Raw genomic sequence first — 430,671 nt, 5'->3', positions numbered from 1 at the left:
GACCTGAACCCCATCGAAATGGCATTCTCCAAACTCAAGGCGCTCCTACGAAAGCGAGCCGCTCGCAGCTTCGATGCCATCACGCATGCACTCGGCGATATAATCAGCCTCTTCTCGGTCGCTGAATGCCGAAACTTCTTCAAGGCCGCAGGCTATGAGGCTGAATAGATGCGACACGCTTTAATATCAGTGCATCGAAGCTTAAAAAGAAACCCGGTCAGAACTGACCGGGTTTTTTGTTTCCAAGCACATCCAGCACAATCTCGGCGGCATGGACGCCGGGTGGCTTTTCGGTTTGCATCCGCTCCCAGACGAGATCGTAGCCCTCCATCATCGAGCGGCGCGGCAGGGTGTCGGAAGAGAGTTTCTCGGCCCAGCGCGTGAAACTCGCGCCGCGCACGACCTCGTTGATATATTCGGGCACGACCGCGTAGTCCGCGACGAGGTTCGGGATCGCCGCCGTCCAGATCTTGATCTTGCCGGTCATCAGCTTGATGATCCAGTCGGTCTTGTAGGCCGAAACGGTGGGGACGCCTGCGAGCGCCAGTTCCAGGATCACCGTGCCGGATGCCGCCATCGCGGCGTCCGCCTCGGCGAAGGCCCGCCACTTGTCGTCCTTGCCGGTGACCACGTCGGGTTTCACCGGCCAGTCCTTTATGATCTCGCGAACCATGGCCGCGCGGCGCGGCGCCGTCGGCAGCACGAAGCGGATGCCCTGGTTGCGGGCGGAGAGCTCGGCCACAGCGTCACCGAAATAGGGCAAGAGCCTTGATATCTCCGAGCCGCGCGAGCCCGGAAGGAGCATGATCGTCTTCGGTTCATCCGCGGGGCGCGGCTTGCTTGCCGCCCTCGCCTTGCGGGTCGCGAGCACATCGACGTCGGCTGTCAGACGATGGCCGACATAGGTGGTCGGCGGGCCGCCGAGCTTGCGCATCACCTCGGGCTCGAAGGGCAGCACGGCGAGCACATGGTCGATATAGGGCAGCATGCGCTGCGCGCGATATTCCTTCCACGCCCAGACACTCGGACAGACGTAGTTCACCACGGGCAGATCGGGCAGCGCCGTGCGCACGCGCTTGGCGACGCGGTGGGTGAAATCGGGGCTATCGACGATGACGAGCACGTCCGGCTTGGCCGCGATCACGGCGGCCGCGGTCTGGCGGATGCGTTTGACCAGCGTCGGCAGCTTGGCGAGCACCTGGGTGATGCCCATGATCGACAGTTCGGAGAAATCGAACAGCGACATCAGCCCCTGCGCCTGCAGCGCCTCGCCGCCAACGCCGACGAGTTCCACCGGACCCGCATATTGCTGCTTCAGCGCGGCGATGAGATCAGCCGCCAGAAGATCGCCGGAGACCTCGCCCGCGATGATCGCGACCTTCAATGCACGCATGCTCATTCAAGCCCCCAGGATGGCAAGCCGCGATCGAGACCGCAGACGAAGATACCGGCTTCCCTTGCCGCCGATATGACGGCCGGGCGATCCAGAATGAGCGCCCTTCCTGCCTCGATCGCCACGCCGGCAAGGCCGGCCCGGCTGGCATTCTCGATGGTCGAGATGCCGATCGACGGCAGATCGGCGCGCAGATCCTGCTGTGGCTTACAGAGCTTGACGAGGACACCACGGCGTCGCTTCGAGATACGGCCGGCGGCGCGCAGATCGGCAACACGCTGCAACATGCCATCGGTTCCCTCGACGCCCTCGAGCGCCACGATGCGCCCGCCGACGGAAACGGCGCCCTGCCCCACATCCAGGCGGCCGAGCGCGTCGGCCGCGGCACCCGCCCTGGCGATGTCCTTGACGTCCTCGGCCGACGGCTTGATGGCGTCGAGCGGACCGATGGCGGCGAGAAGATCCGGTGCGATCTCCTGCACGCCGATGACGCGGCGGCCGTTCTTCTCGATCAGCCCGATCACCATGCGCAACACGGTATCGTCACCGCCCGAAAGCAGCGTGCGAATGGTCGAGGGAATGCTTGCAAGCGTCTTCAGCGTCGGGCGAACCTCGCGCCATTCCGGCCGCCTGCGCACGGCGCCGGACATGACGACGCGGTCGATGCGATTGCTGTCGAGCATACGGTCGATGGCCGCGAAGTCGCCAACGCCGACAATGGCGTGCTCGAACCCTTCCCACGAGCGGTCGGTTTCGTTCTTCAGCGCAATGATCAGCGGGTCTTCGCCCGCGCTCTTGGCGGCCTCGGCGACATAGGACGGCAGAAAGCCGCTGCCGGCGATGATCGCCAGGCGGCCTCTTGCCGTGTCACTTGCTGGAGACAAGGTTTATCCCTTCTGTCCCCGGGTCGGAGAAGAGAGCGCGCGATCGCTTTCGGCGGCAATGAAATCGAGGATCTGGACGACCTGTTCGCAATCGGCGAATTCCGCGCGGATGGCGGCGGCATTGTCACGCAGATTGCCTTCGGTTTCGAAAATCGCCTTGTAGGCGCGGCGCACGATATGGATCGTGGCGCGATCGACGCCGGCGCGCGTCATGCCGACGACATTGAGGCCGCCCAGGAGACCCGGATTTCCATTCAGCATGCCGTATGGGATGACGTCATAGCTCACCGCCGAGAGACCACCGACGAAAGCGTGGCGGCCGACGCGGGTGAACTGGTGCACGGCGGAACCGCCGCCAAGAATGACGCGGTCCTCGATTGTCACATGGCCCGCGAGCATCACGTTGTTGGACATGATGACGTGGTCGCCGACGCGGCAATCATGCGCGATATGCGAGTTGGCGAGAAACAGATTGTTGCTGCCGACGATGGTCTTGCCGCCGAAATCGGCGGTCCCGGTGTTGATCGTCACACCTTCGCGCATCGTGCAGTTATCACCGACCGTCAGCGTCGTGTCTTCACCACCGTGATGAACGCTCTGCGGATCGCCGCCGATGACGGCCATCGGGAAGATCCGGCATCCCTTGCCGAGCGTGGTGATGCCGCTGACGATCGAATGCGGGAGCATTTCGGTGTTGTCACCGAGCACGACGCGCGGGCCGACGTGGCAGAATGGGCCGATCTTGACGTTCTCGCCGATCACGGCGCCGTCTTCGACGACAGCCATCGGGTGAATGGTGGCGCTGGCTGCGATCGTGCTCATGCCTGATCCTTGCGCACGATCATCGCACCGATATCGGCTTCGGCGACCAGCGCTCCATCGACCTTCGCATCACAGTGGAACTTCCAGATGTTGCCGCGCTGCTTCTGCTTGACGACATGATACTCCACCCGGTCGCCGGGGACCACCGGCTTGCGGAAGCGGGCGTTGTCGATGGTCATGAAGTAGACCAGGTTGCCGCTCTCGCCCTGCTTCTTGGCGCAGATCGCGCCCGCCGTCTGCGCCATGCCCTCGACCAGCAAGACGCCGGGCATGATGGGCTGCTCCGGGAAGTGTCCGGTGAAATGCGGCTCGTTGGCCGTCACGTTCTTGATGCCGATGGCGCGATCATCACCGTCGATCTCGATGATCTTGTCGACCAGCAGGAACGGATAGCGATGCGGCAGCAACTTCATGATTTCGATGATGTCTGCCGAAGAAAGCGACTTTTTGACTTCTTCAGTCATTCTTTTCTCCCGTTTTCTTGGCGCCCGAAGATCGAGCCAGCACGCTTGCGACTTCCCGCAGGAAATCGTTGGCCGGCCGCGCTGGTATCCCTGCATAGCGTTCCCGCGCAGGGATGTCGGCGATGACGCCGCTCATGGCGGCTATCTGGGCACCGTCGTGAATGGTTATATGGCCGCGAATGCCGCTGTGACCGCCGATCTGCACGCCGTCGCCGATCACGGCGCTCCCGGCGATGCCGACCTGCGAGACGACGGCGCAATGCCGGCCGATGCGCACATTGTGACCAATCTGCACGAGGTTGTCGATCTTCGTTCCCTCGCCGATGACCGTATCGTCCATGGTGCCGCGGTCGATCGTCGTATTGGCGCCGATCTCGACGCTGTCCTGCAGGATCACGCGGCCGATCTGAACGATCTTGATCATGCCGCGCGGACCCGGCGCGTAGCCGAATCCGTCCTGGCCGATGCTGGCGCCATTGTGGATGATGACGTTATTGCCGACCAGCGCGCAGAGAACCTTGGCGCCGCCGGCGATGGTGCAGTTACGGCCGATCTTGACATCAGGTCCGATGATGGCGCCGGCCCCGATCCGGGTTCCCTCGCCGATCTCCGCCCTGGCGCCGATCACGGCGAACGGTTCGACTTCGACATTCGCCTCGAGTTTCGCCGTCGGATCGACCGCGGCGCGATCGGAGACCAATGCGTTCTCGGACATCATCTTCTGCGGACGCAGAGCTGTCGGATAGAGCAGCCCGCCGGCCATGGCGAATGCGGCATGGGCGTTTTTCGAAACGAGAACAGGCACATGCGCCGGTATGATCGACTGCAACGCGGCGCTGCACAAGATGGCGGACGCCTCGCATGTCACGAGTTCGTCCTTGCTTCTCTTGGAAATGACATAACAGAGATCCCCCGCCTTCGCCCGGTTGACGGGCGAAACGGAGCGGATCACGATGTCGGCATGCTTGGGGTCGGCAAGTTCCGCCCCAAGAAATTGCGCGAGCTCGGAGAGCTTCATGCCGACATGGGGCGGAAAGAAATAGGTTTGCTCCATCGGCAAATCTCCAGAACGGAATTCGATTTTACGGTTCCGGACTGCCGATATCAGAATTGGTTGTTGATGCCAAACTTGAAGTTCTGAACCTTGTCGTAGTCTTCCTTGAGGACCGGGATCGCGTAGTCGACGCGCAGAGCGCCGAACGGCGAGTTCCAGACGATGCCGACACCGACGGAAGCACGCAGCGATGCGTCTTCGCCGTTCACGTATTCGGCACCGCTGACGTTGACCTTGTTGCCGAAGAGCGTACCGGCATCCGCGAATACCGCACCACGCAGACCGAAGTCACGCGGGAAAGCCGGAAGCGGGAACGTTGCCTCGGCCGAAACGGTGAAGTAGGTCGTGCCGCCGAGCGGATCATCCGGACCACCGCCAACGCGGGGGCCGATACCCTTGTTCTCGAAGCCGCGGATGTCGCCGTTCGTCAGCGTGAACTGGTCGAAGACGTTCAGATCCTTGCCGAAGCCTACGACGTAGCCAGCCGAACCGGCGACCGAGCCGATGATGTCGGCGTCGTCGGCGAGCAGGCGGTAGTAGCGCGCCTTGCCGTACAGCTTGTAGAACTGCGAGTCACCGCCAAGACCGGCGATTTCCTGCGTTACACTGGCGTAGATACCTTCACGCGGCAGGATCATGTCGTCGAGCGTGTTGTAGGTCAGCGTCTGCGACACAGACGACTTCACCCACGGGCTGTTGTTGACGAGATCCTGATACGGCGTCGACAGATCGGACAGCGCGTTCGACGGATCGTACTTCATCTGCTTGTAGTTATAGCGGAACGTCGTCGCCAGATCCTCGGTGATCGGCGCCGTCGCACGCAGGACGACGTTGTTTTCTTCGTAATCGTAGTTTTCGTTGCTCGACGTCTGGCTGTGGTTGATGTCGAAGCCGACTGCGAGACGATAGCCGAGGAAGTAAGGCTCGGTGAAGTTCAGCCCGTAGCTGCGCGAACCTTCTTCACCACCACCGGCCGAAACCTTGATGTACTGGCCACGACCGAGGAAGTTCTTTTCCTCGATCGAGGCTTCGAGCAGCAGGCCATCGCCACCGGCAGCGTAACCCGCGCCGATACCGAACGAACCGGTTGCCTGGTCCTGAACATCGACGACAACGACGACGCGGTCCGGCGAACTGCCGGGCTGGGTCGAGATGTTGACGGTCGAGAAGTAGCCCAGAGCCTCGAGACGACGCTTGGCCTTGGTGATCATCTGCTGATTGAAGGCGTCGCCTTCACTCATGTCGAACTCGCGACGGATGACGTAGTCGCGCGTGCGGCTGTTGCCGCGGATTTCGATACGCTCGACGTAGGCCTTCTCGCCCTGGTCGACTAGGTACTCGACACCGATCGTGTTGTTGTTCAGGTCGCGGTTGCCGCGCGGCGTGACGCGGGCGAACGGATAGCCGGCCGAAGCCACCTGATCCGAAATCGCTTCCATCGACTGCTGAACTTCCTTGGCGTTGTAAACCTGGCCTTCGCGGGTACGAACAAGACCCTGAAGCTGGGCGCCATCGATACCCTGAACCGTCGACTGAACGGACACGGCGCCGAAGTCGTAGCGCGGGCCTTCCTCGATGTTGAAGGTCAACGTGTACTTGTTGGTCGCCTCGTCGAATGCCGCGTCCGAAGACACGATGCGGAAGTCGGCGTAGCCACGATTGTAATAGAACTGGCGAAGCGCTTCTTCGTCGGCCTTCAGCTTGTCCGCGTTGTAGACGTCCTTGCGGGTCAGGAACGACAGGAAGTTGCTGCGCTTGGTGGCGATGACCGATGCAAGGCGGCCGGAGCTGTAAGCGTTGTTGCCGACGAAGTTGATCGAATCGATCTTCGTGCGGTCGCCTTCATTGACGACGAATGCGAGGTTGACGCGGCCCTGGCCGAGCGGCACGACCTGCGTCGTCACGTCGACTTCGCTGCGGCCGGTCGCCGCGTAGGCGTCCTTGATGGCCTGGATGTCGGCCTGGATCTGGGTCTCGTTATAGGCACCGGAAGACTGCGTCTTGACGACCGCCGCGAGCTTGTCGTCCTTGATCTTGCGGTTGCCGTTGAACACGACCTGGTTGATCAGCTGAGCTTCCTCAACGGTCACAACCAGCGTGCCGCCGGAAACCGAAATCTTGACGTCGGAGAAATAGCCGGTGTCGTAGAGCTGCTTTACGGAGTCGTCGATGTCGGTATTGGAGAAGCTCTTGCCGGGCTGGATCGTGAGGTTGGACCGCACAGCCTCGGCGCCGACGCGGTTGGCACCGCGAACGTCGACACGTTGAATGACTGCGGCCTCGGCAGCAGAAGCCGAGATGAACACTGTTGCACTCGCCCCCGACGCAACAATACCTGCAGACAGCGCAACCGCCGATACTGCGTTCAAAAATCTTGAACCAGCCTTCATTTCACCCATTACCTTTTTTCTCGTCCCCATCACCAGGCGTCCCCCGATTCCGGTCACGTGTGTCGTTTTACCCGCTTTTGATATACAAGCAAGGGAGCTAGTTAATTTCTGTTTACTTCATTTCAAACCGTGACGCTTTCGCCACTACAGCTTTGAAACATCGTAAATAAATTGTAATTTTCCCTCATCCCGCAATCAGCCGATCAGAGCACTAATATCGTTCCATGTGGCGAAAACCATCAGGCTCAGAACCATGGCCAGTCCGACGCGAAACGCAATCTCCTGGGCCGACGATCCCAACGGCTTTCCCCTCACAGCTTCAATCGCATAGAACATCAGATGGCCGCCATCAAGTACCGGAACCGGCATCAGGTTGAGTAATCCTATCGAAACCGACAAGACGGCCGCCAGCTGAAGCAAAGCTGCAACGCCCAGCGTCGCCATCTGACCCGAGGCCTGCGCCACGCGGATCGGGCCGCCGAGCTGGTCGGGCTTCATGTAACCGGAGACCAGATTGCCGATATACTTGAAGGTTCCGGTGACGATATGCCATGTCTGCAGCGTGCCTTCCCGCAGCGCTTCAACCGGCGTGTAAGTCTGTTGGCGGAAGTTTCCGACTTCCTGGTTGGTCACGATGCCGATCAGACCGATCTCGATTTTGTTACCGAACTGGTCGGTCATGTCGGTGCGCGCAGGCACCATCGGAACGTCGATCTTCTCGCCGTTGCGCTCGATCGTCACGACGATTCTCTGCATCGGGCGGATGCTGACGTAGCGGCGCACGTCGTCGAAGGTCTGCACCTTGGAGCCGTCGATCGCGATCAGCAGATCACCCGGCACGACGCCAGCCTCGGCGGCGACGCTGCCCGGCTTGACTTCCGCCACGACGGGATCGGCGACCGAGCGGCCGTAGATCGAAAACAGCACGGTGAAGATCGCGATCGCCAGGATGAAGTTGGCGATCGGGCCGGCGGCCACGGTTGCCGCGCGCTTCCAGAGCTTGGCGCCGGCAAAGGACTGCGCCCGCTCCGCGTCCGACATCCGCGCGAGCTGCCCCTCGTCCGGCTTGCTCGACGCGTCCTCGTCGCCGAAGAACCTGACGTAGCCGCCGAGCGGGATCAGCGAGAGCTTCCAGCGCGTTCCATGCTTGTCGCTGTAGCCGACGAGTTCAGGGCCAAAGCCGACCGAAAACGCCAGGATACGGATGCCGCTCCAGCGACCGACGAGGTAGTGCCCCATCTCGTGAATGAACACCAGAAGAGAAAGCACGAGCACGAAAGGAACGATATATCCCGTCAGAAACCCAAAAATTCCGGTCAAGCCTTCCATATGATCCTTCCGTCGGCCTGTATCGACCTTATGCGCCGAACAAGGCCGCGCCCAGCGACGCCATTTGTTCGCCCTTTATCAGCGAAAAAAGCCCGGCTAGCAAGAACGCCGCAAAGCAGGCGAAAATGAGCCCGTCAACCCTGTCCATGACCCCGCCGTGCCCTGGAATGAGACGGCTTGAATCCTTGACGCCGAAGCGGCGCTTGATGAAGGATTCGAAGAGATCGCCCGACTGGCTGAAGACGGAGAGCACCAACGCGACGAAGCCGGCGAGCGGGACCGCATTGGGAAATTCCACGTAGGCCACCAGCATACCGGCGGCTACCGCGCAAACAGCGCCCCCGATCGCGCCCGACCAGGTCTTTCCAGGCGAGATTTTTGGCGCCAGCTTCGGCCCACCGATCGCGCGACCGACAAAATAGGCCAGAACGTCGGTCGCCCAGACGACGGCGAACACGAACAGCATCGCGTGCAGGCCTGCAGGATCGGCGCCACGAATGTTCGCCAGCGCGATCCCCGTCAGCCCGGCGTAGACGGTACCCACCGGGAACCAGCGCGATACGCCACGCATGACGACGAAGCCGACCGCGATGGCCAAAAACAACAACAGAAGGATCAGCGAGTAGCCGACGGTGCCCGAGACGACCGCGACGGCGATCGCCGCCTGCCCGATCCAGCCGACCGCGTTGGCGACCGGCTCGTTGGCGGCAAGCCTGGTTATCTTCGACCACTCACGATAGATCAGCAGTCCGATGACCGCCGACAACACGCTGAAGGCGAGACCGCCGTACCAGGTCGCGACCAGCACGATGAGCGCGAGAACGATGCCCGAAACGACACGAAGCTGCAGTTCGCGTTGCATCAGGTTCCCACCGCCGCCGCGGCTTCGGCGACCAGACCGCCAAAGCGGCGATTGCGGGAGGCGAACGTCTCCAGCGCCGCGTGGAACGTCTCGCGGCTGAAATCCGGCCAGTAGTCCGGAATGAAGATGAATTCGGAATAGGCGGCCTGCCAGAGCAGGAAGTTCGACAGGCGCTCCTCGCCGCTGGTGCGGATGATGAGATCGGGATCGGGGATGCCTGATGTATCCAGCCGGGCGGTGATGAGCGCCGGCGTGATATCCTGCGAGCGCAGGCGACCTTGCTCGACGTCACGCGCGAGGCTCGCCATGGCGCGGGCAATCTCATCGCGCGCGCCGTAGTTGAAGGCGATGATCAGCGTCAGGGCCGTGTTGGCCTTGGTGGTCTCTTCGGCGTCGATCAGCAGATCGAGAATATCGTTCTGCAGGCTGTGGCGGTCGCCGATGATCTTCACGCGCACGTTCTGGCGGTGCAGTTCGGCGAGGTCGCGGCGAATGAACGCCTTGAGCAAGCCCAGCAGGTCGGACACCTCGGTTTCCGGACGGCGCCAGTTCTCCGACGAAAAGGCAAAGAGGGTCAGATACTTGACGCCAATGTCGCCCGCCGCGCGCACGGTCTCGCGCACGGCGTCAACGCCCTTGCGGTGCCCCATGGTGCGCGGCAACCCCCGCTGCTTTGCCCATCGACCGTTGCCATCCATGATGATGGCAACGTGTTCTGGCACAGTCACGAATGTTCTTTCCAACATTTCCCGTCCGGTTTCTACAGTCCAAGGCGCAGGCGCTTTGCGCCTTAGACCTGCATGATTTCCTTTTCCTTCTCGCCAAGCAAGCGGTCGATCTCAGAAATCGTGTCGTCTGTCATCTTCTGCACACGATCCGACTGCGAGCGGCTCAGGTCTTGGCCTATGACACCGTCCTTTTCGGCTTTCTTAAGGCCGTCCATGCCGTCGCGGCGAACATGGCGAATCGCAACCTTGCTCTTTTCCGCGTAGTCGTGCGCTACCTTGACGAGCGACTTGCGGCGCTCCTCGTTGAGTTCGGGCAGCGGAATACGCAGGTTCTGGCCGTCTACGATCGGGTTCAGGCCGAGATTGGCTTCGCGGATCGCGCGATCGACCGCACCGACCATCGACTTGTCCCAGACCGAAATGCCGAGCATGCGCGGCTCCGGCACGGTCACGTTGGCGACCTGGTTCAGCGGCACACGCGAACCATAGGCTTCGACCGTCACCGGGTCGAGGATGTTCGCCGATGCGCGGCCGGTGCGCAGCGATGCGATATCGCTCTTGAACGCATTGATCGCGCCATCCATGCGGCGCTTGATATCGTTGATGTCGATGCCTTCACTCATAGCAGTGCTCCCGTCTCGGTAGAAGCTGCGGCGCGCTTTGGGCGCCGCCACTCTGTCAGTTGTCGGTGACGATGGTCTTCAGACCGCCGCCCCTGAGGATTTCAGCAAAACCGCCCTTCTCGTGGATCGAGAAGACGATGATCGGAATGGAATTTTCACGTGCCAGGGCGACCGCCGCAACGTCCATGACGGCGAGGCCCTTGTCGAGCACTTCCTTGTGGGTCAGCTGGTCGAAGCGCGTTGCGTCGGGTACCTTCTTCGGGTCGGCGGAGTAGATACCGTCGACCTGCGTGCCCTTGAAGATCGCTTCGGCGCCCATTTCGGCGGCGCGGAGCGCTGCGGCCGAGTCGGTCGTGAAGAATGGGTTGCCGGTACCGCCGGCGAAGATCACCACGCGGCCGAGCGACAGATGATAGAGGGTGGCGCGCTGCGAGAAGCTCTCGCAGATCTCCGGCATGGCGATCGCCGACAGCACGACCGTATCGATGTTGAGCTTGCGCAGCGAGGTCGCCAGCGCCAGCGCGTTGATGACGGTCGCGAGCATGCCCATGTGGTCGCCCGTGACCCGGTCACCGCCCTTGGAGGCGACAGCCACGCCGCGGAAGATGTTGCCGCCGCCGACGACGACGCCGACTTCAACACCCATCTGCCGCGCTTCGGCGATATCGGCCGCAATGCGGTCGGCCACCGCTACATCGATTCCAAATCCCTGGCTGCCCATGAGGGCTTCGCCGGAAGCCTTGAGTAGAACACGTTTGTAGACAGGCTCTGACGACATCTTGGCTCCTCGTATATTACCGCTGAGTGCCGGATACACGAAGGGCATCGCGTTGTCACGCGATGCCCTTCTGTTTTCACATATATAGGACGATCAGCCCTTGGCGACAGCAGCCACTTCGGCGGCGAAATCGCTCTCTTCCTTCTCGACGCCTTCGCCGAGGAGAAGACGGGCCATGCCGACGACTTCGATCTTGGCGCCAGCTTCCTTGGCAGCGGCTTCGACAGCAGCACCAACCGTCAGGTCGGGGTTGATGACGAATGCCTGCGAGAGAAGAGCGACTTCCTCGAAGAACTTGCGCATGCGGCCATCGACCATCTTTTCGATGATGGCTTCCGGCTTGCCGGATTCGCGAGCCTGCTCGATGAAGACGTTGCGTTCGCGCTCGGCGACAGCAGGATCGACTTCCTCGGCGCGGATCGCCAGCGGGTTGGTCGCGGCGATGTGCATGGCGACCTGGCGGCCGATCGAGGTCAGAACGGCCTTGTCGCCTTCCGACTTCAGGGCAACCAGAACGCCGAGCTTGCCGATGCCGTCGCCGGCAGCGTTGTGGATGTAGGTCGCGACAACGCCGTGCTCGACTTCGAGCTTGGCGGCGCGGCGCAGCGTCATGTTTTCGCCGATCGTGGCGATCGCGTCCTTGATGGTGTCGGCGACAGGCTTGCCCGATGCCGGGTAGGTCGCAGCCGAGATGGCTTCAACCGAACCATCGGTCGTCAGAGCAACGTTGGCGATGCCGCGAACCAGATCCTGGAAGGCGTCGTTACGGGCAACGAAGTCGGTTTCCGAGTTGAGCTCGACAACGACAGCCTTGTGGCCGGCGCCAGCGATGGCGATCAGGCCTTCAGCAGCAGCGCGACCAGCCTTCTTGTCGGCCTTCGAGATGCCCTTTGCGCGGAGCCAGTCGATCGATGCTTCGATGTCGCCGTTGTTTTCCAGCAGCGCCTTCTTGCAGTCCATCATGCCTGCGCCGGACTTCTCGCGCAGTTCCTTCACCAGTGCAGCCGTAATCTCGGTCATAAGCTTCCTCTTGTCGGTTCAAACGGTGGCCCGCGAAAGGCGGTGCGGCACCGGATTGAGGCACGAAATGTACCTGTATGTATGACAGCGTGATGAATGACGCGTCATAACGAAACTCAAACGGCGAGAGACTGAATTCCCTCGCCTGAAATGGTCAAGGCCGCCCAACTTCATCAAAGTCGCGAGCGGCCTTTTCCCAATCTCTGGAAAGCATGGCGGACCTGTCGATCCGCCTGCTTCTTTTATCAGGCTTCGGCTTCGCCTTCGAGCGCCGGCTCAGCCGGAGCTTCGATCGATGCACCGAGGTCACGGCCCGACGAGCTCTGCTGGCGAGCGATGCCGTCGATGGCAGCGCGCGAGATCAGGTCGCAGTAGAGGGCGATGGCGCGCGAAGCGTCGTCGTTGCCGGGGATCGGATAGTCGATCAGGTCCGGGTCGCAGTTCGAGTCGATGATGGCGACGACCGGGATGCCGAGGCGCTTGGCTTCGTCGATCGCGATCTTTTCCTTGTTGGTGTCGATGATGAACATCAGGTCCGGCGTGCCGCCCATGTCCTTGATACCACCGAGAGCCTTGTCGAGCTTTTCGCGCTCGCGCTCGAGGTTCAGGCGCTCTTTCTTGTTGTAGCCGGACTGTTCCGAAGACAGGATCTCGTCGAGCTTGCGCAGACGCTGGATCGAGTTCGAAATCGTCTTCCAGTTGGTCATCATGCCGCCGAGCCAACGCGAGTTGACGTAATACTGAGCGGAACGCTTGGCCGAGTCAGCGATGAGCTCGGAAGCCTGGCGCTTGGTGCCGACGAACAGAACGCGGCCGCCACGGGCTACGGTGTCGGAAACAGCCTGCAGAGCGCGCGACAGAAGCGGAACCGTCTGTGCGAGGTCGATGATGTGAATGTTGTTACGATCGCCGAAAATGTACGGCTTCATCTTCGGGTTCCAGCGGTGAGTCTGGTGGCCGAAGTGGACGCCTGCTTCAAGCAGCTGGCGCATAGAAAAATCGGGCAATGCCATGCCTTGTTATCCTTTTCCGGTTGAACCTCCGCAAGGCGAACAGCACCCTCTTCGAGGATGCCACCGGGCGGAACCGTCCGGATTTCTCCCGGACAAATCCCATGCCTTACGTGTGGAATGCGGGGGCCATACCCTCCCCGCCCTGGAAAATCAAGTCTCGTTGGTAAAATAACCGATGAGCGCCGTCATATAGGCACGCACGGGACCACTCACGGCCCTTGCGCGGGTCAATCGGCTTCGCAGGGCCAGCTCGTCGGCGTCGCCATGCCAGACGGCAGCTTGGTGTTCGAATCGCCGCAGGCCAGCGCAACCTGCGCCGCATCGAGACCGGTGGCCTGGGACAGATCCAGTCCGCTGATCCTCGTCAGGAACATGAAGGCGCGATCGAAGGAGATCGGTCCCGTGAAGGTGGCGCCGGTGAGATCGGCCCGCGAGAGGTTAGTCAGCGCGAAGTTGACGCCCGTCACGTCCGCGCCCTTGAAGGTCACGCGGCCAAGTTCGGCCTTTTCGAAATTGACGCCCTTCAGCACGGCGCGATTGAAATTGGCGCGCTGCAGCTCCGCTCCCGTGAAGTTGGCGCCCTCGGCGTTGACGCCCTCGAAGCCGGATCGATAGGCCTCGACCTTGGAGAAATTGGCCTTGGTGAGGTCGGAGCCGGTGAACCAGGTGCGAACCAGGGTCGCCTTTTCCAGGTTGGCGGAGGCGAGATTGGAGTCGCTGAGGTTGGTAAGCGTGAAATCGGTGTCGGCGAGATTTCCCTTCTGGAAATCGCCGCCCTCCAACATCAGGTTCTTCTTGTTGCAACCACCCCAGTCGATGCCGGCCGAGGCTGTCGAGCCGCAGTCGGCCGCGGAGATCGAACCTGCGAATGTCGCCACCATCAACGCGGCGGCAAAGGCCGTCACGGCCACGATCGATACCCTAAAGCCTGGCAAAATACGCACTCCGCTCGCCATCCACGCTCACTGTCGAGCGATCTCTAGCACAGAGCGCGCGGCTTTGCATACGCTATCACGCCGATGCGGCGAAATCGTTCAACGCGTGCAATTACTTACAGGCAAGGTTTTCGCATCGAGAAGCTCTAGCTTGGAGAGCTTTCCGGTCAGGACGAAATCGCCATAATCCATGGTCAGATCGCGGGTGATGCCGTTCTCGTAGAGTTTGAACGACATGCGATAGACCGGAAGAGCGTCGGTTTTGGTGTTCTCGTTGAAATACGAGATCGTGACCGGCCAGAAGGTGGCCTTCGAGAAGGCGCCGGCATTGCTGGAATCGGCCTCGTCGTTGACAGGCGTCACCGGCTTGCCAACGACCGTCGTCGTCGCCAACGCCTTGTCGCCATCATCGGAACCATCGAACACGCGCGCCTCGAACAGGCGATTGCCGGCCTTGGCGTTCTTGATGACATCCATCATGTGTTCGGTGGGGAAACGGCTGGCTTCCAGCTGCAGGTTCTTGCTCGCCGGCTGCTTGAGATCGACCTTGGTAGCCTCGCCCTGATCCTCGGCCGCGCCGGTGACCTCCTTGTCGAGCTGGTTGTCGGTGAAGGACTTTGTGTCGAAGGTGAACTTCCCGTCCTTCAGATTCTCGAAGGTATTGGTCTGCTGGTCGCTGACGCGCACGGCATCACCGGTGTCGATCTTTGTCACGAAGCGGAATTTCGTCGTGTACCCGGTGCAATAATCACCGTTGAATTCGTAGACCATGCGACCGGACATACCCGATATGCCCGAGCGTTCCGACGCATCCTTGAGTTCCAGATCGTAGATGGCCCGGTGCGCGATCAGGCCCGTGGCCATCCCTGCGCCGACAGAAGGTGCCGCCGCGTGAGCGGTTGCCGAAACGCCTGCAAGGAAGAGCGCGGCAAGACTCGATCGGACCATTGATAATCTCCTGTTGGACTCACCAACGATGTTATAAGAACACATCCGGCTAAATCGAGGCTCGATCGTGTCACAAAATTGATTCAAGCCCAGATGCATAATTTTAGAACTAATCACAACAAAAGCGGAGAGGAAAATGTCCGATCAGATCGCCGCACGGCTCAAAGAGATGGGGATATCCCTGCCCCAGGCCGCCGCACCCGCCGCAAACTACGTTCCCTACGTCATCTCGGGCAACGTCCTGCACATTTCCGGCCAGTTGCCGCTCGAAGACGGCAAGCTCGCATTTACCGGCCATCTCGGCCGCAATGTCGACGTGCCCCAGGGTCAGCGCGCCGCTGAACTGTGCGCCATCAACATCCTGGCGCAGGCAAGTGCTGCGCTCGGCGGCGATCTTGGCCGCATCAAGCGCGTTATCAAGCTGAACGGCTTCGTGGCCTCCGTGCCTGAATTCGTCGAGCAGCATCTCGTGATCAACGGTGCATCGAACCTCATCGCCAATGTTCTCGGCGATGCCGGCAAGCACGCGCGCGCCGCCGTCGGCATGGCGGCGCTGCCGATGAACGCCGCCGTCGAAATCGACGCCATCATGGAAATCGCATAATGACCTCCGCAGCATGGCTCAAGGAACGTCCGGTCGCGCACCGCGGCTATCACGACCAGAACAAGCTCGTCTGGGAAAACACGCTTTCGGCTTTCGCCCGCGCGGTCGAGGCAGGCTTCGCGATCGAGTGCGATCTGCACTACCCATCGGACGGCGTTCCCGTCGTCTTTCACGATGAGAATCTCGAGCGCCTGTGCAATCTGAAGGGCGACGTGCGCGAACGCACATCGCAGGAACTTGGATTGCTTTCCGTCGGCGGAACGGCCGACAAGATCCCGACGCTGAGGCAGCTTCTCGAACTTGTGAAGGGAAGAGTGCCGCTCGTGATCGAGCTCAAGGGCCGCGAGACAGACGACGAAGGCTTCGTCGAAGCGGTGCTGGAGGAACTCGAGGGCTATGAGGGCCAGGTGGCGCTGATGAGCTTCGACCATTGGCTCTTGAAGGAACTGAAGGCGCTGAACGCGCCCTACCCGATCGGGTTGACGGCCGGCGGAAACAAGCCGGAGGAGTTTGAAGCCCATGAAAAGGCGATGAAACTCGGTCTCGACTTCATTTCCTACTTTTACGCGGACCTGCCCAACCCGTTCATCAAGGCGGAGCGCGAAAAGGGTACCGTCGTCATTACCTGGACGGTTCGCGACGAGAAGGCGCGCAAGCACAGCTTCGAGCACGCCGACCAGATGACCTTCGAGGGCTTCGACCCGCGCGCGTCGGTTTGACGCTCGCTTTTTCAACAAGATCGTGCGCAGACTGACAATGCCCCCAAATCATTGAAACGGTCTCGCATTCGCTCCATGACTGATGAACTTTCAATCCGCATAGAGCGGTCTTTCACCGCGATTTCCCCGGAGAGCTGGTCCAAGCTCGCCGGGGCCTCCCGATCAGGCACATCGATCGCCTACAACCCTTTCGTCTCGCATGCCTTCCTGTCGTCGCTCGAGGAATCGGGGTCGGCAACTGCGGAGACCGGCTGGCTCGGCCATCACATGCTGCTTGAGACGGAGGACGGACGCCTCGTCGGCGCCCTGCCCGGATATCTCAAGAACCACAGCCGGGGCGAATATGTCTTCGACCATGGCTGGGCCGACGCCTTCGAGCGGGCCGGCGGCCGCTATTATCCGAAGCTGCAATGCTCGATCCCGTTTACCCCGGCCACCGGTCCGCGCCTTCTGGTCGCCGAGGATTATCCGCGCCTCGCCGTGCAGGACGCGATGGCGGAAAGCCTGAAAGAGGTCGTGCGCCGCCTCGGCGTCTCCTCCGCGCACATCACCTTCGTTCCCGACGACGAGATGGCGATCCTGGAGAGCGAGGAGTATCTGCACCGCACCGACCAGCAGTTCCACTTCATCAACGAGGGTTATGCCAACCACGATGAGTTCCTGGAGACGCTCGCCTCGCGCAAACGCAAGGCGCTTCGCAAGGAACGCCGGGCGGCGCTCGAAAACGGCATCAGCATCGACTGGCTGACCGGCAGCGACCTGACCGAGGATATCTGGGACCAGTTCTTCGCCTTCTACATGGATACCGGCAGCCGCAAATGGGGCCGGCCCTACCTGACGCGGGAATTCTACTCGCTGATCGGCGAGCGGATGCCCGAGGATATCCTGCTGGTCATGGCCAGGCACAATGGCCGCTACGTCGCCGGCGCCATCAACTTCATCGGCTCCGAAACGCTCTACGGCCGGCACTGGGGCTGCATCGAGGATCATCCCTTCCTGCATTTCGAGGTCTGCTATCACCAGGCGATCGACTTCGCGCTCGCAAAGGGGCTGAAGCGGGTGGAAGCAGGAGCGCAGGGAGAGCACAAGCTGGCACGCGGTTACCTGCCGGTGACAACGCACTCGGCCCACTACGTCGCCCATGCCGGCCTGCGGAGGGCGATCGGCGATTATCTCGCCCGCGAGCGCGACGACGTCGAGCACATGAACGAGATTTTGAGCGAGCACAGCCCGTTCCGTCGCGGCGAGCGGCTTCAGGAGGATTGACGCCCTCGGCTTTGCCGGGCTACGCCAAGACGAGACCATCAGGAGAGACAAGATGACGAGCGCGGCCTACGACACCAACAACATCTTCGCCAAGATCCTGCGTGGCGAGATCCCCTCGGTCAAGGTCTACGAGGACGAACACACGCTGGCCTTCATGGATGTGATGCCGCAGGCGCCGGGCCATGTGCTTGTCGTGCCGAAGGCCGCCTCGCGCAATCTCCTCGACGCCGATCCCGCCGTGCTCGCCAAGACCATTCCCGTCGTCCAGGCGATCGCCAATGCGGTGATGGAAGCCTTCGACGCCGACGGCGTGTTCGTCTGCCAGTTCAACGAACCGGCCGCGGGCCAGACCGTCTTCCACCTGCACTTCCACGTCATCCCGCGCCACGAAGGCATCGCGCTGAAGCCGCATTCCGGCCAGATGGAAGATGGCGCCGTGCTGGCTGCGAATGCGGAGAAGATCAAAGCGGCGCTTTGATCGATGATGAAGCGGTTCGCGTCTCAGCCGAACCGCTTTCCGCCTGACGCAGGGCGACGGCAGCAAGACCATAGGCAATCGCGAAGACCACCAATCCGCCAATGACGTCCACCAGATTGTGCCCGCCCTGAATGACGATGGCCGGCATCATCACTGCGTTCAGGACGAGACAGATCGGGCCGACCCAACGGATGCGGATCATGAACACCGCTGACATCGCGGCCATGACCGTGTGGAACGAGGGAAAGCCGATGACACCGAGCACGTTCTTCGGCGAAATATAGGTCGCACCGTTCCGGCCAAGCTCCACCAGTTCGGCGCCGTAATCCGGTCCAACCGCCAAGGGCACCGCATCGAGCACCGCCTCAGGGAGGGTGTATATCGACGATGCGCCGAATGACGGGAAGAAGAACCACCAGATGATGGACAGCAGAGCGCCGATGACACCCGTCAGAAGAAAATGCTGCAGAAGCCGCAGCCTGCCGGAAAATCCAAGAACGAAAATGACGACCAGTAGCTGCGGCAGCGACGTCGCATAGACCGCCTGAAGCGCCATCCCGATGCGTGGATACTGCGATGCCCATTCGACGAAGCGCGGCCAGTCGAAGCCGAAGAACGAATCGAAACGCGCCAGCGCGAGATCGACGGGCTCACGTGCAATCGGAAACAGCAGATAGTTGAAGATCGATCCGACGATGGTGAAGAGGATGAAGAGGCCGGCGGCCGTGGCCGTTGCGGCAATGGACTGGTTGCGCCTGACGTGGCGATAGAATTGTCCGAGCGCAATCGCGCCGAGGCCGCAGCCAACCATGCCGGCATAGCCGACGACGTCGATCCCGACGTCCTTCAACCACAGCACGATGCCGTCAAGCACCGCAAGTGCCGCGATGACAGTGACGATGATGCGCTCGGCGGGCAGAAACACCATGGATCAGGCTCCTTGCTGTCGCCCGATATAGCCGATCGTTTTTAACATTCGCCTAAGTGGATGCCGCGCCCCGCAGGCAACGGACATGAAAAAGGCGGCCCGGGAGCCGCCTTTTCCATTCGCCTTACTTCTTCGGCACCCTTGGTACCGCGCCGCTTTTCTTCGGCGCGCTCTTTACCTCCGGCTCGGCAACCGCCGCCTTCGACTTCTTGACCGTGGCCTTCTTGGCCTTGGCCTTCGTCTTCAGCTCGCCGTCATCCTCGTCGTCCACCTCGGGGTGCACGACTTCGGCTTCCGGCTTCGGCTTGATCGGCGCGGTGTCCGATACGGCTTCCAGGATGATGCCCGGCTTGCCGTCTTCCTTCGGGCCGACGGTGACGTTGACGACGCCGCCCTTCTTCAGCTTGCCAAAGAGGATCTCGTTGGCCAGCGGCTTCTTGATGACGTCCTGGATGACGCGCGCCAGCGGACGGGCGCCCATCTTCTCGTCGTAGCCCTTCTCGGCCAGCCACGAAATCGCATCCTCGTGCAGGTCGAAGGTGACGTTGCGTTCGGACAGCTGGGCTTCGAGCTGCATGATGAACTTCTGCACGACCTTGTGGATGACCACGGTCGGCAGCGGCGCGAACGGAATGACCGCGTCCAGACGGTTGCGGAATTCCGGCGTGAAGATGCGGTTCAGCGCTTCCTCGTCCTCGCCCGTCCGCTTGGACGAACCGAAGCCGAAGGCGGCCTTCGCCATTTCCGACGCGCCCGCATTGGTCGTCATGATCAGGATGACGTTGCGGAAGTCGATCTTCTTGCCGTTATGGTCGGTCAGCGTGCCATGGTCCATCACCTGCAACAGGATGTTGTAGATGTCGGGATGGGCCTTCTCGATTTCGTCGAGCAGAACCACGCAATGCGGATGCTGGTCGACGCCATCGGTGAGCAAACCGCCCTGGTCGAAGCCGACATAGCCGGGAGGTGCACCGAGCAGACGCGAGACCGTGTGCCGCTCCATGTACTCGGACATGTCGAAGCGCAGAAGCTCGACACCCAACGACGAGGCCAGCTGCTTTGCCACTTCCGTCTTGCCGACGCCCGTCGGGCCGGAGAACACGTAGGAGCCGATCGGCTTGTTCGGTTCACGCAGGCCGGCGCGCGCCAGCTTGATCGAGGTCGAGAGCGCTTCGATCGCGAGATCCTGGCCATAGACGACCGAACGCAGTTCCTGCTCCAGATTGGCGAGAACCGCTTCGTCGTCCTTCGACACGCTCTTCGGCGGGATGCGGGCCATCGTGGCGATGGTCGCCTCGATTTCCTTCTCGGTGATCAGCTTGCGGCGCTTGGACGGCGGCAGCAGCATCTGGGCCGCGCCGGTTTCGTCGATCACGTCGATCGCCTTGTCCGGCAGCTTGCGGTCGGAGATGTAGCGCGCCGACAGCTCGACCGCCGTCTTGATGGCGTCGTTCGAGTAGCGCAGGTGGTGATATTCCTCGAAGTAAGGCTTCAGCCCCTTCATGATCGCGATGGCGTCGTCGATGGACGGTTCGGCCACATCGATCTTCTGGAAGCGGCGCACCAGAGCGCGGTCCTTCTCGAAGAACTGGCGATATTCCTTGTAGGTGGTCGAGCCGATGCAGCGGATCGCGCCAGAAGACAGAGCCGGCTTCAGGAGGTTCGATGCATCCATCGCGCCGCCAGAGGTGGCGCCGGCGCCAATCACCGTGTGGATCTCGTCGATGAACAGAACGGCGCCCGGATACTCCTCGAGTTCCTTGACGACCTGCTTCAGGCGTTCCTCGAAATCACCGCGGTAGCGGGTGCCGGCGAGCAGCGTGCCCATGTCGAGCGAGAAGATCGTCGCATCGGCCAGCGCTTCGGGAACCTTGCCTTCCATGATCCGCTTGGCGAGGCCCTCGGCGATCGCCGTCTTGCCGACGCCGGGATCACCGACATAGAGCGGATTGTTCTTCGAACGGCGGCACAGGATCTGGATGGTGCGGTTGACCTCGGCGTGACGACCGATCAGCGGATCGATCTTGCCGGTCTTGGCCTTCTCGTTGAGGTTGACGCAGTAGGCCTTCAGGGCGTCCTGCTGCTTCTTGGCGCCGCCGTCTTCCTCGGCACCGCGCGCCGCATTCGGCTTGCTCTCGGCTTCGCCTTCCTCGGCGCCGCGCGGCGTGCGGTTCTCCGAGGAGCCGGCGCGCTTGCCGATGCCGTGCGAGATGTAGTTGACCGCGTCGTAGCGGGTCATTTCCTGTTCCTGCAGGAAGTACGCGGCATGGCTTTCGCGCTCGGCGAAGATGGCGACGAGCACGTTGGCGCCGGTCACTTCCTCGCGACCGGACGACTGCACATGGATCACGGCACGCTGAATGACACGCTGGAAGCCGGAGGTGGGCTTCGAGTCTTCATCGTAACCGGTGATCAGGTTGGAGAGTTCATTGTCGACGTATTCGACGAGCGTCTTCTTCAGCGCGACGAGGTCGACGTTGCAGGCACCCATAACGGCTGCCGCATCGGCGTCGTCGATCAGGGCGAGCAGCAGATGCTCGAGCGTCGCATATTCATGATGCCGCTCGTTGGCAAAGGTCAGTGCCTGATGGAGCGCCTTCTCAAGACTAGGCGAAAATGTTGGCACGTTCAGATCCTCACTTCTTTTCCATGACGCATTGCAGCGGATGCTGGTGCTGTCGGGCGAAGTCCATCACCTGGCTCACCTTGGTTTCCGCTACCTCGTATGTAAATGTTCCGCATTCGCCGACGCCGTGGTTGTGGACATGCAGCATGATGCGGGTGGCACTTTCACGATCCTTCTGAAAAAACCGCTCCAGGATGTGGATGACGAATTCCATGGGCGTGTAGTCGTCGTTCAGAATAAGCACGCGGTACAGGTTGGGCTTCTTGGTCTTCGGTTTGGTGCGCGTTATGACCGAGGTGCCGCGATTTCCGTTGTCCCCGTTCCTTTCGCTGTCATCTTGCATCCGGATCGGCTTTGCGATCATTTTCATTCGTTCCTCGATCAACCCGGCGGAGCATGGGAGAGGTGCTTTACCCGCCGAATGTCTGACTACTAAGTTAGTTCATAATAGAGCGATTTTAAGCCCCTTGCTTCACACTGCAATCACAATTCGCCCGCGCCAAGCGCAAAGACACAAAAATAGCGCGCGGATTTGAGACTGCCCGACGGCAAAACGAAAAGACCGGCTGCAGATGCGTAGCCGGTCCTTGTTTTTCAAGTGGGTTTTTCAGGTGATATGACGCAAGCGCGCCTGGCTTACGCCGCGCTCTGCGTCGCCACCGGTGCCGGCTTCATCGCCTTGGTGGCGGCCGCGACCGGCGCCTCGTATGGCTTGTAGGCGCTCTTGGCGATGTCGGCGTACATTTCCGTGAGCTTCGTCGCTTCGGAAACAAAGTTCTCGTAGGCGGACTTCGCATAGCCGGTCTGCAACTCGAAGACGGCCTCGAAGCTGCGGGCACCTGACAAGGTCTCGAAATGCGTGACCGCGTCCTGGAACGATTTCTTGGAATATTCGGTGGCTTCCGTCGCGATCGCCTGCAGGCCCTTGGCGGTCTCGGAGTAGCTTTTCAGCACCGCGTCCATGGCTTCCTTGCTCTTGCGATTCGTGTCCTCGAAATTCAGCATGACTTTCCTCCTTGGCGTGCGCGGGCCGCCTTGCCCTGCCTCGATGGCGAAGGTTAGCTGCACCGCACACGAAGTCAAGCGACTTTGTGCGATGCAAAACAATCACAGATTGCACCCATCGGTGCAAATTAACCCCGCTGTCAGAGCGACGTACGTCTTTAATTGATTTCTCTAAAATATATCAGGCGGCCGCAACCACAGGCTTCAGACAAAAATCCGGTTGCGGACCGCCGATAGCATTGCCCTGCCCTCAATCGAGCAGGTCGGCCGGGACCTTGCCGCCATTTTCCGACAGCTTCTTCAAAAGCGCCTTGTGCAGGAACACGTTCATCGTCGCGGTGTCGTTCTGGTCGCCGGTGTATCCGAGTTCGGCCGCCAGTTCCTTGCGCTCGGCCAGGCTGGCGTCCATGCCGACCGCCTTCATGAGATCGACGATGGAGCGGCGCCACTGAAGCTTCTGGCCGCTCTTCTTGACGGCGGCGTCGAGCACCATGACGATATCGACCGATGTCGACGGGGCCGAGGTGGCCGGAGACGTCGGTGCGGGGGTCGGGGACGGACTCGGGGCAGCGGATGGCGATATCGGCGCCTGCGCGGGCTCGATCTTCGGCGCGGCGGTCGGCGTTGCCTCGGCGGCTTTCGCCTCACCCCAGATTGCGTGCTTGATCTTGTCGAAAATACCCATGTCCGGTTTCCCCTTGATGGTGTTCGAGCACATGCTCAAAGCCAAGATGGGGCGGCGGACAGGGTGGTCCAGAGCGGACCGGCAATTTCGGCCTGGGCCGCGACGTCGCGGCCCAGGCACAATCGGCGCGAGACGGACCTCGCGACCGGATCAGAGATCGACGTCGAGGATCGCCATCGAGAAGTTGTAGGAGCGGTCGCCGTCCTCGTCATCGATGTAGACGACGCCCAGAAATTCCTCGCCCATGTAGACTTCAGCGGAATCGTTCTTGCGCGGACGTGCCTTGACGATCATTTCCGGGTTGAACGTGCGTTTGAAATAGGCGTCGAGTTTCTTGATTTCTTCGGGCTTCACTCTGCATCTCCTGAGCGGTCTCAATGGCCGCTTTTTTGCATGGGAAAGATGGGCCTGTAAAGGCGCGGAGCCAGCCCTAGGGCCGCTTTCCCCGCCGTTCTTGTGCCCATGTTGTCGCTTTGGGCGACGCGAAAGCGCCTAGATGTCGGCGCCGATCACCTGGTCCAGGATCACCTGATCCATGAGCCTGGATGGTTCCGAACAGCCGGCCGTGCCGACCACCCTGGCGGGTACGCCCGCGACCGTCGTCTTCGGCGGTACCGGCTTCAGGACGACGGAGCCTGCGGCGATGCGCGAGCATTGACCGATCTCGATATTGCCGAGGATCTTGGCGCCCGCGCCGATCAGCACGCCGCTGGCGATCTTCGGATGGCGGTCAGCCCCCTCCTTGCCGGTCCCGCCGAGCGTGACGCCGTGCAGGATCGAGACATTGTCGCCGATGACGGCGGTTTCGCCGACGACGAGGCCCGTCGCGTGATCGAGGAAGATGCCGCGGCCGATCCGCGCCGCCGGATTGATGTCGGTCTGGAAAACGCTCGATGAGCGGCTCTGCAGATAGAGCGCCAGATCACGGCGGCCGCGATTGAGCAGCCAGTGCGCCAGACGATGGGTCTGCAGCGCGTGGAAGCCCTTGAAGTAGAGCAGCGCTTCCATGAAGCGCAGGCATGCCGGATCGCGATCGTAGATGGCCTGAATATCGACGCGCAGGATGGCGCCCCATTCCGGCCAGTCGGCCAGCATCTGGTCGAAGGTCTGGCGCAGGAGGATCGCCTGCATGTCGGGATGGTCGAGACGCTCGCAGATGCGGTAGATCACGCATTCCTCGAGCGAGCGATGGTTGAGCACGGTCGAATAGAGAAACGCCGCCAGCACCGGATCGGCCTCGGCGGCAAGGCGCGCTTCCTCGCGCAGGCTATCCCAGATCGGGTCCATCGCCTTGAGCGAACCCTGGGTCTCCAGAGCACGGATATCTGACTTCGCGACCATGAAGGTCTCCCTGTATTCCGACTTGCTGTTTCGCCCAGGCGTTACCCTATATAGGGCAAAAAACGGCTGATATAAATGGGGCGACGGAAACAGCTTTTTGCTATTTGCGTCCCTTGGTGAACGATCGGCCTTGCGCGCCCCTCCCGGATGCCAACCCGGATGTCACCGGTCGGCGAGATCCGCGTAGAAGTCCAGCACGGCCGCCTTGAAGACCTTGTCGCCGACGGCAAGCATATGGTCGCGACCCGGTATGTCGAGCGCGCGGGCATCGGGCATGAGGGCCGCCAGTTCCTGGGGGGAGCCGGCGATGTCGTCCTTGGTTCCGACCGCGACCAGCGTCGGCGCCTCGATCTTCGCCATATCGGCTCTTTCGACCAGATCGCGCGAGCCCCTGATGCAGGCGGCGAGCGCCTGGCGGTCGCTTTTGGTCTGCTCGGCGAAGGCGCGGAACATGCGGCCGCGCGCATGGGTGACACCATCGATCGACGGCGCCAGCAGCGCATCTGCGATCGGATCCCAATCGCCAACACCGTCGGTCATGCCGATGCCGAGGCCACCGAGCACCAGCGAGCGGACGCGATCGGGCCACTTGAGCGTGGCGAAAACCGAAATGCGCGCGCCCATCGAGTAGCCGATCAGATTGGCTTGCTGGATGCCGAGATGATCGAGCAGCGCGATGGAATCGGCCGCCATGATCCACGGCCGATAGGCTTCGGAATCATGCGGCTTGTCGCTTGCGCCGTGGCCCCTGTTGTCCATGGCGATCACCCTGTATCCGGCCTCGCCCAGCGTTTTCAGCCAGCCCGGATAGACCCAGTTGACGCTGGCGGTCGAGGCGAAACCGTGGATGAGCAGCACCGGCGGCCCCTCGGGATTTCCCTCGTCGAAATAGGAAAGGTTGAGGCCGTCGTGCTCGAAGCTGGAAAAGGCAGGCGTATTCAAGTTCATCGGGGCAGTCCTGTTTTGCCGGGACCATATTTTATCGGGCCGCGAACGGGAACCCCCGCGCCGATCAAAAAGCATGGCCAGAAAGCGCCTTCCAAAAACGATCGGGCGCCTCTCTCCTTTGGCTCGACACATTTGCGGCGACGCACTATAAGGTGGCCACGTTTTCAAAGGCATTCGGAGATCCTCATGGCCGGTCACAATATCCCACACTTCCAGAACGACGGCGGACACCGCGTCATCGAAGTCGGCGTGAAGGAATTCATGTGCACAGGCGCCTCCATTCCCTACGACCACCCGCATATCTTCATCGACATGGGTGACGAAAACGAGAAGGTCTGCTCCTACTGCTCGACGCTCTATCGCTTCAACGGCGCGTTGAAAGCCACCCAGACAAACCCCGCTGGCTGCGTCTTCCACTTCCAGGTCGCTTAAATCACCAAGACACAGATTGGATCGACCATGTCGGTCGAACATGCCGCCATCATCGGAGCGGGCGTCGCTGGGCTAACGGCGGCGCTGGCACTCGCCAGGCATGGCATTCGCTCCGAGATCTTCGAACAGGCGCCCGATCTGGCCGAGGTGGGCGCAGGGCTGCAGATATCGCCCAACGCCTCGCGCATCCTCGACAAGCTCGGGGTTCTCGACCTGTTGGCGCCGATCTGGCTCGAGCCGAGCAGCATTCGTCTCATATCAGGTCCGTCAATGCGCGAACTGGCGACCGTGCCGATGGGCGCCGCCGCGCGGGCGCGCTGGGAGGCACCCTACGGCATGCTGCATCGCGCCAGCCTGCAAGCGGCGCTGCTTGAAGCCGTTCGAGCAAACTCGCTCTGCACGCTACATCTTGGCGCACGCATCGAAGGCGGCGATGTTGCCGGGATCACCCGCGCGGGCGGCGTGATCATAGGAGCGGATGGCGTCTGGTCGAAGACGCGCGACCTCATCGCCGACAGCCCCTCCTCGCGCTTTTCCGGCAATATCGCCTATCGCTTCACGGTTTCGGCCGCGGATGCGCAAGGCATCCTCGGCCGCGAGAGCGTCTCGGCCTTTCTCGGGCCATCGGCGCATCTGGTGGCCTATCCGCTGCGCGAGACCGACAGCTTCAACATGGTGGCGATCACGACCGGCCATGCCGGCGCGCGCGAATGGCTGGCGCAGCCGACGCAGGCGCAGCGGCAGCAATTGCTTTCGCGCTTCTCGCGCTGGAACCCGGCGCTGCTGCAGCTGTTTGAAAAATCCGGCGCGATGACCTTCTGGCCGCTTTACGAGGCGACGCGCGGCAAGTGGCAGAACGGCCGCGACACGGTGCTGATCGGGGATGCGGCGCATGCGATGATGCCGTTTGCCGCGCAGGGTGCCGCGATGGCGATCGAGGACGCCTATGAGCTGGCGTCGCTGCTGGCAAAACGTCCTGCCGCCGAGGCGCTGCCGCTCTTCGAAGCGCATCGCGTGCCGCGCGTGAACCGGCTGCGCCAGCGCGGCGCTTTCAACCAGTTCGTCTATCACGCCCGCGGTCCGTTCCGGATCGGGCGTGATATCGTGCTCTCGCTGAAGCCGCCGCAAAGTCTCGCGGCGGAGCTCGACTGGATCTACGCTTACCGCGCCATGGCCTGATCAGACCGCCCTGGCGGCGGCGAAGCCGCGCTCGATGTCGAGCTTGATATCGGCGACGTCCTCCAGGCCGATCTGAAGGCGGATCACCGGCCCTTCGGTCGGCGCCTTGGTGACGCGGCGATCGTTCAGATTGACGTGGACCGCCAGGCTTTCGAAGCCACCCCAGGACCAGCCGAGGCCAAAGATCCTCAGCGCATCGAGGAAGGCATGCGCCTTCGGCTTGAAGGCGGCCGGGCCGTCTGCCTTCAGCACGAAGGAGAAGATGCCGCTGGCGCCCTTGAAGTCGCGCTTCCAGAGCTCGTGGCCCGGGAAGCTCGGTAGCGCCGGATGCAGCACGGCGGCCACGTCTTCGTGGCCTTCCAGCCATTTGGCGATGGTGAGCGCGCTCTCGTAGTGGCGCTCGAGGCGCACACCCATGGTGCGCAGGCCGCGCAGGATCTGGTAGGCGTCGTCAGGCGCGCCGCAGATGCCGAGCGTGATGTTGGCCTCGTGCAGCTGCTCCCAATGCTTGGCATTGGCCGAAACCGTGCCCATCAGAATATCGGAATGGCCGGACGGATATTTCGTCGCCGCGTGGATCGAGATATCGACACCATAATCGAGCGGGCGGAAGTAGACCGGCGTCGCCCAGGTATTGTCCATCGTCACTATCGCGCCATGCTTGTGGGCGATCGCGGCGATCGCGGGAATATCCTGCATCTCGAAGGTGTTGGAACCCGGCGCCTCGGTGTGCACCAGCCTGGTGTTCGGCTTGATCAGCGTCTCGATGCCGGCGCCGATCGCCGGATCGTAATATTCGACTGACACGCCCAGGCGCTTCAGCATCGTGTCGCAGAAATGGCGGGTCGGGCCATAGACCGAATCGACGACCAGCGCATGATCGCCCGACGACAGGAAAGCCAGGAAGGGAACGGTGACGGCCGCCAGACCCGAGGGAACGAGGATCGTTCCGGCCGCCCCCTCGAGTGCGTCGATCGCCTCGCAAAGAGCGTCGGTGGTCGGTGTTCCGCGTGTTCCGTAGGTGTATTTCTGCGCCCGCTGTTCCATCGCCCTGGCGGTCGGGAACAGCACGGTCGAGGCGTGCACGACGGGCGGATTGACGAAGCCATGATAGTCGAAAGGATCATTGCCGAGATGCGAAAGGCGCGTGTTGATGCCGGCGTTTTGAAGCAGGCCGTCTTTGTCTGTCATGTCTAATTAAGCCTTTGGAAAGAACGCTCTTTACCGAACTCTTGTACCTCTCCCGAGGCGCGGTCAACCCCGTTGACGTAGCGTGAAGCAAACCGGGAGAACCGGGCGGTACGGTAATTATCCAGATATATCAGTAAGTTTACGCGATTTTTTTCGCCAAACGCTGCCTTTTGGATAATCATTTGCTCATTTTGTGAGCCACCCCCAGCAAATTGCCGAAATATCACGCAATCTTGTGGCGCGAGACTTGACCGTGGTGCCATTTCCGACTGTGATAGACCCACTCGCGCCGGGAGGATGTCGGGTTGCTTGGGGGGTCTGCATGCTTCTGCCGACGCTCCCACAATAAACAAAAGATAACGGAAAAAAGGTTGGGAAAAATGAAGATTAAGCTTCTGTTGGTCGCCATTGGCGCAGCAGTCTTCGCACTTGGCGCTTCGGCAGCTTCGGCGGCGACGCTCGCGGACGTGAAGGCAAAGGGTTTCGTTCAGTGCGGCGTCAACTCGGGTCTCCTGGGTTTCGCGCAGCCTGACGCTTCCGGCAACTGGGCCGGTTTCGACGTCGATTTCTGCAAGGCCGTCGCGTCCGCCGTCTTCGGCGATCCGACCAAGGTCAAGTATACGCCCCTCTCCGCCAAGGACCGCTTTCCGGCCTTGCAGTCGGGCGAAGTGGACGTTCTGTCGCGCAACACGACCTGGACGATCAACCGCGATACCGCTCTCGGCTTCAACTTCCGCCCGATCACCTATTACGACGGCCAGGGCTTCATGGTTCGCAAGAGCCTGAACGTGAAGTCGGCTCTCGAGCTTTCGGGCGCGGCCATCTGCGTACAGTCCGGCACCACGACCGAGCTCAACCTCGCCGACTACTTCAAGGCCAACAACCTGCAGTACAATCCGGTGGTTTTCGAAAAGCTCGAGGAAGTCAATGCCGCCTATGATTCGGGCCGTTGCGACGTCTACACCACCGACCAGTCCGGCCTCTATTCGCTGCGTCTGACGCTGAAGAACCCCGACGAGCACATGATCCTGCCCGAGATCATCTCCAAGGAGCCGCTCGGCCCGGCCGTTCGCCAGGGCGACGACCAGTGGTTCGACATCGTTTCCTGGACGGCTTACGCGCTGATCAACGCCGAGGAATTCGGCATCACCCAGGCCAATGTCGACGAGATGAAGAACTCGCCGAACCCTGATATCAAGCGCTTCCTCGGTTCCGAAACCGACACCAAGATCGGCACCGATCTGGGCCTGACGAACGACTGGGCCGCCAACGTCATCAAGGGCGTGGGCAACTACGGCGAAGTGTTCGAGCGCAACATCGGCCAGGGCAGCCCGCTCAAGATCGCACGCGGTCTCAACGCTCTGTGGAACAAGGGCGGCGTCCAGTACGCGCCTCCGGTCCGCTAAGCTTTCGATACAAATGCCGGAAAGGCGGGAAACCGCCTTTCCATATTCCAAGAAAAAAGCCCAAAAACGGGCACACAGGGGATTAGGCTCGGCATGACGCAAGAGGCTGTGCACACGACACCTTTGCCGGAGAGCCGCTGGACGTTCCAGTCGGCACTTTACGACCCGAAATTAAGAGGAATATTCTTCCAGCTTCTGACCGTTGTTCTGCTCGTCGGTTTCGTTGCGTGGGTCGCTCACAATACGGCGCTCAACCTGCAACGCAGCAACACGGCATCGGGTTTCGCATTTCTCAATGGACGCGCCGGCTTCGAAATCGGCCAATCGCTGATCGCCTATTCGAGCGATTCGACCTATGGCCGCGCGCTGGTCGTCGGCATTCTCAACACCATCCTGGTTGCCATCACCGGCATCATCACCGCGACGATCATCGGCTTCGTCGTCGGCATAGGACGCCTGTCGCACAACTGGCTGATCGCCAAGCTGTGCACCGTCTATGTCGAGGTGTTCCGCAACATACCGCCGCTGCTGGTCATCTTCTTCTGGTATTCGGGTGTTCTCGCCGTGCTGCCGCAGCCGCGCGAATCCCTGAACCTGCCCTTCAACATGTTCCTGAACAATCGCGGCCTCGCCTTCCCGAAGCCGATGTTCGAAACAGGCATGTGGTTCGTCCTCGCGGCCCTCGTCATCGGCATCGTCGCCACCGTGATCACGGCGCGCTGGGCGCACAAGCGACAGGCCGCCAGCGGCAAGCAGTTCCATACGATCTGGGTGTCGATCGCCCTGATCGCCGGGCTGCCGATCCTCGTCTTCCTGGCGACCGGTCTGCCGATCGCCTTCGACGTCCCCGTGGCCGGCAAGTTCAACCTGACCGGCGGCTCCGTCGTCGGGCCGGAATTCATGTCGCTGTTCCTGGCGCTGTCCTTCTACACGGCGGCCTTCATCGCCGAGATCGTGCGCGCCGGCATCAGGGGCGTTCCGAAGGGACAGTCGGAAGCGGCCGGCGCGCTCGGCCTGCATCCGTCCTCGGTGACGCGCCTCGTCGTCGTGCCGCAGGCCTTCCGCATCATCATCCCGCCGCTCACCAGCCAGTACCTGAACCTGACCAAGAACTCGTCGCTGGCGATCGCCGTCGGCTTCTCGGATCTCGTTGCCGTCGGTGGCACGACGCTCAACCAGACCGGCCAGTCGATCGAGGTCGTCGTCGTGTGGATCGTCGTCTATCTCGGGCTCAGCGTGCTTACCTCGCTGTTCATGAACTGGTTCAATGCCAAGATGGCACTGGTGGAGAGATAAGATGTCCGGCTCGAACATTTCCTTCGTCCGCAATGCCATTCTGGAGCCGCAACCGGCTCCGGCGAGCCAGCGCGGCGCGGTCGCCTGGATCAGGCGCAATCTCCTGGCCACACCAAAGGACGTCGTGCTGACGGTGATTGCCGTCGCGGCGCTGGCCTGGGTGCTGCCGCAGATGATCAACTGGCTGTTCATCCAGGCGGTCTGGACGGGAACGGATCGCACGTTCTGCGCCACGACGGTCCAGGGCGGCACGCAGCCGGACGGCTGGAGCGGCGCCTGCTGGGCCTTCGTCAACGCCAAGCTCGATCAGTTCGTTTACGGCCGCTATACGCTCAACGAGCGCTGGCGCCCGACACTGGTGTTCATCATGTTCGCCGCGCTGCTGACGCCGATGCTGATCCCGTCGATGCCGCGCAAGGGGCTGAACGCCCTTCTGCTCTTCGTCGCCCTGCCGCTCGTCTCGATCTGGCTGCTTTACGGCGGCTTCGGCCTCGAGATCGTCGAGACACCGCTCTGGGGCGGCCTGCTCGTGACGCTCGTCGTCTCCTTCGTCGGCATTGCCGTGTCGCTGCCGTTCGGCATCGCGCTCGCCCTCGGGCGGCGCTCGAAAATGCCCGTGGTGAAGATGGTCTGCGTCATCTTCATCGAGGTCGTCCGCGGCATCCCGCTGATCACCGTCCTGTTCATGGCGAGCGTCATGCTGCCGCTGTTCCTGCCGCAGGGCTGGAATGTCGACAAGCTGATCCGTGCCATCATCGGCGTGTCGATCTTCGCCTCGGCCTACATGGCGGAGGTGATCCGCGGCGGTCTGCAGGCCATTCCGAAGGGTCAATATGAAGGCGCCGATTCACTCGGGCTCGGCTATTGGCAGAAGACGCGGCTGATCATCTTGCCGCAGGCGATCAAGCTCGTCATTCCCGGCATCGTCAACACCTTCATCGGCATGTTCAAGGATACGTCGCTGGTGTCGATCATCAGCATGTTCGACCTGCTCGGCATCGTTCGCCTGAACTTCTCCGATGGCAACTGGGCATCGGCGGTCACACCGTTGACAGGCCTGATCTTTGCTGGCTTCGTCTTCTGGATTTTCTGCTTCGGCATGTCTCGCTATTCGGTGTTCATGGAACGCCATCTCGACACCGGCCACAAACGATAAGATCAAGGGAAAAAAATCATGGCTGAAGCCCAACCCAAGAAGATGACCGTGTCGGCGACCGATGTTGCCATCGAGATCATCGGCATGAACAAGTGGTACGGTGACTTCCACGTGCTGCGCGACATCAATCTGAAGGTCATGCGTGGCGAGCGCATCGTCATCGCCGGTCCTTCGGGCTCCGGCAAATCGACGATGATCCGCTGCATCAACCGCCTGGAAGAACACCAGAAGGGCCAGATCATCGTCGACGGCACGGAACTGACCAACGACCTGAAGAAGATCGACGAAGTGCGCCGCGAAGTCGGCATGGTGTTCCAGCACTTCAACCTCTTCCCGCACCTGACCATCCTCGAAAACTGCACGCTGGCGCCGATCTGGGTGCGCAAGATGCCGAAGAAGCAGGCCGAGGAGATCGCCATGCACTTCCTCAAGCGCGTCAAGATCCCGGAGCAGGCCAACAAGTATCCGGGCCAGCTTTCCGGCGGCCAGCAGCAGCGCGTGGCGATCGCCCGCTCGCTGTGCATGAACCCGAAGATCATGCTGTTCGACGAGCCGACGTCCGCACTCGACCCTGAAATGATCAAGGAAGTGCTCGACACCATGGTCGGCCTTGCCGAAGAGGGCATGACGATGCTGTGCGTGACCCACGAAATGGGCTTCGCCCGTCAGGTCGCCAACCGCGTCATCTTCATGGACCAGGGCCAGATCGTCGAGCAGAACTCGCCGGCCGAGTTCTTCGACAACCCGCAGCACGAGCGCACCAAGCTCTTCCTCAGCCAGATCCTGCACTAGGACTGCGACCACCTCCGAACATCAAGAACCCGCCCGGCAGCGCCGCGGCGGGTTTTTCATTCATGCGCGGGGTGGGCCCCTGGGAACGAAGGCGCCGCCTCGCCGTGGCAGCCAGGCGGGACGGCGGATGCCGTCCCGGGACGCTCGGAGCCGAAATCAGGTCTTCAGCCTGGCATTGCAGAGGCTGTAGTAGCCGCCGCCCTTCTGGATCCATTTCAGGCCGTTCAGCGTATTGGCATCCTTGTTGGTGCGGTAGGAATCGACGCAGGTGTGCATGCGGCCCTTGCCGGGTGTTTCCTTGGCGTATTGGGGAGAAATCGCCGTCGGGAAGGTCACGCCCTTGGGAGCGGTCATCGTCGGCTTCGCGGGCTCTTCGCCGGTCGCCATCGAGACGTCGGGCTCGGCGGTCGCATCCGGGCCGCACTGCGCCTTGCGGAAGTCGTTCCACTTGATGTCCTTGGCGGAACCATCCGCCTGCGCCGACTTGTACTTGGCGCTGCACTCCTTCATCGAGAGCGCCGACGAGGGCGTGGCGAAGGCGAGCGCGCCGAGCAGGGAAACAGAGGCAAGAATTGTCAGATGCTTGATCATGGTCATTCCTCCAAAGCCTAACATGCAGGCTAAGCCACTCTTGTCCCGGCGCATTTTCTTGTCAACGCAGCTTTTTTGGTGGCTGCGCGAATATTCCGCGACACCTCGCTGGGATGGTGCGGGGACGGATGGCCCCGCAGGCCGCTCCCTGCCCCGCGCCGTCCTTTCACGTGAGCGTCAGCGGGTGTATAATCGCGCCGCTGGTTCTTCCCTGCATTTTTATGGAGGATGACATGCGCCAACCCGACATGCAAAAAGTGGATGCCCTCGTCGGCCGATTGGTCGGCGATATCGGCGCCGCCGTATCCGGCTCCCTGGTGGTGCTCGGCGACGACGTCGGACTGTTCAAGGCGATGGCCGACGGCGAGCCGGTGACGGCGGCTGAGCTTTCGAAAAGGACAGCGGTCAAGGAACGCTATCTGCGCGAATGGCTTTCGGCCCTCGCCGCCGCCGATTATCTCACCTACGACGAAAAGACCGACCGCTTCCGGCTGACGCCGGAGCAGGCGCTGGTTTTCGCCGAGGAGGACAGCCCCGCCTTCTTCACCGGCGCGTTCCAGCTGGTGCAGGCGATGTGGACCGACGAACCCAAGGTGGCCGATGCCTTCCGCACCGGCAAGGGGCTGGGCTGGCACGAGCACAGCAACTGCCTGTTTCGCGGCACCGAGCGCTTCTTCCGCACCGGCTACAACAACAGCCTCGTCACCGAATGGATTCCGGCGCTCGATGGCGTCGAGGACAAGCTGAAGGCCGGGGCGATGGTGGCCGACGTCGGCTGCGGCCACGGCAGTTCGACCATCCTGATGGCGCAGGCCTATCCCGCCTCGCGTTTCGTCGGCTACGACTATCACATGCCGTCGATCGAACGCGCCCGCGCCGCCGCCAGGGAGGCCGGCGTTTCCGACCGCGTCAGCTTCGCGCAGGCGTCGGCCTCGACCTTCCCGGCCGGGCGCTACGATCTCGTCGCGATGTTCGATTGCCTGCACGACATGGGCGATCCCGTGGGTGCGGGAAAGCATGTGAAGGAGACGCTTGCGCCCGGCGGCACCTGGATGATCGTCGAGCCCTTCGCGCATGATCACCTCAAGGACAATCTCAACCCGGTCGGGCGCGTCTATTACGGCGCCTCGACGATGATCTGCACGCCCGCCTCCATGTCGCAGGAGGTCGGACTGGCGCTCGGCGCGCAGGCCGGCGAAACCCGATTGCGCAAGGTGGCGCTCGATGCCGGCTTCGGGCATTTCCACCGCGCCACCGAAACGCCGTTCAACATGGTGTTCGAGGTCCGCGCTTGAGAAGAAGCCGAAACCGACGGTCCGGACACGACCGAAGCACAAGCAAACGCTGAAAATAGCCATTAACTATCAACGCGATAGGGAAAAGATCAGCACATGGCCATTTTTCTGCGTTTTGCCGCTTGCGGGAATCCGAGTGCCTGATTATAAGGGCGCCACCACGAAGGAAGCGCCCTTCGTCTATCGGTTAGGACACCAGATTTTCATTCTGGGAAGAGGGGTTCGACTCCCCTAGGGCGTGCCATCGTGGTTGATTTCATTACATTATTGTGAATGCGGCGGAAAAATGCGCTCGGCGCGCAACCGGACATCCGGTCGCGTGTAGCCTTCACACGTTCAGTTGCCTTTCCGGCTACGAGCCGGGCGCCAGCGATTGCATTTCCGTTATCGTCGCGATGCGCCGGTGAGACGAAGACCGCTTGTCGCTGACAGAAGACTGTGAAGCGTCCCGAAACATCAACCCGGCGACAGCCGGATGGATGCCAGCCACTCTTCCAGCATGCGCCGGATGGCCTGCTCCGCCGTGCCGTTGCGGTTGAAGGCCCACCAGGTGTGCGCGCCCTGCCAGATGGCCGCCATTTGCCGACCGAGCCTTTGTCCTTCATCCCGATCACCGGAGAGACGGCGGCCGAGCGCGTCGGCAAGCGATTGTCCCCAAGCCGCGCCCCGGGCGCGCAGGTTGGGATTGCGGATATCTTCCCTCAACAGCAGCAACCCGTCGGCCGCATCGCGATCCGCCTCCCCCGGCGGCATCAGCCGCATCAACAGGCTGATGGCCCCTTTGGGGTTCAGCTCCTCTTGCGCGTCGGCCGTCTCGGTTTCGATTTGCAAGCGGTCCCAGGCCCTGAGCAGGACCGCCTCGACGAGATCGACGCGGCTGCGATAGCGCTGCACCAGGGTCGATGGCGACAGCCCGCAGGCCTCGGCCGCCAGCGCGAATGTCAGGCCGTCGGGGCCGGTCCGGACAATCGTGTCGAACAGATCGTCGAGCACCTGCTCGTCGGAAATCATCTTGTGTCTTGGCATGATCGTATATAAACATATGTTCGTTTATTTATCAAGGAGGAGACCATGGCCAGAATTCTCGGATACATCGCGGCGAGCCTCGACGGGCTTATCGTCTCCGGCGAAGGGTCGCTCGACTGGCTCTACCAATATGACGGCATGGACCTCGGGGAGCACGATTATGCGCTCTTTCTCAAACGCATCCGCACGGTCGTCATGGGGCGCGCGACCTATGACTTCATCGCCAGTGAGCCGTCGCCCTGGGCCTATGGCGATCAGCGGGTCATCGTTGTCACCTCCCGCCCGATCGACGATCCGAAAGGGCCACTGGAAGTTCGCGGCGACATCGACGCGTTGATAGGCGAGCTGCGCGCGCTCGACGATGGCGATGTCTGGATGCTGGGCGGCGGACGGCTGCAGATGGCGTTCATGGAACGCGGCGCGCTGGACGAGATCGAAATCTACGTGATCCCGGAACTGCTCGGCTCCGGCCAGCCGCTCTTTCCGCTGACCGGCTTCAGGGCCAGCCCTGAGCTGATCAGCGCCGCGCCGATCGCCCGCGGCTGCGTCCGCCTTCACTACCGTTTGTGACGATGCCGGATTTCAGCGCGGGGTGCCCGCTCATGGCGGACACGACTGAAAATCCGACTGGCCCTCAGTGCCAATAGGTCTTGTACAGAGCATGAGCCGCGAAGGCGGTTTCATACTCGGGACTTCTCATACCGAGAACCGTGACCGTTATCTCGTGAAGCGTTTTATTGAAGTCCTCGATACTGACGCCCGCACATGGGAGTATGCCGGATGCGTCGGACCGCGCCGCAAGTTCAGCGCTCCGCCCCACTTTGTTGTCGTCGCCATCGATCACGGATGCATGGAGGCGCGGGGCATATTCCGGGGATGCAATGAACGGTCCGCTCGCCACGCCCATCGGCGGATCAATTGGATCAAGGTTCGAATGCCCGATGACTTTTCCTTCGCACAGGATATCGACTTTCATGGCTTCCTTTAAACGGCCAGGGTCTCCGGTCTTCCGGTGTCGTCATTTCTTCTTCGCTTGATCGTGATGCCACTTGATGGCGAAGAACATGGCCACGCCCAACACAAGAATCTTGAGCGGAAAGAATATTATAGGGAACCAATCCCACATTTTGGGTACTTCCGAGCTGTTATCCGACACTATCTGCCGGTCAGGAACAGCTATCTCAAAATTACCTCATCCGACATCAGCCATGTTGACGCAGATGCGATCTTCCACGCGCACCCGCCCTCAGTCGCGGTATTGCGGCTCCTCCGCGTCGAGCATGCGCTTGATCGCCTCCAGATGCAGCCGCGCCGATTCCGGATCGCCCTCGCGCATCTGCCGGTAGGCGGCTTCGGCGATATCGGGGTCTACGGGCAAGACCTGGCGGCCGGTGGACAGCGCCAGCGTCTGCACCTGGCAGGCGCGCTCGAGATAGTAGAGATCGTCCCAGGCTTCGGCGATATTGGGCGCCAGCACCATGACGCCGTGATGCTTCATGAAGACGATGTCGGCATCGCCGATCGCATTGGCGATGCGGTCGCCCTCGCGCTCGTCCAGCGCCAGGCCGTTGTAATCGCGGTCATAGGCGGTGCGGCCGTAGAATTTGAGCGCCGTCTGGCCGGCGAAGATCAGCGGTTCGCCCTCGGTCATCGACAGCGCCGTCGCATAGGGCATGTGGGTGTGGAAGGCGACGCGGGCGCGCGGAACGCGGGCGTGGATGCGGGCATGGATATAGAACGCCGTCGCCTCCGGCTCGCCCTCGCCCGAGACGACGTTGCCGTGAAAATCGCAGATCAGAAGCTTCGAGGCCGTCAACTCGCGGAAGGCGTAGCCATAGGGATTGACAATGAAGAGATCGTCATAGCCGGGAACCAGCGCCGAGAAATGGTTGCAGATCCCCTCCTCCAGCCCATGGCGCGCCGCCATGCGAAAGCAGGCCGCCAGGTCGGCGCGGGCCTGCCAGACCTCCTCGGTGTCGAGTTGCGGCTGGTTGGCGCCGGAGGTGCCGGTTGCCGCGGAGGACTTGTTCAGGGAATGCGCCATATCGATGCTCCATTGCGAATAATGCCAGGCGGTGGAAATACCGGACAATCGGCGGCCCTCGCCGGACGTGACCGCATGGTAGCGTGCCTTGCGCGGAAGACCAGCGTCGCTGCAAGCCAATTTCGCGCGGATGCCGCGGCATGGCCGGCTCACCGGCACGAAATCCCAGGCTGCGTCCCGTCTGCTCAGCGCGCGATGGCGCCGTCGATGACCCGCAGCTGGACGCGGCGCGAGCCCTGATAGTGGTTGTCGCCGAGCGAGCCCGCGACATGCAGGTTGGCGCCGCGCGAGTTCAGGAGCAGGTTTCCGAGCTGCGTATCGGCGGCGCGAAACGCGATGCCGTCGAGGCGAGCGCCGTCCATGGCTTCGAGCGTCACCTTCACATGCTTTTCGCCGACGATCCTCGAGTCGCGGACGCGGTGGGCGGGAATGGCGAAGATCGGCTGCGAATGGCCGGAGCCGTAGGGGCCTGCCGTTTCCAGCCGGTCGATCAGGTCGATCGTCGCACCGCTGGCGCCGATCGCGCCGTCGATCTTCAGCGTCTCGTTGGCCACCAGCGCCGCAACGGTTTTTTCGGCGCGTTCCGAAAAGAAGCCGCGCAGGCGGCCGAGCTTGTCGCGCTCGACGGTGAGGCCCGCCGCCATCGCATGGCCACCGCCCTTGACCAGCAGCCCCTCGTCGACCGCCGCGCGCACCATCTTGCCCATGTCGAAGCCGTTGATCGAACGGCCGGAGCCGGTGCCCTTGCCGTTCAAATCGAAGGCGATGGCGAAGGCGGGGCGCTTGAACTTTTCCTTCAGCCGCGCCGCGATCAATCCGACGATGCCGGGATGCCATTTTTCATGCGCGGTGACGATGACGGAGGCGCCGCTGCCGTCGCCATATTCGGCATAGGCCTCGGCTTCCGCCTCTTGCAGCATGCTGGCTTCCATCACCTGGCGGTCGCGGTTGAGCTCGTCGAGACGTTCGGCGATGGCCTCGGCTTCGCCGGCATCATCCAGCGTCAATAGCCGGCTACCGAGCGCCGCGTCGCTGATGCGGCCGCCGGCATTGATGCGGGGGCCGACGAGAAAGCCGAAGTGATAGGGCGTGACCGGACCGGCAAGGCCCGCCTTGCGAAACAGCGCCGACAGACCGGCATTGCCCTGGTGGCGGGCGGCGATCAGGCCCTTGACGACATAGGCGCGGTTCAGGCCCTTCAGCGGAACGACGTCGCAGACGGTGGCGAGCGCAACGATATCCAGCCATTGCAGGAGGTCGATGCCGCGCGCCTTCGGATGGCCGGCCTCGCGCAGCAGCCGGAGCGTCGCGACCAGCACAAGGAAGACGACGCCGGCGGCGCACAGATGCCCCTGCCCCGACAGATCGTCCTCGCGGTTCGGATTGACCAGCGCGTGGCACTCAGGCAGGTCATGTGTCACCTGGTGGTGATCAATGACGACCACGTCGACATGGCGCCTGGCCGCCGCCGCCAGCGCCTCGTGGCTTGTCGAGCCGCAGTCGACGGTGACGATCAGGCGGGCGCCGTTGTCGATCAGCTGGTCCATGGCCGCCGGGTTCGGGCCATAGCCTTCGAAGACGCGGTCTGGAATGTAGATTTCGGACTGCACCCCGAAATGGCTGAGGAAGCGATACATCAGTGCCGAGGAGGATGCGCCGTCGACGTCGTAGTCACCGAAGATCGCGACCTGCTGGCGGGCATTGATGGCGTCGGCGATACGTCTGGCCGCCTTCTCGCAGTCGGTCAGCTTGTAGGGATCGGGCATCAGCGAGCGCAGCGTCGGATCGAGGAACTCGACCGCCTCGTCGACGGTCACGCCGCGGCCGGCGAGCACGCGGGCGATCAGATCCGGCAGGCCGTGCGTCTGCGACATGGCGAGCGCCCGGTTCTGTCCGGCCTGGTCCAGCCGCGAGATCCAGCGATTGTCGAGAACGGATTTCTCGACACCCAGAAAGGCGCGCTGTACCGGATCGGCCGGGATATCCATCATGTCACTCCACTGCCACTATAAGGCCGTTCTACAGAGCCGTGACGGCAAACGAAAGACGGCGGAGCGCACCCGCGCCCCGCCGCCCACAGAATAGATCACCATGCGGTGACGCCGTATCGCCCCGCGCGCGGCGCGGTCGAGAGCCGAGGCTCAGTCCTCCTTCGGGCGTTCGATGCGGATCACCTGCGGTTCGCCGACCAGATAGCCTTCGACCTTGATCGCCGCGACCGCCTTGCGCACCGATTCCTCGGTGGTGGCGTGGGTCACGAGGATGATCGTCTGGTGGTGCGACGGCGCGAGGTGCTGCTTGGAGCGTTGCACGATGGATTCGAGCGAGATGTGGTTTTCGGCCATGCGGGTGGCGACGCTGGCGAAGACGCCGGTGCGGTCGAGAACCGTCAGACGGATGAAATAGCCGCCCTCGTGGCTCTGGATCTGCGCCTTGCGGTAAGGCTCGAGCGACCTGGCGGGGTGGCCGAGCACCGGCACCTGCTGGGCGCCCGGGCGGCTCTTGGCGATGTCGGCGATGTCGCCGAGCACCGACGAGGCCGTGGCATTGCCGCCGGCGCCGGGGCCGACCATCAGCAGTTCGCCGAGCACGTCGGATTCGATCGCCACGGCGTTGGTGACACCATCGACCTGGGCTATGACGCTGTCGACGGGCACCATGGTCGGGTGCACGCGCTGCTCGATGCCGGTATCGGTGCGCTGGGCAACGCCGAGCAACTTGATGCGATAGCCGAGTTCGGCGGCCGCGTGGATGTCCTCGATCGAGATGTTGGTGATGCCCTCGAGATAGATGTCGTCGACGGCGATCTGGTTGCCGAAGGCGAGCGTGGTCAGGATGGAGAGCTTGTGGGCGGTGTCGTTGCCCTCGATGTCGAAGGCGGGATCGGCCTCGGCGTAACCGAGGCGCTGGGCTTCCTTCAGGCAGTCGGCGAACGACAGGCCTTCCTTCTCCATCTTGGTGAGGATGTAGTTGCAGGTGCCGTTCATGATGCCGTAGACGCGCGAGATCGTGTTGCCCGTCAGCGATTCACGCAGCGCCTTGATAACCGGGATGCCACCTGCGACGGCCGCTTCGAAGTTGAGCAGCGCGCCCTTCTCCTCGGCGATCCTGGCAAGCGCGACGCCGTGATAGGCAAGCAGCGCCTTGTTGGCCGTCACCACATGGAGACCACGGTTGAGTGCCGCCTGGACGGCGATCCTGGCCGGCCCTTCGGCGCCGCCGACAAGTTCGACGAAGACGTCGATATCGCCCTTGGTCGCGAGTTCCTCGGGCGTCTCGAACCACTCGATGCCGCGGACATCGATGCCGCGGTCCTTGGTCTTGTCGCGGGCGGACACGCCGGTAATCAGGATCGGCCGGCCGCACGTCGCGGCAAGCTGGTCGCTGCGCTGCTGAATGATGCGAACGAGAGAGGCACCGACGGTACCCAAGCCCGCAACGCCGATTTTAAGGGCATCTGCCATGGATCGATCCTGAAATATGTCATGAAGGGCAGCCGCCGGAGCGGCTGCCGAAAGAACTGATTGTATCAGCGGTGAGCGTTCAACGAGACGACGTTGTGCATCGTCTCATCGGCGGTGGACATGAACTTCTTGATGTTGCGCGCCGCCTGACGGATGCGGTGCTCGTTTTCGACGAGCGCCAGACGCACGTAATCGTCGCCCATCTCACCGAAGCCGATACCCGGCGCCACGGCGACGTCAGCCTTCTCGACCAGGAGCTTGGAGAACTCGAGGCTGCCGAGATGACGGAACTTTTCCGGGATCTTCGCCCAGGCGAACATGGTGGCCGCCGGCGGCGGAACCTCGAAGCCGGCCTTGCCGAAGCTGTCGACCATGACGTCGCGGCGGCGCTTGTAGACGCCGCGGACTTCGGCGATATCCGAGCCGTCGCCGTTCAGCGCGTGCGTGGCGGCCACCTGGATCGGCGTGAAGGCGCCGTAGTCGAGGTAGGATTTCACACGCGTCAGCGCCGCGATCAGGCGCTCGTTGCCAACCGCGAAGCCCATGCGCCAGCCGGGCATGGAGAAGGTCTTCGACATCGAGGTGAACTCGACGCAGACATCCATGGCGCCGGGCACCTGCAGCACCGATGGCGGCGGGTTGTTGTCGTCGAAGTAGATTTCCGAATAAGCCAGATCGGAGAGCACGATGATGTCGTGCTTCTTGGCAAACGCGATGACGTCCTTGTAGAAGTCGAGCGTGGCGACATAGGCCGTCGGGTTCGACGGATAGTTGACGATCAGCGCCAGCGGCTTCGGGATCGAGTGCTTCACGGCGCGTTCCAGCGGCGGGAAGAAGCTGTCATCCGGCTCGACCGGCAGCGAGCGGATCACACCGCCGGCCATCAGGAAGCCGAAGGCATGGATCGGATAGGTCGGGTTCGGGCAGAGGATGACGTCGCCGGGCGCGGTGATCGCCTGCGCCATGTTGGCGAAGCCTTCCTTGGAGCCCAGGGTTGCGACCACCTGCGTATCCGGGTTCAGCTTCACGCCGAAGCGGCGGGCGTAATAGGCAGCCTGGGCGCGGCGCAGGCCGGGAATGCCCTTGGACGAGGAATAGCGATGCGTGCGCGGGTCCTGGACCACTTCGCAGAGCTTGTCGACGATCGCCTTGGGGGTCGGCAGGTCAGGGTTTCCCATGCCGAGATCGATGATATCGGCTCCACCCGCTCGCGCGCTTGCTTTCAAACGGTTGACCTGTTCGAAAACATAAGGCGGCAAACGCCGGACTTTGTGAAACTCTTCCATTTCTTTCCCCACGGAAACCCGGCCACCATGACCGCAAATCGAAGTTCGTCCTAACTTCCGGCTGCTTGCGACACGAACTTCAGAATCGCCAAGGCCGTATTCATCAGACTTTCAGCGCACGGCGATTCTTTGACGGACCGCCGACAGGCTGACGCTTTATCGGGAAAATTTCATCTTCCGCACCTGACGGAAGGCTTTGCTTGCAAACGCCAGAGAAGGCAAGGCCTTATTTGGTGATTTCGGACAGCGTTTCAGGGCCGTGGTCGGCGGCGAGCTTGCGGTATTCCGCAACGCGGCGCTGGTACTCGGCTTCCGTGATGGTTCCCGCCTTGCGGCGGTTGCTCAGCGCCGTCAGCTTCTGCTGCAGGCCGGCGGCTTCCTCGTCGTTCATCTGAACGTTGGCGGCCGTCAGCGGCGCACCGAAGCCCGGATAGCCATCGCGATAGTGCGACAGGCCGCTTTCGGTCGGCGCCTCGCCCTTGGTGGCGTTCATGACCACGGCCGTCGGGGCCGCTCGCCTGGCGGCGATTTCGGCCTTTTCTTCCGGCGTTCGCATGCATCCGGCAAGCGCCATGGCCGCGGCGGCGCCGATCAGGGCGATGCGGGTGACGTTTGCGATGGTACGAATGCCTGTGTTGGTCATGCCGGAGGTTCCAAATCCTTAAGCTGCTTCGACTTGTTAAATTCGCAGCCTGCACAAAGCAATAGCATGAAGGCCCGTCAGCGGAACTTGTTTTCTTGATCCGAGCGGATACAACTTGATTTGGAGACAGATGCTGCCGCCGGAGGAACCGCGTGACCGACAGCAACCAGGACAAGGGCGAGAAGGGCCAGGGCCCGGGCTTCGAGGCGAAGGATTTTGATCCTTACATGCTGAAGGACCCGGAGACGATGGCGCTGAACTTCGCCCGCGCCCTGGAAAACCTGGGAAAAGCGGCGTCCGCCTGGCTTGCTCCGCGCGAAAACGGCGAGATCCGGACAAACACCGCCGACCCCGTCACCGACATGGTCAAGACGCTCTCCAAGGTCAGCGAATACTGGATCTCCGACCCGCGCCGCGCCTTCGATGCGCAGACCAAGCTGATGACCAGCTTTTTCGGCGTGTGGATGCGCTCGATGCAGCGCATGCAGGGCGAATCGGCCGAGCCGGAGCCCGATCGCAAGGACAAGCGCTTCGCGGACCAGGATTGGGAGAAGAACCCCTTCTTCGAGTTCCTGAAGCAGGCCTATTTCATCACCGCCGACTGGGCGGAGAAGCTGGTCACAGAAACCGAAGGTCTGGACGAGCACACGCGGCAGAAGGCCAACTTCTACGTCAGGCAGATCACGGCGGCGATCTCGCCGACCAATTTCGTCGCCACCAACCCGCAGCTCTACCGCGAGACGATCGCGAGCAGCGGTGAAAACCTGGTGCGGGGCATGAAGATGCTGACCGAAGACATCGTGGCCGGCCACGGCGACCTGAAGCTTCGGCAGACCGACATGACCAAGTTCGCCGTCGGCCGCGACATGGCGCTGACGCCGGGCAAGGTGATCGCCCAGAACGAGATCTGCCAGATCATTCAGTACGAGCCGACGACCGAGACGGTGCTGAAGCGCCCTCTGCTCATCTGCCCGCCCTGGATCAACAAGTTCTACATCCTCGATCTCAATCCGCAGAAGAGCTTCATCAAGTGGTGCGTCGATCAGGGGCAGACGGTGTTCGTCATCTCCTGGGTCAATCCGGATGCGCGCCATGCGGCCAAGGACTGGGCGGCCTATGCGCGCGAAGGGATCGATTTCGCGCTCGAGACCATCGAGAAGGCGACCGGCGAGAAGGACGTCAACGCCATCGGCTATTGCGTCGGCGGCACGCTGCTGGCCGCGACCCTGGCGCTGCATGCCAAGGAGAAGAACAAGCGCATCCGCTCCGCGACGCTGTTTACCACCCAGGTCGATTTCACCCATGCCGGCGACCTCAAGGTGTTCGTCGACGAGGAACAGCTGACGCGGCTCGAGAACTATATGGATGTGACCGGCTATCTCGACGGCTCGAAGATGGCGACGGCCTTCAACATGCTGCGCGCCTCCGAGCTCATCTGGCCCTATTTCGTCAACAACTACCTCAAGGGCCAGGAGCCGATGCCCTTCGACCTCCTGTTCTGGAACGCCGACTCGACGCGGATGGCGGCGGCCAATCACGCGTTCTACCTGCGTAACTGCTATCTCAGGAACGCCTTGACCAAGGGCGAGATGGTGCTCGACGGCCAGGCCGTGTCGCTGAAGAGCGTCAGTATCCCGATCTACAACCTCGCCACCCGCGAGGACCACATCGCGCCGGCGAAATCCGTGTTCCTCGGCAGCCAGTTCTTCGGCGGCAAGGTCGATTTCGTGCTCGCCGGCTCCGGCCACATCGCAGGCGTAGTCAACCCGCCGGACAAGAAGAAATACCAGTATTGGACCGGCGGACCGGCCAAGGGCGAATACGAGGACTGGCTCATCAGCGCGCAGGAAGGGCCGGGCTCCTGGTGGCCGCACTGGCAGGCCTGGATCGAGGCCAAGGACGGCAAGCGGGTACCGGCTCGCAAGCCGGGTGGCGACGCGCTGAACGCGCTCGAGGAAGCGCCGGGCAGCTACGTGCTGGAGAAGGCCTGAGCGGCGCTTATGCGCCATCACCGATCGGTGACGTCAATCTACTCAAACACAATCACGCTCGCCGGCGATGGCGGCAGCGGGCTGATCGAGATGTCGCGGAAGCCCGCCATCGACGCCATCTCGCGCAGGTCTGACGCAGTGTAGGCGTCGCCATTCGGTGTCGTCGCCAGCATTTCGAAGGCGAAGGCGGCGGGGAAGTCGGGCGAGACGCGGTCCTCGTTGGGGACGAACTCGACGGCGATCAGCTTGCCGGTGGCGCTTAGGCTTGGGCGTGCCTTCTTCAGCAGTTCCGCGCAGCCGGCGATATCGAAGTGATGCAGGAAGTTCGGCAGCATGATGAGATCGTAGTCGCTGCCCCAGTCGACATCGAAGGCGCTGCCGGCGATGAAGCTGAACCGATCGGCGACGCCTGATGCCGTCGCATTCTCCCGCGTCAGCTCCAGCACCGGCTTCCAGTCGAGCGCGACGATCCGCGCCCGCGGAATGGCCCTGGCGATCTCGATGCCGAAGTAGCCGGGGCCGGCGGCGATATCGAGCACCTTTGACGGCGGTGACGGCCATGCCGCGACGTCGGCGGCAAGCGTCCTGCCCGCCCCGCCGGTAAAGGCGCCCATGGCCCGGGCAAAGCGCACCCAGACGGGATTATCCGCCGAGAGGTTCGCCAATCCTTCCGCGCCTCCATTGCGCACGCAGGCGGCGGGGTCGGTCAGAAAGAGCGAGAGCATCTGCGGCGCCGCGATGAAATCGATCGCCGAGCCCATATAGGCGGGCGAATGGCGATCGAGGAACACGGCGCTCGACGGTGTCAGCGCGTAGACGTCGCCACTCTTGGTCAGGAAGCCCGCGACGACGAGATAGTCGCACAGAATGCGGACGCCGCGCTCGGCGCATCGCATCTTCGATGCCGCCGCCTTGGCCGTCTGGCCCGCTCCGATGACGGTGAAGAGGTCGAGTTCGATCGCCGCCTTGATGGCGGCGGTCTTGCGGACGGCGAACATCGCATCCACCAGCAAGGCCGGCGAAATGTCGTTGCCAGGTGCTGCTTGTGCCGAAGACATCGGCGTCTCCCCTCGGAAGCCCTCGATGCCACTTCATAGCACAATCGCAATATAGTTTCCCGCTAATATTTACATGAAATCGGTGACATAGCCCCACATCGACTGGCCAGTCCGCGCCACATTAGAAAAAAGCGAACAAGAACAACATGGTTAGCGGACAAGGTGAAGAATTTCACAACGGGCGACGCCGTCGTAAAGGGTTTGGTTACCATAATTCGTCATTCTCCAGGTCAACCGGAAAGCATGGAAGGCCGCATTTTGGCCCCGATGCCCCATTACCGGCCCCGGCGAAGAAGTATCCGTTTCCGTGTACCGCCGGCCTCAGTAACGAGTTGTGAAAGACGAGTGTCATGGCGTTTGCGGTCGATGTGTTTGCCAATACCAGGCCAGTAGGTACGCCCATTTCTCGTTTCAGTCGCTTATTCCGCCTCATCTCGGGGGCGGGGCTCATCGGCGCAAGTTTTGCCGCCTCGGCATGGGTCGTGACATCGATCGCCACCGTGCCCGCAGCCGCGCCGCCGCCCTACAAGAGCGCCGCCAACGACGTCGCGCTGGTGCAGCACGTCGCGGTGTCAGCCGCCTTCAAGGAACGCCCCGCCGCTGTCAAGGAACGCAACATCCGCGTCTCCAAGTTCTCGCGCCTGCAGGCTTACACGGCGGCCGAAAACCGTCGGGCCCTGACGCCGGGCGCGATCAAGGCGGCATTCGCCGGCAGCACCACCCCCGTCATCGCCGACACCGTGCCCGTGCAGAAGGTGACCAGCGTCACCTTTGCGGCCCCGGTTGCGGCCGCCCAGCCGTCCGTGACGACGAACCCGCCAGCGGAAGAAACCGTTGCCAGCGCATCCTCGCAAGATCGCATCATCATTCCGTCGAAGGCCGAAGTCGCGGCGCTCGAAGCCCCTGCCCTGCTGGCGCTGGCGGCGTCCGCGAAGACTGAAGCCCAGCCGAGGGCCAGCGTCGCGGCCGCGCCCGCCAAGCCCGCTGCCGCCGAAGTCGCGAGCGTCGCCACCAATACCGGCGCGGCGGTGAGCGCCAACAGCAGCCAGGCATTCGGCCTCGTCCTCAATGAAGGCGATGCGTCCGCGCCGCTGCCGATGGCCCGTCCGGACGGAATGCTGAAGCGCGCGCCTGCAAAGGACGGCGCGACACGGCCGGCCGAACCGGTCCTCGCCTACGCGCGGCCCGATGTCACCGACGATCAGGGTGAAATCCCGGTTGTGCCGAAGCGCCAGGCCGTCGCCCGCGCCGGCGTCGCCGTCTATGACATCTCGGCGGGCATGGTCTACCTGCCGAATGGAGAACGCCTCGAGGCGCATTCCGGTCTTGGGAAGATGCGCGACAATCCAAGCTACATCCGCGAGAAGATGCGCGGTCCGACGCCGCCGCATATCTATACGCTGAGCATGCGCGAAAGCCTGTTCCACGGCGTGGCCGCGATCCGGCTCAATCCAATCGGCGGCGCGGGCAAGGTGTTCGACCGTGTTGGCCTGCTCGCCCACACCTATATGCTTGGCGCCAAGGGCGATTCCAACGGCTGCATCTCCTTCAAGGATTACAAGCGCTTCCTCGCCGCCTTCAAGCGCGGCGACATCCAGCAGCTGGAAGTCGTCTCCAGCCTGCCGGACAGGCCGAAATCCACCGTCGCCTCGCTGTTCTCGTCGCGGTCCTGATCGGACCGCGACGTTCACTCATGCGGCGTCAGCTCAGCGGCCGCCGGCCGCCTCGACGATCATCCGGGTGATCTCGTCGGGATGCGAGATCATCGACAGATGGCTGGATTTGAGCTCGATGGTCCGGGCGCTCATGCGCTTGGCCATGAAGCGCTCGAGATCCGGGTTGATTGTCCGATCCTCCGTCGATACCGCATACCAGCTCGGCTTCGAGCGCCATGCCGCCTGCGTGGTCTTGCCCGCCAGCAACGCCTTGTTGAACGGCTGCTGCACGGCATGGAGCACCCTCGCCTTCGCCTCCGGGATATCGCCGGCGAAATCGCGCAGGAAGGCCGGGACCGCCTTGTCGGTCCCGGCGCGATGCGCTCAGACTTCCTTCAGGCTCGGCGCATTGTCGAGCCGGCCGATCAGCGTCGCGCTCGCCTCGTTGAGGCCGATCACCTCGACGGCAACGTCGTGCGCCTTGAAGCGCTGCACCACCCGGTCCAGCGCCGCGACGGCGGTGATGTCCCAGAAATGCGCGTGCGTGAGGTCGATCGTCACCGCCATGCCCTCGGCATCGGCGATGTCGAAGGCGTCGATGAAGACGTCGGCGGACGCGAAGAAGACCTGGCCGGCGACATGGTAGACGATGCGCTCGCCTGCCTCGTCCGTCTGCTTGCGGATCGACAGCAGCCTGGCGACCTTGAAGGTGAAGAAGACGCCGCTCAGGAGGACGCCGACGGTGACGCCGAGCGCCAGGTTGGCGGTGAAGACGGTGACGACGACGGTCGCCAGCATGACGATGCTGGACGTCTTCGGATGCACCACCATGGTCTTGACCGACGACCAGTCGAAGGTGTCGATCGACACCATGACCATGATCGCGACCAACGCCGCGACCGGCACCTGCGAGACCCACGGCTTGAGGAGCACCATGAGGATCAGCAACAGCGCGCCGGCGAACAGCGTCGAGAGACGGCCGCGGCCGCCATATTTCACGTTGCTGACCGTCTGGCCGATCATGCCGCATCCGGCGATGCCGCCGAAAAGGCTGGCGGCGGTGTTGGCGATGCCGAGGCCGGCGCATTCGCGGTTCTTGTCGCTGGTGGTGTCGGTGAGGTCGTCGACGACACTCGCCGTCATCATCGATTCCAGCAGGCCGACCATGGCGATGGCCAGTGCCGGGCCGGCGATGATGCGAAGTGTCTCCAGGGTCAGCGGCACCTGCGGCCAGGCGAAGACCGGCAGCGAATCCGGCAGCTTGCCGAGATCGGCAACGGTCAGGACCGGCAGCTGCAGGCCGACGGAGGCGACGGTCAACAGCAGGATGCAGATCAGCGGCGACGGAATGGCGGTGGTGATGCGCGGCGCGATGTAGATCACCGCCAGGCCGGCGGCCAGCATCGCATAGGCGATCCAGTCGCCGCCGATGATATGCGGCAGCTGCGCCCCGAAGATCAGGATCGCCAGCGCGTTGACGAAGCCGGTGCGCACCGATTTCGACACGAATCGCATCAGGACGCCGAGCCGCAGCAGGCCGAAGACGATCTGGATGATGCCGGCGAGCAGGCCGGCGGCGAAGAGATAGGGCAGCCCGTGGGAGCTGACCAGCGGCGCCGCGACCAGCGCCACGGAGCCGGCGGCGGCCGAGATCATCGCCGGACGGCCGCCGGTGAAGGCGATGACGATGCCGATGACGAAGGAGGCGAACAGGCCGACCTGCGGATCGACGCCGGCGACGAAGGAGAAGGCGATGACCTCTGGGATCAGCGCGAAGGTGGCGACGGCGCCGGCAAGCATTTCGCGTGTCGGATTGGAAAACCAATCCCGGCGGAGGGAGGATACGTGCATGTTGATGATATCTCGCAAAGCGTGGCCCAACGCGCCCGGACGGGCGGTCGAAAAATGGCGTGCAGGTTTTGCGTTGTCTGGCGGATCGGCGGCCAGAAGAGCCACCCGGAGTTTCACCGGGTCCGTGGTGAGTGCGCCCGTTATAGACCGCATTTTTGCCGCGATGCAATATCACCGGGCCATTTCGTGACCACAGGCGTTCAGGGGCCGGACGCGGACAAATCCGTTTCCCTTTTGTACTCTTTGCCTCTTCCATTTCCCGCTGACTCTCTCCATATTCCGGCCATGGCCAAATCTCCGAAAAACTCCCCCGCCCCCGATGGTTTCGAGGAAGCTCCCCAATCCGCGTTCGAAGGCGCCCCGCTCGAGGGTTCCGTCGCCGATTGGGTGAAGCAGCTGGAGGCCGATGCCGAGGCATCCGGCGTCGAGACGCAGCGGCAGATCGCCTCCAAGGCCGGCAAGCACCGCAAGAAGGTGGAGATCGCGGCGTCCAAATCCGCCAGAGGCACGTCCATGGGCGGCTCGACCGACCCGAAGACGCGCGCGGCGGCCGGCCTCAACCCGGTCTCCGGCCTCGACGTCTCCTTGGAAGACGCCGCCGCGCTGAAGGCCGGCACTGCCGTGACCGCCACGGTGGAGGCGCTTTCGGCGCTGATCGAAAGCGGCAATCCGCTGTTCAAGGACGGCAAGATGTGGACGCCGCATCGCCCTGCCCGGCCGCCGAAATCCGAAGGCGGCATCGAGATCCGCATGAACTCGGAATATTCACCTGCTGGTGACCAGCCGACGGCGATCAAGGACCTCGTCGAAGGCCTCGACAATGGCGACCGCAGCCAGGTGCTGCTCGGCGTCACCGGCTCCGGCAAGACCTTCACCATGGCCAAGGTGATCGAGGCCACGCAGCGCCCGGCCGTCATCCTGGCGCCGAACAAGACGCTGGCGGCGCAGCTCTACAGCGAATTCAAGAACTTCTTCCCCGACAACGCGGTGGAATATTTCGTCAGCTACTACGACTACTACCAGCCGGAAGCCTATGTGCCGCGCTCCGATACCTTCATCGAGAAGGAAAGTTCGATCAACGAGCAGATCGACCGCATGCGCCACTCCGCCACCCGATCTCTGCTCGAGCGCGACGATTGCATCATCGTCGCCTCCGTCTCCTGCATCTACGGTATCGGCTCGGTCGAGACCTACACCGCCATGACCTTCCAGATGGAAGTCGGCGATCGCCTGGACCAACGTCAACTATTGGCCGACCTGGTGGCGCAGCAATACAAGCGCCAGGACATCAATTTCGTCCGCGGCTCCTTCCGCGTTCGCGGCGACACGATCGAAATCTTCCCGGCCCACTTGGAAGACGCGGCCTGGCGCATCTCCATGTTCGGCGACGAGATCGACGCCATCACCGAGTTCGACCCGCTCACCGGCCAGAAGACCGGCGACCTTAAGAGCGTGAAGATCTACGCCAACAGCCACTATGTCACCCCGCGCCCGACGCTGAACGGCGCCATCAAGGCGATCAAGGAAGAGCTGCGCCTGCGCCTCGCCGAGCTCGAAAAGGCCGGCCGCCTGCTGGAAGCCCAGCGCCTGGAGCAGCGCACCCGCTACGATGTCGAGATGCTTGAGGCCACCGGCTCCTGCGCCGGCATCGAGAACTATTCGCGCTATCTCACCGGCCGCAGCCCCGGCGAGCCGCCGCCGACCCTGTTCGAATATATCCCCGACAACGCCCTGCTCTTCATCGACGAAAGCCACGTCACCATTCCGCAGATCGGCGGCATGTACCGGGGCGACTTCCGCCGCAAGGCAACGCTCGCCGAATACGGCTTCCGCCTGCCGTCCTGCATGGACAACCGGCCGCTGCGCTTCGAGGAATGGGACGCGATGCGCCCCGACACGGTCGCCGTCTCCGCCACCCCCGGCGGCTGGGAACTCGACCAGTCCGGCGGCGTCTTCGCCGAGCAGGTGATCCGCCCGACCGGCCTGATCGACCCGCCGGTCGAGGTCCGCTCCGCCCGCAGCCAAGTCGACGACGTCCTTGGCGAGATCCGCGAGACCGCCGCGAGGGGATACCGCACGCTCTGCACCGTGCTCACCAAGCGCATGGCCGAGGACCTCACCGAATACCTGCATGAACAGGGCGTGCGCGTCCGCTACATGCACTCGGACATCGACACGCTGGAGCGTATCGAGATCATCCGCGATCTTCGTCTGGGTGCTTTCGACGTCCTCGTCGGCATCAACCTTCTGCGCGAAGGCCTCGACATTCCCGAGTGCGGTTTCGTCGCCATTCTCGATGCCGACAAGGAAGGCTTTCTGCGCTCCGAGACCTCGCTGGTGCAGACGATCGGCCGCGCGGCGCGTAACGTCGACGGCAAGGTCATCCTCTATGCCGACACCGTCACCGGCTCGATGCAGCGCGCCATGGACGAAACCGCCCGCCGCCGCGAAAAGCAGGTGGCTTACAACACCGAACACGGCATCACCCCGGAATCGGTGAAGGCGAAGATCTCCGACATCCTCGAGAGCGTCTATGAACGCGACCACGTCCGCGCCGACATCTCCGGTGTGTCAGGCAAGGGCTTCGCCGACGGCGGCAACCTCGTGGGCGGCAACCTGCAGACCCATCTCAACGCGCTGGAAAAACAGATGCGCGACGCCGCAGCCGATCTCGACTTCGAAAAAGCCGCCCGCCTGCGCGACGAAATCAAACGCCTCAAGGCCGCCGAACTCGCCGTGATGGACGACCCGATGGCGCGCGAGGAGTCCAAGGCCATGGAAGGCATCAAGCGGAACGCCAAGGCGACCCGCGAGTCCCTCAACCCATCGGCAACCTCAACCGGCTCCCTCCCCCCTGTGGGGAGGGTTGGGGAGGGGAAAGCCGCGAACACCGAGGCCACCTCCCTCTTCCAGAAGCCGACCCTCGACGACATGGGCCCAGGCACCGATACCGCCATCCCCTCACGCACATTCCGTCGGAACGACCTCGACGAAATGACCGTCGGCCGCACCGAAAAGCCCGTATCAGGCAAGCTCCCGGAAAAGCCCGACGCCGCCAAGAGCACCAAGCGCTTCTCCCCCCTCCTCGAAGGCCAACCCGACCGCGACGACCCGCGCCCCCTGGTGCGCGGCAAGACCGGTGTCGGCAGCTATGAGGATGCGGGCGATGTGAAGAGGCAGAAGCGGACGAAGGGCAAGACGGGGCGGCCGGGAAGGTAAAGGGTGTCAGCTTGACGCCACTGACCAAACTCCCATAATCGCCTGAACCGGAGGTTCTCCATGAATGCGATTACCGTCCATCTTCCCGAGGAAACTGCTGCCCGCCTCGACCGCCTGGCCGACAAGCTGTCGAAACCAGCCGACAGCGTCGCCGCCGATGCGATCGAGGATTTTCTCGCCCGCGAGGAGTGGCAGTTGGCCGAAATCGAGGCCGGCCTCGCGGAAGCCGACCGGGGAGAATTTGCGAGCGAAGACGAGGTGAACGCGGTTTTCGCCAAGTATGGCGTAAAAACGCGCGGCGCCTGATGCCGCCAATCCGTTACACAAGGCGCGCGCTCGGCAATCTAAGGCACATCGGTGAATGGATCGGGCAGGATAACCCCGCTGCCGCTCAACGCGTCATCGCCCGACTTGCCGCCGCCATTGATCTCCTGCGTGATCAGCCCGACATGGGACGTCCCGGCCGAATAGCCGGCACCAGGGAACTGGCTCTGGCGGATATTCCCTACATCGTTGCCTATCGGCTCAACGCAGGGCACGTCGAGATCATTGCGGTTTTCCATGCGGCGCAGCGGTGGCCGGAGAGGTTTTAGGCTGCCAGCTGCGAGAGCCTTCAAGTCGTTGCACGGACAAGCGCCTCTTTCCCCCTCGGCCCGACAATCGAGGGCGTGAGTAAAACGATTATGTTAAGGGTACCAAATTGACGTTATCGAGAAACGTCATTCATTTTAGTATCAGCCCATTAGTTTTTCCGCGAAGGCAACAAGCCGTGCCAGCCGACCCTTCAAGAAAAACTCATAGTCGTCGTTAAACTCCTCGGCTTTGCAGAAAGCGGACGCGAGTGTCTCCTCGATATTATGCTCTGGGCCTCCCAAGTCGCTCAGGTAAACCGAGGGCTTTTTCTTGCCAATATTCCTATTTTCTGCGCCGCTTAGAAAGCAGAAGTTCGCCAGCATATTTATAGATGCTTCTTCATATCCCTGGTCTCGCAAAAATGCTCGCGGATAAGTGTGATGAAATTCAGATCTATTGTAGCTCTGCAGCACTTTGTCTAAATCGATTTGCTTGCCGGACAACAAGCTTCTTGGCGAGTTATTAGACAATAACAACACAAATGTCTTGGTAGCGGCTGCGCCGACACGAAACGAATTCCTGAAGAATGTTTCGTCGATCTTCACATCAATATCGCCAAAGGTATTTGGTTGACCATTTTTTAGAAGCTCTACCTGCTGAATATCGTGAATGGTCGTCTTGCGTGTCTGACTGGAATATCTAGCAGAAAAACAAGTCCGCCAGAACCACCGTTTCAAACGCTGATAGGTCGCGGAATTATACACGACGTCCTTGCCCTCGGGCTCGGCGAAGAACACTGCCAGCGGTACAAGCATGGACGGGTAAGGTAGGAGCTTTAGATTCACCACCTTTAGCTGCGTTCTCAGAAAGTCGATCGCACCACGTATGCCTTGTTCGACACGTGGGAACTGCGCACGGACGTCTGCTCCATTTAGGGCTAGGAGCGTTTCGGGGCCGGGCTCCTTTGCCAAAATTCCAGCAACGCAACTCAGGATAAGATCGGAGTCGTCTCCCACGCCGGCAAACCCGAAGTCTGACAATTCGTCCCGCAGGTCGCGAAATTTATCCAGAAGGTCAAAATCCTCGCTCCACGTCCACGCAGACAGAAGTTGCATTGTATCCAGCGCGACGCCCAGATGGTTAATCCTCTCGAACACAATTGCGACGATCGAACGATCCTCACTCTTCAGGACTTGAACCGGAATTGTGACTTCCTTGAACTTCTCCTGCAGCTTGTCGATGACCGCGATTTTTGCTTTGTCCAGATGATCAGTGTTGGCTCGGTAGCCAACAGAATCAAACAAGACACGCATCGGGAAATATCTATGACGCTCTGCCTCCTCGACGTTTTCCAGCGCTAGGAAGGCACTGTCTTGAGGGTTGTCGCCTGCATTTAGGTCGAAATAGATGTCCGTCCACTCAGGATTGGGTTCCGGCTTTAGCTCATTCTGAAATACAGTGAAGATTGATGTCAAACGCTGCTGGCCATCAAGCACGTAGTCGATCGGATACTCGGCCTGTGGAGCAGGCAATATAAAGGTGCCCAGCCTACGCTCAGCAGCTAGTTGCTGCTTGGTGCGCCAAAAGAGAAGTGAGCCGAATGGATATCCCTTGTAGATGCTGTCGAGGAGATGGGCTACTCTATCCATCTCCCATACAAAACCACGCTGGAATGCAGGTATTCGTATTTCGCCGCTGGTGGCGGCATCCAGAATTTTACGGATAGAGTAAGCCTGATATTCCACTGCAACCCCCGCATCGACACACTTATCTTCTTTAGTGCGATGCACATGACATCACAACCAGTCGTTGGCGTTGTAGTATGTAAACTTGCGGATATCTAGTCTGCGATATGCACAAATACCGCCAATAGCCCACATTTGGCTTGAGCTCGAAATGGGCTAACGTTCGGCCGTGCTCTGATGCCGACCATCGACCGTCTACGTGTCAAGAACTGCCAGTCTTTTTGCAGGCTGGTTGCGGACGGGCGTATGCCATTCTTTCAAGAAAATAGCTGCCCCAATTTTCCCCACCCTCCCCACCCATGCCATCATCCCCTCACCCCACCGCGGATACACCGGCAGGCGTGCCGGCGAGGTGGGGTCGGCGCCGGGTGTTTGAGGAGGACGCAAGCTCTCTCATCCGGGGTTCGCAGAAAATGGTCTCCCTCCGGTGACGACGGGTCCTGTCGCAAGACGGGTCCGGGTCGAGCCCGGACGTGCCTGTGAGGCACACATGGTTCCGCCGCGAAGTTGGGCGGAAAGGCAGAGAGACCGGAGTTGCGTTCATAAACCGCCGAACGGGGTGCTGGAAGGCACCATATTTTTTTACTCAATCGAGGTGATTTCCAGCGCCCCGTCCGAGTGAAGCCTGAACCAGCAAACCACGGGTGAAACCAGCCGCGTGACGGCATCGCCGCGCGCCGGAGCCGAAGAGGACCGCAATGCCGCAGCACGCTCATGAAAATCCCGGCAAGGACCTCAGGGACCGCCTCGGTCTCGAGTTGATCGTTGCGCTGGCGGCGAGGACATCGGAGATGCTGTCCATGCCGGTCGAAACCTGCCCGATCAACCGCTGCCGCCGCGCTCGCGCCTGCCAGCGCATCGCCGTCAAGGGATGCAAGCTCGCCTGCGTCCATACGCTGCCCTCGGAATACACACCCTGCTTCAGCGACTATCTCGGCTGGGCCGGGATGGTCTGCGCCGACGCCCGCGATGGGGAGCACGGCGCGATGTTCCGGCTCCTTGACCTCCTGACGCCGGGCCTGCGCGGCAACACGGTGTCGATCGCCCGTGATTGCCTTGTCGGCAACGCCCCGGCGCTCGCCTGCCTTGATGAGACACTTGCCCTTATCGCCGAGAAAGCGCCATCGTTCCTCGGGCACCCGCGGGAGGAAGCGCAGGCCACACCCTGATGCGATCGCGATCGCGATCGCCACCGCCCCGGCGCCCCAGCGCCCCCAGCGCCCCGCCCGCCGACATCGCGTTAAACTTGCGTCAACGCCCGCGTGGCATATCTGACCGCGAGACACGCAGGAGACTTTCATGGCATTCGTCGGCTTCAAGAACACCCATAATCATACGATCTACGTCAACCCCGCCCAGGTGCTCTATGTCTCGACCTATGAGGAAGACGTGACGATCATCGCCTACGCGGTCGCAGACGCCGCCGGCAAGCCCACGGTCTCCTATGTACGCGGAAGCGCCGACATGGTGCAGCAGAAGCTCGGCGCCGGCGCCGCGCGCTGACCCCACTCACCTTTACCGGGAATCCGGCTCGCCTTTACCGGGCAGTCGCCCATCGTCTGGGCATTCGCATCGATCGGGCATGAAAGCGTGCCGTTGCGAGACGGATTCCAGGAATGGGCCAGCGGTGGCGGCTCGCGGTTACCAATCGTCAAGTGCTTGAATCTTTGGCCATTCCCGGTTTGGAGCGGCAGGTGTCAGAATAATGTCGCTTGCATTTTGCTCCGTTTACTGGCACCAATTGTGTACTCGGGCATTTGCATGCCGGTGACTGGACTGATGTGGCTGAGCCCTCCCCGCGGGAGGGTGGCGTGGGGGGACCTCACGTGCGTAGACGTTCTTTCCCCGTTCGTGAACTACTCGACTGACCCTTCGCGCGCTGAGTTAAGATGAGGGAGCGCGAAAGTGAAAGCCGTCCATTTCCTTTCGGGGGGATGGATACCAGACAGACTACAGGGAAAAGGACCTATCCCAATGGCCACCAAAGGCGTCGTAAAATTCTTCAACCAGGACAAGGGTTTTGGTTTCATCACTCCTGATGGCGGTGCGAAGGACGTATTCGTTCACATCTCCGCTCTCCAGGCTTCCGGCATCCAGTCGCTCCGCGAAGGCCAGCAGGTTACCTTCGACACCGAGCCGGATCGCATGGGCAAGGGCCCGAAGGCCGTCAACATCTCGGCCAACTGATTTCGGTTTCTGCCTCGGCAGGACTGCGAAACGGCGCTCCGCAAGGGCGCCGTTTTCGTTTTCCGGCTTGCTGGTGCCGGGCGGCTGGATCGGGTTCCCGTGCGATGAGGGCGTGGTACCTTAAATCGGCCTCCCCCATTGATCGCAATGGACGAACCCGGCATAGCTGCATTATGTATGACGACAATTTCCGCTAAGGCCCCCGCAATGGTAAACTATATCGAAGCCTCCTCCGCGCCATCCAAGAATACCGGCGCCATCAGGCTCTACGGCGCCGATGCCTTCACGGGCATGCGCAAGGCGTGCCAGGTCACCGCCCGGTGTCTCGATGCGCTCGCCGATATCGTCAAGCCGGGTGTCACGACCGATGCGATCGATCGGTTCGTCTTCGATTTCGGGCTTGAGAACGGCGCGGTTCCGGCGACGCTCAATTACCGCGGCTATACGAAATCCACCTGCACCTCGATCAACCATGTCGTGTGCCACGGCATTCCTGATGCCAAGCCTTTGCGCGAGGGCGATATCGTCAATATCGACGTCACCTATGTGGTCGATGGCTGGCATGGCGATTCCAGCCGGATGTACACGGTCGGCACGGTCAAGCGCGCCGCCGAGCGGCTGCTCGAGGTGACCTATGAATCGCTGATGCGCGGGATCGCGGCCGTGCGCCCCGGTGCGCGAACCGGCGCCATCGGCGAGGCGATCCAGACCTATGCCGAAGCCGAGCGCTGCTCGGTGGTGCGCGATTTCTGCGGCCACGGGGTCGGCGCGCTGTTTCACGACAGCCCGAATATCCTGCATTACGGCCGCGCCAGCGAGGGACCGGAACTGCGCGAGGGCATGATCTTCACGATCGAGCCGATGATCAACCTCGGCCGCCCGCATGTGAAGGTGCTGGCCGATGGCTGGACCGCCGTTACCCGCGACCGGTCGCTGTCGGCGCAATACGAGCACACGGTCGGCGTCACCGCCGATGGCTGCGAGATCTTCACGCTGTCGCCCGGCGGACTGGACCGCCCGGGCCTGCCCCCCCTCACAAAATGAGCCGCTGATGGCAAAAGGACCGGTTCCCCATTCCGAAGACCTTGGGCTGCCTTTCGCGGCGGACGAGGACGATGGCATGGACGAGCGGTCCTTTTTCGCCGAGCAGGCCGGCAAGCCTGCCGCGCTCACGGCACCGCCTGCCAAGGAAGAGCACTACCACGGCCACCGCGAGCGGCTGCGCCAGCGTTTCCGCGATCATGGCGATACCGCGCTTGCCGATTACGAGATGCTGGAGCTGATGCTGTTCCGGCTGATCCCGCGCCGCGATACGAAACCGATCGCCAAGGCCCTGCTCGAGCGCTTCGGATCGCTCGCAGCCGTCTTCGGCGCGCCGATCGCGCTGCTGCAGGAGGTGAAGGGCGTCGGCGAGGCGGTTGCGCTCGACCTGAAGCTGATCTCGGCGATCGCGCATCGGACGCTGAAGAGCGAACTGCGCGGCAAGCAGGTGCTGTCGTCCTGGTCGTCCGTGATCGAATACTGCCACGCCGCCATGGCGCATGAAACGCGCGAGCAGTTCCGGATTCTCTTCCTCGACAAGCGCAACGCGCTGATCGCCGACGAAGTGCAGGGGCATGGCACGGTCGATCATACGCCTGTCTATCCGCGCGAAGTGGTGCGCCGCGCGCTGGAGCTTTCGGCCACCGCGATCATTTTGGTCCACAACCACCCGTCCGGCGACCCGACACCGTCGCGCGCCGATATCGACATGACCAAGATGATCATCGATACCGCAAAGCCGCTTGGGATCACGGTGCACGACCACATCATCATCGGCAAGGATGGCCATGTCAGCCTCAAGGGGCTGCGGCTGATCTGAAAACGCCGGGCGAATTTTCCTCGCGCCGCGAAAGCCGGCTATTGTGGGCGGACCTGCTCTTTCTCATCGTCGGCGAAGGACTTCATCGGCCGATGTATCCCGCCCCAAGTTTGCCTCGCCCATTCCTAATATTCGGGCGTAAATCAATCTGCAACATTGACCGGATACCTGTGAACGCGCCATTTTGCGTCGCAAAATGATTCCAGCTTTCCAATCGGGACCAGGCTCAATGTTTCAATACGATCTCGTTGTTGTGGGGAGCGGCCCGGCCGGTCGCCGCGGTGCTATCCAGGCCGCCAAGCTCGGCAAGAAGGTGCTCGTCATTGAACAGGGCAAGCGCGTCGGCGGCGTCTCCGTGCACACCGGCACGATCCCGTCGAAGACGTTGCGCGAGACGGCGCTCAATCTCTCCGGCTGGCGCGAGCGCGGTTTCTACGGCAAGGCCTACCGGGTCAAGCAGGAGATCAGCGCCGAGGATCTGCGCCGACGCCTCCTGATCACGCTCGACCACGAAGTCGAGGTGCTCGAGCACCAGTTCGCCCGCAACCGCGTGCAGCACCTGCGCGGCAAGGCGAGCTTCGTGGATGCCTCGACGCTTGAAATCGTCAAGGACGACGGCGAAGTGATGCGCGTCTCGGCGGGCAGCATCCTGCTTGCGGTCGGCACCAAGCCGTTCCGGCCCGACTATATCCCCTTCGACAACAGAACGGTTCTCGACAGCGACGAGCTTCTCGATATCGAGGAGCTGCCGCGCTCCATGGTCGTCATCGGCGCCGGCGTCATCGGCATCGAATATGCCACGATCTTCAGCGCGCTCGACACCGCCGTCACGCTGATCGATCCGAAGTCGACGATGCTCGACTTCATCGACAAGGAAATCGTCGAGGACTTCACCTACCAGCTTCGCGACCGCAACATGAAGATCATGCTCGGCACCAAGGCGGACAAGGTCACGAAGCTCGATGACGGCAAGGTCGAGCTCATTCTCGACAATGGTCGCCGACTGGTGACGGACATGGTGCTGTTCGCGGCCGGTCGCATGGGCGCCACCGATGCGCTGAACCTGAAGGCGGCGGGCCTGGAGGCGGACAGCCGTGGCCGGCTGAAGGTCAATCCCGAGACGTTCGAGACCTCGGTGTCCGGGATCTACGCGGCGGGTGACGTCGTCGGCTTCCCGAGCCTTGCTTCGACGTCGATGGAACAGGGCCGCATCGCGGCGCGCGTCGCCGTCGGCGCGGTCGCCAAGGAGCCGCCGAAATACTTCCCCTACGGCATCTACGCCGTGCCGGAAATTTCCACCTGCGGCCTGACGGAAGAAGAGATGAAGGAACGCGGCATTCCCTACGAATGCGGCATCGCGCGTTTCCGCGAGACCTCGCGCGGCCATATCATGGGCCTCGATACCGGTCTTCTGAAGCTGATCTTCTCGCTCAAGACGCGCCGCCTGCTCGGCGTCCACATCGTCGGCGAAGGCGCGACCGAGCTGGTGCATATCGGCCAGGCGGTGCTCAACCTCAAGGGAACGGTCGAGTATTTCGTCGAGAACACGTTCAACTATCCGACTCTCGCCGAAGCCTACAAGATCGCAGGCCTCGATGCCTGGAACCGGATGGGTGACATCAAGTCGGAGCTCTGAGCTTTTCGCTCGCGGACCATGCGCTGTCGCCATGGTCCGCAAGCGCGGCAATGGACATCGGTCCGGTTTTCACGGGCTCCATGAAGGCATTGCGGCGCCTGACAAGCTCGTAATAGGCGCAGCTTGTATAATCGGCTGCGTCTGATAGCGTTCACGCCACTTGGGGGGCTCTCTAATCAGCGAGTGACCGTGCGCGAACAATCCGAGACGACTGACCGGAATTTCCAGCTCATCCTCATCAAGCCGTCGCACTATGACGACGACGGCTATGTCATCCGCTGGTGGCGGGCGATGATCCCATCCAACTCGCTTGCGGCGCTCTATGGAATTGCCGCCGATTGCGCCGAGCGGCGGGTGCTCGGGCCGGGTGTCGGCATCGAGATCACCGTCATCGATGAGACCAATACCCGGGTGAACACATCGGCATTGCTGCGGCAGCTGAAAACAAACGACAATTTCGGCATGGTCGCGCTGGTCGGCGTGCAATCGAACCAGTATCCGCGGGCGCTCGATATCGCCCGGCCTTTCCGCGAAGCCGGCATTCCCGTCTCGATGGGCGGCTTTCATGTCTCCGGATGCCTGTCGATGCTCGACGGCCACGCCGTGGGGCTCGACGAATGCCGCGAGATGGGCATTTCGATGTTCGCGGGCGAAGTCGAGGGGCGGCTCGACAAGGTGCTGCAGGACGCGGCGTCGGGAACGCTGGCGCCGCTCTACAATTTCATGAACGACCTGCCGAGCATCGAAGGTGCCGCGGTTCCGTTCCTGCCGAAGACCAATGTCGCGCAGACGCTTGGACTGAGCACCAGCTTCGACGCCGGGCGCGGCTGTCCCTACCAGTGTTCCTTCTGCACCATCATCAACGTGCAGGGCCGCAAGTCGCGCTTCCGCACGGCTGATGATGTCGAGAAGCTGGTGCGAATGAACTGGGCGCAGGGCATCCACAAGTTCTTCATCACCGACGACAACTTCGCCCGCAACAAGGATTGGGAAGCGATCTTCGACCGGTTGATCGAGCTGCGTGAAAAGGATGGCATTCCGCTCGGCCTGATGATCCAGGTCGATACGCTCTGCCACAAGATTCCCAACTTCATCGAGAAATCGAAACGCGCCGGCGTCACCCGCGTGTTCATCGGGCTGGAGAACGTCAATCCCGACAATCTCACGGCGGCCAAGAAGAACCAGAACAAGATCACCGAATATCGCAAGATGCTGCTCGCCTGGAAGGCGCAGGGCATCATGACGCTGGCCGGCTATATCCTCGGCTTTCCGGCCGATACACCTGATACCATCCGCCGCGATATCGCGATCATCCAGCACGAATTGCCGCTCGATGTGATCGAGTTCTTCGTACTGACCCCACTGCCCGGCTCGGAAGATCACCAGACGCTGTTCCGCAAGGGCGTGGCGATGGATCCGGATCTCAACATCTACGATGTCGAGCACGTCTGCACCGAACATCCGAAGATGAGCAAGCAGGAGTGGGAGAGCATCTATCAGGAAGCCTGGTCGCTCTACTATTCGCCTGAGCATATGAAGACGCTGCTGCGCCGGGCGGTGGCGACAGGGGTGCCGCTGGCGCGGCTGGTCAAGGTGCTGGTATCGTTCGCGACCACCGTGCCGCTGGAAAACGTGCATCCGCTACAGAGCGGATTGTTGCGGTTGAAGCATCCGTCCGAGCGCCGGCCCGACATGCCACGCGAGCGCGCGCTGGTCTTCTGGCCTCGCTTCGTCGGCGAGACGATCACCAAGCACCTGAAGCTCGGCGGCACGATCGCGCGGCTGGCGGTCACCGCCTTGATGATTTCACGCGACAAGAATGCCAAGACCTATATGGACCAGGCCTTGACACCTGTCGGTGATCACGAGGACGAGACGCTGGAGCTCTTCACCAAGACGGCGGGCGGTCAGGCGGCGGTCTCGCATATCAAGAAGGTCAACGAGCTCACCCATGCGCATCGGGCGGGCTGATCGCGGCCCTTCCGACAGCGCAAGCACCCTCACCCGCGCAAAGCTTGCCCCCGAAACATCGCCCAAAATGAAAAACCCCGCACGAGGCGGGGTTCATCAAAATCCAGATTGGTCGGAGATTACTCGGCGCCTTCCTCGGAAGCCTTCTTCTTCGGAGCGGCCTTCTTCTTCGGAGCGGCTTCTTCGCCTTCAGCGGCTTCAGCCTTGGCAGCAGCCTTCTTCTTCGGAGCGGCCTTCTTGGCGTCCTTCTCGGAGCCTTCGCCTTCTTCGTCGGCGAGCAGCTCTTCCTTGGTGACCTTCTTGTCGGTGACGTCGAGTTCGGTCAGCAGATGGTCGATGACCTTCTCTTCGAAGATCGGCGCGCGGATCGAAGCGGCCGCACCCGGCTGGCTGCGGAAGAATTCGAGGATCTGCTTTTCCTGGCCCGGATACTGACGCAGCTGCTCGTAGATGGCGCGCTGCATTTCGTCTTCGCTGACTTCGACGCCGGCCTTTTCGCCGATTTCGGAGAGAACGAGGCCGAGGCGGACGCGGCGCTCAGCGAGCTTCTTGTACTCTTCGCGAGCCTGCTCTTCCGTCGTGTCTTCGTCTTCGAAGGTCTTGCCGGACTGTGCGAGGTCGTTGGCAACCTGGTTCCAGATGCCGTTGTACTCGGCTTCGACGAGCGAGGCCGGGGTCTCGAACTTGTACATTTCGTCGAGCTGGTCGAGGATCTGACGCTTGACCTTCTGGCGGGTCATCGAGCCGTACTGCGATTCGATCTGGCCGCGAACGATTTCCTTCAGGCGGTCAGCCGATTCCAGGCCGAGCTTCTTGGCCAGTTCGTCGTTGATTTCGACGTCGGCGGGAGCGGCAACGTCCTTGACGGTGACATCGAAGGTGGCTTCGGCGCCGGCGAGGTTCTTGGCCGGGTAGTCAGCCGGGAAGGTGACCGTGATGGTCTTCTCGTCGCCAGCCTTGGTGCCGACGAGCTGCTCTTCGAAGCCCGGGATGAAACGGCCGGAGCCGAGAACGAGTTCGGCGCCCTGGTCGGTGCCGCCGTCGAAGGCAACGCCGTCGACCTTGCCGACGTAGTCCATGGTGATGCGGTCGCCGTCGGCGGCCTTGCCCTTCTTGGTCTCGTAGGAACGGGCGCTTTCAGCGACCTTGAGAACCTGCTCGTTGACTTCCTCGTCCGAGATATCAACGACTTCGCGGGTGATCTTGACGCCCTTGACGGACTTCAGCTCGATCGGGGGCAGAACTTCGTAGGAGAGCGTGAACTCGAAATCCTTCTGAGCAGACAGGATCAGTTCGGCTTCGTCCTTGTCTTCCGTCATCGCGATTTCAGGCTGCGTGGCGGACTTTTCGCCGCGCTCGGCCAGAATCGAGGTCGGCTGTTCGCGGACGATCTCGTTGACGAGGTCGGCCATGATGGACTTGCCGTAAACCTTCTTGAGGTGAGCGGCCGGAACCTTGCCCGGACGGAAGCCGTTGATCCGGACCTTGTCCTTCACGTCGGCAAGACGCTCGTTCATCTTGGTTTCCATGTCCTTGGCCGGGATTACGACCTTGATTTCGCGCTTCAGCCCTTCAGCGAGCGTTTCGATAACCTGCATGTGTTCCTACCTTCAATTCGTGGCGGCCGTGCCCAGACGCCGTTCGTTTCGATGAGCACGACGCCGGAAAGTGCCGGGCGTGGCCTGTTCTCAATTCTTCTTCGTTCTGCGTGAGCGGAACGGCGCTTGGCTCCGGGCAATCGAGGGGCACCGTTTTCGGTCCCTCGCCTGCAAGCCAGCTTTGGTGCGGGTAGAGAGACTTGAACTCCCACGCCTTGCGGCACCAGAACCTAAATCTGGCGTGTCTACCAATTTCACCATACCCGCGTTCTCAAAAACCGCATGCATATGCCTGCACATGAGGCCTTCCGGAGCGCGGCGTCTCTATAACACCCGATTTGGAGGAGGCAAAGGAAAAATGAAGGCCAAATGACAGCGATTTTAGCCCCTGCCGCGCGGACTTCAGCCGTCGGCGGGTCAAACTCAGTAAAGCGGCTCCTCATAGGCCGGCTTGCCGTCCACCAGAAGGCTTTTGATCTGCGCCACGCCATTGGCGCCAATGCTTGCGGTGATCGACACCTGACCATCCCGGCGCGCCTCTTCGAGCGCAAGTCCCGCCCCCTCGGGAACATAGTAACGCTCGATGCCATATTCGACGCGGATGGTCTCGGCCTGCGAGGTCTCGCCATAACTGTAGAAGGGCTGGCTTTGCAGCACCACGGAACCGTCGGCTTGCGGGAGCTTCTCGAAGGATGATTCGGCGACCTGCCAGAAACCGCCCTCTCCCGGCTTCAGGCGCACCCAGAGGCTGCGCTGCGCCGCCTCCTTCGGCATGCCGCCTGATATCGAGGAGACGGGCACGGAGGATATGTCGTAGTTCAGCACCACGTAATCGCCGCGCAGGAAGTCGCGCGGATCGACCGGGGCGGTCTTCAGGAGCACCTGCGTTCCATTGCGCAAAAGCGAGGCGCGGCTCTGAACGATGTAGCCGAGCACCGCCGTCTGCAGCAGCGCCACCGTGACGGCTGCCGTGACGCAGCGGCGTTTCGAATAGCCCTTGAAGGAGAATAGGCTCATTGGACCGCCCCCCGCGCCTTGCCGGCAAATCGTCTTTCAAGACGGATGACGATCCACGCCACCGCCGCGACGAACAGGCCCGCGCAGAGGAAGAGCCCCGACGTGCCGAGAATGGAGCCGACGGTCACCGAGCCCAGATAGAGAATTTCGACGGCGAAGACCGTGTAGGCCAGATAGCGGACGGCGCCGTTGTCACGCCCCTGCAGCGCGATCGCCAGAACGGATGCGGCCAGCGTGACGATCCCAAGCAAAAGAACCCATCTGCTGGCGTCGAGCTCGACATGCAACAGAAGCAGGCCGATGACGGCAAGCAGGAAGGAATAAAAGGCGGGCGCTGCGCCTGCACCCTCGATCAGCGAGGACAGCCTCGCCACCGGCAGGCTGACCAGAACGAAGACCGCCATGCCGCCAACGACGTAGATGAGTGCCAGCCACAGGCCGGAGTTCAGCGTGTAGAGCCAGGCGAGCCAGCCCAGCAGCAGGAGATAGGCAAGATGGCGAACGCGGCCGGCGCCGGTATAGCGGACCAATGCTATGACAATCGCCGCCATGACGGGAGCCGCCCATGAATCGATCGTCATCAGGCGCATGTCGGAGTTGCCGAGATAGATCGCGAAGCTGCCCCATGACAGGAAGCCCGCCACGCCCGACACAGCCCCCGAGCGGAACAGGATGGCCGAAACCACCGCCATGGCGAACCACACATACATGACCGTCTGCTCGTCGCCCGAGAGATGATACATCTGCCCGACCAGCGAGATGGCGCCGCCGAAGGAGAGCGTGCCGATCACCAAAAGGGCGTTGGCGGCCGCGATCTGGCCGCGCACAAGCGCGGCGCCGGCGCCGAGATGGACCGACCAGATCAAGGCGAGGATGAAGAACATCCTGACGAGACGCGGTATCGCCTCCCAGTTCGAGGCGACCACCAGAAGGATGGCGGCGGCGAGCAGGATGGCGGCGAGTATCATCAGCACGTTGCCGAGGCTGAAGCTTGCCGGGCGCCGATCATAGTCCCGCAGCAGCGCGTCCGCGGTCTGCTCGGTGATCAACCCCTTGCCGACCCATAGCGACAAATCCCTCTCCAGACGTCCGCGATACATGCCCTACCCCGCAAACCGCGCGCCCTCTGGCGCGCGTGATTTTCAACCTTATAGACGTGGTTTGGCGTTTGAGGAAACGGCTCCCTGGCGATTTCCTTCACGGATCAAGCCGCGGCCACATTAATCGCCCGGCAAGACTTTGCCGCTATCATCCGACATGCCATGCATATTGCGCATGGAGACGACCGATTTACTGCATCGCACTATATCACTCAAAGTCATTGAGCATGAGTGCAACCCGGGATGTACCCGGACCGGATTACCGGACGCTTTCGGATATGATTTCCGCCCAAATGATCGGGATGTGGACCTATCCTCCCAAAAACAGCCCGATCGACCGACAACATCCTCCTCCCAGTTGCCGGTCAGACGAATGGACGCCCGCCGGATAACTCATCCGGCGGGCGTCTTCGTTCCGTCCGGCAAGTCCAGGCGGCCCAATGCCCGGCTATCGTTCTTTTTGCCTATTCATTGACCAGAATATGGCGGAATCGTGCGATTTACAGCTTGAGAAATGCAGCCGACGCATATGTGCGTTGAATTCTTGTCTCTGTTAGCTCTTTGCGGTGCAATATATATACAGCTCATCAGACAGAGGTCAGCGCCGATAGGCGGCAGCTGGCAGACGCAAGCCCTCGGAAAGGGGACCGACATGAACATTTCTCGCTCTTTCAACACCTGGCGCAAGTATCGTCAGACCGTGACCGAACTCGGCCGCATGACCAACCGCGAATTGCACGACCTCGGCATCGACCGCGCCGACATCCAGCGCGTCGCTCGCGAAGCCGTTCGTTAATATCCTCGCTGATCTCAGGGCGATTCGCTTCCTCCCAGGCCGATCGCCTCACCAAGACGCCCGCTGCCATCAGGCAACGGGCGTTTTCTTTTGTCTCGGCGTCTCGTTAACGCCAGAGTTGCGCCAAAGCCGCGCGTTTTTCCTGCTCAAAAAGTAACGCTTGCGTTTTATCTGTGCATAGCCGTGCACAATTGCATGGCAGGCGCCTAATAATTGCACTGCACAATATGACAGGGATCACCTATATCAAGATCAACAACAGAGACGGCAATCGCGCCGCTCACTGAATTGATTTTGAGGAACTACACCATGAACCCGATCCGCATCGCAAAGAGCTGGCTCAGCTACCGCCGTACCGTCAGCGAACTCGGCAGCCTCTCCAACCAGGCCCTCGCAGACATCGGCGTAAGCCGATACCAGATCCACAACATCGCTTCGCGCGCCTTCCGCTAATAGCGGAACGCAGGAAGTCCCCAAAACGGCGCCTTCGCGGCGCCGTTTTCGCGTTTGGGTTACGTTCGCCGCCTACATCTCCAGCGCCCGCAGTTTCGCCACCGCGAAATCCACGAAGGCCCGCGTCTTGGCCGAGACGTGCCTTGCCTCGGCATGGACCACATGGATCGGCAGCGGCGCTTCCTCGTGATCTTCAAGCGTCAGACGCAGCCGACCCGAGGCAATGTGCCGGCTGACCTGATAGGATAGCGGCCGCGACAGTCCCCAGCCGGTGACGGAGGCTGCGATGGCGGCGTCGACCGTGTTGCAATAGAGGCGCGGATGCAGCGTGGCGGCGGCGCCATCGGGGGCGAAATGCCAGTCTATCGACGCCGACGAACCGGTGGCGACGATCGTGGCGTGGTTGGCAAGATCGGCAGGTGTCCGCGGTTCGCCGTGACGCTCGAAATAGGAGGGCGCGCCACAGACGACGCGGCGCACATTTCCCACCTTGATCGCCGTCTGGTCGGAATCCTGCAGGCGGCCGATGCGGATCGCGACATCGATCCCCTCCTCCACCAGACTGACGATCCGGTCGAACAACAGCACGCGTCCGGTCAGGCCCTTATGGATGTCGAGAAACTCCGTCATCAGCGGCATGATATGCAACTGCCCGAACTGCACGGGCGCGGTGATCGTCAGCGTGCCCGAGGGCGTCGCGTGCGAGCCGCCGGCCGAGGCCTCGGCTTCGTCGATCTCAGCCAGGATACGCTTGCAGTCATCGGCATAGCGCCGGCCGGCTTCGCTGAGCTTGACCGATCTCGTCGATCGCACGAACAGACGCGCCCCGGTGGCGTCCTCCAGAAAGGCCACGGCGCGGGTGACGGCGGGCGGGCTCATGTGCAGCTGCCGCGCCGCTTCCGCGAAGCTTGCCGTCTCGGAAACCCGAACCAAGACCTTCATGCATTGAAGCCGATCCATATCGTCGCCTTTATTCCGCCGGAAGAAACAGTCTCTTTCTTATAATCGAAATTCCATACAATAACAGGAACAATTATTCTTCCGTCATTATCAACGGAGACCAGTTCCATGAAGCTCTACTCGTTCCCGCTTTCCGGCCATTCCCATCGCGCCCGGCTGTTCATCGCACTTACCGGAATCGATGCCGACATCGTCGATGTCGACCTCGTCGGCGGCGAGCACAAGCAGCCCGCTTTCCTTGCACTCAACCCGTTCGGACAGGTCCCCGTTCTCGACGACAACGGACTGATCCTGGCGGATTCGAATGCGATCCTGGTCTATCTCGCCAAGACCCGCGCGCCGGACTGGCTGCCTGATGATGCCGCCGGCGCGGCCGCGGTCCAGCGCTGGCTTTCGGTGGCCGCTGGCGAGATCGCCTATGGCCCCGCCGCCGCTCGGCTGGTGACGGTGTTCGGCGCACCCTTCGACACCAAGGAGGTGATCGCGCGCGCCCACAGCATTCTTGCGCTCATCGACGCGGAACTGGCCGGCAAGACATGGATCGCGGCGGACCGGCCGACCATCGCCGACGTCGCGCTCTACAGCTACATCGCCCGCTCGCCCGAGGGGAACGTCGATCGCTTCGGCTACGGCAACGTGACCGCCTGGCTGAAGCGTGTCGAAGCGCTGCCGCGCTTTCACCCGTTCGAGAAGACGGCGATCGGTATTGCCGACGCGGCCTGACACAGGCCAAGCGCCGCCGCCGGTCCTCAATATCCACGAAGGAGAATGTCATGCTTGTCTTGAAGCAGACCCAAAAGCCTTCCCCGTGGCATGACGGGGAGATTGCCCTGCAGGAGAGGGCCGGCGTCGCGGAGCACATGAAGGATTTGGGCGCGCGCGTGGTGCGCGACCATCTGATCGACCAGCACCGCCAGTTCTACCCGCAGCTTCCCTTCATCGTACTCGGCTCCGTCGATGCCGATGGCAATCCGTGGGCGACGCTGCGGGCGAACTATCCCGGTTTCCTGGGTAGCCCCGATCCCTCCACACTCAGCGTCAAGCTCAAGCGCGAGGCCGACGATCCGGCCGACCGGGGGATGGAGGACGGCGACCCGATCGGCATGCTGGGGATCGAGTTGCAGACGCGCCGTCGCAACCGGCTGAACGGCAATATCGCGCGCAACGCGGCGGATCGTTTCGATGTCGGCGTCGTGCAGTCCTATGGCAACTGCCCGCAATACATCCAGCTGCGCGATTTCGGCTTCAGCCGCGAGCCGGGCTTATCCTCGGCCGTGCCGCCGGTGGTCGCGGACGCGCTGGATGCGCGGGCGATGGCGCTGATCGCGAAGTCGGATGCGTTCTTCGTCGCCTCCTATTCGGAACATGGCGATGGCGGGCGGCAGGTGGATGTGTCGCACAGGGGCGGCAAGCCGGGTTTCGTGCGGATCGGCGAGGACGGGGTTCTGACGATCCCGGACTTCGCCGGCAATCTGTTCTTCAACACGCTCGGCAACATTCTCCTCAATGGCCGCGCGGGGCTTGTATTCGTCGATTTCGATAGCGGCGACCTGCTGCAACTGTCCGGTAACGCCGAGGTCATTCTGGATTCGCCGGAGATCGCGGCCTTTCAGGGTGCCGAACGGCTCTGGCGCTTCCGCCCCCGTCGTGTCGTCTACCGGGCCGATGCGTTGCCGCTGCGCTGGCAATCGCGCGCCGACGGGCAATCGCCGAACGCGCTGATGACGGGCGACTGGGAGGCAGCCGCCGGACGCATCCGTGCCGCCGAGATGGCGCAGCGCTGGCGGCGGTTGCGGGTGGGAGCAATCGTCGATGAGAGTGCCGGCATCCGCTCGTTCCACCTGGAGCCCGTGGATGGCGGCGGACTGATCGCGCATGATGCCGGCCAGTATCTGCCGATCCGCGTGGCTGTTGCCGGCGAGGATCGCCCGCTGATCCGGACCTATACGCTCTCCGTGGCGCCGTCCGACAACCGTTACCGCATAAGCGTGAAGCGGGAGGGTGTCGTCTCGCGCCACCTGCACGATAACATTGGTGTCGGCGATATCATCGAAGCGCGTGCGCCTGGTGGTACGTTCGGCATCGATGCGCTGGAGCAGCGGCCGGCGGTGATGCTGGCGGCGGGTATCGGCATCACGCCCCTGCTCGCCATGCTCAGGCATGTCGTCTACGAGGGATTGCGCAAGCGCAGGATACGGCCGGTTTGGCTTTTCTACGCCGCGCGCAGCAAGGCCGAGCGCGCCTTCGACGACGAGATTGCAGCGCTTGTCGCTGCTTCCGGCGGGGTGGTCAGGCTGGTTCGCGTGCTCGGCGATATCTCGGGCGCGATCGAGGGGCAGGAATACGACGCGCAGGGGCGGATCGACATGGCGCTCCTGAGTGCCGCGCTGCCGTTCAACGATTACGACTTCTACCTCTGCGGCCCGCCGGGCTTCATGCAGTCGGTCTATGACGGGCTGCGTGGTCTTAATGTCTCCGATGGCAGGATCCATGCGGAAGCGTTCGGCGTCGCGTCGCTCTCGCGGTCCGGCGGCGCGTCGGTCGAGGCTCCTTCGCCAGCGGTTCAGGCGGCGGCCGATGTGCCGGTGCCTGTCTATTTCATGCAATCGGCCAAGGAAGCCCGGTGGGAGCCTGAGGCCGGCACCTTGCTGGAGCTCGCCGAGGCACGCGGGCTGCAGCCGGAATTCAGCTGCCGGCTCGGCAATTGCGGCAGTTGCAGGACCAAGGTGCTGTCGGGCTCGGTCGCCTATACGAGGCAACCGACGGCCGAAGTGGCCAAGGATGAGGCTTTGATCTGCTGCGCGGTTCCGGCCAAGGGAGAGACGCGGCTGGAGCTCGATCTCTAGGGAATGGTGGGGGCCACCGTTGGGCGGCAGTTGCTGCTCAAATATCCGGTTTCCTGGCAATATCCAGTTTGCTGTCATGGCGCGCCGTGATAATCAGCCGCGCATGACCCAGACCTCTTCCCATTCTCCCATCCACGTCGTCGGCGGCGGGCTCGCGGGCTCCGAAGCCGCGTGGCAGATCGCAAACGCCGGCGTTCCCGTCATCCTGCACGAGATGCGCGGCGTGCGCGGCACCGATGCGCACAAGACGGACCATCTGGCCGAGCTCGTCTGTTCCAACTCGTTCCGCTCGGACGATGCGACCGCCAATGCCGTCGGCGTCATCCACGCGGAGATGCGCATGGCGGGATCGCTGATCATGGCCTGCGCCGACAAGCACCAGGTGCCGGCCGGCGGCGCGCTGGCTGTAGATCGCGACGGGTTCTCGGAGGCCGTCACCCGGGCGGTGCACGATCATCCGCTGATATCAGTGGTGCGCGAGGAGATCACCGGTCTTCCGCCGAAGGAGTGGGACCTGGCGATCGTCGCCACCGGTCCGCTGACGGCGCCTGCGCTTGCCAGCGCCATCCAGGCCGAAACCGGCGCCGACGCCCTCGCCTTCTTCGACGCCATCGCGCCGATCGTCTATCGTGAGAGCATCGACATGGATATCTGCTGGTATCAGTCGCGCTACGACAAGGTCGGCCCCGGTGGCACGGGCAAGGACTACATCAACTGCCCGATGGACGAAGCGCAGTACAATGCCTTCGTCGACGCGCTGATCGCCGGCGACACGGTTGGTTTCAAGGAGTGGGAAGGCACGCCCTATTTCGATGGCTGCCTGCCGATCGAAATCATGGCCGAGCGCGGCCGCGAGACGCTGCGCCATGGGCCAATGAAGCCGATGGGGCTGACCAACGCGCATAATCCGACGGTGAAGGCCTATGCCGTCGTGCAGCTGCGCCAGGACAATGCGCTCGGTACGCTCTACAACATGGTCGGCTTCCAGACGAAGCTGAAATACGGCGCGCAGACGGAGATCCTCAAGATGATCCCGGGGCTGCAGAACGCCGAATTCGCACGTCTCGGCGGCCTGCACCGCAACACCTACATCAATTCGCCGACGCTGCTCGACGGTTCGCTGACGCTCAAGTCGCGACCGGGCCTGCGCTTCGCCGGCCAGATCACCGGCTGCGAGGGCTATGTCGAGAGCGCCAGCGTCGGCTTGCTCGCGGGCCGGTTCGCGGCCGCCGAGCGCAAGGGCGAAGCAGTCTCGCTGCCGCCGGCAACGACCGCGCTCGGTTCGCTGCTCGGCCATATCACCGGCGGGCATCTCAGCAACGACGAGGAACCGGGCAAGCGCTCCTTCCAGCCGATGAACATCAATTTCGGGCTGTTCCCGGAACTCGAGCCGGGCTCGATCGTCAAGCCGGAGGGCGTGAAGCGCTTCCGCGGCAAGGACAAGACGATCATGAAGCGGCAGCTGATCGCCAAGCGGGCGCTCTCGGATTGCGCGGCGTGGCTCGGCGAAACGGCCTGATCCGAATAGTGATCAGGCGGCTCTGCCCATAAGGCAAGACAGGTCAGTGGGTGACCGGCCCGTTGGCCTTCTTCCAGGCATCGATGCCGCCCTCCATGTGGCAGGCGGATGCGATGCCGGCGTCGTGCGCGGCCTGAACCGCCATGGCGGAACGTTCACCGAAGGCGCAGTAGAAGACCAGCCGCTTGGTGGTCGATACGCCGAGTTCATGCAGAACGCCGCCGGCGCCGATGCTTTCAGCGAGCGCCGGATAGGGAAAATGCAGCGATGTCGGGATGACGCCGTGGCGCTGGCGTTCGCTGTCCTCGCGCAGATCGATCAGCGTGACATCGGGCCTGCCCATGAGATCGAAGACCTGTCGGACGCTCAACGACCATCCGCGACTGTCGACGTCGTGATGATCCATGCCGATCTTCATGTTGGCCGGCACGGCCACGTCCATCATCTTCGGGTTGGAGAGCTTCAGGTTGTTCATGAGATCGGCATATTCGTCGGCCGAGCGCACCTGCAGGCGCGGGTTGAAGGCCTTTTCCTCGCCGATGGTCGAAACCGTGTCGCCCTTGTAGTCGTGGGCGGGGTAGACCAGCGTCGTGTCGGGAAGCTTCAAAAGGCGGCCGAAGATGGATTCGAACTGGGCGCGCGGATCGCCGTTCTGGAAATCCGTGCGGCCGGTGCCCCGGATGAGCAGCGTGTCGCCGGTGAAGACGCGGTCGGGCAACACGAAGCTATAGCTATCGTCCGTATGGCCCGGCGTGTAGATGACATCGAGCGACAGGCCTTCGATCGTCAGCTTGTCGTTGTCGGACAGGCGCATCGAAACGACATCAGCCTTGGTCTGTTCGCCCATGACAGTCGTGCAGTGGGTCTTGTCGCGCAATGCGCCAAGACCCGTGATGTGATCGGCATGAAGATGCGTGTCCACGGCCTTGACCAGCTTCAGGTCAAGCTCGAGGATGAGCTGCAGGTACCGATCGACCTTTTCCAGCACGGGATCGATGATCAGCGCCTCCCCGCCCCGCCTGCTCGCCATCAGGTAGGAGTAGGTGCTGGATGCGGGGTCGAAAAGCTGACGGAAGATCATCTGCGTCTCCTGCGCGCGGTCTATATTATCCCTTCGGCTGCGGCACGATGCGGATATAGGGCTTCGGCGCCGCCCAGCCGTCTGGATACTGCTTTTTCGCATCCTCGTCGGAGACCGAACCGGCGATGATGACGTCGCCGCCGTTCTGCCAGTTGGCGGGCGTCGCGACCTTGTGCTTTGCCGTGAGCTGCAGGGAATCGATCACGCGGATGACTTCGTCGAAGTTGCGGCCTGTCGTCATCGGGTAGACGAGGATCAGCTTGATCTTCTTGTCGGGCCCGATCACGAAGACGTTACGAACCGTCTGATTGTCGGCGGCGGTGCGCACCGTCGGATCGCCCGACACGGCCGCCGGCAGCATGTGGTAGAGCTTCGACACGTTGAAATCGACGTCGGCGATCATCGGGTAGTTCGGTCGCGTGCCCTGCGTTTCCTCGATGTCGTCCATCCAGCCGTCGTGACGCTCCAGCGGATCGACGGAGAGGCCGATGATCTTCACGCCGCGCCGGTCGAATTCCGGCTTGATTCTCGCCATATAGCCCAGCTCCGTGGTGCACACGGGCGTGAAATCCTTGGGATGCGAGAACAGGACCGCCCAGGAACTACCAATCCAATCGTGAAAATTGATGGTTCCTTCGGTGGTCTGCGCTTCGAAATCAGGGGCAACATCGTTTATCGCAAGCATACCTACCTCCAATGAGTTGTCGAAAGTCATACCGTTTCGCTGAGCGCGCGAAAGATGCTCCAATTTGGGGCACCGGGCAATATGACACGATAGAGGTAGGTACGAGCGGGCGTCGCCGCAAGTCTGGCGGGTGGCCGGACACGGTTTCGATTGAAAGTCGAAAGGTGCATTTATCGGTGATTGGCGGCTGTCGGATCGGTAAGCGGCAGCTCGCGATCGGGCTCGGCGACGTAGTTTCCGAGCAGCCAGAGGGCGACTTCCGACGCCTCCTTCGGCGACGCGAATTCGAAGGTGCCGTTCTGGTGCCGCGCATCGAGGAACTCGAGCGTCAGCCCCTTGCCGGTATCGGAACTCTGGACGCGCACCCGGCCGGGCTGGATGACCTGGCAGGAGTAGTGGCGCTGCATGTTGCGCATGAAGCCGGTCTTGTTGTCGTGCAGGCGAACGAACACCACCTCGCCGTTCGCGGTCGCCTGCAGCGAGCGGATCGCCTCGGTCGGAAAGGCGCGGTTGAACTCGATAATGGCGAAGCCCGCGTCATCCAGGCCCTGCGCCTCATGCTTCGACGACATGCGCACGGCGACAAGGGCCAGGAGAGCAAGAAGCGAGAAAAGAACGACCCAGGCGAAAATGCTCACGTTACACTCCATCCAAAACAGGCCATCCAAGGCAGGCGATCATGACAGCTATAACGCGCGAGGCTTGCGCGAGTTTGGACAAGCGTCAGATTTTCCCGCGCATCAACGCGATCGTCATGCCGATCTGGCGGCGCCATTGCGGTTGCTGCACCGTTTTCTCGAACAGCCCCGCCCCCACATGTTGCGCCTTCGACAGCACCGGCCCGGCCAGTGCCGCGGGCAGGAAGGCCGGAAGGAGCGGCTGCGGGATGGCGACCTTGCGTGCCTTGGCGAGATGATCCCGCCCAAGCCCGGCAAAGGCCTCGATGGCGGCCGAAACGCGCGTCTTGTCCCCGCCGTCAAGAAAGCTGTCGCGATCGAGGCCGGTCGCCGACAGGATTTCAAGCGGGATGTAGATCTGCCCCCGGTGGCGATGGAGCGGCATCAAAAGCAGCAAACCCGCCATCGCCTGGGCGACGCCGGCATGGCCGGCCGCTTCGGCCGACTTCGGCGCATCGTCCGGTGACAGGATCAGGCTCGCCAGCTGGATCAGCGCCGAGGCCGTCTCGCCGGCATAGCCTTCAAGCGCGCCGCGCGATTCCATCGGATCGTCGTAAAGGTCGAAAACGCGGGCGTCTATCATGTCGAGAAGCGTTTGGCGCGGCAGGCGGTGGGTCTCGATGGCCGACAGAAGTGCCGCGGCCACCGGATTGGCCTCGGTGGAACCGTGGGCGGTTCCCTGAAGCAGGTCGCGCCAGTATTGCATGCGGACCTCACCGGGAAGCGGCTCATGCACGAGGTCGCGGATACGGGCGAGTTCGGCGTTGAAGGCGTAAAGTGCCGCCAGCGCGCCGCGCTTGTCTTGCGGAGACAGGAGGCAGGCAAGATAACGGTCGCGATCGCTGTCGCGCAGCATCGCCAGACAGATGTCCTGGTTCGTCGAGGATTGATCGGCCATTCGTCAGACCGCGATCAGCGCCGCCGCGACGGCACGTGATTCCATCAGCATGATGTTGAAGGTGCGCACCGCCGCGCCGGTGCTCATCGAATCCGAGGAAATACCGGCGCCCTTCAGCGCCGCCTTGAGGTCGGCCGGTATCGGGCGCATGTCGACGCCGGTGCCGAGCAGCAGGAATTCGATTTCGGACGCCTCGTCGAGCACGCGCTGCAGGTTCTCGATCGACAGCGGCATGGTCGCGTCCATCTTCCAGCCATGGATGCCCGACGGCAGGCAGAGGATCGAACCGCGATGCGACATGTCGGCGAAGCGGAAGCCGCCGTTCCCGTAGGTATCGATCGGAGCGCGACCGGGAAAATGCGCTTCGCGTATTTCTATGCCTCTTGCCATATTCTCACACTGCCGGCTTGCCGGGCTGGGCGGCCGGTTCCGGTACTTTCTTGTCGTTGTCGTTGTCGAGCGCATCCGGGCGAAGCTTGAAGACGATCAGCACCGGTGCGGCAATGTAGATGGAGGAAAACGTGCCGATGGCAACGCCAGCCAGCATGATGAAGGCGAAGGAACGGATAACCTCGCCGCCGAACAGCGCGAGCGCGAGCAGCGCCAGCATGGTGGTGGCCGCGGTCAGCACGGTGCGCGACAGCGTCTGGTTGATCGACGCGTCGATCAGGATCGGCAGCGGCATCTTGCGGTAGCGCTTCAGGTTTTCGCGCATGCGGTCGTAGACCACGACGGTATCGTTGAGCGAATAGCCGATGATGGTCAGAAGGGCCGCGACGCTCGTCAGGTTGAACTCGATGCCTGTCAGCACGAAAAGCCCGAGGATCAGGATGATGTCGTGCAGCGTGGCGACGATGGCGCCGACGGCGAACTGCCACTCGAAGCGCATCCAGATATAGACGAGGATGACGATGAGCGACGCCAGCACGCCGAGCGAGGCGGCACGGGTGAGCTCGCCCGATATGGCGGGCCCCACCACTTCGACGCGGCGGAAATCATAATCGGTGCCGAGTTCGTCGCGCACCAGCGTGACCGCCGACTGTTCGGCATTCTCGCCGCCGCCCTGCGCCTCCAGCTGGACCAGTGCGCCCGAGGGATCCGCGAGCCTGCGGGCCTCGATGTCTCCAATCGGCAAATCGCCGAGGCGGGCGCGGATATCGCCGATGTCGGCCGCGCCCTGCCTGGCCTTGACCTCGACGATCGAGCCGCCGGCGAAATCGATGCCGAGATGCATTCCGACCGCGGCGAAGCCCACCATGGCGGCGACGCAAAGTGCGGCCGAGGCGGTGAACACGTAGCGGCGGATGCCCATGAAGCGGATGTTGGCGCGATCGAAGATGCCGGTGTGGACATCCTTCGGCAGATGCTTCGGATGCCGGCGATGCAGCCAGGTGACGACGATCCAGCGGGTGAGCGTGACGGCCGTGAAGATGGTGGTCAGGATGCCGGCGGCAAGCGTAACGGCAAAGCCGCGCACGGCGTCGTTGCCGAGGAAGTAGAGGATGACGGCGGCGATGACGATGGTGACGTTGGCGTCGAGGATCGTCATGATCGCCCGAGAGAAGCCATAGTCGATCGCCTCGAAAAACGGCCTGCCGGTTTTCGCCTCGTCGCGGATGCGCTCGTAGATCAGGACATTGGCATCGACCGCCATGCCGATGATCAGGACGATGCCGGCAATCCCCGGCAAGGTGAGCGTGGCGCCGATGAGGCTCATCACCGCGAGGATGAGGACGAGGTTCAAGAGCAGCGACAGGGCCGCGATCACGCCGAGGCCGCGATAGAAGCCGAACATCAGGCCGATGACGAGAATGGCCGCGACAATGCCGGCGACGAGCCCTGCCCGCGCCGATTCCGCGCCAAGCGCGGCGCTGACCGTACGCTCCTCGACCGCGGTCAGCGTCGCCGGTAGGGCGCCGGCGCGCAGCATGAGCGCCAGATCGTTGGCGCCTTCTTCGGTGTAGCTGACCGGGATCGCGCCCTTCCCGTCAAGGATCGGCGCGGTGATCGGAAGCGACGCCATGACCTGATCGTCAAAGATGATCGCGAGGTAGCCGCCGGTGTTCTGCTGTGTCTTCTCCGCCAGGCGTTTCGTGCCTTCGGCGTCGAGCACGTAGCTGATCGACACCGTATCGGCCTGCGTATCGGCCACCGACTGGACATCGACAATGTTCGCGCCGGTGATGAAGTCGGTGCGATCGACGAGGTAGGGAACCGGCGGATCATCCAGCGAATAGAGAACCTCCGAGCTCGCCGGCCAGCGACCATTGACCGCGTCCTGTCCGGACATGGTTGCGTCGAGCATGCGCACGGAGAGCTTGGCGGGTTCGTTGAGGATATTCTTCAGACGCTCGGCATCGACCTCGCCGAAGACCTGCACATCCAGCCGATCTGCGCCCTCGGGCTTGATCGCGAAATCCGGGTTGCCGAGGCCGGAGATGCGGCGGCTGACGATATCGATCGATTGGGTCTGGGCCGCCGAAATGGCGCCGTCGATGGCGGCATTGGCGATCTGGATCGTGAGATCGCCGCTGGCGGCCTGCGTGAGCGTGACATCCCGCGCCGAGCCGCCGAGCAGGCCGTTCCCGGTGCCGGCGGCCGGTTCCTTCAGCGCGGCGACGGCGGCGTCGATCTGCTTGGGGTCGGCGATCTTGACCGTCACGGTCTGATCGTTGCCGGTGAGGCCGGTGTAGCGGATATTGGCCTGACGCAACCGGCGACTGATCTCGCCCACCGTCACCACCAGCTTCTGGCGCGCGACATCGGCGCGATCGACCTGGAAGACGAGGTGCGTACCGCCCCTGAGATCGGAGCCGAGCACGACGCGGTGCTTGGACAGCCAGGACGAAATCGAGCCGGACTGCCCCAGCGGCAGAAAATTGGGGGCCGCGATCACCACGGCCACCAGCACCACAAACCAGATCAGAACGGTCTTCCAGCGGGAAAAATGAAGCATTTTCTCTCGACTATGTCAGATCCGGGCGATCCGGTTCGTGGATATGCGTGATGACTACGCGGCGTCGGCCTTTACGGGCTCGCCCTTCACGCGGATTTCGGAGACGCCGGTACGCACGATGCGGACGCGGACGCCATCGGCAATCTCGACTTCGATTTCCCGCTCGTCAATCACCTTGGTCACCTTGCCGACGAGGCCGCCGGAGGTCACGACCTGGTCGCCACGACGGATCGCCTTCAGTGCTTCGTCGCGCTTCTTGGCCTGGGCGCGCTGCGGACGGATGAGCAGGAAATACCAGACGACCATCAGCGGCACGAACAGGATGATCATTTCGAAGCCGGAACCGAACGGCGACGCCGCGCTGTCGGTGGCCTGGGCGAATGCCGGGGTGATGAACATGCTAAACTCCTCAAACTTTTCCGGAGGCGGAACGTCGCCTTTTTTCTCGGTGGCCGGACTATAATTATGGTCTTTGCGATTGCAACTGAAACAGCCGAAAACCGTACCGATTCCGCTGCCTCATAACCTTTCCGCATGTAAAAGGCCATGCTACCCGGCTACGAAAAGCGATTGGCGCACAGCCGCGTGCGCGCGAAGGAGGAAACACCATGGCCGAAGACGTCAACAGCATCATTCTCGGCGAGCTTCGCCGCCTTGCCGATGCCGTCGAACGGCTCGCGGGACCGCCGCCCGCATTCAACGACTGGAACGCGGCGGATTGCTTCGTCTGGGCCCCCGCGCGCCAGCATTTGCAGCCTGTTTCGCGCCCAAACCGCGTGGCGCTGGCGCTGATCCGCGGCGTCGATCGGGTGCGTGACATCCTGCATGAAAACACCGTGCGCTTCGCCGAAGGCTATGCCGCCAACAACGTGCTCCTGTGGGGCGCGCGCGGCATGGGCAAGTCGTCGCTGGTGAAAGCCGTTCACGAAGATGTTAGACGCGAAACCGGCGTCTCGCTGAAACTCGTCGAGGTGCACCGCGAGGATATCGCCAGCCTGCCGGTGCTGCTCGACCTGCTGAAGGACACGCCGCACCGGGTCATCGTCTTCTGCGACGACCTCTCCTTCGACCATGACGACACCGCCTACAAGTCGCTGAAGGCGGCGCTCGACGGCGGCGTCGAGGGCCGGCCCGACAACGTGCTGTTCTACGCGACCTCGAACCGGCGACATCTCCTGCCGCGCCACATGATGGAGAACGAGCAGTCGACGGCGATCAACCCGTCGGAGGCGGTGGAGGAGAAGGTCTCGCTGTCGGACCGCTTCGGGCTCTGGCTCGGCTTCCACAAGTGCAGCCAGGAAGACTATCTGACGATGATCGACGGCTATGCCGCGCACTTCAAGCTGCCGCTGGACCGCGAGGTGCTGCATGCCGAAGCGCTGGAATGGGCAACGACGCGCGGCGCCCGCTCGGGCCGCGTCGCCTGGCAGTATATCCAGGACCTCGCCGGCCGAAAGCGGATCGCGCTCGACCGCTCCTAAGCTCAGCTTGCCGCTTACCATAACGACAAAAGCCCGGCTTCGGCCGGGCTTTTGCGTTGTCCTCGATACGCAATATCTATTCGAGGAAAGTCGTGACCTACTCGAGGAACGTCATCGGGTTCACCGGCGTCGCGTCCTTGCGGACCTCGAAGTGAACCTGCGGCTGCTTGACGTTGTTGCCGCTCATGCCCGAGACGGCGACCGTCTGGCCGCGCTGGATCTTCTGGCCGCGCGTAACGCTCAGCGTATCGGCGTTGCCGTAGACGGTGACGGTGCCGTCGTCGTGGCGGACGAGAACCGTGTTGCCGAGTTCCTTGAGGCCATTGCCCGCGTAGATGACCACACCGTTTTCAGCCGCCTTGATCGGGGTGCCCTGCGGGACAGAGATGTCGATGCCGTCGTTGCGGCTGCCGTTGACGTTGGCGCCATAGGCCGCGATGACCGCGCCTCGGGCCGGCCAACGATACTTGCCGATGCCGGTGGCCTCGGGTGCGGCCGACGCCACTTCCTTCTTGGCGACGTCGCTGACGCTTTCGGTCGCGGCGGGTGCCTTGTAGGAGGCAGGCTGGGCGGCTGCCGTTTCCGGAGCGACCGCCGGCTGGGCGGCGGGCTTGGGTTCCGCCTTTGGCTGGATCGACGCGGTCTTGATGGTATCGGTGGCGGCGGCGCTGGCGTTCGGAATGTTCAACTCCTGGCCGATGCGGATCGAGCCGGCGGTCAGGTCGTTGGCCGCCTTGATGTCGTCGACGCTGTTGCCGGTCGCCTTGGCGATCTTGGCGAGAGAGTCGCCCGACTTGACGACGTAGGTGCCACCCGCGCCCTTCGGGCCGGCGCCGACAGGTGCCTTGCCGGACTGATCGGCATCCGCCATCGACTTGTCACGCGAGGCGTTCGAGCCGGTCGGGATGAGCGCGAGGTTCTGTTCCTGGCTCTTGGTCGGCTGCGGCGCCTGACCGCCCTTCGCGAGATCACGCGACTGGGTGGATGCCTTGGCGGCGTTGCCGCCGTTGAAGGTCGGGATCAGAATGATCTGGCCGGGCTTGGCTGCGGCCGCGGTCTTCAGGCCATTGGCGCGCAGCACTTCCTTTTCGGGAACGCCGTAGCGGTTGGCGAGAATGGCGATGCTTTCGCCCGGACGCATGGTCACGGAAGGCGCATTGGTCGCGGACCAGCCCGACGTCCTCGGGATCGACCCGGTGACGACGGTGTCGGTGTCGCGCTTCGGCGGCGCGATCGTCTGGGTACGCTGCGGCGCGTCGTTGCCCGGGAAAGGCTGCGCAAGGGCGACCTGCTTTTCGCGTGCAGGCGACATCGGCGCCTGCGACACCGCGCCTGGCGCGGCAAGCTCGGAGCGCTGAACCGAAACCGGAGCGGATGCCATGCGTGCACTCGACCCATAGGCCGGCTGCTGGCTCGGATACGGCTGGTTCATCGAGTTGTTGTTGTTCGCATAGCTGGGCTGCATCGCGCCGCCCTGCATATCCGCCTGCGGCACCGGATCGGCCTGGAGGCCGCTCATGCTGCGCCGAGGAATGGAATTCGTCGTTATCTGGTCCTGACCGGACGAAGAAAACAGACCGCCGAAACGTGTCACATCTGAACTGCAGCCTGATGCAGCACTCGCCAGGAGAGCCACGATCAGGGCATTACCGGCAGACTTCCCGAACTTAGGCGAAACGCTGAAACGCATGACACTCGACCCACTGAATAACGCAACCATTTGTGGGTATGATTAAAGCGCGTTAGCATTACCAACCGGTTAAGGCGGAGGGATTGACCTGCGTTTTTTGACAAATCGCTAACCATAGCGACAGGCGCGATCAGAGCTGCGACGCCACGCGGGGAACGATCGGCAAGTATGGGGAGTTGAATAACTCCTCGCGCTCGAAGCGGCTGCCGGTCTTGGTCAGGCGAACGAGACGGCACTCGGTCTCGGAGATGATCAGCGGAGCGATCATCGAGCCGCCGGAGACCAGCTGATCGGCATAGAAGCGCGGCATGCTTTCGAAGGCGGCGGTCACCAGAATACGGTCGAAGGTGCCCTCACCCTGCAAGCCGCCGCTGCCATCGGCCTGGCGAACAATGACGTTGCGGATACCCAGCGCCTCGAAACGCTTCTGGGCGTTGGCGGTCAGCGTCTTGTAGCGGTCAATGGTCAGCACCCGCTCGGCCATGCGGGCGATCACAGCCGTCATGAAACCACTGCCTGTCCCCACTTCCAGCACCCGCTGGCCGGGCTTGACCCTCAGCTGGTGCAGGACGCGGACGGCGAAATCGACACCCTCGAGGAAGGAGCCGCATTCGATCGGGATCGTGCGGCTGGAATAGGCCTGTTCGGCGAACTGCGGCGGCACGAAGAGGGAGCGCGGCGCCTGCTCGACCGCCGTCAGCAAATCAAGGTCTGACACGCCTTCGGCCCGCAGCCTCAGAACGAGCGCCGCAAACTCTTCCTTCTCCACCAGACGTGCCGCCAATGCGATTTACTCCGTACCCGAAAGCGCCCGCGTCACGCGGTCCTGTACGGAATAATCGGTCAGATCCAGTTTCAAAGGTGTTACCGAGATCTTTCTATTCTTGAGCGCGTTGACGTCCGTGCCTTCGACGAAAGCGCCGGCGCGCTCGCCGAACTTCAACCAATAGTAGGGGAAGCCGCGACCATCGGCGCGAGCATCGACCTCCAGATTGAAGGCGAGCTTGCCCTGCGCGGTCACTTCCGTGCCCTCGACCTCTTCAGGCGCGCAATTCGGGAAGTTGAGATTGAGGAAGGTCCCTTCAGGCAGATCGACCGCCATCAGCTTGCGCAGCAGCGCCGGGGCATGGGTCTCGCAGACCTCCCAGGGAAGGACGCGGTGATCCCCCTCGCGAATGTAAGCCTGGCTCAACGCAAAGGAGCGTACGCCCTGCATCGTGCCTTCGATGGCACCGGCGATCGTGCCCGAATAGGTGACGTCGTCGGCGACGTTCGAACCGGCGTTGACGCCGGACAAAACGAGATCGGGCTTAATCTCCATCACCTGCTTGATGCCCATGATGACGCAATCGGTCGGCGTGCCGCGCAGCGCATAGTGCTTGTCGGAGATCTTGCGCAGGCGCAGCGGCTCCGACAGGCTCAGCGAATGCGCGAGACCGCTCTGGTCGGTCTCGGGCGCGACGATCCAGACGTCGTCCGACAGTGTGCGCGCAATCCGCTCCAGCGCCGCAAGGCCTTCCGCGTGAATGCCGTCGTCGTTGGTAAGCAGAATGCGCATGGTCTCAGGCCGCCTTTTCGATCTTCGTCAGGCCGCCCATGTAAGGCACCAGCACATCGGGAATGGTCACTGAACCATCCTCGTTCAGATAGTTTTCCAGAACCGCGATCAGGCAGCGGCCGACGGCGGTACCGGAGCCGTTCAGCGTGTGAACGAAGCGGTTGGTCTTGTCTTCCTTGCCGCGATAGCGCGTGTTCATGCGCCGCGCCTGGAAATCGCCGCAGACCGAGCAGGACGAGATTTCGCGGTAGGTGTTCTGGCCGGGCAGCCAGACCTCGAGGTCGTAGGTCTTGCGCGAGCCGAAGCCCATGTCGCCGGTGCAGAGCGTCAGCGTGCGGAAATGCAGGCCGAGGCGCTTCAGCACTTCCTCGGCGCAAGCCGTCATGCGCTCATGCTCGGCGATCGAGCTTTCGGCGTCGGTGATCGAGACCAGCTCGCACTTCCAGAACTGGTGCTGGCGCAGCATGCCGCGCGTGTCGCGGCCGGCCGAGCCCGCTTCCGAGCGGAAGGACGGTGTCAGTGCGGTAAAGCGCAGCGGCAGCTTTTCCTGCTCGAGGATTTCCTCGCGCACGAGGTTGGTCAGCGTGACCTCGGCGGTCGGGATCAGATAGCGCCCGTCCGTCGTCTTGAAGAGGTCTTCCTCGAACTTCGGCAGGTTGCCGGTGCCGAACAGCGCTTCGGGGCGCACCAGCAGCGGCGAGCTGACTTCGGTGTACCCATGTTCGCTGGTGTGCAGGTCGATCATGAACTGGCCGAGCGCCCGCTCCAGCCTCGCCAGCGGGCCCGTCAAGACGGTGAAGCGCGAGCCGGAAAGCTTGGCGGCGGTCTCGAAACTCATGTAGCCGAGAGCTTCGCCGATCTCGAAGTGTTCCTTCGGCGTGTGGTTCCAGCGCGGCTTTTCGCCGGTCACGCGGGTGACGACGTTGTCGGCCTCGTCCTTGCCGACGGGAACGTCGTCATGGGGGACGTTGGGAATGCGCGAGAGGGCGTCGTTCAACTCCTCGGAAAAGGCGCGATCGTCTTCCTCGGCGGCCGGCAGCAAGACCTTGAGGTCGGCGACCTCGGCCTTCAGCTTCTCGGCCAGCTCGGTGTTCTTCTGCGCCATGGCAGCACCGATCTCCTTGGAGGCGGCGTTGCGGCGGGACAGCATGTCCTGGACCTTCTGAACGGCGGCCCGGCGCTTCTCGTCCAGCGCGATCAGGCCTTCGGACAGGGGCTCGGCACCACGCTTGGCAAGTGCCGCGTCGAGGGCTTCGGGATTCTCACGGATCCATTTGATATCGAGCATCGTCGTTCCAGGTCGTTGCAAAAAGGATGACCCGGCCGAAGCCTGACCGGGCCTCGACCGGATATTGGAAAGCGCTCATCGAGGAATTGCGGTGACGCTAAACGTTGTCCGTCTTGGCAACGTCCTGGGACCCTTCAGCCTCGGTGGCCGCATCGCGCGCACGCTGGCGTTCCACGAGTCGCGCCGCGTAGATGGCAATCTCGTAGAGAATGATGGTCGGCAGCGCAAGACCGATCTGGGACATCGGATCGGGCGGCGTCAGGACCGCCGCGACGACGAAGGCCATGACGATCGCGAACTTGCGCTTTTCGCGCAGCCAGTCCGACGTCAGCAGGCCGACGCGGGCAAGCAGCGTAGTAATAACAGGAAGCTGGAAGACCAGACCGAAGGAGAAGACCAGCGTCATGATGAGGCTGAGATATTCCGAGACCTTCGGCAGCAGCGAGATGGCGACATCCCCCTCGCCCGGCGCCTGCTGCATGGTCAGGAAGAACCACATGACCATCGGCGTGAAGAAGAAGTAGACGAGCCCCGCCCCCATCAAAAACAGGATCGGCGAGGCGATCAGGAACGGCAGGAAGGCCGAGCGCTCGTTCTTGTAGAGACCCGGGGCCACGAATTTGTAGATCTGCGCGGCGATAATCGGGAAGGCGATGACGAGGCCGCCGAACATCGCCACCTTCACCTGCGTGAAGAAAAATTCCTGCGGCGCGGTATAGATCAACTGCGCCTTGGAGACATCCAGGTTCGCCCACTGGACCGCCCATTTGTAGGGGACGACCAGAGCATTGAAGAGATGCTTGGCGAAAATGAAGCAGACGATGAAAGCGGCGAAGAAGGCGCCGATCGACCACATGAGCCGCGTGCGCAGCTCCATCAGGTGCTCGATCAACGGCTGCGGCTTGTCTTCGATATCACCGCTCATGCTTCATCTTTCTTTTTCTTCGGCGCGGCTGTCGCGGCGGCTACCGGCTTGGCGGCGGCCGTCTTCCTGGCGGGAACAGCCTTGGCAGGTGCCGCAGGAGCACTTGCCGGAGCCGGCGCCGCCTTGGCAGCAGCACGCTTCGGCTTTTCGGCCGTAACCGCGACGGCGGCAACGGCGTCGGCCTTATCGGCGGCCTTGGCGCGTGGCTTGCGGGCCGGTTTCGCCGTGGCCGCGGGCACGGCCGCCGAGGCAGCCGGCACGGGAGTGGGCGCAGGCATGACCGATGGCGTCCCGGTCGGTGCGACTTCTGGCGCCGGCATCAGGCCGAGCGGCGCTTCCGAGTTGTTATCGACCGATGTCGAGCGCTGGAGATCGGCCTTGATCTCGTTGCCCATCTGGCGAAGCGGGTTCATCGCCTCGCGCAACGTGTTGACAGGATTGAGCTTCTGGGCGTCGTTCAGCGTCTGGCGCACGTCGTCCATATCGGCTTCGCGCAGCGCCTCGTCGAACTGGGCACGAAATTCGCCGGCGACCTTGCGGGCACGCTGCGTCATCTTGCCGAAAGCGCGAAGCATCGGGGGAAGATCCTTGGGACCCACCACGACAATCAATACGACCGCGATGACAAGCAGCTCGGTCCAGCCAATATCGAACATTCAAGGCTCCTGAACGGGAAACGCGGGGGCGGCGCTGCCCGGACGTGGTTACTTCGTTTCGTCGGCCTTGTGATCGACGGTCTTGCCTGCGGCGGTCGTATTCGAAGCGTCAGGCGCATCCTCGTCGGTCATGCCCTTCTTGAAGCTCTTGATGCCCTTGGCGACATCGCCCATCAGCTCCGGAATCTTGCCGCGACCGAAAAGCAACAGCACGATGACCAGAACGATCAGCCAGTGCCACATGCTAAAAGAACCCATTACGCTAACTCCTGTTGTGATGTTCTATTGATGTAAGAATACCCGACATCAAATCCAACATCTAATTCCCCGTAGATAGACGCTTAATGTCACGGTATCGACCATCGTGACAAGATAGTCCTCGGTCGAAAAGTCGTGAAGACAATTGTTTTCGCTCGGCGTGGCGAAACAAAGACACGGCGCCGACTATTCCTCAGGCGCGCCACCGGGCGCCAGAAGGCCCAGTTCCTCGAGATCCAGCTGCGTGATCGGATCTTCGTCCTCGGTCAGCTCATCGTTCATCGATGGCGACGGAATGTTGAAGTTGGCCGGGATGCGACCGGAGAGCAGCCCTGCCCCCTTCAATTCCTCGAGACCCGGCAGATCGCGCAGTTCCTCAAGCCCGAAGTGATCGAGGAAGTCGCGGGTGGTGCCGAGCGTGACGGGACGTCCCGGCGTGCGGCGGCGGCCGCGAAAACGCACCCACCCGGCCTCCATCAACACATCGAGCGTGCCGCGCGAGGTCTGAACGCCTCGGATATCCTCGATCTCGGCGCGCGTCACCGGCTGGTGATAGGCGATGATCGCGAGAACCTCGAGCGCGGCGCGCGACAGCTTGCGCACCTCGTTTTCGTCGCGGCGGATGACGAAGGAGAGGTCGGCGGCGGTGCGAAACGCCCAGGCATCGTCGACCCTCACCAGATTGACGCCGCGATGGGCGTATTCTTCCTGCAGCCGCAGCATGATGGCGCGCACGTCAAACACCTTGGGGAGGCGATCGGCGATGAAGGCTTCCGAGACGGGCTGGGCGGAGGCGAAGACGAGCGCCTCGGCGATGCGCGCCGCTTCCAGCTCGTCGCGGACAGCGTCTTCCTCGGCCCGGCCGCTGCCGCGCTCGTTGTCGCCGTCTTCCAGGTTGGCGTCTTCCAGATCGGTCAAGCCGGCCGCTCCTGTTCAACGACCTGCATCGTGCCATGGTTTGGCCCGCGCCGCATGTAGATCGGCTCGAATACACCTTCCTGGCGTATCTCGATCTTGCCTTCGCGCGCGAGTTCGAGCGACGCGGCAAAGGCGCTGGCGATCGCCGTCACCCGGTCCTCGGGCGAGACCATGTAGGTCAATATATGCTGTTCGAGCGCCGTCCAGTCACCGACCTCGCCGATCAGGCGGGTGAGCAGTTCACGTGCCTCGGTGAGCGACCAGACGGTGCGGCGTGCGATCGTGACCTGCGTGACAGCCTGACGCTGGCGCAGCGACGCATAGGCGGTCAGGAGATCGTAAAGGCTGGCGTCGTAGGCGGACTGGTGGCGATCTGGGATATGTTCGGGAGCGCCACGGGCCAGCACGTCGCGGCCGAGACGATTGCGGTTGACGAGACCGCCCGCCGCCTCTCGCATGGCTTCGAGGCGCTTCAGGCGAAACGCCAGCGATGCCGCCATTTCCTCGCCGGAGGGGCCGTCGTCCTTGATCTGCTGCGGAATGAGCAGGCGCGACTTCAGGTAGGCGAGCCATGCCGCCATCACCAGATAGTCCGCCGCGAGCTCGATGCGAATACGGCGGGCGCTGTCGATGAACAGCAGATATTGCTCGGCGAGCGCCAGCACCGAGATGCGGGACAGATCGACCTTCTGCGTGCGGGCGAGATGAAGCAACAGGTCGAGCGGGCCTTCGAAGCCGGCGACGTCGATCAACAGGGCCGGATCGGTAGAGGCACGGTCGGCGCCGCCATCCTGCCACAGCTTGTCCATCGGCGTTGCCGATGTCTGCGGGCGTTCCTGAACCTTTGTCGTCGTCACGTCGTCTCGTTCCTTTCGCGGTCAGACCGTCGCAAGCATCGCATCGAATTCGGCGCGGATCGCGGCCTCGTCGGCACCATCGGCCGTCGGGAACCCCTGCTCCACACGCCTGGCGCGCTCGAGCGCGGCGCCTTTGAGCAGCGGCACGTTGGCGACGACCTCAAGCATCTCATCCATATGACCGTTGCAATGCAGCACGATATCGCAGCCACCCGCAATGATATTCGCCGCCCTCTCGCCAAGCGTGCCGCTCAGCGCGTTCATCGAACTATCATCGGAAAGCAACAGGCCTTTGAAGCCGATATGCTCGCGGATGATCCCATCGATGACCTTGCGCGAGGTGGTGGCCGGATTATCGGCATCGATCGCGGTGAAAACGAGATGGCAGGTCATCGCCATCAACTCGTCCTTCATGGCGATGAACGGTGGGAAGTCGTGGGCTTCCAGTTCCTCGCGCGAGACGCGGACAACGGGAAGCTCGTGGTGGGAATCGGCAAAGCCACGACCGTGGCCCGGCATGTGCTTCATCACGGAGAGAACGCCGCCCGCCTTCAGGCCCTCGGAGGCGGCGATGCCCATGTCGGTCACCGTCTTCGGGTCCATGCCATAGGCACGGTTGCCGATGACGTTGCTGCTGCCTTCGACGGGGACATCCAGCACGGGCAGGCAATCGACGTTGATACCGAATTTCGAGAGATCGAAGGCATGCAGGCGCGACATCAGCCAGGCCGCGCGCCTGCCCTTTTCCTGATCCGCCCGATAGAGGTCGCCGAGCTGCTGGCCGGAGGGATAATGCGGCAGGATCGGCGGGCGAATGCGCTGGACGCGGCCGCCCTCCTGATCGATCAGTACCGGCGCGTGCCAGCCGACGCTTTCGCGCATCTCGGCCACGAGGTCTGTTATCTGCCGCGGCTCGGAAATATTGCGGCCGAACAGGATGAAGCCCCAGGGGCGTTCGCCCGCGTAGAAGGCCTTTTCTTCGGGCGTCAGGGAAAGGCCGCTACAGCCAAGGATCATCGCTTTTGATTCGGTCATACCCGAATCATAGAGACGCCATGGCGAAATGCGAGCAGCGTCAACTGCCATTCACAAAAAAGAACGGCGCAAACGAAAAGAGCGGCGGGTATGCCCCGCCGCTCTCAAGCGATCCAGTTTCGAGACTTACTTCGAAATCAGGCAGGAGCCACCGGCCGCGCGATACTTCTCGCAGATCGCCGCTGCTTCGTCCTTGGAACCGGCGGTGATACGCAGGCGGTAGTAGGTGCCCTTGCCCGCGACCTCGGCCTTGCGGATCTCGTAAGGCATGCCGCTCAGTACGCCGCCGAACTTCTTCGACAGGCTGGCATAGGACTTCTGCGCTTCGGCTTCAGACGGCAAGGATGCGATCTGGACACCGTAGCTTCCAGGAGCAGCCGCCGTGGGCTGGGCTTGAGCCGCCGCCGGCGGAACGGCCGCGACTTCCTTCGGAGCCTGGGCCGCAGCGGTTGCCGGGGCCAGAGCAGCAGTGCCCTGACGGGATGCAGGCGCGGTGTCGCTCTTGGTGGAGGTTACGGCGCGAACCGGCGGGTTGACGTTGTCAGGCGATGCCGATGCGGCCTTGGCAAGCACGTTCTCCGAAGCCTGCTTCGCGGTCGGTGTCGTGCCTTCGACCGGCGTCGAGCGAATATCGGCCGACGCCAGCTGTTCGATTGTCGGGGCGTCGGACGACGCGGCGCCTGCCGTGATCTTCTGCGTCTGCACGGAGGTGGGCTTCGGCAGCGAAGGTATCGTGGGCTCCGGTGCCGGCTCGTCGCGGGCGACGAGCGTGCCATCGGGCCGGACGATCATGGTGCGGACCTTGCGCGCCGAGACCGACGGCGAACGATCGGCATCCGACGGATTGGCAGCAGCCGTGTCGGTCGCGTCGTTGTTCGGCAGCAGACGCGGATCCTGGGTGTCGCCAACGGGCGTCGACATCGAAGGCATCGGCGCGTCGTTGTCTTCGGGCAGCGTTTCGGGCGTCAGCGTGCGCTGAACGACATCGACGGGCTGCTCGTCGCTGGAAACCAGCGATTTCTGCTTCGGCGCCTCGGCGGCTGCACCACCAACGCTGTCATAGACGGCCTTGTCCTGGTTCGGGACGGTCTTGCCACCCGGGTTTTCGGGAACGACCTTGACCGGGTCCTTGTCGGCGACGATGACAGGCGGCTCGCCGGTGGCGATGCTGATGCCGCCGTCGCGCGCCAGGAAGGAGTAGCCGGCATAGGCGACGCCGCCGAAGATGACGATGACGGCGGCCGCCGCCAGCATGCGCTTCATCGAGCGGGCGCGGCTCATATCCTCGGCGTCGCTTGCCGACTGGATCTGGACCTCGGACACCGTATCACGGCGCTGCTGCACGGGCTCGTTGACGCTGCGACGGAAGTCTTCCTCGAGCGCGCGCTCGAATTCATCGAAGCTCTGTGCCTGCGGCTGTGATGGCTGCGGGCGGGCAACGGACGCGGCCGGAGCAACGGAGGCCTGGCCGCGCACGCGCATGTCCTGGGCCGGTCTGGCGGGCGCATCTACCGGCTTTGCGGGCGCCAGAAGATTGGCGATCTCCGAATCGACGTCGAAATCGAAATCCGACATCGCCGGGACCGGCTCATGCTTTTCGACCGGCGGGAGCGTCGGAACATGCATCTCGACCGCTTCCGTCTGATACTCCGCGTCGGAGATCATCGACGGATCGAAAGGCAGTTCTTCCGTCATGTAGGCGGCACGCGCCGGCGTACGGTAGGACGGCGCCGCGGGGGCTGCCGGCTCGGGCGAACGGTAGGCGGGTGCCGATGCCGGCTGATAGGCGGGGGCCTGCTGATAGACGGGGGCCTGATAGGCCGGCGCGGGAGCGGATGGCTGGTACGGCGCGGGCGCCGGGCGGGCGGCTGGCTCCGGCTGGCGGACCGCCGGCTGGTAGGCCACGGGTGCCGGCGCAGGCTGCGGCTTCGGTTGCACGATCTCCTCGGCCACGACGGGCTCGACGAAATCGAGGTCGGCCAATTCGAGCTCGATACCTTCGAGATCCAGCTCGAAGTCGTGGCCGGCGAACGGGTCTTCCGCATCGGGCACGGCCTTGGCGGCGACCATCCGCGGCTCGGGCACATGGCGAGGCGCCACGGGCGCTGCCGCAACCGGCGCGACCGCGACGGGCGGCGCGGGGATATAGGCACGCGCGGCAACTGGCGACGAGACGACAGGGGCCACCGGGGCTGGCGCGACCGGAGCCGGAACGACCGGCTGCACCGCTACCGGCGCGGCTTCACGCGCGACAACCGGGTACTGCTGGACATCGGCGAGAAGGTCATCGATATCGAAGTTGATGTCGTCGGCCTCTGCGGCGACTTCCGTCAGCGCGGCATCGGCCTTGACGTCGCCGTCCTTGGCGGCGGCGGCCAGATCGAAGGCGCTGTGATCGACCACAGGCTCGGCGAACGCTTCCACGACCGGCTGTTCGACGACGAGCGCCGGTTCATGGCGATCGATCTCGGCCGGGAAGCTCGCGGCGGCCGGCGCTTCGAACGCGGCTTCGCGGCGCGGAGCGGCGGGCACAGGCTCGGCGGCGACCACCGGTGCCGGGGCGGCAACAGGTGCTGACACGACCGGCTCTTCGCGGCGAGCAGGATGGAAATTGGCGATCGGCAAGCGGATGCTTGCCGCCGACCACTGTGGCGCCTTCGCAGGCTGCATAGGCGTCGGCGCGGCGCTGATGGAAAGCTCGAGCTCCTCGATCAGGTCACGAGCGCCGCCGGAGACGGGCTCGACGGGCCTCGACACGGTTGCCGCCCAATCGGCGGACGAGAGAACCGCGCGCGCATCCGGCTGCTCGAAAACCGGCAGACTGTCGGCTTCGACCCGTTCCGAAACAACTGGCGCTTCGTACTGAACAGGCTCAGCCTCATAGCGGGGCGTTTGCTGCTCGTATTGCGGCTCTGGCTCGTCGTAGGTGACGGGCTCAGGCTCGGCATAAACAACCGGCTCAGGCTGAGCGTAGGCCGTCTCGACCGGATGATCGACGACGGCCGGCGCGGTCGGAGCGTCGTAGCGCTCGAACTCGCGCAGCAGTTCGTCCTCGAGATTGAAGGCCGGTTCCTGCCTTGGAGCCGCCTCGACGGTGTTCGCCGCTACACGGGGCTCAAAACCGACGATACGCGCAAGCTCCGCAAGGGGATCGTCGTCAGCAAAGAGGTTCGCATCGTTACGCGTGTCATACGCCCGCTGTTTATCTGCCATACTCATCCACTCGCAAATGCAAAGGTTTCGTGCCAGCGCATTGTGGGTAAATGGTGACGCTACCGCATCTCTTCCGGCGCAGCCGTTCCTGCGATGGCAAGACCCGACTTCAAAACGGACGCAACGGCGTACACCAGCCCTAGTCTGGTAATACTAGACTCTCGGCTCTTATCGTTAATAAATCGTAAGTCTACCTGATCCTTGCCTTTATTCCAATGCGCATGGAAAGAACTGGCGAGATCGTAGAGGTAGAATACGACACGATGCGGCTCTTGCGACTGAGCCGCCGCCTCGACCAGCCGAGGGAACTCGGCAACCTTCGCAACCAATTGTAATTCCGCAGGATCCGCTATCCCAGACACCGCTTTCGCAAGGGTTTCGGGAGATACGTCGAGGTCGGGAAACGCCTCCCTGGCCTGCCTGAAGACCGACATGCAGCGGGCATGCGCGTACTGTACGTAAAAGACCGGATTATCTTTCGACTGCTCCGTTACTTTGGCGAAATCGAAGTCCAACGGCTCGGAACTCTTCCGGTACAGCATCATGAACCGCACCGAATCGCGGCCGACTTCCTCGACCACGTCGCGCAGCGTGACGAAGTCGCCCGAACGCTTCGACATCTTGACCGGTTCGCCATCGCGGAACAGCTTGACGAGCTGGCACAGCAGAACGGTAAGCTTGGCCTTGCCTTCCGACACGCCGCGCGCGACCGCTTCCAGGCGCTTGACGTAGCCGCCATGGTCGGCGCCGAGCACGTAGATCATCTCGCTGAAGCCGCGATCGAACTTGTTCTTGAAATAGGCCACGTCGGCGGCGAAGTAGGTGTAGGAGCCATCGGACTTGATCAGCGGACGGTCCATGTCGTCGCCGACCTCGGTCGAGCGGAACAGCGTCTGCTCGCGGTCTTCCCAATCTTCCGGCAACTGGCCCTTCGGCGGCGGCAGCGTGCCCTTGTAGACGTGGCCCTTGAAGGTCAGGTCGTTGATGGCCGTGCGGATGGCGGCGGCACCATTGGCGTGCAGCGTGCGCTCGGAGAAGAACACGTCGTGATGGACGTTCAAGGCATCGAGATCCTCGCGGATCATCGCCATCATCGCATCGATCGTGCGATCCTTGACCAGCGGCATCCACTGATCCTCGGGCATGTTGTGCAGCTTGACGCCGTAGTCACGCGCCAGTGACTCGCCGACAGGCACGAGGTAATCGCCCGGATAGAGGCCGGACGGGATCTCGCCGATCTTTTCGCCGAGCGCCTCGCGATAGCGCAGGAACACGGAGCGCGCCAAGACGTCGATCTGCGAGCCGGCATCGTTGATGTAGTATTCCTTGGTGACGTCGAAGCCGGCGAAGGACAAGAGGTTGGCCAGCGCGTCGCCGACGACGGCGCCACGGCAATGGCCGACATGCATCGGACCGGTGGGGTTGGCCGAAACATATTCGACGTTGACCTTGCGGCCCTCACCCATCGTCGAGCGACCGTAATCGGTGCCGCTTGAGATCATCGATGCAAGCAGGCGCTGCCAGTAGCCGACGGCGATCCTGATGTTGATGAAGCCAGGGCCTGCGACCGATACGTCGGCAACGTCGGGATCTTCCTTCAGCTTCGCGGTGATGATTTCGGCCAGCGCGCGCGGATTGGTGCCGAGCGGCTTGGCGAGCACCATGGCCGCGTTGGTCGCGACATCGCCATGGCTCGCATCGCGCGGCGGCTCTACGGCGATGCGTCCGAAATCCAGCTCGGATCGCTTTTCCTTGACCAGATCGATCTGTTCAAGGGCGGTTTTAATCCTGGCTTCGAAATCGGTAAAAAGGTTCATCGCACTCTTCCATGCATAGGCTGTGCCACACGGCATCCGCCCGGCCTTTGCCGGGCGACCGCTGCCTAGCGCAAATCCGGAGTCTGGTCAAACAAGCGCCTGTGGGCGCTGATGGCGTAGGTGTCGGTCATGCCGGCGAGATAATCGCCAACATGGCGCGCCTTCGGCGCTTCGGCCAGCCCCGCGATGTGATCCACCCAGTAGTGGCTCTGCATCTCCTTCGGGTTGGCCATGTAGGCCGAAAACAGGTCGGTGACGATCTGTGCGGCACCTGAGCGGATGCGCATGATGTCGGGATGGCGGTAGATGCGCTTGAAGAGCATCGCCTTGATCTGCTTGTCGGTCTCCGCCATGCCCTGCGAGAAAGTCGCGATCACGCGGCTGGCGTGCCTGACGTCGTCGGCGCTCTCGGGACGGATCTCGGACAGGCGCTCCTGCGCCACGGAGATCACGTCCTCGACCATGCGGGTGATCTGGCGGCGCATGATTTCGTGGGTGAAGCGGCTCGGCTCCAGCGTGGGGTAGCGCTCCCTCACCTCGGCCATCAGGCCGGCCAGGAACGGGATATGCTCGAGCATGTCGAAAGTCAGGTAGCCCGAGCGCAGGCCGTCATCGATATCGTGGGTGTTGTAGGCGATATCGTCGGCGATCGCGGCCACCTGCGCTTCCAGGCTGGCGAAGGTGTCGAGTTGCAGGTCGTGGATCTCGCAGTAATCGAGGATCGGCTGCGGCACCGGGCCGCGCGTGCCGGTCCCATCCTTGGTGAGCAGCGGGCCGTTGTGCTTGACCAGCCCCTCCAGGCTTTCCCAGGTCAGGTTGATGCCGTCGAAATCGGCGTAGCGGCGTTCGAGCTTGGTGACGATGCGCAGCGACTGGGCATTGTGGTCGAAGCCGCCATAGGGCAGCAGCACCTCGTGCAGCGCGTCCTCGCCGGTGTGGCCGAAGGGCGTGTGGCCGAAATCGTGCACGAGGGCGACGCCCTCCGCCAGATCCTCGTCGAGCTTCAGCGCCCTGGCGAGCGCGCGGGCGATCTGGGCCACCTCGATGGTGTGCGTCAGCCGCGTGCGATAGTGATCGCCATCCTGGGCGATGAAGACCTGGGTCTTGTGCTTGAGGCGCCGGAAGGCGGTCGTGTGGACGATACGGTCGCGGTCGCGCTGGAAGTCCGAGCGCGTCGGGCTGGAGTTCTCGGGATAGAGCCGCCCACGCGTCGTCCACGGGTCAGCCGCGTAGATTGCCCTGTCGCTGTTACCGAAGCCTAATGCACGCCTGTCGATCGTCATTCTTCACCGTCACTCGCCATGTCCCTGGCGCACGCCCATTGACGCCGCCATATGCTCTTCATACCTATAGAGAGCATAAACGGCAAAGAGACGACGTATCGCCCACTTTGCCGCGGGCCGCGCTTTCATGATATAAGGCGCGATAGCATTGAAAAACAGCTGTTTATATTGATGGCTGGACCACTATTCTCTCCGGATCTTGACCCCGGCAGGAGCAGACATGACCGAAGCAAGTGTAACCCTTTCCGACGCGGCCGCGAAGCGAATCGCCACCATCGTCGGCAGCGATCCCGGCAAGAGCGCGCTGCGCGTCTCGGTCGAGGGCGGCGGCTGTTCGGGTTTTTCCTACAAGTTCGACCTGACCGACGGCATTCAGGACGACGATGTCATCGTCGAGAAGAACGACGCGAAGGTGCTGATCGACAGCATGTCGCTGATCTACATGGCGGGCTCGGAGATCGATTTCGTCGACAACCTGCTCGGCCAGTCCTTCCAGATCAGGAACCCGAACGCGGTCGCCAGCTGCGGCTGCGGCACCAGCTTCTCGATCTGACCACCCTTTCCCGCTATCCACACCGAACCGGCCGAAGATTGTCTTCCGGCCGGTTTAACGTCTTGTCGCTTGCTCATGGTGCACGCTAGAAGAAGACGTCAAAGCGGAACGGGACAAAAGAATGAAGATCGCGACCTGGAACATCAACGGCGTCAAGGCGCGCATCGACAACCTCACGCAGTGGCTGAAGGATTCGAACCCCGACATCGCCTGCCTGCAGGAGATCAAGACCGTCGACGAGGGCTTTCCGCGGCTGGAGATCGAGGCTCTCGGCTATCATGTGGAGACGCATGGGCAGAAAGGCTTCAACGGCGTCGCCGTTCTTTCCAAGACCAAGCCGGACGAGGTGACGCGCGGCCTGCCGGGCGACCCGCTGGACGAGCAGGCGCGTTTTCTGGAGGCGGTGTTTTCGCTTCCCGGAAATCGAGTCGCCCGCGTCTGCTGCCTCTATCTGCCGAATGGCAATCCCGTCGATACAGAGAAGTACAGCTACAAGCTCGCCTGGATGGAGCGGCTGCGCGCATTCGCGGCCGAACGGCTGGCTTACGAGGAGATCCTGATCCTTGCAGGCGACTACAACGTCATCCCCGAGCCACATGATTGCTTCGATCCCAAGGTGTGGGAGAACGACGCGCTGTTCCTGCCGCAGACGCGGGAGGCGTTCCGCAGGCTCGAAAGCCTGGGGCTGACGGACGCGGTGCGCGCCACGACGGATGCGGTGCCCGCCTACACGTTCTGGGATTATCAGGCCGGCGCCTGGCCGAAGAACAACGGCATTCGCATCGATCACCTGATGCTGTCGCCGGAGGCCGCCGACCGGATGACCTCGACGGCGATCGAAAAACATGTGCGTGCGTGGGAGAAGCCGTCCGACCACGTGCCAGTGGTCGCCTATTTCGATTTCGCGGCCTGATAGAAGGCGCGGCGGTCGAGCCCGGATCCTGGCGATCCGGCGGTCGATCGATCAGTCGGTGTTGCTGCTGGCGATCTTGTGAGAGAGCGCGATGGCGTTGCGGCGGTCGCTTTCACTGGCCACGGAGAAGGCCTGCTCCTGCAGCGATTCCATCCATTTGCAGTCCTTCGGCTTGCAGCGGTCGAGCGCCGCCGTCATCAGCGCCAGACCGTTGGCCGACTGGCCTTCCTGGAACAGGATATTGCCGAATACGGACATGGCGCCGGGGTGACCGCTCTTGCGGGCCTGGTTCAGCCATTTCTTGGCCTGCTGCGTGCTGGTGCTGCCGCCATCGCCAGCAAGCATCATCTGCGCCAGCTGGAACTGCGCTTCCGGCACGCCGAACGTCGAGGCGACCTGGAAATAAATCTGGCGCGCCTGGTTGAGATCGACCTTCACGGGGCTGCCCGGGATGCCGCTCTTGTAGTAGCCGGCGAGCGACAGCAGCGCGTTGACGAAAAAGCCGGTATCCTCCGATCCGGGCTCGACGCCCTGCTGGGCGATCTCGCTATAGATCTTGAAGGCGGCGAAATCGTCCTGCGCGACGCCGTCACCGTCGGCATACATGTTGGCGAGCGCCCAGCGCGAGCCGGTGTGGCCCTTCTCGGCCGCGTATTTATAGGCTTCGACCGCCTCTTCCTTCTGGCCGTTCTTGTAGGCCTTGAAACCGAACTTGAAGAGATCGAAAGGACCGGATTCCTTGTTGACGCCCGACTTGATGTCGAACGCGCCGGCGGGAGAGCTGAGCGCCGCGAGACAGGCGACGGAAAGCCCCATAAGCATCAATCTGAAAGGTCTGAACTCGAACGTCAGCATTTCACTCGATTTCTTTCGTTTCCACCCATACGCGCCGTCCCGGACATCCTGTCCATCAGGCCCGCAGATTAACTTCCTTCGGCGAGCGATCCCGCGGTGGGTTCCAAGACCCGCTTGCCCGCGTCGCATCCAGCCTTCTGCCCTCGCAAGAGAGCCTTCATTACCTTCGCATCGACCTCATCCGCCCGCTTCCCGGCGCGAACTGGCGACGATGCCACCAACCTCATTCCGGCGCGCCCAGATAGCGGCATTTCGCCTGCAGAAATGTCGTACTCACCAATTGTGACAAAACGCGAGACGTCGTTACCCAAAGCCGGTCCCGATAGCGGCAACACCGTCGAACGTGAGGAAAACGAAAGGCTTGAGAACGCTGCGGTCGAATGACGTTTTCCGGCTGAAACACCTTGCACAGCAGGCGAAACGATCAAAGCGGCGGCAACTTCGCCGCACGTCATGCCCGTCTCTTCCGCATTCACTGAAAAACGACCCATCTTACTCTTTTACGCGCACCCTATGCCTGTCATTCCCTCGCCCGACATTACCGCTGCGCCTAGTTTGTGGCGGGAAATGGACAATTCGTATTGGAGCTCATCATACGCGAACACTCAAAAAAAACTGTTGCTGAATCGTCACAAATTGACACGCCAGCGGAGCATGCTTAATGGCGCCCGGACAAAGAAAAGCCCGACATTTCGCCGGGCTTTCACTTGCACTGATCTTGGCGGGTCAGAACTTGACCTTGATGCTGGTGGAGATGGCCGCCACCAGATCGTTTCCGAAGGAATATGTGACATCGTCGCCGTAAGTGACGCCGTCCTTCACGATCGTGCCAGACTCGCCGCTCGTCATAATTCCGAGCGATCCCGCAAGACGCCACTCGATATTCTCGGTCGGGCTGTAAGCCGCACCCAAGCCAAGCAGCCAGGTGTCCGTCTGCGAGCCGTAGCCGTCGCTTGTGCCACGGTCCCACGTCAGGCTGACCGCACCACTCCACTGATCGTTGAACTTGTGGCCGATACCGGCTGTCGTCGTCCAGCCATCGCGGTAGGCAAGATCCAGAGATGCAAGTTCGACACCAGCGGCGTCCCTGAACGGAACCGTTTGCAGAACGCTCCAATTAGTCCATTTAACCGAACCAAACGCCAGCCAATCAGTAGCAATTCCGCTTTGCACTTTAAGTTCAAGTGAGTCAGGGGCTTCGGCGGATCCCGTTACATTCGTAATCTTGCCGCCGTATCCTGGTGTCAGCGGCGAGTTGGTAAGATCGACGGTGCCAGTGAGGTTGTCGTACTTTACGCGACTGTTGTAAATCAAGCTGGCGCGAAGCGCATATTCAGGAATCTCGTAGGCAACACCGGCGCGCCAACCCCACGCCTGGTCTTCAAGGTCAAGACGACCAGTTCCGTTCGGCAACGGTGGCGCTCCAAACGAGTAGACCAGCCTCTCCTTGAAACCTTCTACTTCTTGATAGAAAGTTCCGCCTATGACACGCAGCTGGCCCGGTCCGACGTCGAACTTATAGGAACACGTGGCACCATAATTTCGCGTGGTAATCTTCGTCTCGATATTGTTGTTCGCGCCGGCCCAATTGGCACCCGGGTTCGTATGTGCGCCGAACGGTTCCGAATAATCGACAAGGCAGTCGAGATCGCCGTAACCGGCCTTTATACCACCATACGGTACAGCGTAATTTTCCGTGTCATCCGCCGTACTGGAACGTCCATTCAGGTTGCCGTTGCCGCCCAACAAAGGCGATGTAGTCTGCAAGTCCTGCACATTCTTCAGCTTGCGCTGCGGCATGACGTAGATCACGCCGGACTGAATAGAGAACTGCGATGCATCGAACAACTGATCGATATTATAGCCGCCACGATCCAGACCGCCCGCGAAGGCAGGCTGGGCGAGCGCCGACAACATAACAAGCGGCAGGGTTACTGCCAAAACCTTACGAGATGCCAAGGTGTCTCCCCCACTGAGGCAATTGCGATGGTGGGACTGTGACGGCGAGAGGTTAAAATGGCAACTTCGTGACCGGGCGCGATTGAAAAGTGAGCTAATGGATGCTTTACGTAAAAAATTGACGGGCACGTCAAAATTTCCCCATATTAGAAAATACGTCTCAAAAATTGCTGGAATCAATCAGGTGATAGAGCAATCGTTCTATACGAGCACAATTATGTTACCTTCTGACAACAGTTCTATTTTTAGAAAAAACTTCGTGGAAAAGCCGGAAAAAGGCGTCCCATCGGCCAAGTTATGGCGGAGCCGGGCCTCGTTACGGTTAATTTTTCGAAAAAAGGCGCCTGATTCACCATCAGACGCCTTGGAATGAAATACTATTAAAAGTTGATTTTACTCCGCCTCGGCTACACGCGACAGCGCGATCTTGAGGCTCGCGAGCTGGACCGTCAGCTCCTCCAGGCGCTCCCGTTCGGCCGCGACGACCTCCGGGTTGGCGTTGGCGACGAACTTCTCGTTCGAGAGCTTGCCGTTGATCCTCGCCATTTCGGCCTCGGTCTTGGCGATCGCCTTTTCAAGGCGGGCCTTTTCGGCGCCGAGATCGATCAGCGCGCCGAGCGGCAGGCAGACCGTCGCCTCACCCGCCACGATCTGGGCTGCCCCCTTGGGCGCCTGTTCGGCGAGAGAAATGCCGTCGACACGCGCCAGACGCTTGATCGCCGCGTCGTGACGCGACAGGCGGTCACGCGTCAGGCTGTTGGCGTTGACGAAGACGAGCGGCGCGACCGCCGAGGGCGGCACGTTCATTTCCGAGCGAACCGAGCGGATGTTGGAGACCAGATCGATCAGCCAGTTGATCTCGTCGGCCGCCGTATCGTCGGCGTAGGACGGCGACGGCCATTCGGCGTGGCAGACCAGACCATCGCGCTCGCGGCCCTCGCCCGCCGTATGCGCCCAGAGCTCTTCGGTCATGAAGGGCATGAACGGATGCAGCAGCTTGTAGATCTCTTCGAGCACGTAGGCGACGCAGGACTGCGCCTCCTTCTTGGCGCCCTCGTCCGTGCCGCCGAAGATCGGCTTCAGCAGCTCGAGATACCAGTCGCAGACCTGGTTCCAGACGAAGCGATAGAGCACGCCGGCGGCATCGTTGAAGCGGTAGGCTTCGATCGCCTCGGTGACGTCGCGTTCGGTGCGGGCCAGTTCCGTCAATATCCAGCGGTTGACCGTGAGCTCGGCCGCCTCGGGAATGAAATGCGGATCGTTGACGACGCCGTTCATCTCGGCGAAGCGCGTGGCGTTCCAGAGCTTGGTGCCGAAATTGCGGTAGCCGGCGATGCGGGCCGGATCGAGCTTCACGTCGCGGCCCTGCGCCGCCATGATCGCCAGCGTGAAACGCAGCGCGTCGGCGCCGTACTCGTCGATCAGTTCCAGCGGGTCGATGACGTTGCCCTTCGACTTCGACATCTTCTGGCCGTTCTTGTCGCGAACCAGCGCGTGAACGTAGACGGTGTTGAACGGTTCGACCGGAACGCCATCCTCGTCCTTCATGAAGTGCAGCCCCATCATCATCATGCGGGCGACCCAGAAGAAGATGATGTCGAAGCCGGTGACCAGAACGTTGGTCGGATAATAGCGCGCCAGTTCCGGCGTCTGCTCAGGCCAGCCGAGCGTCGAGAACGGCCAGAGCGCCGACGAGAACCAGGTGTCGAGCACGTCTTCGTCGCGTATCAGGATCTCGCCCGGCTTGAAATTCTCGAGCTTCTCCTCGACCCAGGCCTTCCACGGGCCTTCATGGGCGATGTAATGCTGGATGGCGGCCTGCAGGGCCTCCTCTTCGGTCTTTTCGACGAAGACCTGACCATCGGGACCATACCAGGCGGGGATCTGGTGTCCCCACCAGAGCTGGCGCGAGATGCACCAGGGCTGGATGTTGTCCATCCACTCGTAATAGGTCTTGTCCCAGTTTTTCGGAACGAAGTTGGTGCGGCCCTCGCGAACCGAGGCGATCGCCGGCTGCGCCAGCGTGTGGGCATCGACATACCACTGTTCGGTGAGACGCGGCTCGATCGGAACGCCGCCACGGTCGCCATGCGGAACCATGTGCTTGTGCGGCTCGATCTGGTCGAGCAGGCCGGCCTCTTCGAATATCTCCACGATTATCTTGCGGGCGGTGAAGCGATCCTGACCCTCGAGGCGATCCCAGGCGCCGTGAAGGGCCGCCGGATTGTCGAGACCTTCGAGGAAGTCCTCGTTCTCCTTGATGGTGATCGTGCCATCGACATTCATGATGTTGATGGCGCGCAGGCCGGCGCGCTTGCCGACGTCGAAGTCGTTGAAATCGTGGGCAGGCGTCAGCTTGACGGCGCCGGTGCCCGTGGTCGGGTCGGCGTAGGCGTCAGCGACGATCGGGATACGGCGGCCGACGATCGGCAGCACGACATGCTTGCCGACGATGCCCTTGTAGCGCTCGTCATCGGGATTGACGGCAACGCCGGTGTCGCCAAGCATCGTTTCCGGACGCGTGGTGGCAACGACCAGATAGTCGCGGGTTTCGAATTCCGTCGGCTTGCCGTCTTCGTCGAAGGCGATCGGGTGCTGGTAGGTGACGCCCTTTTCCAGCGGGTAGCGCAGGTGCCAGAGGTTGCCCTTGACTTCATGCTGCTCGACTTCGAGGTCCGAAATCGCGGTCAGGAGCTTGGGGTCCCAGTTGACCAGGCGCTTGTCCTTGTAGATCAGGCCTTCCTTGTAGAGGCTGACGAAGACTTCGAGGACGGCCTCGGACAGGCCTTCGTCCATGGTGAAGCGCTCGCGCGACCAGTCACAGGAGGCGCCGAGGCGCTTCAGCTGGTTGAAGATCAGGCCGCCCGACTCGTTCTTCCACTCCCAGACCTTGTCGATGAAGGCTTCGCGGCCCATGTCGCGGCGGCCCGGAAGCTGCTGTTCCATCAGCTTGCGCTCGACGACCATCTGCGTGGCGATGCCGGCATGGTCCATGCCCGGCTGCCACAGCACGTCCTTGCCGCGCATGCGCTCGAAGCGGACCATGATGTCCTGCAGCGTATTGTTCAGCGCGTGGCCCATGTGCAGCGAACCCGTCACGTTCGGCGGCGGGATCACGATGGTGAAGCTGTCGGCGCCCGGCTTGGCGTTGGCGCCCGCGCGGAAAGCGTCCGCCTCGTCCCATTTCGCGGCGATCTTCGGTTCAACGGCTGCGGAATCGTAGGTCTTTTCGAGCATTTTTGGACCAAATCTGGAGGTTTTCTGGATGCGGGTTGTAAATAGGATGCCCGCCAGCAAGTCAATAAAAAAGCCGCCCCGGAGACCGGAGCGGCTCTTTGAAAGGGTCGCGGAATCCGGTCAGCGGCGCGGGCCGCGCGCCACGCGCTCGATTTCTTCGCGCACCAGGCGCTCGACCAGCGTCGGCAGGTTGTCGTCGAGCCAATCGCGCAGCATCGGGCGCAGCATGTCTTCGGCGATCTCATCCAGCGAGCGACGCTCGGCGCCATCGATGGCTGCAGCCAGCTCCTCGAAGGAGCGGGCGATCTGCAGGCCGGCATCCTGCGACAGCAGCGACTGCTGGGTTTCATCCATCAGGCTCGGCAGAAGGCGATCCGACAGCGGCGCAGCGACCGGCTGTGCCGCGATGGGTGCTGCGGACATGGGCGGCGCGATGGCGACCTGCTCCTGAACCGGCGCCGCGGCGGGCTGAACGGCTTCGGCTTCCACGGGCTGCGACTGTGACGGCAGATCGAACGGCATCGCGGCCGGCTCTTCGGCCAGCACGGGCTCGGGCTGCGGCGCCGGAGCGACCTGGTGCATCACCGGCTGTTGCTCTTCAACGGCCTGCTGCCGCGGCTGAGCGTCCATGACGGGCGCCGATGCAATGGGGGTGGGAGCGACGGGAGCCGGGGCCAGCTGCTGGCGGAATTCGAGAGGCGGTTCGCGCGGCGGCTGCAGGGTGTTGCGCTCGGAGGCGGCACGAACGCGAGCCGCGACATCGGCCAGCGACATGGCGGCGCGCGGTGCTTCCTGAGCGGGCGCGGAGCCCGCGGAATTGGCGGCGACGAAGCGCGGATCGGCCTGCTGCGGCGCGGGATCGGGGAATTCCACGCCGGCATAGGCCTGATCGACCGTCAGATGAATGTCGGAGCCGTGATCGTCTTCATCATCACCATAAACAGGCGGCAGCGATGCGGAGAGTGCCCTGCCCGCGCCCGGTTCATTGCTTTCGATGATCTGGCGGATCGACGCCAGGATTTCTTCCATGGACGGTTCACGCGCTACGCTTGGCTGAGCCATATCTATCCCCGTTATTCCCGAACAACGATCGGATTGCGAGGTGCCGGCATCCGAATCACCCAGACTGTAGGATAGCCGATCGGGGAAAAAAATCATCGCGAATCAAATGACTGCCGCTTTGCACAGTTTTCTGAAAGGTCAACGGTTCCTTCGAAGGCCGGCCTGAAACGGAAACGGGCGCCAGTGGCGCCCGCATCATCGACAACCCACGTCGCGTGTCGCTTAGAACACGAATTCGCGTGCCTTGGCGAAGCCCGGCAGCGGCTTGACGGAGGCGTTGAAGAAGACGTTTTCGGAGACCGCGCCGCGCTCGCTGACGAACACCGTCGCCCGCGCCGAACCGCCATATCCCTTGATGGCGACAAGGCGACCGCCTTCGCGCAGCTGCGCGAAGAGCGACGCGGGAACTTCTTCCACCGCGCCGTTGACGAAGATCAGATCGTAGGGCGCGCCCTTGGCGCTGCCGGCTTCGAGCGATCCCTTGACCACGGACACATTGGCGTAATCGGCAAGGTTTGCCGTTGCCTCGGCGGCCAGCGCCTCGTCCTCTTCAAGCGCCACGACGGAGCCGGCGAGCTTGGAGAAGAGCGCGGAGACATAACCGGTGCCGCAGCCGACATCGAGAACGACGTCATCCTTGGTCACGGCGGCGAGCTGCAGCAGCTTGGCGAGCGGCGACGGCTGCATGAGGAAACGCGCCGGCTTGCCCGATGCCGCCGGACAGATCTCGACGTCGGCGTCGATGTAGGAGATCGCCTTGGACTTTTCCGGGACGAAAGCCTCACGCGGCACGGCAAGGAAAGCGACCTGCACGGAGTGCGAGGTGACATCCGTGGTGCGGATCTGGTTGTCGACCATGTTGGCGCGTGCCGTCTCGAAATTCATAGTGTCCTCTCGCCCATTGAAAAGCGCTTATAGCTGATCCGTGTCTTAATCGCAGGGGAACCGGCTTTCAAGGCTTACTGAGCGACGGCGGCAAGAATTCGGATCGCGCCGCCGGTTGCATCTCATGACGAGGAACAATCCGTGGCAACATTCATGAGATTGTGATAATATTGCAACCGGAGGAATAGGAGGAGAAGATCATGTCAGCGATAGCTGAATATTTGACGCTATTCGACCTGCTCATCGTCGCCGTGTTGATCGCGCTCATGTGCTGCGGATTGTGGGGAAAGGAGACAGGCTGAGATTTGAACATAGGTTCCCGCAACCAAGACGTTCAGGTGCTCGTCAGCTTTATTAGCGATGACTTCAACGCATAGGAACCAGGCCAGCGGGGTATCATGGCGAAATCAGCTCTTTTGGGTGGCCTCTTCATCGGGGGACTATTGGCGATCGTCGTGATGATACCGCTTGTGCGCGCAAGCGTTCCTGGTGTGGCGACCTATGGCGTGTCACCGCTGGTCTCGCTGCAGCGCGCCAACTGATCGATGCGCGTGTGGCCCATAGATGGGTTTTTGCGCTGTTCTTCGGACGGTTGTCGACGTGCCAAGTCCCACGGTGAATTTTGACGCCTGAAATCCCTCAGGTTTTTGAACAACCCCCTTGCGCTTGTTTTCTATTCATTCTAAATGCCGCCCACGCTTTTAAATGTAAGCGTCGTGAGGCCTCGTGGCGGAGTGGTGACGCAGAGGACTGCAAATCCTTGTACCCCGGTTCAATTCCGGGCGAGGCCTCCAAAATTTCACCAATACATGATTATATCAGCATGTGCGGCGCTTGCAGTGGCGCGGTCTGTGCTGCACGCATCAAAAAACCTGACCGCCGTCTCGGGCGATCAGGTTCATGTCATTCCAAGACCAGCCTTGGCTCAATCAGGGGCCAACACACTGACGGCGTGGGCCATAGTTTGGCTGGTAGGTATTGTCCGACGCGCGATACGAGCGATAGCGGCTGTAGCAATAGCTGACATGGTCGTTGCCGACATAGCGGGGAGCGCGGGGCTGCGAGGCGATAATTCCGCCGATCAAGGCGCCCGCCGCCAGACCACCGATGATGGCGCCAGCGTTATTGTTGTGACGGCGATAGTATCGGTCGTCGTAGCGATTGTAGTCGCGTCTGTCGTAATTGCGCCTGTCGTAGCTATATCTGTTGCCGCACCGGTAGTAGGCGCAACGATTGCCCATATGGCTGTTGCGGACCCCGGAATCGCCAAACGTTCCGCGGCTTTGAACGGAACGCGAGTCGCCCCAGTTCTCGGCGAATGCAGGCCCTACCCCGCTGATTGCGGTGGTCAGCGCCACGATCATGATTGCAAGCTTTCTCATCGTACACCTTCGAACTGTTAATGCGTATCGCGTCTCAAACGCTTGAAGGATAAACGCATTCGCGCGCTCGGTGTTCCGCTGATCCTTGACGCCTGCCACCGGATCGCCGGCATCTTCGCCTGAAGCGATGATATCAGGAGGCGGAATTTCGCCGCCTCTGCCACCACACCGAAAAGCGTCGTCTCATGCGCCGCGCGACATGCAGATCGTGCGACAGCACCAGCACGCCGAGCGGAATCATCCAGAAGCCGAGGATCGGAAGAAAGCCCAGACATCCGCCCAAAACCAGAAGTCCGCCGATCAAAAGCCGCGATATGCGCGACTTCGGCAACGGAATGCGGGTCGACCCCATGACGATGTGGCCGGTGACGTGATCGATGCCAAAGCGTTTGGCGTTGTTTTTGGGGCTCTCTGTCATCCCCACCATGTGGGGATAACCCGAATGATTGCAAGGAGATGTCATTTTTTTGAAAAAACCGCTTGGCAAATCGAGCAAGCATTTGTATTAGCCCACTCACACCGCGGCGAGCGGTGATCCCTGGTAGCTCAGCGGTAGAGCATTCGACTGTTAATCGACAGGTCGCCGGTTCGAATCCGGCCCGGGGAGCCAGTTTCCAAAAGGTCTGCATTGAAAAATGCAGGCCTTTTTCTTTTCCGAAATCAAGACGATACGCCTCACACCCCGCGCCAACGCCGGCGCCTCATCCCTGCGGATGGTCGAGCCGCCGGGACAAAGCGCGAGAGGGCGACATCAGTAGCTGCAGGAACGCCCGTCGCTGGGCCTGAAGCCATCGGAGCAGGCACGGTTCATGGAATCGCCCTGCACATAGCCGGATGCCGACCCGGACGAGGTCGGAACGCTGGTGCATCCCGCCGTGAGCGCCGAAAGGCCGATCAGCGTCACCGCGGCCAGAATGGTTGAAATTCGCTTCATGTGGACCTCTCCTCAAAACTGTCTTGGACATTAAGCTAGCACGCGGCCAGCAAACGCCACGTAAATTTCTTGCTGCTCGAACTTCCTGCTTCACGCCGGGCGACCATGTACTCGGCGGGCACCCTACCCCTGCAGCGTGTCGACCTTGCGAAGATCCGGAAACAATCGGGTCCACATGAGCACCACGACGATGGTTCCGACGCCGCCGATAACGCCGGCGGCGACGGGGCCCATCATGCCCGCGAGCATGCCCGATTCAAATTCGCCCAGCTGGTTCGAGGTGCCGATGAAGAGTGAATTGACGGCGTTCACGCGGCCACGCATCGAATCCGGTGTCAGCAGCTGCACGAGCGAGCTGCGCACCACGACGCTGACCGTATCGGCCGCTCCCACCACGAAAAGCGCCGTGATCGACAGCGCGATGCTGGTCGACAGGGCAAACACGATCGTCGCCACGCCGAATACGGCCACGGCAACCAGCATCTTCGCCCCGACCTTGCTGGTGAGTGAGCGTCTTGCGAGCAAGATCGACATGGTGAGCGCACCGACCGCCGGCGCCGCGCGCAGCATGCCGAGTCCCCAGGGGCCGGCTTGCAGGATATCGCTGGCGAAGATGGGCAGCAGCGCGGTAGCGCCACCGAGAAGAACGGCGAACAGGTCGAGCGAGATCGTGCCGAGCATCACGGGCTTGCTCTTGATGAAGGACACGCCAGCGAAGACGGAAGAAAGCGTGACCGGTTCGCGCCTGCTCGGCGTCCATTTCATGCGGATCGAGATGACGTTGACGCTTGCAACGGCAAACAGGACGGCGGCGACGGCGAAGGGGGCGACGGCATCGACGCCGTAGAGCAGGCCACCCAGCGACGGGCCGACGATCAGCGCCGTCTGCATCATCGAGGTCGATGTCGCCACCGCGCGCTGAAGCAGCGATGGCGGCATGATGCTGGGGAGAAGTGCTGCCATCGTCGGGCGCTCGAAGGCGACGGTCGCGCCCATGATCGTCACCGCCGTCAGGATGCCTGAAGGCGTCAGCCAGTTCTGCCAGGTGGCGACCGCAAGTGCGGCCGACACGATTGCCAGGATCAGCTGGCAGACGAGGCCGATGCGCCTTCGGTCGAAGCGGTCGGCGACGTGGCCGACCACGAAGGTCAGCACCACCATCGGCAGGAACTGGCACAGCCCGACCATGGCCAGCGCGAAGGCGCTACGGGTCTGGTCATAGATCATCCAGCCCATGGCGATGGCGACGCACTGGAACGAGAGCGAGGAAAAGACACGGGACGCCGCGAAATTGAGATAGCCGGGATGGCGCAGAACGCTATCCTGGTGAACTGCTGAAACATTCATGGGAAGACTGTCCGGCCCGCTGCCGACAGCGCGCCTCTGGGGGTTGTTGCTGCAACGGTTTCCGCCCGGACAGGCGTCCTTGTCAATGGCATCGGGGCCGCTTTCCGTACGGCCCTGCCGGATCGTGACCACCGGCAGCGCTTGCCGCGGCGGCCATCGGATCAGGAACGCTACTTTTTCTTCTTCGTCGGGCGGACCTTGACCGGTTTCGGCGGCGGTATCAACTCGGCGTCGGCATAGCAGTATCCGGCGACCCATCCGCCGCTGGCGAAGAGCTTGGAATCACCCTCCGCGTGCCACTGGCAGGTGAGCGAATTGGGGTCCCACGCCGTGACGGCCACGCCATAGATGCCCTTGCCCGCGAAGGTCGTCTTCGGATTGCCCGTCAACCGCCAGCCCTCGGCCGGCTGCATCGTCCATGAGATTCTCTCGCCCTGCCGGGCCTTTTCCTTGAGACCGAATTCCGGGGTCTGGCAACGGTTGGTGGCGGGATCACATGTCATCCTCACCGTCGACATTTGCGTCGGCGTGGTTTTCACCACGGTCTGACAACTGGTCAGGGTAAGCGCCACAAGCGTCATGGCCAAGGCAACATTATACCACATATCCGGCCTCCCATCCGTCACATGCTATCGATGAGGGCTACATTACAACATTACGACACCGGTCGCGCTTCACCGTTCGGGGGATATGTGCGCGCACGATTACATCGAACGGCAATGGCGATCAGCCAAGCGAGGTGTGCGGGGTGTGATCTGGTGCGTATCGCCTCGGCGCCTTCGCCTTCTCCCGGAGATTGTCGAACAGGGCGTAGCCGCCGGTCCAGCGGCCGAAGCCGCTGGCGATATTGATGTGGCCCGCCAGGCCGATGTTCCTGAGATCCGTCTTCCAGAGACGCGCGTAAAGCGTCAGGCGGTCGAGTTCCATGTAATGGTCATTCAGGCTGCCGACGGTGATGCTTGGAAATGGCAGCGCCCTTGTCGGCATCGGCCCGAAGCGGATGGCCGCGTCCGGATGCCGGCGTTCGGTGGGGCGCAGGTCGCATGGGGCGACGAGCAGCGCACCCTTGATCCGGCGCGCCGACGGCCGGTCGGCGAACTTCGCCGCGAGCAGGCAGCCGAGACTGTGGGCGACGATATAGGCCTCGCCGTGCTCGATGAGCGCTGCTTCGAGCCGCTCGGCCCAGCGATCGACCAGTGGATCGTCCCAATCGTCCTGCTCGACCAGAACGCTCTCGGGGCGGTCGTGGAGCCAGAAGCGCTGCCAATGGCCGTGGTCGGATCCATATAGCCCGGGGATGATCAATGTCGCGGTCATCGCGCCCTCCTAGAAATCGGAATAGCGCGGGCTGTGCATGAGCGCCGAAATCTCGTCCGTCATCTGCATGATGCGCTCGCGCAGATCGGCGCCCGTGCCGTCGTCGACATCCTCGCTGCCGAAGCAATATCGCGCTTCATGGAGCTCGAGCCTGGCTTCCAGCTGGTCGCGGATAGCGCAAAGGCGGTCGAAATGCCTGATGATACTCATCGTCGTCTGCTCCTGTGCGGCCGTGTTTTTTTTCCGGCCGGCATCTGATGGAGTAGCATTCTCTACATTTTTAGTAGATTAAAGGAATGCGCATCCCTGCATGCGCGAACGAGGGGAAAATTCGCTATGCTGATACCGCCTGCGGGCGACGATCGACCCGCGAGACGCGCGACCGTCGATCCTTTCGGACAATTCGCGGATTTCAGTGTTAAATCTTTATACAGGCTGAAACTTTTGATCCACACTCCCCGTAGCTTCGTAACAGAGACAACAGAGAAACAGGGGATCACATTCATTGTCCGACGACGCCGCAAAGCCGCTTATCCTCTGGTTTCGCAAGGATCTTCGCCTCGACGACAATCATGCGCTGCATGCGGCCTGCCGCACCGGACGCCCGATCATTCCCCTCTATATCCGCGAGCCCTCCTCTTCCGGCACCGGCCCCCTTGGCGGCGCGCAGGCTTGGTGGCTGCATCACTCGCTGGCGTCGCTCACCGCATCGATCGAAGCGCTTGGCGGCACGCTCAATCTTGTGAGCGGCGATGCGCTCGATGTGCTCGGCGCCGTGATCAAGAAGACGGGTGCGGACACGGTCATGTGGAACCGCCGCTACGATCCGCCCGGCATCGCCATCGATACGCGCATCAAGCGGGAGCTTGAGCAGCAGGGCCTGGATGCGCAGAGCTTCGCCGGCCAGCTGCTGCATGAGCCGTCGCGGCTGAAGACCGGAGGTGGGACGCCTTACCGTGTGTATACGCCGTTCTGGCGAGCGCTTGAGGGCGCCGGCGAGCCGCCTCACCCTGTCGATGCGCCCAGGAAGGTCGAATTCGGGCCGGAGCTCGCCGCAAGCGAGACGCTGACATCCTGGAAGCTTCTGCCCACGAAGCCGGACTGGGCCAAGGATTTCGACGAAGTCTGGACTGCCGGCGAAGAGGCGGCGCGCGAACGGCTCGCCGATTTTCTCGATGAAAGCCTCGACGGCTACAAATCCGACCGCGACTTTCCGGCCAGGCAGTCGACCTCGATGATGTCGCCCTATCTGGCGCTCGGCGTGATATCGCCGGCCCGCATATGGGAGGAGACGCGTGGGCTGGACGTGCCGGCGGACGATCTGGTTCATTTCCGCAAGGAGCTCGCCTGGCGCGAATTCTCCTACCATCTGCTGTTTCACTTCCCGAAACTGCCCTACGCCAACTGGAACGATCGTTTCGACGGGTTCGAATGGAGCAACAGCGAGACGCATTTTCGTGCCTGGACCAAGGGTATGACCGGCTATCCGATCGTCGACGCCGGCATGCGCCAGCTCTGGAAGCATGGCTTCATGCACAATCGGGTGCGGATGATCGTCGCCTCTTTCCTGATCAAGGACCTGATGATCGACTGGCGTCGCGGCGAAGCCTGGTTTCGCGACACGCTCGTCGATGCCGATCCGGCGAGCAATGCCGCCAGCTGGCAATGGGTGGCGGGCTGCGGCGCCGATGCCGCCCCCTTTTTCCGCATCTTCAACCCCGTGCTGCAGGGCGAGAAATTCGATCGCGATGGCGCTTATGTCCGCGAGTTCGTTCCCGAGCTTGCCGCGCTCGACACCAAATACATCCACAAGCCGTTCGCAGCACCCCAGAGCGTGCTCGACAAGGCGGACATCCGGCTCGGCGAGACCTATCCCAAGCCGATCGTCGACCACGCGACCGCCCGCGACCGGGCGTTGAAAGCCTACAACGCCGTAAAGGACGCCGCATGAACGCGCATTTTCACCATCCGCATAGTCGCCTGAAAATCGCGGTCATCGGTTCCGGCGTCTCCGGAGCATCGGCGGCATGGGCGCTAAATCCGCTGCATGACGTGACGCTCTACGAGAAGGAAGCTCGCGCCGGCGGCCACACCGCCACCGTCGATGTCGATTACGACGGAATGCGCATTCCCGTCGATACCGGCTTCATCGTCTACAACGAGCCGAACTACCCGAACCTGACGGCGCTGTTCGCGCGGCTCGGCGTCGCCACCCATGCCAGCGACATGAGCTTTTCGCTCTCGCTCGACCACGGCAAGCTGGAGTGGAGCGGCGCCGGCCTGTCTTCGATCTTCGCGCAGAAGCGCAATTTGGTACGCCCCTCCTTCCTGTTGATGATCCGCGAGATCCTGCGCTTCAACAAGACATGCCTCGTCGACCGCGCCGCCGGTCACCTCGCCGCGCGCTCGATCGGCGACTATCTCGACTGGCGCGGTTTCTCGCCCGGGTTCACCAACAACTACCTGGTGCCGATGGCGGCGGCGATCTGGTCTACGCCGGCGGCGAAGATGATGCAGTTTCCGGCCGAGCACTTCGTCAATTTCTTCGACAACCACCGGCTGATCTATTCCAGGCAGCACCAGTGGCGCACGGTGACCGGCGGCAGCCGCAACTATCTCGACAGACTGCTTGAGCCTCTGGGTGACAGGTTGAAGCTAGGGCTCGGCGTACGCGCGGTGCTTCGAACCGAGAATGGCGTCACGATCATCGACGAAAGTGGCGAGCAGCGCCATTTCGACAAGGTGATCCTTGCCGCGCACAGCGATCAGACGCGACGCATGCTCGCCGACGCGACCGATGAGGAAAAGCGGCTGCTCGCGGCGGTTCCCTATCAGCCGAACAGGGTCGTGCTCCATCGCGATCCGACGCTGATGCCGCAGCGCCGCAAGGTCTGGGCCTCGTGGAACTATCTGCGCTCCAGCTCGGCCGATGGTAACGCCGATGTCGCCGTGACCTACTGGATGAACAAGCTGCAGGCGATCGACGAGCGGTTCCCGCTATTCGTTACGCTCAACCCCGATCGCGAGCCGGACCCGCGCAAGGTCTTCGCCGAGTTCAGCTACGAGCATCCGCAGTTCTGCGCCGACAGCGTGCAGGCGCAGCGCGCGCTCGTGAACATACAGGGACGCAATGGCTGCTACTTCGCCGGCGCCTGGACGGGCTATGGTTTCCACGAGGATGGACTGACGTCGGGCCTCATGGCCGCCAAGGCGCTCGGCGCGACGCTGCCCTGGAGCACGCTCAAGACAAACGACATCGAACCGGAGCTGGACGCCGTCGCATGACGCAGGAACGCGAAGGACGTGGCATGAGCATGCGCGACAACGGGCCGCCGCCCGAGGCCGCGGCCGCACTCTATGTCGGCGACGTCATGCACCAGCGCATGAAGCCCTTCGGCCACCGCTTTCGCTACCGCGTATTCTCGATGGCGATCGATCTCGACCGGCTGGACGAGGCGGATCGGCTGTCCGTGCTGTTTTCGGTGAACGGGCGCAATGCCGTGTCGTTTCACGAGAGCGACCATGGCGGCAGGCTGGGCGCCCGGGCGCATGCCGACGAGCTGCTGGCGCGGGCGGGAATTGCCGCCCGCCGCATCGTGCTGGTCTGCTATCCCCGCATCCTCGGCTACGTCTTCAACCCGCTCTCCGTCTACCATGCCTATGACGCGCGCGATCAGCTGATCGCGATGATCTACGAGGTTCGCAACACGTTCGGAGAGCGGCACACCTATGTCTGCCCTGTCGGCTCAGGCGAAGTCAGCGAGAGCGGTGTTCGGCAGAGCTGCGAGAAGATCTTTCACGTCTCGCCCTTCATCGAGATGGGCATGCGCTACAATTTCCGCATGCTGCCGCCGGGCAAGGAGATCCGCTGGCGTATTCTGGAGACCGACGCCGATGGCCCGCTGCTCGCGGCGACCTTCTCCGGACAACAGCTGGCCATCACGACGAGAAACCTTGCGTGGCTGACGGCCGCCATCCCGTTCCTGCCGATCCGGATCGTCGGCGGCATTCATTGGGAAGCGCTGAAACTGTGGCTGAAGGGCGCGAAGTATATCGCAAAGCCCGCGCCACCCACACCCGTCAGCGTGGTCGCGCCACGAGAAGCGGCGGAGGCAGCGGAATAACATAAGCGCGCTTCGATATATACGTCGATCGCGCGCCACACGGGATTGGAAAATTGTTTGGCTTTTCCAATTTTTACGATAGCGTTCAAAGCAATCGCCGGGGGGCGGAGTTTTTCAGCGCATCGTCGTCCTGAACCGGCCAAATCTTGCCGGAGGAGAAAACCATGAGTGATGCTAGCAACTTGACCGATTCTCAACGCAACGCGATCCAGCTGACGCAGCAGAATATCGGACAGGTTTCGAAGGGGTTGCCCCTGCGCGCGAAGCTGGCGCTGAGGGCATTGCTTCGCATGCAGCATGGCTCGCTGACGCTCGTCTTTCCCGACGGTCGCGTGGTGCTGGTGACCGGCGGCACGCCCGGTCAGCACGCGGAAATCCACCTGAAGAACTGGAATATCTGCTACAGGGCGCTTTCCAACGGCACGATCGGCGTGGCCGAGAGCTACATGGATGGCGATTGGGACAGCCCCGATATCGCGGCGTTCCTCGAACTGTTCATCGTCAACGACGAGGCGATCCAGGATTACGCCAACGGCAAGCGCGGCCTGCCCCGTCTCGTCGAACGCGTCCGCCACTGGATGAATACAAATACCCGCAAGGGGTCGAAGCGAAACATCTCGGCGCATTACGATCTCGGCAACGACTTCTACAAGCAATGGCTGGATCCGACGATGACCTACTCGTCGGCGCTTTACTCCACCGGCGCCAACGACCTGCAGTCGGCGCAAAACGCCAAGTATCGGGCTCTCGCCGAGGCGACCGGGATCAAGCCGGGTGACCACGTGCTGGAGATCGGCTGCGGATGGGGCGGGTTCGCCGAATTCGCCGCCAGCGAACTGAACTGCCGGGTCACGGGCCTGACGATCAGCCGCGAGCAGCTGGCATTCGCGGAGGAGCGCATCCGCAAGGCAGGTCTCGGCGACAAGGTCGATTTTCGCTTTCAGGACTATCGCGACGAAACCGGCGTCTACGACAAGATCGTTTCGATCGAGATGTTCGAGGCCGTGGGCGAGAAATACTGGCCCGCCTATTTCTCCAAGCTCGAGCAATGCCTGAAGCCCGGCGGCAAGGCCGGCCTGCAGATCATAACGATTCGGCCCGAGTCTTTCGAACAGTACAGGAGCAACCCAGACTTCATCCAGAAGTACGTTTTTCCCGGCGGCATGCTACCGACCCGCGAGCATTTAGCGGAACTTGGGCGAAAAGTGAATTTGTCACTGGTGCGAGACTTCGGTTTTGGGTTAGACTACGCTCGTACTCTGGCCGAATGGCGGGAGCGGTTTTGGTCCGTGTGGGAACGAGTTCGCCCACTGGGATTCGACGAGCGCTTCAAGCGTCTCTGGGAGTTCTATTTATTTTATTGTGAAGCAGGTTTCCGCGCCCGAAACATAGACGTCCGCCAGGTCGTCTTTTCGCGGAGCTGACGAGAGCGGATGGCGGGACCAGACAGTCGACCTCCTGTCCCGGTCGCCATCCGCCTCGTCTATTCCCTCTCACCAGCCTTAGCGTGTGACAGCCGTGACTATTCCGCGGGGCTTGGGGTCACCGGGCGGCGACCGTCGGCGCGTGGGCGTTCCTGCCAGCCGGTGGCGCGATTGACCAGCCAGAAATACAGGCTGTAGGGAAGCAGGTTGAGAGCCTTCAGCGTGTAGGTGAAGCGCCTGGGGAAGGTAATCTCGAAACTTTTCGACTTCAGGCCCGCATAGATCTCGGCGGCTGCCTCATCGACCGGGATAAGCGACGGCATCGGGAATTCGTTCTTGCGGGTGGCGGGCGTGTCGACGAAGCCCGGATTGATGAGCTGGATGCGGATGCCCATCTTGTCGAGATCGAATTTCAGGCTCTCGGCCATGTTGATCAGCGCGGCCTTGGTAGCGCCATAGGCCGCCCCCGTCGGCAGGCCGCCGTAACCGGTGACCGAAGAGACGATGGCGATCTGCCCCTGCCCCTTGTGCTTCATGTGACGCACCGCCGGCACGAGGCAATTGACCACGCCCTGCAGATTGACCGCGAAGCTCCGCTCGAAATCCTCACGGCGCAATTCTTCCGCATGCACAGGCAGATAGATGCCGGCATTGAAGACGGCGAGCGCCAGTGCGCCATGCTCGTATTCGATCGATGCGAGCACATGCTCCATGTCCTCGGGATTGGTGACGTCGCCATCCAGCACGATGATGCTGCCGGCCAGACCATTCGCCTCCGATTGCAATTCGGCGAGCTTTTCGTGATCGCGGGCGGTCACGGCGACCTTGTAGCCTTCGCTTGCCATTTTCAGCGCGAGGGCACGGCCGATGCCGGAGCTTGCGCCTGAGATCCAGGCAATTCCATGTTCGGGGCGGGCTACAAAATCGTTCATGGCGCGAATCCTCCGGTTGTATCGAAAAACGTCGAAACGGGCCCGGAAGTTCCTCTCAACCTCCCGGGATAATGGCTCTATCACGCTATTGTGGCTGCTTTCAGCCGATCAGGTCGCCGATCAGCTGGCGGAAGGACCCGGTCAGTTTGATGGGGGCGTCAAGAACGGAAAATGCAATGCAGGGACGATCTTTTTCGGCCACAGGGCGGTGATCGATCGTCTCATCGGCAACCGAGATGTCACCAGGGCCGAAGCGGCCGCGCGTGTCGTTGAAGGCGCCGTCGATGATGAGCGTCAGCTCCATGCCCTTGTGGGTGTGGGCGGGCAGCGCGCGGCCGGGCTTGATCCACATGACGCTGACCTCGCAGCCGTCGATATCGACCGAATACTCCTTGAAACCGGGAAGCTTGGTTTTCCACGGCACCGTGTCGACATCGAAGCCGACGAGGCGGCGAAGGGCGCGCGGGAAAGTCCCCGGCTTTGTACTGGCGATCGGCGGCGACTTCTGCTCGGTGGGCGTGGCGGATGCGAAGATGCGCGCCAATCTGGCATCGCGATCGTCCAGCCTTGTTTCGGAGGTCTGCTCCAGGGCCTCACCGGCCAGGAACTCCAAATCCCGTACCAGCATCCGACGATCCGGCTTCATCTCCAGATGCGATTCGACGAGCACCCGCGCCGGCTCGGGAAGGGAACCGGCAACATAGTACGCCATCAATGCATCGACCGTGTCGATATGCTCGTGAACCATGATGGTTTCGGTCGTTTCCGCTTTCAGTGATTGCTTTGTCATCATCCATACGATGAAAGTCAATGTTCAGATCACAGACGGCCCCCAATCGCGGCATCGCAGGCCGATCGGGGGGCGGAAGTCTAATTTTACCGTGGCAGTCTGGGGCGAGGAATAGGATTTCTTGCCAACCCAGCCTTGTGAAGGGAAAAGACCGTTCCTAAACTAAGTGTTTCAAAGAGGCAGATTCCATGACCGTGCACCCTTCCGTTCTAGAAGCCATCGGCAACACTCCCCTGATCAAGCTCAAGGGGGCGTCGGAAGCGACCGGTTGCACCATTCTCGGCAAGGCGGAATTTCTCAATCCGGGGCAATCGGTCAAGGATCGCGCGGCGCTTTACATCATTCGCGACGCCGAGAAGAAGGGCTTGCTGCGGCCGGGCGGCGTGATCGTCGAGGGTACCGCCGGCAACACCGGCATCGGCCTGACGGTGGTTGCCAAGGCACTGGGCTACCGCACCGTGATCGTCATTCCCGAGACGCAGAGCCAGGAAAAGAAGGACGCGCTGAAGCTGCTCGGCGCCGAGCTCGTCGAAGTGCCGGCCGTGCCCTACAAGAACCCCAACAATTACGTGAAGGTTTCCGGACGCCTGGCCGAACAGCTGGCGAAGACCGAGCCGAACGGCGCCATCTGGGCCAACCAGTTCGACAATGTCGCCAACCGGCAGGCGCATATCGAGACGACGGCCAAGGAAATCTGGGCGGATACGTCAGGCAAGATCGACGGCTTCATCTGCTCCGTGGGCTCGGGCGGGACGCTCGCCGGCACGGCGATCGGGCTGAAGGGCTTCAACAAGGACGTCAAAATCGGCATCGCCGACCCGGATGGGGCGGCACTCTACGAGTTCTACAAGAACGGCGAGCTGAAGTCGTCGGGCAACTCGATCACCGAGGGCATCGGCCAGGGGCGCATCACCGCCAATCTGGAAGGGTTCACGCCCGACTTCGCCTACAATATCTCGGATGCGGAAGCTTTGCCCTATGTCTTCGATCTCGTCGAGCATGAGGGGCTTTGCCTCGGCGGCTCGTCGGCCATCAATATCGCGGGCGCGGTGCGGCTCGCCAGGGATCTCGGCCCGGGTCACACGGTGGTGACCATTCTCTGCGACTACGGCAACCGCTACCAGTCGAAGCTCTTCAATCCCGATTTCCTGACATCGAAGTCGCTGCCGCTGCCGGCATGGATGACCTCGCCCGTCGATATCAAGATCCCATACGAACCCGCAGCGTGAGGCCCGATGCCCGTTAATGCCCTCTACCGTGACGACTTCTATCTCTCGACCTGCGAGGCCGTCGTCACCGCCATCCACGAAGACGGGGGCATCGAGCTCGATCAGACCTGCCTTTACGCCACATCGGGCGGCCAGCCGGGTGATACCGGCTTCCTCGAGCGTGCCGATGGCAGCCGGATCACGCTGGGGCAGACAAAGCACGGCGCGGCCAAGGACATCATCATCCATGTTCCGCTTGAGGGGCAGGCAAGCCCCGAGGTCGGCGAGAAGCTTGTACTGCATGTCGATTGGGAGCGTCGCCACAAGCTGATGCGCATGCACACCGCCTGTCATCTGCTGTCCGTCGTCTGTTCCTATCCGATCACCGGCGCGGCCGTCGGCGAGGAGGAGAGCCGTGTCGACTTCGATATGACCGACACGATCGACAAGGACGAGGTGACGGCCAGGCTGATGGCGCTGGTCGATGAAGACCACCCCGTTTACCTGCAATGGATCACGGACGAGGAACTGGCGGCCAACCCCGGGATCGTCAAATCCAAGAACGTACGCCCGCCGATCGGGCTCGGTCGCGTCAGCCTCGTCTGCATCGGCGAGAACTCAGCGATTGACAGCCAGCCCTGCGGCGGCACACATGTGTCCAAGACGCGGGAAGTAGGACGGATTCACATCGCCAAGATCGAGAAGAAGGGCAAGGAGAACCGCCGCTTCCGTATCCGTTTCGGCGCTCCCGGCGACGACGCGTAAGCATTGATTGGAGAGAGCAGCATGAGCGAAACCACGAGCCGCTTCGTCGTTTCGGCCGATTGGGTCGAAAAGCAGCTGGGGACTTCAGGTTTCAAGGTGGTGGACGCCTCCTGGTATCTGCCGGCGCACAAGCGCGCCGCCAAGGACGAATATGTGGCGGGCCACCTTCCCGGCGCCGTGTTCTTCGATCAGGACGCGATAGCCGACCACGCGACCGGTCTGCCGCACTCGCTCCCCTCGCCGGAGTTCTTCGCCGTTGAAGTCGGCAAGCTCGGCATTTCAGAGACGGACACGATCGTCGTCTATGATGGCATGGGCTTTTTCTCGGCGCCGCGCGTCTGGTGGATGCTGCGGACCATGGGCGCCAAGGACGTTTACGTTCTCGATGGCGGCCTTGATGGTTGGAAGGCCGAGGGACGTGCGCTCGAGACTGGAACAGCCACTCCTGTAACAGCGGTGTTCAAGCCGAAATTCCGGGCCGACAAGGTCATCCCCTTCGAGACCATGCGCGAGATCGTCGACGACGGTTCGGCGCAGATCGCCGATGCGCGCGGCGCCGGCCGCTTCACCGGCGAGGAAGCCGAGCCGCGTGCAGGCATGCGTTCGGGCCACATGCCCGGCGCCCGCAGCCTGCCGGCAACCAGCCTCTCGACCAACGGCCGCTTCAAGGATGTGGCAACGCTGAAGACGATGATATCAGATGCGGGAATCGATCTCTCGAGGCCCGTCGTGACGAGCTGCGGCTCGGGCGTGACCGCCGCCGTGATCATGCTGGCGCTGGAAAGCGTGGGACATGACGACAACGCGCTATATGACGGCTCGTGGAGCGAGTGGGGCAGCCGGCAGGACACGCCCGTCGCGACCGGCCCCGCGGAAGCGATCAAAGCTTGACCATGGCAAAAGCACCCTCTTCGCTGAAGGCCCACGTGACCCGCCTCGAGATGACGGCGGCGCCGAAGACGAGCCTGCCGGTGCCGGTCAATATCCAGACCGCCATCATGCGCGCGCCGGAAATTCCGCTGCCGTTCTACCGCTATCTCTATCGCCAGGTCGGCGCGCGATGGCAATGGGTGGATCGTCTGCGGATGGGCGACGAGGAACTGGCCGTCACGCTCTACGACAAGCGCAACACGATCTGCGTGCTCTACGTGAACGGTGCGCCCGCCGGGTTCTACGAGTATCTGACCGTCGACGAGGATACGATCGAGCTCAGCCATTTCGGGCTGATGGAGCATGCGCTGGGTCTTGGGATCGGCAAGTGGTTCCTGCTGCAGGCGCTCTACGCGATCTGGACGCAGAACCCCGTGCGTGTGACCACCATGACCAACAATCTCGACCATCCCCGGGCGTTGCAGCTCTACCAGATGTTCGGATTTTCTCCGGTGTCCACAGGCACCGCGATCGTGCGTCCGCTCAGCGACAAGGAGCTGCTCGAGCTGGCGAAGAGAAGCTAGTCGGCGCGTTTCGGCTGCGTCCTCACGCGAAGGTACAAATGTGCAAGGATCGGGTGGTTTCCACTCGGGCTGAAGCGCATTCATGGCAAGCTCAAAAGGAGACTTGCCATGACCGCCCTATATTTCACTGCGATGCCCACTGCCGACGCCGAGACGATCTGGAACGGCGGGAACGATGCCTATGGTCACTTGCCGGAGACAATGGTGTCCGATGGGCCGGGACACCCCTGCCGCCACTGCCTGAAGAACATCGATTCGGGCGACGCGCTTTACGTCTTCGCCTACCGCCCCTTTCCGGAGTTGCAGCCCTACGCGGAGACGGGACCTGTGTTCCTGCACCAAAAGCGCTGCGAGCGCTATGCGGCCGAGGAAGTGCCGCCACCTGTCCTGACGACGAGCCCCAACTTCATCCTGCGAGGCTATGGTGCCAACGACCGCATCGTCTACGGCACCGGCGCCGTGACCGAGGTCGCCGATATCCCTGCCTATGCGGCGGAGCTCCTGCGCAAGCCCGAAGTGGCCTATGTGCATGTTCGCTCGGCGCGCAACAATTGCTATCAGTGCCGGATCGACGGTTGAATCACGGAAAAAAGCCGGCTGCGGAGAGCGCAACCGGCTTCAGTTGACGCAGCGCGATGGACCTTACGCCACGTTGAGCACGGCTTCCGCGGCGTAAGGCTCGTAGCCCAGCGCCTCGGCAACGGCTTTATTGGTGACGCGCCCCTTGTGGACGTTGAGACCGTTTCTGAGATGCCGGTCTTCCGCGATGGCGCGCAGACCGCGATCGGCGAGCGCCAGGCCGTGAACAAGCGTCGCATTGTTCAACGCCTGCGCCGAGGTGACCGGGACCGCGCCCGGCATGTTGGCGACGCAATAATGGACGACACCGTCGACCTCGTAGGTCGGATCGGAATGGGTCGTCGCATGCGATGTCTCGAAGCAACCGCCCTGATCGATGGCGACATCGACGATAACGGAGCCCTTCTTCATGCCCGAGAGCATTTCGCGGGTGACGAGCTTGGGCGCGGCGGCACCCGGGATCAGCACCGCGCCGATGACGAGATCGGCGGAGAAGACTTCATCCTCCAGAGCCTGAATGCTGGAATAGCGGGTATGGATGCGGCCGCCGAAAAGATCGTCGAGCTGGCGCAGGCGCGGCAGCGACTTGTCGAGGATGGTGACATCGGCGCCGAGGCCGGCGGCCATGCGCGCCGCATGCAGGCCGACCACACCGCCGCCGATAATGGTGACCTTGGCCGGCAGGACGCCGGGGACACCGCCCAGAAGAATGCCGAGGCCGCCATTGGCCTTCTGCAGTGCCGTTGCACCGGCCTGGATCGAAAGGCGACCGGCGACTTCGGACATCGGCGCCAGCAGCGGCAGGCCGCCACGCTCATCGGTCACCGTCTCATAGGCAACGCCGGTGACGCCTGACGACAGCAGGCCCTTGGTCTGTTCGGGGTCCGGCGCCAGGTGCAGATAGGTGTAGAGGATCTGGCCGTCGCGCAGCTGCGCCCATTCGGACGGCTGCGGCTCCTTGACCTTCACGATCATGTCGCACTTTTCGAAGATGTCCTTGGCGGCAGAAGCGATCTTCGCGCCTGCCGCGGCATAGGCGGCATCGTCGGCGCCGATGCCGGAGCCCGCCTTCGTCTCGATCCAGACCTCGTGGCCATGCGCGACATATTCGCGAACGGCCGCTGGCGTCAGGCCGACGCGATATTCGTGATTCTTGATTTCCTTCGGACAACCGACGCGCATCGGGGCGCTCCTCCTCGTTTGTTTTTCAAGCCTCGTCCCGCGAAGCGTTCACAAGCGAAATCCAATCACCCCGCGCGCGAAATGTCCTTGCAAAGAGGATTTGCATGAATGGCATTTTTCGAAGAAAAATGCGTTTCGGACGCAATAATCGAAAGTTCTTCGAATGTCGGAACTGGATGCCATCGATCATGCCATTTTGAAAGCACTTCAATCGAACGCACGGATCACCAACGCGGACCTGGCCAACAAGGTGGGACTGTCGGCATCGGCCTGCTCCCGGCGGCTCGACATACTCGACCGCGGCGGTGTCATCCTCGGCTATCACGCGCACGTCTCGCCCAAGGCGCTCGACTACAAGATGATCGCCATCGTGCATATCTCGCTCTCGGGCCAGTTCGCCAAGACGCTTTCGGAATTCGAGACCGCCGTGAAACGCTGCCCGAACGTGCTCGTCTGCTATCTGATGTCTGGGGAATACGATTATATCCTGCGCGTGGCGGCCCGGGATCTGGAGGACTATGAGCGCATCCATCGCGACTGGCTTTCGGCCCTGCCCCATGTCGTCAAGATCAATTCAAGCTTCGCCTTGCGCGAGGTGATCGACCGGCCCAATGTGGGCTTGTAGCGGAAGATCGGAATCACCCGCGCGCGTTTCCGGAATGGGGCGAGAGCCCGTGCAATAAGAAGACGCCATGAAATCGAAGACCCAGGGCTATATTTTCGTTCTTCTGGCGATCACCATCTTTTCCATTCAGGACGGCATCTCGAAACATCTGGGCGGGGCCTATCCGCCCGTCTTCGTGACGATGATCCGCTATTGGGCATTCGGTCTCTTCACCATCCTTCTGGCCGCGAAGATGCGCGGCGGCATTGTCGCCACGGCGCGCACCAAGCGGCCGGTCTTGCAGGTGATCCGCGGATTGCTGCTCGCCGCCCAGGTGGTCGTGGTGATCAGCTGCTTCGCGGTGATCGGACTGGCGCGCTCGCAGGCGATCTTCTCGGCGACACCGATCCTCATCGCGCTTCTCGCCATCCCGCTGCTTGGCGAGCGTGTGGGCTGGCGGCGGTGGACGGCGATCGGCGCGGGGTTGATCGGCGTGCTTCTGATCCTGAAGCCCGACAGCGGCTTCTTCGACGTCACGCTGCTGCTGGCTGTCCTCTCCTGCTTCCTCTTCGCGTTCTACGTCATCGCCACCCGGCTGGTCAGCCGCGACGATTCGTCGATGACGAGCTTTTTCTATACCGGTGTCGTTGGCGCCATCGCGATGACGCTCGTCGGACCGTTCTACTGGACCTGGATGGCGCCCACGGACTGGATCTGGATGGCGCTGGTCTGCATGACCAGCATCGCGAGCCACTACTTCCTGATCCGCGCCTACGACATGCTCGACGCCGCCGCCGTGCAGCCGCTCACCTATCTGCAGCTCGTCTACGCCTCGATCATCGGCGTCACGATCTACGGCGAGACGCTGAGCCTAAACACGATCATCGGCTCCGTCATCGTCGTCGCCTCCGGCATTTTCACGATCTGGCGCGAGCATATCGTGGCGCGCCGGGAAGCAACGCGGATGTAAAAAACGACCGTGCAATTTTAGTGAATTGTATAAATCGATTTCAATCTACGCGACGTATGCTGTCTGCAGTTCAATTTGGGAGACGCGTCATGCACAATCTCAACATTATTACCCGCAAGGCCGAGCGCAAACCCTGCAGGCTCTTCGGCAAGGTTCGTTACCTGACCAAGGAAGTCGATGCGCGCATTCTCAACATGTCCATCTCGGGCGTGGCGGTGGAAGTTCGCGCACCGCTGCATGCGGCTTCCGGCAGCCGGGTGCAGATTCTCGCCGACGATCTCGGCGTTCTCCACGGCATCATCCGCTGGACGCACAATGGCCGCGTCGGCATCCAGTTCGACCCGAACTCCAACGCCCGCGCCCAGGTCGCATCCTACTTCCGGTTCTTCCACAAGGAGGTAAAGCCGGTTCTGGCGCGATGAGCAATAGCTCTTTGATCATGCTTTGAAACCTGCCGTTTATTGGTGGTTGTACCTGCATCGTGATACTCCGCAAGAAGGGGGAGAACTGCGATGGCACAAGCTGATCAATCACTGCTTGGAATTACAGGACAGACACTCGATTTCGCGTTGAAGGTTCTTCAGCTCGGCGCTCTTGGACTGGGCGGCCTTGTCATCGTGTTGTCGTTCCTGATTATACTTGTACGCACTACGATGGGTGGGCAAATTACAGACGCGCAACGTGCAGTATTCAACAGCTTTATGTTGCTGGGCGCGTTTTCAATGACAATCGCCTTCGCGTGCCTCCTTGGAGAAAAATACATTCCATCGCGAGCGAATGTTTCGCTCGCCTTCTCACCGAGGTTTCAGACGATCGGCGTTCCGGTTCCGGTGATTAAGTACGGTGAAGCTACCTACGAGGAGAACCGTTCCTTCCTCATCCACGATACCGGTACGATCATAGTGAGCGTCGACGACACATTCGACAAGTATAAGCAGTTACAGGAAGCCAAGAGCATAGCAGAAAACAAGGCAGCAGCTGCAGCTGCGGTCATCAAAGCAACTGACGTCAAGATCGGTTCGACCATGCAGACAATAAGCGATCAACAGCAGAAGATTCAGGAGATCGTTGGCGCGGTAAAACCTGAGGTCGTCGCAAAACTGCCACCGAACGTACCGGAAAATTTTAAGGCTATTACAAAGTCGAACTCCTCATCGATCGAACAACTCGGCAACATCCGCGAGAGCTTGCAATCAAAATTCTGATGCTCGGGCATTTAGCGGACAACCGATATTCCCCTGTCATTTGCGGGGTTTACTCCTTCGAAAATCATCCTACTCTCGCCGCCGGGCGGGCGTCGCGTGAATTTTCGAAGGAGTTTTCATGTCTTCCAGTTTTGAACTTCCACCCATGAGCCGTCGTTCGCTTCTCACCGGCATCGCCGCCACCTCCGCGTTGGTTCTGCTGCATCCCTTCACCGCGCGCGCCGCCGCCAACCAGGCGCATCTCAGGCTGATGGAAACGACGGATATCCACGTCAACGTCTTCCCTTACGACTACTACGCCGACAAGCCGAACGACACGATGGGACTGGCGCGCACCGCGACGATCATCGACACGATCCGCGCCGAGGCGGCGAACTCGCTGCTGATCGACAATGGCGACCTCTTGCAGGGCAACCCGATGGGCGACTACATGGCCTATCAGCGCGGCCTGAAGGACGGCGACGTCCATCCCGTGATCAAGGCGATGAACACGCTCGGCTACACCGTCGGCACGCTGGGAAATCACGAGTTCAACTACGGCCTCGATTTCATGTTCAAGGTGCTCAATGGCGCGAACTTCCCGTTCGTGTGCGCCAACCTGACCAAGGGCCAGCTCGCCTCCGATCCGAAACAGGACGAGCTCTTCTTCAAGCCCTACGTCATCGTCGAAAAGATGATCAAGGACGGCGCGGGCAACGAGAGCCCGGTGAAGATCGGCTTCATCGGCTTCGTTCCGCCGCAGATCATGCTCTGGGACATCAAGAACCTCGAGGGCAAGGCGCAGACGCGCGATATCGTCGAGGCGGCCAAGGCCTGGGTGCCTGTCATGAAGGAAGCCGGCGCCGATATCGTGATTGCGCTCTCGCATTCGGGCATCGACGGCAGCGCCCCCACCGACAAGATGGAGAACGCCTCGCTGCATCTGGCCGCCGTCGACGGGATCGATGCGATCTTTACCGGCCACCAGCACCTCGTCTTCCCCGGGCCGAAGACCTGGGACGGCATTTCGAACGCCGATCCGGTCAAGGGAACGCTGCATGGAAAGCCCGCCGTCATGGCAGGCTTCTGGGGCTCGCATCTCGGCCTGATCGACCTTCTGCTCGAAAAAGACGGCAAGAGCTGGAAGATCGTCGACTTCACCTCGGAGGCCCGGCCGATCTATCACCGCGACGACAAGAAGAAGGTCGTGGCGGATGTCGGCGACAAGAAGGAGGTCATCGAGGCGGCCAAGGCCGAGCACGAGGCGACGCTCGCTTATGTCCGCACCCCCGTCGGCAAGACATCGGCGCCGCTCTATTCCTACTTCGCGCTGGTGGCCGACGATCCCTCGGTGCAGATCGTCAGCCAGGCACAGAGCTGGTACATCAAGCAGATGCTCGCCGACACGGAATACAAGGATCTGCCGGTGCTCTCGGCGGCGGCTCCCTTCAAAGCCGGCGGTCGTGGCGGCGTCGATTATTATACGGATGTTCCGGCCGGCGATCTCGCCATCAAGAACATCGCAGACCTCTATCTCTATCCGAACACCGTTCAGGCCGTCGTCATCACCGGCGAGCAGGTGAAGAACTGGCTGGAGATGTCGGCGGGGATGTTCAACGAGATCAAGGAAGGAACGAAGGACGCCGAGCTTCTGAACGCCGATTTCCCCTCCTACAATTTCGACGTCATCGACGGCGTCACCTACCAGATCGATCTGGCGCAGCCGCGCAAATACGACAATGACGGCAACGCGATCAACGCCGGTTCCAACCGCATCCAGAACCTTGCGTTCGAAGGCAAGCCGATCGATCCGAAGCAGAGGTTCGTGGTCGTGACCAATAACTACCGCGCTGGCGGTGGGGGCAAGTTCCCCGAGATCGCGGCCGACAAGGTGGTGTTCCAGGCGCCCGATACGAACCGCGACGTGATCGTGCGCTATGTGTACGAGCAGGGAACGATCAATCCCGCCGCCGACGGCAACTGGACCTTCAAGCCCGTGACGGGTGCGACCGCGACCTTCCAAAGCGGGCCGAAGGCGAAACAGTTCATCGCCGACGTCAAGGGAGCCAAGATCGAGGACGCAGGCGAAGGAACGGATGGTTTCGCCAAGTTCCGACTTGTTCTCTAGAACCTGAGACTGGCGAGGCCAAGCGCCTCGCCTACTCCGCCGCGAGCGGCAGGTCGGGAGCCTTGATCTCGTTCAGCGACGCCGTGAAATCGGCGTGGTTCGGGCAGGCCGACAGCCGCGACTGGAAGGCTTCGATCAACCATGTGGCGGCCGGGCCCGGCGGATTGGCGATCCGGCGCATCGCATAGATCGGGTATTCGCCCTGCTCATAGGCCGGCAGGTCGAGATGGACGAGCGTGCCATTGGCAAGATCGTCCCTGATGATGGAGGCCGGCAGACCGCCCCAGCCCAGACCGCCACGGATCAGCGCATGCTTGGTGGCGATGTCGCTGACGCGCCAGGTCTTGTAGGACAAGACGTTGAAATCGCGCCCCTTGGTGAGCCCCGAGGCGTCGGTGACGACGAGCTGCACCTCCTCGCGAACATCGGCGAGCGTCAACGGCCCTTCGATATCCGCCAGCGGGTGGGAGCGCGCGGCGACCGGGATCATGAAGGAATGACCAATCTTTTCGACGGCGATCGAATCGTCCTGCTTCAGGAGCGCTCCGCCGATGCCGATCGTCGCCTTGCCCGACAGAACGGCGTCCATGACCATGCCGAGTTCACCGGCGCTGAGATTGAGCGTGACGGAGGGAAAGCGATCGCGGAATTCCCTGAGCACGGCGACGACCGCCTGCGACGGCACCATGACGCTGATCGCCACGTCGACCTCGGCCTCCAGGCCTTCCTTCAGGCTTTTCACCCTCGCCCGCATCACCTGCAGGTCGGTCATCAGCCGACGGGCGTCCTCGAGCATGGCCTTGCCTGCTTCGGTAAGCTTCGGCTGACGGGCGCCGGAGCGTTCGAACAGCTGCATCTCGAGCTGCGATTCCAGATTGGCGATGGTGTAGCTGACCACCGACTGGGCGCGATTGAGCACGCGGGAGGCGGCCGAGAAGCTGCCGGTTTCGGCAACGGTCAGGAAAACCTGCAACTGGTCAAGTGTCGGGTTCGGCAACATCACATCCATCCAATCGATCGATAGTCTTGATCGACATTATCCCAGTTTTTTCGATAGGCCGCCAGACCTATTTCTTCTCCCGAAGACGCGGTTCGATCATCCCCAAATCGACCCGGAAACGCAAAGACCAAAGGATTATCAATCATGTCGTCCATTCTGCTTCTGACATCCAGCCCGCGTGCTGACTCGCTTTCGACCGATATCGCCGTGGACCTGGCTGGCAAGCTCCAGGCGCAGAAGGCCGGTAGCGTCGTCGTTCGCCGCGACCTCGCCGCCAACCCGCTGGCCCACATCAACGACCTGTTCACCGGCGCCATCCGCAAGCCGGCGGACGCCCGCACGGTCGAGGAAAACGAAGCCGCGAAGATCTCCGACGAACTGGTCAACGAACTGCTCGCCGCCGACACTATCGTCATCGGCACCGGCCTCATCAACTTCAACATCTATTCGTCGCTGAAGAGCTGGATCGACAACGTCGCCCGCGCCGGCATGACCTTCAAATACACCGAAAACGGTCCGGTCGGCCTTGCCACCGGCAAGAAGGTCTATGTCGTTCTCGCCTCCGGCGGCGTCTACTCGCAGGGTCCGGCCGCCGGCATGAACCATGCCGTACCTTATCTGAAGACCGTTCTCGGCTTCATGGGCATCACCGATGTCGAGACCATCTATGTGGAAGGCCTGGCCTTTGGCCCCGAGGCCGCCGAGAAGGCCGTGGGCGCTGCCAAGGCACGCGCCGAAGAACTCGCGCTCGCCGCCTGATATCAGCGGCAGCCGGTTCATGAAGGCGGTCGGCTTGCCGGCCGCCTTTTTGTTTGCGGAAAATTGCGATCAGCCGGCGACCGTGAATTCGTGGACACCGCTCCGGCCGAAGACGCAGTTGCGGCCGTTCTTCTTCGCCTGATAAAGCCGCTCGTCGGCGGACGACAGGATGGCGGTGAAGACATCGCCGTCCTCGGTGGCCGTCGCCACGCCGATGCTGATCGTAACCGGCTTGCCATCGGGCGTGGAAACGCTGTTTTCGATCGTCCAGCGCAACCTTTCGGCAAGGCGCAAGCCCTCGGCCTGATCGGTCAAGGGGCAGATCGCCACGAATTCCTCGCCGCCGAAGCGGAACACCCGGTCGCCCGCCCGCAGGATCGTGCCGAGCCGCGCGGCGATGGCGCGCAGGACATCGTCGCCCTGCAGGTGGCCGAACACGTCGTTGACGTTCTTGAAGTGATCGGCGTCGAGGATCATGACCGTCGCCGACTGTCCCTGGCGCAGCGATTCACGGATCATGACCGGCGCCTCCAGTTCCATTCGGGTGCGGTCGTAAAGTCCGGTCAGCACGTCGCGGCCGGTGCGGCTCAGAAGATCGTTGTAGCGTTCGCGGAAAGTCAGGTCGCTGAAGATATCGCCGATCGGACGCACGCTTGACGTGGTGACGGCGTGACCGATCCATTTCTCGTAAATCGCGAAGAGCACCGTGTAGATGCACACGGCGAGCATCTTCGCCTTCCACCCACCCCAGAAAGCAGCGACCGGCACGCCGACCGAATAGTGCAGCGCGCCGAAGAAGGCGATCTGGTCGAAGGTCAGCATCACGAAGCCGCAGATCATGAAGCGCAGCACGGGACGCTGCCGCAGATAGCCGCCCAGCCGCTCATAAAGCAGGATGATGCCGATTGCGTCGAGATAGAGGATGGCCGTGCCCCAGAGCATCAGCCAACCCATTTCCTTCAGAAACGCGTCGCTCGGGACGGTATCCGGCGTAAGCTGTAGCGGCGCGTGCCACTGCACGATCCAGGCGATCGCGACCGTCAGCAGGTTACCTATGAAGAGCCCGTAGATCGGCTGGCGGACGACGGCGGCATCTTCCTGAAGATAGAGCATCAGGATCATCATCAGCTTGCCGGTAAAGAACACCGATGATCCCGGCGAGACGATGCCGAACGGCAGCTCGACATAAAAGACCGCCGCGAGGTAGGTCTCCATGAAATGCATGACACCGAGCGCGGTCAGGAAAATGCCGATACCGATGCGGGCGCGAAAATGCAGCAGCGTCACCATCAGCGTGAAATAGCCGATGGCTTCGGCGATGAAGAGGATCAGATTGACGTTCGCGATCAACGCCGGGACCTCCCGCGATGCGGCTGCGCCAGCCCGGTACCGCCATGCCGCGCGACGCCGACCATGCTGTCGGCGACATTGGAAACGGCTATGCTGCGGGCATTTTGTGGCACTGGATATTCCTGCTCGATCTGGTGACCGCAGGATCGCCGCAATGTTTTAAAATAGCATGAGGGAATGGCGGCGCGGCCGCGCGACACGCAACTGTCGCCGCCCGCCAGCCTTCGGTGATCAGACCTGGCGAACCTTGGCTCCGTCGCTGAACAGGGACGGTCCGTTCTGATCGATGATCTGCTGCGCCTTGCGCACGGTGCATTCGATCGCATCATCCGTGGACGAAAACATATCGGCGCGGATGAAATTGCGCACCAGCAACTCGTCGCCGACCGTCTTCTCGATGCGGCCGGCAAGACGGTACTGGCCGCCTTCCTTCAAGGGTTCGGCGTAAATCGTGCAATCGGCATAGGGCTGCGGATCGGAAGTGACGCTGGAAGAAGCCGCGCCCGGCGGCTTCCCGCCGCCCGAGAACATGGAGAAAATGCTGGAAAATATCGAAGCCATTGATACGCCTTTATTGTGATGGGCGATGCCGTGAGGGTTAGATAGGGCCGCTACCGTCAAAGTTAAATGATGAGGTTGGCGAGGATCTCGTTTTCGGTGATGTCCTCGAAACCGATGCCGGACGCCTCGAAATTCGCGAACAGCGCCGCGAAGTTTTCCGGCGCCTTGGTTTCGATGCCGATCAGGACGGAGCCGAAGTTGCGGGCGGTCTTTTTCAGATATTCGAAGCGGGCGATATCGTCGTCGGGGCCGAGCAGGTTGAGGAAGTCGCGGAGCGCGCCCGGGCGCTGCGGAAGCCTGAGAATGAAGTATTTCTTCAGGCCCGCATAGCGCATGGCCCTTTCCTTCACATCCGGAAGCCGCTCGAAATCGAAATTGCCGCCGGAAACGATCGCGACCACCGTCTTGCCGCGGATCGCTTCGGGATCCATCGTGGCGATGGCCGTCAGCGACAGGGCGCCGGCCGGCTCCAGCACCACGCCCTCGACGTTCAGCATCTCGTTGATCGTCACGCAGATCGCATTTTCGGGCATCAGCATGACCTGATCGCTCGGGAAGTCCTTGAGCGCCGCGAAATTCAGGTCGCCGATGCGGGCAACGGCCGCGCCATCGACGAAGTTGTCGACCTTGGAGAGCGTCACCACCTCGCCGGCCTCGATGCTGCGCTTGAGGCTTGGCGCGCCAAGCGGCTCGACGAAGAAGAAACCGGTGCTCGCAACGGTGTCCTTCAGATAGCCACTGACGCCCGCCGCCAGGCCACCGCCGCCGACAGGCAGGACGACGAGATCGGGCACCGTACCCTCGGGCAACTGCTGCATGATCTCGGAGGCCACGGTCGACTGACCCTCGATGATATCCTCATGATCGAATGGCGGCACCATGACGCCGTCGATCATCTCGACGTGGTCGCGTGCGGCCTTGTAGCACTGATCGAAGAAGTCGCCTGTCAGCTTGATGGTGATGAACTCGCCGCCGAAGATGCGGGTCTTGTCGATCTTCTGCTGCGGTGTCGTCACCGGCATGAAGACGACGCCCGGAACGCCGAAATGGCGGCAGACGAAGGCAAAGCCCTGAGCATGATTGCCGGCCGACGCGCAGACGAAGGTCTTGCCGGAGGCGCCTTCCTCGATGCGCTTGCGGAAGAAATTGAAGGCTCCGCGGATCTTGTAGGAACGGACGGGCGACAGATCCTCGCGTTTCAGCCAGATATCGGCGCCATAACGAGCGGACAAATGCTCGTTGAGTTGCAGCGGCGTTGCCGGAAAAAGGCCACGCAGAGCCTCCTCGGCAGCTTCGACATTCTGTCTGGTCACGGTCACGGTCCCTTGTTATTGCGCCCAACGCTATGCCATAGGCAGACAATCGAAAGAAGCCCATTTTCAACCACAACGGTTCGGTAGGGCACTGGTGGCACGCGCGCTCGGACAAGCGCCGGCATAACGCCAGCCGCGCCATCGAGATAACGCAATCGTGCGGAGAAGCCGCCCGACGAGATGATTATTGTGAGTTTTATGACAGCAGACAAACTTTCCAAGCCGGTCGCCTGGCTCCTCCTCGCCGCCATCATCTTCGTAACGGTTTCGCCGATCGGCCTCCGTCCCCATACGATTACGTCAGTCAACATCGACAGGGCGCTCGCCTATCTGGTCGTCGGCCTCGCCTTCGCACTGGCCTATCCGCGGCACTGGATCATGGTCGCCGTGCTGCTGATCGCCGGTGCCTTGTTCATCGAATACCTGCAATATCTCTCACCCACCCGCCATGCGCGCCTTCAGGACGCCGGCGTGAAAGCCGTGGGCGGCACGATCGGTGTCTTTGCCGGATCGATTTTCAACAGGGTTCGCGCCGCGAGAGCGAAGCATCTTGACGCCTGCCAGCGCACGCATGCCCTTGACTGAATCGCCACAGTCGTTGAATGAGAAGCCTGCGCGGGCGTGGCGAAACTGGTAGACGCAAGAGACTTAAAATCTCTCGGCCTTGGCTATGCGGGTTCGATCCCCGCCGCCCGCACCAACTCCTCCGCCGCCCAAGAATAGCCGAAGATACGACGAGCGGCTGCGATGCATATATGAGACACCGCTTAACTACTTAATAATATCTCTTTCTTGCAACGTTAGAATGTGTTTGTATGCCGCCCGTCAGCAAAGCTACGGCTTTAGGGCGTGTATTTGTAAAGCTTGTCTTGTGGTGGGAGTAAGACGATGGTTTACGATTGGGATGGCGCCAGAACACGGCGCTTGAGACTGTTTAAAACAGGCACGGCATTCTTGATCGCATTGGCAGCATTCGCGGTACCGTTGTTCGTTTACACGGCAAAATTCAGCGGATTCTAAGACTAGACGACCAGGGCAATCAGCAGCGACAATTTGATATTATGCCGGCGTTTCGACGCCACACATGAAAAGGCGCGGCCCGAGGCCGCGCCTTCACTGTTTCAGGCGTTTCTGGCTCAGGCGAGCTTGGCCGCGAGCTTGGCGACATGCGCGCCCTGGAACTTGGCGGCATCGAGCTCGATCGCCGAGGGCTGGCGCGAACCGTCGCCATCGGTAATCGTGGACGCACCATAGGGCGAGCCGCCCTTGATCTCGTCAACGCCCATCTGGCCCTGGAAAGCATAGGGAAGTCCGGCAACGACCATGCCCTGATGGAGGAAGGTCGGGATGAAGCCGAGGATGGTCGATTCCTGGCCGCCGTGCTGCGTGGCGGACGAGGTGAAGGCCGAACCGATCTTGCCGACCAGCTTGCCGGCGAACCAGAGGCCGCCCGTCTGATCCCAGAAGTTGCGCATCTGCGATGCGACGGTGCCGAAGCGGGTGCCGGCGCCGACGATGATCGCGTCGTATTCGGCGAGTTCGTCCACGGTGGCGATCGGTGCCTTCTGGTCGAGCTTGAAATGCGATGCCTTGGCGACCTCTTCCGACACCAGTTCTGGCACGCGCTTGACGGTCACGTCGGCACCGGCGGATTTCGCGCCCTCGGCAACGGCATACGCCATCGTCTCGATGTGGCCGTACGCAGAATAGTAAAGAACCAGAACCTTAGCCATCTCAGCAGTTTCCTCTCTCCGGGTTGCGGCGGGTGCTGCGATTGGCGCACCGACCAAAATTCGTTTGATGAATTCGCGGATCATAAAGAATGCCCACGACGCATTTTGTCCGGTAGATAGCTAGCGCAAGAGCCTGGCGGCGGCCAGTGGCGCCACGGAAGACGGACTGTTCAATCTTATCGCACGTTTTTGGCTTGCGTTCACATTTGCGTATGCATGGGCGCAGGCTTCCCGTTTGCCCTATTTGGTATAAGCTCGACGCCAAAGATTGAATGAAGACAGAGACCTGCAATGACCCAACAGATTGTGACCGCAGCCATTCTGGCAATCGGCGACGAACTTTTATCCGGCCGTACCAAGGACAAGAACATCGGCCACCTCGCCGATATGCTGCTGCTTTCGGCCATCGACCTCAAGGAAGTCCGCATCGTCGCCGACGAGGAGGAGGCGATCGTCGAGGCGCTGAACGCCCTCCGGACGAAATACGATTATGTGTTCACCTCCGGCGGCATCGGGCCGACCCATGACGACATCACCGCCGATGCCGTTTCCAAGGCCTTCGGTGTTGCCTGCCATCATGACGAGAAGGCGATGGCGCTGCTCGGCGAGATGTACAAGCGCCGCGACATGGAGTTCACCGAGGCCCGCCAGCGGATGGCGCGCATGCCTGTTGGCGCGACGCACATTCCCAACCCCGTCTCCACCGCGCCCGGCTTCGTCATCGGCAACGTCTATGTGATGGCCGGCGTGCCACAGGTGTTTCAGGCGATGGTGGACGCGGTGATACCGACGCTGCGGACCGGAACGCCGGTGCTGTCGCTGGCGATCTCCTGCCCCTACGGCGAAGGCGATATCGGGACGCCGCTGGCGGCGATCCAGAAGGCGCATCCGGAGACCAGCATCGGTTCCTATCCGCGTTATGTCGGCCAGAAGTTCTCGACCGAGATCGTCGTTCGTGGCCGCTCGCAGGCGGTGATCGATGCCGCGGGCGCCGATGTCGCCGCGATGATCGACGGCATTCGCCGCGAGCGGGATATCCTGGAAAACCATTCGGCGGAGGCCTAATTTATTTCGATACCGGCCTATGCGGCTTGATCTCGGTCAAGGAAACAAATGCCGGCCAAGCGCATTGCTTCCCTTACGGAGTTTTTCATCCGAGCAAGGAGATACACATGTCTTACAAAACGATTCTTGCGATTCTCGATACTTCAGACAATTGCGCCGCCGTCGCCGATCTGGCCTTCGCGCTGGCGGCGGAACACGATGCCCATGTGATCGGGCTCCACGCCGAAACGGTCTCCGTCGTGCCGCTCGTTGCGCCTATGGAGATTCCCGATCCCGTCGCGATGCAGGCGCTGCATGAGATGGCGCATGCCGAAACAGTCAAGATCGAGACGATCGTTCGCCGCAAGGCGGAGGTCGAGGGTGTCTCGTTCGAGTGGCGCAGCTTTGCCTCCTCGAGCGGCTATGGCTCGGCGCCGCTGATCGAGAGCGCCCGCAGCGCCGATCTGCTGGTCGCCTCGCAGGCCGATCCGGCAAGACCGTCGGACAGTCACGTCGATGTCGATAATTTCCTGCTCGAAAGCGGACGACCGGTTCTGATGATCCCCTTCATCATACGCCAGCCGAAGCCGATCAAGCGGGTGCTCGTCGCCTGGAACGGCTCGAAGGAGGCCGCGCGCGCCACGTTCGACGCCCTGCCCTTCCTGAAGGCCGCGGACGAGGTGGAGGTGTTTTCCGTCGACCCGGTCGACAACGCGCTGCAATCGGCGGAGGTTGCGGGTGCGGAAATCGCCGCGACCCTGGCACGCCACGGCGTCAACGTCACCCTGGCGACGGCGACGACCTCGGACAAGAGCACGTCCGAAGTCATCGAGAATAGGTTGTCGGACAGCAGCATCGACCTGCTGGTCATGGGCGCCTACACGCATTCGCGGCTCTGGCAGATGATCTTCGGCGGCACAACGAAGTCGCTGCTGCATTCCATGACGGCGATGACGCTGCTTTCGCGCTAGCAGGCGGCTCCAACAGCGGGGGCTTGCGTTTTGCAACCAAATTCCGCTAATTGCCACGACCGACGACGAGCTCCGGCTTCGGTCCTTCCATCGCGCAGTCTCGGCTGCGCGATTTGCGTTTGACGAAGGAAACGGAAGAGCGTCCGGCCGCCGGCAAACGGCGTGTCATCATTCATGCCTCGGAGCGAGCCAATGTCCCTTCCCGATAAAGCCTTTCCTGTTTCCTGGGATCAATTTCACCGCGACGCGCGCGCGCTGGCCTGGCGTCTCGCCGGCCTCAACCGCGAGTTCAAGGCGATCGTGTGCATCACCCGCGGCGGCCTCGTGCCGGCCGCCATCATTTCGCGCGAGCTGAACATCCGCCTGATCGAGACCGTCTGCGTCGCGTCCTACCACGATTACGTGAACCAGGGCGAGATGATGCTGCTCAAGGGGATCGCAGCGGAACTGCTTGAAGATGGCGGCGAAAGCGTGCTCGTCGTCGACGATCTGACCGACACCGGCAAGACGGCCTCCGAGGTCCGCACGCTGCTTCCGAAGGCGCACTTCGCCTGCGTCTACGCAAAACCGCAGGGTGTGCCCGTCATCGATACGTTCGTCACCGAGGTGAGCCAGGATACCTGGATCTACTTCCCGTGGGATATGGGTTTCAGCTATCAGGAACCGATCGCCAAGAGCAGCAAGGGCTGATTTTCCAGCGCCTTGCTTGCACAAAGACTTAAACAACCATAAATTGTTCCAATCTTTGTTTACTAACATCACCAAATTCGCTGTCGGGCCCTCGCCGTCCGCCGTATGATCATCTGGCTTCAGGCGGCAAGGGCGCCGCCTGTTGATTGGGTAGGGGCGGTCGCGGGCGCGACACTGGAAAGACCATGCGGTGTTGGCGGTTTATCGGCGTGATCGCGGCTTTCGGGCTGTGCTTGAACGCGCAACCGCGCGCGGTCTCAGCCGAACCCGCCTATGTGTCGGTCGTGCGCGAATACGTGGATGCGCTCGTCAAGCCGATGATCAACAAACCGATGGTCCTGGCGGCGATCAAGTCGCAGAATCTGAAGTTCGGCGATGTCAGCGCGACTGACATCCAGGTGCTCGACAACAGCTACCGCTCGGAAATCAAGAGCGGGCAATGGCAGATGGTCACTCGTCTCCTCAACAACCCGGTCTCGCGCTACCTCAAATCCAAGCAGGATGATTCGCAAGGAACGATTGTGGAAATCTTCGTGACCGACCGGAACGGACTGAATGTCGCGCAGAGTATCCCGACCACGGATTACTGGCAGGGCGACGAAAACAAGTTCCTGAAGACGTTTGCCCGGAACTCCGACGAGGTTTTCATCGATCGCGCCAGCCGCGACGATGCCACGCAATTGCTGCAAACACAGGCAAGTTTCACCATTCGCGACGAGAGCGGAGAAGCGATCGGAAGCGCCACGGTGACCATCGCCATCGACGCACTTTAGTGCCGTGTTCGGCCGTGCGAATCACAAGGCGCATTTGGGCGCGAAAAGCCACCGGCAAATGACAAAATATGGCAAAATTTATCCGGCTTTGGCATTTGCCTTGCGCATCCCGTAGCAAGCCATTGAAATTCTTGCCCAACTGGTTTTTCCCCAGTCTCCACAGGCCACTCCACAATATCTTGTGGTGAACACTTCGTTAAGAACAAGCCCTTGACGGAATCGCCTCTTTTCAAGTTAATGAAGTTCGATGTTGCGGCGGCAGCTGAACCGGACATGACGAGGCCGGTTCTCACCAGAAATCGAGCATTGAATCAGGGCGTTGATCCATGAGGGGTGAGCCGCCATGAGTATGTTCTGCGCGATTTTTGCCGCCTGAAAAAGCGACATCCGGGGCTGGCGGAAAAAGGCTGTTAATACTATATTTAGTGATTGCGGCCACCATCACCACAAGATACAGGATGACCCATCTCCGGATGACACTCCTGTGACGATACGGAAACGAGAACTGGCTGCGCTCCTTACGGCGCCGCCGGAGGTGGAAACTTGCGCCTTGGTCAACGGGGACGGGGCGCGCGAGCTAGAGGTTAAGGCAAATGCGCATAGAACGCCGATTTACGAAGGCAGATCAGGGCGCTTACGCGGCTATCGAATTCCGCAAGGCAACCAGCGAGATCAAGAACCCTGACGGGTCGATCGTATTCCGCCTCGAGAACATCGATGTTCCCGCGCAGTTTTCGCAGGTCGCGGCCGACATTCTGGCGCAGAAGTATTTCCGCAAGGCCGGCGTCCCTGCCCGCCTCAAGAAGGTCGAGGAAAACGACGTTCCTTCCTTCCTGTGGCGCTCGGTTGCCGATGAGGCGGCTCTGAAGGACCTCCCGAAGGATCAGCAGTACGGTTCCGAAACCGATGCGCGCCAGGTCTTCGACCGTCTGGCCGGCACCTGGACCTACTGGGGCTGGAAGGGTGGCTACTTCTCTTCCGAGGAAGACGCGGCCGCCTTCCGCGACGAACTCGCCTACATGCTCGCGACTCAGCGCGTCGCCCCCAACTCGCCGCAGTGGTTCAACACCGGCATGCATTGGGCCTATGGCATCGACGGCCCCGGCCAGGGCCACTTCTATGTCGACCCCTTCACCGGCAAGCTGACGAAGTCGAAGTCGGCCTATGAGCATCCGCAGCCGCACGCCTGCTTCATCCAGTCCGTCGAGGACGATCTGGTCAACGAAGGCGGCATCATGGACCTGTGGGTTCGCGAAGCCCGCCTCTTCAAGTACGGCTCCGGCACCGGCTCCAACTTCTCGTATCTGCGCGGCGAAGGCGAACGCCTTTCGGGCGGTGGCCGTTCCTCCGGCCTGATGAGCTTCCTGAAGATCGGCGACCGCGCCGCCGGCGCCATCAAGTCGGGCGGCACGACGCGTCGCGCGGCCAAGATGGTCGTGGTCGACATCGACCATCCGGATATCGAGGAATACATCAACTGGAAGGTCAAGGAAGAGCAGAAGGTTGCTGCCCTCGTGACCGGTTCCAAGATCGTCAGTCGCCACCTGAAGGCGATCATGAAGGCCTGCGTCAATTGCGAAGGCGACAATGACGATTGCTACGACCCGAACAAGAACCCTGCCCTGAAGCGCGAAGTGCGCGCCGCCAAGAAGGACCAGGTTCCGGAAAACTATATCGGCCGCGTCATCCAGTTCGCTCGCCAGGGCTACAAGGACCTCGAGTTCAAGACCTACGACACCGACTGGGATTCGGAAGCTTACCTCACGGTTTCGGGCCAGAACTCCAACAACTCGGTCTCGATCAAGGACGACTTCCTGCGCGCTGTCGAAAACGACGGTGACTGGAACCTGACCGCCCGCAAGGACGGCAAGGTCATGAAGACGCTGAAGGCACGCGACCTGTGGGAATCGATCTCCTACGCCGCATGGGCATCGGCCGATCCGGGCCTGCACTTCAACACGACGATGAACGACTGGCACACCAGCCCGGCCGCCGGCCCGATCCGCGCATCCAACCCGTGCTCGGAATACATGTTCCTCGACGACACGGCCTGCAACCTTGCCTCGCTGAACCTCATCCAGTTCAAGGATGCGGCCACCAAGCGCATCAACATCGCTGACTACGAACACGCCGTTCGCCTGTGGACGGTCGTGCTTGAAGTCTCCGTGATGATGGCGCAGTTCCCGTCGAAGCAGATCGCCGAGCGCTCCTACGAATACCGCACGATCGGCCTCGGCTACGCCAATATCGGCGGCTTGCTGATGTCGTCGGGCATTCCTTACGACAGCGACGAAGCCCGCGCCATCGCAGGCTCGCTGACGGCGATCATGACCGGCATCTCCTACGCCACTTCGGCCGAGATCTCGTCTGAACTCGGACCTTTCCCGATGTTCAAGCCGAACCGCGAAGCCATGCTGCGGGTCATCCGCAACCATCGCCGCGCCGCTCACGGCGAGACGTCGGGCTATGAAGGCCTGTCGATCAACCCGGTCGCGCTCATCCACTCCGAGAACCCGGACCAGGATCTGGCGGCTCACGCCAAGAGCGCCTGGGACAAGGCTCTCGAGCTCGGCGAGAAGCACGGCTACCGCAACGCCCAGGCAACCGTCATCGCGCCGACAGGCACGATCGGCCTCGTCATGGATTGCGACACGACGGGTATCGAGCCTGACTTCGCGCTGGTGAAGTTCAAGAAGCTCGCCGGCGGCGGCTACTTCAAGATCATCAACCGCGCCGTTCCGGAAGCGCTGCGCACGCTCGGCTACTCCGAGAGCCAGATCGCCGAGATCGAAGCTTACGCAGTCGGCCACGGCAACCTGAACCAGGCGCCGTCGATCAACCCCGGCTCGCTGAAGGCCAAGGGCTTCACCGACGAGAAGATCGAAGCGCTGAACGGCGCGCTGAAGTCGGCCTTCGACATCAAGTTCGTCTTCAACCAGTGGACGCTCGGCACCGACTTCCTGAAGGGCGCGCTGAAGGTTTCCGACGAACAGCTCGGCGACATGGGCTTCAACCTGCTCGAGCACATCGGTTTCTCGAAGAAGGACATCGAGGCTGCCAACGTTCACGTCTGCGGCGCGATGACGCTGGAAGGCGCACCGTTCCTGAAGAACGAACACCTCGCCGTGTTCGATTGCGCCAATCCTTGCGGCAAGATCGGCAAGCGTTATCTCTCGGTCGACAGCCACATCCGCATGATGGCTGCCGCCCAGCCGTTCATCTCGGGTGCGATCTCCAAGACGATCAACATGCCGAACGACGCGACGGTCGACGATTGCAAGAGCGCCTACATGCTCTCCTGGAAGCTCGGCCTGAAGGCAAACGCTCTCTACCGCGACGGCTCCAAGCTGTCGCAGCCGCTGAACGCCTCGCTGATCGAAGACGAAAGCGATGAGGACGCCCTGGAGGATCTGCTGCAGCAGCCGGTCGCCGCCCAGGCCGTCACCATCACCGAAAAGATCATCGAGCGTGTGGTCGAGCGCGTGACCCGCGAACGCGAGAAGCTGCCGAACCGCCGCCAGGGCTACACCCAGAAGGCCGCCGTCGGCGGACACAAGGTATACCTGCGCACCGGCGAATTCGGTGACGGTCGCCTCGGCGAGATCTTCATCGACATGCACAAGGAAGGCGCGGCCTTCCGTGCGATGATGAACAACTTCGCCATCGCCATCTCGCTCGGTCTGCAGTACGGCGTGCCGCTCGAGGAATATGTGGAGGCCTTCACCTTCACCAAGTTCGAGCCGGCAGGCATGGTCATCGGCAACGACGCGATCAAGAACGCCACGTCGATCCTCGACTACGTGTTCCGCGAACTGGCCGTCTCCTACCTCGGCCGCCACGATCTGGCGCATGTCGATACGTCGGACTTCTCGAACACTGCCCTCGGCAAGGGTATCCAGGAAGGCAAGACGAACCTCGTCTCGACCGGATGGACCCGCGGCTACAAGCCGACGATCGTTTCGAACAGCGAACGCCAGGCATCCGGCGAGCCGAAGGGCTCGGCAACAGCCGCCCCTGCCCGCGCCTCGTCCGGCGCGACGGTGACGTCTTTCGCGGGTGCCGCCGCCCGCAAGATCGAGCCGACGGTCGCGATCTCGACCTCCGAAATCGTCGCCTTCAAGCGCGATTACGAAGAGCGCGCCAAGGAACTGGCCGAAGAGATCGCGGAAGAGGTGCTGGAAGAAGTCACGACCGAGGCGCAGCAGCAGGCAACCGCCCTGTTCTCCGACAAGGCCGCGGCTGACGCCGCTTCGGCCAAGACGGAAGCCAAGAAGATCGAATCCGAGCGCCGCGCCCGGTCGATCATGCAGGGCTACACCGGCAACATTTGCTCGGAGTGCCAGAACTTCACGATGGTGCGCAACGGCACCTGCGAGAAGTGCGACACGTGCGGCGCGACCAGCGGCTGCAGCTGATTTCTGTGAATATCTGACGATACGACAGCCCAGAGGAAACTCTGGGCTGGACTACAAAGGAGAACAAAACGAGATTCTGAGTTGTGATTCGAGGTGCTTAGAAATACCAAAGCCGGGACCCTATGGATCCCGGCTTGGATACCGCGAAAAAGCCGAAGCCTACGCGGGGCAAAGAGACTCAAATCCCTCGCCTGTCGCAGGGTTATTATAAGGGATTGCGAGAAACGGAGTCGAGGTAGCTTCGGCGCTTTCAAGCCATTGGAGATTATAATGGCCCGCAATACTGGTGATAATTTTCGGAAAGGCGCAGTCACTGGCCGCACGCAATTTGAGCGCCCAGATGGTCACTACCAAAAACGCGACGAACGTACTGGACACTTCATGGAAGTGAAGCAGTCCGAAGGCAAGTTCAAGGGCGTCGCAACGGAACCCGACGGACGCGATACCGAGAACTCCTAATTAAGAAACACGGCGGCTCAACGCGTTAGTTGGGCCGCCCTTTCATAAAATTCAACGCGCATCCACGCCCGTCGTGTGCAGCATGGTTCTCACCTGGCGGACGCCATCGACCGAGGATGCGGCGAGTTCGACCTTGCGGGCGATGCCGATGGTCTCGACGGAGCCTTCGACGGTGACGACATGGCCGTCTGCGTGGACCTCGATGCTGTCGATGTCGACTTCGGGGACGTTCTCGATGTTTTCGGTGACCCGCGCTTCGAGATCGTCGCTGTCATCGCGGTCGATCGTGTCGGCGCGCAGCGAATCCTTCAGCCGGTTCTCGTTGCCATCCCGGTCTATACCGTCGACGCGAAAGCCTGGATTGTCGCCGCTGTCGAAATTCGCGGGCGTTTCACCGTAGGCGCCATTCTCCGGCGCTGCGGACGAAGAGCCCGGCGTATCCGCATAGGGCCAGCCGTCGTCGATATTGCGCTCTTCGAAATCACGGTAGTCCTCGCTGCGCGACAGCGGCTTCTTTCCATCATTGTTCATGGGCATCGATATTCTCCTTCAGCGTGTTTTCAAACAACGCCCAAGAGGCCAGATGGTTCGTCAATTTTGCTTGGCGTCGCCTGGCCGATGCAACTGCGCCCACCCCAAACGCTATCTCCGGGTTGCAGCCGGTTCGTGGAAACAAGCTACGGAATGGCCTAGCGCTTGTGTGTCAAGACTCAAGGGAGAGAGACATGGCGACGTGCAAGGCAAGCAATGGCGACACCTGGGAGATCTACCAAACGAATGGTCAGTGGCACTGGCGGCGAACGGCGCCCAACGGAAATATCGTCGGCGCCTCGACGGAAGGCTATCACAATCGAAGCGACTGCATCGCCAATGCCCGGCGCAATGGAATGACCTGCGATCCGGTCTGACCGGCTCGACTGTCGCGGAATTCGATAAGGGAAGGTGCGCGGCCGATCACATCAGGGCCGCGCGCTTCCGATTGCTATCGAGCAGCCTTCGGTTCGGCGAATGTCGCGGCGCCTTGCAATGGCACGTCATCGGCAACCTCCTGCGCGACGGCGGAGAGGTCGAGATTGCCCCAGATGGATTTTTCCTTGCTGCGATCGGTACGGCGGGATGTCTTGATTTCAACAACGAACGGCTTCGATTGAGCGCGCATGTGATTCCTACTGAAAAGCGTTGAACGAATCCATCAACGCAGCGAGCCTATGAAGCGTTCCCTCGCCGCGCAAGCGCATTCGGCGTCGCATCCCCTGACCTCGGCTGTCTATACAGCCTCAAGTCAGCCACTGGCAAAAATTCACCCCCATGACGCGAGCCCATAAGGGCGCTGCTACCGTTTTTTCGTCGCGACGGGCAGCCATGCAAAATTGTTTCAGGAAAATCCTTGAAGGAACAATCAATGTCGACTAGGTAGCACGTCGCCGAACGTAATGGCGTCCAAGCTCAGGCTTCGACGGCGTTCAATCGGCCACCTTTTCCTACTCGTGTAGAGGCACCGGCAGCGGCCCCAGGTCGCTTATCGATCGTTTGATCGGCAGCCGGTTTGCAAACAAAATATCAGCGTGCGGATGGCACCTGGACAGCGGAACGGCCGATCAACATCGCTCGCTTCGACGGCTAGGGAGTCGCTGGCGCCAAGGAATGAAAAAGACTGCGAATGACCATTAAAGAGCGTTTTCTGAAACAGCAGCATGCCTGGATGATCGGCGCATGCTACTCCCGCAAACACCCCGATTTTCATCGCTATGGCGGCGTCGACGTCGCCGTTTCTCCCCGCTGGAAAGAGTGTCTCGACACGTTCATGAACGACATGATCGACACCCTGCCCCGCAGCCTGTCCGAGCGCCGCCTGGCGCTGCGCAATCCGCGCCGGCCTTTTGAGCCCGGCAATGTCGAGTGGGTTTTCGTCAGCAAGCATCGCGGTCTTCGCGCGCCCGACGGCACCCGGCCGGAGTTGCCCGAAGCGCGCCTGCGCCGCGCCTGAACACTTTCAAGCGATCGATTGTCGCCGGCTGGCGGGGTTTTATTGCCCCTCCAGCCGGCGAACTTGTTTCGGGCGCCTGTTAGCGCCGGCCGCGTATGCTTTTCGTCAGCACAATGAGAATGAGGCCGACGGCAACGGCGAGAGCGCCCCAATAGATCCAGGGTGTCTGGTCGATCATGAAGCTCTCGGCCGGATACGGAAAATAGCCGCTGCCCTGCCCCATCCAGATCAGGCCGGTCAGGACCAGCAGGCCTTCAAGGCCATAGACGAGCTTCACCATCACATCTTCCTCCACAGCGCCATGCTCATGCTAGGACGCGAGCATCAATACTTCGGGAAATCGGCGCCGAGGCTGGTGTCCTTCCATTCCTCGATCAGTCCCAGGCGCTCCTTCAGCTTGGCCGTGACCGCGCCATAGCCGAACTCGCCGAGCACGAGGTGGCGCGGCGCATTCTCAACCTCGGTGATCTTGATGATCGCTTCGCCGGCGCGCACGGGGTCGCCCGGCTGCTGGCCGCTGTATCCGGCCGTCTGGCGCATGCGCGCGGCAGCGGTTTCGGCGTAGTCGGCGATCTTGCTCTCGGTCTGCCGCAGCGAACGGCCGGCCCAGTCGGTACGGAACGGGCCGGGTTCGACGCAGGTGACCTTGATGCCGAGCGGCGCACCTTCGGCGGCCAACGCATCCGACATGCCCTCGACAGCATGCTTGCTGGCCGAGTAGTAGCCGGACGCGGGGAAGCCGATGAAGCCGGCCACCGACGTGATGTTGATGACATGGCCGCGTCGGCGGGTGCGCATGCCGGGCAGAACCGCGCGCGTCATGGCGAACAGGCCGAAGACATTGGCCTCGAACTGATCGCGGATCTCTCTGTCGCTGCCCTCCTCGATCGTCGACTGATAGCCATAGCCGGCATTGTTGACGAGGACGTCGATCCGTCCGAAGCGCTCCTCGGCGGCCTTCACGGCGGCAGTGATCTGTGAGGTGTCGGTCACGTCGAGATCGACGGCGAGCGCGTTGTCCTCATGGCCCGAAACGAGATCGGCGATGCGGGCCTTGTCGCGGGCGCTGACAACCGTCGGCCAACCGCGGGCGATGGTGAGTTTCGCCAACTCGCGGCCGAAGCCTGTCGAGCAACCGGTGATGAACCAGACGGGATTTTTGTCTTGAGGCATGGTGTTTTCCTGAAATGTTCGTCTGAAATCGAAAGCGCCCTTGGGTGTCCTTTGGGGATCTCCTTGGGCGCGTCTTGGGGGCATCTTCTGATCTAGGGTGCAGCCCGGCACTTTTCCACAACGGCGCGGATCGTCGAACCTGCGAACGCAAAAAAGCCGCGCGCTCGCTGGAGCACGCGGCCGGATCGATCAGGATTTTCGTTTCGGCTTACTGCAGGGTACGCGGCGGCAGGCCCTGGGCAAGCGTCGCGCCTTGCTGGGCGGGGGCCACGCCGGCGCCCATGCCATCAAGGCCGGTGGCGACGACGGAGACGCGGAACTTGCCATCCAGATTGCGGTCGAAGATCGCGCCGACGACGATATCGGCATCGTCCTGCACTTCGTCGCGGATACGGCTTGCGGCTTCATCGACTTCGAACAGCGTCATGTCTGAGCCGCCGGAGATCGAGATCAGCACGCCCTTGGCGCCGCGCATCGAGATGTCGTCGAGCAGCGGGTTGGCGATCGCGGCTTCGGCGGCCTTCATCGCGCGCTCTTCGCCCGAGGCTTCGCCCGTGCCCATCATGGCGCGGCCCATGCCGCGCATGACCGACTTCACGTCGGCGAAATCGAGGTTGATCAAGCCTTCCTTGACGATCAGGTCGGTGATGCAGCCGACGCCGGCGAACAGCACGCGGTCGGCGGTCATGAAGGCGTCGGCGAAGGTGGTCTTCGCGTCGGCGATGCGGAAGAGGTTCTGGTTCGGGATGACGATCACGGTATCGGCAGCCTGGCGCAGCGCCTCGATGCCGGCTTCGGCCGTCTTCATGCGGCGGTTGCCTTCGAAGGTGAAGGGCTTGGTGACGACGCCGACCGTCAGGATGCCGGCGTTGCGGGCCGCCTGCGCGATAACGGGTGCGGCACCCGTGCCGGTGCCGCCGCCCATGCCGGCGGTGACGAAGCACATGTGCGAGCCGGCCAGGTGATCCATGATCTCGTCGATCGATTCTTCAGCAGCCGCGCGGCCGATCTCGGGCAGCGAGCCGGCGCCGAGGCCTTCGGTGACATGCGCGCCGAGCTGAATACGGCGCGATGCCTTGGATGTCGCAAGCACCTGCGCGTCGGTGTTGGCGGCAATGAATTCCACGCCTTCGAGGCTTTCCGCGATCATGTTGTTGATGGCGTTTCCGCCGCCGCCACCAACGCCGATCACCGAAATTCTGGGCCGCATCTCGGAAATTCCGGGCTTGGCGTTCGTCATCGCAATCTCCTTCGTGCGCATTTTTTCATGGGCTCCACCGCATTATCGGGACCCGAATCGCGCATCAGCCTATGGGCGCAAGAAGGCAGAGCCGGGGCGAAAGAACAAGATGCAGGCTTTTCTAAAATTTATCCGGAACCTTTTTTGAGGTTGGCGCATTAGATCGATTCAAGCCAGTCAAAATGCCTTTTCAAATGAAAGTTCGCCTGCCCATAAAGAGAGGAGTACCGCGCAGATGCCTATGCTCGCTTCCAGCCAGTCGATAGCCCCTCCGAAAGACCATATCGTGACCGCACAGGAAGCGCTGGAGCCGCTCTTCCTGCAGATCGAAGCGGAAGCCGAATTGCGGATGATTTCCGCGGCGCTCAAGGCCGGTTGGTCGGCCGAGGACGCTGTGACCGCGATCGACGAATTGCGTCGCACCGAGTTGCTGCCCGGCAATCGCTGAGCACCAAAAAATCATTCGCCTTCGAGGCCGGATGGCCTATCTCTACCGCGGTCAAGTGATTGCGGAGATAGGATTTCATGACCATCAAGACCATCTGCATTTTTGGTGCCGGCGCCCTTGGCGGGATGATCGCCACAAAAATAGCGGCGTCGATTGGACGCGACGTCACGGTGTCGGTCGTGGCGCGCGGAGCGCATCTCGACGCGATCCGCCGCGACGGGCTGACGCTGCATGAGGCCGGTTCCGAGACGCCGATCAACGTCAAGGTGGTGGCGACGGACAATCCGGCCGATCTTCCGCCGCAAGACCTCGTCATTACCGGGCTCAAGGGCCATCAACTCAGCGCCGCCGCCGAGGGCATGGGCGGATTGCTCAAGGACGACACGCGCGTCGTCATGATCCTCAACGGCATTCCGTGGTGGTATTTCCACCGCGACGACCATCCCGAGTTCGCCGAGCTGCAGTTCGAGGAACTCGATCCCGGCGGGGCGCTCTGGAGCCTTGTCGGGCCGCAGCGGGTTATCGGTTGCGTCGCGCATCAGGGTGCGGAGGTCAGCGAACCCGGCAATATCAGGCTCAGCAACAAGGGCCGCTTCATCCTCGGCGAGCCCTCGGGCGAGATCACCGGCGACCTTGAGGCCATTCAGGCCCTGCTGCGGAAGGCCGACCTCAGCGTCACGCTGTCACCGGAGATCCGCGACGACATCTGGAGCAAGCTGATGGGCAATGCTTCGTTCAATCCGATCAGCGCGCTGACGCGTTCCTCCATGTCCGATCTCATGACCGACGTTGCCGTCAGCGACCAGATCGGCAAGGTGATGAAGGAGGTCAAGGCGGTTGGCGAGGCGCTCGGGGCCAATGTGGGCATGTCGGTGGAGGAGCGCCTCGAGCAGGCCAGCCAGATCGGGCCCGTGCGAACCTCGATGCTGCAGGACCTCCTTGCCGGAAAGGCGCTGGAGATCACGCCGCTGGTCGGCATGGTCGTCGCGCTTGGCAGGCTGACCTCCGTTCCGACTCCGGTCTCCGAAACCTTGCTCGCGATGGTCTCGCGGCTCGATCGCGAGAACTGCAAGCCGGCCTCCTGACGGGCTTGGTCAGCCGCTTGCCCTCTCAAGGCGCTCACGAAATGAGTCCGGAAACCCCTCCAGCGCCTTGAAATCATCTCGCTTTAGTTAAGCCAGTCCGCCATGCGGTCGACCGCCTCGGCGATCTCGGCTTCGGAGCCGGCGTAGGACATGCGCATCGCGCGATGTCCCTCCAGCGGATCGAAATCGAGGCCCGGCGTCGCGGCGACATCGATCTCGGTCAGCATGCGCCTGGCGAATTCCATGCTGTCGTTGGTGAAGCGCGTGACGTCCACATAGGCGTAGAAGGCGCCATCCATCGGCGAAGCGATCGGCAGTCCCATTTCCGGCAGGCGCCGCATCAGGAAGTCGCGGTTGGCGGCATAGCTTGCCTTGTAGACATCGAGTTCATCCTCGGCGCCGAGGGCCGCGGCCGCGGCGATCTGCGACAGTTCGGGCGCGGAGATATAGAGGCTTTGGGCGACCCGCTCGATCGGCCGCACGAGGCGATCGGGAAGCACCATCCAGCCGATGCGCCAACCGGTCATGCAATAATATTTCGAAAACGAGTTGATGACGATGGCGTCGTCGGTCACCGCGAGCGCGCTCGTCTCCTCGCCCGCGAAGGTCAGGCCGTGATAGATCTCGTCGGAAATGAAGGCGATCGAATTGGCCGCGCAATAGTCCGCGAGTTCGGCAAGCGCCTTGCGACCGGTCACGGTGCCCGTCGGGTTTGCCGGGCTTGCGAGAAGAACGCCCTTCAGGCGGATACCGCTTTCCCTTTGGGCCGCCTCGAGGCTTTCGGGCGTCAGCGTGAACTGCGTTTCGGCGGCAACGGGCACCTCGACAACCCTGAGACCGAGGGCTGAGAGAATGTTGCGGTATGCGGGATAGCCGGGCCTGGCGATCGCCACCGCATCACCGGCATCGAAGAGCGACAGGAATGCGAGGTTGAAGCCGGCGGAAGAGCCCGTCGTGATCGCGATGCGCGCGGGATCGATTTCAAGGTCGTGCCGCTCGCCGTAGTGCGTTGCAAGCGCCTGCTTCAGATCGACGATGCCGAGCGCATCGGTGTAGCCGATCCTGCCGTCGTCAAGTGCGGCTTTCGCCGCGTCGAGAGCCGCGCGTGGTGCCGGATGAGACGGCTGGCCGACGGCCATGGAAATCACAGGCAGGCCGCTCGCGCGCCGCCGTGTCGCTTCCGCCAGAACATCCATTGCGTGAAACGGCTCGACTGCACTGCGTTTGGAAATGGAAAACAAGGGTACTTCTCTTTCGGCTCGAATTGCGGCCCGACAAATGCCGCATTAGTAAGTTCTTCACAATCCCGCGACCATATAACAACCGCGAGAATTCCTGTTTCAATAGGCCCGGATGCACCGTATTTTTGCTGCTTCGCATTGCATTCCGGTCGCGGGACTGTGATACCCGAAGCATCGGACGACCGACATCACCCGCAAAGACGAGGATATCATGGCCATTCTCCCGAAAATCTTCATGGCGCTCGCGCTGACCGCCTCCGTTGTCTCCGCCCAGCCGGCCGCTGCACTCGACGACGCGCAGAAGAAGGAGTTCGGCGACTTCATCAAGCAATATCTCATCGAGAACCCGGAGATCATGCTCGATGTTCAGAACGCCCTGCAGAAAAAGCAGGAAGCCGCACGCCTGGTCAAAGCCAACGCGACGATCTCGGAAAACAAGGCGGCGATCTTCGATTCCAAGTACGACATGGCGCTCGGCAACCCGAAGGGCGATGTCACGATCGTCGAGTTCTTCGACTACAATTGCAGCTATTGCCGCCGCGCCCTGTCCGACATGCAGACCATCCTGAAAAAGGATCCGAACATCCGCTTCGTGCTCAAGGAATTCCCGATCCTCGGCCCTGAATCGGTTGCAGCGCACAAGGTTTCGGCGGCCTTCCGCAAGCTGGCCCCCGAAAAGTACAGCCAGTTTCATATCGCCCTTCTCGGCAGCGATGGCCGCGCCAACGAGGCAAGCGCCATCGAGGTCGCGCAGTCGCTGGGTGTCAGCGAAAAGGAAATCCGCGCCGAGATGGCGAAGGACCCGAGCGACGCATCCGTGCAGGAAACCTATTCTCTGGCGCAGAGCCTCGGCATCACGGGCACGCCATCCTACGTGATCGGCAACGAGCTGGTGCAGGGCGCGGTCGGTTACGAAGACCTCGAGACCAAGGTCAAGAACATGCGGACCTGCGGCAAGACCAGCTGCTGAGCCGGCCCCCATCAAATTGCCGGAATCCGAGTGCTTCAGCCATGTGGACAATATGGCGTGATTCCTGATGCCTTATCCAAAGGGCTTTCATTAAGCCTTTGGTGAGTCTATAGGTTGCCCTCGCACATTTGACGGAACACTCGATGACGCAAACCATTTTCGTCCTGAACGGGCCAAACCTGAACATGCTCGGCAAAAGAGAGCCAGGCATTTACGGCGGCAAGACGCTTCAGGACATCGAGGCGGACTGCAGGTCTGCCGGGCGAGAGCTTGGCTTCGATATCGATTTCCGCCAAAGCAACCATGAAGGCCAGATCGTCGAATGGCTGCACGAGGCCGACGACAAGGCAATCGGCGTTGCGATCAACGCCGCCGCCTACACGCACACATCGGTTGCGCTTCATGATGCGATCCGCGCCATTTCCATTCCCGTTGTAGAGCTCCATATCTCCAACGTTCATGCGCGGGAAGAATTTCGCCACAAGTCGATGATCGCGCCCGCCGTAAAGGGCGTCATCTGCGGCTTCGGACCATACAGCTACATTCTGGCGCTCCACGCGCTGAAGAACGTCACCGCATAAAAAGACAGGGCAAAACTCATGGCTGAAAAAAAGAACGGTATCGACCAGGCACTGATCCGCGATCTCGCGAACATCCTCAACGACACGGATCTGACCGAGATTGAAGTCGAGCAGGACGATCTGCGCATCCGCGTTTCGCGCGCCGGCAACACGCAGTATGTCCAGGCGCCGATGGCTGCCCCCGCCTACGCGGCCGCTCCGGCAGCGATTGCCGCGCCGGCTGCTGGCGCAGCACCTGCCGCCGCCGCTCCGGCACGCAACCCGGCCAACACGGTCACCGCGCCGATGGTGGGCACCGCCTACATGGCGCCGGCTCCGGGCGCGCGCGCCTTCATCGAAGTGGGCGCGACGGTCAAGGAAGGCCAGACGCTGCTCATCATCGAAGCAATGAAGACGATGAACCAGATCCCTGCCCCGAAGTCGGGCAAGGTCGTTGAAATTCTTGTCGAAGACGGCGCGCCGGTCGAATACGGCCAAGCTCTCGTGGTCGTCGAATAAGGCGGACGTCATGGTCTCGAAAATCCTCATCGCCAACCGCGGGGAAATCGCCCTTCGCGTGCTTCGCGCGTGTAAAGAGCTCGGTATTCCCTGCGTCGTCGTTCACTCGACCGCCGATGCCGACGCCATGCATGTGCGCCTGGCCGACGAAAGCGTTTGCATCGGCCCGCCGCCGTCGCGCGACAGCTATCTGAACATTCATCAGATCGTCGCTGCCTGCGAGATCACCGGCGCCGACGCGGTCCACCCCGGCTACGGCTTCCTGTCGGAGAACGCCAAGTTCGCCGAAATCCTCGAAGCGCACGGCATCACCTTCATCGGCCCGACCGCGGAACACATCCGCATCATGGGTGACAAGATCACCGCCAAGACGACGGCGCAGGAACTCGGCATCCCCGTCGTTCCAGGCTCCGACGGCGAAGTGAAGACCGAGGAAGACGCGCTGAAGACGGCCGCCGAAATCGGTTATCCGGTGCTGATCAAGGCGACCGCCGGTGGTGGCGGTCGCGGCATGAAGGTTGCCAAGAGCCCCGACGATCTGATCGAGGCCTGGTCGACGGCCCGTACCGAGGCGGCCGCCGCTTTCGGCAACGAAGCCGTCTACATGGAAAAGTACCTCGGCAAGCCGCGGCACATCGAAATCCAGGTGTTTGGTGATGGCGAAGGCAATGCCATCCATCTTGGTGAACGTGACTGCTCGCTGCAGCGCCGCCACCAGAAGGTCTGGGAAGAAGCCAACTCGCCTGCCCTCAACGTCGAACAGCGCATGAAGATCGGCCAGGTCTGCGCCGACGCCATGAGGAAGCTGAAGTATCGCGGCGCCGGCACGATCGAGTTCCTCTACGAAAACGGCGAGTTCTATTTCATCGAAATGAACACCCGTCTTCAGGTCGAGCACCCGATCACTGAAGCGATCACCGGCATCGATCTCGTGCACGAGCAGATCCGCGTCGCTTCCGGCGGCGGTCTGTCGGTCACGCAGGATGAGATCCACTTCCATGGCCACGCCATCGAATGCCGTATCAACGCCGAGGACGCGCGCACCTTCGTGCCCTCGCCCGGCACGATCACGCATTTCCACGCACCTGGCGGTCTTGGCGTGCGCATCGATTCGGGTGTCTATCAGGGCTACAAGATCCCCCCCTACTATGACAGCCTGATCGGCAAGCTGATCGTGCACGGCCGCACCCGCGTCGAATGCATGATGCGTCTGCGCCGCGCGCTTGACGAGTTCGTGGTCGACGGCATCAAGACGACGCTGCCGCTCTTCCAGGATCTGGTCGACAACCAGGATATCGCCAACGGCGACTACGACATCCACTGGCTGGAAAACTATCTGGCCAGCAAGCCGGCTTAACCGCAATGGCAGGGTCGCGCAGGAAATCTCCAGGCATCACACCGGAAATTCTCCTGCGCGCCTATTCCATCGGGCTCTTCCCGATGGCCGAATCGGCTGACGATCCCGAGATCTTCTGGGTCGAGCCCGATCTTCGCGGCGTGCTGCCGCTCAATGATTTCCACGTTTCCAAAAGCCTCGCCAAGACCATCCGGCGCAAACCGTTCGAGATCCGCTTCGATCATGATTTCGAGGCCGTGATCGCCGCCTGCGCCGAGGAGACGTCGGGACGGCCGAGCACCTGGATCAACCAGACGATCAGATCACTCTACGCCTCGCTCTTCCGCATGGGGCACGCGCATACCGTCGAGGCATGGGACGGCGATGAATTGGTGGGCGGGCTTTACGGCGTATCGCTCGGCGCCGCCTTTTTCGGCGAGAGCATGTTCTCGCGGCGCACGGACGCCTCGAAAATCTGTCTCGTGCATCTGGTGGAACGGCTGAAGCAGAAGGGTTTCGTCCTGCTCGACACGCAGTTCACGACCGAACACCTGAAGACCTTCGGCGCGATCGACGTTGCGAAGGACGAATACGAGCATATGCTCGCCGCGGCGATGGATTCGCCGCATCTCGAATTCTAGAAAACTGCTGATATTACCTGGCGGCCTTACTTGGCGGCATTGTCGGGCGCGGGCACATCCGACGTCGCCTTGCAGTCCTTCAGCCACACGTCGTAGATCGGATGCTCGACGGCGTTGAGGCCGGGGCTGTCGGCGAACATCCAGCCGGTGAAGATGCGGCGGATCTTGCGATCCAGCGTGATCTCGTCAACCTCGACGAAGCCGTCGATCTTCTGGGCTTCGGTCTGGTCGCGCGAATAGCAGGCCTTGGGCGTGACCTGCAGGGCGCCGAACTGGACCGTTTCATTGACGTAAACGTCGAAGGTGGTGATGCGGCCGGTGATCTTGTCGAGGCCGGAAAAGACGGCGACAGGATTGTCGATGCGGGCGGCCAGAGCCGTCTGCGGCAGAAAGGACGAGCCAAGCGCCAGAGCGATCCCGGCGGCACGCAGGACGGGGTTCCGCGTGAGAAGCTTCATATCTTTCCGTCTCCACCGCATTTCAAAAATAGAAGGCCGCAGTGTCTGCGGCCATTCTGCGGGTATAGGTCAATTGTGGCCAAAAGCGGGGCCGGACAGCCTATCAGCTGCCGGGCGTCCATGCGTCGTAGTCGCCGGTGACCCGCGGGCGTTCGCCGGCAACGACGAGCGAGCCCGGCGGACGATAAGCCTGCGGCGAACCGGTCGGGTTGGCGCGATGCGCGACCTGCCAATCCTTGGCGACATAGGTCTCCTTGGACGGCGGAACGTCCGTGCGGTAGTGCATCCAGCCATGCCAGCCCGGCGGGATCGCCGATGCGTCCGCGTAGCCCTTGTAGATCACCCAACGGCGCGGCAGCCCGAAGGAGGTGGTGCCGCCTTCGTAGTAGACGTTGCCCAATTCATCTTCGCCGACGCGCTTGCCGAAGCGCCAGGTCGCGAAGCGGGTGCCGATCGTCTGACCGTTCCACCAGGTGAAGATTTGCAGGAGGAGAGTTTTCATGTCTTTTCCTTGTGCCTGCCTTGGGAGCAGACGGGACCAGAATTCGATCTTTTGCTTATGCCGCCAGCAGCGCCGGTTGTCCAGCGATTCCGCAGCCAAAACAGTTCATTTCAGCGCCATCTTGAAGCCGAGATGGGACGGTTCGAAGCCGAGCCGCTCATAGAAGCGATGAGCATCCTTGCGCTTGGCATTGGAGATGAGCTGCACCCGAGGAAGCCCACGCGCCCTCGCCTGTTCGATACAGAATTCGATCATCCGGGCGCCGATGCCCTGGCCGCGCATGTCACTGCGCGTCTGCACGGCTTCGATGATCATGAAGGACGCGCCGCGGCCGGTGAGCGTCGTCGCGATCACGATCTGGAAGGTGCCGATGACTTCGCCAGCCAGCTCGGCGACGTAGAGCGTCTGGTCGGGAGAGGCGGCGATGGTCTCGAAGGCGCGCTCGTAGTCAGGCAGTGCGTCTTCGCAAACCGTATCGCCGTGGCCGCCGATATCGTCGGCGGCGAACATGGCGATCAATACCTTCAGATCGTCCCGGCGGGCTTCGCGAATGATGATCTGCTTGGTCATGGACAACGCTTCAATAGCTGGCGAGCGGCTTTTCGAGGATCAGCGCCGGGATGCCGGATTGGCCGGGGCCGTTGTTTTCGGACCGGCCGACATCGGCGAAACCGAGCTGGTGATAGAAGCCGATCGCCGCCTCGTTGCGCGGTTCGACCTCGAGCCGCATGATCTCGGCCGCCGGAAAGCAGGTTTCGAGTTCGGCGAAGATATCGCGGCCGATGCCCTCGCGCTGCAGCGCGGGGCGCACGTAAAGCAAATGCAGCATCACCGTCTTGGTCATCTCGCCGGACATGGCCGCATAGCCGACGCCACCAATCTCCTTGCCGTCGTCGGCCACCAGGAATTCGGCGTTCTTGTTTGCCATGCGCGTCTTCAACGCCGCGGGCGAGAAGAGCGTCGCGACCAGCTCATCAACCTTCGGCGCGCCAAGCAGCGCGTCGTAGGTCGCATGGAAGGTTTCGACCAGGAGAGCGCGAACCTTGTCGAGATCGCGCTCGCTGGCGGTGCGGACGAAGTAGACCATTTTCTTCCTTCCGGCATCGGCTATCCGAAAACCGCTTCACACTTTTCGGCGATGCCGGATGACCTATTCCTCGACGATGCCAAGCTTGGCCTTGACCAGAGCCTGAACGGCCTGCGGGTTGGCCTTGCCGCCGGTCGACTTCATCACCTGGCCGACGAACCAGCCGGCGAGCGCGGGCTTGGCCTGCGCCTTGGCGACCTGATCAGGGTTGGCGGCGATGATCTCGTCCACGGCCTTCTCGATGGCGCCGGTGTCGGTGACCTGCTTCATGCCGCGGCTTTCGACGATCTCGGCCGGGTCACCGCCTTCGCTCAGAACGATTTCGAAGACGTCCTTGGCGATCTTGCCGGAGATGGTCTCGGCCTTGATGAGGTCGATGATCGAACCGAGCTGAGCGGCGGAAACCGGAGTCGATTCAATATCCTTGCCGAGTTTGTTCAAGGCGCCCAAGAGGTCGTTGATGACCCAGTTGGCGGCCATCTTGCCATCGCGGCCCTCGGCAACGGCTTCGAAGTAGTCGGCGATCGCCTTTTCCGACACGAGCACGGAGGCGTCGTAGATGGAGAGACCGAGTTCGCGCACGAAGCGCTCCTTCTTGTCGTCGGGCAGTTCCGGCAGGTCGGCCGCGAGTGCCGAGACATAGGCGTCGTCGAACTCGAGCGGCAGCAGGTCGGGATCCGGGAAATAGCGATAATCGTGCGCGTCTTCCTTCGAGCGCATCGAGCGCGTCTCGCCCTTGCCGGCATCGAACAGGCGGGTTTCCTGGTCGATCACGCCACCATCCTCGAGGATGGCGATCTGGCGGCGGGCTTCGTATTCGATCGCCTGGCCGATGAAGCGGATGGAGTTGACGTTCTTGATCTCGCAGCGCGTGCCGAAGGCTTCGCCCGGGCGGCGCACGGAGACGTTGACGTCGGCGCGCATCGAGCCTTCGTCCATGTTGCCGTCGCAGGTGCCGAGATAGCGCACGATCGAGCGCAGCTTGGTCATGTAGGCCTTGGCCTCATCCGACGAGCGCATGTCCGGCTTGGAGACGATTTCCATCAGGGCGACGCCCGAACGGTTGAGGTCGACATAGGACATGGTGGCATGCTGGTCATGCAGCGACTTGCCGGCGTCCTGTTCCAGGTGCAGGCGCTCGATGCCGATCTCGATATCCTCGAACTGGCCCTGACGATCCGGACCGAGCGAGATCACGATCTGGCCCTCGCCGACGATCGGATCCTTGAACTGCGAGATCTGATAGCCCTGCGGCAGGTCAGGATAGAAATAGTTCTTGCGGTCGAAGATCGAGCGCTTGTTGATCCGCGCCTTCAGGCCGAGGCCGGTGCGGACCGCCTGGGCAACGCATTCCTCGTTGATAACAGGCAGCATGCCGGGCATGGCGGCATCGACGAGCGATACGTTGGAATTCTGCGGCTTGCCGAATTCGGTCGATGCGCCGGAGAACAGCTTCGAATTGGACAGCACCTGCGCATGGACTTCCATGCCGATGATGACTTCCCAATCGCCAGTGGCGCCGGGAATGAAGCGTTTCGGATCAGGCGTGCGAACGTCGACAAGGGTCATGGAAATGCTCTTTTGAGGCTATCTTATTCAACTGGTGAGGTAACGGAAATGACCTTCCGGTGCAAGGCTTTCGGCATGGTCTCGACCATTGCGGCCCGGACAGCTGGCATTTTTCGGTTGTTAACGGGCCGCCGCTAAACTTCGCGGATGCTTCTCACCGATCTCGCCAAAATCATCGGACTGTTTGCCGCGTGGAACGGGCTGGTGTTCGCGATCTACTTCGTCGACAAGCAGGCGGCGCGCGATGGCCAGTGGCGCATCAGCGAAAAAACGCTTCTGACGCTTGCCTTCCTTGCCGGCAGCCCCGGCGCCGTCGGCGCGCAGCAGCTGCTGCGCCACAAGACCCGCAAGGAGCCGTTTCGCTCCGAGCTGATGGCGATCTGCGCCCTACATCTGCTCGCCGTGGTCGCGCTCGTGTCCGGCATCACGGCCAGGATGCTTGGGCTGATCTAGAAGGCGCCATACGGGCCATCGCCCTGCGACGACACCGGCTTCGACAGCCCAACCGAGGGGACGTCCCGGTCGAGCTTGGGATTGTAGGCGACCGACAGCCAATGGATGGCGTAACCATTCTTCTTGAAAAAAGTGATCGCCTCGTTGTTCTCGGCGTGGGTCTGCATCATCACGCTATCAAGCCCCTGCTCCGCCACTTCCTTCTCGATCGACCGCAACAGCGCCGAACCGAGGCCATGGCCGGTGAAAGACGGATCGATCCAGAAGTCGGAAATCGTCTCATCGAGATTTTCGCGGGCGGCCCAGCCGGCCGTGTGGCCGTGCCACTCGATGACGGTGATGGTCAGCCAGCGGGTCTCGGCGAAATTGAGGAAGGCATTGCGGGCGGCGGGCGCCATCGCATCAGCTTCGCCGATCGGCGCCATCGCCCTTTGCCAGGCGCGCAGGCCGATCTCGCTCAGGGCCCCAGCCTCTCCCTCATGTGCATTGCGAATCGTGATCAATCAGAACCTCCGAAACACCGAGGAAATTAAAGCACTGAATCAGGCCATATCAAACCCTTACCTCACGTCAGGCAAGATTTGTCCCGCATTGCGGCAGACGAGCTTGCTTGACGCGGAGACGGGCTCGGCCTATCAAATCCCGATGTTGAGCTCGCAATCAGAGACCCGGTAAAGGCCCTGCCCGCAAGTTTTCTTGCGCGCATGGGCCCGACGAGAACGAAGCCCTGACGTCCCATCCGGACGCCAGATCGTTTTTGTGCGCCTTTGGATGGCGCGAGACCGGATCAACATCTCATGGACATTTCACGCGCGGAACAGCGCATCCTGCACCTGCTGGCACAGGGCGGCCGCATCGAAATCGAACGCGACGACAAAAAGAAGATCGAAGCCGTCAACTGCCTCACCCGCGACGGCTGGCTCTACCGCGGCTTCGACATGGAGCTCTTTCGAAGGCTCAAACGGCTGAAGGCGATCAGATCGCAGACCGGACAGCCATACCGGATCACCGAGCGCGGGCTGCGGCTGGTGCGCTCGCAGCTGGATAACCGGTGACAGGGAAACGGCGCCATCAGGGCGCTGTTTTCACCAAATCAGCGTTGAAGCAGGCGATACTTTGATAGATTTAGACCGGTATCGCGGTAGGAGGCATCGACGGAGCAGCTATCGTCAGCCACCATATATTTGCCCTTGGCGACATCCGCGGTCGCCAAGCTTATCTTATACCGACGCTGCAGATAGCCATAGAGCGCCCAATCTTCGGCGGCGGCGCCGCAAACAGTTACGACACGCTCGCAGCCCTCCGTTGTTGGGCAGACGCGATCCGAAATGCGCGTCGCATTGGCGATCGTCTCCGCATCGGCACCCGGGCGACCGATGTTGAAACCGACTAGGATGATGCTCAGCGCTAGCGCCGCGATTAGACCAAGCAAAAGACGACGGGATGAAGTCTCATTCAGTGCGGTGAGAGATCGAATAACCGCCGGCGCACTAGCAATCGCGAAGGCGGATGAGAAGTATGCCAGCGAGGGATTGAAATAGAAGCTGGCGACGCGCGGACTGACGAGCAACGGAAGTGAGGCCGAAAAGCCGACGAGGACCAGGAAGACGGCAGTTTGTCGCCGCGCCTGCTTTATATCGCGAGGCAGTTCGGGGCGGCTTCCCCAGCGCCTGTCACAAAGCAGGACAATCAACGTCAAGATTGCCGGATAGGCATTGACGCGGACGAAGGCGCGTACGGCATTCCAGTTGCCGCCGCCACTGCCGCGCTGACCGGTCAGACTCGGCACCAACTGTATCGAGAGATAACGCTGGATCGCGTCTCGGGCGTCGTCCAGCTGCCAGAGAGCTGCAAAGAAAGCGGCTACAGTCGCCGTCATGACCAGTGTGTCAAAGATGACGGAGACTAGGGTTTGACGGCGAAATGCCAGCCACCATATCCCCGGCGTTGCAAGCGGAAACAGACCGACCAAGCCTTTGGTCATCAGCGCCAACGCCACCAAAATCCCTGCCGCGACCATCAAGACCGAGCGCAAAGCAACGCTCTTCGCACCGGTGCCGCCGTAAGCGATGACAACACAGTAGATGGCGAGCGAGGTGAAAACGATCAGCAGGTTTTCGAGCATTCCATTGGTGAAACCCCAGCTAACGCGTCCGGCAACGAGCGCCATGATCAAGGCCAGAGGGCCTGCCGCCCGAATATCTTGATCGTTTACGTGCAGTCTCCGCCAAATCTTAAGCAGAATAAAGCCGCTGGCGACAAGCGTCATCAAGGAGAAGCATTTCTCGACGGCGATCGTGTCGCCGAACAAACGAAAAGCAATCGCTTCGAGCCACATCATCAAGGGTGGATGTTCGGCGAAGATCGAAAACAAGGTCTCCGAGAACTGCAGTCGCCACGGTGATCCAGCACCTCCAGCGAGGTTGCGCGCGATGCTAGCATAGATAGCACCATCAAAAAACATCGACTGATGCACGAGTTGACGCAGCACCAGCACGCAGATGATAATCGAAAGAACGATCCAGAGCGGCTTTACAGCATCCGCTGTCTTGGACTGCATGGGGCGCGCCTCGTCTACTTCCAGATGAACTTGTTGGCGATTACGAACTTCCAGACTGTATCGATGGCGATGCCCGCCAGCGTGGCAAGGAAGACCACGTGAACGAGCCGTTCATAGGCAAGAGTTGCGGCTGAAACGTTGGCGACGATACCGACGGAGGATACGAGTAGAAACTTCAGATAGCCCCAGAACTTGTTCCAGCCGCGCAATCGACGATCCTGGAAAGTCAGTAGATTGTTGAGGAGGAAGTTGCTGGTGGCCGCCACCAGCGTCGCTGCGGTCTGCGCCGCCATGAAAGGCACTGTCAGCGCCAATGCGCTGTAAAGCACCGACAGGTGAACGAAGAGACCCAGCCCCCCAACGAACAGGAACGAAATCAGGTTTGCTGGCACGATGCCACGGGTCATCTTGCTGAGGAGGAAGGTGACGAATTTCCAGATGACGTAGCTATCGAGCTTGGATTCGCCGCTGAGCCGCGCCTGGAAATCAAATGGCACTTCAGCGTGGCGCAGTTCCTTGTGGGAATAGAGGATATCGAGGAGGAGCTTGAAACCCGCATCTCCAAGTTCCGGAGCGACGCGCAGAAAAACCTCGCGTCTGATGACGAAAAATCCCGTCAATGGATCGACCAGGCGGCGCCCCAAGACAAAGCTGCTCAGCCAGTTTCCGACCTTAGACAACGCGTTACGGACCGGCGACAACGCATCCGCCTGGCGCTCGTCGCCCAGCCGACGGGCGGCGCTGACGATGTGCAAGTCATCCCGATGCAGTCGATCGACCAGATCCTTGACCACCTCAGGATTATGCTGGCCATCGACGTCCATCACACAGAGCAGCCCGCCCTTTGCAGATAACATGCCCTGGATACTCGATTTCGCGAGACCTCTATCCTTCAGGCGCGTTATAACGCGTATCCGCGGGTCATGCGCAGCATAGTCGAACACTTTCTGCGCCGTTCCGTCGGCGGAGTCATCATCGACGAAGATGATCTCCCAATCCTTATCGCGGAGGGCAGCCTTCGTGCGTTCGATGAAAGGAATGACGTTTCCCGACTCATTGTATGTCGGGGCGATAATAGAAATACGACCTGCGGGCAAAACGTTATCCACCAATAGAAACCAACCGCACGTAGCAGGTCCTCAAATAGAAATCCAGCGAGACACCTAAACGATCAGCATCATCAATCTGGATACTTGTGGACCGATCAATCCGAGGTGAAAAACCAGCGACCGAAACACGGCAACTCCGGATGCCGTGCCGTTTTCACTTAGCCAGCAATGCCGGGCGCATGGCGGCCCACTCATCGCCGAACGAACCTGTCGCAGCTGTCTTGCCCGCCTGCCGATACCAGTAGCCGGCATTCCACTCATCGCCTTCGATGCGGTGACAGAGTGCGTGGCCCCAGTCGAAAGACTGCTCTCCTTCACTGGCCTGGCAGAGATTGTGCACGGCCTCCCATTCCGCTCCCATCACGAAATCCGCGGCGGCCAGACGGTCGAAGGCCTCGACGAGCGTTGCAATTTGCGATGCCATAAACCTTCTCCTGTCCGTAGGCGTCAGCGTAGCGCCTTTTCCATATGAACCTTCTCGAGATCGATCCCCATACTCTTGGAAAACTCGATCCCGCGCCAGACGACAGCAAAGCCGCAGCGCTCATAAAGCCGGATCGCGCCTACGTTGCTGGCATGCGTATCGATGCGCGCCAATGGATGACCGTCCGCCGAGATGAGTTCGAGTATGTGGCGGACCAGCTTTTTGCCAATACCCACGACCTGATGATCCGGATGCACCCAAACGTCCGATACGTAGTCGCGCGCACCGTCTCGGGCCGCCCAGCCTGCGATTACGCCATCAAGTTCCGCGACATGCACGTCGCCCGATGTGCTTGCGGGAAAAATCGAAAACTCGTGCCGAACACGTTCGGAAATCTCGGATGTGAGATCATAATGCTTGAAGGCGTCGCTGGACTCCCAGGCCGCAAAACCGACTTCGCCGACCAGCATGTGGTCGGCGATGGTCATGTCCCTGATTTTCAGTCCGCTTACCACCACTTAGCGGGGGTGAAGCGGCCGGCGGCCTGTTCGATGACGTGGGCCGTCTTGAAGAGGGTTTCTTCCTCGAACGGCTTGCCGATCAGCTGCAGGCCGAGCGGCAGGCCCTTGTGGTCGAGGCCGGCGGGGACGGCGATGCCGGGAAGGCCGGCCATGTTGACGGTGACGGTGAAGATGTCGTTGAGGTACATCTTGACCGGATCCGATGCCAGGTCCTCGTCGGCGACGCCGAAGGCGGACGACGGGGTGGCAGGCGTCAGGATGGCGTCGACACCGGCGTGGAAAGCGAGGTCGAAGTCGCGCTTGATCAGCGTGCGGACCTTCTGGGCCTGGATGTAATAGGCGTCGTAGTAACCGGCCGAGAGAACATAGGTGCCGATCATGATGCGGCGCTTGACTTCCTTCCCGAAGCCGGCGGCGCGGGTCTTCTCGTACATGTCGGCAATGTCCTTGCCGTCGACGCGCAGGCCGTAGCGCACGCCGTCGTATCGCGCGAGGTTCGAAGACGCCTCGGCGGGCGCGACGATGTAATAGGCCGGCAGCGCATATTTGGTATGCGGCAGCGAGATGTTGACGATCTCGGCGCCCGCATCCTTCAGCCAGGCGATGCCCTGCTGCCAGAGCGTTTCGATTTCTTCCGGCATGCCGGCGACGCGGTATTCGTTGGGAATGCCGATCTTCATGCCCTTCAGCGACTGGCCGAGAACGGCTTCGTAATCGGGAACCGGCAGATCGACCGAGGTCGTGTCCTTGGCATCGACCGAGGCCATCGACCTCAGGAGGATGGCGGCGTCGCGGACGTCGCGGGCGATCGGGCCGGCCTGGTCGAGCGACGAGGCGAAGGCAACGGTACCCCAGCGCGAGCAACGGCCGTAGGTCGGCTTGATGCCGACAGTGCCGGTGAAGGCGGCGGGCTGGCGGATCGAGCCGCCGGTGTCGGTGGCGGTGGCGCCGGCGCAGAGATGGGCTGCAACGGCAGCGGCCGAGCCGCCCGAGGAGCCGCCCGGAACGAGCTGCTGGTTCGAGCCTTCGGCGCGCCAGGGGTTGATGACCGCACCGTAGTGCGAGGTCTCGTTGGAAGAGCCCATGGCGAACTCGTCCATGTTCAGCTTGCCGAGCATAACGGCGCCGTCGTCCCACAGGTTCTGCGTGACGGTCGATTCGTAATGCGGCTTGAAACCGTCGAGGATGTGGCTGCAGGCCTGGGTGTGGATGCCTTCGGTGGCGAAGAGATCCTTGATGCCGAGCGGAATGCCTTCGAGTTCACCGCCCTTGCCGCTGGCAAGACGGGCGTCGGAGGCTTCGGCCATCTGCAACGCCTTTTCAGGCGTCACCTTGATATAGGCGTTGAGCTTGTCGTTGGCCGCCTCGATCGCCGAGATGTAGGCTTCGGTGAGTTCGGTCGCTTTGATTTCCTTGGCGCGCAGCTTGGTGCGGGCTTCGGCAATGGTCAGGCTGGTGAGTTCGCTCATGATGGTTCGCTTCAAATCTTGAATGGCAACGAGGTCGGAAAGCGGCGAAAGGCCTTATTCGACGACTTTGGGCACCAGGAAGAAATTCTGATCGGTAACAGGCGCGTTGGAAACGATATCGGCGGCCTTGTTGCCGTCGGTGACGTCGTCGGTGCGCTTTTTCATCAGCATCGGCGTGACCGAGGTCATCGCCTCGACGCCTTCGACATTGACTTCGGAGAGCTGCTCGACGAAGCCCAGGATCCCATTCAACTCGCCGACCATGCGGTTTGCCTCATCTTCGGAGACGGCAATACGGGCAAGGCGCGCAACGCGCTTAACGGTGGCTAGGTCGACGGACATCATATTCTCCGGATGGGATTTTCCCACCCGCTATAAAGGCCATGTCCGTCGTGTGCAACGGGCATGGCGTTTCGTTCATTCAGATTTCCGCCCTTTCAAGACGGGTGGAAGTGCCAATGCGTCAGAGGACGACGCTCTCGCTCGGCTTGATCGCCTTGACCTCGGTCTTTGCGCCTTCCATGCCGGCGACGAACTTTTCAGGCGTCTGGTCGATGATCGGGAAGGTGCCGTAGTGGCAGGGGATCGCCGTCTTGAAGTTGAAGTAGCGCTGGCAGGCGAGTGCCGCGACGGCACCGCCCATGGTGAAACGGTCGCCGACGGGGACGAGGCCGATATCGGGCTGGTGCAGCTCGTTGATCAGCGCCATGTCGGAGAAAATGTCGGTGTCGCCCATGGCGAAGATCGAGGCTTCGTCGTCGAAGTGCAGCATCAGGCCGTTGGCGCTGCCGAGCGCGTGGGAAACGCCGTCCTCGGTGATCTGCGCGGAGGAGTGCAGCGCGTTGGTGAAGGTGGCGGAGAAGCCAGCGAGCGGAACCGTGCCGCCGGTGTTGCCCATCTCGATCTTCGAGACGCCCTTGGAGCCGAGCCAGGCGGCGAGATCGGCGTTGGCGAGGACGACGGCGCCGGTTTCCCTGGCGATGGCGATGGTGTCGCCGACATGGTCGCCATGGCCGTGGGTCAAGAGGATGTGGGTGACGCCGGCGGTGACATCCTTGATATCCTGGCCGGCGAAGGAACCGTTATGGGTCAGGAACGGGTCGAGAAGGATGGTTGCCTTTGCGATCTCGATACGAAAGGCCGAGTGGCCGAGCCAAGTGATCTTCATGAAAGCTGTCCTTTATTATCTGATGCAAAAGCGTGCATCGATGGGTATGGAGATAACCGATACCGCCGCGAAGAAAAGCGGTCGAGGCCTCAATTTCTTTTGACGGGATGAAACGACGATGACGGTGTTGACGATCGAGGAACTGGCGGCGGCCCTTCAGCCGGGACAGGCAATCGCCGGTCTCGACCTCGGCACCAAGACGATCGGGCTGTCGATGTCCGATCTCGGCCGGCGCTTCTCGACGCCGCGCCCGGTCATCAAGCGCGAGAAATTCACCATCGATGCTGCGGTGCTACTGAGCTTCGCCGAGAAGGAAAAGGTCGCGGCCTTCATCATCGGCCTGCCTGTGAATATGGACGGTTCGGCGGGACCGCGCGTCCAGGCCACGCGCGCATTCGTGCGCAACATGGAGCAGAAGACGGCCCTGCCCTTCGTCTACTGGGATGAGCGTCTGTCGACGGTTGCCGCCGAGCGGGCGCTGCTGGAGATGGATGTTTCACGCGCCAAGCGGGCCGAACGTATCGATTCGGCTGCCGCGAGCTTCATTCTTCAAGGCGCTCTGGACAGGCTGTCCTTGCTTGGAAGGACCGCGCCGGACGACCTGGACGCCTGACGCGCCCGCCACCAGGCGATGATCTTCCCGCGTCTGCGGAACAGCAGAATGGCGAAGACGACGAGGCTGTCGACGACGATGGCACGCGCAACCAGCGGCGGGATGGTTTCGGCCGGAATGCCGAGAATATTGGCGTAAACCTGGAACGTCAGATCATGGGCCTGACGCGTGAGCATGAAGATGCCGAAGCTCATGTCGTAGTAGGATAGCCAGTACCAGCCCGCCAGAAACACGATCGGACCGGCCCAGAAGATCAGGAACCACTTCATACGGTCGCCCCTCTTTGTCGCTTTGCGAATGGCCGCTCAGCCGAGACCAGCCATGTCAAACATGCCATCAAGCCCAATACCAGGGCCGGCACCGCGATATCGAGCGCGAGCACGGCAAAGAACATCATCGCGGCAACGAGGAACAGGATTCTCGCGATTTTCGTTCGCATGGTTCCGGACAACTCAAACTTTGAAACTGCCCGGTAACCTGACCTGTTAACTCCGCAGGCGCAATGTAAACCATTTGTTAAGGTTAACGGCCAGGCGGGAAGCTGTGGGAAACTTCACTCCCGATCAGCCGTAAACACCGCGAACGATGCGCTTCAGGGCGGCCTCCGCCTTCTCCCAATCCTTCGCCGCTTTCAACGACAAACCGGCGCACTGACCGCCCGCCGAAGCCGAGAGAACGATATGCTGGATGGCAGCGATGAGAATAGCATTGACGGCGATGGCGTCGACACCCTTGGGCGGCGCAAGCGAGCCGCGCATCCGCTCAAGCCATGTGGCCAGCGCCTTTGAGCGCGCTTCCGAGAGGCGGCGGACCTGCTCGGTGTTCTCGGACACCTCCCAGGCGACGATGCGGCGCATCAGCGGGTCGTCCCGCAGCGCCTGCAGGAATAGCAGCGAAAGACGTTCCATAAGGTCGCCGTAGGTCAGCAGGAACATGCCGCCGGTGTCCTCGGGAATGCGGTCCTTGACCCACGTGCCGAGATCGGCGCCGATGGCATCGACCAAGCCATTCAGGCCGCCGTAGTAGCGATAGATCAGCTGTTTGTCGCAGCCGGCCTTGCGGGCCACGGCGTTGATGCCGAAGTTCTGGAACCCCTCTTCCGCAAGAAGCGCCTTGGCGGCGTCGAGGATCGCCTTTTCCGTCGCGCCACGGTCACGCACACGCTTTTCCGGTTCGGCTTGCGGCGCGCTCGCGATGGGGGTCAAAGGCATGGGGTCATTCAGCATCGGGGACTCGGATTTCAGGTGTCACTCATCGGTGAGTAACAACACCGCCTCCAACCGGCAACGGCGAACCCCTTGAAAGATTGTGGATTGTTTTCAGGCCACTCGCGGCGGGCAGCCGAATGTCGCCGCATGGCGACATCGATCAGAGCGTCTGGCCGAACCAGACTGTGCGCTCTGACGGTTCGACGAGCGGCGGCCCGAGGCGGGTGAAGCCGCGCGAGGCCCAGAAGCCGATGCCGGCGGAGTTCGTTGCGCTGGCGCCAAGATGCACGGACTTCACGCCCGCGTCTCGCGCTTGCGAAAGCCACAGGTCGAGCAGCTTGGTTCCCATCCCCTGCCCGCGCAGACGCGACAGCAGGTTCATATGGATATGAGCCGGAAACGCCTCGATGATGGCCGACGGCGCCGACGAGGGATGATGGATGGCCGAGATGCGCTTCTCGTCGGCGTTCCAGAGCTCGGGATCGCCCTCAGGGTCGGGATAGGCGCTGCGCAGCGTCGGCCACCAGTCGCGCTCGAGCTCCGCCTGAAATGCAAGCGTATCATAGACACCGACGATATAGCCGGCGACGCCTTGCGCATCCTCGGCCACGAAGGCGGTTTCAGGGCTGAGCGTCACGTAGGGCGCGGAATATATGTGGCCGATGAGCTTGCCGTCACCATGCAGTGACGTCGCGTCCTTGCCTGCATCTCCGGTGACCAACGAGATGTTGTAGATCTCATCGAGATCGTCGAGCCGGACGCGGCGCAGCGTTGTCGCCATCAGGATGCCGGCGGATAGAGGAGATCGACGATATAGCTGGCATCGAAGCGGCTATCGAGCATGCCGTAGGTGGAGCGCCAGCCGCCGGCGAGACGGGTTTCGATGAAGGCGTCGGCGATGCGCCCTGCCCCCAGACGATAGAGTTCGGCGGCGCCGGCCGCAAGCGCCAGCTGCTCGACGAGCAGGCGGGCGGCGCCCTCGTCACGTTCGCAGAGCGCCATGGCGGCGCGGAGCACGTCGATGGTCTTCTTGCCGGCAGGACCGAGATCCCTCGCAAGGCCTGCGAAGACGGTCTCGAAAAGATCCTTGCCGCGGTTCAATATGCGCAGCACGTCGAGCGCCATGACATTGCCCGAGCCTTCCCAGATCGCATTGACAGGCGCTTCGCGGTAATGACGGGCGATCGGGCGTTCCTCGATGTAGCCGCTGCCGCCGATGCACTCCATCGCTTCATAGATGAGCGCGGGCGCGATCTTGCAGCACCAGTATTTGGCGACCGGCGTCATGACGCGGGCATAGGCGGCCTCTTCGGCGCTGCCGCGGGCGCGGTCGAAGGCGTCGGCGAGACGGAAGGAGAGTGCTGTCGCGGCGGCGACGTCGAGCGCCATGTCGGCAAGCACGCGGGTCATGATCGGTTGGCTGACCAGCATCTTGCCGAATACGCTGCGGCCGCGCGCGTGGTGCACGGCCTCGGCCAGAGAGGCGCGCATGATGCCCGATGATGCGAGAGCGCAATCGAGGCGCGTCAGCGTGACCATGTCGAGAATGGTGCGGACGCCGGCATCCGGACCGCCGAGCAGGAAGCCGAACGTATCGCTGAATTCGACCTCGGACGAGGCGTTCGAGCGGTTGCCGACCTTGTCCTTCAGGCGCTGGAACTGCAGGCCGTTGGCCGATCCGTCCTCGAGCAGACGCGGCACCAGGAAGCAGCCCATGCCCTCCTTGGTCTGCGCCAGCATGATGAAGGCGTCGCTCATCGGCGCCGACATGAACCACTTGTGGCCCGAAAGGCGGTAGATGCCCTCGCTGACCTTTTCGGCAGACGTCGTGTTGGAACGGACATCGGTGCCGCCCTGCTTTTCGGTCATGCCCATGCCGATGGTCACGGCGGACTTCTGCATGGCCGGCTTGTTCGCCGAATCGTATTTGCGCGACAGGATCCTCGGCGCCCAATCCTTCTGGACGGCGGGCGATGCGGAGAGAGCGGCGACTGACGCGCTCGTCATGGTGATCGGGCAGAGATGGCCGGTCTCGAGCTGCGACGATAGATAGAAGCGGGCGGCGCGGATCTTGTGCGCCTGATCCTTTGCCTCGGCATCGGCCTGTGGGTCCCAGACGGAAGAATGAAGACCAACCGACATGGAGCGCCGCATCAGCGCGTGCCAGGCCGGGTGAAACTCCACGACATCGAGCCGTTCGCCGCGAGGGCCATGGGTGCGCAGCTGCGGCACGCCCTGGTTCGCCATGCGCGCCAGTTCCTGCGCTTCCGGCGAGGTGACATAGCGGCCCATATTGTCGAGATCATCGCGAATGCCACGCGGCAACGCGCCAGTGAGGTCAACGATCAAGGGATCGGACCTGTAGGCGTTGATGCCGGACCACAGGCTCGGCTGGTTGAGTTCGGCGAGTTTTTCTTCAGCGGATGTCATGAATCGCTTCTAGAGTATGAGGCGGGCAAAGGGAAACCGGAAGTTTGGCAGTGCTTCTGCTTTAGCCCAATTGCGACAAAATTGCAGGGGGAGAGCGCGCTTTGCCCACAGCGCATGCTTGCCGCCGCCGCACGCACTCTTTATAGAGCCGCTGACGACAGCATAGAGGCAGGTTCATGGTCTTCTTTCCCCACCGCCACCTCATCGGTATCAAAGGGCTCACCGAGCAGGATATCACCTTTCTCCTCGACAAGGCCGACGAGGCCGTCAAGATCAGTCGACAGCGAGAGAAAAAGACGTCGACCCTCAGGGGACTGACGCAGATCAATCTGTTTTTCGAGGCATCCACCCGCACGCAAGCCTCCTTCGAGCTCGCCGGCAAGCGCCTCGGCGCCGACGTGATGAACATGTCGGTCGGCAATTCCTCGGTGAAGAAGGGCGAAACGCTGATCGACACGGCGATGACGCTGAATGCGATGCGCCCCGACGTGCTGGTTATCCGGCACTCCAGCGCCGGCGCCGCCGCCCTTCTGGCGCAGAAGGTTTCCTGCTCGGTGGTCAATGCCGGCGACGGCCAGCACGAGCATCCGACGCAGGCGCTGCTCGACGCGCTGACGATCCGCCGCGCCAAGGGCAAGCTGTCGCGCATCATCGTCGCCATCTGCGGCGACGTGCTGCACTCGCGCGTGGCGCGCTCCAACATCCTGCTCCTCAACGCCATGGGCGCCAGGGTTCGCGTCGTGGCGCCGGCCACGCTGCTTCCATCAGGGATCGCCGACATGGGCGTCGAGGTCTTCCACTCGATGAAGGAAGGCCTCAAGGACGCCGACGTCGTCATGATGCTCCGCCTGCAGCGCGAACGCATGTCCGGCGCCTTCGTGCCGTCGGTGCGCGAATACTTCCATTTCTACGGTCTCGACGCGGAAACGCTCAAGGCGGCGAAGGAGGATGCGCTGGTCATGCACCCGGGGCCGATGAACCGCGGGGTGGAAATCGCTTCCGAAGTGGCGGACGGGCCGCAGAGCATGATCGCCGAACAGGTCGAAATGGGTGTCGCCGTACGCATGGCTGTCATGGAAACGCTGCTGATCTCGCAGAACCACGGTCCCCGCAGCGAAGGAGCCGGCGCATGAGCAACTCGATCGTCTTCAAGAACGTTCGCATCATCGACCCCTCCCGAGATCTCGACGAGCTCGGTGCGATCGTCGTCAAGGACGGCGTGATCGTCGCCTCCGGCAAGGATGCTCTGAACGAGGCACTACCCGCTGGCGCCACAGTGCGCGACTGCAACGGTCTTGTCGCGGCGCCCGGTCTAGTGGATGCGCGCGTCCACATCGGCGAACCTGGGGCCGAGCATCGCGAAACGATCGAGTCCGCCAGCCGGGCAGCGGCCGCGGGCGGCGTGACCTCGATCATCATGATTCCCGATACCGACCCCGTGATCGACGACATCGCGCTGGTCGAATTCGTGAAGAAGACCGCCCGCGACAAGGCGCTGGTCAATGTCTATCCGGCAGCGGCGATCACCAAGGGTCTCGCCGGCGAGGAGATGAGCGAGATCGGCATGCTGATGGAAGCCGGCGCAGTGGCGTTTACCGACGGCCGCTCCAGCATCCACGACGCGCAGGTTCTGCGCCGGGTGATGACCTACGCGCGCGAATTCGGCGCGGTGATCTCCTGCGAGACGCGCGACCAGCATCTGGCCGCCGGCGGCGTGATGAACGAGGGGCTGTTCGCAAGCTGGCTCGGCCTCAGCGGCATTCCGCGCGAAACCGAACTGATCCCGCTGGAGCGCGACCTGCGCATCGCCAAGCTGACGCGCGGCAAATACCACGCGGCGATGATCTCGGTGCCAGAATCCGTCGAGGCGATCGAATTGGCGAAAAGCCGAGGCGCGACCGTTACCTGCGGCATTTCGATCAACAATCTGGCGCTCAACGAAAACGACATCGGCGAGTACCGCACCTTCTTCAAGCTCTATCCGCCGCTGCGCTCGGAAGACGATCGCGTGGCGATGGTGGATGCGCTGGCGCGCGGGGCGATCGACATCATCGTGTCCTCGCACGACCCGCAGGACGTCGACACCAAGCGCCTGCCCTTCGGCGAGGCCGCCGACGGTGCTGTCGGGCTCGAGACCATGCTGGCGGCGGCACTTCGCCTGCACCACAGCGGGCATGTGACGCTGATGCGCCTAATCGATGCCATGTCGACGCGGCCGGCACAGATCTTCGGCCTCGATGCAGGTACGCTGAAGCCCGGCGCCAAGGCGGATATCGTGCTGATCGATCTCGAAGAGCCTTGGATTGTCGCCAAGGACATGCTTCTCTCGCGCTCGAAGAACACACCGTTCGAAGACGCGCGCTTCAGCGGACGCGCGGTCGCGACCTATGTCGCCGGCCAGTGCGTGCATACGTCATGAACTGCGTGCATACATTATAAGAAGACAGATGGGGATAAGAAGGCAAGTGGGGGAACATGGGCGCTGATCTCATGACGTGGCAGATCACCTGGCAAATCGCGCTGGCGGCGGCCGCCATCGGCTATCTGCTGGGCTCCATTCCGTTCGGACTGATTTTGACGCGCGCAGCCGGGCTCGGCGACGTGCGCAGCATCGGCTCCGGGAATATCGGCGCGACCAATGTTCTTCGGACCGGCAACAAGAAGCTGGCGGCGGCGACGCTGCTGCTGGACGCGCTGAAGGCATCGGCGGCGGCGTGGATCGTCTCTTACTTCTTCGGCCCGGAAGCCGCCGCCATCGCCGGCTTTTTCGCCTTCATCGGCCACCTCTTTCCCGTCTGGATCGGCTTCAAGGGCGGCAAGGGTGTCGCCACCTATATCGGCACGCTTCTCGGCGTCGCACCGCTGATGGTTCTGGCCTTCGCGGCGGTCTGGCTCGGCGTTGCCTTCGTCACCCGCTATTCTTCGCTTTCCGCGCTGGTTGCAATGCTTGTCATTCCGGTTGCATTGTGGATACTGGGTGCAGAGAAGGTTGCAGCAATCATGGCGATCATGACCGTGATCTCCTACTGGAAGCACAAGGCCAACATCAGCCGCCTGTTGAGCGGCACGGAAAGCAAGATCGGGGCAAAGGGATAGGATAGATGGACGCACGCAGCGCAAGGCCAAAGGGAATTGCGCTGACGGACAGGCAAAGGATTGCCTGGTTGCGCCTCATCCGCTCCGACAATGTCGGCCCGGCCACGTTTCGCGATCTCATCAACCACTTCGGTTCGGCGGAAGCAGCCCTTGCCGCCCTGCCCGGCCTTTCCACACGGGGCGGCGCGACACGGGCGATCCGGATCGCCACCGAGAGCGAAGCACTGAAAGAACTCGATGCGGCCCACAGGTTCGGCGCACGCTTTGTCGGCATCGGGGAGCCGGACTATCCGCAGGCGCTGAAACAGATCGACGGAGCGCCGCCTCTGCTGGCGGTGAAGGGCAATCTCGGGGCGACCGCGCAGCCGGCCGTCGGCATCGTCGGCTCGCGCAACGCCTCGATATCAGGCGCGAAGTTCGCGGCGATGATCGCCAGGGAATGCGGGCGCGTCGGCTATGCTGTTATCTCCGGCCTTGCGCGCGGCATCGACACCGCCGCCCATCGCGCCAGCCTCGACACCGGCACGATCGCCGCCATGGCCGGCGGGCTGGATCAGCCCTACCCTCCCGAGAATGCCGGACTGCTCGAGGATATCTGGAACGGCAACGGCCTTGCCGTCAGCGAAATGCCGTTCGGCTGGGAGCCCAGGGCGCGTGACTTTCCGAGACGCAACAGACTGATCGCCGGCATCTCGCTTGGGGTCGTCGTGGTGGAAGCGGCGACGCGATCCGGATCGCTGATCACCGCACGGCTGGCCGGCGAATTCGGCCGGCTGGTATTCGCGGTGCCCGGCTCGCCGCTCGATCCACGATGCCATGGCACCAACGGGTTGCTGAAGGACGGCGCGATGATCGTCACGGCGCCTGACGATGTCATCAGCGCCCTTGTGCCGCTATCCCAGCTCGACCTGTTTGCCGCGCCACTTGCCGAAGAGCCGGAACGCGGCGGCGCCTCGTCGCTGCTGCCGCCCGACGAGACCGACAGGGCGCGCATCGTCGATGCGCTCGGGCCGACGCCAGTCGAGATCGACGATATCATCCGGCATACGGGTCTCAGCGCCTCGGCCGTCTATCTCGTGTTGTTGGAGCTCGATATCGCCGGGCGGCTGCACCGGCACCCGGGCGGAATGGTGTCCATTGCAATGGAGGTATGACGACTTACATACGAGCGTGGAGGTCGCCGGCTTCGACATATGCCATCTCGATCAGATAGCACAGCATGTCGGCCTTTTCCTTTTCCGCCACCTGCCGCAACTCGGCGAGCATCTGGCGGATGAAGGCAATGTTCTCGCGGGAACCGGATCGGCCGGTATCCCTCTTTGCGTACTTAGCCGTCATGAATGCACTCGCGCCCCGATTGGGAAGGGTTGATCGTCGCAGCCTGAACCACACGCGAAAAACGATATCGCAATAATCAGAAATTGCAATATGTCTTGCATCGTCTTTTGGTTGCAAGGCGTTGCAATGCGTAAAAATGCGTTCAAAGCACTTGACCGAAACGAATTCCCTGTCCATGTCGGAGAACCGGCGCGCGTGGCACGGCAGGTCCTCTGCCCTGAGATAGGCCGGCTGGCATCCATTTTTAGAGAATCATCATGAATGTTGTAGTGGTGGAATCGCCCTCGAAGGCCAAGACGATCAACAAGTATCTGGGACCCGGATACAAGGTGCTCGCCTCTTTTGGCCACGTCCGCGATCTCCCCGCCAAGGACGGCTCTGTGCTGCCCGACCAGGATTTCGAAATGCTATGGGAGGTCGATGGGGCCTCGGCCAAGCGTATGAAGGACATCGCCGATGCGGTGAAGTCCTCCGACGGCCTGTTCCTGGCGACCGACCCTGATCGCGAAGGCGAAGCGATCTCCTGGCACGTGCTCGATATGCTGAACAAGAAGCGCGTGCTCGGCGGCAAGACCGTCAAGCGCGTCGTCTTCAACGCGATCACCAAGAAGGCCGTGCTCGACGCGATGGCGGAGCCGCGCGATATCGACGTGCCGCTGGTCGACGCCTACCTGGCGCGCCGCGCGCTGGACTATCTCGTCGGCTTCAATCTCTCGCCGGTTCTCTGGCGCAAGCTGCCCGGCGCCCGTTCGGCGGGACGCGTGCAGTCGGTGGCGCTGCGACTGGTCTGCGACCGCGAGTCCGAGATCGAGCGTTTCGTCTCCGAGGAATACTGGAACATCTCGGCGCTGCTGAAGACACCGCGCGGTGACGAGTTCGAAGCCAAGCTGGTTGCGGCGAATGGCAAGCGGTTGCAGCCGCGCGCGATCGGCAACGGCGACGAGGCCGGCAAGCTGAAGGCGCTGCTCGAAGGCGCGTCCTATGTCGTCGACACCGTCGAGGCGAAGCCCGTCAAGCGCAACCCAGGACCACCCTTCACAACCTCGACGCTGCAACAGGCCGCCTCCTCCAAGCTCGGATTCTCGGCATCGCGCACCATGCAGGTCGCGCAGAAGCTCTATGAAGGCTTCGACATCGGCGGCGAGACCGTCGGTCTGATCACCTATATGCGTACCGATGGCGTGCAGATGGCGCCCGAGGCGATCGACGCGGCGCGCAGTGCCATCGTCGACCAGTTCGGCCAGCGCTACCTGCCGGAAAAGGCCCGCTTCTATTCGACCAAGGCGAAGAACGCCCAGGAAGCCCACGAAGCCATCCGTCCGACGGACTTCAACCGCTCGCCGGACAAGGTTCGACAGTATCTCGACGCCGACCAGATCAAGCTCTACGACCTGATCTGGAAGCGCGGTATCGCGAGCCAGATGGCGTCGGCCGAGATCGAGCGCACGACCGCCGAGATCATCGCCGACAACAACGGCGAGAAGGCCGGATTGCGCGCCGTCGGCTCCGTCATCCGCTTCGACGGCTTCATCGCCGCCTATACCGACCAGAAGGAAGACGGCGAGCAGAGCGACGACGGCGACGAGGATGGCCGCCTGCCGGAGATCAACGCGCGCGAAAACCTCGCCAAGCAGAAAATCAATTCGAGCCAGCACTTCACCGAACCGCCGCCGCGCTATTCGGAAGCGTCGCTGATCAAGAAAATGGAAGAGCTCGGCATCGGCCGCCCGTCCACCTACGCGGCGACGCTGGCGACCCTTCGCGACCGCGAATACGTGATCATCGACAAGCGCAAGCTGATCCCGCACTCCAAGGGCCGGCTGGTGACGGCCTTCCTCGAAGGCTTCTTCACCAAGTATGTCGAATACGACTTCACGGCCGATCTCGAAGAGAAGCTGGACCGGATTTCCGCCGGCGAGCTGAACTGGAAGCAGGTGCTGCGCGATTTCTGGAAGGATTTCTTCGCGCAGATCGAAGACACCAAGGAACTGCGCGTCACCAACGTTCTCGATTCGCTGAACGAATCGCTCGCGCCTCTGGTGTTTCCGAAGCGCGAGGACGGCAGCGATCCGCGGATCTGCCAGGTCTGCGGCACGGGCAACCTGTCGCTGAAGCTCGGCAAGTACGGCGCCTTCGTCGGCTGCTCGAACTATCCCGAGTGCAATTACACGCGCCAGCTTTCCTCCGAAGGCGGTGCGGAGGCCGAGGGTGCTGCGCTGAACGAGCCGAAGAACCTCGGCACCGATCCCGTCACCGGCGAGGAACTGACGCTGCGCTCCGGCCGCTTCGGGCCTTACGTCCAGCGTGGCGACGGCAAGGAGGCCAAGCGCTCCTCGCTGCCGAAGGGCTGGAAGCCCGAGGATATCGATTATGAAAAGGCGATGGCGCTGATTTCGCTGCCGCGCGATATCGGCAAGCATCCGGAATCGGGCAAGATGATCTCGGCCGGCATCGGCCGTTATGGCCCCTTCCTGCTGCATGATGGCGGCTACGCCAATCTCGAGACCGTCGAGGACGTCTTCAACATCGGCCTCAATCGCGCGGTCACCGTGATCGCCGAGAAGGCCGCGAAGGGTCCCGGCGGACGCGGGCGCACGGCAGCGGCTGCCCTGAAGGAGCTCGGCGAGCATCCCGATGGCGGTGGCGCGATCACCGTGCGCGACGGCAAGTACGGCCCCTACGTCAACTGGGGCAAGGTCAACGCGACGCTGCCCAAGGGCACCGATCCGCAGGCACTGACCGTCGAGGAGGCCATGGCGCTCATCACCGCCAAGGCCGGCAAGGCGCCGGCGGCCAAGAGCAAGGCGAAGCCGAAAGCCAAGGCCGCGGCGAGCGATGACGCGAAGCCGGCAAAGGCGGCCGCCAAGCCGAAGGCCAAAGCCAAGGCGCCCGCCAAGAAAGCCGCGGCGCCCGCGAAGAAGAAAAAGAGCGAAGAGTGACCAGAATTCCGCGGGAACCAAAGGGCATGGGCAAGCGTCCCGACAAGACGGGACGCTCCAGCAGGGCGCCCGCCGTCGAGCCACTCAACATCCAGCACGGCGCGCTTCCTTCGCGCGAGGTGATCCTCCGCTTCATCGCCGATCACCCGCAGAAGGCTTCCAAGCGCGAGCTCGCCAAGGCCTTCGGGCTGAAGGGCGACAGCCGGGTCGAGCTCAAGCACCTGCTGCGCGATCTCGAGCAGGAAGGCATGCTGCAGAAGACGCGCAAGTCGTTGATCCGCCCCGGCGCCTTGCCGCCGGTCACCGTGCTCGACATCACCACGCGCGACAAGGACGGCGGGCTGATCGGCCGTCCGGCGGAATGGTCGGACGAGATGGGGGTGGCGCCTGCCGTCTCCATCCGGCAGTCCTCCTCGCCTGCCGGCCGCAACGGCAAGGGCAAGGCGCCGGTCGCCGGCATGGGCGACCGCATTCTCGCGAAGATCTTCGCCGCCACCGACCGCGGCGGCCCGGCCTACACCGCGCGCATCATCAAGATCCTCGACAAGCGCCGCGGCGCGCTGCTCGGCGTCTTCAAGGATGCGCCCGGCGGCGGCGGGCGGCTGTTGCCGATCGAGCGGCGCGGCGAGGAAATGCTGATCGACCCCGATGACAAGGGCGACGCCAAGGACGGCGACCTGGTCGAGGTCGAGGTCGCGCGCCTGCGCAGCTTCGGGCTGCCGCGCGCCAAGGTTCTTTCGGTCGTTGGCTCGGTCGCTTCGGAAAAGGCGATATCGATGATCGCCATCCACGCCCATGGCATACCCTATATCTTCCCGCCGGCCGTGGTCGCCGAGGCGGATGACGCCAAGCCCGCGACCATGTCGCACCGCGAGGACTGGCGCGACGTGCCGCTCATCACCATCGACCCGGCCGATGCCAAGGACCATGACGACGCCGTCTATGCCGAGCACGACCCCTCGCCCGACAATGAAGGCGGCGTGATCGTCACCGTGGCGATCGCCGACGTCTCCTACTATGTGCGCCCGAACTCGCCGCTCGACCGCGAGGCGCTGAAGCGCGGCAATTCCGTCTACTTCCCCGACCGCGTCGTGCCGATGCTGCCGGAGCGGATTTCGAACGATCTCTGCTCGCTGCGCGAGGGACAGGACCGCCCGGCGCTGGCCGTGCGCATGACCTTCTCGAAGGAAGGCCGGAAGGCGGGGCATACCTTCCATCGCGTGATGATGAAGAGTGCCGCCAAGCTCTCCTACCAGCAGGCGCAGGCCGCGATCGACGGCAATCCTGACGACAAGACCGGACCGCTGCTGGAACCGATCCTGAAGCCGCTGTGGCATGCCTACGAGGTGATGAAACGCGGCCGCGACCGCCGGCAGCCGCTGGAACTCGACATGCCCGAGCGCAAGATCCAGCTGAAGCCCGACGGTACCGTCGATCGCGTCGTCGTGCCGCCGCGCCTCGATGCGCACAAGCTGATCGAAGAAATGATGATCCAGGCCAACGTCGCGGCCGCCGAGACGCTGGAAAAGAAGAAGCAGCCGCTGATCTACCGCGTGCATGACGGCCCGTCGCTCTCCAAGCAGGAAATACTGCGCGAGTTCCTGGCGACGCTCGGCATTTCGCTCGCCAAGGGCGGCAACATGCGCGCCAACAACTTCAACGGCATCCTCGCCAAGGCCGAGGACACGCCGCACCAGACGATGGTCAACGAGATGGTTCTGCGCTCGCAGAGCCAGGCGATCTACAGCCCCGAGAATATCGGGCACTTCGGCCTGAACCTGATGAAGTACGCACACTTCACCTCGCCGATCCGCCGCTATGCCGACCTGATCGTGCATCGCGCGCTCGTCGGCTCCCTCGGTTTCGGCGAAGGCGGGATCACGCCCGACGAGGAAGCGGCTCTCGACGATATCGCGGCCGAGATCTCCACCTTCGAGCGTCGCGCCATGGCCGCCGAACGCGAGACGGTCGACCGCCTCATCGCTCACCACCTCGCCGGCCGCATCGGCGAGGAATTCGACGGGCGCGTGGGAGGTGTGACGAAATCGGGACTATTTGTCGCTCTTCCGGACTATGGAGCGGACGGTTTCATTCCTATATCTACGCTGGGAATGGACTACTTCATCTATGATGAGGCACACCAGGCGCTGTCGGGCGAAAAGACCGGTCTCGGTTACCGCCTGGGGGACAGCGTCAGGGTCAAGCTGGTGGAAGCAATTCCGCTCGCCGGCGCGCTTCGGTTCGAGATGGTGAGCGAGGGGCGCAAGATGCCCACCGCCGTACGTTCATTCCACAAGGGCGGCCGACGCGACGCAAGTCGCGCGCGCAAGCAGGCCGGAACAAGACCCCCGCGAGGGCGTCGGTAGGGCGTGTAGGGACGCCGGGAAGGAAGTGCAGTCATGACGACCACCTCAGACAGCCAGGCGATCCAATACGGCGACATCGACGCAACCAAGCGTCCGCTCGGTCAATCGATCAAGCGCGGCCTTCTCGGCCGCTGTCCGGCTTGTGGCAGCGGCAAGCTGTTCCGGGCCTTCCTGAAACCGGTGGACAACTGCGCGGCCTGTGGCGAAGCCATGCACCACCATCGCGCGGACGATCTGCCGCCCTACATCACCATCGTCATCGTCGGGCACGTAATCATTGGCGGCTACATGATGACCGATCTCTTATGGCCGATGCCGCTCTGGCTCACCTTCACCATCTGGACGCCGCTGACGCTGCTCGCGACGCTCCTGATCATCCAGCCGGTCAAGGGCGGGGTCATCGGACTGCAATGGGCGCTGAAGATGCATGGCTTCGGGGGCCATGGCGACGAGCATGACCAGTATGAAATCCCTGGTCGGCGTCACCAAGGCTGAAGACTTTCCTTGAACCTTCACCGTCACGACATAATTGGCGTGTAGCAGCGCCGGATATGTCGTGGAGTCCGTTTGAAGCACGATATCAACGCGCGCAATGGTAGGCTTATTTGACTGAATCTCGTCCACCGCAATCAGATCATTGCAGCCAACCTCGTTCATCTAGTAAAGCACACCCGTCATCTGGGTCTGGCCTGTCATATAAGGCTGGTATGACCATGGGGGCACGTGCGGCTTTCAGGTCGCATTCGTGCGCAGCAGTTCTGTAGGGGTGCATATATGTCTCAGCCGCGAAACGGCACACCGGGCGATCTCGAGGAAATCCACTGGCCGTCTCTGGTCGCCGCCGTTTGCTCGATCTCGGCGGTCGGCATAGCGATCGGGTTGGGATTGCCGCTGCTCAGCATCATCCTGGAGAAGCGCGGCGTCTCCTCGACGCTGATCGGCCTCAACACGGCGATGGCGGGTGTGGCGGCGATGGTGGCCGCGCCGATCACGACAAAGCTCGCCCACTCCTACGGCGTGGCCCAGACGATGCTCTGGGCGGTGGTGGTCTCTGCGCTCAGCGGCGTCAGCTTCTACTATGCGCAGGACTTCTGGATGTGGTTTCCGCTGCGCTTCGCCTTTCATGGCGCCACGACCACCCTGTTCATTCTTTCCGAGTTCTGGATCAACGCCGCGGCGCCACCATCCAAACGCGGCTTCGTGCTCGGCATCTATTCGACAGTGCTTTCGGTCGGCTTCGCGGCCGGCCCGCTGCTCTTTTCCGTGCTCGGCAGTGACGGCGTCCTCCCCTTCGTGGTCGCCGCCGTCGCCATTCTGATGGCGGCCGTGCCGATCTTCATCGCGCGCGACGAGAGCCCCGTGCTGGAGGAGAAGCCGGAACTGCATTTCATGCGCTACGTATTCCTGGTGCCCAGCGCCACGGCAGCCGTCTTCATTTTCGGCGCGGTGGAAGCAGGCGGCCTGGCGCTGTTTCCGATCTACGCGGTGCGCGCCGCCTTTACCGAAACGCAGGCGGCTCTTCTGCTGACCGTGATGGGCGTTGGCAACATGATCTTCCAGATCCCGCTGGGCATGCTATCCGACAAGATGAACGACAAGAGGCCGTTGCTGGCGGCCATGGCCTTCATGGGGCTGATCGGCTCGCTGATGCTGCCCGTGCTATCCCACAGCTGGTTCCTGATGGCGTTCGTACTGCTCTTCTGGGGCGGCTGCGTGGCGGGCCTCTATACGGTCGGATTGAGCCATCTCGGCTCGCGCCTGACCGGTTCCGACCTTGCCGCCGCCAACGCCGCCTTCGTCTTCTGTTACGCCGTCGGCACCGTTGCGGGTCCGCAAGTCATCGGCGCGGCCATCGACGTCGCCGGAAACAACGGCTTTGCCTGGGCGATTGCTGGTTTCTTTGGAGTTTATGCCCTGCTTTCGGCGGGCAGACTGCTTTTCATTCGAAAGCGGGGTTGACTTTTCGAGCTAGATTCGTAGTTTCGCGCCAGAATTAGCCAAGGCACCTATACGGATTCCGACGGCTTTCATTTCATTAAAGGCAGGACGACCATGGCCAAGGCTACAACAATCAAGATCAAGCTGCTGTCGACAGCCGACACAGGTTCCTTCTACGTCACGACGAAGAACAGCCGTACGATGACGGACAAGATGACGAAGACCAAGTACGACCCGATTGCTCGCAAGCACGTCGAGTTCAAGGAAACCAAGATCAAGTAATTTCTTGATCCTGTAGACCGCTTAAAAGCGCGCACCGCTAGGCTGCGCGCTTTTTTGTTGCCCGCGTTACGCGCCGCTGCCGGCGACATGCGAAAGCGACAAATGAAAACGCCGCCCTGCCCGTTTAAACGGAGAGGACGGCGTTTTGCGAAAGGGGGTCGGTCAACAGGCAACGCGGCACGAGGAACCGCAGATGTTGCATGCCGACCGACCGACCCCACGACCCAGGAGATGCGGCGGACCTGAGCATCATGGGGTATCGGCGCACCCCGTATAGGGAGTGCTTTATTTCTATGTATTGATCATTTGCGCGAAACTGAAAGAAAATCAACAAATTCTTAATGATGAGATTTATTAGCTTGATTTTATGGTTAAAAGTCCCGATTTGGGACGCCGTTTCGCATGATTTCGGGCCATCTTGCGCTAGAATAATAATCGGCAGCAAGAATAGACAGACAATATAGGGCAGTAGTCCTTCCCTTCGCGAACCGACGAAACAGCCTGTAAATCAGCGAAATCCGCCGACGAAACCAAGCAAAGTGACGGTACCTCACATTTTCTTCTGACGCCGCCCGCGTTTTTTCTGATGCAAGGCAGCGTCGGCGGGCGGCACCAAGCTCAAAACCCCGCACTACTACTTGCGGCTAATCGGCGAGCGCGGCCCAAACCGCCTCCATTCAACTTTCTGTGGATGATCAACGCGGTATGAGCCGATACGCGGGATCAGGCCGCGGCGACGACTCGGTTGCGGCCCGCGTTCTTGGCTTCGTAGAGCGCGACATCGGCCTGCTTCAGCAGATGGCCCGGCGTGATGACCTGCGGCGTGCGGGAGGCGATACCGAAGGATGCCGTCACCTGCAGCTCCTCACCCGTGCCCTTCACCACGAAGGGTACGCTTTCTATGACGCCACGCAGGCGCTCGGCCACGGACGCGGCGATCTCCGGCGAGGTGTCGGGCATGACGACGACGAATTCCTCGCCACCGTAGCGGCAGGCCAAATCGGCGCCGCGAACCGTGGAGCGGACGCGGTTGGCGAACTCGCGCAGAATATCGTCGCCGGCATCGTGGCCGTGGGTGTCGTTGATCTGCTTGAAGCGGTCGATATCGGCGATCAGCACCGACAACGGACGACCTCGCGCCATAGAGCGATTGAAGAGCGTGCTGATGTGATTGTCGAGATAGCGACGGTTGCTCAAGCCCGTCAGCGGATCGGTGACCGCGAGTTCGATCGTCTGCTGCATATTGGCGCGCAGGCGATCATTGTAGTTCTTGCGGCGGATCTGCGTCAGGCTGCGGGCCACCAGTTCGTTCGGATCGACGGGGCGGACGATGTAGTCGTTGACGCCGAGATCGAGCGCACGCACCACCATCTCGTCATCGCCCTGCTCGGTGATGATCAGCAGCGGCAGGAAACGGGTACGCTCCAGCGAGCGGAGCTGCGAGCAAAGCCTGAGCGGATCGTAATCGTCGATATTGGAATTGACGATCACCAGGTCGAACTGATTCTCGGATGCCTCGAACACCGCCGCCTGGGCATCGGAAATGGCGAAGACGTTGCCGATCGGCTTCAGCGCCTTGATGATCCGCTCCTGCGAATTGGCACGGCCATCAACCAGCATGATCTGGCCGCCCTCCTCGCCGCGCTGATCGGCGCGCAGCAATTCGTCGATGCCCATCGTGTGCGCCGTCTGGGCGCGAATGCGCAATTCGTCGCTCAGCGTCTTCAGCCGCAACAGGCTCTTGACGCGCGCGATCAGCTGCAGGTCGTTGACGGGCTTGGTCAGGAAATCGTCGGCGCCCGCCTTCAGGCCACGCACACGGTCCGCAGGCTGATCGAGCGCGGTCACCATGACAACGGGAATGTGTGATGTCTTCGGGTTGGATTTCAACCGCTCGCAGACTTCGAAGCCGTCCATGCCCGGCATCATGATATCGAGCAGGATGAGATCGACCTGATTGCGTTCGCAGATCGCCAGAGCCTGATAACCATCGGCCGCCGTCAGCACGTCGAAATATTCGGCGATCAGCCGCGCTTCGAGCAGCTTCACGTTTGCCGGGATATCATCAACGACGAGAATGCGCGCGGTCATAAGCTTCTTTCCGATCTATCAGGCGTCGCCCAGGTAGGTCTTGATCGTCTCGATGAACTTCGGAACGGAGATCGGCTTGGAGACATAGGCCTCGCAGCCGCCCTGGCGAATGCGCTCCTCGTCACCCTTCATCGCGAAGGCGGTGACGGCGATGACGGGAATGACGTGGAGTTCGTCGTCCTCTTTCAGCCACTTGGTGACTTCGAGCCCGGAAACCTCGGGCAGCTGGATGTCCATGAGGATCAGATCAGGGCGATGCTTGCGGGCAAGATCCAGCGCCTCCATACCGTTGCGGGTCTGGATGGTCCTGTAGCCGGACGCCTCGATGAGGTCGCGAAAGAGCTTCATGTTGAGCTCGTTATCCTCTACAATCATCACCTGTTTGGGCATCGAACGCGATCCTAAGTCCGTCATGAAAACCGTTTCGCCGTGCGGATCAAAGCCCGCGAGCGCACCGGCCGCCATGAAACCGATTGCGGCACGCTATCGGTATTTGGTTGAAAAATAGGTAATTTACCGCAAGAAATGCAGAGCAACTTCAAGACTTCAAAGCAACGCGCCGCCGATCCGCAAGAGACGGCCATCGCTGTTCTCGCGTGGCTGGCAAACGAACCCGATCTGTTCGGCCGCTTCCTGGCGCTCACCGGCGTCGAGCCGGCGCAGGTGCGCAACGCGATCAATGATCCGGGGTTTCTCTCAGGCATGATGGACTTCCTGATGCAGCACGAACCGACGGCGCTGGCGTTTTGCCAGGCAACCGGCACGCCGCCGGAGGTGCTGAATGCGGCCTGGCAGCATTTTTCGCCGGCCGGCCTCGGCTCGGGCGAATACTGATCATGAGCGTGGTCACCGACCCCTCTCAGGTTCGCCTCGGTGATCGGCCGCTGATCGTCTGCGACATCGACGAGGTGGTGCTGGAGTTTCTCACACCCCTCACCCGTTTCCTTCGCTCGCACGATTACGATCTGCTGCCACGCTCCTTCCGGCTGCACGGCAATATCGTGTCGCTGCTCGACGGCGCGGAGATGGATCGGGACGCGTTCGACCGCTTTCACGAAATGTTCTTCGAGACCCAGGACCTGTGGCAGGAGCCGGCGGAGCGGGCGGTTGAGACGCTGCATGCGCTGGCCGCCGATGCCGACATCGTCTTTCTCACCGCCATGCCGCCGCGTCACCACGACATCCGCCGCAGGCTTCTCGACCGGTTCGACCTGTGCTTCGACATGATCGCCTCGGAACAGCCCAAGGGGCCGATCGTGGCGGCGCTGCACGACCGCCGCGAGCTGCCCGTCGCCTTTATCGACGATATCCAACGCAACCTCCTTTCCGTTGCCGACCATGTGCCGGACTGCCTGCTGCTCAACATGATGGCGAATGCCGATTTCAAGCCATTCGCGCCAGCGCCTACCGGGACCATCGTACAAGCTTCCGACTGGACGCATGCCGCCCGGCTGATGCGGCAACATTTCTCGACCGCTACGACGCTGGATAAAACCAGCGCATAAGCGCCGACATCCTCTTGAGACTCTCGAACTTAGAGCGTAGTGTCGCGATGTTCAACCTTTGTTCCCATCGATGACCGCCAACTCTGCCAAGACACCGGGCTTCTGTCGCGACTGCCTTGCCGAGCAGAAGGCCGAGGGGCGACGCTGTGCGGCCTGCGGCAGCCCTCGCCTCGTGCGCCACGACGAGCTCTACGGCCTGACGCTGGCGCATATCGACTGCGATGCCTTCTATGCCTCGGTGGAGAAGCGCGACAATCCCGAACTTGCCGACAAACCCGTGATCATCGGCGGGGGAAAACGCGGCGTGGTATCGACGGCCTGCTATGTGGCGCGGATCTACGGGGTGCGTTCGGCCATGCCGATGTTCAAGGCGCTGGAGGCCTGCCCGCAGGCGGTGGTGATCCCTCCCGACATGGAGAAATACGTCAAGGTCGGCCGCGAGGTGCGGGCAATGATGCAGGAACTGACACCCTTGGTGCAGCCGCTGTCGATCGACGAGGCGTTTCTGGAACTCGGCGGCACGGAGCGGCTGCACAACGACCCGCCGGCGCGCACGCTGGCGAAGTTCGCCCGCCGCGTCGAGAAGGAGATCGGCATCACCGTTTCGATCGGGCTCTCCTACTGCAAGTTCCTGGCGAAGGTGGCCTCCGACCTGCAGAAGCCGCGCGGATTCTCGGTTATCGGCCGCGAGGAAGCGGTTTCGTTTCTGGCACCGCGTCCGGTGACGACGATCTGGGGCGTGGGAAAGGCCTTCGCCGCGACGCTGGAAGCCGACGGTATCCGCACCATCGGCCAGTTGCAGACCATGGACGAAACCGATCTGATGCGCCGCTACGGCACCATGGGACAACGGCTGTCGCGGCTGTCGCGCGGCATTGACGACCGCGACGTGCATCTCAACGATCCCGCCAAGAGCGTTTCGGCCGAGACGACCTTCTTCGATGATATTTCCCGATATGAAGAACTCGTTCCCGTGTTGCGCAATCTCTCCGAGAAGGTCGCCTGGCGCCTTAAGAAGAGCGATATCGCCGGCCAGACCGTCGTCTTGAAGATGAAGACGGCGGACTTCAAGTCGCGGACGCGCAACCGGAAGCTGGAGGACCCGACGCAGCTTGCCGACCGTATCTTCCGCACCGGCATCGAACTGCTGCGGAAGGAGACCGATGGAACCAAGTTCCGGTTGATCGGCATCGGCGTGACCGATCTCTGCGACCCCACGCGTGCCGATCCGCCCGACCTGATCGACGTCCAGTCCGGGCGACGTGCAGCGGCAGAGGCCGCCATGGACAAGCTGCGCGACAAGTTCGGCAAGGGCACGGTCGAGACCGGCTACACGTTCGGAACCAAGCGCAATCAATAGCAGGCGAGCCCTGCCCGGCATCGCGCATTTCAAGTCTTCCTTAAGTTTCAAGCATTACGCTCCGACGCATAGTATTGCGTATCGGTTGGGTTCAAATGTTCTCGCGTCTCGTCTTCGGGCTCGGCTTGCTGTCGGCCACCGCCCTGGTGCATCCCGCCTTCGCCACCGATGCGAGGGCGCTGCAGATCTTCGTTTCCAAGAGCAAGCAGTCGATGGCCGTCTATGACGGCGCCGATGTCATCGCCACGTCGAAGATATCGAGCGGCAAGGCCGGCCACACGACGCCGAGCGGCATCTTCTCGGTGATCGAGAAGCAGACCTATCACGAGTCCAACATCTATTCGGGCGCGCCGATGCCGCTGATGCAGCGCCTGACATGGTCGGGCATCGCGCTGCACCAGTCGAACTCGGTGCCGCGCTACCCCGCCTCGCACGGCTGCGTGCGCATGCCCGACGCATTCGCAAAGCAGCTCTTCAAGATGACCGAGATGGGTGTGCCGGTGATCATCACCGACGGACAGCTCGCGCCGGAGCCGATCGATCACCCGATGCTGTTTCGCCCGCAAGCGCCGGCTCCGGCGCCGCTTTTATCGGATGTCGAGCTCAGGCCTGGTATCGGCGAACTGCCGGTGCAGGTGGCGATGAACGAGGTGGCCATGCCGCGGCTGCAGGTGCAGCCTATCGCGGCGCCCGCAAACGACCAGCCGGTGAAGATCCTGATCACGCGCCGCTCGCAGCGCGAGACGATCATCGATCTCCAGACCTATCTCGCCGAACTCGGCTTTGCCGTCGGCAATGCCGACGGCTATCTCGGCCCGGCGACGGTGCAGGCGATCGGCGAATTCAAGAAGCAGCATCCCCTTGCCTCCACCCAAGCCAAGTCGCTTGTCAGTGACGACCTCGTGCGCGCGGTCTACACCGCCGCCGGCAAGGGCGAGCCGCCGAACGGCGTGATCATGGTGCGGCAGGGTTTCCGGCCGGTGTTCGAAGCGCCGGTGACGATCGCCGAACCGGAGCTGGCGCTTGGAACCCATTTCTTCAGCGCGAGCGAGGTGAACCTCAAGGACGGCACGACCGAATGGCTGGGCGTGACACTGCCCAACACATTGACCAGCCAGACGATGAAACGGCTGGGCATCAGCACCATGGAAAGCTCCGTCATATCAGGCACGCCGATCCTGAACGCGCTTGGCCGCATCACCATTCCCGATGACACGAGACAGCGGATCGACGCCATGCTGACGCCGGGCTCGACGCTGACGATCTCCGACACCGGCGTCGGCCCGGAGACCGGTCAGGGTACCGACTTCATCACGCTGACGCGCGGCTAGACCAGCTCGACGTCGATCACGCCCGGCGCCGAGCGCATGGCGGCGGCGATCTCGGGCGTGATCCGGTATTTCTGCGCCAGCTCCACCTCGATCTCGCGCTTGCCATCCTCCTTGATGACGATGAAGGAGACAAGGCCGTCGCCTCTCGCGTTGAGATGGGCGGCAACGGCGCGCAGCGGGCCGGCATCGCGCACATAGACACGCAGCGCCTTCTGCATCTGCAGCGACTTTTCCTCCAGCGACTGGATCGTCTGGATGCGCAGGCCGATACCCTCGGGCCGCTCCTCGCCGGTGGCGGTGATGACGAAGGATTTTCCCGACTCCAGCATGTCGCGATACTGGTTCAGCATTTCCGAGAAGAGTACGGCTTCGAACTGGCCGGATGAATCCGAAAAGACGATGATGCCCATCTTGTTGCCGGTGCGCGTCTTGCGCTCCTGCTTGGAGATGACGGTTCCGGCCAGACGCGCATTGCTGGCGCCCTGCTTCACGGCGGCCGCGAAATCGCCGAAGGTCTGGACGCGCATCTTCTCCAGCACGTTGCTGTAGCTGTCTAGCGGATGGGCCGTCAGATAGAAGCCAAGGACCTGGAACTCCTTGAGCAGGCGCTCGGAGGGCAGCCACGGCGAGAAGGCCGGCATCGAGATCTTTTCAGGGCCTGACGACAGCACGCCGCCGAAGATATCCGACTGGCCGCTCAGCTTGTTTTCCTGGGCGCGCTGGGCGTAACCCATGATGCGGTCGATACCGCCCGAGAGCTGGGCACGGTCGAGCCCGAAGCAATCGAAGGCGCCGGCGAAGATCAGGCTTTCCAGCACGCGCCGGTTCACCTGCTTGGGATCGATGCGCAGGCAGAAATCCTCGAGGCTGGCGAAGGGCGTGTCACCACGCACCTCGACGATATGATCGACGGCCGATTCGCCGACCCCCTTCAGCGCCGCAAGCGCGTAATAAATGCGATTGTCGCCGGTCTGGAAGTGGCGGAACGAGGTCTGCACGGAGGGCGCGATCACCTCGATACCGAGGCGCTTGGCGTCCTGGCGGAAGTCGTTGACCTTTTCGGTGTTCGACATATCGAGCGTCATCGAGGCGGCGAGGAACTCGACCGGATAATGCGCCTTCATGTAGGCCGTCTGGTAGGAAACGATGGCGTAGGCGGCGGCGTGCGACTTGTTGAAGCCGTAGTTGGCGAACTTCGCCAGAAGTTCGAAGATGTTATCGGCCTGCGGCTTCGACACGCCGTTCTTGACGGCGCCGACGACGAAGCGCTCGCGCTGCTGGTCCATCTCCGCCTTGATCTTCTTACCCATGGCGCGGCGCAGAAGATCGGCCTCGCCGAGCGAGTAGCCCGACAGAACCTGGGCGATCTGCATGACCTGCTCCTGGTAGACGATAACGCCCTGCGTTTCCTTCAAGAGGTAATCGATGGTCGGGTGGATTGATTCGAGCTCTTCCTCGCCATGCTTGCGGGCGTTGTAGGTCGGGATGTTCTCCATCGGACCCGGACGATAAAGCGCCACGAGCGCGATGATGTCCTCGATGCAGTCCGGCCGCATACCGATCAGCGCCTTGCGCATGCCGGCACTTTCCACTTGGAACACACCGACCGTTTCGCCGCGAGAGAGCATCTCGTACGTCAGCTTGTCATCCAGCGGGATCGCGGCGAGATCGACCTTGATGCCGCGCTTGGCCACGAAATCGACGGCGACCTTCAGCGTCGTCAGCGTCTTCAGGCCGAGGAAGTCGAACTTGACGAGGCCTGCCTGCTCGACCCACTTCATGTTGAACTGGGTGACCGGCATGTCGGAGCGCGGATCGCGGTACATCGGCACCAGCTTCGACAGCGGGCGGTCGCCGATGACGATACCGGCGGCGTGGGTCGAAGCGTGGCGGTAGAGACCCTCGATCTTCTGCGCGATATCGAGCAGGCGGGCGACGACGGGCTCCTTGTCGGCCTCTTCCTGCAGCTTCGGCTCTTCCTCGATCGCCTTCGACAGCGGCGTCGGATTGGCCGGATTGTTGGGCACCAGCTTGCAGATCTTGTCGACCTGGCCGTAGGGCATTTCGAGCACGCGGCCGACGTCGCGAAGGGCCGCGCGCGCCTGCAGCGAACCGAAGGTGATGATCTGCGCCACCTGCTCGCGGCCGTACTTCTTCTGCACGTAGCGGATCACCTCTTCGCGGCGATCCTGGCAGAAGTCGATATCGAAGTCGGGCATCGAGACGCGTTCCGGATTGAGAAAGCGTTCGAAGAGCAGCGAGAAGCGCAGCGGATCGACGTCGGTGATGGTGAGCGCGTAGGCGACCAGCGAGCCCGCGCCGGAACCACGACCGGGGCCGACGGGAATATCCTGCATCTTCGCCCACTTGATGAAGTCGGCAACGATCAGGAAGTAGCCCGGGAATTTCATGCGCTCGATGACGCTGAGCTCGAATTCCAGGCGGTCGCGGTAGTCCTTCTCCTCGTAGCCCGGCGACATGCCGAGCGTTGCGAGGCGCATGTCGAGACCCTCGACCGCCTGGCGGCGAAGCTCCAGCGATTCGGCGCGCTCCGCCTCCTCCGGATCCGCCGTGGCGCCGGTGAAGCGCGGCAGGATCGGCTTGCGGGTCTTCAAGACGAAGGAGCAGCGGCGGGCGATTTCCACCGTGTTCTCAAGCGCCTCGGGCAGATCGGCGAAAAGCTTCACCATCTCGGCGCGGCTTTTCAGATAGTGATCCGGCGTCAGGCGAAACCGCGTGTCGTCGGAGACGATGGCATTGTGCGCCACGGCCATCAGCGCGTCGTGCGCGTCGTAATCGTCGCGGGTCGGGAAGAAGGCCTCGTTGGTCGCGACCAGCGGGATCTCGTGCTCATAGGCAAGCCCGATAACGCGCTGCTCGTGGCGCTTGTCATAGGTGCCCTGGCGCTGAAGCTCCATGTAGAGCCGATCGCCGAACTTGTCCTTCAGCGACAGCAACCGCGCGGTCGCCGGCGCGATGTGGCCCTCTTTCAGCGGCATGTCGATCGGGCCGGTCGATGCGCCTGACAGCGCGATCAGGCCCTCGGTGCCGAGCTCGTCCAGCCACGACGCCTTGATGTGGACCGCCTGCCCGGCGCCCTCGCCGCCGAGATAGGCACGGCTGACCAGATCCACCAGCCGCTCATAGCCGGCATCGGTGGCCGACAGCAGCACGATCGACGGCAGTTTCGCCAGCTGCTGCTGTCCGCCGCGGCGCTCCGTCTCAAGGCCGTCTTCCATGTCGATCGAGACTTGGCAGCCGATAATCGGCTGCAGGCCCTCGTCCATCGACTTCTGTGCGAATTCAAGCGCGACGAACAGGTTGTTGGTGTCGGTGATGGCGATGGCCGGCTGGCTATCGCCCGATGCCTTGTAGAGAATCTTCTTGAGCGGCAGCGCGCCTTCGAGCAGCGAGAAGGCGGAATGCACACGCAGGTGAACGAAGCCCGGCGTACCGCCGATGAAGTCGCTCGCGCCATTTTCCGTGCCCGCCATGCTATGCCTTTCCGCGCATCCTGATGAATCGGCTGCATTGTCGGATTTGGGGAGGACGATGTCCAGAGAGGCGGGCGCGAACGGACCGCATGACAGCCATGCGGTCCCCGTTATTCTTAGATTGCCATGCAGATCAAAGAGAAGCTCGCAATGAACATTGCGATGGAGGTGAATGCTGCGATATCGCGGATCATATCAGTCATTTGGCTCTCCTGTGCTGTTATGTTTCTAATTTGTTCCGCTCTTGTTCTATTGTCAACAGGATTCTTTTCCGCTTTCCTGCTCGCGCAGCTCCGGAGAAAAGCATGTTTAAATTTGTCTTAATTCTTGCGCTCACATCCAGCGCCAACTCTGCCTGGGCAGATCAGATCGAACCCGCCGCAATCATCGCGGCCGCGACCGGTGATTGGAACGGCGACGGCGGCAGCGATCTTGCGCTTCTGGTCGCGCCGCCGGAACCGAGCAACGACGTCGGGATCTATCTTTACCTGCGGGACAAGAACCACGCCCTGCAGCGCCTCGTCACCATGGCGCCGGGCAAGATCTGGGGAAATACCAGGCTGGACGGCATGCTCGGGCAGGATCCCTCGATCGAGGCCCGTTCGGGCGGATCGATCGCGGTCAGTTCACAAAATTCGGCTATCGGGCGCAGCCGGTGGGAACAGACGCTGACGATCGCCTATCGCGACGAACAGTTCGTCGTCGCCGGCTACACCTACAGCTATTACGACACGCTCGACACGGACGATACCGGCCAGTGCGACTACAACATCCTGACCGGCAAGGTGATGGCGAAAGGCAAGGCATTAACGGTCGAGCCGAAGACGATCGCGGTCAGCGATTGGCAGGACGAGGTCGGACAGAAGGCGTGCGGGTTCACCGAGTGAAACGACAGCGATAGGGATGGCCGATGATTTCTCCGCGGCCGATCGCGATCAGAAATCCACGACCTTGCCGTCGGCGATGGTGACGCGGCGGTCCATGCGGGACGCGAGCTCGTGGTTGTGGGTGGCGATCAGGGCCGCGAGGCCGGATTGACGGACCAATGCCTCCAGGGCTTCGAAGACATAGCTCGCCGTCTCGGGATCGAGGTTGCCGGTCGGTTCGTCGGCGAGCAAGAGGCTCGGCGCGTTGGCGACGGCGCGGGCGATCGCCACGCGCTGCTGTTCACCACCCGACAGTTCGCCGGGACGATGGGCACCGCGATGGCCGATGCGCATGTAATCGAGCAGCTGCCCTGCCCGCACCTTTGCCTCGCTGCGCGGCAGCCCCGATATCATCTGCGGCATCATGATGTTTTCGAGCGCCGAGAATTCGGGAAGCAGGTGGTGGAACTGGTACACGAAGCCGATCTCTCCGCGACGGATCGCCGTACGCTTGTCGTCCGACAGGCCGTTGCAGGCATGGCCGCCGATGTGGACCTCGCCGCCATCGGGATGTTCGAGCAGGCCGGCCAGATGCAGCAGGGTCGACTTGCCCGTGCCCGACGGGGCGACGAGGGCGACGATCTCGCCGCTGTTCAGCGTCAGATCGGCCTTCTTCAGGATCGAAAGGCGGGTATCTCCCTGGCCATAGTGACGCTCCACGCCGGAAAGCTTGAGAACGGTATTCCGCTTCATGAAATCAGCATTCCTTATTCGTAGCGCAGGGCCTGCACGGGATCGAGCTTTGAAGCACGCCATGCCGGAAAGATTGTCGCGAAGAAAGACAGCGTCAGCGCCATGACGATAACGGAGACCGTTTCGCCGAACTCCATCTTGGCCGGCAATTGGCTGAGGAAATAGAGCTGCGGGTCAAACAGCACCGTTCCCGACAGCCAGGAGAAGAAGGCGCGGATCGATTCGATGTTGGCACAGACGATAACGCCGAGCAGCACGCCGGCGAAGGTGCCGACCAGGCCGATGGCGGCCCCGGTCATGAAGAATATCCGCATGATCGAGCCCGAGGTCGCGCCCATGGTTCTCAGGATCGCGATATCGCTGCCCTTGTCCTTCACCAGCATGATCAGGCCGGAAATGATGTTCAGCGCGGCGACAAGGACGATCAGCGTCAGGATCATGAACATCACGTTGCGCTCGACCTGCAGCGCCGAGAAGAAGGTCTGGTTGCGTTGGCGCCAATCGGTGATGGCGATCTGCCGGCCGGCCGCCTGCTCCACCTTGGGGCGGAGCTCATCGACACTTTCGGGATTGTCGGCAAAGAGCTCGATCGACTGTACCAGCCCCTCGGCGTTGAAATAGAGCTGCGCTTCCTCGAGCGGCATATAGATGATCGTCGCGTCATATTCCGACATGCCGATCTCGAAAATCCCCGAGACCTTGTAGGACTTGACGCGCGGGTTGATGCCCATCGGCGTCACGTCACCTTCCGGCGATATCAGGGTGATGCTATCACCCGCCTGCAAGCCGAGCTGATCGGCCATGCGCGAACCGATCAGAACCCCCTGGTTCGCGGCAAAGCCGACCAGGTCACCGGACTTGATGTTGTCGGAGATGGTTTTCACCTTGCTCAGGTCTTCAGCGCGAATGCCGCGAACCAGAGCGCCGGTACCGGCACCGCCGGCGCCGGACGCCAGCGTCTGCCCTTCGACCAGCGGCAGCGCCACCTTGATGCCGGGCACGGCGCCCAGGCGATCGGTCAGAGCCGCGTAGTCGGTGAAGGGACCATCGACCGGCTGCACGATCATGTGGCCGTTGATGCCGAGAATGCGCGAGATCAGCTCGGTGCGGAAACCGTTCATGACGGCCATGACGATGATCAGCGTCGCGACGCCGAGCATGATGCCGATGAAGGAGAAGCCGGCGATCACCGAGATGAAGGCTTCCTTGCGGCGCGCACGCAGATAGCGCCACGCCACAAGTCGCTCGAAAGCGGAAAATGGCCTGCTGGCCGCAGCCGAGCCGGATTTGGATCCCTGCTGGCTCACCGCTGCGTCCGCCATTTCGCCTCCCGCCTTCTTCTTAGCCCAAGAGCTTATTGATTGCCGCATCGATGGTCATCGTTTCGCGGGCACCGGTCTTGCGGTCCTTGACTTCAACTTCGCCGTTCGCGACCGCGCGCGGGCCGGCGATGATCTGCACGGGAACGCCGATCAGGTCCGCGGTCGCGAACTTGGTGCCGGCGCGATCGTCGGTGTCGTCATAAAGAACATCGACGCCAGCTTTGGAGAGCTCCGCGTAGATCTTCTCGCAGGCTGTGTCGCAAGCGGCGTCGCCGGCCTTCATGTTGATCACGACGACATCGAAAGGCGCGACGGAGGCCGGCCAGATGATTCCATTCTCGTCATGCGATGCTTCGATGATGGCGGGAACAAGGCGGGTCGGGCCAATACCGTAGGATCCCATGTGGACGGCGTGTTCCTTGCCATCGGGGCCCTGCACCTTCGCGCCCATCGGCTCGGAATATTTCGTGCCGAAGTAGAAGATATGGCCGACCTCAATTCCGCGCGCCGAAAGGCGATCGCCCTCGGGGATGGCGGCGAAGGCGGCTTCGTCGTGCATCTCGGACGTGGCGGCGTAGACCGAGGTCCACTTCTTGAAGATCGTGTCCAGACCGGCCACATCGTCGAAGTTGGTGTCGACCGACGGGATATCGAAATTCACGAAGTCCTTGTGGCTGTAGACTTCCGATTCACCGGTGTCGGCGAGGATGATGAACTCGTGGCTGAGATCGCCGCCGATCGGGCCGGTGTCGGCGCGCATGGGGATGGCGCGCAGGCCGAGACGATCGAAAGTGCGCAGGTAAGCCGCGAACATCTTCTTGTAGGAGTGCTCGGCGCCTTCGCGGGTCATGTCGAAGGAATAGGCATCCTTCATCATGAACTCGCGCGAGCGCATGGTGCCGAAGCGCGGACGGATCTCGTCGCGGAACTTCAACTGGATGTGATAGAGGTTCAGCGGCAAGTCCTTGTAGGACTTGACCGAAGACCGGAAGATATCGGTGACCATCTCTTCGTTGGTCGGGCCGTACAGCATCGGGCGATCCTGGCGGTCCTTGATGCGCAGCATCTCCTTGCCATACGCGTCGTAACGTCCGCTTTCTTGCCAGAGCTCGGCCGACTGCAGGGTCGGCATCGACAGCTCGATGGCGCCGGCGCGGTTCTGCTCCTCGCGGATGATGTTGTTGACCTTGTCGAGCACGCGCTTGCCCAGCGGGAGCCAGGAGTAGATCCCCTGCGACTGCTGGCGGATCATGCCGGCACGCAGCATCAACCGGTGGGAGACGATTTCAGCCTCCTTGGGGTTTTCCTTGAGGATGGGCATGAAGTAGCGAGACAGACGCATGGCGAATTCCAGAGCTGTTGAGACGCCGCCTGATAGCGGAATCGAAGGCAATCACAATGTTGGCTGCGTTCATAACCGCTTCGCGGCATGAAGGAAACCCGCGAGGGCTGTCCACAGGCTTCTCTTAGAGCAAGTTCGAGCCCGCAAATCGAAGAAAGTAAGAAAAAGGCGAAATTATAATGACTTGCGCGAAATTCTTATCAACAGAAAAAATTTACTCGAGTGTAGCAAAAATGCAAAAAAATCTGATGACAAAGCACAATCTTTGAGCTAGCTTTAGCCCACAAAACAGGCAGGGAGTTCAAATCCCTACCAATTTCGCGGTCAAGTCTTGGGAGGATCAGATCTTAGGCGCGCTTGTCGCAGCCCCGGTAACGGTTAAGGATCACGCGATACTTAAAACAAGGCTTTTAGCCTTGTTTTTTTTTGGCTTTTCGAGATCACGCCGCGTTCCGAAAGCACCTGTCTTCCGCAACGTAATGCGCTCTTTCCGTTACGGCACCTCCATGCCGCAACTTGATGACATGCGTATGACGGCCTCGCCATCGCATCTGCCCAATCGATGGGCAAACGCCCTCAGACCCGGGAAAACGATGGGCCGATCTGCGGAAGAGCGTCCAAGTTCCAGCCGAAATAGGTCGAAGCGACGTACCAGAGACCGTAAATGATGGCGGAGACCAGCGTCGTCAGGGAGAAGGTGAAGAGCGGGCGGAAACGGGCGGGCGCGCTGTGTACGGTACCGAGCACGATATCCTCGTTCTCAGCCTGCGTACGCAAGCCGATCGGCAATACGGCGAAGAGCGTCATCCACCATACGATGAAGTAGACCGCGAAGCCCTGTAGAAATGTCTGCAGCATAAGATCTCCCACCCAAGCGGCCGCAAGACGGCCATCGCCCTTATAAGCCTGAACCTTCGCGATACAAAGCGGCGTTGACGGAGTTGCGCGATCTCGGTGGCGCTTGGTTCACTCCGTTGCAGCCGGTTCAGACCTGCTCGAGCTCGATCAGCGTACCGAAGAAGTCCTTCGGATGCAGGAAGAGCACGGGTTTGCCGTGCGCGCCGGTCTTCGGCTCGCCATTTCCGAGCACCCTCGCCCCGGCGGCCAGCATCTGGTCGCGGGCGGCGATGATATCGCTCACCTCGTAGCAAATGTGGTGCATGCCGCCGGATGGGTTCTTCTCCAGGAAGGCCGCTATAGGAGATTGCGGACCGAGCGGCTCGAGCAGCTCGACCTTGGTATTCGGCAACTCGACGAAGACAACGGTCACGCCATGCTCCGGCAATGCCTCGGCCGCCGACACCACGGCGCCGAGCGTGTCCCGATAGGCGGCCGTCGCGGCGGCGAGATCGGGAACGGCGATGGCGACGTGATTGACGCGGCCGAGCATCGGTCAGACCTTGGTGACGAAGACGGTGACCAGCGGCTTCTTGCCCCAGATCTGGTTGGCGGTCGAACGAACCGCGCGACGCATCGATTCCTGCAACAGATCCAGATCCTTGCGGCGCGCGCGCGGAATGCTCTCGAAGGCGCTGAGAGCGGCGTCGTAGAGCGTGTCCTCGAACTCGTCGCCCTCGTCGTCGTAGATGGGCAGGCCGATCGCCACCATGTCGGGTTCGCCGATGATGTCGAAGCGGCTGTCGATCACCACGTTCAGCGCGACGTGACCGACGTAGGAGAGCTTCTTGCGCTCGCCGATCCCCATCTCGTCGAAATCGCCGATCAGCGCGCCGTCCTTGAAGATGCGGCCATGCGGGGCCTCGTCGATGACCTCCACCGGACCGGGCGCCAGACGCAGGATATCGCCGTTGCGCACGCGCGGAACGATCGAGATACCGGATTGCTCGGCGAGCACCTTGTGGGCGGTCAGATGCGTGGCCTCGCCGTGCACGGGAACCACGATGGCCGGCCGCGTCAGCTCGTACATCTTCTGCAATTCGTTACGGCGCGGGTGGCCGGAAACGTGCACGAGCGCTTCGCTATCGGTGACGATGTGAACGCCCTGCTCGACGAGCCCGTTCTTGATGTCCTGAATGGCCTTCTCATTGCCGGGGATGGCGCGCGAGGAAAACACCACCGTATCGCCGGCCGTCAGCGCGACGTTGCGCATCTCGTCGCGCGAGAGCTTGGCAAGGGCTGCGCGCGGCTCGCCCTGGCTGCCGGTCAGGATCACCACGACGTTCTCACGCGGGATGTAGCCATACTCCTCCTCGGCGATGAACGGCTTGATACCATCCAGTAAACCAAGGTCGCGGGAGACGTTGACGACCCGCTTCAGTGAACTGCCGAGCAGCAGGACTTCGCGTCCGGCGGCTTCGGCAGCTTCGGCGACGGTGCGAATACGGCCGACATTCGAGGAGAAGGTGGTGATCGCGACACGACCCTCGGCATTCTCGATGATCTTGCGCAGGCTTGCGGAAACGTCCTTCTCCGACGGCGAGACGCCGTCGCGCAGCGCGTTGGTCGAATCGCACATCAGCGCCAGCACGCCTTCGTCGCCAAGCTGGCGGAAGCGTGTCTCGTCGGTCAACGGACCGAGCGACGGCTCGTGGTCGATCTTCCAGTCGCCGGTGTGGATGACATTGCCGGCCGGCGTACGGATCACCAACGACATCGGTTCGGGGATCGAGTGATTGACGGCCACACCCTCGACGCTGAAGGGGCCGACATTGACCACGGTGCCCGCTGTGAACGGCGTGATCGGGATTTCGACCATCGTCGACTTCTCGTAGTTGCGCTTGGCTTCAAGAAGCCCCGCCGTGAAGCCCGATGCATAGACGGGAACATTGAGGCCCGGCCACAGATCGGCCAGCGCGCCATAGTGATCCTCATGCGCGTGGGTGATGAAGATCGCCTTCAGGTTCTTGCGTTCCTTGGCGAGGAAGCGAATATCGGGGAGAACTAGATCGACACCCGGCAGATCAGGCCCCGGGAAGGTCACGCCGCAGTCGACCATGATCCACTGGCGATGGGCGGACGGGCCATAGCCGTAAAGGGCGAGATTCATACCGATCTCGCCAACGCCGCCCAAAGGCAGAAATACCAGTTCGTCCTGCTTCGCCATGCTGCTTGTTTTTCCAATCATCCAAAGAAGACGTCGCCGGCGGCGATCGTCATCATCCTGCCTGCCCCCGTATCGAGCAGCAACAGGCCATTATCATCAATTCCGGTGAAGTGGCCGGAAATCGAACGATCCGGCAGGTTCACGGTTATCTTTTCACCAATACCGCAGGCGACCTGGCGCCAACGGGCGGTTATATCGCGAACGCCCCGGCCGCGGTCCCACGCTGATAGCACATCGGCCATGGATGCGAACAGATGGGCGAAGAGTTCCTGCGCGGAGGCGGAACTTCCCTGCTCCTGCAGGCAGGTGACGGGGTAGAGCGGATTGTCCGGCATGAAGGCGACATTGATGCCGATGCCGATGACGAGCGCATAGCGGCCATCCGGCAGGGCCTCGCCTTCCATCAGGATGCCGCATGTCTTCTTGCGGCCGATCAGGATGTCGTTCGGCCACTTGACCTCGAGCGGCTCGGCGCTCGCGGGCAGCACCATTTTCACCGCTTCGTGCACTGCGACAGCGATCGCCAGCGGCAGCGACGAAATGCGCTCCATCGGCGCGGGATCGATCAGAAGCAGGGATGCGTAGAGATTGCCGGGTTCCGATACCCAGGGACGACCGCGGCGGCCGCGGCCGCCGGTCTGTCTTTCCGCGGTCACCCAGAGACAACCGGGGTCCCCTGCCCTGGCACGGACAAGGCATTCGCTATTGGTGGACAACGTCTCCGACAGAGCCTCGTGCCTGAAGTCGTCGAGCGACTTCAGGCGCCGTGGGTCGAAGCTCATCAGAACAGCGTCGCCGCAGCGAGCTCGGCCGCACCGCCGATCGGACCGCCGATGAGGACATAGGCGAGAACGAAGAGGCCGGAAACGCCGAAGACGAGGCGCAGCGAGCCGGAGACGCGGGCGAATTCGCCGGTGGCTTCATCGAACCACATCAGCTTGATGACGCGCAGGTAGTAGTAAGCGCCGACAACAGATGCAAGCACGCCGATGATGGCAAGCGCATAGAGCTTGGCCTCGATGGCGGCGACGAAGACGAAGTATTTCCCGAAGAAGCCCGCGAGCGGCGGAATACCGGCCAGCGAGAACATCAGGATGGTGAGCACGGTCGCCATCATCGGATTGGTGGTCGACAGGCCCGCGAGGTCGGCTACGTTTTCGACAACGGTGCCATCCTTGCGGCGCATCGACATGATGATCGCGAAGGAGCCCAGCGTCATGACCATGTAGATCAGCATGTAGAGCATGACGCCGGAGACGCCCGTCTGCGAGCCGGCGGCAAGGCCGACCAGTGCGTAGCCCATGTGACCGATCGACGAATAGGCCATCAGTCGCTTGATGTTCTTCTGGCCGATCGCGGCGAACGAGCCGAGCAGCATCGAGGCGATCGAGATGAACACGACGACCTGCTGCCAGTCCGCCATGATGGGCTGGAAGGCGCTGATGACGATACGCGTCATCATGGCCATCGCGGCGATCTTCGGCGCGCTGGCCAGGAAGGCCGTGACCGGGGTCGGCGCACCTTCGTAAACGTCAGGCGTCCACATGTGGAACGGAACGGCCGAGATCTTGAAGGCGATGCCCGCGAGAATGAAGACCAGACCGAAGATCAGGCCGAGCGAGCGCGTACCCTCGACCGTCAGCGCCTGCGCGATTTCGGCGAACTGGGTCTGGCCGGTGAAGCCGTAAACCAGCGACATGCCGTAGAGCAGCATGCCCGACGACAGCGCGCCAAGCACGAAATACTTCAGGCCGGCTTCGGTGGACTTGACGCTGTCGCGGTTGATCGCGGCGATGACATAGATCGCCAGGGACTGCAGTTCCAGGCCGAGGTAGAGCGCGATCAGGTCGTTGGCCGAAATCATAAGCAGAATGCCGAGCGTGCAGAGCACGATCAGGACCGGGAACTCGAACTTGTCGAGCTGGTTTTCCTTGGCGAGACCGAGCGACATGAACAGCGCCACGATCGAGCCGACGAGCGCCGTCACCTTCATGAAGCGGCCGAAGCCGTCAGCCAGGAAGACGCCGCCATAGGCAATGCCCTCGCTCGGAGCGAAGACCAGCCACAGCGCCGCGACGGCCAGCAGGATGATCGCGAGAACGCTGACCATGCGGCCGGAGCGTTCTCCCGAGAATACGCCGACCATCAGCAGGACCAGGGCACCGATCGCGAGGATCAGTTCCGGTATCGAAAGATGCAGGCTTGCGAGAAGTGTTTCAGAGGTCATATCACAAAAGTCCCGTCATCATTTCATCGACAGCGCGACATCACGCGCTGCCTGGACTGCGGCCGAATAGCTATTGACCAGCTGATCGACGGAGGCAGAGGTCGCATCGAAGACCGGAGCCGGATAGACGCCGAAGAAGATCGTCAGAGCAATCAGCGGGTAGAGGATCAGCTGCTCACGCGGCGTCAGGTCGAGGAGAGCCTTGAGCTTTTCCTTCTCCAGCGTGCCGAAGATCACCCGGCGATAGAGCCAGAGCGCGTAAGCGGCCGAGAGGATGACGCCGGTGGCGGCGAAGAGCGCAACCCAGGTGTTGACCCGGAAGATACCGATCAGCGTCAGGAATTCGCCGACGAAACCAGAGGTGCCGGGAAGACCGACGTTCGCCATGGTGAATACCATCATCGCAAAGGCATATTTCGGCATGTTGTTGACGAGGCCGCCATAGGCCGCGATCTCACGCGTGTGGGTCCGGTCGTAGATCACGCCGACGCAAAGGAAGAGCGCGCCGGAGACGAGACCGTGCGACAGCATCACGAAGATCGCGCCCTGCACACCCTGCGTGTTGGCCGCGAAGATGCCCATGGTCACGAAGCCCATGTGAGCAACCGACGAATAGGCGATCAGCTTCTTGATGTCGTCCTGCATCAGCGCCACCAGCGAGGTGTAGATGATGGCGATGACGGACAGCGCGAAGACCAGAGGCGCGAAGAAGTCGGAGGCGACGGGGAACATGCCAAGCGAGAAGCGGATGAGACCGTAGCCACCAAGCTTCAGCAGCACGCCCGCCAGGATGACGGAACCGGCCGTCGGCGCCTGAACGTGTGCGTCGGGAAGCCAGGTGTGGACGGGCCACATCGGCATCTTCACCGCGAAGGAGGCGAAGAAGGCAAGCCATAGCCATGTCTGCATCTGCGGCGGGAACTTGTAGGCAAGCAGCGCCGAAATGTCGGTCGTGCCGGCCTGCCAGTACATCGCCATGATGGCGAGCAGCATCAGGACGGAGCCGAGCAGCGTGTAGAGGAAGAACTTGTAGCTGGCGTAAACACGATCCTTGCCGCCCCAGACGCCGATGATCAGGAACATCGGGATAAGGCCGGCTTCGAAGAAGACGTAGAAGAGAACGATATCGAGCGACACGAAGACGCCGATCATCATCACTTCCAGCACCAGGAAGGCGATCATGTATTCCTTCAGGCGCTTCTCGACGGCAAACCAGCTGGCCAGCACGCAGAAGGGCATGAGGAAGGTCGACAGGATGACGAACAGCATCGAGATGCCGTCGACGCCGACCTGATAGCTGATGCCCGTGCCGAGCCAGCTGTGCTTCTCGACCATCTGGAAGCCCGGGTTCGCGTTGTCGAACCCGATCCAGATGAAGAGCGAGAGAATGAAGGTCGCGACGGTCGTCAACAGAGTGATGTTGAGGACGTTGCGACGGCCGTTCGGGCCGTCTCCGTTCATCAGAAGCAGGAGCACCACGCCGACGAACGGCAGGAAGGTGACCGTGGAAAGAATAGGCCAATCGGTCATCAGAGGGCACTCCCGAGCATCATCCAGGTAACGAGCGCCGCAACACCGATCAGCATGGCAAACGCGTAGTGATAAAGGTAACCGCTCTGCAGGCGCACGACGCGGTTGGTGACATCGACGACGCGGGCGGCAATGCCGTTCGGGCCGTAGTTGTCGATGACGCCGACGTCACCCTTCTTCCACAGGAACCGGCCAAGGGCCTTTGCCGAACGGACGAAGAGGAAGTCGTAGAGCTCGTCGAAGTACCACTTGTTCAAGAGGAACTGATAGAGCACCCGATGCTGGCGTGCGAGCACGGCCGGCGTCGATGGCGACTTGATGTACATGTACCAGGCGATCACGAAGCCGGTGACCATGGCGATGAACGGACTGAGGATAACAAGAGGGGGAACCTCATGATACGCGGTCAGCATGTCGTTGCCTTCGGCCGTGAAGAGAGCGCCCTTCCAGAACTCGGCATATTCCTCGCCGTAGAAGTAACCTTCGAAGTACCAGCCGGCAAAGATCGCACCGAGCGCCAGCAGATAAAGCGGCACGAGCATGACCTGAGGCGATTCGTGCACGTGATGCATGACCTCATGCGAAGCGCGGGGCTTGTTGAAGAAGGTGAGGAACATCAGGCGCCAGGAGTAGAAGCTCGTGAACAGAGCCGCGATCACCAGCATGGCGAAGGCGAAACCGGCGACCGGCGAATTCGAAGCGTAGGCGGCCTCGATGATGACGTCCTTCGAGAAGAAGCCGGCAAAACCGAACGACGTGAAGGGAATGCCGACGCCGGTAATGGCGAGCGTGCCGATCAGCATCATGACGAAGGTCACCTTGATGTGCGGACGCAGACCACCCATGCGACGCATGTCCTGCTCGCCATCGACGGCATGGATGACCGAGCCGGCGCAAAGGAAGAGCAGTGCCTTGAAGAAAGCGTGCGTGAACAGGTGGAAGATGGCCGCGCCATAGGCGCCGACGCCGAGAGCGACGAACATGTAGCCGAGCTGCGAGCAGGTCGAATAGGCGATGACGCGCTTGATATCGTTCTGCACGAGGCCGACGGTTGCCGCGAAGAAGGCGGTGATCGCACCAATGAGGGTCACGACCGTCAGCGCATCGGGCGACAGTTCGAACAGCGGCGACATGCGGGCGACGAGGAAGACGCCGGCGGTGACCATGGTCGCGGCATGGATGAGGGCCGACACGGGCGTCGGGCCTTCCATGGCGTCCGGCAGCCAGGTGTGCAGCAGGAACTGCGCCGACTTGCCCATCGCGCCCATGAAGAGCAGCAGGCAGGCGCCGGTCAGTGCCTGAGCCTTGTTGAGCTGCATGCCGAAGAGATTGAGAACGACGTCGGTGCCCGCGCCACCCTCCTTGGCGAAGCCGGCGGCGTTCGCGAAGATGGTGTCGAAGTTGATGGCGCCGAAGAGGACGAAGACGCTCGCAATACCGAGAATGAAGCCGAAGTCGCCGACGCGGTTGACGACGAAGGCCTTCATCGCCGCGGCGTTGGCCGACGGCTTCTTGTACCAGAAGCCGATCAGCAGATAGGATGCCAGACCCACGCCTTCCCAGCCGAAGAACATCTGGGCAAGGTTGTCGGACGTGATCAGCATCAACATCGCGAAGGTGAACAGCGACAGATAGGCGAAGAAGCGCGGGCGATGCGGGTCGTGGTGCATGTACCCGATCGAGTAGAGGTGAACGAGCGTCGAAACGGAGTTGACGACGATCAGCATGACCGAGGTCAGCGTGTCGATGCGCAGCGACCAGGAGACGTCGATGCCGCCGGACTGGATCCAGCGCAGGACTTCAACCTTGATCGGGCCGCCTTCGACCTCGCCCATGCCGACGGTGATGAAGACGTACCACGACAACACCGCCGTGATGATCATCAGACCGGTCGTGAGGTATTCCGATGCCTTGGCGCCGATCGCGCGGCCGAAAAGGCCGGCGATGATCGCGCCGATCAAGGGAAGAAAGACGATAGCCTTATATAAAAACATAGCCTTATCAGCCCTTCATCATATTGACGTCTTCCACGGCGATGGAGCCGCGGTTGCGGTAGAAGACGACGAGAATTGCAAGACCGATGGCCGCTTCAGCCGCGGCGACGGTCAGAATGAACAATGCAAAGACCTGGCCGACGATGTCGTTCAGGAACGACGAGAAGGCGACCATGTTGATGTTGACGGCGAGCAGAATGAGCTCGATCGACATCAGGATGACGATGATGTTCTTCCGGTTGAGGAAGATGCCGAAGACGCCGAGCGTGAAGAGGATGGCGCTGACCGTCAGGTAATGGGAAAGTCCGATGACCATAGTGTTGTTTCCTTAAGCTCGCGCCTGCCTCAAAGCCCCTGACCCGGCTTCACCGAGATCACCTCGACGGCGGTCTTCGGGTTGCGGGCAACCTGGTTTGCGATGTTCTGACGCTTGACCGTCGTGCGATGCTTGAGCGTGAGCACGATCGCCCCGATCATGGCCACCAGCAGGACGAGAGCGGCGATTTCAAAGAAGTAGACATAATTCGTATAGAGCACGTCGCCGAGGGCGGCGGTGTTGGTGCGCTCGGTGATCGCGGGGATCGGCATCGCCACCGTCTTGGCGATCTCCGGCGAGATCATGCTGCCGCCGACGACGACGATCAGCTCGGCCGCGAGGATCAATCCGATCAGCGCGCCGATCGGCGCGTATTCCAGAACGCCCGCACGCAGCTCCGTGAAGTCGATGTCGAGCATCATGACCACGAAGAGGAAGAGAACCGCCACGGCGCCGACATAAACGACGAGCAGGATCATCGCGAGGAATTCAGCCCCGAGCAGCAGGAAGAGACCGGCCGCGTTGAAGAAAACCAGGATCAGGAACAGAACCGAGTGAACCGGGTTCTTCGACCAAATGACCATGAACGCCGACGCTATCGCGATAAAGGCGAAAATATAGAAAAATAGAGCCTGCAGACCCATGTTCGTGCCTTCTTCATCTTCCCACGGGCTGTCGGGGGTTTCCCCCGCCCGATGAAGCTTCGCATTGGTTGTCGCGAAGCTCTGGTGCATGTTGACTGGGCGACGCTTCAAGCACCGCCCGGCATTTCAATTTCAATCAACGGTACGGAGCGTCGAGCGCGAGGTTGCGAGCGATTTCGCGCTCCCAACGATCGCCGTTTTCGAGGAGCTTCTGCTTGTCGAAATAGAGCTCTTCGCGGGTTTCCGTCGCAAATTCGAAATTCGGGCCTTCGACGATCGCATCGACCGGGCATGCCTCCTGGCAGAAGCCGCAATAGATGCACTTCACCATGTCGATATCGTAACGGACCGTGCGGCGGGTGCCATCGTTGCGGCGCGGGCCGGCTTCGATGGTGATCGCCTGAGCAGGACAGATCGCCTCGCAGAGCTTGCAGGCGATGCAGCGCTCTTCACCGTTCGGATAACGGCGCAAAGCATGTTCGCCACGGAAGCGCGGGCTCACCGGTCCCTTTTCGAACGGATAGTTCACCGTTGCCTTCTGCTTGAAAATGTAGCGGAACGTCAGCCAGAACGCGCTGACGAATTCCTTCAGGAACAACGAGCTGACAGCGTTGGACAAGCCTGCCATCTTCAACCTCCAATATTGCTGGAAACCACGGCCGGCATGATCACGCCCCTGCCGTCAGCTTCAGCACGAATGCAACGATGATGACCATGGCGAGCGACAGCGGAAGGAAGACCTTCCAGCCGAGGCGCATCAGCTGGTCGTAGCGATAGCGCGGGACGAATGCCTTGACCATCGCGAACATGAAGAACACCAGGCACGACTTCAGCATGAACCAGACGATGCCGGGAACCCAGTTGAGGAACCAGACGTCGACCGGCGGCAGCCAGCCCCCGAGGAACAGGATCGTCGTCAGCGAGCACATCAGGACGATGGCCGCGTATTCGCCGAGCATGAACATCATGTAGAGGGAGGAACCATACTCGACCATGAAGCCGGCGACGAGTTCGGATTCAGCTTCCGGAAGGTCGAAGGGCGGACGGTTGGTTTCAGCCAGTGCCGAGATGAAGAAGATGATGAACATCGGGAACAGTGCAAGCCAATTCCAGTCCAGGAAGGACGATGGCAGGCCGACGCCCGTACCGATGCCACTCTGCTGCGCATAGACGATATCCGTCAGATTGAGCGAACCCACCGTAAGCAGGACGGTGACGATGACGAAACCGATCGACACTTCGTAGGAAACCATCTGCGCCGCCGAGCGCAGCGCGCCAAGGAACGGATACTTCGAGTTCGAGGCCCAGCCGCCCATGATGACGCCGTACACTTCAAGCGAGGAGATCGCGAAGATGTAGAGGATGCCGACGTTGATGTTGGCGATGACCCAGCCATCCGCGAAGGGAATCACAGCCCAGGTCGAGAGCGCCAGAAGCACGGTGACCAGCGGCGCCAGAAGGAAGACCGCCTTGTCGGCGCCGGCCGGAATGATCGGCTCCTTGAAGACGAACTTCAAAAGATCGGCGAAGGACTGGAAAAGGCCGAATGGACCCACCACATTCGGTCCACGGCGCAACTGTACGGCCGCCCAGATCTTGCGGTCGGCCAACAGAATGTAGGCGATGAAGACGAGCAAGCAGACGAGGACGAGAAGCGACTGACCGACCATGAGGAGGCCTGGCCAGACATATGTTGAAAGAAACGATTCCATAGTCCCCTGCCCTTACTCTGCCGCGACTTTGAAGTTGTTGCGGGCCAATGCCGAGCACTCGGCCATGACAGCCGACGCGCGCGCGATTGGGTTCGTCAAATAGAAGTCTTTCACCGGCGATGCAAAGCCGGACTTGTTCATTTTGCCGGCTTTTTTGGCCACCGCTGCAATTTTGGCGCTGTCGCTTTCGGCAATCTCGTCGGCGGCCGCGAAATGCGGGAACGCCTGGTAGAGCTTGGCGCGAAGCTGGCTCAACGAATCGAACGGCAATTTCTTGCCGAGAACGTCGGACAGCGCGCGGATGATCGCCCAATCCTCGCGGGCATCGCCCGGAGCAAAGCCGGCGCGATTGCCGATCTGCACCCGGCCCTCGGTGTTGACCCAGGTGCCCGACTTTTCCGTGTAAGCGGCGGCCGGCAGGATGACGTCGGCGTTCTGCGCGCCCTGGTCGCCATGCGAACCGATGTAGACGGTGAACTTCGCCTTCTTGGCTTCGAAATTCATCTCATCGGCGCCGAGCAGGAAGAGAACGTCCATCGACGTCAGCATTTCAGCAGCATCGACGCCCTTGGCGCCCGGCACGAAGCCGAGATCAAGACCGCCCACGCGGGCGGCAGCCGTGTGCAGAACGGCAAAGCCGTTCCAGCCATCGACGACCGCGCCGACAGTGCCGGCGAGCTTGGCGGCGCTGGCGAGAACGCCAGTGCCATCAGCGCGTGCGAGAGCGCCCTGGCCGATGATGATCAGCGGCTTCTTGGCATCGGCCAGCACCTTGGCGAAGCTGTGGGTGCCATCGACCAGATCCTTCAGCGTATCCGGGCCGGAACCGAGATATTCGTAGTCGTAACGCAATTCGCCGGCTTCGCCGATCACGCCGATCGGGAAGTTGCCGCGGCGCCAGCGCTTGCGGATGCGGGCATTGAGAACGGCGGCTTCGAAGCGCGGGTTGGCGCCGATGATCAGTAGCGCGTCGGCCTGCTCGATGCCTTCGATCGTCGGATTGAAGATGTAGCTTGCGCGGCCGAGCGACGGATCGAGTGCCGTCCCATCCTGGCGACAGTCGAGGTTCTCGGAACCGAGCGACTTCACCAGCTCGGACAGGGCGTACATCTCTTCGACCGAAGCGAGGTCGCCGGCGATCGCGCCGATCTTGTCGCCGGAGGTCGAGGCCACGGCGGACTTGATGGCGGCGAACGCGTCCGGCCAGCTTGCGACCTGCAGGCGACCGTCCTTGCGAACATAAGGCTTATCGAGGCGCTGCGTCTTCAGGCCGTCCCAGATGAAGCGGCTCTTGTCGGATATCCACTCTTCGTTGATCTGGTCGTTGACGCGCGGCATGACGCGCATGACTTCGCGGCCACGGGTGTCGACGCGGATCGCCGAACCGAGCGCGTCCATGACGTCGATCGTTTCGGTCTTGTTCAGTTCCCACGGACGGGCCGTGAAGGCGAAGGGCTTGGAGGTCAGCGCGCCGACCGGGCACAGGTCAACGACGTTGCCCTGCAGCTCGGAGGTCATCGCCTGCTCGAGATAGGTCGTGATCTCGGCATCCTCGCCACGACCGATCAGGCCAAGCTCGGCGATGCCGGCGACCTCGGTGGTGAAGCGAACGCAGCGCGTGCAGTGAATGCAGCGGTTCATGACCGTCTTGACGAGCGGTCCGATGTACTTGTCCTCGACGGCGCGCTTGTCTTCCTGATAGCGCGAGCCGGCGATACCGAAGGCCATGGCCTGGTCCTGCAGGTCGCACTCGCCACCCTGGTCGCAGATCGGGCAATCCAGCGGATGGTTGATCAGCAGGAATTCCATCACGCCTTCGCGGGCCTTCTTGACCATCGGCGTGTTGGTGAAGACCTCGGGCAGTTCGCCGTTCGGGCCGCCGCGGATATCGCGCACGCCCATGGCGCAAGATGCCTGCGGCTTCGGCGGGCCACCCTTGACCTCGACGAGGCACATGCGGCAGTTGCCGGCAACCGAAAGGCGTTCGTGGAAGCAGAAGCGCGGAACTTCAGCACCGGCTTCCTCACACGCCTGAATGAGGGTGTAATGATCCGGGACCTCGATCTCGTTACCGTCAATCTTCAGTTTTGCCATCGTCACTCAGTCCTGTTTCCCGTTCACCGGATGCCGGCAAACAAACCTATTCTGCAACGTTTCCACTGCCAGGGCGGATTTCGATCCCACTGACACCGGTGTCGTCCAAATTTTCGTCTCCGCCCCCCGAGGCCCGGGAACCGGCCTGCGACCTTCGCGGCACCGGGACCCTCCCCGCGCCGCTCGGCCTTGTCTCTCCTCCGGTCGCGATCCGCGACCGGACATCATCACGTCCGCTTCCGGCCCCTCGCCGTCAGCGCCTTGGCCTGCGCCACCCAGCCATCGCGGGCGATGCGGCCGTCGAAGCCGAGTTCCGCGTCGAGGCTGGCCACATCGGCATCCGACCAGGCGGCGATCACCGCGAGCGTGCGCACGCCCCTGGCGTTCAGCACCTGCTCCAGCTTCGGGCCGATGCCGGAGATCTGCTTGAGATCATCGGCCTTCCTGCCCCGGGCAGCCGGCTTGCCGGCCGAGGTAACTTTCGCCTTCGCCGCAACCGGCTCGGCCGTGTCGGACACGACCGCCAGCTTCACGCGGGTAGCTGCCTTTTTCGTCGCGGCCGGACGAATGTTTTCCAGCTTCACGTCGATCTCGGGCTTCGGCTCTTCCGGCGGCGTCTCGTCGAGAACGGCCGCCAGCTTGTTCGACGCTTCCATCGCTCCCTGGAGGGCGCCGAAAAAGGCGCCGGCCATCTGCGTGGAGAAGCCGAAACCGATCGCGGTCGCGGCGGCCATGGCGGCTGCCGGATTGACCATCATCGGCGCGATCGGCAAGGCGCGGGCATTTTCCAGCATCTCGGCGGCAAGACGGCCGAAGTCGGCCGAGAAATCGGCGACCCCTTCCTTGTTCTTGCCGTCGGATGCGTTTGCCATCGTCTTACTCAGCAGCCTCGAGAACCGCGCCATGATCCATGGCGCTCGCTGTATACTGATCAATCCGCGCTTCGATCTCATGACGGAAGTTACGGATCAGACCCTGCACCGGCCATGCGGCAGCATCGCCGAGCGCACAGATGGTGTGGCCTTCGATCTGCTTGGTGACGGCGAAGAGCATGTCGATTTCGCGCTTCTGGGCGTTGCCCTTGGCCATGCGCTCCATGACACGCCACATCCAGCCGGTACCTTCGCGGCACGGCGTGCACTGGCCGCAGCTCTCATGCTTGAAGAAGGCCGAGATACGGGCGATCGCCTTCACGACGTCGGTGGACTTGTCCATGACGATCGCGGCGGCCGTGCCGAAGGAAGAGCCGACAGCGCGCAGGCCGTCGAAGTCCATCGGGCAATCGATGATGTCCTTGGCCGGAACGATCGGGCACGATGCGCCGCCCGGGATGACGGCGAGCAGGTTGTCCCAACCGCCGCGGATACCGCCGGCATGACGGTCGACCAGCTCGCGGAAGGTGATGCCCATTTCTTCCTCGACGGTGCACGGCTTGTTGACGTGACCCGAGAGCATGAACAGCTTGGTACCGACATTGTTCGGACGGCCGATCGACGAGAACCAGCCGGCGCCGCGACGCAGGATGGTCGGGGCAACGGCGATCGACTCGACGTTGTTAACAGTGGTCGGGCAGCCGTAGAGGCCCATGTTGGCCGGGAATGGCGGCTTCAGGCGCGGCTGGCCCTTCTTGCCTTCCAGGCTTTCGAGAAGCGCGGTTTCCTCGCCGCAGATATAGGCACCGGCGCCGTGGTGGACGAAGATGTCCATCGGATAGCCGAGCTTGTTGTTCTTGCCGAGAAGGCCGTAGTCGTAGCACTCGTCGATCGCGGCCTGCAGCGCCTCGCGCTCGCGGACATATTCGCCGCGCACGTAGATGTAGGCGGCGTTGGCGCCCATGGCGAAGCTGGCGATGACGCAGCCTTCGATCAGCGTGTGCGGATCGTGACGCATGATGTCACGGTCCTTGCAGGTGCCGGGCTCGGACTCGTCGGCGTTGACGACGAGGTAGTGCGGGCGACCGTCGCTTTCTTTCGGCATGAAGGACCACTTGAGACCTGTCGGGAAGCCTGCGCCGCCACGGCCGCGAAGCCCGGAGGCCTTCATCTCGTTGATGATCCAGTCGCGACCCTTTTCGAGGATCTGCTTGGTGCCATCCCAGTGGCCGCGGCTCATCGCGCCCTTCAGGGACTTGTCCTTGAGGCCGTAGATATTGGTAAAGATGCGGTCTTTATCTTGTAACATGCTTCACCTCTTACCGCGGCTTCTTGCCGAAAACTTTAATGTATTCGGCTTCGCCGCCCTTGGCGAGCGCCTTGGCCTGCTTGACCCAGTCGTCACGATCGATGCGGCCCTTGAAATTCAGGTAGCCATCGACCCAGTCGCGCTCGGCCTTCTTCCAGCCCGCGACCTGCGCGAAGGTGAAGATGCCGAGTTCGTGCAGCGTACCTTCGATCTTCGGGCCAACGCCCGAGATCAGCTTCAGATCGTCGGGGGTCGCGGGCCGCTCGATGCCGGCCGGACGGTTCTTGTCGGTGAGCGACGGCTTTCCGGCGTCAGCCGCCGGAGCCGCAGCCTGCTCTTCGACAGCCTTGGCGTTGTTCGCGGCCGCCTTGGGTGCTGTTACCGGCGTCTTCAGCGCGGCATTGGTCTCGGCGTCCGTGCTCTTGGCCCGGGCGGCTTCCGACGGAGGAACCGGTGCCGCATCAACCGTTGCGGTCGCCGCATCGGCGACGACCTTCTTGGCGGATGCCTTCTTCTTCGGCTCTGCGTCGGTCAGCGTGGTCGGACCGCCTTCCGGAGACGAGAAATGACGGTCGATCTGCGGCCCGGGCGTGATGCTCGCGCCGTTGCCGGCATCGAAGGTGTCGATGATCTCGGCCAGCCGCTCCGGCGTCAGGTCTTCATAGGTGTCCTTGCCGATCATCACCATGGGCGCGTTGACGCAAGCCCCGAGACATTCGACTTCTTCCCAGGACAGCGTGCCTTCGGCGTTACGCTCGAACGGATGATGATGGATCTTGCTCTTGCAGACCGACATCAGGCCTTCCGAACCGCGCAGCATGCAGGGCGTGGTGCCGCACACCTGGATGTGGGCGCGCGTGCCGACCGGGCCGAGCTGGAACTGCGTGTAGAAGGTCGCGACCTCGAGAACACGGATATAGGCCATGTCGAGCATGTTGGCGACCTTTTCGATCGCCGCGCGCGTGACCCAGCCGTCCTGTTCCTGCGCTCGCATCAACAGCGGAATGACCGCGGATTGTTGACGGCCCGCAGGGTATTTCTGGATCGTCTTATCCGCCCAGACCGCGTTCTCGTCATTGAAGGCGAACGCGGCAGGCTGGAATTGATCTTCGGCTAGTCGACGAACGGACATTCTTCCTCACGCCTTGTCAGTTTAGGGCGCCACACTGCGACGACGTCAGAGACTTCATCTCGCAAGCATAGGCCGACTGGTCTTTCTGCAGAAACACAACGAAGAACTTACCACCGTTGGGCACTGCAGCCTTGATTTGATAGCCCCTGGACAAAAGTTCGCCCATGGACGCCTTGTTTGCCGGCGGCGCCACGTCTTCCTGGCCCAGCTTGGGGCCAAGTCCACCGGCCTGCTGGGCGTATGCCCCGGAAGCCAGGAGGAGAACGACGGTAGCGAGTGCCGGCAGCTTCATTAGCGGTCGACCTCGCCGAAGACGATGTCGAGCGAACCGAGAACGGCGGTCACGTCGGCAAGCATGTGGCCCTTGCAGAGGAAATCCATCGCCTGCAGGTGGGCATAGCCCGGAGCGCGGATCTTGCAACGGTAGGGCTTGTTGCTGCCGTCGGCGACGACGTAGACGCCGAACTCGCCCTTCGGCGCTTCGACGGCCGCATACACTTCGCCGGCCGGAACGTGGTAGCCTTCGGTGTAGAGCTTGAAGTGGTGGATCAGCGCTTCCATCGAACGCTTCATCTCGCCACGCTTCGGCGGAACGACCTTGCCGTCGATCGAGGAGACCGGGCCGACCTTGGCATCGCCGAGCAGGCGATTGACGCACTGCTTCATGATGCGGACGGACTGGCGCATTTCGATCATGCGGATCAGATAGCGATCGTAGCAGTCGCCGTTCTTGCCGATGGCGATGTCGAATTCGAGATCGTTGTAGCACTCGTAGGGCTGCGAGCGGCGCAGGTCCCAGGCAGCGCCGGAACCGCGAACCATGACGCCCGAGAAGCCCCAGGACCATGCATCTTCCAGCGAGACGACGCCGATATCGACGTTACGCTGCTTGAAGATGCGGTTGTCGGTCAGGAGGCCTTCGATATCGTCGAGAACCTTGAGGAAGGGATCGCACCACTTGCCGATATCCTCGACCAGTTCCTGCGGGATGTCCTGGTGGACGCCGCCGGGACGGAAATAGGCCGAGTGCATGCGGGCGCCACAGGCGCGCTCGTAGAACACCATCAGCTTTTCGCGCTCTTCGAAGCCCCAGACCGGCGGCGTCATCGCGCCGACGTCCATGGCCTGCGTCGTCACGTTCATGATGTGCGACAAGATTCGGCCAATTTCGGAGTAGAGAACACGAATGAGCTGACCGCGAATCGGAATTTCCAGCTTCAGCATCTTTTCGACGGCGAGCGCGAAAGCATGCTCCTGGTTCATCGGCGCGACGTAGTCGAGACGATCGAAATAGGGAACGGCCTGAAGGTAGGTCTTCGATTCGATCAGCTTTTCGGTGCCGCGGTGCAGAAGGCCGATATGCGGATCGACGCGTTCGATGATTTCGCCATCGAGCTCGAGCACCAGACGCAGAACGCCGTGCGCGGACGGGTGCTCCGGTCCGAAGTTGATCGTAAAATTGCGAACGTTATGTTCAGTCATAGCGACGCGCTCCGCGCTGGCAATTGGCATGAGACGGCGAACGGAGAGGCTTCAAGACAGTCGAGCCTCATCTCAATTCGCAGCCTTCTCGTCTCCCGGAAGTACGTAATCGGTGCCTTCCCACGGGGACGTGAAATCGAAATTGCGGAATTCCTGCTTCAGTTCGACGGGTTCGTAGACGACGCGCTTGGCGGCATCGTCATAACGCACCTCGACATAACCTGTCGTCGGGAAGTCCTTGCGCAGCGGATGGCCTTCGAAGCCGTAGTCCGTCAGCAGACGGCGCAGGTCGGCATGGCCGGAGAACGGAATGCCGTACATGTCCCAGGCTTCACGCTCGAACCACTCGGCGCCCATGTAGACCGACGTTGCCGACGGAACCGATACGCCATCGGCAACGGCAAGCTTGACGCGGATGCGCAGGTTCTGCTTCGGCGACAGGAGATGGTAGACGACATCGAAACGCTGTTCGCGCTGCGGCCAGTCGACGCCGCAAATGTCGATCATGCTGACGAAGCCGCAACGCGGATCGTCGCGCAGGAACGTCAGCAGCGCCAGAATTGCTTCCGGCGTCGTGGTTACGTTCAATTCGCCATAGCTGATCGACGCATCGGCAATCAGGTCGCCACGCATCTCGCGAAGATAAGACGACAGTTCGCTCAAGGCTTCACTCATGACAGTCCTCCGCCCTTAGCGCTCAATCGTTCCGGTGCGCCGTATCTTCTTCTGCAGAAGCAACACCCCGTAGAGCAGCGCTTCTGCCGTGGGGGGACAGCCCGGCACGTAGATATCGACAGGAACGACACGATCGCAGCCACGCACGACCGAGTAGGAATAGTGATAGTAGCCACCGCCGTTCGCGCAGGAGCCCATCGAGATGACGTAACGCGGCTCCGGCATCTGGTCATAGACCTTGCGGAGCGCCGGCGCCATCTTGTTGGTCAGTGTACCGGCGACGATCATGACGTCGGACTGGCGCGGCGAAGCGCGCGGAGCAACACCAAAGCGCTCCATGTCGTAACGCGGACCGGAGACCTGCATCAGGCCTTCGACGGCGCAGCAGGCAAGACCGAACTGCATCCACATCAGCGAGCCGGTGCGCGCCCAGGTGATCAGATCGCGAGTGGAGGTTACGAGAAAGCCCTTGTCGGCCAACTCGTCATTGATCTCGCCGAAGAACGCACTGTCGCTGCCGATCGGCTTGCCCGTTGCCGGGTCGATGATGCCTTTCGGATGCGGCGCGACGAGCGCCTTGTCGCTTGGGGCTACTCCCATTCCAGGGCTCCCTTTTTCCACTCATAAATAAAGCCGATGGTCAGCACGAGAAGGAAGACCATCATGGACCAGAAACCGAACCAGCCGATCGCACCGAAGGAAACGGCCCACGGAAACAGGAAGGCGACTTCGAGGTCGAAGATGATGAAGAGAATCGACACCAGGTAGAATCGGATATCGAACTTCATGCGCGCATCGTCGAAAGCGTTGAAGCCGCACTCAAAAGCCGAGAGCTTTTCCGGATCGGGCGCCTTGTAGGCGACAGCGAAAGGCGCGATCAGCAGCGAAAGGCCGATGACGGCGGCAATACCAATGAAGATCGCGATCGGAATATAGGAACTGAGAAGTCCAGTCATCAGGTTCATCCCTGCTTGCCGTTACGCCGGGAGGCGCGGGTGGGCATTTGCCCGGCAAGCGAACGTGCGTTGTAATCCCGCCGTGGTTAGCGCAGCCGGAGCCAAGGCGCAAGACTTTTAGAATGCCAATAGCGTACTCGTCGCCGGAGTTTATCAAGCAGATGCAACGATGTCGCGACAAAAGCATCCACAGGGATTCGAGTTGCATGCCTGACCAGCGCTCAGCGCATGGCTCGAAACAACCGCGCAACGGAACAGGACAAGTTGAGCATCCTCGACCAAGCTGCCTGCGACTGTCTTCGAAATGAGAACTTTTGAAAATGGCGCGAGTGACGGGGCTCGAACCCGCGACCTCCGGCGTGACAGGCCGGCACTCTAACCGACTGAGCTACACCCGCGCATTTCAGATCGCGTCGTTCCGGACCATGCTTTTCAGCATTTGCGTGAAATGGCGCGAGTGACGGGGCTCGAACCCGCGACCTCCGGCGTGACAGGCCGGCACTCTAACCGACTGAGCTACACCCGCATTCATTTCAAGCGATCCGGAGGCTTTCGCGTCCGTGTCAAAGCAGCTTGCCGCTTCGATGAGCGGCTAACTACGGGGTTCGCATTTGAGTGTCAAGCAGGTTTGGAGACAAAACGATGACAGCCTGCGATTTGTTTGTGGGTGAATGAAATCACATCCGAAATCGCCCACTTATATGTATGCTTTCGCGCACTGCTTCCTCCGCCATCGACGAACGAACCGCCCTGCCCTTGTCGATTTTTGTTTTCCACAGCCGCAAGCGTCGGGAAACCGGGAGGTCGGCGGACGTCGATCGAAAAAAATCAAAAAATCTTCACAAACGCTCTTGCGGTTTGTCCGCGATCCGCATAGATCACGGCCATCGACGCGGCGGACATGATCCGCACCGCGGAGGGCGATTAGCTCAGTTGGTAGAGCGCCTCGTTTACACCGAGGATGTCGGGAGTTCGAGTCTCTCATCGCCCACCATTTTCTCTCCCCTTTATGTGATTGACAGACCTTGGGCTTTGCCTTGGCCGCGGTTGCTAATCGCGTTTCCGACGATTAGGTTCCGGCCAAATCGAACGGCACCTCATGTGCTTCAGGCGGAGACGGAATCATGAAAACACGCGAAGATCGCCAGGCACAGCGGGCGGCCATGCCGCGCACGCAGCTCAGCGCCCATCATATGGAAAACGCGCGCCTGCTGCCGGATCGCGGCGAACTGCTCTATCGCATTCCAAACGGCGGCGTGGCCGTGGAAATCGGCGCGGCGTTCGGGGAATACACGGCGGAGATTCTCGAAAAGAATCGTCCCGCGCAGCTCTATCTCATCGATCCCTGGAGCATGGACCGCTACAGCTCGGGTCTCGATCAGATCCACACGCAGTTCGCCAAAGAGATCGAAAGCGGGCAGCTGCACCTTATGCAGGGCACCTCGCTGGAAAAGCTCGCGGAGTTCGAGGACGATTTTCTCGACTGGGCCTATATCGACACCGATCACTCGTTCGAACTGACCTGGCAGGAACTGCTGCTGTGCGACCGCAAGGTCAAGCGGACCGGCCGCATTGCCGGCCATGATTTCTGCACCGGCAACACGGTGAAGCCGATCGTCTACGGCGTCGTCGAAGCCGTGACCAAGTTCTGCAAGGATTATGGCTGGCAGTTCGAATTCCTCACCGTCGAATCGCACGCGCACTTCTCCTTCTGCCTGAAGCGGCTCTGAGTCGGGCCGCACGGGGAACGGCAGAGGCGGACGTTCCGCCCTGCCCTATCTCCTTCCCCGCAAGCGCTTGTCGGCCTTTGTGCGGACTGATAGTGCCATTGGCGAAACGAGGAGGATCATTCCAATGAAACAGCATTCTTTCGGCCACCTGCCGCATACCGTGACCAATGTCGGCTTCGGCGCATGGCAGATCGGCGGCGCCTGGGGCGACGTCAGCGAGGCGGACGGCCGCGCGGCGCTCAATGCGGCGCTCGATGCCGGGATAACCTTCATCGACACGGCCGACGTCTATGGCGACGGCCGCTCGGAGAAGATCATAGCCGATGTGCTTGAGAGCCGTGGCGGTGAGCGCCCGATGGTCGCCACCAAGGCCGGCCGGCGACTCAATCCGCATGTGGCCGATGGCTATACCAAGGCCAATCTCGAAGCTTTCATCGACCGTAGCCTGAAGAACCTCAGGGTCGAAAGTCTCGATCTCGTGCAGTTGCACTGCCCGCCCACCGAGGTGCTTTACCGTCCCGATGTCTTCGACGGGCTGAACGAGCTGCAGAAGGCCGGCAAGATTCGCGGCTATGGCGTCAGCGTCGAGAAGGTCGAGGAGGCGCTGAAGGCGATCGAGTTTCCCGGCGTGGTCAGCATCCAGATCATCTACAATCTCTTCCGCCAGCGCCCGAGCCATCTTTTCTTCCAGGAGGCACGGCGCAAGAACATCGCCGTCATCGCCCGCGTTCCGCTGGCAAGCGGCCTGCTTTCCGGCAAGATCAGCCGCGAGACGACGTTCGCGAGCGACGACCATCGCAACTTCAACCGGCACGGCGAGGCATTCGATGTCGGCGAGACCTTCGCGGGCGTGCCGTTCGAGGTCGGCCTGCAGGCGGTCGAGGAGGTTCGCAAGCTGGTTCCAGCAGGCGCCACGATGGCGGCATTCGCGCTGCGCTGGATCCTGATGAGCGACGCAGTCACGGTGGTCATTCCCGGCGCCCGCAACGCCGAGCAGGCGAAGGCCAATGCGGCGGCCGCCGGCCTGGCGCCGCTGACGAACGAGGTGATGGCAGCGAGCCACGACATCTACGAGTGGCTGATCGCACCGCATGTGCACCAGCGCTGGTAACAGCCGCTTCCTTCATGCAAAACAGAAATGGCCGGGCAGCGACCCGGCCATTTCCTTATCCGGGGTTTGCCCGAATTACTTCTTTTCGGCGAAGGCCTTGATGGAGGCGGCGACTTCGGCCTGTGCCTTCTCGGCGCTGTCGAAGCCGTTGACCTCAACAACCTTGCGCTTTGCCGGCAGCTGCTTGTAGACGCGGAAGAAGGCCTGCAAGCGCTCCTGCTCGATCTCGGGAAGATCGGTGATTTCCTTGATCTTGTCGTAGGTAGGATCGATGGAGCTGGCCGGAACGGCAACGATCTTGTCGTCCTGATCTCCACCGTCGACCATCTTCAGCACGCCGATGGCACGAACGCGGATGATGGCGCCCGGAACGACCGGTTCGCGGGTGTAGACGAGTGCGTCGAGCGGATCGCCGTCACCGCCGAGCGAGCTGGTGATAGAGCCGTAGTTGGCCGGATAGACGACCGGCATCGACTGGAAGCGGTCCACGACGATGCGGCCGGTCTTGGCGTCGATTTCGTATTTGGTGAAGCTTCCCTGCGGAATTTCGATCGCCGTGAAGAACTCCTTGCTATCGTCGTTCGGCTGCGGGAAATCGAGATAGGAAACGTCGGCAGCGGCGGCGACGCCGGCCGTGAGAAGAACGGCAGCGGCCGCAGAAATAATTGCCCTCATAGGAGATACCCTCAATTGGTATTGCGAAGAAACGCCATCCGCCTATGGGGTTTGCATTACAGCGATGTGACATGTTTCAGGCGTCCAGGGCGATCCAAATGACATTCTCGTGATCGCCCATCCAAAGCCTACGCGGCGCCGCGTTCGCGCTTCATCTCGTGACGCATGATGAAGAGCGATGCCGCCAGAATCAGGCAAGCGCCGAGCCACAAATAGCCCGCCGGCGCATAGCCGAAGACCAGCCAGCCGGCGAGAACGTTGAGCGGCAGCTTCAGGTCGTCGAAGGGCTGGACATAGGCGGCATCGGCGGCGCTGTAGGCCAGCGTCAGGAGATACTGCGCCATGACAGTCAGCAGACCGGCCGCGACGAGCAACACCAATACCGTGCCTGTCGGCACCGCGAATCCGGCCGCGAGGGCAAGGCCGCCATTGACCGGTGTGAGCAGGACCAGCAGCCACACCGTGATCGTCTCCGGCCTTTCTATTCCCGTCAGGCTCTTGGTGATCAGCGACGAGGCGCCCCATAGCAATGCGGAGGCGATCGGCAAAAGGGCTGCCCAGCTGAAACTGTCGGACCAGGGCTGCAGGATAATCATGGCGCCAGCGAAGCCATAGGCCGTGGCGCCCCAGCGGGCTGCACCCACCTGCTCACCCAAGAACAGGCGGGCGCCCAGGATGATGAAGAAGGGCGAGGTCATGACCAGCGCGATGGCCTGCCAGATCGGCACGCTCGCAAGACCGGCGACCCAGGTCTGCACGCCGAGTGCCGCCAGCACGACGCGAACGACGTGGCGCCACGGATATTGGGTGCGCATCGCGGCAAGGCCGGTCTTCCACAGAAAGGGCAGCGAGAAGACGAGCGCGAAGGCGTATTGCCAGAAGGCGACCGAGGCGGAGGGAAAGGCCAGGGTCATCGTCAGCCACTGGGTGACGATGTTGAGAACGGCAAAGGCGATGCCGGCAAGCACCATCCAGCTTGCGCCGGCAAGCGCACGCGATGCGGATGCGGAAATCTGGGTAGTCTGATTCATGTCATTCATCCGAACAAAAGGACCAACATAAATCAGGACGCATGAACGCGGGTGCCGACGCGGCGGACGATGCCGCCCCGCTTACCCTGCTCATTCTCTTTCATCCGGACTATGACCGTCGGCTCCGGAATTCAACCGGATCTGCTGACCCTTCTCACCTGAAGTGAAAAGGCGCTCGCGGGCTCAAGCTTGCGCTCCTACCGCCGGTGGGGAATTGCACCCCGCCCTGAGAATGATCCATGCGTAGTTGAAACAGGCGATCGCGGCAAGGCTCGCAAATGCGAAAAGGGTCCGGCTTTCGCCGAACCCTTCGAATACTTGAGCTGCCGGTCTCGTTGCCCGGCGGCCAAGCAAATCCAATCAGCCGTTGACGGCTTCCTTCAGGCCCTTGCCGGGCGTGAACTTCGGCACGTTGCGAGCCGGAATGTCGACTTCAGCGCCGGTCGACGGATTGCGGCCCTTGGTGGCAGCGCGATGGGAAACGGTGAAGCTACCGAAACCAGCGAGGCGAACGTCGCCCTTGCCCTTGAGCTCAGCCTGGACAACTTCGAAAACAGCGTCGACGGCCGAAGCGGCATCGGTCTTCGAGAGTCCTGCCTTTTCGGCAACTGCGGACACGAGTTCATTCTTGTTCATGTTTCCACCCCTTTCAAATGGTTCGAAACGACTCAAATCTATAGCCGGGCACGGAAGTTGGTGCATCAGGCCCGCCGCACCCCAAAGAGCCTGCAAATCAAGGAAAAGCAAGCGTCTCCGTACGGTTTTCACAAAAAAAGGCTGGCAAAAATGCCAGCCTTTTCAGGGTTTTTAAGCAATAGGGCACGAATGTGGCAAACAAGGCTCAATGAGCGATGGATGCGCCGGTCTCGTCGAGCCCTTCGACCGTTGCGATGACAGGGGTTTCCACCGTGCCATCCCACTCGATTGCCTCCGGTCTGCGGACCAGAGCATGCTTGATCACCTCGCCCATGCGGGACACAGGAATGATCTCCATATTGTTCTTCACATTGTCCGGAATCTCCGCCAAATCCTTGGCGTTTTCTTCCGGGATCAGAACAGTCTTGATGCCGCCGCGCAAAGCGGCGAGCAGCTTTTCCTTCAATCCGCCGATCGGCAGGACACGGCCGCGCAGCGTGATCTCGCCGGTCATCGCCACGTCCTTGCGAACTGGGATGCCGGTCATGATCGAGACGATCGCGGTTGCCATGCCGACGCCGGCCGATGGGCCGTCCTTCGGGGTCGCACCTTCCGGCACGTGGACGTGGATGTCCGACTTGTCGAAGCGCGGCGGCTCGATGCCGAAATCGACGGCACGCGAACGGACGTAGGACGCCGCCGCAGAAATCGATTCCTTCATCACGTCCTTCAGGTTGCCGGTCACGGTCATGCGACCCTTGCCCGGCATCATGACGCCTTCGATCGTCAGCAACTCACCGCCAACCTCGGTCCAGGCCAGACCGGTGACGACACCGACCTGATCCTCGCCCTCGGCTTCGCCGTGACGGAAGCGCGGAACGCCCAGATAGTCCGAAATGTTCTCGGCGGTAACCGCGACCGATTTCGTCTTACCCTTGATGATCTCGGTGACCGCCTTGCGGGCGAGCTTCATCAGTTCGCGTTCGAACGAACGGACACCGGCTTCGCGTGTGTACTGCTGGCTGATCGCCATCAGGGCGTCGTCCGAAACCGAGAATTCGTTCGGCTGCAGAGCGTGTTCCTTGATGGCCTTCGGCAGCAGGTGCCGCTTGGCGATCTCGCGCTTTTCGTCCTCGGTGTAGCCGGCGATACGGATGACTTCCATGCGGTCCATCAAAGGTGCCGGAATATTCAGCGTATTCGCCGTCGTGATGAACATCACGTCGGACAGATCGTATTCGACCTCGAGGTAGTGGTCCATGAAGGTCGAGTTCTGTGCCGGATCGAGCACTTCGAGCAGAGCCGACGACGGATCGCCGCGGAAGTCCTGGCCCATCTTGTCGATTTCATCGAGCAGGAAGAGCGGGTTGGACTTCTTCGCCTTCTTCATCGACTGGATGACCTTGCCGGGCATCGAACCAATGTAAGTGCGGCGGTGACCGCGGATTTCGGCTTCGTCACGAACGCCACCGAGCGCCATGCGGACATACTCACGGCCGGTCGCCTTGGCGATCGACTGGGCGAGCGAGGTCTTGCCGACACCCGGAGGGCCGACGAGGCACAGGATCGGACCCTTGATCTTGGTCGCGCGGGCCTGGACAGCCAGATACTCGACGATGCGCTCCTTGACCTTGTCGAGACCGAAGTGATCGGCTTCGAGGATCTTTTCGGCGTTGTTGAGATCCGTCTTGATCTTCGACTTCTTCGACCACGGAATACCGAGCAGCCAATCGAGATAGTTGCGCACGACGGTGGCTTCCGCCGACATCGGGCTCATCTGACGCAGCTTCTTCAGCTCGGCATCGGCCTTCTCGCGACCTTCCTTGGAGAGCTTGGTCTTGGAGATGCGCTCTTCCAGCTCGGCCATCTCGTCGCGGCCTTCCTCGCCGTCGCCAAGCTCCTTCTGGATCGCCTTCATCTGCTCATTCAGGTAGTATTCGCGCTGGGTCTTCTCCATCTGGCGCTTGACGCGCGAGCGGATGCGCTTCTCGACCTGAAGGACCGAGATCTCACCTTCCATGAAGCCGAGCGCCTTTTCGAGGCGTGCCTTGACGCTGGTGGTTTCCAGCATCTCCTGCTTCTCGGTGATCTTGATCGACAGGTGCGAGGCAACCGTATCGGCCAGCTTCGAGTAATCGTCGATCTGGCTGGCGGCGCCGACGACCTCTGGCGAGATCTTCTTGTTGAGCTTCACGTAGCTCTCGAACTCCGACACGACCGAGCGGCTCAGCGCTTCCAGTTCCACCGGATCGTCGTGCGGCTCTTCGAGCACGTGACCGAGGGCTTCATAGAAATCCTCGCGGTCGGTGTAGGCGTCGATTTCGGCGCGCGCGCGGCCCTCGACGAGAACCTTGACGGTTCCGTCTGGAAGCTTCAGCAGCTGCAGAACGTTGGCGACGGTACCGACATTGTGGATGGCGGACGGTTCGGGATCATCGTCGCTGGCATTGATCTGCGTGACGAGCATGATCTGCTTGTCCGAGCCCATGACTTCCTCGAGCGCGCGGATCGATTTCTCGCGGCCTACGAAGAGAGGTACGATCATGTGCGGAAAGACCACGATGTCGCGCAGGGGCAATACTGGATAAGCGGTGCTCGCAACTGACGTTTTCTTCGTCATTTTATTTCCTTTCCATCGTCCCGTTGCCGGGCTCTTCTGGCGCGGCCGTTTGGGACCGGCCGCACTCTCACTTGGATTAACAAGTGGAGGTTCTGACTATGCTTTTCAAGCTGCCACATGGCCCGTGTCCGCTTGGACATGACAGCTATGCTACAACGGAACACCTTACTATGTCGCGCCTAGCTGGACCGGCGCTGACCATTTCCGAGCCGGCTAAAATACAACGCCGAAACACACCAACGGAATCATTCCATAATTGCCAAGGGCGGATGAATTCGCAACGGCAACGAACGTGGTTTCGGGCTTCATCAGCAAGTTTTATCGGCATTCGCAGGTGCCGCGAACGGTTTTTCAAATAGAAAGGGGCCTGCCAACGGCAAGCCCCTTGAATTCACGCTTCGTATCGCGCTGATACTTAGGCCGAGGCGTTGGCCTTTTCTTCCTGGCGATCGGCGTAGATGTAGAGCGGACGCGAGGAGCCGCGGACGACTTCGTCGGAGATGACGACTTCGCGTACGCCTTCGAGCGTCGGCAGTTCGAACATCGTGTCGAGCAGGATCTTTTCCATGATCGAACGCAGGCCGCGGGCGCCGGTCTTGCGGGTGATCGCCTTGCGGGCGATTTCGCGAAGGGCGTCCTCGTGGAAGGTCAGTTCGACGTCTTCCATCTCGAACAGGCGCTGATACTGCTTGACGAGCGCGTTCTTCGGCTCCGACAGGATCTGGATCAGCGCGTCTTCATCGAGGTCCTCGAGCGTCGCCAGAACCGGCAGACGACCGATGAACTCGGGGATCAGGCCGAACTTGACGAGATCTTCCGGCTCCAGTTCACGCAGCACTTCGCCGACGCGACGGTCATCCGGAGCGGCAACGCTCGCGCCGAAGCCGATCGAGGTCTTTTCGCCACGGGCCGAGATGATCTTGTCGAGACCGGCAAAGGCGCCACCGCAGATGAACAGGATGTTCGTGGTGTCGACCTGCAGGAATTCCTGCTGCGGATGCTTGCGGCCGCCCTGCGGCGGAACCGAGGCAACCGTGCCTTCCATGATCTTCAGAAGCGCCTGCTGCACGCCTTCGCCCGACACGTCGCGGGTGATCGACGGGTTGTCGGACTTGCGCGAGATCTTGTCGACTTCGTCGATGTAGACGATGCCGCGCTGCGCGCGCTCGACGTTGTAGTCGGCGGCCTGCAGAAGCTTCAGAATGATGTTTTCGACGTCTTCACCGACATAGCCGGCTTCGGTCAGCGTCGTGGCATCGGCCATCGTGAAGGGAACGTCGATGATGCGGGCGAGCGTCTGGGCAAGATAGGTCTTGCCGCAACCGGTCGGACCGACTAGCATGATGTTCGACTTCGCAAGCTCGATTTCGCCGTTCTTCGTGGCGTGCGCGAGACGCTTGTAATGGTTGTGCACGGCAACGGACAGGATCTTCTTCGCCTGGCGCTGGCCGATGACGTATTCGTCGAGGACCTTGATGATGTCCTGGGGCGTGGGAACGCCGTCACGGGACTTTACCATCGAGGACTTGTTTTCCTCGCGGATGATGTCCATGCACAATTCGACGCATTCATCGCAGATGAAAACTGTCGGTCCGGCAATCAGCTTCCGGACTTCGTGCTGGCTCTTTCCGCAGAAGGAGCAGTACAGGGTGTTCTTAGAGTCGCCGCCGTTGCTGCCGCTGACTTTGCTCATATCACTTTCCTTCCAGCACGCCGCATTTCAAGGTGAAAGTGCGGTCCACTCATTGGCCTGCCCCCACTTGGAGCTACAGCCGGCCAAGGCCGTCAAGGGGTACGAACCGGGTCCAGACTAGGCCGTCATGGCCCCGGCGGCAACGAACTCCCCTTCGAAGCCAAATGCTATGTCATAAGAATTCAACATAGCATTAATACTTGAGATTGGTTCACCCGCCACTCGGTTTATTCCCTAGTTCGATCACAAATGAGATAGAACTGTGGCGGAGAAAACACCATCCCTAGTTCTGACTAGGCGTGTCACCTTCGATCTCGACACGAGACGTCAGGACCTTGTCGATCACGCCCCAGTCCTTGGCTTCCGCCGCATCCATGAAATGGTCACGGTCGAGCGTCTTTTCAACTTCCTCGTACGTCCGGCCCGTGTGCTTGACGTAGACTTCGTTGAGGCGGCGCTTCATTTTGAGAATGTCGCGCGCATGACGTTCGATGTCCGAAGCCTGGCCCGAGAAACCGCCCGACGGCTGGTGAACCATGATGCGCGAGTTCGGCGTGGCGAAACGCATGTCCTTGTCGCCGGCCGCCAGAAGCAGCGAGCCCATGGACGCGGCCTGGCCGATGCACAGCGTCGACACGGCAGGCTTGATGAACTGCATCGTATCGTAGATCGCCATGCCGGCGGTGACGACGCCACCCGGCGAATTGATGTAGAGCGCGATTTCCTTCTTGGGGTTTTCGGCCTCGAGGAAAAGCAGCTGGGCGCAGACGAGCGTCGCCATGTGATCCTCGACCGGACCCGTCAGGAAGATGATGCGTTCCTTGAGCAGGCGCGAATAAATGTCGTAGGAGCGTTCACCGCGATTGGTCTGTTCCACAACCATCGGCACGAGGGCCATAGCGGTATCGACTGGGTTTCTCATGTGCGTCCTTTGTCAACGTCTTTCCGGCCCGACGCCGGGAATCAAAGAAAATGCCTTATCCCTACATAGAACTTCCCTACCCTTCTCTTCAAGACGCGCCTTGGGATAACGTTAAGACGGCGGGAAACCATGCCTGTTTTGATGAGCCCTCTGTAGGGAGATTCTTCGAAACCGTCATTAGCGGTTGGCGGCCATACTGCCGGCTCACAGCTTTTCTCTTCAGCAAGATGAAGAAATGCTGAATTCGCGCTCCACGGGGCGCCTTCATTTACCTCGTGGAAAGCCTATCGCCAGATAACGGAAGGCGCCTGCGGGCTACCGCTTTCCGATTAAGAAAGTCGCCAGCTTATTTAGCGAGGATGCGGTCATACAAGGGGTATTGCCGTGTTCAATGTTACGACAGGACTGGCCATTTGGTGCTCCGAGGCTTTGACGCTCGCGCTGGTCGCGTTCATTGCCTGGCGCCACAATGTCCGAGACAAGACTTATTTCTACTGGGGCCTCGGTTTCATGCTCAGTGGCATCGGCTTCGGAATGGTGGCGTTGCGTGCCTACATTCCGAGCTATCTGTCGATCGAGACCGGCAATACGATAGCACTTTTCGGCCAGAGCGCCTGGGTGGCGGGATATCTGGCGCTCGACCGGCGCAAGATCGAATGGTGGGTGCTGCTGCCGCCGGCGGTCTGGCTGGCCGGCGTGTTCCTGCCCTGGGTGCACGACGACTATCCGAACCGGGTCGCCCTCTACAATCTCGCTTCGGCAACCGGCGCGACCGCGCTGACGATGGCGGTGAGCTCGCCCGGCCTCAACAGGGAGTCGGTGCGCGCCAAGCTCGCGGTCATGTTCATTCTTCAGAGCTGCATCAGCTTCGTGGCCGCGGGCGCGATCGCGGTGTTGTCGCCCGATGATATGACAGCGGCCAATATCGCGGGGATCGCGGCGATGGGTACGGCGCTGATGTTGACGCTCGCCTGTGCGCTGACGGTTCGCCTCATCATGGGGCGTTCGGAGCAGAAACTGCGTCTCCTCAGCCTGACCGACACGCTGACAGGTGTCCTCAATCGCCGCGGACTGTTTTCGCAGTTCACCCGTATCCAGACGAAGGCGTTCGACGAGAACCGGCAGGTGGCCGTTCTTCTGTTCGATCTCGACAATTTCAAGCGCATCAACGATCGCTTCGGCCACCAGGGCGGCGATACCGTGCTGACGGTGTTTGCACGCATGGCGCAGCAGTTCACGCCGGCCGGCGCGTTCGGGCGCATGGGCGGCGAGGAGTTCGCGGCCTTCACGAGCGTTTCCGACCAGACAGAGGCGGAAGCGCTCGCCGAAACGATCCGCACCGAGTTCTGCCGCGTTCCCGTCAGCACCGGCGACGCCATCATTCCGGCCACCGTCAGCATCGGCGTAGCCCTCGCCTCGCCCATCGAGGCGAATATGGACAAGCTGGTATCGGCGGCCGACCGCGCGCTCTACGCCGCCAAGGCTGCCGGCAGGAACTGCACCGTCACCTTCGGCGAAGCCGAGGCGGCAGCGCCTCCGCCGCCGGAAGAAAAGCCGGATCACACCACGGGCGAACTCGTGCCGACGCTCGACGACCAGATCCACGCGCTGCGTCGTGTAGGTTCACTCGGACGCTGACAATAGGTTGTGCTCTCTTTCCGAGATCGGGCAAATCCGCTAAGCCTCGGGCATGATCACATTGCCTTATATGTCCATTGACCCTGCCGCGCGCCGCGCATCCATCGATGCGCGCAGCCCCTTGTTCTACAGCAATCCCAATGCCGCCTACGCGGCATTGCATTCCCATTGTCCCACATTTTACTGGGAAGAGCAGAAGCAGTGGTTCTTCACCGGTTATGACCATGTGAACGCGCTCCTGCGCGACCGCCGCTTCGGCCGGCAGATCCTGCATATCGCCAGCCGCGAGGATCTGGGGCTTCCCGAACCCGACCAGCACGTCGCCAACTTCGACCTCGCGGAACGCTACTCCCTGCTCGAGCTCGAGCCGCCGGAACACACGCGCCTGCGCACGCTCGTCAACCGCGCCTTCGTTTCGCGCCACGTCGAGAAGATGAAGCCGGAGCTCGAGGAGCTCGCCAACCGGCTGATCGACCAGTTCGAGCACAAGGGCGAGGTCGAGCTGCTCTCGGCCTTCGCGGACATCATCCCGGTCACGATGATCGCGCGGATGATCGGCATTCCGGAGGAGATGGGCCCGCAGCTTCTGAAGTGGTCGCACGCCTATATCCGCATGTATCTGTTCGGCCGCACCCGCGCGGACGAGGATGGCGCGGAACAGGCGGCGACGGAATTCGCCGACTACGTCAAGACGGTGATCGCCGAACGCCGCGCCAATCCGCGCGACGACCTCCTGACGCACATGATCCACACCGAGCACAAGGGCCAGTATTTGACCGAGGACGAGCTCGTCTCGACGACCATCGTGCTCCTCAATGCCGGGCACGAGGCGACGGTGCATCAGATCGGCAATTCGGTGCGCATGATCCTCGACAGCGGCTATGTGCCGGCGCAGCTGTTCAAGGATGAAGAGACGACGGAGCGGACCGTCGAGGAATCGCTGCGCATCTGCGCGCCTGTTCATATCTTCCAGCGCTGGGCGCTGGAGCCGGCCGAGATCGACGGCATATCGTTCAAGCGCGGCGACAAGGTGAGCCTGATCCTGGCCGCGGCCAATCTCGATCCGCTGAAGTTCACCGATCCGCTGACCTTCCGGCCCGATCGCCGCGAGGCGCCCAATCTCTCCTTCGGCGCCGGCATTCACTTCTGCATCGGCGCGCCGCTGGCGCGGCTGGAGCTCAACGTGGTCCTGCCGATCCTGTTCGAGCGCCTGCCCGGCCTGAAGTTGGCCAAGACGCCCGAGGTCAAGGACGTCTACCATTTCCATGGGCTGGACAGGCTCGATCTCAACTGGCCCTCTCGCTGAGAAACGGTCAAATAAAACGACCGCGCTCCCTTTCGGGAGCGCGGCCATCCGCCTTGGGAGGCACAGCTGCCTGTTAACGGCAGGCTGTTCGTCGGTCTGTCTGGCTTATTCGGCTGCCTGCAGCGTCGGAGCCGGCTGATCGAGCTCTTCCGGCAGCTGGCCTGCCATCGCGGCGGCAAGCTTTTCCTGGTCGAGTTCATTTTCCCAGCGGGCGACCACGATTGTAGCCACCGCGTTGCCGACCAGATTGGTCAGGGCGCGGCATTCCGACATGAAGCGGTCGATACCGAGGATCAGTGCCATGCCGGCGACCGGGACAGAGGGCACGACCGACAGCGTCGCGGCGAGCGTGATGAAGCCGGCGCCGGTGATGCCGGCGGCACCCTTGGACGACAGCATCGCAACGAGGAGCAGCAGGACCTGGTCGGTCAGCGACAGCTGGATGCCGGTCGCCTGGGCGATGAAGAGCGCAGCCAGCGTCATGTAGATGTTGGTGCCGTCGAGATTGAACGAATAGCCGGTCGGGATGACCAGGCCGACGACCGAGCGCTTGCAGCCGGCGCGTTCCATCTTCTGCATCAGGTTCGGCAGGGCCGCTTCCGAGGAGGACGTGCCGAGAACCAGCAGCAGCTCTTCCTTGATATAGCGGATCAGCGACAGGATCGAGAAGCCGTTATACTTCGCGACCGCGCCGAGCACCACCAGCACGAAGATGAGCGCGGTGATGTAGAACGTCAGGATCAGGAAAGCTAGGTTGGCGACCGAGCCGATGCCGTACTTGCCGATGGTGAAGGCCATGGCGCCGAAAGCACCGATCGGGGCAGCCTTCATCAGGATAGCAACGAGGCGGAAGATCGGTGCCGTGAGCGCGGTCAAGAAATCCGTAACCGGCTTGCCCTTCTCGCCGACCATACCGAGCGCGACGCCGAACAGGACCGAGAAGAACAGCACCTGAAGAATGTCGCCCTGGGCGAAAGCGCCGACGATCGTTTCAGGGATGATGTTCATCAGGAAGCCGGTGATCGTGGTTTCATGCGCCTTCGTGGCGTAGGTCGAGACCGCCTTGGCATCCAGCGTAGCCGGATCGATGTTCATGCCGGCGCCCGGCTGCAACAGGTTGCCGACGACGAGGCCGACGATGAGCGCCAGCGTCGAGAAGACGAGGAAGTAGATCATCGCCTTGCCGGCGACGCGGCCAACCTTCTTGAGGTCCGACATGCCGGCAATGCCGGTAGCGACCGTGAGGAAGATGACCGGCGCGATGATCATCTTGACCAGGCGGATGAAGGCATCGCCGAGCGGCTTCAGGCTGGCGCCGAATTCAGGATAGAAATGGCCGATCAGCATGCCGGCGATGATGGCGACGACGACCTGGAAATAGAGATGCCGGTAGAACGGGATCTTGGTCCGCGGCTCGGCGGCTGGAATTGCAACACCCATAGTGTCCTCCATAAAGCCCCCAACCTGACCGGCCTCCCGGGGCAAACTGCGTTTCAATCAACAGCCTTCCGGCTATTCGCGGATACTTTGCAATGGCCGTGCCAGTTTCCGAACGCCGCAATATCGCCATGATTCAACACGCTTTTTTCTTTAGGCAAAACTTTGCGGGATCGAGATTGAGCGGACTATCGCACAATTCCATTTGACGAATGTGCGAAAATTCGCACACTATACCCCATGCCAGACATGACGAGCATTGCGGGATTTGAGACCATCGACGACGTCGATCGCAGGACGCGGCGCGGCTGGATCCTGTTCGTCGCTCTATCGGCCGCCCTGCTTGCCGCCGCGCTGGTCGGTGCTGCGCTTTACGGGCGCAGCTCGTCCATCAATGCGCTCGCGGCACAGAGCCAGACAGATGCCAGCCTGAAGGTGGCATTGCTGACGGCGGTTCTGGAGCGTCCTCGCGCGTTGCCGTTGCTTCTCGCGGAGGACCAGCAGGTCCTGAATGCCCTCGCGTCCACCAGCGCCAACGATATCGACATCTTGAACCGCAAGCTCGAGCGGCTGGTGACGGGCACGCAGGCAGCCGTCCTCTACGTCATCGGCAAGGATGGGCTTGCCATCGCTTCCAGCAACTGGCGCGAGCCGATCAGCTTCGTCGGCAACGACTATACGTTCCGTGACTATTTCAAGCGCGCCATGCAGCAGGGAACGGCGGAGCATTTCGCGCTCGGCAGCGTCAGCAAGCGGCCGGGGCTCTACATTTCCCGCCGGGTCGGCAGCGCCGACGCGCCGCTTGGCGTCGTCGTGGTGAAGCTGGAATTCGACCAGCTCGAGACAGACTGGCGCGACACCCGCCGGCCGGTCTACGTGACCGACGAGAACGGTGTCGTGCTGATCACCAGCATCCCTGCCTGGCGCTTCATGACGGCCGTGCCGGTGGCGGAGCAGGAGATAGCCTCCATCCGCGAAAGCCTGCAGTTCGGCGATGCACCGCTGACGCCACTGCCGGTCGTCAGGCCCGACGTCATCGACCCCCGCACATCGCTTGTTTCGGCAATACTTCCGGGCAGAGGCGCGGCGGAATTCCTGCGCCTCTACGCCCCCGTTCCGACGACGCCCTGGCGGCTGGAGTATCTGGTGCCGACGGAAGCGGCGGTCGCCTCTTCGGTCCGCGAGATGCGATTGCTTTCGCTCGCCGTGCTGGTCCCCATCCTCGCGGTCGCGGCGTTCCTGCTCAGACGCCGGCAAAGCGCGGCCATGCGCATCGCCGTGGAGCTGTCGATGCGAGAGGAGCTCGAACGGAGGGTCGTTGCGCGCACGGAGGATCTCAGCCGCGCGCGCGACCGTCTGCAGGCGGAGATCGCCGATCACAGGAATACCGAATCCAGATTGCAGGTCGTGCAGCAGGAGCTTGTCCAGGCAAACCGGCTTGCCATTCTCGGCCAGGTCGCGGCCGGCGTCGCGCATGAGATCAACCAGCCGGTCGCCACCATCCGCGCCTATGCCGATAATGCGCGCGTCTTCCTCGACCGCGAACAGGCCGAGCCGGTGAAGGAGAACCTTGGCGCCATCGCGGCTCTGACCGAGCGGATCGGTTCGATCACCGAGGAGTTGAAGGCTTTCGCGCGCAAAGGGCGCACGGCGCCGGAGCCGGTGGAACTGCGCGATGTGATCGAGGGCGCCGTCGTACTGCTCAAGAGCCGCTTCGCCGGACAGCTGCAGGCGCTCAGCATCAAGCTGCCGCCAGCAGGATTGCAGGTTCTCGGCAACCGGGTTCGCCTGGAGCAGATCCTGATCAACCTGTTTCAGAACGCACTGGAAGCGCTGGAAGGTCGCAGCGACGCCCGGGTGGAGATTTCCGCCGTCACGACGGACGACGACGTCGAGGTGATCGTGGCCGATAACGGTCCGGGAATACCCGCAGCCATCCTCGCCTCGCTGTTTACGCCCTTCAACACCTCCAAGGAAAAGGGTCTCGGTCTCGGTCTGGTGATCTCGAAGGATATCGTCGCCGATTACGGCGGACGCATCGAGGTCTCCAGCAGCGACCAGGGCACCAGCTTCATCGTGCATCTCGTGAGAGCAAAGCCATGACCGACGCCGCATCCATCTTCCTCGTCGACGACGACAAGGATCTTCTGCGTGCCACCAGGCAGACGCTCGAACTGGCGGGCTTCAGCGTTTCCGCCTTCTCGTCGGCGGTCGATGCGCTCGCGGCGCTGACACCGGATTTTCCAGGGATCATCGTTTCCGATATCCGCATGCCGCAGATCGACGGCCTGCAACTGTTCGACCGCGTGCAGCGGCAGGACCAGGATCTCCCCGTCATCCTGGTAACGGGTCACGGCGATATTCCGATGGCGGTGAAGGCGATCCAGCAGGGCGTCTATGATTTCATCAGCAAGCCCTTCCCCGCCGACCGGCTGGTGCAGAGCGTGCGCCGGGCGGTGGAGAAGCGGCGGCTCGTCTTGGAAAACCGGGCCCTACGCAAGGCGAGCGAGCAGGTGCGCGACGACCTGCCGCTGATCGGCCAGACGCCGGCGATGGAGCGGCTGCGCCATACACTGCGGCAGATCGCCGACACCGATGTCGATGTGCTGGTGACCGGGGAAACGGGCAGCGGCAAGGAGGTTGTCGCGAGCCTGCTGCACCAGTGGGGGCGGCGTAATTCGGGGAATTTCGTGGCGCTCAACTGCGGCGCTCTGCCGGAGACGGTGATCGAAAGCGAGCTCTTCGGCCATGAGCCGGGCGCCTTTACCGGCGCGCAGAAGAAGCGTGTCGGGCGCATCGAACACGCCAGCGGCGGCACGCTGTTTCTCGACGAGATCGAGAGCATGGCGCCGTCGACGCAGGTGCAGATGCTGCGCGTGCTTGAAATGCGCGAGGTGACGCCGCTTGGGACCAACGAGGTGCGGCCGGTCGATCTGCGCGTCGTCGCGGCCGCCAAGGTCGATCTCGGCGATCCCCGGCAGCGCGGCGATTTCCGCGAGGATCTCTATTACCGGCTGAACGTGGTGACGATCTCGATCCCGCCGCTCAGGGAGCGTCGCGACGACATTCCGCTGCTCTTCGGCTATTTCGCCGAGCGAGCGGCGAAGCGCTTCAGGCGCGACATGCCGGTGGCGTCTTCCGCCGTGCACCGCCATTTGCAAAGCCACGACTGGCCCGGCAACGTCCGTGAACTCTCGCATTTCGCCGAGCGTTTCGTGCTTGGGGTGGAGCAGTTCGTCGGCGGCGCATCCGAGCCGAAGCCCGCCGATCTCGGCGACGGCCTGCCCCTGCCCGATCGGCTGGACCGCTACGAGGCGAGCATCATCCGCGAGGTGCTCGACGCCAATGACGGCGACGTGCGCAGGACCATCGCGGAACTCGGCATCCCGCGAAAGACCTTCTACGACAAGCTGCAGCGGCACGGCATCGTCCGTGCCGACTTCGCGCCGAGCGACGAACGCGGCTAGCCTGCGTTCACGACACCGTAGCGCGCGGCGGGCTTGTCACGCGAGAGGTTGGGCCCGAGCGCGAAACGCGCTGCGGTCGCCGCGTCGAGATCGCCGCGATCGGGCAAGGAGGGGATGGTGATCAGTTCGCCCTGATCGAAGCCTGAAAGGGCTGCATCCACCATGTCGTTCACGTCCATCACCATCGATGGCGGCAGGTCATCGAACGAGCGGCCGACGCGCTCGAAGATTTCCGTGCGGGTCAGGCCCGGCATGACCGCCTGAACCCTGACGCCCTTTTCCGCCACTTCGGAATGAATGGCCTGGGTGAGATTGAGGACGAAGGCCTTGGTGGCGCTGTATGTGCCGTTGAAACGCTCCGGAATATAGGCGACCACCGATGCGATGTTGACGATGGCACCCCTGCCCCGCCCGGCGAAGGCCTGCGCGGCGGCAATGGCCAGCCGGTTGGCGGCGACGACGTTCAACTCGATCATCGTCTCGAGATAATCGATGTCATCGTCCACGAGCTTGCCCTTGGGGCCGATGCCGGCATTGTTGACGAGCAGGCTGATAGCGGTGTCCTCGCGCAGTCGCTTTTCGACGTTCCTGACATCGGCGCGATCGGTCAGGTCGGCCGGCAGGACGCTCACCTTCACGCCGGTCTCCTCGGCCAAACGATCCGCCAACGCCTGCAGGCGCGTGGCATCGCGGGCAACGAGAACGAGATCGTATCCGCGCTTGGCCAGGCGATCGGCATAGGTGGCGCCAATGCCCGATGAGGCGCCGGTGACGAGTGCGGTTCCGAGAGAAGCGGTGGACATTGCGGCATTCCTTCCTTGTTTGAGCCGACCCTGTTTGATTAAGGCCCGGCGTTGAATTTTACTGGCATATGCCACTATATTTAAGCAACGGATTGGCCTGCGCAAGAGCCTTGGAAAAAGATCTGACGTTTAGCGGTTGACGGATCGCCAGCAATCGGAAGACATCAGCGGTGGAGAACAAGCGATGGCAGAGAGCAGCGCCCCGGACGGGGCATGGAATTATTGCAGCAACAGCGCGCTCAAGCGCGCCTCACGGCAATTGGGCCAGCTTTATGAAGACGTGCTGGCGCCGAGCGGCCTGAAGATCACGCAGTACACGCTGCTGACGCAGATCAAGCTGGGCCGCGAAACGCCGCTGAAGACGCTCGCGGAGGCGATGGTGATGGATCTCTCCGCGCTCGGCCACACGCTGAAGCCGCTGCAGCGCGACGGGCTGGTCGAACTGGTGGCCGACAAGCACGACCGCCGCGTCAAGCGCGTGCGGCTTACCGACAGGGGCAATCAGTTATGGAGCGATACGAACGGCTTGTGGCGCGACGCACAGGCGCGCTTCGATGCGGCGTTCGGCAAGGAAGCCTCCGAAAATCTGCGGCGGACGATGGACCTCATCGCATCGCCGGGTTTCGCCGCGGCATTTGCCGAGGCTCGAAAGCATCAGGACTAAGCGGCGCGGCACCCGTGTCTCCGAGTGGAGACAACACCATCAGAGCCTGATGACGTAATCCTTGCGAGTCGTTTCAACGACTTCCCAGGTTCCCTTGAAGCCGGGTCTCAGGATCATCCGGTCGCCGGCGCGCAGGTGGACCGGCTCGCCACCGTCTTCGGTGACGATCGAGTGGCCTGACAGTACGTTGAAATACTCCCACTCATCATAGAGGATGCGCCACTTGCCCGGAGTGCCCTCCCATATGCCGGCATAGAGACCGCCATCGGCCTCCTCCAGATTCCATGTCCGGAATTGCGGATCGCCCGAGATCAATCGGCCCTCCGCCAGGGTACCGACCTCAGGTTCGACGCCCGTGATATCGAGTTGGAGATGGTTTGCCATTGCGCTTCAAACCCTCGCCAGCGACTGTTCGAGATCGGCGATGATGTCCTTGACGTCCTCGATACCAACCGACAGGCGCACGACATCCGGGCCGGCGCCGGCGGCGGTCTTTTGCTCGTCGGTCAGCTGGCGGTGGGTCGTCGAGGCCGGGTGGATGACCAGCGAGCGGGTGTCGCCGATATTGGCGAGATGCGAGAAGAGCTGCAAGCCCTCGACCAGCGACTTGCCGGCCTCGTAGCCACCCTTGACGCCGAAGGTGAAGACGGAGCCCGCCCCCTTAGGAGAGTAGCGCTGCTGCAGCGCGTGGTTCGGATCGTCCTCCAGACCGGCGTAGTTGACCCAGGCGATCTTGCTGTGCGCCTTCAGCCATTTGGCGACCGTCGCGGCGTTTTCGCTGTGGCGCTGCATGCGCAGCGGCAGCGTCTCGATGCCCGTGAGGATCAGGAAGGCGTTGAAGGGCGAGATGGCCGGGCCGAGATCGCGCAGACCGAGAACGCGGCAGGCGATCGCGAAGGCGAAGTTGCCGAAGGTGGAATGCAGGACGACGCCGTTATATTCCGGCCGGGGGCTCGAGAGCATGGGATAGTTGCCTGACTTCGACCAGTCGAAGGTGCCGCCATCAACGATGATGCCGCCCATGGAATTGCCGTGGCCGCCGAGGAACTTGGTCAGCGAATGCACGACGATATCGGCGCCGTGCTCGATCGGGCGGATGAGATAGGGGCTGGCCATGGTGTTGTCGACGATCAGCGGCAGGCCGTGCCTGTGCGCGACATCGGCGATCGCCGCGATATCCACAAAGGTGCCGCCGGGATTGGCGAGGCTTTCGATGAAGATCGCCCGGGTGTTTTCGTCGATCTGGCTTTCGAAACTCGCCGGGTCGGCGGAATCGCCCCAGCGCACCTGCCAGCCGAAGTTATCGAAGGCGTGGCCGAACTGGTTGATGGAGCCGCCGTACAGCCGCCTGGCGGCGACGAAGTTTTCGCCTGGGCGCAGCAGCGTGTGGAAGACGATCACCTGCGCGGCGTGGCCGGAGGCGACGGCGAGCGCCGCCGTGCCGCCCTCGAGTGCCGCGACACGCTCTTCGAGCACCGCCTGGGTGGGGTTCATGATGCGGGTGTAGATGTTGCCGAATTCCTGAAGTCCGAACAATGCTGCGGCGTGATCGGCGTCGTTGAAGACGTAGGCCGTCGTCTGGTAGATCGGCGTGGCGCGGGCGCCGGTCGACGGATCGGACTTTGCGCCCGCATGCACGGCCAACGTATTGAAACCCGGATCATTCGCGGTCATGAAGTGCTCCCGTTCTGATTTGACTTTGCTGCTTTGACTTCGCTGGGCGGAGCATAGCGAACGATCGCCAAAAGTTAATCGCCATCCGTTTCAACCGCGACGCGTTTGGCGAAAAATTTGCCCTTCTCAGCCGATGAGGCGGGGGTACTCGATCGCCGGGCAGCGGTCCATCACAACCTTGATGCCGGCCGCCTCGGCCTTGGCGGCCGCGGCATCGTCTCGAACGCCGAGCTGCGCCCAGATCACCTTCGGTCGCGGGTTCATCGCCAGCGCCTCATCCACCACCTCCGACAGATAATTGGAAGCGCGGAAGACGTCGACCATGTCGACCGGCACGGGCACATCAACGAGACGGCCGAAGACCTCCTGCCCCTGGATGCGCTTGCCGACCTGGCCGGGGTTGACCGGCACGACCTCGTAGCCGCGCGACAGGAGATAGCCCATGACGCCATTGCTCGGCCTAGCGGGATTGGGCGACGCGCCGGTGAGCGCTATCGTCTTTACCGAGCGCAGGATATCGAGGATGTAGTCGTCGCTATAGTGATCGTGATCCATCTGGCCTTGTCTCCAACTGAATGACACCGGTGGGGTGTCTGTTATATATAATAGGTGCGCCTGAGGCCGAAGGAGGAGATCGCCGTGAGAAAAGTGCTTGTGTTCATCGCCGCGCTCATTGCCGCGACGCCGACTCTGGCGATATCGCGCTACAATTCGCAGACGATCAGCTGCGATCGGGCGCGCGCCGCGATCCATAACGAGGGAGCGGTCATCTTGCGCTACCCCTCCACCCGCGTTCGGGGCATGACGCTCTACGACAGATATGTGCGCAACAGCCGGATGTGCGACGCCAACGAATATGCCGAATGGACCACTGTTCCGACGAAAGACAACCCGAAATGCCGGGTTCTGAATTGCCAGAATATCGACAACCTGGACGGGACGTTCATCATTCCGGATTACTCGCTCTGAGACCCGCCACAGCGGTTGAGCGAGTGCCCAGAAGACGGGCATAAAACCCACCAATTTTGAGTGACGCGCCGCGCCGACGCGCGGCTTTCTGTGATCTATTTGCATCACCCATCCGGGTTAGCGTGCAAATCCCCATCGATGTTCACTGTATATCCTGTTTATGTACTCGTCCGTTCACGTTCATTTTAGAAACACCTCATAGTTGAATGAGCAAAAACGGTTTGAAACTTCTGGCGTACGTGTCTCAGGAAGTGGCAGGCGATATGATCGTCCGGCGGTTGCATAATCGATTAAGCAGAGAGGACGCCGCATAGCTCCGCCACCAGCGTCGCTGTTGCATTTTCCTGATGACGGCGTAACAAGATTTATTCCGTCCTATCGCCACACCATCAGGTAGTTATTTTGTCCTTCACCGTCATCCTGCTGGTCCTGTTCGGCGCGCTTCTTCACGCGACCTGGAACGCCTTGATCAAGGCCGGCACGGACAAGGCGCTCGATGCGAGCCTGATTTCGGCGGGCGGCGCCATCGCTGCCTTGCCGTTCCTGCCGCTGTTGCCGTTTCCGAATACCGATGCCCTGCCCTATATCGGCGCATCGGCGATCTTGCAGTTCGCCTATTTCCAGCTGGTCGCGGGCGCCTATCGCGCCGGCGACATCGGGCTGGTCTATCCGCTTATGCGTGGTTGCGCACCGCTTCTGGTGGCGGCAACGAGCGGGTTCGTGCTCGGCGAGAGCCTGTCCGGGGGCGCGCTCATCGGAACGATCACCATCTGCGCCGGCATCCTGACGCTCGCCTTCGAGGCCAAGCGCGGCAGCGGCCACGCCATTCGTCTGGCGCTCGCCAACGCCGTGGTCATCGCCACCTACACCTATGTCGACGGCATCGGCGCGCGGATATCGGGCAATGCCATATCCTATACGCTGTGGATGTCGCTGTTGCCGCCGGTGCTGCTCATCAGCTGGGCGATCTCGCGGCGCGGCGCCTATGCGGTGGCCATGCATGTGAAAGTCAACTGGTGGCGCGGGCTGATCGGCGGCGCCGGATCGATCGCATCCTACGGCCTGGCGCTCTGGGCCATGACCAAGGCGCCCGTCGCCACCGTCGCCGCGCTGCGCGAGACGTCGATCCTCTTCGCCCTCGTCATCTCGGTCGTGTTCCTGAAGGAGAAAGCCAGCCCCTGGCGCTATCTCGCCGGCGCGATCATCGCGCTCGGCGGGCTGCTGCTGAAGCTGGCGTGAGCTCCCCCGGGTTCAGTCCCGCGTCCAGTCCGGCATCCTGTTTTCAAGGAAAGCCCCGATCCCCTCTTCCGCATCCTCCGTCATCATGCTGTCGACCATGACTTCGGCGGCATAGCCGTAAGCTTCCTCGACCGGCATTTCGACCTGGCGATAGAAGGCTTCCTTGCCGATCTGGATCGCCATCGGCGATTTGCTTGCAATCACCGACGCGTATTTGGTGACGACCTGCTGCAGATATTGTTTCGGCACGATGCGGTTGACCAGGCCGAAATCCTTGGCGGTCGAGGCGTCGATCGTCTCGCCGGTCAAAAGCATCTCCATCGCCTGCTTGCGATGCGCGGACCGCGTCAACGCCACCATCGGCGTCGCGCAGAAGAGCCCGATATTGACGCCCGGCGTGCAGAAGGTCGCGGTATCGGTGCAGATCGCGAGATCGCAGGAAGCAACAAGCTGGCAACCGGCGGCGGTCGCAAGGCCGTCGATCTCGGCGATGACGGGCTTCGGCAGCTTGGTGATCTCCAGCATCAGATCGGCCGCGAGCGCGAAGGTCTCCTCGAAGAAGGCCTCGCCGTCATCGGCATCGGCGCGATGCTCGGTCAACTCCTTGAGATCATGGCCGGCCGAGAAGACATCGCCTGTCGATGCGATGATCACCACACGCACGTCGTCGTCCTCGGCGGCGTTCTGCAACTCGCCCATCAACGTCTCCATCATCGCGAGCGACAGGTGATTGGCGGGAGGATTGTTCAGCGTCAGCCGCAGGATGCCATCGGCAAGCTGGCGCAGCACGAGCGAAGCGCTCGCTTTGCTGGCATCGGTGCGGAACGATAGAACTTCGGCCATGATGAAACTCCCTGCATGTCGATTTCGTGCTATCAGTCCTGCCACAAAAGGCCAGTCATTTCGAGGAGAAGCGATGCCGTCGGCGCCAAAGCGCTAGTGTCGCGATGTCGAAAATTGAGGTATCAAAATACCACACTCTTAACTCATTGATTTCATTTAATTGTTTTTACAGTCACGGCCCGCAGCAATATTGACGCTGTCGACCTCAACCTCTATACACACCGCCAGAACGCAGCCTTTCCCGGCTGCTTTCTTTTTGGTGCGCCCCAGGGCTCCCAAATCAAGCAACAAGAAACGCCCTTTCGCCTTCTGGCCAAGGGATCAAAAGAGAGTAACTACTATGGCAACCTTCTCCCAGAAGCCTGCAGAGGTAGAGAAGAAGTGGGTCATCATCGACGCCGAAGGGCTTGTCGTTGGTCGTCTCGCTTCCGTTATCGCCATGCGTCTGCGCGGCAAGCACAAGGCTACCTTCACTCCTCACGTTGACGACGGCGACAATGTCATCGTCATCAATGCCGACAAGGTCGTATTCACCGGCAAGAAGTATTCCGACAAGGTCTACTACTGGCACACCGGTTTCGCCGGTGGCATCAAGGAGCGTACCGCTCGCCAGATCATGGAAGGCCGCTTCCCGGAGCGCGTTCTTGAAAAGGCAGTCGAGCGCATGGTTCCGCGTGGCCCGCTCGGTCGTCGCCAGATGAAGAACCTGCGCGTTTACGCTGGTTCCAACCATCCTCATGAAGCTCAGCAGCCTGTCGCTCTCGACGTCGCCTCGCTGAACAAGAAGAACGTAAGGAGCGCCTAAGAATGGCTGACCTCTCCTCCCTGAAGGATCTCGGCACGGCTACCGAAGCTTCGGCTCCGGCACACGTCCGTAAGGTCGATTCGCTTGGCCGCTCCTACGCGACCGGCAAGCGCAAGAACGCTGTTGCTCGTGTATGGGTCAAGCCGGGCTCCGGCAAGATCGTCATCAACGGCAAGGAATTCACGGAATACTTCGCACGTCCGGTTCTGCAGATGATTCTGCGTCAGCCGATCGTCGCTGCTGCCCGTGACGGCCAGTTCGACATCATCGCAACGGTTGCCGGCGGCGGTCTTTCCGGCCAGGCCGGTGCCGTTCGTCACGGCGTCTCCAAGGCACTCACCTACTTCGAACCGGGCCTGCGCTCGGTCCTGAAGAAGGGTGGCTTCCTGACCCGCGACAGCCGCGTCGTCGAGCGTAAGAAGTACGGCAAGGCCAAGGCCCGCCGTTCGTTCCAGTTCTCCAAGCGTTAATCGCTTCGGACTTCGGAATGTGGAAAGGTCGGGTGCAAACCCGGCCTTTTTTTCGTTGGGGCATGCGCTTTGACAATCCTGCGCTGTGAATTATGATTCACAAAGGATGGATATCGCCCCAGGCGAAAGAGATCTGAACATGCCTCTCGAAACCACACGCTTCGACATTCAAGATCATCTCAAAACACACGAAGACCGACTTCTCTATCTCGAGGCGGCATTCGACGATGGCGATCCCGCCCTTATCGCGCATGCGCTAGGCGATGTCGCCCGAACAGTCGACATGACCTCCCTTGCCAAGGACGTCGTCGTTGCGCGGCAAGTGCTCTACGAGGCGCCGAGCGAAACGGGTGATCCACGACTTTCGACCGTTCTCAGCGTGATCAAGGCGCTCGGACTGAAGATTTCCGTTGTTTCCAATAAAGAGCCAGTTTGACTATGCCGGATCATAAGCCCTCGCCCTTCGCCAAAACACCACAACCACCCTACTATGTGGTGACCTTCTCCTCGCAGCGGACCGATGGGCAAAACGAAGCCTATTGGGAAACGGGTGACGCTATGGTGGAGCTCGCTAAGCAGCAACCAGGCTATCTCGGCTTCGAAAGCGTGCGCGCTGCAAACGGCTTCGGCATCACCAACTCCTATTGGAAGGACGAAGCAAGCATCCTCGGCTGGAAGGCGCACGTCGATCACATGGAAGCGCAACGGCGCGGCCGCGTTGACTGGTACTCACACTATGAAATCCGCGTCGGCCTGGTGCAGCGCGCCTATGGTTTCAGCGCAACTGAGTATGATGGAGAAACAGAACTTGGCGAGTAAGACAATCGATCATGCTTTCACGGCGACGAGCCTCACCTCGGCGGCAACGGACCCGACATTTGCGGGAGCGCTGTCCTTCATGCGCCGGCGCTTCACCAAGGATCTGACCGGCGCCGATGTGGTGGTGTGGGGTGTTCCCTTCGATGCCGCGACCTCCAACCGGCCGGGTACGCGTTTCGGGCCGCAGGCGATCCGGCGGGCTTCGGCGATCTTCGACAACGATCCGCAATATCCCTTCAATCGCGATCTCTTCGCCGAGATGGCCGTCATCGACTACGGAGATTGCCTGCTCGATTACGGCAACCACCAGGAGACGCCAGCAGCGATCGAGCGACAGGCGAAGACGATCGTCGATACGGACGCCTTCATGCTGACGCTGGGCGGCGACCATTACGTGACCTGGCCGATCCTCAAGGCGCATGCAGCCAAGCACGGGCCGCTGGCGTTGGTGCAGTTCGACGCGCATCAGGACACCTGGTTCGACGACAACAAGCGGATCGACCACGGTTCCTTCGTGGCGCGCGCGGTTCGCGACGGCATCATCGATCCCGATCGCTCCATCCAGATCGGCATCCGCACGCATGCGCCCGACGATTTCGGCATCAACATTCTCTACGGCCATCAGGTCGAGGAGATGAGTGCTTCCGAGATCGCCTCGACGATCATCTCGCACACCAAGGGCGCGCCCAGCTATCTGACCTTCGATATCGATTGCCTGGACCCGGCCTATGCGCCCGGCACCGGCACGCCGGTTTCCGGCGGCCCGTCCAGCGCCAAGATCCTCTCGGTCCTGCAGCGGTTGCACCAGCTCGATATCCGCGGCGCCGACGTCGTCGAGGTGTCTCCCGCCTACGACCATGCCGACATCACCGCCATTGCCGGGGCGACGGTCGCGATGTATATGCTGGGGCTGCACGCCGAACGACGCGCGACAGCGTCACACGGCTGACTTATCCATCTTACAAAATGATTCCGGACTTCTTTCTAACCTATTGAAAGTGTGAGCAAGACAATGGCACCGAAGATCTTCATCGATGGCGAACACGGCACGACGGGCCTGCAGATCCGCACGCGCATGGCCGGCCGTCGTGATGTCGAGCTTCTGTCCATTCCGGAAGCGGAGCGCCGCAATGCCGCGATCCGCGAGGATATGCTGAACAGCGCCGATATCGCCATTCTCTGCCTGCCTGACGATGCGTCGAAGGAAGCGGTGCAGATGGTCTCGGCCAACAACAATGTCCGCGTTATCGACACCTCGACCGCCTACCGCGTCGACCCATCCTGGGCCTACGGCTTCGCCGAGATGGACAAGGAGCAGGCGGCCAAGATCAGTTCGGCGCGCTTCGTCGCCAATCCCGGCTGCTATCCGACCGGCGCCATCGGCCTGATGCGGCCGCTGCGGGCCGCCGGCATTCTGTCGGACGGCTATCCCGTCAGCGTCAACGCGGTCTCCGGCTATACCGGCGGCGGCAAGCAGATGATCGCGCAGATGGAAGACCAGAGCCGTGACGACGCGATCAGCGCGCCGCACTTCCTCTACGGTCTCACGCTGACGCACAAACACGTACCTGAGATGAAGATCCACGGCCTGCTCGACCGCGCGCCGATCTTCGCGCCATCGGTCGGCAAGTTCGCGCAGGGCATGATCGTGCAGGTTCCGCTGCATCTCGACATGCTGGCCTCGGGCACGACGCTGGAAAGCATCCACGCGGCGCTGACCGCGCATTATGCCGGCCAGGATATCGTCACGGTCGCTCCGCTCGCTGACAGCGGCAAGATGGCGCGCGTCGATGCCGTCGAGCTCGCCGGCAAGGACACGATGAAACTCTTCGTCTTCGGCACGCCTGGTGGTTCGCAGGTCAATCTCGTCGCCCTGCTTGACAATCTCGGCAAGGGTGCCTCGGGTGCTGCCGTGCAGAACATGGACCTGATGCTGGCCTCCTGAACGAGGCCGGGCTTTCATGTCGCTTTCGGGTAGTGTGGCCGATATCGGTGCGTGGCTCGCCGCCGCGCTGCCGGATCGTGGGCTTTACAAGCTGATCGCCATTGCCTGCATTGCCGGGCTCGCCCGTGGCTTTTCCGGCTTCGGGGCGGCGCTGATCTTCATTCCGCTCGGCGGCGCTATCATAGGGCCGAAGCTGATCTCGCCGGTGCTGCTCGTCATCGACGGGCTGGCGACACTGGGGATGATCCCGCCGGCATGGAAGCGGGTGAACCGGCGCGAGGTGTTAACCATGGCCGCCGGCGCCATGCTCGGCGTTCCCGCCGGAACCGCCGTGCTGACGCTGATGGACCCGCTGCTGCTCCGCTGGTCGATCACCGTCATCGCGCTGCTGCTGCTTTTCCTTTTGGTCTCGGGATGGCGCTATCATGGGGAACCGCATTCCTATCTCGGCGCCGCCGTCGGGCTGGTGGCCGGATTGTTCAGCGGTGCCGCCCAACTCGGCGGGCCGCCCGTCGTTGCCTACTGGCTCGGCGGAAAGACGGAGTTCACCAAGGTTCGCTCCAACATCATCATCTACTTCGCGATCTCGACCTGCTTCAGCGTCGCCAGCTATTATGCCGGTGGGCTGTTCGTCGATACCGTCTTCGCGCTGACGCTGGTCATCCTGCCGAGCTATACGATCGGCCTGTTTCTCGGCTCCAGGCTTTTTGGCTTCGCCAAGGAGAGCACCTTCCGGATCATCTGCTACGGGCTGATCGGTGCCTCCGCCTTGCTCGGCATGCCTGTTCTCGACGGCCTACTGCGTTAAAGCGGATGGCGGACGGGCTTGGCCGGCCCTGAAGACCAGCACCTCGCCGTGGCCGTGGACCGCCGCGAACAGCAGGCCCGCCAGGAAGGTGAAGTGGTCGATGAAGAAGCCGAACTCCGCCTGATTGCCGGCCCAGCGCCCGGGTCCGTGGAATGACACGGCGAGGAAGATCACATAGATCCCCGCCAGCAGGGCTGCCGGCGAAAAGAAGATGCCGGTCAGGAAGGCGAGCGCCAGCCCCAGCTCGAAGAAGGCCGCGACCCAGGCGAGAAAGAGCGGGAACGGAAATCCGGCGGCGGCGATGTAGGCGGCCGTGGCCTGCATATCCATGAACTTGAAGCTCAGCGCCATGATGAACACGCCGGCGAAGATCAGCCTTGCGACCAGAATTGCGATTGTCCTGCCCATATCTCTCTCCCTGTGCCGATAACGGCCTTGTGCATCAACTCTTCGCAGCGCGATTGCGCCGCCTTATGATGCAAGGACGAATGATTGGGCACGCTCCCGACATGCCCGCGCACAATCTCCTCCCGCGTCTTGCCATCCTGATTCAAGTGCTTCGCAAGTCGAATCCGAAACGTGACGCAAGCCGTTGATTTCGGATTCCATTTCGCTATCGGTCGCGTTCATGGACCGACGCGGTCTTTATGAGATTTCTATTTCCCGTCGAAGACCCGCGAATGGATTTCATACGCCGCGCGCCGTTAGCCTGTGGTCGAAATTCAGAGGTAGACGCCATGCGAGACTCCCTACTTCCCCACTCTCCAGCCAGTCGCCCCCGACGCCCCGTGACCAAGCGACAGATGCGCGAGAAGCGCACGGCGCACGTGCTGATCATCTTCGGTCTGGTGCTTGCCGCCGTCGAGATTTACGTCATCTGGGGCAGTATCTGACACGACCATGCGGATGGACACGCGACTACGACTGGGAATAGCGATCACGGCGCTGGTCACGCCATTCAGCAACGACCGGCTCGACCTTGCCGTGCTCGAGCGGCTGGCGGAGCGGCAGATCAACGCGGGCATCAACGGACTGGCCGTCTGCACCGTCACAGGCGAAGGGCCGACGCTGTCACCGGCCGAGAGGGCGGCCATCATCCGCACCTGCGTCAGGGTCGCGTCCGGGCGGGTGCCCGTCATCGCCGCGACTGGCACCAATGCCACATCGACCACGATCGCACTGACTTTGGAGGCGCGGAGGCTTGGGGCCGATGCCGCGCTCGTCACGGTACCCTATTATTCGAAGCCGGGGCAGAAGGGCATCGTCCACCATTTCGAGCAGGTGGCGGCGGCGAGCGATCTGCCTGTCATCATCGACGACAGTCCCTCGCGCTGCGCCAGCGGTCTGACACTTGCAAGCCTTGAAGCGCTAGCGCCTGTCGGAAGCATACTCGGTGTCGTGCATTCGTGCGGTGAAGAGGCCCGGCTTACTCCACATCTGCGACAGCGCTTTGTCTCCTTGTCATCCGATGACGGCAGCGCGCTTTCATTTCTCGCTTGCGGCGGAGACGGTATGCTGTCGTCGGGCGCGAATGTAGAGCCGCGCCTGTTTGCGTCCCTTTGCCGCTCGGCGAAGACGGGTAACATCGAGATTGCAACGGCGCTGCATGACCGTCTGCAGCCGCTCATCCGGGCGCTTGCCGAAGACGGCTCGCCGGCTCCCGTCAAATACGCGTTGCATGTGCTGCTCGGCACACTCCCTGAAGTCCGTCTGCCGATGGTCGGCGTCGACGCCAACGAAAAAGCAGCGATCTTCGCTGCCCTGACGGGTCTCGCGGAGAGCCGTCGCCAAGCGCGCGCGGTCTAAGCCACACCACTCCAACCACAGCCTCGATCATCCAACCTGAAAGGAACAATCATGCCCTCCTCCACCGCGTGTGCCCTGGCAGCGACCAGCCAGCCCAATTCTCTGCCGCGCTTTACCATCGGCCGAAGCAAGGGCGGCGGATGGGTGGTTCAGGATCGCGACGGGCGCGTCGGCGGCCTGTTTATCAGCGAGCATGCCGCGCTGCATTTCGCCTCCGACGAATGCGATCACGACGCGGCGCAGATCGCGATCATCCGCTCGCTTACTCTGCTGCCTTTCGGTCGGCCCGACGGCGGGGAACATGTGCACTGACGAGACATAACCCACTTCAGCGGGTGCGCGCGACGGCGTTCCCGCAGGCGTTGGCGAACGCTTCCTTAACCGCCGTTTCGTATCATCCGGCTCCTCCGTCACGCCGAGCCGACACGATGCCGAACAAGCCGAATTTCCGCTTCACTCATTACGATCTCAAGGAGCAGCGCGCCGGGACGGTGATCGAGGTGACCTTGAACGCGGTCGCCAATGTCCGGTTGATGACGTCGCCGAACTATCAACGTTTCACGGAGGTGCTCGATTTCAAATATGTCGGCGGCGTCGCGCGCAAATCGCCGATCCGCGTGCCGATCCCCGACAGCGGCCACTGGCATCTCGTGGTCGACATGGAAGGCCATCACGGTCTTGCGGAATCATCCGTCAAGATCGTCGCCGCTCCATCCGGACAAACGCGCGCGTCTTGATCAGCGCTGATTGCGCTCTTTCCTGAGTTTCGACCACCATTCAAGCCGCTTGCGGATATCGCGCTCGAAGCCGCGCTCGGGTGGATCGTAGAAGGTCTGGCGGCCCATCTTTTCCGGAAAATAATCCTGGCCCGAGAAGGCGTCGGGCTCGTCGTGGTCGTAGCGGTAGCCTTCGTTGTAACCCTCATCCTTCATCAGCTTGGTCGGCGCGTTGAGGATGTGCTTGGGCGGCAGCAGCGAGCCGTTCTGCTTGGCAGCCATCGTGGCGGCCTTGAAGGCGGTGTAGACGGCGTTCGATTTCGGCGCGGTGGCGAGGTAGACGCAGGCCTGCGCCAACGCCAGTTCTCCCTCGGGAGACCCTAGATAATCGTAAGCGTCCTTGGCGGCGTTGCAGATGACAAGCGCCTGCGGATCGGCAAGGCCGATATCCTCGACCGCCATGCGCACCAGCCGGCGTCCAAGATAGAGCGGGTCCTCGCCGGCGTCGAACATGCGGGCCAGATAGTAGAGCGCCGCGTCGGGGTCGGAGCCGCGCACGGACTTGTGCAGGGCCGAGATCAGATTGTAGTGGCCGTCCTGGGCCTTGTCATAGACCGGCGCGCGGCGCTGGACGATCTTGGTCAGTCCCTCGGTGTCGAAGATCTCGTCGCGGCGGGCAGCGCGCCAGACCTCTTCCGCCAAGGTCAGCACCGCGCGGCCATCGCCATCGGCCATGCGCAAAAGGCTGACACGGGCTTCCGGCGTGAGCGGCAGCTCCCTGCCCTCGATCGCCTCGGCGCGGCTCAGGAGCTCGGCCAGGCTCTGATCATCATGCGACTTGAACGTCAGCACGCGGGCACGCGACAAGAGAGCGGCGTTGAGCTCGAAGGACGGGTTCTCGGTGGTGGCGCCGACGAGGATGACTGTGCCGTCTTCCATCACAGGCAGGAAGCTGTCCTGCTGGGCGCGGTTGAAGCGATGGATCTCGTCTACGAAAAGAAGCGTCTGGCGGCCGTCCATACGGCGCAGCCGGGCGGCCTCGAAGACTTTCTTGAGATCGGCGACGCCGGAAAAGATCGCCGATATCTGCTCGAAGGCAAGACCCGCCTCGCCCGACAGCAGGCGCGCGACGGTGGTCTTGCCGGTTCCGGGCGGTCCCCAGAAGATCATCGATCCCAACGAGCCGCTTTCGATCATTCGCTTGAGAACACCGTCTTCGCCGGTCAGGTGGTCCTGACCGGTGACGTCGGCGATGGTCTGCGGGCGAAGCCGATCCGCGAGCGGCCGCCTGTTGGCGACCTCCGGCGGAATGCGCGGCGCGAAGAGATCGTTGCTCATCGGAAGAACTGCCGGATGCGCTGGCCATTGCGTTCGATCTCGACACGCCAGAAGCTCGGATTCTGGGAAGCGAGGGTCGCGAGTTCCTTGGTGGTCTTCACATCCGAACTGTTGATGGAAACGATGATGTCCTTGGGTTCGAAACCAAGTTGCTGGGCCACGGAGCCATCCTTCACTTCCGATACCACGACACCGGTGCTCTCGCTTGGCATGCGCAGCTCGTCGGCCACGCGCGGCGAAAGGTTTTCGACGACGGCACCGGTGAAGGGCGAGCGGCCGGCGATCGTGCGCTGATCGCGCGGCGTCGTCTCGGGTGCCTGGCCGAGTGTGATCGTCACACTCTCCTGCTTGCCGTTGTCGGTGATGGCGAGATCGACCGCCTTGCCGAGGCCGGCCGTGGTCAGACGGTAAAGCAGCGCATCGGGATGCTCCACCGCAACGCCGTTGACGGCGGTGATGACTTCGCCCGGCTTCAGACCGGCCTTTGCAGCCGGGCCGCCTTCCGTGACCTTGACCACGATGGCGCCGCGCGCCTTGCCGAGGCCGAGCGCATCGGCGACGTCGGAGGTCACCGCATCGAAGGTCGCGCCGACATAGGGGCGCTCGAAGGTCTTCACGCCCGCATCGGCGGAAGCAAGGAATACCTTCACGAGATTGGCGGGGATGGCGAAGCCGATGCCGTTGGAGCCGCCGCCGCGCGAGAAGATGGCGGTGTTGATACCGATCAGTTCGCCCTTCATGTTCATCAGCGCGCCGCCGGAATTGCCGGGATTGATCGAGGCATCGGTCTGGATGAAGAAGCCGAACTCGTTCTTCACGACCTGGTTACGCGCGAGAGCCGAGACGATGCCAGACGTCACCGTCTGACCAACCCCGAACGGATTGCCGATGGCAAGCACGAGGTCGCCGACTTCAACGGCATCGGAGTTGCCGATCGGCAGCGCCGGAAAGGTCTCCTTCGTGTCGACCTTCAGGACCGCGAGATCCAGCCGATCGTCCGTCAGAATGACCTTGCTGGCAAACTCGCGGCCATCCGAAAGCGCGATCTTGATATCGTCGGCGCCCGCGATCACGTGGTTGTTGGTGACGATGGTGCCGTTGGCCTCGACGATGACACCGGAGCCGAGCGAGGACTGCTTCTCGGTACGGTTCGGCATCTGCTGACCGAAGAACTGCTCGAAGAAGGGGTCGCCCGCGAAAGGCGACTGACGGCGGACAGTCTTTTCCGCGTAGACGTTCACCACCGCGCCCGCCGTCTGCTTGACGAGCGGTGCAAAGGACAGCTGCATGTCCATCTGGCTCTGCGGCACGGTCTTGACCGTCCCAGCATTGGCCGCCGGGGCATTGGCCGTTTGGGCATTGGCGTTGATCGGCAGTGCAAGCACCAGAGCAAGCAGCGGCAAAGACGCGCGCTTCAACAGGTCGTGCATAAGAATCCCTTCTTGAAATCGTCGTGAGAGAACGTTGTAGTGCCGGACGCTAGAAAGGAAAGAGGGCGGAAGCATGGAAGATTGAGGCGGGGCAACCGATGCGGGGCACACTTGCCAAACAGAGTCAGGAACGACAGGCATGCAACTGATATCAAAGGCCAAACTCTGGGCGAAATCACTGAAACGTGACGTGGTCGCGCTGTGGCTTGCCGCGCGCGACAGGCGCGTGCCCTGGTACGCCAAGGCGGTGGCGGGTGCCATTGCCGCCTACGCACTGTCGCCGATCGACCTGATCCCGGATTTCATTCCCGTGCTTGGCTATCTCGACGATCTCGTGATCGTGCCGCTCGGCATCCTGCTCGCCGTCAGGCTGGTCCCGCCCGATGTCATGGCGGAGTTGCGGATGGACGCAGCGGCGCGCCTGGAACGGCCGTCCGGTCGCGCCGGGTTGGTCGTCATCCTTGCCATCTGGCTCTTCTGCATCATCTTCGTCGGCATGGCATTCTTGAGAGCCAGCTAGACCGGACAGGAACCACTGCATGACGCGATATCGCCAGCCCCTCCTCTTCACCGCCACAGCGCTTTTTCTTTCCACCGCGGGGATGAGCCACGCGGCAAGCTTCGACTGCGAGGCCAAGGAGCTGAAGCCGGACGAGAAGGCGATCTGTGACAACCGCGTGCTCAACGACGCGGATGTGAAGATGGTGACAACCTTCGACCTGTTATCGGGCCTGCTCGCCATGGGCTCGCGCGGCACGATGCAAGACGAGCAGACGGCATGGCTGAAAAAGCGCCAGGCGTGCGCCGCCGACGTCGCCTGCATCCAGGCAGCCTATGACGAGCGGCTGAAGCAGCTGGCGGAAAGCTACAAAAACATAAACCGGCCGCTTTGAGGCGACCGGCTTACTGGAGCAACTGACTTTCAATCAGCTGGTTCAGCGATCGCCGAGATCGCGGACGGCGCCACGGTCGGCGCTGGTGGCGAAGGCGGCGTAGGCCTTCAGCGCGGTCGTGACGTTACGCTTGCGCTTTTCGGCCGGCTGCCAGCCCTTGGCGTCCTGATCGGCACGGCGGGCCGCCAGTTCCTGGTCGTCGACGCGCAGGCTGATCGTGCGGTTCGGAATGTCGATGTCGATCATGTCGCCTTCGCGCACGAGACCGATGGTGCCGCCATTTGCCGCTTCCGGAGAGGCGTGGCCGATCGACAGACCCGAAGTACCGCCGGAGAAGCGGCCGTCGGTGATCAGCGCGCAAGCCTTTCCGAGGCCCTTCGACTTCAGGTAGCTCGTCGGGTAGAGCATTTCCTGCATGCCGGGGCCGCCCTTCGGGCCTTCATAGCGAATGACCACGACGTCGCCGGCGACGACTTCGTTCGCCAGGATCGCCTTCACGGCCGCGTCCTGGCTTTCGTAGACCTTGGCCGGGCCGGAGAACTTCAGGATCGATTCATCGACGCCGGCGGTCTTCACGATGCAGCCGTCGAGCGCGAGGTTGCCCTTCAGAACGGCAAGGCCGCCATCCTTGGAGAAGGGATGCTGGGCATCGCGGATGACGCCGGTTTCGCGGTCGAGGTCGAGTTCCTCCCAACGCGAACTCTGGCTGAAGGCGACCTGTGTCGGAACACCACCCGGGGCGGCGCTGAAGAGATCGAAGGCGGCCTTGTTATCGGTGACCGCGACATCCCACTGCGCCAGTGCTTCACGCATGGTCGGCGCGTGGACAGTCGGAAGATCGACATTCAAAAGGCCAGCACGGTCGAGCTCACCGAGGATCGCCATGATGCCGCCGGCACGGTGAACGTCTTCCATGTGCACGTCGGCCTTGGCCGGCGCGACCTTCGACAGGCAGGGAACACGACGCGACAGGCGATCGATATCGTCCATGGTGAAATCGATCTCGCCTTCATGCGCCGCCGCAAGAATGTGCAGGACGGTATTGGTCGATCCGCCCATGGCGATATCGAGCGCCATGGCGTTCTCGAACGCACCCTTGCTGGCGATGGTGCGCGGCAGAGCGGTCAGATCGTCCTGTTCGTAATAGCGACGTGCTAGCTCGACCACACGACGACCGGCTTCAAGGAAGAGTTCCTTGCGGTCGGAATGGGTGGCCAGCGTCGAGCCGTTTCCGGGCAGCGACAGACCGAGCGCTTCGGTCAGACAGTTCATCGAGTTCGCCGTGAACATGCCGGAGCAGGAACCGCAGGTCGGGCAAGCGGAGCGCTCGATGACGGCGACGTCCTCGTCGCTGATCTTGTCGTCGGCGGCGGCGACCATGGCATCCACGAGGTCGAGGGCGACCTTCTTGCCGTTAAGCACGACCTTGCCGGCTTCCATCGGGCCGCCGGAGACGAAGACCGTCGGGATATTCAGGCGCAGCGACGCCATCAGCATGCCGGGGGTGATCTTGTCGCAGTTGGAGATGCAGACCATGGCATCGGCGCAGTGGGCGTTGACCATGTATTCGACGCTGTCGGCGATCAGCTCGCGCGAGGGCAGCGAATAGAGCATGCCGTCATGGCCCATGGCGATACCGTCGTCGACGGCGATCGTGTTGAATTCCTTGGCGACGCCACCGGCCGCTTCGATCTCCCGGGCGACGAGCTGGCCGAGGTCCTTGAGGTGGACGTGACCGGGCACGAACTGGGTGAAGGAGTTGACCACCGCGATGATCGGCTTGCCGAAATCCGAATCCTTCATGCCCGTGGCGCGCCAAAGGCCGCGCGCGCCCGCCATGTTGCGGCCGTGGGTCGTGGTTCTCGAACGATAAGCTGGCATTGGCGTTTTCCTCACAACATCGGAAGTCTTCGGCGAAACAGACCGCGCCTTGAAAATACGGATCCACTCTCGCTGCTTTTTGGAATTGTCCTAATCCAAAGAGTATAAACTGTCACTACCGGGAAAGGCAAAAGCGGTACTCCTCGGTACGCCTCCGGATAGCGTCGAGGGACGGATGGGACGCCCATCTGACAAATACGGGATCGGAGCGCGTTTTGTTACAGGCTCGGGCGACGATTTCGCTACACAAAAAGTTGCCTTCCCGGCCGGCCGCATGAAGGCGTAAACAGTGATCCGAAACGAGCTTGAATGCGTTCAAGTTCAATGCCGAGCCCGTTGCTCAGGAGGATGCCATGCCCGTCTATCGCCCACCCAAGATCGCCGCTTCGGAGATTACGCCGCGTCAGGTCTATCTCGGTCGCCGCGAATTCCTCGGCGCCGCCGCGATCGGTGCCGTCGGCCTGCTGGGTGCGGGCAATGCCGGCGCGGCCGCGCTCTCGGCCGTCGAGAGCAAGTACAAGGTCGACGAGAAGCCGACCCCGGTCAAGGATGTGACGACCTACAACAACTTCTACGAATTCGGCCTCGACAAGGGTGATCCGGTGGCGCTGTCCGGCGACTTCAAGCCCCTGCCCTGGACGATCAAGGTCGACGGCATGGTCAACAAGCCGGGCACGTTCGATCTCGACGCGCTGATGAAGGAATTCCCGATCGAAAGCCGCACCTATCGCATGCGTTGCGTGGAGGCGTGGTCGATGGTCATTCCGTGGGACGGCTTTCCGCTGGCCTCGCTGCTGAGCAAGGTCGAGCCGCTCGGAAGCGCCAAGTATGTCGCCTTCGAAACCGTGGTGCGCCCGGAGGAGATGCCGGGGCAGAAGGGTATCTTCCAATCGCTCGAGTGGCCCTATGTCGAGGGACTGCGGCTCGACGAAGCCAACCATCCGCTGACGCTGCTCGCCGTCGGGCTCTATGGGGAGACATTGCCCAACCAGAACGGCGCGCCGATCCGGCTGGTGGTTCCGTGGAAATATGGCTTCAAGGGTATCAAGTCGATCGTGCGGATCACGCTCACCGACAAGGAGCCGAAGAACACCTGGCAGATCACCAATCCGCAGGAATACGGCTTCTACGCCAACGTCAATCCGGCCGTCGATCATCCGCGCTGGAGCCAGGCGACCGAGCGGCGGATCGGCGAGAGCGGCTTCTTCGGCGCCAGCCGCCGTCCGACGCTGCCGTTCAACGGGTATGCGGACGAGGTGGCAAGCCTCTACGCAGGCATGGACCTGAAGGCGAACTTCTGATGACGGCGTTGTCGTTCAGCCTGCCGAAACGATGGCATTCGGCTTCCGTCTGGCTGCTATACGTCGTCGGGCTGCTACCTGCCGCCTGGACCTTCTATCTGGGCGCCAGCGACCAGTTGGGCGCCGATCCGGTCAAGACCTTCGAGCTGTTCCTCGGCCTGTGGGCTTTGCGCTTCCTGATCCTGACGCTCGCCATATCCCCTGCCCGAGACCTGCTCGGCTGGAACTATCTGCGCTATCGCCGGGCGCTGGGGCTTTTGTGTTTCTACTACGTCGTCATGCATTTCGCCGTCTACATGGTGCTCGATCAGGCGCTCGACGTGTCTGCTGTCATCGACGATGTGATGAAGCGGCCCTTCATCATGTTCGGCATGGCTGGTCTTGTGCTGCTGGTACCGCTGGCTGTCACCTCCAACAACCTGTCGATCCGGAAGCTCGGATCGAAATGGAACTGGCTGCACAAGCTGATCTACATCATCGCCGCCTGTGGCGCGGTGCACTTCGCGCTGTCGACGAAGCTTCTCGACCTCGAGCAATACATCTATGTCGGCCTGATCATCCTGATGATCCTCTATCGCTCGTATAGGCCGATTGCGCGCAGCAGGAAGCGAGGACGAAACGGGCAAGGCGGCAGAACGCGCCCGGCCGAGGCTGCCGGCTGAACTCTTGTTTGAGAGCGTGAAGGCTGGCAGACTACTCGAATGGAAGCAGCGTCGCCTCTATATATCTACCGTGACCCTCACTTCGCCCCGGCTGGCGACACAGTCGTTGCCGCGGCGCCGCTTGACGTCGTCGGCTGGCGATCGGCCGAAGCGCACTCGATGACAGATCAATACCACAAACGAAAACAGCCGGGCTTTTCAGCCCGGCTGTCTTGCTTCCGGCGCACCGGAAAAAATCAAGCGGCTTCAGCAGCAGCTGCTTCGGCTTCAACGCGAGCCTTGTCGGCTGCGCCCTTGGCGAAGGTGTCGCGGTCAACGAATTCGATGACGGCGAGAGCGGCGTTGTCGCCCTGGCGGAAGCCGGCCTTCATGATACGCAGGTAGCCGCCGTTGCGGGTTGCGTAGCGCGAAGCGATCGTGTCGAAGAGCTTCGAAACGACAGCGGCGTCGCGGATCTGCGAGATCGCCTGACGACGAGCGTGCAGGTCGCCGCGCTTGCCGAGGGTTACGAGCTTTTCAACGATCGGACGGATTTCCTTTGCCTTCGGCAGGGTGGTCACGATCTGCTCATGGGTGATGAGCGAAGCCGCCATGTTGGCAAACATTGCCTTGCGGTGGCTAGCGGTTCTATTCAGCTTGCGGCCGGCTTTACCGTGGCGCATTGCTATTCTCCTTCACATGCAGGCATCTCGCCCGCCGTTTGATGGTTAGTATTGGTCTTCGTAACGCTTGGCGAGATCTTCGATGTTCTCAGGCGGCCATGCCGGCACTTCCATGCCGAGGTGCAGGCCCATGGAAGCGAGAACTTCCTTGATTTCGTTCAGCGACTTGCGACCAAAATTCGGCGTGCGGAGCATTTCTGCTTCGGTCTTCTGAATGAGGTCGCCGATGTAGACGATGTTGTCGTTCTTCAGGCAGTTTGCCGAGCGAACAGACAGTTCGAGTTCGTCCACCTTCTTGAGGAGCGCCGGGTTGAAAGCGAGTTCGGTGACTGCTTCCTCTTCGGTTTCCTTCTGCGGCTCGTCGAAGTTGACGAACACGCCAAGCTGATCCTGCAGGATGCGAGCCGCGAAAGCGACGGCATCTTCGCCGGAGATCGAGCCATCGGTTTCGATGGTCATGTTCAGCTTGTCGTAGTCGAGAACCTGTCCTTCGCGGGTATTCTCAACCTTGTAGGACACCTTCTTGACCGGCGAATAAAGGCTGTCGACCGGGATGAGACCGATCGGAGCATCTTCCGCACGATTGCGATCGGCCGGAACATAGCCCTTGCCGTTGTTGACGGTGAATTCCATGCGGATTTCGGCGCCCTCATCGAGCGTGCAGATCACATGCTCGGGGTTGAGGATTTCGATATCGCCGACCGTCTGGATGTCGCCAGCCGTTACAACGCCCGGACCCTGCTTACGCACGACCATGCGCTTTGCGTCGTCGCCATCCATCTTGATGGCGATTTCCTTGATGTTCAGGACGATGTCGGTGACATCTTCACGAACGCCAGGGATCGACGAGAATTCATGCAGCACGCCATCGATCTGCACGGCCGTCACTGCGGCACCGCGCAGCGAGGACAGCAGAACGCGGCGAAGCGCGTTGCCGAGGGTGAGGCCGAAACCGCGCTCCAACGGCTCTGCTACGAGCGTCGCCTTGGTGCGCGAGCTCGAAGAGAACTCGACCTTGTTCGGCTTGATCAATTCCTGCCAGTTTTTCTGAATCATATTTTTGCCTTCCGTTCGTTGCCACCATCCAATCGTGACAACCGAGCTTGAGAAGCATCGGGAGCGAGGATCCGCTCACCGATGTTGTGAATGGCGATGATCAGACGCGGCGCTTCTTGCGCGGGCGGCAACCATTGTGCGGGATCGGCGTCACGTCGCGGATGGACGTGATCATGAAACCAGCAGCCTGGAGGGCGCGCAGAGCGGATTCACGACCCGAACCCGGACCGCAAACTTCAACTTCCAGCGACTTCATGCCGTGTTCCTGGGCCTTCTTGGCGCAGTCTTCAGCAGCGATCTGAGCGGCGAACGGGGTCGACTTGCGCGAGCCCTTGAAGCCCTTGGCGCCAGCAGACGACCAGGCAATGGCGTTGCCCTGTGCGTCGGTGATCGTGATCATCGTGTTGTTGAAGGTCGAGTTGACGTGAGCGACGCCCGACGAAATGTTTTTACGTTCGCGACGGCGAACGCGTACGGCTTCCTTGGCCATTTGTATCCCTTTCTTGGATCTCCGCACCGCCGTAATACCAGCGGCTACACCGGAACGAGACCTTGCGGCCCTGCCCGAAACTCAAAAGAGGCCGGCGCAGACCGCCAGCCCCCTCACCTCCGGTTTCCCGGAAATTACTTCTTCTTACCAGCGATCGCCTTTGCCGGGCCCTTGCGGGTACGAGCATTGGTGTGCGTGCGCTGACCGCGGACCGGAAGGCCACGGCGATGACGCAGGCCGCGGTAGCAGCCGAGGTCCATCAGACGCTTGATGTTCATCGAGGTCTCGCGACGCAGGTCACCTTCGACCTGGTAATCGCGGTCGATGGTTTCGCGGATCTGCAGGACTTCCGCGTCGGTGAGCTGATTCACGCGACGATCAGCAGGAATACCGACCTTCTCGACGATTTCCTGTGCGAATTTCGGACCGATCCCGTGAATGTACGTCAGCGCGATTACAACGCGCTTTGCGGTCGGGATGTTGACGCCAGCGATACGTGCCACGCCTATTCTCCTTGCGTTCCAGTTGCCATCCGGCAAGTGGTGTCTCGTTACACGGCCTTGAAAGGCCGCAATTACAATTCAGGTTCTCAACAAGTCAAAACGATCGAACCCGGAATTCCTATCGGAAGTCCGCGCCGATCGCATCAGATATCGCGAGTTGGCGCGGTGTTTAACGGAATCAGTGCTGAAAAGCAACCGCTCCCGCCAAGTTTTATTTCCAAAGCCTTACAGCTTCGAAAGTATGCCCTCGATCTCGCCGGTGACGCGATCGATGTCTGCCATGCCATCCACCGACTGCAACTTGCCCTTGGCATAGTAGTAGCCGATCAGCGGCGATGTTTCCTTGTAGTAAGCGCCGAGGCGGGTGACGACCGTTTCGCGATTGTCATCCGGACGACGCTTGAAGTGAGTCGAACCGCAGCGGTCGCAGACGCCTTCCACCTTCGGCTTGACATTCGTGTCGTGATAGCCGGCACCACAGTTGGCGCAGGTGTAACGGCCGGAAACGCGGTCCGCCAGAATCTTGTCGTCCACCTGGATCTCGACGACCTTCGACAGCTCGATACCCTTACCCTTGAGCATGGCTTCCGTCGCATCGGCCTGAACCAGCGTGCGCGGGAAACCGTCGAGAATGAAGCCATTCTCGCAATCGGGCTGGTCGATACGCTCCGACACGATTGCGATGACGATGTCGTCAGAGACCAGCTTGCCAGCATCCATGACGGCCTTGGCGCGCTTGCCCACTTCGGTACCGGCCTGAACGGCGGCGCGAAGCATGTCACCCGTGGAAAGTTGCGGAATTCCGTACTTTTCCACGATCCGCTGAGCTTGAGTCCCCTTACCCGCGCCCGGCGGCCCCAAAAGTATAAGTCTCATCGACCCCTCTTTCCTCCACGCAACTTCGATTTCTTGATCAGGCCTTCGTACTGCTGCGCGATCAGGTGCCCCTGGATCTGCGCCACCGTATCAAGAGTTACGCTAACGACGATCAAAAGCGAAGTGCCACCAAGGGATAACGGGATCCCGGTCTTTGCCACAAGCATTTCCGGAAGGATACAGACGACGACGAGATAGATCGCGCCGACGACTGTAATGCGGGTCAGAACGTAGTCGATGTACTCGGCGGTTCGCTCGCCCGGACGGATACCCGGAATGAAGCCGCCATGCTTCTTCAGATTGTCGGCGGTATCCTTCGGGTTGAAGACGATGGCCGTATAGAAGAAGGCGAAGAAGGCGATAAGCAGAGCATAGAGAAGCATGTAAAGCGGCTGGCCGTGACCAAGCGCGGCAACAATCGACGTGACCCAGCCCGGCATGTTCGTCGTGTTCGCGAAGCCCGCGATCGTTGCCGGCAGCAACAGAAGCGACGACGCGAAGATCGCCGGGATAACACCCGAGGTGTTGAGCTTCAGCGGCAGGTGCGAGGTATCGCCCTGGAACATCCGGTTGCCCACCTGGCGCTTCGGATACTGGATCAGCAGGCGGCGCTGAGCGCGCTCGACGAAGACGATGATGGCGATAACGACGATCGCGACCACGATGACCAGAAGGATCAGGCTTGTCGACAGCGCACCGGTGCGGCCGAGTTCCAGCGTGCCGGCAAGAGCGCTCGGCAGGCCGGCGGCGATGCCGGCGAAGATGATGAGCGAGATGCCGTTGCCGATACCGCGCGAGGTGATCTGCTCGCCGAGCCACATCAGGAACATCGTGCCGCCGAGCAGCGTGATGACGGTGGAAACGCGGAAGAAGATGCCCGGATCAACGACGAGGCCGTTACCGCTCTCAAGACCGACCGCAATACCGTAGGCCTGCAGCGTGCCGAGCAGCACCGTGCCGTAGCGCGTATACTGGTTGATGATCTTTCGGCCCTGCTCGCCTTCCTTCTTCAGGTTCTCGAGCGCAGGGACGACAGACGTCATCAGCTGCACGATGATCGAAGCGGAGATGTAGGGCATGATACCGAGCGCGAAGATCGCCATGCGCTGCACGGCGCCGCCCGAGAACATGTTGAAGAGGCCGAGAATGCCGCCAGACTGGTTGCTAAAGGCCTGAGCGTAAGCTTCCGGGTTGAGGCCGGGAAGCGGAATGTGCGTTCCCAATCGATAGACGAGGAGAGCTGCCAGTGTAAACCACAGGCGCTTCTTGAGATCCTCGGCTTTGGCGAAGGTCGAGAAATTGAGGTTGGAAGCCAACTGTTCCGCTGCAGACGCCATGCGTATCTCCGCGCTACCGGTTTCGGGCTCTGACCAAGCAAAAGGCAGAACGCCGGATCGGCATTTCTGAATTATTCAAAAGCGGGCTTCGGACGGATTGCGGGCGCAACCTATGCCTCACCCTGTTGTTCGTTCGACCGTCCTGACGCACGTGCATCCGGCCGGCTTTCGTGAGGCTCACATATGGGAGCAAAACCGCCCGGTGTGAAGCACCCCGGGCGGTTTATCATAGATTAAATTACTCTGCAGCTGCGGCAGAAAGAAGCGTGACGGAACCGCCAGCCTTTTCGATCTTCTCGATCGCCGGCTTGGAAGCGCCAGCAACTTCGAACTTGACCTTTGCCTTCAGCTCGCCGTCGGCGAGAACGCGAACGCCGTCCTTGACGCGACGGATAACGCCGGCAGCCTTGAGAGCTGCTGCATCGACCGTGGACTTGCCGTCGAGCTTGCCAGCGTCAATCGCTGCCTGAACACGCTCCAGGGACACGACAACGAAGTCGGCCTTGAAGATGTTGTTGAAGCCGCGCTTCGGCAGGCGACGGTAGATTGGCATCTGACCGCCTTCGAAGCCGTTGATGGCTACGCCCGAACGGGACTTCTGACCCTTGACACCGCGACCACCGGTCTTGCCGGAGCCCGAACCGATACCGCGGCCGAGGCGCTTGCGGCTATGGGTCGAACCTTCGTTGTCTTTGATTTCATTGAGTTTCATAGCGAATACTCCCTGCTTACTTCTCGTCGACGATGCGAACGAGATGCTGGACAGCACGGATCATGCCACGAACGGAAGGGGTGTCTTCCAGCGTGCGACGACGGTGCATCTTGTTCAGCCCGAGACCGATCAGCGTGCGCTGCTGGACATCCGGACGGCGAATCGGGCTGCCGATCTGCTCGACGGTAACCGTCTTCGCTTCGGTCTTCTTTGTAGCCTTGGCCATGGATCAGCTCCTCTTATTCTTCAGAAGAGTTACCGGAAGCGGCACGGCGAGCCTGAAGCGTTGCATACTTGATGCCGCGCTGTGCTGCGATGTCCTTCGGGTGAACCTGGTGCTTCAGAGCGTCGAAGGTAGCGCGAACCATGTTGTATGGGTTCGAGGAACCGGTCGACTTGGCGACGACGTCGTGAACGCCGAGCGTTTCGAAAACAGCGCGCATCGGGCCACCGGCGATGATACCGGTACCGACCTTGGCCGAACGAAGCAGAACCTTGCCGGCGCCGTGGCGGCCGTGAACGTCGTGATGCAGCGTACGGCCGTCACGCAGCGGTACGAAGATCAGTTCGCGCTTGGCAGCTTCGGTTGCCTTGCGGATTGCTTCCGGCACTTCACGTGCCTTGCCGTGACCGAAGCCAACGCGGCCCTTCTGGTCACCGACGACGACGAGGGCTGCAAAACCGAAACGACGGCCGCCCTTGACGACCTTGGCGACGCGGTTGATCGCGACCAGCTTGTCGACGAATTCGCTATCGCGCTCTTCGCGGTTCTGGCGATCGTCGCGCGAACCTTTTCTTTCCTGTGCCATTGTCCTTTTCCTTTTTCTTTTGCGGGTGGAACGGCAGACAACACGAGGACCGCAGCAGCCTCCCCTATCGAGGAGCGTTTGCGGTCCGGTTAAAATCCGGCCGGAGCACTGAGCTCCGGCCGGAAATTCATTAGAAGGTCAGACCGCCTTCGCGGGCTGCATCCGCCAGGGCCTTGATACGGCCGTGATAGATGAAGGCGCCACGGTCGAATACGACTTCCTTGACACCAGCCTTGGAGGCGCGCTCGGCGACGAGCTTGCCAACGGCGGCAGCTGCCGCGGTGTCAGCACCGGTCTTCAGAGAACCGCGCAGGTCCTTATCGAGCGTCGAGGCAGCCGCGAGGGTCTTGCCGGCAACATCGTCGATAACCTGAACGTAGATGTTCTTCGAGGAGCGATGAACCGACAGGCGCGGACGGCCATTGGCCACCGACTTGAGATGACGGCGCACGCGGTTGGCACGACGTGCAAGTGCTTCTTTCCTGCTAGCCATTTCGCGTGATCCTTACTTCTTCTTGCCTTCTTTGCGAACGATACGTTCGCCGGCATACTTGACGCCCTTGCCCTTGTAAGGCTCAGGACCGCGGTATTCGCGGATTTCAGCGGCGACCTGGCCGACCTGCTGCTTATTGATGCCGGTGACAACAATTTCAGTAGGCTTCGGCACAGCGATCGTGATGCCGACCGGCGGCTCATAAACCACGTCGTGGCTGAAACCGAGAGCGAGCTGCAGGTTCTTGCCCTGAAGCGACGCGCGGTAACCGACGCCGTTGATTTCGAGCTTGCGCTCGTAGCCGTCCTTAACACCCGTGAAGATGTTTTCGATCATCGTGCGGGACATGCCCCACTTCGAACGAGCATCCTTCGACTGCGAGAGCGGCGTCACGACAACCGCATTGTTTTCGAGCTTAACGCCGACTTCGTCGTTCGCGACGAAGAACAGCTCGCCCTTCGGGCCCTTTGCAGTAACCTTCTGGCCTTCGACCGTAGCCGTAATCCCAGCAGGAATCTGAACGGGCTTCTTACCGATACGAGACATTTTTATATCCTGTCTGTTCGCTATGGAGATCGATGCTCGGCATTAGAATACCGAGCAAAGAACCTCGCCACCAACGTTCTGTTCGCGAGCCTGGTGATCGGCCATCACACCCTTCGGAGTCGAAAGGATGGTGATGCCGAGGCCGTTCGCGACCTGCGGAATGGACTTGACCGAGACATAAACCCGGCGGCCCGGCTTGGACACACGGCCGATCTCACGGATCACCGATGCGCCTTCGTAGTATTTCAGCTCGATGCTGATTTCAGACTTGCCATTGCCGAAATCGACAAGGGAGTAGCCACGGATGTAGCCTTCAGCCTGAAGAACATCAAGAACACGTGCACGGAGCTTCGAAGCAGGCGTCGATACCGACGACTTGCGGCGGGAAGCGCCGTTACGGATGCGAGTGAGCATATCGCCCAACGGATCAGTCATTGTCATCTAACCTGCTCCTTACCAGCTCGACTTGACGATGCCCGGCACCTTGCCGAGATTGCCGAGTTCACGCAGCGCGATACGCGACATGCGCAGTTTGCGGTAGTATGCGCGCGGACGGCCCGATACTTCACAACGGTTGCGAATACGGGTCTTCGATCCATCGCGCGGCAGGGATGCCAGCTTGATCGAGGCCTTGAACCGCTCTTCGATCGGAAGAGCCTGGTTCATGATGATCGCCTTCAGCTCGGCGCGCTTAGCGGCCTGGCCGGCGACCTTAATACGGCGGCGCTTGTTCTTTTCAACTGCGCTTGTCTTCGCCATGTGCGGTTCCTTTTCTACGCTCGTCGTTACGGTTACTGACGGAACGGGAAGTTGAACTCTGTGAGCAGAGCCCGTGCTTCGTCGTCCTTGGTGGCCGTCGTGCAAACGATGATGTCCATGCCCCACATCTGATCAACCTTATCGTAGTTGATCTCAGGGAACACAATGTGCTCCTTGATGCCCATGGCGAAGTTGCCACGGCCGTCAAAGCTCTTCGGGTTCAGGCCGCGGAAGTCGCGAACGCGCGGAAGCGCGATGTTGATCAGGCGGTCCAGGAACTCGTACATGCGAGCGCCGCGCAGGGTAACCTTTGCGCCGATCGGCATATCTTCGCGGACCTTGAAGCCAGCGATGGAGTTGCGTGCACGGGTGATGACCGGCTTCTGACCAGCGATAGCGGCCAGGTCAGCTGCGGCAACAGTCGGCTTCTTCGAGTCAGCCGTTGCTTCACCAACACCCATGTTGATTACGATCTTGTCGATCTTCGGGATCATCATCTCGTTGGCGAAGGAGAATTTCTCCTGCATCGCCGCGCGGATCCGCTCGACATATTCCTTCTTGAGCCGCGGCTCGTACTTTGCCTGAGCCATCAGATCACCTCACCGGAACGCTTGGCCACACGGACCTTCTTGCCGTCAACAACCTTGAAACCAACGCGGGTCGGCTTGCCGTCCTTGTCGATGATCGAGACGTTGGACAAGTGAACCGAGGCTTCCTTGCTGATGATGCCGGCTTCCTGGGTCTGCGTCTGGCGCTGGTGGCGCTTCACGACGTTGACGCCACGAACCACGGCGCGATCTTCCTTGGGCAGAACCTGAAGGACTTCGCCAGTACGGCCCTTGTCCTTGCCTGCGAGCATGACGACCGTGTCGCCCTTACGAATCTTTTGCATCGTTCGTGCTCCTTACAGAACTTCTGGAGCGAGCGAGATGATCTTCATGTGGTTCTTGGCGCGAAGTTCGCGCGGAACCGGTCCGAAGATACGGGTGCCGATCGGCTCTTTCTTGTTGTCGATGAGGACTGCTGCATTGGTGTCGAAGCGGATGATGGAACCATCAACGCGACGGATTTCCTTGGCGGTGCGAACGACAACCGCCTTCATCACGTCACCCTTCTTCACGCGGCCGCGCGGAATAGCTTCCTTGATCGAAACGACGATAACGTCGCCGATCGAGGCATACTTGCGCTTAGAACCGCCCAGCACCTTGATGCACATGACACGACGTGCGCCGGAATTATCCGCCACGTCGAGGTTTGTTTGCATCTGAATCATATCAGGTCGCCTTCTTGTGTTTACCGGGATGGTTGGGCTGTCGCCCCCTACCCCGGCATATGAAAATTGTCAGCCGGCCGCTTGCCACGAGAGCAGGCGAAAACACGGCAATAGCTTGACTAGCGCGGGATCGATCGTGCCAGGGTGGTTTCCCAAACGGGACCTTCCGTGCGCTCAAAGCAAAAGAACGCTCGACGAACGAGCGTTCTGACGCTGCTTCATACAGAAATTTCCGCGAGACGCAAGGCCTCGCGAGAAATTCTTACTTTGCCTGGCCGGAAATAACCGTCCAGCACTTGTCCTTCGAGATCGGCGCGCATTCCTCGATGGATACGGTATCGCCGATCTTGTACTGATTGTTTTCGTCGTGGGCCTTGTACTTCTTGGAACGACGAACGGTCTTCTGCATCAGCGGATGAGCGAAACGACGCTCAACGCGGACAACTACAGTCTTCTCGTTCTTGTCGCCAACGACGACGCCCTGCAGGATGCGCTTCGGCATATTCTTAGGCCTTTGCTTCTGCCGCCTTCTGGCGGGCAATGGTTTTCACGCGGGCGATGTCCTTGCGAACTTCGTTGACGCGGGAGGACTTTTCGAGCTGACCGGTGGCCTTCTGGAAGCGCAGGTTGAACTGCTCCTTCTTCAGGTCGGCGAGCTTGTCCTTGAGCTGATCGGCCGTCAGGCCGCGAACTTCTTCGGCTTTCATGTGCCTTGCTCCTTACTCTGCAATGCGCTGTACGAAGCGCGTCTTGACCGAGAGCTTGGCAGAGCCGAGGCGAAGCGCTTCGCGAGCGATTTCTTCGCTGACGCCGTCGATCTCGAACATCATGCGGCCTGGCTTGACCTTGCATGCCCAATATTCAACAGAGCCCTTACCCTTACCCATACGGACTTCGGTCGGCTTTGCGGTTACCGGAACATCCGGGAACACGCGGATCCATACACGGCCAGCACGCTTCATGTAGCGCGTGATCGCGCGGCGGGCCGCTTCGATCTCGCGTGCATTGACGCGGTTTGGCTCCTGAGCCTTAAGGCCGAATTCACCGAAGGCGAGGTCGGAACCACCCTTGGCGACGCCCTTGATGCGGCCCTTGAATTGCTTGCGGTACTTGGTACGCTTTGGCTGCAACATTTTCTTATTCTCCGAACTTATCTGCCACCAACGCTATTAAGCGTTGTCGCGGCGACGATCGCGGTCGCGGCTAGCCGGACCCTGAGCATCACCCTCGAGTGCGCGGCGCTCGGAGGCCATCGGATCGTGCTCAAGGATTTCGCCCTTGAAGATCCAAACCTTGATGCCGCAGATACCGAAAGCGGTTTCCGCTTCGGCTGTGCCGTAGTCGATGTCAGCGCGCAGCGTATGCAGCGGCACGCGACCTTCGCGGTACCATTCCGTACGAGCGATTTCAGCACCGCCGAGACGGCCCGCGCAGGTGATCTTGATGCCTTCGGCGCCAAGACGCATCGCGGACTGAACGGCGCGCTTCATGGCGCGACGGAAAGCAACACGACGCTCGAGCTGCTGAGCGATCGACTGGGCGACCAGAACAGCGTCGACTTCCGGCTTGCGAACTTCAACGATGTTGAGGTGCGTTTCGGAGTTCGTCATGTCCGACAGCTTCTTGCGGAGCTTGTCGATGTCTGCGCCCTTCTTGCCGATGATCAGGCCCGGACGAGCCGAGTGGATCGTGACGCGGCACTTCTTGTGCGGACGCTCGATAACCACCTTGGAGATACCAGCCTGCTTCAGTTCGTTCATGACGAACTTGCGCATCTTCAGGTCTTCGTGCAGCAGCTGACCGTATTCGGCATTGTCCGCGAACCAGCGGCTATCCCAGGTACGGTTGATGCCAAGACGGAAACCAATCGGATTGATTTTCTGACCCATTATGCGGCCTCCTCGGTGGCGGCTTCAACTTCGCGAACAACGATCGTGAGGTGCGCAAAGGGCTTTTCGATGCGCGATGCACGACCACGGCCACGAGCGTGGAAACGCTTCATGACGATCGACTTGCCGACGTAAGCTTCCGCTACGACCAGCGAGTCAACGTCGAGATCATGGTTGTTCTCGGCGTTGGCGATCGCGGACTCGAGCGTCTTCTTGACGGCGCCTGCGATGCGCTTGCGGGAGAATTCCAGCTCAGCGAGTGCGCGCTCGACCTTCTTGCCGCGGATAGCCGCGGCAACCAGGTTGAGCTTCTGTGGGCTGACGCGGAGCGTGCGGGCGACTGCTTGCGCCTCGTTGTCCTTCAGCCGGCGTTCGGCTTTTGCCTTGCCCATCGTTACTTCCTCTTTGCCTTCTTGTCCGCACCGTGACCGTAGTAGGTCCGGGTCGGAGAGAATTCACCGAATTTGTGACCGACCATGTCTTCATTGACATTGACCGGAACATGCTTGCTGCCGTTGTAGACGCCGAAGGTGAGACCGACGAACTGGGGCAGGATCGTGGAGCGGCGGCTCCAGATCTTGATTACTTCTGCACGTCCGCCTTCACGAACCTTCTCAGCCTTCTTGAGAAGATAGCCGTCAACGAACGGACCTTTCCATACTGAACGAGCCATTGGAGACTTCCTCTCTTACTTCTTACGCTGATGACGCGAGCGCATGATCATCTTGTCGGTCGACTTGTTCGACCGGGTACGCTTGCCCTTGGTCGGCTTGCCCCACGGAGAAACAGGATGACGACCACCAGACGTGCGACCTTCACCACCACCGTGCGGGTGGTCGACCGGGTTCATGACGACGCCGCGGTTATGCGGACGCTTGCCGCGCCAAACGGTACGACCGGCCTTGCCGTCGTTGATGTTGGCGTGGTCAGGGTTGGAAACCGCACCGATCGAAGCAAGGCAGGAGCCTGGCACGAGACGCTGTTCACCGGAGTTCAGGCGAAGGATCGCCATGCCTGCATCGCGGCCTACGAGCTGTGCGTAGGAACCAGCGGAGCGCGCGATCTGACCGCCCTTGCCCGGCTTCATTTCCACGTTGTGGATGATGGAGCCAACCGGGATGTACTGCAGGGGCATGGTGTTGCCCGGCTTTACGTCCACAGCCTTTTCGGAGGCGATGACCTTGTCGCCGGCAGCAAGGCGCTGCGGAGCGATGATGTAGGCCTTTTCGCCATCGGCGTAGGAGATGAGCGCGATGAACGCGGTACGGTTCGGGTCGTATTCGATACGCTCGACCGTGCCTTCGACGTCGAACTTGCGACGCTTGAAGTCGATCAGACGATACGTACGCTTGTGACCGCCGCCGATGAAGCGAGCCGTGATGCGACCGAGGTTGTTACGACCGCCGCTCTTGGTCAGACCTTCCGTCAGCGCCTTGACCGGCTTGCCCTTGTAGAGCGAGGAGCGGTCGACGATGACCAGCTGACGCTGGCTCGGGGTCGTAGGATTGAATGTTTTCAATGCCATGTTTTTATTCCTCAGAGACCGGTGGAGACGTCGATCGTCTGGCCTTCAGCCAAAGTCACGATTGCCTTCTTCACGTCCTTCTGCTTGCCGGCAAAACCGCGGAAACGCTTGGTCTTGCCCTTGCGGAGCAGAGTGTTGACGGCCGTGACCTTGACGCCGAAGAGCGCCTCGACTGCAGCCTTGATTTCCGGCTTCGACGCCGTCTTAGCGACGTTGAAAACAACCTGGTTGTTTTCCGATACCAGCGTGGACTTTTCGGTGATCGACGGCGAGACGATCACATCATAGTGGCGAAGATCGGTCACTTGAAACGCTCCTCTAGAGCTTCAACGGCAGCCTTGGAAAGCACGAGCTTGCCACGGCGCACGATGTCATAAACGTTGATGCCCTGGATCGGCAGAACATCGATGTTCGGGATGTTCTTGGCTGCGAGCTTGAAGTTGCCATCAAGTTCGGCGCCGCCGATGAAGAGAGCGTTGGTCAGGCCGAGCGTTGCGAAGGTCGAAGCCAGCGCCTTGGTCTTTGCTTCAGCAGCAACCAGGTTGTCGATGATGATGACATCGTCGGACTTCAGCTTGGCGGACAGCGCGTGACGCAGGCCAAGAGCGCGAACCTTCTTCGGAAGGTCGTGTTCGTGGCTGCGAGCAACCGGGCCGTGAGCCTTACCACCGCCGCGGAACTGCGGAGCGCGAGCCGAATGGTGACGAGCGCGGCCCGTACCCTTCTGCTTGTACATCTTGGCGCCGGTGCGCCATACGTCGGCGCGGCCCTTTGCCTGGTGGGTGCCCTGCTGCTTCTTGGCAAGTTGCCAGCGGATGACGCGGGCGAGAATGTCTTCGCGGGGCTCGAGACCGAAAATCGCGTCAGAAAGAGAAACCTTCCCTGCGTCTTTTCCCTCGAGGGTCTTGACGTTGAATTCCATTGGTCTGGCTCCCTTACTTCGCGGCCGACTTGACGGCGTCGCGCACGATGATCCAGGCACCCTTGGAACCGGGTACTGCACCCTTGATCAGGATCAGACCACGATCTTCGTCGGTCGAAACCACTTCAAGGTTCTGAGTCGTTACGCGCGTCTGGCCCATGTGACCAGCCATCTTCTTGTTCTTGAAAACCTTGCCCGGATCCTGGCGCGAGCCGGTCGAACCGTGCGAGCGGTGCGAAACCGACACACCGTGCGTGGCGCGCAGACCGCCGAAGCCGTGGCGCTTCATGGCGCCGGCAAAGCCCTTACCAATCGTCGTGCCGGTGACATCGACGAGCTGACCGGTGGCGAAATGGCCAGCCTTGAGCTCGGTGCCGACGTCAAGCAGGTTGTCTTCCGTGACACGGAATTCAGCGAGCTTGGCCTTCGGCTCGACGTTGGCAATAGCGAAATTGCCGCGCATCGCCTTGGACGTGTTCTTGACCTTCGCCGTGCCAGCACCAAGCTGAACCGCGGCGTAGCCGTTCTTTTCTACTGTGCGCTGGGCTACGACCTGGCAGCCTTCCATACGCAGTACTGTTACCGGAACATGTTCGCCGGCGTCGTTATAGACGCGGGTCATGCCGACCTTCTGTGCAATCACACCTGAACGCATCGGTTCAATCCTTCCAACTCAGCTCGAGCTAGGCTCAGAGCTTGATCTCAACATCGACACCAGCGGCGAGATCGAGCTTCATCAGCGCGTCTACCGTCTGCGGTGTCGGGTCAACGATGTCGAGGAGGCGCTTATGCGTGCGCATCTCGAACTGCTCGCGGCTCTTCTTGTCGATGTGTGGGGACCGGTTTACCGTAAACTTCTCGATGCGAGTCGGAAGCGGAACGGGGCCCCGGACGCTTGCGCCGGTGCGCTTCGCCGTCGACACGATCTCGCGCGTCGAAGCGTCGAGAATGCGGTGATCGAACGCCTTCAGGCGAATGCGGATATTTTGGCCGTTCATTCGACGTTATCCTTGTGTTTGTTACTTACGCGCCCTTGTTCAAGGCACGGGTTGTTTTATTCCCTAAAGGCGGGCCACCGGTTTCAAAGATCGAGAGGGACGTCGGAAACCGGCATCCCTATCCAGTCTTCAGGCCTTTCGGCCACCTTTATGTTAGTTTCAGTCTGCCGCTTCGAAACGACGAAGCAGCACGCAAACAGCGCTTGCGCGCCATGTGCCGTATTTCTCTGTAATAAGCAAGCGGCTAAAGCCACTTGCTTCATAATAATGTCATCGAAGCGGCCGTCCCTTTCGAGACGGCCGATCTCAATGATTACTCGACGATCGAGGCAACGATGCCAGCGCCGACGGTACGGCCGCCTTCGCGGATAGCGAAGCGCAGCTTTTCTTCCATCGCGATCGGAACGATCAGCTCGACGGCAACCGTGACGTTGTCGCCAGGCATAACCATTTCCGTGCCTTCCGGCAGCGAAACGATACCGGTCACGTCCGTCGTGCGGAAGTAGAACTGCGGACGGTAGTTCGTGAAGAACGGCGTATGACGGCCGCCTTCTTCCTTCGTCAGGATGTAGGCTTCTGCCATGAACTTCTTGTGCGGCTTGACCGAACCCGGCTTGCACAGGATCTGACCACGCTCGACGCCGTCACGGTTAACACCGCGAACCAGTGCGCCGATGTTGTCGCCGGCCTGGCCCTGATCGAGCAGCTTGCGGAACATTTCAACGCCGGTAACCGTCGTCTTCGAGGTGGCGCGGATGCCGACGATTTCGACTTCTTCACCAACCTTGACGATGCCGCGCTCGACGCGACCGGTCACGACCGTACCACGACCCGAGATCGAGAACACGTCTTCGATCGGCATCAGGAACGGCTGGTCGATCGGACGCTCAGGCGTCGGGATGTAGGCGTCGACAGCGGCCATCAGCTCGCGGATCGCGTCTTCACCGATCTTCTTGTCCGAATCTTCGAGAGCGGCAAGAGCCGAACCCTTGACGACAGGAATGTCGTCGCCCGGGAAGTCGTAGGACGACAGAAGTTCGCGAACCTCCAGCTCGACGAGCTCGAGCAGCTCGGCGTCGTCAACCTGGTCGACCTTGTTGAGGAACACGACGATCGCCGGAACGCCAACCTGACGAGCGAGCAGGATGTGCTCGCGGGTCTGCGGCATCGGGCCGTCGGCAGCCGAGCAAACCAGGATCGCGCCGTCCATCTGCGCGGCACCGGTGATCATGTTCTTGACGTAGTCGGCGTGGCCGGGGCAATCAACGTGGGCATAGTGACGGTTGGCCGTCTCATACTCGACGTGTGCCGTCGAGATGGTGATGCCGCGTGCCTTTTCTTCCGGAGCAGCGTCGATCTGGTCGTACGCCTTGAACTCGCCGAAATACTTCGTGATCGCTGCCGTCAGAGACGTCTTGCCGTGGTCAACGTGGCCGATCGTGCCGATGTTAACGTGCGGCTTGTTGCGCTCAAATTTGCTCTTTGCCATTTAGGCTCTCCATTCTTGCAAGTCCGCGAGGGACTTAATTCTTGTTATCGGTCAATTGGTATTCCGGTCACTTCTGACCGGAATACTTTGCCTGGATCTCGGTGGCGACGTTCGACGGGACCGGCGCATAGTGATCGAAGGTCATCGTGTACTGGGCGCGGCCCTGCGACATGGAGCGCAGGTTGTCGACGTACTTGAACATGTTGGCCAGCGGGACGTTCGCGTTGATGACAACAGCGATACCGCGGCTTTCCTGACCCTGGATCTGACCACGGCGGGAGTTCAGGTCGCCGATGACGTCGCCGACGTAGTCTTCCGGCGTCACGACTTCGACCTTCATCATCGGCTCAAGGAGCTGGGCACCGGCTTCGCGGGCAGCTTCACGGAAGCATGCACGAGATGCGATTTCGAAGGCCAGAACCGACGAGTCGACGTCGTGGAAGGCGCCGTCGATGAGGGTCGCCTTGACGCCCAGCATCGGGAAGCCAGCCAACGGACCAGACGACAGAACGCTTTCGATACCCTTCTGAACGCCGGGGATGTATTCCTTCGGAACAGAACCGCCGACGATCTTGGATTCGAACTTGAAGTCTTCGCCATCGGGGTTCGGTTCGAAGATGATCTTGACGCGTGCGAACTGACCGGTACCACCCGACTGCTTCTTGTGGGTGTAGTCCTTTTCCGTCTGACGGGTAATCGTCTCGCGGTAAGCAACCTGCGGCGCACCAACGGTCGCTTCAACCTTGAATTCGCGACGCATGCGGTCGACGAGAATGTCGAGGTGAAGTTCGCCCATGCCGGCGATGATCGTCTGACCGGATTCCTGGTCAGTCTTCACGCGGAAGGACGGGTCTTCAGCAGCCAGACGGTTGAGCGCGAGGCCCATCTTTTCCTGGTCGCCCTTGGTCTTCGGCTCGATCGCGATCTGGATGACCGGCTCGGGGAATTCCATGCGCTCGAGGATAACCGGCTTCAGCGGATCGCAGAGCGTATCGCCAGTGGTGGTCTCCTTGAGACCGGCGAGAGCAACGATGTCGCCCGCGAAGGCTTCTTCGATGTCTTCACGCGAGTTCGAGTGCATCTGCAGCATGCGGCCGACGCGCTCGCGCTTGTCCTTGACCGTGTTCATGACCGACGCGCCCTTTTCGAGCTTGCCGGAGTAGATGCGAGCGAAGGTCAGCGAACCGACGAAGGGGTCGTTCATGATCTTGAACGCGAGCATGGAAAGCGGCTCGGCGTCGTCGGCATGACGCTCGATTTCGGCTTCGGTCTTGAAGTCGATACCCTTGATCGCCGGGATGTCCATCGGCGACGGCAGGTAGTCGACAACGGCGTCGAGCAGCGGCTGAACGCCCTTGTTCTTGAAGGCGGTGCCGCAGAACATCGGGTGGAACTTGACGTCGATCGTGCCGCGACGGACAAGCGCGCGGATCTGATCGTTGTCCGGCATGGTGCCTTCGAGGTAGGCTTCCATCGCGGCTTCGTCGATCTCGACAACGGTCTCGATCAGCTTTTCGCGATATTCGGCAGCCTTTTCCTTCAGGTCGTCAGGGATTTCGACGACGTCCCACTGGGCGCCGAGCGACTCGTCGCGCCAGATGAGAGCGTTCATCTCGATCAGGTCGACAACGCCCTTGAACTCGGACTCTGCGCCGATCGGGAGCTGCATGACAACCGCGGTCGCGCCGAGACGGGTCTTGATCATTTCTACCGAGCGGTAGAAGTCAGCGCCGGTCTTGTCCATCTTGTTGCAGAAGATCATGCGCGGAACGTTGTACTTCTCAGCCTGACGCCAGACGGTTTCCGTCTGCGGCTCTACGCCGGCGTTGGCATCGAGAAGGGCAACAGCCCCGTCGAGAACGCGCAGCGAACGCTCGACTTCAATCGTGAAGTCGACGTGGCCGGGGGTGTCGATGATGTTGAAGCGACGCATCTTGCCGTCGCGACCCTTCCAGAAGGTCGTGGTCGCAGCGGACGTGATCGTGATGCCACGCTCCTGCTCCTGCTCCATCCAGTCCATCGTGGCGGCGCCATCGTGCACTTCGCCGATCTTGTGCGACTTGCCGGTATAGTAAAGGATACGCTCGGTCGTCGTCGTCTTGCCGGCGTCGATGTGCGCCATGATACCGAAATTACGGTAGTCTTCGATTTTATATTCGCGAGCCATAATGGACTGCCTTTCGGGAACCGTTCGGGATTACCAGCGATAATGCGAGAACGCACGGTTGGCATCAGCCATCTTGTGCGTGTCTTCGCGCTTCTTGACGGCGCTACCACGGTTGTTGGATGCATCGAGAAGTTCGCCGGAAAGGCGATCGACCATCGTCGTCTCATTGCGCTTGCGGGCGGCAGTGATCAGCCAGCGAATTGCGAGGGCCTGGCGACGCTCGGGACGAACATCAACCGGGACCTGGTACGTAGCACCACCAACGCGGCGCGAACGGACTTCTACGTGCGGAGCAATGTTGTCGAGGGCGGCGTGGAAAACAACCAGCGGCTCCTGCTTCGACTTGCTCGCTACGGAGTCAAATGCGCCGTAAACAATGCTTTCAGCGACGGACTTCTTGCCGTCAAGCATGATCGCATTCATGAACTTGGTGACGATGAGATCGCCGAACTTCGGGTCCGGGTTGATCTCGCGCTTTTCTGCTCTGTGACGTCTGGACATACTTCTCGTCTCTTAACCGTTAAGGCGCTTTATCACGCGGAGGACCTCACGCAGCGCCGAATTTACAAAAGTCCGAATTACTTCGGACGCTTCGCACCGTACTTGGAGCGGCGCTGCTTGCGGTTCTTGACACCCTGGGTATCGAGAACGCCGCGGATGATGTGGTAACGCACACCCGGCAAGTCCTTCACGCGGCCGCCACGGATCATGACGACAGAGTGTTCCTGCAGGTTGTGACCTTCGCCAGGAATGTAGCCGATGACTTCGAAGCCATTGGTCAGACGGATCTTGGCAACCTTACGGAGAGCCGAGTTCGGCTTCTTCGGGGTCGTGGTGTAGACGCGGGTGCAAACACCACGCTTCTGCGGGTTTTCCTGCAGAGCAGGAACCTTGTTACGCTTTACGTTTGGCTGGCGCGGCTTGCGGATCAGCTGGTTTACGGTAGGCATTCAACCATCCCTTACGTTTAAATCTCAAACCCTTGCGGGCGTAACTCACGCCGTCTCCGGCAAGATCACACGCCTGTCTCAATGCGCAAAACGTGGCCCGATCTGTTTTAGCAGATGGACCACAAAGAGCAGAGGACGCAAAAGAAATGCGTCATGCGTGCAGGCAACATATCTTCAACGTGCGTTTCGAACCTTGTTTGAGGTGATATCGAGGGCGTGTCGCCCCAGATGGCCATGCCTCACATGGGTTCCGATGGCGCGGGTACTACTGGTTTCCCGTCGTCTCGTCAAGGCTGTTAACAAATAATCTTCCCGGGAAGGCCTTGAAACGCGGCCTTTCAGCCCTCGCCCGGACCTTTTAGACAAAATCGCGTGCGGTGGCCAAGATAAACTTGGGCATTGCAGCGAAAGCGGCTAAGGAATCACAGATTGCACAGGCCAAGTGCCTGAAATGAGATTCAAATCTCGAATCGAAGGACGAAGAATGATTACCAGCCCGGACAACGACAACAACAACGAAGGCCCGATGGTCTTCATCATCATCGGCAAGGGATACGAGACCGATGGCGGCGAAGGCGTCGATCTGCACATCATGCTGAAGGCAGCCGACGACGACAGCGCGGTTCGCGAGGCGCTAAACGCGTTGTCGGAGGAGGGTTTCATCGAGGCCGACCTGGACCAGATCGGCATGCTGACCGACGTTCCGGAAGAAGAGCCGCACGCATCCGCCTATAAGGGCGCGGTCGAAGGCGAAGTCGCGATCATCCGCTTCAGCTGAGCCCGAGATGATGGAGCCGGATGCGCTGAAGGTGCTGATTTACGCCACTTCGGGCGACCGGCTTCTCGTTTTCGACGAACCGGACTTTCCCGACGTGCTCTGGCAGGTGCCGGGCGGAACGGTGGAACCCGAAGAGGATGTGGCCGAGGCCGCCGTCCGCGAGTTTGTCGAAGAGACCGGATTGACGCCACCCAATCCCCTCACCCCGCTTGCCGTGCACGACTACCGGTTTTCGCTGAAGACCGGCGGTGTCGCATGGCACCGCCGGCACTATTATCATGTCGAGCTCGAGGACGGCCATGCCGAGACATGGCTGCATCATGAGCTGACGCCGTTCAGCGGCGGCGATCCCATCCAGTTTCGCTTCTTCTGGATCGACTTCGCGCAAGCGAAAGCCCGGCTCGGCTACGGCATGGAACACTGCCTGCCGATGATCGACTGATCGCCGCGCCCTCCCCGCTTCCGACTTCAACGGCCTGAAACGACAAAACCGCCCGGATCGCTCCGGGCGGTTTTCAATTCCTGATACCTGGTCCTGAGACCGGGCGCCGATTACTCGGCGGCCGGTGCGCTTTCGCCAGCCAGATCCTGAAGCATCGGGGTCGCGACATCGGCGCCCGTGCCCTTGCGGCGTTCCTCGAGGATCAACTCGTCGCGCGACGTCGCGATACGGCGGATCTGGGTCATCGTGCCACCGGTACCGGCCGGGATGAGGCGGCCGACGATGACGTTTTCCTTCAGACCCTGCAGGCCATCGGTCTTGCCGGCGATCGCCGCTTCCGTCAGCACCTTCGTCGTTTCCTGGAAGGACGCGGCGGAGATGAAGGACGGCGTCTGCAGCGATGCCTTGGTGATGCCGAGAAGAACCGGCTCGCCATAGGCAGGCTTCTTGCCCTGTTCGATCAGGCCGTCGTTGACGTCCTCGAGCTCGATCCGGTCGATGTTGTCACCGACGATATAGGTCGAGTCGCCCGCATCGGTGATTTCCACCTTCTGCAGCATCTGACGGACAATCACTTCGATGTGCTTGTCGTTGATGACAACGCCCTGCAGGCGGTAGACTTCCTGGATTTCGTTGACGAGGTACGAAGCCAGAGCTTCGACGCCCTTGATCGCCAGGATGTCGTGCGGCGCGGGGTTACCGTCGAGGATGTAGTCACCCTTTTCGATATAGTCACCTTCCATCAGATGGAACGGCTTGCCCTTCGGGATCAGGTACTCGACCGGCTCGACACCGTCTTCCGCCGGCTCGATGATGACGCGACGCTTGTTCTTGTAGTCGCGGCCGAGGCGGATCGTACCATCGATCTCTGCGATGATGGCGTGATCCTTCGGACGACGAGCTTCGAACAGTTCGGCAACACGCGGCAGACCACCGGTGATGTCCTTGGTCTTGGCGCTTTCCAGCGGCGAACGTGCAAGCACGTCACCCTGGGAAACCTTCTGACCGGGCTCGACCGACAGGATGGCGTCAACCGAGAGCTGGAAGCGGGCATCGGCACCGCGCGGCAGCTTCATGACGCTGCCGTTGGCATCCATGATGACGATCGACGGCTTGAGGTCCGAACCGCGCGGGGTCGAGCGCCAGTCGATAACCTGACGCTTGGTGATACCCGTGGATTCGTCGGTCGCTTCCAGAACGGAGAGACCGTCGACGACGTCCTCGAACTGAACGATACCCGAGACTTCCGTCATCATCGGACGGGTGTACGGATCCCACTCGGCCAGACGCTGGCCGCGCTTGACCTTGTCGCCGTCATCGACGTGCAGCTTGGAACCGTAGGCGACGCGCTGCGAAGAGCGTTCTACGCCACGCTCGTCGAGAATGGTGACCGCCATGTTGCGGCCCATGGCGACGAGAACGCCGTCAGAGTTGCGCAGCAGGTTGCGGTTCTTCATCTGCACGGTACCTTCGTACGATGCTTCGAGGAACGACTGGTCGACCACGTTCGCCGTACCACCAAGGTGGAACGTACGCATGGTGAGCTGCGTGCCAGGTTCACCGATCGACTGCGCGGCGATGACGCCAACGGCTTCGCCCATGTTGACAGGTGTACCACGGGCAAGGTCGCGACCGTAGCAGATCGAGCAAACGCCGGTCTGAACTTCGCAGGTCAGTGCCGAACGGATACGGATCGACTGGATGCCAGCCTTTTCGATCTCGATGACATCGGGCTCGAGGATCATCTTGCCGGCATCGACGATACGTTCGCCGGTAACCGGATGATCGATATCGTCAAGCGCCGTACGACCGAGAACGCGAACACCAATCGACGCCACGACCTGACCGGCATCGACGATGGCGGTCATGGTGAGGCCCTTGTCGGTGCCGCAATCCACGAGGTTGACGATGCAATCCTGCGCGACGTCGACGAGACGACGGGTCAGGTAACCCGAGTTCGCCGTCTTCAGAGCGGTGTCCGCAAGACCCTTACGAGCACCGTGGGTCGAGTTGAAGTACTCGTTGACGGTCAGACCTTCCTTGAAGTTCGACGTGATCGGCGTCTCGATGATTTCACCCGACGGCTTGGCCATCAGGCCGCGCATGCCGCCCAGCTGGCGCATCTGGTTCGGAGAACCACGGGCACCGGAGTGCGACATCATGTAGATGGCGTTCATCGGCTTCTGACGACCGGTGCTCGGGTCGAACTCGACAGCCTTAATGCGGGCCATCATGTCCTCGGCGACCTTTTCGGTTGCCTTGCCCCAGGCGTCAACGACCTTGTTGTACTTCTCGCCCTGAGTGATCAGGCCGTCGTTGTACTGCTGCTCGTATTCCTTGACCAGGTTTTCGGTGTCGCCGACGATCTTAGCCTTCGAGTCCGGGATAACCATGTCGTCCTTGCCGAACGAAATGCCGGCGCGGCAGGCGTGGGTGAAGCCGAGCTGCATGATGCGGTCGCAGAAAATGACCGTGTCCTTCTGGCCGCAATGGCGGTAGACCGTGTCGATCATCTTGGAGATGTTCTTCTTGGTCATTTCCTGGTTGCAGATGTCGAAGGTCACCTTGCCGTTCTTCGGCAGGAGTTCGCCGATGAGCAGACGGCCAGGGGTCGTTTCATAGATCTTCGAGTAGGGCTTGCCATCCTCGTCGATCGACTTGAAGCGGCCGCGGATCTTGGAGTGCAGCGTCACGACCTTGTTTTCAAGCGCGTGATGCAGTTCGCCCAGATCGGAGAAGGCCATGCCTTCGCCCGGCTCGTTCTGGTTCATGATCGCGAGGTAGTACAGGCCGAGAACCATGTCCTGGCTGGGAACGATGATCGGTGCGCCGTTTGCAGGGTGCAGGATGTTGTTCGTCGACATCATCAGGACGCGGGCTTCGAGCTGGGCTTCGAGCGACAGCGGCACGTGAACGGCCATCTGGTCACCGTCGAAGTCGGCGTTGAAGGCCGTGCAGACGAGCGGGTGCAACTGGATGGCCTTGCCTTCGACCAGGATCGGTTCGAAGGCCTGGATGCCCAGGCGGTGCAGCGTCGGTGCGCGGTTCAGGAGAACCGGATGCTCGCGGATAACCTCGTCGAGGATATCCCAGACTTCCGGCTTTTCCTTTTCAACCAGCTTCTTGGCCTGCTTGACGGTCGAGGAGTAGCCCTTGGCGTCGAGACGGGCGTAGATGAACGGCTTGAACAGCTCGAGCGCCATCTTCTTCGGCAGGCCGCACTGGTGCAGCTTCAGTTCCGGACCGGTCACGATGACCGAACGGCCGGAATAGTCGACGCGCTTGCCGAGAAGGTTCTGGCGGAAGCGGCCCTGCTTGCCCTTGAGCATGTCGGACAGCGACTTCAGCGGACGCTTGTTGGCGCCGGTGATGACGCGGCCACGGCGGCCGTTGTCGAACAGCGCGTCCACAGATTCCTGCAGCATGCGCTTTTCGTTGCGGATGATGATGCCAGGAGCGCGCAGTTCGATCAGGCGCTTCAGACGGTTGTTACGGTTGATGACGCGGCGGTACAGGTCGTTCAGGTCGGACGTCGCGAAACGGCCGCCATCGAGCGGAACCAGCGGGCGCAGGTCCGGCGGGATGACCGGGACGACCTTCATGATCATCCATTCCGGGCGGTTGCCGGATTCCATGAAGTTCTCGACGATCTTCAGGCGCTTCATCAGCTTCTTCTGCTTGAGATCCGACGTGGTGTCGGCCAGATCCGAGCGCAGGTCGCCCGCGATCTTCTCAAGGTTCATCGATGCCAGCATTTCGAAGATGGCTTCAGCGCCGATCATGGCGGTGAACTGATCTTCGCCGTACTCATCGACGGCAAGCATGTATTCTTCTTCCGTCAGGAGCTGGTGCTCCTTGAGCGCGGTGAGGCCCGGCTCGGTGACGATGTAGTGTTCGAAGTAGAGAACGCGCTCCACATCCTTCAGCGTCATGTCGAGCAGCGTCGAGATGCGCGAAGGAAGCGACTTCAGGAACCAGATGTGGGCAACGGGAGCGGCGAGCTCGATGTGGCCCATGCGCTCACGGCGAACGCGCGACAGCGTGACTTCGACGCCGCACTTTTCGCAGATGATGCCCTTGTACTTCATGCGCTTGTACTTGCCGCACAAGCATTCGTAGTCCTTGATCGGTCCGAAGATGCGGGCGCAGAACAGACCATCGCGTTCAGGCTTGAACGTACGATAGTTGATCGTTTCCGGCTTCTTGATCTCACCATAAGACCAGGAGAGAATCTTCTCCGGAGACGCAATCGAGATCCGGATGGAATCGAAATTCTGCGCAGGCAGCTGCGGATTGAAAAGATTCATGACCTCTTGGTTCATGCCTGTCTCCTTCATGGGCTGAAAGCCCTCAAACTGCGATGGTCAGCGGCAAATCCCGGGCGCCGCGCCATGGCGAAAAACGACAATAACCGCAGAATGCGGCGAAATCGTCCCTTCCCGGCCAACACGTTACGGGGCCAGAGCTGGGACGGTGCGCGCTGCTTGGCAGCGCGCACCCTATCAGGTGGTTACTCGGCGGCGTCCGGCAACTGGCCGGTCTGCTGCTCGTCAACCTTCGAGTTCTCGAGCTCGACGGAGAGACCCAGCGAGCGCATTTCCTTGACGAGAACGTTGAAGCTTTCGGGAATGCCCGCTTCGAACGTATCGTCGCCACGGACGATCGCTTCGTAGACCTTGGTACGGCCGGCGACGTCGTCGGACTTGACCGTGAGCATTTCCTGCAGCGTGTAAGCCGCACCATATGCTTCCAGAGCCCAGACTTCCATTTCCCCGAAGCGCTGACCGCCGAACTGCGCCTTGCCGCCCAGCGGCTGCTGGGTAACGAGCGAGTAAGGACCGATCGAACGAGCGTGGATCTTGTCGTCAACCAAGTGGTTGAGCTTGATCATGTACATGTAGCCGACGGTGACCTTGCGGTCGAAGGGCTCGCCCGTGCGGCCGTCGTACAGAACCGACTGACCGCTTTCGTGCAGACCTGCCTTCTTCAGCATCGATGCAACGTCGGGCTCATGCGCACCGTCGAAGACCGGCGTTGCGATGGAGACACCACGGCGGGACTGTTCGGCCAGCTTGACGAGCGCGTCGTCGTCGAAGTGGGCGACTTCATCCTTGGCCTGCGAAGCGTAGACATCCGTCAGCTCCGTCTTCAGGTCGGTGATGTCCATCGTCTTGCGGTATTCGTCGAGCAGCTCGCCGATCTTCTTACCCATGCCGGCGCAAGCCCAGGCAAGGTGGGTTTCAAGGATCTGGCCGACGTTCATGCGCGAAGGCACGCCCAGCGGGTTCAAGCAGATGTCGACATGCGTGCCGTCCTCGAGGAACGGCATGTCCTCGACAGGCACGATACGCGAGACAACGCCCTTGTTACCGTGACGGCCGGCCATCTTGTCGCCCGGCTGGATCTTGCGCTTCACAGCGACGAAGACCTTGACCATCTTCATGACGCCAGGAGGCATTTCGTCACCGCGCTGGACCTTCTCGACCTTGTCCATGAAGCGCTGTTCAAGGCGCGACTTGGATTCGTCGTACTGGCCACGCAGAGCTTCGAGCTCGGACTGAACCTTCTCGTCCTCGACGGCGAACATCCACCACTGCGAGCGGGGATATTCGGAAACAACGGCGTTCGAAAGCTCGGTGCCCTTCTTGAAGCCCTTCGGGCCCGCGATGGCGACCTGGCTACGCAGCATGTCGATCAGACGGCCGTAGACGTTACGGTCGAGGATCGCCTGCTCGTCGTCGCGGTCCTTTGCAAGACGCTCGATCTCTTCGCGCTCGATGGCCATCGCGCGCTCGTCCTTTTCAACGCCGTGGCGGTTGAAAACGCGAACTTCGACGATCGTGCCGTAGGTGCCCGGAGGCATGCGCATGGAGGTGTCGCGGACGTCGGACGCCTTTTCACCGAAGATGGCGCGCAGAAGCTTTTCTTCCGGCGTCATCGGGCTTTCGCCCTTCGGCGTAATCTTGCCGACGAGGATGTCGCCCGGCTGAACTTCCGCACCGATGTAGACGATACCGGCTTCGTCGAGGTTCTTCAGCGCCTCTTCCGAAACGTTCGGAATGTCGCGCGTGATTTCTTCCGGACCAAGCTTGGTGTCGCGGGCCATCACTTCGAATTCCTCGATGTGGATGGACGTGAACACGTCGTCAGCGACGATGCGTTCCGACATCAGGATCGAGTCTTCGTAGTTGTAACCGTTCCACGGCATGAACGCGACGAGCGCGTTGCGGCCGAGTGCCAGGTCGCCCAGATCCGTCGACGGGCCGTCGGCGAGAATGTCGCCGCGGTTGACAACGTCACCGACGGTGACCAGCGGACGCTGGTTGACGCAGGTGTTCTGGTTCGAACGCTGGAACTTCTGCAGGCGGTAGATGTCAACACCGGACTTGCCGGCATCGAGGTCTTCCGTCGCGCGGATAACGATACGCGTCGCGTCGACCTGGTCGACCACGCCGCTGCGGCGGGCGCCGATGGCAGCACCGGAGTCGCGGGCAACGATCGGCTCCATGCCGGTGCCGACGAACGGAGCTTCGGCGCGCAGCAGAGGCACGGCCTGACGCTGCATGTTCGAGCCCATGAGAGCGCGGTTGGCGTCGTCGTTTTCCAGGAACGGGATGAGAGCGGCTGCGACCGAAACGACCTGCTTCGGCGAAACGTCCATCAGGTTCATGCTGTCGCGCGGAGCGAGCATAACTTCGCCGGCGTGACGGCAAACGACGAATTCGTCGACGAACGAGCCGTCGGTGCCGAGTTCGGCGTTGGCCTGAGCGACGTAATACTTCGCCTCTTCCATGGCGGAGAGGTAAAGAACGTCGTTCGTCACCTTGCCATCGACTATGCGGCGGTACGGGCTCTCAATGAAGCCGTACTTGTTGACGCGCGCGAAGGTCGCCAGCGAGTTGATCAGACCGATGTTCGGGCCTTCCGGCGTTTCGATCGGGCAAATACGGCCGTAGTGGGTCGGGTGAACGTCGCGGACTTCGAAGCCTGCGCGCTCGCGGGTCAGACCACCCGGGCCAAGAGCCGAGAGACGGCGCTTGTGGGTGATTTCCGAAAGCGGGTTCACCTGGTCCATGAACTGCGACAGCTGCGAGGAGCCGAAGAATTCGCGAACGGCGGCGGCGGCCGGCTTGGCGTTGATCAGGTCCTGCGGCATGACCGTGTCGATCTCGATCGAGGACATACGCTCCTTGATCGCGCGCTCCATGCGAAGCAGGCCGAGACGGTACTGATTTTCCATCAGCTCGCCGACGGAACGAACACGACGGTTGCCGAGGTTGTCGATGTCGTCGATCTCGCCCTTGCCGTCGCGCAGTTCGACCAGCATCTTGACCACGGCCAGGATGTCGTCCTTGCGCAGGACACGGACGGTGTCTTCGACTTCGAGGTCGAGACGCATGTTCATCTTGACGCGACCAACGGCCGACAGGTCGTAGCGCTCGGCGTCGAAGAACAGCGAGTTGAACATCGCTTCGGCCGATTCCATGGTCGGCGGCTCACCCGGACGCATGACGCGGTAGATGTCGAACAGAGCGTCCTGACGGTTCTCGTTCTTATCGGCGTTCAGCGTGTTGCGGATGTAGGCGCCGACATTGATGTGGTCGATGCCGAGAACCGGGATTTCTTCGAAGCCGTGCGACAGGATGACGGCGAGCGACTTCTCGTCGATCTCGTCACCAGCCTCAAGGTAGATTTCACCGGTCGAGTAGTTGACGATGTCTTCGGCGAGATAGTTGCCGTACAGATCTTCGTCGGTCGCCTGCAGAGCCTTGAGGCCCTTCTCGGACAGCTGACGGAGCAGACGCGGGGTCAGCTTCTTGCCGCCTTCAACGACGACTTCGCCGGTGTCGGCGTCGATCATGTCGCTGATCGTCTTCGCACCCTTGAGGGTCTCGGGCGTAAACGGAATGCGCCAGCCCTTACCGTCACGAACATAGTCGGACTTGGTGTAGAAGGTCGACAGGATTTCTTCGCCATCCATGCCGAGCGCCATCAGCAGCGACGTTACCGGCAGCTTGCGGCGACGGTCGATACGGGCGTAGACAATGTCCTTGGCGTCGAATTCGATGTCGAGCCAGGAACCGCGATACGGGATGACGCGCGCGGCAAACAGAAGCTTGCCGGACGAGTGGCTCTTGCCCTTGTCGTGATCGAAGAACACGCCCGGCGAACGGTGCATCTGAGACACGATAACGCGCTCGGTGCCGTTGACGATGAACGTACCGTTGTTGGTCATGAGCGGCATGTCGCCCATGTAAACCGACTGTTCCTTGATGTCCTTGATCGACTTCGCGCCCGTATCCTCATCGATATCGAATACGATCAGACGGAGAGTAACCTTCAGCGGCGCGGCGTAGGTCAGGTCGCGCTGGCGGCATTCATCGACGTCGAACTTCGGCGGCTCGAACTCGTAGGACACGAATTCCAGCATGGAGGCGCCGGAGAAATCCGTGATCGGGAATACGGACTTGAAAACCGACTGAAGGCCCTCGTCAGGGCGACCGCCCTTGGGCTCTTCAACCATCAAAAACTGGTCATAGGACGCCTTCTGAACCTCGATGAGGTTCGGCATCTCCGTGACTTCTGGGATCTTACCGAAAAACTTGCGTACGCGCCTACGACCATTGAACGAAAGGGTCTGAGCCATCGTCGCTCCTTCAAAATTGCATCCGGGCCTGCAACGGACGGGAACCGATGGCCAGTCGACCCCGTCAACCAATGTGTGCTTCAAACTCGTCTCACTTCCCGAAATCACGAGGCCGGATTGCCTGCGCGTCTCGGTTCGAGACCATCCTCTTGAAGAACCCATTACCCAAAAGCCGTTTTCATGCGGCTTTTGGGTAATTCGTTCCAGAAAACGGCAAATGGGAGGCCGGAAACCCAGCCTCCCAGATGCAGTTCAAGATTACTTAACGTCGACCTTAGCGCCGGCGTCTTCAAGCTTCTTCTTGATGTCGGCGGCTTCAGCCTTGGAAACGCCTTCCTTGACAGCCTTCGGAGCGGCTTCAACGAGGTCCTTGGCTTCCTTGAGGCCGAGGCCGGTGATGCCACGAACTTCCTTGATGACGTTGATCTTGTTAGCGCCGGCGTCAGCCAGGATAACGTCGAACTCGGTCTTTTCTTCTTCAGCAGCAGCCGGAGCAGCGCCACCGCCAGCAGCAGCAACTGCTACCGGAGCAGCAGCGGAAACGCCCCACTTTTCTTCGAGAAGCTTGGACAGTTCTGCAGCTTCCAGAACGGTCAGCGAGGACAGGTCGTCTACGATCTTTGCGAGATCAGCCATTGTATCAATTCCTTATGTTCGGTTCGAACCGGTTGTTTATAAACAGCAAAAAACCGCCTTATGCGGCTTCGTCCTTCTTGGCGTAAGCCGAGAACACGCGAGCAAGCTGGCTTGCCGGTGCCTGAACAACGCCTGCGATGCGGGTAGCCGGAGTCTGGATCATGCCCAGCAGCTTCGCGCGCAGTTCGTCCAACGAAGGCAGGGTCGCGAGCGACTTGACTGCTTCCGCGTTGAGCGTCGTTGTCCCCATGGCGCCGCCCAAAACAACGATCTTATCGTTGGTCTTGGCGAAATCCACGACGACTTTCGGAGCGGTGATCGGGTCATTGCTGTAAGCAATGAGCGTCTGACCGTTGAAGAGACCAGAGATCCCTTCCGCTTCCGTACCCTGAAGGGCGATTTTGGCCAGGCGGTTCTTCGCGACTTTGACGGTACCGCCAGCTGCGCGCATCTTGGAACGGAAGTCGTTCATCTGCGCGACTGTAGCACCAGCATAGTGGGCCACGACAACCGAGCCCGAAGCCTTGAAGACTTCGTTCAGTTCCGTGACGAATTCGCGTTTTTCCGCTCTTTCCACTGCCTATCTCCAGTAGATGAGACCGTGACCGGCCCCATCGGGTTGCCTTTGCCTCCCGAGATCACGAATGATCCCAAGCGACGCTTGAGGATCCTGTCCCCTCGCGCTCCGCGCCAGAAAGGCTAAGAGGCACAAGGCATCCAAGGTTCGAACCAAATCGATGAAGCGAAGCTTCAAAAATTCGGGCCTTACCCGTCTCATGCAGGCCAAGTGATTAAGGGAAAACCACCTGCAATCTCGGACAGGATTCCGGATTTCTCCGGAATATTCCGGCCCCTTGCGAGGCCGGAATTCTTGAGCCGGACTGACGCCCGGCGAAACTTGATTAAGCGGCCGTGACCGAAGCGACTTCGATCTTGACGCCCGGGCCCATGGTCGAGGAGATCGCTACGCGCTTGACGTAGTTACCCTTGGCGCCAGCCGGCTTTGCCTTGATGACGGCGTCAGCGAAGGCCTTGATGTTTTCTTCAAGAGCCTTGGCGTCGAACGAAGCCTTGCCGATGCCGGCGTGGACGATACCAGCCTTCTCGACGCGGAACTCGACAGCGCCGCCCTTGGACGCCTTGACGGCGCCAGCGACGTCCATGGTGACGGTGCCAACCTTCGGGTTCGGCATCATGCCACGCGGGCCGAGAACCTTACCGAGGCGACCGACGAGCGGCATCATGTCCGGGGTCGCGATGCAGCGATCGAAATCGATCTTGCCGCCCTGAACGATCTCGACGAGATCTTCAGCGCCGACAACGTCAGCACCAGCAGCCTTGGCTTCGTCAGCCTTGGCGCCACGTGCGAAGACGGCGACGCGAACGTCACGGCCCGTGCCGTTCGGCAGGTTGACAACGCCGCGAACCATCTGGTCGGCGTGACGCGGGTCAACACCCAGGTTCATCGATACTTCGACGGTTTCGTCGAACTTGGCGACAGCCCGTTCCTTGACCATGCTGATCGCGAGGTCGAGAGCGTAGAGCTTCGTGGGATCAACACCTTCGTTGATCTTCTTGGTGCGCTTGCCTGCCATGGTCTTATCCTACCACTTCCAGGCCCATGGCGCGGGCAGAGCCCTCAATCATCGCCATTGCACCTTCGATATCAGCTGCGTTCAGGTCCTTCATCTTGGCTTCGGCGATCGTCTTGATCTGAGCCTTGGTGAGCTTGCCTGCGGTGGCGCCCTTGCCGGGCGTCTTGGAACCGGACGTGATCTTCGCTTCCTTCTTCAGCCAGTAGCTGACCGGAGGCTGCTTCATGATGAAGGTGAAGGACTTGTCCTGGTAGTAGGTGATGACGACCGGGATCGGCATACCCTTTTCCATTTCCTGCGTAGCGGCGTTGAACGCCTTGCAGAATTCCATGATGTTAATGCCACGCTGACCAAGCGCCGGGCCGATTGGCGGGGACGGGTTAGCCGATCCTGCCTTGACCTGAAGCTTGAGCTGGCCTGCAACTTTCTTAGCCATAACTCTCTGCCTTTCACTGACGGCCGGTTGCCCGACCAATAATGCCGGACTTCTCCGGCGGCTGCGGTTGCGTGGTTCGGATTTTGGGACCCGGCTAAGGTGCCCTCACCTTCCACGCGCTTTGCGGCCTTCGCCGCGAGGACATAAGCCGTTGCCGGCTTACATCCGAGCTCAGACCTTCTCGACCTGAGCGTATTCCAGTTCGACCGGCGTCGCGCGACCGAAGATCGACACTTCCACCTTCAGGCGCGAACGCTCCTCGTCCACATCCTGAACCGTGCCGTTGAACGATGCGAACGGACCGTCGGAAACGCGGACCTGCTCGCCGATCTCGAAGCTGACCGAAGACTTCGGACGCTCGACACCCTCCTGAACCTGGCCGAGAATGCGCTCGGCTTCGGAATCAGGGATCGGAACGGGCCGATTGTCGGACCCCAGGAAGCCGGTCACCTTCGGCGTGTTCTTGATCAGGTGGTAGGCCTCGTCGGTCAAGTTGGCGCGAACCATCACATAACCGGGGAAGAACTTGCGCTCGCTGTCGACCTTGCGGCCGCGACGCACCTCAACCACCTTTTCAGTCGGGACGAGAATCTTCTCGAAGAGATGCTCAAGACCTTTCTGACGGGCCTTGTTCTCGATGTCTTCCGCGACCTTCTTTTCGAAATTCGAATACGCGTGGACGATATACCAACGTGCCGCCATCTTATATCTCCAACCGATCAGTTGCCGAAACTGAGCACGAAGCCCAGCAACCAGCCGATCAACTGGTCCGCGGCGAAAAAGAACAGCGCGGCAAAGACAACCATCACAAGCACCATGATCGTCGAGATCATCGTCTCACGGCGCGACGGCCAAGTAACTTTCAACGTTTCCGCGCGAACCTGCCGGATAAACGTAAGCGGATTTGTTTTGGATGCCATCGACTGCCCACGCAATTACGGCGCGTAAAGCTGATCATATCAGCCCCACGCACCGCGTGTCTGTTGAACCCCTACATAAACACCGATTCCCCATTAGACAAGAGGGGAACCAAAGTTTAACGAAATTAGCCATGTACAAGCCTCTTGCGAAATGCTGCAGGATATCCGCGCTGTTCGTTCAAGGAAATGGCAGGGGCAGAGGGGCTCGAACCCACGACCTGCGGTTTTGGAGACCGCCGCTCTACCAACTGAGCTATACCCCTTTACGCTTCCCGATCAGCCTGTTGGCGAAAGCCGTCAGGCGTTGTCGAGAAGCATGGCGCACCCTTTAAGACGCCGGGACGAGATTGGCAAGTGCGATTTTCACTTTTTCCCATTCCTGGCATCGGCGCAGAACGCGTTCACACTTTCACATACCGACGCCAGTCGTGCTCCTCGCGAAAGCCCAGCACTTCCCTGATCTTGCGGTTCGACAGAAGGCTTTCGAATTCGCCGATTTCACGGGTAAACCCGACGTTCGGATAGTAGCGCGCGGCGAGTTCGCGCGTGGGCGTGTTGGCCGAAACCGTATCGTTGGCGGCGTTGAACACCTGAAAGCCGAGACCGTCCTTTTCGATGCAGAGACGGCAAATCTGGCCGAGATCGCGCGCATCGATGTAGCTCCAGGCGATCCGCTTGCGCATTTCGGGATTGGCGAAGTAGGTCGGGAAGTTCTCGTATTCATGCGGCTCGATGACGTTGCCTATTCTCAACGCGTAGATGTCGGCGCCGGAGCGCTCGGCGAAGGCCCGCGCCGTCTTCTCGTTCAGCACCTTCGACAGCCCATACGAATCCATCGGATTGACGTCGTAGTCCTCATCCAGCGGAAACTGATGGAAATCGCGGTGCCCCTCGGCGAAGCAGACGCCATAGGTGGTTTCGCTGGAGGCAACGACGATCTTGCGCACGCCGAGCTTAACCGCCGCCTCGATGACATTGTAGGTGCCCATCGTGTTGATGCGGAAGGTTTCGTTGTCTGGCTTGATCAGAATGCGCGGGATGGCCGCGAAGTGCACGACGGCATCATAGGGGCGAACGCCTCTGCCCGCTTCCAGATCGGGGAAGTCGCGGTGCATGGAGAGCGCATCATAGACCTGGCCGCTATCGGTGATATCGACGATCAGGTTGGTAACGCCGGGGCTGTCGAGCGGCACGAGATCGATGTTGTGAACCTCGTATCCGGCATTGACCAGCCAAGGCACTGCATGACGCCCCGCCTTGCCGGACCCACCCGTAAACAGAATGCGCTTCTTCATGAAATATCCTCCCATTCCTCGTTATGGAAGGCATAGATAAAGTGTCGCGTCGGCAACGCAAGTCCACGTGACTGCATGTCGGTCCGGTTAAGCCGCGTCGAGTTCGGGGATTGCAGCCAACGCCGGCTCGAGCGCCGCGCTCTGGATCTTGATGTCATAGGCCACCTGCAGGTTCATCCAGAACTCTGGGGTGGTGTTGAAGAACTTGGCAAGCCGGAGGGCCGTGTCGGCTGTGATACCTACCTTCTCACCGACGATCCGTTCGATCCGCGTTCGAGGGACGCCTAGTTTCTTGGCCAGCGAATATGGCTTCAAATCAAGCGGTGCGAGATAGAGTTCCCTCAGGATTTCCCCGGGGTGGATGGCTGGCAGATTGTTTGTGCTCATGATCAGAAACTCCATGCCTGCAATCAATGATAATCGGTGATCTCGACCTGCTCGGGACCAGCGTCCGTCCAGACGAAACAAATTCGCCATTGCCTGTTGATGCGGATCGAATACTGCCCGTCCCTGTCACCGGACAATCTCTCCAGCCGATTGCCGGGCGGCGAACGGAGATCGCCTATGCCGGAGGCGGCATCCAAGACCGCCAAGAGCAACTGCGCGCGCCGAATAAGCTCGGAAGGAAATCCTTTTCGCACAGAGCCGTCAGCGACCGACTGCGTGAGCTTATCCCTGAACGACCTGATCAAGCGAGCCTCCAGCCTCACACGTATCATAAGATGATACGTCAACTGTTGCAAGCCCCCCGATCGACCATAGAAAAAGGCCCCACCGTTTCCGGTAGGGCCTTCTTTATATCCGGATAATCCTAGGGATTACTCGACGATCGAGGCAACGATGCCGGCGCCGACGGTACGGCCGCCTTCGCGGATAGCGAAGCGCAGCTTTTCTTCCATCGCGATCGGAACGATCAGTTCAACGGCAACCGTGACGTTGTCGCCCGGCATAACCATTTCCGTGCCTTCCGGAAGCGAAACGATGCCGGTCACGTCCGTCGTGCGGAAGTAGAACTGCGGACGGTAGTTCGTGAAGAACGGCGTATGACGGCCGCCTTCTTCCTTCGTCAGGATGTAGGCTTCTGCCATGAACTTCTTGTGCGGCTTGACCGAACCCGGCTTGCACAGGATCTGACCACGCTCGACGCCGTCACGGTTAACACCGCGAACCAGTGCGCCGATGTTGTCGCCGGCCTGGCCCTGATCGAGCAGCTTGCGGAACATTTCAACGCCGGTAACCGTCGTCTTCGAGGTGGCGCGGATGCCGACGATTTCGACTTCTTCACCAACCTTGACGATGCCGCGCTCGACGCGACCGGTCACGACCGTACCACGACCCGAGATCGAGAACACGTCTTCGATCGGCATCAGGAACGGCTGGTCGATCGGACGCTCAGGCGTCGGGATGTAGGCGTCGACAGCGGCCATCAGCTCGCGGATCGCGTCTTCACCGATCTTCTTGTCCGAATCTTCGAGAGCGGCAAGAGCCGAACCCTTGACGACAGGAATGTCGTCGCCCGGGAAGTCGTAGGACGACAGAAGTTCGCGAACCTCCAGCTCGACGAGCTCGAGCAGCTCGGCGTCGTCAACCTGGTCGACCTTGTTGAGGAACACGACGATCGCCGGAACGCCAACCTGACGAGCGAGCAGGATGTGCTCGCGGGTCTGCGGCATCGGGCCGTCGGCAGCCGAGCAAACCAGGATCGCGCCGTCCATCTGCGCGGCACCGGTGATCATGTTCTTGACGTAGTCGGCGTGGCCGGGGCAATCAACGTGGGCATAGTGACGGTTGGCCGTCTCATACTCGACGTGTGCCGTCGAGATGGTGATGCCGCGTGCCTTTTCTTCCGGAGCAGCGTCGATCTGGTCGTACGCCTTGAACTCGCCGAAATACTTCGTGATCGCTGCCGTCAGAGACGTCTTGCCGTGGTCAACGTGGCCGATCGTGCCGATGTTAACGTGCGGCTTGTTGCGCTCAAACTTACTCTTTGCCATTTGAATGCTTCCTGTGAACGAAATGGATGACCCCGGCGAACCGGTTTAGTGCCGCCGTTTAAGGCTTTCGGCGGAATTGCGCAAGACTTAATTGCGGACGCTATTCCGCACTGCCGCCGCATATGGGAACGAAGCATTCGATCGGCAACCTCCGTTGCGGCATATGACGCAGCCACATCGGCGACGGCAGAGTACAAGGGCATGAATTTGCAATGGAAGTTCGCAATAGAGAACCATCGGGCACCCAGCATGCGACGGGGTGGAGATACATTTCGTTAATGCGCGCCTGAGTAGTATCAGATCGGCGGCGACTGATGAAGCCGATTGACTAACCGGATGAATTGGTCATGACCCTCTCCCTACCTGGCCTGCTCAACTATTGGCGCGCAGCGCTTCTCGATAGCAACCGGCATATTGATCCCGACTCGCTGTCACTTCACCCGCTCGCCTTTGGCAACTTGAGAAACGGTCAACTTGAACGTCGACTGACCGCAACCTTGTGGGCGGAGGCCGAGACGGGCCTCTCTCGTCGAGAACGCGAGCGCATGAGCGCCATAAATCTGGTCGTCGCGTTTCAGCTTCTGCAGCCCGAATATCGTCACTCGGCAATCTCCGAGACCATGGATCGGATGCGAGTACCGATGTGGCTCTGCATTCAGGTGACGCGGGAGGGCAAATTGCTCGTCAGCGGCAATCCCGGCGATCAGATCATAGTCGATCGCGCAGTCCTCGCACCCAGTTCCGGTGTGCAGACGTTTTCGCAGATCACCGAAGTGGATGACTACAGCGGAAACAATCCGCCGCCCGCAGACGGTTCCGACTGGCCTACATTTTGGCGCTACGCCGACCAAATGTTCACGAGCCTGTTCGGAGCGGCTGCTGACCGGTTCGCGCCCCGACATCATGTCAATCTCGGTGCGTATATTGCCTGCGGCACGCGTCCCGCCGACGCAAGCAAGGCAATTCGCAAGGTGTACGACACCTTGATTGACCAAGATGATGTTCCAGCACCACTTCTGCGGCGCCTCATCGATCCGCAGGAAGCCAAGGATGTGACTGGAATAGCCGAGAATGCAGCTCTGAAAGGTCGCCATCTCGGACAGATGAGCGGCGACTTTCCACTTAATCGAAGCCAACGCCGATCCCTGGATGCGGTCACGGCCGTGGCCGACGGCGAAATCGTCGCGGTCAATGGGCCACCCGGAACGGGAAAGACAACATTCATTCAAAGCGTGGTCGCGTCGCTATGGGTTGAACGCGCATTGGTGGAAGGCGGAGAACCGCCGGTTATTCTGGCGAGTTCCACGAACAACAAAGCCATAACCAATATCCTCGACACCTTTGCGCGCGCATCTTTACCGAGACAGCACCCGCTTGCGGCCTCGCCGCTGATCGAGCGCTGGCTGCCCGACGTTACGCAATACGGATTGTACCTTCCCTCGAAACGAGAGGTGGAGAAAGGCATAAGACCGGAGCACGCCGCCGCGTGGTGCCATCAGTATGGCCAGCCATGGGGCGGCCTGCCAGGCAGCATGGAGAACGACACCTACATTCAAGGCGCGAAGGACTTTTGGATCAGTCGTTTTCGAGACTGGGCGGGGCAAGACGCGACCAACCTCAAGGAAGCGACCGAAACACTGCGGGAACTGCTGCGCTTGAAAGCCACCGCCATGAAGGCGGCTCTCATCCTCAAGGATACGACCGCGCTTCTATTCGACGGTCGCTTTCCGGCCATCGCCGACATCGCGCGTCTGCGTGCAGTGATCGACCAGGACGAGAGCCGATCGCAAATACTGCGCGAATGCGCTCGTACTGCTCTTGAACTTTCCCACGGGTCGCTGCTCGAAGCCATCTTCTCGTGGGTACCCGCGGTCAAACGACGCCTCTGGTCACGCGTGCATTCCTACCTGGATGCTCAGAACTTGGCCGATCCCGCCTGGACGTGGAAGACCTTCCTCGGACCGGCGACGCTTCGGGCTTGGCTGGATGATCTTATCGCCAAGCATGAGCGCGCGCTTGATCGGAAAAAAGAGGCGGTAGCAAACTGGAGCAACTGGCTACACGCTTTGCAACCAATCCTGGCTGAGGACATCCAGAAGGAGATCGCGTCGAAACCCGACATTTTGGATGAACGGCTGGACACCCTGGTTCGCCCCGAGCTCTTCCATCTCGCGGCGCGGTATTGGGAAGGCCGCTGGCTGATCGAGGTTGATGCAGCGACACGCAGCAGGGATAAGACGTTCACCGGCCGCGATCGCGACGCGTGCGAACGCCGGTGGCGGCGCTTTGCAAAGCTCACGCCTTGCATGGTGTCGACAGCTTACACCGCCCCTCGCTTGTTTGATTACTACAAGGGCTCCACGGAACTGCTGGCCGATTTCATCGACCTGTTGATCGTCGACGAAGCCGGCCAGGTCCCGCCCCAAGTCGGCGGCGCGCTCTTTGCGCTGGCGCGCAAGGCACTCATTGTAGGAGATACGCAGCAGCTGGAGCCTGTTTGGGGAATTGATACCGCCACCGATCTCGCAAATCTGGATCACTTCCAAATGACCGACCAAAGGGAGCTGCTTCGAACCAATGGCATGATGGCATCCGAAGGATCGGTAATGGCGATGGCTCAGGCCGCGACCGCGTTTGCTATGCCACCGCATCGCGGATTGTTTCTTGAGGAACACTGGCGGTGCCGTGCGCCTGTCATCGCCTATAGCAACGAACTGGCCTATGGCGGCGCCCTCAAGCCGATGCGCCCGGACAGCCCCTACCCCCTGCCGCCCTTGGGATATGCTCACGTGCCGGGCCGTGCGGTTCGCGCGGGGACAAGTTGGACGAATGCCGAGGAAGCTGTCGTGATGGCAAAATGGCTGGGTCGCCGAAAGCGGCAACTCATCGAGCATCATGGCGCCAGGACGTTGGGCGAGATCGTGGCAATCGTCACGCCTTTCCGAGCGCAGATCGAGGTGCTCAACGCGGCACTGCAAAGTGCGGAGCTGGCCGGAGAAAACATAACCGTGGGCACCGTTCATACCTTGCAGGGCGCGGAAAAGGCCATTGTGATGTTTTCGTCGGTCAATACCGCAGCGCAATCCACCGGCCTGTTTATCGACCGGGGTGTATCCATGCTCAACGTGGCGGTATCGCGCGCACGGGAGAGCTTCCTCGTGTTCGGCGACATTGGCTTGTTCCGACCGGAGCAACCATCGCTACCGTCGGGACTGCTTGGCGTCTACCTTTTCTCGAAGCCGGAAAACGAAATCACCGACATCGACCCAATCAGCCGGATCGTCCTGGAGGTGCCGTCGGATGTTGAGAGAATCAGCAGCCTCGAAGGGCATCGGGAAACACTGCGTAGATCCATCGAGGACGCAAACGAGCGATTGCTGATCGTCTCCCCGTATCTCACGGGGAACGCCATCGAGGCGGACGGCCTCGCGCCGCTACTCAACCGGCGGCGCGACGATCTCAGGGTCGTCGTCGCCTATGATCAATTTCTGAACACGGGACGGGATCGCCGCATGCAGCCAAGCGCTGCTTCCGCGATCGAAACTCTGACGACAGCCGGTGTTGAGCTTTGGCCCCTCAACGGCGCTCATAACAAAACGCTCGCCGTCGATCAAAACTGGATCGCGGAAGGGTCGTTCAACTGGCTGTCCGCTCTTCGCGACCGCGAGAGCGACTACCAGCGCCATGAAGTGTCGCTCATCTACCGCGGAGCGGATGCCGCAACTTATGTGGACAAGGCTTGGCAGGAGATCGAATCTCTACGACTTGATCCTAAGCGGCACTAAGCGGTCGGCGGAATTGCGCACGTCGGCACCTGCGCGATTTCACCATAAACCGCCACAACCGATTGATGCTGTGATATTACTTGCCTTGCCGGAGCCACGCCGGCGATCGCCCGGGGGAGTACGGCATGGAACCGAAGGATATCGCGAAACGATCGGCCGGCAATTTTCTGATCTTTGCCGGCTGCGCATTCATATTGTGGATACTGGCGGCCGCGGTCGACTGGATCGCCCAGATCGTGCGGCTCTCGACGCCCGAGCGGCTGCCGGCGCTGGCCGCCTCCATCGTCAGCTCGTCGACGCTGCAGGCGATCGTCGCCATATGGCTGCTGACGGCGGCCGTCGCCATCGCGTTTCCAAGGGTTCTCAGGCCGCTGTCGACCACGACGACGCTGATGTTCGATGTCGGCTACGGCATACTGGGCGCGCTCACCGGCTTCGGCATCGCGATCGGGCTTTTCGGCGGCGGGTGGTCGATCCTGTTGCGCGCGCTCATTTACAGCGCCGTGATCGCCGTCGGCTATGTCGCCGTGCGCAGATGGCTCTCGCGGGACGAATTCACGATGGATGGGCGTACGCGCTGGATGGCGGCCGGCATCATCGCGCTCGCCTCCCCTTTCGTCTTGCTGTGGGGCTGATTTCGAGCGCGTCGCTTCAGCGTGATGCACAAACGCAAACAGGCGCTTGCGCGCTGTGGATAACGTCATACTTCGACTTGGAAAGTGGAGCGGGTAGCGGGAATCGAACCCGCGTATTCAGCTTGGAAGGCTGCTGCTCTACCATTGAGCTATACCCGCGGGGTTTGGTCCGATCCGAGGACGAATGGTGGAGAGAGTTGGATTTGAACCAACGTAGGCTGAGCCAACGGATTTACAGTCCGTCCCCTTTAACCACTCGGGCATCTCTCCAGTTTTTCGTCCGGATCGTTAGACCAAGTCTGCTAGACTTTCGAAGCGTTGCCGCCCCTCGGTCTGCGCCGCGTATATGACGGGCCGAGTTGCCTATGTCAACACGATGACGATGGAAAATATGTGAAAAATGTCATCGGCGGCGGAAAGGCCCTGTGCACAAAGAAATCCTATGCGGAAAGAAACACCACCGCTATAAAGCGGCATGAGCAAAGACAACAAAACCGGGGGCACGCCCTCCGACGAGAAATCCGCCAAGGATACGCACTACGCCAATCTGCGTCGTGCGCATCGCGACAACAAGCGCGAACGCGGCGAAATTCCAACTCCCGGCTTCCAGAAACGGAAGCGTGGCGGCGATGACTGGAAGCCGCCGACGCTGGCGCCCGACCAGGTCCATCTTTATGGCCTGCACACGGTGCGCGCGGCGCTCGAAAACAAGGAGCGCAAGAAGATAAAGCTGTCGGTGACGCCGAACGCGCTGGCGCGTCTGGAGGTCGATGTCGAGACACTCGGCATACCGGTCGAGATGGTTTCGCCGCAGGATCTCGACAAGGTGCTTGGCCCCGACGCTATCCACCAGGGCGTGATGCTGGAAACGCGCCCCCTGCCCGTCCGCCGCCTCGAAGCGCTGAAGGACAGCCCGCTGATCCTGGTGCTCGACCAGGTGACCGATCCGCACAATGTCGGCGCCATCATGCGTTCGGCCGTCGCATTCAATGCCGGCGCGCTGATCACCACGCAGCGCCACAGCCCGACCGAATCGGGCGTGCTCGCCAAATCCGCCTCCGGCGCGCTGGAACTCATCCCTTATATCCAGATCACCAATCTCGCCGATGCGCTCGGCGAGTTGCACAAGCTCGGCTTCGTCACCATCGGACTTGATTCGGAAGGCCCGGCACCTCTTGAGGGCACCTTCTCCGGCGATAAGGTCGCGCTCGTGCTTGGCGCCGAGGGCAAGGGGCTGCGCCAGAAGACGCGCGAGACCGTGAATGCGCTGGCGCGGCTCGATATGCCGGGTGAGATCAAGTCGCTCAACGTGTCGAACGCGGCCGCGATCGCGCTCTATGCGGCGCGTATTCATTTGAAAGGCTGACAGGCTCATCACCGCGCCTCCGGATGCCGATGCCGCCGGCTGATCGTCAACTGCCTCGGTTCTGACGTCAGCGGCGGTTATTGTCCCGTAATGCTCCGACCAACAAGGAGAAGCAGCAGACATGGCAGTTCGTCCCCTCGTCATCGGCATTCTCTTCATCGGGATCCTCGTCGCCATCATTCTCAGCATCACCTGGATCGACAAGACCCAACCCATGCGTCAACCCGATCCGCTGGCACCCGCCGCGCCCGGCGCCAACCCCACGACACCCGTGCCGCCGCCTGCGCAACAGCCCTAAGCGCCCTTCAGGAACCGAATTGCCGGCTCCGCGTTTCTTCCTCGTTCAAAAGGAGAAATCGCGTGCGAATAATGATCGCTGTCATCGCTCTCATGGTTGTTTCGGTTCTCAGCATCGTTGCCCTGCCCTCGTCCGGCGGCGGGATGGGCGAGAATGGCGACAGCCTGCAATCGAGAGTTCGCCAGACCACGCCAAACTAGCGCGGCGGTCGGGCGCGGCGATATCGCCGGGCCTGTTGAAATCAACGAGCGAAATCAATCGGCGACCGATTTTTTCTTTACAGAACACTAGAATCTGCTAATTGGCGGGCGTTGCCCTTGTAGCTCAGTTGGTAGAGCACCTGATTTGTAATCAGGGGGTCGCGGGTTCGAACCCTGCCGGGGGCACCACTTCCTCTCAATATGTCCTAATTGCATGGCCCCAGCGAACAGCTGCGGCCTTAATATGCCTTGTCGTGTCAGCCCATTGTCATTTAGCTAGGCGGACTTTATCAAAGGGCATTGCATGAGCGTATCCTTTCAGACCCTCAGTTTTCTCGCTTCCCCCGCCGCCGAGGCGCTTGCGGCGCGCGATGAGCTGATTCGCATTTACGGGGATGTGCCCGCCAGGGACGCCGATGTCATCGTGGCGCTGGGCGGCGACGGCTTCATGCTGCAGACGCTGCACAGCACGATGAACTCCGGCAGGCTCGTCTATGGGATGAACCGGGGCTCCGTCGGCTTTCTGATGAACGAGTACCGCACCGACGCGTTGCGGGAGCGGATCAACGCCGCCGTGGAGAACACGTTCCGCCCGCTCAGGATGACGACCACGAATGCCGACGGGACGAGCGACACCGCGCTTGCCATCAACGAGGTCTCGCTCTTTCGCCAATCCTACCAGGCCGCGAAGCTCAGGGTGGAGGTCGATGGCGTCGTGCGCCTTGAGGAACTGACCTGCGACGGGCTGATGGTGGCGACGCCGGCCGGTTCGACGGCCTACAATCTTTCGGCGCATGGGCCGATCCTGCCCCTGGATGCGCCGCTGCTCGCCATGACACCGGTGAGCGCATTCCGTCCCCGCCGCTGGCGCGGCGCCCTGCTGCCGAACAAGGTGACGGTGGACATTCACATCCTCGAATCGGAGAAGCGGCCGGTGAACGCCGTTGCCGACAACTCCGAGGTCAAGTCGGTGCTGCATGTACGCATCGCCCAGTCGGAGCATATGACGGCACGCATTCTATCCGATCCCGACCGCTCCTGGTCCGACCGTATTTTGTCCGAGCAATTCGAGGATTGAGGCGATGACGCGTCTTGGACTGACGGCCTGCGCCCTGCTGATCGCAGCGCTTCCTGTTGTCGCGCGTGCGGCGGATACGATGGATGACCCCGTGCTGCCTGCCAACATCACATTCGCCACGAGTACGGGCTACTGGGCCGACGACGGCAACGCGCCGGCCGTCACGCGTCCGCCGGTCGCGGCCACTGCGAACGCGCCGGCAGCGGCGACAGCGGCAGCCACTCCCACCGCGCCGAGCCAACCCCGCCGCGGCTACTACAAGCTGTTTGCGGTTCGCCAGGCCGATCGCACCGCCAAGGTCTATCTGCAGCAGATCGCGCAAACCGATGCAGGGCCGCAGATCGTCTCGACGGTCGAGGTTCAGGAACTGAACGATCTCAACCCCTATGTGACGGACATTCGCCCCGAGAATTCGAGCGGCCGGCTGAACGAACCGGGGATGTTCGCCATGGTCTATCTGAAGACCGATCCGGATGCAGATGTCGAAAGCTGGACCGTCATCATCGACGAGTTCGGTGAAATCGGCGTCGAGAAGTCGGGACACTGACCCAAATCAGAAAAGGCCCCGCGTGGGGCCTTTTCGATATCATCTCGACAAAAACCTGTCAGTCGACATCGTCGACCATGGCATCCGGCTTGCCGCTGATGCGGTGCGCCAGCGCTGCTTCCATGAACTCGTCGAGTTCGCCATCCAGCACGTCGTCGGGCGCGGTGCTGGTGACGCCGGTGCGCAGGTCCTTGACCATCTGGTAGGGCTGCAGGACGTAGGAGCGGATCTGGTGGCCCCAGCCGATATCGGACTTGGAGGCCGCTTCGGCGTTGGCCGCGTCTTCGCGCTTCTTCAGTTCCGCTTCGTAGAGACGTGCGCGCAGCATGTCCCAGGCCTTAGCGCGGTTCTTGTGCTGCGAACGCTCCTGCTGGCACTGCACCACGATGCCCGAGGGCATGTGGGTGATGCGGACGGCGGAGTCGGTCGTGTTGACGTGCTGACCACCGGCGCCCGAGGAGCGGTAGGTGTCGATGCGGCAGTCGCTTTCGTTGATGTCGATCTGGATCGAGTCGTCGACGACGGGGTAGACCCAGATGGATGAGAACGAGGTGTGGCGACGGGCGTTGCTGTCATAGGGCGAGATACGGACCAGACGGTGAACGCCAGATTCGGTCTTCAGCCAGCCATAGGCATTGTGGCCCTTGACCAGCAGCGTCGCGGACTTGATGCCGGCTTCTTCGCCGTCGTGGACTTCGAGGAGTTCGACCTTGAACTTCGAGCGTTCTGCCCAGCGGGTGTACATGCGCAGCAGCATGTTGGCCCAGTCCTGGCTCTCGGTGCCGCCGGCGCCGGAGTGAACTTCGAGATAGGTGTCGTTGCCGTCGGCTTCGCCCGACAACATCGCCTCGACCTGCTGGCGGGCGGCCTCGACCTTCAGCGCCTTCAGCGCGTCCTCGGCCTCCTTGACGATGGCCTCGTCGCCCTCGTCCTCGCCCATCTCGATGAGCTCGATATTGTCTTTCATCTGCTGTTCGAAGCGGCGTACGCCGTTGATGCCGTCATCGAGCTGCTGGCGCTCGCGCATCAGCTTCTGTGCCTCGGTGGCATCGTTCCAGAGGTTCGGGTCCTCTGCCTTGTTGTTCAACCAGTCCAGTCGTCTTACCGCCTGGTCCCAGTCAAAGATGCCTCCTCAGCAGGGTGATAGCCTGCTTGGTTTCATCGACTACGTTCTGGATTTCCGCTCGCATTTTCCCGCTTCTTTGCGTTGTCTTCAAAAGTCGTCCGTCAAATAGTTGTGGCGGCCGCGGATGTAAAGAGCCGCGACCGCCACGCTATTTTTGGGTGGTGTCAGTATAGACCACCGGTATTGGATTGAATCGCCTGGTTGGCCTGCGGCGAGGTCTTCAAGATCTCCTCCGGCGCCATGGTGTTGTCCATGCCGATGACGGAGTAGCTGTCGGCCGGGCCGGTGCCGGGCTTGAAGGCTTCGATGATGGTGTTCGGATCGCCCTGCATCGCGGCCATCCCGGTCTTGCGATCGATCGGGATCAGGTTCATTCCCGGCGGAATGACGAATTTCGATACCGGCGTGTCCTTGACGGCCGCCTGCATGAATTCGTTGAAGACAGGCGCGGAGAGCGAGCTGCCGGTGCCGCCACGGCCAAGCGAGGACGGCGAATCGAAGCCGATGTAAAGACCGGCGACGAGATCAGGCGTGAAGCCCACGAACCAGGCATCCTTTTCATCGTTGGTCGTGCCGGTCTTGCCGGCGACATCACGTTCGCCGAGCTGGATCTTGCCGGCGGCCGTGCCGCGCTGGATAACGCCCTGCATCATCGAGGTGATCTGGTAGGAGGTCATCGGGTCGAGAACGGTTTCGCGGTTGTCCACCACGTTCGGCTCTTCCTGGTTCTGCCACTCGCCGGCGTTGCAGGCTTCGCAGACACGTTCCTCATGCTTGAAGATCGTCTTGCCATAACGATCCTGGATGCGGTCGACCAGGGTCGGCTTGATCTGCTTGCCGCCGTTGGCGATGACCGAATAGGCCGACACCATGCGCATGACCGTCGTCTCGCCGGAGCCGAGCGACATGGACAGGACCGGCATCATCTTGTCGTAGATGCCGAAACGGTTGGCATATTCGGCGACGACATTCATGCCAAGATCGTTGGCCAGACGCACCGTCATGCGGTTGCGCGACTTCTCGATGGCAAAGCGCAGCGTGTTGGCACCGCCGCCCTCGCCTTCGTAGTTGTCGGGCGCCCAGACCTGGCCGTTGCCGATCTGGATTTCAAGCGGATCGTCGCTGACGACCGAGGCCGGGGTATAGCCGTTGTCCAGGGCGGCTGCGTAGACGAAGGGCTTGAAGGACGAGCCCGGCTGACGCATCGCCTGTGTCGCGCGGTTGAATTCCGACTGCGCATAGGAGAAGCCGCCGACCATAGCCAGGACACGACCGGTCTTCGGGTCCATGGCGACAAGACCGCCGGCGACCTTCGGCGGCTGGCGCAGGCGGTAGGATGTCGAATTGTCGGCGCCCAGGCGCTCGACATAGACCACGTCCCCCACCGACAGCACGCCCTGCGGCGACTTTGAGGTCTTGCCACCGGTTGCCGAGCGGTATGCCCACTGCATGTTCTTGGCTTCGATAACGGCGCGCTCACGATTGGGCAGGACCTTGCCCGTACCGTCCTTCAGCGGCTGCAGTCCGATATCCACGCTGTCGTTGGCGACCGCCAGCACCACGGCCAGCTGCCATTCGGGAACGTCGGAGAGAGCCGGAACATCGGCAAGCGCCTTGCCCCAGTCCGACGTCGTGTCGATCTGTGTGATCGGGCCACTGAAGCCGCGGCGTTCGTCGTAATTGATCAGGCCGTCCTGCAGCGCCTTGCGGGCGAAGAGCTGCAACTGCGGGTCGAACGAGGTACGGACCGAGAGGCCGCCCTCATAGAGCATCTTCTCGCCGTACTGGTCGATCAGCTGGCGGCGGACGGCTTCGGCAAAGTAGCCGGATGCGAAAAGCGACGGATCGCTGCTCCGGCCGGTGACGCCGAGCGGCTGCTTCTTGGCTTCATCGCCATCCGACTGGCTGACGTAGCCATTCTCGACCATGCGGTCGATGACCCAGTTGCGGCGCGTCACCGCGGCGTCCGGATGGCGGAAGGGATGATAGTTCGCCGGCCCCTTCGGCAGCGAGGCCAGGTAGGCCGCGTCGGCGACGGTCAGTTCGTTGACCGACTTGTTGAAATAGGTGAGCGCGGCGCTGGCGATACCGTACGAGTTCAGGCCGAAGAAGATCTCGTTCAGATAGAGCTCGAGGATCTTGTCCTTGCTGTAGGCCTGCTCGATGCGGAAGGAGAGGATGGCTTCCTTGGCCTTGCGCTCCATGGTCTGTTCGCTCGACAGCAGGAAATTCTTGGCGACCTGCTGCGTGATGGTCGAGCCGCCCTGCGTCGGACCGCCGGTCAGGTAGGCGACCACGGCGCGGCCGAAGCCGGTGACGTCGATACCCGGATGCTGGTAGAAATTCTTGTCTTCCGCCGACAGGAACGCGGCCTTGACGCGATCGGGAACGGCCTGGATCGGAATGAACAGGCGGCGCTCCTTGGCATACTCGGCCATCAGCGCGCCGTTGCCGGCATGCACGCGCGTCGTCACCGGCGGCTCGTAGCTGCTCAGCACCGCGTAGTCAGGAAGATCCTTCGTCACCGTCGCCAGGTAAACGGCAACGGCCGCCGCTCCGCCCAGGAACAGGACGCAAGCCGCTCCGAAGAAATATCCAAGAAGTCTGATCATATCTAAGCTACCGGTATCTCAATTATCGATCGGCGCGCGCATAACAATCGCATGAACCGCGGCACTTTGCACGCTGCGCGAATTACTCCATGCCGAATGCGGCCACAAGCCAATTCCGTTTCGCACACGGAAACATAGCCGTGAGTAATGGCCCGAATGTGAGGAAAGTAGGGCTTTTGCCTGCAATTCCACACGGATACATGTTTACCTGGGCAAGTGTCACATCTCGGCAACGACTTTATGTCAGCCGCCCTTGGCCACCATGGATGCGCGGTATCTCTTCACCGCCTCCGTCAACAGATTGCCGATCTTGTCGCGCCAGGCCTGGTCGAGAAGCAGTTTCTCGTCCTCCGTGTTGGAGAGAAAGCCGAGTTCCAGCAGGACGGATGGGACATCGGGCGCCTGCAGCACACGGAAGCCGGCATGACGGTGCGGATTGTTGATCGTCGTCACCTGATCCTTGAAGGATGTCAGAACGCTTTCGGCCATCGAGATCGAAAACGCCTGCGTTTCTCGGCGCGTCAGGTCGAGCAGGATATCGGCCACTTCGGGCGGCTCGGCCGTGGCCGCGTTGCCGGCGATCTGATCCGACAGGTTTTCGCGTTCGGCGAGGTCGGCGGCCAGCTTGTCGGACGCCTTGTCGGATATGGTGTAAACGGTTGCGCCGCGGATCTCCTTCTGCCGCAACGTGTCGGCATGCATAGAGACGAAAAGCGAGGCGCGGTTCTGCCGCGCGATCCGCACGCGCTCGGACAGCGACAGGAACGAATCATCCTTGCGCGTCAGGAAAGCCTTGATGCCGGGTACACCGTTCAGCCGGTCGGCGAACGCCTTGGCGAACTCCAGCGTGACATCCTTTTCCTGCGTCTTTGTATCGACGCCGATCGCGCCGGTATCGATGCCGCCATGGCCGGCATCGACGGCGACGATGAAGTCGCCGGGTCCGGCGTTTTCCGGCGCCGGCATGGCACTGGTCGTTTGCGCGGCCTCGGGCTCGCCCCAGGATTGGGCTTTCACCAATTCGTTGAACGTCGCCTTGTCCGTCGCCTCGGCTTCCAGGACGAGACGCTGTCCCTTGCCGCCTTCATCCGCCTGGACCTTCGCCGTGCCGATACGCACCGGCTTCGTCGCCGTTAGAACGATGCGGGCGCTATCGCCATCCATCGTGCCGTAGCGGATATCCTTGAAGAGGCCCCTCGCCTCGAGATCCTTGGCGGGGAAACCGAAGGCCGTTGCCGGAAGATCGACCACGACCCGTTCCGGATTGGCGATGTAATGAATGGAGAAGCTGGGGGGACGGTCGAAATCCATGACGACGCGCGTTCTCGCATCGTCGCCGACAATGCGCGCGCCATAAGCGAGCAGGCGTTCCTGACTTGCCGCGACCGCCGCCGAATGACCGAGCGGCAGGGCGGCAACCGCCATCACCGTCGCAATCATCCAAGCCCTGAAGTTTTTCGTCCGCAAGCCGGATTTCACCGTTGCGCGCCGCGTCTCGCTATACAACCGACTGTCATGCCCCAATTGTCATCAATGCCGGATCCGGCGCTACACATGATCGCGGCCTGGAACAATTGCCGCAGTCGCCGCGCCGGAATCACCTCGTGCACCGGTATTTTCTATGATGCTGCAAATCCATCAATATTATGGCACATTTGGCTTTTCCCTTGCTATTGTGACGGAGAAAACATACAAGCATTTTTAGGGTAGAAGCACTGACGGGATAGAGTCGCCGACAAGGCAGCCAACCGCAAAGGACCTGGCGCCACAACCGGCAATCGTCCGCCGTCTTACATGCTTACATCCGACAATGGATCCTGAATTTTCCGGAGTATGCGGAAACTTCATCGGTGGATTGCCACCAACCGCTCTTTAAAGAGAGAGCAAACTCATCGGGCCTGAATAAGGTCTTTGTTTTGTCGATCTCGCTTGGTCTTTTATGGTGTCGCAGCAGGTTTTATCTAAAGTCTACAGACCCCGGGAGAAGAGTTTCCCCGCTGCTGTCTGGCTGCTGCCTTCCACACCGCACCAATCGCGACTTTCACTATCCGGCGCTGCTATGACGGACCGCACTCCCCTTGTCTTATCGACTGTGGAGCCTGCCGACGTTCGACTGCGCCGAGGAGCTCAGCTTACATGGCAGACAAAATGCTTATCGACGCGTCTCACGAGGAAGAGACGCGCGTCGTTGTCGTTCGCGGAAACCGCATAGAAGAATTTGACTTCGAGTCTCAGCATAAGAAGCAAATTCGCGGCAACATCTACCTCGCAAAGGTAACGAGGGTCGAGCCCTCGCTGCAGGCCGCTTTCGTCGATTACGGCGGCAACCGGCACGGCTTCCTGGCCTTCGCCGAAATCCATCCCGACTACTACCAGATTCCGCTGGCCGACCGTCAGGCTCTGCTGCGCGCGGAAGCCGAAGAGCATCGCCATGACGACGACGTCGAGCATGTCGAAACGGCGCGAATCGATCCCGCCAACCAGGAGCAGCCCGACGTCGGCATCGTCGCCAAGCACGAGCCCGAGGCGGTAACCGAGGAAGCAGCGACCGAAGTGGTCGTCGAGGCGCCGGCAGCAGCCGAAGCAACCGAGGTTGTCGAAGCCGCTGAAGAGGCTCCCGCCAAGAAGGCCAAGCCGCGCCGTAGCCGCAAGAAGGCCGTCCCGGCGGCCGAGGCCGAGGAAGCGGCATCCGCCGAGACCGCTGTCGCCGACAATGACGACGAAGGCTCCACCGGCGGCGAAATGGCCGCCATGGTCGAGACCGACACGATTTCCGAAGACGTCGGCGCCCGCCGCCGCGGTGACGATGAAGACGACGACGATCATGATCACGAAGAAGAAGTGATCGAGAATGTCGGCGCCGAAGACGCCATGGAAGAAGTTCCGGATCGCGTACAGCGCAAGCCGCGCAAGCAGTACCGCATCCAGGAAGTCATCAAGCGTCGCCAGATCCTTTTGGTGCAGGTTGCCAAGGAAGAACGCGGCAACAAGGGCGCTGCTCTCACCACCTATCTGTCGCTCGCGGGCCGCTACTCGGTTCTGATGCCGAACACTGCGCGCGGCGGTGGCATTTCCCGCAAGATCACCAATCCACAGGACCGCAAGCGCCTGAAGGAAATCGCACGGATGCTCGAAGTGCCGCAGGGCATGGGCGTCATCCTGCGCACGGCCGGCGCCAACCGCACCAAGGTCGAGGTCAAGCGCGACTTCGAATACTTGATGCGCCTGTGGGAAAACGTCCGCACACTGACGCTCGCTTCGACCGCGCCCTGCCTCGTCTACGAGGAAGGCTCGCTCATCAAGCGTTCGATCCGCGACCTCTACAACAAGGATATCGGCGAGATCATCGTGTCCGGCGAGGAAGGCTATCGTGAAGCGAAAGACTTCATGAAGATGCTGATGCCGAGCCACGCCAAGGTGGTCCAGCCTTACCGCGACATTCACCCGATCTACTCGCGCTCCGGCATTGAAGCCCAGCTCGACCGCATGCTCCAGCCGCAGGTGACGCTGAAGTCGGGTGGCTATCTGATCATCAACCAGACGGAAGCGCTGGTTTCGATCGACGTCAACTCCGGTCGTTCGACCCGCGAGCATTCGATCGAAGACACCGCGTTGCAGACCAACCTGGAGGCCGCCGACGAAGTCGCCCGCCAGCTGCGCCTGCGCGACCTGGCCGGCCTTGTCGTCATCGACTTCATCGACATGGAAGAAAAGCGCAACAACCGCGCTGTCGAGAAGAAGCTGAAGGATTGCTTGAAGAACGATCGCGCCCGCATCCAGGTCGGCCGCATCTCGCATTTCGGCCTGCTCGAAATGTCGCGCCAGCGCATTCGTGCATCTGTTCTCGAATCGACGACCCAGGTCTGCTCGCATTGCGGCGGCACCGGTCACGTTCGCTCGCAGTCTTCCGTTGCGCTTCACGTACTGCGTGGTGTCGAGGAATACCTGCTCAAGAACACCACGCACGACATCACCGTGCGCACCACACCTGACATCGCGCTCTACCTCTTGAACCACAAGCGCCAGACGATCGTCGACTACGAAGCCCGTTTCGGCGTTGCCATCATCATCGGTGCCGATGGTGCTGTCGGTGCGCAGCATTTCGCGATCGATCGCGGCGAAGCCGTCGAAAATCCGGTCAAGATCGAAACGCTCTTCAACTTCGCCGCCATCCCCGAAGACGACGACGATGACGTCGTCATCGAGATCGACGAGGAAGAAGACGAAGAACTGGAAGAAAAGCAGGCGTCGGAACGCCCCGCTGCCGCTGCCCGCTCAGAGGGCGAAGGTGACGGACGCAAGCGCAAGCGTCGCCGTCGTCGCCGCGGCCGCAACGGCAATGGCGAGCAGCAGGCATCCGACGAGAACGGCGCCGAACAGGCTGGCGACGAAGACGGTGGTGACGAGGATGGCGACGACGCCGAAACCGCGTCCGCTGCCGGCTCCGAAGAGCGCGCCGAAGGCGATGACGCACAGCGCCGCAAGCGCCGCCGTCGCGGCAAGCGCGGCGGTCGCCGCAACCGCGAGGAAGGTGCTGAGGGCGACGATGTCGCCGAAGATGGTGATGTCGCCGCAAGCGCGGACGACAGCGAGACCTCGGGCGAAGCCGCGGCCTCCAACGCGGACAGCGCGCCCGTGGACGTCGCCGTCGAGGCCGCCGCGGCGGAAGCTGTCGAAGCCTCATCGGCCATGGCTGCCGTCGAAGCCGGCGCCACGGTAACCGAGGATGTGAAGCCGAAGCGCGCTCGCCGCAGCCGCAAGGCGTCTCCGGTCGAAGAGCCCGTCGTGGAAGCAGATGTGGCGGTTGCCGCTGAAACCGCACCGGTTGCTGAAGCTGCCCCTGCCGCCGAGCCGGAAGTCGCCGAAGCGTCCGCCGATCTGGCAGCGCCCGCAGAGGAAGACGCCAAGCCCGCTCGCGCCAATCGCGGCGCGAACGTCGCCTCCTCCGAACCGACCGTAAAGTCGTCCACCGCAGAAGCGACTGATGGCGACGGCAAGCCGAAGAAGGCCGGCTGGTGGCAGCGCCGCGGTTTTTTCTGAGACTGATTTTCGGACGTGACTGATCGAAATCCGGCTGCGGCGACGCAGCCGGATTTTTTCGTTCAGGAGTTATGTGTGGTTGGAGCCCGGACGCATCGGATGCACCCGATAGCGAGGCACGAATATCTCATGGCCGCTGCAAGCGGGCACGTCACACCTCGTCTTCGGATGCTTGCAGGCTCTGACACGCGGACAGGCGATCGCCTACACCGGCAATGCAGACTGCCTGCCAAGCAGACAGCGGGATGCGGTTGCTGCCCGATCTGGCAGAGGCAAGCTTGTGATCTGTGGAAGCCGCGTCAGACGTGCAAGGCTGGCCACTATCCGTGCATATTCCCGCCATGGGCCATGGCCGCGAATCAATCGCGTTCGGAGATAACCGTCGCGTGCGGGTACTCGCCATAGAAAGCGCGCCAGTTGGCGATCGCAAAGCCGAAGACGACGAGCGCGCCGCCCTGATGCATCAGACCCCACTGGAGCGGGACTGCGAACAGCAGCGTGGCGACGCCGATCGCGCCCTGGATAGTCACGAGAGCGAACATCACGACGGCGCGGCGCGCATGCGTCGTGGCGGGTGCGGCGCGCAGCATGACGATCATGTTGATCAGCGTCACGGCAAACAGCGTGTAGGCGCCGATGCGATGGATGAACTGCACCGTCTTCGGATTTTCGAAGAAGTTGATCCATGCCGGCTGCTGAATCAGCATGTCGGACGGCACGAGGGCGCCGTCCATCAGCGGCCATGTGTTATAGGTGAAGCCCGCGTCGAGACCGGCGACCAGCGCGCCGAGATAAATCTGAAAAAGCGTCAGCGCGACGATCGCACCGGCCCAGACATGCGCATTCTTGCTCGGCGCGCTGTCCTTGGAATGCGGTGACAGGGCGCGCATGATCCACATGCAGGAGCCGAAGATCAGACAGGCCGTGATCAGATGCGTCGCCAGACGGTACTGGCTGACATCTGTGCGCGCGGTCAGGCCCGACGAGACCATCCACCAGCCGATGGCGCCCTGGAAGCCGCCAAGCGCCAGAATGCCGACGAGAGGCCAGCGCAGACGCCGCTCGATCCGGCCGGTTGCCCAGAAATAGATCAGCGGCAACGCGAAGATCACGCCAATGCCGCGAGCGATCAGGCGATGGGCCCATTCCCACCAGAAGATGCCCTTGAACTCATCGACCGTCATGTCGCTATTGATCTGCTGGAACTCGGGAATACGCTGGTAAAGCTTGAATTCCTCTTCCCACTGGGCGGCGTTCAGCGGCGGAATGACACCGTGGATCGGCTTCCATTCCGTGATCGAGAGGCCGGAGTTCGTCAGTCGGGTCGCGCCGCCGACGATCACCAGACAGAACAGCGCCAGGAGAACGACGCCGAGCCAAATTCTTACGGCCTTGCGATTGTCAGCCTGCTTGCGCACCTGACGCAGAATTTCCTGTTCAGTCGTGAGATCGGCGACGGCCATGGAGGGACTCCTTCGTTCCGCCAGTTGATTTGCCTTAGCCACTGATGCAAAACAAGTCTGAACATTTGCGGCATGCCGTCGCGGTGGCCTGCACATCCCATGCTGGAATTCAACAGATGCCCGTCCGCCTTCGCAAGTTCATCGGCACCATCCTTATCGTCGTTCTCGTGCTCCTCTATGCGCTGGTCGCCAACACCATCGCGGTTGCGACGCTCGGCAGTGCGCCGTGGTGGGGTCACCTCCTCTATTTCTCGCTGACGGGACTGCTCTGGGTGTTGCCTGCGATGCTCATCATCAAGTGGATGGCCGGCCCCAAGCAGCAATAGCATTAATCGCGAAATAACCGTGATTGACGGAAAGGCCGGCGGTCTGGCTCCCGTAAAGGAAATCGACGCGCTGGCACGCTATTTTCGCGGGCAGTATCTTTTCCCGGAGAACGCCCGTGCAAACGCAGAAGCTTCCATTGGAATCCGCGCCGCGTGAGATCGCCGCAGACGCCGAACTGGCGAAGCTCGGAGAGACTGATGCACGACTGTCCTTCGATGCGATCGAGATCGACGTCGTCGATTCCATGGAGGCCATCGAGCAGGAGTGGCGCGCGCTCGAGCGCGACCGTCTGAACTCGCTGCATCAGGGATATGACTGGTGCGCGTCGTGGATGAAGGCTTTTGGTAATCCGGCTGCCGTCATCCGCGGCCGATCGGGTATGCGAACCGTCTTCATCCTTCCCATCGAGATCGTCCGGTCGCGCGGCGTGCGCGTCGCCAAGTTCATCGGCGCCGACCACAGCAATATCAACACCGGTCTGTTCGCCGCCGATCTCGCGGATGCCTTCGAGACACTCGATGCAAGTGACCTTGCCACGCGCTTCTCCGGCGCGCTCCGGGAGAAAGCCGACCTCTTGCTGCTGCAGAACATTCCGCTCACATGGCGCGGCCGCCGCAATCCGCTGGCGCTGCTGCCGATGGTCCAGAATCAGAACCATGCCTATCAATTGCCGCTGTTCGACACGATGGAAGCAACGCTGAAGCAGTTGAACGCCAAAGGTCGGCGGAAGAAGTTCCGCGTGCAATCGAAGCGCCTGGAGGAACTTGGCGGCTTCGACTACGTCAGCGGCTCGGACGCCAGGAGCCAGCACATGCTTCTCGACCAGTTCTTCCGGCTGAAAAGCGAACGCTTCAAGGCCATGGGATTGCCCGACGTCTTCGACGACGTCGAGACGAAGGCCTTCCTGCATGGTGCGATCGATATCCGCGACGCCAAGAACGAACTGTTCGGCCTCGAAATGCATGCCATACAGCTGAAAGGCGCGCATGCCGGTCATCTGGCCGCCATCGCCGGCATATCGCGAAAGGGCGATCATGTGATCTGCCAGTTCAGTGCGATCGACGAAAGCATCGGCGCCGAGGCCAGCCCGGGGGAATTTCTGTTCTGGCAGATGATAGCGGGCCTGCACGGCAAGGGCGTCAATCTGTTCGATTTCGGCCTGGGCGACCAGGGCTACAAGCGTTCCTGGGCGCCAGCCGAGACCGACCATTACGATGTGGTGTTGCCGCTGACCGCTCGCGGCAGCGCTGCCGGCGCGGTGCACCGGCTCGTGACCCGAGGCAAGGCCTACATCAAGTCACAACAGCGGCTCTATCGCGCCGCCCAGCGCCTGCGCCGGTTCGCCGGCGTCTGATCAGGCCGCCTGCTGGGCGACCGTCGCATTGCCATCCATATTGCCGCCGGACATCAGCACGACGCGCTCGTAGCCCGCCTCTTCGAAGCTGGTCATCGCGGCCACGAACTGTTGCTCGATGATCTCGGGCATGGACAGGATGATTTCGACCGTCTTGCTATGCGTGAGCCTGGAGACGCCGGCCACATCGGCGGCGCCGGATTCGACCAGCACCAGATCGTAGGCGGAGGTTAGCGCGTCGAGCAGCAGCGAGAGGCGGTCGGCGCCGCGCATGGCGCGACGCATATCGCTGGTGCCCTGCGGGATGAAGTGGGCGTCGGAGAGGTGATCACCATGGATGGTGTCGCCAAAGGCCGCCTCGCCGCACAAGAGATCCGTGACGCCCGGCAGCGAACGCCCCTGCGCCATCAGTTCGGTCGGATGTCCGGAACCGGTCATGTCCACCAGCACGACGCGGGAGCCGGCCGACGCCAGCGTGCGGGCCAGCGCAACGGTGGCGGCCGACCCATTGTCACCGGTCGGCGAGATCGCGATTGCAAGCGGTGCGCGGCTGCCGAGCAGGTATTGGGCGACGGAAGCGATGGAGAATTCGTTTTCCTCTTCCGGTTGCTCGACGACGGGCTCTTCGGCTGCCTCGTCCTGCTCGTCTTGCTGCACGGCCAGCATGCTCGGTGCTGCCATGCGCGCGCGCGGAGAGACGGCGACAATTTCGACCGTTTCCTGCTCGACGCTCTCTTCAGTTCCGTAGCCCGATATCGGCCGGAGCGCGCGGCCGCTGAAGAGTTCCGCCAGCATGATCACGATCGAGGTCATGATGAAGGTCGCGAGCGACACGACGACAACGATCGGGACGACCTTGGGGAAATAGGGATCGACCGGTTGAACCGCGGTGGAGACGATGCGGGCATCGGCGGGGCTGGAATTCTTGTCGGCGCGCGAGGCGGCCTCGCGGAAGCGCGCCAGATAGGTTTCAAGCAGCTGCCGCTGTGCCGCCGCCTCGCGCTGAAGCGCGTTGAGGCCGACCTCATCCTCGCCGGCCTGGGCGCTGTTGGCCTTGACCTTGTTGGACTGCTGATCGAGCTCCTGCTCGCGAAGCGTGGCGACCTTTGCTTCGTTCTCGATGCTTGCCAGGATCTTCTGCGTTTCCTGACGGATCTGCGTCCTGATGTCGGCGAGCTGGGCGCGAAGGCTCTTCAGCCGCGGATGGTTGTTCAGCAGCGATGTCTGAAGGTCGGATATCTGCGACTGCAGGCCGGATTCCGTCCCCTTCAGCCGCTGTATCGCCTGCGACGACATGATGTCCTGCAACGTGTCGGACGGCTCGCCGGACGACAGCGCATTGCGCACGGATTGCGCACGCGCCTGGGCGTTCACCTTGTCGCCACGCACACGCGTCAGCTCGGCGGAAATGTCGTTCAACTGCTGCGTCTGGAAATTGCCGCCGCCATTGGTCGGCAGCAGGCCACGCGCCGTACGATACTCGGCGACCTTCTGCTCGGCTTCGCTGACCTTGGTGCGGAGCGTCTCGATCTCAGGCTCCAGCCAGCGCGTGGCTTCCGAATTGGAGTCGAGCTTGGCGCCGCTCTGCTTGGCCAGGTAAGCGGCCGCCATGGCGTTCGGGATCGCCGCTGCAAGTGCCGGGTCCTTCGAGGTGAAGGTGATACCAATGACGCGGGAGCCGGGAACCTGGTAGACCTGCAGGCGCTCGACGAAAGCATTGATGACGCGCTCTTCCGGCGGATTGGCGAGCGGGCTCTTCTTCAGGTTAAGCGCGATCAGAATGTCGCCGAGGGCGGAACTATCGGCCGCGGCATCGAATTCCGGGAGATCGTAGAGCTTCTGGCTGCTGATGACCTGCTTGATGAGATCGGCCGACTGCAGAAGCTGAACCTGGCTGGAGATATTCAGTTCGTCGAGGAGCTGGCTTGCGTTCGCGTCGGCGGCCTGCGCGTTGGCGAAGGCCGGCGCGCGCGGCTCGATCAGGATGCGCGTTTCGCTGCGATACTTCGGCGAGACCATCTTGGCGCCGACAAAGGCCACCCCTGCCCCGAGCAGCGTAATGGCCACGACCTTGAGCCGACGAGCCCAAACGCCACGGACCAGCTGGGCAAGATCGATATCGACATCCTGATTACCCGTTACGCCGGACATGCTCGTACTCCAAGAACAAAGGTGCCCGCGAGGGTAAATGACTATAGTAACTCAACGGTTAATGCTTGCCGGCAGGCGCTCGGAGCATTCGGACGGTGAAGAAAAAGCGAATTCGACGGCGGCCTTTACCGGTCATTAACCCTAACGGATCGATAACGTGAGGAAGAAGTTCGTTTCCCGTGAGAAGCTAGATGCCCGTCGCACAGCCCAAGTTTCTGATGGCCTTGAGCCTTGCCGCCATGACAGCAGTCCTGGCCGGCTGCAACAGCTATCAGCCCGCTCCGCGCGCATTCAATCAGGCAACCATACAGCCCTATTCGCTGGATAGCGGCGACAGGCTTCGCATTACGGTATTCGACCAGCCAAGCATGACCAATACCTACACGATCGACCAGGCCGGCTACATCGCCTTCCCGCTCATCGGCCAGGTCGCGGCGCGTGGCCGTACGCTGCAGCAGCTGTCGGGACAGATCGCGCAGAAGCTCAAGCAGGGCTATCTTCGCGACCCCGATGTCACCATCGACGTCGATCGCTATCGCTCGATCTTCATCATGGGCGAGGTCGGTCAGCCCGGGCAATACGCCTATGTACCGGGCATGACCGCGCAGAACGCGATCGCCGTTGCCGGCGGCTTCACGCCGCGCGCCAACCAGGGCGCCGTCGACGTCACCAGAAAGATCAATGGGCAGGTCATGACCGGTCGCGTCAACATATCGTCCGCGATCATCGCCGGCGATACGCTCTATGTCCGCGAACGGCTGTTCTAATCGTAGATGAGCGAACAGCGGCCCCTTCGCATCATTCATTGCTTCAGGTCCCCGGTCGGCGGCATCTTCCGCCACGTGCGCGATCTGGTGATCGAGCACAGCAAGGCCGGCCATGAAGTGGGCATTCTTTGCGACAGCTCGACCGGCGGCGATTACGAGGATGCGCTTTTCGACGACATCAGGCCGTATCTGGCGCTCGGCCTGACGCGCGTCCCGATCCGGCGCTCGGTCAGCCTTTCCGATATCGGCGTGCTTTGGGACGCCTACAAGAAGATCAAAAGTTTGCGGCCGGACGTGCTGCACGGACACGGCGCCAAAGGCGGCGTGCTCGCGCGACTGGCCGGCTCAGCCCTGCGGGTGAACAGGTATTGCGTAGCCCGCCTCTATACCGCCCATGGCGGAAGCCTGCATTATTCCCGATCCTCGCTTCTGGGGCAGTTCGTGCTGCGGATGGAGCGGTTGCAAGAATATTTCACGGACGCCCTGGTCTTCATCTGCGAGTACGAGCGCGAAACCTATACCAAGAGGGTCGGTCGCCCGCGAACGCAGACGCGACTGATCTACAACGGCATCAGCGAGCGGGATTTCGAGCTGATCCCCACCCGGTCCGATGCCGTCCACTTCATCTACGTTGGCATGTTGCGGGACCTTAAGGGTCCCGACCTTTTTGTGGACGCCTTCGCCAAGACGGAACGCCTGATCGGCCGGCCACTCTCGGCGCTGATGATCGGCGACGGGCCGGATCGGGATCGCTACCGGGAGATGATGATCGAGCGCGGCCTTGGGAAGCGCATCGGCATGCTGCCCGCCATGCGCGTCCAGCAGGCTTTCGCGATGTCGCAGAACCTGGTCGTCCCATCGCGGGCCGAAGCCATGCCCTACATCGTTCTCGAGGGGCTTGGCGCCGGAAAGACAATCATCGCGACCCGTGTCGGCGGCATTCCGGAAGCGCTCGGCAAGGATAGTGGAGCACTCGTGGCGCCAGACAATGCCGACGACCTCGCGCGGGTGATGGCGGACGCCATTCGCATTCCCGAATGGCACGACAAGACGATGCCCCCGATCGAGCAGGTGCGCTCGGTGTTTTCCGCGACCGTCATGGCCAACGAGGTCCTGGAGCTCTATCGCGACCTCATCCGCCGCCCGGCAGCAGGAGCGGCGAAAGCCGCCTCGTAAAACGTTTCTTAGGGGCTTTGTGCTATTGCCGACTGGTGAAACAGCGGCGGTAGCCTGATGAACAAGGCAGAGAACAACGATCAATTTGATCTGGAAACCCTGCGCAAGCAAGTTTCCGACGTCAATCGACGCGGTGACGGCACCGAGACGACGAGCTCGGAGCCGCTGAACGACTACGCACGTCAGATCGCCGAACAGTTCAGCGATGGCACACGCACGCCATCGATCATGATCGGACAGTTCCGGCTGATCGAATTCCTGTCGCAGTTCGGAATCGGCCTGCTTTCCTTTCTGCTATGGGTGGATACCGAGGAAACCATCGCCATGCGGGCCGTTGCGTCCCTGTGCGTCGGAGCGCTCCTGGTCCTCGCGCTGCAGACCGCCGATTGCTATACCATTCCGGCACTTCGCGCCCGTACGCGGCCGCTTCCCAAAGTGCTCCTGACATGGACCGTCGTCTTCGCCGCCATGGTCGCGATCATCGCGGTCGTCAGCCCGGTCGGCGCGGCGCAGCTGCATTCGTATGTCGGCTGGTTTGTGGTTGGCGGCATCTTCCTGCTCGGGTCCCGCTTCCTGCTCGCCTACGGCATCCGGAACTGGGCGCGCAACGGCATCATGGAGCGCCGCGCGGTTCTCGTCGGCGGCGGCCAGCCGGCCAAGGACTTCATCCGTCTGCTCGAGCAGCAGCCGGACAACGACATCCGCATCTGCGGCATCTTCGACGATCGCGGCGAGAAGCGCTCGCCGTCGATGGTCGCCGGCTACCCCAAGCTCGGGACGATCGGCGAGCTCGTCGAATTCGCGCGCCTGACCCGGATCGACATGCTGATCATCGCGCTGCCGCTCAGCGCCGAGGCGCGCATCCTGCAGCTCTTGAAAAAGCTATGGGTGCTGCCGGTGGACATCCGGCTGGCGGCCCATTCGAACCGCCTGCGTTTCCGCCCGCGTGCCTATTCGCATGTCGGCTCGGTGCCGATGCTCGACATCTTCAACAAGCCCATTCGCGACTGGGATTCGGTGGCCAAGCGCTGCTTCGATATTTTCTTCGCCGTGCTTGCGCTTGCCGTCGTCTGGCCGATCATGCTGGCGACGGCGCTCGCCATCAAGACGACGTCGCCGGGACCTGTCTTCTTCATGCAGAAGCGGCACGGCTTCAATAACGAGGTCATCAACGTCTTCAAGTTCCGCTCGATGTATTCGAACATGAGCGACCCGACCGGGAAGGCCGCGGTCACCAAGGATGACCCCCGGGTGACACCCGTCGGCCGCTTCATCCGCAAGACGTCGATCGACGAATTGCCGCAGCTGTTCAACGTGCTCATCGGCAACCTGTCGCTCGTCGGCCCCCGCCCGCATGCGGTGCTTGCACAGGCCCGCGACCGCGCCTTCGGCGACGTCGTCGAGGGATATTTCGCCCGCCACCGCGTCAAGCCGGGCGTGACCGGCTGGGCGCAGATCAACGGCTGGCGCGGCGAGGTCGACAATGACGACAAGATCAAGTTCCGCACGGCCTACGATCTCTACTACATCGAGAACTGGTCGCTCTGGTTCGACCTGAAGATCCTGTTCCTCACGCCGTTTCGCCTGTTCAACACGGAAAACGCCTATTGAGCGCGATCGAACCGACATACGCGCGCGTCGCTGATCCACAACGGGCGACACTGCGGCTGATCGGTTCGGCGGCCGTGACTGTCGGCGTGTTCCTTTCGGGCTTCGTTATCAGTGAGCCCGCCCCCTATGAACTGTGGATGGCCGGACTGGTGGGATTGTGGTTCATCCTCGGCCTCAGGATTTCTCGCTATACCTTTCCGCTTCTGGCGCTGCTGATCACCTTCAACGTCGGCGGCATGCTGTCGCTGACGCAGATGAAGGATATCGCCGACGGTCCCATGTATATCGCGGTATCGACATTCCTTGCTCTGACAGCCGTCTTCTACGCGGCGATCATCGAGGACAGTCACCGACGGCTGCAGCTCATCTTCAATGCCTGGGCATTCGCGGCCGTCATTACCTCGACGCTCGGCATTCTCGGCTATTTTCAGGTCTTTCCGGGCTCCGAGGTCTTCACCCTCTACGACCGCGCCAAGGGCGCCTTTCAAGACCCGAACGTCTTCGGGCCGTTCCTCGTGCCCCCTTCCCTCTATCTCGTGCACGGCATCCTGACGGGAAATCTGCGTGCCGCGCCGCTCAAGGCGGCGGCGCTGCTGATCCTCGCGCTGGGTGTGTTCCTGTCGTTCTCGCGCGCGGCCTGGGGCCTGTTTCTGCTGACCATCCTGCTGCTGATCTTCGTGATGCTGCTCAAGGAGCGGACCGGCGCCTTCCGGCTGCGCATTCTGGTCCTGTCCTTGGCGGCTATCTTGATGATGGTTGCCTCGCTTGTCATCGCATTGCAGTTTCCCAAGGTCAGCGAGCTGTTCTCGATGCGCGCGCAGCTCGTGCAGCAATATGACGGCGAGTATCTCGGGCGCTTCGCGCGCCACCGGATCGGCCTCACGATGATGATGGAGCGGCCGCTCGGCATCGGGCCGATGGTGTTCGGCACGATTTTTCCCGAGGACGAGCACAATATCTGGCTGAAGTCGCTGACGACCTATGGCTGGCTCGGCTTCATCAGCTATGTCGTGATGCTCTGCTGGACCCTCTATCTCGGTTTCAAGAACCTGCTCAAGGACCGGCCCTGGCAGCCCTATCTGATGATTGGCTGGATCGGCGTGATCGGTCACGTGGCGATCGGCAACGTCATCGACATCGATCATTGGCGTCACGTCTACCTGCTGTTCGGCATCGTGTGGGGCTGCGCCGCGCTCGAGGCGAGGCACCAGCGCGACGCAATTCGCTCGCGACCTTCGCCGAGCCCTTGCGAACCGGCGCCGGCGCGCTAGACTTTCCTTATGATTACAGCCATGCAGATACGCGCCGCCCGCGCGATGACGGGTATGACGATAGAGCAACTGGCAACCGCATCCGGCCTGCCCGTCGCAACCCTCGAAACTCTTGAGCGTGACGAGACGCAAGGCGAGCCCCAGGCGCTGCTGGCGGTCAAGCAGGCGCTCGAAACCGGCGGCGTTCTCTTCATCGCCAGCGGCAATCATAACGAGGGTGGTCCGGGCGTCCGTCTGAAGGCGCGCACCGGCGGCGACGAGGGCATTCGTCCTGAGAACCTGAACTCGGCAAACGACGACTGAGCGCGGAACAAAAGTCGAGGTTTCGCGTTATTCCCGCGCATTATCAAAATGTTGAGGGATATTTACTTGAGAAACTCGAACAGTCTTTATGTTGTCATCGGCGCCCTGATCGTCGTCGTCGCCGGACTTGGTGCCTACATCTACAATGAGAAGACGAAGCCGACGGGCGTCGAGATGAGCATTGGCGAGAACGGCGTGTCCATCGAGCAGAAGTGACGTTCAGGCGATGAGCGCGACCTGCGCGCGCTCAATTCTTGAGACTATGGACGCGCTGTAAATACAGCGCGTCGTCAATGATAACGGCCGCCGCGACCTTCATGAGATGGGTTTCGGCCAGCTCCATCAGCAACAGCGCCACATCACGTTCCGGCCACCCGGCCTGAACAGCATTGTCGACCACCTTCGAAAGTGATTCCGACATTCCAGCTCGAAGAGATTCGCTGTCATTGACATCAATCATGAACAACCTCATGCATCTCCCGTATATCCATGCCATAATTGGAGGAAATATTCGAGATGACATTATGATTTTCAGATGATTTATTCAGAGCAGCGGCCTAATCTAATTTAATACTGGACATTGGCGTCATTCATTATTGACAAGTCAGGAATCATTTCTCACCGCGCATGTAAGCGCGCCAGGCCAAACTTTGCTCATCGTTGAGAGTTTTTATGATGATCCCGGCTCCTGGGGGCTGCCGACGATCTGTTTAAATGGTCGGGGCGACAGGACTTGAACCTGCGACCCCTTGACCCCCAGTCAAGTGCGCTACCGGGCTGCGCTACGCCCCGACCTGCCTTTATGGCCTGATCCTGTTAGTCTTTTGGGATTCTCGGCGCAAGCGAAAAATCGACATCGCTTGGAAATTCACCGCTTCTTTTCGTCCGACGCGCCCGGCGTAGCCGTCCGGCGCCGCAAAGTGCTTGCCCTCGCTCGCTCATCTGACTATTGGGACGTCAGATTGCCAAGGGAGACACAGCATGGAAATCGAGATCCCCTGCCCGAAGTGCAGGAACACCAGAATGAAGTTCGAACGCCCGCAGCCGCTGGATAGCGACATGCTGACATGCTTCACCTGCGGACACGAACTCGGCACACTCGGCTCCGTCAAGGCGAAGATGCTGGCCGCATATGAGCGGATGCAGAAGCAGGGCCTGCCGCGCAAACAGTGAGTGCTGGACTAGCGGCGCGCGAAACCGATGCGGCCATCGTCGTTCAACGTGACGCCGCAGCCGTGATAATCGGCGATCGACATGTGCGGAGTTTCAAAAGGCGTGGCGTGGGTCTGCGTGACGACGACCACATCCGCGCCCGCCGCCTCGCCCGCGAGGATACCGGCGACCGCGTCCTCGAACACTAGGCAACGACCGGGATCGACACCCAGACGTTCGGCGCCAAGGCGATAGCCTTCCGGGCTCGGCTTTCCGGATGATACCTCTTCACCCGTCACGATCACCGATGGCATGGGAATGCCGGCGGCGGCCATGCGGAGCCTCGCAAGCTCCGCCGGCGCGGAGGTGACGATGGCCCAACGCTCCGGCGGCAGGCTGTTGAGGAATTGCACCGCGCCCGGGATCTCGACGATGCCGTTGACATCCTCCAACTCTTCTTGAAGCAGAAGCCGTGCTTCGTGCTCGGCATCGACACCAGGCAGCGCCAGACCGCGGATCACATCGCTGGCTCGAATGCCATGGATCGTCTTCAGGAACACCTCGGGCTGCAAGCCGTACCTGATCGCCCAGCCGGTCCACACACGCTCGACCACGGCAATGGAATTCAGCAGGGTTCCGTCCATGTCGAACAGGAACGCGTCATACGCCTTTTCGGGGGACTTTTCGGTAACAGGCACACGAAGCTCCTGGCTGACAATACGGGATGATCTCGCGTCGGCCGACAGTGACCTCAGCGGACCTGGTCAAGAAGGCGCTTGCATTCCAGGAGATCGTATAGCGCCTCCTGCAACAGCGCCCGGTCTTCCTTGCCGACGCTCGATTTGCCGAGGGACACCTCGGCCGCGTCGTCGTCGCCGCCGCCGAAGTTGAAGAAACGGCGGGACGCGGGCGCCTTGGCGCGGCCGACCAGCTGATCTTCCTCCGACATCCCGACCCTGGGCTCGCCGGCATCGCCCTCGCTCTGGCCGGTCAGGGCTTGAACGCTCGCGAGATCGCCATGGCCGATGGCGATGACGAACTTGTTGCCGTTGGTCTTCAGAAGCTTCTGTACACCCTTGATGGTGTAGCCGTGATCATAGAGCAGGTGCCTAATGCCCTTCAGGAGATCGACGTCTTCAGGCCGGTAATATCGCCGGCCGCCGCCGCGCTTCATCGGCTTGATCTGCGGGAAGCGGGTTTCCCAGAAACGCAGCACGTGCTGCGGAAGATCCAGGTCGTCCGCTACCTCGCTGATGGTGCGAAAAGCATCCGGGCTCTTATCCAAGGTTCTCACTCCCTACGCGATTTTCAGCACGCGATCTTCGGCGCGTCGCGCCTGCCGTTCGCCGACAAGCCCAAGGGCTCGCACCTGAAATGTCCGAGCCGCGACTCATCATATTTCAACGGTTTGCTTGCGTTAATTCAAGTCACGTCTCGAATTCGCACAGAAAACCTTGCGGAAAATTCAATGGAAGCGTCGATCAGCCTCGTCGGACGACGAGGCCGGGAAGCGATCAGGCGGCCGGATTGGCCGGCTTGGTCTTGACCTTGCGCAGTGTGTGCGCCTTCAAGATCCGGGTCTTGAGCACGTTCGATGCCTTGAAGGTCATGACGCGGCGCGGAGAGATCGGCACTTCCTCGCCGGTCTTCGGATTACGTCCGATGCGCTCGTTCTTGTCGCGCACCTGAAAGGTCGCGAAGGAGGAAAGCTTGACCGTCTCACCGCGAACGATGGCGTTGCAGATCTCGTCGATCACAGTCTCCACGAGCTCCGCCGATTCCGTTCGGGACAGACCGACTTTGCGAAAAACGGATTCCGCCAAGTCTGCGCGCGTGACTGTTTTGCCGGTCATCTTTTTCCCTGCCCATCGGTTTTGTTTTGTGAGGACGAGCGAAGAGTATTTGTCTTGCGCCTTACGGTCAAGCCCTTGTTCGTTGTCAGTTTTTTCGGTTTTTAGGCTGTTACCAGCGCAGCAGCACGGCGCCCCAGGTGAAGCCGCCGCCCATCGCCTCGAGCATGACGAGATCGCCCTTCTTGATACGTCCGTCACCGGCTGCAACCGCGAGTGCGAGCGGGATCGATGCCGCCGACGTGTTGCCGTGCAGGTCAACGGTGACGACGACCTTGTCGGGCGCGATGTTGAGCTTCTTGGCCGACCCGTCGATGATGCGACGATTTGCCTGATGCGGCACCAGCCAGTCGAGATCGTCCGACGTGGTGCCGGTGCTGTCGAAGGCCGCCTGGATGACGTCGGTGATCATGCCGACCGCATATTTGAAGACCTCGCGGCCTTCCATCCGCAGCTTGCCGACCGTGCCCGTGGTCGATGGTCCGCCATCGACGAAGAGCTTGTCCTTGTGCGAGCCGTCCGAACGCAGATGCGCGGTCAGCACGCCACGGTCCGCCGTCGTCCCCTCGCCTTCCGCCGCCTCGAGCACGATCGCGCCGGCGCCGTCGCCGAACAGCACGCAGGTCGTGCGGTCGTTCCAGTCGAGGATGCGCGAGAAGGTCTCGGCGCCGATGACAAGCACGCGCTTGGCAAGGCCACCACGGATATAGGCGTCGGCGGTGGTGACCGCATAGACGAAACCGGTGCAGACCGCCTGAACGTCGAAGGCAAAGCCATGGCTCATGCCGAGACGGTTCTGGATGCTGACGGCGGTCGCCGGGAACGTGTTGTCCGGCGTCGACGTCGCGCAGATGATCATGTCGATGTCATCGGGCGTCATGCCGGCCTTTTCGAGCGCGGCCAGAGCCGCCGCCGCGCCGAGCGAGGACGTCGTCTCATCTTCTCCGGCTAGATAACGCTGGCGAATGCCCGTGCGCTGGACAATCCATTCGTCGGAGGTGTCCACGACATCTTCCATGTCGCGATTGGTCATAACGCGTTTCGGAAGCGCGGATCCGAAACCGCGAACCACTGAACGGATCATATTCATCAAATCCCGTCGCTCATGCCGCTTCCGGCCCGATCGGGGGCAGCCGCTTGGCATGATACTTTTGCAAATCGTTCTCTATTTTCTGATTGAGGCCATTCTTGGCCATGTCGTAGCCGACCTCGATCGCCGACGCGATCCCTTCGGCATTGGCGCCGCCGTGACTCTTGATCACCACGCCGTTCAGGCCGAGAAACACACCGCCATTGACCTTGCTCGGGTCCATCTTCTCGCGCAGCATGTCGAACGCGCTCTTGGCGAAGATGTAGCCGATCTTGGCAAGCAGGGTGCGCGACATCGCGGCCTTGAGATATTCGCCGATCTGGCGGGCAGTTCCTTCGGCTGCCTTCAGCGCGATGTTGCCGGCGAAGCCTTCGGTGACCACGACATCGACGGTTCCCTTGCCGATGTCATTGCCCTCGACGAAACCGAAATAGTCGAGCGAGTCGATATTGGCTTCGCGCAGCAGGCGCCCGGCTTCCTTGACCTCTTCCTGACCCTTGATCTCCTCGACGCCGACATTCAGCAGGCCGATCGTCGGGCGGTCGATCTCGAACAGCGCACGCGCCATGGCCCCGCCCATCAGCGCGAAGTCCATCAGTTGCTGGCTATCGGCCCCGATCGTCGCGCCGACGTCGAGCACGATGCTCTCGCCGCGCATGGTCGGCCAGATCGCCGCGATCGCCGGGCGCTCGATATTGGCCATCGTGCGCAGACAGAACTTGGCCATCGCCATCAGCGCGCCGGTATTGCCGGCGGAAACCGCGACATCGGCGTCCTTGGTCTTCACGGCCTCGAGCGAACGCCACATGGAGGAGACGTAGCGGCCGCGACGCAACGCCTGGCTCGGCTTCTCGTCCATGCGCACCGCAAGTTCGCAATCGTGGAGAACCGATTTCTCCTTCAGCTTCGGAAACTGGGCGAGAATGGGCTCGCACTGTTCCTTCAAGCCATACATCACGAACGATATGTCCGGATGCCGTTCCAGCGCCTTGGCGGCACCGGGGATGACTACCTGGGGACCATAGTCGCCACCCATGAGGTCGAGAGAAATTCTGATCACGCGTCCCTGATCCTTTTTTTTCGTCCCAGGAGGGCGAAATTTCGGCCAAAATACCGGTTTTCCCGTCGCTGACAACTGAATTATGTCAAACAGCGAGCGGCTTTCAGTCCTTTTTCCAGTCTTTCAGAACAGCGAAGGCGGAAGGCTTCTTATCGTTCTCTCCGGTGTCTTCTATGTGACCATCGAAGGCAACGCCCTCCTTGCGGGGGTACGGATCGATCGCCATGGCGGCGAATTCGGTGGCCACTTCGCCGGCGTCGATCGTGTCGCCCACGAAGCTTTCCGGCATGTCGGGACCATCGGGGTCCAACATCATTTCGCCGGTGTCGTTGGCCGGACGGCGCGCAAGCTTGGAATTTTCCGGCACGAAGATCTGCTCGAAGGGTTCATCGATCTTCGACGGCACCGGCTCCAGCGTGACGACGCAGCTCTGCACGATGCTTGCCCGCACCCTGCCCTTCACGCGGATGCCATCCTTCTTCCATCGCGCGATCTGCAGATCGGCGCGGAAATCGTCGACGGAGATCACGTCCCAGGTTTCGGCAAGTGCCTGCAACTCGTCCTTGTCGGCTTCGAGATGGATATCGACGGGATTGGCCGAGACGTTGCCGACCTTGACGAGATAGGAAAAAGGCGGGTTATCGGTTGGGTTCTTCATGGGGTCTCCTCACGCAACGCCCGGCAATGTTGCCGATCCGGTCGCGATCGTGTCTTCGGACTGCGCCGACAATTCCGATTCGGCGGCGAACATCCAGTCGGCAAGGCCGCGCATGTCGACGGCGTCAGCCGCTTCGGGATGAATGTTGCGGCCAAGCGCCATGGCGAGAGCCGGAACATCGTTGGCGTCCATGGCCTTGGAATAGGCTTCGAGCCGGCCATAGAACATGCCGGCGAATTTCTTCATGCGCTTGGGAACGCTGTTGTCGCCGATCCCGAGCTCGCGGATCGAATGGTCGATGTCCTGGAAGAATGCATCGACGATTTCCTGGGCGATTTCCTGGCCGCTGGTCGCGGATGCGCGGGTGCGGCGAAAAAACAGGATCATCACCGCCGACAGCATCTCGAACCGGCCCATGACGGTATCGGGAACATTCAGGCTTTCGTAGAATGCAGGCGTGCGCGCCGCCGAGGTTAGCGTCGCGTATTGCCGGTCGACGATCGCCTGATTGCTGTTTTTCTTGCCAAAGAGCCCGAATATCATTGTTTTTTCCGGAAAGGCCTCGTTCTGGGCGCCAACCTGCGTCCGGCCGTGTTGCATGATTTCGAAAGCTGGTTTACCGAAGCATGCGCGAATTGCAATGGCGAAGGTGGCCAGTTTCGGGACAGCGCTTCGACGACAGCCACTCGGCAGATGGCTAACGTCCGACCCCGGAAAGGCCACAATGGTTTTGCATCAGCGTAACATTGCATGGCCGATGGCTGGTATCGATACGTTAAGGGAGTAGATGTCGTTGAAGAAACGGTATTTCAAGTCTGACAGGAAATTCCTCAGCAATGCCGCCATTGCCATCATGATAGCCTCCGCCGGATTGACCGGCTGCCAAACCGGTACGGTTCTCAACGGCGGTTATGTCGCCGACGAGCAGTCGCTCAACCTGGTTCCCGAGGGATCGAGCCGCGAGCAGGTCCTGCTTTCGCTGGGCACGCCTTCGACGACCGCCACCTTCGATGGCGAAGTCTTCTATTACATCTCGCAGCGCCGCGAGCGCTCGCTGGCGTTCCAGAAGCTCAAGGTCGTGGACCAGAGCGTGCTCGCCATCTACTTCGACAAGGACGGCGTCGTTACCCGCCGCGCCAACTACACGCTCAAGGACGGCAAGCCGTTCGACACGATCACGCGCGTCACGCCGACGGGCGGCAAGGATCTCACCTTCCTGCAGCAGCTGCTTTCGGGCGGCAGCGCCGCGAACATGGCAAAGGGCCTGTTCGGCGCCGGCTCCCAGCCATCGCCGCAGAACCCGGCCAGCTTGCGCTAACAGGCATATCTATTCGCCCATACAAAACCCGCCGGATCGCTCCGGCGGGTTTTTCAATGGTTGCGATGCGTATCCGGCCGGAGAGACTATCCGGCGAGGATAGCGAGAAGCAGCAGCGCCACGATATTGGTGATCTTGATCGCCGGATTGACGGCGGGGCCCGCCGTATCCTTGTAGGGATCGCCGACCGTATCTCCCGTCACCGATGCCTTGTGCGCTTCCGATCCCTTCATGTGGCGCGTGCCGTCCTTGTCGACGAAACCGTCCTCGAAGGACTTCTTGGCGTTGTCCCATGCGCCGCCGCCCGAGGTCATCGAGATCGCGACGAACAGGCCGTTGATGATGACGCCGAGGAGCGATGCGCCAAGGGCGGCGAAGGCCGAAGCCTTGGAGCCGGAAATGGCGAGCACGCCGAAATAGACGACGACGGGCGCCAGAACAGGAAGAAGCGACGGAATGATCATTTCGCGGATGGCCGCCTTGGTCAGCAGGTCGACGGCCTTGCCGTAATCCGGCTTCTCTGTCCCCTGCATGATGCCGGGCTTTTCGCGAAACTGCTTGCGTACCTCCTCGACGATGGAACCGGCCGCGCGACCGACCGCCGTCATGGCGATGCCACCGAAGAGATAGGGGATGAGGCCGCCAAAGAGCAATCCGGCGACGACATAGGGGTTGGACAGATCAAAGGATATCGTGCCGATATTGGCGAAGTAGGGATACTGGTCGCCGCGCGAGGCGAAATATTGCAGGTCGTTCGCATAGGCGGCGAAGAGCACGAGAGCGCCGAGACCGGCCGAACCGATCGCGTAACCCTTGGTAACGGCCTTGGTGGTGTTGCCCACCGCATCGAGCGCGTCCGTCGATTTGCGCACTTCCGGCGGAAGATGGGCCATTTCGGCGATGCCACCGGCATTGTCGGTGACGGGGCCGAAGGCGTCGAGCGCCACGATCATGCCGGCGAGGCCGAGCATGGCGGTGACGGCGATGCCGGTACCGAACAGTCCGCCGAGCTGGAAGGTCGCCAGGATGCCGCCGACGATGACGATCGCCGGAAGTGCCGTCGATTCGAGTGATACGGCAAGCCCCTGGATGACATTGGTGCCGTGTCCCGTCACCGATGCCTGGGCGATCGAATTGACCGGGCGCTTGTTGGTGCCGGTGTAGTATTCGGTGATGACGACGATCAGCGCGGTGACGACGAGGCCGACGATACCGCAGATGAACAGGTTCATGCCGGTGATCTCACGGCCGGCCACGGTGCCGATCGGCCCCCAGCCGACGGTGAGCGACGTTGCCGCACCGAGGCCCAGGATCGACAGCAGACCGGTGACAATGAGCCCCTTGTAGAGGGCGCCCATGATCGAGCCGTTGCTGCCGAGCTTGACGAAGAAGGTACCGATGATCGAGGTGATGATGCAGGCGCCGCAGATGACCAGCGGATAGATCATCGCCGACTGAAGCATCGGCGTGCCGCCGAAGAAGATCGCCGCGAGAACCATCGTCGCGACGACGGAAACGGCATAGGTTTCGAATAGGTCGGCCGCCATGCCGGCGCAATCGCCGACATTGTCGCCAACGTTGTCGGCGATGGTGGCGGGGTTGCGGGGGTCGTCTTCCGGAATACCGGCCTCGACCTTGCCGACGAGATCGCCGCCAACATCGGCGCCCTTGGTGAATATGCCGCCGCCGAGACGGGCGAAGATCGAAATCAGCGATGCGCCGAAGCCGAGCGAGACCAGTGAATCGATCACCTCACGCGCGGCGGGATCGTGGCCAAGCACGACGGTAAGGATCAGATAATAGATGGAGACGCCAAGCAGCGCCAGGCCGGCGACCAGCATACCGGTGATGGCGCCCGACTTGAAGGCGATACCGAGACCGGCGGCCAGGCTATGCGAGGCGGCCTGCGCGGTACGCACGTTGGCGCGAACCGAAACGTGCATGCCGATGAAACCGGCAGCGCCCGACAGGACCGCACCCACCAGGAAGCCGATCGCGGCCGTGGCGGAGAGCAGCAGCCAGGCGGCGATGAAGACAACGACGCCAACGATAGCGATCGCCGTATACTGGCGCGTCAGATAGGCCTGCGCGCCTTCGCGAATATAACCCGCAATTTCCTGCATGCGGGCATTCCCCTGGTCGGCTGATAGCACCGACCGGATCGCCCAGATGGCATAGACCACCGAAAGCAACCCGCACGCTATTACGAATAAAAGAATCGTCATTTCGCTCTTTCCTCCAAAAGAGCCGGAGCTCACTCCCTCTCCGGCTGCGAACACGCCGTCCTCATTTCCTCCCACAGAAATGCTGCAACGCCGAGTGGAGATTGCGGGGAGGAAAACGGGACGTCAAGCCCGCAAGGGCGGAAAACCCTTACGGAGCAATGGGAAAGAGGAGATAAGCCAATCGGAGGAAGGGGCCGATTCTTGCGCGCGAAACGCTACTTTTTCTGATCGCCGCGAACCTGCTTGGCGATGCGGTCGAGAACCGCATTGACGAGCTTGGGCTCGTCATCGCTGAAGAACGCCTGAGCGATCTCGACATATTCGGTGACGATGACCGCAACCGGCACGTCCTTGCGGTCGAGAAGCTCGAAAACGCCGGCGCGAAGAATGGCGCGAACGGTGCTGTCGAGGCGCGACAGCGCCCAATCGTCCTGCAACGCCGAGGCAACCAGTGGATCGAGGCGCTTCTGTTCGCGCACGACGCCGGAGACGATCGAACGGAACCATGAGGGATCAGCCTTCAGGTAGGTCTCGCCATCCAGTTCCTGGCCGAGACGATGGGCTTCGTATTCGGCGACGATTTCGAGAACCCCGGCACCGCCAACATCCATCTGATAGAGCGCCTGCACGGCGGCAAGGCGCGCGGCGCCGCGCTGGTTGGCTGTCTTGACCGGACGCTCCGCGTTTTCGTTGCTCATACTTTATGCACCCAGCTTTTTCTTCAGCTCGATCATGGTGAGAGCTGCGCGAGCGGCAAAGCCGCCCTTGTCCTTGTCCGAACGACGTACGCGCGACCAAGCCTGCTCGTCGTTTTCGACCGTCAGGATGCCGTTGCCGATGGCAATGGATTCGCTGACGGACAGATCCATCAAAGCGCGCGAGGATTCGTTCGATACGATATCGAAGTGGTAGGTCTCGCCGCGAATGACCATCCCGAGCGCAACGTAGCCGTCATAGTTCGTGCCGTCATTATCCGCTCCATCGAGAGCCATTGCAATCGCAGCCGGAATTTCCAGCGCGCCGGGAACGGTGACGACATCATAGGTCGCGCCTGCTTCGGTCAATGCGAAGGTAGCGCCTTCCAGAAGCGCGTCGGCCATGTCGTCGTAGAAACGTGCTTCAACGATCAAGATATGAGGAGCGGTTTCTCGCGCCATGGGTCACCTTCATTTCCTAGAGGATTTGCCGTTCGACAGGCGGCGGTCAAAACACGCCTTTGCCGGAATGGCAAGCAAATTCGGCTCATGGCTGCGGTGCAAAATCGCGAATCGTCCCGGCGATTGCCGAGGTGCTGGCGGACCGCCGGTTCGAAAACGCCAAGTGCCGATCGATAACGGGTTGATTTCCCGCGCAAACTCATAGTTCCCTTGGGCAAAGGGAGACGAGAATGACCGATCAGCAGACACCCATCGTCAACATCGATGCCCTCAGCCTCGACCGCTGGAAGCAGGGAGAGCTTTACGAGAGCGCCGATACCTCGTTCGCAACGATGCTGGGCCTCAAGGGGCTCGGCGTCAGCTATAACGAGGTGCCGGCAGGCAAATCGAGCTGTCCCTTCCACAACCATCATGTCGAGGACGAGATGTTCTTCGTGATCGAAGGAACCGGCGAATACCGTTTTGGATCGGCGCGCCATCCGATCCGCAAAGGCGACGTGCTCGGCGCACCGGCGGGCGGGGCGGAGACGGCACACCAGATCATCAACACGGGTGCGACCCCGCTCATCTATCTCGGCATCTCGACGAAGGCCGCGACCGATATCGTCGAATATCCTGATTCCGGCAAATTTCTCGCCAAGACGCGCCGGGAGGGAGCGCCCGACCGGTCGTTTCGCGAGATGGGCCGCGCCGGCGACAGTCTCGATTACTGGGATGGCGAGCCTGGGGCGTGACGAGGAAAGCGATCGCGATGACCGAGATACCGACCATCGAGACCAAGCGTCTGATCCTGCGACCGCACACAGTTGAGGATTTCGAGGCTTATCATGCGCTCTGGAGCAACGATGCGGTCGTGCGCTTCATCAGCGGGGTGGCGTCGACGCGGGAGCAGAGCTGGGGTCGCATGTTGCGCGTCGCCGGGATGTGGCACCATATGGGCTTCGGCTTCCTCGCCATCGAGGAAAAAGAGAGCGGGAGGTTCGTGGGCGAAGCGGGCTTTCTGGAAATGAAGCGCGAGATGCAGCCGGTCAGCACCGAGGGGACGCTGGAAACGGGCTGGGCATTGATGCCGGAGGTTCAAGGCAAGGGTTATGCGACCGAGGCGCTGCGGGCTCTGATCGGATGGGCGGAGGCACGCTTTCCGTCACGACCGATGAGCTGCATCATCGACCCCGACAATGCCGCCTCGCTGCGCCTTGCCGAAAAGCTCGGCTTTGGCGATGCGAGGCGTACGAACTACAATGGCGAGGTTATTCTGCTTTCGCGACCGGGAACTCGGACAGTCTAGCGGCATAGCGCGCCATGGTGTCGACTTCGAAGTTGACGAAATCGCCGGCCTGGCGCTTGCCCCAGGTCGTGACCTCGAGTGTGTGGCGAATGAGAAGCACGTCGAAGTCGGTGCCATCGACGGCGTTGACCGTCAGCGATGTGCCATCGAGCGCGATCGAGCCCTTGGGCGCGACGAACTTGGCCAGATGCTCAGGCGCGCGGATGCGGAAACGGGTGGCGTCGCCCTCTTCGGTGACGGAGAGGATTTCGGCCTTTCCATCGACATGCCCGGAGACGATGTGGCCGCCGAGTTCGTCACCGATCTTCAGCGAGCGCTCGAGATTGACGGGGCTGCCCTCTTTCCAGGTGCCGATCGTCGTCAGGCGCAGCGCCTCTTCCCAGGCTTCGACCTCGAACCAGCGGCCGTTGCTGCCCGTTTCCGGCAGGCCCGTGACGGTCAGGCAGATGCCGGAATGCGAGATCGAGGCGCCCATATCTATGGTCGCGGGATCGTAGCTGGTGGCCACGCGCAGCTTGATGCCTTCCTTCAAGGAAGAGACGGATTCGATCGTGCCGACGTCGGTGACAATGCCTGTAAACATCAAACTTCTCTTTCGTACTCGTCCAGGCTGTCGTCGCCAATCACGCGCGTGCCCATATGCTTGAAATCGGATGGGATATCGGTCTTGCGGACCGGCGTTTCAATACCGCCATCGCCGATCGTGCCCGGACCCTGATAGAGCAGGATGCGGTCGACATAGCCCGTCTCGAGGAAAAGCCGCGCGGTCCTGGCGCCGCCTTCGACCAGCAGCGAGGAAATGCCGCGGGAGGCGAGTGCCGGGAGAAGCTGTTCCGGGTGGTAGGGGTGGCAGTAGACGACTTCGACGCCGGATGCTTCGAGGGCTTGGCGGCGGGCGTCGAGTTGATTGTTCGAGGCGTCGGCGGTTGGGATACCCCCCTCTGCCCTGCCGGGCATCTCCCCCACAGGTGGGGAGATTGGCTGGGCTTGCCCTCTCGCTCCAACATCGACTGTTTGGCTGGACGGCTGCCACACATCGATCTCCCCCCTTGTGGGGGAGATGTCCGGCAGGACAGAGGGGGGTAAATCTTGCTCCCACGCCTCCGAAACCTCTTCACGCCCCACCACAATCACAGGAACCTGCCGCGCCGTCCGCACCAGCTTCGACGTCAACGGCAACTCCAGCAGCGGATCGAGCACGATCCGCACCGGCGAGCGCCCCTCTAGCCCCGGAATGCGCACGGTGAGTTCCGGATCGTCGGCAACGGCGGTGCCTATGCCGACGAGGATCGCGTCAGTTTCGGCGCGCAATTGTTGCACTTCGGCGCGTGCGGCCGGGCCGGTGATGGCGATCTGGCCCTCGCCCATACGGCCGATCATGCCATCCTTGGAAACGGCAAGTTTCAGAATCACATAGGGACGGTTCTTCGTCTGACGGGTGAGATAGGCGGCGAGCGAGCGGCGTCCCTCTTCCTCCAGCAGCCCGGTCTCGACCTCGATGCCGGCATCGCGAAGCATCCTGATGCCCCTGCCCGACACGCGTTCATCGGGATCGGTGACGCTGATGACGACGCGGCTCACACCGGATGCGATCAGCGCATCGGCGCAAGGCGGCGTCCTTCCGTGGTGGGAGCATGGCTCGAGCGTCACATAGGCGGTCGCGCCGCGGGCCAGTTCGCCCGCCTGCGCCAGCGCCTGCGGCTCGGCATGCGGACGGCCGCCGACAGCCGTGGTACCACGGCCGATGATATTGCCGTCGCGTACGACGACGCAACCGACGGAGGGATTGGTGGATGTCTGGCCGAGATGGAGGAGACCCAGGCGGATCGCCTCCCGCATGAATTGCGCGTCGTCCGGCGAGGCGCTCATCGCTCAGCTGTCCAGTGGATCGCGTGCGATCTTGGCGTTGATCTCCGAGATCACCTTCTCGAAATCCTCGGCATGGCTGAAATCCCGGTAGACCGAGGCGTAGCGCACGAAACCGACGTCATCGAGGCTCTTCAGCGCCTCGAGCACCTGCAGGCCGATCTGCTCGGAGCTGATTTCGACCTCACCGGAGCTTTCCAGGCGCCGGACGATCCCGGAGACGGCGCGCTCGATGCGGTCGCGGTCGACGGGGCGCTTGCGCAGTGCGATCTCGAAGGAACGCACCAGCTTGTCGCGATCGAAAGGCACCTTGCGGCCGGTCTTCTTCACGACCATGAGCTCGCGCAGCTGCACGCGCTCGAAGGTCGTGAATCGACCGCCGCAGTCGGGACAAATACGCCTGCGGCGGATGGACGTATTGTCCTCCGCCGGGCGTGAATCCTTGACCTGTGTGTCTTCCGATCCGCAGAATGGGCAGCGCATGCGCTATCCTTAGCCGATGTAGTCGTACATTGGGAAGCGGCCGGTGAGGTTCATCACCTTGTCGCGCACCGCTGCTTCGACGCTGGCATTGCCCTCGTCGGAGTTGGCCGCCTTCAGGCCATCGAGAACCTCGATGATGAGATTGCCGATTTCCTTGAATTCCGCTTCCTTGAAGCCGCGCGTCGTGCCCGCGGGCGCGCCGAGGCGAACACCTGACGTGACGAAGGGCTTTTCAGGGTCGAACGGAATGCCGTTCTTGTTGCAGGTGATGTAGGCGCGGCCGAGCGCTGCTTCCGCGCGCTTGCCCGTGGCGTTCTTCTTGCGAAGGTCGACCAGCATCAGGTGGTTGTCGGTGCCGCCGGAGACGACGTCTAGGCCGCCCGCGATCAGCGTATCGGCAAGCGCCTTGGCGTTCTTGACGATCTGTGCCGCGTAATCCTTGAACTCAGGCTGCAGCGCTTCGCCGAAGGCAACGGCCTTGGCGGCGATGATGTGCATGAGCGGACCACCCTGGAGACCCGGGAAGACGGCCGAGTTGAACTTCTTGGCCAGATCCTCGTCGTTGGTCAGGATGACACCACCGCGCGGGCCGCGCAGCGACTTGTGGGTCGTGGTGGTCGCGACGTGGCAGTGCGGGAACGGCGACGGATGCTGGCCACCGGCGACGAGACCGGCGATGTGGGCCATGTCGACCATGAGGTAGGCGCCGACTTCATCGGCGATCTCGCGGAAGCGCTTCCAGTCCCAGATACGGGAGTAAGCGGTGCCGCCGGCGATGATGAGCTTCGGCTTGTGGGCGCGCGCCTTCTCGGCGACGTCGTCCATGTCGAGCAGGTTGTCGCCTTCGCGAACGCCGTAGGACACGACGTTGAACCACTTGCCGGACATGTTGACCGGCGAACCGTGTGTCAGGTGACCGCCCGAATTGAGGTCGAGACCCATGAAGGTGTCACCCGGCTGCAGCAGCGCGAGGAAGACGGCCTGGTTCATCTGCGAGCCGGAGTTCGGCTGAACGTTGGCGAAGTTGACGCCGAACAGCTTCTTGGCGCGTTCGATCGCAAGCTCTTCGGCGATGTCAACGAACTGGCAGCCACCGTAGTAGCGCTTGCCCGGATATCCCTCGGCATACTTGTTGGTCATGATGGAGCCCTGGGCTTCCAGAACCGCGCGGGAAACGATGTTTTCCGAAGCGATCAGCTCGATCTCATGACGCTGGCGACCGAGTTCCTTTTGGATCGAACCGAAGATTTCCGGATCGGTATCGGCAAGCGAGCGATTGAAGAAGGTCTGGGTAGAAGCATTGGTCATCGGCGGGCTCCTCAACTGGAATGCGCTAGGCTATTAGCGCTACGCCCTTTCGAGGGCAATACGAAGAACGACATTTGCTAGGCAATCTACGCGCAACAAAAAACCGCGCCCCGAAAGACGCGGTTTTTTATGGGTCGAACGGAGCATGCGGCTCTTACTGAACCGGCTGCTCCATCCCTGATGTGGTGTCGAGCGCGAGCTCGGCATTGCCGTCCATCTGATAGATGTCGTCGCGGAACTGGACAACGCCGTCGGGCATGGCCCAGGCGGAGATGTAGACGAAGTAGACAGGCACTTCTTCCGCAAGCTTGATCGGCGTACTGACGCGGGTGGTGATCACCTGCTCCATCTGCTGGCGAGACCACGGAGGGGTATCACGCAGCAGCCAGGTGGTCAGATCGCGGACGTTCTGAACGCGGACGCAGCCGGAAGACTCGAAGCGCATGAGCTTGTTGAACAGGCCCTGCTGCGGCGTGTCGTGCATGTACTCGCCGTTCTTGTTGTAGAAGTTGATCTTCGTCGAGGCCATGGCGTTGATCTTGCCCGGATCCTGGCGGAACGTGAGGTTCGGCGCCTTTTCGGCGTTCCAGTCGATCGTCTCCGGCGCGACCTCCTCACCCTTGCCGTCGATCAGGCGGATGTTGTTCTTCGTCAGATAGGTCGGGTCCTTGCGCATCAGCGGCACGATGTCTTTCTCGACGATCGAGCGCGGCGCGGTCCAGTAAGGATTGAGGATGACCTCGTAGATCTTCGAGTTGACGAGGTGGGTCTGGCGGCTGATGCGGCCGACGATGGCGGCATGGCGCGTCACGACGCTGCCATCCTCGATACCCTCGACATAGGCGGCCGGGATGTTGACCATCACATGGCGACGGCCGAGCTCCTCGGGGAAGGTCTGCAGGCGAACGAGATTGGTGCTGAGCTGCTGCAGGCGCACATCGACCGGAACATTCATCGCCTTCAGCGTGAATTCACCGATCACGCCATCGGCCGGCAGGCCGTGACGGGCCTGGAAGCGCTTGACCGCGCCATCGACGTAGGAATCGAAGGACGAGGACATGCCGGCTTCGCGCGGCAGGTCGCCGGTGATGAAGAGGCGCTGACGCAACCCCTGGACGGACTGGTCGGTGACGCCGATCTGCAAACGCTGCTGGCCAGGATTGACCTGCGGCCACCCGCCGGCGGATGCAATCTGCTGATACTGCGCGATTGCCTGTTGAACGCTGGGGACGGACTGTGGTCCGAGAACAGGCGTGTTCGACACGACGGCGGTGGCCGTACGCGAAGCAGCCTTCGCGTCGAACTGATCGTCCCAGTCGCCGCGCTCCGGTGCATTGATGATCGAATCGATCGCCGACTGCGCGAATGCCGGCGCCGCGACCGTGCTTGCGCCGACAGCCGCCGCCGAGGCGAGAAACGCCCTTCTGGAGAGAGCTTCAATTCCAATTTTCTTCGACATTCGTCCCAACCACAATAATGCCGCCGCTTGAGAGACCGGTGGCTTTGCCCTTCGTCACCGCGCATAACGCAGTCACTGCCCATCCGTTGCCACGGCGCGCCTCGAAATCTCGCTGCAGGCGATCACTTGATCGCGAGCAGAACAAGCGAGGTTTTAGGAACCTCGGCTCCAGGAAACGCCGGTTTCCATGTATTTCCGCTGCCATGCTAATATGGCCAATTCGTGTCTCCGCCGCAAAGCGCAACCTTCGATGGCGATCGAGGCGAAAAATGAACCAAACCATTGCAAGGATTTTCCTGGCTAATAGCGGCTAAAACGCGACTTGAATACAGGCGTTTGTGCCTCGAAGCATGGTTGACCGGTCATGCGTTGCAAAGATGCCACGTCGGCCAAAACGGCAAAGCCGGACGCGCAGGGAAACGCATCCGGCTTTCTTTGACCTTGGAGGGGTCTTGTTGCTTAGAGACGATACATGATCGAGTCGTTCCAGAAGCGGTCGAGACGGGTCAGCAGCTTGTTCATCTGCGCGAACTCGTCGGTGCCGATGCCGCCGACCTTGTCGATCGATGCCGTGTGGCGCTCATAGAGCTTGGCAACCGTCTCGGCGATTTCCTGGCCGGTTTCCGTCAGGCTGATGCGGACCGAGCGACGGTCGATGCGCGAGCGCTGGTGGTTGATGAAGCCGAGGTCGACGAGCTTCTTGACGTTGTAGGAAACGTTGGAGCCCAGGTAGTAACCGCGGGAGCGAAGTTCGCCGGCGGTCAGTTCCGAGTTGCCGATGTTGAAGAGGAGAAGAGCCTGGATGGCGTTGACGTCGCTGCGACCCTGACGGTCGAATTCGTCCTTGATGACATCCAGAAGACGGCGGTGAAGACGTTCAACAAGATGAAGGGATTCCATGTAAAGATCACGGATACCCAGGTCCTGCTGTTCACGGAAGTTCGATACCGCCTGCGGCTTGATTTTCGTATTCATGATGACTGCCTCACTGTTTTGTTTGGCGGTGTTGGTTGTCTTCCCGCCTTGAGACAGACCCTATCGAATACAGATAAAATTCTACTTAAACTGCAGGCTTAACAGTGCCTTACCAAAAGGCGCTGTTGTATCAGGGTAAATCAACACTTACCTGCTGCCGGCGCCGGCGCTTCTCCTGCCAGAGCAGGAAGCGGAAAACACCGTAGATAACGGCGACCACGGCATGGAGGAAAATGACGAGCTTGTTGGCTCCGAAAATCTCCGGAAGAAACCCGTACATGACGATCTGGCCACCTGCCGCGAGCACCCAGATCACCGGGCCCCAGGATACCGCCAGCCAGAGCCCGAGAGCTGCGACCGGGAAGAGAACGGCGAGACTGGTGCTGGCCACCTTCCACGGCAGGCTCAGAAGATCAAAGCGGCCGGCACCGATCAGCGAGTAGCCGACGAGCATGGCCCAATACTGCAATCCAAACCAGAAGCACGATATCGCGATCAGGCGCAGGAACAGGACAAAGAGAACGCCGGTCAGCGTGCTTTTCGGTATGGTCGGAGAATCAGCGTTCATGCGTCAGACAATAGGTGCGTGGCGACGTCTTCGCCAGCGCTTCGTCGCCAGCCGCTTGCCGGTTGCGGCCATTCGCCCGGTTTGGATTTATCTGACGACATGATAATGAGCGCGGCAACAATTGGAACCGCCAAGAGCTGGAACGATCATGCAGGACAAGACACACCTCGTCGACGAAATCACGGGCCACCGCCGGATGCGGCGCAACCGCAAGGCGGACTGGACGCGCCGGATGGTGCAGGAGAACCGGCTGACGGTGGACGACCTGATCTGGCCCGTCTTCGTGGTTCCGGGTTCCGGCATCGTCGAGCCGATCCCCGCCATGCCGGGTGTCAACCGCATGAGCGTCGACAAGCTGGTGGAAGCCACGAGGGAAGCGGCCGATCTCGGCATCCCCGCCATCGCGACCTTCCCGAATATAGAGATGTCGCTGCGCGACGAGACAGGCTCCAACAGCCTGGAGGCGAACAATCTGATCAACCAGGCAACCGCCGCCATCAAGAAGGCCGTGCCCAATATCGGCGTCATCACCGACGTGGCGCTCGATCCGTTCACCAGCCACGGACATGACGGCATCCTGCGCGGCAACGAGATCGTCAATGACGAGACGGTCGATCAGGTGGCGCGCGCCGCCGTCATGCAGGCCGATGCCGGCTCCGACATCATCTCCCCATCCGAAATGATGGATGGCCGCATCGGCGCCATCCGCCGCGCGCTCGACGCCGCCGGGCACCAGAATGTCGGGATCATGAGCTACGCGACGAAATTCGCGTCCGCCTTCTATGGCCCCTACCGCGAGGCGATCTCCACCGGCGGGCTGCTGAAGGGCGACAAGAAGAGCTACTATATCGACCCGGCCAACGGCACCGAGGCGATCCGCGACGCCGCGCTCGACGTCGAGGAAGGCGCCGACATGCTGATGGTCAAGCCCGGCCTGCCCTATATCGATATCTGCTGGCGGATGAAGGAAGCCTTTGGCCTTCCGACCTTCGCCTATCAGGTGTCGGGCGAATACTCGCAGATCAAGGCGGCGGCGATGAACGGCTGGATTGACGGGGAAAAGGCGATGCTCGAGACGCTGCTCGCCTTCAAGCGCGCGGGCTGCGACGGCATCCTCACCTATTTTTCCATCGAGGTCGCCAGGATCCTCGCGAAGCGCTGATCGTTTCGCGCCAATATTGTATTCAGGGCGAGCGTCACCATATCAGCGGTAGCCACTCTCGAAAGGAGATCGTAACGATGTCGCTCAACCCGAACCCGCTTTATGCCGCACCTGACGACTGGCGCGCCTATAGCGGCACGCTGAGCCGACGCGTCTTTGCGTTCATCCTCGACTATGTGATCATCCTTTTGCTCTGCATTCCGGCGGCGGTCATCCTGTTCTTCCTGTCGATCGTCACGCTCGGTCTCGGTTTCTTCCTCTATCCGGCCCTGTTCGTGATCGTCGCGGGCCTCTATTTCGGCTTCACGGTCGGCGGCCCGAGCCAGGCGTCGCTCGGCATGCGGGCGATGGGCATCGCGGTCGTGCGCGTCGACGGGCGCGAAATGGATTTCCTGACGGCGATCGTGCACCTCGCGCTGTTCTGGATCCTGAACTCGGTTCTCACACCGCTGATTCTGCTGGTCGGCCTGTTCACCGACCGCAGCCGCCTGCTGCACGACCTTCTTATCGGAACGGCGACGATCAGAACCGCGTGAGATCCGCCAAGCCTCTGAAATAATCAAACTTCCCCGGCTTTACAGGGGACGCCGGTGGGCCATATCCGAAAGTATAAGCGATCATAAAGCGCGGCCGACCGCCGCGCTGTTGACGTTTTCTTTTCTTAAGTCATGCTGTGATTTCAGCATGCAACCGAAGGACATCTCCGCAGCAGATGAATACGCAGACCACGCCATCTCCGCAGTTTTATCTGACGGCCCCGGCTGCCTGCCCTTATCTTGCGCATGAGATGGAACGGAAGGTTTTTACGCATCTCGTCGGGCCACGCGCCGCCGAGATGAACGACATCCTGACGCAGGGCGGATTTCGCCGCTCCCAGAACATCGCCTACCGTCCCGCCTGCGAGGCCTGCCGGGCCTGTGTTTCGGTGCGCATCCTCGCCGACGAGTTCGAGCCGACCAAATCGATGAAGCGGGTGGTCGCGGCCAATTCCGATCTGATCTCCACCGAATTTCCGGCGCAGCCGTCGAGCGAGCAATATTCGCTGTTTCGCCGCTATCTCGACTATCGGCACCAGCAGGGCGGGATGTCCGACATGACCGTGCTCGACTATGCGATCATGGTCGAGGACACGCATGTCAACACCAAGATCATCGAGTATCGCCGACGCGTGGAAGGCTCGGGGCTGGAAACGCGGCCGAGCGGTGAACTGATCGCTGCGGCTCTGACCGATACGATGAGCGACGGGCTCTCGATGGTCTATTCCTACTTCAACCCCGACCTCGACAAGCGGTCGCTCGGCACCTTCATGATCCTTGACCACATCGGGCGGACAAAGGCGCTCGGCCTGCCGCATGTCTATCTCGGATACTGGGTTCAAGGTTCGCGAAAAATGGACTACAAGACCCGTTACCAGCCGCAGGAGCACCTGACCGCCCGAGGCTGGGAGCGTTTCGACCCCACATCCCTTCCCGAAGGCAACCAAGCTTAAATGCCCCTCCCCACCCTTTCCGATCACAGGAAGGGCCTGCTGCTGACGGCGATCGGCGGCGTTGCGCTCTCCATGGATATTCCGCTGGTTCGCCTGGCAAATGGCGACATGTGGTCGATCGTCGGCATGCGCAGCATCACCACTGTCGTCGTGACGCTGGTGATCGTTTGCCTGATCCGATGGATCAAGGGAAGCTGGCCGGCGATGGTGCCGGGTCGGGCGGGTCTTGTTGCCGGGGGCCTCTACGGCCTGTCGACGGTGACGTTCCTGCTCGCGGTCTTCAATACCACGACGGCGAATGTCGTCTTCATCGTCGCCTTCAATCCGATGTTCGGCGCGCTGCTTTCATGGCTGTTCCTGAAAGAGCGTCCATCCATGTCGACGCTGGTGACCATGGTGGTGATGATCCTTGGGGTCGGCATGATCGTCGGTGACGGCCTTTCCGGCGGCAACAGTTTCGGCGATGCGATGGCGCTTTTGACAGCGTTGGTGCTTGCGGGCGCGATTACCGTCGGGCGTGCGTCACGCCGCGCCATGGGGTTCGTGCCGCTGCTCGCCGCCGTGCTTCCAGCCGGCCTTGGCCTCGCGAACGCCCTTCCGGCCGGTCTCGTCATCGAAAATCCAGCGTGGATCATCTTCAACGGCGCGGTGCTGATGCCGGTGTCGTTCTGGTGTCTTGCCAGCGGCCCGCGCTATCTTTCCGCGCCCGAGGTGGGCATGTTCTACCTGCTCGAGACCATCCTGGCGCCGATCTGGATCTGGCTGATCTTTTCGGAAACGCCACCGGTCATGACGCTGATCGGCGGCTCGATCCTCGTCACCGCGATTATGGCGCACTCGCTTTGGATGGTTCGGAGACAACCTGCGACGGAACAAGCTCCGGCAGTTTGACGGCGTGAACCGCATCGAGTTCGCGCTCCAGTCCGTTCAGGATGTGCGTCCAGCCGCGATGCGTCCGTTCCTCGTAGGCCGACCATTCCGCGCACATTTCATGCGACAGCGTCAGGCGCGTGCCCTCCCCCAGCGGCTCGATATCGATGCGGATGCGATCGGCGTTGTGATCGTGTTCGGCCACCGAAAACGAGAATGTCATCAGGCGCGGCCGGCGCATTTCGAGAAACACGCCGTAATGAACGGCGTCGCCGGTCGGCCGTCTGTCGATGACGAGAAAATGGCCGCCGACGCGCGGCTCGATATCGGCGCGGATGACCCGGCCGTCATCGGTGGCGAAGAGGAAGCGTTTGGCGATCTCGGGGTTGAGCCAGGCGTCGTAAACCTCGCAAGGCGAGGCATTGTAGGTGTGGGCGACGGTCAGCGTAATGGTCTTGCAGGCAGTCATCAACATTCCTCCGTGATCGGACCTCCATGATCGGACATGCCGCCTTCCCACGAAGGCGCCACATACGATCATTCCGTCCGCCTTCGGAATGATGTTTGTCCATGTTGTGATTACAGGACAAAACTAGAGTAAATGCCCCGCTCGCCAAGAGCGGGGCGCTGATATATTTCACCCGGCGAACTTGCCGCTGCGGGGGAAGCCCTTGGGAACGGTACGGCCGGCGGAGGCGCGGTCGGCAAGCCACTCGGCGAGCTCTTCCTTGTTTTTGCTGAACGTACGGCCGGCGCTGTCTTCCCAGACGAGGCCATCCGCGATCGCGAAGCAGCGAACATCCGAAATGCCGCCATCCTTGTAGCGCTGCAGGCGAACGCCCTTGCCGCGCGACATTTCCGGAACCTGATCCAGCGGGAAGACCAGGAGCTTGCGGTTCTCGCCGACCACGGCGACGTGGTCGCCGGAAACGGGCACGAGGAGTTTCGTCTCGTCGGGCATGGAAACATTCATGATCTGCTTGCCCTTGCGGGTATTGGCGACCATGTCCGCCTCGGCCACGACAAAGCCGTTGCCGGCCGTCGAGACGATCATCTGCTTGCGCTGCGGATCGTGGACGAAGGCCGTCAGCACGTCCTGATCGTTGTCCATGTCGATCATGATGCGCAACGGCTCGCCATGGCCGCGACCGCCAGGCAGCTTGTCGCCACCGAGCGTGAAGGCCTTGCCGCCGGTGGTGACGACCAGGATCTTGTCGGTGGTCTGCGCGGGGAACGCGATCCTCAGCGCATCGCCTTCCTTGAAGGTGAGCGTCGCGGTGTCGGAGATGTGGCCCTTCAGCGCGCGGATCCAGCCTTTCTCGGAGACGACGACAGTGATCGGCTCCTTCTCGATCATCGCCTGCTGGATGGCCTGTTCGTCGGCATCGGGCGCTTCGGCGAACTGGGTGCGGCGGCGACCGAGTTCGGTCGCCTTGGCGAACTTCTTCTTTACCTCGCCGATTTCCCAGGCAACGGTCTGCCACTGCTTGTCCTCGGAGGCGAGCAGCGCTTCGATCTCGGCCTTTTCCTTGCTCAGAGCGTCGAACTCGGTGCGGATCTCGAATTCTTCCAGCTTGCGCAAGGAGCGCAGGCGCATGTTGAGGATGGCTTCGACCTGGATCTCGGTGAGCGACCAGCGCGCGACCATGACCGGCTTGGGTTCATCCTCCTCGCGGATGATGCGGATCACCTCGTCGATGTTCAGATAGGCGATCAGCAGGCCGCCAAGGACCTCTAGGCGCCGTTCGATGGCGGCAAGGCGGAAGCGCGAACGACGCTGAAGCACATCGCGACGATGATCCAGCCACTCCTTCAGAACCTCGTTCAAAGCCATGACGCGCGGAATGCGGCCCATGGAGAGAACGTTCATGTTCAGCGGGAAACGGCTTTCGAGTTCCGTCAGCTTGAACATGGATTCCATTAGGATGGTCGGATCGACGGTGCGGTTCTTCGGCACCAGCACGACGCGGACATCCTCGGCCGACTCGTCGCGAATGTCCTCGAGCAGCGGCAGCTTGCGGGCGATCAAGAGCTCGGCGATCTTCTCGATCAGGCGCGACTTCTGCACCTGGAACGGAATTTCGGTGACGACGATCTGATAGCCACCGCGGCCGAGATCCTCGGTCTGCCACTTGGCGCGCGTGCGAAAACCGCCGCGGCCAGTCTTGTAGGCGTCGATGATCGTCTGGCGGTCGTCGATGATGATGCCGCCGGTCGGGAAATCCGGACCGGGGATGAACTGTTCCACCAGCGTCTCGACCGTCGCATCCGGATGCTTGATCAGATGCAGCGCCGCGTCGCACAGTTCATGCGCGTTGTGCGACGGGATGGAGGTCGCCATGCCGACGGCGATGCCCGACGAGCCGTTGGCGAGAAGGTTCGGGAAGGCGCCGGGGAGAACCGTCGGTTCCTGGTCTTCCTCGTTGTAGGTCAGCCGGAAATCGACGGCGTCCTGATCGACACCCTCGAGCAGCAGCCCGGCGACATCGGTCATGCGCGCTTCGGTGTATCGATAGGCGGCGGCACTGTCGCCATCGATGTTGCCGAAGTTGCCCTGCCCGTCGACAACGGGATAACGCTGCGAGAAATCCTGGGCGAGACGGACCAGCGCATCGTAGACCGACTGGTCGCCGTGCGGATGGAACTTACCGATCACGTCACCGACGATACGCGCGCATTTCTTGAAGGCCGAGTTCGGGCGGATGCCCATCTCGCTCATCGCGTGGATGATGCGGCGATGGACCGGCTTCAGGCCGTCGCGGACGTCGGGCAGCGCGCGATGCATGATGGTCGACAACGCATAGGCGAGATAACGCTCCTCGAGCGCCGCCTTCAGGTCGATCGGAAGAATGCTGTCATCGTCTCCGCCGGAGGGCGGCAAAATCTCTTGTCCCATACCTTCTGACTAACCGAGATGGTTGATGTGAGCAAGGAATCCGGGCATTGCGGCTGTGGATGAAGTCTCCGAACAGAAAGAAAACAATCGCTAAAACCTTTTTGCCCGAATTTGGACTTTGTTTGCTTGTCCCTTCAACAGAATTTTAGAGAACGCAAAATATAAACCGGCGCAGATCCGTAGTAGATTGACGGCCAACCGCCCACCTGGACCAGAGGAACATTCATGACATTTTACCGGACGACGCGGCTCATGCTTTCGGGCGTGGCATTCCTTTCTCTCGCCGGCTCCGCTTTCGCGCTTGATGGCCAGGATCTGCTGAAGAAGATCAATGCCGCCTACACGATGCAGGGCGGCACGCTCGCCGCCGACGGCATCGACGTGAACGACAAGACCGTCACGCTGAAGAACGCCAGCTTCAAGCCGAACAATGGCGATGCGTTGCCAATCGGTGAAATCACACTGAGCGGCGTCGAGCAAAACGACGACGGCGGCTACTACATCGAGGAAGCGACCTTCCCCGACATCAACACCACCAATGACGGCGCGACACTGACCGTCAGCGAACTCGCGCTCGGCGGCGTCTCGATCCCGGCCGACGCCAAGGGTGAAGGCCTCTCCTCGATGATGCTCTACGAGACCGCGCGCAGCGGCCCGCTGAAAGTCGTCCAGAACGGCGCCGAGCTCTTCTCGATCGGCGGCACCGAAATGAACCTGACGCTGCGCGAAGACGAGTCCGGCTTCGATTTCGACGGCACCTTCAAGGGCCTCAAGGCTGATCTCGGCAAGGCGACCGATCCGCAGAGCAAGGAAGCGATCGAGAAGCTGGCGCTGCAGCAGGTCAACGGCGACATCACCATGAAGGGTGGCTGGGACATGGCCCCCGGCACGATCGACGTATCGGAGTTCGCCTTCGACTTCAGCAATGTCGGCAAGCTCAACCTCGCCTTCAAGATCAACGGCTACACACTCGCCTTCATGAAGTCGATGCAGGAAGCCGCACAACAGGCGGAAGCCAACCAGAACAAGGAACAGGCCCAGCAAGCATTCGGCCTCGCCATGCTTGGCCTTCTGCAGCAGCTTTCGTTCGAGAGCGCCCAGATCCGCTTCGACGACGCCTCGATCACCAAGCGCGCGCTCGACTACGCCGGCAGCCAGCAGGGCATGTCGGGTCAGCAGATGGCGGACTCGCTGAAGGCGATGGCGCCGATCATGCTGGCGCAGCTCAACATCCCCGAGCTGCAGAACGCCGTATCGGCCGCCGTCAACACCTTCCTCGACGACCCGAAGAGCCTGACGGTCGACGCCGCTCCGGCCAAGCCCGTGCCCTTCCCGATGATCATGGGCGCCGCCATGGGCGCACCGAACACGCTGCCGCAGGTACTCGGCGTGAAGGTTTCGGCGAACGATTGATCGCTGTAACGTGAATGAGAAAAAGCCCGGCGCGCATTGCTCGCCGGGCTTTTTTGTTACCCGAGAATGATCGGAGCTAGAAACGAAAAAAGCCCGACTCGCGCCAGGCTTTTCTCGTTCAAGCGTTGCCCGCTCAGTCCTTCTTGACCGGCGGCATGACGCGCAGCGACAGCTCCATCAGCTGCTTCGGCGTTGCCGGCGACGGGGCGTTCATCAGGAGGTCCTGTGCCTGCTGGTTCATCGGGAACAGCGTGATTTCGCGCAGGTTCTTCGCGCCGAGCAGAAGCATCACGACGCGGTCGATACCGAAGGCGCAGCCGCCATGCGGAGGCGCGCCGTACTGGAAGGCGCGGTACATGCCGCCGAAGCGTTCCTCGACATCGGTCTGGCTGAGACCGACCAGTTCGAAGGCCTTGACCATGGCTTCCGGCGACTGGTTACGGATCGAGCCCGAGGCGATTTCGAAGCCGTTGCAGACGGCGTCGTACTGGTAGGCCTTGAGCGACAGCGGGTCCTGCGTCTGCAGCGCCTCGAGGCCACCCTGCGGCATCGAGAAGGGGTTGTGGGCGAAATCGATCTTCTTGTCTTCCTCGCTCCATTCGTAGAACGGGAAGTCGATGATCCAGCACAGCTCGAAACGGTCGCGGTCGACCAGGTTCAGGTCTTCACCCGCCTTGGTGCGCGCTTCGCCCGCGAACTTGTAGAATTTGGACGGCTCGCCGGCGACGAAGAAGGCGGCGTCGCCCGCTTCAAGGCCGAGCTGGACGCGGAGCGCTTCGGTGCGCTCCTCGCCGATGTTCTTGGCGAGCGGACCGGAACCGCCGACCTTGCCGTCTTCTTCCTTCCAGAAGATGTAGCCGAGGCCCGGCTGGCCGAGCGATTGCGCCCAGGCGTTCATTCGGTCGCAGAATGCGCGGCTACCACCGGTCTTGGCCGGAATCGCCCAGACTTCGACCTTCGGGTTCGACGCGATCATGCCGGCGAACACCTTGAAGCCGGAGCCGGCGAAATGCTCGGTTACGGCCTGCATCTCGATCGGGTTGCGCAGGTCGGGCTTGTCGGAGCCGTATTTGCGGATCGCGACGTCGTAGGGGATGCGCGGCCATTCCTTGGTGACCGGCTTGCCTTCGGCGAACTGCTCCAAGACAGAGGTCATGATCGGGGCCATCGTGTCCCAGACGTCTTCCTGGGTGACGAAGCTCATTTCCACGTCGAGCTGGTAGAATTCGCCCGGCAGGCGGTCGGCGCGCGGGTCTTCATCGCGGAAGCAGGGCGCGATCTGGAAGTAGCGGTCGAAACCGGCCACCATCAGGAGCTGCTTGTACTGCTGCGGCGCCTGCGGCAGGGCGAAGAACTGGCCGGGGTGGATACGGCTGGGCACGAGGAAGTCGCGCGCGCCTTCCGGCGACGAGGCCGTCAGGATCGGGGTCGTGTATTCGCCGAAGCCGGCCGACGTCATGCGGTTGCGGATATCGGAGATAATCTGGCTGCGCTTGACGATGTTCTTGTGCAGCGTGTCGCGGCGCAGGTCGAGGAAGCGATACTTGAGGCGGATGTCCTCGGGATAGTCAGGCTCGCCGAAGACCGGCAGCGGCAGTTCCTTGGCTTCGGAGAGGACTTCGATCTCCTGGGCGTAGAGTTCGATCTCGCCGGTCGCCATGTTCTTGTTGACGGTGTCTTCCGAGCGCGCCTTGACGACGCCGTCGATGCGGATGACCCATTCGCCGCGCACGGTCTCGGCGATCTTGAAGGCCGGGCTGTCCGGATCGGCGACGACCTGGGTCATGCCGTAGTGGTCGCGAAGGTCGATGAAGAGAACGCCGCCATGGTCACGAACGCGGTGGACCCAGCCGGCGATCCGGACATTGGCGCCGACATCCGACTTGCGGAGGGCTGCGCATGTGTGGCTGCGGTAACGATGCATCATCTCAATTCCCAGTATTTGGCTTGAAGACGGCGGCGGGGGCTCGATTGGCTCTCCCGTTCCGACAAGAAAATCGGGCGGAAAAGCGCATGGACGGCCCGATTTGTCAAGACTTGGCGCGGCAAGCCCGCGGTTTTCGGCGTGGTTGCAGGCTTATCATATGACAGGCTCCGCGGCAGTTTGGCCGCGGAAGGGATATTGCTGAAAGTCCCGGTCAACTTTAAAGAGGACACATCGCCATTTCAGGGAGTCCCGCCATGCCCCTCCTCACCCGTCGCAATCTTCTCAAGGCTTCAGCCGTCGCCGGCGCATATGGGGTGGGCATCGGCGTCGCGGGCAAGTTCGGTCTGGCGCAGGCAGCTCCCGAGCCGCAGGTGCTCAAGGCGCTGAAGTCGGAGGCAACGCTGACCGAGGCCGGGGTGACAAAGAACATCATGACATGGGGTGATGTGGCGGGTGAAGCGGGAATGCCGCCGGTGCTGCGGATGACCAAGGGCAAACCCTATGCGGCGCGACTGGCCAACGCGCTGGACGAGCCAACCACAATTCACTGGCACGGCATACGCGTTCCCAACAACATGGACGGCGTGCCGTTCCTGACGCAGCCTTACGTCTATACCGGCGACAACTTCGACTATGCCTTCACGCCGCCCGACGCCGGAACGTTCTGGTACCATCCGCACTGCAACACGCTGGCACAGATGGGCCAGGGCATGACCGGCGTGATCGTGGTCGAGGATCCGGCCGACCCGACGTTCGATTCCGAGATCATTCTCAACCTGCGTGACTGGCGCCTGGGAGGCAACGGCCAGTTCATCGCCGCCTTCCGCCCGCGCGACGCCGCCAAGTCGGGCACTTTCGGGACGCTGAGAACGGCGAACTGGAACCGGGAGCCGCAGTACGATGCTCCGGCCGGAGGCTTGATCCGCCTGCGCATCGCCATCACCGATGTCACGCGCATCTATTCTCTGAAGGTCGCGGGCGCCGAGGCGACCGTGATCGCGATCGACGGCAATCCGGTGCCGAAGCGCTTTCCGCTCGATCTGCTGCTGCTCGGACCCGGGCAGCGCATCGATCTGGCCGTGCGCATGCCAGACAGCGAGGGCGCGACGGCGACGCTCGAAGACATTCGCGGCACCGCGCCGAAGACCCTCGCCAAGCTGCGCGCGGTTGGCGCGTCGCTGAAGCGCGATGTCGGCGATCTTGCCGCATTGGGCGAAAACCCGGTTGCCAGCGCCGACCTTTCCACCGCCGAGAAGATATCGGTCGTGCTCAGCTCCACAGCCGAGAGCGCGCCCGCCGACGGCATCTGCGGCACGATTGGCTACAGTTTCTGGGCGATCAACCGTGTTCCCTGGCCGGGCGATACGAAAGACCCGACGGCGCCGCTCGCCGAGCTGAAGCTCGGCAAGAGCTACGTCCTGCAGGTCGAGAACGTGACGCAGCATCTGCACCCGATTCACCTGCATGGCATGAGCTTCACCGTGCTCTCCTCCTCGACGCGGGAAGCTGTTCCATTCGTCTCGGATACCTATCTGATCCAGCCTGGCGAGAAGGCGCAGCTCTCCTTTGTCGCCGACAATCTCGGCGACTGGCTGTTGCATTGCCACATCATCGAGCATCAGAAGTCGGGTATGACGAGTTATGTAAAGGTTGTTTGACCCCTCACGGCCGGTAGCGGTTGACATATTGGGCCGAAAGGAGAAGGAAGGTTCAACCATGTCTATCCTGCGAATGAATTGAGATGATTGAAACAACCGCCGATTTGGAGGCGGCCTGCATCGAGCTGGCCAAGTCAGAATTCATTACTATCGACACCGAGTTTCTGCGCGAGACGACGTTCTGGCCGGAACTTTGCTTGATCCAGATGGCAAGCCCGACGATGGAAGTGCTTGTCGACCCCCTGGCAAAGGGGCTCGACCTGAAGCCCTTCTTCGAATTGATGGGCGATGCCAGCGTGCTGAAGGTGTTCCACGCCGCGCGGCAGGATATCGAAATCATCTACAACAGGGGCGGTCTCATTCCGCATCCGATCTTCGACACGCAGGTCGCGGCGATGGTCTGCGGATTCGGCGATTCCGTTTCCTACGACCAGCTGGTAAGCCGGACCAAGGGCGTGCAGATCGACAAGTCCTCGCGCTTCACCGACTGGAGCCGGCGCCCGCTCTCCGAAAAGCAGCTCGACTATGCGCTGGCCGACGTGACGCATCTGCGTGACGTCTACCTCTATCTCAAGGCCGAGCTGGAACGCGAAGGCCGTTCCTCGTGGCTGTCCGAGGAGATGGACGTGCTCGAGGCGAAAGAGACCTACGACATTCATCCCGACGATGCCTGGCAGCGCCTGAAGATGCGCCTGCGCAAGCCGCAGGAACTGGCGGTGCTGAAATACGTGGCCGCATGGCGCGAGCGCGAGGCGCGTAGCCGCAACGTGCCGCGTTCGCGCGTCATCAAGGACGACGCGATCTACGAGATCGCACAGCAGCAGCCGAAGGATGCCGAGGCGCTCGGTCGCCTGCGCACGATCCCGAAGGGCTGGGAACGTTCGTCGGCGGGCGCCGTCGTGGTCGAGGCGGTGAATACGGCGCTGGCGCTACCCAAGGCCGAGATGCCGCATGCGCCGAGGCAGAACCAGCCGCCCGAAGGGGCCGCCGCCGCCGCCGAACTGTTGAAGGTCCTGTTGAAGCTGATCTCGGAAAAGCACGGCGTCGCGCCCAAAGTGATCGCCAACAGCGAGGATCTCGACAAGATCGCCGCCGAGGGCGAGAACGCCGACGTCGGCGCGTTGCGCGGATGGCGCCGCGAGCTGTTCGGCGATCCGGCCCTGCAATTGATCAAGGGCGACGTCGCGCTGCGCTTCGTTGGCAAGAAGGTCGAGACGGTCGCTCTCTAGGTCGTGACGCAATTTTACCGGCGTACCGATTTAGGTCACAACCGCGCCCAATCGTTCAGCTAAATCTTTTTCGAAGGGATATCCCACACCCTTCCGAAAGGGCTTTCGGACGCCTACATTGCTTCAGGTGCACGCTGGCCAAGGCTGAACGAAAAGGCCCTTATGAGAGAAGTATCCCCGGTCCAGAACTGGCTTCTGATCATGCTCGTCATGGCGGCAAGCGGCGTTCTCTACAGTGTCATGTTCTTCCAGGACAGCCGCCCCTTCATCGGCGCGATCTTCGCGCTGTGCATGGGGATGCCGATCATCGCGTTCGAGCGAAAAGTCTTCCTGCGCGGGCTTCAACGGCGCATCGAACAACTGCCGACCTTCACGTTCTTTCTCGCCGAACTCTTCATCTACGAGATCCTGATGAGCGTGGGCTTCGCGGTGGCGGGTCTATCACTCTGGGGCCTCGGCCTGATCACCCCCAGTTCGTGGGTCGATGCGGTCGTGCTGCCGTTCAATGCGTTTCTCTACGCGCTGGCGGTCTGCTCGCTGATGATCTTCGTGCTTCGCGTTCGCGAGCTTCTTGGTCGCGACGTGTTCGCGAGCATGCTTGTCAGCCGTTACCGCAAGCCGGTGAGCGAAGAGCGGGTTTTCCTGTTCATCGACCTGGTGGATTCCACGGCATTCGCGGAGAAGCACGGCGACCTGCGCGCGCAGCAGATGCTGAGCTCGCTGTTCGCGGCCTTCGCCGAGCCGGTGCGCAAGCACAAGGGAACGATCGACGACTATGTCGGCGACGCCGCGATCATCAGCTGGCCGCTAGAGCGCGGGGTGAAATTCGCCCGCTGTGTGAACTGCATCTTCGACATCATCGGCGCCATCGAGGCGGATGCGGAGAATTGGCTGAAGACCTACGGCCAGGTGCCGCGCCTGCGTGCCGCTTTGCACGGCGGCAACATCATCACCGCGGAAATCGGAGTCGACCACCACAAGATCACCTATTTCGGCGATACGATCAACACGACGTCGCGGCTCGAATCCCTGTGCAAGACGCTGAACCGCGCCGTGCTGATATCGGCCGACCTCGCCCAGCGCATCCAGCTGCCTTCGAAAGTCGTCGCGGAGGATCTCGGCCAGCACGCGGTCAAGGGCCGCGGACAGAGCCTCGGTGTGATCTCGCTCGTCAAGGCCGACAACCATATCGCGGCACCGAAGCTTCAAGCTGGCGTCACAGCGCCGACCTAAGGCGCGCTACTCGAAGCGGAAAGCGAGCCGCTTGTTGGTAAGCTTGGCGAGCTGCTGCAGGCGGCCATCCAGGCGTTCGCCGGCAAAATCGTGGTATTCCGAAGGCACCACGAATTCGAGGTCGAGATCGGGGTCGCTCGATTTGCGGAAGGTCAGGTTGCGAACGATGCCGGGCATCGAGGCCGAGAACAGATAGACGACGCGCAGCATGCCGCCGAGCAGCTTGGCGCGCTCGACATATTGCGGCGTGGCGATCGTCGCCAGCGGGCTGGTCGCGCCGTCGTCGTGCAGCCCTTCGAAGCGGTAGTAGTTGGCGAGCGCGATGAAGGCGCGGCCGGGATGGCTGATGCCGACGAAGGACGTGTGGGCGATGATGTTCAGCGCCTGAAGGCCGCGATAATCGGGATGGGCGCGCCAGCTGATGTCGGCGAGCAGGCAGGCGGCCTGGCGATAGCGGGCCTCCTCCGGCGTCTCCGAGATATCGAAGAACGGCATCATCCGGCCGGTCCATTCCGAAAGCTCGCGGGCGTGTTCGGGCGAGCGCGCACGCAGGATCGCGAGTTCACGCGCGGCCTCGATCAACGGGTCGGCGCGGCGTTCGCTTTCGGAGAGAAGCGAGTAGAGATAGCCCTCGCGCACGCCCTGGCCGGAGAAGGAGATCACCGAGGGCTTCATGACGCTCAGCACTTCCTTCATGGCAACCGCACCATATGGAAGGAGCGCACGGCGGTATTTCGATACGGCCGCCCAGGCGGGGTCCTTGGAATCCTTGGCAGCGTCAACCTGATCGAGGAACAGCATCATCTGCTCGAAGGAGATCTCGTAGCCCTGCATCATGTGCAGCGGGTAGTTGATCATCTCCATATGCAGCTTGGCGATGTTTCGCCAAGTGCCGCCGACGGCGTAGAAGGTGCGCCCCTCGCCCTTGGCCAGAAGCCTGGAGATGGTCTTAACATGCTTGCGGGCGAAGGTACGGGCCTTGTCCATCGAGCCGCCGGCATATTCCGACAGGCGTAGCCCACCGAGCGGCAGCGTCACGCCCTGGCCGAGCTCCTTGCCCTTGATATCGATCAGTTCCAACGAGCCGCCGCCCAGATCGCCGGCGATGCCATCTGGCGTATAGAAGCCGCTGACGATGCCGAGCGCGGAGAACCTGGCCTCTTCCTCGCCGGACAGAACGCGCACCTTGCGCTGCAGAATGGTTTCGGCGCGATGAATGAAATCGGGGCCATTCGAGGCCTCGCGGGCCGCGGCTGTCGCCAGCACATACATGGTGGCAGCACGCGCCTGATCGGACAGCGCCTTGAAGCGATGCAGGGCGGAAAGCGCACGTTCGACGCTGGCCTCGTCCATCTTGCCTGTCAGCGCTATGCCCTTGCCGAGACCACAGAGAACCTTTTCGTTGAAAAGGATCGTGGGCGATCTCGACAAGCCTTCATAGATGACCACACGGATCGAGTTCGACCCGATATCGACAACGGAGACCGGAGCAATCCCTGGAAGGCGCCCCTGGGCTTCTGATTCAACCATGCAGGTCCAGTTTTATCTTTTTGTCCGGCCAGAAAGAAGGCCGGCAATCAGCTTTGGCGCACTGGATTTCAACGCTTCACCGCGGCCCGAAAGGCTCGGATTGGTCATGAAATACTGTTGCGCATTGAACGGCTCCTCGCCCTTGCGCACTTCCATGCGCCTGGACGTCCCGTCGGCCAATATCTCGTAGCTTTGCTGATTGTCAATGAGGTTGCCCAGCATGATCTGTGACAAAACCTGCTCGTGCACGGTCGGATTGGTAAGCGGAACCAGCGTTTCGACACGGCGATCGAGGTTTCTCGGCATCATGTCGGCGGAGCCGATATAGACCAGCGCCTTGTCCGACGGGAGGCCGTGACCGTTGCCGAAGCAGAAGATGCGGCTATGCTCCAGGAAGCGGCCGACGATCGACTTGACGCGGATGTTTTCCGAGAGACCGGGCACCTGGGGGCGCAGGCAGCAGATGCCGCGGATGACGAGATCGATCTCGACGCCGGCGTGGCTCGCCGTATAGAGCGCGTCGATGATTTCGGGATCGACGAGCGAGTTCATCTTCATCCAGATGGCCGCCGGGGCGCCGCTCCTGGCGTGCTTGATCTCTTCGTCGATGTGGCGAAGGATGCGCGAGCGCAGCGTATAAGGCGATACGGCGAGCTTCATGCTCTCTTCCGGCTCGCCATAGCCGGTGATGAAATTGAAGATGTTGGCCATGTCGTGCGCAATCACAGGATTGCAGGTGAAGAACGACAGGTCGGTATAGATCTTCGCGGTGATCGGGTGATAGTTGCCGGTGCCGAGATGGCAGTAGCTGCGCAGCTTGCCCTCTTCGCGGCGCACGACCAGCGACATCTTCGAGTGGGTCTTCAATTCGATGAAGCCGAAGACGACCTGCACGCCGGCGCGTTCGAGGTCGCGCGCCCAGCGGATGTTGGCCTCCTCGTCGAAACGCGCCTTCAGTTCGACCAGCGCGGTCACCGACTTGCCGGATTCGGCCGCATCGATCAGCGCGCGAACGATCGGGCTGTCGTTGGAGGTGCGGTAGAGCGTCTGCTTTATCGCCAGGACGTCAGGATCGCGCGCAGCCTGGAGCAGAAACTGGACCACCACGTCGAAGGACTCGTAGGGATGGTGAACCACCATGTCCTTTTCGCGGATGGCGGCGAAGCAATCGCCGGCGTGTTCGCGGACGCGCTCGGGAAATCGCGCATTGTAGGAAGGAAACCTCAGGTCGTCGCGCGGCGCCTTGGTGATCTCGGACAGCGTGTTCAGCGCCAGAAGACCCGGCAGCACGGCGACGCGGTTGTCGGGTACGTTGGTCGCCTGGACCACGAACTGGCGCAGCGAGGCCGGCATTTCGGAATCGGTTTCGAGGCGGATCACCGAACCGCGACGACGGCGCTTCAGCGCTGTCTCGAAGAAGCGGACGAGATCTTCGGCTTCTTCCTCGACTTCGATATCGCTGTCGCGGATGATGCGGAACGTACCGGAACCCTGCACCTCATAGCCCGGGTAGAGCCGGTAGATGAAGATATTGGCGACATCCTCGAGCGTGATGTAGCGGATCGTGTTGCCGTCATCCGGCAGGCGCACGAAACGGTCGAGCGCCGGCGGCAGGCGCAGCAGCGCCGTCATCGGTTCGCGGCCGTTCTTGCTGACCAACTGCAGGCCGATCGAGAAGCCGAGATTGGGAATGAAGGGGAACGGATGGGCCGGGTCGATGGAGAGCGGCGTCAGCACCGGGAAGATCGCCTGCTCGAATTCGGTGGCGAGCCAGTTGCGATCGGTTTCGCTGAGCGCGCCCGGGCGAACGATCAGGATGTCTTCCTTGGCGAGATACTGCTGCAGCACGGCCAGCGAGGCCTGCTGCTCCATCTGCAGATTGTCGATTTCCTGCAGGATGGATTCGAGCTGCTCGGCCGGCGTCTTGCCGTCGGGCGTGCGCACGACGATGTTCTGACGCACCTGTCCTTCAAGGCCGGCAACGCGCACCATGAAGAATTCATCGAGGTTGGCGGCCGAGATCGACAGGAAGCGAACGCGCTCGAGCAGCGGATGCTCGGTGTTCAGCGTTTCCTCGAGAACGCGGCGATTGAACTGCAGCCAGGAGAATTCCCGGTTTATGAAGCGCTCGGGGCTGGAGAGCAGTTCTTCAAGCGAAGGAACGTTCGCCTTGGTTTCAGGAGCGGTCTCCTGGTTTCCCGCGACTGCACTGTCCATCGTTCGATTGCCCCCTCATGATTGCGCCAAGCCGAATATATCAGTTTCACGACGGAACTGTGACAGTCAATCAGCCGGATCGGAATTGCCCAATTCATTCAACACTTCAGCGGCAAGCGCGCGCGTGATTTTGGTGCCTCTTGAAAGCGCCAGCCGGTCCAGTCGCTCGACGATCGTCTGCGCGGCGTTCAGCGACCGCTCCATCCTCACGACAATATAGAGCACCAGTTTGTCATCTATATAAAGCTGACGATCGGCGAAGAGCTTGACGATGACTTGCGACAACAGTTCCTCGTCCGGCTCGCCGATCTCGACGACCGTCGCCGCCTTCAGGCGGGAACGCAGGTCGGCCAGTTGCACCGGCCAGGACATCGGCCAGAGGCGGCTCGTCATCAACAGGCTATGGCCGTTTTCGCGCACGCTGTTGATGACGTGGAACAGCTCGGTGTCGTCGAAGCCCACGCGATCGACGTCCTCGAAGAGAACCGGGCCGCTCGCCGCATCGACCGCCGCGTTGACGCCGGCCTTCGGATGGATGAGCCTGGCGCCGCTGTGATCCTTCCAGATATTGGCGAGATGCGACTTGCCCGACCCGACCGGGCCGGCAAGGATGACGACAGGCGACGGCCAGTTCGGCCAGGCATCGACGATCTCGACAGCCGCCGCCAGCCGCTCGGAGATCAGGAGATCGTCACGACCGGTCGCGGCGTCATGAGAAAAGGCCAGGGGTAGCTGCTCCACGGGCTTGCGCCTTGAGTCAGCGTTTTTCACGTCAGTCATTTCGGGCCAGCTTTTGTCTTCCGTACCGGGGCCGCCTTCGCCTCGCCCGCATACAGGTCGCTGTCAAGGTAGCGCGAAAGCGCGAAACGGACAAGAACGCCGACGGCGGCGGCGGCCGGCACCGCGACCAGAAGGCCGACGAAGCCGAACAGCGCGCCGAAGGCGAACAGCGCGAACATCAGCCAGACCGGATGCAGACCGACGCTATGGCCGACGAGCTTCGGCTGCAGGATATTGCCTTCCATGAACTGCCCGCTGAAGAAGACGACGAGCACCGCGCCGACCCAGAGGTAATCCGGCCAGAACTGGACGAGCGCCACGCCGAGGGCGGCAATCAATCCGACCGTGGAGCCGACATAGGGGATGAAGCTGATCATGCCGGCGAAGAGGCCGATGAGCAGGCCGAAATTCAGCCCGACGAGCGACAGGCCGACCGCGTACCAGATACCGAGGATGAGGCAGAGCGAGCCCTGCCCGCGAATGAAGCCGGCGATCGCCTGATCGATCTCGCGCATGATCTGGTGGACGTTTGCGACGTAATCGCGAGGCACATACTTGTCGATGTTGTCGACCATGCGATCCCAGTCGAGCAGCATGTAGAAAGCGACCACGGGTGTCACGATCATCAGCGAGATCACGTTGACGACGGCCAGGCCGGAGCTCCAGACCTGGCTGAACAGCCCGGTGAGCAGGCCGAAGCCCTGCGACAGGATTTCCGAAAAATTGTTCTTGATGGTGCCGAGCTGGTTCTTGATCCAATCCGGCAGCATCGAGTTCTGCTGCTTGGCGATGAAGGCCTGCAGCTGGTCGATATATCCCGGCAGCCGGCCGGCGAAATCGGCGAACTGGCTGGCGAGGATCGGGATCAGGATCATCAGCGCCAGCACGATGAGGATGACGAAGGCGATCAGGATGACAATGGTCGCCATCAGGCGGCTGAGGCCGAGCTTTTCCAGCCGGTCGGCAACGGGGTCGAGAAAATAGGCGATCGCCATGCCGGCCAGGAACGGCAGCAGGATGGAACTGAACACCAGCAGGAAGGCAATGAAGAAAGCGAGCACGATCAGCCAGAAGATGACCTGGCGCTTCAGACTGGCGCCGCTAACCTGCTGTGGCATCATGTTCTCCGCTGATCGAACGTCGGTATATGCCGCATCGCAGCGATACGGCCCGCGAGCCACATAGGATGCAGCCGCGAGAATGGTCAACCCCGGCGTCCAATTTCCCGATTGCCGTGGTCGAAAGAGCGGGAAATTGGGGCTTTTGCCACGCAATGCCTTGCATAAAGGCCCCTGTCATGCAATTGCGACCCGCATGTGACGCGGGGATATTTCCCGCCCGACGACAGCCATCGGAGAGCAGTATGAGCCAGTCCGGAAAAAACGGTCTCACCTATAGCGATGCAGGCGTGGATATCGACGCTGGCAACCTTCTCGTCGAAAAGATCAAGCCCGCCGTACGCTCGACCCGCCGCCCCGGCGCGGATGGCGAAATCGGCGGTTTCGGCGGCCTGTTCGACCTCAAGGCCGCCGGCTTCACCGATCCGGTTCTGGTCGCCGCCAATGACGGCGTCGGCACCAAGCTGAAGATCGCGATCGATGCCGATTATCACGACACCGTCGGCATCGACCTCGTTGCGATGTGCGTCAACGACCTCGTGGTCCAGGGCGCCGAGCCGCTGTTCTTCCTCGACTACTTCGCGACCGGCAAGCTCGATCCGGACCAGGGTGCGGCGATCGTCGAAGGCATTGCCGCAGGCTGCCGCGACGCAGGCTGCGCGCTGATCGGCGGCGAGACCGCCGAGATGCCGGGCATGTACTCCTCCGGCGATTACGATCTGGCCGGCTTTGCCGTGGGTGCGGCCGAACGCGGCAAGCTGCTGCCTTCCGGCGATATCGGCGAAGGCGACTTCATCCTCGGCCTCGCTTCCTCGGGCGTGCACTCCAACGGCTTCTCGCTGGTGCGCAAGATCGTCGGCATTTCCGGCCTCGCCTGGGATGCGCCGGCCCCCTTCGCAGATGGCAAGACGCTCGGCGAAGCGCTGCTGACCCCGACCCGCATCTATGTGAAGCCGTTGCTCAGCGTCATCCGCGAGACCGGGGCGATCAAGGCGCTGGCGCACATCACCGGCGGTGGCTTCCCCGAGAATATTCCGCGTGTGCTGCCCAAGCACCTGGCAGCCGAAATCGATCTTGCGGCCGTCAAGGTTCCGGCGGTGTTCTCCTGGCTGGCGAAGACCGGCGGCGTCGAGGCGAACGAGATGCTGCGCACCTTCAACTGCGGCATCGGCATGATCGCCGTCGTTTCCGCCGAGAACGCCGACACGATCATCTCAGCGCTGGAAGCGCAGGGCGAAAGCGTCGTGCGGCTCGGCCGGATGATCGCGCGCGCCGAGGGCGCTCACGGCACGCTCTACAAGGGCACGCTCGCCATATGACGTCTTTGCGCAAACGCGTCGTCGTCTTCATCTCAGGCGGCGGCTCCAACATGATGGCGCTGGTTGCGGCTGCCAAGGCCCAGGATTTCCCGGCCGAGATCGTCGGCGTGATCTCCGACAAGCCGGATGCGGGCGGGCTTGCCAAGGCGGCCGCCGAGGGCATCGCGACCTATGCCTTCGCGCGCAAGGACTACGCCAGCAAGGAAGCGCATGAGGAGGCGATTTTCGCGGCGCTGGACGCGCTCTCGCCTGATATTCTCTGCCTGGCGGGCTATATGCGCCTGCTGAGCGGCACGTTCATCCAGCGCTACGAGGGGAAGATGATCAACATCCACCCTTCCCTGCTGCCGCTATTTCCCGGCCTGCACACCCACCAGCGCGCCATCGACGCCGGCATGCGGATCGCCGGCTGCACAGTACATTTCGTCACCGAGGGCATGGATGAAGGCCCCGTCATCGGCCAGGCGGCCGTGCCTGTACTCTCCGACGACACCGCCGATACGCTGGCGGCGCGCGTGCTGACGGTCGAGCATCAGATCTATCCGCAAGCACTGAAGCTGTTTGCCGAGGGCAAGGTGCGGATGGAAGGTGGCAAGGTTGTCAGAACGGCCGATGCATCAGACACCACGGCAACGGGTGCCGTCATCTCCGCCTGACTGGCGCCCGGCCGGAGATTGACCGGCGAGATGATGCGGATCATCATGTGCGTGGCCCACGGAGCAACGCCATGACTGTTACCGTCAATATCGATGAAGCAAGCCTTCCCGAACTCCTTGCCAAGGTCGAAGCCGGCGAGGAGGTCGTTATCCTGCGCGATGGTTTGCCAGTGGCAAGGTTGGCCCCTGTCGCGGCGGATCACGAAAAGCGCAGGCAGGCCATCGAGGCCGTCCGTGCCTTCCGGAAAACCATGCCAAGCATTACAGCAGAAGAAATTGCCGAGTGGAAGGCGACGGGCCGGCGATGACGCGGCCTACCTAGCGCTGGCAATTAGACAGAGTCTGCCGCTCGCCACCCTGGACAAGCAACTGATCAAAGCAGCGGCCCACCAGGGTGTTCCGCTGCTTCGCTGAGTTGATCCTGATCGTTACGCCGCGATCGCCCGTGGCTGGTGCAGCGTGCCGTCGCTGTAGACGAAGCGGCCGCCGCGGAAGGTGGCGCGGATGCGGTGGATGTCTCCGGCTTCCACGACAACGAGGTCGGCGCGCTGACCTATGGCGATTTCTCCGCGGTCGACGAGGCCGGCGGAACGGGCGGCGCTCCTGGTTGCCATGGCGACGGCGGTCGGCAGGTTCGTGGCCTCGGCGATCTTGAAGATGCCGGGAACGAAGGCGGCCGGGTGATAGTCGGCGGCGATGACGGAGAGGACGCCGGCGCGGGCGGCATCAAGCGCGCTGAGATTGCCCGACATGGACTGGCCGCGCAGCGCGTTCGGCGCGCCCATCAGCGTCCAGAGCCCACGGCGACGCGCTTCCTCGGCGGCCGGCAGCGTCACCGGGAATTCGCTGATCGTGACACCCATGTCGTGCATCTCAGCCACCTTCTCGGCGCTGTCATCGTCATGCGAGGCAAGCGACAGCTTGTGCCGCAGCGACAGGTCGACGATCCGGCGGAGCGTGGTCTCGATCTCGGGGTTGTCGCGCATGGCGATACGTTTGGCGACCATCTCGGCGGCCATCTCCTCGGAGATGGAGCGGCGCTCGGCCATGCTCAGGATGTAACTCTGGATATTGTTGTACTGGCCCTGCCCCGGCGTGTGATCGGTCAGCGAGACCATGTCGACATGGCCGGCGTCCAGCAGCTTCTCGAGCGCGGGCGCGGCGCCGACATTGGTGATCTCGTAGCGCGCGTGAACGCGGTGATCGATCAGCAGATTGTCCTTGAAGCGGCTGACACCCTCGATGACGGCGCAGGTGGTTTCCAGCGAGCGGACATGGCCGTAGACGCTTTCGGTGGCGAAGGAGACGGCGGCATAGGCGGTCGTCACGCCATGGGCGGCGAGCTTCTTGTCGAGCTCGTGGATGGAGAAGCCGATCGGCATCATGGCATTGGGACGCGGCGCGACCTCGCGCTCGATCATGTCGCCATGGAGATCGACGAACCCCGGCATCAGCAGGCGCCCCTCGCCATCGATGGCGGCATTGGCGACCGTCTCCGGGCGGATCTCGGCGATGACGCCATCCTCGATGCGCACCGAGCCGTTGTTCACGACCTCATCCGGCAGAACGATCGTGAAATTGCTGAGCCACATCGGCTTTCTCCTCATAGCAGGGAATTATGACAAGCCGGAGCCGATAGCCCCGATTCATGACATGCGAATGAACACCTCAGGGCTTATTCAAGGCGGCCCTGTTCAGCGCCGCCCATTGCAGCAGAATGATCGTCTTGAAGTCGATGATCTCGCCGCTGGCGATCATCTGCACCGCCTCGTCGAGAGGGATTTCGACGACCTCGATGTCCTCGTGCTCCTCGGCCAAGCCGCCGCCTTCGGATACGCGATCCTCCGTGTCGATCGAGGCCGCGAAGAAGTGCACGAGTTCGGCGTTGGCGCCGGGAGAACTGTAGGCCTTGAAGAGGAAGCGGATGTCGCGGACGCGGAAGCCGGTTTCCTCGATGGCTTCGCGGCGGATCGCCTCTTCGGGCTCGTCGCCGTCGAGCAGCCCGGCCGGCGTCTCGAGTATCCAGGCCGGCTCGCCATGGAGATGGACGGGCAGACGGAACTGGCGGACGAGGACGACGGTGTCGCGCTTGGGGTCGTGCAGCAGGATCGTGGCGGCGGCCGTGCGGTGGTAGATCTCGCGGTGGATGCGGTGCGTCGCGCCGTCGGAGTTGGTGTAATCGACCTCGTAGGTGCTGAGCCGTGTCCAGCCATCCGAGAGTGTCTTCTCCTGGATGATCTCGGCCTTCGCCTTTTCAAATTTCGTCATGCCGCATCCTTGCGAAGCCAAACCTTGTTGTCGTGGACGGCAGCGCCGCCATAGGGCGCGATGGGGTCGGCGCCGGTCAGAACGTTGATGCCTTCGCCGTCCACATGCGCCTTGTTCGGCCACAAGCCCTCGGCGATCAGCACGCCCGGCTTGACCTCGGTCGTCAGCCTGGCGTGCAGGCGCACCTCGCCTCTGGCGTTGCCGACCTGGACGAGATCGCCATGAGCGATGTCTTGGGCTTGCGCATCGGCAGGGTTGATCATCAGTTCCGGCCGCCCCTCCTTCTGCCGCGAGGTCTTGGTCTCGGCGAAGCTGGAGTTGAGGAAATTGCGGGCGGGCGATGTGGCGAGGCGGAACGGATGCTCGGCATCGGCTACCTCGATGACATCGACCTGATCCGGGAATGCAGGGAGCTCCGGATAGGGCCCAAGCAGGCCGACGGCCTCCGGCGGGCGGTTCGGCGCCGGCTGATTGCGCCAATCGGGACGAAAGTGGAAGCGGCCGTCTGGATGGGCGAAGCCGTTGATGAAATGCGCGTCGTCGAATTCCGGCTGGCGGTCGAACCATTTGTGCTCGAGGAAATGGTCGTAGCCGGGGAGTTCGCTCGATTGGAGAACGCGGTCGATCATCTCGCGCGCCGAGAAGCCGAAGCCGGGACGATCGGCGACGCCGAGGCGCCTGGCGAGTTCCTCGATCACGAAGAGATTGGTGCGTACCGTCTCCGGCGGCTCGACCAGTTTCGGGCCGAGCAGGATGTGGTTCTGGCCGCCGGCGCGGTAGATGTCGTCGTGTTCGACGAACATGGTGGCGGGGATGACGATATCGGCCATCTCGGCGGTATCGGTCATGAACTGCTCGTGGACGGCGACGAAGAGATCGTCGCGCGCGAAACCGCGCTTCACCAGCCGCTGCTCGGGCGCGATATTAACAGGGTTGGTGTTCTGGATCAGCATAGCGGTGACGGGGCCGCGATGGCGGAGCGCCACGGCATCGCCGGTCAAAGCGCGGCCGATCTGGGACTGGTCGATCATGCGGATGTCGGCATCCTTCATCGACTTGCCGGTCAGTTCCGCGTTGTTCATGCGGAAGATATCGCTGTTCGAATGGAAGGCGCCGCCGCCCTCATATTGCCAGGAACCGAGAACGGTGGCGACCGAGGCTGCCGCGTGCATGGCGACCGCGCCGTTGCGCTGGCGGGTAAAGCCGTAGCCGAGGCGGAAGAAGGTCTTCTTCGTCGTGCCGACGAGCTTGCCGAAGGCTTCGATCTCCTCGATCGAAAGCCCGGTGATCGCGGCGGCCCACTCCGGCGTCTTCGTCTTCAGATGCGCTTCGAGACCGGCGGGATCGTCGGCGTATTTCGCCATGTAGGCGCGGTCGGCATAGCCGTCACGGAAGGCGATGTGCATGGCGGCGCAGGCGAGTGCTGCATCGGTGCCCGGCTTGAGGATGAGCGCCAGGTCGGCCTGCTTCATCGTCGGGCTGTCGTAGATATCGATGACGACGATGCTCGCGCCACGTTCCTTGCGCGCCTTGATGGCATGGGTCATGACGTTGACCTGCGTGGCGACCGCGTTGGTGCCCCAGATGACGACGCAATCGGTGCGCGCCATTTCGCGCGGATCCGGGCCTCTCAGGACCCCTGTCGCCATGGTGAAGCCGGTCCAGGCCGGGTTGGTGCAGATCGACGAGAAGAAGCCGGAATAGCGTTTGGCATGGCGCAGGCGGTCGATGCTGTCGCGCTGTACCCAGCCCATGGTGCCGGCATAGTAATAGGGCCAGACCGCCTCGCTGCCATCTCTGGCCTCGGCCTTGACGAAGGCTTCGGCGATTTCATCCAGCGCGTCTTCCCAGGAAATCCGTTGCCACTCTCCCGCCCCCTTGGCGCCCTTGCGGCGTAGCGGATGCATCAGGCGGTCGGGATGATAGAGGCGCTCGGCATATCGGGCGACCTTGGCGCAGATGACGCCCGAGGTGTAGCTGTGGTCGTTTGCCCCTCGAACGCGGCCGATCCTGCCATCATCCATGACCTCCACTTCCAGCGCGCAGGTGGAGGGACAGTCGTGCGGACAGGCCGTGTGACCGATCCGGACGGAGGACTTCGGGGATTTGGCTTCGATGGGGGTCGCAATGTTCATGGAGTTTCTATATTCCAACCCGAAACCGGCCAAAAGCCGGAAACGACGTCCCCCACGCGAATTCATGTAGGCATCAGCGAAAATGAACTACCGCCACATCTACCATGCGGGCAACTTTGCCGATGTCCTGAAACACGCGGTCCTCGCGCGTCTCGTCCGCTACATGCAGAAGAAGGATGCGGGCTTCCGTGTGCTCGACACGCATGCCGGCATCGGGCTCTACGATCTCTCCTCGGAAGAGGCGCAGAAGACAGGCGAATGGCGCGACGGGATCAGCAAGATCATGGAAGCCGAGCTTTCGCCGCAGGTGGCCGAATTGCTCGAGCCATATCTGAGCGCGATCCGCGAGCTCAATCCCGAAGGCGGCATGCGCTACTATCCCGGCTCGCCGAAGCTGTCGCGCATGCTCTTCAGGCCGCAGGACCGGCTCTCGGCGATGGAACTGCATCCCGAGGATTACCAGCGGCTGCATCGCCTGTTCGAGGGCGACCATCATGCCCGCATCACCGAACTCGACGGCTGGCTGTCGCTTGGCGCGCATCTGCCGCCGAAGGAGAAGCGCGGCATCGTGCTTGTCGATCCGCCCTTCGAGGAAGGCGGCGAGTATGAGCGGCTGGTCGATGGATTGGCCAAGGCCTACCGCCGCTTTCCCGGTGGCACCTATTGTCTGTGGTACCCAATCAAGAAGGGCGCGCCGATCAAGGAATTCCACGAGGCGCTGCAGGCGCTCGATATTCCGAAGACGCTCTGCGCCGAGCTTACCGTGCGCAGCGATCGCGGGATGGTGACCGGGCTGACCGGCTCGGGGCTGATCATCGTCAACCCGCCCTATACGCTGAAGGACGAGCTGCACCAGCTGCTGCCGGCGCTGAAGGATCATATGGCGCAGGACCGCTACGCCTCGCACCGCGCCTTCTGGCTGCGCGGTGAAAGCAAGGCCGTGAAAGAGGATTGACCGCGCCTTTTCGGCGCGAAATAGTCCGGCCACATTCCATCCAAGTCCGTTGCCCGGCATTTTGAAAGAGACCGACGATGAAGATCCTTTGCGCGCCCGCCTCCCCCTATTCCAGCAAGGTTCGCATGGCCGCGCGCTATCTCGAACTCGATGCGACCGAGATCCGCGTCGACACCAATGCCGGCCCGGCGATCCTGGTCGACAACAATCCGCTCGGCAAGATCCCGACCGTGCTGACGGATGACGGTGTTTCGGTTTTCGACAGCGTCGCGATCATGCATTATTTCGGCCGACTGAAAGGCAAGCAACTCTATCCGTCGAAGAACGGAAAGCGGACAGAGGCCGAGGTGCTGGAAGCGCTCTGCGACGGCATCTGCGACTGCCTGCTCGCCATCGTCTACGAGCGCCGCTTCCGCGACGAGGAAAAGATCCATCAGCCCTGGATCGACCGGCAGTGGAAGAAGGTCGTGAGCGGCCTCAATCACCTGAGCGTCCATCTGCCGAAGGTCGGCAAGAAGCTGCATGGCGGCCACTTCGCGCTGGCGGCGACGCTCGGCTATCTCGACCTGCGCTTCAAGGGCCAGTGGGAAGCCGAGCATTCCGAGCTGATCGGCTGGATGCGGACCTTCGAGAAGAAGTTCCCGGCCTACTCGGAGCTCAAGCCCCAGGGCTGAGAGAGCCCAGCATCCATTACAGAATTCGAGAGTCTTTCGAATCTCTTGGCGAGCCTGCCTGATGTGACGGATGAAAAATCCACAGCTTCAATCAGCGAAACGCAACAAAAAAGCCGGAGCGATGCCCCGGCTTTTTTATTCATTCCTGATCGGCTGATCAGAACTTCATGCCGATACCGACCTTGACGCTGTTCTCGTCATAGCCGCGCGAAATGTTCGCGCCGCCGACGTTGAAGTCGTTCTTCTGGTAGTCGGTGTAGCGGTATTCGATACGCGCCGTGATGTTGTTGGTCACCATGGCTTCGGCACCGGCGCCGACCGTGTAGCCCAGCGCGCTGTCGGTATCGGAACCGGCCGCGTTGCTGAACTTGTTCTTGGCGGCCGCGAGACCAGCCGTACCGTAGATCAGGAAGGGGTTCAGGTCGTAACCGATACGGCCGCGGATCGAGCCGTTGACTTCGTTCTTGGCGGTACCGCCGTCGACCGCGCCGTCAGCGCCGGAGTAGCCGATGTCGCCTTCGACACCGTATACGATCTGGCCCTGCTGCCAGTTGTAACCGCTGTAGATCTGACCACCGAAGGCACGGGCGTTATAGTCGTTGGCGAACCTGCCCATGTTGTAGGTGCCGGCGCCACCGAGGTAGAAGCCCTGCCAGTTGCTGGTCGGCGCAACATCGTTCTGAGCGACCGGAGCTTCCGGGATCTGGTCAACGGCATCGGCCGCGTAGGCGGCGGAAATGCCACCAAGGGCAACGGTCGAAACCAACAGGCTAGCAATAAACGTACGCATACTCATCTCCTTATCGAACCCGCGCCCTTCATCAACTGTGTTACCGTGAAGCATTCGCGAGCAATTACGCATGTCCCTTTCGGATTGAGAGGGAAATTGATGCGCAAATGAGGATTTGGAAGAGCCAAAATGTGATTTGATTGTGGCTTAGGGGTGACTGAAATTCGATGTTGCTTTATCGCAACAAACACTTCATTAACCATAACGAAGCATTAAATCATGAATACTTATTTTATCGAATTATATTCTTAAATAATACGCAAAATATCCAAGTTTCGCGCGCAATCAAGACGCCTATTTATAAGATCTGATCGACCGCCTATATAAGCACCGCAGAGGTTCGCGGGATGAAGAGGCAGGATTTTGAGCGAGACAAGACTTCGAACAGCGCTGGTGACGGGTTCAGCCAAGAGAATAGGCCGGGCGATAGTCGAAGATCTTGCAGCAAACGGCTTCTCCGTGGCGATCCACGCCAACGGTTCCATCGCGGAAGCCGAAAACTTTGCGGCGGAATTGCGACAGGACGGCAAAAACGCGATTGCACTTCACGCCAATTTGAAGGATGTCGAGGACACCAACGGACTGATAAAAAAGGCGTTTGAGGCGCTCGGACCGCTCGATTTGCTCGTCAACAACGCCTCAGCCTTCCACAATGATTCGGCCCACCACTTTGACGCTACGGCCTGGGACGACCATTTCGCGCTGCACGTGCGTGCGCCCTCCATATTGTCTGCCGCCTTTGCCGAACAAATGCCGAAGGGTGCTGCGGGGCTGATCGTCAATATCATCGACCAGCGTGTTTGGGCGCTCAATCCGGGCTTCTATTCCTATACACTGTCGAAGGCGGCGCTGTGGACGGCGACGCAGACGATGGCGCAGAGCTTCGCGCCTCGCATCCGCGTCAATGCGCTCGGGCCGGGACCGACGGTTCGAAGTGCCCGACAAAGCGAAGAGGACTTCCAGCAGCAGGTGGACGGCCTTATCATGAAGGCGGGGCCGGGATTCGGCGAGTTCGGACGGACGATCCGCTTCCTCTATGATACGCCCTCCATCACCGGCCAAATGATTGCCCTCGACGGCGGCCAGCATCTTGCCTGGCAGACGCCCGACGTGGCGGAGATTACGGAATGAATTCAAGGAAGCTGCCGGATGGCGGCGTTCTTTACGACGAAAACGACGAGACCGACGACGATATCGAGGTGGAGAGCGAAAGCTCTGCCTCGCCCGTTGGCGGGCCGGTGACCTGTGTCATCGACTGGAACGAGGGCGGCAGCAACGAAACCGGGCTTGTCGGCGCCGACCTGATCGCGGAATTCGTCAAGCGGCTGCCAAACAGCCCCGGCGTCTACCGCATGTTCAACGAGGCCGGCGACGTGCTCTATGTCGGCAAGGCACGCAGCCTGAAGAAGCGCGTGAGCAATTACGCGCTCGGCCGCGTGCACTCCAACCGCATCGCGCAGATGGTGCGGCAGACCGCGCATATGGAGTTCGTGACAACGAGGACCGAGATCGAGGCGCTTCTCCTCGAAGCCAACCTGATCAAACGGTTGCGGCCGCGCTTCAACGTGCTTTTGCGCGACGACAAGTCGTTCCCCTATATCCTGATATCAGGCGACCATCGCGCGCCGGCCATCCTCAAGCATCGCGGCGCCCGCGCCCGCAAGGGCGATTATTTCGGCCCCTTTGCTTCGGCCGGCGCCGTCGGTCGCACGATCAACTCGCTGCAACGTGCCTTCCTGATCCGCACCTGCACCGACAGCGTCTTCGAAACGCGCACCCGCCCCTGCCTGCTCTACCAGATCAAGCGCTGTTCGGCGCCCTGCACGCATGAGATCAGCGATGCGGGGTATGGCGAACTGGTGCAGGAGGCCAAGGACTTCCTTTCCGGCAAGAGCCAGAAGGTGAAGGCGCATATGGCCGAGGCGATGAACCAAGCGGCCGAGGATCTCGATTTCGAGCAGGCCGCGGTCTATCGCGACCGTCTTGCCTCGCTGTCTCATGTGTCCAGCCATCAGGGGATCAACCCCGCCGGCGTCGAGGAAGCCGATGTCTTCGCGATCTACCACGAGGGCGGGATTTCCTGCATCCAGGTGTTCTTCTTCCGCACCGGGCAGAACTGGGGCAACCGCGCCTATTTCCCGAAGGCCGATCCGCAGCTGACCGGCGCCGAAGTGCTCAGTGCCTTCCTGGCGCAGTTCTACGACGACAAGCCGGTGCCGAAGCAGATCCTGCTTTCTGAAACGGTGGACGAGATGGAGCTGCTCGCCGCCGCCTTCGCCGAGAAAGCGGGGCACAAGATCTCGGTGCTGGTGCCGCAGCGCGGCGAGAAGCGCGATCTGGTCGATCACGTCATGGGCAACGCCCGCGAGGCGCATGGGCGCAAGCTCGCGGAAACCGCGTCGCAGTCGCGGCTGCTCGAAGGCTTCAAGGATACGTTCAAGCTGTCCTACGTGCCGCAGCGCGTCGAGATCTACGACAACTCGCATATCATGGGAACGAATGCCGTCGGCGGCATGGTGGTGGCGGGGCCGGAAGGCTTCGTGAAGAACCAGTACCGCAAGTTCAACATCAAATCGACCGACATCACGCCCGGCGACGACTTCGGCATGATGCGCGAGGTGATGACGCGGCGATTCACACGACTGCTCAAGGAAGAAGGCATTCCGGACAGGAGCCAGCCGGTCGCGGCGGCTGATGCCGCCGACATGCCCTTCCCCGCATGGCCCGACGTCATCCTGATCGACGGTGGCCAGGGGCAGATGACGGCGGTGCGGGCGATCCTGGAGGAACTCGGGATCACCGACAGCGTCACCGCCATCGGCGTCGCCAAGGGCGTCGACCGCGATGCCGGACGCGAGCGCTTCTTCCTGCCCGGCGGCGAAAGCTTCACACTTCCGCCGCGCGACCCGGTGCTCTACTTTACCCAGCGCATGCGCGACGAGGCCCACCGCTTCGCTATCGGCTCGCATCGGGCGCGACGCAAGAAGGAGATGGTCAAGAACCCGCTGGATGAGATCGGCGGCATCGGCCCATCACGCAAACGTGCGCTGCTCCAGCATTTTGGTACGGCGAAGGCAGTTTCGCGGGCCGCTTTGGCGGATCTGATGGCGGTGGAAGGCATTTCGGAGACGGTCGCCAAGCAGGTTTACAATCATTTTCACGACGACGCCGCGAAATAGGCGGCAGCAGTCGCAAATTCCACGCAAAGGCAGCGAAAAAACAGAAACAATGTTGACGCTTTGCACGCAAAGCCGTCATCTACGAGCGCATCAAATCAGAGAACAGTTCATGGCATCGCGCGCATACAATATCCCCAACCTGCTGACTTACGGCCGCATTCTGGCCGTTCCGCTTATCGTCCTGTGCTTCTTCGTCGAAGGAAAACTGTCGATCAGCAATACCGCCCGCTGGGTTGCGCTGTGGATATTCGTCATCGCGTCGATCACCGATTTTCTCGACGGCTATCTCGCCCGCATATGGAACCAGACGTCCAACATCGGCCGGATGCTCGACCCGATCGCCGACAAGCTGCTGGTCGCCTCGATCCTTCTGCTTCTGGCGGCTGACCAGACCATTGCCGGCTGGTCGATCTGGGCCGCCATCACCATCCTTTGCCGCGAGATACTGGTCTCCGGCCTGCGTGAATACCTGGCCGCGCTGAAGGTGAGCGTGCCGGTGACGCGCATCGCCAAGTGGAAGACCACGGTGCAGCTGGTGGCGATCGCCTTCCTGCTTGCCGGTCCGGCCGGCGACGAGATATTCCCCTACACCACGATGACCGGCATCGCGCTTCTCTGGCTCGCCGCCATCCTGACGATCTATACCGGCTATGACTACTTCCGCGCCGGCATCAAGCACATCGTGGAAAACGACGAATGACCAAGCTCATCTATTTCGCCTGGGTGCGCGAGCGGATCGGCAAGGCCGAGGAGGACATCGCGCTCCCCGCTTCCGTCGTCACCGTCACCGATCTTCTCGATCACCTGAAGACGCTCGGCGAGGAATACGAGACCGCGCTGCAGTTTCCCGACGTGATCCGCGTCGCGCTCGATCAGGAGCATGTGGAGCACGACGAGCCGATCGGCGACGCCCGGGAGATCGGCATCTTCCCACCGATGACGGGGGGCTAAATTCATGACTGCCGTGCCAGTCAGCCCCCCTCTGCCCTGCCGGGCATCTCCCCCACAAGTGGGGAGATCGGCTGGGCTCGCCCGATCGAGCACACAAAGAACGTTGCTGCAAAACGCACGGGCAAAGCGGCGCGAGGTGCAAGCAACTTGTGATCTCCCCACCTGTGGGGGAGATGCCCGGCAGGGCAGAGGGGGGCCTACGCGGCACATCCTATCCGCGAAGCCAGGCATTCTCTGATGAGCCCTACCCCAACCATCCGCGTCCAACGCGAGGATTTCGACCTGCAGGCCGAAGTCGATCTGTTGAGCAAGGGCAAGCCGGGCATCGGCGCCGTCGTCACCTTTTCCGGCTTGTGCCGCGACGAAGGCGGGACGCTCGATGCGCTGGAGCTCGAGCATTATCCGGGCATGGCGGAGGCGGAGATGACGCGGATCGCGGAGATGGCGATCAAGCGTTTCGAGCTCAACGGCCTGACCGCCATTCATCGCTACGGAAGGATCGCGGCGGGCGATAACATCGTGCTCGTCATCGCCGCCGCGCCGCACCGCCAGGCGGCCTTTGACGGCGCGAACTTCGTGATGGATTTCCTGAAGACGTCCGCCCCCTTCTGGAAGAAGGAGCACGGCAAGGACGGCGTTGCGCGGGAATGGGTCGAGGCCAAGGGCCACGACGATGCCGCGCGCGACAAATGGAAGTGACTACGGGATCACCCGTTCGCGGCGACTGAGCACAAGCAGCAGCACAAGCAGCGAAAAGACCACCAAGTCGCGCCAGAGGAACGGGCCGTAGGCTGTCCACAATGTCTCGGCCAGACCGAGACCGGCAGCACCACCCGCCGATTTCAGCGGGTCCGAATAACCGCCGACGGCGGCCACCATCAGAACCTTCAGCCCGAACATCAGCCCGGCGCCGAAGTCCATCGTGCCGTAATAGGCGGTCGAGAGGATGCCGCACAGCGTCGCCATCAGCACGGCTGCCGCGTAGGCCACGAGGAAGACGTTGACGGCGCTGACGCCGCAGAGTTCGGCGGCTTTGGGATCGTCGGTGACGGCGCGCCAGACGCGGCCCCAGGATGTCCGCTTCAGGATCACGGCGCCGATCGCCACGAACGCGCCCATCAGCGCCGTGTTGATCAGTTGCATCTCGGTCAGCACCACCTCGAAGCCGGCGCTCCGCCAGAAGACGACATGGCCGTTCAGAAACGGCGACAGCCAGAGGCTGCGGGTGTCGGATGCCAGGCGCGCGGTCTCCATCAACAGGATGGTGACGCCGAGCGCCGCGACGATGACGGTGTTCGAGGACTGACGCACCAGCGGCAGCATGACGGAGCGGCCGATCCAGACCCCCGCCCCCACCGCATAGACCACCGAGGCCACAGCACCAAGCGCGAGCGCCGCGGGCAAGACCAGCCAGAGCCTGTTGTAGCCGAAATCGGTGAAGAGCAGCAGCATCTGTCCCGAAAAGGCGAAGAGCGCGCCATAGGTGATGTCGGGGCGCTTGGTGACGCCGAAGGCCACCGCATAGCCGAAGGCCAGCGCGGCATAGAGGGCTGCCAGCGGCACCGCATTCGCCAGTTGCTGCAAGAGATAGGCCATCGACATATCCTACTTCACTGAAATCATAACTGGCAAAATTGCTTTTACCAGTTATATTCTACAGATGACATTCTCGTGGACCCCTCATCGCTTTTCCGGCGGCGTGCTCGCATTCGATGTCGCCAACAGTGTCGTGCTGCGGCACGACGAGGCGCGCCGCATCGATCGCTTTGCCGTCGATGCGCAACTGCAGGCGTTTCCGCAGGCGGCCGCGAATTTCTGCGCCGAACGGGCGATCTTTGGGGACGTCGCGCCGGTTCCGCCTGACCGCAGGCCGGCGTTCATCGCCCTGCGCGAGGCGACCGACCGCTATTTTCGCGACCGCGTGCTTGTGGGCGGCAGTGACGGACTGTTGGCGGAGCTGCTGGATGCTGTAGCGGCCGTTCTGCGTGGAAGCTCGGGGGCGACCGGCATTGATCGCGCCACCGCGCATTCGGTGCTGAGGCTGATCGCCTTGCCCGAACCGGAGCGGATGAAGATCTGCGGCAATTGCGGCTGGCTGTTTCTGGATCGCAGCAAGAACCGGAGCCGTACCTGGTGCGACATGGCGGTCTGCGGCAACCGCGCCAAGGCCAGCAAGCACTATCGGCGCCGGAAAGAGGAGAACGGCTCATGAAAACGCTTGGAGCGGCCCTGCTATCGGCCATGCTGGCGCTGACGGCTTGCCAGCGTGAGAGCGACACGCTCGTAGAGGTCAGCGGCCATATCTTCGTGTTCAACTACCGCGTCGCGATCGCCACCTATCTGGTGACGCTGAACAAGAAGGCGCCGCTGCCTGAAGGCGCGGTGGCGATCGCCGAATTCGAAAATCCGGCCGGCGGGGCGCCGCTTGTGATCAACGAGAAGATCTTCCCGGCCTGGGACAAGATCAGCCTGCAAAGCCCGCCGGTCCACTGCGTCAAGAAAGACAAGCCCTACGCCGTCAGCATCCGGTTGGTCGATGCCGGCGGAAAGGAGTTGCAGAGCCTGAAGACGACGGTCACATCGGATGTCGACCAGTCGATCATGCCGGGCAAGCCGCTCGTGGTCGGGCCGCTATACACCCGAAATCCCGACGTGTTCAAAGCGGACGGAAGCGTCGATTATCACAGCGACGAGACCTGCCCCAAGACGTGAAAAAGCCCGGCGCGGTGGCCGGGCTTTCGGAGTCATTTCAATTAGTTCAGCCGTTGGGCTGAGCTTTTGAATCAGCCGACGATTTCGGTTTCCGCGAACCAGTAGGCGATTTCCTGGACAGCGGTCTCGGGAGCGTCCGAACCGTGAACCGAGTTTTCGCCGATCGACAGCGCGAACTGCTTGCGGATCGTGCCTTCGTCAGCGTTGGCAGGGTTGGTGGCGCCCATGATTTCGCGGTTCTTCAGGATGGCGTTCTCGCCTTCCAGAACCTGAACAATGGTCGGGCCAGAGGTCATGCCTTCAACCAGTTCGCCGAAGAAGGGGCGTTCCTTGTGAACGGCGTAGAAGCCTTCGGCTTCGCGCTTGGACATCCATACGCGCTTGGAGGCGATGATGCGCAGGCCGTTGTCTTCGAATACCTTGGTGATGGCGCCGGTCAGGTTGCGCTTCGTTGCGTCCGGCTTGATCATCGAGAAGGTGCGTTCAATCGCCATTGTAATAATCCTCATTCATCGGGGAAAAGTGGGCGGTGTTTACCCGTCCGATAGGCTGAAAACAAGGGGGTTGCGCGAATTTCACGCGGTCGTCACAGAGCGGGACAGTTTGGCGCGAGGTGATAAAGGAATTTCGTGGTGGCATCAGAACCATTGTCGTGTCAGCGACTTAGGATAGAACGGATCACCAGATGGAGAACAGAATGCTGAAACAATACGCGATGTTCGCGGATTACAACCGCTGGGCCAATGGGCTGGTCTACGGGGCTGCCTCGGAGCTGACGGACGCCGAATACCGCGAAAACCGCGGCGCCTTCTTCGGCTCGCTCCACGCGACACTCAACCACATCCTGTCGGCCGACCGGATCTGGATGAAGCGCTTCACCGGATCGGGCGACGCGCCGACGACGCTCGACAGCATCCTTTACGAAGACCTAGAGACGCTCAGCGCGGCGCGTGAGCGGGAGGATCGCAGGATCGCCGACTGGGTCGATACGCTTGATGCCGAGGCGCTCGCGGGCACGTTCAGCTACACGCCGGTTACTCGCCCGGGTGCGATCACCCAGCCGCTCTGGCCGGCGCTGTCGCATCTGTTCAACCACCAGACACATCATCGCGGCCAGTGCCACATGACCTTGACGGCGCTCGGCAAGCCCAGCCTGTCGCTTGATCTCAACTATTTCCTGCACACGGACGGCAAACGATGGCTGAGCGCATGATCTCAACGCCGCATTAACCGCGTTGGCGAAATCAAGGAAACAGATTTACTCGGCAAAGGTGCAAATTCAGGCCATCTTAAATAGTCCGGTGCATAGGGGAGAGAAAGAGGCCGGACAGGGCCGACGAGCGAGGAGTGCAAAATGGCAAGTGCAGCATCGAGCCCGCAGGCGCAACGCGAGGCATCCCGTCCGGCACCGGTCACGGATATTCAGCGGATCAGCCAGCATATGACGCGTCTCGGCGTTTCCGGCCTGCCGCGCAATTACGAGCTGTTTCACGAGGCGATCGTCGGCCAGAACGCCGCGCTGGCCCAGGATATAGCCTCGCTCGGAGCCGCGCCGCGCCAGCCATCGCTCGATGAACTCGGCCTCAAATATCGCCTCGTCAGCCATTGCGGGCTGGTCGGAGAGACCTCGCAGGCCGAGATGAGCAAGATGATGCGCGATGCCGTCGAGCGCTTGACGGCGGGCGTAAGGCAGAAGCAGATTTTCATGCGCGCGGCGGAAACCGCGCTGAAATCGATCACCGGAAACCCGGACCAGAGCCTCTCGTCCTTCATGAGCGAGATGGAATTCCTGTCGACTTCGCTCAACGGTCTCCTAACCGCCGAGACCGACCTCGAGACCAAGCTGCGCCACGACGTCGACCGGATGGAAGCGCTCGAGCGTGGGGTCGCCGCGGCTCAAACGGCGTCCTCGACCGATCGGCTCACCGGCCTTCCCAATCGCACCGCGCTCAACAGGACAGTGCTCGATCTCTACGAGCGCGAGGAAGGCTCGGCCGGAAGCGCGCTGATCATGATGGATATCGACGACTTCAAGGCGCTGAACAGCCGCTACGGCACGCAGACGGGCAGCCGCCTTCTGAAGAAGCTCGCCGACCTGTTCCGCAAGTCGATCAAGAAGCACGACTTCGTGGCCCGCACCGATGGCGACGAGTTCACCTTCGTGTTCGCCAATGTCGGCATGCAGGAAGCGATGGCGATCGCCGAACGGCTGCGCAATTCCGTGGAAGAGAACGTGGTCTTCGCGACCTCGGACGCCGGACAGAACGCCAGGCTGACGGTGTCGCTCGGCATCGCATTGAGCGCCGACGCGGCGACGGCTTCGCAGCTGCAGGCCAATGCACGCATCGCGCTGCATGCCGCGCAATCGAACAGGCGCCTGCCGGTGCAGGCCTTCGGGCGCTGAGAGGCCATTTCAAGCTCTTGCGCTGATCGCGGCTTTCGGCCAAAACGCCGGACATGATCACTATTAGCGATATCTCCGCCCGCATTGCCGGCCGCCTTCTCCTCGACCATGCCAGCGTCTCGCTGCCCGCGGGCACGAAGGCCGGCCTCGTCGGCCGCAACGGCGCCGGCAAGTCCACCCTGTTTCGCATCATCACCGGCGATCTCGGGGCCGAGACAGGATCGATCACGATCCCCAAGAACGCGCGCATCGGCCAGGTCGCCCAGGAGGCGCCGGGCACGGAGGATTCGCTGATCGAAATCGTTCTCTCGGCCGACAAGGAGCGCAGCGCCCTGATGGCGGAGGCCGAGACCGCCAGCGACCCGCACCGCATCGCCGAAATCCAGATGCGCCTTGTCGACATCGACGCGCACTCGGCCGAAGCGCGCGCCGCCAGCATCCTGTCCGGCCTCGGCTTCAGCCAGGAGGCGCAGGCCCGGCCGGCATCGTCCTTCTCCGGCGGATGGCGCATGCGCGTGGCGCTGGCTTCGGTGCTGTTTACAGAACCCGATCTGCTCCTGCTCGACGAGCCGACCAACTATCTCGACCTCGAAGGCACGCTCTGGCTCGAGGATTACGTGCGGCGCTATCCGCACACGGTGCTGATCATCAGCCACGACCGCGACCTCCTGAACAATGCCGTCAACTCGATCGTGCATCTCGACCAGAAGAAGCTGACCTTCTATCGCGGCGGCTACGACCAATTCGAGCGGCAGAAGGCGGAAGCCGACGAGTTGCAGACCAAGGCCAAGGCGAAGAACGACGCGGCGCGCAAGCATCTGCAGAGCTTCATCGATCGCTTCAAGGCGAAGGCCTCGAAGGCCCGCCAGGCGCAGAGCCGCGTCAAGGCGCTGGAGCGCATGGGCACGGTGGCCTCGGTCATCGAGGATCACGTGCAGCCAATCACTTTCCCCGAACCGGAGAAGCAGCCCGCCTCCCCGATCGTCGCCATTTCGGGCGGTGCCGTGGGCTATGAGCCGGGCAAGCCGATCCTCAAGGGGCTCAACCTTCGCATCGACAATGACGACCGCATCGCGCTTCTCGGCTCGAACGGCAACGGCAAGTCGACCTTCGCGAAGTTCATCTCCGGCAGGCTTTCGGCCGAAAGCGGCGAAGTGAAGCTGGCGCCAAGCCTGAAGATCGGCTTCTTCGCCCAGCACCAGCTCGACGACCTCATCCCCGACCAATCGCCGGTCGAGCATGTGCGCCGCCTGATGCCGGAAGCGCCGGAAGCCAAGGTGCGGGCCCGCGTCGCGCAGATGGGGCTGGCGACGGAAAAGATGTCGACGGCCGCCAAGGATCTGTCCGGCGGCGAAAAAGCGCGCCTGCTGATGGGGCTTGCCGCCTTCCACGCGCCGAACCTGCTCATTCTCGACGAACCGACCAACCACCTCGACATCGACAGCCGTCGCGCGCTGATCGAGGCGCTGAACGACTATGACGGCGCCGTCATCCTGATCTCGCACGATCGCTACCTGATCGAGGCCACCGTCGACCGGCTGTGGCTGGTCAACAATGGCACGGTCACGACCTTCGAAGGCGACATGGACGAGTATCGCGACCTGATCGTAGCCTCCGGCAAGAAGAAGGACGAGAAGCCGCAACCGGTCGAGGAGGCGGCGACCAAGGCCGACCAGCGCAAGCTCAACGCCGACCGGCGCGCCTCGCTCGCCCCTCTCAAGAAAAAGATCAACGAAATCGAATCCTTGACGGGCAAGCTGGAGAAACTGATTCAGGGCCTTGATGCGGAACTTGCGGATCCGGTGCTCTACGAGAAGGCGCCGGCCAAGGCCGCCGAAAAGGCAAAGCAGCGCGGCGAAGCGGCCGCCAAGCTGGCCGCGGCCGAAGAACAATGGCTGGAGCTTTCGTCCGAATACGAGGAGGCTATGGCAGGATAGCCACAGCCGTTACCCAAGCGCCCGGAACTTAACATTTGTCAGCGCGCGGGCGACCGAAAGAAACCGATCGTTAACCATAATCCTAAAGGTTGTCTCAACATTCATTACTGATTTGTTGAGACACTCTTCATGCACCGCTTCGCCCTTTACGCCGGCCTTCTTTTGTCCGCCGCGCTCGCCGGCTGCCAAACGACAAAGCAGCCCGCGCCCGACACGACGATCAAGACTTCGTCCATCCTCGCGCCCGAAGGCAGCAAGAACACGATCCGCGGCGATACAGCCGAGCGATCCGGATCGGTCGTATCTGGAAAGCAGCACCATCTCGCCGGACGGACGATGACCGTGTCGTCGATCCGCGACATCCAGTTGCAGGACAAGGAAGTCATTCTCAGCTTCGACGACGGTCCGATCCCCGGCCGTACCGACCGCGTTCTGGCGACGCTCGACGAGTTCGGCGTGAAGGGCGCCTTCATGATGGTCGGCGAAATGGCGACCTTGCATCCCGACCTCGCCCGCAAGGTCGCAGCCGATGGCAATGCGATCGGGAGCCACACCTACAAGCACGACAACCTCTCCGCACTGACCTTCGACATGGCGATGGCCGAGGTTGTGCGCGGCCAGGCGGCCGTGACCAAGGCCACCGGCGTCGACGTCAATTTCTTCCGCTTCCCGTACCTCGCCGACAGCTCGAAGCTTCGCTCCGCGATCGGCATTCGCAACATGGTCGTGATGGACGTGGATGTCGACAGCAAGGACTATTTCAACACGACGCCCGCCGCCGTGACCGAGCGAACGCTCGACCTCGTCTACAAGCGCGGACGCGGCATCATTTTGATGCACGACATCCACAAACGCACGGCGACCATGCTTCCGACACTGCTCTCCAAGCTGGAGGCCGATGGCTACAAGGTGGTGACGCTGAAGTTCCAGAAGCCGGTCGCGCCGACCGTCATGGCATCCCTGTAATTCGCAGGTGAATTCCAGGCCCGCGACAGACGCCGACGCTTGCCCGTCGGCGTCTTTCTGCTACAACAGCCGCCAATAATCATACTATTGAGCGAAACACCGAACGCGAGCCAAGAGCATGTCACCCATCAACCTCGCCATCGTCGGCGTCGGCAAGATCGTCCGCGACCAGCACCTTCCCTCCATCGCCAAGAACCCGGACCTCAATCTGATCGCCACGGCTAGCCGTCACGGCACCGTCGATGGCATCCAGAGCTTCACCACGATCGAAGCGATGCTCGACGCCGTGCCCGAGATCGACGCGGTGTCGCTGTGCATGCCGCCGCAGTATCGCTATGAGGCCGCCCACAAGGCGCTCTCGGCCGGCAAGCACGTGTTCCTGGAAAAGCCCCCGGGCGCGACGCTGAGCGAGGTTGCCGATCTCGAGGCGCTCGCCGCCTCCAAGGGCGTCTCGCTGTTCGCCAGCTGGCATTCGCGCTATGCAGCGGCCGTCGAGGCGGCCAAGTCGTTCCTTGCATCGACGACCATCGAAAGCGTTCACGTCGTCTGGAAGGAAGACGTGCGCCAGTGGCATCCGAATCAGGACTGGATCTGGCAGGCCGGCGGCCTTGGCGTGTTCGATCCCGGCATCAACGCGCTGTCGATCGTCACGCATATCCTGCCGAAGGCGATCTTCCTGACGAGCGCGACGCTGGAGTTCCCCGAGAACCGCGATGCGCCGATCGCAGCCGACCTGCACTTCAAGAATGCCGACAACGTCCCCGCGCATATCGAGTTCGACTGGCGCCAGACCGGCAAGCAGAGCTGGGATATCTTCGCCGAGACGACGGCTGGCAAGATGGTTCTGGCAGAAGGCGGCTCGAAGCTCTCCATCGACGGAGAACTGAAGTTCGAGGCGCCGGAAGAGGAATATCCCGCGCTCTATCGCCGCTTCGCGGAGATCGTCAAGGCCGGCAAGTCCGACGTCGACCTCGCGCCGCTGCGCCACGTCGCCGATGCCTTCATGCTCGGCCGGCGCAAATTCGTCGAAGCCTTCCACGATTGATTCGAAATTGCCGAACCTCGTGATACATTAAGGTCATCTTGGGTATCTCAGAGGTTCGGCATGCGCGATGATGAAGCGTTCGGTCTCGGGCTGAAGAACCTGACGGTCTCGCTCTCCGACGCCAACACGCTTTGGCACGACGCCTACGAGGAAGAGGCCGAGGCGATCCGCCAGGCGCTCGGCGACACCGTCATCGACATCCAGCACGTCGGCAGCACGTCGATCCCCGCCATTAAAGCCAAGCCGATCATCGACATCATGGTCGGCATCCGGTACTTCGCCGACGGCCCGGCCTACGTCGGCGCGATGGAGAGCATCGGATACGATTATGCCGGTACCGATCTCGTTCCCGACGATCACATCTTCGGGCGCGGCATCAAGGGCGAGACACGAACGCATCTCGTTCATGTCGTGGAATATCAGGGCGAGAACTGGAACCGCATGCTGGCGTTTCGCGATGCGCTGCGCGCCGATCCCGATCTTGCCCGCGCCTATGAGCAGCTGAAGGTCGGCCTCGCCGGCACGCATGCGGCAAGCCGGGCGGAGTATACCCGCGCGAAACACGATTTCATCGAGAAGGTGGTCAAGGATGCCGGGGTCGACTGATCCAGCCAAGAGCTATCCGGGCTAGCTCTGCGGGCCTATGCCTTCTTTTCCCAGCGACCTTCCGGCGTCTGCTGCCAGTATGTGAGGCTGTGCCCCTCGCCTTTCAGCTTCCTCCACTGTGCCCGCGCGCCGTCGAGCTGTTCCTGATCGTAGCCATCGAACATGAAGACGACCCGCTCATATGGATCGAGCGGCGGCGGCTCGGCGCCGGCGACGATGAAGCGGACGGTCGCGCCGTTGATGTTGTCGTCGTTGATGGTCAGGAGGACCGGCTGGTTGCCGGCCAACTCCCCCTCATCCGTGCCGTGCGGCAGGAAGCTGTCCTCGCGAAAGGTCCAGAGATGCGCATCGAGCGCATCCCTGTGAGCCGTTTCCTTCATCTGAACCGCGACACGCCAGCCACGCTCGACGCTCTTGTCGAGCAACGGCGGAAGCGCGTCCTCCAGCTTGGATTCGGTCAGATGGTAGAACAGGACCTCGGTCATGATTCGTAGTTGGCCCGCACCAGCTGATCGAGCAGCCGCACGCCGTAGCCGGAACCCCAGGATTGGTTGATCTCGTCGAGCGGCGAGCCGATGGCGGTGCCGGCGATATCGATATGCGCCCAGGGCGTGTCGCCGACGAAGCGGCCGATGAAGTGGGCGGCGGTGATCGAGCCGGCGTGGCGGCCGCCGGTGTTCTTCATGTCAGCGAACTTGCTGTCGATCATCTTGTCGTATTCCTTGCCCATCGGCATGCGCCAGAGACGCTCGTGGGTTTCGGTTCCGGCGATCGCCAGCTGCTCGGACAGCTTGTCGTCGTTGGAAAACAGGCCGGCCTGGATGTTGCCGAGCGCCACCAGGATCGCGCCGGTCAGCGTCGCGAGATCGATCATGAACTTGGGCTTGAAGCGATCGTTGCAATACCAGACGGCGTCGCAGAGCACGAGGCGGCCTTCGGCGTCGGTGTTGATGACCTCGATCGTCTGGCCGGACATGGAGGTGACGATATCTCCTGGACGCTGCGCGTTGCCATCGGGCATGTTCTCGACCAGGCCGATGATGCCGACGACATTCGCCTTGGCCTTGCGGGCCGCCAGCACGTGCATCAGGCCGGTGACCGCGGCGGCCCCGCCCATGTCGCCCTTCATGTCTTCCATGCCGCCGGCAGGCTTGATGGAGATGCCACCGGTATCGAAGACCACGCCCTTGCCGATGAAGGCGAGCGGCGCATCGCCGTTCTTGCCGCCCTTCCACTGCATGACCGCCAGGCGCGGCGGCCGCACGGAGCCCTGCGCGACACCAAGAAGCGCACCCATCCCGAGCTTGCTCATTTCCTTTTCCGTCAGGATCTCGACCTCGACGCCGAGTTTTTCGAGCTCCTTGACCTTGGCGGCGAATTCAACCGGGCCCAGTACGTTGGCCGGTTCGTTGACGAGGTCGCGTGCGAGATTGACGCCATCGGCGACCGCCTGCGAGACCGCGAAGGCTTTCGCCGCTTCCGTGGCCTTCGCCGTGACGATGCGCACCTTGACCGATGCATTGCCGTCCTTGGCGTTGTTATCGTCTTCCGACTTCTTCGTCTTGTAGGTGTCGAAGCCATAGGCGCGCAACATCATGCCGAGCGCGAAATCGGCGGCCTGCGCGGCGGTGACGTCCACGCCCGGCGCATCCACGAAAACAGTCACATCCGTCGTGTTCTTGATCTTCGAGGCGGCGGCGCCGCCGGCCTTCAGCCAGTCGAAGGACACAAGGTTGTCCGCCTTGCCGAGGCCGATCACAAAGAGACGCTCGGCCTTCGATCCCTCGGGCGCAACGATATCGAGCGCGCCGGCAAGCTTTGCCGAGAATCCGGCGATCCTGGCGGCTTTCGCGACCACACCCGACGGGTCGGCAACGCTTGCGCCGGCGGCGAAATCCGCGCCCTCGGCCTGCAACAGAATGGCGTATCCACCGGCAATTTCGGCAGATTTTTCAAACGAAATATCGAATTTGGCTGACATGTCTTCTCCAGTGGGATCGCTATAAATCCTCTGCCCCGATCATTCAGGTTTTCACCGTCGAAAACAAGTCTCCGTCGCGGCCATCGCGACCGGGATCGCGGGCGTTGCGTCAACAAAGCGTCATGCAGGACGACTATTCATCGCGGCGAATCGACACGACGGGGATCGGTCTTGAACTCAATATTGAAGACTTTCAGTCCGATTGCCATGCGCGAAACGCGTTACGGCGCGACGGACATATTCAAGTTCCTGCTCGTCGCCTGGTTCGTGCTTCTTGCCATCTTCAATCTGTTTCCCGGTATCGATCAGGGCGTTTCCGCGTATTTCTTCACCAGCGCGGCCTGCGATGCCGGCGCCTCGCTTCTCAAGGTTTGCGGGTATTTCCCCTATCGCGAGGAGTTCGGCCTGCAAATCCTGCGCACTATCTTTCTGCGCCTTCCCTATCTGGCGGCGTTCGTGCTCTTGTGGAAACTCGTCGAGTGTTACGGCCAATTCGGCGCCACCTTCGACGCCGATCGCGCCCGCGACCTGAAGATCGCTATTGGCGCACTGATCGTCGGCCCGATCATTCTCGTCAACTTCATCCTGAAAACGTACTGGGGGCGGCCTCGCCCCTTTTCCACGATCGATTTCGGCGGCGCGCTCGACTTCGTTCCCGCCGGATCGATGGCCGGCAAATGCCTGTCCAACTGTTCGTTCGTCTCGGGCGAAGCCGCCGGCGCCGGCTGGCTGCTCTGTCTTGTCTTCATCATGCCACGCGCGTCGCGACGCGCGCTCTTCCTGCCGCTGGCGGCGATTTCGTTGCTGGCGCCGGCATTGCGTGTCGCCTTCGGGGCACACTATCTGTCGGATGTCGTCCTTGGATGGTTGTCATCCTTTGTTGTTTTTGCCGGCATCCTGGCGCTGACCGATTCGCCACAGCGGGAAAAAAAACTGAAAATTGAATGAATTTTCGACCCTAGCTTGTCGCAAAAGCCAATCAAAGAGCGTAGATGGATTTCGCTGCGTGGCGGCAAGACTTCGCGAAGAGCGTTCAAGGGCGTGCATGAAACTGCTTGAAACATATATATTGCGGCGCGTGGGCCAGATGTTTCTCGTCGCCCTTTTGCCTGTGCTCGCGATTATCTGGACGACGCAGGTCCTGCAGCGCATCAATCTGGTGACGGATAGCGGCCAGTCGGTCGGCTCCTTCGCCAAGCTCGCCACGCTCATCCTGCCCTCGATCATTCCCGTCGTCCTGCCCTTCGCGCTGGTTATCGGCATCACCCAGACGCTGACCACGATGAACAACGATTCGGAGCTTGCCGTTATCGATGCCGCCGGCGCGCGCCGCGGCATCATCTGGCGCCCGATCATCATTCTCGCGGCCGTCATCAGCGCCTTCTCCTTTCTCGTCGACAACGTGGTCGAGCCGAAGGCAAAGACCGGCGCAAGGCAAATGATCGCAGCGGCTTACGCCGATCTGCTGTCGACCGTCATCGAAGAGAAGAACTTCCGCCAGATCGATTCCGGTCTCTATGTGCAGATTTCCGAACGCCTGGCCGGACGCGTTCTCAAGGGCCTGTTCGTGGTGGACGAGCGCGACCCGGCGTTCCAGCTGATCTACTACGCCCGCGAAGGCGCGGTCGACGAGAAGGGCACGTCGCTGATCATGCGTGACGGTGAAGTGCACCGGAAAACGCCGACGGGCGATGTTTCGATCATCCGTTTCGCAGCCTATTCGTTCGACCTTTCCGACCTGACGCAGAATCGCGGCCAGTCCACGCTTCGCGCATCGGACCGTGAACTGCCATTCCTGCTCAATCCCGATCCGACGGACAAGGACTACATCGCCAAGCCCGATAGCTATCGCGCCGAGCTGCACAGGCGGCTGACCGACTGGATGCTGCCAATGGTGTTCGCCCTGATCTCGCTTGCGATCGCCGGTGACGCGCGGTCGCATCGCGAGGCACGGCTGCACCCGATGGTGTCGGCGCTCGTCATCGCTTTCGCGGTCCGATGGGCGACCTTCTATGCCGCCAACCAGATCGAATCGAAGCCGATTTTCATTGGCATCCTCTACGCGCTGCCGCTAGGAATCAGCGCGATGGCGATCGTTTCGCTGGTGCTGCACAAGCGAATCTCGCTGCTGGGCTTCATCGGCAACTGGGTCGCTATTTTCTGGCGCAAGCTGCAGCAGCGCTTGCCCCGCTCGTCGGGAGGTGGCGCATGATTTTCGGTACGCTCGGGCGCTACTTCTTCCGCCGCTACGCAACGACCGCGATGTGGTTCTTTCTCGGTGTCGTCGGCATCGTCTACCTGGTCGATTTCAGCGAGACCGCGAGCCGCATGTCGGGTCTGCCTGGCTATACGGTAACCGGCGGATTGCTGATGACGGCCGTGCGGCTGCCGCTCATCCTGCAGCAGACTGTCCCCTTCATCGCGCTCTTCGTCGGCATGACGGTGCTGATCGGCCTCAATCGCAAATACGAGCTTGTCGTGACACGCGCCGCCGGCATCTCGGTCTGGCAGTTCATGTCGCCCTTCATCGCCGGCGCGTTCCTGCTCGGCATCGGCGTCATGACGGTCCTCAATCCGCTGGCGGCCTGGGGACAACGGCAGGCGGCGTACGTGGAGAGCAACTGGCGCGGCGACAATGGTGCATCGAGGGGCGCGCCCCAGGTTCCGTGGATCCGCCAGATCAGCAATCAGGACGATGCCATCATCGGCGCGCGCAGCGTTGTCGAGGGTGGAACGCTGCTCGTCGACGCGGTGTTCGTTCACTTCGATTCGAGCAATCGCATCATCCTCAGGCAGGACGCGGCGACCGCAAAATTGGAAGATGGTTACTGGCTTCTTAAGAACGTTACCGAGCGTCGCCCGGGCGAAATCGCGGAACGTAAGGAAGAGGTACAAGTCCGTACCAGTTTGAAACGGGATTTCGTCGAACAGCGGCTTACCGCCCCTGAAACCATTGCATTTTTCGATCTTTCGAGCCGAATCGAAATCGCGAAATCCTTCGGGATTCCGACCAAGGCTCTGGAGACACAATTTCACTCTTTGTTGTCTCAACCACTGTTGCTCGTGGCGATGACTCTCATCGCTGCAACAGTGTCCCTAAAATTTAGCCGGTTCAACCAATCGAGGTCCGTGATTCTGGGTGGCATCCTGGCGGGCTTCGTGCTTTATGTGGTCACCGTGCTTGTGAAAGCATTCGGAAGCAGTGGGGTTGTCCCGCCTTTCGTGGCGACGTGGATTCCGGTCATCGTCGCCTTGGCTTTGGGTGCAACAATTCTGCTTCATCAGGAGGATGGCTAGTGGCGGCAGGCAACCGCAAAAGTGTTCGTAAGCAGTTGGTTGCCCTGTTCGCAGGCGTAGCCCTGTGCGGCTATACCGGCAACATCCCCGTTGCCATCGCGCAAGACGCTTTGCAAAACATGAAGCCCGATGTCTCGAAGGAAGCCAAGATGCTTCTTTCGGCCAATGAGCTTGTCTATAACAAAGACGCCGAGGTCGTTTCGGCCGTCGGCGGCGTGCAGATCAATTACGCCGGCTACAAGATGGTCTCGCAGCGAGTCGAGTACAATCAGAAGACCGGCCGGATGATGGCGCTTGGTAATGTCGAGCTCGTCAGCCCGGATGGCACGCGCATGTATTCCGACAAGCTCGACGTCACGGACGACTTCGCGGACGGTTTCATCAATTCGCTGCGAATCGAGACCCCCGACAACACCCGCATCGTTGCTGAAACCGGCCAGCGGGTCGGTGGCAACGAGATGATTCTGAACAAGGGCGTCTACACCGCCTGTCTGCCCTGCTCGCAAAATCCCGAGCGACCGCCGTTCTGGCAGGTGAAGGCGGAACGCGTCATCCAGAACGGCGAGAAGCGCACGATTCGGCTCGAACGCGCGCGCATGGAGATTCTGGGCTATCCGATCGCCTATGTTCCGTGGCTCGTCGTTCCCGACAATACCGTGAAGCGCAAGTCGGGCTTCCTGTTCCCGAGCTTCAGCACCGCGCAGAATCTGGGTTTCGGCCTGTCCGTCCCCTACTACTACGTGATCTCGCCCAGCATGGACGCGACGGTTACGGGTACCGGCTACACGACGCAGGGCTTCCTGGCGGATGCCGAATTCCGGCAGCGTTTCGAGAACGGCACGCACACGCTGCGCGTGGCCGGGATCAACCAGATGAATTCCAGCCAGTTTACCGAAGGGACCAGCGACGCGCAGAATGACGCGCGTGGCCTCGTGGCGTCGAAGGGTGCGTTCCAGATCAATCCGCGCTGGGCTTTCGGCTGGGATGTGATGGTGCAGAGCGACAACAATTTCGCGCGCACCTATAATCTCAAGGGCCTCAACGATTCGACCCGCACCAACCAGGTCTATTTGACCGGCCTTGGGAAGCGGAACTACTTCGACATGCGCTCCTTCTATTTCGACGTGCAGGACGCCGATCCTTCGAGCACCGCCGAAAAGCAACAGGCGATCGTCTATCCGGTGGTGGACTATCGCTACATCGCACCGCAGCCGCTTGCCGGCGGCGAGCTCTCGGCCGATGTGAACTTCACCAATATCTCGCGCGGCAAGGACGATTTCTACGACGTCGCCGGCTTCGATCGCTTCCGTGGCCTCGAAGGCCAGACATCGCGCCTGACGGGCGAACTGACGTGGAAGCGCACCTTCGTAACGCCGGCAGGCGTTCTGATCACGCCGCTGCTGTCGGCACGCGGCGATGCGCTGGCGCTCAACATGGACGACCCCGCCGGCTATGCCGGCAACTACGACACGAGCGATGCCGCGACGCGCGGCATGGTGACGGCAGGCCTGGAAATGCGTTATCCGATCCTGGCCACCACCGAAAACAGCACGCACGTGTTCGAACCGATCATGCAGATCTATGCACGTCCGGACGAATCGCTGGCCGGTAGACTGCCCAACGAAGACGCGCAGAGCTTCGTCTTCGACGCGACCAACCTGTTCGAACGCGACAAGTTCTCCGGCTACGACCGTATCGAGGGCGGCACGCGCGCCAATCTCGGCATCCAGTATACCGGCACCTTCGACAACGGCTACAAGCTGCACGGCATCTTCGGCCAGTCCTACCAACTGGGCGGCCAGAATTCGTTCACCACCGACGACCTCGTCAATGTCGGCGCCGATTCCGGTCTCGAAACCACGCGGTCCGACTATGTCGGCCTCGGCGGCATCGAGACGCCGCAGGGCTTTGCCTTCGCCGCTTCGTATCGCCTTGACGAGAAGACCTTCGAACTTCGCCGCGGCGACCTGACGGCTGGTTTCCAGACCGACACGTTCCAGAGCCAGCTTCTCTACACGCACGTCTCCGCGCAGCCCGAATATGGCTTCGATTCGGATAACGACGAAATCCAGACGCGCGCGACGGTCAAGTTCAAGGATTACTGGTCGATCTTCGGCGGCATCGCCTACGATCTGAACAACAACACGTTCACGCGCCAGACCATCGGCCTGACATATGAAGACGAGTGCACGATCTTCACCATCGCCTACTCCGACAAGCGCGACACCAGCGACCAGTCGGCGAGCGACTGGACGATCGGCGCGAGACTGACGTTCCGCACCCTTGGCGACATCAATCTCGGTGACGCCAGCGATCTGGGATACGGAAACATCTACAACAACTGATCGATTTTGCAGCGCGGCGAAAGAAAGGGGCCTTTCTTTCGCCGCAACGCTGTGCAGGACATTGTGGCCATTGGATATATGCGGCATATGCTGCTGCGTCTCGAAGGCGGCAACGCTGACGTTATCTCGGTAAGATAGGCGCGCCGCGACGCGAAAGCGCGGCGTCAATGGGAAGGGTCGACAGATGATTGGCGCGAAGAACACCGTAAGAACGATGATCGCAGGCTTGGCGTTCGCCGCCGTCGCGGGCTTGGCGTTGCCTGAGGCCAACATGGCCTATGCAGCAAGCGAAGTGCGGGTGGTCGTCAACGGTACCGCACTCACCAGCGGTGACGTCGCCAAGCGCCAGGCTTTCCTGCGTCTGCAGCGCCAGAAGGCCGATGCCAAGGCCGCCGAGGATCAGCTGATCGAGCAGACCCTGAAGCAGCAGGAAATCGCGCGCGTTCGCATGTCGGTGTCCAAGGACGACGTCGATGCTTCCTTCGCGCGCTTCGCCAGCGGCAACAAACTGACGCCGGCGCAGATGACGCAGATTCTCAGCCAGGCCGGCGTCGGCGTCGACCACTTCAAGGCGTTCATCGCCGTGCAGATGAGCTGGCCGCGCCTCGTGAACGCCCGCTACGGCAACAGCAACCGGATGTCGAACGCCGACCTCGTTGCCCGCATGATGGAAAACAACAAGCAGAAGCCGGAAACCACCGAGTATATTCTGCAGCAGATGATCTTCGTCGTTCCGGCCAGCAAGAAGGGCATCGTCGGAAAGCGCAAGAGCGAAGCCGAAGCCTCGCGCTCGAAGTATCCGGGTTGCGAACAGGCCAAGGTTTTCGCCGCCACGATGCGTGACGTATCCGTGCGCGACCTCGGCCGCCTGCTTGCTCCGGAACTGCCTGCGGAGTGGAAGCCGCTCGTCGAACAGGCCAAGGGCAACACCACGGCGACGCGCGTCACCGACAAGGGCGTCGAATATCTCGCGATCTGCAGCCAGCGCCAGGTCTCCGACGACCAGGCGGCCGAGATGGTCTTCCGCGAAGAGGATCTCAACAAGGCCAAGGGCAAGAACGCGCCGCCGGAAAACGCCAATTCCACCAAGTATCTCGATGAGCTGCGCAAGAAGGCGCAGATCGTTCGCCGCTGATGCCAATGACGCTCGCCTTTTCGCGCCCGCTTGCCCTGAGCCAGGGCGATCCCGCCGGGATCGGCCCTGACGTCACGCTGATGGCCTGGCTCCGCCGCCGGGAGCTTGGCCTGCCGCCGTTCGTCTTCATCGGCGATCCCGATGTGCTTGTTACCCGCGCACGGATGCTGGACCTGACGGTTGCGATCCGCGAAACCGATTGCGCCGGCGCGGTCGACGTCTTTGCCGACGCCCTGCCCGTCCTGCCGATTCCGACCGGTGTCGAAGTCAATGCCGGCGAAGCTCATGTCGCGACGGCCAGAGGGACGATCGCCGCGATCGAACAGGCGGTATCGCTCACCATAAGCGGCGAAGCGCTTGGCGTGGTCACCAACCCGATCGCCAAGTCCGTGCTTTACGAAAGCGGCTTCCGTTTTCCCGGTCATACCGAGTTTCTGGCCGAGCTTGCGAGCCGCGCAACCGGAAAGCCGGTGATGCCGGTCATGATGCTCGCCGGACCGAAGCTCCGGGCGATACCGGTCACGATCCACATCCCGATCAAGGAAGTGCCGCAGGCGCTGACAGCTGAGCTGATCGTGGAGACGTGCCGGATCGCGCATGCCGATCTCGTCCAGCGGTTCGGCATAGCCAATCCGCGCCTCGCGGTCGCGGGCCTCAACCCGCATGCGGGCGAAGACGGCGCCATAGGCAAGGAAGACGCCGACATCATCCATCCGGCGATCCAGTTCCTTCGGGCCGAAGGCATCGATGCGATCGGCCCCCTGCCCGCCGACACCATGTTCCATGACGAAGCGCGCGCGCGCTATGACGTGGCGGTCTGCATGTATCATGATCAGGCCTTGATCCCCGCCAAGGCGCTCGGCTTCGACGATGCCGTCAACGTGACGCTGGGCCTGCCATTCATCCGCACGTCCCCCGACCACGGCACCGCCTTCGGCATCGCCGGCAAGGGGCTGGCGCGCGAAAGCAGTCTGGTCGCCGCGCTGAAGCTCGCCGGACATCTCGTTCGCGTCGGCAAGAGCAACCCCTGATGGCCGCTCTCGACGGATTGCCGCCGCTTGGCGACGTGATCAGGCGGCATGGTCTCGACGCGCGCAAGGCGCTCGGCCAGAACTTCATCCTCGACCTCAATCTCACGCAGAAGGTGGCGCGTACCGCCGGCTCGCTCGAAGACGCGACGGTGTTCGAAGTCGGGCCCGGCCCCGGCGGCTTGACCCGGGCGATCCTCGCGCTCGGCGCCAAAAAGGTCATCGCCATCGAGCGTGATCCTCGTTGCCTGCCGGCGCTGGCCGAAGTGTCGGCGCATTATCCCGGCAGGCTCGAGGTGATCGAAGGCGACGCGTTGACGACCGATTTCGAGGCGCTCGCGCCCGCGGGACCGGTGAAGATCATAGCCAACCTCCCCTACAATGTCGGGACCCAGCTTCTGGTGAACTGGTTGCTTCCCCGGCAGTGGCCGCCGTTCTGGCAGTCGCTGACGCTGATGTTCCAGAAGGAAGTCGGGCTACGTATCGTCGCCGATGAGGAGGACGATCACTACGGGCGGCTCGGCGTACTGTGTGGCTGGCGTACGAACGCGCACATGGCCTTCGATATCCCGCCGCAGGCCTTCACGCCGCCGCCAAAGGTCACCTCGACGGTCGTTCATCTGACGCCGAACGAGAATCCTATTCCCTGCTCCGTCGCCAATCTGGAGAAAGTGACCCAAGCGGCGTTCGGCCAGCGCCGCAAGATGCTGCGCCAGAGCCTGAAGCCGATCGGCGGGGAAAAGCTCCTGGAAAAGGCGGGGATCGATCCCCAGAGACGCGCAGAGACGCTGTCCGTCGAGGAGTTCTGCCGGCTGGCAAACAGCCTGTAGAACCCGCTTACCGACATCATCGCCACAGCAAAATCAATTTCACCGGATCGGCGAAGCCAAACGGCTTGCGATGGCGCCGCGGGCTGTTCGCGGTCGCGATGTTACAAACTCGGCTCTTCCGTCAGCAGACCGTTGACGAAATCGAACAGGCCATGCCGTCGGTCGCGGCGCACGCGCTCGGCATTGACGATGCAACTGACGTTGCGAAATGCCTCGTCGAGGTCGTCGTTGACGATCACGTAGTCATACTCACGCCAGCGTTCGATCTCGGCACGAGAGTTGAGAAGCCGCGTCCGAATGACGTCTTCGGAATCCTCGGCACGACGGTGCAGACGGGACTGCAACTCGGTCATCGTCGGCGGCAAAACGAAGATCGATACGATATCGGCCTTCATCTTTTCCTGCAGCTGCAGCGCGCCCTGCCAGTCGATGTCGAACAACATGTCACGACCGGCTGCCATGGCCGCCTCGACGGGCTCGCGTGGCGTGCCGTAGAAATTACCGTGAACTTCGGCCCATTCGAGCAGATCACCCGCATCGCGCATTCTCTCGAACTGCGGGACACTGATGAAATGATAATGTTTGCCCGCGATCTCGCTCGGACGCTTGGCCCTCGTCGTCACACTCACGGAGATCTCAAGGCTATGGTCGTCCCTCAGCAGATTGCCGGCAATGGTCGACTTTCCCGCACCTGAAGGCGAGGACAGGACGAGCATCAGCCCGCGCCGGGCGATCTTGGTGGGCGTGCTCGACGGGGTCGGGCTCATGGTTCACTCCAAATTCTGAACTTGCTCGCGGAACTGGTCGATGACCACTTTCAACTCAATGCCGGCCGCCGTCACGGCCGCCGTATTGGACTTCGAGCATATTGTATTCGATTCCCGGTTAAATTCCTGTGCAAGGAAATCGAGCTTGCGGCCGATCGGACCGCCCTTGGCGAGCAGATCGCGGGCGGCGGCGACATGCGCCTTCAGACGGTCGATCTCCTCGCGCAAATCGGCCTTGGTCGCCAGGATCGCTGCCTCAGCATGAAGCCTGTCCTGATCGAACTTGCCGGAAGCATCCATCAACATCGCGACCTGGGCGGCGAGCCTTGCGGCGATCTCGCGCGGCGAGCGCGACGGATCGCTTTCAACGACCAGCGTCAGGCGCTCGATGATCGCCACCTGGTCGAGAAGTACGCGGGACAGGGCCGCTCCCTCCTGCTCGCGCATATGCCTAAGGTCGGTCAGCGCCAGCGACAGGCCATTCATGATCTCGGCATCGCGCGCGGCAATCGCTTCCGGGCTATCCTCGGTCTCGCGAAAATCGACGATGCCGCGGATGCCAAGAAGCGTATCGAGCTTCAACGGCGCCGGATCGATGATCCCCGCCAGCTGATCGCGCAGCGACAGAACGGCCGCGAGCGCTTCCTGATTGAGAACGGTCTCGACGCGGCTTTCGGGCGAGGAGACGGAGAGCGACACCTGCATGTTGCCACGACTGAACTGCTCGCCGGCAAGCCGCTTGACGTCGTTTTCCAGCCGCTCGAGGCCCGGAGGCAGGCGCAGGCGGACATCGAGCCCCTTGCCGTTTACCGAGCGCAGTTCCCATGCCCAGCGCCAGCGATCGGTCGTGCCTTCGCGCCGCGCAAAACCCGTCATGGACTGCAAAGCCATGGAAGCCTCCGATATCGGTTAGTTTCTTTTCTTCTTCGGGGCCGCGGCGGGAGCCGCAGGCGCATCGGCGGGCGTTGCCGCATCGGGCTGCCCATCGACCGCGATATTGGGATCTGCGCCCTTGTCCGCCTCCAGCTTGCGCCAGCGCTTGACGTTCGCATTATGATCTTCGAGCGTCGTCGCGAAGAGATGGCCACCCGTTCCATCGGCGACGAAATAGAGGTCCTGCGTCTTCCACGGATTGGCGACAGCCTCGAGCGCGTCACGGCCCGGATTGGCGATCGGCGTCGGCGGCAGTCCCTTGATCACATAGGTGTTGTAGGGCGTTTCCTTCCTGAGGTCCGACTGGTAGATCGGCCTGTCGGACGGCTTGCCGTCACCGCCGAACAACCCATAGATAATCGTCGGGTCCGACTGCAGGCGCATGCCCTTGGCTATACGGTTGAAGAACACCGAGGCGACGCGGCCACGCTCGTCGGGAACGCCCGTTTCCTTCTCCACGATGGATGCAAGCACGACCATTTCGTCCTTCGACTTGAGCGGCAGCGATTGATCGCGCTTGTCCCAGATCTGGTCCACCAGCTTCTGCTGGGCGGCAGCCATCTGCTCAACGATCTCGGCACGCTTGGTGCCGCGCGAGAACTTGTAGGTGTCGGGCCGCAGGCTGCCCTCGGCGGGAAGCACGGCGGGCAGATCGCCTTCCAGCACCGGATCCTCGTTCATGCGGTTGAACATCTGACGGACGCTGAGGCCTTCCGGGAACGAAATCGAATAGAGAATGGACTTGCCGGATTTCAGCAATTCCATGATCTCGCTCATCGAAGCACGAGCCTTGATCTCGTATTCGCCGGCCTTGAGACTCTCGCCTTCGTTCAGGTGCGTTGCCGTCAGGTAGCGGAAGACGCGGCCGTCGGAGATGATGTTGTTGCGCTCCAGATTGAACGCGATCTCGGTGATGCCGGCGCCATTGCGCACGACGAAGTTGGTGTTGGCCTCCAGCGGACCGGGGCTCTGGTAGGCGGAAATCGCGTAATAGAAGACGACGACGGCGATCGCGCAGCCAAGCACGGCGATCGTCATCAGGAAGTTCAGGAAGATGACGACCTGGCTTCTGGCCTTCTTGGAGCGCTTCGGCGGCTCCGGCACGCGCTCTGGGCGCAGCGCTTCGGTAGGCGACTTCGGAATGATCGGGCCACTCTGCGACTGCTGGCCCTGCTGGCCGGTCGTGTCGTTGCTCTGGTTCGTATCGCTCACCGGCAATCCTCTAAATTTAGCCCCAAAAGCTGCTTCTTGCGAAGCAATGCGGCGAAATGCGGGTGGGCAGCCATATGATTGGACTGCCCTGCCCGTTGCGGACGTCGACGGTCAGTCTCAGGCGACGTAGCGACGCAACACCAGCGATGCGTTTGTACCGCCAAATCCGAAGGAATTCGACAGCGCCACGTTCACTTCCCGTTGACGCGCCTTGTGCGGAACGAGATCGATCTTCGTCTCGCGCTCGGGGTTGTCGAGATTGAGCGTCGGCGGCACGACATTGTCGCGGATCGACAGCGTCGCGAAGATCGCCTCGATCGCGCCGGCGGCGCCGAGGAGGTGACCGGTGGCGGACTTGGTCGAGGACATGGAAATCTTCGATGCGGCGTCGCCGACCAGACGCTCGACGGCGCCGAGCTCGATCGTGTCGGCCATGGTCGATGTGCCATGCGCGTTGATATAGTCGACATCGGCAGGCGTCAGGCCTGCGCGCTTCAGAGCCGCCGCCATGCAGCGGCCTGCGCCCTCGCCGTCCTCGGACGGCGCGGTGATGTGGTAGGCGTCGCCCGAAAGACCATAGCCGACCACTTCGGCGTAGATGCGCGCGCCGCGTGCCAATGCATGCTCGAGCTCTTCGAGAACCACGATGCCGGCGCCCTCGCCCATGACGAAGCCGTCACGGTCCTTGTCGTAGGGGCGCGAAGCCTTGGTGGGATCGTCGTTGTGCTGCGTCGACAGCGCCTTGCAGGCCGCGAAACCCGCGAGCGAGATGCGGCTGACCGGCGATTCGGTGCCGCCGGCGACCATGACATCGGCATCACCGAAGGCAATCAGACGGGCAGCATCGCCGATGGCGTGCGCGCCGGTCGAGCAGGCGGTGACGACGGAATGGTTCGGCCCGCGCAGCTTGTGACGGATCGAGACCTGGCCGGATACGAGGTTGATCAGGCGGCCGGGAATGAAGAAGGGAGAAATGCGGCGCGGGCCCTTGTCGCGCAGCGTGTAACCCGCTTCGACGATGCCTTCGATGCCGCCAATGCCGGAGCCGATGAGGACGCCGGTGGCAATCTGGTCTTCGTCGCTCTCGGGATGCCAGTTGGCATCGTTGAGCGCCATGTCGGCAGCGGCCATGCCATAGATGATGAAGGGATCGACCTTGCGCTGTTCCTTGGGCTCCATCCAATCATCCTGATTGAAGGTGCCGCCGGTGCCGTCGCCGACGGGAATGCGGCATGCGATCTTGGCCGGAAGGTCTTCGACTTCGAACTCGGTGACGAGGCGTGCGCCGTTTTCACCCGCCAGCAGGCGAGCCCAGGTCACTTCCGTGCCGCATCCCAAGGGAGACACCATGCCGGTGCCCGTAATAACCACCCGTCTCATCGACTGCATTCCCCCGCCTTTTGTATTCTATGGAGACCATGCCAGAAATAAAAAGGGCGGACTCCGGGTCCGCCCTTTTTAAAATGCTCAGGATTAAGCCTGGGCCTTTTCGATAAACTTGACAGCGTCGCCGACCGTCAGGATCGAGTCCGCAGCGTCGTCAGGGATTTCAACGCCGAATTCTTCTTCGAACGCCATGACCAGTTCGACGGTGTCGAGCGAGTCAGCGCCCAGATCGTCGATGAAGCTTGCGCCTTCGACAACCTTGTCGGCGTCGACGCCAAGATGATCAATAACAATTTTCTTTACGCGTTCTGCGATATCGCTCATGTCGGTTTCCTCGACCTTATAATCCTGATCAGAGTGCCTTTATGGCACCCTACCCTGTTTCAGCCTGCGGCGCCCTAAAGCCACCTTCGGCAAACTCGTTGTACCCGGCTACCAGAGATGTCCCAGGCTTGCTTGAAAAGCCCGCCGGTCCGTCTTCTTTCTCGGGAGACTGTTCACAGTCAAGGCCCGATTAACACGGTTTATGTCTGCCGCAAAGCCAGAAAATCAACCCCATAGGGTTGGTGAACAGGCTATTGCGGGGAAAAACGGCCCGAGAGCCAGTTTTCCGTTTCAGATCATGGCCATGCCACCATTTACATGCAAAGTCTGGCCCGTCATGTAGGCCGCTTCCGACGAAGCCAGGTAAGCAACCGCGGACGCCACTTCGGCGCCGGTGCCCATGCGCTTCATCGGGATCGCGCCCATGATCGCATCCTTCTGCTTGTCGTTCAGCTTGCCCGTCATCGCGCTCTCGATGAAGCCCGGCGCGACGCAATTGACCGTCACGTTGCGGGTCGCGATCTCCTGCGCCAGCGACTTGGTGAAGCCGATCATGCCGGCCTTGGAGGCGCAGTAGTTGGCCTGGCCGGGGTTGCCCGTGACGCCGACGATCGAGGTGATGTTGATGATGCGGCCATAGCGGCGGCGCATCATCGGATGGGTCAGCTCGCGGGTCAGGCGGAACATCGACGTCAGGTTGACCTCGATTACGCTGTCCCAGTCTTCGTCGGACATGCGAACGAAGAGGCCGTCCTTGGTGATGCCGGCATTGTTGACCAGAATGTCGACGCCGTCGAGTTCGGCTTCGGCCTTGACGCCGAGCGCCTTGACCTCGTCGCGATCGGCGAGGTTCGCCGGGAAGATCTTGACGCGGTCGCCGAGCTCATTGGCCAGCGCCTCAAGCTTTTCGACGCGGGTGCCGTGCAGGCCGACGATGGCGCCCTGCTTGTGCAGGAGGCGGGCGATTTCCTCGCCGATGCCGCCAGAGGCACCGGTTACCAGAGCCTTGCGGCCGGAGAGATCGAGCATGGAAGTATTCCTTGTAATCGTTAAATCAATCAGGCCAGAAGAGCGGCAACCGCCGCGTCGATATCAGCCGGCGAGTTGACCGAGACGCCGGTCACGTTCTTGTCGATGCGGCGCGCGAGGCCGGTGAGGACCTTTCCGGCGCCGAGTTCGTAAAGCGTGGTCACACCGTTTGCCGCGAACCACTCGACCGTTTCGCGCCAGCGAACCTGACCGGTGACCTGCTCGACGAGCAGCCTGGCGATTTCCTCGGCGTCAGTGACGGGCGCGGCGCGCACATTGGCGATCACAGGCACGACCGGGTTCGACTTCGCGACACCTGCCAGCGCTTCGCGCATCGCGTCGGCGGCCGGTGCCATCAGGGTGGAATGGAAGGGTGCGGAGACCGGCAGCAGGATCGCGCGCTTGGCGCCCTTTTCGGTGGCGATGGCGGCCGCTTTTTCGACCGGCGCCTTCTCGCCCGAAATGACGATCTGGCCGCCGCCATTGTCGTTGGCGATCTGGCAGGCGCCGATTACCGAGGCTTCCTCGCAGACGGCGATCACGTCGGCATGTTCGAGGCCGATGATAGCGGCCATGGCGCCGACGCCGACGGGGACGGCAGCCTGCATCGCATTGCCGCGAATGCGCAGCAGGCGCGCGGTGTCGGCGATCGAGAACATGCCGGCGGCGCAGAGAGCGGAATATTCGCCGAGCGAGTGGCCGGCGACGTAGGAGACCTTGGCCTTGAGATCGACGCCCTTGGCTTCGAGCACGCGGATGACAGCCATTGAGACCGCCATCAGCGCCGGTTGTGCGTTGGCGGTCAGCGTCAGCGTTTCCTCGGGGCCGTTGAACATGGTCGCGGACAGCTTCTCGCCGAGAGCGTCATCGACCTCTGCAAAAACGGCGCGCGCCTCGGCGAAATTCTCGGCAAGATCCTTGCCCATGCCGACGGCCTGACTGCCCTGGCCAGGGAACGTGAAAGCGATGGTCATCCTATGTCCTTTTTATATGGGCCCGCGGTCATTTCGCCTCCAATTGACATTCTTTCCCCGAGAGTCAAGTGCCGGAGGCCTGCGTTCCAAGGCTTTCGCGACTGCAACAAAGCCGCAGTTTTGCTCTTGCGCTTGCTCAATCCCAGCCTAAATTCGCGCCGTCCTTCAAAGACCTCTTTCTTTAAGATCACCATTAAGGCTCCCGAATGAAACACAAGAAACTTGGTCGCACCGATATCTCGGTGTCCGAAATCTGCTTGGGCACGATGACCTGGGGTTCGCAGAACTCCGAAGCCGAAGCGCACGGCCAGATGGACTACGCGTTCGAAAAGGGCGTCAACTTCTTCGACACCGCCGAGCTTTACCCGACCACGCCCGTCGCCCCCGAAACGCAGGGTCTCACCGAAGACTACATCGGCACGTGGCTTGAAAAGACCGGCAAGCGCAAGGACATCGTTCTCGCCACCAAGGTCGCCGGCCCCGGGCGCGCGTATATTCGCGGCGGCGAAGGCGCCGACGGCAAGAATATCCGACTGGCCATCGAGGCCAGCCTGAAGCGGCTGAAGACCGACTATATCGATCTCTATCAGATCCACTGGCCGGTGCGCGGTCATTTCCACTTCCGCCAGAACTGGCACTACGACCCATTCAAGCAGGACCGCGCCAAGGCGCTCGCCAACATCACCGACATCCTGGAGACGCTGGGCGAACTGGTGAAGGAAGGCAAGGTGCGCACGATCGGCCTTTCCAACGAGACGACCTGGGGCACGCAGAAGTATCTGACGATCGCCGAGCAGCTCGGCCTGCCGCGCGTCGTCAGCATCCAGAACGAGTACAACCTGCTTTACCGCCACTACGATCTCGACATGGCGGAAATGTCTCACCATGAGGATGTGGGCCTGCTCGCCTATTCGCCGCTCGCCGGCGGCATCCTCAGCGGCAAGTACATCGGCGGCAGCGTACCCGGTGGCTCACGCGGCTCGATCAACGGCGACATCGGCGGGCGCCTGCAGCCGCTGCAGGAAGCGCCGACCAAGGCTTACGTCGAAATCGCCAGGCGCCACGGCCTGGACCCGTCCGCCATGGCCATCGCGTTCTGCCTGACGCGCCGCTTCATGACATCGGCGATCATCGGCGCGACGACCATGGCACAGCTGACGACCGACATCGACGCGGCCGGCATCAAGCTTTCGAGCGACATCCTCGCCGAGATCGACAAGGTGCATCGCGAATATCCGATGCCGATCTGATATCGGCGTCGATTGATGTTTGACGACGGCCGCCAGCTTGACTGGCGGCCGTCTTCGTTTTCGACCATATCGACAGGCGATGCCGCGCTCATCCATTGGACGCTTGCCTTTCCGTGAAAAATCCGTATAAGCCGCCCTGTTCGCAAAACCCGGTCTTCTGGCTGGTGGCTGAACGGAGGGCCGGTTTCCCACGGGAAATCGTTCGGAACGGAAGCGTTCCAGCCTCCCGTGTCTCCGCTCTCGACCGTCTCGGAACGCTTTTCTTGCCTGGGCTCACCCAATCAGGAGCAGTCGTTGAGGCTTAGCCGCCGAATATCGGGTTGAATAAACGCAAGAAAGGCAAAGCTGTCATGGCTCTTTATGAACATGTATTCCTTGCCCGACAGGATATTTCCGCTCAGCAGGTCGAAGCCCTCGTAGAACAGTACAAGGGTGTTATCGAAGCTAACGGCGGTAAGGTCGGGCGCGTAGAAAACTGGGGCCTCAAGTCCCTGACCTACCGCATCAAGAAGAACCGCAAGGCTCACTACGTTCTCGTCGACATCGACGCCCCGGCTGCTGCCGTGCAGGAAATGGAACGTCAGATGCGCATCAGCGAAGACGTCCTTCGCTACATGACCATCGCTGTTGAAGCTCACGAAGAAGGCCCGTCTGCCATGATGCAGAAGCGCGACCGCGACGACCGCGGCCCGCGTGATGGCGCCGACCGTGGCCCGCGTCGCGAATTCGGCGATCGTCCGCCGCGTCGTGATGGCGACTTCCAGCGTGGCCCGCGTCCCGATCGCGCTCCGCGCGAAGACCGTGCATAAGGAGAACTGAGAATGTCTGAATCTTCCTCCGCACCGGTACGCCGCCCGTTCCACCGTCGTCGCAAGACTTGCCCGTTCTCCGGTGCAAACGCTCCGCGTATCGACTACAAGGACGTTCGTCTCCTGCAGCGCTACATTTCCGAGCGCGGCAAGATCGTTCCTTCCCGTATCACGGCTGTTTCGCAGAAGAAGCAGCGCGAACTCGCCCAGGCGATCAAGCGCGCCCGTTTCCTCGGCCTGCTGCCGTACGTCGTCGCTTAATCGGCTGACGAGACCAAATCGAGGGAAGGCAGCAATGCCTTCCCTTCTCCCTTTCGCGATGGGCGCGGATCGGAACCCTTAAAACCCATGTTGAGGCATTCTGAAATCGATTCGGAAAACGCCCTCTAACTGCTTGATGAAGCAGGACAGCGACCATGAAACCATTGAATGCAAAAATGCTGGGCGTCGGAGCCCTTGCCGGACTGGTCGCCGCGTTTCTGGTGTTTGCCGCGGGCCGGCAGCCGTCATCGTTCAGCGCCGTTCTCTATGCCGCCTCCGCGCTTCCGATTCTTCTCGTCGGCCTCGGCTGGGGCAATATGGCGGCGATCTCCGCCGTCGTCACCGCTGCCGTGCTTGGCGCGATCGCCATCTCGCCGTCCTTCGCGGTGATGATGACGCTGGTCACGCTGCTGCCGGCGGGCTGGATCAGCCATCTTGCGAACCTTGCACGTCCGGCCTCCGAACTCGGCGGCCCCGATCATCTGATGGCGTGGTATCCGCTGTCGGATATCCTGCTGCATCTCTGCGGACTGGTGACGCTCGCCGTCATCGTCGTTGGCGTGATGATCGGCTACGGCCCTGAACTGATCAACCGTCTGGTCGACGTGCTGTTCGCCTCGGTGGCGCAGCAGCAATCCGACTTCGCGCCGGATGCGACGGTGATCGCGCAGACCAAGGCGCTCGTCCTCCTGCTTCTGCCGGCCATCCAGGGCGGCATGTGGGTGATGATGCTGTTTGCCGCCTATTACCTCGCGACCCGCATCGTCGCGGCATCCGGCGGCGGCCTGCGTCCCCGCGAGGATATCCCCTCTTCGCTGAGGATGAACCGCAACACGATCTTCATCTTCCTTCTCGGGCTTGCCGCTACCTTTCTGGGCGGCATCCCGGCGATGGTCGGAGCAACCGTCGTCGGCACGTTCGGTGCCGGCTTCCTTCTCTCCGGTTTCGCCGCGCTGCATTTTCGCACGCGCGGCAAGGATTGGCGCCTGCCGGCGCTCGTTCTCTGCTACCTGGCATCCCTCATGTTGATGCTGCCAGCCCTTTTCATCCTCGTTCTGGGGCTCAGCGATACCCGCAAGGCGATCGCGCTCACCCCGAACAAGGATGCTGATGCCCCCAAACAGACAGATTCAAAACTCTAGGAACACGAAAGGAACTCTAACATGGATGTCATTCTTCTCGAACGCATCTCCAAGCTCGGCCAGATGGGCGAAGTGGTCAAGGTAAAGGACGGCTTTGCCCGTAACTACCTGCTGCCGCTCGGCAAGGCTCTGCGCGCCAACGACGCCAACAAGAAGCGTTTCGAATCCGAGCGCGCGACGCTCGAAGCCCGCAACCTCGAGCGCAAGTCGGAAGCACAGACCGTTGCCGACGCTCTCGAAGGCAAGTCCTTCATCGTCGTTCGTTCGGCTGGCGAAACCGGCCAGATGTACGGCTCGGTCGCTGCTCGCGACGTCGTTGAAATCCTGGCCGCCGAAGGCTTCAACATCGGCCGTAACCAGGTTCACCTGAACACCCCGATCAAGACGATCGGTCTGCACCAGGTCGAACTGCAGCTGCATGCCGAAGTCGAGATCAAGATCGAGCTCAACGTTGCCCGTTCGGCTGACGAAGCCGAGCGCCAGGCCAAGGGCGAAACCCTGACGTCGGTCGACGCCATCTACGGCGTGGACGAAGACGCTCTGCGTCCGGAAGACTTCTTCGATCCGGAAGCCGACGGCAACGCCGAAGACGAATAAGGTTCAGGAGAGCAATCTCCGGAATGCGAAAGCCGGGCCTCGCGCCCGGCTTTTTGCTGTCCGCTGTTCAGAAGACTAATTGGCCGCCGTCTTCCGCTCCGGCTCTGCGCTCTTGTCGACGCTGACGACGACCGACAGGCCCGGCCCCAAGCCCTTGGCCGCCGGCTGGTCGGGATCGATGCTGATGCGCACGCCCACGCGCTGGGCGATCTTGACGAAATTGCCGGTGGCGTTGTCGGCCTTGATGACAGCGAATTCGGAGCCGGCCGCGGGCGAAAAGCGCTCGATGCGGCCGGTGAGCCGCTGGCGGCCCAAGGCATCGACCACGATCGAGACGGGCTGGCCGACCTGCATGCCCTCGAGCTGCGTCTCCTTGAAATTGGCGACGACCCAGACATCTTCCGGCACCACAGCCATCAGTTGCGTGCCCGCCGCCACATACTGGCCGAGACGAACGCCGATCTCGCCGAGATGGCCATCGCGCGGCGCCACGATCGACGTGTTCTGGAGGTCGATCTCGGCGAGTTTCACCGTCGCCTCGGCGCTTGCGACATTGGCCTCCAGCAGGGAGCGATTGACGATGATGGTCGCCATATTTTGCTTCGACACTTCCAGCGCCGACTGCGCCTGGTTCAACGCCGCCTTCGCCTCCTCGAGCGTCGCCTGCGCCTGCTCGGATTCGCTGGCCGAGGCAATGCCTCTGTCGTTGAGGTTGCTGATCCGATCCCAGGCGAGCTGCGCGCGCTTGAGCGAGGCGTTGGCACTATCGATCTGAGCCTGGCTGGAGGCGATGGTCGCCTTCGCCGACAGTTCCGACTGGCGGGAATTTTCGAGCGACGCCTTCTGGCCCTCGAGCGCCGAGCGGGCCTGGGCGAGCTTCTGCGTGTAGATGCGGTCATCGATCTTGGCCAGCACATCGCCCTGCCTGACCTGCTGGTAGTCCTTTACGGGAACATCAACGATATAGCCGTTCACCTGCGGGCTCATGATCGTCACGTAGCCCCTGATATAGGCGTTATCGGTCGTTTCGACCGATGTGACGAAGGGCGGCAGGCGCCAGGCGTAAAGCACGAGCAGGACGCCCGCGATACCGGCGAGAATGGCGATGAGACTGGCGGGCGACCGGAATAATTTCGACATGCGGTGAACTCGTGATCAGGATTGAACGGCTGTGGAGGCACTCGGCTCGGCGTCCCGGCGCGTGGAGAGGCGCAGCCATGCCTGATGGACGAGCATGACAAGGAGACCGAGCAGAGATGCAACGCAGATGGCAAGGAAGGTGTCGTTGTAGGCAAGCGTATAGGCCTCACGCGAGACCTGCTGGGACAGCAATGCGATGCCTTCGGCGTTGAGCAATGTCTGGTCGGTGATGACCTTGCCGTAGCCCGCGGACAGCTGCGACACGCGCTGGGCGACCAGCGGATCCTGCAACAGGATATGTTCGACCAGCGCGTTGGAATGAAATTTCTCGCGGATGGTGACGAAGGTGCCGAGCATGGCCGAGCCGAAGAGCGAGCCGATGCTCTGGGTGAAGAGGAAGATCGCCAGGAAATTGACGATGAAGGGCATGCCTCGGGCCATCGCCGCCTTGAAGCCGCTCGCCATCACCGGCGGCAGGAACATCGCCGCGCCCGCGGAGACCAGCGCCTGGCTGAGATACATCTGCTCCGGCCGCGTCAGGCTGGTCGACAGGCTGTCGAGATAGGCGCCTGCCGCGATGAGCACCAGCGATATGAGATGCGCGGTATTGACGTAGCGCGTCGTCATCAACAGCGCGCAGAACAATCCACCCGCGACGGAAGCGACCAGAACGACCGCGTAGAGCTTCGTCGTCTGATCGTTGAGGAGGCCAAGCTGCTGATAGAAGCTGGCAGCCGTCGACGATTGCTCGGACGAGACGAAGCGGAACATCAGCAAGACGCCCGCCATCCTGAGATTGGGTCCCGACAGCACCCAGCGGATATCGAGCATCGGATTTTCGCGCGGCAGCTCGATGGCCACCACCAGCGCCAGGCAAGCGGCCGCGACGGCAAGCAGAACGCCGATCCACGGCGCCTCGAACCACCAGTAGAGCCGTCCAAGCGTCAAAGCGACGGCGAGACAGCCGAAACCGACGGCAAGCAGGAGATAACTCAGAATATCCATGCGCTGAATGACGATCGCGCGCGGCGGCGCCGTCAGAGGCATGGTGTAGATGACGGCGAAGGCCAGCAGCGCCAGCCCCATCTCCAGCGTGTAGAGCGCGTGGTAGCCGCCGAGATCAAGCAGCGACGGCGAGATGATGCGCGCGATCGGAGCGGCGAACAGCGTGCACATCAGCGCCATGCTGATGCCTGTCGTCAACTTGCGCTCCGGCGGAAACAGTTCCAGCATGTAGAGAAAGCCGAGCGTCGAGATCGGCGCGGCCGCTATGCCACTCAGCGCCCGGACGATGACGGCCGAGCGCAGATCGGTCACCAGAAGGTTCAGCACCGCGGCAAGGACGAAGCAGATGATGCTGAACTCGGCGAAGCGCCTCAGGCCATATTGCGTACGGATCTTGAAGAGCGCGATCGACAGGCTGGCATAGGGCGCCATATAGGCCGCCGACAGCCAGGAGACCTCGGCCGCCGTTGCCGAAAACGATCCCTGGAGCTGGTAGATATTGGCATTCACGAGGTTCATGCCGAGGCCCTGCGTGACAAACAGCAGAACCGAGGCGGCCATATAGAAAGGCTTCTTCCAGCCCGGCATCAGCACCACGGGCGGAGGTGCGGGCTGCGGCTCCTGTCCCGTCGTCTCGTCCGCGGCTTTCGGCGCAACAGTGTCGCTGGACGCCTGGACGAGGCTCATCGCTATTTCCTCACACCCCGCGAATGCCCTGCAAATTCGCCTGCATCGCCCGTATCGTATCCAAGGTAGTCCTCAGGTCGCGTTCGGGAATACCTGCGATCACCTGGGCTCGCACGCTGACGGCGATGTCGTCGATCTCGCCGGCGACGACCTTGCCTGTCTCGGTGATGTAGATTTCCTTGGCACGGCGATCTGAACCCGCGACGCGGCGCTCGACGAAGCCCTGCCCTTCCATCGCGTCCAGAATACGGACCAGCGTCGGCGTTTCCAGCTCCAGCCGGTCTGCAAGCTCGCGCTGGTTGATGCCGTCCTTCTTGTTCAGCGTGAAGAACACCCGCGCCCGCGGCAGCGTCATGTTCCGTTCCCGGACGATCTTGTCGAAAACCGCTCTAAGCTTTCGGTTGAAAGCCGCCAAATCTTCAATCAACTCTCGTCCGAGAGGCGCATTTGTCATATTTATCAGCCTATTTAATTAGTGTGCTTATTATATTTTTTATGCCTACAGTCATTTTCCGTGTTTTTCAAGGGGCAATGACGAGAGTCTCGATGCACACTCCCTTACCAAAGCCTAAAATACCACGAACGCGTTGATTCGCGTGAGTCGCTTTGTACCGTGTCCTGATGGCTACACCGCCGGTATTTTCGCGCGATGGCACGATGCGCTGTGGAGAAGTCGAACAACTTGCCAAAGCCAAAGCGTTTTGGCCGTGCGCCATGCTCAGCACTTGATTTTGCCGTTGGTGAATTGCAAACCCGAAGCTGAATAAGACAGAACGGATCAAGATGAACGACGCCGCCCGAAAGATCGCCGCTGTTGCCCAGCCGGAACAGCACTACCGCGAAGCTCCCAACAACATCGAGGCCGAGCAGGCACTTCTCGGCGCGATCCTGATGAACAACGACGCCTATTACCGGGTGTCGGACTTCCTCAAGCCGCCGCATCTCTATGAGCCGCTGCACCGCAAGATCTTCGAGGTCGCCGGCGATATCATCCGCATGGGCAAGATCGCCAATCCGGTGACGATCAAGACCTTCCTGAAGGCCGACGAAAAGGTCGGCGACATGACGGTTTCGGAGTATCTCGCGCGTCTCGCGCGCGAGGCCGTGACGATCATCAACGCCGAGGACTACGGCCGCGCGATCTACGATCTGGCGCTGCGCCGGGCGCTGATCACGATCGGCGAGGACGTCGTCAACATCGCCTACGACGCGCCGCTCGACATGCCGCCGCAGGCGCAGATCGAAGATACCGAGCGCCGCCTGTTCGAACTTGCCGAAAACGGCCGCTACGACGGCGGCTTCCAGGCGTTCAACGACGCGGTGGCGCTGGCGATCGACATGGCTGCGGTCGCCAAGGAGCGCGATGGCGGCCTCTCGGGCATTTCCACCGGCATCATGTCGCTCGACGGCAAGATGGGCGGCCTGCAGCGGTCGGACTTGATCGTGCTTGCCGGACGCCCGGGCATGGGCAAGACCTCGCTTGCGACAAACATCGCCTACAACATCGCCGCCGCCTATGAAGGCGAAGTGCAGTCCGACGGCAGCATGAAGGCGAAACAGGGCGGTGTCGTCGGCTTCTACTCGCTCGAAATGTCGTCCGAACAGCTGGCCACCCGTATCATCTCCGAGCAGACGGAAGTGTCCTCATCGAAGATCCGCCGCGGCGACATCAACGACGCCGATTTCGAAAAGCTCGTCGCCTGCTCGATGATGATGCAGAAGGTGCCGCTCTATATCGACCAGACCGGCGGTATCTCGATCGCCCAGCTATCCGCCCGCGCGCGCCGCCTGAAGCGCCAGCGCGGCCTCGATTGCCTCGTGGTGGACTACATCCAGCTGATGACGGGCGCCGGCAAGGGCGACAACCGCGTGCAGGAAATCACCCAGATCACGACAGGCCTCAAGGCGCTCGGCAAGGAACTCAACGTGCCGATCATCGCGCTGTCGCAGCTGTCGCGTCAGGTCGAAAGCCGCGAGGACAAGCGCCCGCAGCTCTCCGACCTTCGTGAATCGGGCTCGATCGAGCAGGACGCCGACGTCGTGCTCTTCGTGTTCCGCGAGGAGTATTACGTCAAGAACCTGGAGCCGCGCGACATCCACGATCCGAAATATCCGGAGTGGGAAGCGCTGTTCGAGAAGGTGAAGGGCACGGCCGACGTCATCATCGCCAAGCAGCGCCACGGGCCGACCGGCACCGTCAAGCTCGCCTTCCAGTCGGAGTTCACCCGATTCGCCGACCTGGCCGAACCGAGCTTCACGCATTACGAAGAGCAGTAAGGGCCTGAGCAAGCGCCCGACTGTTCTTCCACCCATCACACTTGCTCCCTAAACTGGCCGGAGATTGCATCTGCCGGCCAACTTTCTTGGTGCGAACTATGACCGATTTTCCCGACGACTACGAAGAAGAAGACCGTTTTGCCTCCGCGGGTTTGCGCCTGACGGTGGACCTGGCCGCGCTGACCGATAATTGGCGTGACATGGCGCGGCGTTCCGGCAAGGCGCGCACGGCGGCCGTGGTCAAGGCCGATGCCTATAGCACCGGGATGGAGGACGCCGGCGAGGCGCTTTATCTGGCCGGCGCACGGCACTTCTTCGTGGCGACCGTCGATGAGGGCGTGACGCTGAGGCTCTACGCGCCGGACGCCCGGATCTTCGTGCTATCAGGCATCTGGCCGGGAACCGAGCGGCGCTTCTTCGAGAACGACCTCGTGCCGGTCATATCGTCGGAGGAGCAGCTCGCCTTCTGGATGGCGGTGCTGGCCGAGTATGGCGACTACCCTTGCGCGCTGCATGTCGATACCGGCTTCAACCGTCTCGGCCTCGACATGAACGAGGCGATCGCGCTCGCCGACGACGTGTCGCGTCCGGCGAGTTTCGCGCCCGTGCTTGTCATGAGCCACCTCGCCTGCGGCGACGATCCGAACTCGGCGATGAACAGGCAACAGCTTGAATCATTCCGCAAGGTTAGCGCCGCCTATGAAGGTATCGATTCAAGCCTGTCTGCCTCCGCCGGCATCTTTCTCGGCAGCGACTATCACTTCGACCTGACCCGTCCCGGTATCGCTCTCTATGGCGGTGAAGCGGTGAACGGGATGGCCAATCCGATGCGTTCCGTCGTGACGGCCGAAGCGCGCGTCATTCAGGTGCGTGATGCCAAGGCAGGCCAAGCCGTCGGCTATGGTCGTGCGCTGGAGCTCACCCGCGACAGCCGGCTCGCCATCGTCTCGGCCGGCTACGCCGACGGCTATCCGCGCAGCCAATCCAGCGGCGGCGTACCTTTGCGCCACGTGGCGCCGCAGGGTGGCCACGGCTTCATCGCCGGCCGCAGGGTGCCGATCGCCGGGCGGGTCACGATGGATCTGACGATCTTCGACATCACCGACCTGCCCGAGAACGCGGTCAGCGCCGGCGATTATGTCGAGCTTTTCGGGAAGAACATCGCGGTCGACGACGTAGCGCGGGCCGCGGGTACGATCGGCTACGAAGTGCTGACGAGCATGGGACTGCGCCACGAACGGCGGTATCTGAGCGAGGACGACTGAGCGCATGCCCGGAATCCCTGCCTGTGCCTCTTGGAAGCCTGAAATCTTCATGCTAAAAGAGAACAAAAGGAGATCGAAATGACCGAGATCCATCTCAGCGAGCAAGACCTCACCTTCATCGAGGAGCAGGTAGCGGACGGACGATACCGAAACGCCGAAGAAGTTATTGCGGCCGGGTTGAGACTGCTTGGCAGCGAAGAAGGCGAGATACAGGAACTGCGCCATCTGATCCAACAGGGCATCGATGACATCGATGCCGGACGCGCCATCACGTTCGAAAGCGCCGAAGATCTGACAAAGCACATTCTCATGATGGCGGAGGAACGAAAGAATGCGACCGCGTCAGCTGAAAATGTCGTTCGAGGCGCTGGACGATCTTCTCGGCATGTATGATCATATTGCAGCCTTCGATGCGCTTGCTGCGCGCCGTTTTCTCGATGACATCAACGCCAAGATCGAATGGATAGCAAAGCTCGGCATAGCCGGAAGTCCGCGCGAGTTCATTCCCGGTTTGCGGGCTTTCCCTTATCGTAATCGCTGTATCTATTTCTTCATTGATGATGAGAGGCTTTCCGTCCTGCGCGTGCTGCATGGACGGCAGAAGATCGAGCTCTCACATTTCCTGCGTTTTTATCAGACAGAACAAGAAGACTGATCCTTCCTCATGGCAAAAGCAAGAACACAATTCGTCTGCCAGGGCTGCGGCACCATCCATAGCCGCTGGGCCGGCAAGTGCGAGGGTTGCGGCGCGTGGAACACCATCGTCGAGGAAGATCCGATGGGCGGGATCGGCGGCGGGCCGGCGAAGACGCCGAAGAAAGGCCGCCCGGTGGCACTGACCGCGCTGTCGGGCGAGATCGAGGAAGCACCGCGCATCCACACCGGCATATCCGAGCTCGACCGGGCGCTGGGCGGCGGCTTCGTGCGCGGGTCGGCGGTGCTGATCGGCGGCGATCCGGGTATCGGCAAGTCGACCCTCCTCATGCAGGGAGCGGCGGCCCTTTCGCGGCGCGGGCACCGGATCATCTACGTCTCGGGCGAAGAGGCGGTCGCGCAGGTGCGGCTTAGGGCGCAGCGCCTTGGAGCAGCCGATACGGATGTGCTGCTGGCGGCCGAGACCAATGTCGAGGACATCCTGGCGACGCTCGCGGAAGGCAAACGGCCCGATCTCGTCATCATCGATTCCATTCAGACACTGTGGAGCGATCTTGCCGAATCCGCGCCTGGCACCGTGACGCAGGTGCGCACCGGCGTACAGGCGATGATCAAGTTCGCCAAGCAGACGGGTGCCGCCATGGTGCTTGTCGGCCATGTGACCAAGGATGGCCAGATCGCCGGTCCGCGCGTTGTCGAGCACATGGTCGATGCCGTTCTCTATTTCGAAGGTGATCGCGGCCATCACTACCGCATCCTGCGCACCGTCAAGAACCGCTTCGGACCGACCGACGAGATCGGCGTATTCGAAATGTCGGACAAGGGCCTGCGCGAGGTGGCGAACCCGTCCGAACTCTTCCTCGGGGAGCGCAACGAGAAATCGCCTGGAGCTGCCGTCTTCGCCGGCATCGAGGGAACGCGGCCGATCCTCGTCGAGGTGCAGGCGCTGGTGGCGCCGACCTCGCTCGGCACGCCGCGACGGGCGATCGTCGGATGGGATTCGGCGCGTCTGTCGATGATCCTCGCGGTGCTCGAGGCCCATTGCGGCGTCAAGCTCGGGCAGCACGACGTCTACCTCAACATCGCCGGCGGCTACCGCATTTCCGAGCCGGCGGCGGATATGGCCGTCGCATCGGCGCTGGTTTCGTCGCTTGCCGGTATTGCCCTTCCCGCCGATTGTGTCTATTTCGGCGAAGTCAGCCTGTCGGGCGCCGTCCGGCCGGTTGCGCACACGAACCAGCGCCTCAAAGAAGCCGAGAAGCTCGGATTTTCTGCGGCACTGCTTCCATCGGGGTCCGCCGAACTGCCAAAGGGCACGGGCGGGCGCTGGAGCGAGATCGAAAGCCTGCCGGATCTGGTCGCCCGGATCGCCGGCTCCAAAGGCGCTTTGAGACGTGTGGAAGAAGAGGTTTGATCCTTTCATCGCCATGTCAGGTGATGATATAGGATGCACGCAATGAGGCGCGACTGAGCTGCGAATAGGCGGCCGTCCTGGAGTGGAATTTATATGCCCATTACGATTTTCGACGGTATTGTCATCGGCGTCGTGCTTTTTTCCGCCGTGCTCGCCATGGTGCGCGGCTTCTCCCGCGAAGTTCTTTCCATCGCCAGCTGGGGCGGCTCGGCCGCCGCGGCCTACTATTTTTATCCCTACCTCGTTCCCTACGCCAAGAAGTATACCGACGATGACCGCATCGCGCTCGTCGGCTCGGCCGCGGTCGTGTTTCTGATCGCGCTGATCATCATCTCGTTCATCACCATGAAGATCGCCGACTTCATCATCGACAGCCGCATCGGTGCGCTCGACCGCACTTTGGGCTTCCTGTTTGGCGCGGCAAGAGGCATACTTCTGCTCGTCGTCGCCACCGCTTTCTGGAACTGGCTCGTCGATCAGGACCACCGCCCAGCCTGGGTGAATGATGCCAAGTCCAAGCCGTTCCTGGATTCGATGGTGGTGAAGCTGCAGTCGGTTCTGCCTGCTGAACTCGCCCAGGTCGTGCGTGCAAGCGTGATGGAGAAAATACAGCCGCAGGGCAGCAATACGGAAAGCGACAATGCGCCCGCTTCCGATCAAGCCCCGGCCGAGGATGCCGCGCCTGCCCCTGCCAATGGTGCACAGCAGCCGTCTAATTGACGCAGTGTTCAACAGCTTGACCCAGCCTGTGGCAGTTGCCATTTGACGGGGACGCGAATAAAGGTCCGGCCGGGCACACGCTCCGCCGGGCTTATGCCGTTTTCGGAAGTGCCATACCATTCTTGTGAGAGCAAAGGCCCGCAGCAATGAACCAGTCCCATTCCTCCACGCTCAACGACGAACTCGATGGCGATACGCTGCATGAGGAATGCGGTGTGTTCGGCGTTCTCGGCCATCCCGACGGCGCAACGCTGACGGCGCTCGGACTGCATGCCCTGCAGCATCGTGGACAGGAAGCGGCCGGTATCGTCACCTTCGACGGCAAGCAGTTCCATATGGAAAAGCGCATGGGCCTCGTCGGCGACCACTACACCGATCCGGCGACGCTGGCGAAGCTCCCCGGCTTCATCTCGATCGGCCATACCCGCTATTCGACCACGGGCGAAGTGGCGCTGCGCAACGTGCAGCCGCTGTTTGCCGAACTCGAGGTCGGCGGCATCGCCGTTGCCCATAACGGCAACTTCACGAACGGCCTGACGATGCGGCGCATGCTGATCGCCGATGGCGCCATTTTCCAGGCGACGTCGGACACCGAAGTGGTGCTGCATCTGATCGCCCGCTCCAAGCAGGCCACCTCCTCCGACCGCTTCATCGACGCTATCCGCCAGATGGAAGGCGGCTACTCGATGCTGGCGATGACCCGCACCAAGCTGATCGCGGCGCGTGACCCGATCGGCATCCGCCCTCTCGTCATGGGCGAACTCGACGGCAAGCCGATTTTCTGTTCCGAGACCTGCGCGCTCGATATCATCGGCGCGAAATACATCCGCGACGTCGAGAACGGCGAGGTCATCATCTGTGAGATCCAGTCCGACGGCTCGATCACCATCGACAGCCGCAAGGCCGACCAGCCGAAGCCCGAGCGCCTCTGCCTGTTCGAATATGTCTATTTCGCCCGTCCCGATTCCGTCGTCGGCGGCCGCAGCGTCTACACGGCGCGCAAGAACATGGGCATCAACCTCGCCAAGGAAGCGCCCGTCGACGCCGACGTCGTCGTGCCGGTGCCGGATGGCGGCACCCCGGCAGCCCTTGGCTTTGCTCAGGCGAGCGGCATTCCCTTCGAATACGGCATCATCCGCAACCATTATGTCGGCCGCACCTTCATCGAGCCGACGCAGCAGATCCGCGCCTTCGGCGTGAAGCTGAAGCATTCGGCCAACCGCGCGATGATCGAAGGCAAGCGCGTCGTCCTCGTCGACGATTCGATCGTTCGCGGCACCACCTCGCTGAAGATCGTGCAGATGATCCGCGATGCCGGCGCCAGGGAAGTGCATATCCGTGTCGCCAGCCCGATGATCTACTTCCCGGATTTCTACGGCATCGATACGCCCGATGCCGACAAGCTGCTTGCCAACCAGTATTCGAGCCTGCAGGCGATGTGCGACTATATCGGCGCCGACTCGCTCGAATTCCTGTCGATCGACGGCCTCTACCGCGCCGTCGGCGGCGCGAGCCGCGATGCCGCCAACCCGCAGTTCACCGACCACTACTTCACCGGTGACTACCCGACCCGCCTGCTCGACAACGACAGCACGAGCAATGTCCGCAAGCTCGCCGTGATGGCCAGCAACGGCTGATCTCGACCGACCTTTCGATCGAGGGGTGGTCAGCGCCCCTCGCCTCCCCGCGCATACGGATAAGGCTACAATGAGCGTCAATCTCTCCGGCAAGGTCGCACTCGTCACCGGCGCATCGCGCGGGATCGGCTATTTTACCGCGCTGGAGCTCGCCAAGGCCGGCGCGCATGTCGTCGCCTGCGCCCGCACGGTGGGTGGCCTCGAGGATCTCGATGACGCGATCAGGGCCGTCGGCGGTTCGGCGACGCTCGTTCCTTTCGACCTCGCCGACATGAACGCCATCGACGCGCTCGGCGCCTCGATCTTCGAACGCTGGGGCAAGCTCGACATTCTCGTCGCCAATGCCGGCGTGCTCGGCGTGATCTCGCCGATCGGCCATATCGAGGCAAAGGTGTTCGAGAAGGTGATGACCATCAACGTCACGGCGACGTGGCGGCTGATCCGCTCGGTCGACCCGCTGCTGACGCGCTCGGAAGCCGGCCGCGCCGTTATCCTGTCTTCGGCGGCCGCGCATCGTTGCCGTCCGTTCTGGGGCGCCTATTCGGCCTCGAAGGCCGCCGTCGAGGCCCTGGCGCGCACCTGGGCCGGCGAAACGCAGAGCACGGCGCTTCGGGTCACCAGCGTCGACCCGGGCGCCACGCGCACCGCGATGCGCGCGCAGGCGGTGCCGGGCGAAGATCCGGAAACGCTGCCGCATCCTTCCGAGGTTGCCAAGGCGATGATGCCGCTTCTGGCTCCCGACTACACCGAAACAGGCAAGCTGTTCATCGTACGCGAGAACAAGCTCGTCGGTTACCAGATGCCGGGCTGATCAGCCTCCCGTCCAGACGCGGCCCCGAACACGCACCGAGGACGGTCTCGTTCGGGGAGAGAGTTCTTACGAGCATCCGGCCCTTCGCTTGCGCTCCGGGCGTTCGACGCTGCAATCGATTTGCTGGATCAATTGCCCGGGCTCAGCCCGACCGCGTCTCACCCCCTTGACCAATGCCCGAAGCCGCGCCATAAAACCCGCCATGAAGACGGTTACCTGCATTATCTGCCGGAAGATTATTCGCTAGCGCGCTCGCTGGCCTGGCCGTTTTCGTCTCCCAACACGCCAAGATGACAAACGCCCCGGCCCGCCGGCGGCGATACGTTTTTCGGATTATGGCATTTTGGGAGAATAGACATGGACGGCCAGTCGGGATCGAAGACGCCGGAACTCAAGCTCTACAACACGCTGACGCGCGAGCGGACGGTTTTCGCACCGATCGATCGCGACAACGTGCGCATGTATGTCTGCGGCCCGACCGTCTATGACTTCGCCCATATCGGCAACGCCCGCCCCGTCATCGTCTTCGACGTGCTCTTCCGGCTGTTGAAGCACGTCTATGGCGACGATCACGTCACCTATGCGCGCAACATCACCGACGTCGACGACAAGATCAATGCGCGGGCGCTGAGTGATCATCCGAGCCTCTCGCTGAACGACGCGATCCATGCCGTGACCGAGAAGACGGCGCGGCAGTTCCACGAGGATGTAGCCGCACTCGGCTGCCTGGAGCCATCGGTGGAGCCGCGGGCGACCGACAATATCACCCAGATGATCGAGATCATCGGGCGGCTGATTGCGCGTGGCCACGCCTATGAGGCCGAGGGCGAGGTGTTGTTCGACACCAAGTCGATGGCCGATTACGGCCAGCTTTCCAAGCGCCCGCTCGACGAGCAGCAGGCCGGCGCCCGCATCGCGGTCGACGCGCACAAGAAGAACCCCGGCGACTTCGTTCTCTGGAAGGCCTCCAGCGACAGCGAACCCGGCTGGGAAAGCCCCTGGGGTCGCGGTCGTCCCGGCTGGCATATCGAATGCTCGGCGATGAGCCAGCGCTATCTCGGCGACGTCTTCGATATCCATGGCGGCGGGCTCGACCTGATCTTCCCGCACCATGAAAACGAGATCGCCCAGTCGCGCTGCGCGCATGGCACCGAGGTGATGGCGAATGTGTGGATGCACAACGGCTTCGTGCAGGTCGAAGGCCGCAAGATGTCGAAGTCGGAAGGCAACTTCATCACCATCAACGAGTTGCTGGCAACTGAGAAATTCGGCGGTCGCAAATGGCCGGGCGCTGTACTTCGCCTTGCCATGCTGATGACGCATTACCGCGAGCCGATCGATTTCTCGGTCAAGCGCCTGGAAGAAGCCGAACGCTTGCTGGCGAAGTGGCCGGCGGCGGACGCCGGCGACGCGGCACCCTCGGCGGCGGTCGTGAACGCGCTCCGCGACGATCTCAACACGGTGGCTGCCGTGCAGGCGCTGCATGCGCTGGCCCAGGACGCCAACGCCGACAAATCGCTGTTGCCGACCTACGCCGCGAGTGCCGCCCTGCTCGGCCTGTTGCCCGAGATGGCGGAGATCGACGAGGCGGTGGCGATCGAGATCGACCGGCGCGTGAAGGCACGGCTGGAACTGCTGAAGACCAAGAACTTCGCCGAAGCCGACAAGATCCGCGACACGCTGCTGGCCGAGGGCGTGCAGTTGAAGGACGGCAAGGATGCAGCGACCGGCGAGCGGGTGACGACGTGGGAGTTGAAGCGGTAGTCATGGTCAGCGCTGCGGCCTGCGATACCCCCCTCTGCCCTGCCGGGCATCTCCCCCACAAGGGGGGAGATCGGCTGGGCGTGGCCGCATCGCTCGGTTACCAGTGCTTCGAATCCATGCAACGTTGCGTTGGGCAGCGTCATCGCTACTATCCAATCTCCCCCCTTGTGGGGGAGATGTCCGGCAGGACAGAGGGGGGTAACGCACCCACTGCGCTAACGAAGGAGCATGCCATGACCCATGCCCCCGTTCCCCCGCAGCGCCGTGCCAATGCCAAACGTATGCGCAAGGCGCTGACCGAAGCCGAACTCAAGCTCTGGAACGAACTGCGCGCGCATCGGCTAATGGGCCTCGGCTTTCGCAGACAGGTCCCGGTCGCCGGCTTCATCGTCGATTTTGCCTGCCCCCAGCATCGGCTGATTGTCGAGATCGATGGTTCGCAGCACGCGCGCGAACCGAATGCTGTGTATGACGAAGCAAGGACGCGCCGCCTCGAGGCCGACAACTGGACGGTCCTGCGCTTTTGGAACGACGACGTCCTGCGCGATATCGACAATGTCTGCCTGCATATCCTCACGATCATAGGAAGACACAGCTCATGACCTTAACCTACACCGGCGGCTGCCAGTGCGGCGCGATCCGTTTCCGGGTCCGGGGGACGCTCACGGACTCCTCGATCTGTCATTGCCGCATGTGCCAGAAGGCCTTCGGCGCCTATTACGCGCCGCTGGTGTCGGTGCGTGGCGCCGAGCTCGAGTGGACGCGGGGCGAGCGGAAGCGGTTTCAATCGTCGAACGTCGTGGAGCGCGGCTTCTGCTCCGATTGCGGCACGCCGCTGACCTATGAGGCGCCGGATGGGATCGCGATTGCAGCCGGCGCGTTCGACGATCCCTCGTCGCTGCCGCCGGTGATCCAGTTCGGCACCGAGCGCAAGATCGACTTCGTCGACCACCTGCACGAACTGCCGGCCCGCGTCACCGAGGACGATGCCGAGGCAGCACCCTTCGTGCTCGATCTCGTCTCCAACCAACACCCCGACCACGACACGGCCGAATGGCCATCTGGAGCATCATCATGAGCGAACCCATCCGGACAGGCGGATGCCAATGCGGCGCCGTGCGTTTTCGTATCTCTGCCAAGCTCGGGCGACCGTCGATCTGCCATTGCCGCATGTGCCAGAAGCAATTCGGCGGGTTCTTCTCGGCGTTGGTGACGGCACCCGAGGAGGGTCTGGAGTGGACGCGCGGCGCGCCGAGCTATTTCCAGTCATCCGTCAACATCGAGCGCGGCTTCTGCAAGGATTGCGGCACGCCGATGATCTACAGGCATCCCGGCGGGCTCGAGCTTGCGATCGGCACCTTCGACGACCGCAGCGATCTCGCGCCACAGATCCAGGTGAACTACGAGGCGCGCGTCCCCTGGGTTGAGACGATCTTCGACCAGCCGGTTCATACCGACCCCGATTTTTATGCACGGCAGGAGGCGATCATCTCCTTCCAGCATCCCGATCACGACACCAATATCTGGCCAGCCCAAGGCGTGAAAATATGACCGAAGTTCTCCGAACGCTCTATCCCGAAATCGAACCCTATGCATCGGGCCATCTCGACGTGGGCGACGGGCACATGATCTACTGGGAACGCTCGGGCACGCCGGGCGCGAAGCCGGCCGTCTTCCTGCATGGCGGCCCTGGCGGCGGTATCGCGCCGAGCCATCGCCGGCTGTTCGATCCCGCGCTCTACGACGTGACGCTGTTCGACCAGCGCGGTTGCGGCCGCTCGACGCCACATGCCGATCTCAATGCCAACACCACCTGGCACCTGGTTTCCGACATCGAGCGGCTGCGCGAGATGGCCGGCGCCGACAAATGGCAGGTCTTCGGCGGTTCCTGGGGATCGACGCTGGCGCTCGCCTATGCCGAGAAATATCCGGAGCGCGTATCGGAGCTCATCGTGCGCGGGATCTATACGCTGACGAAGGCCGAGCTCGACTGGTACTATCAGTTCGGCGTCTCCGAGATGTTCCCGGACAAGTGGGAGCGCTTCATCGCGCCGATCCCTGAGAACGAGCGGCATGAGATGATGCACGCCTATCATCGCCGGCTGACGCATGATGACAAGGCGGTTCGGCTGGACGCGGCCAAGGCCTGGAGCATCTGGGAAGGCGAGACGATCACGCTAATGCCGGAGCCTTCGACCAGCGACAAGTTCGAGGAAGCCGAATTCGCCTATGCCTTCGCGCGCATCGAGAACCACTTCTTCGTCAATGCCGGCTGGATGGAGGAAGGTCAGTTGCTGCGCGACGCGCACAAGCTGAAGGACATTCCCGGTCTCATCGTCCACGGCCGATACGACATGCCCTGCCCGGCCAAATATGCCTGGGAGCTGCACAAGGCCTGGCCGAAGGCGGATTTCCACCTGATCGAGGGTGCGGGGCATGCCTATTCGGAGCCGGGGATCCTCGACAGGCTGATCCGGGCGACGGATATGTTTGCGGGGAAGAGCTGAGGGAACTGCGGGTGAGGAACTGCGGGAACTGTGCCTGTGGCCCCCTCATCCGCCTGCCGGCACCTCCTCCCCAGTGGGGAGAAGAGACTCGTTGCGGCCTCTCATTCGTCCAGCAACAACTCTGTTGGAGCAATGCCGGTGCCGCATGTCCCTTCTCCCCATCGGGGAGAAGGTGGCGGCAGCCGGATGAGGGGGCCACCGCCGTCAACGCGAGCGATAACAATTGACCCGGCCACCGGGAGGAACCGACATGAAAGACCGCATCTATCTCTTCGACACCACGCTGCGCGACGGGCAGCAGACGCCGGGCATCGACTTTTCCGTCGAGGACAAGATCGCCATCGCCACCATGCTCGACGAGTTCGGGTTGGATTACATCGAGGGCGGCTATCCGGGTGCGAATCCGACGGATACGGCTTTCTTCAACGAGAAGCGCACCCGCAACGCCTCGTTCGTCGCCTTCGGCATGACCAAGCGCGCCGGCGTTTCGGCCTCCAACGATCCGGGGCTCACCGGCCTGCTGCAGGCGCAGAGCGACGCGGTCTGTCTGGTCGCCAAGAGCTGGGACTATCACGTCAAGGTCGCGCTCGGCTGTTCCAACGAGGAGAACCTCGAAAGCATCTCCGAGAGCGTCAAGGCCGTGGTCGCCGCCGGCAAGGAGGCGATGGTCGATTGCGAGCATTTCTTCGACGGCTACAAGGCCAATCCTGAGTATGCGCTCGCCTGCGCCAGGGCAGCTTATGATGCCGGCGCGCGTTGGGTCGTGCTCTGCGACACCAATGGCGGCACACAGCCACCCGAGGTCCGCGACATCGTCGGGGCGGTGATCGCCGCAGGTGTTCCCGGGCACGGTCTTGGCATCCATGCGCACAACGACACCGGCCAGGCGGTCGCCAATTCGCTGGCCGCCGTGGAGGCCGGCGTGCGGCAGATCCAGGGCACGCTCAATGGCATCGGCGAGCGTTGCGGCAACGCGAATCTGGTGACGCTGATTCCGACGCTGGCGTTGAAGGAGACTTATTCCTCGCGCTTCACGACCGCCATCGACCCGGAACGTCTTCTCAATCTGACGCGGCTGTCGCATGCCTTCGACGAGCTGTTGAACCGCTCGCCCGATCACCAGCTGCCCTATGTCGGCGCATCCGCATTCGCGACCAAGGCCGGCATCCATGCCTCGGCGCTGCTCAAGGACCCGCGCACCTACGAGCATGTGACGCCGGAGAGCGTCGGCAACTTCCGCAAGGTGATGGTGTCGGACCAGGGCGGCAAGGCGAACTTCATCAACGCGCTGAAGCGGCGCGGCATCGAGGTGGGCAAGGACGATCCGAAGCTCGACCGGCTGATCTCGCTGGTCAAGGAGCGCGAAGCCTCCGGCTATGCCTATGAAGGTGCCGATGCCAGCTTCGAGCTTTTGGCGCGGCGCACGCTCGGCACGATCCCCGAGTTCTTTTCGGTCGAGGGCTTCCGGGTGATGGTCGAGCGCCGCTTCGATTCGCACGGGAAGGTGAAGATTGTTTCCGAGGCGGTCGTGAAGCTCGGCGTCGATGGCCAGACCATCATGTCGGTGGCGGAAGGCGATGGCCCGGTCAACGCGCTCGACCTCGCGCTGCGCAAGGATTTCGGAAAATACCAGCACGAGATCGACGATCTGGTTCTGGCCGACTTCAAGGTGCGTATCCTCAATGGCGGCACGGAAGCGATCACCCGCGTGCTCATCGAATCCACCGACAGCGACGGCGTGCGCTGGTGGACGGTCGGCGTGTCGGAAAACATTATCGATGCCTCGTTCCAGGCACTGATGGATTCGGTCATCTACAAGCTGATGAAAAACCGGCAGCTGGCGGGGAAGATCGCGGCCGAATAGGGCCGCTCAATGCAGGTTGGCCATGACGAGGCCCCAGCGCTCCTGCGAGTACCATTCCTGCTCGGTCTTGACCGCATTCCAGCGTAGCGCGTGAATGCGGTTGAGCCCTCCTGCGTGGAAGGCACGATCGAGCGCGGCGTAGGTGGACAGATCGCCCGAGATCCCCTCGCCCCAGACGAAATTGACCGGCTGCAGAAAGCGCGCGCTCAATTCCTCCCCTTCCCTGCCGATGACGAAGAAGGCGGCCTGCGAGGTGACCCCGAGCAGCCGGCCTTCGCCGCCAATCGCGGGTGTGCCGAGCGGAAACAGCAGCCGTCCGCCGGACGCAAGCTTGTCGATCCAGGGTTCGGCCGGATGATGCAGAGCGAAATTCACGTAGACGACATCCGCAGCCTCACGGGGCCATTCGAGGCCGTTTCCATTGACGACCTCGACGTTTTCGTATCGCTCGAGATTGCGCCTGGCCTGCTGCGCCAGTTCCGCGTCGAACTCGACGGCCACGACGCGGCCGGTCTTTCCGACGATTTCGGCGATGATCGCGGTATAGTAGCCGCTGCCGGCGCCGATGTGGCAGATCGTCTCGCCCTTGCGCAACTTCAACCGGTGCAAGGCGCCCGCATGCAGGCTCGGGCTGCCATTGTTCACCTGGCGATCGGCCTGCAGCGCGAAGAGCAGATCCTGATAGAGGACGACCGGATCGTCTGACGGCACCTCCATGTAGCGCTTCCAGTCGCGCATCTTCCACGGCGGCGGCCCCAGAAAGTTCTCGCGCGGCACAATGGAGAAAGCACTCAGCAGCGCCTCATTGCGGTCGATGCCGGCTCTGGCCAGCATTTGCGCGGCGTATGCGCGGCGGCAGATTTTCAGCTCGGCTTCATCCACGATCGCATCCTTGTCCTTCAGCCGTATCGAATATCGCTTCAACGAAATGAATTGGCCTATTCATGGCCATTGCGCTAATCGGGTGCCAATCACAAAATCAATGGAAACACCCCATGTCCGCAGATGCAAGCATCCCGCTCGTCAAAAACGAGGACAGTCCGCGTGGCTTCGCCTTCGCGCTTACCGCCTATCTGCTGTGGGGATTCCTGCCGATCTACATGAAGGCGGTCGCGCATATTTCGCCGGCCGAGGTGATCGCGCATCGCATCGTCTGGTCGCTGCCGCTTGCCGGCATCGTGCTTATCGTCCTCGGCCGCACGCAGGACATCCGCATCGCGCTGCGCTCACCGCGCATGCTGGCGATGGCGGCGCTGACGGCGGCGCTGATCACCGTCAACTGGGGAACCTATGTCTGGGCCATCGGCGCCGGCTATTCGCTCGATGCGGCGCTGGGCTATTTCATCAATCCGCTCTTCAGCATCTTCCTCGGCGCCGTCGTCCTGAAGGAGAAGCTGCGCCCGGCGCAGATCGGCGCGATCGCGCTGGCGGGCATCGCCGTCGTGGTACTCACGGTCGATGGCGGTGGCATTCCGTGGATTTCGCTGACGCTGACGATTACCTGGGGTCTCTACGCGCTTTTTCGCAAGACCCTGCCGCTCGGACCGAACCAGGGGTTCTTCCTGGAGGTGCTGATCCTCAGCATCCCGGCCTTCTTCTACATTCTCTATCTGGAACTCGGCACCGGCACCGGCCATTTCTATCGCACCGGCTGGACCGATACCGCGCTGCTGCTCGGCTGCGGCCTGATCACCGCCGTCCCGCTGATGATCTATGCCAACGGCGCCAAGCTCCTGAAGCTGTCGACCATCGGCATCATGCAGTATATCGCGCCGACGATGATCTTCCTGATCGCGGTCTTCCTGTTCAAGGAGCCGCTCGGCACCGCGCGCATGATCGCCTTCCCGCTCATCTGGGCAGGACTTGTCCTCTACAGCTGGTCGATGCTCAGAGGCAGCCGGGGGCGATAACCCCCCTGGGGGTTACATCTTCGAAATAACGGCTTCCTCGCCGTCGCGATCGCTCGCGACTTCCGCCGCCTGCGCCATGATCGTGGGAATGATCTCTTCGATGCTGTCGATGACGAGCGGCTGCACCCTGTGGGCGGTGTGGATGAAGCCCTCGTCGGTCATGTGGCGCAACAGTTCCATCATCGGGTCCCAGAAGCCGTTGATATTGGCGAAGATCATCGGCTTTTCGTGACGGCCGAGCTGCGCCCAGGTCATGATCTCGATGATTTCCTCCAGCGTGCCGATGCCGCCGGGAAGCGCGACGAAGGCGTCCGAGCGCTCGAACATGGTGTGTTTGCGCGCATGCATGTCCGGCGTTACAATCAACTCGTTGAGCTGGCCGAGCGAGTGGCGGGTCGCCTCCATGTCGATCAGGAATTCGGGAATGATACCGGTCACCTGACCGCCATTCGAGAGCGCACCGTTCGCAACCGCCCCCATGATGCCCTTGGTGCCGCCGCCGTAGATCAGGCGCAGGCCGTAATCGGCGATTTCCTTGCCCAGCGCGCGGCCGGCGGCCATGTGGCTCGGGTCGCTACCGGGGCGCGAACCACAGTAGACACAGATGGAGCGAATGGAATGAGATTGATCTGTCATGGGAGCAAACAACTATTCTCTCTGGGTCCAGTCAAGAAAAATGACGGAAAACGTACATCTTACATTTGCCCGGCTACTTTGACTGCTTGTGCAAAGCAACGGGAATCGCTAGCAATTTCAGGAAGTCTGGCAAGATTGCCGCTTGGGGAGACCTGATGATGAAAAACCGCGCCGGCTTGCTGGCCCTTGCAGTGCTTGTAATCGCAATTCTGTTGATGGTCTTTGTCGTCATGCCCCGTATCGGTGGCGATGCCGCCAAGGTCGGTGACGCAATCAATCAGGCAAGCTCCGAGGTCAAGAAAACCGTTACCGAATCCGCCAAGACGTCGCGTCCGACGGCGCCCGACGATGCCGCGACCGCGCAGAAGCTCGGCGGCCTGACGACGGCGGCCGGCCAGGCACTTGGCGAACTTAAGGCGCTGTTTGCCGACGGCAAGGGCCCGGCCGACGATGTTTACGCGGCCGCCAAGACGAAGACGATCGCAGCGCTTCAGGCGGTCGTCGATTTCGCCGCACCCGAGGGCACCAACCCGATCACCACGGCCGCGATCGACAAGGCCAAGGCCGGCGCCGCCAAGGCGCTGTCCATCATCCAGGCGCTGCCCGAGACGATCGCCGACGCGGCCGCCGCCATCGCCCGCGCCGAAGCCGCGCTCACGGGCGCGCCGGAGCCCGCCGCTCCCGCCGCAAACCAGACCGAGGACAATGCGGCCGCGACGGTGCCGGCCGTACCGAAACTGCCGACCTTCGACGTGCTGCGCGTCGAGCCTGATGGCTCCACCGTCATCGCCGGTTCGGCGGAACCAAACAGCAAGCTCGAAATCCTCGACCGCGACACGGTGCTGATGGGAACCGATGTCGGCGACAACGGCGATTTCGTCGCCGTTCTGGAAAATCCGCTGTCCAGCGGCGACCACCAGCTGCAACTGCGCGCGACGGCCAAGGACGGCAAGGTGACGACCTCCGAAGAGATCGCCACCATCTCGATCCCGAAGGACGGCAATGCATCGCAGCTGCTCGCCATGGTCTCAAAGCCAGGCGCCGCCAGCCGCATCATCACCGCTCCCGGTGTGACGCCACCGACAGCCGCGAGCGGCGCCACCGCGACCGACCAGGCCTCGGCAGCGCCGCAGGTACAGGCTCCCGCGACCCCAGACACGGCGGCCGAGCCGACGACAGCGGCGGCCGCCGCCGACGTCCGGGTCAATGCCGTCGAGATCGAGGGCGACAAGATCTTCGTCGCCGGCACCGCGAAGCCTCAGTCCAACGTATTCGGCTATGCCGACGACAAGCTAATCGGCAAGGCCAAGGCCGGCCCGGACGGCCACTTCGTCATCGATGGCGTGATGCCGCTTGCCGTTGGCGACCACAAGATCCGCGTCGACGTCGTCGATGCCGCCGGCAAGGTTCTGGTTCGCGCTTCCGTGAACTTCAACCGCCCCGAAGGCAACCAGGTTACGGTGGCCGCCCAGTCCGGCACGCCCGCCGGCAATGCGACCGCGCCGATGCTGTCTATTGACGAGAGTGCGCTCGGCAAGCTGAAGAACGATGCCGCCAAGGCGTTCACGCTGCTCAGCGGCCTGTTCGGCGACGGCAAGGTGCCCGGCACCGAACAGCTCGCGGCAGCCCGTTCCGCCAACGAGTTCGCGCTGAAGGCGATCGTCGATTTCCGTGCGGCCGCCGATGCGACCGCCGATTTCAAGGAGCGGGTGACCACGTCCTCGATGAAGGCTAGCGATGCGCTGAAGCTGCTGCAGTCGCTGCCGCGCGACGCCAATTCGGTCGGCGCGGCGCTTGCAAGGCTCGGCCAGATGGTGGCCGAGCTGACGGCACCGCCGCCGGCAGCACCCACGGCACCGGCCGCCCCCGCCGCAAACGAAGTCGCCAGCGGCAACGCCGGTCCGGCGACCATCGAGCAAGCACCGCTGCAGGAGAGCAAGGAAACCGTGATCATCCGCCGCGGCGATACGCTGTGGCAGATCTCGCGCCGCATCTATGGCGCGGGCGTGCGCTACACGACGATCTACGTCGCCAACGAGGACAAGATCGTCAACCCGGACCGCATCCTGCCGGGCCAGATCTTCGGCCTTCCGAAGGACGCGCTGCCCAACGCCGAGGAGATGCATCGCAAGCGTCTATCGGGCGAACAGCTTTAGGCCGGACAAGAATACTGAAGATTACCGGGGCCGGCATCGATATGATCGCCGGCCTCTCTTTTCCTTTGATCCTCTTGTGTTGTATTGCTCCGCCCGGAACCCTATCTGGCTTTGACGGCGATCATGTCAGGCGGCGGCCTCGCGCTGCGCCCCTTCCCCTCTTTGCCGGCAACACGACACTTCCAGAGCCTCCAGCGGGCCGGAGACATGCATGGCAAACGGCAAGACAGTTTCAGACTCCAACCTGTTACAGACCCTCCTCAATCTCTGGCCGTACATGTGGCCGACGGGCCGCGCCGATCTGAAGATGCGGGTCGTCTGGGCATCGGTCTATCTGCTCGTGTCGAAGTTCGTGCTGCTGCTTGTGCCCTATTTCTTCAAGTGGTCGACGGATGCGCTGAACGGCAAGTCTGATCTCGCGGGCAAGGTGCCGGATCTGCTCGTCGGGGCGATCGCGCTCGTCATCACCTACAACCTCACCCGACTGATCCAGCTCGGCCTGAACCAGCTGCGCGACGCACTGTTTGCCAGCGTCGGCCAGTACGCGGTGCGCCAACTCGCCTACAAGACCTTCGTGCACATGCATGAGCTGTCGCTGCGCTTTCATCTGGAGCGCAAGACGGGCGGCCTGTCGCGGATCATCGAGCGCGGCACCAAGGGCATCGAGACGATCGTGCGCTTCACGATCCTGAACTCGGTACCGACTCTGATCGAGTTCGTGCTCACCGCCATCATCTTCTGGTGGGGCTACGGCTTCTCCTATCTCGCCGTCACCGCCTTCACCGTGTGGGCCTATATCTGGTTCACCATCCGCGCCAGCGACTGGCGCATCTCCATCCGCAAGACGATGAACGACAGCGATACCGACGCTAACACCAAGGCGATCGATTCGCTTCTGAACTTCGAGACCGTCAAATATTTCGGCAACGAGGACATGGAAGCCAAGCGCTTCGATACCTCGATGGAGCGTTACGAGAAGGCGGCGACCAGCGTCTGGACGTCGCTCGGCTGGCTGAACTTCGGCCAGGGCGTGATCTTCGGCCTCGGCACGACCGTGATGCTCATCCTCTCGGCGCTGGCCGTGCAGCGCGGCGAGCAGACCGTCGGCGACTTCGTCTTCGTCAACGCCATGCTGCTGCAGCTCTCGGTGCCGCTCAACTTCATCGGCTTCGTCTACCGCGAAATCCGCCAGGGCCTGACCGATATCGAGCAGATGTTCGACCTGCTCGAAGTCCAGGCCGAGGTGAAGGATGCACCCGATGCCAAGCCGCTGAACATCGAGCAGGGCGCCATCTCCTTCAAGGACGTGCACTTCGCATACGACCCGGCCCGTCCGATCCTGAAGGGGATTTCGTTCGACGTGCCGGCCGGGAAGACGGTGGCGATCGTCGGGCCGTCAGGGGCGGGCAAGTCGACCATGTCGCGGCTGCTCTATCGCTTCTACGATATCCAGAGCGGGTCCATCACCGTCGACGGCCAGGACGTGCGCGGGGTCACGCAGAAGAGCCTGCGCACCGCGATCGGCATGGTGCCGCAGGACACCGTGCTGTTCAACGACACGGTTGCCTACAACATCCGCTACGGCCGGCCGTCGGCCACCGAGGCTGAAGTGAAGACGGCCGCCGAAGTCGCGCAGATCGCCCACTTCATCGACCTTCTGCCGGAAGGGTTCGACACCATGGTCGGCGAGCGCGGATTGAAGCTTTCGGGCGGCGAGAAGCAGCGCGTTGCGATTGCCCGCACGATCCTCAAGGCGCCGCCGATCCTCATTCTCGACGAGGCGACATCAGCGCTCGACACCACGACGGAACGCGAAATCCAGACCGCGCTCGACGTCGTCTCCAAGAACCGCACGACGCTTGTCATCGCCCACCGTCTTTCGACGGTGATCAGCGCCGACGAGATCATCGTGCTCAAGAGCGGAGAGATCGCCGAGCGCGGCACGCATGCCGAACTCCTGCTGAAGAACGGGCTCTACGCGTCTATGTGGAGCCGCCAGCGCGAAGCGACGCAGGCCGAGGAACATCTGAAGCAGGTGCGCGAGAACGACGATCTCGGCGTGGTCAACCGGCTGGCGCCGGCCAATTGAGACTTTCGGTCGTTCGGGCCATTGCGGCCCGCGCACCGCATAGATGTGCATGAGAGGGCATCGGCATTGCCCCCACGAGTGTTTCCCTGTAACCAGCGGAGACGAAAACGCTAGGAGAGCGGCATACATGAGCTTGTTCAATACGGTACGCAACACGATCGTTCCGGTGCACAAGGAAGGTTATCCCTTCATCGCGGCCTTCTTCGTGGCCTCACTCGTTCTCGGCTGGATCTTCAAGCCGCTGTTCTGGATCGGCCTGATCCTGACGGTGTGGTGCGCCTATTTCTTCCGTGATCCGGAGCGCATGACGCCGCAGGATGACGATCTGGTGATCTCGCCCGCCGACGGCAAGGTGTCATCCGTACAGATGGTCGTGCCGCCGGCCGAGCTGAACCTCGGTTCCGCGCCGATGCTGCGCATCTCCGTCTTCATGAACGTCTTCAACTGCCATGTGAACCGCGCGCCCATGCGCGGCCGCATCGTCAGCATCAACTACCGCTCCGGCAGCTTCGTCAACGCCGAGCTCGACAAGGCCAGCGAAGACAACGAGCGCAACGGCCTCGTCATCGAGACCGCGCATGGCCAGATCGGCGTCGTGCAGATCGCCGGCCTCGTGGCGCGCCGCATTCTCTGCTGGGCCAATGCCAACGAGCCGCTGGATGCCGGCGAACGCTTCGGCCTGATCCGCTTCGGCTCGCGCCTCGACGTGTTCCTGCCCGAGGGCGCGCAGCCGCGCGTGACGCTCGGCCAGACGGCCGTCGCGGGTGAGACGGTGCTCGCAGAATTCGGCTCCGCCAAGGGCCCTGTCATCAGCCGCCGCGCCTGAAACCATTAGGATCGCGATCATGGAAACGCCCTTCCCGCCTTTCGAACCCAACGGTCCGCCCGATAATTCGGGGCGCGGGCCACGGCTTCGCGAGATTCCATTGCGGCTGGTCGTTCCCAACCTGATCACGATCCTTGCCATCTGCGCCGGCCTGACGGGCATTCGTCTCGCCTTCGAGAACCGCTACGAGCTCGCCGTCGGCATGGTCCTGGTCGCCGCCTTCCTCGACGGCATCGACGGACGCGTCGCGCGGCTGATGAAGGCGACGTCGAAGTTCGGCGCGCAGATGGATTCGCTTGCCGACATCGTGAATTTCGGTGTCGCGCCGGCGCTGGTCGTCTATGTCTTCGCGCTGGATGAGGCGCGTTCGCTCGGCTGGATCGCGGCCCTCATCTACGCAATCGCGGCCGGACTGCGGCTGGCTCGCTTCAACGTCATGTCGGAGCGCGAGAACAAGGCGACCTGGCAGTCGGAATATTTCGTCGGCGTGCCGGCGCCGGCCGGCGCCATGCTGGTGCTCCTGCCCGTCTATCTCGGCTTCCTTGGAATCAGCACCGACAAGACTTTCGGATATGTTTCCGCCGGCTACACGGTGCTTATCGCCTTCCTGCTCATCAGCCGCCTGCCGGTCTGGTCCGGCAAATCGGAGGGCACCAAGCTCAGACGCGATCTTGTGCTGCCGCTGATGCTCGGCGTGGTGCTTTACGTCGCCATGCTCTCGAGCTTCACCTGGGAAGTCATGTCGCTGACCGCCGTGATCTACCTATTGACGCTGCCGTTCGGCGCCCGCAAATGGAAGCGCAAATACGGTACGCTGACGATCGAAGAGCCAGGTGTCGGCGAAGACGATATCGGCCGTCACATCTGAGCATTTCCAGACCATCCTGACCTGTCCTGCTTGACTTAGAGTGCTTGTTTTATCGCATGTCGGCAGCGCCAAACCGCTGCACACTTTTGCGTGACATGCCTGAAGCCTCGCGAATTATGGTTTGTCGATACAAATCATGATGTGCCTTGCCTCCATTTTGTCGTTATTTTAGGCAAAAAAGCAATAATTATAAGAGTCTAGGGACAACAGTTAAGGAGAGTAACGTGACCCCGAAGAAGACAAGCGTGGAACAGCCGGCAAAGACAGACCTCAGCGCGCACTACCGTCCGCTCGGCCTGAAGGCCGTTCTCGCGGCCGCCCTGATGCTGAAGAAGCCAGCGCTCACCAAGAAGCTCGCCTGATCAGGACGTCAGGAAACGGGCGCCGAGGCTGATTGCCAGAAGCGCCATGACGATACCGATGAGCACGTCGAGAACCCGCCATGCGGCGGGTTTGGCAAAGACCGGTTGCAGCAAGCGCGCACCGTAGCCCAGACCAAAAAACCAGACAAACGATGCCGTGACGGCGCCCAGGCCGTAGGCCAGCCTGTCCGCGCCCTGATAAGCGGCCGACAGGCTGCCGAGCAGCACCACCGTATCGAGATAGACATGCGGATTGAGGAAGGTGAAGGCCAGGCACGTGGCTACCGCCGCCTTGAGACCCAGCGGCTCGGGCGTTCCCGTGCGCATCGCACCGGGATGAAGGGCGCGCCGGAAAGCCATGAACGAATAAGCTCCGAGAAACAGCATGCCGCCGAGACTGACGGCCGCGATCAGGGCGGGCGAGCGTGAAACGAGCGTGCCGAGGCCGGCGACGCCGGCTGCAATCAACACGGCGTCCGACAGGGCGCAGATCAGACACAGAATGAAGACATGCGAGCGCATCAGTCCCTGCCGCAGAATGAAGGCATTCTGGGCGCCGATGGCAATGATGAGGGAGGCGCCGAGGAAGAAGCCGGAGAGCGCGGCCGAAATGGAGAACATGTGAATTTCCGGATGTGACTACAGTGGGATTACAGGATCAGAAGAAGCTGAGCTGGCCGTTATCAGGCTTTTTCTTGTCAGCGGGCGGCATCGGCTTTTCCACCGGCACCGGGGTTTGCAGATCCGCACCCATGTTGGCGACCTTGTTGACCTTGTCGGACACCGGTATCGCCTCGAAGAAATCCTCCTCGACCGGCCGCATGAGATCGGCCACCTCGCGCGGCTCCTGCGTCTTGCAATCCAGCCAGCGGGCGAAATCCTCCGGCTTGATGACGACGGGCATACGGTCGTGGATCGGGGCGATCGCGGCATTGGCCGCGGTCGTCAGGATGGCGCCGGTATCCACTTCCGAGCCGTCGGCCGAGGACCACGTTTCCATCAGACCGGCGAAGGCGACCACGCCGCCGTGGCGTGGCTTGATCCAATAGGCCTGCGATTTCTCGCCGTTCTGTTTCGACGGACGATGCCATTCGTAGAAGCCGGAGGCTGGAACGAGCACGCGGCGATGGCGCATCGCGGCGCGGAACGACGCCTTGCCGATCGCCGTTTCCGAGCGGGCGTTGATGAGAAGCGGAAACGCCTTGGGGTCCTTCACCCAACCGGGCGTGAAGCCCCAGCGAACGAGAAGCGCGCGGCGATCCGGCAGGTTGCTTCCCCTCTCCTGTCCATCGCCGGCGACAACCACCAGGATCGGCTGGGTCGGCGCGATGTTGAAGCGCGCGGGAAAATCCTCGAGGTCGAGGACACCCATGATTTCCTTCAGCTCCTCGGGGGATATGGTCAGGGCGTAGCGTCCACACATGACAATCTATTTGCACCCCGCCCCTTCAGCGGTCAAGGGACTGGCCAAGGAGGAGCAGCGGCTGCGCCCGTCGGCTCAGCCTCTTGGGGCGAAGAGGATGATCGCGGAGCCAACGAGGCAGACAAGGGCGCCGCCGATGTCCCAGCGATCCGGCACGCGGCTTTCGACGAGCCACAGCCAGATCAGCGAAGCGACGATGTAGATGCCGCCATAGGCCGCGAAGATCCGGCCCGCCGCGTCGCTCGGAACCAGCGTCAAGAGCCAGGCGAAGAGCGCCAGCGACACCATGCCGGGGGCCAGCCACCAGATCGGCTTTGCCAGGCGCAGCCACGCCCAGAAAGCGAAGCAACCGGCAATCTCGAAGAGGGCCGCGGCGGCGTAGATGATATAAGTCACGGCAGGTGCCTTCGAATCGCTGGGATCACACTTTCTTCGCGGTTGAGATAGGCATGCGACAGCGATCACCGGCAAGCAACAAACGGCCTTTCTGATGACTTCTTCCCCGACTGCTGCATCTTCCGCGATTCTCGAGCGCGACGGACGGTTCCTGCTGGTGCTCAGGCGCAATCCGCCATCGGCGGACATGTACGCCTTTCCCGGCGGCAGGGCGGAGCCCGGGGAAACGCCCGATCAGACCGCGTTGCGCGAATTCGAGGAGGAGACGGGCATCCAAGCCCGCAATCCCGAGATCTTCGCCACCTACGACCTGAAACAGCACGGCGCCGACGGGCGCCTCACCAGCCACTTCCATCTCTCCGTTTTTCGCGTCGAGGCCGACGCCGATACCGTCGCGGTGGCGGCCGACGACGCGGTCGCGCTCGGCTGGTTCACCGTGGACGAGATTCGCCGGCTGCCGACACCGCAGAGCGTGCTCGAATGCGCCGAACGGCTGGCGGTCGCCAGGGAATAAGGAAGGGCAATAAGCAAGGGGAAAGGCGACCCCGCACCTTGTCGCCGCCACCTTCTGGGTGTCCAATACTCACATGATTCCTATTCGCCGCGTCTTGTTGTGTTTTGTTCTTGGCGTCTTGTCGGCGGCGCCGACATTCGTCTCGGCACAGGGGCCGGTGACGGCTGTACCCGACGAGCCGGTTGCGCCAAAAGACGTCACCGTTCCCTACGACGACCGGCTTGGCCGGTTGGCCGAGGTGCTGGGATCGGTGCATTATCTCAGAACGCTCTGCAAGGCGCGGAACGGCGAGGAATGGCGGGCGCGAATGCAGCAACTGCTTGATTCTGAAACGAAAGACGAGCCGGGCAGAAAAGAGAAACTGACAGCAGCGTTCAATCGCGGATACCGCGCCTTCGCCTCCGTTTATACCGATTGCACACCAGCGGCGATCGTGGCAGAAGAGCGCTACCGTAACGAAGGCGCAACACTTGCCACCGAAATTACGTCACGCTTTGGAAATTAACGATAAATTAACCTCTTTTCACTGCGGGACGTGTCGTTTTGGGAAAAGGCTGATAGTGTTGTTAACCAGACAGTAAGGCATGCAGTTCGAGGAAAAGCTAATGGAACCGAG

The 430,671-nt window shown here is 61.7% G+C and carries 432 protein-coding genes, 13 tRNA genes, 2 pseudogenes, 1 riboswitch and 1 other annotated feature (1 of these 449 only partly in view); of the genes and pseudogenes, 195 read left to right on the top strand and 252 right to left on the bottom strand.

Annotated features, from left to right (window positions below):
- Positions 1–168 (top strand): annotated as a pseudogene (locus GGQ67_RS25285) (IS630 family transposase); the annotation flags it as partial.
- Between the two features lie 49 nt (positions 169–217).
- Here the strand turns inward: GGQ67_RS25285 and lpxB are convergent.
- From lpxB to GGQ67_RS09345, 15 genes are all read right to left on the bottom strand, one after another.
- Positions 218–1,399 carry a lipid-A-disaccharide synthase gene (lpxB, locus tag GGQ67_RS09415; RefSeq protein WP_183899874.1) on the bottom strand — a complete coding sequence of 394 codons (1,182 nt, stop codon included), beginning with the start codon at positions 1,397–1,399 and terminating at the stop codon, positions 218–220.
- Positions 1,396–2,277, bottom strand: coding sequence for an LpxI family protein (locus tag GGQ67_RS09410; RefSeq protein ID WP_183899873.1), 882 nt, complete (start codon positions 2,275–2,277; stop codon positions 1,396–1,398). Before GGQ67_RS09410 ends, lpxB begins: the two co-directional genes overlap by 4 nt.
- Before the next feature lie 3 nt (positions 2,278–2,280).
- Positions 2,281–3,099: an acyl-ACP--UDP-N-acetylglucosamine O-acyltransferase gene (gene lpxA / locus GGQ67_RS09405; protein ID WP_183899872.1), complete on the bottom strand. Its 819-nt coding sequence runs from the start codon at positions 3,097–3,099 to the stop codon at positions 2,281–2,283.
- Positions 3,096–3,563: a 3-hydroxyacyl-ACP dehydratase FabZ gene (gene fabZ, locus GGQ67_RS09400; RefSeq protein WP_183899871.1), complete on the bottom strand. Its 468-nt coding sequence runs from the start codon at positions 3,561–3,563 to the stop codon at positions 3,096–3,098. The genes lpxA and fabZ overlap by 4 nt, the downstream gene beginning before the upstream one ends.
- Positions 3,556–4,617, bottom strand: coding sequence for a UDP-3-O-(3-hydroxymyristoyl)glucosamine N-acyltransferase (gene lpxD / locus GGQ67_RS09395; RefSeq protein ID WP_183899870.1), 1,062 nt, complete (start codon positions 4,615–4,617; stop codon positions 3,556–3,558). Before lpxD ends, fabZ begins: the two co-directional genes overlap by 8 nt.
- A gap of 50 nt (positions 4,618–4,667) precedes the next feature.
- Positions 4,668–7,007, bottom strand: a complete 2,340-nt coding sequence (bamA, locus tag GGQ67_RS09390) for an outer membrane protein assembly factor BamA (protein WP_183899900.1) — start codon at positions 7,005–7,007, stop codon at positions 4,668–4,670.
- 195 nt (positions 7,008–7,202) lie between these two features.
- Positions 7,203–8,336, bottom strand: a complete 1,134-nt coding sequence (gene rseP / locus GGQ67_RS09385; RefSeq protein WP_183899869.1) for an RIP metalloprotease RseP — start codon at positions 8,334–8,336, stop codon at positions 7,203–7,205.
- A 28-nt stretch (positions 8,337–8,364) separates the two neighbouring features.
- A complete protein-coding gene (locus tag GGQ67_RS09380) occupies positions 8,365–9,198 on the bottom strand; it encodes a phosphatidate cytidylyltransferase (protein WP_183899868.1) in 834 nt (277 codons plus the stop codon).
- Positions 9,198–9,944 carry an isoprenyl transferase gene (locus GGQ67_RS09375; RefSeq protein ID WP_183899867.1) on the bottom strand — a complete coding sequence of 249 codons (747 nt, stop codon included), beginning with the start codon at positions 9,942–9,944 and terminating at the stop codon, positions 9,198–9,200. Before GGQ67_RS09375 ends, GGQ67_RS09380 begins: the two co-directional genes overlap by 1 nt.
- Positions 9,945–9,988: 44 nt before the next feature.
- Complete coding sequence (gene frr, locus GGQ67_RS09370; protein ID WP_183899866.1) at positions 9,989–10,549, bottom strand: ribosome recycling factor; 561 nt, start codon at positions 10,547–10,549, stop codon at positions 9,989–9,991.
- A 55-nt stretch (positions 10,550–10,604) separates the two neighbouring features.
- Positions 10,605–11,327, bottom strand: a complete 723-nt coding sequence (pyrH, locus tag GGQ67_RS09365; RefSeq protein WP_018900008.1) for a UMP kinase — start codon at positions 11,325–11,327, stop codon at positions 10,605–10,607.
- Positions 11,328–11,420: 93 nt separating this feature from the next.
- Positions 11,421–12,347, bottom strand: a complete 927-nt coding sequence (gene tsf / locus GGQ67_RS09360) for a translation elongation factor Ts (protein ID WP_183899865.1) — start codon at positions 12,345–12,347, stop codon at positions 11,421–11,423.
- Positions 12,348–12,592: 245 nt separating this feature from the next.
- Positions 12,593–13,360, bottom strand: a complete 768-nt coding sequence (gene rpsB, locus GGQ67_RS09355; RefSeq protein ID WP_112433827.1) for a 30S ribosomal protein S2 — start codon at positions 13,358–13,360, stop codon at positions 12,593–12,595.
- 227 nt (positions 13,361–13,587) lie between these two features.
- Entirely contained in the window at positions 13,588–14,241 is a 654-nt protein-coding gene (locus GGQ67_RS09350; protein WP_246400151.1) for a pentapeptide repeat-containing protein, read from the bottom strand.
- Positions 14,242–14,394: 153 nt separating this feature from the next.
- On the bottom strand, positions 14,395–15,243 hold the full coding sequence (locus GGQ67_RS09345) for a cell envelope integrity EipB family protein (protein ID WP_183899864.1): 849 nt from the start codon (positions 15,241–15,243) through the stop codon (positions 14,395–14,397).
- A gap of 136 nt (positions 15,244–15,379) precedes the next feature.
- On the opposite strand from GGQ67_RS09345, the gene GGQ67_RS09340 reads away from it, so the two are divergent.
- The 4 genes from GGQ67_RS09340 (at position 15,380) to GGQ67_RS09325 (ending at position 18,310) form a co-directional block, all read left to right on the top strand.
- Positions 15,380–15,847: a RidA family protein gene (locus tag GGQ67_RS09340; RefSeq protein WP_183899863.1), complete on the top strand. Its 468-nt coding sequence runs from the start codon at positions 15,380–15,382 to the stop codon at positions 15,845–15,847.
- Positions 15,847–16,566 (top strand): glycerophosphodiester phosphodiesterase, encoded by a 720-nt coding sequence (locus GGQ67_RS09335; protein WP_183899862.1) that lies wholly within the window; start codon positions 15,847–15,849, stop codon positions 16,564–16,566. The genes GGQ67_RS09340 and GGQ67_RS09335 overlap by 1 nt, the downstream gene beginning before the upstream one ends.
- Positions 16,567–16,641: 75 nt before the next feature.
- Positions 16,642–17,832: a GNAT family N-acetyltransferase gene (locus tag GGQ67_RS09330; protein WP_183899861.1), complete on the top strand. Its 1,191-nt coding sequence runs from the start codon at positions 16,642–16,644 to the stop codon at positions 17,830–17,832.
- Positions 17,833–17,884: 52 nt separating this feature from the next.
- Positions 17,885–18,310 carry an HIT family protein gene (locus tag GGQ67_RS09325; protein WP_183899860.1) on the top strand — a complete coding sequence of 142 codons (426 nt, stop codon included), beginning with the start codon at positions 17,885–17,887 and terminating at the stop codon, positions 18,308–18,310.
- Here GGQ67_RS09325 and GGQ67_RS09320 read toward each other — a convergent pair.
- The 8 genes from GGQ67_RS09320 to GGQ67_RS09285 form a co-directional block, all read right to left on the bottom strand.
- The gene (locus GGQ67_RS09320; protein ID WP_183899859.1) at positions 18,294–19,238 is read right to left on the bottom strand and encodes a phosphatase PAP2 family protein; all 945 of its coding nucleotides are present in this window, start codon (positions 19,236–19,238) and stop codon (positions 18,294–18,296) included. The two genes, GGQ67_RS09325 and GGQ67_RS09320, sit on opposite strands and share 17 nt — an antisense overlap.
- A gap of 124 nt (positions 19,239–19,362) precedes the next feature.
- On the bottom strand, positions 19,363–21,864 hold the full coding sequence (clpA, locus tag GGQ67_RS09315) for an ATP-dependent Clp protease ATP-binding subunit ClpA (protein WP_183899858.1): 2,502 nt from the start codon (positions 21,862–21,864) through the stop codon (positions 19,363–19,365).
- A gap of 10 nt (positions 21,865–21,874) precedes the next feature.
- The gene (gene clpS / locus GGQ67_RS09310; protein ID WP_183899898.1) at positions 21,875–22,228 is read right to left on the bottom strand and encodes an ATP-dependent Clp protease adapter ClpS; all 354 of its coding nucleotides are present in this window, start codon (positions 22,226–22,228) and stop codon (positions 21,875–21,877) included.
- A 272-nt stretch (positions 22,229–22,500) separates the two neighbouring features.
- A complete protein-coding gene (locus GGQ67_RS09305) occupies positions 22,501–22,869 on the bottom strand; it encodes a phasin family protein (RefSeq protein WP_183899857.1) in 369 nt (122 codons plus the stop codon).
- Between the two features lie 250 nt (positions 22,870–23,119).
- The gene (locus GGQ67_RS09300) at positions 23,120–23,554 is read right to left on the bottom strand and encodes a DUF3597 domain-containing protein (RefSeq protein ID WP_183899856.1); all 435 of its coding nucleotides are present in this window, start codon (positions 23,552–23,554) and stop codon (positions 23,120–23,122) included.
- 150 nt (positions 23,555–23,704) lie between these two features.
- Positions 23,705–23,908 (bottom strand): DUF3126 family protein, encoded by a 204-nt coding sequence (locus GGQ67_RS25490; protein ID WP_018900022.1) that lies wholly within the window; start codon positions 23,906–23,908, stop codon positions 23,705–23,707.
- Between the two features lie 138 nt (positions 23,909–24,046).
- Positions 24,047–24,895, bottom strand: coding sequence for a serine O-acetyltransferase (gene cysE / locus GGQ67_RS09290; RefSeq protein ID WP_183899855.1), 849 nt, complete (start codon positions 24,893–24,895; stop codon positions 24,047–24,049).
- A 162-nt stretch (positions 24,896–25,057) separates the two neighbouring features.
- Positions 25,058–25,843 carry an alpha/beta fold hydrolase gene (locus GGQ67_RS09285; protein WP_183899854.1) on the bottom strand — a complete coding sequence of 262 codons (786 nt, stop codon included), beginning with the start codon at positions 25,841–25,843 and terminating at the stop codon, positions 25,058–25,060.
- 186 nt (positions 25,844–26,029) lie between these two features.
- Here GGQ67_RS09285 and GGQ67_RS09280 point away from each other — a divergent pair, with 186 nt between their 5' ends.
- Together GGQ67_RS09280 and GGQ67_RS09275 are read left to right on the top strand one after the other, a co-directional pair.
- Entirely contained in the window at positions 26,030–26,275 is a 246-nt protein-coding gene (locus GGQ67_RS09280) for a zinc-finger domain-containing protein (RefSeq protein ID WP_183899853.1), read from the top strand.
- A 27-nt stretch (positions 26,276–26,302) separates the two neighbouring features.
- Positions 26,303–27,454: an FAD-dependent monooxygenase gene (locus GGQ67_RS09275; protein ID WP_183899852.1), complete on the top strand. Its 1,152-nt coding sequence runs from the start codon at positions 26,303–26,305 to the stop codon at positions 27,452–27,454.
- Here the strand turns inward: GGQ67_RS09275 and GGQ67_RS09270 are convergent, their stop codons facing one another.
- The gene (locus GGQ67_RS09270) at positions 27,455–28,645 is read right to left on the bottom strand and encodes a cystathionine beta-lyase (protein ID WP_183899851.1); all 1,191 of its coding nucleotides are present in this window, start codon (positions 28,643–28,645) and stop codon (positions 27,455–27,457) included.
- A 380-nt stretch (positions 28,646–29,025) separates the two neighbouring features.
- Here GGQ67_RS09270 and GGQ67_RS09265 point away from each other — a divergent pair, with 380 nt between their 5' ends.
- The 4 genes from GGQ67_RS09265 (at position 29,026) to GGQ67_RS09250 (ending at position 33,295) form a co-directional block, all read left to right on the top strand.
- A complete protein-coding gene (locus GGQ67_RS09265) occupies positions 29,026–30,051 on the top strand; it encodes an amino acid ABC transporter substrate-binding protein (protein WP_183899850.1) in 1,026 nt (341 codons plus the stop codon).
- 93 nt (positions 30,052–30,144) lie between these two features.
- Positions 30,145–31,347, top strand: a complete 1,203-nt coding sequence (locus GGQ67_RS09260) for an amino acid ABC transporter permease (RefSeq protein WP_183899849.1) — start codon at positions 30,145–30,147, stop codon at positions 31,345–31,347.
- A gap of 1 nt (position 31,348) precedes the next feature.
- Positions 31,349–32,503, top strand: a complete 1,155-nt coding sequence (locus tag GGQ67_RS09255) for an amino acid ABC transporter permease (RefSeq protein ID WP_183899848.1) — start codon at positions 31,349–31,351, stop codon at positions 32,501–32,503.
- Between the two features lie 18 nt (positions 32,504–32,521).
- The gene (locus GGQ67_RS09250; protein WP_018900031.1) at positions 32,522–33,295 is read left to right on the top strand and encodes an amino acid ABC transporter ATP-binding protein; all 774 of its coding nucleotides are present in this window, start codon (positions 32,522–32,524) and stop codon (positions 33,293–33,295) included.
- A gap of 156 nt (positions 33,296–33,451) precedes the next feature.
- Here GGQ67_RS09250 and GGQ67_RS09245 read toward each other — a convergent pair whose 3' ends face one another.
- A complete protein-coding gene (locus GGQ67_RS09245) occupies positions 33,452–33,886 on the bottom strand; it encodes a hypothetical protein (protein WP_183899847.1) in 435 nt (144 codons plus the stop codon).
- Positions 33,887–34,119: 233 nt separating this feature from the next.
- Between GGQ67_RS09245 and GGQ67_RS09240 the strand changes: the two genes are divergently transcribed.
- Positions 34,120–35,181 carry a class I SAM-dependent methyltransferase gene (locus tag GGQ67_RS09240; RefSeq protein WP_183899846.1) on the top strand — a complete coding sequence of 354 codons (1,062 nt, stop codon included), beginning with the start codon at positions 34,120–34,122 and terminating at the stop codon, positions 35,179–35,181.
- Positions 35,182–35,350: 169 nt separating this feature from the next.
- Positions 35,351–35,425 (top strand) — tRNA-Glu (locus GGQ67_RS09235).
- A 212-nt stretch (positions 35,426–35,637) separates the two neighbouring features.
- Here GGQ67_RS09235 and GGQ67_RS09230 read toward each other — a convergent pair.
- The gene (locus GGQ67_RS09230; protein ID WP_183899845.1) at positions 35,638–36,207 is read right to left on the bottom strand and encodes a TetR/AcrR family transcriptional regulator; all 570 of its coding nucleotides are present in this window, start codon (positions 36,205–36,207) and stop codon (positions 35,638–35,640) included.
- Positions 36,208–36,252: 45 nt separating this feature from the next.
- Between GGQ67_RS09230 and GGQ67_RS09225 the strand changes: the two genes are divergently transcribed.
- Positions 36,253–36,777 (top strand): dihydrofolate reductase family protein, encoded by a 525-nt coding sequence (locus GGQ67_RS09225; protein WP_183899844.1) that lies wholly within the window; start codon positions 36,253–36,255, stop codon positions 36,775–36,777.
- A gap of 64 nt (positions 36,778–36,841) precedes the next feature.
- On the opposite strand, the gene GGQ67_RS09220 is transcribed toward GGQ67_RS09225, so the two are convergent.
- The 6 genes from GGQ67_RS09220 to GGQ67_RS09195 form a co-directional block, all read right to left on the bottom strand.
- Positions 36,842–37,183, bottom strand: a complete 342-nt coding sequence (locus tag GGQ67_RS09220; protein WP_183899843.1) for a hypothetical protein — start codon at positions 37,181–37,183, stop codon at positions 36,842–36,844.
- Positions 37,184–37,453: 270 nt separating this feature from the next.
- Positions 37,454–38,251: an aldolase gene (locus GGQ67_RS09215; protein WP_183899842.1), complete on the bottom strand. Its 798-nt coding sequence runs from the start codon at positions 38,249–38,251 to the stop codon at positions 37,454–37,456.
- A gap of 185 nt (positions 38,252–38,436) precedes the next feature.
- Positions 38,437–40,239 carry a single-stranded-DNA-specific exonuclease RecJ gene (gene recJ, locus GGQ67_RS09210; protein WP_425503767.1) on the bottom strand — a complete coding sequence of 601 codons (1,803 nt, stop codon included), beginning with the start codon at positions 40,237–40,239 and terminating at the stop codon, positions 38,437–38,439.
- A gap of 153 nt (positions 40,240–40,392) precedes the next feature.
- On the bottom strand, positions 40,393–41,715 hold the full coding sequence (locus tag GGQ67_RS09205) for a homoserine dehydrogenase (RefSeq protein ID WP_183899840.1): 1,323 nt from the start codon (positions 41,713–41,715) through the stop codon (positions 40,393–40,395).
- A 65-nt stretch (positions 41,716–41,780) separates the two neighbouring features.
- A complete protein-coding gene (locus tag GGQ67_RS09200) occupies positions 41,781–43,001 on the bottom strand; it encodes an LL-diaminopimelate aminotransferase (protein ID WP_018900041.1) in 1,221 nt (406 codons plus the stop codon).
- Positions 43,002–43,227: 226 nt separating this feature from the next.
- Entirely contained in the window at positions 43,228–43,644 is a 417-nt protein-coding gene (locus tag GGQ67_RS09195; RefSeq protein ID WP_183899839.1) for a hypothetical protein, read from the bottom strand.
- Positions 43,645–43,796: 152 nt separating this feature from the next.
- On the opposite strand from GGQ67_RS09195, the gene phaC reads away from it, so the two are divergent.
- Positions 43,797–45,635 (top strand): class I poly(R)-hydroxyalkanoic acid synthase, encoded by a 1,839-nt coding sequence (gene phaC / locus GGQ67_RS09190; RefSeq protein WP_183899838.1) that lies wholly within the window; start codon positions 43,797–43,799, stop codon positions 45,633–45,635.
- 38 nt (positions 45,636–45,673) lie between these two features.
- Here phaC and GGQ67_RS09185 read toward each other — a convergent pair whose 3' ends face one another.
- Positions 45,674–46,693 (bottom strand): methyltransferase, encoded by a 1,020-nt coding sequence (locus GGQ67_RS09185; RefSeq protein WP_183899837.1) that lies wholly within the window; start codon positions 46,691–46,693, stop codon positions 45,674–45,676.
- A gap of 350 nt (positions 46,694–47,043) precedes the next feature.
- Here GGQ67_RS09185 and GGQ67_RS09180 point away from each other — a divergent pair, with 350 nt between their 5' ends.
- Positions 47,044–48,366, top strand: a complete 1,323-nt coding sequence (locus GGQ67_RS09180) for a DUF2778 domain-containing protein (protein WP_183899836.1) — start codon at positions 47,044–47,046, stop codon at positions 48,364–48,366.
- A 33-nt stretch (positions 48,367–48,399) separates the two neighbouring features.
- Here the strand turns inward: GGQ67_RS09180 and GGQ67_RS09175 are convergent.
- A pseudogene (locus tag GGQ67_RS09175) lies at positions 48,400–48,699 on the bottom strand (alpha/beta hydrolase); the annotation flags it as partial.
- Positions 48,700–48,732: 33 nt separating this feature from the next.
- Complete coding sequence (locus tag GGQ67_RS09170) at positions 48,733–50,199, bottom strand: SulP family inorganic anion transporter (protein WP_183899835.1); 1,467 nt, start codon at positions 50,197–50,199, stop codon at positions 48,733–48,735.
- Between the two features lie 71 nt (positions 50,200–50,270).
- Positions 50,271–50,326 (bottom strand) — a sequence feature (sul1 is cis-regulatory element that is thought to sense ions involved in sulfur or methionine metabolism; They are found in Alphaproteobacteria).
- A 158-nt stretch (positions 50,327–50,484) separates the two neighbouring features.
- On the opposite strand from GGQ67_RS09170, the gene uvrB reads away from it, so the two are divergent.
- The 3 genes from uvrB to GGQ67_RS09155 are packed head-to-tail and all read left to right on the top strand — an operon-like array spanning position 50,485 to position 54,011.
- Entirely contained in the window at positions 50,485–53,418 is a 2,934-nt protein-coding gene (gene uvrB, locus GGQ67_RS09165) for an excinuclease ABC subunit UvrB (RefSeq protein WP_183899834.1), read from the top strand.
- Positions 53,419–53,478: 60 nt separating this feature from the next.
- Positions 53,479–53,724: a CopG family ribbon-helix-helix protein gene (locus GGQ67_RS09160; protein ID WP_183899833.1), complete on the top strand. Its 246-nt coding sequence runs from the start codon at positions 53,479–53,481 to the stop codon at positions 53,722–53,724.
- Positions 53,724–54,011 (top strand): type II toxin-antitoxin system RelE/ParE family toxin, encoded by a 288-nt coding sequence (locus GGQ67_RS09155; RefSeq protein ID WP_183899832.1) that lies wholly within the window; start codon positions 53,724–53,726, stop codon positions 54,009–54,011. Before GGQ67_RS09160 ends, GGQ67_RS09155 begins: the two co-directional genes overlap by 1 nt.
- A 141-nt stretch (positions 54,012–54,152) precedes the next feature.
- Here the strand turns inward: GGQ67_RS09155 and GGQ67_RS09150 are convergent, their stop codons facing one another.
- Positions 54,153–55,736: a GmrSD restriction endonuclease domain-containing protein gene (locus tag GGQ67_RS09150; protein ID WP_183899831.1), complete on the bottom strand. Its 1,584-nt coding sequence runs from the start codon at positions 55,734–55,736 to the stop codon at positions 54,153–54,155.
- 698 nt (positions 55,737–56,434) lie between these two features.
- Here GGQ67_RS09150 and GGQ67_RS09145 point away from each other — a divergent pair.
- From GGQ67_RS09145 to GGQ67_RS09115, 7 genes are all read left to right on the top strand, one after another.
- A complete protein-coding gene (locus GGQ67_RS09145) occupies positions 56,435–56,905 on the top strand; it encodes a hypothetical protein (RefSeq protein WP_183899830.1) in 471 nt (156 codons plus the stop codon).
- A gap of 130 nt (positions 56,906–57,035) precedes the next feature.
- Positions 57,036–57,239, top strand: a complete 204-nt coding sequence (locus tag GGQ67_RS09140) for a hypothetical protein (protein ID WP_183899829.1) — start codon at positions 57,036–57,038, stop codon at positions 57,237–57,239.
- Between the two features lie 471 nt (positions 57,240–57,710).
- On the top strand, positions 57,711–57,923 hold the full coding sequence (locus tag GGQ67_RS09135) for a cold-shock protein (protein WP_018900054.1): 213 nt from the start codon (positions 57,711–57,713) through the stop codon (positions 57,921–57,923).
- Between the two features lie 207 nt (positions 57,924–58,130).
- The gene (map, locus tag GGQ67_RS09130; RefSeq protein ID WP_183899828.1) at positions 58,131–58,967 is read left to right on the top strand and encodes a type I methionyl aminopeptidase; all 837 of its coding nucleotides are present in this window, start codon (positions 58,131–58,133) and stop codon (positions 58,965–58,967) included.
- A gap of 7 nt (positions 58,968–58,974) precedes the next feature.
- Complete coding sequence (gene radC / locus GGQ67_RS09125; RefSeq protein WP_183899827.1) at positions 58,975–59,784, top strand: RadC family protein; 810 nt, start codon at positions 58,975–58,977, stop codon at positions 59,782–59,784.
- Positions 59,785–60,013: 229 nt separating this feature from the next.
- The gene (gene sthA, locus GGQ67_RS09120; RefSeq protein ID WP_183899826.1) at positions 60,014–61,420 is read left to right on the top strand and encodes a Si-specific NAD(P)(+) transhydrogenase; all 1,407 of its coding nucleotides are present in this window, start codon (positions 60,014–60,016) and stop codon (positions 61,418–61,420) included.
- Positions 61,421–61,609: 189 nt separating this feature from the next.
- Positions 61,610–63,391, top strand: coding sequence for a radical SAM protein (locus tag GGQ67_RS09115; RefSeq protein ID WP_183899825.1), 1,782 nt, complete (start codon positions 61,610–61,612; stop codon positions 63,389–63,391).
- 119 nt (positions 63,392–63,510) lie between these two features.
- Here the strand turns inward: GGQ67_RS09115 and tig are convergent, their stop codons facing one another.
- From tig to GGQ67_RS09095, 4 genes are all read right to left on the bottom strand, one after another.
- Positions 63,511–64,989, bottom strand: coding sequence for a trigger factor (tig, locus tag GGQ67_RS09110; RefSeq protein WP_183899824.1), 1,479 nt, complete (start codon positions 64,987–64,989; stop codon positions 63,511–63,513).
- A gap of 182 nt (positions 64,990–65,171) precedes the next feature.
- Positions 65,172–65,256, bottom strand: a tRNA-Leu gene (locus GGQ67_RS09105).
- 156 nt (positions 65,257–65,412) lie between these two features.
- Positions 65,413–66,006 (bottom strand): GDYXXLXY domain-containing protein, encoded by a 594-nt coding sequence (locus GGQ67_RS09100; RefSeq protein WP_183899823.1) that lies wholly within the window; start codon positions 66,004–66,006, stop codon positions 65,413–65,415.
- Positions 66,003–67,106, bottom strand: coding sequence for a DUF2157 domain-containing protein (locus GGQ67_RS09095; RefSeq protein WP_183899822.1), 1,104 nt, complete (start codon positions 67,104–67,106; stop codon positions 66,003–66,005). The genes GGQ67_RS09100 and GGQ67_RS09095 overlap by 4 nt, the downstream gene beginning before the upstream one ends.
- Before the next feature lie 652 nt (positions 67,107–67,758).
- Here GGQ67_RS09095 and GGQ67_RS09090 point away from each other — a divergent pair.
- Together GGQ67_RS09090 and GGQ67_RS09085 are read left to right on the top strand one after the other, a co-directional pair.
- Entirely contained in the window at positions 67,759–67,902 is a 144-nt protein-coding gene (locus tag GGQ67_RS09090; protein ID WP_183899821.1) for a DUF1127 domain-containing protein, read from the top strand.
- A gap of 309 nt (positions 67,903–68,211) precedes the next feature.
- Positions 68,212–68,355, top strand: coding sequence for a DUF1127 domain-containing protein (locus tag GGQ67_RS09085; RefSeq protein ID WP_183899820.1), 144 nt, complete (start codon positions 68,212–68,214; stop codon positions 68,353–68,355).
- A gap of 72 nt (positions 68,356–68,427) precedes the next feature.
- Here GGQ67_RS09085 and GGQ67_RS09080 read toward each other — a convergent pair whose 3' ends face one another.
- The gene (locus GGQ67_RS09080; RefSeq protein ID WP_246400145.1) at positions 68,428–69,297 is read right to left on the bottom strand and encodes a LysR family transcriptional regulator; all 870 of its coding nucleotides are present in this window, start codon (positions 69,295–69,297) and stop codon (positions 68,428–68,430) included.
- Positions 69,294–69,425: a hypothetical protein gene (locus GGQ67_RS25485; RefSeq protein WP_281393569.1), complete on the bottom strand. Its 132-nt coding sequence runs from the start codon at positions 69,423–69,425 to the stop codon at positions 69,294–69,296. Before GGQ67_RS25485 ends, GGQ67_RS09080 begins: the two co-directional genes overlap by 4 nt.
- Between GGQ67_RS25485 and GGQ67_RS09075 the strand changes: the two genes are divergently transcribed.
- The 3 genes from GGQ67_RS09075 (at position 69,424) to trmFO (ending at position 73,680) form a co-directional block, all read left to right on the top strand.
- On the top strand, positions 69,424–70,038 hold the full coding sequence (locus GGQ67_RS09075) for a glutathione S-transferase family protein (RefSeq protein WP_183899818.1): 615 nt from the start codon (positions 69,424–69,426) through the stop codon (positions 70,036–70,038). The two genes, GGQ67_RS25485 and GGQ67_RS09075, sit on opposite strands and share 2 nt — an antisense overlap.
- A 50-nt stretch (positions 70,039–70,088) precedes the next feature.
- A complete protein-coding gene (locus GGQ67_RS09070) occupies positions 70,089–72,161 on the top strand; it encodes a 2Fe-2S iron-sulfur cluster-binding protein (RefSeq protein ID WP_183899817.1) in 2,073 nt (690 codons plus the stop codon).
- 103 nt (positions 72,162–72,264) lie between these two features.
- Positions 72,265–73,680: a methylenetetrahydrofolate--tRNA-(uracil(54)-C(5))-methyltransferase (FADH(2)-oxidizing) TrmFO gene (gene trmFO / locus GGQ67_RS09065; RefSeq protein WP_183899816.1), complete on the top strand. Its 1,416-nt coding sequence runs from the start codon at positions 72,265–72,267 to the stop codon at positions 73,678–73,680.
- Between the two features lie 43 nt (positions 73,681–73,723).
- Here the strand turns inward: trmFO and GGQ67_RS09060 are convergent, their stop codons facing one another.
- From GGQ67_RS09060 to yajC, 7 genes are all read right to left on the bottom strand, one after another.
- Positions 73,724–74,761: an MBL fold metallo-hydrolase gene (locus tag GGQ67_RS09060; RefSeq protein WP_183899815.1), complete on the bottom strand. Its 1,038-nt coding sequence runs from the start codon at positions 74,759–74,761 to the stop codon at positions 73,724–73,726.
- Positions 74,762–74,786: 25 nt separating this feature from the next.
- Entirely contained in the window at positions 74,787–75,446 is a 660-nt protein-coding gene (locus tag GGQ67_RS09055) for a peroxiredoxin (RefSeq protein ID WP_183899814.1), read from the bottom strand.
- A 170-nt stretch (positions 75,447–75,616) separates the two neighbouring features.
- Complete coding sequence (locus GGQ67_RS09050) at positions 75,617–76,084, bottom strand: hypothetical protein (RefSeq protein WP_183899813.1); 468 nt, start codon at positions 76,082–76,084, stop codon at positions 75,617–75,619.
- 85 nt (positions 76,085–76,169) lie between these two features.
- On the bottom strand, positions 76,170–77,021 hold the full coding sequence (locus tag GGQ67_RS09045) for a phytoene/squalene synthase family protein (RefSeq protein WP_183899812.1): 852 nt from the start codon (positions 77,019–77,021) through the stop codon (positions 76,170–76,172).
- Positions 77,022–77,024: 3 nt separating this feature from the next.
- Complete coding sequence (locus GGQ67_RS09040) at positions 77,025–77,411, bottom strand: Mth938-like domain-containing protein (protein ID WP_183899811.1); 387 nt, start codon at positions 77,409–77,411, stop codon at positions 77,025–77,027.
- Positions 77,412–77,415: 4 nt separating this feature from the next.
- On the bottom strand, positions 77,416–79,977 hold the full coding sequence (gene secDF / locus GGQ67_RS09035) for a protein translocase subunit SecDF (protein ID WP_183899810.1): 2,562 nt from the start codon (positions 79,975–79,977) through the stop codon (positions 77,416–77,418).
- A gap of 54 nt (positions 79,978–80,031) precedes the next feature.
- Entirely contained in the window at positions 80,032–80,376 is a 345-nt protein-coding gene (gene yajC, locus GGQ67_RS09030) for a preprotein translocase subunit YajC (protein WP_183899809.1), read from the bottom strand.
- A 209-nt stretch (positions 80,377–80,585) separates the two neighbouring features.
- Between yajC and GGQ67_RS09025 the strand changes: the two genes are divergently transcribed.
- Positions 80,586–81,458: an ATP-binding protein gene (locus tag GGQ67_RS09025; protein WP_183899808.1), complete on the top strand. Its 873-nt coding sequence runs from the start codon at positions 80,586–80,588 to the stop codon at positions 81,456–81,458.
- A 97-nt stretch (positions 81,459–81,555) separates the two neighbouring features.
- On the opposite strand, the gene GGQ67_RS09020 is transcribed toward GGQ67_RS09025, so the two are convergent.
- The 13 genes from GGQ67_RS09020 to GGQ67_RS08960 all read right to left on the bottom strand — a co-directional run bounded on the left by GGQ67_RS09020 (position 81,556) and on the right by GGQ67_RS08960 (position 96,956).
- Entirely contained in the window at positions 81,556–83,148 is a 1,593-nt protein-coding gene (locus tag GGQ67_RS09020; RefSeq protein WP_183899807.1) for a peptidoglycan DD-metalloendopeptidase family protein, read from the bottom strand.
- A gap of 130 nt (positions 83,149–83,278) precedes the next feature.
- Positions 83,279–83,932 (bottom strand): protein-L-isoaspartate(D-aspartate) O-methyltransferase, encoded by a 654-nt coding sequence (locus GGQ67_RS09015; RefSeq protein WP_183899806.1) that lies wholly within the window; start codon positions 83,930–83,932, stop codon positions 83,279–83,281.
- A 6-nt stretch (positions 83,933–83,938) separates the two neighbouring features.
- A complete protein-coding gene (gene surE, locus GGQ67_RS09010; protein WP_183899805.1) occupies positions 83,939–84,706 on the bottom strand; it encodes a 5'/3'-nucleotidase SurE in 768 nt (255 codons plus the stop codon).
- 4 nt (positions 84,707–84,710) lie between these two features.
- Positions 84,711–85,994, bottom strand: a complete 1,284-nt coding sequence (gene serS, locus GGQ67_RS09005; protein ID WP_183899804.1) for a serine--tRNA ligase — start codon at positions 85,992–85,994, stop codon at positions 84,711–84,713.
- A gap of 97 nt (positions 85,995–86,091) precedes the next feature.
- Complete coding sequence (gene tatC, locus GGQ67_RS09000; protein ID WP_183899803.1) at positions 86,092–86,919, bottom strand: twin-arginine translocase subunit TatC; 828 nt, start codon at positions 86,917–86,919, stop codon at positions 86,092–86,094.
- Complete coding sequence (tatB, locus tag GGQ67_RS08995; protein ID WP_183899802.1) at positions 86,916–87,575, bottom strand: Sec-independent protein translocase protein TatB; 660 nt, start codon at positions 87,573–87,575, stop codon at positions 86,916–86,918. Before tatB ends, tatC begins: the two co-directional genes overlap by 4 nt.
- A gap of 48 nt (positions 87,576–87,623) precedes the next feature.
- Positions 87,624–87,833 (bottom strand): twin-arginine translocase TatA/TatE family subunit, encoded by a 210-nt coding sequence (locus GGQ67_RS08990; RefSeq protein WP_183899801.1) that lies wholly within the window; start codon positions 87,831–87,833, stop codon positions 87,624–87,626.
- 186 nt (positions 87,834–88,019) lie between these two features.
- Entirely contained in the window at positions 88,020–88,727 is a 708-nt protein-coding gene (gene scpB, locus GGQ67_RS08985) for an SMC-Scp complex subunit ScpB (RefSeq protein WP_183899897.1), read from the bottom strand.
- Between the two features lie 20 nt (positions 88,728–88,747).
- On the bottom strand, positions 88,748–89,560 hold the full coding sequence (locus GGQ67_RS08980; RefSeq protein WP_183899896.1) for a segregation and condensation protein A: 813 nt from the start codon (positions 89,558–89,560) through the stop codon (positions 88,748–88,750).
- A gap of 69 nt (positions 89,561–89,629) precedes the next feature.
- Positions 89,630–90,643 (bottom strand): beta-N-acetylhexosaminidase, encoded by a 1,014-nt coding sequence (nagZ, locus tag GGQ67_RS08975; RefSeq protein WP_183899800.1) that lies wholly within the window; start codon positions 90,641–90,643, stop codon positions 89,630–89,632.
- A 126-nt stretch (positions 90,644–90,769) separates the two neighbouring features.
- Positions 90,770–93,856, bottom strand: coding sequence for an SPOR domain-containing protein (locus GGQ67_RS08970; protein ID WP_183899799.1), 3,087 nt, complete (start codon positions 93,854–93,856; stop codon positions 90,770–90,772).
- A gap of 59 nt (positions 93,857–93,915) precedes the next feature.
- The gene (argS, locus tag GGQ67_RS08965) at positions 93,916–95,673 is read right to left on the bottom strand and encodes an arginine--tRNA ligase (protein ID WP_183899798.1); all 1,758 of its coding nucleotides are present in this window, start codon (positions 95,671–95,673) and stop codon (positions 93,916–93,918) included.
- Between the two features lie 65 nt (positions 95,674–95,738).
- Positions 95,739–96,956, bottom strand: coding sequence for a deoxyguanosinetriphosphate triphosphohydrolase (locus tag GGQ67_RS08960; protein ID WP_183899797.1), 1,218 nt, complete (start codon positions 96,954–96,956; stop codon positions 95,739–95,741).
- 220 nt (positions 96,957–97,176) lie between these two features.
- On the opposite strand from GGQ67_RS08960, the gene erpA reads away from it, so the two are divergent.
- Positions 97,177–97,509 carry an iron-sulfur cluster insertion protein ErpA gene (erpA, locus tag GGQ67_RS08955; protein ID WP_183899796.1) on the top strand — a complete coding sequence of 111 codons (333 nt, stop codon included), beginning with the start codon at positions 97,177–97,179 and terminating at the stop codon, positions 97,507–97,509.
- 121 nt (positions 97,510–97,630) lie between these two features.
- Positions 97,631–98,422 (top strand): exodeoxyribonuclease III, encoded by a 792-nt coding sequence (gene xth, locus GGQ67_RS08950; protein ID WP_183899795.1) that lies wholly within the window; start codon positions 97,631–97,633, stop codon positions 98,420–98,422.
- 51 nt (positions 98,423–98,473) lie between these two features.
- On the opposite strand, the gene exoR is transcribed toward xth, so the two are convergent.
- The 6 genes from exoR to GGQ67_RS08920 all read right to left on the bottom strand — a co-directional run bounded on the left by exoR (position 98,474) and on the right by GGQ67_RS08920 (position 106,420).
- A complete protein-coding gene (exoR, locus tag GGQ67_RS08945) occupies positions 98,474–99,277 on the bottom strand; it encodes an exopolysaccharide production regulator ExoR (RefSeq protein ID WP_183899794.1) in 804 nt (267 codons plus the stop codon).
- Between the two features lie 68 nt (positions 99,278–99,345).
- Positions 99,346–99,768: a hypothetical protein gene (locus GGQ67_RS08940; protein WP_183899793.1), complete on the bottom strand. Its 423-nt coding sequence runs from the start codon at positions 99,766–99,768 to the stop codon at positions 99,346–99,348.
- Positions 99,769–100,003: 235 nt separating this feature from the next.
- Positions 100,004–101,236 carry an OmpP1/FadL family transporter gene (locus GGQ67_RS08935; protein ID WP_425503765.1) on the bottom strand — a complete coding sequence of 411 codons (1,233 nt, stop codon included), beginning with the start codon at positions 101,234–101,236 and terminating at the stop codon, positions 100,004–100,006.
- Between the two features lie 393 nt (positions 101,237–101,629).
- Positions 101,630–104,473: a valine--tRNA ligase gene (locus tag GGQ67_RS08930; protein ID WP_183899792.1), complete on the bottom strand. Its 2,844-nt coding sequence runs from the start codon at positions 104,471–104,473 to the stop codon at positions 101,630–101,632.
- Positions 104,474–104,593: 120 nt separating this feature from the next.
- Complete coding sequence (locus GGQ67_RS08925; RefSeq protein ID WP_183899791.1) at positions 104,594–105,535, bottom strand: DUF2497 domain-containing protein; 942 nt, start codon at positions 105,533–105,535, stop codon at positions 104,594–104,596.
- A gap of 222 nt (positions 105,536–105,757) precedes the next feature.
- Positions 105,758–106,420, bottom strand: a complete 663-nt coding sequence (locus tag GGQ67_RS08920; RefSeq protein ID WP_183899790.1) for a protein-L-isoaspartate O-methyltransferase family protein — start codon at positions 106,418–106,420, stop codon at positions 105,758–105,760.
- Positions 106,421–106,818: 398 nt separating this feature from the next.
- Here GGQ67_RS08920 and GGQ67_RS08915 point away from each other — a divergent pair, with 398 nt between their 5' ends.
- Complete coding sequence (locus GGQ67_RS08915) at positions 106,819–106,962, top strand: hypothetical protein (protein WP_183899902.1); 144 nt, start codon at positions 106,819–106,821, stop codon at positions 106,960–106,962.
- Positions 106,963–107,140: 178 nt separating this feature from the next.
- Positions 107,141–107,214, top strand: a tRNA-Cys gene (locus GGQ67_RS08910).
- Between the two features lie 135 nt (positions 107,215–107,349).
- Here the strand turns inward: GGQ67_RS08910 and GGQ67_RS08905 are convergent.
- On the bottom strand, positions 107,350–107,802 hold the full coding sequence (locus tag GGQ67_RS08905; protein ID WP_183899789.1) for a BA14K family protein: 453 nt from the start codon (positions 107,800–107,802) through the stop codon (positions 107,350–107,352).
- A gap of 133 nt (positions 107,803–107,935) precedes the next feature.
- Positions 107,936–108,229 (bottom strand): hypothetical protein, encoded by a 294-nt coding sequence (locus GGQ67_RS08900; protein ID WP_183899894.1) that lies wholly within the window; start codon positions 108,227–108,229, stop codon positions 107,936–107,938.
- 108 nt (positions 108,230–108,337) lie between these two features.
- Here GGQ67_RS08900 and GGQ67_RS08895 point away from each other — a divergent pair.
- A tRNA-Asn gene (locus GGQ67_RS08895) sits at positions 108,338–108,412 on the top strand.
- Positions 108,413–108,553: 141 nt separating this feature from the next.
- Here GGQ67_RS08895 and GGQ67_RS08890 read toward each other — a convergent pair.
- The 5 genes from GGQ67_RS08890 to GGQ67_RS08870 form a co-directional block, all read right to left on the bottom strand.
- A complete protein-coding gene (locus GGQ67_RS08890; RefSeq protein WP_183899788.1) occupies positions 108,554–108,736 on the bottom strand; it encodes a hypothetical protein in 183 nt (60 codons plus the stop codon).
- A gap of 123 nt (positions 108,737–108,859) precedes the next feature.
- Positions 108,860–110,083, bottom strand: a complete 1,224-nt coding sequence (locus GGQ67_RS08885) for an MFS transporter (protein WP_183899787.1) — start codon at positions 110,081–110,083, stop codon at positions 108,860–108,862.
- 170 nt (positions 110,084–110,253) lie between these two features.
- A complete protein-coding gene (locus GGQ67_RS08880) occupies positions 110,254–110,586 on the bottom strand; it encodes a hypothetical protein (protein ID WP_183899786.1) in 333 nt (110 codons plus the stop codon).
- A 223-nt stretch (positions 110,587–110,809) separates the two neighbouring features.
- Positions 110,810–111,400 (bottom strand): RBBP9/YdeN family alpha/beta hydrolase, encoded by a 591-nt coding sequence (locus GGQ67_RS08875; protein WP_183899785.1) that lies wholly within the window; start codon positions 111,398–111,400, stop codon positions 110,810–110,812.
- Between the two features lie 9 nt (positions 111,401–111,409).
- Complete coding sequence (locus GGQ67_RS08870; RefSeq protein WP_183899784.1) at positions 111,410–111,610, bottom strand: hypothetical protein; 201 nt, start codon at positions 111,608–111,610, stop codon at positions 111,410–111,412.
- 295 nt (positions 111,611–111,905) lie between these two features.
- Between GGQ67_RS08870 and GGQ67_RS08865 the strand changes: the two genes are divergently transcribed.
- The 4 genes from GGQ67_RS08865 to GGQ67_RS08850 all read left to right on the top strand — a co-directional run bounded on the left by GGQ67_RS08865 (position 111,906) and on the right by GGQ67_RS08850 (position 116,948).
- A complete protein-coding gene (locus GGQ67_RS08865; protein WP_183899783.1) occupies positions 111,906–113,351 on the top strand; it encodes a cryptochrome/photolyase family protein in 1,446 nt (481 codons plus the stop codon).
- Positions 113,348–114,685 (top strand): NAD(P)/FAD-dependent oxidoreductase, encoded by a 1,338-nt coding sequence (locus GGQ67_RS08860; protein ID WP_183899782.1) that lies wholly within the window; start codon positions 113,348–113,350, stop codon positions 114,683–114,685. Before GGQ67_RS08865 ends, GGQ67_RS08860 begins: the two co-directional genes overlap by 4 nt.
- On the top strand, positions 114,682–115,524 hold the full coding sequence (locus GGQ67_RS08855; RefSeq protein ID WP_183899781.1) for a DUF1365 domain-containing protein: 843 nt from the start codon (positions 114,682–114,684) through the stop codon (positions 115,522–115,524). Before GGQ67_RS08860 ends, GGQ67_RS08855 begins: the two co-directional genes overlap by 4 nt.
- Positions 115,525–115,688: 164 nt before the next feature.
- Positions 115,689–116,948, top strand: a complete 1,260-nt coding sequence (locus tag GGQ67_RS08850; RefSeq protein ID WP_183899780.1) for an SAM-dependent methyltransferase — start codon at positions 115,689–115,691, stop codon at positions 116,946–116,948.
- A gap of 98 nt (positions 116,949–117,046) precedes the next feature.
- Here the strand turns inward: GGQ67_RS08850 and GGQ67_RS08845 are convergent, their stop codons facing one another.
- Positions 117,047–117,880, bottom strand: a complete 834-nt coding sequence (locus GGQ67_RS08845; RefSeq protein WP_183899779.1) for an SDR family NAD(P)-dependent oxidoreductase — start codon at positions 117,878–117,880, stop codon at positions 117,047–117,049.
- 100 nt (positions 117,881–117,980) lie between these two features.
- Positions 117,981–118,673 carry a ChrR family anti-sigma-E factor gene (locus tag GGQ67_RS08840; protein ID WP_425503769.1) on the bottom strand — a complete coding sequence of 231 codons (693 nt, stop codon included), beginning with the start codon at positions 118,671–118,673 and terminating at the stop codon, positions 117,981–117,983.
- A 185-nt stretch (positions 118,674–118,858) separates the two neighbouring features.
- Here GGQ67_RS08840 and GGQ67_RS08835 point away from each other — a divergent pair, with 185 nt between their 5' ends.
- The 5 genes from GGQ67_RS08835 to GGQ67_RS08815 all read left to right on the top strand — a co-directional run bounded on the left by GGQ67_RS08835 (position 118,859) and on the right by GGQ67_RS08815 (position 122,676).
- Positions 118,859–119,899 carry a cysteine synthase A gene (locus GGQ67_RS08835; protein WP_183899778.1) on the top strand — a complete coding sequence of 347 codons (1,041 nt, stop codon included), beginning with the start codon at positions 118,859–118,861 and terminating at the stop codon, positions 119,897–119,899.
- Between the two features lie 6 nt (positions 119,900–119,905).
- Complete coding sequence (locus GGQ67_RS08830) at positions 119,906–120,643, top strand: alanyl-tRNA editing protein (RefSeq protein ID WP_183899777.1); 738 nt, start codon at positions 119,906–119,908, stop codon at positions 120,641–120,643.
- Between the two features lie 21 nt (positions 120,644–120,664).
- Positions 120,665–121,534 (top strand): 3-mercaptopyruvate sulfurtransferase, encoded by an 870-nt coding sequence (gene sseA, locus GGQ67_RS08825; RefSeq protein WP_183899776.1) that lies wholly within the window; start codon positions 120,665–120,667, stop codon positions 121,532–121,534.
- Between the two features lie 2 nt (positions 121,535–121,536).
- A complete protein-coding gene (locus GGQ67_RS08820) occupies positions 121,537–122,097 on the top strand; it encodes a GNAT family N-acetyltransferase (protein WP_183899775.1) in 561 nt (186 codons plus the stop codon).
- Positions 122,098–122,205: 108 nt separating this feature from the next.
- Positions 122,206–122,676, top strand: a complete 471-nt coding sequence (locus GGQ67_RS08815) for a DUF1203 domain-containing protein (protein WP_183899774.1) — start codon at positions 122,206–122,208, stop codon at positions 122,674–122,676.
- Positions 122,677–122,739: 63 nt separating this feature from the next.
- Here GGQ67_RS08815 and ald read toward each other — a convergent pair whose 3' ends face one another.
- Entirely contained in the window at positions 122,740–123,858 is a 1,119-nt protein-coding gene (gene ald / locus GGQ67_RS08810) for an alanine dehydrogenase (protein ID WP_183899773.1), read from the bottom strand.
- A 163-nt stretch (positions 123,859–124,021) separates the two neighbouring features.
- On the opposite strand from ald, the gene GGQ67_RS08805 reads away from it, so the two are divergent.
- The 5 genes from GGQ67_RS08805 (at position 124,022) to GGQ67_RS08785 (ending at position 128,744) form a co-directional block, all read left to right on the top strand.
- Positions 124,022–124,483: an Lrp/AsnC family transcriptional regulator gene (locus GGQ67_RS08805; protein ID WP_183899772.1), complete on the top strand. Its 462-nt coding sequence runs from the start codon at positions 124,022–124,024 to the stop codon at positions 124,481–124,483.
- Between the two features lie 67 nt (positions 124,484–124,550).
- On the top strand, positions 124,551–125,432 hold the full coding sequence (locus GGQ67_RS08800) for a DMT family transporter (protein ID WP_183899771.1): 882 nt from the start codon (positions 124,551–124,553) through the stop codon (positions 125,430–125,432).
- Positions 125,433–125,521: 89 nt separating this feature from the next.
- Positions 125,522–125,854, top strand: a complete 333-nt coding sequence (locus GGQ67_RS08795) for a PilZ domain-containing protein (protein WP_183899770.1) — start codon at positions 125,522–125,524, stop codon at positions 125,852–125,854.
- Positions 125,855–125,944: 90 nt separating this feature from the next.
- Positions 125,945–126,637 (top strand): hypothetical protein, encoded by a 693-nt coding sequence (locus GGQ67_RS08790; protein WP_183899769.1) that lies wholly within the window; start codon positions 125,945–125,947, stop codon positions 126,635–126,637.
- Positions 126,638–126,755: 118 nt separating this feature from the next.
- On the top strand, positions 126,756–128,744 hold the full coding sequence (locus tag GGQ67_RS08785; RefSeq protein WP_183899768.1) for a bifunctional 2',3'-cyclic-nucleotide 2'-phosphodiesterase/3'-nucleotidase: 1,989 nt from the start codon (positions 126,756–126,758) through the stop codon (positions 128,742–128,744).
- Between the two features lie 31 nt (positions 128,745–128,775).
- On the opposite strand, the gene GGQ67_RS08780 is transcribed toward GGQ67_RS08785, so the two are convergent.
- Both GGQ67_RS08780 and GGQ67_RS08775 read right to left on the bottom strand, forming a co-directional pair.
- Entirely contained in the window at positions 128,776–129,744 is a 969-nt protein-coding gene (locus GGQ67_RS08780) for a LysR family transcriptional regulator (protein ID WP_183899767.1), read from the bottom strand.
- A complete protein-coding gene (locus tag GGQ67_RS08775) occupies positions 129,744–129,899 on the bottom strand; it encodes a hypothetical protein (RefSeq protein ID WP_183899766.1) in 156 nt (51 codons plus the stop codon). Before GGQ67_RS08775 ends, GGQ67_RS08780 begins: the two co-directional genes overlap by 1 nt.
- Between GGQ67_RS08775 and GGQ67_RS08770 the strand changes: the two genes are divergently transcribed.
- Positions 129,889–130,503: an FMN-dependent NADH-azoreductase gene (locus GGQ67_RS08770; RefSeq protein ID WP_183899765.1), complete on the top strand. Its 615-nt coding sequence runs from the start codon at positions 129,889–129,891 to the stop codon at positions 130,501–130,503. The two genes, GGQ67_RS08775 and GGQ67_RS08770, sit on opposite strands and share 11 nt — an antisense overlap.
- 69 nt (positions 130,504–130,572) lie before the next feature.
- Here GGQ67_RS08770 and GGQ67_RS08765 read toward each other — a convergent pair whose 3' ends face one another.
- Complete coding sequence (locus GGQ67_RS08765) at positions 130,573–131,793, bottom strand: GGDEF domain-containing protein (RefSeq protein WP_425503768.1); 1,221 nt, start codon at positions 131,791–131,793, stop codon at positions 130,573–130,575.
- A gap of 77 nt (positions 131,794–131,870) precedes the next feature.
- On the opposite strand from GGQ67_RS08765, the gene GGQ67_RS08760 reads away from it, so the two are divergent.
- On the top strand, positions 131,871–132,026 hold the full coding sequence (locus tag GGQ67_RS08760) for a hypothetical protein (protein ID WP_183899763.1): 156 nt from the start codon (positions 131,871–131,873) through the stop codon (positions 132,024–132,026).
- 58 nt (positions 132,027–132,084) lie between these two features.
- Here GGQ67_RS08760 and GGQ67_RS08755 read toward each other — a convergent pair whose 3' ends face one another.
- Both GGQ67_RS08755 and ilvA read right to left on the bottom strand, forming a co-directional pair.
- Positions 132,085–132,414 (bottom strand): HlyU family transcriptional regulator, encoded by a 330-nt coding sequence (locus GGQ67_RS08755; RefSeq protein WP_183899762.1) that lies wholly within the window; start codon positions 132,412–132,414, stop codon positions 132,085–132,087.
- A gap of 62 nt (positions 132,415–132,476) precedes the next feature.
- On the bottom strand, positions 132,477–133,727 hold the full coding sequence (gene ilvA, locus GGQ67_RS08750; RefSeq protein WP_183899761.1) for a threonine ammonia-lyase: 1,251 nt from the start codon (positions 133,725–133,727) through the stop codon (positions 132,477–132,479).
- Positions 133,728–133,925: 198 nt separating this feature from the next.
- Here ilvA and GGQ67_RS08745 point away from each other — a divergent pair, with 198 nt between their 5' ends.
- Positions 133,926–134,312 carry a VanZ family protein gene (locus GGQ67_RS08745; protein ID WP_183899760.1) on the top strand — a complete coding sequence of 129 codons (387 nt, stop codon included), beginning with the start codon at positions 133,926–133,928 and terminating at the stop codon, positions 134,310–134,312.
- 30 nt (positions 134,313–134,342) lie between these two features.
- Positions 134,343–134,427: transfer RNA gene (locus GGQ67_RS08740), tRNA-Leu, on the top strand.
- 436 nt (positions 134,428–134,863) lie between these two features.
- On the opposite strand, the gene wrbA is transcribed toward GGQ67_RS08740, so the two are convergent.
- A complete protein-coding gene (gene wrbA, locus GGQ67_RS08735; protein ID WP_183899759.1) occupies positions 134,864–135,460 on the bottom strand; it encodes an NAD(P)H:quinone oxidoreductase type IV in 597 nt (198 codons plus the stop codon).
- Between the two features lie 291 nt (positions 135,461–135,751).
- Between wrbA and GGQ67_RS08730 the strand changes: the two genes are divergently transcribed.
- From GGQ67_RS08730 to GGQ67_RS08705, 6 genes are all read left to right on the top strand, one after another.
- Entirely contained in the window at positions 135,752–136,525 is a 774-nt protein-coding gene (locus GGQ67_RS08730; RefSeq protein ID WP_183899758.1) for a competence/damage-inducible protein A, read from the top strand.
- Positions 136,526–136,632: 107 nt separating this feature from the next.
- Positions 136,633–137,475, top strand: coding sequence for a universal stress protein (locus GGQ67_RS08725; protein WP_183899757.1), 843 nt, complete (start codon positions 136,633–136,635; stop codon positions 137,473–137,475).
- Positions 137,476–137,667: 192 nt separating this feature from the next.
- Positions 137,668–138,165, top strand: a complete 498-nt coding sequence (gene gpt / locus GGQ67_RS08720; RefSeq protein WP_183899756.1) for a xanthine phosphoribosyltransferase — start codon at positions 137,668–137,670, stop codon at positions 138,163–138,165.
- Between the two features lie 185 nt (positions 138,166–138,350).
- Positions 138,351–138,938 carry a hypothetical protein gene (locus GGQ67_RS08715; protein WP_183899755.1) on the top strand — a complete coding sequence of 196 codons (588 nt, stop codon included), beginning with the start codon at positions 138,351–138,353 and terminating at the stop codon, positions 138,936–138,938.
- 593 nt (positions 138,939–139,531) lie between these two features.
- Positions 139,532–143,353, top strand: coding sequence for a vitamin B12-dependent ribonucleotide reductase (locus GGQ67_RS08710; protein ID WP_183899754.1), 3,822 nt, complete (start codon positions 139,532–139,534; stop codon positions 143,351–143,353).
- Positions 143,354–143,623: 270 nt separating this feature from the next.
- Entirely contained in the window at positions 143,624–143,812 is a 189-nt protein-coding gene (locus GGQ67_RS08705; RefSeq protein ID WP_183899753.1) for a hypothetical protein, read from the top strand.
- A gap of 51 nt (positions 143,813–143,863) precedes the next feature.
- Here GGQ67_RS08705 and GGQ67_RS08700 read toward each other — a convergent pair whose 3' ends face one another.
- Positions 143,864–144,349, bottom strand: a complete 486-nt coding sequence (locus GGQ67_RS08700; RefSeq protein WP_183899752.1) for a BON domain-containing protein — start codon at positions 144,347–144,349, stop codon at positions 143,864–143,866.
- Positions 144,350–144,537: 188 nt separating this feature from the next.
- On the opposite strand from GGQ67_RS08700, the gene GGQ67_RS08695 reads away from it, so the two are divergent.
- Positions 144,538–144,720 (top strand): YegP family protein, encoded by a 183-nt coding sequence (locus GGQ67_RS08695; RefSeq protein ID WP_183899751.1) that lies wholly within the window; start codon positions 144,538–144,540, stop codon positions 144,718–144,720.
- 74 nt (positions 144,721–144,794) lie between these two features.
- Here the strand turns inward: GGQ67_RS08695 and GGQ67_RS08690 are convergent, their stop codons facing one another.
- A complete protein-coding gene (locus GGQ67_RS08690) occupies positions 144,795–144,971 on the bottom strand; it encodes a hypothetical protein (protein WP_183899750.1) in 177 nt (58 codons plus the stop codon).
- Between the two features lie 501 nt (positions 144,972–145,472).
- On the opposite strand from GGQ67_RS08690, the gene GGQ67_RS08685 reads away from it, so the two are divergent.
- Positions 145,473–145,799, top strand: a complete 327-nt coding sequence (locus tag GGQ67_RS08685) for a hypothetical protein (protein ID WP_183899749.1) — start codon at positions 145,473–145,475, stop codon at positions 145,797–145,799.
- A 79-nt stretch (positions 145,800–145,878) separates the two neighbouring features.
- On the opposite strand, the gene GGQ67_RS08680 is transcribed toward GGQ67_RS08685, so the two are convergent.
- The 3 genes from GGQ67_RS08680 to ftsZ form a co-directional block, all read right to left on the bottom strand.
- Positions 145,879–146,079 (bottom strand): hypothetical protein, encoded by a 201-nt coding sequence (locus GGQ67_RS08680; protein WP_183899748.1) that lies wholly within the window; start codon positions 146,077–146,079, stop codon positions 145,879–145,881.
- A 44-nt stretch (positions 146,080–146,123) separates the two neighbouring features.
- On the bottom strand, positions 146,124–146,972 hold the full coding sequence (locus GGQ67_RS08675) for an oxidoreductase (protein ID WP_183899747.1): 849 nt from the start codon (positions 146,970–146,972) through the stop codon (positions 146,124–146,126).
- A 208-nt stretch (positions 146,973–147,180) separates the two neighbouring features.
- On the bottom strand, positions 147,181–148,212 hold the full coding sequence (ftsZ, locus tag GGQ67_RS08670; RefSeq protein WP_246400144.1) for a cell division protein FtsZ: 1,032 nt from the start codon (positions 148,210–148,212) through the stop codon (positions 147,181–147,183).
- Between the two features lie 235 nt (positions 148,213–148,447).
- Between ftsZ and GGQ67_RS08665 the strand changes: the two genes are divergently transcribed.
- Together GGQ67_RS08665 and GGQ67_RS08660 are read left to right on the top strand one after the other, a co-directional pair.
- On the top strand, positions 148,448–148,660 hold the full coding sequence (locus tag GGQ67_RS08665) for a hypothetical protein (RefSeq protein WP_183899745.1): 213 nt from the start codon (positions 148,448–148,450) through the stop codon (positions 148,658–148,660).
- A gap of 77 nt (positions 148,661–148,737) precedes the next feature.
- On the top strand, positions 148,738–149,745 hold the full coding sequence (locus tag GGQ67_RS08660) for a ketopantoate reductase family protein (RefSeq protein WP_183899744.1): 1,008 nt from the start codon (positions 148,738–148,740) through the stop codon (positions 149,743–149,745).
- Positions 149,746–149,828: 83 nt separating this feature from the next.
- On the opposite strand, the gene GGQ67_RS08655 is transcribed toward GGQ67_RS08660, so the two are convergent.
- Complete coding sequence (locus GGQ67_RS08655; protein WP_183899743.1) at positions 149,829–150,986, bottom strand: pyridoxal phosphate-dependent aminotransferase; 1,158 nt, start codon at positions 150,984–150,986, stop codon at positions 149,829–149,831.
- 211 nt (positions 150,987–151,197) lie between these two features.
- On the opposite strand from GGQ67_RS08655, the gene GGQ67_RS08650 reads away from it, so the two are divergent.
- The 5 genes from GGQ67_RS08650 (at position 151,198) to aat (ending at position 155,012) form a co-directional block, all read left to right on the top strand.
- Positions 151,198–151,956 (top strand): DsbA family protein, encoded by a 759-nt coding sequence (locus GGQ67_RS08650; protein ID WP_183899742.1) that lies wholly within the window; start codon positions 151,198–151,200, stop codon positions 151,954–151,956.
- A gap of 143 nt (positions 151,957–152,099) precedes the next feature.
- Positions 152,100–152,537, top strand: a complete 438-nt coding sequence (gene aroQ, locus GGQ67_RS08645; protein WP_183899741.1) for a type II 3-dehydroquinate dehydratase — start codon at positions 152,100–152,102, stop codon at positions 152,535–152,537.
- Between the two features lie 18 nt (positions 152,538–152,555).
- Complete coding sequence (gene accB / locus GGQ67_RS08640) at positions 152,556–153,035, top strand: acetyl-CoA carboxylase biotin carboxyl carrier protein (protein WP_183899740.1); 480 nt, start codon at positions 152,556–152,558, stop codon at positions 153,033–153,035.
- A 10-nt stretch (positions 153,036–153,045) separates the two neighbouring features.
- Positions 153,046–154,392, top strand: coding sequence for an acetyl-CoA carboxylase biotin carboxylase subunit (accC, locus tag GGQ67_RS08635; RefSeq protein ID WP_183899739.1), 1,347 nt, complete (start codon positions 153,046–153,048; stop codon positions 154,390–154,392).
- A 5-nt stretch (positions 154,393–154,397) separates the two neighbouring features.
- Entirely contained in the window at positions 154,398–155,012 is a 615-nt protein-coding gene (aat, locus tag GGQ67_RS08630) for a leucyl/phenylalanyl-tRNA--protein transferase (RefSeq protein ID WP_183899738.1), read from the top strand.
- Between the two features lie 26 nt (positions 155,013–155,038).
- On the opposite strand, the gene GGQ67_RS08625 is transcribed toward aat, so the two are convergent.
- The 5 genes from GGQ67_RS08625 to gatB form a co-directional block, all read right to left on the bottom strand.
- Complete coding sequence (locus GGQ67_RS08625; RefSeq protein ID WP_183899737.1) at positions 155,039–155,470, bottom strand: DUF2155 domain-containing protein; 432 nt, start codon at positions 155,468–155,470, stop codon at positions 155,039–155,041.
- Positions 155,471–155,573: 103 nt separating this feature from the next.
- Positions 155,574–155,972, bottom strand: a complete 399-nt coding sequence (locus tag GGQ67_RS08620; RefSeq protein WP_183899736.1) for an NADH:ubiquinone oxidoreductase subunit NDUFA12 — start codon at positions 155,970–155,972, stop codon at positions 155,574–155,576.
- 105 nt (positions 155,973–156,077) lie between these two features.
- Positions 156,078–156,542, bottom strand: coding sequence for a GNAT family N-acetyltransferase (locus GGQ67_RS08615; RefSeq protein WP_183899735.1), 465 nt, complete (start codon positions 156,540–156,542; stop codon positions 156,078–156,080).
- 10 nt (positions 156,543–156,552) lie between these two features.
- Entirely contained in the window at positions 156,553–157,059 is a 507-nt protein-coding gene (locus GGQ67_RS08610; RefSeq protein ID WP_183899734.1) for a GNAT family N-acetyltransferase, read from the bottom strand.
- Between the two features lie 63 nt (positions 157,060–157,122).
- Positions 157,123–158,628: an Asp-tRNA(Asn)/Glu-tRNA(Gln) amidotransferase subunit GatB gene (gene gatB, locus GGQ67_RS08605; RefSeq protein ID WP_183899733.1), complete on the bottom strand. Its 1,506-nt coding sequence runs from the start codon at positions 158,626–158,628 to the stop codon at positions 157,123–157,125.
- A gap of 147 nt (positions 158,629–158,775) precedes the next feature.
- Between gatB and GGQ67_RS08600 the strand changes: the two genes are divergently transcribed.
- On the top strand, positions 158,776–159,081 hold the full coding sequence (locus GGQ67_RS08600; protein WP_183899732.1) for a DUF1294 domain-containing protein: 306 nt from the start codon (positions 158,776–158,778) through the stop codon (positions 159,079–159,081).
- Here GGQ67_RS08600 and GGQ67_RS08595 read toward each other — a convergent pair.
- On the bottom strand, positions 159,078–159,584 hold the full coding sequence (locus tag GGQ67_RS08595; protein WP_183899731.1) for a GNAT family N-acetyltransferase: 507 nt from the start codon (positions 159,582–159,584) through the stop codon (positions 159,078–159,080). The genes GGQ67_RS08600 and GGQ67_RS08595 overlap by 4 nt on opposite strands.
- A 294-nt stretch (positions 159,585–159,878) precedes the next feature.
- Between GGQ67_RS08595 and GGQ67_RS08590 the strand changes: the two genes are divergently transcribed.
- Positions 159,879–160,136, top strand: a complete 258-nt coding sequence (locus GGQ67_RS08590) for a YjhX family toxin (RefSeq protein ID WP_183899730.1) — start codon at positions 159,879–159,881, stop codon at positions 160,134–160,136.
- Between the two features lie 38 nt (positions 160,137–160,174).
- Here the strand turns inward: GGQ67_RS08590 and GGQ67_RS08585 are convergent, their stop codons facing one another.
- From GGQ67_RS08585 to GGQ67_RS08555, 7 genes are all read right to left on the bottom strand, one after another.
- A complete protein-coding gene (locus tag GGQ67_RS08585) occupies positions 160,175–161,641 on the bottom strand; it encodes an ArnT family glycosyltransferase (protein WP_183899729.1) in 1,467 nt (488 codons plus the stop codon).
- 14 nt (positions 161,642–161,655) lie between these two features.
- Positions 161,656–162,738 carry a glycosyltransferase gene (locus GGQ67_RS08580; RefSeq protein ID WP_183899728.1) on the bottom strand — a complete coding sequence of 361 codons (1,083 nt, stop codon included), beginning with the start codon at positions 162,736–162,738 and terminating at the stop codon, positions 161,656–161,658.
- A gap of 166 nt (positions 162,739–162,904) precedes the next feature.
- Positions 162,905–163,174, bottom strand: coding sequence for a hypothetical protein (locus GGQ67_RS08575; RefSeq protein WP_183899727.1), 270 nt, complete (start codon positions 163,172–163,174; stop codon positions 162,905–162,907).
- Positions 163,175–163,197: 23 nt separating this feature from the next.
- Positions 163,198–163,662 (bottom strand): GNAT family N-acetyltransferase, encoded by a 465-nt coding sequence (locus GGQ67_RS08570; protein ID WP_183899726.1) that lies wholly within the window; start codon positions 163,660–163,662, stop codon positions 163,198–163,200.
- 20 nt (positions 163,663–163,682) lie between these two features.
- Positions 163,683–165,164, bottom strand: a complete 1,482-nt coding sequence (gatA, locus tag GGQ67_RS08565; RefSeq protein ID WP_183899725.1) for an Asp-tRNA(Asn)/Glu-tRNA(Gln) amidotransferase subunit GatA — start codon at positions 165,162–165,164, stop codon at positions 163,683–163,685.
- 54 nt (positions 165,165–165,218) lie between these two features.
- Positions 165,219–165,506 (bottom strand): Asp-tRNA(Asn)/Glu-tRNA(Gln) amidotransferase subunit GatC, encoded by a 288-nt coding sequence (gene gatC / locus GGQ67_RS08560; protein ID WP_018900164.1) that lies wholly within the window; start codon positions 165,504–165,506, stop codon positions 165,219–165,221.
- 121 nt (positions 165,507–165,627) lie between these two features.
- Positions 165,628–166,332 (bottom strand): metal-dependent hydrolase, encoded by a 705-nt coding sequence (locus tag GGQ67_RS08555; protein WP_183899724.1) that lies wholly within the window; start codon positions 166,330–166,332, stop codon positions 165,628–165,630.
- 118 nt (positions 166,333–166,450) lie between these two features.
- On the opposite strand from GGQ67_RS08555, the gene ruvX reads away from it, so the two are divergent.
- Positions 166,451–166,945, top strand: a complete 495-nt coding sequence (ruvX, locus tag GGQ67_RS08550) for a Holliday junction resolvase RuvX (protein WP_183899723.1) — start codon at positions 166,451–166,453, stop codon at positions 166,943–166,945.
- On the opposite strand, the gene GGQ67_RS08545 is transcribed toward ruvX, so the two are convergent.
- From GGQ67_RS08545 to GGQ67_RS08530, 4 genes are all read right to left on the bottom strand, one after another.
- The gene (locus GGQ67_RS08545; RefSeq protein WP_183899722.1) at positions 166,882–167,214 is read right to left on the bottom strand and encodes a DUF6105 family protein; all 333 of its coding nucleotides are present in this window, start codon (positions 167,212–167,214) and stop codon (positions 166,882–166,884) included. The genes ruvX and GGQ67_RS08545 overlap by 64 nt on opposite strands.
- A 294-nt stretch (positions 167,215–167,508) precedes the next feature.
- Positions 167,509–168,171, bottom strand: a complete 663-nt coding sequence (locus GGQ67_RS08540) for a TetR/AcrR family transcriptional regulator (RefSeq protein ID WP_183899721.1) — start codon at positions 168,169–168,171, stop codon at positions 167,509–167,511.
- A gap of 142 nt (positions 168,172–168,313) precedes the next feature.
- Positions 168,314–168,934 (bottom strand): GNAT family N-acetyltransferase, encoded by a 621-nt coding sequence (locus tag GGQ67_RS08535; protein ID WP_183899719.1) that lies wholly within the window; start codon positions 168,932–168,934, stop codon positions 168,314–168,316.
- Entirely contained in the window at positions 168,934–170,583 is a 1,650-nt protein-coding gene (locus tag GGQ67_RS08530; RefSeq protein WP_183899718.1) for an acyl-CoA dehydrogenase family protein, read from the bottom strand. The genes GGQ67_RS08535 and GGQ67_RS08530 overlap by 1 nt, the downstream gene beginning before the upstream one ends.
- A 176-nt stretch (positions 170,584–170,759) precedes the next feature.
- Between GGQ67_RS08530 and GGQ67_RS08525 the strand changes: the two genes are divergently transcribed.
- The 4 genes from GGQ67_RS08525 to dprA are packed head-to-tail and all read left to right on the top strand — an operon-like array spanning position 170,760 to position 174,833.
- A complete protein-coding gene (locus GGQ67_RS08525) occupies positions 170,760–171,716 on the top strand; it encodes an aspartate carbamoyltransferase catalytic subunit (RefSeq protein ID WP_183899717.1) in 957 nt (318 codons plus the stop codon).
- Entirely contained in the window at positions 171,713–173,002 is a 1,290-nt protein-coding gene (locus GGQ67_RS08520) for a dihydroorotase (RefSeq protein ID WP_183899716.1), read from the top strand. Before GGQ67_RS08525 ends, GGQ67_RS08520 begins: the two co-directional genes overlap by 4 nt.
- A gap of 56 nt (positions 173,003–173,058) precedes the next feature.
- Complete coding sequence (plsY, locus tag GGQ67_RS08515; protein WP_183899715.1) at positions 173,059–173,679, top strand: glycerol-3-phosphate 1-O-acyltransferase PlsY; 621 nt, start codon at positions 173,059–173,061, stop codon at positions 173,677–173,679.
- A gap of 5 nt (positions 173,680–173,684) precedes the next feature.
- Positions 173,685–174,833 (top strand): DNA-processing protein DprA, encoded by a 1,149-nt coding sequence (gene dprA / locus GGQ67_RS08510; RefSeq protein ID WP_183899714.1) that lies wholly within the window; start codon positions 173,685–173,687, stop codon positions 174,831–174,833.
- A gap of 4 nt (positions 174,834–174,837) precedes the next feature.
- Here dprA and GGQ67_RS08505 read toward each other — a convergent pair whose 3' ends face one another.
- Entirely contained in the window at positions 174,838–175,017 is a 180-nt protein-coding gene (locus GGQ67_RS08505) for a hypothetical protein (RefSeq protein ID WP_183899892.1), read from the bottom strand.
- 257 nt (positions 175,018–175,274) lie between these two features.
- Between GGQ67_RS08505 and topA the strand changes: the two genes are divergently transcribed.
- The 5 genes from topA to rpmG all read left to right on the top strand — a co-directional run bounded on the left by topA (position 175,275) and on the right by rpmG (position 182,542).
- Positions 175,275–177,956 (top strand): type I DNA topoisomerase, encoded by a 2,682-nt coding sequence (topA, locus tag GGQ67_RS08500; RefSeq protein WP_183899713.1) that lies wholly within the window; start codon positions 175,275–175,277, stop codon positions 177,954–177,956.
- On the top strand, positions 177,953–180,322 hold the full coding sequence (gene rnr / locus GGQ67_RS08495; RefSeq protein ID WP_183899711.1) for a ribonuclease R: 2,370 nt from the start codon (positions 177,953–177,955) through the stop codon (positions 180,320–180,322). Before topA ends, rnr begins: the two co-directional genes overlap by 4 nt.
- Positions 180,323–180,355: 33 nt before the next feature.
- Positions 180,356–180,817 carry a DUF983 domain-containing protein gene (locus tag GGQ67_RS08490; protein ID WP_183899710.1) on the top strand — a complete coding sequence of 154 codons (462 nt, stop codon included), beginning with the start codon at positions 180,356–180,358 and terminating at the stop codon, positions 180,815–180,817.
- 279 nt (positions 180,818–181,096) lie between these two features.
- On the top strand, positions 181,097–182,281 hold the full coding sequence (locus GGQ67_RS08485) for an MFS transporter (protein ID WP_183899709.1): 1,185 nt from the start codon (positions 181,097–181,099) through the stop codon (positions 182,279–182,281).
- Positions 182,282–182,374: 93 nt separating this feature from the next.
- Positions 182,375–182,542 (top strand): 50S ribosomal protein L33, encoded by a 168-nt coding sequence (gene rpmG, locus GGQ67_RS08480; protein ID WP_018900182.1) that lies wholly within the window; start codon positions 182,375–182,377, stop codon positions 182,540–182,542.
- A 723-nt stretch (positions 182,543–183,265) separates the two neighbouring features.
- Here rpmG and GGQ67_RS08475 read toward each other — a convergent pair.
- Together GGQ67_RS08475 and GGQ67_RS08470 are read right to left on the bottom strand one after the other, a co-directional pair.
- A complete protein-coding gene (locus GGQ67_RS08475) occupies positions 183,266–184,633 on the bottom strand; it encodes a PleD family two-component system response regulator (protein ID WP_183899708.1) in 1,368 nt (455 codons plus the stop codon).
- Positions 184,634–184,651: 18 nt separating this feature from the next.
- Positions 184,652–185,023: a response regulator gene (locus GGQ67_RS08470; protein WP_018900184.1), complete on the bottom strand. Its 372-nt coding sequence runs from the start codon at positions 185,021–185,023 to the stop codon at positions 184,652–184,654.
- Between the two features lie 135 nt (positions 185,024–185,158).
- Between GGQ67_RS08470 and GGQ67_RS08465 the strand changes: the two genes are divergently transcribed.
- The 4 genes from GGQ67_RS08465 (at position 185,159) to GGQ67_RS08450 (ending at position 188,829) form a co-directional block, all read left to right on the top strand.
- On the top strand, positions 185,159–185,467 hold the full coding sequence (locus tag GGQ67_RS08465; protein WP_183899707.1) for a DUF3572 domain-containing protein: 309 nt from the start codon (positions 185,159–185,161) through the stop codon (positions 185,465–185,467).
- A 2-nt stretch (positions 185,468–185,469) separates the two neighbouring features.
- Entirely contained in the window at positions 185,470–186,138 is a 669-nt protein-coding gene (locus GGQ67_RS08460) for a hypothetical protein (protein ID WP_183899706.1), read from the top strand.
- Positions 186,139–186,208: 70 nt separating this feature from the next.
- The gene (locus tag GGQ67_RS08455; protein WP_183899705.1) at positions 186,209–187,498 is read left to right on the top strand and encodes a DNA polymerase IV; all 1,290 of its coding nucleotides are present in this window, start codon (positions 186,209–186,211) and stop codon (positions 187,496–187,498) included.
- Between the two features lie 95 nt (positions 187,499–187,593).
- The gene (locus GGQ67_RS08450) at positions 187,594–188,829 is read left to right on the top strand and encodes a L,D-transpeptidase family protein (protein ID WP_183899704.1); all 1,236 of its coding nucleotides are present in this window, start codon (positions 187,594–187,596) and stop codon (positions 188,827–188,829) included.
- Here GGQ67_RS08450 and dnaE read toward each other — a convergent pair.
- Positions 188,826–192,323 carry a DNA polymerase III subunit alpha gene (gene dnaE, locus GGQ67_RS08445; RefSeq protein ID WP_183899703.1) on the bottom strand — a complete coding sequence of 1,166 codons (3,498 nt, stop codon included), beginning with the start codon at positions 192,321–192,323 and terminating at the stop codon, positions 188,826–188,828. The two genes, GGQ67_RS08450 and dnaE, sit on opposite strands and share 4 nt — an antisense overlap.
- Before the next feature lie 305 nt (positions 192,324–192,628).
- Here dnaE and GGQ67_RS08440 point away from each other — a divergent pair, with 305 nt between their 5' ends.
- Complete coding sequence (locus GGQ67_RS08440) at positions 192,629–193,210, top strand: hypothetical protein (RefSeq protein ID WP_183899702.1); 582 nt, start codon at positions 192,629–192,631, stop codon at positions 193,208–193,210.
- A gap of 48 nt (positions 193,211–193,258) precedes the next feature.
- Here the strand turns inward: GGQ67_RS08440 and GGQ67_RS08435 are convergent, their stop codons facing one another.
- The 25 genes from GGQ67_RS08435 to GGQ67_RS08315 all read right to left on the bottom strand — a co-directional run bounded on the left by GGQ67_RS08435 (position 193,259) and on the right by GGQ67_RS08315 (position 217,139).
- Positions 193,259–193,942 (bottom strand): ABC transporter ATP-binding protein, encoded by a 684-nt coding sequence (locus GGQ67_RS08435; RefSeq protein ID WP_183899701.1) that lies wholly within the window; start codon positions 193,940–193,942, stop codon positions 193,259–193,261.
- Positions 193,943–193,956: 14 nt separating this feature from the next.
- Positions 193,957–195,264, bottom strand: coding sequence for a lipoprotein-releasing ABC transporter permease subunit (locus tag GGQ67_RS08430; RefSeq protein WP_183899700.1), 1,308 nt, complete (start codon positions 195,262–195,264; stop codon positions 193,957–193,959).
- 19 nt (positions 195,265–195,283) lie between these two features.
- A complete protein-coding gene (gene proS, locus GGQ67_RS08425; protein WP_183899699.1) occupies positions 195,284–196,606 on the bottom strand; it encodes a proline--tRNA ligase in 1,323 nt (440 codons plus the stop codon).
- A gap of 576 nt (positions 196,607–197,182) precedes the next feature.
- Entirely contained in the window at positions 197,183–197,464 is a 282-nt protein-coding gene (locus tag GGQ67_RS08420) for a DUF1467 family protein (protein WP_183899698.1), read from the bottom strand.
- 127 nt (positions 197,465–197,591) lie between these two features.
- Positions 197,592–197,996: a methylmalonyl-CoA epimerase gene (mce, locus tag GGQ67_RS08415; RefSeq protein ID WP_183899697.1), complete on the bottom strand. Its 405-nt coding sequence runs from the start codon at positions 197,994–197,996 to the stop codon at positions 197,592–197,594.
- Between the two features lie 3 nt (positions 197,997–197,999).
- Complete coding sequence (locus tag GGQ67_RS08410) at positions 198,000–199,670, bottom strand: ribonuclease J (RefSeq protein WP_183899696.1); 1,671 nt, start codon at positions 199,668–199,670, stop codon at positions 198,000–198,002.
- 17 nt (positions 199,671–199,687) lie between these two features.
- Positions 199,688–200,452 (bottom strand): biotin--[acetyl-CoA-carboxylase] ligase, encoded by a 765-nt coding sequence (locus GGQ67_RS08405; protein ID WP_183899695.1) that lies wholly within the window; start codon positions 200,450–200,452, stop codon positions 199,688–199,690.
- Positions 200,452–201,897: an NADH-quinone oxidoreductase subunit NuoN gene (gene nuoN, locus GGQ67_RS08400; RefSeq protein ID WP_183899694.1), complete on the bottom strand. Its 1,446-nt coding sequence runs from the start codon at positions 201,895–201,897 to the stop codon at positions 200,452–200,454. Before nuoN ends, GGQ67_RS08405 begins: the two co-directional genes overlap by 1 nt.
- A gap of 18 nt (positions 201,898–201,915) precedes the next feature.
- Positions 201,916–203,427: an NADH-quinone oxidoreductase subunit M gene (locus tag GGQ67_RS08395; protein WP_183899693.1), complete on the bottom strand. Its 1,512-nt coding sequence runs from the start codon at positions 203,425–203,427 to the stop codon at positions 201,916–201,918.
- Positions 203,427–205,421 (bottom strand): NADH-quinone oxidoreductase subunit L, encoded by a 1,995-nt coding sequence (gene nuoL, locus GGQ67_RS08390; protein ID WP_183899692.1) that lies wholly within the window; start codon positions 205,419–205,421, stop codon positions 203,427–203,429. Before nuoL ends, GGQ67_RS08395 begins: the two co-directional genes overlap by 1 nt.
- A 7-nt stretch (positions 205,422–205,428) precedes the next feature.
- Positions 205,429–205,737: an NADH-quinone oxidoreductase subunit NuoK gene (gene nuoK, locus GGQ67_RS08385; protein WP_018900202.1), complete on the bottom strand. Its 309-nt coding sequence runs from the start codon at positions 205,735–205,737 to the stop codon at positions 205,429–205,431.
- A gap of 29 nt (positions 205,738–205,766) precedes the next feature.
- Complete coding sequence (locus GGQ67_RS08380) at positions 205,767–206,381, bottom strand: NADH-quinone oxidoreductase subunit J (protein ID WP_183899691.1); 615 nt, start codon at positions 206,379–206,381, stop codon at positions 205,767–205,769.
- A 136-nt stretch (positions 206,382–206,517) separates the two neighbouring features.
- The gene (nuoI, locus tag GGQ67_RS08375; protein ID WP_183899690.1) at positions 206,518–207,009 is read right to left on the bottom strand and encodes an NADH-quinone oxidoreductase subunit NuoI; all 492 of its coding nucleotides are present in this window, start codon (positions 207,007–207,009) and stop codon (positions 206,518–206,520) included.
- Between the two features lie 40 nt (positions 207,010–207,049).
- Positions 207,050–208,093: an NADH-quinone oxidoreductase subunit NuoH gene (gene nuoH / locus GGQ67_RS08370; protein WP_183899689.1), complete on the bottom strand. Its 1,044-nt coding sequence runs from the start codon at positions 208,091–208,093 to the stop codon at positions 207,050–207,052.
- Between the two features lie 12 nt (positions 208,094–208,105).
- Positions 208,106–210,187 (bottom strand): NADH-quinone oxidoreductase subunit NuoG, encoded by a 2,082-nt coding sequence (gene nuoG / locus GGQ67_RS08365; protein ID WP_183899688.1) that lies wholly within the window; start codon positions 210,185–210,187, stop codon positions 208,106–208,108.
- Positions 210,188–210,414: 227 nt separating this feature from the next.
- Positions 210,415–211,059: a 5' DNA nuclease gene (locus tag GGQ67_RS08360; protein WP_183899687.1), complete on the bottom strand. Its 645-nt coding sequence runs from the start codon at positions 211,057–211,059 to the stop codon at positions 210,415–210,417.
- 4 nt (positions 211,060–211,063) lie between these two features.
- Entirely contained in the window at positions 211,064–212,368 is a 1,305-nt protein-coding gene (gene nuoF / locus GGQ67_RS08355) for an NADH-quinone oxidoreductase subunit NuoF (protein WP_183899686.1), read from the bottom strand.
- A gap of 10 nt (positions 212,369–212,378) precedes the next feature.
- Positions 212,379–213,500, bottom strand: coding sequence for an NADH-quinone oxidoreductase subunit E (locus tag GGQ67_RS08350; protein WP_183899685.1), 1,122 nt, complete (start codon positions 213,498–213,500; stop codon positions 212,379–212,381).
- Between the two features lie 16 nt (positions 213,501–213,516).
- Positions 213,517–213,792, bottom strand: a complete 276-nt coding sequence (locus tag GGQ67_RS08345; protein ID WP_183899684.1) for a hypothetical protein — start codon at positions 213,790–213,792, stop codon at positions 213,517–213,519.
- A complete protein-coding gene (locus tag GGQ67_RS08340) occupies positions 213,792–214,982 on the bottom strand; it encodes an NADH-quinone oxidoreductase subunit D (protein WP_018900211.1) in 1,191 nt (396 codons plus the stop codon). Before GGQ67_RS08340 ends, GGQ67_RS08345 begins: the two co-directional genes overlap by 1 nt.
- Before the next feature lie 72 nt (positions 214,983–215,054).
- Positions 215,055–215,657 carry an NADH-quinone oxidoreductase subunit C gene (locus GGQ67_RS08335; RefSeq protein ID WP_183899683.1) on the bottom strand — a complete coding sequence of 201 codons (603 nt, stop codon included), beginning with the start codon at positions 215,655–215,657 and terminating at the stop codon, positions 215,055–215,057.
- 15 nt (positions 215,658–215,672) lie between these two features.
- Positions 215,673–216,257, bottom strand: a complete 585-nt coding sequence (locus GGQ67_RS08330; protein WP_018857058.1) for a NuoB/complex I 20 kDa subunit family protein — start codon at positions 216,255–216,257, stop codon at positions 215,673–215,675.
- Entirely contained in the window at positions 216,248–216,613 is a 366-nt protein-coding gene (locus GGQ67_RS08325; RefSeq protein ID WP_183899682.1) for an NADH-quinone oxidoreductase subunit A, read from the bottom strand. The genes GGQ67_RS08330 and GGQ67_RS08325 overlap by 10 nt, the downstream gene beginning before the upstream one ends.
- Positions 216,614–216,934: 321 nt before the next feature.
- Positions 216,935–217,011: transfer RNA gene (locus GGQ67_RS08320), tRNA-Asp, on the bottom strand.
- Between the two features lie 51 nt (positions 217,012–217,062).
- A tRNA-Asp gene (locus tag GGQ67_RS08315) sits at positions 217,063–217,139 on the bottom strand.
- A gap of 392 nt (positions 217,140–217,531) precedes the next feature.
- On the opposite strand from GGQ67_RS08315, the gene GGQ67_RS08310 reads away from it, so the two are divergent.
- The 3 genes from GGQ67_RS08310 to GGQ67_RS08300 all read left to right on the top strand — a co-directional run bounded on the left by GGQ67_RS08310 (position 217,532) and on the right by GGQ67_RS08300 (position 219,454).
- Positions 217,532–217,607 (top strand) — tRNA-Val (locus GGQ67_RS08310).
- Positions 217,608–217,737: 130 nt separating this feature from the next.
- Positions 217,738–218,343 (top strand): class I SAM-dependent methyltransferase, encoded by a 606-nt coding sequence (locus GGQ67_RS08305; protein ID WP_183899681.1) that lies wholly within the window; start codon positions 217,738–217,740, stop codon positions 218,341–218,343.
- 124 nt (positions 218,344–218,467) lie between these two features.
- Positions 218,468–219,454 (top strand): aldo/keto reductase, encoded by a 987-nt coding sequence (locus tag GGQ67_RS08300; protein ID WP_183899680.1) that lies wholly within the window; start codon positions 218,468–218,470, stop codon positions 219,452–219,454.
- A 75-nt stretch (positions 219,455–219,529) separates the two neighbouring features.
- Here GGQ67_RS08300 and GGQ67_RS08295 read toward each other — a convergent pair whose 3' ends face one another.
- The 6 genes from GGQ67_RS08295 to clpP form a co-directional block, all read right to left on the bottom strand.
- Complete coding sequence (locus GGQ67_RS08295) at positions 219,530–220,129, bottom strand: inorganic diphosphatase (protein ID WP_183899679.1); 600 nt, start codon at positions 220,127–220,129, stop codon at positions 219,530–219,532.
- 128 nt (positions 220,130–220,257) lie between these two features.
- Positions 220,258–221,160 (bottom strand): DMT family transporter, encoded by a 903-nt coding sequence (locus tag GGQ67_RS08290; protein ID WP_183899678.1) that lies wholly within the window; start codon positions 221,158–221,160, stop codon positions 220,258–220,260.
- A gap of 88 nt (positions 221,161–221,248) precedes the next feature.
- Positions 221,249–221,398: riboswitch (FMN riboswitch) on the bottom strand.
- Between the two features lie 122 nt (positions 221,399–221,520).
- Entirely contained in the window at positions 221,521–221,796 is a 276-nt protein-coding gene (hupB, locus tag GGQ67_RS08285; RefSeq protein WP_018900220.1) for a DNA-binding protein HupB, read from the bottom strand.
- 205 nt (positions 221,797–222,001) lie between these two features.
- On the bottom strand, positions 222,002–224,416 hold the full coding sequence (gene lon / locus GGQ67_RS08280; RefSeq protein ID WP_183899677.1) for an endopeptidase La: 2,415 nt from the start codon (positions 224,414–224,416) through the stop codon (positions 222,002–222,004).
- A 415-nt stretch (positions 224,417–224,831) separates the two neighbouring features.
- Positions 224,832–226,109 carry an ATP-dependent Clp protease ATP-binding subunit ClpX gene (gene clpX, locus GGQ67_RS08275; RefSeq protein ID WP_018900222.1) on the bottom strand — a complete coding sequence of 426 codons (1,278 nt, stop codon included), beginning with the start codon at positions 226,107–226,109 and terminating at the stop codon, positions 224,832–224,834.
- A 283-nt stretch (positions 226,110–226,392) separates the two neighbouring features.
- Positions 226,393–227,031 (bottom strand): ATP-dependent Clp endopeptidase proteolytic subunit ClpP, encoded by a 639-nt coding sequence (clpP, locus tag GGQ67_RS08270; protein WP_112425431.1) that lies wholly within the window; start codon positions 227,029–227,031, stop codon positions 226,393–226,395.
- Positions 227,032–227,415: 384 nt separating this feature from the next.
- Here clpP and GGQ67_RS08265 point away from each other — a divergent pair, with 384 nt between their 5' ends.
- Together GGQ67_RS08265 and GGQ67_RS08260 are read left to right on the top strand one after the other, a co-directional pair.
- Positions 227,416–228,669, top strand: a complete 1,254-nt coding sequence (locus GGQ67_RS08265; RefSeq protein ID WP_183899676.1) for a diguanylate cyclase — start codon at positions 227,416–227,418, stop codon at positions 228,667–228,669.
- A 52-nt stretch (positions 228,670–228,721) separates the two neighbouring features.
- A complete protein-coding gene (locus GGQ67_RS08260; RefSeq protein ID WP_183899675.1) occupies positions 228,722–229,975 on the top strand; it encodes a cytochrome P450 in 1,254 nt (417 codons plus the stop codon).
- A gap of 105 nt (positions 229,976–230,080) precedes the next feature.
- Here the strand turns inward: GGQ67_RS08260 and GGQ67_RS08255 are convergent, their stop codons facing one another.
- Complete coding sequence (locus tag GGQ67_RS08255; RefSeq protein WP_183899674.1) at positions 230,081–231,415, bottom strand: dicarboxylate/amino acid:cation symporter; 1,335 nt, start codon at positions 231,413–231,415, stop codon at positions 230,081–230,083.
- A 237-nt stretch (positions 231,416–231,652) separates the two neighbouring features.
- Here GGQ67_RS08255 and GGQ67_RS08250 point away from each other — a divergent pair, with 237 nt between their 5' ends.
- Positions 231,653–233,515, top strand: coding sequence for a sensor histidine kinase (locus GGQ67_RS08250; protein WP_183899673.1), 1,863 nt, complete (start codon positions 231,653–231,655; stop codon positions 233,513–233,515).
- Positions 233,512–234,879, top strand: coding sequence for a sigma-54-dependent transcriptional regulator (locus GGQ67_RS08245; RefSeq protein ID WP_183899672.1), 1,368 nt, complete (start codon positions 233,512–233,514; stop codon positions 234,877–234,879). The genes GGQ67_RS08250 and GGQ67_RS08245 overlap by 4 nt, the downstream gene beginning before the upstream one ends.
- Here the strand turns inward: GGQ67_RS08245 and GGQ67_RS08240 are convergent.
- Positions 234,876–235,682 (bottom strand): SDR family NAD(P)-dependent oxidoreductase, encoded by an 807-nt coding sequence (locus GGQ67_RS08240; RefSeq protein WP_183899671.1) that lies wholly within the window; start codon positions 235,680–235,682, stop codon positions 234,876–234,878. The genes GGQ67_RS08245 and GGQ67_RS08240 overlap by 4 nt on opposite strands.
- A 136-nt stretch (positions 235,683–235,818) precedes the next feature.
- Between GGQ67_RS08240 and GGQ67_RS08235 the strand changes: the two genes are divergently transcribed.
- Entirely contained in the window at positions 235,819–236,346 is a 528-nt protein-coding gene (locus GGQ67_RS08235; RefSeq protein ID WP_246400143.1) for a MarR family winged helix-turn-helix transcriptional regulator, read from the top strand.
- 39 nt (positions 236,347–236,385) lie between these two features.
- On the opposite strand, the gene GGQ67_RS08230 is transcribed toward GGQ67_RS08235, so the two are convergent.
- The 3 genes from GGQ67_RS08230 to GGQ67_RS08220 all read right to left on the bottom strand — a co-directional run bounded on the left by GGQ67_RS08230 (position 236,386) and on the right by GGQ67_RS08220 (position 238,575).
- The gene (locus GGQ67_RS08230) at positions 236,386–236,730 is read right to left on the bottom strand and encodes a cupin domain-containing protein (RefSeq protein WP_183899670.1); all 345 of its coding nucleotides are present in this window, start codon (positions 236,728–236,730) and stop codon (positions 236,386–236,388) included.
- Between the two features lie 6 nt (positions 236,731–236,736).
- Positions 236,737–238,020 (bottom strand): O-acetylhomoserine aminocarboxypropyltransferase, encoded by a 1,284-nt coding sequence (locus tag GGQ67_RS08225; protein ID WP_183899669.1) that lies wholly within the window; start codon positions 238,018–238,020, stop codon positions 236,737–236,739.
- Between the two features lie 126 nt (positions 238,021–238,146).
- Positions 238,147–238,575 carry a CoA-binding protein gene (locus GGQ67_RS08220; protein WP_183899668.1) on the bottom strand — a complete coding sequence of 143 codons (429 nt, stop codon included), beginning with the start codon at positions 238,573–238,575 and terminating at the stop codon, positions 238,147–238,149.
- Between the two features lie 84 nt (positions 238,576–238,659).
- On the opposite strand from GGQ67_RS08220, the gene GGQ67_RS08215 reads away from it, so the two are divergent.
- Positions 238,660–238,989 (top strand): hypothetical protein, encoded by a 330-nt coding sequence (locus GGQ67_RS08215; protein ID WP_183899667.1) that lies wholly within the window; start codon positions 238,660–238,662, stop codon positions 238,987–238,989.
- A gap of 402 nt (positions 238,990–239,391) precedes the next feature.
- Positions 239,392–240,228 (top strand): DMT family transporter, encoded by an 837-nt coding sequence (locus tag GGQ67_RS08210; RefSeq protein ID WP_183899666.1) that lies wholly within the window; start codon positions 239,392–239,394, stop codon positions 240,226–240,228.
- A gap of 12 nt (positions 240,229–240,240) precedes the next feature.
- Here the strand turns inward: GGQ67_RS08210 and GGQ67_RS08205 are convergent, their stop codons facing one another.
- Positions 240,241–241,071 (bottom strand): enoyl-CoA hydratase, encoded by an 831-nt coding sequence (locus GGQ67_RS08205; protein ID WP_183899665.1) that lies wholly within the window; start codon positions 241,069–241,071, stop codon positions 240,241–240,243.
- A gap of 340 nt (positions 241,072–241,411) precedes the next feature.
- Here GGQ67_RS08205 and rplM point away from each other — a divergent pair, with 340 nt between their 5' ends.
- The 7 genes from rplM (at position 241,412) to GGQ67_RS08170 (ending at position 245,918) form a co-directional block, all read left to right on the top strand.
- Complete coding sequence (gene rplM / locus GGQ67_RS08200; protein WP_018900238.1) at positions 241,412–241,876, top strand: 50S ribosomal protein L13; 465 nt, start codon at positions 241,412–241,414, stop codon at positions 241,874–241,876.
- A gap of 2 nt (positions 241,877–241,878) precedes the next feature.
- On the top strand, positions 241,879–242,346 hold the full coding sequence (rpsI, locus tag GGQ67_RS08195; RefSeq protein ID WP_037177440.1) for a 30S ribosomal protein S9: 468 nt from the start codon (positions 241,879–241,881) through the stop codon (positions 242,344–242,346).
- Positions 242,347–242,485: 139 nt separating this feature from the next.
- Entirely contained in the window at positions 242,486–242,782 is a 297-nt protein-coding gene (locus GGQ67_RS08190) for an addiction module antidote protein (RefSeq protein ID WP_183899664.1), read from the top strand.
- 2 nt (positions 242,783–242,784) lie between these two features.
- Entirely contained in the window at positions 242,785–243,165 is a 381-nt protein-coding gene (locus GGQ67_RS08185; protein ID WP_183899663.1) for an antibiotic biosynthesis monooxygenase family protein, read from the top strand.
- Entirely contained in the window at positions 243,155–244,114 is a 960-nt protein-coding gene (gene speB / locus GGQ67_RS08180; RefSeq protein WP_183899662.1) for an agmatinase, read from the top strand. The genes GGQ67_RS08185 and speB overlap by 11 nt, the downstream gene beginning before the upstream one ends.
- 63 nt (positions 244,115–244,177) lie before the next feature.
- Positions 244,178–245,110, top strand: a complete 933-nt coding sequence (gene argC / locus GGQ67_RS08175; protein WP_183899661.1) for an N-acetyl-gamma-glutamyl-phosphate reductase — start codon at positions 244,178–244,180, stop codon at positions 245,108–245,110.
- A 16-nt stretch (positions 245,111–245,126) separates the two neighbouring features.
- On the top strand, positions 245,127–245,918 hold the full coding sequence (locus GGQ67_RS08170; RefSeq protein WP_183899660.1) for a sulfite exporter TauE/SafE family protein: 792 nt from the start codon (positions 245,127–245,129) through the stop codon (positions 245,916–245,918).
- Here the strand turns inward: GGQ67_RS08170 and GGQ67_RS08165 are convergent.
- Positions 245,907–246,326 carry a DoxX family protein gene (locus GGQ67_RS08165; protein ID WP_183899659.1) on the bottom strand — a complete coding sequence of 140 codons (420 nt, stop codon included), beginning with the start codon at positions 246,324–246,326 and terminating at the stop codon, positions 245,907–245,909. The two genes, GGQ67_RS08170 and GGQ67_RS08165, sit on opposite strands and share 12 nt — an antisense overlap.
- 492 nt (positions 246,327–246,818) lie before the next feature.
- Here GGQ67_RS08165 and dapA point away from each other — a divergent pair, with 492 nt between their 5' ends.
- The 3 genes from dapA to GGQ67_RS08150 all read left to right on the top strand — a co-directional run bounded on the left by dapA (position 246,819) and on the right by GGQ67_RS08150 (position 248,461).
- The gene (gene dapA, locus GGQ67_RS08160) at positions 246,819–247,724 is read left to right on the top strand and encodes a 4-hydroxy-tetrahydrodipicolinate synthase (RefSeq protein WP_183899658.1); all 906 of its coding nucleotides are present in this window, start codon (positions 246,819–246,821) and stop codon (positions 247,722–247,724) included.
- Between the two features lie 51 nt (positions 247,725–247,775).
- Positions 247,776–248,036, top strand: coding sequence for a hypothetical protein (locus tag GGQ67_RS08155; protein ID WP_183899657.1), 261 nt, complete (start codon positions 247,776–247,778; stop codon positions 248,034–248,036).
- A 116-nt stretch (positions 248,037–248,152) separates the two neighbouring features.
- Positions 248,153–248,461 (top strand): DUF1883 domain-containing protein, encoded by a 309-nt coding sequence (locus GGQ67_RS08150; RefSeq protein ID WP_183899656.1) that lies wholly within the window; start codon positions 248,153–248,155, stop codon positions 248,459–248,461.
- On the opposite strand, the gene GGQ67_RS08145 is transcribed toward GGQ67_RS08150, so the two are convergent.
- Positions 248,462–249,778 (bottom strand): replication-associated recombination protein A, encoded by a 1,317-nt coding sequence (locus tag GGQ67_RS08145; RefSeq protein WP_183899655.1) that lies wholly within the window; start codon positions 249,776–249,778, stop codon positions 248,462–248,464. It abuts the gene before it with no gap.
- Positions 249,775–251,208, bottom strand: coding sequence for a DegQ family serine endoprotease (locus GGQ67_RS08140; RefSeq protein WP_183899654.1), 1,434 nt, complete (start codon positions 251,206–251,208; stop codon positions 249,775–249,777). The genes GGQ67_RS08145 and GGQ67_RS08140 overlap by 4 nt, the downstream gene beginning before the upstream one ends.
- 139 nt (positions 251,209–251,347) lie before the next feature.
- Here GGQ67_RS08140 and GGQ67_RS08135 point away from each other — a divergent pair, with 139 nt between their 5' ends.
- Together GGQ67_RS08135 and GGQ67_RS08130 are read left to right on the top strand one after the other, a co-directional pair.
- A complete protein-coding gene (locus GGQ67_RS08135; RefSeq protein WP_183899653.1) occupies positions 251,348–251,728 on the top strand; it encodes a YkvA family protein in 381 nt (126 codons plus the stop codon).
- A gap of 82 nt (positions 251,729–251,810) precedes the next feature.
- On the top strand, positions 251,811–252,101 hold the full coding sequence (locus tag GGQ67_RS08130; protein WP_246400149.1) for a lysozyme inhibitor LprI family protein: 291 nt from the start codon (positions 251,811–251,813) through the stop codon (positions 252,099–252,101).
- A gap of 42 nt (positions 252,102–252,143) precedes the next feature.
- Here GGQ67_RS08130 and ilvD read toward each other — a convergent pair whose 3' ends face one another.
- A complete protein-coding gene (gene ilvD / locus GGQ67_RS08125; RefSeq protein ID WP_183899651.1) occupies positions 252,144–253,982 on the bottom strand; it encodes a dihydroxy-acid dehydratase in 1,839 nt (612 codons plus the stop codon).
- Positions 253,983–254,335: 353 nt separating this feature from the next.
- Between ilvD and msrP the strand changes: the two genes are divergently transcribed.
- Together msrP and msrQ are read left to right on the top strand one after the other, a co-directional pair.
- Entirely contained in the window at positions 254,336–255,283 is a 948-nt protein-coding gene (gene msrP, locus GGQ67_RS08120) for a protein-methionine-sulfoxide reductase catalytic subunit MsrP (protein WP_183899650.1), read from the top strand.
- Complete coding sequence (gene msrQ, locus GGQ67_RS08115) at positions 255,283–255,945, top strand: protein-methionine-sulfoxide reductase heme-binding subunit MsrQ (RefSeq protein ID WP_183899649.1); 663 nt, start codon at positions 255,283–255,285, stop codon at positions 255,943–255,945. The genes msrP and msrQ overlap by 1 nt, the downstream gene beginning before the upstream one ends.
- A gap of 236 nt (positions 255,946–256,181) precedes the next feature.
- On the opposite strand, the gene rplQ is transcribed toward msrQ, so the two are convergent.
- The 31 genes from rplQ to rpsL form a co-directional block, all read right to left on the bottom strand.
- Entirely contained in the window at positions 256,182–256,607 is a 426-nt protein-coding gene (gene rplQ / locus GGQ67_RS08110; protein WP_018900257.1) for a 50S ribosomal protein L17, read from the bottom strand.
- Between the two features lie 45 nt (positions 256,608–256,652).
- A complete protein-coding gene (locus GGQ67_RS08105; protein WP_007787729.1) occupies positions 256,653–257,663 on the bottom strand; it encodes a DNA-directed RNA polymerase subunit alpha in 1,011 nt (336 codons plus the stop codon).
- 100 nt (positions 257,664–257,763) lie between these two features.
- A complete protein-coding gene (rpsK, locus tag GGQ67_RS08100) occupies positions 257,764–258,153 on the bottom strand; it encodes a 30S ribosomal protein S11 (RefSeq protein ID WP_003547577.1) in 390 nt (129 codons plus the stop codon).
- A 134-nt stretch (positions 258,154–258,287) separates the two neighbouring features.
- On the bottom strand, positions 258,288–258,656 hold the full coding sequence (gene rpsM / locus GGQ67_RS08095; RefSeq protein ID WP_183899648.1) for a 30S ribosomal protein S13: 369 nt from the start codon (positions 258,654–258,656) through the stop codon (positions 258,288–258,290).
- Between the two features lie 225 nt (positions 258,657–258,881).
- Entirely contained in the window at positions 258,882–259,532 is a 651-nt protein-coding gene (locus GGQ67_RS08090) for an adenylate kinase (protein ID WP_183899647.1), read from the bottom strand.
- Positions 259,529–260,869 (bottom strand): preprotein translocase subunit SecY, encoded by a 1,341-nt coding sequence (gene secY / locus GGQ67_RS08085; RefSeq protein WP_183899646.1) that lies wholly within the window; start codon positions 260,867–260,869, stop codon positions 259,529–259,531. The genes GGQ67_RS08090 and secY overlap by 4 nt, the downstream gene beginning before the upstream one ends.
- A gap of 238 nt (positions 260,870–261,107) precedes the next feature.
- The gene (rplO, locus tag GGQ67_RS08080; RefSeq protein ID WP_183899645.1) at positions 261,108–261,581 is read right to left on the bottom strand and encodes a 50S ribosomal protein L15; all 474 of its coding nucleotides are present in this window, start codon (positions 261,579–261,581) and stop codon (positions 261,108–261,110) included.
- Positions 261,582–261,597: 16 nt separating this feature from the next.
- Positions 261,598–261,807, bottom strand: a complete 210-nt coding sequence (gene rpmD, locus GGQ67_RS08075; RefSeq protein ID WP_016553562.1) for a 50S ribosomal protein L30 — start codon at positions 261,805–261,807, stop codon at positions 261,598–261,600.
- Positions 261,808–261,820: 13 nt separating this feature from the next.
- Entirely contained in the window at positions 261,821–262,390 is a 570-nt protein-coding gene (gene rpsE / locus GGQ67_RS08070; RefSeq protein ID WP_183899644.1) for a 30S ribosomal protein S5, read from the bottom strand.
- 130 nt (positions 262,391–262,520) lie between these two features.
- Positions 262,521–262,883, bottom strand: coding sequence for a 50S ribosomal protein L18 (gene rplR, locus GGQ67_RS08065; RefSeq protein ID WP_018900262.1), 363 nt, complete (start codon positions 262,881–262,883; stop codon positions 262,521–262,523).
- 12 nt (positions 262,884–262,895) lie between these two features.
- Entirely contained in the window at positions 262,896–263,429 is a 534-nt protein-coding gene (gene rplF, locus GGQ67_RS08060) for a 50S ribosomal protein L6 (protein WP_183899643.1), read from the bottom strand.
- A gap of 42 nt (positions 263,430–263,471) precedes the next feature.
- Positions 263,472–263,870: a 30S ribosomal protein S8 gene (gene rpsH / locus GGQ67_RS08055; RefSeq protein WP_037063300.1), complete on the bottom strand. Its 399-nt coding sequence runs from the start codon at positions 263,868–263,870 to the stop codon at positions 263,472–263,474.
- Between the two features lie 12 nt (positions 263,871–263,882).
- Positions 263,883–264,188 (bottom strand): 30S ribosomal protein S14, encoded by a 306-nt coding sequence (gene rpsN / locus GGQ67_RS08050; protein ID WP_183899642.1) that lies wholly within the window; start codon positions 264,186–264,188, stop codon positions 263,883–263,885.
- A 32-nt stretch (positions 264,189–264,220) separates the two neighbouring features.
- Complete coding sequence (rplE, locus tag GGQ67_RS08045) at positions 264,221–264,778, bottom strand: 50S ribosomal protein L5 (RefSeq protein WP_183899641.1); 558 nt, start codon at positions 264,776–264,778, stop codon at positions 264,221–264,223.
- Positions 264,778–265,080, bottom strand: coding sequence for a 50S ribosomal protein L24 (gene rplX / locus GGQ67_RS08040; RefSeq protein WP_018900267.1), 303 nt, complete (start codon positions 265,078–265,080; stop codon positions 264,778–264,780). Before rplX ends, rplE begins: the two co-directional genes overlap by 1 nt.
- Before the next feature lie 12 nt (positions 265,081–265,092).
- Complete coding sequence (gene rplN, locus GGQ67_RS08035; RefSeq protein ID WP_018900268.1) at positions 265,093–265,461, bottom strand: 50S ribosomal protein L14; 369 nt, start codon at positions 265,459–265,461, stop codon at positions 265,093–265,095.
- 262 nt (positions 265,462–265,723) lie between these two features.
- Entirely contained in the window at positions 265,724–265,963 is a 240-nt protein-coding gene (rpsQ, locus tag GGQ67_RS08030; RefSeq protein ID WP_018900269.1) for a 30S ribosomal protein S17, read from the bottom strand.
- Between the two features lie 4 nt (positions 265,964–265,967).
- A complete protein-coding gene (gene rpmC, locus GGQ67_RS08025; RefSeq protein WP_016553554.1) occupies positions 265,968–266,168 on the bottom strand; it encodes a 50S ribosomal protein L29 in 201 nt (66 codons plus the stop codon).
- Between the two features lie 12 nt (positions 266,169–266,180).
- The gene (gene rplP / locus GGQ67_RS08020; protein ID WP_003573792.1) at positions 266,181–266,594 is read right to left on the bottom strand and encodes a 50S ribosomal protein L16; all 414 of its coding nucleotides are present in this window, start codon (positions 266,592–266,594) and stop codon (positions 266,181–266,183) included.
- A gap of 36 nt (positions 266,595–266,630) precedes the next feature.
- The gene (gene rpsC, locus GGQ67_RS08015) at positions 266,631–267,350 is read right to left on the bottom strand and encodes a 30S ribosomal protein S3 (protein ID WP_113010801.1); all 720 of its coding nucleotides are present in this window, start codon (positions 267,348–267,350) and stop codon (positions 266,631–266,633) included.
- Positions 267,350–267,742 (bottom strand): 50S ribosomal protein L22, encoded by a 393-nt coding sequence (gene rplV / locus GGQ67_RS08010; RefSeq protein ID WP_018900271.1) that lies wholly within the window; start codon positions 267,740–267,742, stop codon positions 267,350–267,352. The genes rpsC and rplV overlap by 1 nt, the downstream gene beginning before the upstream one ends.
- Before the next feature lie 2 nt (positions 267,743–267,744).
- Positions 267,745–268,023, bottom strand: coding sequence for a 30S ribosomal protein S19 (gene rpsS / locus GGQ67_RS08005; protein WP_112820303.1), 279 nt, complete (start codon positions 268,021–268,023; stop codon positions 267,745–267,747).
- 15 nt (positions 268,024–268,038) lie between these two features.
- Positions 268,039–268,875 carry a 50S ribosomal protein L2 gene (gene rplB, locus GGQ67_RS08000; RefSeq protein WP_183899640.1) on the bottom strand — a complete coding sequence of 279 codons (837 nt, stop codon included), beginning with the start codon at positions 268,873–268,875 and terminating at the stop codon, positions 268,039–268,041.
- An 11-nt stretch (positions 268,876–268,886) separates the two neighbouring features.
- Entirely contained in the window at positions 268,887–269,180 is a 294-nt protein-coding gene (locus tag GGQ67_RS07995) for a 50S ribosomal protein L23 (RefSeq protein ID WP_183899639.1), read from the bottom strand.
- Positions 269,177–269,797, bottom strand: coding sequence for a 50S ribosomal protein L4 (rplD, locus tag GGQ67_RS07990; RefSeq protein WP_183899638.1), 621 nt, complete (start codon positions 269,795–269,797; stop codon positions 269,177–269,179). The genes GGQ67_RS07995 and rplD overlap by 4 nt, the downstream gene beginning before the upstream one ends.
- Before the next feature lie 13 nt (positions 269,798–269,810).
- Positions 269,811–270,452, bottom strand: coding sequence for a 50S ribosomal protein L3 (gene rplC, locus GGQ67_RS07985; protein ID WP_112941573.1), 642 nt, complete (start codon positions 270,450–270,452; stop codon positions 269,811–269,813).
- A gap of 34 nt (positions 270,453–270,486) precedes the next feature.
- On the bottom strand, positions 270,487–270,795 hold the full coding sequence (rpsJ, locus tag GGQ67_RS07980; protein ID WP_003547547.1) for a 30S ribosomal protein S10: 309 nt from the start codon (positions 270,793–270,795) through the stop codon (positions 270,487–270,489).
- 313 nt (positions 270,796–271,108) lie between these two features.
- A complete protein-coding gene (gene tuf, locus GGQ67_RS07975; protein WP_183899628.1) occupies positions 271,109–272,284 on the bottom strand; it encodes an elongation factor Tu in 1,176 nt (391 codons plus the stop codon).
- Positions 272,285–272,351: 67 nt separating this feature from the next.
- Complete coding sequence (gene fusA, locus GGQ67_RS07970) at positions 272,352–274,451, bottom strand: elongation factor G (RefSeq protein WP_183899637.1); 2,100 nt, start codon at positions 274,449–274,451, stop codon at positions 272,352–272,354.
- 30 nt (positions 274,452–274,481) lie between these two features.
- Positions 274,482–274,952 (bottom strand): 30S ribosomal protein S7, encoded by a 471-nt coding sequence (gene rpsG, locus GGQ67_RS07965; protein ID WP_037187151.1) that lies wholly within the window; start codon positions 274,950–274,952, stop codon positions 274,482–274,484.
- Positions 274,953–275,029: 77 nt separating this feature from the next.
- Positions 275,030–275,401: a 30S ribosomal protein S12 gene (gene rpsL, locus GGQ67_RS07960; RefSeq protein ID WP_018902683.1), complete on the bottom strand. Its 372-nt coding sequence runs from the start codon at positions 275,399–275,401 to the stop codon at positions 275,030–275,032.
- 484 nt (positions 275,402–275,885) lie between these two features.
- On the opposite strand from rpsL, the gene GGQ67_RS07955 reads away from it, so the two are divergent.
- Positions 275,886–276,179, top strand: a complete 294-nt coding sequence (locus tag GGQ67_RS07955; protein ID WP_183899636.1) for a transcriptional regulator — start codon at positions 275,886–275,888, stop codon at positions 276,177–276,179.
- Between the two features lie 10 nt (positions 276,180–276,189).
- Positions 276,190–276,621, top strand: coding sequence for an NUDIX hydrolase (locus GGQ67_RS07950; protein WP_183899890.1), 432 nt, complete (start codon positions 276,190–276,192; stop codon positions 276,619–276,621).
- A gap of 110 nt (positions 276,622–276,731) precedes the next feature.
- Here the strand turns inward: GGQ67_RS07950 and rpoC are convergent, their stop codons facing one another.
- The 13 genes from rpoC to tuf (GGQ67_RS07885) form a co-directional block, all read right to left on the bottom strand.
- Entirely contained in the window at positions 276,732–280,943 is a 4,212-nt protein-coding gene (gene rpoC / locus GGQ67_RS07945) for a DNA-directed RNA polymerase subunit beta' (protein ID WP_183899635.1), read from the bottom strand.
- A 188-nt stretch (positions 280,944–281,131) separates the two neighbouring features.
- On the bottom strand, positions 281,132–285,268 hold the full coding sequence (gene rpoB, locus GGQ67_RS07940) for a DNA-directed RNA polymerase subunit beta (protein WP_183899634.1): 4,137 nt from the start codon (positions 285,266–285,268) through the stop codon (positions 281,132–281,134).
- Between the two features lie 258 nt (positions 285,269–285,526).
- Positions 285,527–285,904 carry a 50S ribosomal protein L7/L12 gene (gene rplL, locus GGQ67_RS07935; RefSeq protein WP_112536934.1) on the bottom strand — a complete coding sequence of 126 codons (378 nt, stop codon included), beginning with the start codon at positions 285,902–285,904 and terminating at the stop codon, positions 285,527–285,529.
- A gap of 58 nt (positions 285,905–285,962) precedes the next feature.
- Positions 285,963–286,481: a 50S ribosomal protein L10 gene (rplJ, locus tag GGQ67_RS07930; protein ID WP_018902689.1), complete on the bottom strand. Its 519-nt coding sequence runs from the start codon at positions 286,479–286,481 to the stop codon at positions 285,963–285,965.
- A 325-nt stretch (positions 286,482–286,806) separates the two neighbouring features.
- Entirely contained in the window at positions 286,807–287,499 is a 693-nt protein-coding gene (gene rplA / locus GGQ67_RS07925; RefSeq protein WP_018902690.1) for a 50S ribosomal protein L1, read from the bottom strand.
- A gap of 4 nt (positions 287,500–287,503) precedes the next feature.
- On the bottom strand, positions 287,504–287,935 hold the full coding sequence (gene rplK, locus GGQ67_RS07920; RefSeq protein ID WP_183899633.1) for a 50S ribosomal protein L11: 432 nt from the start codon (positions 287,933–287,935) through the stop codon (positions 287,504–287,506).
- Positions 287,936–288,106: 171 nt separating this feature from the next.
- Positions 288,107–288,637, bottom strand: a complete 531-nt coding sequence (gene nusG, locus GGQ67_RS07915; protein ID WP_112945135.1) for a transcription termination/antitermination protein NusG — start codon at positions 288,635–288,637, stop codon at positions 288,107–288,109.
- Positions 288,638–288,654: 17 nt separating this feature from the next.
- Entirely contained in the window at positions 288,655–288,855 is a 201-nt protein-coding gene (gene secE / locus GGQ67_RS07910; protein ID WP_183899632.1) for a preprotein translocase subunit SecE, read from the bottom strand.
- 187 nt (positions 288,856–289,042) lie between these two features.
- Positions 289,043–289,118 (bottom strand) — tRNA-Trp (locus tag GGQ67_RS07905).
- Positions 289,119–289,256: 138 nt separating this feature from the next.
- Entirely contained in the window at positions 289,257–290,150 is an 894-nt protein-coding gene (locus tag GGQ67_RS07900) for an NAD-dependent epimerase/dehydratase family protein (protein WP_183899631.1), read from the bottom strand.
- An 87-nt stretch (positions 290,151–290,237) separates the two neighbouring features.
- Entirely contained in the window at positions 290,238–290,537 is a 300-nt protein-coding gene (locus GGQ67_RS07895) for a HigA family addiction module antitoxin (protein WP_183899630.1), read from the bottom strand.
- 23 nt (positions 290,538–290,560) lie between these two features.
- Positions 290,561–290,842 carry a type II toxin-antitoxin system RelE/ParE family toxin gene (locus GGQ67_RS07890; RefSeq protein WP_183899629.1) on the bottom strand — a complete coding sequence of 94 codons (282 nt, stop codon included), beginning with the start codon at positions 290,840–290,842 and terminating at the stop codon, positions 290,561–290,563.
- Between the two features lie 126 nt (positions 290,843–290,968).
- On the bottom strand, positions 290,969–292,144 hold the full coding sequence (gene tuf / locus GGQ67_RS07885; RefSeq protein ID WP_183899628.1) for an elongation factor Tu: 1,176 nt from the start codon (positions 292,142–292,144) through the stop codon (positions 290,969–290,971).
- A gap of 347 nt (positions 292,145–292,491) precedes the next feature.
- Between tuf (GGQ67_RS07885) and GGQ67_RS07880 the strand changes: the two genes are divergently transcribed.
- The gene (locus GGQ67_RS07880; protein ID WP_183899627.1) at positions 292,492–295,929 is read left to right on the top strand and encodes an AAA domain-containing protein; all 3,438 of its coding nucleotides are present in this window, start codon (positions 292,492–292,494) and stop codon (positions 295,927–295,929) included.
- Positions 295,930–296,054: 125 nt separating this feature from the next.
- Positions 296,055–296,564, top strand: a complete 510-nt coding sequence (locus GGQ67_RS07875; protein ID WP_183899626.1) for a hypothetical protein — start codon at positions 296,055–296,057, stop codon at positions 296,562–296,564.
- 85 nt (positions 296,565–296,649) lie between these two features.
- On the opposite strand, the gene GGQ67_RS07870 is transcribed toward GGQ67_RS07875, so the two are convergent.
- Both GGQ67_RS07870 and GGQ67_RS07865 read right to left on the bottom strand, forming a co-directional pair.
- Positions 296,650–296,723: transfer RNA gene (locus tag GGQ67_RS07870), tRNA-Gly, on the bottom strand.
- Positions 296,724–296,749: 26 nt separating this feature from the next.
- Positions 296,750–296,834 (bottom strand) — tRNA-Tyr (locus GGQ67_RS07865).
- A 205-nt stretch (positions 296,835–297,039) separates the two neighbouring features.
- Between GGQ67_RS07865 and rlmB the strand changes: the two genes are divergently transcribed.
- From rlmB to GGQ67_RS07835, 6 genes are all read left to right on the top strand, one after another.
- Entirely contained in the window at positions 297,040–297,930 is an 891-nt protein-coding gene (gene rlmB / locus GGQ67_RS07860; protein WP_183899625.1) for a 23S rRNA (guanosine(2251)-2'-O)-methyltransferase RlmB, read from the top strand.
- A 121-nt stretch (positions 297,931–298,051) separates the two neighbouring features.
- Positions 298,052–298,228: a hypothetical protein gene (locus tag GGQ67_RS07855; RefSeq protein WP_183899624.1), complete on the top strand. Its 177-nt coding sequence runs from the start codon at positions 298,052–298,054 to the stop codon at positions 298,226–298,228.
- Positions 298,229–298,290: 62 nt separating this feature from the next.
- Positions 298,291–298,428, top strand: a complete 138-nt coding sequence (locus GGQ67_RS07850; RefSeq protein WP_183899901.1) for a hypothetical protein — start codon at positions 298,291–298,293, stop codon at positions 298,426–298,428.
- 113 nt (positions 298,429–298,541) lie between these two features.
- Positions 298,542–298,617, top strand: a tRNA-Thr gene (locus GGQ67_RS07845).
- Between the two features lie 115 nt (positions 298,618–298,732).
- The gene (locus GGQ67_RS07840) at positions 298,733–299,506 is read left to right on the top strand and encodes an NAD kinase (RefSeq protein WP_183899623.1); all 774 of its coding nucleotides are present in this window, start codon (positions 298,733–298,735) and stop codon (positions 299,504–299,506) included.
- Between the two features lie 4 nt (positions 299,507–299,510).
- Positions 299,511–300,053: a hypothetical protein gene (locus tag GGQ67_RS07835; RefSeq protein WP_183899622.1), complete on the top strand. Its 543-nt coding sequence runs from the start codon at positions 299,511–299,513 to the stop codon at positions 300,051–300,053.
- Between the two features lie 58 nt (positions 300,054–300,111).
- Here the strand turns inward: GGQ67_RS07835 and prfB are convergent.
- From prfB to GGQ67_RS07820, 3 genes are all read right to left on the bottom strand, one after another.
- Positions 300,112–301,243, bottom strand: a protein-coding gene (gene prfB / locus GGQ67_RS07830; RefSeq protein ID WP_183899621.1) for a peptide chain release factor 2 whose coding sequence is annotated in 2 segments (ribosomal slippage) — positions 300,112–301,173 and positions 301,175–301,243 — 1,131 coding nt in all. Because the reading frame shifts where the segments join, the coding sequence is not laid out codon by codon here.
- A gap of 100 nt (positions 301,244–301,343) precedes the next feature.
- Complete coding sequence (locus GGQ67_RS07825) at positions 301,344–303,791, bottom strand: penicillin-binding protein 1A (protein WP_183899620.1); 2,448 nt, start codon at positions 303,789–303,791, stop codon at positions 301,344–301,346.
- Between the two features lie 243 nt (positions 303,792–304,034).
- Positions 304,035–305,216 carry an N-acetylmuramoyl-L-alanine amidase gene (locus GGQ67_RS07820; RefSeq protein ID WP_183899889.1) on the bottom strand — a complete coding sequence of 394 codons (1,182 nt, stop codon included), beginning with the start codon at positions 305,214–305,216 and terminating at the stop codon, positions 304,035–304,037.
- A gap of 711 nt (positions 305,217–305,927) precedes the next feature.
- Between GGQ67_RS07820 and GGQ67_RS07815 the strand changes: the two genes are divergently transcribed.
- The gene (locus tag GGQ67_RS07815; RefSeq protein WP_183899619.1) at positions 305,928–308,831 is read left to right on the top strand and encodes an Rne/Rng family ribonuclease; all 2,904 of its coding nucleotides are present in this window, start codon (positions 305,928–305,930) and stop codon (positions 308,829–308,831) included.
- A gap of 359 nt (positions 308,832–309,190) precedes the next feature.
- Here GGQ67_RS07815 and GGQ67_RS07810 read toward each other — a convergent pair whose 3' ends face one another.
- Complete coding sequence (locus GGQ67_RS07810) at positions 309,191–310,294, bottom strand: COX15/CtaA family protein (RefSeq protein ID WP_183899618.1); 1,104 nt, start codon at positions 310,292–310,294, stop codon at positions 309,191–309,193.
- Between the two features lie 116 nt (positions 310,295–310,410).
- On the opposite strand from GGQ67_RS07810, the gene GGQ67_RS07805 reads away from it, so the two are divergent.
- A complete protein-coding gene (locus GGQ67_RS07805; protein WP_183899617.1) occupies positions 310,411–310,620 on the top strand; it encodes a DUF2842 domain-containing protein in 210 nt (69 codons plus the stop codon).
- A 116-nt stretch (positions 310,621–310,736) separates the two neighbouring features.
- Complete coding sequence (locus GGQ67_RS07800; RefSeq protein ID WP_183899616.1) at positions 310,737–311,975, top strand: GNAT family N-acetyltransferase; 1,239 nt, start codon at positions 310,737–310,739, stop codon at positions 311,973–311,975.
- Here GGQ67_RS07800 and GGQ67_RS07795 read toward each other — a convergent pair whose 3' ends face one another.
- On the bottom strand, positions 311,976–314,126 hold the full coding sequence (locus GGQ67_RS07795) for a GumC family protein (protein WP_183899615.1): 2,151 nt from the start codon (positions 314,124–314,126) through the stop codon (positions 311,976–311,978). It abuts the gene before it with no gap.
- A gap of 191 nt (positions 314,127–314,317) precedes the next feature.
- Here GGQ67_RS07795 and GGQ67_RS07790 point away from each other — a divergent pair, with 191 nt between their 5' ends.
- The 6 genes from GGQ67_RS07790 (at position 314,318) to GGQ67_RS07765 (ending at position 319,470) form a co-directional block, all read left to right on the top strand.
- Positions 314,318–314,893 carry a polysaccharide biosynthesis/export family protein gene (locus GGQ67_RS07790; protein WP_183899614.1) on the top strand — a complete coding sequence of 192 codons (576 nt, stop codon included), beginning with the start codon at positions 314,318–314,320 and terminating at the stop codon, positions 314,891–314,893.
- Positions 314,894–314,899: 6 nt separating this feature from the next.
- Entirely contained in the window at positions 314,900–316,069 is a 1,170-nt protein-coding gene (locus GGQ67_RS07785) for a glycosyltransferase family 4 protein (RefSeq protein ID WP_183899613.1), read from the top strand.
- A gap of 57 nt (positions 316,070–316,126) precedes the next feature.
- Positions 316,127–317,680: an undecaprenyl-phosphate glucose phosphotransferase gene (locus GGQ67_RS07780; protein ID WP_183899612.1), complete on the top strand. Its 1,554-nt coding sequence runs from the start codon at positions 316,127–316,129 to the stop codon at positions 317,678–317,680.
- Positions 317,677–318,951, top strand: a complete 1,275-nt coding sequence (locus GGQ67_RS07775; RefSeq protein WP_183899611.1) for an O-antigen ligase family protein — start codon at positions 317,677–317,679, stop codon at positions 318,949–318,951. Before GGQ67_RS07780 ends, GGQ67_RS07775 begins: the two co-directional genes overlap by 4 nt.
- A gap of 9 nt (positions 318,952–318,960) precedes the next feature.
- Positions 318,961–319,254 (top strand): helix-turn-helix domain-containing protein, encoded by a 294-nt coding sequence (locus GGQ67_RS07770; RefSeq protein WP_183899610.1) that lies wholly within the window; start codon positions 318,961–318,963, stop codon positions 319,252–319,254.
- Positions 319,255–319,320: 66 nt separating this feature from the next.
- Positions 319,321–319,470, top strand: a complete 150-nt coding sequence (locus tag GGQ67_RS07765) for a hypothetical protein (protein WP_183899609.1) — start codon at positions 319,321–319,323, stop codon at positions 319,468–319,470.
- A gap of 31 nt (positions 319,471–319,501) precedes the next feature.
- On the opposite strand, the gene GGQ67_RS07760 is transcribed toward GGQ67_RS07765, so the two are convergent.
- Both GGQ67_RS07760 and GGQ67_RS07755 read right to left on the bottom strand, forming a co-directional pair.
- Positions 319,502–319,714 carry a hypothetical protein gene (locus GGQ67_RS07760; RefSeq protein WP_183899608.1) on the bottom strand — a complete coding sequence of 71 codons (213 nt, stop codon included), beginning with the start codon at positions 319,712–319,714 and terminating at the stop codon, positions 319,502–319,504.
- A 255-nt stretch (positions 319,715–319,969) separates the two neighbouring features.
- Positions 319,970–320,046 (bottom strand) — tRNA-Pro (locus GGQ67_RS07755).
- A 231-nt stretch (positions 320,047–320,277) separates the two neighbouring features.
- Between GGQ67_RS07755 and GGQ67_RS07750 the strand changes: the two genes are divergently transcribed.
- Positions 320,278–320,427 (top strand): hypothetical protein, encoded by a 150-nt coding sequence (locus GGQ67_RS07750; RefSeq protein WP_183899607.1) that lies wholly within the window; start codon positions 320,278–320,280, stop codon positions 320,425–320,427.
- An 8-nt stretch (positions 320,428–320,435) separates the two neighbouring features.
- On the opposite strand, the gene GGQ67_RS07745 is transcribed toward GGQ67_RS07750, so the two are convergent.
- The 7 genes from GGQ67_RS07745 to GGQ67_RS07715 form a co-directional block, all read right to left on the bottom strand.
- The gene (locus GGQ67_RS07745; protein ID WP_343056492.1) at positions 320,436–321,104 is read right to left on the bottom strand and encodes an HAD family hydrolase; all 669 of its coding nucleotides are present in this window, start codon (positions 321,102–321,104) and stop codon (positions 320,436–320,438) included.
- 53 nt (positions 321,105–321,157) lie between these two features.
- Positions 321,158–321,691 carry a MerR family transcriptional regulator gene (locus GGQ67_RS07740; RefSeq protein ID WP_183899606.1) on the bottom strand — a complete coding sequence of 178 codons (534 nt, stop codon included), beginning with the start codon at positions 321,689–321,691 and terminating at the stop codon, positions 321,158–321,160.
- A 229-nt stretch (positions 321,692–321,920) separates the two neighbouring features.
- Entirely contained in the window at positions 321,921–322,259 is a 339-nt protein-coding gene (locus tag GGQ67_RS07735; protein ID WP_018898677.1) for an integration host factor subunit alpha, read from the bottom strand.
- A 109-nt stretch (positions 322,260–322,368) separates the two neighbouring features.
- Positions 322,369–323,340 (bottom strand): beta-ketoacyl-ACP synthase III, encoded by a 972-nt coding sequence (locus GGQ67_RS07730; protein ID WP_183899605.1) that lies wholly within the window; start codon positions 323,338–323,340, stop codon positions 322,369–322,371.
- A 19-nt stretch (positions 323,341–323,359) separates the two neighbouring features.
- The gene (gene plsX, locus GGQ67_RS07725) at positions 323,360–324,406 is read right to left on the bottom strand and encodes a phosphate acyltransferase PlsX (RefSeq protein ID WP_183899604.1); all 1,047 of its coding nucleotides are present in this window, start codon (positions 324,404–324,406) and stop codon (positions 323,360–323,362) included.
- A 103-nt stretch (positions 324,407–324,509) separates the two neighbouring features.
- A complete protein-coding gene (locus tag GGQ67_RS07720) occupies positions 324,510–325,064 on the bottom strand; it encodes a YceD family protein (protein WP_183899603.1) in 555 nt (184 codons plus the stop codon).
- A gap of 9 nt (positions 325,065–325,073) precedes the next feature.
- Complete coding sequence (locus tag GGQ67_RS07715; protein WP_183899602.1) at positions 325,074–325,664, bottom strand: ubiquinol-cytochrome C chaperone family protein; 591 nt, start codon at positions 325,662–325,664, stop codon at positions 325,074–325,076.
- A 187-nt stretch (positions 325,665–325,851) separates the two neighbouring features.
- Between GGQ67_RS07715 and GGQ67_RS07710 the strand changes: the two genes are divergently transcribed.
- Positions 325,852–326,382 (top strand): outer membrane protein assembly factor BamE, encoded by a 531-nt coding sequence (locus GGQ67_RS07710; RefSeq protein WP_183899601.1) that lies wholly within the window; start codon positions 325,852–325,854, stop codon positions 326,380–326,382.
- Positions 326,383–326,468: 86 nt separating this feature from the next.
- Here GGQ67_RS07710 and GGQ67_RS07705 read toward each other — a convergent pair whose 3' ends face one another.
- The 3 genes from GGQ67_RS07705 to ribH form a co-directional block, all read right to left on the bottom strand.
- The gene (locus tag GGQ67_RS07705; protein WP_183899600.1) at positions 326,469–328,607 is read right to left on the bottom strand and encodes a sodium-translocating pyrophosphatase; all 2,139 of its coding nucleotides are present in this window, start codon (positions 328,605–328,607) and stop codon (positions 326,469–326,471) included.
- A 215-nt stretch (positions 328,608–328,822) separates the two neighbouring features.
- Positions 328,823–329,305 carry a transcription antitermination factor NusB gene (gene nusB, locus GGQ67_RS07700; protein ID WP_183899599.1) on the bottom strand — a complete coding sequence of 161 codons (483 nt, stop codon included), beginning with the start codon at positions 329,303–329,305 and terminating at the stop codon, positions 328,823–328,825.
- 3 nt (positions 329,306–329,308) lie between these two features.
- A complete protein-coding gene (gene ribH, locus GGQ67_RS07695) occupies positions 329,309–329,764 on the bottom strand; it encodes a 6,7-dimethyl-8-ribityllumazine synthase (protein ID WP_018898685.1) in 456 nt (151 codons plus the stop codon).
- Positions 329,765–329,994: 230 nt separating this feature from the next.
- Here ribH and GGQ67_RS07690 point away from each other — a divergent pair, with 230 nt between their 5' ends.
- On the top strand, positions 329,995–330,498 hold the full coding sequence (locus GGQ67_RS07690) for a cupin domain-containing protein (RefSeq protein ID WP_183899598.1): 504 nt from the start codon (positions 329,995–329,997) through the stop codon (positions 330,496–330,498).
- Positions 330,499–330,515: 17 nt separating this feature from the next.
- A complete protein-coding gene (locus tag GGQ67_RS07685; protein WP_183899597.1) occupies positions 330,516–331,052 on the top strand; it encodes a GNAT family N-acetyltransferase in 537 nt (178 codons plus the stop codon).
- Here the strand turns inward: GGQ67_RS07685 and GGQ67_RS07680 are convergent.
- From GGQ67_RS07680 to GGQ67_RS07650, 7 genes are all read right to left on the bottom strand, one after another.
- A complete protein-coding gene (locus GGQ67_RS07680; RefSeq protein WP_183899596.1) occupies positions 331,015–331,635 on the bottom strand; it encodes a riboflavin synthase in 621 nt (206 codons plus the stop codon). The genes GGQ67_RS07685 and GGQ67_RS07680 overlap by 38 nt on opposite strands.
- Positions 331,635–332,921 carry a bifunctional diaminohydroxyphosphoribosylaminopyrimidine deaminase/5-amino-6-(5-phosphoribosylamino)uracil reductase RibD gene (ribD, locus tag GGQ67_RS07675; RefSeq protein ID WP_183899595.1) on the bottom strand — a complete coding sequence of 429 codons (1,287 nt, stop codon included), beginning with the start codon at positions 332,919–332,921 and terminating at the stop codon, positions 331,635–331,637. The genes GGQ67_RS07680 and ribD overlap by 1 nt, the downstream gene beginning before the upstream one ends.
- A 3-nt stretch (positions 332,922–332,924) precedes the next feature.
- Positions 332,925–333,401, bottom strand: a complete 477-nt coding sequence (gene nrdR, locus GGQ67_RS07670; RefSeq protein WP_183899594.1) for a transcriptional regulator NrdR — start codon at positions 333,399–333,401, stop codon at positions 332,925–332,927.
- A gap of 9 nt (positions 333,402–333,410) precedes the next feature.
- Positions 333,411–334,709, bottom strand: coding sequence for a serine hydroxymethyltransferase (glyA, locus tag GGQ67_RS07665; protein WP_183899593.1), 1,299 nt, complete (start codon positions 334,707–334,709; stop codon positions 333,411–333,413).
- A gap of 154 nt (positions 334,710–334,863) precedes the next feature.
- Positions 334,864–336,168 (bottom strand): L,D-transpeptidase family protein, encoded by a 1,305-nt coding sequence (locus tag GGQ67_RS07660; protein ID WP_183899592.1) that lies wholly within the window; start codon positions 336,166–336,168, stop codon positions 334,864–334,866.
- Positions 336,169–336,627: 459 nt separating this feature from the next.
- Positions 336,628–337,143: a transcriptional regulator LdtR gene (gene ldtR / locus GGQ67_RS07655; protein WP_018898693.1), complete on the bottom strand. Its 516-nt coding sequence runs from the start codon at positions 337,141–337,143 to the stop codon at positions 336,628–336,630.
- Positions 337,144–337,273: 130 nt separating this feature from the next.
- Entirely contained in the window at positions 337,274–337,711 is a 438-nt protein-coding gene (locus GGQ67_RS07650) for a DUF6163 family protein (protein ID WP_183899591.1), read from the bottom strand.
- Positions 337,712–337,859: 148 nt separating this feature from the next.
- On the opposite strand from GGQ67_RS07650, the gene hemB reads away from it, so the two are divergent.
- The 4 genes from hemB (at position 337,860) to GGQ67_RS07630 (ending at position 341,253) form a co-directional block, all read left to right on the top strand.
- Positions 337,860–338,873, top strand: coding sequence for a porphobilinogen synthase (gene hemB / locus GGQ67_RS07645; protein ID WP_183899590.1), 1,014 nt, complete (start codon positions 337,860–337,862; stop codon positions 338,871–338,873).
- Between the two features lie 77 nt (positions 338,874–338,950).
- Entirely contained in the window at positions 338,951–339,409 is a 459-nt protein-coding gene (locus GGQ67_RS07640) for an RDD family protein (protein WP_183899589.1), read from the top strand.
- A gap of 176 nt (positions 339,410–339,585) precedes the next feature.
- Positions 339,586–340,362, top strand: coding sequence for an arginyltransferase (locus GGQ67_RS07635; protein WP_183899588.1), 777 nt, complete (start codon positions 339,586–339,588; stop codon positions 340,360–340,362).
- Complete coding sequence (locus GGQ67_RS07630) at positions 340,363–341,253, top strand: DMT family transporter (protein ID WP_183899587.1); 891 nt, start codon at positions 340,363–340,365, stop codon at positions 341,251–341,253.
- Here GGQ67_RS07630 and GGQ67_RS07625 read toward each other — a convergent pair.
- Both GGQ67_RS07625 and parC read right to left on the bottom strand, forming a co-directional pair.
- Complete coding sequence (locus GGQ67_RS07625; RefSeq protein WP_183899586.1) at positions 341,189–341,701, bottom strand: SRPBCC family protein; 513 nt, start codon at positions 341,699–341,701, stop codon at positions 341,189–341,191. The genes GGQ67_RS07630 and GGQ67_RS07625 overlap by 65 nt on opposite strands.
- Positions 341,702–341,869: 168 nt before the next feature.
- A complete protein-coding gene (parC, locus tag GGQ67_RS07620) occupies positions 341,870–344,128 on the bottom strand; it encodes a DNA topoisomerase IV subunit A (RefSeq protein WP_183899585.1) in 2,259 nt (752 codons plus the stop codon).
- Between the two features lie 225 nt (positions 344,129–344,353).
- On the opposite strand from parC, the gene GGQ67_RS07615 reads away from it, so the two are divergent.
- Entirely contained in the window at positions 344,354–345,541 is a 1,188-nt protein-coding gene (locus tag GGQ67_RS07615) for a hypothetical protein (protein ID WP_183899584.1), read from the top strand.
- Between the two features lie 133 nt (positions 345,542–345,674).
- Here GGQ67_RS07615 and aspS read toward each other — a convergent pair whose 3' ends face one another.
- On the bottom strand, positions 345,675–347,465 hold the full coding sequence (aspS, locus tag GGQ67_RS07610) for an aspartate--tRNA ligase (RefSeq protein WP_183899887.1): 1,791 nt from the start codon (positions 347,463–347,465) through the stop codon (positions 345,675–345,677).
- 257 nt (positions 347,466–347,722) lie between these two features.
- On the opposite strand from aspS, the gene GGQ67_RS07605 reads away from it, so the two are divergent.
- The 3 genes from GGQ67_RS07605 (at position 347,723) to GGQ67_RS07595 (ending at position 351,588) form a co-directional block, all read left to right on the top strand.
- Positions 347,723–349,126: a multicopper oxidase family protein gene (locus GGQ67_RS07605; protein WP_183899583.1), complete on the top strand. Its 1,404-nt coding sequence runs from the start codon at positions 347,723–347,725 to the stop codon at positions 349,124–349,126.
- An 83-nt stretch (positions 349,127–349,209) separates the two neighbouring features.
- Entirely contained in the window at positions 349,210–350,355 is a 1,146-nt protein-coding gene (gene rnd / locus GGQ67_RS07600; RefSeq protein WP_183899582.1) for a ribonuclease D, read from the top strand.
- Positions 350,356–350,517: 162 nt separating this feature from the next.
- Positions 350,518–351,588 (top strand): adenylate/guanylate cyclase domain-containing protein, encoded by a 1,071-nt coding sequence (locus GGQ67_RS07595; RefSeq protein ID WP_183899581.1) that lies wholly within the window; start codon positions 350,518–350,520, stop codon positions 351,586–351,588.
- A gap of 6 nt (positions 351,589–351,594) precedes the next feature.
- Here the strand turns inward: GGQ67_RS07595 and ppx are convergent, their stop codons facing one another.
- The 4 genes from ppx to GGQ67_RS07575 form a co-directional block, all read right to left on the bottom strand.
- A complete protein-coding gene (gene ppx, locus GGQ67_RS07590; RefSeq protein WP_183899580.1) occupies positions 351,595–353,118 on the bottom strand; it encodes an exopolyphosphatase in 1,524 nt (507 codons plus the stop codon).
- A 12-nt stretch (positions 353,119–353,130) separates the two neighbouring features.
- On the bottom strand, positions 353,131–355,335 hold the full coding sequence (locus GGQ67_RS07585; RefSeq protein ID WP_183899579.1) for an RNA degradosome polyphosphate kinase: 2,205 nt from the start codon (positions 355,333–355,335) through the stop codon (positions 353,131–353,133).
- 66 nt (positions 355,336–355,401) lie between these two features.
- Complete coding sequence (gene hdaA / locus GGQ67_RS07580; RefSeq protein ID WP_183899578.1) at positions 355,402–356,115, bottom strand: DnaA regulatory inactivator HdaA; 714 nt, start codon at positions 356,113–356,115, stop codon at positions 355,402–355,404.
- Positions 356,112–357,233: an AI-2E family transporter gene (locus GGQ67_RS07575; protein ID WP_183899577.1), complete on the bottom strand. Its 1,122-nt coding sequence runs from the start codon at positions 357,231–357,233 to the stop codon at positions 356,112–356,114. Before GGQ67_RS07575 ends, hdaA begins: the two co-directional genes overlap by 4 nt.
- A gap of 245 nt (positions 357,234–357,478) precedes the next feature.
- Here GGQ67_RS07575 and purM point away from each other — a divergent pair, with 245 nt between their 5' ends.
- From purM to GGQ67_RS07560, 3 genes are all read left to right on the top strand, one after another.
- Positions 357,479–358,552, top strand: a complete 1,074-nt coding sequence (gene purM, locus GGQ67_RS07570) for a phosphoribosylformylglycinamidine cyclo-ligase (RefSeq protein WP_183899576.1) — start codon at positions 357,479–357,481, stop codon at positions 358,550–358,552.
- Positions 358,549–359,208: a phosphoribosylglycinamide formyltransferase gene (gene purN, locus GGQ67_RS07565; protein ID WP_183899575.1), complete on the top strand. Its 660-nt coding sequence runs from the start codon at positions 358,549–358,551 to the stop codon at positions 359,206–359,208. The genes purM and purN overlap by 4 nt, the downstream gene beginning before the upstream one ends.
- Positions 359,209–359,279: 71 nt before the next feature.
- Positions 359,280–359,516 (top strand): type II toxin-antitoxin system Phd/YefM family antitoxin, encoded by a 237-nt coding sequence (locus tag GGQ67_RS07560; RefSeq protein ID WP_183899574.1) that lies wholly within the window; start codon positions 359,280–359,282, stop codon positions 359,514–359,516.
- A 120-nt stretch (positions 359,517–359,636) separates the two neighbouring features.
- Here GGQ67_RS07560 and GGQ67_RS07555 read toward each other — a convergent pair whose 3' ends face one another.
- From GGQ67_RS07555 to GGQ67_RS07545, 3 genes are all read right to left on the bottom strand, one after another.
- A complete protein-coding gene (locus tag GGQ67_RS07555; RefSeq protein ID WP_183899573.1) occupies positions 359,637–360,800 on the bottom strand; it encodes an alpha-D-ribose 1-methylphosphonate 5-triphosphate diphosphatase in 1,164 nt (387 codons plus the stop codon).
- Between the two features lie 76 nt (positions 360,801–360,876).
- Positions 360,877–361,476, bottom strand: coding sequence for an NUDIX domain-containing protein (locus GGQ67_RS07550; RefSeq protein ID WP_183899572.1), 600 nt, complete (start codon positions 361,474–361,476; stop codon positions 360,877–360,879).
- Positions 361,473–363,677: a molybdopterin-containing oxidoreductase family protein gene (locus GGQ67_RS07545; RefSeq protein WP_183899571.1), complete on the bottom strand. Its 2,205-nt coding sequence runs from the start codon at positions 363,675–363,677 to the stop codon at positions 361,473–361,475. The genes GGQ67_RS07550 and GGQ67_RS07545 overlap by 4 nt, the downstream gene beginning before the upstream one ends.
- Before the next feature lie 16 nt (positions 363,678–363,693).
- Here GGQ67_RS07545 and GGQ67_RS07540 point away from each other — a divergent pair, with 16 nt between their 5' ends.
- Both GGQ67_RS07540 and GGQ67_RS07535 read left to right on the top strand, forming a co-directional pair.
- Positions 363,694–364,566, top strand: coding sequence for a 23S rRNA (adenine(2030)-N(6))-methyltransferase RlmJ (locus tag GGQ67_RS07540; RefSeq protein ID WP_183899570.1), 873 nt, complete (start codon positions 363,694–363,696; stop codon positions 364,564–364,566).
- A gap of 77 nt (positions 364,567–364,643) precedes the next feature.
- Positions 364,644–365,240: a glutathione S-transferase family protein gene (locus tag GGQ67_RS07535; protein WP_183899569.1), complete on the top strand. Its 597-nt coding sequence runs from the start codon at positions 364,644–364,646 to the stop codon at positions 365,238–365,240.
- Positions 365,241–365,397: 157 nt separating this feature from the next.
- Here the strand turns inward: GGQ67_RS07535 and GGQ67_RS07530 are convergent, their stop codons facing one another.
- Positions 365,398–366,030, bottom strand: a complete 633-nt coding sequence (locus GGQ67_RS07530; RefSeq protein WP_183899568.1) for an outer membrane protein — start codon at positions 366,028–366,030, stop codon at positions 365,398–365,400.
- 363 nt (positions 366,031–366,393) lie between these two features.
- On the opposite strand from GGQ67_RS07530, the gene GGQ67_RS07525 reads away from it, so the two are divergent.
- The 5 genes from GGQ67_RS07525 (at position 366,394) to GGQ67_RS07505 (ending at position 370,859) form a co-directional block, all read left to right on the top strand.
- Positions 366,394–367,161, top strand: coding sequence for an SDR family oxidoreductase (locus GGQ67_RS07525; RefSeq protein ID WP_183899567.1), 768 nt, complete (start codon positions 366,394–366,396; stop codon positions 367,159–367,161).
- The gene (gene uvrC / locus GGQ67_RS07520; protein ID WP_183899566.1) at positions 367,158–369,209 is read left to right on the top strand and encodes an excinuclease ABC subunit UvrC; all 2,052 of its coding nucleotides are present in this window, start codon (positions 367,158–367,160) and stop codon (positions 369,207–369,209) included. The genes GGQ67_RS07525 and uvrC overlap by 4 nt, the downstream gene beginning before the upstream one ends.
- 109 nt (positions 369,210–369,318) lie before the next feature.
- Entirely contained in the window at positions 369,319–369,909 is a 591-nt protein-coding gene (gene pgsA / locus GGQ67_RS07515) for a CDP-diacylglycerol--glycerol-3-phosphate 3-phosphatidyltransferase (RefSeq protein ID WP_183899565.1), read from the top strand.
- On the top strand, positions 369,906–370,160 hold the full coding sequence (gene moaD / locus GGQ67_RS07510) for a molybdopterin converting factor subunit 1 (protein ID WP_047513275.1): 255 nt from the start codon (positions 369,906–369,908) through the stop codon (positions 370,158–370,160). The genes pgsA and moaD overlap by 4 nt, the downstream gene beginning before the upstream one ends.
- Before the next feature lie 237 nt (positions 370,161–370,397).
- On the top strand, positions 370,398–370,859 hold the full coding sequence (locus tag GGQ67_RS07505) for a molybdenum cofactor biosynthesis protein MoaE (protein WP_183899564.1): 462 nt from the start codon (positions 370,398–370,400) through the stop codon (positions 370,857–370,859).
- Here the strand turns inward: GGQ67_RS07505 and GGQ67_RS07500 are convergent, their stop codons facing one another.
- Positions 370,860–371,756, bottom strand: a complete 897-nt coding sequence (locus GGQ67_RS07500; protein WP_183899563.1) for a branched-chain amino acid ABC transporter permease — start codon at positions 371,754–371,756, stop codon at positions 370,860–370,862. It abuts the gene before it with no gap.
- Between the two features lie 64 nt (positions 371,757–371,820).
- On the opposite strand from GGQ67_RS07500, the gene GGQ67_RS07495 reads away from it, so the two are divergent.
- Positions 371,821–372,372 carry a CGNR zinc finger domain-containing protein gene (locus GGQ67_RS07495; RefSeq protein WP_183899562.1) on the top strand — a complete coding sequence of 184 codons (552 nt, stop codon included), beginning with the start codon at positions 371,821–371,823 and terminating at the stop codon, positions 372,370–372,372.
- Positions 372,369–372,872, top strand: a complete 504-nt coding sequence (locus GGQ67_RS07490; RefSeq protein ID WP_183899561.1) for a hypothetical protein — start codon at positions 372,369–372,371, stop codon at positions 372,870–372,872. The genes GGQ67_RS07495 and GGQ67_RS07490 overlap by 4 nt, the downstream gene beginning before the upstream one ends.
- 71 nt (positions 372,873–372,943) lie before the next feature.
- Here the strand turns inward: GGQ67_RS07490 and ndk are convergent, their stop codons facing one another.
- On the bottom strand, positions 372,944–373,366 hold the full coding sequence (gene ndk / locus GGQ67_RS07485; protein ID WP_018898730.1) for a nucleoside-diphosphate kinase: 423 nt from the start codon (positions 373,364–373,366) through the stop codon (positions 372,944–372,946).
- A 203-nt stretch (positions 373,367–373,569) separates the two neighbouring features.
- On the opposite strand from ndk, the gene GGQ67_RS07480 reads away from it, so the two are divergent.
- The 6 genes from GGQ67_RS07480 (at position 373,570) to GGQ67_RS07455 (ending at position 379,830) form a co-directional block, all read left to right on the top strand.
- Positions 373,570–374,085, top strand: coding sequence for a DinB family protein (locus GGQ67_RS07480; protein WP_183899560.1), 516 nt, complete (start codon positions 373,570–373,572; stop codon positions 374,083–374,085).
- A 141-nt stretch (positions 374,086–374,226) separates the two neighbouring features.
- Complete coding sequence (locus GGQ67_RS07475) at positions 374,227–375,276, top strand: GGDEF domain-containing protein (RefSeq protein WP_183899559.1); 1,050 nt, start codon at positions 374,227–374,229, stop codon at positions 375,274–375,276.
- A 53-nt stretch (positions 375,277–375,329) separates the two neighbouring features.
- Positions 375,330–377,213: an ABC-F family ATP-binding cassette domain-containing protein gene (locus GGQ67_RS07470; RefSeq protein WP_183899558.1), complete on the top strand. Its 1,884-nt coding sequence runs from the start codon at positions 375,330–375,332 to the stop codon at positions 377,211–377,213.
- A 129-nt stretch (positions 377,214–377,342) separates the two neighbouring features.
- Positions 377,343–378,179, top strand: coding sequence for a polysaccharide deacetylase family protein (locus tag GGQ67_RS07465; RefSeq protein ID WP_183899557.1), 837 nt, complete (start codon positions 377,343–377,345; stop codon positions 378,177–378,179).
- A gap of 118 nt (positions 378,180–378,297) precedes the next feature.
- Positions 378,298–379,224 carry a Gfo/Idh/MocA family protein gene (locus tag GGQ67_RS07460; protein WP_183899556.1) on the top strand — a complete coding sequence of 309 codons (927 nt, stop codon included), beginning with the start codon at positions 378,298–378,300 and terminating at the stop codon, positions 379,222–379,224.
- A 60-nt stretch (positions 379,225–379,284) separates the two neighbouring features.
- Positions 379,285–379,830 (top strand): GrpB family protein, encoded by a 546-nt coding sequence (locus GGQ67_RS07455; RefSeq protein WP_183899555.1) that lies wholly within the window; start codon positions 379,285–379,287, stop codon positions 379,828–379,830.
- Positions 379,831–379,865: 35 nt separating this feature from the next.
- Here the strand turns inward: GGQ67_RS07455 and GGQ67_RS07450 are convergent, their stop codons facing one another.
- Together GGQ67_RS07450 and GGQ67_RS07445 are read right to left on the bottom strand one after the other, a co-directional pair.
- Entirely contained in the window at positions 379,866–380,315 is a 450-nt protein-coding gene (locus GGQ67_RS07450) for a DNA polymerase III subunit chi (RefSeq protein ID WP_183899554.1), read from the bottom strand.
- A complete protein-coding gene (locus GGQ67_RS07445; RefSeq protein ID WP_183899553.1) occupies positions 380,312–381,811 on the bottom strand; it encodes a leucyl aminopeptidase in 1,500 nt (499 codons plus the stop codon). Before GGQ67_RS07445 ends, GGQ67_RS07450 begins: the two co-directional genes overlap by 4 nt.
- Before the next feature lie 207 nt (positions 381,812–382,018).
- On the opposite strand from GGQ67_RS07445, the gene GGQ67_RS07440 reads away from it, so the two are divergent.
- The 7 genes from GGQ67_RS07440 (at position 382,019) to rsmA (ending at position 390,446) form a co-directional block, all read left to right on the top strand.
- Complete coding sequence (locus GGQ67_RS07440; protein WP_183899886.1) at positions 382,019–382,759, top strand: phosphatase PAP2 family protein; 741 nt, start codon at positions 382,019–382,021, stop codon at positions 382,757–382,759.
- Positions 382,760–382,856: 97 nt separating this feature from the next.
- Complete coding sequence (locus GGQ67_RS07435) at positions 382,857–384,023, top strand: LptF/LptG family permease (protein WP_183899552.1); 1,167 nt, start codon at positions 382,857–382,859, stop codon at positions 384,021–384,023.
- The gene (gene lptG, locus GGQ67_RS07430; RefSeq protein WP_183899551.1) at positions 384,020–385,108 is read left to right on the top strand and encodes an LPS export ABC transporter permease LptG; all 1,089 of its coding nucleotides are present in this window, start codon (positions 384,020–384,022) and stop codon (positions 385,106–385,108) included. The genes GGQ67_RS07435 and lptG overlap by 4 nt, the downstream gene beginning before the upstream one ends.
- Positions 385,108–387,453: an LPS assembly protein LptD gene (locus GGQ67_RS07425; RefSeq protein ID WP_183899550.1), complete on the top strand. Its 2,346-nt coding sequence runs from the start codon at positions 385,108–385,110 to the stop codon at positions 387,451–387,453. Before lptG ends, GGQ67_RS07425 begins: the two co-directional genes overlap by 1 nt.
- 184 nt (positions 387,454–387,637) lie before the next feature.
- Positions 387,638–388,588: a SurA N-terminal domain-containing protein gene (locus tag GGQ67_RS07420; RefSeq protein ID WP_183899549.1), complete on the top strand. Its 951-nt coding sequence runs from the start codon at positions 387,638–387,640 to the stop codon at positions 388,586–388,588.
- A 5-nt stretch (positions 388,589–388,593) separates the two neighbouring features.
- Complete coding sequence (gene pdxA, locus GGQ67_RS07415; RefSeq protein WP_183899548.1) at positions 388,594–389,619, top strand: 4-hydroxythreonine-4-phosphate dehydrogenase PdxA; 1,026 nt, start codon at positions 388,594–388,596, stop codon at positions 389,617–389,619.
- A complete protein-coding gene (rsmA, locus tag GGQ67_RS07410; RefSeq protein WP_183899547.1) occupies positions 389,619–390,446 on the top strand; it encodes a 16S rRNA (adenine(1518)-N(6)/adenine(1519)-N(6))-dimethyltransferase RsmA in 828 nt (275 codons plus the stop codon). Before pdxA ends, rsmA begins: the two co-directional genes overlap by 1 nt.
- Before the next feature lie 101 nt (positions 390,447–390,547).
- On the opposite strand, the gene gmk is transcribed toward rsmA, so the two are convergent.
- The 7 genes from gmk to fabD form a co-directional block, all read right to left on the bottom strand.
- Positions 390,548–391,213, bottom strand: coding sequence for a guanylate kinase (gene gmk / locus GGQ67_RS07405; RefSeq protein ID WP_183899546.1), 666 nt, complete (start codon positions 391,211–391,213; stop codon positions 390,548–390,550).
- A 3-nt stretch (positions 391,214–391,216) separates the two neighbouring features.
- Positions 391,217–392,104, bottom strand: coding sequence for a YicC/YloC family endoribonuclease (locus tag GGQ67_RS07400; RefSeq protein WP_183899545.1), 888 nt, complete (start codon positions 392,102–392,104; stop codon positions 391,217–391,219).
- 18 nt (positions 392,105–392,122) lie between these two features.
- Complete coding sequence (mltG, locus tag GGQ67_RS07395) at positions 392,123–393,358, bottom strand: endolytic transglycosylase MltG (RefSeq protein ID WP_183899544.1); 1,236 nt, start codon at positions 393,356–393,358, stop codon at positions 392,123–392,125.
- Between the two features lie 117 nt (positions 393,359–393,475).
- Positions 393,476–394,738, bottom strand: a complete 1,263-nt coding sequence (fabF, locus tag GGQ67_RS07390) for a beta-ketoacyl-ACP synthase II (protein ID WP_183899543.1) — start codon at positions 394,736–394,738, stop codon at positions 393,476–393,478.
- A 93-nt stretch (positions 394,739–394,831) separates the two neighbouring features.
- On the bottom strand, positions 394,832–395,068 hold the full coding sequence (locus GGQ67_RS07385) for an acyl carrier protein (protein WP_003502080.1): 237 nt from the start codon (positions 395,066–395,068) through the stop codon (positions 394,832–394,834).
- Between the two features lie 291 nt (positions 395,069–395,359).
- Positions 395,360–396,097 carry a 3-oxoacyl-[acyl-carrier-protein] reductase gene (fabG, locus tag GGQ67_RS07380; protein WP_183899542.1) on the bottom strand — a complete coding sequence of 246 codons (738 nt, stop codon included), beginning with the start codon at positions 396,095–396,097 and terminating at the stop codon, positions 395,360–395,362.
- A gap of 29 nt (positions 396,098–396,126) precedes the next feature.
- A complete protein-coding gene (gene fabD / locus GGQ67_RS07375) occupies positions 396,127–397,071 on the bottom strand; it encodes an ACP S-malonyltransferase (protein WP_183899541.1) in 945 nt (314 codons plus the stop codon).
- Between the two features lie 206 nt (positions 397,072–397,277).
- Between fabD and GGQ67_RS07370 the strand changes: the two genes are divergently transcribed.
- The 5 genes from GGQ67_RS07370 to rplI all read left to right on the top strand — a co-directional run bounded on the left by GGQ67_RS07370 (position 397,278) and on the right by rplI (position 401,130).
- Entirely contained in the window at positions 397,278–398,321 is a 1,044-nt protein-coding gene (locus GGQ67_RS07370) for an aldo/keto reductase (RefSeq protein ID WP_183899540.1), read from the top strand.
- 350 nt (positions 398,322–398,671) lie between these two features.
- Complete coding sequence (gene rpsF / locus GGQ67_RS07365; protein ID WP_037180256.1) at positions 398,672–399,130, top strand: 30S ribosomal protein S6; 459 nt, start codon at positions 398,672–398,674, stop codon at positions 399,128–399,130.
- Positions 399,131–399,142: 12 nt separating this feature from the next.
- A complete protein-coding gene (gene rpsR, locus GGQ67_RS07360) occupies positions 399,143–399,391 on the top strand; it encodes a 30S ribosomal protein S18 (protein ID WP_007531286.1) in 249 nt (82 codons plus the stop codon).
- A gap of 155 nt (positions 399,392–399,546) precedes the next feature.
- A complete protein-coding gene (locus GGQ67_RS07355) occupies positions 399,547–400,533 on the top strand; it encodes a YybS family protein (RefSeq protein ID WP_183899539.1) in 987 nt (328 codons plus the stop codon).
- Positions 400,534–400,554: 21 nt separating this feature from the next.
- Positions 400,555–401,130: a 50S ribosomal protein L9 gene (gene rplI / locus GGQ67_RS07350; protein WP_018898761.1), complete on the top strand. Its 576-nt coding sequence runs from the start codon at positions 400,555–400,557 to the stop codon at positions 401,128–401,130.
- Positions 401,131–401,205: 75 nt separating this feature from the next.
- Here rplI and GGQ67_RS07345 read toward each other — a convergent pair whose 3' ends face one another.
- From GGQ67_RS07345 to GGQ67_RS07335, 3 genes are read right to left on the bottom strand one after another with little or no spacing between them, the layout of a single operon-like run.
- Positions 401,206–402,270, bottom strand: a complete 1,065-nt coding sequence (locus tag GGQ67_RS07345) for an HlyD family secretion protein (RefSeq protein ID WP_183899538.1) — start codon at positions 402,268–402,270, stop codon at positions 401,206–401,208.
- Between the two features lie 15 nt (positions 402,271–402,285).
- Entirely contained in the window at positions 402,286–403,962 is a 1,677-nt protein-coding gene (locus GGQ67_RS07340) for an MFS transporter (RefSeq protein WP_183899537.1), read from the bottom strand.
- 10 nt (positions 403,963–403,972) lie between these two features.
- Positions 403,973–404,416 carry a MarR family transcriptional regulator gene (locus tag GGQ67_RS07335; RefSeq protein WP_026283054.1) on the bottom strand — a complete coding sequence of 148 codons (444 nt, stop codon included), beginning with the start codon at positions 404,414–404,416 and terminating at the stop codon, positions 403,973–403,975.
- A gap of 329 nt (positions 404,417–404,745) precedes the next feature.
- Between GGQ67_RS07335 and GGQ67_RS07330 the strand changes: the two genes are divergently transcribed.
- From GGQ67_RS07330 to cimA, 14 genes are all read left to right on the top strand, one after another.
- Positions 404,746–406,239, top strand: a complete 1,494-nt coding sequence (locus GGQ67_RS07330) for a replicative DNA helicase (protein ID WP_183899536.1) — start codon at positions 404,746–404,748, stop codon at positions 406,237–406,239.
- 98 nt (positions 406,240–406,337) lie between these two features.
- Positions 406,338–407,504: an alanine racemase gene (gene alr / locus GGQ67_RS07325; RefSeq protein ID WP_183899535.1), complete on the top strand. Its 1,167-nt coding sequence runs from the start codon at positions 406,338–406,340 to the stop codon at positions 407,502–407,504.
- Between the two features lie 78 nt (positions 407,505–407,582).
- Complete coding sequence (locus GGQ67_RS07320; RefSeq protein ID WP_183899534.1) at positions 407,583–407,897, top strand: type II toxin-antitoxin system ParD family antitoxin; 315 nt, start codon at positions 407,583–407,585, stop codon at positions 407,895–407,897.
- Complete coding sequence (locus GGQ67_RS07315; RefSeq protein WP_246400142.1) at positions 407,836–408,159, top strand: type II toxin-antitoxin system RelE/ParE family toxin; 324 nt, start codon at positions 407,836–407,838, stop codon at positions 408,157–408,159. The genes GGQ67_RS07320 and GGQ67_RS07315 overlap by 62 nt, the downstream gene beginning before the upstream one ends.
- A gap of 9 nt (positions 408,160–408,168) precedes the next feature.
- Positions 408,169–409,572, top strand: a complete 1,404-nt coding sequence (radA, locus tag GGQ67_RS07310; protein ID WP_183899533.1) for a DNA repair protein RadA — start codon at positions 408,169–408,171, stop codon at positions 409,570–409,572.
- A gap of 93 nt (positions 409,573–409,665) precedes the next feature.
- Positions 409,666–410,292: a CvpA family protein gene (locus tag GGQ67_RS07305; RefSeq protein WP_183899532.1), complete on the top strand. Its 627-nt coding sequence runs from the start codon at positions 409,666–409,668 to the stop codon at positions 410,290–410,292.
- 146 nt (positions 410,293–410,438) lie between these two features.
- On the top strand, positions 410,439–411,929 hold the full coding sequence (gene purF, locus GGQ67_RS07300) for an amidophosphoribosyltransferase (RefSeq protein WP_183899531.1): 1,491 nt from the start codon (positions 410,439–410,441) through the stop codon (positions 411,927–411,929).
- A gap of 70 nt (positions 411,930–411,999) precedes the next feature.
- A complete protein-coding gene (locus GGQ67_RS07295) occupies positions 412,000–412,740 on the top strand; it encodes an SDR family NAD(P)-dependent oxidoreductase (RefSeq protein WP_183899530.1) in 741 nt (246 codons plus the stop codon).
- A 357-nt stretch (positions 412,741–413,097) separates the two neighbouring features.
- A complete protein-coding gene (gene cysS / locus GGQ67_RS07290; RefSeq protein WP_183899529.1) occupies positions 413,098–414,504 on the top strand; it encodes a cysteine--tRNA ligase in 1,407 nt (468 codons plus the stop codon).
- Between the two features lie 233 nt (positions 414,505–414,737).
- The gene (locus GGQ67_RS07285) at positions 414,738–415,106 is read left to right on the top strand and encodes an endonuclease domain-containing protein (RefSeq protein WP_183899528.1); all 369 of its coding nucleotides are present in this window, start codon (positions 414,738–414,740) and stop codon (positions 415,104–415,106) included.
- The gene (locus GGQ67_RS07280; RefSeq protein WP_183899527.1) at positions 415,103–415,582 is read left to right on the top strand and encodes a GFA family protein; all 480 of its coding nucleotides are present in this window, start codon (positions 415,103–415,105) and stop codon (positions 415,580–415,582) included. The genes GGQ67_RS07285 and GGQ67_RS07280 overlap by 4 nt, the downstream gene beginning before the upstream one ends.
- Positions 415,579–416,055, top strand: a complete 477-nt coding sequence (locus GGQ67_RS07275; RefSeq protein ID WP_183899526.1) for a GFA family protein — start codon at positions 415,579–415,581, stop codon at positions 416,053–416,055. The genes GGQ67_RS07280 and GGQ67_RS07275 overlap by 4 nt, the downstream gene beginning before the upstream one ends.
- The gene (gene pip, locus GGQ67_RS07270; protein WP_183899525.1) at positions 416,052–417,011 is read left to right on the top strand and encodes a prolyl aminopeptidase; all 960 of its coding nucleotides are present in this window, start codon (positions 416,052–416,054) and stop codon (positions 417,009–417,011) included. The genes GGQ67_RS07275 and pip overlap by 4 nt, the downstream gene beginning before the upstream one ends.
- 250 nt (positions 417,012–417,261) lie before the next feature.
- Entirely contained in the window at positions 417,262–418,875 is a 1,614-nt protein-coding gene (gene cimA / locus GGQ67_RS07265; protein WP_183899524.1) for a citramalate synthase, read from the top strand.
- Between the two features lie 6 nt (positions 418,876–418,881).
- Here the strand turns inward: cimA and GGQ67_RS07260 are convergent, their stop codons facing one another.
- Positions 418,882–419,757, bottom strand: a complete 876-nt coding sequence (locus GGQ67_RS07260) for a protein-L-isoaspartate O-methyltransferase family protein (RefSeq protein ID WP_343056491.1) — start codon at positions 419,755–419,757, stop codon at positions 418,882–418,884.
- 113 nt (positions 419,758–419,870) lie between these two features.
- Between GGQ67_RS07260 and rarD the strand changes: the two genes are divergently transcribed.
- A complete protein-coding gene (gene rarD / locus GGQ67_RS07255; RefSeq protein ID WP_183899523.1) occupies positions 419,871–420,785 on the top strand; it encodes an EamA family transporter RarD in 915 nt (304 codons plus the stop codon).
- A gap of 12 nt (positions 420,786–420,797) precedes the next feature.
- On the opposite strand, the gene GGQ67_RS07250 is transcribed toward rarD, so the two are convergent.
- Positions 420,798–421,421, bottom strand: coding sequence for an LOG family protein (locus GGQ67_RS07250; protein ID WP_183899522.1), 624 nt, complete (start codon positions 421,419–421,421; stop codon positions 420,798–420,800).
- A gap of 155 nt (positions 421,422–421,576) precedes the next feature.
- Here GGQ67_RS07250 and GGQ67_RS07245 point away from each other — a divergent pair, with 155 nt between their 5' ends.
- The 5 genes from GGQ67_RS07245 to GGQ67_RS07225 all read left to right on the top strand — a co-directional run bounded on the left by GGQ67_RS07245 (position 421,577) and on the right by GGQ67_RS07225 (position 427,722).
- The gene (locus GGQ67_RS07245; protein ID WP_183899521.1) at positions 421,577–423,577 is read left to right on the top strand and encodes a LysM peptidoglycan-binding domain-containing protein; all 2,001 of its coding nucleotides are present in this window, start codon (positions 421,577–421,579) and stop codon (positions 423,575–423,577) included.
- Positions 423,578–423,788: 211 nt separating this feature from the next.
- Positions 423,789–425,666, top strand: a complete 1,878-nt coding sequence (locus tag GGQ67_RS07240) for an ABCB family ABC transporter ATP-binding protein/permease (protein ID WP_183899520.1) — start codon at positions 423,789–423,791, stop codon at positions 425,664–425,666.
- Between the two features lie 43 nt (positions 425,667–425,709).
- Complete coding sequence (locus tag GGQ67_RS07235; RefSeq protein WP_343056490.1) at positions 425,710–426,492, top strand: phosphatidylserine decarboxylase; 783 nt, start codon at positions 425,710–425,712, stop codon at positions 426,490–426,492.
- A gap of 19 nt (positions 426,493–426,511) precedes the next feature.
- The gene (pssA, locus tag GGQ67_RS07230) at positions 426,512–427,360 is read left to right on the top strand and encodes a CDP-diacylglycerol--serine O-phosphatidyltransferase (protein WP_183899518.1); all 849 of its coding nucleotides are present in this window, start codon (positions 426,512–426,514) and stop codon (positions 427,358–427,360) included.
- A 224-nt stretch (positions 427,361–427,584) separates the two neighbouring features.
- The gene (locus tag GGQ67_RS07225) at positions 427,585–427,722 is read left to right on the top strand and encodes a hypothetical protein (RefSeq protein WP_183899517.1); all 138 of its coding nucleotides are present in this window, start codon (positions 427,585–427,587) and stop codon (positions 427,720–427,722) included.
- Here the strand turns inward: GGQ67_RS07225 and GGQ67_RS07220 are convergent, their stop codons facing one another.
- From GGQ67_RS07220 to GGQ67_RS07210, 3 genes are all read right to left on the bottom strand, one after another.
- Entirely contained in the window at positions 427,723–428,343 is a 621-nt protein-coding gene (locus GGQ67_RS07220; protein WP_183899516.1) for a LysE/ArgO family amino acid transporter, read from the bottom strand.
- A 37-nt stretch (positions 428,344–428,380) separates the two neighbouring features.
- Positions 428,381–429,145, bottom strand: a complete 765-nt coding sequence (locus tag GGQ67_RS07215; protein WP_183899515.1) for an SOS response-associated peptidase — start codon at positions 429,143–429,145, stop codon at positions 428,381–428,383.
- Positions 429,146–429,220: 75 nt separating this feature from the next.
- The gene (locus tag GGQ67_RS07210) at positions 429,221–429,541 is read right to left on the bottom strand and encodes a YnfA family protein (protein ID WP_183899514.1); all 321 of its coding nucleotides are present in this window, start codon (positions 429,539–429,541) and stop codon (positions 429,221–429,223) included.
- 94 nt (positions 429,542–429,635) lie between these two features.
- On the opposite strand from GGQ67_RS07210, the gene GGQ67_RS07205 reads away from it, so the two are divergent.
- The 3 genes from GGQ67_RS07205 to GGQ67_RS07195 all read left to right on the top strand — a co-directional run.
- Positions 429,636–430,055 (top strand): NUDIX hydrolase, encoded by a 420-nt coding sequence (locus GGQ67_RS07205; protein WP_183899513.1) that lies wholly within the window; start codon positions 429,636–429,638, stop codon positions 430,053–430,055.
- A gap of 73 nt (positions 430,056–430,128) precedes the next feature.
- The gene (locus tag GGQ67_RS07200; protein ID WP_183899512.1) at positions 430,129–430,560 is read left to right on the top strand and encodes a TIGR02301 family protein; all 432 of its coding nucleotides are present in this window, start codon (positions 430,129–430,131) and stop codon (positions 430,558–430,560) included.
- A gap of 100 nt (positions 430,561–430,660) precedes the next feature.
- Positions 430,661–430,671: the start of a hypothetical protein gene (locus tag GGQ67_RS07195; RefSeq protein ID WP_183899511.1), read on the top strand. 247 nt of this gene lie beyond the right edge of the window; 11 of the gene's 258 nt are visible here — the first part of the coding sequence; its start codon is at positions 430,661–430,663; the stop codon falls past the right edge of the window.

Origin of the sequence: Rhizobium metallidurans (genome assembly GCF_014196505.1) — a bacterium.
Taxonomy (GTDB): Bacteria; Pseudomonadota; Alphaproteobacteria; order Rhizobiales; family Rhizobiaceae; genus Rhizobium; species Rhizobium metallidurans.
This window is presented reverse-complemented; position numbering and strand designations above follow the sequence as displayed.

What these genes read in the sequence shown, in the direction of transcription:
- rpsC (WP_113010801.1), bottom strand. Translation starts at nt 267,350, where the DNA reads ATGGGTCAGAAAATCAATCCGATTGGTTTCCGTCTTGGCATCAACCGT.
- GGQ67_RS25485 (WP_281393569.1), bottom strand. Translation starts at nt 69,425, where the DNA reads ATGGAACTGGTCTCCGTTGATAATGACGGAAGAATAATTGTTCCTGTT.
- GGQ67_RS09195 (WP_183899839.1), bottom strand. Translation starts at nt 43,644, where the DNA reads ATGACCAACACAGGCATTCGTACCATCGCAAACGTCACCCGCATCGCC.
- gatB (WP_183899733.1), bottom strand. Translation starts at nt 158,628, where the DNA reads ATGACCCTTGTCGACGTTCGCACGCCTGATCCGAAACGCTTCATTCCC.
- tuf (WP_183899628.1), bottom strand. Translation starts at nt 292,144, where the DNA reads ATGGCAAAGAGTAAGTTTGAGCGCAACAAGCCGCACGTTAACATCGGC.
- GGQ67_RS07345 (WP_183899538.1), bottom strand. Translation starts at nt 402,270, where the DNA reads ATGTCGAAATTATTCCGGTCGCCCGCCAGTCTCATCGCCATTCTCGCC.
- GGQ67_RS08780 (WP_183899767.1), bottom strand. Translation starts at nt 129,744, where the DNA reads ATGTTGCCGAACCCGACACTTGACCAGTTGCAGGTTTTCCTGACCGTT.
- yajC (WP_183899809.1), bottom strand. Translation starts at nt 80,376, where the DNA reads ATGTTCATCACCCCGGCATTCGCCCAGGCCACCGACAGCGCGGCGTCG.
- aspS (WP_183899887.1), bottom strand. Translation starts at nt 347,465, where the DNA reads ATGCATCGTTACCGCAGCCACACATGCGCAGCCCTCCGCAAGTCGGAT.
- GGQ67_RS08695 (WP_183899751.1), top strand. Translation starts at nt 144,538, where the DNA reads ATGGCGACGTGCAAGGCAAGCAATGGCGACACCTGGGAGATCTACCAA.
- fabD (WP_183899541.1), bottom strand. Translation starts at nt 397,071, where the DNA reads ATGACCATCGCTTTCACGTTCCCTGGCCAGGGCAGTCAGGCCGTCGGC.
- GGQ67_RS08835 (WP_183899778.1), top strand. Translation starts at nt 118,859, where the DNA reads ATGACCGTGCACCCTTCCGTTCTAGAAGCCATCGGCAACACTCCCCTG.
- fabF (WP_183899543.1), bottom strand. Translation starts at nt 394,738, where the DNA reads ATGAGACGGGTGGTTATTACGGGCACCGGCATGGTGTCTCCCTTGGGA.
- GGQ67_RS07435 (WP_183899552.1), top strand. Translation starts at nt 382,857, where the DNA reads ATGAAACTGCTTGAAACATATATATTGCGGCGCGTGGGCCAGATGTTT.
- GGQ67_RS07595 (WP_183899581.1), top strand. Translation starts at nt 350,518, where the DNA reads ATGAGAGAAGTATCCCCGGTCCAGAACTGGCTTCTGATCATGCTCGTC.
- GGQ67_RS08770 (WP_183899765.1), top strand. Translation starts at nt 129,889, where the DNA reads ATGTCGTCCATTCTGCTTCTGACATCCAGCCCGCGTGCTGACTCGCTT.
- aat (WP_183899738.1), top strand. Translation starts at nt 154,398, where the DNA reads ATGGCAGGGTCGCGCAGGAAATCTCCAGGCATCACACCGGAAATTCTC.
- GGQ67_RS07535 (WP_183899569.1), top strand. Translation starts at nt 364,644, where the DNA reads ATGAAGATCCTTTGCGCGCCCGCCTCCCCCTATTCCAGCAAGGTTCGC.
- clpP (WP_112425431.1), bottom strand. Translation starts at nt 227,031, where the DNA reads ATGAGAAACCCAGTCGATACCGCTATGGCCCTCGTGCCGATGGTTGTG.
- lpxA (WP_183899872.1), bottom strand. Translation starts at nt 3,099, where the DNA reads ATGAGCACGATCGCAGCCAGCGCCACCATTCACCCGATGGCTGTCGTC.
- GGQ67_RS08860 (WP_183899782.1), top strand. Translation starts at nt 113,348, where the DNA reads ATGAACGCGCATTTTCACCATCCGCATAGTCGCCTGAAAATCGCGGTC.
- GGQ67_RS07330 (WP_183899536.1), top strand. Translation starts at nt 404,746, where the DNA reads ATGAACGACGCCGCCCGAAAGATCGCCGCTGTTGCCCAGCCGGAACAG.
- tig (WP_183899824.1), bottom strand. Translation starts at nt 64,989, where the DNA reads ATGCAGGTTATCGAAACGCTCGCTGAAGGGCTGAAGCGCGAAATCAAG.
- rseP (WP_183899869.1), bottom strand. Translation starts at nt 8,336, where the DNA reads ATGGAAGGCTTGACCGGAATTTTTGGGTTTCTGACGGGATATATCGTT.
- ald (WP_183899773.1), bottom strand. Translation starts at nt 123,858, where the DNA reads ATGCGCGTCGGTTGTCCGAAGGAAATCAAGAATCACGAATATCGCGTC.
- lpxB (WP_183899874.1), bottom strand. Translation starts at nt 1,399, where the DNA reads ATGAGCATGCGTGCATTGAAGGTCGCGATCATCGCGGGCGAGGTCTCC.
- rplO (WP_183899645.1), bottom strand. Translation starts at nt 261,581, where the DNA reads ATGAAACTCAATGAAATCAAAGACAACGAAGGTTCGACCCATAGCCGC.
- GGQ67_RS07315 (WP_246400142.1), top strand. Translation starts at nt 407,836, where the DNA reads ATGCGACCGCGTCAGCTGAAAATGTCGTTCGAGGCGCTGGACGATCTT.
- GGQ67_RS08205 (WP_183899665.1), bottom strand. Translation starts at nt 241,071, where the DNA reads ATGGCCGAAGTTCTATCGTTCCGCACCGATGCCAGCAAAGCGAGCGCT.
- nuoL (WP_183899692.1), bottom strand. Translation starts at nt 205,421, where the DNA reads ATGTTTTTATATAAGGCTATCGTCTTTCTTCCCTTGATCGGCGCGATC.
- pssA (WP_183899518.1), top strand. Translation starts at nt 426,512, where the DNA reads ATGGAAACGCCCTTCCCGCCTTTCGAACCCAACGGTCCGCCCGATAAT.
- GGQ67_RS08745 (WP_183899760.1), top strand. Translation starts at nt 133,926, where the DNA reads ATGACAGCAGACAAACTTTCCAAGCCGGTCGCCTGGCTCCTCCTCGCC.
- GGQ67_RS08900 (WP_183899894.1), bottom strand. Translation starts at nt 108,229, where the DNA reads ATGGTGGGGATGACAGAGAGCCCCAAAAACAACGCCAAACGCTTTGGC.
- GGQ67_RS08570 (WP_183899726.1), bottom strand. Translation starts at nt 163,662, where the DNA reads ATGACCATCGCCGACCACATGCTGGTCGGCGAAGTCGGTTTTGCGGCC.
- secDF (WP_183899810.1), bottom strand. Translation starts at nt 79,977, where the DNA reads ATGCTTCATTTTTCCCGCTGGAAGACCGTTCTGATCTGGTTTGTGGTG.
- GGQ67_RS08155 (WP_183899657.1), top strand. Translation starts at nt 247,776, where the DNA reads ATGCCCTCCTCCACCGCGTGTGCCCTGGCAGCGACCAGCCAGCCCAAT.
- GGQ67_RS09300 (WP_183899856.1), bottom strand. Translation starts at nt 23,554, where the DNA reads ATGGGTATTTTCGACAAGATCAAGCACGCAATCTGGGGTGAGGCGAAA.
- GGQ67_RS08255 (WP_183899674.1), bottom strand. Translation starts at nt 231,415, where the DNA reads ATGGGTGTTGCAATTCCAGCCGCCGAGCCGCGGACCAAGATCCCGTTC.
- GGQ67_RS07585 (WP_183899579.1), bottom strand. Translation starts at nt 355,335, where the DNA reads ATGGACAGTGCAGTCGCGGGAAACCAGGAGACCGCTCCTGAAACCAAG.
- GGQ67_RS07720 (WP_183899603.1), bottom strand. Translation starts at nt 325,064, where the DNA reads ATGAAGAACCCAACCGATAACCCGCCTTTTTCCTATCTCGTCAAGGTC.
- rplD (WP_183899638.1), bottom strand. Translation starts at nt 269,797, where the DNA reads ATGGAATTCAACGTCAAGACCCTCGAGGGAAAAGACGCAGGGAAGGTT.
- nuoK (WP_018900202.1), bottom strand. Translation starts at nt 205,737, where the DNA reads ATGGTCATCGGACTTTCCCATTACCTGACGGTCAGCGCCATCCTCTTC.
- mce (WP_183899697.1), bottom strand. Translation starts at nt 197,996, where the DNA reads ATGCTCGGCCGCGTCAATCACGTCGCCATCGCCGTTCCCGATCTCGCC.
- rplA (WP_018902690.1), bottom strand. Translation starts at nt 287,499, where the DNA reads ATGGCAGGCAAGCGCACCAAGAAGATCAACGAAGGTGTTGATCCCACG.
- glyA (WP_183899593.1), bottom strand. Translation starts at nt 334,709, where the DNA reads ATGACCAATGCTTCTACCCAGACCTTCTTCAATCGCTCGCTTGCCGAT.
- GGQ67_RS09240 (WP_183899846.1), top strand. Translation starts at nt 34,120, where the DNA reads ATGCGCCAACCCGACATGCAAAAAGTGGATGCCCTCGTCGGCCGATTG.
- GGQ67_RS08620 (WP_183899736.1), bottom strand. Translation starts at nt 155,972, where the DNA reads ATGAAAACTCTCCTCCTGCAAATCTTCACCTGGTGGAACGGTCAGACG.
- GGQ67_RS07630 (WP_183899587.1), top strand. Translation starts at nt 340,363, where the DNA reads ATGCCCCTCCCCACCCTTTCCGATCACAGGAAGGGCCTGCTGCTGACG.
- gmk (WP_183899546.1), bottom strand. Translation starts at nt 391,213, where the DNA reads ATGAGCCCGACCCCGTCGAGCACGCCCACCAAGATCGCCCGGCGCGGG.
- GGQ67_RS09330 (WP_183899861.1), top strand. Translation starts at nt 16,642, where the DNA reads ATGACTGATGAACTTTCAATCCGCATAGAGCGGTCTTTCACCGCGATT.
- GGQ67_RS09155 (WP_183899832.1), top strand. Translation starts at nt 53,724, where the DNA reads ATGCCGCCAATCCGTTACACAAGGCGCGCGCTCGGCAATCTAAGGCAC.
- GGQ67_RS07245 (WP_183899521.1), top strand. Translation starts at nt 421,577, where the DNA reads ATGATGAAAAACCGCGCCGGCTTGCTGGCCCTTGCAGTGCTTGTAATC.
- GGQ67_RS08455 (WP_183899705.1), top strand. Translation starts at nt 186,209, where the DNA reads ATGACCGCCAACTCTGCCAAGACACCGGGCTTCTGTCGCGACTGCCTT.
- GGQ67_RS08765 (WP_425503768.1), bottom strand. Translation starts at nt 131,793, where the DNA reads ATGGTGACGCTGCTGCATTTTCGCGCCCGCATCGGTATCGGCATTTTC.
- accC (WP_183899739.1), top strand. Translation starts at nt 153,046, where the DNA reads ATGGTCTCGAAAATCCTCATCGCCAACCGCGGGGAAATCGCCCTTCGC.
- GGQ67_RS07705 (WP_183899600.1), bottom strand. Translation starts at nt 328,607, where the DNA reads ATGACGATTCTTTTATTCGTAATAGCGTGCGGGTTGCTTTCGGTGGTC.
- GGQ67_RS08165 (WP_183899659.1), bottom strand. Translation starts at nt 246,326, where the DNA reads ATGGGCAGGACAATCGCAATTCTGGTCGCAAGGCTGATCTTCGCCGGC.
- nagZ (WP_183899800.1), bottom strand. Translation starts at nt 90,643, where the DNA reads ATGACCGAATCAAAAGCGATGATCCTTGGCTGTAGCGGCCTTTCCCTG.
- rpsH (WP_037063300.1), bottom strand. Translation starts at nt 263,870, where the DNA reads ATGACAATGACTGATCCGTTGGGCGATATGCTCACTCGCATCCGTAAC.
- GGQ67_RS08940 (WP_183899793.1), bottom strand. Translation starts at nt 99,768, where the DNA reads ATGGGTCGTTTTTCAGTGAATGCGGAAGAGACGGGCATGACGTGCGGC.
- sthA (WP_183899826.1), top strand. Translation starts at nt 60,014, where the DNA reads ATGTTTCAATACGATCTCGTTGTTGTGGGGAGCGGCCCGGCCGGTCGC.
- rpsK (WP_003547577.1), bottom strand. Translation starts at nt 258,153, where the DNA reads ATGGCCAAGGAAGCCGTACGCGTTCGCCGTCGCGAACGTAAAAACATT.
- GGQ67_RS08170 (WP_183899660.1), top strand. Translation starts at nt 245,127, where the DNA reads ATGTCGCTTTCGGGTAGTGTGGCCGATATCGGTGCGTGGCTCGCCGCC.
- GGQ67_RS07550 (WP_183899572.1), bottom strand. Translation starts at nt 361,476, where the DNA reads ATGACGAAATTTGAAAAGGCGAAGGCCGAGATCATCCAGGAGAAGACA.
- GGQ67_RS08795 (WP_183899770.1), top strand. Translation starts at nt 125,522, where the DNA reads ATGCACAATCTCAACATTATTACCCGCAAGGCCGAGCGCAAACCCTGC.
- rpmC (WP_016553554.1), bottom strand. Translation starts at nt 266,168, where the DNA reads ATGAAAGCCGAAGAAGTTCGCGGCCTGACGGCCGATCAGCTCAAGGAC.
- GGQ67_RS07955 (WP_183899636.1), top strand. Translation starts at nt 275,886, where the DNA reads ATGATTACCAGCCCGGACAACGACAACAACAACGAAGGCCCGATGGTC.
- GGQ67_RS07220 (WP_183899516.1), bottom strand. Translation starts at nt 428,343, where the DNA reads ATGTTCTCCATTTCGGCCGCGCTCTCCGGCTTCTTCCTCGGCGCCTCC.
- GGQ67_RS08300 (WP_183899680.1), top strand. Translation starts at nt 218,468, where the DNA reads ATGAAACAGCATTCTTTCGGCCACCTGCCGCATACCGTGACCAATGTC.
- GGQ67_RS08330 (WP_018857058.1), bottom strand. Translation starts at nt 216,257, where the DNA reads ATGGGAGTAGCCCCAAGCGACAAGGCGCTCGTCGCGCCGCATCCGAAA.
- GGQ67_RS08470 (WP_018900184.1), bottom strand. Translation starts at nt 185,023, where the DNA reads ATGCCCAAACAGGTGATGATTGTAGAGGATAACGAGCTCAACATGAAG.
- hupB (WP_018900220.1), bottom strand. Translation starts at nt 221,796, where the DNA reads ATGAACAAGAATGAACTCGTGTCCGCAGTTGCCGAAAAGGCAGGACTC.
- GGQ67_RS07840 (WP_183899623.1), top strand. Translation starts at nt 298,733, where the DNA reads ATGAGCGTATCCTTTCAGACCCTCAGTTTTCTCGCTTCCCCCGCCGCC.
- GGQ67_RS08990 (WP_183899801.1), bottom strand. Translation starts at nt 87,833, where the DNA reads ATGGGTTCTTTTAGCATGTGGCACTGGCTGATCGTTCTGGTCATCGTG.
- GGQ67_RS07460 (WP_183899556.1), top strand. Translation starts at nt 378,298, where the DNA reads ATGTCACCCATCAACCTCGCCATCGTCGGCGTCGGCAAGATCGTCCGC.
- GGQ67_RS07200 (WP_183899512.1), top strand. Translation starts at nt 430,129, where the DNA reads ATGATTCCTATTCGCCGCGTCTTGTTGTGTTTTGTTCTTGGCGTCTTG.
- GGQ67_RS08830 (WP_183899777.1), top strand. Translation starts at nt 119,906, where the DNA reads ATGCCCGTTAATGCCCTCTACCGTGACGACTTCTATCTCTCGACCTGC.
- GGQ67_RS07480 (WP_183899560.1), top strand. Translation starts at nt 373,570, where the DNA reads ATGCTGAAACAATACGCGATGTTCGCGGATTACAACCGCTGGGCCAAT.
- GGQ67_RS07305 (WP_183899532.1), top strand. Translation starts at nt 409,666, where the DNA reads ATGCCCATTACGATTTTCGACGGTATTGTCATCGGCGTCGTGCTTTTT.
- GGQ67_RS08295 (WP_183899679.1), bottom strand. Translation starts at nt 220,129, where the DNA reads ATGAGGGCAATTATTTCTGCGGCCGCTGCCGTTCTTCTCACGGCCGGC.
- GGQ67_RS08650 (WP_183899742.1), top strand. Translation starts at nt 151,198, where the DNA reads ATGGCCATTCTCCCGAAAATCTTCATGGCGCTCGCGCTGACCGCCTCC.
- GGQ67_RS09305 (WP_183899857.1), bottom strand. Translation starts at nt 22,869, where the DNA reads ATGCTGAATTTCGAGGACACGAATCGCAAGAGCAAGGAAGCCATGGAC.
- rpsI (WP_037177440.1), top strand. Translation starts at nt 241,879, where the DNA reads ATGGCTGACCTCTCCTCCCTGAAGGATCTCGGCACGGCTACCGAAGCT.
- GGQ67_RS08540 (WP_183899721.1), bottom strand. Translation starts at nt 168,171, where the DNA reads ATGCTGAATGACCCCATGCCTTTGACCCCCATCGCGAGCGCGCCGCAA.
- rplM (WP_018900238.1), top strand. Translation starts at nt 241,412, where the DNA reads ATGGCAACCTTCTCCCAGAAGCCTGCAGAGGTAGAGAAGAAGTGGGTC.
- GGQ67_RS07680 (WP_183899596.1), bottom strand. Translation starts at nt 331,635, where the DNA reads ATGTTTACAGGCATTGTCACCGACGTCGGCACGATCGAATCCGTCTCT.
- GGQ67_RS09375 (WP_183899867.1), bottom strand. Translation starts at nt 9,944, where the DNA reads ATGTTGGAAAGAACATTCGTGACTGTGCCAGAACACGTTGCCATCATC.
- GGQ67_RS08380 (WP_183899691.1), bottom strand. Translation starts at nt 206,381, where the DNA reads ATGGGTCTGCAGGCTCTATTTTTCTATATTTTCGCCTTTATCGCGATA.
- tsf (WP_183899865.1), bottom strand. Translation starts at nt 12,347, where the DNA reads ATGACCGAGATTACGGCTGCACTGGTGAAGGAACTGCGCGAGAAGTCC.
- GGQ67_RS08590 (WP_183899730.1), top strand. Translation starts at nt 159,879, where the DNA reads ATGGACATTTCACGCGCGGAACAGCGCATCCTGCACCTGCTGGCACAG.
- GGQ67_RS07235 (WP_343056490.1), top strand. Translation starts at nt 425,710, where the DNA reads ATGTGCATGAGAGGGCATCGGCATTGCCCCCACGAGTGTTTCCCTGTA.
- GGQ67_RS09215 (WP_183899842.1), bottom strand. Translation starts at nt 38,251, where the DNA reads ATGGCGCATTCCCTGAACAAGTCCTCCGCGGCAACCGGCACCTCCGGC.
- moaD (WP_047513275.1), top strand. Translation starts at nt 369,906, where the DNA reads ATGACCAAGCTCATCTATTTCGCCTGGGTGCGCGAGCGGATCGGCAAG.
- GGQ67_RS08350 (WP_183899685.1), bottom strand. Translation starts at nt 213,500, where the DNA reads ATGTCCGTTCGTCGACTAGCCGAAGATCAATTCCAGCCTGCCGCGTTC.
- GGQ67_RS08800 (WP_183899771.1), top strand. Translation starts at nt 124,551, where the DNA reads ATGAAATCGAAGACCCAGGGCTATATTTTCGTTCTTCTGGCGATCACC.
- GGQ67_RS07500 (WP_183899563.1), bottom strand. Translation starts at nt 371,756, where the DNA reads ATGGCCTATCTCTTGCAGCAACTGGCGAATGCGGTGCCGCTGGCAGCC.
- GGQ67_RS08715 (WP_183899755.1), top strand. Translation starts at nt 138,351, where the DNA reads ATGCGGTGTTGGCGGTTTATCGGCGTGATCGCGGCTTTCGGGCTGTGC.
- GGQ67_RS07690 (WP_183899598.1), top strand. Translation starts at nt 329,995, where the DNA reads ATGACCGATCAGCAGACACCCATCGTCAACATCGATGCCCTCAGCCTC.
- GGQ67_RS09230 (WP_183899845.1), bottom strand. Translation starts at nt 36,207, where the DNA reads ATGCCAAGACACAAGATGATTTCCGACGAGCAGGTGCTCGACGATCTG.
- GGQ67_RS08185 (WP_183899663.1), top strand. Translation starts at nt 242,785, where the DNA reads ATGCCGGATCATAAGCCCTCGCCCTTCGCCAAAACACCACAACCACCC.
- GGQ67_RS08665 (WP_183899745.1), top strand. Translation starts at nt 148,448, where the DNA reads ATGCCTATGCTCGCTTCCAGCCAGTCGATAGCCCCTCCGAAAGACCAT.
- GGQ67_RS07605 (WP_183899583.1), top strand. Translation starts at nt 347,723, where the DNA reads ATGCCCCTCCTCACCCGTCGCAATCTTCTCAAGGCTTCAGCCGTCGCC.
- GGQ67_RS07335 (WP_026283054.1), bottom strand. Translation starts at nt 404,416, where the DNA reads ATGACAAATGCGCCTCTCGGACGAGAGTTGATTGAAGATTTGGCGGCT.
- GGQ67_RS08685 (WP_183899749.1), top strand. Translation starts at nt 145,473, where the DNA reads ATGACCATTAAAGAGCGTTTTCTGAAACAGCAGCATGCCTGGATGATC.
- tatB (WP_183899802.1), bottom strand. Translation starts at nt 87,575, where the DNA reads ATGTTCGATATTGGCTGGACCGAGCTGCTTGTCATCGCGGTCGTATTG.
- rpoB (WP_183899634.1), bottom strand. Translation starts at nt 285,268, where the DNA reads ATGGCTCAGACCCTTTCGTTCAATGGTCGTAGGCGCGTACGCAAGTTT.
- GGQ67_RS07575 (WP_183899577.1), bottom strand. Translation starts at nt 357,233, where the DNA reads ATGCCACAGCAGGTTAGCGGCGCCAGTCTGAAGCGCCAGGTCATCTTC.
- tatC (WP_183899803.1), bottom strand. Translation starts at nt 86,919, where the DNA reads ATGAGCGGTGATATCGAAGACAAGCCGCAGCCGTTGATCGAGCACCTG.
- GGQ67_RS07285 (WP_183899528.1), top strand. Translation starts at nt 414,738, where the DNA reads ATGACCCATGCCCCCGTTCCCCCGCAGCGCCGTGCCAATGCCAAACGT.
- GGQ67_RS09270 (WP_183899851.1), bottom strand. Translation starts at nt 28,645, where the DNA reads ATGACAGACAAAGACGGCCTGCTTCAAAACGCCGGCATCAACACGCGC.
- GGQ67_RS09255 (WP_183899848.1), top strand. Translation starts at nt 31,349, where the DNA reads ATGTCCGGCTCGAACATTTCCTTCGTCCGCAATGCCATTCTGGAGCCG.
- surE (WP_183899805.1), bottom strand. Translation starts at nt 84,706, where the DNA reads ATGCGCATTCTGCTTACCAACGACGACGGCATTCACGCGGAAGGCCTT.
- GGQ67_RS07385 (WP_003502080.1), bottom strand. Translation starts at nt 395,068, where the DNA reads ATGAGCGATATCGCAGAACGCGTAAAGAAAATTGTTATTGATCATCTT.
- GGQ67_RS07790 (WP_183899614.1), top strand. Translation starts at nt 314,318, where the DNA reads ATGCCCGTCGCACAGCCCAAGTTTCTGATGGCCTTGAGCCTTGCCGCC.
- gpt (WP_183899756.1), top strand. Translation starts at nt 137,668, where the DNA reads ATGTCCCTTCCCGATAAAGCCTTTCCTGTTTCCTGGGATCAATTTCAC.
- GGQ67_RS09040 (WP_183899811.1), bottom strand. Translation starts at nt 77,411, where the DNA reads ATGGCAAGAGGCATAGAAATACGCGAAGCGCATTTTCCCGGTCGCGCT.
- GGQ67_RS08920 (WP_183899790.1), bottom strand. Translation starts at nt 106,420, where the DNA reads ATGAATTTCGAGACGGCACGCGCCAACATGGTCGACAACCAGATCCGC.
- secE (WP_183899632.1), bottom strand. Translation starts at nt 288,855, where the DNA reads ATGGCATCCAAAACAAATCCGCTTACGTTTATCCGGCAGGTTCGCGCG.
- rplN (WP_018900268.1), bottom strand. Translation starts at nt 265,461, where the DNA reads ATGATTCAGATGCAAACAAACCTCGACGTGGCGGATAATTCCGGCGCA.
- GGQ67_RS07560 (WP_183899574.1), top strand. Translation starts at nt 359,280, where the DNA reads ATGACTGTTACCGTCAATATCGATGAAGCAAGCCTTCCCGAACTCCTT.
- alr (WP_183899535.1), top strand. Translation starts at nt 406,338, where the DNA reads ATGACCGATTTTCCCGACGACTACGAAGAAGAAGACCGTTTTGCCTCC.
- GGQ67_RS08870 (WP_183899784.1), bottom strand. Translation starts at nt 111,610, where the DNA reads ATGAGTATCATCAGGCATTTCGACCGCCTTTGCGCTATCCGCGACCAG.
- lpxD (WP_183899870.1), bottom strand. Translation starts at nt 4,617, where the DNA reads ATGGAGCAAACCTATTTCTTTCCGCCCCATGTCGGCATGAAGCTCTCC.
- GGQ67_RS07730 (WP_183899605.1), bottom strand. Translation starts at nt 323,340, where the DNA reads ATGATCCGTTCAGTGGTTCGCGGTTTCGGATCCGCGCTTCCGAAACGC.
- uvrC (WP_183899566.1), top strand. Translation starts at nt 367,158, where the DNA reads ATGAATTCAAGGAAGCTGCCGGATGGCGGCGTTCTTTACGACGAAAAC.
- GGQ67_RS09060 (WP_183899815.1), bottom strand. Translation starts at nt 74,761, where the DNA reads ATGATCTTCCGTCAGCTTTTCGACCCCGCATCCAGCACCTACTCCTAC.
- GGQ67_RS07875 (WP_183899626.1), top strand. Translation starts at nt 296,055, where the DNA reads ATGGAACCGAAGGATATCGCGAAACGATCGGCCGGCAATTTTCTGATC.
- rplQ (WP_018900257.1), bottom strand. Translation starts at nt 256,607, where the DNA reads ATGCGCCACGGTAAAGCCGGCCGCAAGCTGAATAGAACCGCTAGCCAC.
- GGQ67_RS08140 (WP_183899654.1), bottom strand. Translation starts at nt 251,208, where the DNA reads ATGCACGACCTGTTGAAGCGCGCGTCTTTGCCGCTGCTTGCTCTGGTG.
- ruvX (WP_183899723.1), top strand. Translation starts at nt 166,451, where the DNA reads ATGACGGTGTTGACGATCGAGGAACTGGCGGCGGCCCTTCAGCCGGGA.
- rpsJ (WP_003547547.1), bottom strand. Translation starts at nt 270,795, where the DNA reads ATGAACGGCCAAAATATCCGCATTCGCCTGAAGGCGTTCGATCACCGC.
- gatC (WP_018900164.1), bottom strand. Translation starts at nt 165,506, where the DNA reads ATGTCCGTCGACCTAGCCACCGTTAAGCGCGTTGCGCGCCTTGCCCGT.
- GGQ67_RS08575 (WP_183899727.1), bottom strand. Translation starts at nt 163,174, where the DNA reads ATGGCATCGCAAATTGCAACGCTCGTCGAGGCCTTCGACCGTCTGGCC.
- GGQ67_RS09250 (WP_018900031.1), top strand. Translation starts at nt 32,522, where the DNA reads ATGGCTGAAGCCCAACCCAAGAAGATGACCGTGTCGGCGACCGATGTT.
- GGQ67_RS08785 (WP_183899768.1), top strand. Translation starts at nt 126,756, where the DNA reads ATGTCTTCCAGTTTTGAACTTCCACCCATGAGCCGTCGTTCGCTTCTC.
- GGQ67_RS07810 (WP_183899618.1), bottom strand. Translation starts at nt 310,294, where the DNA reads ATGGCCGTCGCCGATCTCACGACTGAACAGGAAATTCTGCGTCAGGTG.
- wrbA (WP_183899759.1), bottom strand. Translation starts at nt 135,460, where the DNA reads ATGGCTAAGGTTCTGGTTCTTTACTATTCTGCGTACGGCCACATCGAG.
- dapA (WP_183899658.1), top strand. Translation starts at nt 246,819, where the DNA reads ATGCGGATGGACACGCGACTACGACTGGGAATAGCGATCACGGCGCTG.
- GGQ67_RS07780 (WP_183899612.1), top strand. Translation starts at nt 316,127, where the DNA reads ATGAACAAGGCAGAGAACAACGATCAATTTGATCTGGAAACCCTGCGC.
- GGQ67_RS09285 (WP_183899854.1), bottom strand. Translation starts at nt 25,843, where the DNA reads ATGAACTTGAATACGCCTGCCTTTTCCAGCTTCGAGCACGACGGCCTC.
- GGQ67_RS07545 (WP_183899571.1), bottom strand. Translation starts at nt 363,677, where the DNA reads ATGAATTCGCGTGGGGGACGTCGTTTCCGGCTTTTGGCCGGTTTCGGG.
- GGQ67_RS07770 (WP_183899610.1), top strand. Translation starts at nt 318,961, where the DNA reads ATGATTACAGCCATGCAGATACGCGCCGCCCGCGCGATGACGGGTATG.
- GGQ67_RS07275 (WP_183899526.1), top strand. Translation starts at nt 415,579, where the DNA reads ATGAGCGAACCCATCCGGACAGGCGGATGCCAATGCGGCGCCGTGCGT.
- GGQ67_RS08410 (WP_183899696.1), bottom strand. Translation starts at nt 199,670, where the DNA reads ATGGCGAAGCAGGACGAACTGGTATTTCTGCCTTTGGGCGGCGTTGGC.
- GGQ67_RS07635 (WP_183899588.1), top strand. Translation starts at nt 339,586, where the DNA reads ATGAATACGCAGACCACGCCATCTCCGCAGTTTTATCTGACGGCCCCG.
- GGQ67_RS08925 (WP_183899791.1), bottom strand. Translation starts at nt 105,535, where the DNA reads ATGGCTCAGCCAAGCGTAGCGCGTGAACCGTCCATGGAAGAAATCCTG.
- GGQ67_RS07495 (WP_183899562.1), top strand. Translation starts at nt 371,821, where the DNA reads ATGACATTCTCGTGGACCCCTCATCGCTTTTCCGGCGGCGTGCTCGCA.
- purM (WP_183899576.1), top strand. Translation starts at nt 357,479, where the DNA reads ATGAGCCAGTCCGGAAAAAACGGTCTCACCTATAGCGATGCAGGCGTG.
- GGQ67_RS08880 (WP_183899786.1), bottom strand. Translation starts at nt 110,586, where the DNA reads ATGACATGTGATCCCGCCACCAACCGTTGCCAGACCCCGGAATTCGGT.
- rnd (WP_183899582.1), top strand. Translation starts at nt 349,210, where the DNA reads ATGATTGAAACAACCGCCGATTTGGAGGCGGCCTGCATCGAGCTGGCC.
- GGQ67_RS08960 (WP_183899797.1), bottom strand. Translation starts at nt 96,956, where the DNA reads ATGACGATCGACAGGCGTGCATTAGGCTTCGGTAACAGCGACAGGGCA.
- GGQ67_RS08675 (WP_183899747.1), bottom strand. Translation starts at nt 146,972, where the DNA reads ATGCCTCAAGACAAAAATCCCGTCTGGTTCATCACCGGTTGCTCGACA.
- GGQ67_RS09380 (WP_183899868.1), bottom strand. Translation starts at nt 9,198, where the DNA reads ATGCAACGCGAACTGCAGCTTCGTGTCGTTTCGGGCATCGTTCTCGCG.
- GGQ67_RS08335 (WP_183899683.1), bottom strand. Translation starts at nt 215,657, where the DNA reads ATGAGTGAAGCCTTGAGCGAACTGTCGTCTTATCTTCGCGAGATGCGT.
- GGQ67_RS07455 (WP_183899555.1), top strand. Translation starts at nt 379,285, where the DNA reads ATGCGCGATGATGAAGCGTTCGGTCTCGGGCTGAAGAACCTGACGGTC.
- rplP (WP_003573792.1), bottom strand. Translation starts at nt 266,594, where the DNA reads ATGTTGCAGCCAAAGCGTACCAAGTACCGCAAGCAATTCAAGGGCCGC.
- pgsA (WP_183899565.1), top strand. Translation starts at nt 369,319, where the DNA reads ATGGCATCGCGCGCATACAATATCCCCAACCTGCTGACTTACGGCCGC.
- purF (WP_183899531.1), top strand. Translation starts at nt 410,439, where the DNA reads ATGAACCAGTCCCATTCCTCCACGCTCAACGACGAACTCGATGGCGAT.
- GGQ67_RS08915 (WP_183899902.1), top strand. Translation starts at nt 106,819, where the DNA reads ATGGCGAAATCAGCTCTTTTGGGTGGCCTCTTCATCGGGGGACTATTG.
- GGQ67_RS08890 (WP_183899788.1), bottom strand. Translation starts at nt 108,736, where the DNA reads ATGAAGCGAATTTCAACCATTCTGGCCGCGGTGACGCTGATCGGCCTT.
- GGQ67_RS07420 (WP_183899549.1), top strand. Translation starts at nt 387,638, where the DNA reads ATGATTGGCGCGAAGAACACCGTAAGAACGATGATCGCAGGCTTGGCG.
- rpmG (WP_018900182.1), top strand. Translation starts at nt 182,375, where the DNA reads ATGGCCAAGGCTACAACAATCAAGATCAAGCTGCTGTCGACAGCCGAC.
- GGQ67_RS07470 (WP_183899558.1), top strand. Translation starts at nt 375,330, where the DNA reads ATGATCACTATTAGCGATATCTCCGCCCGCATTGCCGGCCGCCTTCTC.
- rpsQ (WP_018900269.1), bottom strand. Translation starts at nt 265,963, where the DNA reads ATGCCGAAGCGCATCCTGCAGGGCGTCGTCGTTGGCGACAAGAACGAG.
- GGQ67_RS07440 (WP_183899886.1), top strand. Translation starts at nt 382,019, where the DNA reads ATGCGCGAAACGCGTTACGGCGCGACGGACATATTCAAGTTCCTGCTC.
- GGQ67_RS08690 (WP_183899750.1), bottom strand. Translation starts at nt 144,971, where the DNA reads ATGCGCGCTCAATCGAAGCCGTTCGTTGTTGAAATCAAGACATCCCGC.
- nuoF (WP_183899686.1), bottom strand. Translation starts at nt 212,368, where the DNA reads ATGTTACAAGATAAAGACCGCATCTTTACCAATATCTACGGCCTCAAG.
- rpsN (WP_183899642.1), bottom strand. Translation starts at nt 264,188, where the DNA reads ATGGCGAAGACAAGCGCAGTTGAAAAGAACAAGCGCCGCCGTATTAAG.
- GGQ67_RS07370 (WP_183899540.1), top strand. Translation starts at nt 397,278, where the DNA reads ATGAAACACAAGAAACTTGGTCGCACCGATATCTCGGTGTCCGAAATC.
- accB (WP_183899740.1), top strand. Translation starts at nt 152,556, where the DNA reads ATGGCTGAAAAAAAGAACGGTATCGACCAGGCACTGATCCGCGATCTC.
- nuoN (WP_183899694.1), bottom strand. Translation starts at nt 201,897, where the DNA reads ATGACCTCTGAAACACTTCTCGCAAGCCTGCATCTTTCGATACCGGAA.
- GGQ67_RS07805 (WP_183899617.1), top strand. Translation starts at nt 310,411, where the DNA reads ATGCCCGTCCGCCTTCGCAAGTTCATCGGCACCATCCTTATCGTCGTT.
- GGQ67_RS08420 (WP_183899698.1), bottom strand. Translation starts at nt 197,464, where the DNA reads ATGCTGCAGACATTTCTACAGGGCTTCGCGGTCTACTTCATCGTATGG.
- GGQ67_RS07815 (WP_183899619.1), top strand. Translation starts at nt 305,928, where the DNA reads ATGGCAGACAAAATGCTTATCGACGCGTCTCACGAGGAAGAGACGCGC.
- GGQ67_RS09145 (WP_183899830.1), top strand. Translation starts at nt 56,435, where the DNA reads ATGCCGCAGCACGCTCATGAAAATCCCGGCAAGGACCTCAGGGACCGC.
- GGQ67_RS07465 (WP_183899557.1), top strand. Translation starts at nt 377,343, where the DNA reads ATGCACCGCTTCGCCCTTTACGCCGGCCTTCTTTTGTCCGCCGCGCTC.
- GGQ67_RS08465 (WP_183899707.1), top strand. Translation starts at nt 185,159, where the DNA reads ATGCAGAGCAACTTCAAGACTTCAAAGCAACGCGCCGCCGATCCGCAA.
- GGQ67_RS08240 (WP_183899671.1), bottom strand. Translation starts at nt 235,682, where the DNA reads ATGTCCACCGCTTCTCTCGGAACCGCACTCGTCACCGGCGCCTCATCG.
- GGQ67_RS09160 (WP_183899833.1), top strand. Translation starts at nt 53,479, where the DNA reads ATGAATGCGATTACCGTCCATCTTCCCGAGGAAACTGCTGCCCGCCTC.
- GGQ67_RS08150 (WP_183899656.1), top strand. Translation starts at nt 248,153, where the DNA reads ATGCCGAACAAGCCGAATTTCCGCTTCACTCATTACGATCTCAAGGAG.
- GGQ67_RS07205 (WP_183899513.1), top strand. Translation starts at nt 429,636, where the DNA reads ATGACTTCTTCCCCGACTGCTGCATCTTCCGCGATTCTCGAGCGCGAC.
- GGQ67_RS08805 (WP_183899772.1), top strand. Translation starts at nt 124,022, where the DNA reads ATGTCGGAACTGGATGCCATCGATCATGCCATTTTGAAAGCACTTCAA.
- GGQ67_RS07735 (WP_018898677.1), bottom strand. Translation starts at nt 322,259, where the DNA reads ATGACCGGCAAAACAGTCACGCGCGCAGACTTGGCGGAATCCGTTTTT.
- radA (WP_183899533.1), top strand. Translation starts at nt 408,169, where the DNA reads ATGGCAAAAGCAAGAACACAATTCGTCTGCCAGGGCTGCGGCACCATC.
- trmFO (WP_183899816.1), top strand. Translation starts at nt 72,265, where the DNA reads ATGACCCAGACCTCTTCCCATTCTCCCATCCACGTCGTCGGCGGCGGG.
- erpA (WP_183899796.1), top strand. Translation starts at nt 97,177, where the DNA reads ATGACCGAAGCAAGTGTAACCCTTTCCGACGCGGCCGCGAAGCGAATC.
- pyrH (WP_018900008.1), bottom strand. Translation starts at nt 11,327, where the DNA reads ATGTCGTCAGAGCCTGTCTACAAACGTGTTCTACTCAAGGCTTCCGGC.
- GGQ67_RS08840 (WP_425503769.1), bottom strand. Translation starts at nt 118,673, where the DNA reads ATGATGACAAAGCAATCACTGAAAGCGGAAACGACCGAAACCATCATG.
- fabG (WP_183899542.1), bottom strand. Translation starts at nt 396,097, where the DNA reads ATGCTCGATCTCTCCGGCCGCAAGGCTCTGGTAACCGGTGCCTCTGGC.
- GGQ67_RS08440 (WP_183899702.1), top strand. Translation starts at nt 192,629, where the DNA reads ATGTTTAAATTTGTCTTAATTCTTGCGCTCACATCCAGCGCCAACTCT.
- cimA (WP_183899524.1), top strand. Translation starts at nt 417,262, where the DNA reads ATGAAAGACCGCATCTATCTCTTCGACACCACGCTGCGCGACGGGCAG.
- hemB (WP_183899590.1), top strand. Translation starts at nt 337,860, where the DNA reads ATGCAGGACAAGACACACCTCGTCGACGAAATCACGGGCCACCGCCGG.
- GGQ67_RS09225 (WP_183899844.1), top strand. Translation starts at nt 36,253, where the DNA reads ATGGCCAGAATTCTCGGATACATCGCGGCGAGCCTCGACGGGCTTATC.
- GGQ67_RS09265 (WP_183899850.1), top strand. Translation starts at nt 29,026, where the DNA reads ATGAAGATTAAGCTTCTGTTGGTCGCCATTGGCGCAGCAGTCTTCGCA.
- rpsL (WP_018902683.1), bottom strand. Translation starts at nt 275,401, where the DNA reads ATGCCTACCGTAAACCAGCTGATCCGCAAGCCGCGCCAGCCAAACGTA.
- pdxA (WP_183899548.1), top strand. Translation starts at nt 388,594, where the DNA reads ATGACGCTCGCCTTTTCGCGCCCGCTTGCCCTGAGCCAGGGCGATCCC.
- GGQ67_RS08435 (WP_183899701.1), bottom strand. Translation starts at nt 193,942, where the DNA reads ATGAAGCGGAATACCGTTCTCAAGCTTTCCGGCGTGGAGCGTCACTAT.
- dprA (WP_183899714.1), top strand. Translation starts at nt 173,685, where the DNA reads ATGGACGCACGCAGCGCAAGGCCAAAGGGAATTGCGCTGACGGACAGG.
- GGQ67_RS07555 (WP_183899573.1), bottom strand. Translation starts at nt 360,800, where the DNA reads ATGTGGCTCAGCAATTTCACGATCGTTCTGCCGGATGAGGTCGTGAAC.
- msrP (WP_183899650.1), top strand. Translation starts at nt 254,336, where the DNA reads ATGCCCGTCTATCGCCCACCCAAGATCGCCGCTTCGGAGATTACGCCG.
- GGQ67_RS07215 (WP_183899515.1), bottom strand. Translation starts at nt 429,145, where the DNA reads ATGTGTGGACGCTACGCCCTGACCATATCCCCCGAGGAGCTGAAGGAA.
- GGQ67_RS08360 (WP_183899687.1), bottom strand. Translation starts at nt 211,059, where the DNA reads ATGGCAAACGCATCCGACGGCAAGAACAAGGAAGGGGTCGCCGATTTC.
- rsmA (WP_183899547.1), top strand. Translation starts at nt 389,619, where the DNA reads ATGGCCGCTCTCGACGGATTGCCGCCGCTTGGCGACGTGATCAGGCGG.
- rpsG (WP_037187151.1), bottom strand. Translation starts at nt 274,952, where the DNA reads ATGTCCAGACGTCACAGAGCAGAAAAGCGCGAGATCAACCCGGACCCG.
- GGQ67_RS08875 (WP_183899785.1), bottom strand. Translation starts at nt 111,400, where the DNA reads ATGACCGCGACATTGATCATCCCCGGGCTATATGGATCCGACCACGGC.
- nusG (WP_112945135.1), bottom strand. Translation starts at nt 288,637, where the DNA reads ATGGCGGCACGTTGGTATATCGTCCACGCGTATTCGAATTTCGAAAAG.
- GGQ67_RS09335 (WP_183899862.1), top strand. Translation starts at nt 15,847, where the DNA reads ATGACCTCCGCAGCATGGCTCAAGGAACGTCCGGTCGCGCACCGCGGC.
- GGQ67_RS09220 (WP_183899843.1), bottom strand. Translation starts at nt 37,183, where the DNA reads ATGAAAGTCGATATCCTGTGCGAAGGAAAAGTCATCGGGCATTCGAAC.
- GGQ67_RS07615 (WP_183899584.1), top strand. Translation starts at nt 344,354, where the DNA reads ATGACATTTTACCGGACGACGCGGCTCATGCTTTCGGGCGTGGCATTC.
- ftsZ (WP_246400144.1), bottom strand. Translation starts at nt 148,212, where the DNA reads ATGACGAACGCCAAGCCCGGAATTTCCGAGATGCGGCCCAGAATTTCG.
- rpoC (WP_183899635.1), bottom strand. Translation starts at nt 280,943, where the DNA reads ATGAACCAAGAGGTCATGAATCTTTTCAATCCGCAGCTGCCTGCGCAG.
- rarD (WP_183899523.1), top strand. Translation starts at nt 419,871, where the DNA reads ATGTCCGCAGATGCAAGCATCCCGCTCGTCAAAAACGAGGACAGTCCG.
- GGQ67_RS09070 (WP_183899817.1), top strand. Translation starts at nt 70,089, where the DNA reads ATGCTTGTCTTGAAGCAGACCCAAAAGCCTTCCCCGTGGCATGACGGG.
- nuoG (WP_183899688.1), bottom strand. Translation starts at nt 210,187, where the DNA reads ATGGCAAAACTGAAGATTGACGGTAACGAGATCGAGGTCCCGGATCAT.
- GGQ67_RS09095 (WP_183899822.1), bottom strand. Translation starts at nt 67,106, where the DNA reads ATGTATCGCGGACGTCTGGAGAGGGATTTGTCGCTATGGGTCGGCAAG.
- ndk (WP_018898730.1), bottom strand. Translation starts at nt 373,366, where the DNA reads ATGGCGATTGAACGCACCTTCTCGATGATCAAGCCGGACGCAACGAAG.
- GGQ67_RS07640 (WP_183899589.1), top strand. Translation starts at nt 338,951, where the DNA reads ATGTCGCTCAACCCGAACCCGCTTTATGCCGCACCTGACGACTGGCGC.
- GGQ67_RS08815 (WP_183899774.1), top strand. Translation starts at nt 122,206, where the DNA reads ATGACCGCCCTATATTTCACTGCGATGCCCACTGCCGACGCCGAGACG.
- GGQ67_RS08490 (WP_183899710.1), top strand. Translation starts at nt 180,356, where the DNA reads ATGACGACCACCTCAGACAGCCAGGCGATCCAATACGGCGACATCGAC.
- GGQ67_RS09085 (WP_183899820.1), top strand. Translation starts at nt 68,212, where the DNA reads ATGAACCCGATCCGCATCGCAAAGAGCTGGCTCAGCTACCGCCGTACC.
- GGQ67_RS07320 (WP_183899534.1), top strand. Translation starts at nt 407,583, where the DNA reads ATGACCGAGATCCATCTCAGCGAGCAAGACCTCACCTTCATCGAGGAG.
- GGQ67_RS09025 (WP_183899808.1), top strand. Translation starts at nt 80,586, where the DNA reads ATGGCCGAAGACGTCAACAGCATCATTCTCGGCGAGCTTCGCCGCCTT.
- GGQ67_RS07295 (WP_183899530.1), top strand. Translation starts at nt 412,000, where the DNA reads ATGAGCGTCAATCTCTCCGGCAAGGTCGCACTCGTCACCGGCGCATCG.
- GGQ67_RS07530 (WP_183899568.1), bottom strand. Translation starts at nt 366,030, where the DNA reads ATGCGTACGTTTATTGCTAGCCTGTTGGTTTCGACCGTTGCCCTTGGT.
- GGQ67_RS08145 (WP_183899655.1), bottom strand. Translation starts at nt 249,778, where the DNA reads ATGAGCAACGATCTCTTCGCGCCGCGCATTCCGCCGGAGGTCGCCAAC.
- pip (WP_183899525.1), top strand. Translation starts at nt 416,052, where the DNA reads ATGACCGAAGTTCTCCGAACGCTCTATCCCGAAATCGAACCCTATGCA.
- GGQ67_RS08520 (WP_183899716.1), top strand. Translation starts at nt 171,713, where the DNA reads ATGAGCAACTCGATCGTCTTCAAGAACGTTCGCATCATCGACCCCTCC.
- GGQ67_RS09260 (WP_183899849.1), top strand. Translation starts at nt 30,145, where the DNA reads ATGACGCAAGAGGCTGTGCACACGACACCTTTGCCGGAGAGCCGCTGG.
- GGQ67_RS09075 (WP_183899818.1), top strand. Translation starts at nt 69,424, where the DNA reads ATGAAGCTCTACTCGTTCCCGCTTTCCGGCCATTCCCATCGCGCCCGG.
- GGQ67_RS09320 (WP_183899859.1), bottom strand. Translation starts at nt 19,238, where the DNA reads ATGGTGTTTCTGCCCGCCGAGCGCATCATCGTCACTGTCATCGCGGCA.
- GGQ67_RS09205 (WP_183899840.1), bottom strand. Translation starts at nt 41,715, where the DNA reads ATGGCAGATGCCCTTAAAATCGGCGTTGCGGGCTTGGGTACCGTCGGT.
- GGQ67_RS08585 (WP_183899729.1), bottom strand. Translation starts at nt 161,641, where the DNA reads ATGCAGTCCAAGACAGCGGATGCTGTAAAGCCGCTCTGGATCGTTCTT.
- nuoH (WP_183899689.1), bottom strand. Translation starts at nt 208,093, where the DNA reads ATGGAATCGTTTCTTTCAACATATGTCTGGCCAGGCCTCCTCATGGTC.
- GGQ67_RS07240 (WP_183899520.1), top strand. Translation starts at nt 423,789, where the DNA reads ATGGCAAACGGCAAGACAGTTTCAGACTCCAACCTGTTACAGACCCTC.
- secY (WP_183899646.1), bottom strand. Translation starts at nt 260,869, where the DNA reads ATGGCGTCTGCAGCGGAACAGTTGGCTTCCAACCTCAATTTCTCGACC.
- GGQ67_RS07445 (WP_183899553.1), bottom strand. Translation starts at nt 381,811, where the DNA reads ATGTCAGCCAAATTCGATATTTCGTTTGAAAAATCTGCCGAAATTGCC.
- GGQ67_RS07895 (WP_183899630.1), bottom strand. Translation starts at nt 290,537, where the DNA reads ATGAGCACAAACAATCTGCCAGCCATCCACCCCGGGGAAATCCTGAGG.
- clpS (WP_183899898.1), bottom strand. Translation starts at nt 22,228, where the DNA reads ATGATCGCAAAGCCGATCCGGATGCAAGATGACAGCGAAAGGAACGGG.
- rlmB (WP_183899625.1), top strand. Translation starts at nt 297,040, where the DNA reads ATGAGCAAAGACAACAAAACCGGGGGCACGCCCTCCGACGAGAAATCC.
- exoR (WP_183899794.1), bottom strand. Translation starts at nt 99,277, where the DNA reads ATGCTGACGTTCGAGTTCAGACCTTTCAGATTGATGCTTATGGGGCTT.
- rplC (WP_112941573.1), bottom strand. Translation starts at nt 270,452, where the DNA reads ATGCGTTCAGGTGTGATTGCACAGAAGGTCGGCATGACCCGCGTCTAT.
- GGQ67_RS07250 (WP_183899522.1), bottom strand. Translation starts at nt 421,421, where the DNA reads ATGACAGATCAATCTCATTCCATTCGCTCCATCTGTGTCTACTGTGGT.
- dnaE (WP_183899703.1), bottom strand. Translation starts at nt 192,323, where the DNA reads ATGGCGGGCACGGAAAATGGCGCGAGCGACTTCATCGGCGGTACGCCG.
- GGQ67_RS08545 (WP_183899722.1), bottom strand. Translation starts at nt 167,214, where the DNA reads ATGAAGTGGTTCCTGATCTTCTGGGCCGGTCCGATCGTGTTTCTGGCG.
- rplV (WP_018900271.1), bottom strand. Translation starts at nt 267,742, where the DNA reads ATGGGCAAGGCAAAAGCCGAACGCCGGCTGAAGGACAACGAGGCGCAA.
- GGQ67_RS08430 (WP_183899700.1), bottom strand. Translation starts at nt 195,264, where the DNA reads ATGGCGGACGCAGCGGTGAGCCAGCAGGGATCCAAATCCGGCTCGGCT.
- GGQ67_RS07855 (WP_183899624.1), top strand. Translation starts at nt 298,052, where the DNA reads ATGGCAGTTCGTCCCCTCGTCATCGGCATTCTCTTCATCGGGATCCTC.
- GGQ67_RS08130 (WP_246400149.1), top strand. Translation starts at nt 251,811, where the DNA reads ATGAGCCACGCGGCAAGCTTCGACTGCGAGGCCAAGGAGCTGAAGCCG.
- GGQ67_RS07795 (WP_183899615.1), bottom strand. Translation starts at nt 314,126, where the DNA reads ATGTCCGGCGTAACGGGTAATCAGGATGTCGATATCGATCTTGCCCAG.
- GGQ67_RS07685 (WP_183899597.1), top strand. Translation starts at nt 330,516, where the DNA reads ATGACCGAGATACCGACCATCGAGACCAAGCGTCTGATCCTGCGACCG.
- GGQ67_RS08245 (WP_183899672.1), top strand. Translation starts at nt 233,512, where the DNA reads ATGACCGACGCCGCATCCATCTTCCTCGTCGACGACGACAAGGATCTT.
- rplX (WP_018900267.1), bottom strand. Translation starts at nt 265,080, where the DNA reads ATGCAAAAGATTCGTAAGGGCGACACGGTCGTCATGCTCGCAGGCAAG.
- map (WP_183899828.1), top strand. Translation starts at nt 58,131, where the DNA reads ATGGTAAACTATATCGAAGCCTCCTCCGCGCCATCCAAGAATACCGGC.
- ilvD (WP_183899651.1), bottom strand. Translation starts at nt 253,982, where the DNA reads ATGCCAGCTTATCGTTCGAGAACCACGACCCACGGCCGCAACATGGCG.
- ppx (WP_183899580.1), bottom strand. Translation starts at nt 353,118, where the DNA reads ATGGTTGAATCAGAAGCCCAGGGGCGCCTTCCAGGGATTGCTCCGGTC.
- GGQ67_RS07660 (WP_183899592.1), bottom strand. Translation starts at nt 336,168, where the DNA reads ATGTCGAAGAAAATTGGAATTGAAGCTCTCTCCAGAAGGGCGTTTCTC.
- GGQ67_RS08450 (WP_183899704.1), top strand. Translation starts at nt 187,594, where the DNA reads ATGTTCTCGCGTCTCGTCTTCGGGCTCGGCTTGCTGTCGGCCACCGCC.
- GGQ67_RS08105 (WP_007787729.1), bottom strand. Translation starts at nt 257,663, where the DNA reads ATGATTCAGAAAAACTGGCAGGAATTGATCAAGCCGAACAAGGTCGAG.
- rplK (WP_183899633.1), bottom strand. Translation starts at nt 287,935, where the DNA reads ATGGCTAAGAAAGTTGCAGGCCAGCTCAAGCTTCAGGTCAAGGCAGGA.
- GGQ67_RS08610 (WP_183899734.1), bottom strand. Translation starts at nt 157,059, where the DNA reads ATGGTCTACTTCGTCCGCACCGCCAGCGAGCGCGATCTCGACAAGGTT.
- GGQ67_RS09245 (WP_183899847.1), bottom strand. Translation starts at nt 33,886, where the DNA reads ATGATCAAGCATCTGACAATTCTTGCCTCTGTTTCCCTGCTCGGCGCG.
- gatA (WP_183899725.1), bottom strand. Translation starts at nt 165,164, where the DNA reads ATGAGCGAACTCACCAGCCTGACCATTGCCGAAGCCCGCACCAAGCTG.
- GGQ67_RS07625 (WP_183899586.1), bottom strand. Translation starts at nt 341,701, where the DNA reads ATGACTGCCTGCAAGACCATTACGCTGACCGTCGCCCACACCTACAAT.
- GGQ67_RS08460 (WP_183899706.1), top strand. Translation starts at nt 185,470, where the DNA reads ATGAGCGTGGTCACCGACCCCTCTCAGGTTCGCCTCGGTGATCGGCCG.
- GGQ67_RS08505 (WP_183899892.1), bottom strand. Translation starts at nt 175,017, where the DNA reads ATGACGGCTAAGTACGCAAAGAGGGATACCGGCCGATCCGGTTCCCGC.
- argC (WP_183899661.1), top strand. Translation starts at nt 244,178, where the DNA reads ATGGCACCGAAGATCTTCATCGATGGCGAACACGGCACGACGGGCCTG.
- GGQ67_RS07785 (WP_183899613.1), top strand. Translation starts at nt 314,900, where the DNA reads ATGAGCGAACAGCGGCCCCTTCGCATCATTCATTGCTTCAGGTCCCCG.
- GGQ67_RS08845 (WP_183899779.1), bottom strand. Translation starts at nt 117,880, where the DNA reads ATGAACGATTTTGTAGCCCGCCCCGAACATGGAATTGCCTGGATCTCA.
- GGQ67_RS07340 (WP_183899537.1), bottom strand. Translation starts at nt 403,962, where the DNA reads ATGAGCCTCGTCCAGGCGTCCAGCGACACTGTTGCGCCGAAAGCCGCG.
- rplF (WP_183899643.1), bottom strand. Translation starts at nt 263,429, where the DNA reads ATGTCTCGTATCGGTAAGAAGCCCGTTCAGATTCCTGCTGGGATTACG.
- rpsS (WP_112820303.1), bottom strand. Translation starts at nt 268,023, where the DNA reads ATGGCTCGTTCAGTATGGAAAGGTCCGTTCGTTGACGGCTATCTTCTC.
- GGQ67_RS07355 (WP_183899539.1), top strand. Translation starts at nt 399,547, where the DNA reads ATGAAACCATTGAATGCAAAAATGCTGGGCGTCGGAGCCCTTGCCGGA.
- GGQ67_RS08290 (WP_183899678.1), bottom strand. Translation starts at nt 221,160, where the DNA reads ATGAATCAGACTACCCAGATTTCCGCATCCGCATCGCGTGCGCTTGCC.
- GGQ67_RS09080 (WP_246400145.1), bottom strand. Translation starts at nt 69,297, where the DNA reads ATGAAGGTCTTGGTTCGGGTTTCCGAGACGGCAAGCTTCGCGGAAGCG.
- uvrB (WP_183899834.1), top strand. Translation starts at nt 50,485, where the DNA reads ATGGCCAAATCTCCGAAAAACTCCCCCGCCCCCGATGGTTTCGAGGAA.
- nuoI (WP_183899690.1), bottom strand. Translation starts at nt 207,009, where the DNA reads ATGGCAGGCTTGTCCAACGCTGTCAGCTCGTTGTTCCTGAAGGAATTC.
- GGQ67_RS08250 (WP_183899673.1), top strand. Translation starts at nt 231,653, where the DNA reads ATGCCAGACATGACGAGCATTGCGGGATTTGAGACCATCGACGACGTC.
- lptG (WP_183899551.1), top strand. Translation starts at nt 384,020, where the DNA reads ATGATTTTCGGTACGCTCGGGCGCTACTTCTTCCGCCGCTACGCAACG.
- GGQ67_RS08230 (WP_183899670.1), bottom strand. Translation starts at nt 236,730, where the DNA reads ATGGCAAACCATCTCCAACTCGATATCACGGGCGTCGAACCTGAGGTC.
- GGQ67_RS07450 (WP_183899554.1), bottom strand. Translation starts at nt 380,315, where the DNA reads ATGACCGAGGTCCTGTTCTACCATCTGACCGAATCCAAGCTGGAGGAC.
- GGQ67_RS08485 (WP_183899709.1), top strand. Translation starts at nt 181,097, where the DNA reads ATGTCTCAGCCGCGAAACGGCACACCGGGCGATCTCGAGGAAATCCAC.
- GGQ67_RS09345 (WP_183899864.1), bottom strand. Translation starts at nt 15,243, where the DNA reads ATGGTCCGATCGAGTCTTGCCGCGCTCTTCCTTGCAGGCGTTTCGGCA.
- GGQ67_RS08345 (WP_183899684.1), bottom strand. Translation starts at nt 213,792, where the DNA reads ATGAAGCTGCCGGCACTCGCTACCGTCGTTCTCCTCCTGGCTTCCGGG.
- GGQ67_RS09135 (WP_018900054.1), top strand. Translation starts at nt 57,711, where the DNA reads ATGGCCACCAAAGGCGTCGTAAAATTCTTCAACCAGGACAAGGGTTTT.
- GGQ67_RS08340 (WP_018900211.1), bottom strand. Translation starts at nt 214,982, where the DNA reads ATGACTGAACATAACGTTCGCAATTTTACGATCAACTTCGGACCGGAG.
- GGQ67_RS09020 (WP_183899807.1), bottom strand. Translation starts at nt 83,148, where the DNA reads ATGCGTTTCAGCGTTTCGCCTAAGTTCGGGAAGTCTGCCGGTAATGCC.
- GGQ67_RS09140 (WP_183899829.1), top strand. Translation starts at nt 57,036, where the DNA reads ATGGCATTCGTCGGCTTCAAGAACACCCATAATCATACGATCTACGTC.
- GGQ67_RS08190 (WP_183899664.1), top strand. Translation starts at nt 242,486, where the DNA reads ATGCCTCTCGAAACCACACGCTTCGACATTCAAGATCATCTCAAAACA.
- recJ (WP_425503767.1), bottom strand. Translation starts at nt 40,239, where the DNA reads ATGGATATCCCGGCCGATCCGGTACAGCGCGCCTTTCTGGGTGTCGAG.
- GGQ67_RS07715 (WP_183899602.1), bottom strand. Translation starts at nt 325,664, where the DNA reads ATGCAACACGGCCGGACGCAGGTTGGCGCCCAGAACGAGGCCTTTCCG.
- GGQ67_RS08535 (WP_183899719.1), bottom strand. Translation starts at nt 168,934, where the DNA reads ATGGCGACAACGCTGCGCCGCGTCCGGCTCGACGATCTCGATGAGATC.
- GGQ67_RS07400 (WP_183899545.1), bottom strand. Translation starts at nt 392,104, where the DNA reads ATGGCTTTGCAGTCCATGACGGGTTTTGCGCGGCGCGAAGGCACGACC.
- hdaA (WP_183899578.1), bottom strand. Translation starts at nt 356,115, where the DNA reads ATGACTGACGTGAAAAACGCTGACTCAAGGCGCAAGCCCGTGGAGCAG.
- GGQ67_RS09275 (WP_183899852.1), top strand. Translation starts at nt 26,303, where the DNA reads ATGTCGGTCGAACATGCCGCCATCATCGGAGCGGGCGTCGCTGGGCTA.
- GGQ67_RS08625 (WP_183899737.1), bottom strand. Translation starts at nt 155,470, where the DNA reads ATGAAGCTTCTCACGCGGAACCCCGTCCTGCGTGCCGCCGGGATCGCT.
- GGQ67_RS07950 (WP_183899890.1), top strand. Translation starts at nt 276,190, where the DNA reads ATGGAGCCGGATGCGCTGAAGGTGCTGATTTACGCCACTTCGGGCGAC.
- ribH (WP_018898685.1), bottom strand. Translation starts at nt 329,764, where the DNA reads ATGGCGCGAGAAACCGCTCCTCATATCTTGATCGTTGAAGCACGTTTC.
- GGQ67_RS08615 (WP_183899735.1), bottom strand. Translation starts at nt 156,542, where the DNA reads ATGACCAAGCAGATCATCATTCGCGAAGCCCGCCGGGACGATCTGAAG.
- rplI (WP_018898761.1), top strand. Translation starts at nt 400,555, where the DNA reads ATGGATGTCATTCTTCTCGAACGCATCTCCAAGCTCGGCCAGATGGGC.
- bamA (WP_183899900.1), bottom strand. Translation starts at nt 7,007, where the DNA reads ATGAAGGCTGGTTCAAGATTTTTGAACGCAGTATCGGCGGTTGCGCTG.
- GGQ67_RS09090 (WP_183899821.1), top strand. Translation starts at nt 67,759, where the DNA reads ATGAACATTTCTCGCTCTTTCAACACCTGGCGCAAGTATCGTCAGACC.
- GGQ67_RS08820 (WP_183899775.1), top strand. Translation starts at nt 121,537, where the DNA reads ATGGCAAAAGCACCCTCTTCGCTGAAGGCCCACGTGACCCGCCTCGAG.
- GGQ67_RS08305 (WP_183899681.1), top strand. Translation starts at nt 217,738, where the DNA reads ATGAAAACACGCGAAGATCGCCAGGCACAGCGGGCGGCCATGCCGCGC.
- GGQ67_RS08970 (WP_183899799.1), bottom strand. Translation starts at nt 93,856, where the DNA reads ATGGCAGATAAACAGCGGGCGTATGACACGCGTAACGATGCGAACCTC.
- GGQ67_RS08220 (WP_183899668.1), bottom strand. Translation starts at nt 238,575, where the DNA reads ATGGATCACGATCACTATAGCGACGACTACATCCTCGATATCCTGCGC.
- GGQ67_RS08475 (WP_183899708.1), bottom strand. Translation starts at nt 184,633, where the DNA reads ATGACCGCGCGCATTCTCGTCGTTGATGATATCCCGGCAAACGTGAAG.
- GGQ67_RS09325 (WP_183899860.1), top strand. Translation starts at nt 17,885, where the DNA reads ATGACGAGCGCGGCCTACGACACCAACAACATCTTCGCCAAGATCCTG.
- tuf (WP_183899628.1), bottom strand. Translation starts at nt 272,284, where the DNA reads ATGGCAAAGAGCAAATTTGAGCGCAACAAGCCGCACGTTAACATCGGC.
- GGQ67_RS08600 (WP_183899732.1), top strand. Translation starts at nt 158,776, where the DNA reads ATGCTTCTCACCGATCTCGCCAAAATCATCGGACTGTTTGCCGCGTGG.
- proS (WP_183899699.1), bottom strand. Translation starts at nt 196,606, where the DNA reads ATGCGTCTGTCTCGCTACTTCATGCCCATCCTCAAGGAAAACCCCAAG.
- GGQ67_RS08905 (WP_183899789.1), bottom strand. Translation starts at nt 107,802, where the DNA reads ATGAGAAAGCTTGCAATCATGATCGTGGCGCTGACCACCGCAATCAGC.
- parC (WP_183899585.1), bottom strand. Translation starts at nt 344,128, where the DNA reads ATGGGACAAGAGATTTTGCCGCCCTCCGGCGGAGACGATGACAGCATT.
- fusA (WP_183899637.1), bottom strand. Translation starts at nt 274,451, where the DNA reads ATGGCTCGCGAATATAAAATCGAAGACTACCGTAATTTCGGTATCATG.
- GGQ67_RS08930 (WP_183899792.1), bottom strand. Translation starts at nt 104,473, where the DNA reads ATGCTCGAAAAGACCTACGATTCCGCAGCCGTTGAACCGAAGATCGCC.
- rplB (WP_183899640.1), bottom strand. Translation starts at nt 268,875, where the DNA reads ATGGCATTGAAAACATTCAATCCTACGACCCCGAGCCAGCGTCAGCTG.
- GGQ67_RS08525 (WP_183899717.1), top strand. Translation starts at nt 170,760, where the DNA reads ATGGTCTTCTTTCCCCACCGCCACCTCATCGGTATCAAAGGGCTCACC.
- xth (WP_183899795.1), top strand. Translation starts at nt 97,631, where the DNA reads ATGAAGATCGCGACCTGGAACATCAACGGCGTCAAGGCGCGCATCGAC.
- aroQ (WP_183899741.1), top strand. Translation starts at nt 152,100, where the DNA reads ATGACGCAAACCATTTTCGTCCTGAACGGGCCAAACCTGAACATGCTC.
- rplR (WP_018900262.1), bottom strand. Translation starts at nt 262,883, where the DNA reads ATGGCTAGCAGGAAAGAAGCACTTGCACGTCGTGCCAACCGCGTGCGC.
- GGQ67_RS07475 (WP_183899559.1), top strand. Translation starts at nt 374,227, where the DNA reads ATGGCAAGTGCAGCATCGAGCCCGCAGGCGCAACGCGAGGCATCCCGT.
- nrdR (WP_183899594.1), bottom strand. Translation starts at nt 333,401, where the DNA reads ATGCGCTGCCCATTCTGCGGATCGGAAGACACACAGGTCAAGGATTCA.
- GGQ67_RS08755 (WP_183899762.1), bottom strand. Translation starts at nt 132,414, where the DNA reads ATGGCTTCGATATTTTCCAGCATTTTCTCCATGTTCTCGGGCGGCGGG.
- nusB (WP_183899599.1), bottom strand. Translation starts at nt 329,305, where the DNA reads ATGAGCAACGAAAACGCGGAGCGTCCGGTCAAGACAGCCAACCAGCGC.
- GGQ67_RS08135 (WP_183899653.1), top strand. Translation starts at nt 251,348, where the DNA reads ATGCAACTGATATCAAAGGCCAAACTCTGGGCGAAATCACTGAAACGT.
- GGQ67_RS08730 (WP_183899758.1), top strand. Translation starts at nt 135,752, where the DNA reads ATGACCCAACAGATTGTGACCGCAGCCATTCTGGCAATCGGCGACGAA.
- rpsF (WP_037180256.1), top strand. Translation starts at nt 398,672, where the DNA reads ATGGCTCTTTATGAACATGTATTCCTTGCCCGACAGGATATTTCCGCT.
- rpsR (WP_007531286.1), top strand. Translation starts at nt 399,143, where the DNA reads ATGTCTGAATCTTCCTCCGCACCGGTACGCCGCCCGTTCCACCGTCGT.
- GGQ67_RS08680 (WP_183899748.1), bottom strand. Translation starts at nt 146,079, where the DNA reads ATGGTGAAGCTCGTCTATGGCCTTGAAGGCCTGCTGGTCCTGACCGGC.
- GGQ67_RS08885 (WP_183899787.1), bottom strand. Translation starts at nt 110,083, where the DNA reads ATGAATGTTTCAGCAGTTCACCAGGATAGCGTTCTGCGCCATCCCGGC.
- GGQ67_RS08225 (WP_183899669.1), bottom strand. Translation starts at nt 238,020, where the DNA reads ATGACCGCGAATGATCCGGGTTTCAATACGTTGGCCGTGCATGCGGGC.
- clpX (WP_018900222.1), bottom strand. Translation starts at nt 226,109, where the DNA reads ATGAGCAAAGTCAGCGGCAGCAACGGCGGCGACTCTAAGAACACCCTG.
- GGQ67_RS08725 (WP_183899757.1), top strand. Translation starts at nt 136,633, where the DNA reads ATGTCTTACAAAACGATTCTTGCGATTCTCGATACTTCAGACAATTGC.
- GGQ67_RS07820 (WP_183899889.1), bottom strand. Translation starts at nt 305,216, where the DNA reads ATGGCGGTTGCCGCCCTGCCGCTCGGTCATTCGGCGGCGGTCGCGGCA.
- ribD (WP_183899595.1), bottom strand. Translation starts at nt 332,921, where the DNA reads ATGAGCGCCTCGCCGGACGACGCGCAATTCATGCGGGAGGCGATCCGC.
- lon (WP_183899677.1), bottom strand. Translation starts at nt 224,416, where the DNA reads ATGACGAAGAAAACGTCAGTTGCGAGCACCGCTTATCCAGTATTGCCC.
- cysS (WP_183899529.1), top strand. Translation starts at nt 413,098, where the DNA reads ATGGACGGCCAGTCGGGATCGAAGACGCCGGAACTCAAGCTCTACAAC.
- GGQ67_RS08760 (WP_183899763.1), top strand. Translation starts at nt 131,871, where the DNA reads ATGCGGCTGCGCCAGCCCGGTACCGCCATGCCGCGCGACGCCGACCAT.
- GGQ67_RS07505 (WP_183899564.1), top strand. Translation starts at nt 370,398, where the DNA reads ATGAGCCCTACCCCAACCATCCGCGTCCAACGCGAGGATTTCGACCTG.
- GGQ67_RS07540 (WP_183899570.1), top strand. Translation starts at nt 363,694, where the DNA reads ATGAACTACCGCCACATCTACCATGCGGGCAACTTTGCCGATGTCCTG.
- plsY (WP_183899715.1), top strand. Translation starts at nt 173,059, where the DNA reads ATGGGCGCTGATCTCATGACGTGGCAGATCACCTGGCAAATCGCGCTG.
- msrQ (WP_183899649.1), top strand. Translation starts at nt 255,283, where the DNA reads ATGACGGCGTTGTCGTTCAGCCTGCCGAAACGATGGCATTCGGCTTCC.
- GGQ67_RS07490 (WP_183899561.1), top strand. Translation starts at nt 372,369, where the DNA reads ATGAAAACGCTTGGAGCGGCCCTGCTATCGGCCATGCTGGCGCTGACG.
- GGQ67_RS08395 (WP_183899693.1), bottom strand. Translation starts at nt 203,427, where the DNA reads ATGACCGATTGGCCTATTCTTTCCACGGTCACCTTCCTGCCGTTCGTC.
- GGQ67_RS08855 (WP_183899781.1), top strand. Translation starts at nt 114,682, where the DNA reads ATGACGCAGGAACGCGAAGGACGTGGCATGAGCATGCGCGACAACGGG.
- radC (WP_183899827.1), top strand. Translation starts at nt 58,975, where the DNA reads ATGGCAAAAGGACCGGTTCCCCATTCCGAAGACCTTGGGCTGCCTTTC.
- GGQ67_RS07750 (WP_183899607.1), top strand. Translation starts at nt 320,278, where the DNA reads ATGAAGTTCGAACGCCCGCAGCCGCTGGATAGCGACATGCTGACATGC.
- GGQ67_RS08530 (WP_183899718.1), bottom strand. Translation starts at nt 170,583, where the DNA reads ATGACATCCGCTGAAGAAAAACTCGCCGAACTCAACCAGCCGAGCCTG.
- rplE (WP_183899641.1), bottom strand. Translation starts at nt 264,778, where the DNA reads ATGGCTCAGGCAAAGTACGAGCCGCGGCTCAAGAAGGAATATGTCGAG.
- GGQ67_RS08790 (WP_183899769.1), top strand. Translation starts at nt 125,945, where the DNA reads ATGGCACAAGCTGATCAATCACTGCTTGGAATTACAGGACAGACACTC.
- GGQ67_RS08700 (WP_183899752.1), bottom strand. Translation starts at nt 144,349, where the DNA reads ATGCCCATGAACAATGATGGAAAGAAGCCGCTGTCGCGCAGCGAGGAC.
- GGQ67_RS09100 (WP_183899823.1), bottom strand. Translation starts at nt 66,006, where the DNA reads ATGAGCCTATTCTCCTTCAAGGGCTATTCGAAACGCCGCTGCGTCACG.
- GGQ67_RS07650 (WP_183899591.1), bottom strand. Translation starts at nt 337,711, where the DNA reads ATGAACGCTGATTCTCCGACCATACCGAAAAGCACGCTGACCGGCGTT.
- GGQ67_RS09055 (WP_183899814.1), bottom strand. Translation starts at nt 75,446, where the DNA reads ATGCTTGCGATAAACGATGTTGCCCCTGATTTCGAAGCGCAGACCACC.
- GGQ67_RS07825 (WP_183899620.1), bottom strand. Translation starts at nt 303,791, where the DNA reads ATGATCAGACTTCTTGGATATTTCTTCGGAGCGGCTTGCGTCCTGTTC.
- GGQ67_RS08405 (WP_183899695.1), bottom strand. Translation starts at nt 200,452, where the DNA reads ATGAGCTTCGACCCACGGCGCCTGAAGTCGCTCGACGACTTCAGGCAC.
- GGQ67_RS07900 (WP_183899631.1), bottom strand. Translation starts at nt 290,150, where the DNA reads ATGAAGAAGCGCATTCTGTTTACGGGTGGGTCCGGCAAGGCGGGGCGT.
- rplL (WP_112536934.1), bottom strand. Translation starts at nt 285,904, where the DNA reads ATGGCTGATCTCGCAAAGATCGTAGACGACCTGTCCTCGCTGACCGTT.
- GGQ67_RS09170 (WP_183899835.1), bottom strand. Translation starts at nt 50,199, where the DNA reads ATGCACGTATCCTCCCTCCGCCGGGATTGGTTTTCCAATCCGACACGC.
- GGQ67_RS08705 (WP_183899753.1), top strand. Translation starts at nt 143,624, where the DNA reads ATGGCCCGCAATACTGGTGATAATTTTCGGAAAGGCGCAGTCACTGGC.
- GGQ67_RS09200 (WP_018900041.1), bottom strand. Translation starts at nt 43,001, where the DNA reads ATGGAAGAGTTTCACAAAGTCCGGCGTTTGCCGCCTTATGTTTTCGAA.
- GGQ67_RS08775 (WP_183899766.1), bottom strand. Translation starts at nt 129,899, where the DNA reads ATGGACGACATGATTGATAATCCTTTGGTCTTTGCGTTTCCGGGTCGA.
- topA (WP_183899713.1), top strand. Translation starts at nt 175,275, where the DNA reads ATGAATGTTGTAGTGGTGGAATCGCCCTCGAAGGCCAAGACGATCAAC.
- purN (WP_183899575.1), top strand. Translation starts at nt 358,549, where the DNA reads ATGACGTCTTTGCGCAAACGCGTCGTCGTCTTCATCTCAGGCGGCGGC.
- GGQ67_RS07710 (WP_183899601.1), top strand. Translation starts at nt 325,852, where the DNA reads ATGTCGTTGAAGAAACGGTATTTCAAGTCTGACAGGAAATTCCTCAGC.
- GGQ67_RS08260 (WP_183899675.1), top strand. Translation starts at nt 228,722, where the DNA reads ATGATCACATTGCCTTATATGTCCATTGACCCTGCCGCGCGCCGCGCA.
- rpsB (WP_112433827.1), bottom strand. Translation starts at nt 13,360, where the DNA reads ATGGCATTGCCCGATTTTTCTATGCGCCAGCTGCTTGAAGCAGGCGTC.
- fabZ (WP_183899871.1), bottom strand. Translation starts at nt 3,563, where the DNA reads ATGACTGAAGAAGTCAAAAAGTCGCTTTCTTCGGCAGACATCATCGAA.
- GGQ67_RS08325 (WP_183899682.1), bottom strand. Translation starts at nt 216,613, where the DNA reads ATGACTGGACTTCTCAGTTCCTATATTCCGATCGCGATCTTCATTGGT.
- GGQ67_RS08710 (WP_183899754.1), top strand. Translation starts at nt 139,532, where the DNA reads ATGCGCATAGAACGCCGATTTACGAAGGCAGATCAGGGCGCTTACGCG.
- GGQ67_RS07880 (WP_183899627.1), top strand. Translation starts at nt 292,492, where the DNA reads ATGACCCTCTCCCTACCTGGCCTGCTCAACTATTGGCGCGCAGCGCTT.
- GGQ67_RS08660 (WP_183899744.1), top strand. Translation starts at nt 148,738, where the DNA reads ATGACCATCAAGACCATCTGCATTTTTGGTGCCGGCGCCCTTGGCGGG.
- GGQ67_RS09350 (WP_246400151.1), bottom strand. Translation starts at nt 14,241, where the DNA reads ATGGTGGCGACATTCGCAGGTTCGATCTCCGCGGCCGACTGCGGCTCG.
- GGQ67_RS08850 (WP_183899780.1), top strand. Translation starts at nt 115,689, where the DNA reads ATGAGTGATGCTAGCAACTTGACCGATTCTCAACGCAACGCGATCCAG.
- GGQ67_RS09280 (WP_183899853.1), top strand. Translation starts at nt 26,030, where the DNA reads ATGGCCGGTCACAATATCCCACACTTCCAGAACGACGGCGGACACCGC.
- sseA (WP_183899776.1), top strand. Translation starts at nt 120,665, where the DNA reads ATGAGCGAAACCACGAGCCGCTTCGTCGTTTCGGCCGATTGGGTCGAA.
- ldtR (WP_018898693.1), bottom strand. Translation starts at nt 337,143, where the DNA reads ATGAATACGAAAATCAAGCCGCAGGCGGTATCGAACTTCCGTGAACAG.
- GGQ67_RS09180 (WP_183899836.1), top strand. Translation starts at nt 47,044, where the DNA reads ATGGCGTTTGCGGTCGATGTGTTTGCCAATACCAGGCCAGTAGGTACG.
- rpsE (WP_183899644.1), bottom strand. Translation starts at nt 262,390, where the DNA reads ATGGCACAGGAAAGAAAAGGTTCGCGCGACGATCGCCAGAACCGCGAA.
- argS (WP_183899798.1), bottom strand. Translation starts at nt 95,673, where the DNA reads ATGAACCTTTTTACCGATTTCGAAGCCAGGATTAAAACCGCCCTTGAA.
- GGQ67_RS07835 (WP_183899622.1), top strand. Translation starts at nt 299,511, where the DNA reads ATGACGCGTCTTGGACTGACGGCCTGCGCCCTGCTGATCGCAGCGCTT.
- GGQ67_RS07760 (WP_183899608.1), bottom strand. Translation starts at nt 319,714, where the DNA reads ATGATTGATGTCAATGACAGCGAATCTCTTCGAGCTGGAATGTCGGAA.
- frr (WP_183899866.1), bottom strand. Translation starts at nt 10,549, where the DNA reads ATGAGTGAAGGCATCGACATCAACGATATCAAGCGCCGCATGGATGGC.
- GGQ67_RS08090 (WP_183899647.1), bottom strand. Translation starts at nt 259,532, where the DNA reads ATGAGACTTATACTTTTGGGGCCGCCGGGCGCGGGTAAGGGGACTCAA.
- rpmD (WP_016553562.1), bottom strand. Translation starts at nt 261,807, where the DNA reads ATGGCCAAGGCTACAAAGAAGACCGAAGCGAAGACGGTTACCGTCGAG.
- GGQ67_RS09340 (WP_183899863.1), top strand. Translation starts at nt 15,380, where the DNA reads ATGTCCGATCAGATCGCCGCACGGCTCAAAGAGATGGGGATATCCCTG.
- GGQ67_RS09185 (WP_183899837.1), bottom strand. Translation starts at nt 46,693, where the DNA reads ATGTCTTCGGCACAAGCAGCACCTGGCAACGACATTTCGCCGGCCTTG.
- GGQ67_RS07280 (WP_183899527.1), top strand. Translation starts at nt 415,103, where the DNA reads ATGACCTTAACCTACACCGGCGGCTGCCAGTGCGGCGCGATCCGTTTC.
- cysE (WP_183899855.1), bottom strand. Translation starts at nt 24,895, where the DNA reads ATGGTCGCGAAGTCAGATATCCGTGCTCTGGAGACCCAGGGTTCGCTC.
- GGQ67_RS08980 (WP_183899896.1), bottom strand. Translation starts at nt 89,560, where the DNA reads ATGGACAAGCTGTGGCAGGATGGCGGCGCCGACCGTGCCTCTACCGAT.
- GGQ67_RS09045 (WP_183899812.1), bottom strand. Translation starts at nt 77,021, where the DNA reads ATGGCCGATCAATCCTCGACGAACCAGGACATCTGTCTGGCGATGCTG.
- serS (WP_183899804.1), bottom strand. Translation starts at nt 85,994, where the DNA reads ATGCTCGATATCAAATGGATCCGTGAGAATCCCGAAGCCCTCGACGCG.
- GGQ67_RS08555 (WP_183899724.1), bottom strand. Translation starts at nt 166,332, where the DNA reads ATGAAGATCACTTGGCTCGGCCACTCGGCCTTTCGTATCGAGATCGCA.